The following is a 461,373-nucleotide window of genomic DNA, read 5'->3' as shown; positions in this document are numbered from 1 at the left end:
AGGGAGGGCTGAAACGCTGTCCAATATCATAATAAGTTCTACTCCCAATGCTATAGTTGCAGTTAATAATGAATATGAAATTCAAGATATGAATAGAGCGTTTGAGAAGATGTTTTTGGTAAATTCAGCCGTGGTTAAAGGTGAAGATTTATCGTTGATCTTTGATATATCTGATTTCGTAGAGGTTATTGAAAATAAGAAAAGCATTTTTAACAAAAAAGTTTCATTTAAAAATTACGGAATCATAGCGTTGGAAAGCATCTATTATTTGGAAGAATATAAAATTGCCATTGGAATTTTCACAGATATAACAAAGATGGAAAAACAAAAGGAGAGCTTCTCAAAGCTCAAAAGGGAAAACTATCAATTGGCGCAGCAAGTGATAGATAGACAGATGAAGGTTGCACAAGAGATAGCAAGCTTGTTAGGAGAAACAACTGCGGAGACAAAAGTGATACTGACTAAGATGAAAGATATGCTGTTAAATCAAGGTGATGATGAATGAGTCATTACATCGATATTGCACATGCGTCATTGAATAAATACGATGAAGAACTGTGTGGAGATAGTGTTCAAATAATAAGAAAGAAAGATTATGCAATGGCGGTTATGGCAGATGGCCTTGGTAGTGGTGTTAAGGCGAATATTCTATCTACTTTGACAACGCGAATTGTGTCAAAAATGCTGGATATGGGTTCTGAACTAAAAGATGTGGTAGAAACGGTGGCTGAGACATTGCCAATATGCAAAGAAAGGAATATAGCGTATTCCACATTTACTGTTGTCTCCATATATGGGAATAACGCTCATTTAGTTGAATATGACAATCCATCGGTGTTTTATTTTAAGAATGGTGTGCATAAGAAGATTGACAGAAAATGTGTTGAAATAGGTGATAAAAAAATCTTTGAAAGCAGTTTCAGATTGGATTTGAATGATGCGCTGATAGTTGTATCTGATGGAGTAATTCATGCAGGCGTAGGAGGAATATTAAATCTTGGTTGGCAATGGGATAATGTTAAGCAATATTTATCAAAAGTATTGGAAGTTTACAGCGATGCATCAGATATCTGTTCACAGCTTATAACAACCTGTAATAATTTGTATAAAAATAGGCCAGGCGATGATACAACTGCGATAGTGATAAAAGTTAACGAATCGAAAAAAGTTACAGTAATGGTAGGACCGCCGATTTTAAAGAATATGGATGAATGGGTTGTTAAAAAACTCATGAAAAGTGAAGGCTTAAAGGTAGTATGTGGTGGTACTGCTGCAAAAATTGTAAGCAGAATTTTGAATAAAGATGTAATTACATCTACAGAGTATATTGATCCTGATATACCTCCTTATGCACATATTGATGGGATTGATCTGGTGACAGAAGGCGTATTGACTTTAAGAAAGACTGTTGAAATTTTCAAAGAATATATGAATGATAAAGACTCAAATTTGTTGAGATTTTCAAAAAAAGATGCTGCAACTCGATTATTTAAAATTTTAAATTACGCTACTGACGTAAATTTTTTAGTAGGTCAGGCTGTGAACAGTGCCCATCAAAATCCCGATTTTCCATCCGATCTTAGAATAAAGGTCAGGATTGTGGAAGAACTTATAAGCTTATTAGAGAGATTAAATAAAAATGTGGAAGTAAATTATTTTTAGAAAGGATGGATTGCCTTGTTTAAGTTTAACACAGATGTTCAGATGTTGAAGTACGAGGTGCTTTATAATGTTGCTAAATTGACGCTTGAAGATAGGCTTGAAGATGAATACGACGAAATACCTTATGAAATAATACCAGGAACAAAACCGAGATTTAGGTGCTGCGTGTATAAGGAAAGGGCTATAATTGAGCAGAGAACTAAAGTTGCAATGGGGAAAAATTTAAAGCGTACTATGAAACATGCAGTCGACGGTGAAGAGCCGATAATTCAAGTTTTAGATATTGCCTGTGAGGAGTGTCCTATTAAAAGGTATCGTGTAACTGAAGCTTGTAGAGGGTGTATTACTCATAGGTGTACAGAAGTATGTCCAAAAGGAGCTATAACGATAATAAATAAAAAGGCAAACATCGATTACGACAAGTGTATAGAATGTGGCAGGTGCAAAGATGTGTGCCCATACAATGCCATTTCTGACAATTTGAGGCCATGTATTAGATCTTGTTCAGCAAAAGCCATAACTATGGATGAAGAATTGAAAGCTGCCATAAATTACGAAAAATGTACTTCGTGTGGTGCTTGTACATTGGCATGTCCATTCGGAGCTATAACTGATAAGTCTTATATTGTAGACATTATAAGGGCGATTAAGAGCGGGAAAAAAGTTTATGCATTGGTAGCACCAGCCATAGCATCCCAATTTAAGGATGTAACTGTAGGACAGATAAAATCTGCTTTGAAAGAATTTGGCTTTGTTGATGTGATTGAAGTAGCCCTTGGCGCAGATTTTGTAGCTATGGAAGAGGCAAAAGAATTCAGCCATAAAATAAAAGACATAAAAGTCATGACGAGTTCATGCTGTCCTGCATTTGTGGCACACATAAAGAAAAGTTATCCTGAGCTATCGCAAAATATATCGACAACAGTATCTCCAATGACAGCTATATCAAAATACATCAAAAAAAACGATCCTATGGCAGTGACAGTATTTATAGGTCCATGTACTGCAAAGAAATCGGAAGTCATGAGAGATGATGTAAAGGGCATAACGGATTTTGCCATGACATTTGAAGAAATGGTTGCTGTGTTGGATGCGGCAAAAATAGACATGAAAGAACAGCAAGATGTGGAAGTGGATGATGCTACGCTTTTTGGAAGAAAGTTTGCAAGATCGGGAGGCGTCTTAGAGGCTGTGGTTGAAGCCGTTAAAGAAATAGGTGCAGATGTTGAAGTAAACCCTGTAATATGCAATGGACTTGATGAATGTAACAAGACATTGAAAATAATGAAAGCTGGCAAATTGCCAAATAATTTTATAGAAGGCATGGCTTGCATTGGAGGATGTATAGGCGGTGCAGGCGTAATAAATAACAATGTAAATCAGGCAAAATTGGCTGTTAACAAATTTGGTGATTCATCTTATCATAAAAACATAAAAGATAGAATCAGCCAATTTGACACTGATGACGTCGAGTTTCATGTTGACAGTGGTGAAGATGAGTCAAGTGAAACATCGTTTAAAGAAGCTTAGGAGTTTTAAAAATAAGGGGTCCATCTATGGGGCCCTAAATTTTTGTTGAAATATATGTCCTTATTAACATATAATATATTTGAATTACATAAAAATGTGAGGACTGATATGTATGGAGGTATATCTTGACAATAGCGCCACCACGAAAGTTCGTAGAGAAGTAGTTGAAAAAATGGTTGAAGCAATGGAAGTCGAATATGGCAATCCATCGTCGGCACATCGTAAAGGATATAATGCAGAAAAGATATTGTCTAAGTCCAGAGAAGATGTAGCGAAATTATTAGGGTGTGAATCACATGAAGTATTTTTCACATCAGGCGGGACTGAATCAAATAATTTGGCTATACGTGGTATTGTGCATAGCATGAAAAGAAATGGCAATCATCTAATAACCACAAAAATCGAACATCCATCTGTATTGAACGTAATGAAGCAGCTTGAAGAAGAAGGTTTTGATGTCACTTATCTTGATGTGGATAATCATGGATATGTAGACTTGGATGAACTAAAAAATGCTATAAATGACAGGACGATTTTGATGTCTATAATGGCTGTCAACAATGAGATAGGCACTATAGAACCATTGGATGAGATTGCTAAATTAAAACAAAGGAAAGATAAATTTTATTTTCACGTTGATGGTGTACAGGCAGTAGGGAGAATTAATATTGATTTAAAAAATATTAACATAGACCTTTTGTCTATAAGCGGTCATAAAATGCATGGGCCAAAAGGCATAGGCGCTCTGTACGTAAAAAAGGGAACTAAAATTAAACCTATTTTGTACGGTGGAGGACAAGAAGCCAATTTAAGGTCAGGGACTGAAAATATGCCAGGTATCGTGGGACTTGGTGAGGCATGTCGATTTATGAAGGACAATTTTATTGAATACGAGGGTAAACTTAGAGCATTAAAGAAAAGATTGTACGATGGTATAAAAAGTGAGATTCCTGATAGTCACTTAAATGGTCCTGACATCGACGACGGTGCTCCTCAAATATTAAATATATCCTTTTTAGGTGTAAGAGGTGAGGTGCTGCTTCACGCTTTGGAAGAAGAGGGCATATATGTGTCAACTGGCTCTGCTTGTTCATCTCACAAAAATACTGAAAGCCATGTATTAAAGGCTATAGGACTAAATCACGAATACATTGAAGGTGCAATTAGATTTTCACTGAGCGTATTTAATACAGAGGAAGAAATAGATTATGCTATTCAAATTTTAAAGGAGAAAGTGAATTTCTTAAGGAGATACAAAAGGAGGTAAAAATGGAGGTTATTCTTATAAAGTACGGCGAGTTAGCTTTAAAAGGCGATAATAGATCTTTTTTCGAAAATAAACTTGTTAGAAATATTAAAGAAGCTTTAAAAAGCTTTGATGGGGTTAAAGTTGAGAAGACACATGGAAGAATATATGTAGAAACAAGCAATAATGCAAAAGAAGCTATTGATAAACTTAAAAAGGTATTTGGAATAGTTGGGATAACAATAGCTAAAAAAGTGGAATTGGACCTTAATGAGATATACGATTCAGCAATTGAGGTTATGCGACATTATTCAGGTAAAAGTTTTAAAGTGGAGACTAGGAGACCTAATAAATCATTTCCTTATGAAAGCATCGAAATAAGCAGAATGATTGGAAGCGAAATACTTAAAAACATCGATGACGTTCATGTTGATGTTCACAACCCTGATGTAGTTTTGAATGTGGAAATAAGGGAGAAGGCGTATTTATACTCTGATACGGTAGATGGAATCGGAGGAATGCCCATAGGTACTAATGGAAAAGCTGTGGTTTTATTATCAGGCGGAATTGATAGCCCTGTTGCAGCATGGATGATGATGAAAAGAGGAGTAGAAGTAGAAGCTGTGTATTTTCACAGTCCACCTTATACACAGGAGCGTGCAAAGGACAAAGTAATTGATTTGTGCAAAAAACTTTCAGAGTATGGGCAAGATATATATTTGCATGTGGTGAATTTTACAGATTTTCAACTGGAAATATACGACAAATGTCCTCCGAAATTGACTACTATTATAATGAGAAGGATGATGATGAGAGTCGCAGAAAATATTGCCCTTAAGTACGGGGCAAAAGCGCTTATAACAGGCGAAAGCTTAGGACAAGTTGCCAGCCAAACCATAGAAAGCTTGTACTGTACAAATGCAGTGACACACATGCCAGTGTTCAGACCACTTATTGGAATGGACAAAAGCGAAATTGTTGAAATTTCTAAAAAAATCGGGACATACGATATATCTATAAGGCCGTATGAAGACTGCTGCACCATATTCGTTCCGAAACATCCTATTATAAAGCCGAATTTAGATGAAGTCATCAAAGGGGAGAAAGAATTAGATTATGAACAATTCATCAGCAGTCTTGAAATAGATGAGATAAAAGTAAAAAGCTGAAAAATCCCATAGATATTAATCTATGGGATTTTATACGTTAAATCTAAATACTATTATATCTCCATCTTCTACGACATAATCTTTTCCTTCTAATCTCATCAATCCCTTCTCTTTTGCTGGAGTTTCTCCACCTGATTCGACGTAATCTTTATACGATATTACTTCAGCACGTATAAAGCCCTTTTCAAAATCTGAGTGTATTTTGCCGGCGGCTTGTGGCGCCTTTGTACCTTGTTTAATAGTCCAGGCTCTGACTTCTTTTGGCCCTGCTGTAAAAAATGTAATAAGCCCTAAAAGAGAATATCCATGACGAATTATATTGTTTAATCCAGGTTCTTCTAATCCGTATTCGGAAAGCAATTCATATTTTTCTTCATCTGAAAGGGACGAAAGTTCTTCTTCTATTTTTGCTGATATTACAATAACATCTGATTTCTCAATTTTTGCAAACTCTTTAAGCTTCTTAACATATTCATTTTCGTTTTTAGATATAAGATCGTCTTCTGATATATTGGCTGCATACATAACAGGCTTTGATGTAAGAAGCATAAGTTGATTTACAAAGGATAATTCCTCATCATCAAAGTCCATTGTGCGTATAGGCTTACCATCATCTAATGTCTTTTTGATTTTTTCCAACACATTCAATTCGAATGCAGCAGTTTTATCGTTTTTAGCATATTTGGAAGTCTTTGCAATTCGCTTTTCAACAACTTCCAAATCAGCCAGTATAAGCTCCAATGTTATTATTTCGATGTCTCTTATTGGATCAATGCTGCCTTCAACGTGAGTTATGTTGCTGTCATCAAAGCATCTAACAACATTTAATATTGCATCGACTTCTCTTATGTGTGATAAAAATTTATTGCCTAACCCTTCGCCTTTACTGGCGCCCTTTACTAAACCTGCTATGTCGACAAATTTTATCGTGGCAGGTATTATCTTTTGAGGATTTACGATTTTTGCCAGCTCATTAAGCCTTTTGTCGGGTACAGATACAATTCCTACATTAGGTTCTATCGTACAAAAAGGATAATTTGCACATTCGGCGCCTGCTTGTGTTATGGCATTGAAAATTGTACTTTTTCCAACATTAGGCAGACCAACTATTCCTATTTCCATTTGTATTCCTCCGTTTTTTAAAATCAAGAAAAAATTTTTTCTAAATGTATCAAATAGAATTATATATGAAAAACTATAAAACTTCAAACTAATAATTGGATATTATTTACATTGATTATTGTAATAAATTGACTTCATCTGAGCAAAATATTGATTGGAGGTGTTTGAATTGAAAAATAGCAAAAAAATTTTTTTAATACTTTTAGCATTGATAATGGCATTGTCTATATCTTTGACGGGTTGCAAGGCATCTAAAAAGCCATCGCCAACAAGATATACTCCTACGACACCTAGGACGACACCAGCTCCGTCACCAGGCATGACTACTCCTGCACCGTCAAGAGTGCCGACGACACCAACTCCAACAACACCTGCACCTACTACACCGACTCCAGCGAAAAAGCCGGTTCCACAAAGCGTGAGAGCAGCAAAAATAGCCAGCAATGTGGCAAAACTTCCTGAAGTAAACAAGGCTACTGTAGTTATATTTGGAAATACTGCTATCGTAGGTATTGACATGAAGGCCAGCGTCCAAGGCACTAATGAGACGCAGGTTAAGAAAAAAGTAGAGAAGACAGTGAGAGATACTGATAAAGGGATAAAGAATGTATCTGTAACATCTGATCCTGATCTATATACGAGGATAAACAATATCGCAAAAGGAATAGCAGCCGGAAGACCATTATCTGAGTTTACTAAACAGATAACAGAGATATTAAAAAGGATAACGCCAAGTGCATAATATAAACCTGGGGAAACCCGGGTTTATGCTTTGTTGACATATTTGTAGTTTTTAAATATAATTAGGTCAATTGGATTATTATAGAAGGAGTGAAAAATATGTCCATCATAAAGGAAAACATTGCGAGTGGTATTGAACTCTATGTCAATAAACTTAATAAGTTTAAAACGGTAACAATTAATGTGTACATAAGCAATAAATTAAGCGATGAAACGGCAAAATTTGCATTGCTGCCATCGGTTTTAAGGAGAGGAAGCTTTAGCTTTAAAACGTATAAGGATATAACAAAGCATTTAGAAGATCTTTACGGTGCTACGTTTGCTTATTCGGTTTATAAAAAAGGTGAGCGGCAGATTGCACAGTTTAAGATGGAAATTGTAGATAGTACATATTTAAAGGAAGATATATTGGAAGAAAGCGTTAAGTTCATATCAGACATACTTTTGAATCCATTAATATCAAATGATGGTTTTGAACAATCATATGTGCAGCAAGAAAAAGAAAAACAGAAAAATCTTATTAATTCTCGCATAAATGAAAAGACAAAATACGCCGTTGAAAGGTGTATAGAGGAAATGTGCAAGGATGAAGATTACTCAATTTATGAGCTTGGAAATGTAGATGATGTGGATAAAATAGATGAAAAAAATCTTTATGAGTTTTATAAAAAGGCAATTAAAAGGCTTCCGATAGATATATTTGTCGTAGGCAATGTGGACGTAGATAAAGTGAAAGAGTTTTTCAACAAGCACTTTAAAATAGAGAGAGCGAATGTAGAAGTGATTCCAGATACGCCTATATTAAGAAAGATCGATAAGGTAAAATATGTAGAAGATAAACTTGATGTTACTCAAGGCAAGCTGACTTTAGGGTACAGGACAAATGTAAATCCATGGGACGAAGAGTATTTTCCACTTTTAATATTAAGCGGTGTTTTAGGAGGAGGGCCTTTCTCTAAACTTTTTATGAATGTTAGAGAAAGAGAAAGCCTTGCATATTATGCTCAGACAAGGTTAGAAAGATTTAAAGGATTAATGCTTGTAATGTCAGGCATTGAAATTAAAAACTACGAAAAAGCATTGGAGATAATACAAAAGCAAGTAGATGAGATAAAATCAGGCAACATATCTGATTATGAATTTAATTCGTCTGTGAAAGCCTTAGTTTCCTCGCTTAATTCAATAAAAGACAGTGGAACACAATTGGCAGATTTTTATTTATCACAGAAACTTTCACATACAGATTACAGCATAGATGATTTTATAAAGAAGATAGAAAAAGTTACCATAAATGACATCGTAGACGTCTCTAAGAAGTTGCAATTAGACACTGTTTATTTCATGACAAAAAATGAGGAGTGATATGAAATGTTGGAAATATTTAATGACTTAATAAAAGAGAAAATGTACAAATATGAACATAAAAGTGGCTTGAATGTTTTCGTAATGCCTAAGAAAGGGTTTATAAAACAATATGCCATTTTTGCGACTCATTACGGTTCTAACGATAGAGAATTTATAATTCCTGGTGAAAGTGAACCTACGCATGTGCCAGACGGGATTGCTCATTTTTTAGAGCATAAAATGTTTGAAGAAGAAAGTGGAAGTATATTTGAAGAGTTTTCTAAGAATGGGGCTTCTGCAAATGCTTATACAAATTTTACAACTACTGCTTATTTGTTTTCATGCACAGACAATTTTTACAGTAATTTAAGACTTCTTTTGGATTTTGTCCAAAGGCCTTATTTTACAGATGAAAATGTTGAAAAGGAGAAAGGCATAATAGCCCAAGAAATTCGCATGTATGATGATGATCCGTCTTGGAGGCTGTTTTTCAATATGTTAGGCGGATTGTATCACGTACATCCTGTCAAGATAGATATTGCCGGTACTATTGAATCTATATCGAAAATTGACAAAGATATTTTGTATAAATGTTACAATACATTTTACCATCCTTCAAATATGGTGTTGTTTGTGATTGGCGATATTGACGTGGATAAAGTTGCAGAAATCGTAAATGATAGTGTTAAATCAAAGAAAAGAGATGGTCATATAAAACGCATTTATCCTGATGAGCCGACTAAAATAAACAAGAATTACGTAGAACAGAAAATGTCCGTTTCGATGCCGCTATTTAATATTGGATTTAAAGACAATGACATAGGTTATGGAGGAAAGAGGTTACTTAAAAGGGACATAACTACACAGATTTGCTTAGAGATTTTAGCTGGCAGAAGCTCTGACTTGTATGAAGAACTTTATAATGATGGGCTTATTGATACAACTTTTGATGTGGAGTACGTAGGTGAAGTAGATCATGGATATTCTATAATAGGCGGGCAATCTGTAGATCCTGAAGCTGTGAAAAAGGCTCTTATAGCTAAAATTTCATCCATCTATAAAGTAGACGATGCTGATTTCTATAGAATCAAGAGGAAGTTGCTGGGCCGATTTATAAAATCATTTAATTCTGTTGAAAGCATTGCACACAACTTTATATCGTACTACATGAAAGACATTAATATCTTGGATTTTACATCTGTCATAGAAGATATAACTCCTGATGATGTACTAAATAGATTTAAGACGCATTTTAATGAAGATAACTGTGTATTATCTGTTGTAAAGCCATAATATGTTATAGTTTTTGATAACGAGTCATACTCGTTATTTTTTTGTGAAAAAAATTTTAATTTATTGAAGGATTTTTGAGTTTTATATAGAATAAACATAATAAGTGGTTTAAAGTGGTGCAAAGTGGTTAGAAGTGCAATAGAAATGGGTGTTCGGTATGCTGATGGGGCAATATGAACATACAATAGATCAAAAAGGGAGAGTTTTTATACCTGCCAAGTTCAGGGACGAACTGGGGTATAAATTTGTGTTGACGCGAGGGCTTGACAATTGCCTTTTTGCTTACTCATTGTCAGAATGGTCAAATATCGAGGCAAAGCTAAAGACATTGCCACTTAACAGAAAAGATGCCAGAGCATTTACCAGATTTTTCTTAGCAGGCGCCACTGAATGCGAAATAGACAAGCAGGGAAGAGTATTAATACCGAACATCTTGAGAGAACATGCAAAAATTGAGAAAGAAGTCATAATAATTGGGGTATCGTCAAGAGTGGAGATTTGGAGTAAAGAAGTATGGATGGAATATTCAAATAATATTGATGTTTCTTTTGAAGATGTTGCAGAGCATTTAGACGATTTAAACATATAAGGTGATTTTTATGGATTTCAAACATGAAAGTGTGTTGTTGCAAGAGACTATTGAATATTTAGAAATTAAGCCTGATGGTATTTATGTAGATGGAACTTTAGGCGGTGGTGGCCATTCATATGAGATATTAAGACGGCTTGATAAAGGAAAATTAATCGCAATCGACAGAGATATGGACGCCATAAAGGCTGCATCTATTAGGCTTAAAGACTTCAATAATGCAACGTATATTCATGACAATTATAAGAATATAAAAGATATATTAAAAAAATGCGGGATTAAGAGCATAGATGGTGCTTTATTAGACCTTGGCGTATCTTCATATCAATTAGATGAGGCACAAAGGGGATTTTCTTACATGCACGATGCCCCACTTGATATGAGAATGGACAAAGAAAGTGACATTACAGCAGAGTACGTTGTAAACAATTATTCAGAAGATGAAATTGCAAAGGTAATTTCTGATTATGGTGAAGAACTATGGGCTAAACGAATTGCAAAGTTCATCGTTGAGGAGAGAAAGAGAAAACCTATTAAGACTACATTTGAGTTAGTAGACGTAATAAAAAAGGCCATACCTGCATCAAAGAGGAGGACAGGACCGCATCCTGCCAAAAGAACATTTCAAGCTATAAGGATTGAAGTCAATGAAGAGCTAAAAGGGCTTGGAGATGCTATTGCTGACTTTGTAGATGCAATGAATCCGGGAGGAAGAATAGCAATCATAACATTCCACTCGCTGGAAGATCGAATAGTAAAAAATACTTACAAGAAACTGGAGGATCCGTGTACATGCCCTAAAAACTTGCCGTGTACATGTGGGAAAAAACCAGTAATAAAGATCATAACTAAAAAACCTATTGTACCAAGTGAAAATGAAATAAGAGTAAACCCAAGATCTCGAAGTGCAAAACTAAGAGTTGCAGAAAAACTGCTGTTCTAAAGTATAAGGGGGAAGAATAAATTGGTATTAGAAAAGCACAATTACGATTATGATCTAAAGCCGTATTATGAAGAAAACAAAGGTAAAAAAACCAAAAAGAATAAGAAGCTTAAAAACCTTGCAGTAATAGTTTTTGTAGGATTTTTAAGCCTTACCGTTTTGTTTAGGTATGCGTTGATATATCAAAAATCTGTTGCATTAAGCAGTGTAGAGGCAAAAGCCAGCGAAATAGAAAAGTTAAACCAGCAGTTAGAAGTCCAAATTGCTTCAATGAGCGATCTGCAGAGGATAGAAGAAATAGCGAAAAATCAGTTAGGAATGGTAGAGCCTGATAAAGGGCAGATAGTCTACATGAGTGTTGGCAAACAAAATCAAGTCGCTGAGAAAAAAACAGATGATGAAAACAAAAATAAGACTTTTTGGGGAAGGATTTTGGGACTGCTGGTGAGATAGGAGGGATTTTAAATATCACCAAGCATTTCTACCAAAAAGAGAATTTTATTTTTGCTGTTTTTTTCTATACTTATTATTAGCGTTCTCATTGTTAGGCTTTTTTGGATACAGATAGTAAAAAGCGATGAATTTCAAAAGCTTGCCATACCTCAGTGGACATTAGATGTTTCAGTTACGCCAAAACGCGGTTTGATATTAGACAGAAATGGCAAGGCACTTGCTGAAAGCGCAAGTTCTAACAAAGTTAGCATAATACCGAAAGAAGTGAAAGACAGCCAAAAAGATGAAATTGCGTCAAAGCTGGCTGAGATTTTAAAAATCGACAAAGAAGATATCCTTAAAAAGATAAGCAACAAGAATGTACAAGAGGTATTGATTGCAAGGAGAATTGATGATGATACGGCTAACAAGATAAGAAAATTAAATCTATCTTGTATTGTAATATCTGGAGATACAAAAAGATATTATCCAGAGAAGAATTTAGCTTCCCACATACTTGGGTTTACAGGTGTAGACAATCAAGGACTGGACGGAATCGAGTCGGTGTACGATAGCTATTTAAGAGGAATACCTGGAAGGATTTCGTCGCCAGTTGATGCATTAGGCAGGAAAATGGGGAATGGTGAAGAAGAATACATCCCACCTATAGATGGTTACAATGTTGTTTTGACGATTGATTCAAACATACAGCATTTTGCAGAAAAAGCTCTTGATGATGCGTATGCACATACTAAGCCTACAAAAGGTGCTGTTGCAATCGTAATGGATCCTATGACAGGTGATATTTTAGCCATGGCATCAAGGCCTGATTACGATCCAAACAACCCATTTGCAGGTCCCAAAAGCGATTGGTTTAAAAATTGGAGAGATAAGGCTATATCGGATGCTTACGAACCTGGCTCAGTTTTCAAGACAGTTACAGCGTCAGCAGCATTGGAGGAAGGTGTTGTTGGGTTAAACGAGCAATTTTATGACCCTGGATATATCATGGTTGCAGGGCAGAGAATAAATTGTTGGGCAACACATTACAGCGAAACATTTGTACAAGGAGTCCAAAATTCCTGCAACGTTGTCTTTGCGACAATTGCCCAAAGGCTTGGAGTAGACAAATTGTACAAGTACATTCATGAATTTGGCTTTGGAGAAACCACCGGCATAACATTACCTGGAGAAGCACCTGGCCTTGTAATGAAAGAAAAAGATGTAGGCCCTGTAGAGCTTGCTACAAACTCGTTTGGACAGGGTATTGCGGTTACGCCACTTCAAATGATACGAGCGGTTTCAGCGATAGTAAATGGCGGAAAACTGATGGAGCCTCATATAGTCAAAGAAATAGTCGATTCTGATGGGAAACCTATAAAAGAATTCAAACCAACTGTAATAAGGCAAGTGATATCCGAAAAGACATCAGCTACAATGAGGCAGATACTTGAAAGTGTAGTATCCGAAGGTACAGGCAAGGCAGGTTACATAGAAGGGTATGATGTTGGAGGGAAAACAGGCACTACAGAAAAATATACACCTGGGAAATACGTGGCTTCATACGTCGGATTTGCACCTGCAGAAGATCCAAAAGTGATAGCGCTTGTGGTGATTGATGAACCAAATGCCGAAACTCATTTTGGCAGTGCGTTAGCAGGACCTGTAGTAAGAAGCATATTATATGACACGTTGACGTACTTAAATGTAAAACCAAAAGGAATTGTAGTGAAGCCTCTTGTAAAAGTTCCAGATGTAAGGAATTTGAACTTGAATGAGGCTCAAAATGCATTGTTAAAAGATAAGCTGCAATTTTCCATTGAAGGAACTGGGAACACAGTTGTAGACCAAATGCCTAAACCCGGGGCAATGGTAGAAGAAGATTCGAAAATTGTCTTGTATTTAAATGAATACAATAATAACGGAAAGGTTGATGTACCTGATCTAAAAGGAAAATCTATCACAGAAGCGAGTAACATTTTAAGCTCTTTAGGGCTGAAAATAAAAATCAATGGTTCTGGTATTGCTGTAAGCCAGAAGCCAGAAAAAGGTGAAAAAGTTGATAAAGGAACAACTGTTGAAGTCGACTTTAGGCCACTGGAAAATTAATTCAAGCACAATATGCAGTTTTTGATATATGCAAACTGCATAATTGTGCTATACTATTAAATGTATATAATGAATTAGGAGGCCTATTATGAGACTTGTGGATATATTAAAGGATGTAAATTATACAACTGTTAAAGGCAACATCGATGTTGATGTAAAAGGAATTTGCTATGATTCCAGGAATTCAAAAGAAGGTTCGCTATTTGTTGCAATCAAAGGATTTAAGTTTGATGGGGCGGATTACATAAATAATGCTGTAGAAAGAGGAGCTGTTGCCGTCGTAGTTGAACATGAAATAACCATAGATAAAGACATCACCGTCATAAAAGTAGAAAATGCCAGGAAGTCATTGGCTAAAATCGCATCAAATTACTACGGTGATCCTTCAAAGCAGCTTTTTATGATAGGCGTGACAGGAACAAACGGCAAGACTTCTGTCACATACATGATAAAGTCCATACTGGAAAGCCAGAACAATAAAGTCGGGCTGATAGGAACGATTCACAACATGATTGGCGACAAAGTCTATCCAACAGAGAGGACTACTCCAGAGTCATTAGATCTTCAAAGATACCTTAGGCTCATGGTTGATGAAGGTGTGAAATACGTAGTGATGGAAGTTTCTTCACATTCATTGGCGTTAAACAGAGTAGATGAATGTAAATTTGATATAGCCGTTTTTACCAATTTAACCCAAGATCATTTAGATTTTCACAAGACGATGGATGAGTATGCTAGTGCAAAGGCTAAACTTTTCAGGATGGCAAAGATGGCTTGCGTGATAAACATAGATGATGATTATTCTTCGTATATGATAGAGAATTCTAATGCTAAAGTTGTAACATATGGCATAAAAGACTATGCATACATAATGGCAAAAGACATCAAAAACGATATTAAAGGTGCGAAATTTACCGTACAAATAGAAGATATAAAAAGTGAAATAGCTTTAAAGATACCGGGACTATTTAGTGTTTACAATTCACTGGCGGCTATTTCAGTAGCATTTATATTGGGTATACCGCTTCAGTCTGTAAAAATGGCTCTTAAGGATGTCAAGATAAAGGGAAGATTTGAAGTTCTTGATTTGGATGTACCTTACAATGTAGTGATTGACTACGCCCACACTCCAGACGGACTTGAGAATTTAATGAAGGCATTTGAAGAATACAATACTGGGAAAAAGATATTGCTTTTTGGTTGTGGCGGCGACAGAGATAAAGGCAAACGCCCTAAAATGGGAGAAGTCGCTGGCAAATATGCCGATTTTGTAATTATAACTTCGGACAATCCAAGGTCGGAGGAGCCTATTAAGATAATACAAGAAATTGAAGAAGGCATTAAAAATACAAAATGCCCTTACACAATCATAGAAGATAGGAAAGAAGCTATAAAGTACGCACTATCTATAGCGAAGGACAATGACGTCGTAATTTTAGCTGGTAAGGGGCATGAAACATATCAAGTATTGAAAGACAAAGTCATAGATTTTGATGAAAGAGACATAGTAAGAGATATATTAAATGGAGATGAAAAAGTTGATTTTAACAGTTAAAGAGATATTGGATGCAACAGAAGGGAAATTACTATCCGGCGATATAAATGTATGCGTAAGCGGTATAAGCACCGATTCGAGGACAATTAAGTCTGGAGATTTGTTTATACCTTTAAAAGGTGAAAGGTTCAATGGAGAGGAATTCATAGATGATGCCTTAAATGTAGGTTCTGCTTCCCTTACAGAGTCTATCAATTATATCAGACACGATAGTAAACCGATTATATTTGTCAAAGACACAAAAGACGCTTTGCACAGGATAGCTAAATATTATAGAAGCAAATTCGATATTCCATTTATTGCCGTAACTGGCAGCAGTGGAAAAACTACGACTAAGGACATGATTTACGATGTTTTATCGATGAAGTACAACGTCTTAAAGACAATCGGAAATTTCAACAATGAGATCGGCTTGCCCCTTACCTTATTTACGCTTAATGATGGTCATGATATGGCTGTTGTTGAAATGGGAATGAGCGGTTTTGGCGAAATAAGAAGGTTAAAAAACATTGCATCTCCTAATGTTGCGGTATATACGAATATTGGAGTTGCTCATATTGAAAAATTAGGTTCCCGTGAAAATATATTAAAGGCAAAATCAGAGCTTATTGAAGATTTTAAAGATGGCGATACAGTCGTAATTAATGCAGATGATGATATGTTAATAAAATTGCTTGAAAAAAAGGGCCCTAAATTTGTGACATACGGTATAAATAATGGCGATATCAAGGCCTTTGACATAGAATTAAAGGAAGAATCTTCAAAATACAAAGTTTTGATAGATGGGTATTTATTAGACATAGAATTAAACGTACCAGGAAAACACAATATATATAATTCATTAGCGGCAATTTGTATAGGAATCAAATTTGATGTCAATAAAGAAGATATAAGGAAAGCACTGGCTAAGTTTCAGCCAAGTGACATGAGATTAAATATAATAGATGCAGCAGGTATTAAAATTATAAACGATGTGTATAATGCAAATCCTTCATCCATGAAAGCTGCTTTGTCAGTTTTAGGTGGATATACAGAGAGAAGGAAAGTAGCTGTGTTAGGCAATATGTTAGAGTTAGGACAGTATGCAGACATTGCACATCGAGAGGTTGGGGAATATGTAAAAGAAAATGATATTGATGTGCTTATAACAGTTGGAGATTATGCTTTGAAAATAGCTGATGGGGCAATAGAAAAAGGAATGAACAATGATAATGTCTTTAGATGCGCTAATAATGCAGAAGCCATTGATGTCATAAAAAATATTATGAAAGAAAGTGATGTCTTTTTAGTTAAAGGTTCAAGAGGGATGAAGATGGAGGAAATCGTGAAATTTTTGCAGGAGAGTGCTTATAAATGATACAAAAGATGATATTTGCTACAATTATTTCTTTTTTAATTTGTGTCGTATTAGGTCCTATTGTTATTCCATGGCTAACTAAATTAAAGTTTGGTCAAAGTGTAAGAAGCGATGGACCTAAGACGCATCTAAAAAAAGCTGGAACCCCAACAATGGGTGGAATAATCATAATTATCTCTTTGCTCATTGCTGATATTGTATTTTCAAAATGGGATAAATACATGGCATTGTTAATCACGATAACATTAGGATATGGAATAATCGGCTTTTTGGATGACTACATAAAAGTGCGGTATAAAAGATCGTTAGGTCTTACCGCCAGGCAAAAGCTTTTAGGTCAATTTGCATTAGCTATTTTGTTTGCGTATTTTTCGAAGAATATAGTTGGCACCGATGTAATAATTCCATTTTTGAAGCGAGAAATTGACTTGGGCTACTTTTACATACCGTTTATAATGTTTGTAGTTGTTGGAACTGTAAATAGTGTTAATCTAACGGATGGATTGGATGGGCTTGCATCAGGAGTATCTTTTATGGTTACCGCTTTTTTTACATTAATAGGTTTTTTTATGAACAATACGTCGTTAACTGTGTTTGGTGCAGCAATTACTGGTGCACTTCTTGGATTTTTGAAGTTTAATAGATACCCTGCCGAAGTGTTTATGGGAGATACAGGTTCACTTGCAATTGGTGGAGCTGTAGCGGCTTTGGCAACAATGACTAAATTGCCTGTCATTTTAGTAGTGGTGGGAATTGTTTATGTCGCTGAAGCATTGTCAGTTATAATTCAAGTTGTGTCTTTTAGACTTACAGGTAAAAGGATATTTAAAATGAGCCCTCTCCATCATCATTTTGAGCTTTCTGGTTGGTCAGAAACTAAAGTCGTATTTTTATTTTGGATAGTAACTTTGATAGCAGTGTTTGTGTCATTTTATGGAATAAGTTAAATTTATCTTAAAAATCAGAATGAAAATTTTTTTATGATTTAGGAGGAAAATATGGACTTTTGTGGTAAAAAAATTGTTGTAGCAGGATTTGGGTTAAGTGGCAAAGCTTTGTGTAGGGTTTTATTGATGTTAAATGCTAAAATATTTGTGTTTGATTCAAAAGATGAGGATAAGTTTGGTGATGATTTAAAAGAATTTAGAGAAAAAGGTGTTACATTTTGCTTTAAAGATGTCACAGATGAGCTTTTAAATGGTGCAGAAATGGTCATTGTTAGTCCTGGGATTTCTGTGGACTCTGATATAGTCGTATTGTCAAAATCAAAGGGCATTGATGTAATAGGTGAGGTGGAGTTTGCTTATAGGTTGTCAAAGGCTCCTATATACGCCATAACAGGTACAAACGGAAAGACTACTACAACATCGCTGCTTGGCGAAATATTTAAAGCATCAGGTGTAAAGACATATGTTGCAGGAAACATAGGATATCCTCTTGTTGAAGCAGCAATAAATGCTAATGCGGAGGATGTCATTGTAGCGGAAATAAGCAGTTTTCAATTGGAAACAATAAAGGAGTTCAAACCTGTAATAAGCGCAATAATAAATATAACCCCGGATCATTTAAATAGACACAAGACATTGGAAAACTACATCGAAATCAAAGGGCGGATTTTCGAGAATCAAACTGCTGATCAATTCACTGTCTTAAATTATGATGATAAAAATATTTCTTCTTTATTTAAAAAAGCCAAATGCAATGTTTTTCCTTTTAGCAGAAATAGAGCTTTAGAGCATGGTACGTATCTTGAAAATGGAAAAATCGTAATCTCTGCAGATGGAGAAAAAAGTACGATAATAGACATTGAAGACATATATATTCCAGGAAATCACAATGTAGAAAATGCCATGGTAGCATCTACAATGGCTTATTTAGCGGGAATTGATATTAAAGTCATAAGTGAAACATTGAGGACATTTAAAGGCGTTGAGCATAGGATTGAATTTGTAAGAAACGTAAATGGAGTCAAATATTACAATGACTCAAAAGGAACAAACCCAGATGCAGCAATAAAAGCTATTGAAGCTATGAAAGGCCCTATCATATTGATTGCCGGTGGATATGACAAAGGTGTAAGTTTTGATGAATTTACTGCTTCTTTTAAAGGTCGCGTAAAAAAATTGATTCTGCTTGGTGAGACGAAAGATTTAATCTATAAATCTGCTATAAAAGAAGGGTATTCAGAAGATGATGTTATATTTGTAGAAAGCATAGATGATGCTGTTTATGCTGCTTATAATGCGGCTAAACCTGGTGACAATGTGCTTTTATCGCCTGCCTGTGCAAGTTGGGATATGTTTAGAAATTATGAAGAGAGAGGCAGACTCTTTAAAGATGCGGTAAATTCTTTGAGGGGGTAGGCTCAGTGAATCGTAAGTATCCCGTTGATTACAATATACTTATATCCGTATTGGTTCTTGTGTCCATAGGTGTTGTGATGGTATTTAGCGCAAGCTCTGCAAATGCGTATTACCAATACCATGATTCATTCTACTTTTTGAAGCGTCAGCTTTTGTGGGCAATTATCGGCTTTTTTGCCATGACATTTATGATGAATTTTGATTATCATAAATTGAAGAAGCTGTCAAATGCGTTGTTGATATTGTCAATAGTTTTACTTATAGTAGTATTGTTGCCAGGAATAGGAAGCACAAGGTACAATTCTACCAGATGGATTGAAATAGGCGGATTTACTTTGCAGCCGTCAGAAATAGCTAAATACGCCATAATACTGTTTTTTGCAAAATATTTTGATAATAACCCTAATTATGCAAAAAGCTTTAAAAAGGGAGTCCTTCCTGTACTATTGATTGCCGGAATATTCTTTTTACTCATTATGAAGCAGCCAAATTTCAGCACTGCTGGTACAATATTTATCATTTCTATAATAATCTTATTTGTGGCGGGCGCAAAGTTATCATTTATGGCGACATTGTTTGGAGTTGGTGGTTCTGCAGCTATTATCGTAGTGACCAGCATAAAGTACATAAGGCAAAGGGTATTTACATTTTTAAATCCATGGCAAGACATAAAAGGGCATGGCTATCAAATTGTACAGTCCTTGTATGCTTTAGGTTCAGGAGGGCTTTTTGGAGTCGGTTTAGGCAGAAGCCGACAGAAGTTTATGTATCTGCCGATGCCACAAAACGACTTTATTTTTTCAATAATCGGTGAAGAGCTTGGCCTTATCGGGACGGCTTCTATATTGTTACTTTTTCTGTATCTCATAATAAGAGGCCTTAGAGTCGCGGCAAAAGCTCCGGATGTATTTGGATGTCTCATTGCTACCGGCATTGTAGGTGTGATCGGCGTTCAAACTTTGATAAATGTTGCAGTTGTAACTTCATCAATGCCAGCTACTGGTGTGTCTTTGCCATTTATCAGTTATGGTGGGACATCTACAGTCTTTATGATGGCTGCAATGGGCATATTATTGAATATATCAAGGTACGCAAACATGGATAGGAGTTGATGAAATGAGGTACTTATTGACAGGTGGCGGTACAGGTGGCCATATATATCCGGCAGTGGCGATTGCAAATGAAATCATGCGAAACGAAAAAGATGCAGAGATATTATTTGTAGGAACAGAAAATGGGCTTGAAAAAGAATTGGTGCCAAAGTCAGGTTATACCCTTAAAACTATAAGAGTAAAAGGATTTAAGCGCAAATTATCAATTGATACGATAAAGACTATTAAGATAGCTTTCGATGGTTTGATAGATGCAAAAAAAATAATAAATGATTATAGACCGGATGTAGTAATTGGAACAGGGGGATATGTGTGCGGCCCTGTAGTCATGACAGCAGCTCTTATGAAGATACCGACGCTTATTCACGAGCAAAATGCTTATCCAGGACTTACAAATAGAATACTTTCAAGGTTTGTAGATATTGTGGCCGTTGCATTTGATGAGTCAAAAAAGTACTTTCGAAATAAAGGCAATATCTTTGTGACAGGTAATCCCATTAGAATGGAGATTTTGAATGGTGATAGAAAAAAGGCTTTGAAAAAATGGAGCTTAGATGAGACGAAAAAAGTAGTGGTTTCTGTAGGAGGTAGCAGAGGCGCTGCCAAAATCAATGAATACATGGTTGATGTGATAAAAAAATCGAGAGAAGAATTTCAGATTCTCATGATAACAGGAAAAAATCAGTATGACAGTGTAATAAAAATGATCAAAGATTACGATATAAGATTAGGAGAAAATATTAAGATAATTCCGTATTGTTATGAAATGGGTGATATCTATTCAATTGCAGATGTAATGGTGTGTAGATCAGGTGCAATCACACTTGCAGAATTGTTAGCCACATCAACTGCATCGATTTTGATTCCGTCTCCAAATGTTACTCACAATCATCAAGAGTACAATGCAAGAGTTCTTGAAAAAAATGGTGCAGCTTCGGTGATTCTTGAAAAAGACTTAAATGGAGATGTTTTGTATAAAAAGATATTATCTATCGTAAATGACTCCAGTAAGCTTAAAACCATGAAAGCTAATGCAAAAAAGTTATCAAAGATAGATGCTGCCAATGAAATTTATAGGCTTGTTTGTAAGCTAAAATAGGCGATGTAACCTCCTGAAGCATAGGTGCATATTATGAATTGTACAGCTTAACAGGAGGTGATAGAATGGGATGAAATATGTCATTAAAGGAGGAAATAGATTAAAAGGTGAGGTACGGATAAACGGTGCGAAAAATTCTGTATTGCCAATACTTGCTGCAACACTATTAAACAAAGGTGTAAGTATTTTACACTCTTGCCCAAGATTAAAAGATGTTTATTCTATGATAGAAATATTAAGACACTTAGGCTGTACAGTAGAATTTGATGGGTCAGACATTATAGTAGATTCCAGTGGTATCATTGATTACCACATTCCAGACAGATTAATGAGAGCAATGAGATCATCCATTTTTTTGATGGGAGCATTGGTGGCAAGAAATAATGTTGCTCAGATCAGCTTTCCAGGAGGATGTGACATAGGGCATAGGCCTATTGACTTGCACATAAAAAGTTTAAAAAAGCTTGGCATATCAATAGATGAATCGTATGGATTTATCAATTGCGAAAGCAAGTCAATTTGCGGCAATGAAATACATCTTGATATACCCAGCGTTGGTGCAACTGAAAATATAATGTTGGCTGCATCCATGGCTGATGGAACTACAGTTATAGGAAATGCTGCAAAAGAGCCAGAAATAGAGGATCTACAAAATTTTCTAAATTCGATGGGTGCAAAGATTTCAGGTGCAGGTACAAATACTATTGTGATACGAGGTGTAAAAGAATTGCATGATACTGAATACACAATAATACCTGATAGGATAGTTGCGGGGACTTATCTTATTGCATCAGCTATTACAAAAGGAGAGGTAGTTCTTAAAAATGTGATTAAAAGACACGTAGATTCTCTTTTGTCAAAGCTAAATGAATGTGGTTTTAAAATATCACATGGCAATGACTTTATAAAACTTAATTCTACCGGTAGAGCCAAGGCAGTTGACATGATAATAACTCTCCCATATCCTGGTTTTCCAACGGATCTTCAGGCACAAATGGTTTCACTTTTAGCTACTGCGGATGGGACATCTATAGTTACGGAGACTATTTTTGACAATAGGTTTAAATATACAGAGGAATTAGTAAGAATGGGCGCAGATATTAAAGTAGATGGGCGAATTGCGGTAGTGAAAGGAGTTGACAAGCTTACGGGAACAAATGTCGTTGCAAAAGATTTAAGAGGTGGTGCAGCACTAGTCTTAGCTGGATTAGGTGCTATCGGCACTACAATTGTAGAAGACATAGAACATATTGATAGAGGATATGAAGATTTTAGCGAAAATTTAAAAAATCTTGGTGCTGACATAGAAAGGACTATGTAAAACAGCCAATGCTGTTTTACATCATCTAAAATTTGTACAAGCATATGATAGAGGCGATGTATATGATGGAAGAAAGACAGTATAAAAAGAAAAAGAGGTTTAGCGTTTTTATCGTATTTTTGTTTATTTTTGCAATCATACTTTATATAATTTTATTTAAAACATCATTATTTGATGTAAAAAACATATATGTCTATGGGACAAGATCAGTAGATAAGAGCGATGTCATAAGGTTGTCGGGGATAGAGATAGGCAGCAATACTCTGAAAATAAATAAATCAGCCGTCATTAAATCCATTATGAAGGATCCATACATTAAAGATGCGTCAATTAACATAATTTATCCTTCTAAAGTCGAAATAAAAATAGATGAAAGGGTATTGGCGGCTCAAATAAGCTATAAAGACAAATTTCTATATGTAGATACCGACTGTGTCGCAGTTCAGTTAGGTGATTACAACAATAAATTGCCAATATTAAAGGGAATCGAAGTTGGAAAATTTGAGATAGGAAGTAAAATCAACAATTTAAGTAATAATAAGGACATAGCAAAACTATTGCCGTTAATATATAATAAGAATATATACAATAGTATAATTGTTGATGGTTCAAAGATTACATTAAAGACGAATTCAGGAATAAATGTAGTATTGGAGAATGTTGATGACATAAGCTATTCATTAAATTTTTCTGAAAAGATATTGAATGATTTAGAGAAAAAAGGCTATAGCAGTGGAAATGTTCTTATAGTAAGCAACGGGAATCCAATTTATACGCCATAAGAAATGGAGGAAGTGCAGTGAAAAAGAGCTTTTTTGTTTCTATCGCTTTTGTATGTGTCGTTCTTGGAATAATGATATCAACACAGTTTAGAAATGTGAAAAACAGTGATAGCTTGACTGTGCAAAGAGCAGAGGAACTTACAAGTAAATTAAATCAAGTTCAGAAAGAGAGAGATGAGTTGAAAAAACAGATAAATGATTTAGAAGCGAAAATATCAAATTATGAAAATTCTGCGGCTAAGTCAAGCACAGTAACAAAGTCTCTTAAAGATGACCTTGACAAATATAAAGAATTAGCGGGCCTTTCTGATGTTGAAGGACCTGGCATAATAGTTACAATAAATGATGGCAATACACAACTTCAGCCTGGTGCTGATCAAACTGCTTTTTTGGTTCACGATGAAGATCTTCTAAATATAGTTAATGAGCTTAGAGCAGCGGGAGCTGAAGCTATATCAATAAATGACCAAAGACTCGTTGCAACATCTGAGATACGAATGATAGGCAATACTATCGATATTAATTCAGTCAGATTTACGCCTCCATATGTGGTGAAAGCCATTGGAAATCCAGATACATTGGAAGCTGCATTGCGACTTAAAGGTGGAATAATCGATACATTGTCAAACTGGGGAATTCAGGTTAACATTAAGCGTTCTGACAAAATATTGGTCAAAAAATATGACGGTGTTTTAACGTATAAATATGCGAAACCTTACGAAGGAGGGAATAATTGATGGCTTTAATTATCATTTTAAGTTTAGCTTTAGGACTTGCAATCGGCTTTTTCTTGCCAATTAATTTGCCTCCTGCATATACATCATATCTTTCCGTTGCCATACTGGCTGCACTAGATTCTGTTTTTGGAGGAATTCGTGCCAGCCTTGAAAATAAATTCAATAATGCTATTTTCATTTCAGGCTTTTTTGGAAATGCTATATTGGCTGCAGTTTTAGCCTATATAGGTGATGTGTTAGGAGTTCCGATTTATTTGGCTGCGATTTTTGCTTTTGGCAGCAGATTGTTTACAAATTTTGCTTATATTCGGAGATACATTTTGAATAATTTTTCTAAAAAACAATAAGCTCCGAGGGGAGGAGAATTAATTGAATGAAATCATAACAGGTATTGATATTGGGACATCAAAAGTATGCACTATAATTGGCCAATGTGACAAAAATGGAGAGCTGAGGATAATTGGCATTGGAATGTATCCATGCAATGGCATGAAAAAAGGAGTCGTTGTTGATATAGAGACAACTGCTTTTTCCATTAAAAAATCCGTCGAACAGGCTGAAAGAATGGCGAATCAAAAGGTCACATCGGTTTACATTAAAATTCCCGGCGGCCTTACTGAAATATACAGAAATAGAGGTCTTGTGGCTGTAACAAGGGATGATAAAGAGATAACAGCGCAAGATGTGGAAAGAGTGCTGCAAGCTGCTAAAATAATGGCTTTGCCATCTGATAAGCAGATAATTGAGCTTATCCCTATTGAATACATAGTAGATGGTTATGGAGAAATTAAAGACCCTGTAGGTATGGCAGGGATAAGGTTGGAAGTGGATGCGGCAATTGTGACGGGTAGCTTGACAGCAGTACAGAATATGGAAAAATGCGTAAAAAAGGCTGGTTACACCATGTTGGGAATCATCGTAGAGCCATTAGCTACAGCAGAAGCAATATTGACTAAAGATGAGAGAGAACTTGGCGCAGCACTTATCGACATAGGTGCTGGTGTAACAGATATAGCAGTCTTTAAGTCTGGAAATTTAATATATACAGACATGATACCTGTTGGTGGAAATCACATAACCAACGATTTGTCAATCGGGTTAAAGATTTCTTTTGAAGAAGCCGAAATTATAAAGAAGAAGTATGGTTCTGTGGTGAAGGTAGAGAATGATGAGACAGTAAAAATAGCAAATATAGCAAATCATAGTTCTCAAGATACCAGACTTAATGATATAATAGATATTATAGAAGCGAGAGTAAATGAAATTTTGACGATGGTGTACGATGAAATGAGGGGTTCTAACGTTTTAGACCAGATTTCAACAAATATTGTAATAACAGGAGGCGGAATATCTTTTATAAAAGGCAGTCTGGATTTAGCAGAGAGTATTTTGGGTAAAAATGTAAGATTAGGTTTGCCTAATGCTATTGGAGTTTCTACGCCTGTATATTCAACTGCAGTAGGAATCGTCAAATATGTTTTTGCAAACCGAAAGTATCTATATAAAAAGCAAGTTGAGGTTCCGAAAGAAAGGGACCAAAAGAAAAGTGGAGTATTGTCAAAAATAAAAGACTGGTTTAATGATTTTTGGATATGATATGAGGAGGGTCTTATATGATAGGTATTGAAACAGATATGGAGCAGTTTGCAAATATTAAAGTTATTGGCGTCGGTGGTGGCGGTGGGAATGCTGTAAACAGAATGATTGAGGCAGGACTTAAAGGTGTGGAATTCATTGCAATCAATACGGACAAGCAAGCACTTTACATGTCAAAAGCTGAGACAAAAATACAGATTGGCGACAAACTGACAAAAGGCCTTGGAGCAGGCGCAAATCCTGAAATTGGCAAAAAAGCAGCGGAAGAGACAAAAGACGAGATTGAAAAGATTATAAGCGGTGCTGATATGGTATTTATTACTGCAGGTATGGGTGGCGGCACAGGTACAGGCGCTGCTCCTGTAGTAGCTGAAATAACTAAACAATTAGGCATTTTGACTGTTGGAGTTGTCACAAAGCCGTTTACTTTTGAAGGGAAAAAAAGAATGACACACGCTGAAATGGGAATAAGTGAGCTTAAAAAACACGTAGACGCACTTGTCACGATTCCAAATGATAGGCTGTTACAGGTGGCAGAGAAGAAGACATCAATGTTAGATGCGTTTAAAATTGCAGATGATGTCTTAAGGCAAGGTGTCCAAGGTATTTCTGACCTAATTGCTGTCCCAGGTCTTGTCAATGTTGATTTTGCTGATGTTAAGACCATAATGATGGAAACAGGTCTTGCACACATGGGTATAGGAATAGCATCTGGTGAAAATAAAGCCACCGAAGCGGCAAAGCAAGCGGTTCAAAGTCCACTTTTGGAGACGTCGATAGAAGGTGCAAGAGGGATATTGTTAAATATAGCCGGTGGAACTAACTTAAGCATATTTGAGGTTAACGAAGCGGCTAACTACATATATGAAACAGCGGATCCTGATGCAAATATCATATTTGGCGCAGTCATTGATGAAAGTTTAGAGGATCAGATTAGGATTACGGTAATCGCAACAGGGTTTGAAAAGAGGTTTGATTCTGAAAAGAAACCGAAAATAGAAAAAGAAATTATAAAACAAAGCGAAGTTAAAGACATAAACGAGGTCATAAAGTTTGACAATGACGACCTTGACATTCCTACTTTCTTAAGAAGAGGTAGAAAGTAAAAATAGAAACACCTTAATTAATGTTTTAATTAGGGTGTTTTTTTAATGCCTTTTTAACTACATTAATTAACATTAATGTATAAAATTCTTTAAAAAAATATTGATAATAGAGAAAATTTAGTGCCAAATTATAACAATTTTATCGATATTTTTTTATTATAATAGGAATAAAGGATTGTGGAATGAATATACATAGTTTAGGTAGTTTTTAAAGTTATTTGGAGCTGATAGGAGTGTACGCCGATGTAATTTTTATCGAAAACTTGATCATAAATTATATAATTTTATATTTGACTAAAAGATTTTCCAGATCGAATACTAATAATGCAAAGTTAATTTTCTCGTCCGCTTTAGGCGCTTTGTATGTAATTCTAATATTTTTTTCTTTGCCTAATATAATTTATTCACTTACATTTAAAATAATAATATCTATTTTAATGGTGGCAATTGCATTTGGGTTTAATAGATTTCATGAATTTATAAGAGTCTTAAGCATTTTTTATCTGGTTTCATTTATAATAGGTGGAACGGCTTTTGCATTGATTTACGTCGTGAATATAGACATTAGACAGATCATAATAGCAGCACTATTTTTCGCAATACTTTTAACTTATATTGGTTGGGGATACATATCAAAAAAGAATATAGAAAGCAATATTTTGTATAAGCTGCATATAGAAATGGATAATAAAGTAAGAGATGTAAAGGCGATATTAGATACAGGCAATACGCTACATGATCCTATTTCTAATTATCCTGTTGCAATAGTAGAATATGATGCTGTAAAAGAATTGTTGCCAGAAAAATTAAAAAATGTATTTGATTCTATGGGAAATGAATCTATATTTGAAATGACTAAAGCAGTAGATGATGATAAATGGCTTAAAAGGTTGAGGTTAGTGCCTTTTAATTCTATTGGAAACGACAGCGGGATTTTGATAGGATTTATACCTGACAATTTGGTGGTTGAGGGATATAGAAAATCGCAAAAAAATGCGATTGTGGGAATATATTTTAAAAAGTTAAACGAGACTTCAGATTATGAAGCACTTATAGGTACAGAATTGCTAAATTGATGGAGGGATGATGCGGTGAATATTAAGACAAAGGTGAAAGTAACTATTCAGTTGGCAATACTAAAAGTATTGACAAAACTGAAAATTCGAGACTCGATCTTTTATGTTGGTGGCAGTGAGGCTTTGCCTCCTCCTCTTTCGGCAGAAGAAGAAATGTTTTTGATAGCAAAAATGGAATCAGGTGATAATGAAGCTAAGTCAATGTTAATCGAGAGGAATTTGCGGCTCGTAGTCTATATAGCAAAGAAATTCGAGAATACTGGAGTAGGCATAGAAGATCTTATTTCTATAGGAACCATTGGGCTTATTAAATCAATAAATACGTTCAATCCGCGCAAAAAGATAAAGCTGGCTACTTATGCATCAAGATGCATAGAAAATGAGATACTCATGTATTTAAGGAGGAATAGCAAGACCAGAATGGAGGTTTCGTTTGATGAACCACTGAATATTGATTGGGATGGGAATGAGCTTCTTCTTTCAGATATTTTAGGCACAGACAATGAGCTGGTGTATAAAATCATTGAAGACGAAGTTGACAAACAGTTGTTGAAAAATGCATTGAAAAAGCTATCTGATAGAGAAAAAAGGATTATAGGATTGAGGTTTGGACTTAGCGGTGGAACAGAAATGACTCAAAAGGAAGTAGCCGACCTATTAGGCATATCGCAGTCATACATTTCAAGATTAGAAAAAAGGATATTAAAAAGACTCAAAAAAGAAATAAATAGATTAGTTTAAAATTGAATAAAATTTGCTCCGCAGGTAATACTTAAAATTAACCAATACATTTGGAGGATGGGCATATGAATAATAAAGTAGAGATCTGCGGAGTAAATACTTCCAAGTTACCTGTACTAAAAGGAGCTAAGCAAAAGGAACTGCTTTTAAGAATGAAAAACGGCGATAAAAGCGCCAGAGAAGAATTCATAAATGGAAATTTAAGACTTGTGTTGAGCGTTATACAAAGATTTAACAATCGCGGCGAGTATGTAGATGATTTGTTTCAAGTTGGCTGTATAGGCTTGATTAAGGCGATAGATAATTTTGATTTAAATCAGAACGTGAAATTTTCAACGTATGCAGTGCCAATGATCATTGGAGAGATCAGACGGTATTTAAGAGATAACAATTCTATTAGGGTTAGCAGATCATTACGAGATGTGGCATATAAGGCTTTGCAAGTAAGAGATAAACTTGTCAATGAAAATTCAAAAGAACCTACTGTTGGCGATATAGCGAAAGAATTGAACATACCGAGAGAAGAAGTGGTTTTTGCACTTGATGCTATACAAGATCCTGTGTCACTTTTTGAACCAATATACCATGATGGTGGAGATGCAATATACGTGATGGACCAGATTGGCGATGAAAAAAACGTAGATGAAGTATGGTTGGAACAAATAGCATTAAAGGAGGCGATAAAGAAATTAAACGACAGAGAAAAGATGATATTGACGATGCGCTTCTTTGAAGGAAAAACTCAAATGGAGGTTGCGAAAGAGATTGGTATATCACAAGCTCAAGTGTCAAGACTTGAAAAATCAGCATTATCCCACATGAGAAAATATATATGACTTGCCTTATGGCAAGTTTTTCTATTGTAATTTGATAAAAATAACTGCATATATTTTTAGTATAAAGATTTTAAGGGGGAATCGGAATGTTTAAGACATCAGATTTAAGAGACAAAGACGTAATTGACGTAAAAACCGGCAAAAGGCTTGGCAACATAATTGACATAGAAGTAAACTTGGAGGAAGGCAAAGTAGACGGATTTATATTACCAGGCGAGACAAAAGGATTTAGACTTTTTTCAAAGGATCAGGACTTGTACATACCATGGCAATCTGTAAAAAAAATAGGAGAAGATGTTATACTAATTGATATTAATGAAGATGTAACACAAGTTTGACTATTTACATCAATTTTATTATAATTTTATTAGCAATTGTCGATGAAGAAAGTTTTTTGATCGGTTGTGACGAAAGGAATGATAATGTTTGAAATGTCCTTTTTGCGGTTATTTAGATTCTAAAGTGATTGATTCTCGACCTACCGATGATTCTACTTCAATAAGGAGAAGGCGAGAATGTATAAATTGCGGCAAAAGGTTTACCACTTATGAAAAAGTCGAGCAAGTTCCAATTTTGGTAATAAAGAAAGATTTAAGCAGAGAGTCTTATGACAGGGATAAAATACTAAGAGGCATGATAAAGGCTTGTGAAAAAAGACCAGTTCCCATTCAAAAATTAGAAGAGCTGACAGATGAAATAGAAAGAGATATTTACAATTCTTATGAAAAGGAAATCACGTCTGCTAAAATTGGAGAGATGGTGATGGAAAAGCTTAAAAATGTTGACGAAGTGGCGTATGTAAGATTTGCATCTGTTTACAGACAATTTAAAGACATAAACACTTTTATGGACGAGCTAAAAAAATTGCTGAATGATACCGAGGAGAAGAAATGAAGCTCTATTTTTGTACATGATGTACTTAGGAGGTGCAATTTTGGCACATACAATTCTTGTTATTGAAGATGAAGCCCATATTTTAGAGTTGCTAAGGTACAATTTAGAAGCACAAGGATATAATGTTGTTTTAACAGATAATGGCAAAGATGGCCTTGAAAAATGCAAAGAGACAAACCCCGATCTGATTCTTTTAGATTTGATGCTTCCCGATATAGATGGCATAGATGTATGTAAGAAGTTAAAATCAGATGAACATCTTAAAAACATCCCTATAATTATGCTGACTGCAAAGAGCGAAGAAGTAGACAAGATATTAGGATTGGAACTTGGGGCAGATGACTACATTACAAAGCCTTTCAGTATAAGAGAGCTGTTGGCAAGGATTAAAGTAGTGCTAAGAAGATCCAAAAATGAGTCTGAGGACAATGAGATCATCAAGTTTGGAGATATCACGATAGATACTGAAAAACATTTGGTTTATAAAGGTAATGAATTGCTTGATCTCACTTTAAAAGAGTTTGAGCTTTTAAAACTTTTATCAAAAAATCGAGGCAAAGTTTTGACTCGAGATTATTTGTTGGACAAGGTATGGGGATATGAATACGCTGGCGAAACAAGAACTGTGGATGTCCACATACGACATTTGAGAAAAAAGATAGAAGATGACGATAAACTTCCAGTATACATTGAAACGGTACGTGGGATTGGGTACAAATTAAAGGATATAGGTGAAAGTGATGTTTAAAAAACTGTACTACAGCTATTTTATCATAAGCTTTTTAGGCATCTTGGCAACATCATTTTTTTTTATTGGAAAAGTGTCAATGATAAGGCTCATAATCGGGATACTTTTTGGGCTGATTGTCAGCAATTTTTTTGGTTACAGGCTAATAAAAGGTATTGTTCAGCCTATCAATGAGATTACCGATGTTGCTAAAGAGATAACGAAGGGCAATTACGAACACAGAATTGAGATAAAATCAATCGATGAGATTGGTCAATTATCATTTGCCATAAATACCATGTCGGACAAGCTTCAAGAGACGATAGACGAGTTGTACGATAGAAATGCAAAGTTGGAAGCTATTTTAAGAAGTTTAGTAAATGGTGTCGTAGCTTTTGATGAAAATGAGAGAATTTTGCTTATAAACGATTCGGCTCGAACAATGCTTGGCATCAAGGATAATTATGCAGTTGGAAAACACATATTGGATGTCGTTAGAAATTCGAAATTTCACGATGTTTTGGAAAAAATCATAAAAGACAAGGGATATAATATAGATAACTTTGAGATTGACACATTTAACAAACATCTAAAAATATACTCCAGTCCAATCGTTCATCAAGTCACGCATAAAAAATTAGGATTTGTTGTCATAATAAATGATATAACGGAAATCAGAAAGTTAGAAAAAATCAGAAGCGATTTTGTGGCAAATGTATCACATGAGTTAAGGACGCCACTTACTTCTATAAGAGGTTTTATTGAGACATTGAGGGAAGGTGCAATTGATAATGTTGAGAGAAGGGACAGGTTTTTAGAGATCATCGAGTTTGAAGCTGAAAGACTTACGAGGCTAATAAATGATATTTTGACGCTTTCTGAGATAGAAAATTTGAAGGAAGGTTTTGTAAAAGAGGATATTGCAATTGATGAAGAAATCAATGAAATTTTTTACATCATGGAAAAAACTGCTGAAGATAAAAATATAAAGCTTATAAAAGATTTAAACTGCAAGGATGTTGTGATCAAGACCAGTAAGGATAGACTTAGGCAGATGATCATCAATCTTGTTGACAATGGCATAAAGTATACTCCTGAAGGTGGATATGTGAAAGTCACCACAGCCGATATGGAAAACAATATCGTAATAGAAGTAGAAGACAGCGGAATAGGCATATCAAAGGAAAATATACCGAGGCTCTTTGAAAGGTTTTATCGGGTTGATAAAGGAAGATCGAGAAAATTAGGTGGTACTGGACTTGGCCTTGCAATTGTAAAACACATTGTAGAATCAATGAAAGGCAGTATTACTGTAGAAAGTGAAGTAGGCAAAGGCACAAAATTTACCATTGTTTTACCTAAAGAACAAAAATAGTACATGATTTTACATGATTTTAACACAAGCTTAATACAGGCTTTACAATAGACTGTTATACTAAACTTGTAAAAAAAATACGGAGGTGCAATTATGTCAAAGAGTAAAATAGCAAAAGTTCTATTGTCTGTATTGATGGTTTTAAGCGTGTTTTTATTTTCTGCATGTGGTCCAAATACTAATAATTCAGGATCATCTAATCAATCAAATAGCAGTCAAGATATTTCTGGTACTGCAACAGCAGTCGGTTCTACAGCTTTACAGCCTTTAGTAGAGCAAGCAGCAACATTATTCAATCAAAAATATCCTAATGCCACTATTAATGTACAAGGCGGTGGAAGTGGTACCGGTTTGACACAGGTAGCGCAAGGTGCAGCGGACATAGGTGATTCAGACATATATGCAGAAGAAAAATCAGGTATTGATGCAAAATCATTGGTAGATCATAAAGTAGCCGTTGTAGGGTTTGCTGTTGTTGTTAATAAAGACGTGACAGTAGATAATCTGACGCAGCAGCAATTGGTTGATATCTTTACAGGCAAGATAAAAAATTGGAAAGAAGTTGGAGGCCCAGATGAGCCGATAATCGTGGTAAATAGGCCAACAAGCTCAGGTACAAGAGCGACTTTTAAGAAGATCGTGTTAGGTGGACAAGATGAAGTACAGGGATTGGCATTGACAGAAGATGCTTCAGGTACTGTTAGAAAGACAGTGGCGGAAAAGAAAGGTGCAATAAGCTATCTTGCATTCTCTTATCTTGATGATTCTGTAAAAGCTCTTAAGTACAATGGTGTTGAGCCAACAAAAGAAAATGTTATAAATGGCACATATCCAATCGCATCATATGAGCACATGTACACAAAAGGCGAACCTAAAGGCGTTGTGAAGGCATTCTTAGACTTTATGATGTCTGACGAAGTACAGAAAGGACCTGCAGAGAAGCTTGGCTTTATAAACATAAATGACATGAAAGTAACTTTAAAATAGGCAAAAAAAAACAGAATACAAAATATATTTTATAAGAGCTGGTATTTATACTGGCTCTTATGTTTAGGAGAGAAATAGATGAAGAAATTGAGTATATCTGGTCTTAGAATTAGAACAAAGATGATACTTCTTTTTTCAATTCTCGTATTAATATCTATAACAATTGTGGGATTTACTACATATACAATTACAAAAAATTACATAGTTAATGACATACAAAACAGTTTATTAAGTTCTACAAAAACTATGATAAATCAAATATCACTTTTAGAAGGAGCGTACAATTCAAGTGAATTTGGAGCGAAACTTCAATATGTCATTGAAAGCGAAAAAGCTTCTTATAATACAAGAGGGCTTAAACCACAAATTTACATGTTTGATAGACAATTTGATTCCATAAGATGGCAGGATGGCAGTTTAAAAAGAGAGGAAAGCAATGTAATCAGTAGATCGCAAATCGCTGAAATGTTTAAGAAAAACAACGGGTTAGTACATACAAAGCTGAACAACAATGATGTATTAATAAGCTATAGATACGTTATTGAAAAGGATTGGCTATACGTGATTGTTGTCAGTGAAAATGCTTATTTGAAACCTGTGTATGAAATAAGGAATGCAACTTTATTAATAGGCTTATTTTCGTTAATTCTTGCATTTCTACTATCAATGATTGGAACTAAAGGAATTACAGAGCCTTTAACTAAATTGCAGAAGGTCTTCAGCAAAATTTCAAATGGAGATCTAAAAATAGTATCTGATATTAAGACAGGAAGTTTTGAAATAGTTAATATTTCAAATAGTGTAAGTTACATGGTTTCTAATTTAAGAGATATAGTACAAAATATTTACGAAATCATTGAAGGCTTGAATACACATGCAGAAACTTTTAAAGATGTTTCCGCAAAATCAATAGAAAAGACAAAAGAAATCTTTGAAAGCATGAAAGAAATATCATCAGGCTCTGAGCAACAGAAGATTGCCATAGAAAATACGGCGAATAACATTCTTGAGATTGAATCAGCAGCTAATTTGATGATGTCAAATGTAGATAAAACAGTAAGTTCTGCCAAAGTCATGAACGAAACTGCTGTGATGGGTTTAAGCGCAATCGAAAATGTTGCAGAAAACATGAAAGAAATTAGTTTAAGTGTTCATGATACTTATGAATTATTTAAAAGATTGGTGGTAAATTCAAAAAAGATTAATGATATCGTAGATATCATAAAAAACATATCAAAACAGACCCACTTGCTTTCGTTAAATGCGGCGATTGAGGCTGCAAAAGCTAAAGAGCACGGGAGAGGATTTAGGGTTGTTGCTGATGAAATAAGGAAATTATCCGTAGATTCTGAAAATGCTATTGTACAAGCATCGACTATCTTATCTGAAGTGTTAGATGAAATTTACAGTGCTAATACCAGAATAGAAAAAGAAAAAAATGTAATTGCTAAAGGATTGTCCATAAGTAAAAAAGCAGAAGAAAATTTTAATGACATTTATATGAATATAAAGATTACAAAAGAGAATATTTTAGAATTAGAAGAGTACATAAAAAAAGTAATGGAAAATCTTAAAAAAATAATGTCGGATGCGTTAATAGTAAAAGAAATATCGGCTAGTTTTAATCAAAATGCCGGTGCTGTGGAGAAAAATATTGATGAAGAGTATGAGATGATAATTAATCTGGAAAAAGCCACAAATGATTTAATCGGTTATGCTCAATTGTTAAATGAATCAGTAAAAGATTTTAATATTTAACATAAAATTAACATAAATTTTACATTACCTTAATGAATATTTTTTTTTATTTTGATACTATAATTAAAGTATTGTCGAAAATTCATATCAGGAGGTAAAAAATGTCTGAAAAGTATGACAAAAGACGAAAGGTTTTTGACAAGATTGGAAAAACGTATGCTTTTATTTGTGCTTTTTTATTGATAGTCATCACTGTTTCTATTTTTTACTTTGTTGCAACAAAAGGGCTTTCAACGTTTATTGTTGATAAACGTTCTGTAAGCGAATTTCTTTTTGGAACCACATGGAAACCAGATAGACCTAATAGTCAAGGAGGGCCTGCCATAGGGTCGCTTCAGTTCATATTAGGTTCTGTGTTTGTTTCAGTTTTTGCCATTTTGATAAGCACACCTCTTAGCATATCAGCAGCTATCTTCATGGTTGAAATAGCAAAAAAACTTGGAAGAAACTTATTGCAGCCTGCGATGGAGATATTCGTTGGCATCCCTTCTGTCGTATACGGTTGGATTGGACTTACCGTTTTAGTTCCCTTCATAAGTAAGCACATTGGCGGGTTAGGTTTTAGCCTGCTGGCAGGCATATTAGTATTGACGATAATGGTTCTTCCAACGATAACAAGCGTCAGTACGGATGCTATTAAGTCATTGCCTTGGGAGATACGGGAAGCTTCTTATGCACTTGGTGCCACGAGATGGCAGACGATTAGAAGGGTAATATTGCCTGCTGCGAAGTCAGGTATACTTACAGCAATTGTATTAGGGTTAGCTCGTGCTTTTGGCGAGGCTTTGGCAGTTCAAATGGTTATCGGAAACAGCCCAGCGATTCCTTTGTCGTTCTTGCAGCCTATGTCCACGATTACATCTATTATCACTATGGATATGGCAAATACGGTGACAGGTTCAACTTGGAATAATGCCCTTTGGTCCTTGGCATTATTGTTGCTGCTAATATCGTTTGGATTTATTCTCATAATAAGGCTTGTTGGCAGGAGGAGCATGTACAAATGAAATCAAAATTTTACGATAAGCTGGCTACTATATATTTTTACGTTGTAGCAGGAGTCATAGTGCTTTTTCTTTTATCTCTTATAAGCTATATATTGTATCAAGGCAGAAGTGAGTTAAATTTGCATTTTATATTGACGCCTCCAAAATTCATGGAGAAAGGTGGAGGTATAGCTCCACAGATATTTAATTCACTGTTGCTTTTGGTGATAACTCTCATTATTTCAGTTCCAATTGGAGTTGGTGCGGGACTTTACATGGCAGAGTATGCAAGAGCCAGCAAAATAACTGAGTTAATCAGATTATCGACAGAGACATTGTCTTCATTGCCATCGATTGTGGTAGGATTATTTGGGCTTTTAATTTTTGTAAATATGCTTCACTGGGGATATTCTTTGATGTCAGGTGCATTGGCCCTTACTGTATTAAATTTGCCTGTTATGGCCAGAGTCAGTGAGGACGCCATAAAAAGCGTTTCATCTTCATTAAAGGAAGCAAGTTTTGCATTAGGCGCTACTAAGTGGCAAACGATAGTAAAAGTGTTGGTTCCATCTGCTTTGCCAGGACTTGTGACAGGCATAATACTTACTTCTGGTAGGATTTTTGGAGAAGCTGCTGCGCTTTTGTATACGGCTGGCATGAGTACACCTATGCTTAATTTTAAAGTTTTAAATCCTTTAGTGCCAGGTTCTCCATTTTATCCATTTAGAGCTGCTGAGACTTTGGCTGTTTATATTTGGAAAGTCAACAGTGAAGGGCTTGCACCAGATGCCAGACAAATTGCTGATGGTTCAGCGGCAGTTCTTCTCATAATAGTGTTGGTGTTTAACATTTTAGCTCGTTGGCTTGGTAATGTTTTATATAAAAAGATGACAGGCGGAAAATAATGCAATATAATTATTTATAGAAAGGGGAAACCTTTTTCATGAAAAAAATTGAAGTAAGGGATCTTGATTTATTTTATGGTCAGATGCAGGCGCTTAAAAAAATAAATATCGATGTAGAAGAAAATAGCGTTATGGCTTTAATTGGTCCATCTGGCTGTGGGAAGTCTACTTTTTTAAGGACATTGAACAGGATGAATGACCTTATAGATGGTGTGACTATTAAAGGAACTGTCATGATAGACAATCAAAATATATACAAAGATGTTGATGCGATAGAGCTTAGAAAAAGGGTAGGGATGGTGTTTCAGAAGCCAAATCCTTTTCCAATGACCATATACGATAATATCGCATATGGTCCGCGAATACACGGACAGAAAAATAAGAAAATATTAAATGAGATAGTCGAAAAAAGTTTAAAAGATGCAGCCCTTTGGGATGAAGTAAAGGATAGGCTTAATGATTCTGCATTAGGCTTATCAGGCGGTCAGCAGCAGAGATTGTGCATAGCAAGGACATTAGCTATTGAGCCAGAGATAATATTGATGGATGAGCCGACATCTGCTCTCGATCCGATTTCGACCATGAAGATAGAAGAATTAATCGACCAATTGAAGAATAAATATACTATAGTTATCGTGACACACAATATGCAGCAGGCTGGAAGAGTGTCTGACTCAACGTCATTTTTCTTAAACGGCGAGATAATCGAGACTGGGAAAACCGAGGATATATTTTATAATCCTCGTGACAAGCGTACAGAGGATTATATAACAGGAAGATTTGGTTAAAGGAGGTGCTATTGTGAACAGGACACACTTTGAAAAAGAGTTAGAAGATTTGCATTACGACATCTTAAAGATGGGTGCAATGGTTGAAGAAGCTATCGGAAATTCCATATTATCTTTAATAAACCACGATGTAGAACTGGCTCAGAAGGTAATCGATCAAGATGACAGGATAGATGAAAAAGAAGTGGAAATTGACGATAGATGCTCCAGGATAATTCTGACACAACAACCGTTGGCGAGAGATCTTAGGATTGTCCTTACAGGTCTAAAGATAAATACTGATTTGGAGAGAATGGCAGATCATGCGGTAGACATAGCAAAAACCACGATCAGGATAGCACATCAGACGTATATTAAGCCTCTTATTGACATACCAAGGATGAGCGACATCGTGAGAGAGATGGTTAAGCTGTCTCTCGACTCTTACGTGAATCAAGATACAGAATTAGCAAAGACCATCAATCAAAAAGATGATATTGTCGATAGCCTATACAAGCAGATCTTTAGGGAGCTTCTTACGTATATGATAGAAGATCCCAAAAACATCGATCAAGCTGCACAATTCTTATTTGTGGCTAGATACTTGGAGAGAATAGCAGATCATGCGACGAATATATGCGAATGGGTAATATATCTTGATAGTGGGCAGCATATAGACCTAAATGAATAAAAAATTAAAAACACCTTTTTAGGTGTTTTTTTGTATACTTTTTTTAATACTGCAAAAGATATAAATCGAGGTGATGTTAAATGCCACTTGCTTACATAATATTGTCCATAACAGGTCTATTTGTTCTTTTTGGATTCGCCCATAGAGCCTTAGACAGAATGAAAATGACAGATACATGGGCTCTTATAATCATAATGGGTATGATAGTTGGTACATTTTTGCCAGATATACCGTTAGGGAGAAAGATATCTATAAACATAGGAGGTGCTGTGATACCAGCGGCCGTTGCAGTATATTTGTTCATTAGAGCGGAAAGAGGCATTGAAAGAATAAATGCTGTAGTGGCATCTATATTGGCGGGAACTGTTGTTTATCTGGCTGGAAAGTTGCTGCCCAGTGAACCAGAAGCTATGTTTATAGAGCCTAACTATGTCTACGGTATTATCAGTGGTTTGATCGCTTATTTGTTTGGCAGATCAAGAAGGTGTGCTTTTATCGCCGGTGTCATGGGAGTCATTTTAAGCGACTTGGCAGAAGGTCTTACAAATATAATTTTGGCAAGACCAGGTACGATTTCTGTAGGAGGGGCAGGTGCATTTGATACTGTAGTCATATCAATGATAGTGGCCGTATTTTTCTCTGAGATACTTGGTGAAACAAGGGAAAAAATACAAGGAGGTACATCAAAAAAGGGTACAGAACCGCATTTAACCAGCAGCCTTTTAAGCGAAGATGATATTGAAGCTATTAGAGAAAAATATCGCAAAAAGGACAGTGATGATTCAGATGAGAAATAAAAAAGCGATTGTGTTTATATTATTTACAGTATTGATTACATCTTTTTCATTTGTAAAGATAAACGCTGATGATTGGAGCGGTAAAGACGGTGGATATTATACGGTATATCTAAACAAGACGAATGATGTGCTTTTTAGGATTTCTTGGGACTTAAAGGTAAATGATATGTATTTATCACATGACAATAAAATGTACAAGATAATAAAAGTCGATAAAAAAAATTACAAAGCTTATGCGACGTATTTAAAGACGGTAAAGCTTCCTGATGTCAACATAGAAGAAGTTTCTCAAGCAATGGCTCAAAAAACTGGCGAGAGAAAAATTGCAATGTACTCCACACACAGCGATGAATCGTATATACCCACAGATGGAACTGCCAGCATTTATGGACATGGAGGCATATATAAAGTTGATGCGTCGTTAAGCAATGCGCTGTCAAAGAAGGGTATTAAAACATTTGTCGATGAGACACTTTATTTACCGCATGATGCAATGGCATACAGGCGCTCTCGAGTTGGTGCATTAAAAATCTTAAAAAACGATAGGCCTGACTTGCTACTTGATATACACAGAGATGCTGCACCGTACCAAGATTATATACGAAAAATAGCAGGTACAAATGCGACAGGTGTTAGACTTGTTTTAGGTAGAACAAACGCAAATTTAAAAGCAAACCAAGACTTGGCTTTTCGGATAAAAGCAATAGCAGACAAGGAATATCCTAATTTGATAAAAGATATTTTTTACGGAAGCGGTGATTACAATCAAGATTTAACTCCTAATTCGTTATTGTTGGAATTTGGCACAGATACGCATACAAGGCAAAGAGCAGAGGAATCAGCCAAATTTATGGCTGACGTTCTCACCAAAGCTGTATATGGTGCAGATGAGAAGAAACAAGTTGGGACTTTGACTAATACACAGAAAGGAACGGCGTCACAAAACAATTCTGCAGGCTGGGGCATTTGGATCCTTATAGGTGTAGCCGTTTTTTCGATTGTAGGATTTATGTTTTTAAGTACAGGTGGACGAGAGATGATGTCAAAGATAAAAGATTATACAAAGAAAGAATTCAGCAGTTTTTTAGGAATTTTCAATAAAGATAAAAAGTAATCTGATTGGTGCGGTAAAGCACCATTTTTATAGTGTGGTGATAAAACTGAAAATAGTATACTACAGCTATTACGGATGTTTTTCATCTGTCATTGCAGCGTATATTCATATAGGATATTTAAAAGATAAAGTATCAAAAGATACTATATTTTTTTTGCCAGAAATGCTTGACTTAGACTACGGTGAACTAAAATACATAGGGTTTGATGAAAACTTACATGAGGTTTATGTCATAGGCATGAAAAGTTTTAGCGATAACATAAAAAAGACATTAGAAGGGCTTAGAAAGATTTACAATTTGGAGTATGACAGATTAATATTTATAGATACAAGTATGTATGAACCAAAATATCTTAAATTTATTTTTCCAATAAGAAAGATTGTGCTTTTAAAAAAGATTTCTGATGAAATTTTATATAATTGGTTAATTAAGCGTTTTGATGGAATTAAAAATTTGGTTGAAGAATTTAAAAAAGATGGTATTGAGGAGAAAGCATGATTATAGCTTATGTTTGTTATGGAAGTGCTCATTCATCCATTGTAGCGGCAGCGATACACGTTGGATTTCTTCCTAATGATAGGATTCCTGCTTTTGAAGAATTCCTGTCTTTACCTCATTATGATATGACAGAAGGTAATCAGATAGGTATTCCATTTTACATGGGTGTTGATGAATTTAACAATGATGTGTACGCAATTGGAGCCAAAAGCGGGAGAAAGATCATGATGAAGGCTGTAAAAAGCTTTTTAAGGGAATCTGGAATACATGAAGAAGAAATAATGCTTATTGATACATTGCCAGCTATTGGACTTATGACGAAGTTTGGTGGCATGACATCCAGGAGATTTAAAATGATATCTATTGGCAGACCTTTTACTGTCTATGGAATAATAAAAAAGTACAAAAACTTTTTAGACATAGTAAACAGTGTGAAGTCAAAATTAAAAGAGCTTGACTAAGTCCTTCTATTAATTCATAATATTATTGGATGATTAGTAGGAGGATATTAAATGGCATACCATAAAATAAAAGATGTACTAAAAGATAGCATTGCTGATGAATTGGGGATTGAGCCAGGTGATACGCTTATATCGATAAATGGCAGTGAAATAACAGATTTAATAGATTATAAGTTTCAAATAGCTAATGAAAATATAGAGCTTTTAATAAAGAAGGAAGATGGAGAGGAATATATTTACGAGATTGAGAAAGATTACGATGATGACTTGGGTCTTATTTTTGAGACAGGGATCATAGATAAGCTAAAACACTGCAGGAATAAGTGTGTTTTTTGTTTTGTCGATCAGTTGCCTAAGAATGTAAGGCATAGTTTGGCTTTCAAAGATGATGATTACCGCTTGTCTTTTTTGCAAGGCAATTTTGTGACGCTTACTAATGTAAGCGATGAAGAATTTTCCAGGATTATAAGGTATAAGATGTCTCCAATATACTTGTCTGTTCACGCTACAGATGATGAAATCCGCAAAAGGATGATGAGAAACCCAAATGCCGGAGGGATTTTAGACAAGATAAAGGAGCTTATTAAAAACGGCATTGAGGTGCACTGCCAAGTAGTCTTGTGTCCTGGGCTCAACGACGGGCAAATCCTCGATAAGACTATTGAGGATCTGTCAAAGCTTTTTCCGGGAGTAAAATCAGTTGCGGTGGTGCCGGTTGGACTTACGGACCATAGAGAAGGGCTTTTTGAGCTTAAAACATTTGATAAAGAAGGAGCACAAGATGTATTAAATAAAATATCTAAGTGGCAGAAAAGATTGAAAAGTGATATAAAAACATCATTTGTATTTGCAGCGGATGAATTTTACGTTTTAGCAGACGTAGACATACCTGATTATAATGCGTATGAGAATTTTCCGCAGATTGAAAATGGTGTAGGCCTTATGGCCATGTTTAAAAAGCAGTTTGTAGATTACTACAAAAAAATTGGAGATGTGAAGTCTAAAGATAGTTTTTGTGTTATAACGGGAGTGTCAGCATATAAATTTATTGAGGAACTTGTTTATATGCTGGATAAAAAAGGTGTAGATATTAAAGTCGTTCCAATAATTAATAATTTCTTTGGCAAAAAGATAACTGTTTCAGGTCTTATAACAGGCAGCGATATTATAAATCAGTTGAAAGGTAAAATAAATGGTGAAACTTTAATAATACCTGATTCCATGATAAAAGAAGGTACTGATTCATTTTTAGATGATGTGACAATAGATGATGTTGAAAAAGAGCTTAATACAAAAGTATTAGTTTCCGAAGTAGATGGTAAAAAATTTATACAAAAGATAATTGGAAGGTGATACGATGGCATATCCTATGGTAGGAATTGTAGGTAGACCAAATGTTGGGAAATCGACGCTTTTTAATAAGATAACTGGACAGCGCATTTCGATAGTTGAAGATCAACCTGGTGTAACCAGAGATAGAATTTACTATGAGACGGAATGGATGGATAAAAGGTTTATATTGGTTGACACAGGAGGGCTTGAGCCAGATTCGGAAGATGAGTTTTTTTCGAAAATAAAGATGCAAGTTGAAGCTGCTTTAAAAACGGTTGACTTGATTTTATTTGTAATTGATGGAAAAGAAGGCGTAAGTCCTGTTGATGAGGACATAGCAACTATGTTGAGGAAATCTCGCAAAAAAGTTTTGCTTGTATTGAATAAAGTTGACAACTTTAAAGAAATGCCTATTAGCTATTATGATTCGATGCGACTTGGATTTGGAGAGCCAATAGCAATATCAGCATCTAATGGATTAGGCATAGGAGATTTGTTGGATGAAGTCATTGAAAATATACCTGATCATATAGATGAATACGATGAAGAAACTATTAAAATATGTTTTATAGGGAAGCCAAACGTAGGGAAGTCTTCTCTTGTCAATAAGATATTGGGCGAAGAAAGGGCCATCGTCAGCGACATACCTGGTACTACAAGAGATGCTCTTGACACGTACTTTGAAAAAGATGACAGAAAATACGTCATAATCGATACAGCAGGAATGAGGAAAAGAGGAAGAATAGAAGATAAGATTGAAAGATATAGCGTTTTGAGGGCTTTATCTGCAATTGATAGATCTGACATATGCATTCTTGTAATAGATGCTACTGAAGGTCCTACTGAGCAAGATACAAAAATTGCCGGTTATGCTTTTGAACAGAATAAAGCAATGATAATTGCGGTGAACAAATGGGATCTCATTGAAAAAGACAACAGCACCGTAAATGAATATACAAAGCTTATAAGGGAGAAGTTTTCTTTTATGAGTTTTGCGCCAATAACGTTTATATCAGCCAAAACCGGGCAAAGATTGAATAAGCTTTTTGAACTAATAAATAGCGTTTGGGGAGAGTACAATAAGAGGATTTCTACTGGTACGTTAAACAATGTGATAAGTGAAGCATTGCTTATAAATCCGCCACCTGCAGAAAAAGGCCGCGTATTAAAAGTGTACTACATGACGCAATTTGGCATAAAGCCACCATCGTTTGCGGTATTTGTAAATGATCCGGAGATAATGCATTTTTCGTATGTGAGGTTTATAGAGAATACACTGAGAGATAATTTTGGATTTGAAGGCGTGCCATTAAAAATTGAAGTTAGAAAAAAAGGCGAAAAGTAAAGGAGGTGAATCTACGGTGAAGATAGCATTAGTCGCTATACTTGCCTATTTAATTGGGTCGTTTAACAGTGCTTATTTTTTTACTAATTTTATCAAAAAAACCGATATAAGAAAGTACGGCAGTGGAAATGCTGGGGCTACAAACGTCATGAGGGTTCTTGGATTTAAAGTCGCTTTTTTTGTGTTTTTGTCTGATGTATTAAAAGGAGTTTTAGCTGTACTTCTTGGTAGGTTTATTGCTGGGAATATAGGTGGTTATGTTGCAGGAATAGCAGTAGTAATGGGGCACAATTGGCCTGTTTTCTTGGGATTTAAAGGTGGTAAAGGAGTAGCTACAAGCTTTGGAGCTATTGTAACCATAAGTCCTGTTATTGCGGTTTTGTCGCTTATAATAGGAATTGCTATTATCACTATCAGCAAGTATGTTTCGCTTGGTTCTATAATAGGAGCAGTTTCATTTCTCATTTTTAATATTATCTATTACAAATCATCTAATATGCTGGTGTTTGCAATACTGATTACATCAATGGCTGTGTTCCAGCACAGAGCGAATATAAAACGATTACTCAATGGAACCGAATCGAAATTTGGACAAAAAACAAATATAAAGTAAAGAGGGATTTACAAATGGACGTTGCAGTATTAGGTGCAGGCAGTTGGGGAACAGCAATGGCTATTCATTTGGATTCTATGAGCCACAATGTTTGCATGTGGACGAGAGATCAAAACCAGATGGAAGAAATCAAAAAAACGGGCTATAATAAAAAGTACCTTGATGCAAAATTGCCAAAAAGCATTGATATAACTACTGACATGAGTCATGTAGTTAAAAACAAGAAAATAATAGTTTTAGCAGTTCCCTCACACGCAGTAAGATATGTGGTAGAAATGATAAAAGGGTTAATTGACAAGTCGGCAATAATTGTAAATTTAGCAAAGGGTCTCGAAACTTCCAGTTTAAAAAGGATGTCTCAGGTTATACAAGAGATAGTGGATAATCCTGTTGTTGTGCTTTCTGGACCAAGCCATGCTGAGGAAGTCTGTAGGCACATACCTACAGCATGTGTTATTTCATCAAGCGATATAAATGCATGTGAATATGTGCAAGATGTAATGATGGATGAAAATTTCAGGTTGTATATAAATAAAGACTTGATAGGCGTTGAATTAGGTGGATCTCTTAAAAATATCATTGCATTAGGTGCTGGTATATCAGACGGGCTTGGTTTTGGGGATAATACTAAGGCTGCACTTATGACAAGAGGACTTGCTGAAATCACTCGTTTAGGTGTTGCATTAGGTTCCGATCCACTTACATTCTTGGGATTGACAGGCATGGGAGATCTTATTGTAACATGTACCAGCATGTATTCCCGCAACAGAAAGGCTGGCATAAAAATAGGGCAAGGCAAATCATTAGACGAAGCGCTAAATGAAATCGGAATGGTTGTAGAGGGCGTTAATACGACGAAATCAGCTTACGAACTTTCTAAAATTCATAACATTGAGATGCCAATAACTAATGAAATTTATTCAATACTATTTGAAGGTAAAAATCCCAGAGAAGCTGTATATTCATTGATGACACGCAATAAGAAGCATGAGATGGAGGGCATATAAAATTGTGTCCTCTTTTTTATTCATAATTGTCTATTTCCCTCATATATATGTAGTGTTAAAGTATAAAAACTATATTTATCTATAAGAAGGAGGGAAATGATGTGGAAAATTACGATATTTATAAGGATATAGCAGAAAGAACAGAAGGCGATATATATATAGGCGTCGTAGGTCCTGTTCGTACTGGGAAATCAACATTTATAAAGAGATTTATGGATATATTGGTATTGCCGAATATCGACAATTTAAACCTTAAAGAGAGAGTCCAGGATGAGTTGCCTCAGAGCGCAGCAGGTAAGACAATAATGACTACGGAGCCTAAATTTGTACCGGAGAAAGCGGTAGAAATTTCACTAAACGAAAACACCAGTTTCAGTGTAAGATTGGTGGATTGCGTAGGATACATGGTTAAAGGTGCAATGGGATATCTAGAAGGCGATAAACCGAGGATGGTTACAACTCCATGGTATGACTATGAGATTCCATTTGAAGAAGCTGCTGAAATAGGAACAAAAAAAGTAATAAATGACCATTCAACAATCGGATTGGTTGTGACAACAGACGGAAGTATTACAGAGATACCAAGAGATAACTACGTAGAATCGGAAGAAAGAGTTGTAAAAGAGTTAAAGGAAATACATAAACCATTTATAATATTATTGAATTCCACACATCCAGATGACGCCGACACAGTTAAATTAGCGAAAGATATGGAAATGAAGTACGACGTACCAGTGGTTGTAGTCAATGTGCTTAAGATGAGCATGGCTGATATTAAAAATATACTTGAAAAAGTGCTTTATGAATTTCCAATTACAGAGCTTAACATTGATCTGCCAAGATGGGTGGATGTGCTTGAAAATGAGCACTGGTTAAAACAAAGCATAATGAGTACAGTTAAACAAAGTATAGATGACTTATTTAGATTGAGGGATATAAAAAAGACAGTTGATGCCATAAAGTCCAATGAACACATGGCTGATGTAGTGATTAAAAAGATAGATCCAGGTGAAGGCATTGCAGACATAGAAGCAAAGACAAAGGAAGGCCTTTTCTTTAAAATATTAAGTGATGAATGCGGCCTTGAAATACGCGGTGACAGAGATCTTATGAAAATGATGAAAGAGTTATCGTATGCAAAGGCTGAGTACGATAAATTAAAGGATGCCATTGAAGATGCTAAGAAAAAAGGCGTAGGTGTTGTTCCTGCCAGCATAGATAACATGGAATTTGAAAAGCCAGAGATAGTAAGACAAGGTGGCAGCTTCGCTGTAAGGCTTAAAGCATCTGCACCTTCCCTTCACATATTTAGAACGGATGTTACAACTGAAGTATCGCCAATTGTCGGCACAGAAAAGCAAAGCGAAGATTTCGTCAAATACATTACAGAACAGTTTGAAAATGATCCGGATAAAATCTGGGAATCAAATATATTCGGGAAATCTCTAAGCGATCTTGTAAAAGAAGGGATGCAGAACAAGCTTGGCAAGATTCCAGACAATGTAAGCATGAGGCTAAGGGATACGCTTGAGCGAATCGTCAATGATGGAGGTGGCGGCATAATCTGCATCATATTGTGATACTTGATTTTTTAGACATTACGTTTTATAATACTATTGTAAGATGTCTGGGTGTGGCGCAGTTGGTAGCGCGCCAGAATGGGGTTCTGGAGGTCGCTGGTTCAAATCCAGTCACTCAGACCATTGCTTACAGTCATGCGGGTTTTAAGAGTTATCCACATGACAAAAAATAAAATGGTCAATATAAAATACAAAAACATATTTGAAATTACTTAACCACTCGACTAAAGGAGTGGTTATTTTGTTGCTTAATATGGAATTTGTTTTTATATCTTAGATTTTTCAACGGCTCTAATTCTATTCATGGCACTGGGGTGTGTATAAGAAAACCACTCGATGAATTTTGGAGGTTCTACGTCGGATAAGCTTTTTTCTGCTAAATCTACCTGCAACTTGATCACTGCATTTTTATCATGGAGGTATTGTACGGAAAGCAAATCAGCTTGTCTTTCCATTTGCCTTGATATAAAATTTTGAATTGGATTTGTATCAAAATTGACAAGCAACATAAAAAGATAAAACACTGAGATTATATAGGGACTATATCTGAGGCTTTGCGCTTTGATGATACTCGTCTTTAAAAGAATATTGAATATAAAGAATATTATAAAGATCCCAAATGAACCAATTATTATGCTCTTTAAAACGTGATTTTCTTTCCAATGGGCGGCTTCGTGGGCAATTACAGCTTTTATTTCGTCCTGCGGATATTTTTTTAGCAGCGTGTCGTAAAGGACTATTTTACTTGTGTTGCCAAAACCATAGAAATACGCATTTGCAAGTGTCGTTCGCTTGCTGGCATCCATTTCTTCGACTCTGTCAATTTTTATTCCTGCGTTTTTTGATATGTCATTTACCATGCTAAGGATGGCTGGATCTGTAATAGGTGTAAATTTATTGAACATAGGTGCTATAAAAGACGGCCAAATAAAGTTTTGCAAAAATAACATAGCAGTAAGAAATATGGATGCATATACCCACCAAGTTTTTTGAAATTTATTTATAGCAAAGAATAGCAAAACTATTCCTACGCTGGATAGAACAATATCTATTAGCGAGTTTTTAATGTAATCTAACCACCATGATTGAATTGTCTGCACGGAGAATCCCCATTTTACTTGTAGTCTGTATGAATAGAAACTAAATGGCAGTGATAACAACTTTAAAATTATCCACAATAATAGAAAAAAGATGAATACACTTAGATAATAATGCTTTCCACTGATTCTTTCACATATTTTTGATAATTTAATTGAGAGTCCACCGAAAACAAACCAAAGCAAAAAAATCAATTGAACTAAAAAAGAAGAAATATACAATAATCTATTTTCTTTGTGGTATGGGATAGATTTTTCTACTGTATAGTGTGAAAAAAATTTATATACGTCTTGAGATACGATATTAGGTGTAAGCGTGTAATATATGTACAAAGATGAAAATAACAATGCAACAAATGTCAGCAAAAACCATATTTTATTAAACTTTACGTACAATCTAATCACCTCTTTCTACGGATTATTACCATGAATATATTATATTATATGCAAAGATGGATTTAAAATTATTTTACTTTATTTTTGTATGTATGTGCTATAATTAAGATAGATTTATCATTGGAAGGTGCAATAATGAAGACACTGCTGGTAGCATTAAACGCTAAATATTACCATACAAATTTAGCCATAAGAAATATTAAGCTGTATTGTAGACCTATGGACATCCAGCTTTTGGAAATGACCATAAATGATGATTTGGACTTAATTCTACATAATATCCTAAACAAAAGGCCTGATGTCATTGGATTCTCTTGCTATATATGGAATATAGATAAAGTGCTGAAGCTTTGTGAATACATAAAAAAGGTCAATAAAGATATTTTAATAGTTCTTGGAGGACCTGAAATATCTTTTGATTCAGATGATTTATTGAAAACTGGTGTTGCAGATTTTATTGTGTTAGGCGAAGGGGAAGCAACTTTTAAAAATCTTCTACAAAAAATCCATAATGGCGAAAATGTGTATGACTTGAACGGCATAAGTTATATGAAGGATGGAAAAGTAATATTAAGAGAAAATACTGATTATGTTTGTCTGGACGATATTCCATTTCCTTATGGTGGGGAGGATATTTCCAATAAGCTTGTGTATTATGAGACATCCAGAGGGTGCCCTTTTAGATGTTCTTATTGCTTATCATCTCTTGATAATAAGTTGAGATATGCCAGCATTGAAAAAGTCAGAGATGATTTAGAGAAACTGACAAACATGGGCGCAAGAATTGTAAAACTTATAGACAGATCTTTTGACAGCAATATAAAAAGAGCAGTAGAAATATTAGACATAATAAGGGGTATGAGGAGCGACACAGTATTTCACTGCGAAGTTAATCCTGAATTAGTCAATCAAGAGTTTATAGATAGCTTAAAAGGCATAGAAGACAGAATTCAATTTGAAGTAGGCATACAGACGACTAACAAGGAAACTTTAAAGAACGTGTCGAGAAATCCAGACGTTAGTGGTGCGTTAAATGGCATAAAACTTATCATCAATGCAGGTGTAAAGGTGCATGTAGATCTAATCGCTGGATTGCCTGGCGACGATTTTAATTCGATTGTGAAATCTTTTAATGATGTATATGAGTTAAATCCTGACGAAATTCAATTAGGCTTTTTAAAGCTTCTAAAAGGGACCAGAATTAGAAAAAACAAAGATATCTATGGCATCAAATATAAAAGTGATCCTCCGTATGAAGTTCTGATGACCAATACAATATCTTACATGGAGCTGTATGAGCTTAAAAATATCGCTTTCTTAGTAGATAAGTATTACAATTCTGGGAAATTTAAAATGTCATTAAGATTTTTGCTTGATTTTTTTAAAGATCCGTTTGAATTGTATAGCCGTTTGAATTGTTTTTGGGAAGAAAACGGATTTTATGGAAAAAAGCATTCTTTAAATGATTTATTTGATATTATTTATAGATTTGCCTTTTCGGAAGGTGTAGATACTGATTATTTTAAAGATTATTTAAGGTTTGACTATTTGTACTCTACTAATAATAAGGCATATCCTGATTGCCTTAAAGAGGATAAAAAAGTACCAGATGAAGTAAAATCATTGTTGCGGAATGATGAATGGTTAAAGCGCAATCTGCCGGCAGCAGTTGGCATGTCTAATTCTGAAAAAAATAAGAATCTCTCTATAGGCTTTTTTAAGCATGATGTTTTAAATATAGAAGGAGGAAATGTGTACATAGCCTTCTTTCACTGTGATGATAAAACATATTGTGCAAAAATAAATGTTTAAGGTGGGGTAGTATGTCAAAGACGCTTGTCATAGCACACCGCGGTGATTCTAAAAACGCTCCGGAAAATACGCTGTCGTCATTTAAGAGAGCTGTTGATGTAGGCTCAGACGGAATAGAATTGGATGTACAGCTTAGCAAAGACGGATATCTTGTGGTAATACACGATGAACGAGTAGATAGGACAACTGACGGAATAGGATATGTTAAGGACTATACATTGAAAGAGCTTAAAAGGCTAAACGCAGGAATAAAATTTGGCAGAAGTTATATGAATGAGAAGATACCTACTTTAGCAGAGGTTTTTGAGCTATTGGGAAATAAGAGCATATTTGTAAACATAGAGATAAAAAGTGGCTTGATATCATATCCGGGGATAGAAGAGAAACTGGTTAACTGCGTATTTGATTATAATTTTGAGGATTTGGTTTTAATATCATCATTTAATCATTATAGCTTAAAGACAGTGAAGGAGATTGAGCCAAGGCTTAACATTGGACTTTTGTATGAGTGTGGACTTGTAGAACCGTGGCATATTGCAAATAGGATGCACGCATATTCGCTTCATCCATTTTATGTAAATATAATACCTGAGGTTGTGAAAGGCTGCAAATCGAATAATGTCAAATTGTTTCCATGGACGATTGATGACGAAGAACTTATGAAAAATATGATTCGATTGGGCGTCGATGGAATAATCACTAATGATCCGTCAAAGCTGATTTATTTGGAGAAAAAACTACATTAGTTTTACAGGAGGATATGGTATGAAATCAAACAAGTGGATGAAAGATATGACATTTAAAGAAAAGGTAGAGTACATTTGGGACTATTATAAAATACATATAATAGTAGGGATTATCGTTGTAGCTATAGTTGCATCATTTGTCAATTCAATTTTGACAAACAAAAATTACGTATTTGACTTCTCAATGATAGGAACATCGATAAATTTTGATAAGGAGATGAATTTCCAGAATACCATCACAAAAGAACTTTTAGGAACTGATAAGGGGAAAAATCAAGCATTAGTTGAATTTTACATGTTGACAAAAGGCAGTGACGGAAAATTTCAGCTTGATCCCACATCTGTACAAAAACTTATGGTCAAAATTTCTGCTGAAGAAGTAGATGTCATAGCGCTTGACAAGGATAATTTTTATGCATTAGGAAATCAAGGAGCGTTTTTAAATCTTGACACTGTAAAAAATCTTGATTTAAGTGGATTGGACACAGAGAAACTTCCTGCTTCAAAAGATGTCAAAGCTGGCACATATGGCATTTATCTCAACAAAGATAATAAATATTTAGATGGGATTGGATATGATTATCATGACAAGATAATTGCTGTGCTATCTAATTCTAAAAACAAAGACTTGTCAGTAAGATTCCTTAAATGGCTTCTTGATATAAAGTAGTTTTTCATGTATACTATGAATGTATTTTCAAAACTTGCTTATTGTGAATATTGACGAGGTGATAGTGTGAAAGAAAAAATAAAGCTTCTTAAAGGTGATATAACAGAGCAAGAGGTTGATGCAATTGTAAATGCTGCCAATTCTGGTCTTTTAGGTGGTGGCGGTGTAGATGGTGCTATACATAGAGCTGGCGGGAAAGTCATAGATGAAGAATGCAGAGAGATAAGAGATAGAGAAGGTGGTTGTCCAACCGGAAAAGCTGTAATAACACACGGAGGTAATCTAAAAGCAAGCTACGTTATACATGCGGTCGGCCCAATTTGGAAAGATGGGAATAATGACGAGGACAACTTATTAGCCAGCGCATACATAGAGAGTTTGAAAATAGCTGATAAATACAATTTAAAGACAATTGCCTTTCCGTCTATAAGCACAGGCGCTTATGGATTTCCTGTTGAAAGGGCTGCAAAAATTGCTTTAAGGGCAGTGTCTGATTACCTTGACAAAAGTCAAATCAAAGAAGTGAGATTTGTCCTTTATAGTGATAATGATTATGATGTATATTCAAAGGCTTATGATGAATTATAAATTAAAAGCAGACCAGATATTGGCCTGCTAAAAAATTCTTATTTTACTATGTTTGTCAACACAAGTCCTATCATGATTATTCCTACTATCAATCTGTAGTAAGCGAAAGGTCTTAATGGATGACTTTTAAGGTACGACAGAAATTTGTCGACAACTATCAAGGCAACTATAAATGACATTATAAAACCTACTGCTAAAGCTTCCCATTCTATAGATGTCATTGTAGCTATTCCTTTATGAAGTGATACGACTGTAGCACCAAACATTGTGGGTATAGCCAAGAAAAATGAAAACTCTGCAGCAGCCTTTACTGATAGCCCTGCCATCATGCCACCCATAATCGTCGATGCCGATCTTGACATACCGGGGAATAGGGACATACATTGTGCAACTCCAATCCAAAAAGACTTTTTTGGGGTTACTTTATCCATGTCATCGATTTTATAGTTGGAAAATGCGTTTTCTACAATAATCATCATTATTGCACCTATCACAAGTGCTATTGATACTGTAAAAGGTGAGAATAAATGTTTATCGATAAAATCATTTAGCAGAAGTCCTAAAATTGCTGATGGAATGAAAGCGATGACGATCTTAAGCCATAATCTGAATCCCCATTTATTAGGTGCTAGATTTTTAAGAGAATTCCATATTTTTTCTCTGTAATAATATACGATGGCAAGTATAGCACCTAGTTGTATGACCACTTCAAACATTGTGGCATAGGCACCTTTAAAGTTTAATAAATCCCCAACGATGATCAGATGGCCTGTTGAAGATACAGGCAGAAATTCAGTCAAGCCTTCTACGATACCAAGTATAAAAGCTTTGATTAAAAGAATCATAAGATACCGACTCCTTACTATTTATTTGTTAAACACTATTTAATTTTATATTAACTTTAAGTTTAATTCAACATGTCTTTATGTGTTCTAATCTATTTTTAATATGATATAATAGGTGTATAATTATGTTGTGAGGTGGTTTTGTGCTTTTGCCAGGCTTTTTTTCGTTTGCAATAGGAATCATAATACTTGCATTTATAGTTTGGCTTTTTGGAAAGTCTATAAAAATACTTTTTAAATTTGTCATAAATTCTATAATTGGCTATATTTTTCTTTTGATTTTTAATTTTTTTGGCTCGATTTTTGGCTTAACATTGCATTTAAACATAATAAATGCTTTTGTTGCAGGTGTTTTTGGCATACCAGGAATAATTGTATTGCTGATTTTGAAGTATCTATTTAAAATTTCTTTTTAACCCTATTGGGGTTATTTTTTTATGACTAATATTGTTGATTTGATTTGGAATAATAAGTACGAAGGAGGTATTGAAATGGATATAAGAAAGATCATCCTTGACAATTTAAAAAATCGTTCAAAAGACGATATTAAAGGATTTATACAAGAAGCTGTAGATGCAAAGGAGGAGAATGCCATACCTGGTCTTGGCATAATTTTTGAAGCAGCATGGGAGAAAATGAATGATAATGAGAAAAACAACGTGATGGATTACATAATGAGAGGAATATCATAAAGGGTATCTTGGTTGATACCCTTTATTTTATAGTAGCAATACCGTTACTATGTAACCGCAAGTCAAACCTACGATTACCGAAAGCAGATTTCTTTTGACTATCGCATCAGGGTCCACCTTAATGACTGCAGTTACAGGTACTACGCTCCAAGGGATTATGGTGCCACCACCAACCCATATACAGGTTATTTCACCTAATGAAGCCAATATTGATGAATTTATATTAAGCGTATGGGCAAAAGTTTTAGAAAGTGCACCTACCAAAGGTAGTCCAGAAAATCCTGAGCCTGATAGTCCTGTCAGTATTCCTATTAAAAGCTGCATCAATGCTACAGTGTATTTATTTAAAGGAATGTGCTTTGAAAGGTAAATGCCGAGATCCATGAGATATCCTTTCGCATCTGGACCTATGACCTCTTTTGCAGTTGTCAACTCTCCTAAAAAGAAAAAAGCACTTATCAATATGATTGGAGCAAATGTTTTGATTCCAGACAAGAAACCATTTTTCAAGTAGTCTCTTGTCTTGTTTAAGAAATCTTTTTGTACGATTGTTGATGCTAAAAGTACGATTATTGCAGTGCCGCCGATCAATGCTGTTGCCGCATTTCCTTTGATTTTTAAAATGTACATTAAAAAAGTATCGATGGCAAAAAAGAGCACAGCGACAAATGAAATAATGTAACTTTCCTTGTATATTTTCTTTCCATCTAAATTATTGTTGTAATTATTTTCTTTTTGCTTATTGTTTTTTAAATTTTTCATCGTAACAAAATAAAAGAAAACTATTGTGATGAGAGATGTTACACCCCATACTGGTATGCTACTTAAAATTAATTTTGATGTAGGTATTCCTAATGTTTTAGCTGTTACAGATGGAACACCTTGTATAAAAAAATCTCCTGATAAAGCAGCTCCAAATCCGAATATGGTTACTAAGGATGCAAAACTCAATTCATCAAAGCCTGATTTCAAAACAGGCCCGATTAAGACAGCACCTATTAAACCAACAGCAGGTGACGGCCACAAGAAAAGAGATAAAACCATCATCACTATGCCCACGATCCAAAATGTTTTACTTGGAGAGCTTAGAAATCTCAATAATGGCTTTGCTATGACAACATCTGCGCCTATATCATCAAGTGCACGTGACATGGCAATAATCAGGGAAATGATAAGTATTACCTGCCAAAGCTCTTTTCCGGATACAAATACAGAAGAATACAAAATTTCAATAGATTTCAATACGTTTTTAGTCTGTGACATTGCTACGGCAAATATGCCCACAATACAAGGCAAAATTATGTCTTTTCGAAAGACCATAAATAAAAATATTACAAGTATTGAAATTAAGTAGACAATATGTGTTGTTGTTATATTTACCATTGTAACACCTCATTTTTTACGTTTTTATTTACTCGCTTCAATTACATATTTTGCGTTGAGTTTGGTAAAATTATTAAAAATATGATAAAATATTCGATAAGGAGGTAGTTAAAATGAAACCAATGCAGCTTAAAGATGGTGTAACAAAAATTGGTGCAGTCCATTTTGAAAGGAGATTGTTTGACTCTCTTATTCCACTTCCTGACGGGACAAGCTATAATGCATATCTCATAGAAGGCAGTGAAAAGATAGCTTTGATAGACACAGTTGACCCTATGAAAATAGAAGTGCTTATGGATCAATTGAAAGATGTACAAAAGATAGACTATATTGTATCAAATCATTCCGAACAGGACCATTCTGGTGGAATTCCTTTTGTTTTAGAAAAGTATCCTGATGCAAAAGTTATATGCACTCCGAAAGCAAAGGCCTTTTTAATGGATCTTCTACATATTTCTGAAGACAAGATAATAACTGTAGAAGACAATGAAACTGTATCTCTTGGAGGAAAGACTCTTAGGTTTATTCATGCCCCATGGGTACATTGGCCTGAGACCATGTTTACATACCTTGAAGAAGACAATATCCTGTTTACATGTGATTTTTTAGGTTCACATTTGGCTACATCGAAGCTTTTTGCAGAAGATGAATGCCATGTTTATAATTCTGCAAAGCGATACTATGCAGAAATAATGATGCCTTTTAGAAACTTTGTGGCAAAAAATCTTGAAAAGATAAAAGATTTAAAAATAGATTACATAGCTCCATCCCATGGTCCGGTTTACAATAGACCACAATTCATTTTTGATGCGTACAATAGCTGGGTATACGACGAACCGAAGAATATAGTTGTTATACCGTATGTTACAATGCACGGTTCTGTAAAAGCAATGGTAGATTATTTGACTGCTGTTCTTTCACAAAAAGGTGTCGTTGTAAAACCATATGATTTAACAGTTACAGATTTAGGTGAACTTGCTATGTCATTAGTTGACGCTGCCACAATAGTCGTAGGCACGCCGACGGTTTTGACTGGGGCACACCCACAGGTGATTTATGCTACATATCTCGCAAATGCCTTAAAGCCAAAAACTAAATTTTTATCAATTGTTGGGTCATACAGTTGGGGCGGAAAAACTATTGACCAATTGTCCAGCATGATTACAAACCTAAAAGTTGAAGTGATACCGCCAGTATTTATAAAAGGTCTTCCAAAAGAAGAAGATTATAAGCTTTTAGATGAATTAGCAGATAATATAGTTAAAAAACATAAAGAAGCAAACATTAAATAATTAATGTATCATAGAAGAATATAATAGCAGATTTGTGTATAGAATATCCTGTGAGGTGATTTCATGATAAATTTAAACGGACAAAATACCATAGCTCCAGGCATTATTAGCGCTATGACAACTTATGAAGAAGATTCACTTTTAAAGAAATCACAGGATGCATTAAATGTGTACGTTAATGGTGACTTTGTGGGTAAAAAAGTGCTTGTTGCAAACGGCGATGGTGGTGTTAACGCAGTAAAAGAGTATTTACTAAACAAAGGATATACTGGTTTTGAATATAAGATAGACGGCAACAACATAATGATACAGGCTGACGATGGTGTGTGTGATGAAATAAAAAGATTGTTGAATGTGTATTTAACTATACGGTAAGGAGCTTTAATGCTCCTATTTTTTCATTTTAAGATGATTATTGACGTTTCTTTATTTCAATAATTATAAAAAAGTAGTATAATATCTATTAAGAAAAATATATTAATAAATAATAATTATTAATGATAGAAATTTTTTGAAAGTTATTTTAAAAAATGCTGTTTCTGAGTTATTATAATGTATAGAAATGGTTAAAATTTAAGACATTAAATGAAAGAAGGTGATATTATGGGAACAGATAATATATCCAGTGTTATGGTTATTTTTGGTGGCACAGGAGACTTAACTCATAGAAAGTTGATGCCCGCTGTTTACAATTTGCTTTATGAAAAAAGCCTTCCAGAAAATTTTTGCGTCGTTTCGGTTGGAAGGCGTGATAAGACGGATGAGATTTATCGCAATGAAGTATACGAATCTATTAAGAAATTTTCGAGAATTAAAATAGATGATGAGCTTTGGAAAAATTTAAGAGACAGAATATACTATCAAAAGTTTGAGTTTCATGATGATGACGGATACTCAAGACTTAAAGACTTTTTGAAGGTACTTGATGATAAATATAAAACAAATGGAAATAGAATTTATTACTTGGCGGTAGCTCCTGAGTATTTTGAACTCATCGTTGAAAAGTTACATCAACATGGAATGGCAGAGAATGAAAAATCGTGGCAAAGAGTCATGATAGAAAAACCATTTGGCAAGGATTTGAATTCTGCAGTTTATTTAAACAAAAAGATAACTGATGTTTTTACAGAAAAAAACACGTATCGCATAGACCACTATTTAGGCAAAGAAATGTTGCAAAACATAATGGTAATCAGGTTTGCCAATGTGTTTTTTGAGCCAGTTTGGAACAACAAATACATAGACAATGTGCAGATATCCTCCAGTGAGACGGTTGGCGTAGAAAATAGAGGTGGATACTATGAAAAAGCTGGTGCGCTAAGAGACATGATTCAAAATCACATGTTGCAGCTTTTGACGCTGACTGCCATGGAACCGCCTATTGATCTTACTACTGATTCTATCCATGATGAAAAAGTGAAGGTGTTAAAATCTCTTAAGGAGTTAACGCCGGATCTTGTATTGAAAAATGCAGTGAGAGGTCAGTATGAAGGTTATAGGAACGAGGATAGAGTATCACCTGATTCCGATACAGAGACATTTGCTGCAATTAAAGTCTTTGTAGACAATTTTAGATGGGCCGGTGTACCTTTCTACATAAGAACAGGTAAAAAATTGCCAGTAAAATCCACTGAAATAATAATACAGTTTAAACCTCTCCCAGGCGTTTTGTATTTTAAAGAGTATGGTGGACTTATGCCAGACCTGCTGGTCATTAAGATACAACCTGAAGAAGGCGTTTTTTTGCAGTTTAATGCGAAAAGACCTGGTACTTTAAATAAGGTGATACCGGTACGAATGGATTTTTGTCAAAATTGCCAAGTTGGCATGAATTCACCAGAAGCTTATGAAAGATTGATTTATGACGCGCTGCGAGGAGATTCTACTCTTTTTACGAGATGGGATGAAGTTGAGTATTCATGGAGGTATGTAGACAAAATAGCTGAGGTCTGGAAGAACAATAAACCAGAGTTTCCTAACTACAAGCCAGGAACATGGGGACCTTATGATGCTGATGAATTACTTCTTAGAGATAATTTTAAGTGGTGGAATATAGGAGGTTTTTACGATGAAAATATATGATGTTTCGATGAATATTAATAAGAATATGCAGGTTTACAAAAACAAACCTGAGAAAAAACCTGAATTGATTGTAATCAGCGATTTTCCCAATGACAGCGTGCATGAATCCAGGATATGTATGGATATGCACACAGGTACTCATTTTGATGCGCCTCTTCACATGATAGAAGGCGGTGATACGATCGACCATTTTGATATAACAAAAGCTGTTTCAAAATGCAAAGTTCTTGATTTTACCAACGTAGATGATAAGATAACTGCAGATGATTTGAAAGAGAAGGAAATAGTAAGCGGAGAATTTGTACTTTTAAAGACGAAAAATTCTTATGAAGATAGTTTCAACTTTAATTTCATTTTCTTAGATGCAAGCGGAGCTGAGTATTTGAAAGAAATGAAAGTAATAGGAGTTGGAACAGATGGACTTGGAATAGAAAGAGCACAGCCAAATCACGAAACCCATAAAACGTTGCTTAGTAATGGCATCACTATATTAGAAGGGCTAAGATTGAAAGATGTTGATGAAGGCGAATATACATTGATTGCTGCTCCTTTAAAAATAGATGGTGCAGAGGCCGCTCCTGCCAGAGCCCTTTTGATAGAGGACGATAAAAAATGAAAGTCAACATGTACAATATAGGCAATTGTATTGTTGGCAATTCTGAGGTTGATTTGGACAATATTCAGGAAATATCGAACATGCTTATAGACAAATACGGTGAAAACACAATGCTGGAATTTGTTGAAAACTATAAAATGGGGCAAGATTATTCAGATGCTTTTAAAAACGCTTTGAATAAAAAACACATGATTAAAAAATTAAAATTTAAAGAAAGTATCTAATTTGGAGGTTAATATGGATAAGAAGTTGAAAGATCGAAAAGACATCGACGACAAGTACAAGTGGAAACTTGAAGACATATATGAAAGCGATAAAGAGTGGAATGACGATTTTGACAAAGCCAAGGAAATCATAAGGCAATTGTCAGACTTTAAAGGCAAGATTAAAGATGCAGAATCCCTTTTAAATGTTCTTAAGTTAAATGATGCCTTGCAGATGATCATAGAGAAGCTTTTTGTGTATGCCAGGATGAAGAGAGACGAAGACAATGGCAATGGCAAATATCAAGCATTGACAGATAAAGCTATGAGAATTAATATTGAGGCATCTAGTGCAGCTTCCTTTATTGCTCCAGAGATTTTATCGATGGATGAAAAAGTCTTAAAAAGCTGTATTGAAGATAATGCTGATTTTATAGACTACAGGCATTTTTTGAAAAATTTATTAAGGTATAAGCCCCATACCCTTTCAGACAAAGAAGAGATGATATTGGCAGAAAGTGAAGTCATGGCACACTCTCCTGAGAATATATTCAAAATGCTGGATAATGCCGACATCAGATTTCCTTCTATTGAAGATGAAGATGGGGATTTGGTGGAACTGACCCATGGAAATTATATTAAGTACATAAGCAGTAAAAACAGAAATGTGAGAAAGAAGGCTTTTGAATCTCTTTACAGCGTCTATAAAAGTTTTGCCAATACGTACGCAGCCATGACAGACTCCAATGTTAAGAAAGATGTATTTTATTCTAAGATACGAAATTACAAGACATCTTTAGAAGCTTCGCTTTTCGATGACAATGTCCCTGTATCTGTCTACGACAATTTGATAGGGACTATACATGAAAGGATTGATTTGTTACACAGATATGTTTCTATTAGAAAAAGAATGCTTAATCTTGATGAGCTGCACATGTACGATCTTTATGTGCCATTAGTTGCAGACTTCGATAAAGAATATGAATACGAAGAAGCCAAAGATACAGTCATAAAAGCCTTAGAACCGTTGGGAAATGAATACGTAAGCATCTTAAAGGAAGGCTTTGATAACCGTTGGATAGACGTCTATGAGAATAGAGGGAAGACGTCTGGAGCGTATTCGTGGGGAACTTATGGTGTGCATCCATTTGTGCTTCTGAACTTTCAAGGTAAATTGGATGATGTTTTCACCATTGCTCATGAGATGGGGCATTCACTTCATACGTATTATTCTGACAAAGCTCAGAAATACATCAATTCTCACTATAAGATATTTGTTGCAGAAGTTGCATCAACTTGTAACGAATCTATTTTAATCGACTATCTTTTGAAAAATGCAAGAGACAAAAACGAGAAGTTGTATCTATTAAACCATTATCTTGAACAGTTTAAAGGAACAATATTTAGACAGGTTATGTTTGCTGAATTTGAGAAGTACACTCATGAAGAAGCTGAGAAAGGTGAAGCGCTGACTGCAGAAAAATTGTGTAAAAAGTATCATGAACTTAATCAATTTTATTACGGAAATGATATAATAGTAGACGATGAGATCGATTATGAGTGGGAAAGGATACCGCATTTTTATTCAAGCTTTTATGTCTACAAATATGCTACAGGATTTTCCGCTGCTGTTGCTTTGTCGCAGATGATTTTAAATGAAGGTGATGCTGCGGTAAAAAGATATATAGAATTTTTAAAAAGCGGTGGTTCAGATTATCCACTTAATATCTTAAAAAAAGCTGGTGTAGATCTTACAACAAAGAAGCCGATTTTAGATGCTTTAAATGTATTTGAGAATGTATTAGATGAAATGGAAAGACTTTTGGACAGGTGATGAATTTGAGAGAGTACAGCGTTTTTGATATAATGGGACCTGTCATGATTGGTCCCAGCAGTTCACATACAGCAGGAGCTGCGCGTCTGGGGAAGATAGCCAGACAAATAGCAGGTGATGATGTAAAAGAAGTGCAGTTTATACTTTATGATTCTTTTGCAAACACATACAAGGGGCATGGCACTGACAAAGCGCTTGTGGCTGGAATCATAGGACTTGATCCAGATGATGAAAGGCTGCCTAATTCTTTTGAATTGGCAAAAGAACAAAACATATCATTTTCATTTATAAAAAGCGATAAAGATGCATCACATCCTAATACGGTTAGAATGATTATAAAAAACAATTTAGGTGATGTCATTGAAGTATTGGGTTCGTCAATAGGCGGTGGCAATGTTGTGCTTAAAGAAATTAACGGTATGAGTGTAGAGTTTACAGGAGAATATGAAACGCTTATTACAAAGCATATTGACAAACCTGGTATCATAGCAATGGTGACAAAGGTCTTATCGGAGCACATGATAAATATAGCTTTTATGAGGGTGTACAGGCAGTTAAAGGGGGATATGGCTATTATGGTGATTGAATCAGATCAAACCATACCAGAAGATGTGCGAGTAAGAATAGAACATATTGATGGAATAGAGAAAGCTATAGTTGTAGACAGTGTGATAAAGCATAAATAAAACGTACTGAGGTGAAGAAGTTGTATCAGTTTAGTAGTGGATTTGAATTACTGGAGCTTACAAAAAAATATAATATTCCTATATCGGAAGTCGTGATAAATTATGAGCACGAGATGACTGGCGATGATAGAGATGTAATAATAGAAAAGATGTCATCAAATCTTGATGTGATGAGAAAATCTATCGAAAGAGGCTTGAAAGAAGATGTAAAATCTGTAGGTGGTTTTATCGGCGGAGATGCTAAAAGATTGTACGATAAAATAATTAATAATTTTACAATAAGCGGTGAGACAGTTTCAAAAGCTGTTGCATCGGCTATTGCAGTATCAGAAGTAAATGCAGCGATGGGCAAAATTGTTGCAGCACCTACTGCTGGTTCCAGTGGCGTCATTCCGGGAGCGTTGATAACTATTGCAAGGAAATTTGGCAAAAATGATGATGAATTGATAAAATCCTTGTTTACATCATCTGGAATTGGAATAATAATCGCAAAAAATGCTACGCTTTCAGGTGCAGAAGGAGGATGTCAGGCTGAAGTGGGCTCAGCGTCGGCTATGGCTGCCGCTGCTTTAGTTGAATTGATGGGTGGTTCCCCTGACGAGGCCTTAAATGCAGCGTCTTTTGCCATTATGAATCTTTTGGGACTTGTATGTGATCCTGTAGCAGGGTTAGTGGAGGTTCCATGCGTCACGCGAAATGCAATTGGTGCTGCAAATGCTTTGATTTGCGCTGATCTGGCTTTATCTGGCATGAAAAGCATCATTCCTTTTGATGACGTTGTAAGTGCAATGGACAGTGTAGGGAAAGCTATGCCTTGTGCACTTAGAGAGACGGCTGAAGGAGGGCTTGCAAAGACTGCAACCGGCATTAAGCTGAAAATGAATATGAGAGAATAGAGAAAGGCTTTACGAGTTATTCGTAAAGCCTTTTTAAAAACCGATTTTTAATCGGTAATTACCTCTATAAGAGGTAGAACTGTTTAAATTTATTTAATTTTCTATTATAATATATGCATATATAATGATTTTGATACAAAGTTAAAGGGGGTTGATCCAATGGAAATCGTCAATGTAAATTTAAAAAATTATTCATATCCTATTTACATCTCAAATGGAATTTTAAGTGATATTGGGCTATATTTGAGAAATCACTTGAGAAGTGGAAGGGCAATCATAATCACTGATTCAAATGTGTCAAACATATATCTTCAAAACGTTGAAGACGCTTTATCGAAAGATGGATTTGTCGCAAGTCACTTAGTTATAAAAGCTGGTGAAGAAAGTAAAAATTTAGACACAGTAAAACATTTGTTGGAGGAATGTCTCGACTTTGGATTATTGAGGGATAGTTCTGTGATAGCATTAGGTGGAGGAGTTGTAGGTGATATAGCCGGACTTGTAGCTGCGCTGTACATGAGGGGTATAGACTTTATACAGATTCCGACAACTTTATTGGCGCAAGTTGACAGCAGTGTGGGAGGTAAGGTTGGAGTAAATTTAGATGAGGGGAAAAACATTGTTGGCTCATTTTATCAGCCAAAGGCTGTTTTCATTGATACAAGCGTACTGAAAACTCTAAATAGAAGGGAAGTTTTAGGAGGAATTTCGGAGATAATAAAGTACGGCATAATTAAAGATGAATCATTGCTTAATTTTTTTGAAACCAATATGGAGAAAATATTAAATTTAGATGATGATATGATGAGATATCTGATTAAAAGATCATGTGAAATAAAAAGCGATGTTGTATCAAAAGATGAAAAAGAAAATAATATAAGAGCCATTTTAAACTATGGGCATACTATAGGACACGCTTTAGAATCAATTACGCGGTACAAAAAGTACATTCACGGTGAAGCTGTTGCAATTGGAATGTATTATGCTGGTAAAATCGCCTTAAACAGAAAGTACATCGATGAAAGTTATCTTTTGCGCATCAAAAATTTGTTGGTTTCATGCGGTCTTCCTGTTGATTACGGCAATATAGACAAGCATGAAATAGTTGAGAGCATAAAGCATGATAAGAAAAACAGAGAGGGCAAGATAAAGTTTATCCTGCCGTTAGGATATGGCAATGCTGAAGTCTTCGATGTTTTAGAAGATGAAATATTGAATGTATTGAACTAATAAAAGAAATTTTCTTGACTTTAGCAGAATAGAGTATTAAAATATCAAGAAAACAGTTAAAGGGGGTGTGGCATGAACATTTACTACCTTGGACCGAAAGGGACATTTTCTGAACAAGCTCTTATCTTTTATATTAGTCAAAAACGAGGATACTGCGTTAAAGAATTAAAGACAATTCCAGACATCATTACAATGTTGTGCATTAATGAAGATGATGAGGGATTAGTTCCGATAGAAAACTCTATAGAAGGCACTGTAAATGTCACATTGGATATGCTTATAAATGATGCTGATGGGCTTAAAATAAAAAGAGAGATAGTCATTCCTATATCTCATTGTCTTATCGCTGACAAAAATCTGGACTTTGATGAAATAAAGCTTGTAATCTCTCATCCACAGGCACTTGCTCAGTGTAGAAACTATATCAGGAGAAACTTGCCAAATGCTGAAATTGTAACTGCAGATAGTACGGCAAAAGCTGTTTCTGAAATAAAAAATAAAGCCCATGCTGCAGCAATAGGTAATGCCAGGGCTGCAGAAATTTACGGAGCGCAAATAATCGATAGAGACATACAAGATGTGAAAAACAATTTTACGAGGTTTGTCGTTCTTGCCTCAAGTGATTGCGAATACACAGGAAACGACAAGACATCTCTAATATTTTCTGTTCCAAATGAGCCGGGAAGTCTTTACAAGATATTAGAGGTGTTTGCCAGAGAAAATGTGAATATGACAAAGATAGAATCAAGGCCTTCCAGAAGGAAGATGGGCGAATACGTGTTTTGGGTTGACATTGAAGGCCATAGATGCGATAATCGCATTAATAAAATATTAGGTGTGTTGATGGGTAAAACGGAGTTTTTAAAGGTATTAGGTTCATATCCTAAATACATGTAAAACGGTAGAATGGAGGATTTTTAAATGGTAATTGTTATGAAGCCAAGTGCTACAGAAAAGCAAATCTCTGATGTATCAAATCTTTTATTATCTCTTGATTTAAAACCCCACATTTCTAAAGGAGAAGAACGAGTAGTAATAGGTGTGATTGGCGACAAGAAAAAACTTAAAGATAAAAATGTTGAGCTTATGGAAGGCGTTGAGAAAGTCATACCTATAGTTGAGTCTTACAAACTTGCAAGTCGTACATTTAATCCTGTATCTACAATTGTAGATGTAGACGGTGTCCAAGTTGGTGGTAAAAGTGTAGTCATAATGGCTGGTCCATGTGCTGTTGAAAGCAAAGAGCAGCTTTTTGAAAGTGCAGAAGCAGTCAAGATGTTTGGAGCTAAATTTTTGCGAGGTGGTGCATACAAGCCCCGCACGTCTCCATATTCTTTCCAAGGACTTGAAAGAGAAGGACTTGAGATGTTATATGAAGCTAAAAAGCATACAGGTTTAAAAATAGTTACGGAGGTTATGGACGTCTATTCTATAGAAATTGTAGCCAAATATGCAGATGTATTGCAAATCGGCGCGAGAAACATGCAAAACTTTTCGCTACTTAAAGAAGTGGGCAGGTCTAATATGCCTGTTCTTTTAAAGAGAGGCATTGCAGCCACAATAGAAGAGTGGCTTAATGCTGCTGAATACATTTTAAGCGAAGGCAACAAAAATGTGATACTTTGTGAAAGAGGAATAAGGACATTCGAGCAGTACACGAGAAATACCCTTGATTTAAGTGCGGTGCCTGTTGTAAAAAGACTAAGCCACTTGCCAATAATAGTCGATCCGAGCCATGGAACAGGAAAATCTTTTTTAGTAAATCCAATGGCGAAAGCTGCAATAGCTGCCGGAGCAGATGGCCTTATAATTGAAGTTCATCCTGATCCTAAAAATGCTTTATCAGACGGTGCGCAGTCATTGACGCCAGATGAATTTAGAGTTTTGGCAGAAGAAATATCTGATATAGCAAATGCGGTAGGGCGTGATTTTAAATGATTGAAAAAGTAGCGATCATAGGATTGGGGCTTATAGGTGGCTCTTTGGCGAAAGCCATAAGAAAGTATACAAATTTAGGTATAATAGGTGTAGACGTGAAAGATGATTATATCGATGAAGCTTTAAGGGAAGGAATAATTGATGAAGGCTTAAAAGAAATTGATAAACCAATAGACACAGACGTAGTATTTGTATGCACTCCTGTTGGAATAGTCATAAATTGCATAGAAGAAATGCTTCCCCACTTAAAAGACGGCTGTGTGATAACTGATGTTGGAAGCACAAAAAAAACGATAATGGATGCGGTAAAGGGTATATTGCCGAAAGATAAATTCTTTATAGGTGGTCATCCTATGGCAGGCTCTGAAAAGTATGGATTTTCCTCAAGCAGTTCTGAACTCTTTTTTGGAAGCAATTATTTTATAATTCCCGATGAAAAAACACCTGACAGTGTGGTAGAGATTTTCATCGATGAAATAATTAAAAAAATTGGTGCTAATCCTATACTTGTTGATAGCTATTCACATGATAGGATAGTAGGCATTGTAAGCCATGTGCCACATATTTTATCGGCGGCTCTGACTAATTTTGCATATAGAGAAGACGCAGATGCTATAAGATTCGCTGCTGGTGGTTTTAAAGACTCTACGAGAATATCGATGTCCCAGACTGAGATGTGGAAGGATATTATTTTGAATAACAAAGATGTTATAAAAAGGCTGATAATAGATTATGAAAATCTTTTAAACGAATTTTTATTTAGCCTTGACTGTGACGATATAAAGTCACTGTGTGAATTTTTTGATACAGCAAGAGAAATCAGAAAAAGCATAGCTTCTTGACTTTGGAAAGGAATGAATATTTTATGGAGGTAGAAATTTCTAAAAAAAGCCATCTAAAAGGTGTAGTGAATGTTCCTGGAGATAAATCTATATCTCATAGAGCCATAATGTTTGGCTCTATTGCTGTTGGCGATACTGTTGTGAAAGGTTTCTTAAAAAGTGAAGATTGCTTTTCGACGATAAATTGCATGAGAAAGTTAGGTGTGGAGATAGAAATAGTTAATGATGATGTATATGTTAAAGGAAATGGCATGTATCTGAATGAAAGCCTTGATGTTTTAGATGCTGGAAACTCTGGTACAACGATGCGCCTTTTATCAGGTATTTTAGCTGGTCAGAAATTTGCATCTACTATAACCGGTGATGAGTCTTTAAGAAAAAGGCCTATGAAACGAATAATACAGCCGCTATCAATGATGGGAGCGAAAATAACAGCGGTTTATGACAATTATGCACCTCTTACCATAAAAGGCAATACACTTAAGGGGATTAACTACAAAACAGAAGTTTCCAGTGCTCAAGTAAAATCATGCATAATGCTGGCAAGTTTGTATGCACAGGACGTTACGACAATTGAGGAACCATATTTGTCCAGAAACCACAGCGAACTTATGCTTAATTACTTTGGCGGAAATTTTGAGTCTTATGACAATAAGGTTATATGCCATCCTGTGGAAAAACTGCATGGGTGCGAAATCTTGGTTCCTGGCGACATATCTTCTGCTGCGTATTTTATGGTAGCAGCCAGCATATTGCCTAATTCAGAAGTATTGATAAAAAATGTAAATATAAACAACACGCGAACAGGAATAATAGATGTGCTGAATAAAATGGGTGGCAATGTTGAAATAATAGAGGAGAAAGTCGTAAACAATGAACCTGTAGCGGACATAGTAGTAAGATCTTCGCATCTAAAGGGAATTGAGATCGGTGGTGAGATTATACCGAGGTTGATTGATGAGATACCGGTTATTGCCGTAGCAGCAGCTTACGCTGATGGTACTACAGTTATAAAAGATGCTGACGAACTAAAAGTAAAAGAAAGCAATCGCATAGACACCATGGTAAGTCAATTGAAGAAAATGGGCGCCGACATAGAAGCTACAAACGATGGCATGGTAATTCGTGGGAAAGAAAAGCTGTATGGTGCTACGGTTGACAGCTACAACGATCATAGAGTTGCTATGTCATTAAGCATTGCTGCTCTAAAAGCTGATGGCAGTACAAAGATAAAAAATGCAGAATGTGTGAATATTTCATTTCCTGATTTTTATAGCGTACTTAATGTGCTATAATAAAAATTGGTGATTTTAATGGAAGAAAGCATACTCATAATTGAAGATGAGAAAAGAATTGCAAGGTTTTTACAGATAGAGCTTGAACATGAAGGTTATAGTGTGGCATTAGAATATAGCGGCAATAGTGGCTTAAGAGAGGCTTTAGATGGAAATTACGATTTGATAATCTTAGATTTGATGCTTCCCGGTTTGGGTGGTTTTTCAGTATTGAGAGAACTGCGAAAGAAATCATCGACGCCTGTAATAATTTTAAGCGCAAAAGATGATGTAAAAGACAAGGTATTTGGGCTTGATATAGGTGCTGATGATTATCTGACTAAGCCGTTTTCGATTGAAGAGCTTATGGCGAGAATAAGAAACGCTCTTAGAAAAAATGCAAAGTCAAATGCTAATAAATTGGTATATGATGGCATAACAATGGATTTGTCTACATACGAAGTAAAAAGAGACGGAATAAAGGTAGAGTTGACGAAAAAAGAGTTTGAGCTTTTGAAATATTTGATTATAAACTCTGAAATAGTGCTTACAAGGGAAAACATACTGGAGAATGTATGGGGCTACAATTATATTGGTGAGACTAACATAGTAGATGTGTACATAAGGTATTTGCGAAGTAAAATTGATGAACCGTTTAATAATAAGTTGATACAGACGATAAGAGGTGTAGGATATTCTTTAAGGAAAGAAAAAGATGAAGATTAAAAGCTTTAAATTATCAATAAAGTTGAGAATTGCATTGCTTTATGCTATCATATTTTCATTTATTTTAATAGTGCTTAATGCATCTGTGTTATACGGTCTCAAATATTACCTTGTATATCAAGCGTTTGACGATATACAAAATCAATCAGATGTCATAGTCGAAAAGCTGAAAGAAGTTGATGGCATAATAACAAGTGTAGACAAAGATTTGCTTTTCGGATCGTCAATAGGTGAAAATATGTATTTAAAGATTGTGGATTCGCATGGAAAAATTGTGTACGTGTCTTCACCGCATTTGATTGGTATACCATATGATAAAAATATAAATGCACCTACAAAAATAGAAAAAGATGAGACGCATATAGCATATATAAACAGAGAGTATACTTACGGGAATAAGTTTTTTTACATTCAGGTTTATGAAGATTTAAAAAATCAGTATTTTTTCTTAAAGCTTTTGTTTGTGATGATGGCTGTTTCCGATGTCATTGGAGTTTTGGTGTCTTTTTTTGCAGGATATTTTATAACAGGTAGAGCATTAAGGCCTGTTGATTATATGGTGAGAGAAGTTCATGCAATCGACGAGAAGAAATTAAATAAAAGATTGAGCGTTAACGGAAATAATGATGAACTGTCTAAGCTCGCTGCTACGTTTAATGACATGCTGGACAGGCTGGAAGACTATTTTAAAAGGCAGAATGCATTTATATCAAATGTTTCCCATGAGCTTAGGACACCTTTGTCTATCTTGAAAGGATATATAGAACTTATAGACAGGTGGGGGAAAGACAACAAAGATGTACTGGAAGAGTCTATAGGCGCTTTAAAAAAAGAAGAGCAAGAAATGGAGATATTGATTGAAAGGCTTTTGATGCTGGCAAGAGGAGATAACAAGACGCTTAATATAAATAAGAAATTATTTAATGTTTATGAATTGATTGCAGAAATAGTCAGGGATGCTAAAGTGATTTTCAATGAAAAAAGCATTGAAATTTTTTGCCATAAAAATTTGGAAGTGAATGCAGATAGGAATCTTATAAAGGAACTATTAAGAATAATTCTTGATAATGCGTTAAAATATACAGACATTGATGGCAATATAAAAATTTATGCAGAAGAAGTAGATAAAAATGTAGCCGTAATAATTAAAGACGATGGCATTGGAATACCTGAAGAAGAGATTCCTTATGTATTTGACAGATTTTATAGGGTTGACAAGGCAAGAAGTAAAGAAACTGGTGGAATGGGTTTAGGACTATCTATTGCAAAGCTTATTGTTGAGCTGCACGGTGGGAGTATTGAAGTGAAAAGCAAATTAAATGAAGGATCTGAATTTAAAATAACAATCCCGAAAATTTGATATATGGGATTGTTATTTTATTTTTAGTGACATACTACACAATATATGGTATAATATATTTATAAATTCACTATATATTGGAGGGTATAAAATGCAAAAAGAAGCGACGAAAAATCAGCAGATGGAAGTAAAAAATTCTTCTAAAGAATATACATGCCCTGATTGTGGTGCACAGTTAGTTCCTGAAAGCGGATGTATTTACTGCCCATTTTGTGGTTACAGTGAATGCCACTAATTGCCTATATTCCCATCAGTTTAATATGGACATATACAATCATTCCCCTTATAATTAAAGTAAAATATGCCGAATCCCCGAAAAGGGGTACGGGGGATCTTTTTTTGGGGTGAATCCACTCATGTGGTAGGGCGTCCCTTTGCCCGAACCCGTCAACTAACCTCGGAGGCAAAAGGGGGATTTTTATGTTAAAAAAATGTATTAAGGTAAAGCCTCTCATTGCATCATTAGCAGCGGCTCTTTTATTTTCTCAGACGGCATTTGCGGCAACGTATACTGTAAAACCTGGTGATAGCCTATACAAGATAGGCTTAAATTATGGCACAACATACAATCAAATAATGAAGCTTAACAATCTCAGTGATACAGTAATATATCCGGGGCAAGTATTAGTTGTACCTGGCAGTGACAACACATATACAGTCCAGAAAGGCGATAGTTTATACTTAATTGCCATGAAGTATGGTACTACTGTAGATGCTTTAAAAAATGTAAATGGTTTAACAGGCGATATGATTTATCCAGGGCAAGTTTTTGTCATACCAACATCGACGTCTGGTACACCATCAACTTCTTCAAGTATAAGAAGCGATGTAACTGCAAACAGAGGTTCTATCCAAAGAGGTGTTATTTCATACACAAATGCTGATTTGGATCTTCTATCAAGGCTTATAAATGCGGAAGCTGGTGGTGAACCATATCAAGCTAAAGTTGCTGTCGGTGCCGTGATAGTGAATAGGGTAAAAAGTGGTATATTCCCTAACACAATACAAGGCGTAATATACCAAGTCGATAGCAACGGTTACTATCAATTTACACCTGTTGAAAATGGCTGGATAAATTTACCTGCCACACCAGACTCAATAAGTGCTGCAAGGGATGCCTTAAACGGTGTAGATCCTACAAACGGTGCACTTTATTACTTTGACACCAGCAATACCAATCAGTGGCTTTGGTCGTTGCCAGTTGCACTAAAAGTAGGCAATATGGTATTTTCTTATGCGAGATAAAAATGATTGTTAATGAGAGGCTAAGAGGAGCAAAATGGATACCGAAAGGTATCCATTTTGCTTTCTATAGAGTTTTTGCTTCGTACAAAGTGATAAAGCCAAATATTATAAAAATGATGGCTGATATGTAATGCAAAAGTTTTGTTGGCAATTTCTTACCTAAATAAACTCCCAATACGATTCCAATGACATCAGCTATGAAAATTCCTGCAGTAGCACCTAATAAAACAAATACAGGATTTTTGTATGTGGCAGTAAGCGCTAGTGTCGAAAGCTGTGTCTTATCTCCAAATTCCGAAATAAAATATGTACTTATTATGGTGAAAACTGGACCGTATTTGGATTTTCTGATTTTTTCATGTCCTTCATGGCCATTTTTTAATGTGATCAATCCAAAAATTAAAAAAGATATGGCAGCCAATAGCTTCACGTATTTTATCGGTATGTACTCTGTAATAAATGAGCCAAACAAAACTGCAATACCCATATTTAAAAGGGCAGCGATTAATATGCTAATTAAGACAGTTCTGGCTTTTATAAATGTGGCAAATGCCATAGCCATAAACTGTGACTTGTCGCCCATTTCAGATGCAAAGACGAGAATAAAAGACGATATTAAAGCATTCATCAAATCTGCCTCCTTGTAATTAGTATGCCAAAAAAATAAAACCTATTACATAATATGTGCAACATATTACGTAAAGGTCTCATTCTTTAAGGCAAAGCCAGGTTAAAACCAGCATGTTGACTTTGCCACATATTTATATATGTGAACTACTCCCCTTTACATAGACTATATAATATTTTTAAAAGACATCTACTTCATTATATAATAAGTCAAAAAATTATGTCAATGCAATTTGTTTCATTTTCTAATTTTTTTCATGTTTATTAATTTTATTATGCCTCCATAAATGAAGGAAAGACCAATTATGGCCGGTATTATAAATGATATTATATTTAACACATCTGTCTCATCGATTACGGCAATTATCATGGGTAATAATATTATCAAGCCAATAATTATTTGTATAAAAGGATATTTGCCAACCCCTTTTATGGGTTCAGGAATTCGTCCCGTTCCAATATAATAGCCAGGGGTGTACTGGTTTTCTTCCCACTCTTTTAGTTTATCTAATTCCTTCTCAAATTCATTTTTTTTATTCGACTCATTGTCTTTCATAAATAACACCTCTTAATGTAATGTATTGAAACATTCTAACTTTAGAATTATTATACAACTTTAATTTATTAATTCAATATGAAGCCGGGTGACCAATGAATTTTATTTTTGTAGTCTACAATATCGTTAATTAGTCTTTTCCACAACGGATTTTTAATAGCATTCGAAGGAGTAAAATCAGCATTGTTTTCTATCCCATATGTTTTTAGTCCCTTCACATCTTTTTTTACAATTTCCACTAATTTATCATTTATGTCTTTCATCTTAGTAAACTTAGCCAATTGTTCTTTATTTAATTTAATAATTTCGTCTTTGTTGTATGCATAAATGTCAAATGATTGAGGAGGTCTATTCAATATTCGGCTTATGTACAATGAAAATTCCTCTGGAATGTAAGATATAATGTTACCCATAGGTATTTCTTCCATTGCATTATGTACATATATATCTACCAAATCAAAAATATCATTGCTCTGATTTAAAAATTCATTTCCCAGAATGTTAGCATTACCGATTGTAATTTGTTTACTATGCAAAGAATCATTTAATATTTGATCAGTTTTTAAGACTGATGATGCGAAACCAGAGGTATCTTCAAAAACTCTCCTTGAAAGGTAATTGTTTATATTTACTGATTTTAAATATAATAAAAGATTAGAGATAGACGAAACCAATAATAATGCAATCAAGCCAATAAATATAAAAATCCATAAATTTTTATGTTTGATTGTCATAAATACTCCTTTCCAGACCATTTAGTCTAAAATTTATTTGCAGAGAAATGAATATCTTATATTTTATCCATACCAGTCATATGCTTAAAATAATAACTTCCATTAGCATTTACCTTGGTACGAGGTGCATTAAGCAAAAAGTCATTCAATCCAGCATTAAGTCCAGATTTTACTTTTGATATGACCATATTTGTTTCAGAAGTCACGTCAGATATCACTAAAAAAATTAAAATACATAACATTATAAATGTACTAATAACGATATATAGCTTACGAACATGCAATTTTTTCAATCTCCTTTCAAATTTTTTAATTGATTAAACGCTTGTTAATTGCTTTAATATAATGATTTTTGGATATTTCTACTGCAATTGCATCTTTTGTGTTAACATTTGGAATAGAGTATAAATTAGTGCCAACTTTATAATAGTTTGAAAAAATCGTATTATTTATATTTGCCTCCCCAGTTGAAAAGTATTTAATAGTACCAATTTTCTTGTCAATAGAAGTGACATCATCAGATGTGCCAACATAAGTCTCACCATTTAAAATGATAATTTTAGAAAATGCCCAGCTTTTTTCTTCATGATAATTTGAGTTGTTTTTTGAGCAACCTGCTGTAAAAGTCAATGTAAATATTAATATTGCCATTGATACAATTTTTACTATAAAATTTTTTCTCTTATTCATAATTATATGCTAACCTACTTTCGCTTTTTGTCTGTCTAATTTTCTCGCATAATTATAAAACATATATTCTACAAAAATTTAGAAATTCCTCCTAAATCGTACGTAAAAATTATTTACAAAAGGATGTTTTTGATGGTATAATATTATTAGATAAAAGTTCGATGTTCGAACTAATTTTTTTAAAGGCAATTGGTTCTGGCAGTGAACTAATTAGGGAGGTGATAAATTGACGCAGTATAGGAAGGGTACTAATTATCTTATCAAAAATATGAACACGGCAAATGTTTTAGATGTCATTAAAAAAATGCAGCCTATCTCCCGCATTAAAATCTCTAAAGTCCTTAATATGAGCAAGTCGACAGTATCAGGAATAGTAGATGAATTGATAAAGGAAGGTCTTGTGAGCGAGGAGGGATTTGGAAATACCGCATCTGCAGGCAGAAAACCTATTGAGCTTACTTTTAATCCTAATGCGAAATTTTCAATAGGTATCGATATAGAATCGACAAATACAATTGGAGTGCTTACAAATTTGGAAGGAAAAATAATAAAAAAGATAAAAAGACCCACAGGAACAAAAGAAGAAGCTTTTTTAAATACGGTCAAAATCATTAAAGAATTATTGGAATATCAAGAAGAAATAACAGGCATAGGTGTTGGAGCTCCTGGCATAACAAATATAGAAAAAGGGACAGTGTACGCGCCGGGGCTTTCGTGGGTTGACTTTAACCTTTTTTCTAAGTTGAAAGAAGCGTTTGACTATGACATATTTATAGACAATAGCGTTAATTACGCAGCATTAGGTGAAAGATGGATAGGTTCATGCAAAGATGTTAACAATTTTGTACTTGTAACGATAGGAAACGGCATCGGTTCTGGTATATACATCAATGGGAAATTAGTAAGGGGTCATAAATACACAGCAGGGGAAGTTGGATACATGGCTATAGGCAGAGATGTTTTAGGTAAAAAGTATTTATACGAAGATTATGGGTATTTTGAAAGCAAAGCATCGCTTTTAGGTCTTGTCTCCACATTAAAGAATATGTCGAATGGAAAATTTGGTACGATAAAGGATTTTGTTAATGGATATTTGGCAAAAGATGAGATTTGTATCAGAGCTTTTGATGAATTCATAGAAAATTTAAGCATGGGTTTTGCCAACATCATTAGCATATTAAATCCGGAGCTTATAGTCATAGCAGGCGATGTGATAAACTTAGGCATCGATATAGTAGATAGTATAAAAAAGCTAATTGATAAAATGGTCCCGTTTGATGTAAAGATCATATATACAAAGTTAAATGAAGATGCCGCCGCAATAGGTGCATCTGCAGATGTTCTTCTTAAGACAAATTACTTAATATTAATATAAAATGAAAGGATGATTCTTGTGAGATTAATAATAACAAATGACTACGATGAAATGAGCAGAACTGCAGCGGAGATCATAAAAGAACAGATAAACAGAAAAGCGAATTCTGTATTAGGTCTTGCTACAGGTTCTACACCGCTTGGAACTTATAGAGAGTTAATCAGGATGTACAATAATGGAGAGATTGATTTTTCCTACGTCATAACCTTTAACCTTGATGAATATGTAGGACTGCCAGATGACCATCCTCAAAGCTATCACTACTTCATGTATAAAAATTTATTCAATCATATAAATATAAAAAAGGAAAATATTCACATACCAAAAGGGATTTCGGACGATTTTGATAGAGACTGCAGATTATACGATGAGGAGATAGAAAAGTTTGGAGAAATTGATCTTCAATTGTTAGGTTTAGGTGTTAATGGGCACATTGGTTTTAATGAGCCTGATGACTATATAAATACAAAGACACACATAGTAGATCTGGCAGAAGAAACAATAAATGCAAATAAGAGATTTTTCAAAAGCATTGACGAAGTTCCGAGAAAAGCTGTAACAATGGGGCTTGGCACGATAATGAAATCAAGGAAAATTTTATTATTGGCATCTGGTAAAAACAAAGCAAAAGCTATAAAAGAGACTTTAAACGGCTATCTTACGACAGATGTTCCATCAACTGTTTTATCATTGCATCCTGATGTCACAATTGTAATAGACAGTGACGCTGCTTCTTTGATAGATTTGGAGAAAGCAAGAGAGAATGTCGATATTATTTCAAAGCTATAGACAATCGTTTATAGCTTTATTTGTTTTTAAAAATTCGATGTAGTATAATTAAAGTAAACGACCCCTCTATAGGGGGTAAGGGGGATTTAAGTGTCTTTATTTGCAGCGTTTTTAGGTGGTATTGTTTCGTTCTTTTCGCCATGCATTTTACCGCTAATACCTGTTTACGTGACGTATATTTTCGGCGGTAAGAAGAAAAATTTTTTCAATTTGTTTTTGTTTGTATTAGGCTTCAGCATCGTTTTTGTCCTCATGGGAGCTACGGCCAGTCAATTGGGAAAATTTTTTGTTTCATACAAAGTTCTATTTAGAAAAGCCAGTGGCATAATAATATTATTATTTGGACTTTATATGATGGGCATCATAAAGCCGGCTTTTCTGAGCAGAGAAGTGAAACTTAATGTTTCTAACAGAAAGGAGGGGTATTTTAGCAGTTTCATTTTTGGCATAGCTTTTGCCTCTGGTTGGACGCCATGTGTTGGTCCTATACTTGCGACTATCCTTTTATATGCAGGTGAACAAAACACTGTGTATGTTGGGGTTCTTCTGCTGTTTGCTTACTCATTAGGAATTGGAATTCCATTTATAGTAGCTGCGATACTAATTGATAGATTTAAAGCATTTTACAAAAAGATAAATTTTATCATGCCGTATATTGAAAAAATTGGCGGTTTATTTTTGATAATTTTCGGAATTTTGATGTATTTTAATCTCATTATAAGGTTTGAAAGTTACATTAATATTTTGAGGTGATTTGAGTGAAATCAAATAAGAAGAAGTCAAAAAGCAGCAACAAAAATATGATATTGACTGTTTCAATAGTTTTAGTTTTGATATTGGGAATTTCAATTTACTTTTTGAACAATTACGTAGTGTCAAGTCAAACAAAGAGCCAGAATGCGAATAATGGTGCCAGCAATGCTCAAGTAGGTATTGAAAAAGGCGATTTAGCGCCGGATTTTACGCTAAAAGATGTAAATGGGAAAACAGTAACATTATCAAAGCTAAGAGGGAAAAAGGTCATATTAAATTTTTGGGCTACAACATGTCCATATTGTAAGATTGAGATGCCTGAATTAAACAAGTTTTATGAGAATAACAAAAATGATGTTGTCTTATTGGCGATAGATATTGGTGAGGATAAATCAACTGTTGAAAATTACCTTGCAGGAAAGGGTTATAGCTTTGATGTCCTTTTAGACAGCGATGCAAAGGTAGCCATGGATTATAAAGTTCAATTTATACCGATGTCATTTTTCATTGACAAAGATGGAATAATAAAGGCTATAAGCAATGGTGCCATGACATACGATGAGGTAGATCAATATTTTAAGACCATATCTCAATAATTATTGACAATTTGTTAAAAAGGTGGTATATTTAATTTAGCGATAACCCATATACCGGGGGTATAGTATAAAGGAGGGATATTGATGAAACCTATTAACGTAACAGATATGAACTTTGATACTGAGGTGTATAATTCCGATAAGCCTGTTTTAGTTGACTTTTGGGCTGCATGGTGTGGACCCTGCAGAATGATGGCACCTGTATTGGAAGAATTTGCAGAGGAATATTCTGATAAAATAAAGGTTGTAAAGTTAAATGTTGACGAGAATCCTTTGATTGCATCGCAATATAGGATAATGAGCATTCCTACGTTAGGTGTTTTTCAAAATGGACAATTAGTTGACAAAGTTATCGGATTTATGCCAAAAGAACAATTAGAATACAGACTTGCAAGATATATAGATGCACAGGTATAAGTTTGTGAAAGATCTATAAAAAGATACCATAATTTAGATTGTGGTATCTTTTTTTCATTTATTCTTCACAATTATAATGTATAATATATCTGAGGTGTTTTGTGATGAAAATACTGGCAATAGATGATGAAGAGAAAATCTTGGACGTTATAAAAGCGTATCTTGAAAAGGAAGGGTATACCGTTTTAACTGAGACTAACGGTGCCAATGCTTTAAATACTTTTAAAACTGTAAGTCCAGATTTGGTCATATTAGATTTAATGCTGCCGGGCATGTCCGGCGAAGAAATATGCAGAAAAATAAGAGCTTTATCAAAGGTGCCAATTTTAATGCTTACTGCTAAAGTAAGTGAAGATGATAAGGTATATGGCTTTACAATTGGTGCAGATGATTACTTAACGAAGCCTTTTAGCCCTCGAGAGTTGACGATGAGAGTTAAGGCTATACTTAGAAGGACAAAGAATGATCTGCCATTAAATGATATATTTATGTTTAATGATGGCGATCTTGTAATTGACACAAGATCATACGAGGTGAAGAAGAAAGGTAGGATTGTCAATTTAACGCCAAATGAGTACAAGTTGTTGACTGTGATGGCGCAAAATCCCAACAAGGTATTTACGAGAAGCGAGCTTATTGAAAAGGCTTTTGGCTACGATTTTGATGGTTTCGATAGGACGATAGACGCTCATATAAAAAACTTGAGGCAAAAGATAGAAGATGATCCTAAAAATCCAACATATATAAAAACTGTGTATGGGGCAGGTTATAAATTTGGTGAAGAAAATGATTAAAAATGATATAAGAACTAAAACTGCTGTATCGTTTATATCTATTGCTTTATTATCGATAGTCGTATTCAGCATTACCATAAATATTTTAATAATAAATAATTTTGGAATTTACATTAAACAGTCAGCAAATGTGCAGTTTGACAACATTGCTTCATCAATCGCTGAAACGTACAAGGAGACGGGCAGTTGGAATGAGACAGGTAGCAGAATGGCACATACTCTAATGATGAGTGGGTATGACATTGTGGTTAGGGATTTGAAAGGCAATATAGTCATTAAGACGCCATCAATGCTTTCAATGATGGGCATGGCAAGTAGTAGCAAAATGTCAACCCAAACCCTCCCGATAGTTGTAGATGGCAAAAAGGTTGCCTATGTTGATATAACGTATAGCGGCACTATGCCTATGAGCAAACTGGATTATAAGTTTTTGTACGATGTGAATAAATATATCGCATTAATAACAATATTGACGATTGCATTGGTGCTGATAATAAGCATATATGTTGCAAAATATCTTACAAAGCCTATTTTGAATATAGCAAAAGTAGCAAGTAAATTAGAAAGTGGAGATTACGACGTCAGAGTAGAAGAAATACCAAAAGAGGAGGAATTGCTTGCATTAACTGCTGCCATAAATCATCTTGGCGCATCATTAAAAAGTCAAGGGATGCTAAGAGTACAGTTGACGCAAAATATAGCACATGAATTGAGAACGCCTTTATCAACCCTTAAAAGTCATTTAGAGGCTATAATTGACGGTGTTTGGGAGCCATCTAAAGAAAGGATTGTAAGCCTTTATGAAGAAGTAGTAAGATTGTCTAATCTCATAAATGATATTGAATTATTGAATAAAATAGAAATTGACAATCTAAAGATAAATAAAGCAAGATTCAATTTGTCGGAATTGATTAAAAGTTTATTGATAAATTACGAAAGCATTTTTATCAATAAAAATCAGCATTTGGAGAAAAATATTGAAGATGACATTTTTGTGGTTGCAGACAAAGATAGAATATCAGAGGTACTGATTAATCTGCTTGTAAATGCTAATAAATACACAGGTGAAGGTGGAAACATAAAAGTAAAACTGTATAACGAAGGACAATTTGCAGTGATTACAGTTTCTGACAACGGCATAGGCATACCGAAAGAAGATTTGCCTTTTATATACGAAAGATTTTACAGGAGTGAAAAGTCACGAAGCAGGGATTATGGTGGCAGCGGCTTAGGGTTATCAATTGCTAAGGCTATAATAAAAGCTCATAATGGTACTATAAATGTTGAAAGTATTTTAAATGAAGGGACAAAATTCACAGTGAAATTGCCGATAATTAATTAAAATTCATGAATTCTTCACAATTTTGTCATATAATAGATTTGAAGGAGGATGATATTATGATGTGGGGATTAATGAATGGATGGGGTTACGGTGGAGGCATAATTTTTGGCCTCATCTGGATGATACTTCAAGTTGTAATAGTAGTTGGTGCTATATATTTCATTGTTTCACTGTTTCAGAACAAAAAAGGCTCACAAAGAGGCAGTGATGCGCTTGAAATCTTAAAAGAGAGATATGCAAGAGGAGAGATAAGCGAAGAAGAATATAAAGAGCGCAAAAGAAACTTAGAAGAAAAATAATTTATAAAAAAGCTTAGTGTAAAATTTTCTTAGGTGAAAAAGCAGGAAAATAGCGATAAAATGTAGAAATAAGACCTCACCATCCTCCCAAAAGGATGAGTAAAAAAATAAATAGGAAGGTGAGGTCTTATATGAAAATAATTCAACATACACTTCAAAAATTCCTGCTTGTTGTAGAAAAAATTATTGGATTGCTTGATGGAAAATATACCTATCTGGAATTTGAAGAAGAACTTAAAAAAATTCTAAATGAATTAGGAAAAGAGATTTGTGCAGATGTACTTCATGAACTTGATCAAAACATATATAAAGACAAAAGTGAAAGGAAAAACTGGGTGGTAGTCCAAAAAGATTGTGAAAGGACAATAACAACTGTATTTGGAGATATCACATACAAAAGACGGTACTACAAAAACAAAGAAACAGGAGAGAAGGCATATCTCGTAGATAAAGCTGCTGGCATTCAAAAATATGAAAGAATAGATGCTGAGCTTAAGGCTGATATAACGGATCTTTCTACAATACTCTCATATCAAAAAACCACTCAGGAACTTAAAAGAAATGGAGCTAACTGCAATGTAAGCCGGCAAACAGTAATGAACACATTAAGAAAAATAGACAACCTTCAAACATATGAAAAGCCAAAGGCTAAAAAAGAAATAGAAACTCTATACATAGAAGCTGATGAAGACCATATACATCTTCAAAACGGCAAACCAGACATTGCAAAATTAATATACGTACACGAAGGAAAACAAACAATAACAAAAGGCAGAAATGAATTAAAAAATGCCGTATACTTTTCAGGTGTATACGAAGGAGAAAAAGTAGAAGAGTTATGGAAAGAAGTATGGGAGTACATTGCAAGCACATATAACGAAGACAAAATAAAACGCATATACGTATCTGGAGATGGAGCAGAATGGATAAAATTTGGAGTAAAATATCTGCCTAACGCCGTATACGTATTAGACCTATTCCATCTACAAAAATACATAACAGCTGCAATAAAAGAAGATAAAAAAACAAAGAGAGAACTATGGAAAGCCATATTTAAAGCAGACAAACAAAAAGTCAATGAGCTTTTAACGCAAAAATATAAAGAAGTAGAATTAAACGGCCCAGAAAATCCCGTAACGAAGTGCCAAACATATATAAATAACAATTGGGATGGAATAAATTCATACAGCCTTTACAAGGAAGAAATAACAGGATGCAGTGCAGAAAGTCATGTAAGTCATGTACTTTCGGAAAGATTATCAAGTAGACCAATTTCATGGAGCAAGGTTGGAGCTCACAAAATGGCAAAATTAAGAGCAATAAAAGCAAGCGGCATATCGTTGAAAGATGCCGTATTAAAACAGCAATATGAAAGCTTAAAGCCAATAGAAATACCAAAGCAAACAGTGTATAAAGCGAAACAGCAACTAAAGAAAATAAAATCAACTTGTGAAAACATGATAAGCTTGCCAATATTGCAAAACAAAAAAACATTAACAAGTCAGGCTATAAAATCATTACTATTGAGAAGTGCCATTTAAAAGCATGCATAATGCATATACAAAGTGCTTTATATTGAAGATAGTAGTTTTAGTCATTATTATGAGGAGTGATGATTTTATGCTATCGAGAAGTTAAGAGAATTCAATACTAAAAAACTTTTGCTAAAATCTAGTTATCAATGTTCATCCTTAGAGTGATAGTGAGGTCTTTTTTCAAAAAAAACCTAAAAATACTTGACACGATCATAAAAAAGAGCTCTACTTGTTGTAGGGCTCTTTATGCTGTTATATTCAATATCTGCAAATCGTTGACTACTTTTATATATTCCACATTTGGATCTTCTGTTCCTTGAATGCTTAGCTTGGCATTTTTCATTTCAATTACATATTCTATGATTTCTCTGGTTATCCTTTCTCCAGGACATAATATTGGGATACCGGGAGGATATGCCATTAGAAATTCCGAGCTAATCTGCCCAATGCTTTCTTCCAAAGGCAAGGCGATATTAGAACATTCAAACGCATATCTGGGGGATAAGACCATTTCTGGTATCTCTGGTATATCTAAAGCTTTCGACATTTCTACATTGTCCTTGTACAGTGTCTCACTGATTTCCCTCAATGCCCTTATAAGGTAATCTACATTCTCTTTTGTGTCGCCTATGGAAAATACACACAATGTATTGTACATATCGGCTAATTCTGGTTGAATGTAGTATTTTTTCGCCAGTATATCTTCTAATTCATGACCTGTTATGCCAAGGCCTTTAGCAGTAATAGTGATTTTTGTCGGGTCAAAATCATACGCTCCATCTCGCCCTACAATTTCGTTTCCGAAACAATAAAGACCGTTTATATTGTTGATCTCTCGACGAGCGTATTCTGCAAGTTCAATTGTCCTGTCCAATAATTCTTTTCCTTCTGTTACCATCTGCATTCTTGCAACATCAAGTGATGCTAATAAAATGTAAGAGGGACTTGTGGTCTGTAACAGGCTCATAACTTGCTTCACTCTATTTACGTCAATCCTTTTTGACTTGACGTGCAACATAGAGCTTTGCGTCATAGAGCCTATTATCTTATGAGTGCTTTGTGCGCAGATGTCAGCACCTGCTTCCATAGCTGAAATAGGAAGTTTTTCGTTGAATTTTAGGTGTGGTCCATGGGCCTCATCCACCATCAGTACAGCTCCGTAGTCATGGACTATTTCAGCAATTTTTACAATGTCTGCAGAAACACCATAGTAAGTCGGATTTATAATTAAAACAGCCTTTGCATCAGGATTGTTTCTTAATGCTTCCTCTACAGTTTCAGGAGTCACATTAAGAGCAACGCCTACATTTTTATCAACTTCAGGTTGCATATAAACTGGGATAGCACCACTTAAGATAATACCTGATGTAACAGATTTGTGAATGTTTCTTGGAACAATTATTTTTTCATTTTCTCCCATAACACTTAGGATCATAGCCTGAATAGCTCCCGATGTCCCATGGATGCAAAAAAATGTAGCATCGGCACCAAAAGCATCGGCAGCTAATTCCTGAGCTTTCTTAATGGGACCGGTAGGCTTGTGAAGGCTGTCAACTTGTTCAAACACAGTAACATCCATTGATAATACATTTTTACCTACAAAATCAAAAAACTTTTTAGCCATTCCATTGCCTTTTTTGTGACCTGGGACATGAAATGGTATGGTGTTGTTGTTGACATACTCCATTAATGCATCGAATAATGGAGTTTCAAAATGATTTAGCTTTTCCAACTTGATAAACACCCTCTTTCATAAGTTTGGCTCCCAGAATAAAAGCCTGAACCTCGTTGCAATCGGTTCGGGCCTTTGCAGAGCGAAAATACACTTTATTATGTTTTCAATTTATTATAAGATATATTTTTTTAGATTTCAATATAATTTTTTTTCTTTTTTAAGTTTTTTGTTATATAATATGCAGAACCGATTAAGATGACATATAGACGTTATAAACAAACTTAATTACAAAGTTATCATTAAATGTTCGGATTTTGTTAGTCAAAATACTTATTGATTTAAGATGTATTATATATTATAATATTACAAAGTTCGTAATTTAGGCTAAATGGGGGAGATATTTTGTGAGTGATGTAAAAAGAATATACGTAGAAAAAAAGCCGCAATACAATATTGAAGCAAAAAAGCTTTTTGATGATCTTAAAAACAATCTCAATATTTCTGGACTTGAAAGAGTAAGGGTAATAAATAGGTATGATGTTTTAGGATTATCTGAAGATATTTTTTTCAAGGCTGTTAATACGATCTTTTCAGAGCCAAATCTTGATGATGTATACATTGAAGATCTGCCATATGAGAAAGATGATAGAGTGTTTGCTATCGAATTTTTACCAGGACAGTATGATCAAAGGGCTGATTCTGCTGAACAATGTATTCAAATACTTACAAACGGCTTTAAACCAAAAGTATTTTGCGGAAAAGTTATAGTTTTAAGTGGTAAATTGACAGATGAGGAATTTGATAAAATAAAATGCTATTGCATTAATCCAGTAGATTCAAGAGAAGCTTCATTAGAGAAAAGAGAAACTGTTGATTTAGAAGTTGATTGTCCCGATGATGTGGAAGTTCTTGATGGCTTTATTGAATCTGATGATGTTTCAATAGAAAAGCTTTATGAGAAGCTAAATTTGGCAATGAGCTTGGGAGATTTTAAATTCTGTCATTCTTATTTTAAAGATGTAGAAAAACGTAATCCTACAATTACAGAGATAAGAGTTATAGATACCTATTGGTCCGATCACTGCCGCCACACCACATTTCTTACAAACATCAATGATGTGAAAATTTGTGATGGGAAATACAATGAACCTATCTTAAAAGCCTTTCATGAATACAAAAACTCCAGAGAATTTGTCTATGGCGAAAGCAAGAAACCAATGTGCCTTATGGACATAGCTACAATAGGGATGAAAGAATTGAGAAAAAGGGGCCTGCTTGACGATCTGGATGAATCTGATGAAAACAATGCATGTAGTATCGTAGTCGATGCCGACATAAATGGTAAAAGCGAGAAATGGCTTGTAATGTTTAAAAATGAAACACATAATCATCCTACAGAAATAGAGCCTTATGGAGGCGCAGCTACTTGTCTTGGAGGAGCGATTAGAGATCCTTTATCAGGCCGGGCCTATGTGTATCAGGCGATGCGTGTTACAGGTTCCGGAGACCCAAGAACGCCAGTTGAGATGACTATAAAAGGTAAATTGCCGCAAAGAAAGATTACTAAGGAAGCAGCCCACGGCTACAGTTCATATGGGAATCAGATAGGACTTTCTACAGGACAAGTTTCAGAGATTTACGACGAAGGATATGTAGCTAAACGAATGGAGATAGGTGCGGTAATAGGTGCAGTTCCTAAGAAAAATGTTTTTAGGGGAAAGCCGGCAGCAGGCGATGTAGTGATTTTGTTGGGTGGTAGGACAGGAAGAGACGGTTGTGGCGGTGCTACAGGTTCTTCAAAAGAACACACGCAAGAATCTATTTATACAAGCGGTGCAGAAGTACAAAAAGGCAATCCTATAACAGAAAGAAAAATTCAAAGATTTTTTAGAAATCCTGATGTTTTAAAAATGATAAAAAAGTGCAATGATTTTGGAGCAGGTGGTGTGTCTGTTGCAATTGGAGAATTAAGTGATGGACTTTTAATTGACCTCGATGCAATACCGAAGAAATACGAAGGTTTAGATGGAACAGAACTTGCTATATCTGAATCACAAGAAAGAATGGCTGTATTAGTTGCACCAGAAGACGCTGAAAAGTTTATAGAGCTTGCAAAAGAAGAAAATTTAGAAGCTACTAAAGTCGCAGAAGTCACAGACGATATGAGAATAAGAATGGTTTGGCATGGAAAGGTCATTGTGGATATAAGCAGAGAATTTTTAAATACAAATGGAATTTCCCAATTTACAGATGTCACAGTGGACAGCATTAGCTCTGAAAGCTATTTTGAACGGTTAAAATCTGCCCAATCAATGAACAATATAAAGGAATTGTGGCTTAGGAATCTTGAGGATCTGAACGTGTGTAGCCAAAAAGGATTGACTGAGATGTTTGATTCCACAATTGGTGCTTCAACTGTTTTGATGCCATTTGGCGGTTTGTATCAGATGACGCCTTCAGAAGGCATGGCCTCAAAATTACCTGTCGTAGAAGGAGATACAGATACGGCAACATTGATGGCATTTGGATACAATCCTAAACTGTCGAAATGGAGTCCTTTCCATGGTGCTGTTTATGCAATTATTGAAGCGGTATCTAAAATTGTGGCAATGGGTGGTGACTATACAAAAATTAGGTTATCACTTCAAGAGTATTTTGAAAAATTAGGCAAAGACCCTAAAAGGTGGGAAAAACCATTTAGCTCATTGTTAGGTGCTTTATACGCACAGAAAGCTTTAGGCATACCTGCAATTGGCGGTAAAGATAGTATGTCAGGTACTTTTATGGATATGGACGTGCCTCCTACATTGGTAGCATTTGCTGTTGCAACTGCTGATGCAAATAAAGTGATATCTTCGGAATTTAAGAAAAGCGGTGATAAAGTAATAATTATTAAGGCAGAAAGAGATCAGCAAGATTTACCAAATTTCGAAAAACTAAAAAGAAATTTTGATAAGGTCAATGAACTATTAAATGAAAATTTAATATTAGCAGCATCTTCGGTAAAATACGGTGGAATTGCTGAATGCATCACTGAGATGGCTTTTGGGAATATGATAGGTTTCCAATTGGAAGCGAAGATAAGGGATGTGGACTTTTTCGTTTCTGAATACGGCTCTTTAATAATAGAAGTAGATGGTGATTTTGATGATGATAAATATTTAAAAGGAATTGATTATAAAATTTTAGGCAGGACGATTGATGAGCCATATATAATTTTAGAAGATGTGAAAATCCAACTTGATGAAGCGAAAAAGCACTGGGAGAAACCACTTGAGAAAATTTTTCCTACGGTTGTGGAAGAAAACATTAGACAAATACCGGATATTATGTACAACAAAAATAATTCCTTTAAGGCGAACCTTAAAGTAGCAAAACCAAGAGTTTTAATACCAGTTTTTCCTGGTACCAATTGCGAATATGATAGCAAAAAAGCTTTTGAAAAGGCCGGTGCTTTGGTTGAAATGCCTGTTTTTAAGAATTTAACGGGAGCTGATATAAATGAGTCTATCGATGAGCTTGTTAAACTTATAGAGAATTCCCAGATAATCATGTTGCCAGGTGGATTCAGCGCTGGTGATGAACCAGATGGTTCTGGAAAATTCATTGCAACAGTATTTAGAAATCCAAAAGTCAAAGATGCTGTTATGGAATTTTTGAAATATCGTGATGGCTTGATGCTGGGTATATGCAACGGATTCCAAGCACTTATAAAACTTGGATTACTTCCTTATGGAGAGATTCGCGATATTGATACGAGTGATCCGACGCTGACATTTAATACGATCGGTAGACATGTATCATGCTATGTCAGGACAAAGATAACGTCGAATCTTTCACCATGGTTTAACAATGTCAAATGTGGCGACATTCATGTAATACCTGTATCACATGGAGAAGGAAGATTTATTGCAAATGATGATGTTTTAGATATGTTAAAAAAGAATGGGCAAATTGCCACACAATATGTAGACGTGGATGGAAATCCAACAATGGAGATGCCTTACAATCCTAATGGTTCTTATTGGGCCATAGAAAGCATCACAAGCCCTGATGGCAGGATACTTGGTAAGATGGGACATTCTGAGAGAATTGGCAAGAACGTGGCTAAAAATATATACGGCAACAAAGATCAAAAGATATTTGAAGCTGGCGTCGAATATTTTAAATAAGAAACATAAAAGGTTACGATTCTGTAACCTTTTATGTTTCTTCTGTTTTTATCTTGTGAGAGCTTTGGTTCCAGTCTGGTTTTGGACCTCTTAAGTATGATATGAACGATGCTATTAAGCTAAATATCATTGATATCAAAAACGCTTCTCTTAACCCAGATATAAATTGTGCTATGGCAATGCCTTTTGAGCCGACTTGCGTGCCGACGAAAAGAGCTTGCATCGCTTCAGGAGTTATGCTTGATGACACGATTGCCATTGATAATGCTATGCTTATAACTTGTCCAGCGTTGTTCATCATTGTTCTCGTACCGGCAGCAATACCCCTTCTGTCAGATGGGACAGAGCCCATTATTTCGCTTGTATTAGGTGAGAAGAACATGCCGGAGCCAAATCCCATAATAAGCATCCAAACGATAAGCTCTGTAAGTGATGTTTTAGGCGATATTCTCACAAATCCCAATAAGCCGATAGCCGAAATAAAAAGACCTATAGAACTTAATGCTCTTGCACCGTATTTATCAGATAAATATCCGCTTATTGGCGATACGATCATCATAGATAGTGCAAAGGGTGCTAAGAATATTCCTGCCTTTAATGGGTCCATTGCTTTTATTCCTTGAAGGTAGAATATGAGCAAAAATGTTACTGCGCCTCTTGCAATACCGTTAAGCAGTGTGCTTCCAAAAGCAAATGCCAAGATTCTCGATTTAAACAATCTTAAATCCAGCATAGGCTGTTCAGTAGTATTTTCAACATAAACAAATGCCAAAATCAATGCTATTGATATTATGAATAGAGTTATGATTGACTTGTTGTACCACCCTACAAATCCACCGAAAGACAATGCGATTAAAAACAGCAATAATCCAACTGTGAAAAGAAGTGTGCCTTTTAAATCAAATTTTTGGCCTTCAGGTATTTTGTCAAGCTCTTTTAGCTGAATCAATGCCCATAGAGTACCTATAATTCCAAATGGCACATTTATATAGAAGATATACCTCCATCCTAAACTCGTCAAAAAGCCTCCTAATATTGGACCTATTACTGACGCTATGCTGACTACCATGCTGTTTATGCCAAGAGCTTTTCCTAATTCGTTTTTTGGGAAAGCATCTGCTACAATTGCTGTGCTATTTGCAACCATTAAAGAACCGCCAACTGACTGCACTATTCTGTATATAAGCAGTTGCATTCCACTATTTGAAATACCACATAGCAACGAACCAATAGTAAATATGGCAAAACCTGATACGTATAATTTTTTCCTTCCAAACATATCGGCTATTCTACCGATTGCTGGTACTAATATTGTCAATGAAAGCATATATCCCATTACGATCCACATGATTATACCCATGTTGGTGTTTAATCCCTTCATAATGTCAGGAAGTGATATTAAAAGCATACTGCCATTTAATACGGAAAAAAGGGCTCCAAGAGTGGTACAGGATAATGCTATCCACTTGTAACTAATATTTTTCATATTGTGTTTGCCTCCTTTGATTTTTGCTTTAACTTATACAAATTTAGTAATAGCTCCTCAAATCTTTGTTTTGCCATCAATAGTTTTTTATTCTTTTCTTCAATCAATTCTATTTGCTTTTCAATTAATTTAGCGTAATTATCGATTGTTTCTGCATCTGCAGCTTCACCAGATAATATGTTTTTGACGTTTTTGTCAAGTTCTAATGCTGCCTTGATTTCAGATAAGCTGAAGCCAAGTGAATCTTTCAGAGATATTATCTTTTGAATTTTTTCTATGTCTTCATCGGTGTACAACCTGTATCCTGAATCTGTCCTTTTAGGCGAAATAAGGTTTAAATCTTCATAATACCTAATGGCCCTTTTTGTCAAACCTGTTTTTATTGAAACATCTTCTATTTTGTAATATTTTTTTTCCATCATAAACCCTCCAACGAATAATTTTACTACTAGTTAACATTAACGTCAAGGTTAATGTAAAATAATTTGATAATTTTCATAAGAAAAAACTTTATAATACGTTATTTGAGGTATAATATATACTTGAAAGGTAATTATAACCAATGTGGAGGTAGGATTATGGGTAAATTAATGTCAGCATATCTAATGCCGCACCCGCCTATAATTGTTCATGAGGTGGGACGAGGGGAAGAACATAAAATTCAAAAGACGATAGATTCCTTTGAAAAAGCATCTCTAAATATAAAAAATCAAAGACCAGATACTATAATTATAATTTCACCACATGCGTATGTCTTCAGCGATGCTGTTTCGATTGATTTGAGACAAACGGTAGAAGGTGATTTGGGACAATTTGGCGCTTATAATGTGAAAATGAAGTTTAAGACTGATTTATCATTAGCCAATGACATAGTAAAAAATACAGAAAATAAAAAAATACCTATAGCAAAAATAGATGACAAAATGATAAGCAGATTTAAGCTTTCAAAAAAACTTGACCATGGATGCATCGTTCCATTATATTTTGTGAAAAAGCATTTCGAATCTTTTAATCTCATAAGAATGTCATATGGTTTTTTGTCATTTGAAAAGTTATACGACTTTGGAGTCCAAATAGGGAAGTCCATAAGGGAAGGCGATAGAAATGTTGTATTTATTGCAAGTGGTGATTTGTCTCATAAGTTGACACCCGACAGTCCTAATGGATATACACCAAATGGAAAAGTTTTTGATGAGAAATTGTTGAACTTGCTAAGAGATTTTAAAGTGAAAGAAGTAATCAATATGGATAAAGAACTTATAAGTGATGCTGCGGAATGTGGGTTTAGATCCGTTTGCGTCATGTTGGGTGTATTGGATGGCTACAAGGTAAAGTCTAACATTTTATCTTATGAAGGTCCTTTTGGCGTTGGATACGGTGTTGCTGAATTTATCCCCGAAAGTTACACAGGAATGAGATTATTAGATGAGCTGTATAAAATAAAAAAAGAGAGAATAGATAATATAAGGAAATCAGAAGATGATTATGTGAAATTAGCGAGAGAAAGCCTTGAGTATTATTTGAAAAACAACAGTATAATGGATGTACCGGATAATCTGCCAGATGAAATGACAAAAAATAAAGCAGGAGTATTTGTATCATTGCATAAGGATGGAGAATTAAGAGGGTGTATAGGCACCATATATCCTTCAAAGAATAATATAGCAGAAGAAATCATAAGAAATGCAGTTAGCGCTGGTACAGAAGATCCGAGGTTCTATCCTGTTGAGATAGATGAACTTGACGACATAGTGTATTCAGTTGATGTTTTGACAAAACCTGAGGTTGTAAAATCAAAAGATGATCTGGATGCAAAAAAGTACGGCGTAATCGTAAGAAGCGGTTATAAAAGTGGGCTCTTATTGCCAGATCTTGATGGGGTTGATACAGTTGATCAGCAGATATCTATCGCACTTAGAAAAGCTGGCATTGCACCGGATGAAAAGTATACTATCGAAAGATTTGAGGTTGTGAGGCATAAATGAAAGAAGCACTCTATTATGAGAAGATAGATAACGATAGTGTACACTGCTTATTGTGTCCGCAAAATTGTATAATAAACGATGGGAAATATGGTTTTTGTCGCGCTAGAAAAAATGAAGGTGGAGTGTTATACTCCGAAAATTATGGGGAAATCGCATCTATAGCTATGGATCCAATAGAAAAAAAGCCTTTATATCATTTCATGCCTGGCAGCTACATACTTTCTGTTGGAACATATGGTTGTAACCTAAGATGTCAATTTTGTCAAAATTGGGAGATATCTCAACAAAGGTTGGAAGGGGAATACCTATTGCCAAGTAAATTGGTAGAAATCGCAAAGAAACAGCAAGGTAATGTAGGAATTGCGTACACTTATAATGAACCATCGATCTGGTATGAATATGTGTTAGATTCCGCAAAAATTTCACATAAAGAAGGCCTTAAAAACGTGCTTGTGACAAACGGTTATATAAATACCGATCCCTTAAGAGAGCTTTTGAAATATATTGATGCAGTTAATATAGACGTAAAGGCTTTTTCTGATGAGTATTATAAAAAAATATGTCGTGGAGATTTGAAAAGCGTTTTGAAAGTTGTTGAAGAAGCTGTATTATACTGCCATGTAGAGATAACAACATTAGTGGTGACAGGAGAAAATGACGATTATACTGAAATTGAAGAACTCTGCAAATGGATATCAAGTATAAACAAAGATATCCCTGTACATTTTTCTAAGTATTTTCCTCGATATAAGATGAAAAATCCAGAAACACCAATAAATGTGCTTGAAGATATTTATGCCATTGCAAAAAAGCATCTGAATTATGTGTATTTAGGCAATGTATCTGGATTTGACAACAATACTTATTGTCCTAATTGCGGACACCTCTTGATTAAAAGAAAAGGTTATGTTCACGTTGTTGGAATAGAAAATAATAAATGCGGTAAGTGTGGGAAAAGCTTTTATGGATACACATAAAGCGGATTGTGTTATTTTAAAAGATTTCAACAATTGAGATGCTTTAAAATAAGTTATGATAAGTTATTAGTTGCATGATATAACTTATTATAACTTATTTTTAATTTACAAATTAAACTAAATTGGTTAACAAAATTTAAATAAAAAATTATTAACATCAGAGTCTGCTTAAAATTATAATAAAATATGGCAATTATAACGAGATCCATCGTTTCGAACTTGCCGTAAATACATATAGGGAGTTTACCTGAATAAGGGATGAAGTGCAGAAATGGTGGTTTTATATTGCAATTTTAAAAATATTGTTAAAAACTATTGAATTTTATTACGGTTACTGATATAATAATATTACGGTTACTGATATAATAATTATAGTAAGCGAACTAACTTGGAGGTGTAAGATTGAGAGATAACGGGAAAGGCGGTGCGCTAACAGAAGTAACTTTTTACATTTTGCTTTCCCTGTATACACCAAGGCATGGATATGCTATTATGCAGTTTATTGAAGAAAAAACAGCAGGACGACTTTCTTTAGGAGCAGGAACACTCTATGGAGCATTAAATGCTTTGCAAAAAAAAGGATGGATTGCTTTTCACGGGGACAATGAGGGGAGAAAGAAAGAATATTTAATCACAAAAGCAGGCAAGGAAATTGCAAAGAAAGAACTGCTACGACTGCAAGAACTTATTCAGGTCGCAACTGAAATCATTGGGGAGGGGTAAACTTTATGAGTAAAAAGTATCATCGCTTTTATGATGGTTTATTATCAGTGCAGGAAAATTGGCTGAACAAAATGGCGAAAAAAGGTTATCGCTTAGTTCGCACTGGCAAACTACTTTATGAATTCGAAGAATGCGCGCCGGGACAATTTGAATATCGGATTGAGTTCATAGGTCATAAATCAAAAGAGGACGTAATAGATTATTGCAATTTCTTAGAGGATTTGGGTTATAAAGTGTTTTTCAAAAACATCAATTTGAATTATTCAATTGGAAAATTACGTTATCGTCCATGGGCTGAAAAAGGTGGGCGAATAGCAACAAATTCAACAACGTTTGACCATGAATTGCTTATTGTTGAGAAAAAAAACGATGGTAAGGAATTTGAATTGCATACTTCCTATGAGGATAAGTTGAAATACTGCAAATCTTTGAGAAACGCTTGGCTTTGGTTTCTTTTATTGTTTGCGATTTTGGGTTTTGTGCAACGTTCCATTGTTTGGGGCATTGGCGGGTTACTCGTCCTTATTCCAATTATCGCGTATCAATCTGAAATTATTAAAATCAGACACAATGCTAAGATAAGGGAGTGGTGACTATGCAAAACAAAAATAAATTATTTAATAGCAAAAAGCTTATTATTACATTAGTTGCTGTTATTGCTCTTGCGGCGATTATGCAATTTACTGGACTTGCTTCATTTGGTTCATATGCGAAGGTTCTCTTTTTTGAGAACAAGGGTGAAAGTAACTGGGGAGCCCACTACTATATGCTTACTGGAAAGCTAAGCAAAATTTTGCACTTAGGCGATGAGAAATGTTACTTAGATATAAATGTTGAAACTGATGCAGGAAATATCAGTTTGCTAATAAAAGGTACAGATGGAACAACATATTTTCACAAAGAAAATATACAAACGTCTTCATATAGAGTTACCGCAACTGGTACTGTAAGGGCAACTGTAATTGCGGAGGGGCATCGTGGTAGGTTTTCAATAGAAAAGCATAATGCCAAATCCACCAATCCCTAATATTGGCAACATAACTTGTCGAATAATGCCAAAACGTAGTGGTAAATAATTATCAAATAATTATGTATAGCTGCTTTCTACGTTGAGCTTTTTCACAAGTTATGTTAATAAATTAAAGAACGAAGGTGAGAATACGATGAATGCTACATACATTGGTAATGGTTACAACCAACCTGCTTCTGTAATAGGTTGTGGAGTTCAAACTCCATGCCCATTAGCCGTTTGCCCTCTTGATGGAGGTTGTGGTGCTAATGCCTGCGGTACTGCTGGCTGTGGTGTAAATGCTTGCGGTGTTGACGGTTGTGCTGTTGCAGGGTGTGCTATTAATGCATGTCCGTTAAACGGTTGCATTACAGATGGATGTTTAGCAAATTTAACTCCTCTTCCTGGCCCATTTAATGAGGGTAGTACCAATTCATAGTATAAGGTCTACAGCCTATACTCTCCGACATTTCTTATGCCTAGACTCACAAAATAATCTGTGAGTTTAAAAGCAGCTATACATACTTAATGAAAGGAATGTTCAAAATATGAAATATTCAAAGTACAATTTGGTATTTGCAGACAGTGTTAAAGGGAAGTATATTTTGTTCAACACCTTGACTGGCCATAGCTTTTTGGTATCTTCTGAGATTGCGAACATGCTTCAAGATGGGAAAGTCGATAACTTGGATGAAGAAACTAAAACTCAATTTATTAAATATGGAATAGTTGTTGATGATAAAATTGATGAAACTCGTTATTTCTCTTACTTTCATAATAAAGCTAAATTTGGTACTTTTGCCGTATCGTCTACTGTACTTTTGACATGGGCATGTAATTTTGCCTGTGTCTACTGTTATGAAGGGGCGGGTGCGGTTACTGATTTCATGAATGAAGCATCTGCTGATAAGTATGTGAAGTTCATGATTAATAATGCAGAAGCACGTAATGCGAAATCCATGTATGTCAATTTATTCGGTGGCGAACCACTGCTAAACATTAAACAGGGTTTTTATATCTTGGAAAAACTCAAAAGTTATTGCGATGCTAAGGACATTGCATTTTCATGTGGGGTGGTATCGAATGGCTCTCTTTTCAATGATACTATTATTGACAAACTCTTGAACTATAAGTGCACTATGGTTCAGGTTACGCTGGATGGTACAAAAGACACACATGACACTCGGCGGCCATATAAGGGTGGAAAAGGCTCTTTTGATGATATAATTACAGCAATTAAGCGACTTGCAAACAGATCAAATCAGTTAAGAACCGTTATTCGAATCAATATTGATAAGTCCAATATTGATGAAGTAGACACGTTATTGGCGTATCTCGGAAAAAATGGGGAAAAGCTGAATATGTGTTCCGTAGACTTCGGTATAGTGCGCGGTTCCACTGCTGCTTGTTCTGCATATTCCGGCAATTGTATATCAGATAGTGAAATAGGCGATGTTTTAGAACATCTTTGGACTGAAGCAGAAAAACAGGGTTTTCATATACATATGAGGCCAAATCGACGATGGATGTATTGTGGCCTGTACAGTGATAGTCAATATACAGTAACTCCAGATTGTGGAGTTTACAAATGTTGGGAACACGCAGGGCTGGAGGAACATCGCATGGGATATATTAGCGATGATGGTAGTCTTATTGATACCAGATTTTCATTATTTGACTGGATGTCTAAAAATCCTCTGGAAGATGCCGAATGTAGAGAATGTGTATACTTGCCAGCTTGTGGAGGAGGATGTGGCGTAGTTAGCTATAATGAAACTGGCAGTTATCATGCTAAAGGGTGTTTTAAAGTTAAAGGAGTTTTGGAAAAACAAATACAACGCTTTATTTCAGAGGCCGTTAATAAATAGTAATAGGTTTAGGTAATTCATATGGGCGGGAAACTGGGGTGTTAGATGTGAAAAAAATATTCTCGTTTTGCAAGCAATACATGTATATACACAAAGCATCGATAATTGCTTATATTTTATTATGTATCGCGGTAAGTCTATTTTCACTTGCCACTCCATACATATCTGGCAATTTTATTGATTATCTCATCAGAGGTGATGGGGCACGATTTTTGATAAGGTATTGCATTTTGTATATTATTATTAGTATTGGCTCTATGACATTGGGGTACATAAGCAATCAGCTATATATAAAACTTCAAACAAGATTAGGATTCGAACTAAACCGAGATATTTTGATCCACATACAACAATTACCCATTTCTTATATTAAGGATCAGGATACTGCATATCTCAGTCAGAGAATTAATAATGACTCTAACACTGTAATGACGTTCTGTATAAGCGTTATTCAAAACATAATTATAAATGCTGTTACGGTTGTATTATCTTTCGGAGTAGTATTTGTTTTTAACCCAATAATGGCTATTGCATTATTTGCTTTGATACCATGTTATTTTATTGCATATAGATTATTTAAAAATCTTCTGTTTAAAAGTGGATTTGACCTAAAAGAGAGGCAATCAAAGTTCTTTGGAAAATTATATGAGCAACTATCGCATATTCAGCAGGTAAAAATTCATTCAATTGGAAAACTTTTTTTGTGTCGTCTTAACACTGTATTCGAGCGGTTGATGTCTAGCGCATTTAGATATCAGAAAATAACGTACTTGTTCTCCGGATTAGACAGTTTTTTCTTGACACTTGCACAAATTTTTTTATTTCTATTTGGAGGATTACAAGTTATTCAAGGCAAGCTTAGTGTTGGGCAATTTACAATTATATCTAGTTATTTTGGATTAATGGTAAACTCAATAAGATACTTCTTTTCTCTTGGGAAAAATGTTCAAGATAACATGGTTTCTTACGAAAGATTAGTTTCGATAATTAATATAGCTAAAAGTACAAACGGGAATATTAAACTCAAAGAGGTGACAAATATCTCTTTGAATAATGTTTCTATTTCTTTTGAAAGCAAAAATGTGCTTGAAAATTTTTGCGCAACATTTGATAGGGGTAACATATACACCATAATGGGTGCTAACGGATCGGGTAAGAGCACGCTTATAAATCTTATTCTTGGCCTCTACATTGACGAATTTCAAGGAAATGTATTGTTTAATGGAATATCTATAAAACAAGTAGATATGATTGATGCCCGTTATCGTCTCATAGGAGTAACCGAACAAGAACCAGTGCTATTTGAAGATACTATCGAATTCAACCTAACCTTTAACCTTAAGAAATTTTCTGATGATAGGTTGCAATTTTTGATGGATGTTCTTGGATTAAGAGATTTTATTTCATCTCTTCCTTGTGGTTTAAAAACCTTTATCAGTGAAAAAGCCGCTAATATCTCGGGTGGAGAAAAACAAAAAATTGCCCTACTCCGAGCGTTACTTAAAGACCCCGATGTACTTATACTTGACGAACCAATTTCTGCATTGGACAGTAGTAGTCGTAACAGATTAAAAGAGTATCTTGTATCAATAAAAAAGCAAAAATTGATTATAATTATCACGCATGATGATACTTTTACTGATATATCAGATGTTGAATTGTCAATGGTTAATTTGAATGCTGAAAAAACTGTTTGACGTATGTTGGAGATTATACCTGATATAGTAATTAAAAAAGGCTGAAACAAATCGAAAAATTGCTACACCCCCTATCTTTGGTGTAAGTTGACTTCTTTCTTTGATTTATAACTTTTTTATATCATTTCATGCCCGGCAGTCATATACTATCTGCAGGTACATATGGCTGTAACATAAGATGTCTGTTTTGTCAAAATTGGGAGATATCTCAACAAAAGTTGGAAGGAGAATACCTATCGCCAAGTAAATTGGTAGAAATCGCAAAAAAAACAGTAAGTTAATGTAGGAATTGCATATACCTATGATTTAATATGAAATTTTACGGTGTGACATAATAGTACAAACTTGTGTGGAATATAAGAATAGGTTACATTATTTTGTCGAAAAAGACAACAAATTGTAACCTATTTTTGATATTAAAATGAATTAATAACGTAAAAACAAATTTAAAATAAAAATTTAATATAAATATTGACTTTATGTTTTGTATAAAATATAATAAGTTTAAACAAAGATTTTAGTTACATATTTAGGTTAAATAATGATTTTTTAAACACAAATTTTCTAGTGTTTAATTCTTTGTAATCATCATAACAATGCAACAACACACAAATGTTTAACTTTCGTTTTTTAATGATTGTAGTAAATGTTTTATCAAGACTTTTAAGCAATATTTCCTAATGCGCATATTTACAAAAGAAGTTTTAAAATATATAAAATATCACAGTTACAAAAGAGCGGCCCGCACAAAAAATTATTGTTTTATCGCTTTCATAATTTAATTAAAAATTTTTAAAAGGGAGGTGCCGTCTTTGTATTCTGTTGAAACATGGGGCCTTTTCACATGAATGAGATTTATGATCAGGCTCTAAGGTAAAAAAAGAAAGAGGGGGATCTTATGAAATTCAGGAAACTTATAAGCATGATACTGGTATTTTTAATGGTATCATTGCTTATAGTCGGATGCGGTAGTAATTCAAATTCTAACAAGGCATCTAAAAATAACAAGACCACCACTACAAGTGAGAATGCTGTAAAACCCGGAGAGGCTACGCCTCGAAATGAGACATTGTATATAAGTGGTTTACAGTGGGGACCGCCTACGACGTTTAATCCTTTAAGCCCCAGTCAGACTTCACTTCCGCTATCTGCAACCAGCATAGCAAGGGAGCTTACTTATGAAACATTGTTTATGTACAATCAGCTTGACGGGAAGATGTATCCGCTTCTGGGAAAGACATATCAGTTTTCGCCAGATAATACGGTTTGTACTGTAACTTTAAATCCTGATGCAAAATGGAATGACGGCGAGAAAGTTACGGCTGACGATGTCGCATATACTTTTGAGTTAGGCAAAAAATATCCCGTTTCGTGGTCCAGTAACTGGAATTACCTTGACAGTGTAACTGCAAAAGATGAAACGACAGTAGAGTTTAAGCTGAAAAGCGATAATAAAAATCCATTAATGGTTGAAGAAGCATTAGAATCAGTTTACATTCTTCCTAAACATGTTTGGACAAAGATAGAAGAAAAAGACAATAATGATTTTAGTAAAATATCAAGTGAAGTAAACGAAAATCCTGTAGCATCAGGTCCATACAAGGTTTACTATTATGACAATTCTAAAGTTGTCTTGATAAGAGATGACAACTACTGGGGTAAATCACCATCTATGTGGGGTAAATTGCCTGCACCAAAATATATAGTACACAATATATTTAAGGACAACGCAGCAGGAGACACTGCTTTAAGACAAAATCAAGTAGACGTTTCACAGCAATTTACGCCTAACATACAGACATTTGGCCCAAATATAAAGACATACTTATCGAAACCACCATACTATATGCCCGGAGTGATCCCGTGGCTTGTAATCAATGTTACAAAACCGGGACTTGACAATGCAAATGTGCGGCGCGCAATAGCAATGGCCATTGATTACGATAAAATTGCCAAGAACGCCATGAGTGGCTATTCAGGAACGATGTCGCCATCACTGATGCTGCCACTTGATTCAGAGCAGAAGCTTATAGATCAAAACCAGTTGGCACCTTTGCAGTGGAAATCAAATGATATCGCAGGAGCCAATGCACTCCTTGATTCGATTGGTGCAAAGAAAGGACCTGATGGAATAAGGGTGTTAAATGGTCAGAAACTATCTTTTAAGGTTGAATGTCCGACTGGATGGTCTGACTGGAATGCTGCATTGGAAATCGTAGCAGAAAGTTGCAAAGAGATCGGCATTGATGTTCAGACGTATTTCCCACAACAATCTGTCTGGAACAATGATATGCAGACTGGCAATTTTGATATGGGAATGTACTCATATCAAGGCATTGGCATATCTTCACCATGGGCTCGTGCATATCAAGCAATGAGTTCAAATGGTTATGTTCCTATAGGTCAGACAGCTTATTTTAACTATGGACGGTATAAAAACAGCGAAGTCGATACATTGCTTAATCAGATTCCAACTATAACAGATGAAAATCAATTGAAGGATGCATGGACAAAGCTTAATGAGATCTACTTAAAAGAAGTTCCGATGATTGGCTTAATGTACAGGCCGGCTGATTTCTACACCGTTAATACTTCTGTATGGAGTGGATTCCCTGTTGAAGGGGATGGGACGAATATTCCTCCAAATATCTGCATGGATGGTTATGGAATAGCGGCTCTTTACAAAATTCATTCTTCTAAATAAAAAATAGAGGAGAGTTTAAGGTGAAAAGTTATAGAAAATATATGACAAGCAAAATTGCGTGGTATGTCCTAACTTTTGTAGTAGCCGTATTTCTGAACTTTCTATTGCCAAGGTTGATACCGGGTAATCCGGTATCAACCATTGTCTCAAAAATTACAAGCGGTATGGCAGACACAAATTCAATTAAACGGGTTTATGAAACATTTGAAAAAGAGTTTGGACTAAATAAACCTATTTGGGAGCAATTTATGATATATGTATCAAACTTGTTTCATGGCAACATGGGTACTTCTTTTGGCCAGTATCCGAGGAAAGTTACAGATATTTTGGCAAGTTCAATTGTATGGACGATAGGACTTCAATTGCCGGCAATAATCGTAAGTTGGATTCTTGGCAATGTTTTAGGGGTTCTGGCTGCTTATGTAAAAAAAGGATTTGATAGAATTTTATTTCCAGTTTTTTTATTTATAAGTTGTATACCTTCATTTGGATTTGCCATTGTAATGGTGTGGCTGTTTGCAGTGGCATTAAAAATAGCGCCAGCCAGCGGTGGATATGCGTTTGACATGATTCCAAGTCCTACTTTTTCATTTTTCCTATCTGTTTTACAGCATTATCAACTTCCATTTTGGTCAATTGTATTAGTGGGCATTGGGGGTCAGTCACTTGGCATGAGGGAAATGTCGATTTACGAGCTTAACGCAGATTATGTTAAGTATTGTAGATTGTTAGGACTTAGAGATTCAAAGATTGTCAAGTACGTCTTCAAAAATGCGGTTTTGCCTCAGATAACGGGTTTAGCGCTTTCTTTAGGCACGATGGTGGGGGGTGCTCTTATTACGGAAATTGTCTTTAGCTATCCTGGTTTGGGTTCTGTACTTTTTAATGCAATTGCGGCGCAGGACTTTCCTCTTATATCAGGGTGTACACTTTTGATTACTACAGGAGTTCTTGTAGCAAATTTTTTGATAGACATTGTGTATGGGTTGATAGATCCAAGAATAAAAGTGTCACAACGGGAGTGATGAAGCATGAATGGTAATTTTAAGATGATTTTTAAATCGGGCAAGTTCGATGTGGGAGTAGCTATCTTTGCTTTATTGCTTTTATGTATTGTTATTTTTCCTTTATTAAACAAAGAAGATCCATTAAAGATGAATTACACAATGTTTCAGCCTCCGGGAGCGAATCTGCCATTAGGCGCAGATAATTTCGGGCGAAATGAATTAGTTGAGTTGATTGCTGGAGGAAAAACTTCATTGATTATAGGAATTTTAGCTGGAGCAATAGCCACATGCATAGGCCTTATTATAGGTCTATCAGGAGGGTATTTAGGAGGATTGGCAGATAACATTTTATCATCTGTCACAAATATTTTTATTGTAATTCCATCATTTATTATTCTTGTTTTAATATCTGTAAGCATAAGTTCAAGATCGTTTTTGACAACAGCATTGGTGATCGGATTTACGAGTTGGCCGTGGACTGCGCGAGCTGTAAGGGCACAGACAATATCCCTTCGAAATCGGGATCATGTGAATCTTGCAAAGGTTTCAGGGTATAGCGTACCGAAGATTATTGTAATGGAGATATTGCCTTATATTGCATCTTATGTAGGCATGGCATTTATACTTCAAGTTGCGTCAGGAATCCTTTCAGAAGCGACTATATCAATGTTGGGGCTTGGTCCGCAAAATACTGTGACGCTTGGACTTATGTTAAATTGGGCTACCATGTATGAGGCACATATGAGCGGGGCATGGTGGGCTTTTGTACCGCCAGTATTGATGATTGCGCTTATTACATTTTCTCTTAATTTGATGAATACAGGCCTTGACCAAGTATTTAATCCACAGATAAGGAGTTAATAATTATGGCTGAAATTTTATTGCAGGTTAAAAATTTAAAAAGCGTATATAAAACAAGGTTCAATGAAAGGATTATTGCTGTAGATGATGTGTCCTTTAATTTGGAGAGTGGAAAATGTTTAGGTATCGCAGGAGAAAGCGGAAGTGGCAAATCTACATTAGCCATGAGTATTATGGGATATTATCATCCACCACTTTTTTATGAAAGTGGTGCAGTTTACATAAACGGAATTGATATTGCTAAATTACCATATAATCAGTTAAGGGAAAGAATTCTTGGAAAAGAAATAGCGTATATACCACAAGCAGCCATGAATGCTCTGAATCCTACACAAAAAATAATAAATCTTGTAGCAGATGTTATGAAAGAGCATATAAAAGGAATATCATTTAATGAGATAAAAAGGATTGCTGAAGAGAGATTTGAAACACTTAATTTGCCTAAAGATGTGCTTCAAAGGTATCCTATAGAACTTTCAGGTGGTATGAAACAGAGAACAGTTATAGCCATCTCCACAATCCTTAATCCTGGAATTCTGGTTGCAGATGAACCTACATCTGCGTTGGATGTTACATCTCAGAAAATAGTCATAAAACTTTTAAAGGATTTAATAAAAAGAGGATTTATAAAAGCGATGATATTTATAACGCATGAATTGCCATTACTTTACAATATTGCAGATGAAATCTTGGTAATGTACGCTGGAGAGATAGTTGAATCTGGAAAAGCAGAAGAAGTTATATTTGATCCAATTCATCCTTATTCACATGGACTTATGAACTCGATAATCGTCCCTGAGAAAGGCATTAAAGGGAAAAAACTAGCAGTTATAACTGGTGCTCCTCCAAACTTAAAATCAAAATTGAATGGATGCAGATTTTTTGAGCGGTGCCAATTTGCAAAAGATGAATGTAAGAGCGAAAAGATAAATTTAAAAAGTCATGGTCCAAGAAATTATAGATGCGCTTTTGAAATAGATGAGCTTAAGGAGATGTATGAGGATGGCAAAAAGTCTGCCACTACTTAGCGGGAGAGATGTGACTAAAGTTTTTGCTGACAAGAGAAAAAGAGTTGTGGCTGTTGATCATGTGAATTTTGATTTTAATAGCAGTGAAATAATATCAATTGTCGGTGAAAGCGGCAGTGGAAAGACTACATTAGCAAAAATGATATTAGGTTTGACAGTGCCAACAGACGGCAAAATATTTTTTAAAGAGAATCTTATTGATTTGAGAACTAAAAAGAAAAGGATTGAATATTGGAGAAATGTACAACCTATTTTTCAAGATCCTTTTTCTTCTTTTAATATATTTAGAAAGGTAAATAATGTACTGCTAGACTGCATGAAATTGATAGACGTCAAATTAAATAAAGGTGAAGAGCGTAAGTTAATTGAAGAAGCTTTAAGCTTTGTAAATTTAAGATTTGATGAAATATACAATAAATATCCTTTTGAGCTTTCAGGCGGTCAAATGCAAAGGCTTATGATAGCTCGTGTTTTGTTGATAAAACCCAGTCTTGTCATAGCTGATGAACCTACATCTATGATCGATGCTTGCTCGAGAGCCAGCATACTAGATGCACTGATGAAATTAAAAGATGAAATTGGCACTACTGTTGTTTTTATAACACATGATATAGGTCTTGCATACTATGTTTCTGACAAAATATACGTTATGAAAGAAGGTAGATTTGTCGAGGAAGGTTTGCCCGATGATGTCATATTAAATCCTAAAGAGGACTACACAAAGCATTTGATTGGAGATGTGCCCAAAATAGAAAGCAAATGGGCCATATAAAAATGGTAATTAAAAACATGTTCCTATTTTGGAGCATGTTTTTTTAGCTTTTTAAAAAGATGATTTTTGTGTTAAAATTATGATTAGCGTATAAATGTAAATTTACATTAAGAAAGAAGTTGAGTTGTATGAATGTTGATGACATAAAGATGGTGGGAATAGATCAAAACACACCAATTGAAATTAGGGAAAGAGTAGCATTTAATAAAGGTGTTGATGTTGCTTTAAATGTATTAAAGAAAAATGATTTAGATGAAGCAGCAATACTTTCAACTTGCCATAGAAGCGAGATATATTTTTTTTCAGAATCTAAAAGCTTTGAAGATATAATAGACTTCTATATAAGGCATTTTAATTTGGATGGCGGATTTAGAAATTATTTTTACTGTATATCAGGATTAAAAACAGTTGAGCACATATTTAGAGTTGCCAGTGGATTGGAATCTATGGTTTTAGGTGAGGACCAGATATTAGGTCAAGTAAAAGAATCGTTGATGACTTCTCAAGAAAACAGAGCTTCAGGGAAGATATTAAACAAGCTTTTTAGGGATGCCATTTCCATAGGGAAAAAGGTACGGACAGAAACGGGATTAAAAAATTATTCATCATCTATAAGTCATATTGCGGTAAAATTTGTAGAAAGTGTATTTAAAGATTTAAAAGGAAAAAATGCCTTTGTAATAGGTACAGGTGAAATGGGCAAGATTGCAATAAGGAATCTTATTTTAAAAGGTGTCAATATATTTGTGTCAAATAGAACATATTCAAAAGCACAGAAATTAAAATCAGAGATGCCAGAGATTCAGCTTGTTCCTTATTCAGACAAGTATGAGCAGATTGCCAAAAGCGACATAGTGATAAGCGCTACAAATGCGCCGCATTATACTATCTCTTATGATAAATTTTATAGCTTCTACAATGGCAAACAGATTTGCATGGTTGATATTGCACTGCCGAGAGATATTGATCCTAAGATAGGCGGAATCCCTGGCGTCAAGCTTTATTCGATTGACGATCTTAAAAGAATTGCTGAAGAAAACAGAATAGAACAATTAAATGCCATTAGAAAAGCTGAAGAAATAGTATTAGAAGGAGTAAATGAATTTAACAATTGGTTTAAAGCCATAAAAGTTGAACCGCATATTAAAAAGATAAACATTTATTCTAACGAGGTTTGTGACAGTGAGTTTGATAGGCTTGCAAAGAAGTTGGAAAAAATGACTGACAAAGACAAGGAAAATATTAAAATATCTCTTAAGAGAGTAGCTGAAAAAATGGCTAACGTAATGATAAAGCACCTGAAGGATGATGCTTTAATTATGGACGAAGTATCGTTTTGCATTGATGGGAGCGAAGTGAAAACATGAAAAAGGTAAGAGTTGGAACTCGTGGAAGCGAATTAGCTTTGACGCAGACATTAATAATCATAAATGAAATAAAGAAATATAAGCCTGATTTGGAGTTTGAAATAATTAAGATAACCACAAAAGGAGACATTGTTAATGAGGTATCTTTAAGTGAAATAGGTGGTAAGGGCCTTTTTATTAAGGAAATCGAAGATGCTTTGATGAATAATGAAATTGATATGGCTGTCCATAGCATGAAAGATATGCCTTTTGAAATACCTGAAGGGTTGAAACTTTTGCCTGTTTTTAAAAGAGAGGATTCCCGTGACGTTTTTATTTCAAACAATGGAAGATTTATTGATTTAAGAGAAAATGCAAAAGTCGGCACAAGCAGCTTAAGGAGAAGTGTACAGCTTAAAAATTTAAGACCCGATATTGAGATAGTTCCTATACGAGGCAATATTGCTACGAGGATAAGAAAGATGGATGAATTGATTTTAGATGGAATAGTCTTAGCTGCTGCAGGTATAAAGAGGCTTGGACTTGATAAATTAGTGAAGGATTATTTTCCTGTTGACTTGATTGTACCGGCGCCGTGCCAAGGTATATTGGCTGTGGAAGTAAGAGTGGATTTTGAAAGTGAATTTTTTGAAATATACCCAATGCTTCTTGATGTAAAGACTTTTTTTGAATCTTCTGCAGAGAGGAAAATAATGAAGAAGCTTGGTGGAAATTGCAAAATACCTTTAGGCGTATACTCTGAATACAAGAAAATTGGAAATGAAGAACTGATTTCAATATGGATTTCGTACTACAAAGATGGCAAACTGCTTAAATTTAAAGAAACTGGATTTATTAAAGACATTGAAAGTATTGGTGAAGCTATAGTTAAAAAAATTGGAGGTTTATGATGGCAGGTTTTGTTTATTTAGTAGGTGCAGGGCCAGGAGATGTAGATCTTATTACATTAAAGGCAATTGAAGCGATAAAAAAAGCAGATGTGATTGTATATGACAGGTTGATAAATGACAGCATACTTGCGATGGCTAAAGATGGTGCTGAGTTTATAGATGTTGGAAAGATGCCTGATTCACATAAAGTGCCGCAATGGAGGATAAATGAGATAATAGCAGAAAAGGCTTTAGAGGGCAATGTCGTAGTGCGCTTAAAAGGTGGAGATCCATACGTTTTTGGAAGAGGTGGTGAAGAAGGTGAGTATCTTTATGGTAAGGGCATACCGTTTGAAGTGATTCCGGGAATTACCTCTGCTGTAGCTGTTTTAACTTATGCAGGTATTCCTATAACGCATAGAAATTTAAGTTCATCGTTCCATGTCATAACAGGCCATGAAGCAGATGACAAATTAGAAAACTTGGATTGGAAAGTGCTTTCGAAGCTTAATGGTACACTTGTCTTTTTGATGGGCATGAAAAACATCAAGTTTATAGCAAACAAATTGATCGAAAATGGCATGTCTAAAGATATGCCTGCTGCTGTAATAATGAACGGGACAATGCCTAAACAGAAATCTGTAAATGGTACTATATCGGAAATAGCGTATAAATCATTCAAGGAAGGTATCCACAATCCAGCAATAATAGTTGTTGGAAAAGTTGTAAACATGAGTGAAAAGCTTAATTGGTTTGAAAAGAAACGACTTTTTGGGAAAAGAATTCTTCTGACAAGTGATTCTAATTTGAATTCTGATGCAATCGATGAACTATGCGATAATGGTGCGGATGTTGTAATATGTCCGACTATCAAGATAATTTATCAGATAGATAACGTCATAAAACTTATTGATAACGTTAATGATTATGAATATCTCATCTTTGCCAGCAAAAATGGAGTCAAAGCCTTTGAAAATGCTATAAATATGATGAAATTTGATGTGAGAAGATTGTACAGATTAAAGATTGCAGCCATTGGTGACAAAACGAATGAAGCTTTAAACGAGATGCATATATATCCCGATATTGTACCTGAAGAATATACTTCAAAGGCTTTAGCAGATAAGCTTAAAAACATTCCAATAAAGGGGAAAGTTGCACTCTTGACTTCTGATATAGGCGGTGATGTGCTTATAGACAATCTTAAAGATATCGCCTTTTTAGATAAGATTGTGGCGTATAAAAATACCCCAAATTATGAAATAAAAGATAAATTAATAAATGAAATTAAAAAGGGTATTGATATAGCAATATTTACAAGCACATCAACATTTAATTACATGTCTTTAATATTAGGAGATGATATATCTTACTTAAGAGATGCAAAAATAGCCGCAATAGGACCTGTGACGAAAGAATCAATAGAAAGAAATGGTTTTAAAGTTGATATAATTCCAAATACTTACACATTTGAAGACTTGATTAAAGAGATATTAAAGCGCGAAGCATGAGAGATATCTTCGCGCTTTAACGTATAATTTACTACGCTGAAATTTCTTTTGCTGCTTCAAAGCTTGCTTCAATTGTCTTATCGATATCTTCATCTGTATGTGAAGTGGATAAGAAAAAAGTTTCATACTGAGACGGTGGCAAATAAATGCCTCTCTTTAACATGGCTTTAAAGTATTTTGCAAATAAATCAGTGTTTGATTTAGTAGCTGTTTCAAAGTCGTATACATCATTATCGGTGAAAAACATGCACATCATTGTACCGACGCGATTTATTTTAACATCTATTCCATTTTGTTCCATGCTATTCTTTAAACCTCTGCATAGTTTATCAGCTTTTTTATCCAATTCATCATAGATAGAAGGGTCTTCTGATAATACATTCAATGTTTCGTAACCGGCCACCATTGCAAGTGGATTGCCAGATAATGTACCTGCTTGATAAACAGGACCATCTGGGGAGATCATCCTCATAATATCCTCTTTTCCACCATAAGCACCAACAGGCAAGCCACCTCCAATAATTTTTCCAAATGTGGTTATATCCGGATTAATACCGTATAGTCCTTGAGCACATGAAAAAGATACTCTAAATCCAGTCATAACCTCATCGAATATGAGAAGTGAACCATACGATTCTGTAACTTCTCGCAAAGTCTTCAAAAATCCCTCTTTTGGTGGAATAGTTCCCATGTTTCCTGCTACTGGCTCAACAATAACCGCGGCGATACTTTCTCCGTATTTTTTAAATACATCTACAATCAAATCACTGTCATTATACTTTGCTATTATGGTGTTTTTAGCAGTTTCATTTGTTACGCCTTTTGAATCAGGTGTTCCAAATGTAAGAGCGCCGGATCCTGCCTTAATGAGAAGACCATCGGAATGGCCGTGGTAGCACCCCTCAAATTTCACTATGATATCCCTTCCAGTATATCCACGAGCTAATCGTATAGCGCTCATTGTAGCTTCTGTGCCCGAATTTACCATCCTTATGACTTCAACTGATGGAACAGCCTTTTTTATTTTTTCGGCTAATTTGACTTCTGCCTCAGTGCAAGCTCCGAAACTTGTGCCATTTTCCAACTGATTTTTTAAAGCATTGATTATGCGAGGATTACAATGACCTAATATAAGTGGGCCCCACGAAAGAACATAATCAATGTATTCATTTCCATCTACATCTTCTATATGGCTGCCATACCCTCTTTTTATAAACGGTGGATTTATTCCAACAGATTTAAACGCTCTTACAGGGCTATTTACACCACCAGGCATGAGAGTTTTAGCTTTTTCAAAGAAAGTTTTTGACATTTCATAACTCATTTTTTATCATTTCCTTTCAAAATATTGTACTTATTTATAATGTCATCGTATAATCTTATTTTTTCTTCCATTGAAATTGGAATTGTTTTAAGTTTCTCTCGCACATTGCTTAGCTCAGCAATTAGATTTTCAACATCATTTTCAAACATGTTGTCAAGCATTTCTTTTATTCGCTTTGCCAATAAAGGACTTTTACCATTTGTTGATATTGATATAGTGAGATCACCCTTTCTCATGACAGAAGGAACTATAAATGTAGAAAGCTCTTTATCGTCAACGACATTTACAAGTATGTTTTTTTTCTTACATTCATCCGAAATCTCTTTGTTTATAAATTTATCATTTGTTGCTACAACAACTAAAAAGTAATTTTCAACATCATTTTTTTGATAATTTCGTTTTACCAATTTGACTTTATGACTTTTACACAATTCTAAAATCTCATCTATAAAAGATGATGATAATACTGTGACAGTTGCACCAAATTCAAGTAAATACAATATCTTTCTGTAAGCTATATTACCTCCGCCTATAACAAGGCATTTTTTATTTGCGATATTCAACATTATAGGATAGTAAGCCATTTTGCAACATCCTTAGCAAAGTACGTTATTATGATATCGGCGCCTGCTCTTTTTATTCCAGTTAGTGATTCCAAAACTGTAGATTTTTCGTCTATATAACCCATATGAGATGCGGATTTTATCATTGAGTATTCACCGCTTACATTGTATGCTGCGATTGGGATATTGAAGGTGTCTTTTGCTCTTCTTATTATATCGAGGTACGGTAGTGCAGGTTTAACCATTATTATGTCAGCACCTTCCTCTATGTCAAGTGAGATTTCTCTTAAAGCCTCATTAGAGTTTGCAGGATCCATTTGGTATGACTTCCTATCTCCAAATTGAGGTGCTGAATTGGCTGCTTCTCTGAAAGGACCATAGAATGACGACGCATATTTAGCACTGTAGGATATTATTGGCGTATTTACATAACCATTTTTATCTAAAACATCTCTTATTGCTTTTACACGTCCATCCATCATGTCAGAAGGTGCCACGATGTCTGCACCTGCCTTGACGTGTGACAATGCTATTTTTGCTATGTATGAAACTGTCTCATCATTTTGTACATAGCCGTCTCTTACAATTCCACAATGACCATGGCTTGTATACTCACACATACATACATCAGTTATTACAATCATTTGCGGAATTGACTCTTTTATAGATTTTACAGCTTTTTGTATGATTCCATCATCATCATATGCTTCAGAACCTAATTCATCTTTATTTGATGGTATGCCAAAAAGCAGTACGGCGGGTATTCTTAAATCATATACTTCTTTAACCTCTTTTACGAGGTTGTCTATAGAATAACGATAGACTCCAGGCATTGCCTCAATTTCTTCTTTTATATTTTCACCAGGTACGACAAACATAGGGTATATCAAATCATCTACGCTTATAGACGTTTCCTTTACCATCCTTCTTATAACTTCATTTGTTCTAAGCCTTCTTGGCCTTTTTAGCAATTCCATAGCGACACCTCACTAAACATTTTATTTATAAATTATTATATCACTTTTTGTTTGATGTACATGGCTAATTTTTCAAAATTATGTTTAGCAATTCAATTTAAATTGGATTGACATTAATAAAACGATGTGTTAAATTATAAAAAAAGAAATACACAAATTCATATCTATTTACTATGAATTAAAGGAGGATAAGATGATTTTCAATGATGATTTAGTAAAAACATTAAAAGATGGTGGATTCATTAAACAAAAGCAAAAAGATTACTATTCAATAAGAATAAGAGTAGTCGCAGGTAACATTACTGCAGAACAGATGAGAAAAGTATCTGAACTTGCTGAAAAATACGGCAGAGGATATGTCACATTTACAGTAAGGCTGGGAATAGAGATTCCTTGGGTTCACTACTCCAAATTACAAGAGGCAAAAGAAGAAGTTGAGAGAATTGGACTTGCAATGGCTGGCTGTGGGCCAAGAGTAAGACCGATTGTAGCCTGCAAAGGTACTGTTTGCCCATATGGATTAATTGATACGCAAGGTTTAGCAAAAAAACTGGACGACGAGTTTTTCCCAACACCTGGTTTTCCACATAAATTTAAAATGGGAATTTCAGGTTGCCCTAATAATTGTACGAAACCTCAATTTAATGATATCGGATTTCAAGGGCAGGTAGAGCCTGAACTTAATGAGGATTTATGCACAGGTTGCGGGCTGTGTGCAGACGTCTGTGACGTTAAAGCAATTACGATTAAAGATGGTCTTGCTGTAAGAGATGATGATAAATGTATTTATTGCGGTTCATGCATAAGGGTGTGCCCAATGGATGCATGGAAGAGAAAAAGAAGCGGAGTAGCAGTCTTTGTGGGCGGCAAATTTGGCAAAAGGTACAACTTTGGATACCATATTGCAGATCTTGTTGATGTAGAAAAAATACCAAACATTATTGAGAAGACAATGAATTTTTACAAAAGCAATGGCATCAGTAAAGAAAGGCTTTATGACACAATAAATAGAATTGGCCTGGAAAATTTCAAAAAAGAAATTTTAGAAGATGAAGATATAAAGTGAGGGGTGTAGCTTATGAATATCAAAGTAAATGGCAATGATCAAAAAATTGACAGAGAGTATATTGTAAAGGAATTGTTAGATGTATTAAATGTTAAAATGAAAGAATATGTAACGGTTCAGCTTAACGATGAAATATTGTCAAGAGATGATTTTGATAAAATAATTGTAAAAGACGGAGATACAGTTGAATTCCTTTATTACATGGGAGGAGGAAGTAGATGAATTTTTCTAATGAACAGTTAGAAAGGTATTCACGTCATATTATATTAAAAGAAGTTGGTGCAAAGGGGCAGCAAAAAATATTAAATTCAAAGGTTTTGATAGTAGGGACAGGTGGCCTTGGAGCGCCAGCAGCTATGTACCTTGCGGCAGCAGGTGTTGGAACAATAGGATTAGTAGATTATGATAGGGTGGATTTGTCAAACCTTCAAAGACAAATAATTCATAGAACTAAGGACATTGGCAAAGATAAAGTTGTATCCGGCAAAGAGACAATCAGCGAGATGAATCCTGATGTAAATGTAATAACATATCATGAGTGGATAAGCTCTAAAAACATAATTGACATCATAAATGATAAAGATTACGACTTTATAATTGATGGTACGGATAATTTCCCGGCAAAATTCTTAATAAATGATGCTTGTGTGCTTATAAAAAAGCCTTTTTCACATGCCGGAATAATAAGATTTGAAGGTCAAACAATGACATATGTACCTGGTGAGGGACCGTGCTATAGATGCGTTTTTCAAGATCCGCCGCCGAAGGATGCCGTTCCTACTTGTAGACAGGCAGGAGTGCTTGGAGTCATGGGTGGGATAATTGGTACGATTCAGGCAACAGAAGCATTAAAGTATATACTTGGAGCTGGTGAACTTTTAACAGGCTATTTATTGACATTTGATGCGTTAAAAATGGATTTTAGGAAAATAAAAATATCCAAGAGAAAAAGTTGTCAAGTTTGTGGTAACCATCCTACAATAAAAGAATTGATAGATTATGCAGGACCGCAGTGTGATCTCAAGGAGGAACACAAATGATAATACTGTCAAGGAACGATTATGAAAAAATATTAAATCATGCAAAAAAAGAAAGTCCTATCGAGGCATGTGGCTTACTTGCAGGAATAGTAAATGGTGAAAAGAAATTTGTTAAGGAAATTCGTTTGTTGACTAATATAGACAGAAGTCCTGAGCACTTCTCAATGGATCCGAAAGAACAATTTGAGGCTTTGAAGCATTTCAGAGAAAACAAACTTACGCTTATCGGGAATTTCCACAGTCATCCCCAATCACCGGCAAGGCCGTCAGAAGAGGACAAAAGACTGGCATTTGATAGTAAACTCAGCTATTTAATATTGTCACTGATGGACAAAGAAAACCCTGTCTTAAAGAGTTTCATAATTGAGGATGGAAATAGCTATGAAGAAGATATTTTAATTGAAGATTAAAAATTTTGGAAAGGAAGTATAATCATGAAAGATATAAAAGCTGACAGTTTTATAGATATAACTGATGTAGTATGCCCTATTACTTTTGTCAAAGCTAAGGTGGCTATAGAAGAATTAGAAGACGGGCAAATCCTTGAAGTAAGAATGAATGAAGGAGAGCCGATTAAGAATGTACCATCCAGCTTTAAAGATGAAGGACATAAGATATTAAATGTTATAAATAATAGAGATGGAACTTATACGATATTTGTTAAAAAGGGAGGCCCTTTGGATGAGGTTTAATACAAAGCTATTACATCTGAATTATGAACCTGATGAAAAGACTGGAGCCTCATTGATGCCTATATATCAATCTACATCATTTAGCCATTCAGCGGAAGAGATGGAGAATATATTTAAAGGCAGCCAATATGGCTTTACATATACGAGAATAAATAACCCAACTATTGAAGCTTTTGAAAGAAGGATTGCATTACTGGAAAGTGGAATAGGGGCAGTTGCATGCTCATCAGGAATGGCTGCTATAACTTTGGCTATTTTAAATATATTAAAGGCTGGTGATGAAATACTATCTAGTTCAGGAATATTTGGTGGGACGTATGAACTGTTTAAAGATTTTGGAAACTTTGGCATTACTGTAAAATTTGCAAAAGATAATTCAATAGACGCTTTTAAAGAATCTATAACTGATAATACAAAATTGATTTATATTGAAACGATTGGAAATCCTAAATTAGATGTTCCTGATATAAAAAGTCTTTCTGTTCTGGCACACGAAAATAAAATTCCTTTAATTGTGGATAATACTGTGACTACTCCATATTTAATTCGACCGATAGAGATGGGGGCAGACATCGTTATACATTCAACATCAAAATTTATAAATGGACACGGAAACTCTATTGGTGGAATTATAGTCGATTCTGGTAAATTTAATTGGGATTTTGATAAGTTTTCGATGCTTAAAAGGTTTGAAAAATATGGGCAATTTGCATATTTAGCAAAGCTTAGAAAGGGCCTCTTTAGAAATATTGGCGCATGTATGTCTCCATTTAATGCGTATCTTAATAATTTGGGTTTAGAGACGCTTGGAATAAGGATGGAAAGGATATGCCATAATGCTTATGAATTAGCTGCTTTTTTGAAAAAATTTGATAAAGTACTATCAGTTAACTATCCGGGGCTTAAAGAAAACCCATTTCACGATATTGCAAAAAGACAGTTTGGTGATAAATTTGGTGCCATACTGACAATTCGTGTAGGTTCTAAAGAAAGAGCCTATAAAATGATTAACTCTTTAAAGTATGCAACAAATATCACGAATATAGGTGATACACGTACGCTTATAATTCATCCATCATCTACGATTTTTGCTGAAAGCAGTGATGAGGAAAAAAAGTTCATGGGAGTATATGACGATTTAATAAGAATCTGCGTTGGTCTGGAAGATGTAGAAGATTTAAAGGAAGATTTTATGCAGTCCATTGAAAGGCTATAATTTTTTATTAGAATTACGAGTATTTAGATGTGTTTACTATTAATTATTTTTGTGAGGTGTTAATATGGATCGATTAGATATGTTGGAATCTCAAAGTATATACATATTAAGAGAAGCTTATAAAAGCTTTGGAAAACTTGGTATGTTGTGGTCGATTGGGAAAGATTCTACAGTTATGTTGTGGCTTGCTAAAAAGGCTTTTTTTGGACATTGCCCGTTTCCTTTTATTCATATAGATACGACGTATAAAATACCTAAAATGATAAGATTTAGAGATAAGATTGCAAAGGAGTATAATCTCGACCTTATCGTCTATACAAACTGGGATGCTATAAATAATGGCATGGGGCCAGAGAAAGGCAGATTAGTTTGCTGTAAGGCACTAAAAACAGATGCATTGCAGCATGTGATAGATAAGTATAAATTTGAAGGATTGATTGTAGGTGTGAGAAGGGATGAAGAAGGTTCGAGATCAAAAGAAAGGATTTTCAGTGAACGAAATAAAGAGTCTGAGTGGAATTACACAAACCAGCATCCAGAGCTTTGGGATCAGTTTAAGACGGATTTTCCAAAAGGTAATCATATCAGGGTACATCCTATATTAAACTGGACTGAATTAGATATTTGGCAATATATAAAGAGGGAAAACATACCGGTGGTGGATTTGTATTTTGCAAAGAATGGTAAAAGGTACAGAAGTCTTGGATGTGCACAATGTACAGGACAAGTAGATTCAAATGCTGCAACAGTTGATGAAATTATTGAGGAACTAAAGCACACAAATATAAATGAACGGGCTGGAAGAGCACAGGACAAAGAAGATGCATATGCAATGCAAAAACTGAGGAAAGACGGCTATATGTAAAGGAGGAGAAAAATGGTTGAAAGTAAAGAAATTTTTAGAATAGTAGTTGTAGGCCACGTTGATCACGGAAAGTCCACAGTTATTGGAAGGCTTTTGTACGACACAAAGTCATTGCCGGAGGGGGCCATTGAAAAAGTAAAAAGAATATCAAAAGAAACTGGTAAGCCATTTGAATATGCGTATTTATTAGATGCTTTTGAAGAGGAACAGAAACAAGGCATAACCATCGACACGACGCAAATTCAATTTCATACAAAAAAGAGAGATTACGTAATAATAGATGCACCGGGACATGTAGAATTTTTAAAAAATATGATATCTGGTGCAGCTAACGCAGAAGCTGCGTTACTTGTTATAGACGCCAATGAAGGTGTGAGAGAACAGTCAAAAAGGCATGGGTACATCCTATCATTGCTGGGCATAAAAAAGGTTTATGTTTTGGTTAATAAAATGGACTTAATAGATTATTCGGAAGAAAAATTTTTAGATGTAAAAAGCGATATGGATGTTTTTCTAAAAAGCATTAATGTCTTTCCACAAAAATATATACCCGTATCCGCTTTTTATGGTGAGAATATAGCTTTAAGGTCAGAAAAAATGCCGTGGTATAAAGGTGATACAGTCTTAGATGCTTTAGATATTTTTGAAAAGGATAAAGAGATAATCGATAAACCACTGAGGTTACCTATACAAGATGTTTATAAATTCGACAATAGAAGGATTATTGCCGGTAGGATAGAATCTGGCGTACTTAATGTAGGAGATGAAATAGTAATATATCCAAGCAAAAGAACGTCTAAAATAAAATCTATCGAATACTGGCAAGAAAAAGACAAAACGGCAAAAGTTGAAGCGGGAATGTCAGTCGGAATTACGCTTTTTGATGAGTTTTTCTATAAAAGGGGAGAATTTATAACCCGCAAGGACGATGAGGCTCCACTGGTAGGAGATACGTTTAAGGCGAATATATTCTGGATGGGCGAAAAAAGGCTGACAATGAATAAAAGATATAAACTTAAATTAGTTACACAAGAAACAGAATGTGAAATAGCCGCAATTAATAGAGTAATAGATGCTTCTACGCTTTTTTCCAATGATAACGCAAAAGAAGTAAATACTAATGAAGTCGCTGAAGTTGTGATAAAGACCAAAGATAAAATTTGTTTTGATGAATTTAGAAATAATCATGTAACAGGCAGATTTGTTATTGTAGATGGCTATGATATAAGCGGTGGAGGAATTATAAATGGCTTAGAAATTTTAGGTGTAGCAAATAAATTTGTAAAAGGAAATGTGGAACTTCCGATAACCTGCTTTGATGAATACTATTATTTAATACCATCTAACGAGATAAAAAAAGTAGCTGTTGAAAGAAAACCCTATAAAATAGGTGATGATTTGCCTGTAAATGGAGACACATATTATTACCCTGATAATTTTGATGTCATTGACTTAAATATTGAGCTATCTGCCTTAATAAGGAATGGTAAGTTGATTGATTTAATCAATTTAAATGAGTATAAGTATGAAGGTTATCCTGTATATAGCAGTGATGGATTTTTGGTAAAGGTAAAAAATCAAGATGATTTTATCAATTTTAAAAATGATTTTAAGGAGTCAAAATACGATTTAGTTGATTTTGCAAACAAGTGGTATGACCCTATAGCTAATAAGCGGATTGTATATAAAGCAGTTTAAAAGCGGGAACTTAAGAGGTGTTTGATTTGTTTCTTGTTATTGAAAATATATCAAAAAGTTTTGGATTTGATTCAAAAGCAAATTTAGTGCTGGATAATGTTAATCTTTTAATAAACAAAGGGGAATTTGTATGTCTTGTTGGTCCTTCTGGTTGTGGAAAGTCTACACTACTTAATATAATTGCCGGCCTCGAAAGTGCATCATGTGGCAGAATTATTTTAAATGGTAGTGTAGTAAATGATGCAGGCATTGATAGAGCAGTCGTGTTTCAAGAATCTGCTCTTTTCCCCTGGCTTACAGTTATAGAAAATGTAGAGTTTGGGATGAAGATGACAGGCATCAAAAATGAAGAAAGAAAAAGAAAAGCTATGGAATATTTAAAAATGGTTCACCTTACAAAATTTAAAGATTCATATATTCATCAATTGTCTGGTGGCATGAGGCAGCGGGTTGCACTTGCAAGAGCTTTAGCCATTGATTCTCAGGTGCTTTTGATGGATGAACCATTTTCAGCCCTTGACAGTCAAACGAGAAATATCTTACAGATGGAATTGCAGCGAATCTGGATGGCTACGAAAAGGACAATTGTCTTTGTTACCCATAATATAGAAGAAGCAGTGGTATTGGCGGATCGCGTCGTTGTGATGTCCACTAATCCAGGAAAAGTTAAAAAAGAATTTAAGATAGAGCTTTCTAGGCCAAGAAAACCAGAAAGTACGGACGTAAATTACTATGTAAGGAAAATAATGGATGAGTTAAGGGAGGAGGTAGAGAAAGTTGCAAAAGCTGAATATGACGGTGATTGGAGTGTTGAAAAGGATTTGTTTCTATCTAATGTTGATAGCAATATGGGAAGCGGCATATAAAATAAATGCAGGAACCGTAAAAATCTGGAATGCAAGTATTGTACCTTCTCCAATCTCTGTTTTTCTTCTAATCATTAGACTATTCGAAACTAAAATGCTTATATATGCAATATTATCCAGCATGAGAAGACTTGTAATTGGATACTTAATATCTGTTGTTATTGGTTCTATCATAGGTTTTATAATGATTCGATTTAAATATATTGAAGAAAATTTCAGCTCGTTGATATTGGGTTTACAGACTTTACCTAATCTTGCATGGGTTCCTTTTGCAATTCTTTGGTTTGGATACAACGAAAGTACAATAATTTTTGTAATAGCCATTGGTTCTATATTTTCTATTAGTCTTGCTGTAGATTTAGGGATTAAAAACGTAAATCCGATTTATTTAAAAGCAGCTAAGACAATGGGGGCTAAAGGATATAAATTATATTCAAATGTGATCATTCCTGCCGCGCTTCCAAGTATAGTGTCAGGGCTTAAGGAAGGATGGGCATTTGCTTGGAGAGGTTTGATTTCTGGTGAGATGTTGGTATCTGCAACAGGTCTTGGACAGATTCTTTCGAAAGGAAAAGAGACATCTGATATAAGCCAGGTTGTTGCTGTAATGCTTGTAATTTTAATTTTAGGTTTAATCATAGATAAATTCGTATTTGGAAGAATAGAAAAATCAATAAGGTGTAGATGGGGTTTGATGTAAAATTTTTATATTATGAGGTGAGATATAATGAGCATAGATAAATTAGATCTTGAATTATTAAACAATGAATATAAAGATAAAAGTCCTTTTGAGATTATAAAGTATATTTATGATAAAATTGGTGCATCTCGTGTTGTATTAGCATCAAGTCTTTCAATAGAAGATCAGCTTTTAACAGATATACTATTGAAGATTGATAGTAAGGCAAGGATATTTTTTATCGATACTGGAAGACACTTTCAATCAACATATGATCTGATGGAACGAACAATGAGGAGATATCATTTTAATTACGAAGTGTATACTCCTGAAAGCCAGGACTTAGAGCCATTGATTAGAAAATATGGTCCGAATCTTTTTTACCAAAGCGTTGATCTTAGGAAAAAATGCTGTGAAATTAGAAAAGTAAAACCGCTAAAAAGAGTTCTTGCTACGGTTGATGGATGGATATGTGGCTTAAGAAGAGAACAATCTGTAACTCGTGAGAATATAAATATATTTGAGTGGGACTACATTCATTCTATATATAAGATAAATCCCATTGCATTTTGGACTGAAGATATGGTTTGGGAATATATAAAAAAAGAAAATATCCCTTACAACAGCCTTTATGATAAAGGCTTCAGAAGCATTGGATGTCAGCCTTGTACAAGGGCTGTAAAGCCTGGAGAAGACGTTAGAAGCGGAAGATGGTGGTGGGAAGATCCAGATAAAAAAGAATGTGGACTTCACATTCAAAATAAAACTGTTGAATAAGCAAACATCAAAAAACTCGTTTAAACTATGCATTTTAGATGCATAAACTTGAACGAGTTTTTTTGATGTTATATGCAAAAATTCTATACGTTTGATAAAAATTTTAGAAGGAATTTCTATACTTTTATAGAAAATATGTATAATATAAATGCAAGTGGTAAGGGAGGTGATGCTTTGAAAAAGAATAAAAATTTTATTAGACTAATTGGTTTATTAGTAGTAGCTATCGTGTTATCAATAATTGTAGGCAAATATTTTTTTGCAAAAACAGTAAATTCTGAAGAATTCTTAAGAGATAAATACTCAAATAAACCCAATTATAGTATCAAAGTGCAAAAGACAAACAAGCATTTTTCAGGTTTTCTCGGACAAGATGGAGAAAATATTTATTTAGATTTGTTTAGAGATGGAAAATACTTTGGAGGATCAGTAGCATCAATAAAGCAAAGAGATTTGGTATGGGTTTATCAATTTCAGCAATATGAAACTCTTGTTGTTGTTTATGGATATAATCCTGATTTAAATTATCTTTCATATTACCTTGAGATTTCCAGCACTACTACTGAACCCAAAGTAATTAAAAAGGATATATCGAAAGAAAAATACATCCTTGATATATATGTACTTGATACTAAGTATAATGGTACAGCTAATCTTCAACTTGCTAGAAAAAACTAATGAATAATAATATAGCAAAATTAAAAAAGCAGGATCCCTACATCCTGCTCTTTTATGATGCGTAAAACAGCAACCTTTAAATTTCTTTGTTATTATATAAAGACTTTTTTTATCTTAATAAAATAAAATTATTGGCTTATCTTTGGTGCCGAAGGTGGGACTCGAACCCACACGGTATCGCTACCACTGGATTTTGAGTCCAGCGCGTCTGCCAGTTTCACCACTTCGGCACGTCACATTAGATATATTATCATATAAAAACTAAAATTTCAATACCTAATTTAAAAATGTTGATTATTTTGTTAAGACGGGATAATATATATGTATCGAATACATGTGTGGAGTGAATTTTATGGGCAATGAAATGAATGATAGCAAGGAAAAGGCAGTATTAGTGGGAGTAATTATAAATGATGATGATAATGAAAGCATGGACGAATTAAAAGAGCTGGCAGAGACAGCCGGTGCAGAAGTTGTAGGTGTAATGACACAATCAAGAACGAACATAGATAGGACAAGTTATATAGGTAAAGGCAAGCTTATGGAATTAAAAGAATTCATTGAAAATAATGATGTTAGCATGATAATTGTTAATGATGAGCTTACGGGTATCCAGATTAAAAATATCGAAGATGTTGTGAATAAGAAAGTAATCGATAGGACAGGTCTTATTCTAGACATTTTTGCGAAAAGAGCAAAGTCGGCAGAGGGCATACTTCAAGTTGAACTTGCTCAGTTGAAGTACAGATTGCCGAGACTTCAAGGAATCGGAAATGATTTATCGAGGTTAGGTGGTGGTATAGGGACAAGAGGTCCCGGTGAGACAAAACTTGAGACAGATAGGCGACATATTAAGGAGCGAATAAGAGCGATCGAAGCAAAAATAGATGATTTAAGAAGACACAGAGAGCTTTTAAGAGGGAGAAGGAGAAAAAATGAAGTTCCTGTTGTAGCCATAATAGGATACACAAATGCTGGCAAATCTACATTGATGAATGTACTTACAAATGCTTCTGTCTATGCTGAAGATAAGCTTTTTGCTACGCTTGATCCAACAGCAAGGAAACTTGTTTTGCCATCTGGGCGAGAAATTGTTTTGATTGATACAGTTGGATTTATAAGAAAGTTGCCACATGATTTAGTGGAAGCTTTTAAGTCTACATTGGAGGAGCTAAAATATGCAGATGTCTTACTTCATGTTATAGATATATCTGCGAAAGATGTAATGCATAAAATCGGTGTAGTTGAGGGTGTTCTTAAAGCTCTTGATGTCATTAATAAGCCTAAGATAAATGTTTACAACAAATCCGATCTTTTGGACAAGGTGCCTGAAAACAAAGGTGATAGTGTATATATTTCTGCTAAAGAAAGAATTGGGATTGATGAATTGTTAAAGGCGGTTGACAGATTTGCATACAGTGATTTGTTTATTTTAGATTTCTATTTCTCTTACGCAAATAGTAATGAATACTTGTTTTTGAAGAAAAACTCTAAAATTTTAAAAGAGGAGTATGATGAAAAAGGAATCAAGATAAAAGCACAAGTAAGTGCGATGGAGAGAAATGTGTTGAAAGATTTTATTGTCTCTTGATAGCGTTATATTCAGCACTTTCTTGTGCTTTTACATTTTTTACAATCTGAACTATGTTTTTGTATGCTTTTGTCACTCCATATGATACAAGAGGTCTTCCTATTACAGGCATTTTCAAAGCTATGGACGTGAAACCACCTATTTTCATTATCCAGTTTGTAGCAGATGATGTATCAATAATAAGCAAACCATCATTTGTATTGAATAAATGATAATATAGATCTTTTAAAGCTGGCTCCACGAGTTTTTTTCCGTTTTTTACGCCTAAAGAATATACGTTGTTGCCATATTCATCTGTACCTATTAAGACTATATGACCTGTATCATTTTGACCATTTAATCTGTCAAACATAGGAATTCCTTCAATTTCTGATTTTGAAGGAATTTTATCTGTTGGCAGCATCCCAATATGGATGTAAGAAGCTATAACCGATGTATGAGTTCCTCCGTAACAGTGGTATATAATATGCATTCAAATCGCTCCTTTCAAATATATTTTTGATTGAATCTATATTAATTATTCTAAGACTTTTAACCATTTTTAGAAACGAAGATAAATTTATACATAATTTTCTTTTATTGTGGAAATAATAAAATAAAATTAAAAATAAAATTTTAGAAGGAATTTAAGAGTTTATAAAGAATATTATATAATAAGCAAATATTGTGATTAAATCACAATAAATATAAAAAGCTTAGGGGGCTTATATATGTTAATAAGAGAATGCTCTGGTGGAGTTGTATTTAGGGGAGATGAGGTATTTCTCCTAAAGAATGAAAAAAATGAGTGGGTATTGCCTAAAGGCGCAATTAGAAACAATGAACTGTCTGTTGATGCAGCATTAAGGAGAGTACGGGCTGAAACCGGCTTAAAATCTTTGAATGTCCTGTCTACTGCTGGTGAAACTAGTTACGAATTCTATTCTGTTACACGTCAACGTCCTGTCTACAATAAAATCACATGGTATTTAATGTCTACAGATGATCGAGAATTCAATATTAGCAGTGAAGATGGCTTTTCAGACGGCGGCTTTTACCCAATTGAGAAGGCTTTGGAACTTATAACTTATAGTCAGGACAGGGCTTTAGTAAACGTTTCTTATTACAAGTACAAATCTTTAAACAAGGTTATTGCATAAAAATAAAAGCCTTATGGCTTTTATTTTTATGCAAAAGTTTGGTATAATTTATTACGAGGTGGTAGTTTGCTCTATACTTATAAAACGATATATAAATATGGATGTAAAGAAGTAGAAATAAAGCGATCGCGGTTTATAGGACACGCAAAACCTGTACAAAACGAAGATGAAGCAATCGAGTTTGTAAATAGTATAAAAAGTGCTCATAGGGATGCTACTCACAATGTGTATGCTTATATTTTAGGAGAAAGGGATGAGGTACAGAGATATAGCGATGATGGGGAGCCTTCTGGCACAGCCGGCGTACCTGTTTTAAATGTTATAAAGAATGAAGGATTAAAAAATGTAGCTGTTGTTGTGACAAGGTATTTTGGAGGTATACTGCTTGGTGCTGGTGGCTTAATAAGGGCTTATGTCAAGAGCGCAAAGTTAGGGCTTGAGGCTGCAACTATCGTTGAAAAGATCCTGTTTAAAAGTTTGTACATAACTGTAGATTACACTATATTTGGCACAGTACAAAACGAGTTGTTGAAAAATAATTATATAATTAAAAATATCGAATACACTGACAAGGTTATATTGACTGTGTACGTTAAATATGACGAAAGAGATGACTTTATAAAGCATATTATAAATTTGACAAACGCAAAATCTATCATTAAAGAAGGAAATGATTTATATCTCTATAAAACGGGTGATAAATATTTAGAATAATCATTTTGTACCTTGTATAGAATTTAATAAAATCAATTTGAATTGCCACATATTCTGGGGGTGCATTAAATGAATTATTACAAAGTCTTGATTTCATGTGGTCATTTAGGCAATTCAAAAGAAATAACTGTTACAAGGTACTTTAAAGCTAAAAATATAATAGACGCTTTTGAAAGCGGCAATAGAATGCCGAGAGCCAAAAGAAAACATTCCCATACATCTGTTTTACTTGTTAAACCTATTGATGAAATGTCATATATAAACGGAAAATGCCAAGAGAGGACAAATAAGTATCTAATGATAAGATAATTTGAAAGGTGTGATAAAATGGATTATGTTGAAGAAGCTCTAAAGAGAAAGGTATGGGCTGTTGTAGGTGCTACAGATAGAAAAAATAAGTTTGGGTACAAGATATACAAAAATTTAAAGTTGGAAGGTTATACTGTTTATCCTGTTAACCCTAATTATGAAAGTGTTGATGGTGATAAGTGCTACGAATCATTATCAAAGCTGCCAGTTGTTCCTGAGGTTGTTGATATGGTTGTATCACCTAAAATAGGTGATGCTTTTGTTGAAGAAGCGGCAAAACTCGGTGTGGATATTATTTGGTTTCAGCCGGGAGCTGAAAGCGATGAACTGATTGAAAAAGCTAACAATTTAGGACTTAATGTTGTTTACAATACGTGTGTAATGATGGAGACAGATAGGCGAAAATAATCAAGTTTCGCCTCTGCCATCCCAATTGATGTCATTTGTAACATAATAGTTTTCGCATACTTCCAGTTTAGATCTATTTATTTTAAATTTTTTACTTGATTTTTTTATTTTGCGCTTTTTCATTTTGTTTTTCACCTATCTTTTGCTTTGATATTATTTCGTAAATTCCCATGATAAATAGGAATACCGCAAATAGCCTTTTTAACATGTATGAATTGATGTAAATTGATATATATGAGCCGATAAGACTTCCTACTAAACCGCTTAATATTATATTTAAAATAATATTTAAAACTACATTTTTTTGCTTTAAATGATATAGGAGTGCGATGGTGGCTGTCGGAATGAATGATAACAAATTTACACTTTGAGCCATGTGTTGCTCAATATTTGCAAAAATCGTCAAACTTGGGATTAAAATTGTTCCACCGCCAATACCCATACCTCCAACGATACCAGATAAAAAACCTATTATAAATAATTTCATTGCATTGTATCCCTTTCGAATTTATTTAGTCAATAAAATCCTTATAGACGCAGCAATCATTATTATTCCAAATATTTTTCGCAAATACTTTATAGGTACTTTATTTAAGATAGATGCACCTAAAAGACCGCCTACTACACTGCCCAGTGTAACATTTAAAGTTATCGGCAAGTTGAATATGCCGCTTTTAATGTATATGATAGAGCTAAAAATCGTCAGTGGAAGAATTATTGATATCGCTGTCGCATGTGCTTTATGGTCTTCGATTCCAAGCAAAAAAACCATAAAAGGTACGATGATAGTTCCACCGCCAGCTCCAAATAGTCCATTTAAAACTCCAGTCATAAAGCCAATGAGTATTAATTTTACATATCTTTTCATTTCATCAATATCACCTTAAACTTTTTATTATATTATTCTTGCATAATTGACATAAGATATGTATAGGTTTAAAATTTTTATGTGTTAGTCTTAATGATATGACTGATTTTTTGATGCGATTTTAAATTTACTTATGAGGCTTTTTTTGATAAAATAATTTTGGCACAAAGTAAAGTATTTCGGTAATATGTCAAGGGGTGATTGAAAAAAATTAAAAAATTTTTTTAAAAAAACAGCTAAAAAAGAGCATAGCAAAGCTAACCATTACTAAAAACAGCAATGGAAATATATGTTAATTGTGGGAATGAGATATTATGTTAGTATTTACAATCATCTCCTTTCATTGCTGGTGGTTTATAAAGTTTTTCTTCGCGCAGCAGAGCAAAGACTAACCTTACAGCTTTGCGTGCCGTTAAAACTAAAGCACGTTTGTGTTTATGAGTTTTACCTTCATTAAATTTGCGAGCATAGTATTGTGAAAACTCAGGACAATATTTCCTAAGTTGGTCGGCTGCTTGAATAAAGTAATATCTGAGATACTCATTACCAGTGCGTTTTAAATATGTGTCCTCCGCTTTAAAATCCGCAGACTGGTATTCTGACCAATATATGCCGGAAAACTTTGCAAGGGCATTATCATTATCAAACCTTGATATTCCGCCTATCTCAGATATTAGGCCAGCTGCTATAGTTGGACCAATGCCATTTACTGAAGTAAGACAAAGAAATTGATTCTTAAATCCTTTGACTTCATTGGCAATGGTCTTTTCAGAAGCTTTCTTCTGCTTTTCAAGATACTGTATATTATCAAGACACGACTTGATAACAAAATTCAAAGAATCATTTACATTAGCGTTGATTCTATAAGATTTGCGTACAGCATCTTGGAGTAATTTAGCCGTAGTATTAGGGTCATTAAAATGGTCTCTGCCTTTATCAACTAAAAAGGCAATAAGATCTTCAAGCGGTCGAGCCGCAATATCATCAAGAGTTAAAAACTCATTAAATATTTCAGTAGCAGCCGTACCAAAATTATTGCTAAAAACTTTAATCTGACATAAGCCACTAAATTTAAGAAACAGATTACTTAGGAAATAATTTTTCTCCCTGACAATACTATCAACAATGTGAAAGCGATGGCGGGTAAGCCTTTGGAGAGCAAGGTATCTAAAATCTACAGGACAAGATTTAGGAAGCCTTCCAAACCTTAATTTTTCAGCAATAACAAAAGCATCAACCCAGTCGTTCTTAGGCAAATCGCCAAGAGACTTTTTAAAAGCCTTGACAGTATTAGCATTAAAAGTAGTTACAGAAGGATTAAAAGGCTTCAAAGAAGCATGGTCAGCTAAATAATACTGAATATGCCAACCATAGACTGAAGTAGATTCTAGGCCAATAAAAACCTTCTGAATGTTGTATTTATTACAACAATCCAAGATATGAGACACTAAAATATCGCAACCAGAAGGATTATTATCTACAGAAAAACGAGGGCAAGCATCGTTACCGTCTTGGTCGAGAATATGAACCTTGACATCATCCAAGCTTATATCCATGCCTACGAAAAGTTTATTCAAAGCTATAGCACCTCCTTTCAAAGGTAATGGTGTAAATTGAAAGTTAATTTGAGATAACCTAGCGACCAGATTATGTAGCAACCTCGCAATTAGCTATTAGTATATAAACCTGAGTCCTCTGCTGCCAGGGGTTTATATACGACAAAGCAGATTTCGCGTGAGAAAAGGCAAATCTGGTGTAGGGACCATACTTTAAAGAGCGGAAAAACCGCATGGAGGACAAAAGCCTGTCCCATATTAACTTTACAGTATAATAATGCTACAAGTTATCTCAAAAGTAAACATAAAGGCCGTAAAATAAAAGATGTGGCGGCATGTGCCATGTACTTAATTTGATATTTTAGATACATGGCAATAGATGTGATTTCTAAATGATGATTTTAAAAAGAGGTAATTTCCAATTATCAATGTGTTTTATTAAATTTTAAGAAGTGAGACAAATTTATTGTCTACAAAAATAATTATACGAGGAGGTTTATTTTTATGTCTGGACATTCAAAATGGGCTAATATAAAGCACAAAAAAGAAAAGATGGATGCGCAGAAAGGGAAAATATTTACAAAACTTACAAAAGACATAATAATGGCGGCGAAAGAAGGCGGTGATCCTGAGACTAACAGCAAATTAAGGGATGCTATAGAAAAAGCGAAAGCTAATAATCTTCCAAACGAGAACATACAGAGGGCTATAAAGAAAGGCACTGGAGAGTTAAGCGGTGGTAATCTGGAGGAAGTCGTTTATGAAGGATATGGACCTGCAGGTTCTGCAATAATAGTAGAGGCTTTGACAGATAACAAGAATAGGACTGCTGGAGATATAAGGCATATATTTGATAGAAGCGGTGGAAGCTTAGGTTCAACTGGATGCGTCGCTTGGATGTTTGACAAAAAAGGCATTATAACGGTGGAAAAGAGTGATAATATCGATGAAGATGAATTGGCAATGGTTGCAATAGATGCAGGAGCTGACGATTTTTCATCTGATGGCGATGAATATGAGATTTTGACGGATCCTTCTAACTTTCAAGCTGTTAAAGATGCAATAAATAAGGCTGGATATGTCGTGTCTTCCGCTGAAATAACGATGATTCCGCAAAACAGGGTAAAACTTTCTGATAGCGATTATGAAAAATTTGAAAAATTCATAGAAAAGTTGGAAGAAAATGATGATGTGCAAGAAGTATATCATAACGTCGATATGCCAGATGATGAGGAGTAGAAGAAATGATTACATTTCTTCTATCTCCTTTTTTTCTTTTTCTGTCAGTATTTTTTCTAAATTTAAGTTTATAATCAGGCGTTCGTCATAGCTTACTACTGATTCTATGTATTCTTTTCCTATTCCTGCTATGATATCTGGTGCTTCTTTTATAGATTCAGGCTCTACGTGCAATACTTCTGTCACAGAGTCAACGATAAATCCAACAGATTTTTCATTGATCTTAATGATTATTATTCTTGTGTCATCGTCGTATTCTGTAAGTTTCATGTTTAGTCTTTTCTTAAGATCTATGATTGGTATTACTGTGCCCCTTAGATTGATAATGCCTTCTACAAAGCTTGGCACATCAGGTACTTTTGTTATTGACTGCATACGGATTATCTCTAATACATCCATTATATCTACGCAAAATTCCTCGTCGTTTAATTTGAATATAACAATTTGATTTAGCATATTATATTAATCAACTCCTTTCAAATGATAATATTCGATATAATTTTACAAAATCCTTCAAAAAATTTTAGTATAAAAAATTTTTTATTGGGTATAATTACAAAAAAGTTAAATTGTAATGGTGAAGGTAGGTAATTATTGTATGAAATATTTTATAAGGAAAATCATACCTATTGTATTGATTTTTGTTGCAATTTTTTTAGCAGGATACTTGTATTATATAAGATATTACAATCATTCTTCAAAAATGCCGCAATATACCAATACAAAAGTCAATAGCATTCTTACAAATAGCAGTGTCAGCCCAAATGGAAAATTGATTTTCGAGACGTTATATAAAGGAAATGGAGATATAATAAAGGAAGAACAGAAAATAGGTGTTTCGATTGCTGGCAAAAGCAAAGACGAAATTGCGAAAATTTATAATGGATGGAGTATTAAAAAATTTGACAGTGAAGAAGTGATACTTTACAAAGAAGAAGATGGTTTTCCACCAGGTTATTACATAATTTCCAGCTTGAATGGGTATGTGTCATTATATAAATCAGATGGAAATGGTGGGAAAACCCTTGTGGAAAAGACGGACATTTTGGTAAATAATTTAAATCCAAACGATAAAGAGAGGATTTTAAACAACATTGTTGTGAAAGATGCGGATGAAGCGTACTCAATACTTGCAAATTTAAGCAGCTAAACTCCCGATATTTTAGGGAGTTTTTTCTTGTCTATGTACGATGTAGATGTTAAAATAGTATACGAGGAGGAATTTGATGAGAATTATTGGTATTGATCCTGGAATTGCAATTATGGGCTATGGAATAATTGATGACAATGGCGGAAAATTTAAGGTTTTGGAGTACGGGGCTATTACAACGCCAGTTGGAGCTGAAAAAAGTTTGAGGCTTAAAGATGTGTACGATGGTATAAAGTCTCTGATTGAAAAGTATAGGCCTGATGTGATGGCCATTGAAGAGCTTTTTTTTAACAAGAATGCTAAAACTGTCATAACTATAGGTGAAGCAAGAGGCGTGGCTATTTTAGCTGCAGTAAATTGTGGAATACAAGTGTTTGAATATACTCCATTGCAAGTAAAACAATCTGTAGTAGGTTACGGGAGAGCTGAAAAAAAGCAAGTTCAGAATATGGTAAAGGCAATCTTAAGGTTAGATGAGATACCAAAACCAGATGATGTTGCCGACGCGCTGGCAGTTGCACTTTGCCACAGCAACAGCAATATTTTGAATGCGAAATTGGGGTCATTAAAATGATAGATTACATAAAGGGTCATATTGTTGAAAAAGGCATTGACTACGTTGTTATTGAAACGCTTGGCATAGGTTTTAAAATAATAGTGCCAAGGAGCACTTTAAGTCAGTTGACAAATACAAGTGAGATAATTAAGCTTTATACATACATGCATGTTAAAGAGGATGGATTTCAACTTTATGGATTTTTGACGACAAATGAAGTGGAGATTTTTAAAAAATTGATAGCTGTAAATGGCGTTGGACCTAAAGCAGCAGTTTCAATATTGTCGACAATTTCCATTGAAAGTTTTTATGATGCCATAAGAAACAGCGATTCAAAGGCTATAGAAAAGTCACCAGGCATTGGCAAAAAAACTGCACAGCGGATTATATTGGAGCTTAAAGACAAGTTAACATTTGCTCATGATGTAAAACTTGATGATTTGTCAAATGATGTGGTTGATGCGCTGTTATCACTTGGATATACAAAACAAGAGTCTATAAAAGCATTAGAAGGAGTGGACTGTTCAAATTTAGAGTCTGCTTTAAAAGAGGCATTGAAAAAGCTTATGAAATAAGGTGATAAAATGGAGGAGAGGATTTTAACGCAGAATTTTACGCCGGAAGACGCCTCCGAGTATTCTTTACGGCCAAAAAGATTGTCTGAATACATAGGACAGATGAAGATTAAAGAGGAACTAAAAATTTACATAGAGGCAGCTAAGATGAGAAGTGAACCATTAGACCATGTACTGCTTTTTGGACCACCTGGTCTTGGCAAAACTACACTTGCCAACATTATATCAAATGAGATGGGTGTTGGCATTAGAATAACTTCGGGACCAGCCATAGAAAGAGCAGGAGATTTAGCAGCGATACTTACTAACCTACAAGAAAATGATATTCTTTTTATTGATGAAATACACAGGCTTAATAGAAGTGTGGAAGAAATTTTATATCCAGCTATGGAAGATTTTGAATTAGATATAATAATTGGAAAAGGACCAAGTGCAAGATCGCTGCGGCTCGATTTGCCACATTTTACTCTTATAGGAGCGACGACAAGGGCTGGACTGATGACTTCTCCTCTAAGGGACAGATTTGGTGTAATCATGAGGTTGGAGTTTTATTCTGTTGAGGAATTAAGTGAGATCATAAAAAGGTCATCAGCCATATTGAATATAGGTATCAACGATGAGGCTGCTTATGAGCTGGGTCGCCGTTCCAGGGGAACGCCAAGGATAGCCAATAGGCTTTTAAAGAGAGTGAGAGATTTTGCTCAAGTGAAGGGCAATGGCTTTATTGATTTTCATATAGCAAAAGATGCCCTTGATATGTTGGGCGTAGATGATATGGGACTTGAGTATATAGATAGAAAAATGTTAAAATCTATCATCGAGAAATTTTCTGGAGGGCCTGTCGGCATTGACACTATTGCAGCTTCAATTGGTGAAGAAAGCGATACTATTGAAGATGTTTATGAACCATATTTGATGCAGATTGGATTTTTAAACAGGACTCCAAGGGGTAGGATAGCGACAAAATTGGCTTATGAGTATCTCAATTACAGCTTACCTGAGTGAGGGATCAATATGTTTCAAGAATTTGGAAAAGTGTTGATGGGCATAGGCATAGTGCTTACAATAGTTGGTGTAATATTATTTTTTGGTGGAAAGTTCGGAATTGGACATTTGCCTGGTGATATTGTTTTTAAGAAAGGCAATTTTACTTTTTACTTTCCATTGATGTCGTCAATAATTTTAAGCGTTGTTTTGACTTTGCTACTATGGCTTTTTAGAAAATAAACGTAAAGGGGTCATGATTGTGAGGTTTAAAAAGTTTATTTCATTTTTCTTACTTTTTACACTTGTTTTGATGAGTACTGTAAGCTATGTAAACGCCAGTGTAAATATGCCGTCTTTGATAAAAATAGGGCTTTTTTATGCTTCTAATTCGTTGCAGTCTTATTCAATAGTTTCTTCAAGCGGATTCAAAGTAGGCGTAGACGATGGTACTGGCAATGTAAAAGCAATATACAATATTTCATATAACAATGTTCAGGTAATAAAAGATGACAACTTTTACTTGCAAGAAGGCAATTTTCCTGATCAAGCGACGGCGGACGGACAACAAACAAAATTAAGTTCTGACGTTTCAAATTCAGTTGTGGGATATGATGGCAATTATCATATTTACATTGGACCGTATTCAAGCCAGTCTGATGCAAACTCAGCAATGAATAGCCTTAAATCTAAATTTTCGGATGTTAAGTTGGTATCTCCAAACAATCATATATTAATAGTTCAAAATGGAAAATCTGTATTTCTATATACAGCAAGTAATCAGTTTTACCTTATGGATACATCTGGAGATGGACCAGTATCTATTAATGGGAAAAGATACAGAGGGTACTTTGAATTCATAAGGCAACAAAATAGCGACATGACTGCGATAAACGTTTTGCCACTGGAGGAGTATTTGTATGGCGTTGTTCCTGCAGAAATGCCTGCCTCATGGAATATAGAAGCTTTAAAAGCACAGGCTGTAGCGGCAAGAACTTATGCGGTGTACAATATTGGGAAATACAGCAAATATGGATTTGATTTAACAGATGATGTAAGCTGCCAAGCATACAACGGGTACGATGGAGAAAATCCAAATACAAATAAGGCTGTTGATGATACAAAAGGAGTAATAGCAATATACAATGGTCAGCCTATAGAAGCCATATTCCATTCACATAGTGGCGGTTATACAGAAGATAGTGAAAATGTCTATACAAATAGCGTTCCCTACTTAAGAGGCGTTGAAGATAAGTATGTCTTCGGGTACAATGAAGCCCTTGACAATTGGACTGTGAGTATTACCGCTGATTCTGTTGCACAGAAATTAAAAGACAGTGGCATTGATATAGGCAATATCACAAATATTCAAGTTACCAGCAAGAGTTGGACTGGTAGGGCTATACAGGTAACGATTTATGGAGATAAAGGTAATTATGTTTTAAATAAAAATGATATAAGAAATTTTTTTGGACTTAAAAGCAATATGATAACAATAAGTGGGAATGGCAGTGCTTCAAATAGCAATACTGTTTATATTCAGTCACAACAGGGCGTTGTAAGTAAATCATTGTCTGGCTTAACAGTCATGTCTGCAAGTGGGCAAAAGATTGTTGGCAACAACGATTTGTACATTTTAGGACAAAGCAAAACGGTTAAAATTACCAGCCAAAATGGATTGTCTACTATATTTACTATAAATGGCAGTGGATACGGACATGGCGTTGGGCTGAGCCAATATGGAGCTCGTGGAATGGCAGATCATGGGTATAATTATATAGACATATTAAAATACTACTATAAAGGAATCGATGTTTATGATACAATAAACAATAAGGCTTTATAAAATTTACGCAGAAATTTGGAGGCATTATTATGAATTTGCACGAATTTTACTATGATTTACCTGAAGAGCTTATTGCACAAGAACCTCTTCAAAATCGCGATGAATCAAGATTGATGGTTTTAAATAAAGCTACAGGTGAAATAAAGCATGATATTTTTAAAAATATATTAACCTATTTAAAACCGAATGATGTTCTTGTTTTAAATGATACAAAGGTCATACCGGCAAGATTATACGGCGTTAGAGAGGACACTGGGGGAAAAATAGAATTTGTTCTTTTAAAAAGACTTGGAATTGATGAATGGGAAATATTAGTAAAACCAGGGCGAAGAGCCAAAATAGGTTCTAAGTTTATTTTTGGCAATGGAGAACTGAAAGCTTTAATACTATCAGATACAGATGCTGGCGGGAGAATTGTGAGATTTAGCTATGAAGGTGTTTTTGAGGAAGTGCTTGATAAACTTGGCGAGATGCCTGTACCACCATACATAAAGAAAAAATTGAAAGATAAAAACATGTATCAGACAGTGTATGCAAAACATGAAGGTTCTGCTGCAGCTCCTACTGCTGGCCTTCACTTTACAAATGAGCTTTTAGATAAGATAAGAGAATTTGGAGTTAAGACGGTTTTCATAACGCTTCATGTAGGACTGGGCACATTTAGACCTGTCAAAGAGGAAGTAATTGAGAACCATAAGATGCACTCTGAATTTTATATTGTAAATGAAGATGCAGCGGATGCGATTAATGCTGCCAGAAAGGCAGGTGGCAGGATAATATCAGTCGGCACTACATCTACTCGAACTTTAGAGACTGTTGCCGACGATGATGGAATTATTCATGCTGGCAGTGGGTGGACTGACATTTTTATTTATCCTGGATATAAGTATAAAGCAATAGATGGCATAATAACAAATTTTCATTTGCCTGAATCAACGCTTATCATGATGATCTCTGCATTTGCTGGAAAGGAGAATGTCATGAATGCCTACAAGACTGCCATAGAAAATAAATATAGGTTTTATAGTTTTGGCGATGCTATGCTGATTATTTGATTAGGAGGAAACGATGACGGCTATAAAATACGACTTATTAAAAAGAGAAAAAAATACAAAAGCAAGACTGGGAGTGCTTCACACTCCACATGGGGATATTGAGACGCCTGTTTTTATGCCAGTTGGCACTCAAGCAACTGTGAAGGCCATGACTCCTGAGGAACTTAAAGAAATTGGGGCTAATATAATATTGAGCAATACATATCATTTATATTTAAGGCCGGGTCATGAGCTTATTAAAAAAGCTGGCGGATTGCATAAGTTTATGAATTGGGATAGAGCTATACTGACTGACAGCGGTGGATTTCAAGTGTTTAGCTTAGGACCACTTAGGAAAATCACGGAAGAAGGAGTCGAATTTCGTTCACATATAGACGGTTCAAGGCATTTTTTGACGCCAGAAAAAGTGATAGAGATAGAAAATGCATTAGGTGCAGACATTATAATGTCTTTTGACGAGTGTGCGCCATATCCCGCTGATTATGGCTATGTAAAAAATTCTATGGAGCTGACACTAAGATGGGCTAAAAGAGGGAAAGAGGCACATCAAAATACGGACAAGCAAGCGCTTTTTGGGATTGTGCAAGGTGGTACTTACGATGACTTGAGAAAAGAATGTGCTAATAGATTAGTTGATATGGATTTTCCGGGATATTCTATAGGTGGATTAAGCGTTGGCGAAGAAAAACAATTGATGTATCATGTAGTAGATCTAACGACAGATTTTCTTCCTCAAGACAAACCTCGATATCTGATGGGGGTTGGAAGTCCAGACGATTTGATAGAAGGGGTAATAAGAGGAGTCGATATGTTTGATTGTGTTTTGCCTACACGTATAGCGAGAAATGGAACAGTTCTAACCAGCACAGGTAGGCTTATAGTAAGAGATGCTCCACATGCTGAAGAGTTTATTCCATTAGATGCCGAATGTGATTGCTATACATGTAAAAACTTTTCAAGGGCATACATAAGGCATCTTTTTAAAGCTAATGAAATTTTAGCAGCAAGGCTTGCAACAATACATAATTTAAGATTTTTGACAAGACTTATGGAAGGCATTAGAGAGGCAATTAAGCAAGACAAGCTGCTTGAATTTAAATCACAATTTTATAAAAAATACGGGTACAAGGAGGAATAAAATGAACGCTCAAACGATTTATTTAATTGGCGAAATTGTAATTTTTATGGCAATTTTTTACTTTTTATTGATATTGCCACAGCAGAGAAGGGAAAAGAAAGAGAAAGCTATGATTGATGCATTAAAACCTGGTGACGAGATTCTTACAAAAAGCGGTATCTATGGCAAGATATTAAACATAAAAGACGATGCGATTACGATTGAAGTAGGCGCCGATAAAGTCAAATTAAAGATAGCCAAATGGTCTGTAGGAAAAGTATTAAGTTCACAAAGCGAAAACAAATAAAAAGATGCGGGAAACCGCATTTTTTTTGCTTTAATAAGATGTAATATTGTCTTTTTTACAAGCATAAAATTTACTGATGAAAAAAGGGAGGTGCTTTAATGAAAAGCAAAACTCAAAATTACAACGACAAGGTATTAAATATACCTGGTATAATAGTTGGATTGCTAATAAGCTATATAATTACGCTTCTATTTTTTATAATTTATGCGTTGGTATTGACATATACACCGCTTTCAGAATTGACGCTTCCTACGCTTACAATGCTTATAACAATAATTGGCATAGTTTTATCTGGTGCTATAGCTGCCCGCAATACAAAAAGCAAAGGTTGGTTAAACGGTGGCTTGGCAGGTCTTCTCTATGTTCTCCTTATGCTGTTTTTGGGAGTTTATTTTGTAAAAGAAGCTGGAATAAATGCTGGAATAGCTTTAAAGCTTATTTGGGGAATTGTTTTAGGTGCTATAGGTGGCATGATAGGCATAAATCTATAGCTTTTATTGTCGTGAATTATATGTTATAATCAAAAAGGAAGAGGAGGTATGAAAATGAGACATATTGTAACAATCAACAGAACATCATTGAAAGATAGCCTGAAAAAACCTGGTTGTGGAGAATGTCAGGCATCATGTCAATCTGCTTGCAAGACTTCGTGCACTGTTGCAAATCAGGAGTGCCAAAATTAATTTACATAGGCAAGTGGCAGTAATGATATGTTACTGCCATTTAAAATGTATAGGAGGTTAAGATGCATAGCATAATACATAAATTTAGACAATTAGGAATGAATATCGTATTAGATCCTGTCAGCGGAGCAATACACGTTGTGGATGATTTAACTTATGAATTGTTGGATTTATATTTAGATAATGACTTTGATACGATATGTGATCTATTAAAAGATAAATACGCTGAATCGGATATTAAAGAAGCGTACGATGAAATAGAGTCTCTCCGTCAAAAAGGTCTTCTTTATTCCGAAGATGTGTACAAGGATATAGATGTAAGCAGAAAAGATTCTGTGATAAAAGCTATTTGCCTTAATGTGGCACATGATTGCAATTTAAGATGTAGTTACTGTTTTGCGTCAACTGGCGATTTTAAGGGCGGCAGGAAGTTGATGCCGTACGAAGTAGGCAAAAAAGCTATAGATTTTTTAATAAAAAATTCAGGAAACAGGAAGATCGTAGAAGTGGATTTTTTTGGAGGAGAGCCGCTTTTAAACTTTGATGTTGTAAAAAAATTGGTTGATTACGGAAGAGAAGAAGCAAAAAAATATGGAAAGACTATTAAATACACTATAACTACGAATGGTGTATTATTAGATGAAGAGAAAGCCACATACATAAATGAGAATTTCTCTAACGTCGTATTAAGCCTCGATGGTAGAAAAGAGATAAATGATGCCATGAGAAAAAGGATTGATGGCAGTGGTTCATACGATGTGATTTTCCCTAAAATTAAAAACTTTGTTTTAAAAAGAGGCGATAAAGAGCATTACGTTAGAGGAACCTTTACGGCTAAAAATCTTGATTTTTCCAAAGATGTACTGCATTTAGCCGATATGGGAATAAAGGAAATCTCAGTAGAACCTGTAGTGGAAAAAGAAGATACAGATTACACATTAAAGCAAGAACATTTAGAAAAGATTTTAAAAGAATATGACAAGCTTGCAGAAAAGTATGTAGAGAGAATTGAGGATGGCAGACCTTTTTCATTCTATCATTTTAAAATAAGTTTAGATAATGGTCCTTGCATCAAAAAAAGGCTTCAGGGCTGTGGTGCCGGGTTTGAATATGCGGCTGTAACTCCTGATGGTGAAATATACCCATGTCATCAGTTTGTAGGGAATGAATCTTTTAAATTAGGTAGTGTTGACACAGGAATTGAAAATAAAGAGCTACAAGAGAAATTCATGGAAAGCGATATATATAAAAGAGAAGAATGCAGTAAATGTTGGGCAAGATTTTACTGTAGCGGTGGATGCTTTGCCAACAATTATAATATAAATGGGGACATAAATAAACCATACGAACTATCTTGTGAGATGCAAAAAAAGAGATTTGAGTGTGCTATAGCAATCAAAGCTTATGAAATGTTAAAAGAAAATGATATTTACGAAAAATAGTAAGCCATGGTAATTTGATAATTGACCGTTTACAATAAAAGTAATATAATAAAACGTAGCGAACAAAAGAAAGGGGATAATGATGAAATCGAGAGGATTGGCAAAATTTTTATCAGTAATCGTGCTTGCCATAATAGTAGCGTATGTTGCTTTTTATGGTGTAAATGCCGGAAATTATTCGATTAAGCCAGTTCAAGACAGTATAAGGCTGGGACTTGACTTAAGAGGTGGTGTCTACGTCTTGGAACAGGCACAAGGGAATGTTTCACAGGACGCTATGACAAGGGCGATCTCTATAATAAGAAACAGAGTAGATGCTTTAGGCGTATCACAACCGCTTATAGTTCAACAAGGATCCAATAGGATAAGGATAGAGATTCCGGGTGTTAACGATCCTGATCAAGTTATTTCTTACTTAGGACAGACAGCACAGCTTAAGTTTATAGGGCCGGATGGCAAAGTTATATTGACAGGTGCGGATGTTAAAGACTCAAAAGCAGTTTATCAAACGACTCAGACCGGTGTACAGGAACCAGTTGTTACACTTGATTTAAACAGTAAAGGTGCGAAAGCTTTTGCAGATGCGACAGCGAAGTTTGTAGGCAAGCAAATAGCAATAGTTCTTGACGACAAGACAATATCTGCGCCAGTAGTACAAGAGCAGATTCCTGATGGCAAAGCGGTTATAAATGGAATGAAAGATTTTAACGAAGCAAAAAATTTGGCAAACCTTATAAGAGGTGGAGCACTTCCGGTGACGCTAAAACAAGTTGAATACAGCTCTGTTGGTGCTACATTAGGACCAAGTGCATTAAAAGCCAGTGAAGAAGCGGGTATGTATGGACTTTTAATAGTTTTATTGTTTATGATAGCTTTCTATAGACTGCCTGGATTAATAGCAGATATAGCTCTTGGTATATACATTGTAATAAACTTTATAGTATACGCATTGTTGCATGTTACATTGGACTTGCCTGGCATTGCTGGTATGCTTTTGTCAATAGGTATGGCAGTTGACGCCAATATAATCATTTTTGAGAGAATGAAAGAAGAGATGAGAGCAGGAAAATCCATAAGAGCTTCCTTAGATGCCGGATTCAGAAAAGCATTTGTGGCAGTATTTGATTCAAACATCACAACACTTATTGCTGCATTTGTCTTGTTCTTCATGGGTGCAGGAACTGTAAAAGGGTTTGCATTGACGCTTATAATCGGTGTTATCTCAAGTATGTTTACTGCAATAACTGTTTCAAGGTTCTTACTTAAGTCGATTGTTGAAACAGAATTCACTAAGAATATCAGAGTATACGGTGCATAAGGAGGCGAAAACTATGAGATGGAATAACATTAAGTGGAATATTGACGTCATAGGTAAAACCAAAGTTTGGTTTACTATATCCGGCATAATAATATTGGCAGGGCTTATTGCTTTGTTTACAATGGGCTTAAATTGGGGGCTTGACTTTACAGGCGGTACTGTAGTTGAATTCAATATGCATAAACCTGTGACGATTGCTGTGAATAATGAAATTACAAGTATTTTAAAAAGCAATGGCGTTAAAGATTCACAGGTAAAAGCTATTGGTCCCAATAACACACATGTTTCAATAACGACTCCAAGTCTTGACGATAAGACGAGGACTGCCGTTATAAATGCTATAGAATCTAAGTACAAACTCACTGTTAAAGACCTTGTGTCATCACAGAATGTCAGCGCATCAATAGGTAAAGAGATGCAGTTTGGAACGATTTTAGCATCTGCCGTAGCTGCACTTCTTATGCTTATTTACATTGGCTTCAGGTTTAATTTCGAGATGGGTGCTGCTGCTGTTTTAGCGCTGATACATGATATTCTAATAATGATTTCAGCTTATGCGTTGCTTAGAATTGTTGTAGACACACCTTTTGTAGCAGCTATACTTACGGTTTTTGGTTATTCTATAAATGACACGATTGTCATATTCGATAGGATAAGAGATAATATTAAGTTGATGAGAAAGGCAAGTTATAAAGAGATAGCAAATGTCAGCGTAAATGAGACGATGACTCGGTCGATAAATACTGTCATGACAGTTTTGATTATGCTTGTCCTCATGTACTTCTTTGGCCCTTCATCCATAAAAAGCTTCGCTTTGCCGCTGTTAATTGGTATCACAAGTGGTGCGTATTCTTCAATTTTTATTGCAAGCCCACTTTGGGTTATATTTAAGGATAAAGAAGGAAAAAATAGTGTTGGAAACAAGGTAGGAAATAGACCTCAAAAAGCATGATAGGAGGTGATTACATGCTTAAGGAGATGTTTCTTGCAGGGCTTGGTGCTGTTTCACTGACAAAAGATAAGATAGAGGAGATCGCTCAAGAGCTTGTAAAGCGGGGCGAACTCACTGCGGAAGATAAAAACAACTTCATAAATAGTGCATTGAATTCTGTAAACAAACAGAAGCAGGTCATTAAAGAAAAGGCTTATGAGAATATTCAGCAATTGGCTAAGGAAGCAAATTTAGTGACGAGAGAAGAATACAATCTTTTGTTGGCGCGGATAGCTGAACTGGAAAGCAAATTAGATCAGCTTATTCAGAACAATCAGAATATGTAAATTTCTTAATTAGTGGCATAATACTTTTAAGTATATTGCCGCTATATTTTTATTGAGGTGTGGAAATGAATCTGTTCAGTATTTTTTCAACGAGAAAGTATATAAAAAGGTATAGGGAAATACTAAAAATACTCACAAAAAATGGCTTTGGCTTTATAAGCGAAGTATTGTCAAAGAAAAAGAGCATACCGTTTGTTTATATACGTAAGAATGATTTGCCTATTGCTTTATCTGAAAGGATTCGAATTACTTTAGAGGAGTTAGGGCCTACATTTGTGAAGATGGGGCAGTTATTAAGCACAAGACCTGATTTGCTTCCGCATGATGTGATTAATGAGTTATCAAAGCTTCAAGATGATGTTCCGCCCGTAGAGTTTGATACAATGCGCCAAATCGTCGAAGATGAATTGGGAGATAAAATTTCTAATTTATTCTTGACTTTTGATAAAGAACCAATAGCGTCTGCATCCATTGGGCAAGTTTACAAAGCGGTTACGAGGGAAGGAAATGACGTTGTGGTTAAAGTCCAAAGGCCAGGCGTATATGAAAAAATAACGGCTGATATTATCATCTTAAAGACGATTGCAAAAATTTTGAATGAGCGCCTTACTGACTCGCCTGTTGATTTTTTGGATGTGGTAAATGAGTTGTCAGAGTCACTTCTAAATGAATTGGACTATACTTTAGAAGGCAATAACGCAGATAAGTTTAGAGAAAACTTTATTAATGAGTCGTATGTCTACATACCAAAAATATATTGGGAATACACGACAAAAAAAGTTTTAACAATGGAGTACATTGACGGAATCAGCGTTAAAAACAAAGAAAAATTGCGTGATAGTGGATTTGATTTAAAGAAGATAGCATACAACGGTGCTATGTCTATATTCATGCAGATATTCGTCTATGGATTTTTTCATGGAGATCCCCATCCAGGCAATATCCTCATAAGAAGAGATGGAAAGCTGTCATACATAGATTTTGGCATTGTAGGATATATAGACAGGTCAAACCGGGAAATGATAGTAGAGCTTTTTAAGGCTTTTGTCGACAATGATACAGATGAAGTTGTTTCGATTTTAACAGACATGGATGCCATAAGAGATGGCGTAAATATAAGGCATTTGAAGTACGATCTTAGCGGGATCATCAGCTATTTTTACAATACTCCTCTTAAAAATATAAATATCAATGATTCTGCTAAAAAGATAACTTCAATCATCTACAAGTACAAATTGATCATGCCTGCAGAGTTTACGCTGTTACTTAAATCATTGGCGACCATTGAAGGAGTTGGAAAAGAATTAGACCCTGACTTCAGCATATCTGATATTGCGAAAGATTTTGTAAAAAAGATATACATAAACAATTTCAATTTTGCCAAAACGCTGAGTGAAAATGCAAAAGACCTTCATAAGATATACGTTCATTTAAAGAAGTTTCCATCAAAGCTTCAGGGGATAATTTCAAAGATATTAAAAGACAATGTAAGAGTAAAGTTGGACATTGAAGAGACTGAAAAGATGAAGTACGACCTTAATTCAATGATAAATAAAATGATCATAAGCATTATAGCTGCGTCGCTTATAATAGGTTCATCACTTATAATGTCTCTAAATGGTGGGTACAAAGTATATGGTTACAATGCAGTGGGCTTAGTTGGCTACTTAATATCGTTCATATTATGTATGGCGATTGTCTATTACATACTTTTTATAGAAAAAAAGCGAAAATAATGTGTTTTGTGAGGTGACGGAATGAGATGGTCTACAACTGGGTATCAAAAAAGACTAAAAATGATAAACTTGTTGATGAAATTGCAAATAAGTTTAATTTAAAAACTTATGTCGCACAGACAATTGTCAATAGAGGATATGATGATTTGGAAAAAGTTTATGAATATTTAAACCCAACATTAAACGCGCTTAATAATCCTTATTTATTGGAAGGAATAGAAAAAGCGGTTTCGATCATAAAATATCATATCGGGTTAAATGACAAAATAACGATATATGGTGATTACGATGTGGATGGTATAACCAGCACTTCAATTTTATATACGGCTTTAAGAAGGCTTGGTGCAAATGTAGATTTTTATATACCAGATCGCCTGTTGGAAGGTTATGGAATAAATATGGATGCTGTTAAAGCATTGTGCGATTCCGGAACGAAGCTTATTATAACCGTTGATTGTGGGATAGCGTCATTAAAGGAAGTACAATATGCACGAAAACTGGGCCTTGATGTTATTATTACAGACCATCATCAAGTTCCGGATATACTGCCAGAAGCTAATTGTATCGTAAATCCACATATTAAAGATTGTACATATCCATATAGAGAATTAGCAGGAGTTGGAGTTACTTTTAAGCTTTGTTTGGCACTCTTAGGGGATGAAGCATTGGAATTCCTTGATGTAGTGGCTTTAGGTACGGTGGCAGATATAGTACCGCTTACTGGAGAGAATCGTGTGATCGTAAAAGAAGGATTAAAGATGATGAGAAATACAAAGAATAAAGGATTAAGGGCTTTAATAGATTCTGCCGGCCTTAATGAAAGAGATATAGATACGTACCATGTTGGGTTCATATTGGCTCCAAGGCTAAATGCTGCAGGAAGATTAGAAAGCGCCGTATTGTGTGTAAATTTGCTGGTAACAGATGATACTATAGAAGCTGACAGAATAGCAGCTTATTTAAATAGTGAGAATGCGAAAAGACAAGAAATCGAGAAAAAGATATTAGAAGAAGCTATTATGCAAGTTGAAAACAATGTGGACTTAGAAAAAGAAAAGTTTATTGTTCTTTATAGCGAAAATTGGCATCCGGGTGTAATTGGGATAGTTTCTTCAAGGATAACAGAAAGATATCATAGACCGTCCATTTTAATAAGTGTCAGTGATGGTTTTTGCAAGGGTTCGGGAAGAAGCATAAAAGGATTTAATATATACGAGGCAATAAAATATGCTGGTGACTGTTTGATTAACTTTGGAGGACATGAAATGGCTGCAGGCTTGACTATAGATAGCGGTCAAATAGATGATTTTAGACTTAAACTCAATGAATATGCCAATACAAAATTAACTTCTTTTGATATGATGCCGATAATCGAGATAGAAACTTCTATTGATGATGTATTGGATTGTGATGGAGCAAATCAAATAAGTTTGTTAGAGCCTTTTGGCAGTGGAAATCCTATGCCAATGTATGCGATTAAAAATTTGGTCGTAAAACAAATTTCCCTCTTTGGAGATAACAAACACATTCGAATAATGGCTGAGAAAAATGATGTTATGTACAATGTCGTTTTATTCAATAGAGCTTGCGAATTTGACAAGATTAGCATAGGAGATGTTTTAGATATTGCAGGCTTTATCAAAATAAATGAGTGGAATGGAGAGAAAAAGCTTGAGATAATAGCAAAAGATATTTTAGTGAAAGAGAAAAATGTATTATTTTTCAGAAATTTATACAATACTTTAATGAGCTTTAATTATGATGATTTTCAAGGATTAGAAAGCTATAATTTTATTGATATGCGAAATATCGATGATAAAAGATCTTATGTTTCAAAATTGTTTAAAAGTGACGATAGTACAGCAGTCATAATAAACACTCGATACCATATAAAAGAGCTTATTAATTATCTTAACGCTTGCAACTATTGTGATTTTAAGTTAAGCAATAAAATTGTCGATGCAAAGAATGTAGTTTTGTGGTGCATTAATGCTGATGAAATTATGCATTTGCCTTCTAAATTTAAAAATATAGTTTTTTACGATATACCATTCGATTCAAAAATGTTTTATAATATATTAGCAAACAGCAGAGAAAGTATTGTACACCTTTTGTTTGGAAAGGAAGACTTAAAAAGCAGTTTAAATGATATCTACAATATTGTACCCAGAAGGAGTGATTTTGCTAAAATATTTGTAAGCATGAAAGAAAATTCGGATACGTTGATATTAAAAGATCAAATTTACGATTATTTTAATTTGAATTCCATAAAGTCAATGATATGTTTAAAAATTCTTAAAGACAATGGATTGATTAATATAGAAGAAAGTGATAATATTTTTGTGTTAAGGAGAAATTGTGTCGATTCAAAAGTGAATATTAAAGATCACCAGCTATTACAAAAACTGTATATGGCGGAAAAAAGTTTTATAAAATTTGCTTTTCAAATATTGAAAAAGAATGTTAAGGAGGAAACAGCATGACATTAGAAGATGTTAAATCACTTATAAGGGAGATACCGGATTTTCCGAAAGAAGGAATTGGTTTTAAAGACATAACACCTGTTTTAAAGGATAAAGATGCGTTTGTGTTTTCAATAGACATGTTAGCTGATGCTATAAAAGATAGAAATGCTGATTTGATTGCAGGTCCAGAGGCCAGAGGCTTTTTGTTTGGAGCACCATTGGCATATAAAATGGGATTGGGATTTGTGCCTGTTAGGAAACCTGGGAAGTTACCTGCTGAAACAGTCAATTATCAATACGAGCTTGAGTACGGCGTGGATTCATTGGAGATACACAAAGACGCTATTAGCAAAGGGCAGAGAGTTATTATTGTCGATGATTTATTGGCAACTGGCGGTACAATATATGCTGCAGCAAAGTTAATTGAAGAATTGGGCGGTATTGTCGATTGTATATTGTTTTTGACAGAATTGACTTTTTTAAATGGACGTAAAAAGTTAGAAGGTTATGATGTCATTTCATTGATAAAGTTTTAAAATGTCGGTTTTAAAAAGGTGATCATTAATAATGATTGAAAAAATTATTGAGAGAGTAAAAAAATACGATCAATCTGAAGATGATATTAATTTAATATTAAAAGCTTATGATTATGCGCTAAAAGCTCATGAAGGACAATACAGAAATTCAGGAGAACCGTATATTGTTCACCCTGTAGAAGTTGCAATGATTCTTGCTGATCTGGAACTTGATGTATCTACTATTGCCAGTGGACTTCTTCATGATGTAATAGAAGATACATCTATTTCTTATGAAGATATAAAAAATGAATTTGGGCAGGAAATTGCTGATTTAGTAGATGGCGTGACGAAGCTTGGCATGATAGAATACAAATCGAAAGTAGAACAGCAGGCTGAAAATATGAGGAAAATGCTCATTGCAATGGCTAAAGATATACGAGTTATAATGATAAAGCTCGCTGATCGCCTTCACAATATGCGTACTCTTAAATTTTTAAGCGAAGAGAAGCAAAAGGAGAAAGCACAAGAAACATTGGAAATATACGCTCCTATTGCCCATAGATTAGGTATGTCAATGATAAAGTGGGAGTTGGAGGATTTATCATTGAGATACCTTCATCCTGATGAATATTACAGTCTTGTTGAAAAGGTTGCAAAGAAGAGGAAAGAGAGAGAAGAATCCATAAAGGAACTCATTGAAAAGTTAAAAGAAAAATTGAATGAAATCGGAATAAAGGCTGATGTTGATGGAAGACCTAAACATTTTTACAGTATTTATAAAAAAATGAAGCAGCAAAACAAGACTTTTGAGCAGATTTACGACTTAATGGCTGTCAGAGTAATTGTCAATACTGTAAAAGATTGTTATGGGACATTAGGCGTTGTTCATACATTGTGGAAGCCAATGCCTGGCAGATTTAAAGATTATATTGCTATGCCAAAGCCAAATATGTACCAGTCTCTCCACACTACTGTAATTGGGCCGAAAGGTGAACCATTTGAAATACAAATTCGAACTTGGGACATGCACAGGACAGCAGAATATGGAATTGCAGCTCACTGGAAGTATAAAGAGGGCAAATCTTACGAAGATGAGTTTGACGCTAAGCTTTCCTGGTTGCGGCAGCTTTTGGAGTGGCAAAGAGAGTTAAAAGATGCTAAGGAATTCATGGAGACCTTAAAAATAGATCTGTTTACAGATGAGGTTTACGTTTTTACTCCTAAAGGTGATGTCATAAGTCTCCCAGCCGGTTCTACGCCTATTGATTTTGCATATAGCATTCATACCGAAATAGGCCACAGATTAAATGGCGCTAAAGTAAATGGAAAGATCGTTCCAATAGATTATGAGCTTAAAAATGGTGATATAGTTGAGATTCTCACGACAACCAATGCTGACAGAGGTCCCAGCAGAGACTGGCTTCAGATTGTAAAAAGCTCACAAGCAAAAAATAAAATACGGCAGTGGTTTAAAAAGGAAAAAAGAGAAGAAAATATCGAACGAGGACAGGAGATATTTTACAGGGAGTTAAAAAGACAAGGGATACAACAATCCCAATTAAAAAGCGATATAATGGAATCTGTTCTAAAAAAGCTAAACATGCATTCTGAAGAAGATTTGTATGCAACAATTGGATTTGGCGGGCTTGCATTAAATCAGATAATACCTCGCATAAAGGAAGAGTTAAAGCAAGTAGAAAGTGAGTCCAAAAAACAAATTCCAACTGTACTGGAAGCAAAGAAAAAGCAAAAGATTGGCGGAATGGGTGTCATTGTAAAAGGCGAAGACAATGTCATGGTTAGATTTTCGAAATGTTGTTCTCCTGTCCCTGGTGATGAAATAGTAGGATATGTCACAAAAGGCCGTGGAGTTTCAATACACAGAAAGGATTGTCCAAATATAAAAGATTATGTTTACGATAAAAATAGAATTATAGAAGTTGAGTGGGATCAAGGCAAAAACATGGCGTATCAAGCAGATATTCAGATTATGGCTATTGATAGGTATGGATTACTGACAGATGTCACCAGTATATTAGCTGATATAAAAATTTCTGTAAGAGCTGTAAATGCAAGAACAACAAGGGACAATATTGCAATAATTAATTTGACGTTAGAGATTACATCGAAAGAGCAGCTTGAAAAAATTATGAATAAATTAAAAGCTCTTGATGGTGTGACGGATGTATACAGAATAAGTGCATGAAATTTACTCATGACGAAAAATGCAGCATTGGAGGTATTAAAACATGAGGGCTGTTGTTCAAAGAGTTTTGCAAGGAAACGTAACAGTTGACGACAATATAGTAGGAGAAATTAACAAAGGACTTGTAGTCTTGGTGGGTGTTTCAAATGATGATGGCTTGGAGGATGTAGAATATATATCCGATAAAATCGCCAATTTAAGGATTTTTGATGACGAAGAAGGTAAGATGAACCTTTCTATAATTGATGTTGGCGGTGAAATCTTATTAGTGTCACAGTTTACGCTTCTTGGCGATGCAAGAAAAGGTAGGAGACCTAATTATATGAATGCTGCCAAATCAGAAAAAGCGCTGTACCTTTTTGATAGATTGTGCAATGAATTAAGTAAAACGGGACTTCATGTTAAGACAGGAAAATTTGGAGCTATGATGCAGGTTTCTTTGATAAATGATGGACCAGTAACGATACTTTTAGATTCAAAAAAGATCTTTTAAGGTGAGTGGAATATGAGAGACGATTTAGATATTAAAAAATTTTCAGTAGGGCCTTTGCAAGCTAACTGTTATATAGTATCTGCAAAGGGTAGTCATGAATGTGTAATGGTAGATCCTGGCGATTTTGCATCTGAAGTGGAAGATTATTTGATAGATAATGATTTTAGACTGAAGTATATTTTGATAACTCATGGGCATTTTGATCATATTGGGGGTGTCGATTACTTTAGAGACAAATTTGGAGCAAAAGTTTGCATTTCTATCGATGATGCAGCAATGCTTAAAAATCCAGCGATGAATTTGTCTGAGCTTGGCTTTGAAAAAATAATATCACAAGATGCTGATATTTTGTTAAGGGATGGTGACACTTTATCGTTTGGAGAAGGTATTTTTATAACAACTATTCATACTCCTGGACATACACCTGGTGGAGTATGCTATAAAATCGATGATGCCTGTTTTACGGGAGATACGCTTTTTAAGGAATCTGTAGGTCGAACTGACTTTCCAGGTGGCGATTTCAATGAAATAATAAATTCAATTAAAAATAAATTGTTTATACTACCTGATACGACTTTAGTTTTTCCGGGGCATGGTGATATCACCACAATTAAGGACGAAAAGCTTAAAAACCCATTTGTACGCTTTTCATAAAATCTTATATATCTCATCAGAAGTCGGCGGATTTATTTCTATTTTTTTATTGCCATCTATAAGATATTTTCCGTTTTTTGTAATCTTACCGACTATTGTTGCATCGATATTTTGCTTTTTCAATTCATCTACTATTTTTTTGCCATTTGATGACGTAATAATCATCGAGCCGCTTGAGATAAGCTTAAATGGATCTAAGTTAAAGTAATCACAGATAATCATAGTCTCATTCCTTACAGGAATTAAATCACTGAAAATTTCAATTCCCACATTTGATGCTTCTGCGATTTCAAAGGCTGCGCCTAATATCCCGCCTTCGGTAATATCATGCATACAATTTACGCCACATTCAGCCGCAATTAAACCCTCTTTTACTACACTTAAATCTTTAATAAAGCTTTTCGCGCTGTCTAAAACAGATTCAGAAATATGATTTGATAGCTTTTCATAGTAATCGTTGGCGATTATGAAGGTTCCTTCAATACCTACTGATTTGGTAACTATTACGTCATCATTTAATTTAGCGCCGCTTGTTTTAATGAATTTGTCTTTGCTACATACACCGATGGCAGTAGTCGATATTACTGGTTTATTTACGGAAGATGTGACTTCGCTATGACCGCCGAGAACCTCAATGTTAAGCTCTTTGGCTCCTCTATCTATTTCCTGCACGATTTTGTTCAATGATTCTTCATCAGAACCTATTGGCAGCAAAATGGTTTCAAGCACGCCTATGGGTTTTGCACCACATGATGCAATATCATTGCATGAAATAATTACAGATAAGTATCCGCTTAAGTTATTTGAGGCAGTTATGGGATCTGTAGACAAAACAGCCGCATACTGGTCAAATTCAATAACGCTGCAATCTTCTCCTATACCTGCATGTACAGCTACTTCGTTTCGCTTTACGCCTAAGTTGGTGTATACGAGTTTTGATAAAATGTCTGTTGGCACTTTTCCTTCTTTCATAGTAAGCACATCCTTTGAAAATTTTTGTATATATCTATATTAGCATAAATAATTTTTATGTTCCACATCAAAGTATTTCAGTAAAAAATAATTTAAAAACTTATAGACAAATATAAAATATTGTGATATCATATTAAAAAAGAAGATTATGTATCCTTTAACTGGTCCTGTGAGGCTGGCAAGGAGTTAAAACAGATGTTGACTTCTTGCTTTATCAAGAAGTTTTTTTATGGAGGTATAAGATTTGAATTATAAAGCTGAGATAATGGACGAAAAAGCAATTGACAGAGCTTTAATTCGAATTTCACATGAGATTGTAGAAAAGAATAAAGGCATCGAAGATATTGTATTAGTTGGCATAATGCGTAGAGGTGTGCCTCTTGCAAATAGACTTGCTAAGTATATTGAACGCATCGAAGGTGTAAGACCTCCTATAGGTTCACTGGATATTACTTTATATAGAGATGATTTAACTACGAAATTAGAGCAGCCAATTGTCAAAAAAAAGGACATAGGAGTAAATGTAGTTGGGAAAATTGTTGTTTTGGTAGATGATGTAATATATACAGGAAGAACTGTAAGGGCTGCTATGGATGCTGTTATAGATTTAGGGAGACCTAAGTCAATACAGTTGGCAGAACTCATTGATAGGGGACATAGGGAACTTCCCATACGACCTGATTATGTCGGAAAAAATGTGCCTACATCAAAGAGCGAAATTGTAAGTGTCATGCTTGAGGAAATTGATAATGTAAATAAAGTTGTAATAATAGAATAACAACCTTTAAATTAGTCCAGCGAGACTGATAAGGGAGAATTGCGGTTCTCCCACTTTAGAAAGAAAGGGAGATTTTTTATGGTTATTTTAGAATTCATAAGATTCAAAAAATATTCAAAAATCTTATATTTAAGAGCAGAGCCATTTTAATATGTAAAAATGGTTGCTGCTCTATTTTTTAATAACAAAGAAAGGATGGTTAAAATGATAGGAAAAGACGCGTTAGGAATAAGGGAAATGACAAAAGAAGATCTTTTAGAGATACTGGATACAGCAGGAGAAATGAAGAAAATCTTGGTTGGCAATAAAAATTCAGATATTTTAAGAGGCAAGACAGTTGTTACGATATTTTTTGAGCCAAGCACAAGGACAAGATTGTCATTTGAAATGGCAGCAAAATACCTTGGAGCGCATTTTGGAAACATAGAAACCAAGACAAGCAGCGTTGTAAAAGGTGAATCACTTATTGATACAGTAAGAACGGTAGAAAAGATGAAAGCAGATGTGATTGTAGTACGTCACAATATGTCCGGTGCTCCGCATCTTATGGCAAAATATCTTGATGCATCGGTAATAAATGCAGGTGACGGTCTTAACGAACATCCTACACAGGCTTTGTTGGATTTAATGACAATAAGAGAGAAAAAGGGATTTTTTGACGGCTTAAAAGTAGTCATAGTTGGAGATATAGTTCATTCGAGAGTTGCAAGGTCTAATATATGGGGATTACAAAAATTAGGAGCTGACGTTAGACTGGTAGGTCCTGCTACATTGTTGCCAAAGACTTTTGAAAAGCTTGGAGCAAAAGTCTATTACGACATAGACAAAGCTATTGATGGAGCCGATGTAGTCATGGGACTTAGAATTCAATTAGAGAGGCAGAAAATTGGTTTATTTCCATCAAAAGATGAGTTTTCAAAGTATTTTGGGATAACAGAGGAAAGAATGAGACTTGCTAAGAAAGATGCGATATTGATGCATCCTGGACCTATCAATAGAAATGTAGAACTTACATCAAAAGCAGCTAATGCCAAATACTCGGTTATTGAGGAACAAGTTACAAATGGCGTAGCTATAAGAATGGCATTATTAAAAATATTATGTGAAAGGAGAAAATCAAATGAAATTGGTTATTAAAGATGGGATAGTAATAGATGGAGAAGGATTTAATGAAAAAGCAGATATCTTAATAGAGAATGGAAAGATAAAAGGGATAGATAAAAGAATATCGCTGAATGACGCAATTTCAATTGATGCAAAAGGGAAACATGTATTTCCGGGATTTATTGATATGCACACACATTTGCGGCAGCCTGGTTTTGAAGAAAAGGAAACGATAAAAACAGGTACACATGCTGCTGTTGCTGGTGGTTATACAACTGTTGCATGTATGCCAAATACAAATCCTGTTATAGATAATGAAGTAGTTGTGGAATATATAAAAAGTATCGCTGGTAAAGAAGGGTATTGTAAAGTAATTCCGATAGGTGCCATGACTAAAGGCATGTTGGGCGAAGAAATTTCAGAGATGGCAAAATTGAAGGATGTGGGCGTGTTAGCTTTATCTGATGATGGATTTCCAATAATGAATTCAGGGCTTATGAAGAGAATAATGACTTATGGAAGCATGTACGATTTGCTTATGATAACTCACTGCGAAGATAAAATGTTAAGCGGTGAAGGCGTGATGAATAACGGGATAATTTCAACAAAAATCGGCTTAAGAGGAATACCACATGAAGCGGAAGAGGTAATGTTGTCACGAAATATTATTTTGGCAAAATCTACTGGAGCAAGACTTCATGTAGCGCATGTATCAACAAAGGATAGTGTTGAGTTGATAAGGAGAGCTAAGGCAGATGGAGTAAATATAACAGCAGAGGTAACGCCACATAATCTATGTCTTACTGAAGATATAGTTGATGGTTTTGACACGAATACAAAGGCTTATCCTCCATTAAGGACAAGGGAAGACGTGAATGCGCTTATAGAAGGGTTAAAAGATGGTACAATAGATGTAATTGCGACAGATCATGCACCGCATACGAAAGATGATAAAAAAGTTCCTTATGAAATAGCGGCTTTTGGCATATCAGGAATCGAAATCGCTTTTTCTGTAGTGTACACGTATCTTGTTAAAAATGGATTGATTGCGATAGACGATTTAGTAAAGTATATGTCGATAGAACCTTCGAGACTTTTAAAATTAACCCATGGTTTTAAGATAGGCAATGATGCAGATATTACAATAATAGATTTAACAAAAGAGTTTACAGTCGATGCGGACAATTTTAAATCAAAAGGTAAAAATTCACCATTTAATGGGCAAAAATTGTACGGCATGGTGGAATATACGATTGTAAATGGAGAAATAAAATTTAAAAATGATGGCAATTATCAAATAAGTAATGTATAATATATATAGAATAATTATACATTATTATGAATAAATATTTATAAGAGGTGTTAATATGTTTTCGGATAATTTGATACATGCAATAAAATTCAAGAATAATCCTACGGTTGTCGGTTTAGATCCAAGAATTGAAAGCATTCCAGAATTCATAAAGAAAGCGGCATTTAATAAATACGGGAACAATACAAAAGGAATATCTGAAGCGATTTATTATTTTAATAAAGGCATTGTTGATGCTGTATTTGATGTAGTACCAGCGGTAAAGATTCAGATCGCTTTTTATGAAATATATGGGGCAAATGGGATAGAAGCTTTTTATAAAACTGCTGAATATGCCAAAGAAAAAGGGCTTATGGTTATAGCAGATGTAAAAAGAGGAGATATAGCAGATGTAGCAGAAATGTATTCAAAAGCATATTTGCAAAATCCCTCTATTGATGCAATTACAATCAATCCGTACATGGGGGAAGATACCATAACCCCATATATACGAGATGTATTAGAATACGACAAAGGGCTATTTATCCTTGTGAAAACTTCTAATGCTGGTTCTGGAACGATTCAAAATTTAAAAACTGTCAGTGGTACTGTATATGAAAATGTAGCTCACATGGTTGACAAGATTTCAAAACTAGCCGAAGGTAGCTTAGGATATAGTTCTATAGGTGCGGTTGTTGGAGCTACGTATAAAGAAGAGGCCAAAATATTGAGAAAAATAATGCCATCTGCTATCTTTTTAGTGCCTGGATATGGAGCACAAGGTGCTACTGCAGAAGATGTCATTAATTGCTTTGATGAAAACAACTTAGGTGCTATAGTCAACTCATCGAGAAAAGTCATCTTCGCTTATAAAAGTCAATATTGGAAAGATGTTTTTTCAGAATATGAATTTGCTCAAGCTGCACGTGCTGAAGTTCTTTTGATGATGGGAATGATTAATAATGCGTTTTTAAAAAGAAGATATATTGCGTGTTGAGGTGAAATATGGAATACGTTGTTAGAGAAAATAGAGAAATTAGCAATGGGATATATAGACTTAGGTTAGAATTTGACGATATTCCTGCTCCAGGGCAATTTATCATGATAAATTGTGGCGGCAATACATTATTAAAGAGGCCATTTAGTATATGTGATCATGATGGGAATGAAATTGCAATTGTTTATAGGATAAAAGGAAAAGGCACTTACAATCTTTCGAAAGTTAAAGCTTTAGACACATTAGAAGTAACTGGTCCCCATGGTCACGGATTCGATATGTTTGATAAATTCAACAATATTCTCATCGTTGGTGGTGGCATAGGGATACCACCACTGCTGTTTCTTTCAAAGAAATTAAAAAATAAAAATCTAAAGATTGCTCTTGGCTTTAAAAGCGATATATTTCTCGTAGATGAATTTCAAAAGTATGGCGATGTCGTTATTGCGACTGAAGACGGGAACACTGGCATTAAGGGGTATGTTACCGATGTAATGAAAGGTGAAATAAAAAATATTGATATGGTTTATGGATGTGGTCCAATGCAAATGCTTAAATCTGTAAAAGACATGGCTGAAAAGTATGATGTGCCTTGTCAAATCTCTGTTGAAGAACATATGGGTTGTGGAATTGGTGCATGTATGGTATGTGCCTGCAAAACAAAAACCGATTCTGGATTTCAATATAAAAAAGTCTGTAAGGATGGTCCTGTATTTTGGGCAAGGGAGGTAGTATTTTGAATCTGAAAGTCAGTATAGGGGACCTTGAGCTTAAGAATCCAATTCTTGTGGCATCTGGTACGTTTGGCTTTGGAAAAGAGTATTCACAATATATCGATTTAGATAATTTAGGAGGAATAATGGTAAAAGGTCTTACAGTGTATCCAAAAGAAGGAAATCCTCCGCCGCGTATATATGAAACGCCATCAGGAATTTTAAATAGTGTTGGACTGCAAAATCCAGGTGTCGATGCTTTCATAAAAGACGAATTACCATTTTTAAATAGATTTAATACTAAAGTAATCGCAAATATAGCAGGAGAAACAATAGAAGAATTCGTATTATTAGCCCAAAAACTTAATATAGATGGTGTAGATGCATTAGAGATCAATGTCTCATGCCCAAATGTAAAAGAAGGGGGTATGTCATTTGGAATAGATCCCAACAGTGTACATGAGATAACTAAAAAAGTAAAGGAAGTATCAAATAAAACAGTCATTGTAAAATTGACTCCAAATGTAACTGATATAAAGATTTATGCTAAAGCAGCAGAAGACGGTGGTGCTGATGCAATTTCTCTTATAAATACAGTTACTGGAATGGCCATAGATATAAACACAAGGCGACCTGTTTTTAAGAATGTGTTTGCAGGTTTATCAGGACCAGCTATAAAACCCATAGCGCTTAAAAATGTGTATGAAGCTAAAAGAGCTGTATCAATCCCTGTGATAGGTATGGGAGGAATTTCATCTGCAGAAGATGCTTTAGAATTCATGATAGCAGGGGCTACTGCTGTAGCTATTGGAACTTATAATTTTATCAATCCTACTGGTTCAATAGACATCTTGGAAGGAATAAAAAAATATATGTTAAGAAATAACATATTTGATGTAAACCAATTGATAAATTCTATTAACGTATAATTATTATGGTAAACCAAAGAGAAAGGAAAATTAAAATGGATAGAGAAAAGGTACTTGAAATATTAAGCGAATTAAAAGTATTGAATAAAGGACATTTTTTATTGACTTCTGGTAGGCATAGCGACACATACCTCCAATGTGCTAAGATTTTCCAGTATCCTAATTACAGTGAATTATTTTCAAAAGAAATAGCGAGTAAATTTATTAAAGAAAAAATAGATGTAGTAATTGGGCCTGCCATTGGTGGCATTATATTTGCGTATGAAGTTGCAAGGCAATTGGGCGCAAAAGCCATCTTTGCTGAAAGAGAAGATGGGATGATGAAATTAAGAAGAGGATTTGAGATAAATGAAGGTAATAATGTACTTGCAGTAGAAGATGTTGTCACAACAGGTGGCTCTGTAAAAGAAGTCATTGAACTTGTAAAAAGTTATAATGCAAATATTGTTGGTGTTGCAAGCATTGTCGACAGAAGCAATGGAAATGTCAACTTTGGAGTAAAATTTGAATCTATAATATCAATTGATGCAGTGTCGTATGAAAGTGAAAAATGCCCACTATGCGAAAAGGGACTGCCTATATACAAACCTGGAAGCAGAAAGTTTAAATAAGAAGCAAAGAGCTTCTTATTTAAACTAAAAAACTTGCAGTATCAAACACTTTAGGTATTCAGTTTCACTGGATGACAACAGTATAGGATGATCTTTTGACTGTGTTCTTTTTTCTATTAGCCGTGTATTCTTTCGTGTGTCGTGGGCGGCTTCTTTAATTATGTTTAGAAACGCATCGGGACTTATGTGTTGTGAGCAAGAACAAGTAATGAGGAAACCGCCTTTTTTCAAGATTTTCATTGCTCTTAAATTTATTTCTTTATATCCTCTTATGGCATCTTTTACTGTCTCTTTACTTTTAGTAAAGGCAGGCGGGTCAAGGATTACAACGTCAAATCTTTTGTTTTCTTCATCGTATTTTTTTAACAAATCAAATGCATTTTCACATGTAAAATGACACTTATCCAGGTATCCGTTTAGAGCTACGTTCTTTTTAGCCATATCTAATGCTGTTTCTGATATATCTACGGTTTCAACGCTTTTAGCACCATAATGCAATGCATGTACTGAAAAAGAGCCTGTATGGCTAAAGCAATCTAAAACATCGGCATCTTTTACGTACTTTTTTATTGCGGCTCTATTTTCTTTTTGGTCTAAAAAATAACCAGTTTTTTGACCGTTTTCTATGTCAACCAAAAGCTTAACGCCGTTTTCTTCAAATTGTTGAATTGTATCGAAATTGCCATATAAAAATCCTTTTGTTTCAGGTAATCCTTCCAGCATTCGCACAGACACATCATTTCTTTCATATATACCTTTAGGTCTTAATAATTCAACGAGTATGTTTACTATTAAGCCCTTGTACCTTTCCATACCAAGTGAAAGTGTTTGAATAACTAAATAATCTCCGAATTTGTCCACAATAAGAGCTGGCAAAAAATCAGCTTCTCCAAAAATTACCCTGCATGAATTTAAATTATCCATAACTTTTTTTCTATATTCCCATGCTTTTAGAATTCTCTTTTTAAAAAAATCCTCATTTATGAGCTCATCTTTTTCATGTGTGAGAAGCCTTACAGTTATCATAGATTTAAGATTTATGTATCCTCGCCCGATGAAGTTTTTCTTGTAATCATAGACATCAACAATTCCACCAGGCTCATAATCGCCTTCTATGTGATCTATTTCTGTTTTGTATATCCATGGATGACCGCTTAATACTCTTCTCAAATTTTCGTTTCTGAGAATTACATCTGTCATAATAACACTCCTAATTCAAAAATTCGTTTAAATAATTTATATCATATAGGCAGAGATGATTCAATACGATTGCTTTTTTATTAAAAAAATATATTCAGTAATAAATGTTAGAAAAAAAGAGCATAATAAAGATATATATGTATAATTGCATGTAAATATACTATATTGATAAATTTCATGTTTGAATAAGAATTTAAAACGTGGTATATTAACATACGTCGCTTCTTTGAGGAGCGAATAAAGACACCACAAAATACCAAATAGAAAGCAGTTGACAGAGAGAAGATAATGTGGTAAGATAGACGATGTCGCGATAAGCGGCGAGGGAAATGAACCTTGAAAACCGAACAGTGAGATATAAGAGCAAAGGATATAAACATGAGAGTTTGATCCTGGCTCAGGACGAACGCTGGCGGCGTGCCTAACACATGCAAGTCGAGCGATCCGGCACTCAACTAAGCGCTTACAGAAAAAGAGACAGAAAAGAAAGATAAAGCAAAAAGAGAGAAATAAGAGTAAACGCGGAGTTGAGTGCCGGATAGCGGCGGACGGGTGAGTAACGCGTGGACAATCTACCCTGTAGACTGGGATAACACCTCGAAAGGGGTGCTAATACCGGATAATGTCAAGGGATGGCATCATTTCTTGAAGAAAGGAGAAATCCGCTATAGGATGAGTCCGCGTCCCATTAGCTAGTTGGCGGGGTAAAAGCCCACCAAGGCGACGATGGGTAGCCGGCCTGAGAGGGTGAACGGCCACACTGGAACTGAGACACGGTCCAGACTCCTACGGGAGGCAGCAGTGGGGAATATTGTGCAATGGGGGAAACCCTGACACAGCGACGCCGCGTGAGCGAAGAAGGCCTTCGGGTCGTAAAGCTCAATAGTATGGGAAGATAATGACGGTACCATACGAAAGCCCCGGCTAACTACGTGCCAGCAGCCGCGGTAATACGTAGGGGGCGAGCGTTGTCCGGAATTACTGGGCGTAAAGAGCACGTAGGCGGCTATAAAAGTCAGATGTGAAAAACCTGGGCTCAACCGAGGGTATGCATCTGAAACTAAATAGCTTGAGTCAAGGAGAGGAGAGCGGAATTCCTGGTGTAGCGGTGAAATGCGTAGAGATCAGGAAGAATACCAGTGGCGAAAGCGGCTCTCTGGACTTGAACTGACGCTGAGGTGCGAAAGCGTGGGGAGCAAACAGGATTAGATACCCTGGTAGTCCACGCCGTAAACGATGGATACTAGGTGTGGGTGAGGAATCATCCGTGCCGGAGTTAACGCAATAAGTATCCCGCCTGGGGAGTACGGCCGCAAGGTTGAAACTCAAAGGAATTGACGGGGGCCCGCACAAGCAGCGGAGCATGTGGTTTAATTCGAAGCAACGCGAAGAACCTTACCAGGGCTTGACATCCACAGAATCTGGTAGAAATACCGGAGTGCCTCGCAAGAGGAGCTGTGAGACAGGTGGTGCATGGTTGTCGTCAGCTCGTGTCGTGAGATGTTGGGTTAAGTCCCGCAACGAGCGCAACCCCTGTTGGTAGTTACCAGCGTAAAGACGGGGACTCTACCGAGACTGCCGTGGAAAACACGGAGGAAGGCGGGGATGACGTCAAATCATCATGCCCTTTATGCCCTGGGCTACACACGTGCTACAATGGCCTGAACAGAGGGCAGCGAAGGAGCGATCCGGAGCGAATCCCAGAAAACAGGTCCCAGTTCAGATTGCAGGCTGCAACCCGCCTGCATGAAGACGGAGTTGCTAGTAATCGCGGATCAGCATGCCGCGGTGAATACGTTCCCGGGCCTTGTACACACCGCCCGTCACACCACGAGAGTTTACAACACCCGAAGTCAGTGACCTAACCCGGCACTCAAGTAGATATGGAATTATAGAGAAGAAAAGAAATAATCCGTATCTACTTGAGTGCCGGGGAGGAGCTGCCGAAGGTGGGGTAAATGATTGGGGTGAAGTCGTAACAAGGTAGCCGTATCGGAAGGTGCGGCTGGATCACCTCCTTTCTAAGGAGCAATCCTTACAACAAGTCGTATCTCACTGTTCAGTTTTGAGGGTTTAGACCCTCAGGAAAGTGAACCTTGAAAACTGCACAATGCAAATATGGGTAACGAAGAAAAACGAGGAAACAATAGGTCAAGTTAGAAAGGGCGTATGGTGGATGCCCAGGCACTTAGAGCCGAAGAAGGACGCAGCAAGCGGCGAAACGCTCCGGGGAGTCGCAAGCAGACGCAGATCCGGAGATCTCCGAATGGGGAAACCCGCTTAAGGTAATACTTAAGCATCCCATGGTGAACACATAGCCATGAGGAAGGGACACCGCGTGAACTGAAACATCTAAGTAGCGCGAGGAAAAGAAAGAAAAAATCGATTTCCTGAGTAGTGGCGAGCGAAAAGGAAAGAGCCCAAACCATCACCGTTGGTGATGGGGTTTAGGACCACAAGAAGGTATGAAAAGCGAAGCCGAACAGACCTGGGAAGGCAGGCCAAAGAAGGTGAAAGCCCTGTAGGCGAAAGCTTTAAATACCGAGTGGGATCCAGAGTACCACAGGATAGGCAACCCGGTGGGAAGACGGGAGGACCATCTCCCAAGGCTAAATACTCCTAAGTGACCGATAGCGCATAGTACCGTGAGGGAAAGGTGAAAAGAACCCCGGGAGGGGAGTGAAAGAGAACCTGAAACCATATGTCCACAAGCAGTGGAAGCGAAAGCGACCACGTACTTTTTGTAGAACGGACCGGCGAGTTATAGATATGCAGCGAGGTTAAGCGAAAGCGGAGCCGAAGCGAAAGCGAGTCTTAAAAGGGCGAGAGTTGCATATCATAGACCCGAAACCGTGCGACCTACCCATGATCAGGGTGAAGCCGGAGTAAGATCTGGTGGAGGCCCGAACCACGTTGACGTTGAAAAGTCATGGGATGAATTGTGGGTAGCGGAGAAATTCCAATCGAGCTCGGAGATAGCTGGTTCTCCCCGAAATAGCTTTAGGGCTAGCCTCAGGGGGAAGGAAATATGGAGGTAGAGCACTGAATGGACTAGGGGCCAAAGAGGTTACCGAACCCTATCAAACTCCGAATGCCATATTGAGACCCTGGGAGTCAGACTACGAGTGATAAGATCCGTGGTCAAAAGGGAAAGAGCCCAGACCGACAGCTAAGGTCCCAAAGAGCATGTTAAGTGGAAAAGGAAGTAGGATTTCCAAGACAACCAGGATGTTGGCTTAGAAGCAGCCATACATTCAAAGAGTGCGTAATAGCTCACTGGTCGAGAAATCCCGCGCCGAAAATAAACGGGGCTAAAACATGCCACCGAAGCTACGGATTCTGAAAAGAATGGTAGGGGAGCGTACTGTACAGGACGAAGGATAAGCGAAAGCGAATCTGGACAGTACAGTAGAGAGAATGCCGGTATAAGTAACGAGAGTAAGGCGAGAAACCTTACCGTCGAAAGCCTAAGGATTCCTGGGGAAGGATAATCCGCCCAGGGTAAGTCGGGACCTAAGCCGAGGCGAAAGCGTAGGCGATGGAGAACCGGTAATAAATCCGGTACCACCGAAATCCGCTAAAAGAGAAGCAAGGACGCAGCGAGATAAGAAAAGCGTGCGGTTGGTAGAGCACGTCCAAGCAGCGACGAAAAGAGCTTTGAGTGAAGTACCAAAGCTCATAAGAGCTGTGATGGGGAGCCGAAAGGCGAAGTTTCGAAGGGGCTGCCAAGAAAAGTTGCTATCGAGGATGAGGTGCCCGTACCACAAACCGACACAGGTAGGCGAGGAGAGAATCCAAAGACGAGCGGGAGAACCCTCATTAAGGAACTCGGCAAAAAGACTCCGTAACTTCGGGAGAAGGAGTGCCGAAAGGCCGCAGAGAAGAGGCCCAAGCGACTGTTTACCAAAAACACAGGTTTCTGCTAAGTCGAAAGACGAAGTATAGGAGCTGACGCCTGCCCGGTGCTGGAAGGTTAAGGGGAAGGGTCAGGAGAAAATCCAAAGCTCTGAACTTAAGCCCCAGTAAACGGCGGCCGTAACTATAACGGTCCTAAGGTAGCGAAATTCCTTGTCGGGTAAGTTCCGACCTGCACGAAAGGCGTAACGACTTGGGCGCTGTCTTGAAGGGGGACCCGGTGAAATTGTAGTACTCGTGAAGATGCGAGTTACCCGCGACAGGACAGAAAGACCCCATGGAGCTTTACTGCAGCTTGTCACTGAATTTTAGTAATATCTGTACAGGATAGGTGGGAGGCGGAGAAATATGGGCGCCAGCCTATATGGAGCCGACGTTGGGATACCACCCTGATATTACCGAAATTCTAACATAGGAGCCGTAAACCGGCATATGGACACTGACAGGCGGGCAGTTTGACTGGGGCGGTCGCCTCCTAAAAAGTAACGGAGGCGTCCAAAGGTTACCTCAGCGCGGAAGGAAATCGCGCGAAAGAGTGCAAAGGCAGAAGGTAGCCTAACTGCGAGAAAGACAATTCGAGCAGGGACGAAAGTCGGGCTTAGTGATCCGGCGGTAGAGAATGGGATTGCCGTCGCTCAACGGATAAAAGCTACCCTGGGGATAACAGGCTGATCTCCCCCAAGAGTCCACATCGACGGGGAGGTTTGGCACCTCGATGTCGGCTCATCGCATCCTGGGGCTGAAGTAGGTCCCAAGGGTTGGGCTGTTCGCCCATTAAAGCGGTACGCGAGCTGGGTTCAGAACGTCGTGAGACAGTTCGGTCCCTATCCGTCGCGGGCGCAGGAAATTTGAGAGGATCTGCCCTTAGTACGAGAGGACCGGGGTGGACAAACCGATGGTGTACCAGTTGCAAAGCCTTTTGCACAGCTGGGTAGCCAAGTTTGGAAGGGATAAACGCTGAAAGCATCTAAGCGTGAAACCCACCTCAAGATAAGATTTCCCATCCGAAAGGAGTAAGACACCTTGAAGAAGACGAGGTAGATAGGCCGGAGGTGTAAGAGTAGAAATACTTTCAGCTGACCGGTACTAATAAGTCGAGGACTTGACCTTTAGCATTGTGCAGTATTCAAAGTTCATTTAAGAAAGCATAAATGGAGAAAAAATCTATCAAAAGCGAACGATTAATGAAGCTTTCGTGATATATCACGATGAATGTAGCGTAGTTTGGCGTATGAGCGAAAGCGAAAGCCGTCACAACGCATAGACGGCGTTAGCCAAAGTAGCGAAATGAATCGATGATATATAGAAAGCGAAATTTGTGAGCGTTGATAAGATTTTTCAGAAGAATATGCATAATAAATGAACGAAAGATTTCCGGTGGCAATAGCGGAGGTTAAAAACCCGTTCCCATACCGAACACGGAAGTGAAGCCCTCCAGCGCCGATGGTACTGATTTCTCGGGAGAGTAGGTCGCTGCCGGTAAAAATTTATAAAAGAGGTAGTCTGTTTTAAATGGACTATCTCTTTTTTGATTTTTATGGTATAATAAGCGTTAAAATTATAAGAGGGGAAGTGAAAAAATGTTAAAAAGTAAAAATGTTGAACTTGTACCATTTGAGCCTAAATATATTGAGAAATTTGTAGAATTTCGCAATAGTGAAGACAGTAGAAATTTTTTGATGCCTGGTATACCATATCCTGTGACGGAAGGTTCAATTTCAGAGTGGCTTAGTAAAAAGACAAATCACAGTGAATCAGGTGAATTTGCAATTATTTATAATGAAACTAAAGAATATATAGGTAATATTTCATATGGCAGTGTAGATTGGAAAAATAGACATTGTGAAATTGCGGTAATGATAGGTGAGGAAAAGTATAGAAATAAAGGTCTTGGTTCAGAAGCTATAATGACTTTATTAGATTTTATATTTAATGAATTGAATTTGCATCGAGTAGAATTAAAAGTGTATGATTTTAATGAGAGAGCAATAAAATGTTATGAAAAATGTGGTTTTAAAAAAGAAGGATTGCTGCGGGAAGTTGTATATAAACATGGTCGATATATAAACGAATGGATAATGGGGATTATAAAAAGCGAATTTTTAGAGCATAATTTCCAGGGAAATAATAGAAATAATACATAATGGAGGAAATATGAGAGCGTTTTTAGCTATAAAATTAAGTGAAAATATTATAAATGATATTAAGAATTTGCAAGAGCAGTTAAAGAAATATACAATAAAAGGAAGATGGACAAATAAAGATAATTTACATATAACTCTTAAATTTTTTGGCGAGATAAATGAGGAAGAAGTTAGTAAAATCAGAAAGATAATAAATGACATTTCGTTAAATTTTAAGCCATTTTACATTAGATTAAATAAAATTGGTTGTTTTGAAGGAAAAGATAATATAAGAGTACTATGGGTGGATGCTAAAAATGATGATAGACTTAAATTATTACATGATGTTATCGAAACAGAATTATCTAAGGTGGGATTTAAAAAAGACGATAGAAAATTTAAAGCCCATATTACTGTTGCAAGAGAAATTATTTTGGTAAAAAGCATAGAAGAAATAAACAATCTACATAAATTAGATTCTGATTACTTTGCAGTATCTAATATACATCTTATGGAAAGCAAGTTGGAGAATAATAGAAGAGTTTATAAATCTATTTTCGATGTATCCTTAAAATCGAACAAGTAGGTACAATACCTACTTATTATCAGGTGTCACATACAATGTTTTTTGATTTGTATAGATTACAAAACCTGGTTTTGCTCCTGTTGGTTTCTTAACGTACTTTCTTAACGTGTAATCAACTGGTACATTTGAAGAATTTTTTGCTTTGCTGTGCATTGCTGCCAATTTTGCAGCTTCTAAAATAGTACTGTCAGGAATATTAGCGCCTTTGCTTTTGATTATGACATGTGAGCCGGGAATATTCTTCGTATGTAGCCATACATCATTTATATCTGCAAATTTCATTGTAAGGTAATCATTTTGTACATTATTTTTCCCAACATAGATATCAAAATTATCTGAAGATATATAGTGTAGAGGTTTTGATATACTTTTCTTTTGTCTTTTGTCTTTATTTTTCTTTTTTATGTATCCTATATCTGCTAATTCTTCTCTTATTTCGTCTATTTCTGATGGCAATGTACACTGCTCAACATTTAAAAGTTGTCCTTCTAGATATTCTATTTCTTTTTTTGTTTCTTCTATTTGCTTTGTAAGAAATTCTACTGCATTTTTTAATTTAGCATATTTTTTAAAATACATTTGAGCATTTTCATTTGGCGTATATTTTATATCAAGTGGTATTGTTATTTCTTCACCAGTATAATAATTTATAGTTTTAAATGCATCGGTTTTTTTGTTAAGTTTATACAAATTACTCGTTATAAGCTCCCCATATAGTTTGTATATATCTGCATTCTCAGCATTTTTCAATTCATCTAATTGCTTGCCAAGTTTATTATATAATCTCTCTAAGTGCGTTTGAATAAGCTTTTTTAAATCATGTGAACGGGATTTTAAACTTTCTGCATTTGCTTTTTCTCTATAAAACTTTAATGCGGCTTCGTTGACACTTTTATAGAAAACTAAATTTTCATACTGTGTAAGTTCAATGATAGAAAATTCATAAGGATTATCGTCAATATAAGCAATACATGGTTTAAAATTTGAATTTTCTAAAAGGCTTTTCAATAAATTTAAATTGCAATTCAGTTTCTCCATATCGTCTTCTGAAAGCTCATTTATGTATCTATCATCTACTTTACTCCTATATGCAATTTCCCTTGATAAAACAGGGCTAAATCCTTCAAAAAGCTCTAAAAGGGCTTTATCAACTTTTTTACCGCTTTTTAATTTTAATTTTCTTGACAAATCATCTTTTGTAAAATCTTGAATTGTAAATTTATCTTGTAGTGGGGGCATCTCATATTTGACATCGGGAACTATTTCCCGTATTTTGCTCATATCCTTGTATACTCTTTTAATGCTATCGACTATAATTCTACTCTCTTTATCTATTAATATAATATTGCTGTATCTTCCCATTATTTCTATTACTAATGTTTTTATGACCTCTTTTTCTAATTCATCACGACTTAAAACATCGATGAATAAAATTCTATCGAATCCCCTTTGGTATATATCTATAATTTTTCCACCTTGCAAATACTTTCGAAGTAACATGCAAAACATAGGGGGAGTAACTGGATTTTCTTTATTTTCATCTGTTAGATATACTCTTGGAAAATTTGCATTTGCTGATAAAAGCAATTTGTAATTTTTGCCGTTATTTCTGATAAAGATTATGATTTCGTCTTTTTCGGGCTGATATATCTTATCTATTTTTCCGTCAAGCAGTGTGCTTTTTAGTTCATTGACTATTCCATATAGTGTTATTCCATCCAAAGCCATGTTGAACATTCCTTTCTAAATGCAATTCTACTAAATAGTATATCACGGCATGAATTTATTACAAATAAATCAGCGATATGATGATTGCAAAAAATTAATTGAGCAAAATTATATAACCAGTTTTTTATAAATTTATGTTATAATATATATGCGTTATTTGTAGTAAGAGGTGAAAAAGTTATGAAATTTACAAAGATGAATGGATTAGGCAATGATTTTATAGTCTTAGAAAATTTAGAAAACAAAGAGTTAGAGTATGACGTTTTAGCGAGAAAATTGTGTGATAGGCATTTTGGCATAGGCGGAGATGGTCTTTTGATAGTGGAGCCATCTGGAATAGCAGATATTAAGATGAGAATAATCAATTCGGATGGCAGTGAAGCAGAAATGTGTGGGAATGGAGCGCGCTGCTTTGCAAAGTATGTCTATGAAAATGGCATAGTTTCAAAAGGGAAAATGTCAGTTGAGACATTGTCTGGCATTGTAATGCCAGAATTAATATTTGAAAATGATAATGTGGACAAAGTAAGAGTTCACATGGGCAATCCTAATTTTAGGCCCGATTTAATTCCAGTAAAAACAGATAAAAATCAATTTATAGAAGAGACGATAAAAATAGATGGAAGAGCTTATACTGTAACATCGTTACTAGTTGGCGTACCGCATACTGTTATTTTTGTTAATTCTATTGATGAAAATATGATTGTGAATGTAGGGCCGTTAATTGAAAAATTACATATATTTCCACGTGGAACAAATGTTGATTTTGTCAAAGTTGAAGATGAAAATAATATTACGGTGAGAACTTGGGAAAGAGGTGCAGGCTTGACTCTTGCCTGCGGCACTGGTGCCTGCGCTTCGGCTGTGGCTTCCGCATTAACAAATAGGACAAAGAGGAATGTTCATGTTCATTTTAAAAAGGGAGATTTGTATATTGAATGGACATCTGATAACAATATTTATTTAACAGGTAAAGCCGAAAAAGTTTTTACTGGTGATATAGATATTGTTTAGAAGGAAATAATGTTGATTATAATATTGATGGGTGATAAGATGATAAAAAGCATGACTGGTTTTGGCAGAGGTGAAGCAATCGAAAATGGCTTTCACGTCTTAACTGAAATAAAAAGTTTAAACCACCGGTTTTTGGATTTGTCGATAAAACTTCCGAAAGTTTTAAGTGGGTTAGAAGATAGGATAAGGCTAAAAATTGGGGAAAGCATTAAAAGAGGTAGAGTAGAGATAAATATTTCTCTTGAGGCTTATGAAAAAAGTCTTGATTCCCTTGAGTTAAATTACGATCTTTTAAACCAATACATAAATATAATTCATGACTTAAAAAAAAGTGTTAATCTTACAGATGACATAAAATTAAGCGATATTCTATCAATACCGGGAATAATAGATGTGAAAAGCGTTAATGTAGACATAGACAATGTTTGGACTATCGTAGATAAAGCATTAGACATGAGCATTAAAAATTTAATTGACATGAGGGTTTTAGAAGGTATAAAATTAAAAGACGATATAATAAATAGATTGGACATGTTAAGTGGTATAATTGATAAGATAGAGGAAAGAGGACCTGCCGTTATAAATGAGTATAAGAAAAAACTTGAAACACGAATAAATGAGCTTATTGGTGGTGAACTTGATCAGAACAGGTTTTTAACTGAAGTGGCAATAATGGCAGATAAGACGAGCATTTCAGAAGAGATAACAAGGCTTAGAAGTCATATAAGCCAATTTAAGTTTTCACTGGATAGTTCTATGCCTATAGGAAAGAAATTAGATTTCTTGACACAGGAGATGAACAGAGAAGCAAATACAATTGGTTCAAAGTCAATGGATCTCGGTATAATAAATGGAGTCATAGAATTAAAAGATCAGATTGAAAAGATAAGGGAGCAAGTACAAAATATAGAGTAGGAGGATAATTATTATGGCCATCAAACTAATAAATATAGGGTTTGGCAATATTATTTCGGCAAACAGATTAGTAGCCATTGTTAGTCCTGAGTCTGCTCCTATAAAAAGAATTATACAAGAGGCGCGGGACAGAGGTATGCTTATTGATGCTACATATGGTAGGAGAACTAGAGCTGTTATAATAACAGATAGTGACCACATAATATTATCAGCAGTTCAACCAGAGACAGTTGCAAATAGACTAAATTCAAAAGACATAATTGACGAGGAAATTATTGAAGAAGAATCTGAAGATTAAGGGGAATGATGTTATTGTACAATAAGGGTTTATTGATTGTAATATCCGGTCCGTCAGGTGCTGGAAAAGGAACGGTTTGCAAAGCACTTTTAAAGAAAGACGAAAATCTCAAATTAAGCATATCAATGACTACTAGAAAACCTCGCAATGGAGAAGTTGACGGTGAAAATTATTTTTTCACTACAGTTGAAAAGTTTAAAACTCTTATAGAAAATAACATGCTTTTGGAATGGGCAAAGGTGTATGATAATTATTATGGTACACCGAAAGAATTTGTACAAAAAAATATAGATGAAGGTCATGATGTGATTTTAGAAATCGACATTCAAGGTGCTTTAAAAGTTAAGGACAAATATCCAGAAGGCGTATTTGTGTTTATTTTGCCACCGTCTATGGAAGAGCTTAAGAATAGAATCAAAAAGAGAGGAACAGAAACTGAAGAAGAGATTTTAAAGAGGTTTAAAAGTGCTTATGAAGAAATAAATTTCGTTTCCAGATATAATTATGTGGTGATAAATGATGATGTTGATTTAGCTGTTGATAAAATCCTTGCGATTATAAAAGCTGAAAAGTGCAGAGTTGATAGAAATAAGGGATTATATCTTGAAATAAAGGAGAGATGCTAAATGATTTTATATCCATCGATAGTAGATTTAATGAATAAAATTGACAGTAAATATACTTTGTGTGCTTTAGTTTCAAAGCGTGCAAGACAGATAATAAGCGGTGAACCAACTCTTGTGGAGACTGATTCCAAAAAACCCGTGACAATTGCTACTGAGGAAATAAATGAAGGACTTATAACATTTGAAAGGCAAAAATTTGGTTTGAAGTAGAAGGTGTTTTAATGGCTTATACGAAAAATGTGGTCATTGGTGTTACTGGAGGTATTGCTGCATATAAATCAGCAGATTTGGTTTCAAGGCTTGTTAAAAAGAATATAAATGTTGATGTTATAATGACAGAGTCTGCCACAAAATTTATTTCACCACTGACATTTGAATCACTAACACACAATAAAGTGATTGTTGATATGTTTGAAAGTCCTAAGTTTTGGGAAATAGAACATATAGCATTGGCAGAAAAAGCAGACGTGTTTGCTATCGTTCCTGCTACGGCAAATATCATAGGTAAAATAGCCAATGGTATAGCGGATGATATGCTTACAACCACTATAATGGCTACTAATGCGAAAGTTGTTATTGCCCCTGCAATGAATACAAATATGTATCAAAACATATTATTTCAAGAAAATTTAAAGAAGCTTAAGTCTATTGGATATTTTATAATAGAGCCTGAAGATGGAAGATTAGCCTGCGGCACATTTGGCAAAGGCAAACTAGCAAAAATCGAGGATATCGAGAAAAAAATATTGGAATTATTAGGGATAGAAAAAAAAGATTATGATGGTATTACTGTTTTAGTCACTGCAGGACCAACAGTTGAACCAATTGATCCAGTAAGGTATATTACAAATCGTTCTTCTGGAAAAATGGGTTTTGAAATTGCAAAGGCTGCAAAATCTCGAGGAGCTAATGTTATTTTGATTTCAGGTCCTACAAATATAGATGATCCAATCGATATTGAAACTATACACGTAAATACTGCTCTTGAGATGTACAATGAAGTTATGAAATTTAAAGGTAAAGTTGATATTTTTATTGGAGCTGCTGCTGTTGCTGATTATCGGCCGGAGATATATAAAAGTAACAAAATAAAGAAAAATGACGATGATCTTGCATTGAAGTTAGTCAGAAATCCAGATATTTTATATGAGTTTGGAAAAGAAAAAGGTAATACTTTTTTAGTCGGTTTTGCCGCAGAAACTGAAAATCTGATAGAAAGTGCCAAAAATAAGATTATAAGGAAAAATTTAGATTTGATTGTAGCTAATGATGTTTTAAGAGAAGGGGCTGGATTTTCAGGTGATACAAACATAGTTAGCATCATAGACAAGGATATGAACGTAAAAGAGTATCCTTTAATGAGCAAAACCGATGTAGCTCATGTAATACTTGATGAGATAAAAAATCTTTTTATTAGATAGCCTAAAGGCTTTTTTTTATGGGGGTATTTATGTTTGCTGATGTTGTTTTAAGTGAGTATTCACGAAATATCGATAGGATTTTAACTTACATTGTGCCAGATGGCATAAACGACATAAAGATAGGCACTAAAGTTTTAGTGCCTGTAAATAGAAGTACAGTAGAAGGTTACGTTATAAATTTATCAGAAAAAACAGATGTACCAATAGACAAGGTAAAGCCTATAGCTGATGTTGTGGATGATATTGTATTGTTTGATGACAAATTGTTAGACTTAGCTTTTTGGATGAAAGACTACTATAAATGCAATATTTCTGAAAGCTTGCAGTGCATCATTCCATCAGGGACAAAAAGCGGCATAAAAAAGGTAAAGACAGTCAAGCTTAATAATAGTTTTGTTGATGATTGTAAAGTTACTCAGAGGCAACTTGAGATTATAAATTATTTAAAGAAAAACGACTTGGTTGCATTATCAGATCTAGTAAAAGACTTAAATGTAAGTTATTCAACTGTAAACGGTTTGGTTAAAAAAAGGATTTTGTCAGTAGATTATGAGGAGATAAATAGGTTTAAAGCGACAGATTGTAATAGAACGAAAAAGCATATTCCCACTAAAGAACAGGAGCAAGTTATAAATGAAATAAAAAAAATCATTGGAAAAAGTATTTTCGAGAAGTATCTTTTGTTTGGCGTTACTGGAAGTGGAAAGACAGAAGTTTATCTTCAGCTTATTGAGAAATGCATCGAATTAGGAAAAGAAGCGATTGTCCTGGTGCCGGAGATATCTTTAACGCCTCAGACTATCGAAAGATTTGTTTCAAGGTTTGGTAATTTGGTTGCTGTTTTGCATAGCGGATTATCCGATGGAGAAAGATTTGACGAATGGAGAAAAATTGTAAATGGCGATGTGAAAATTGTCGTTGGTGTTAGAAATGCAGTATTTGCACCATTTTCTAATTTAGGGCTAATAATAATAGATGAAGAACATGAAAATACTTATAAACAATCTGATTTTAAGCCAAAGTATAATGTAAAAGAAGTTGCGGAAAAAAGATGTGAGATAGAGAAAGCTGTTTTGCTGCTGGGGTCTGCAACACCTCAGGTTGAAACGTACTATAAAGCTCTCAATAATGAGTATAAACTTTTGAGATTAAAAAATAGAATAGGGATTAGTTTACCTGAAGTCGAAATTGTCAATATGAGTCATGAATTGGCAGATGGCAATAATTCAATATTTAGTAGAAAACTTTATTATGAAATTAAAAAAAATTTGATTAAAGGTGAACAGACTATTTTGTTCCTAAACAGAAGGGGATTTTCTTCATTTGTCGTATGCAGGGATTGTGGTTATGTTCCTGAGTGCCCAAATTGTGATATATCACTTACATATCATGCAGATGATGGAAAGTTAAAGTGCCATTATTGCGGATACAATATCGATACAGTTCGTACGTGTCCTAAATGCGGAAGCAAGCGAATTAGATATTTAGGCATTGGAACAGAGCGTGTAGAAAAGGAAGTTAAGCGATTATTTCCTAAAAGTAGAGTCTTAAGAATGGACATTGATACTACTAAAACAAAAGGAGCTCATGAAAAAATTTTTAATGAATTTAGAAGCGGAAATGCGGACATATTGATAGGCACGCAGATGATTTCAAAAGGCTTTGACATACCAAATGTGACGCTGGTAGGAGTTATTCTGGCGGATATAACGCTGAATATACCTGATTTTAGGTCAGGGGAAAGGACTTTTCAGCTTTTAACACAGGTAGCGGGAAGGGCTGGCAGAGGAGAAAAGCCTGGAAGAGTAATAATTCAAACATATGAAGATGATAACTACAGCATAATAGCTGCAAAAAATCAAGATTATGAAGCTTTTTTCAATGAAGAAATACATTATAGAGAAACATACATGTATCCTCCTTTTACACATTTATTAAATATATTGATATCAGGGCCAGATAAAAATAACGTAATATCTAGTGCCGCATTGGTACATAATTTGATTATTAAAACTATTAACAAAAATGAAATAAAGAGTTATAATAAAGTATTAGGTCCGTCATCTGCTCCTATCGAAAGGATAAAAAACAATTATAGGTGGCAGATTATTGTAAAATCAGTTGAAAGAAGTGTTTTGGAAGATATATGTGATGCTTTAAATAGCCATAATTTTATGAAAGGCATCAAACTATCGTATGATTTGGACCCGCTTAATTTAATTTAAGGAGGATTTATATGGCATTAAGGTATATTAGAAAAATTGGAGATCCTATACTGTATAAAAAGGCAAAATACGTTGATAAAATAGATGATCATGTTATTATGATTTTGGATGACATGGCTGAAACTATGTATAATGCTGATGGCGTCGGACTTGCTGCAAACCAGATTGGTATCTTGAGAAGACTGGTGGTAGTGGATGTTGGAGATGGTTTGATAGAATTGATAAATCCAGAAATAATATTAGAAGAAGGCGAACAAATAGGAAAAGAAGGATGCCTAAGCGTTCCTAACGTGACAGGAGAAGTCAAACGTCCTAAAAAGGTAAGAGTAAGGTATCAAGACAGAACCGGAGAGTATAAAGAAATCGAAGGAGAAGACTTTTTAGCCAGAGCATTGTCACATGAAATTGATCATTTAAATGGAATATTGTTTGTAAATAAAGCGATAAGAATAATAAATGACGAGGAAGAAAAAATGGAGGCGGAGTGATTTGAACATTGTGTTTATGGGTACGCCTGAATTTGCTGTACCTTCACTCAAAAAATTGGTTGAATTTGGTCACAATGTGATGTTAGCTATAACACAACCAGATAAGCCTAAAGGCAGAGGCAAAAAATTGTCTTTTCCACCCGTAAAAGAATTTGCTATAAAACATGGCATAGAAGTCTATCAGCCTCTTAAATTAAAGAACAATGAAGAAGTATTTGAAAAAATAAGGAGATTGAATCCTGAATTAATAGTTGTGGCTGCATATGGCAAAATTCTTCCAGAAGAAATTTTAAAAATCCCGAAATTTGGGTGTATAAATGTTCATGCATCTTTGCTTCCAAAGTACAGAGGAGCTGCACCCATAAATTGGGCTGTAATAAACGGTGAAAAAGAGACAGGAATTACTATAATGTATATGGAAAAGGGATTGGACACTGGTGACATTTTATTGCAAAAGTCAATACCAATATTAGAAGAAGATAATGCTGAGACGATACATGATAAACTGGCGATATTAGGCGGAGACGTTTTAATAGATGCTATAAACATGATGTGCAATGGTACTTTAATGAGCGTAAAACAAGACGATAGCAAAGCGACGTATGCTCCGATGCTTGAAAAATCGATGGGGCTTATAAATTGGGAAAAAGATGCTATTGAAATAAGAAATCTCATTAGAGGATTAAGGCCATGGCCTGGTGCATATACGTACTATAATGGTAGCATGTTAAAAATTTGGTCTGCTGATGTATACCATTATTTTGGTGATGAAAAACCTGGTACAATTATCGAGTCAGATGATACTTTGATAATAAAATGTGGTAAAGAAGCGTTGAAAGTAATAGAAATTCAAGGTGAAGGCACGAGAAAAATGAATGTTGAAGACTATTTAAGGGGACACTTAATAAAAAAGGGCGATCAATTAGAGGGGATAACAATTTGAATGGGAAAAAGCGTGTTTTTTTTGGATTATTGAGTATATTGATATTGTTAATGACGTTAAGTATTTTTTTTCTTTTCTATATTGTGAGAAGCAAAAGCTCAGCTTTGTATAATTTTTTAATAGGATCTGCGATATTATTTTTCTCTGCAATTACTATTGTCTTGATTCTTACAGTTTTTGCTTTTTTGTATGTGATTTATAGAGGAAGAAATAATGAAATACTGAATAAAACATTATTATTGCTGATAGATGGGTTATATCCGCTTTTGGAGATATTAGGTGGTATATTTGGTGTTAAGAAGGATAAGATTCAACAGTCATTTACAAATATCAATAACTTTTTAGTAAGTTCAAGAAAAGGCAAGTATTTACCTGAGGAGCTATTGATATTGACGCCTCATTGCATACAGTTTAATGAGTGTAAATTTAAAGTTACCAATGACATTGACAATTGTCAAAGATGTGGGAAATGTCAGGTCAGCGACTTAATAAAGCTAAAAGAGAAGTATGGTGTAAAAATCGCAATTGCAACTGGAGGCACTTTAGCTAGAAAAGCTGTCATGGACACTAAACCAAAAGCCATCATTGCTATTGCATGTGAAAGAGACCTAACAAGTGGAATACTGGATGTGAAAAAAATACCCGTTTATGGTATAATAAATATAAGACCTTATGGCCCTTGCTTCAACACAAAAGTGGATTTAGATGAAGTCGAAAAAGCAATTATCAATTTTACGAATGGAGGATAGGATTTATGTTTTGGTATTACGATCCTACGTATATATTGCTGTTACCTGCAATTTTACTTGCAATGTATGCTCAATTTAAAGTACAAAGCACGTTTAACAGGTATTCAAATGTAAGAAACAGATATGGATACAGAGCTTATGAAGTGGCGAGGAAATTGCTAAATGATGCGGGGCTATATGATGTTAGCATTGAGATGATACCAGGTAATCTGACAGATCATTATGATCCAAGAAGCAGAGTGCTAAGGCTTTCTCAAACCGTCTATAGCAGTGATTCTATAGCAGCTATAGGCGTTGCGGCACATGAAACAGGGCATGCGATACAGCATGCTAATGGATACATTCCTCTTAAATTGAGAAATGCAATCGTACCTGTTGCAAATATCGGTACGACAATTTCATGGCCGCTTTTGCTGATGGGTTTTTTGTTTGGATATACACAATTGATAGATATAGGCATAATACTCTTTTCAGCAGTTGTTTTGTTTCAAATAATAACATTGCCAGTAGAACTTAATGCAAGCAATAGAGCAATAAGGCTTCTCGAATCTGGTGGGCTTTTCATGAGAGATGAACTTTATCCAGCAAGGCAGGTTCTTAATGCGGCTGCTTTGACGTATGTTGCCGCTGCATTTGCTTCTATTATGAATCTTATTAGGCTGATAATTTTAAGGGATAGGAGAGATTAATTTCTATCCCTTATTTATTAAAATTTTAGAGGTGTTTTAATGAATCAGAGAAATACTGCTTTTAAAATTTTGTACGATATAATTGTAAAAAAAGGATATTCCAATATTGTGTTGAACAAGTATCTTAATAACAATGAGTTGAGAGATATAGACAAAAGTTTCATTAAAGAAATAGTTTTTGGTACAATAGAGAGAAAACAAACTTTAGATCAAATAATTGATCGTTGTTCGTCAAAAGGCATCAAAAAGATAGACAACAAAATATTGATAATACTCGAGATGGGGTTGTATCAAATAATTTATATGGATAAAGTGCCTCAATATGCGGCTATTAGTGAAGCTGTAAATCTTGCTAAGGAGTATGCGGGAATACATGCTTCTAAGTTTGTTAATGCTGTGCTTCGCAATTATGTGCGCAATTCTGCAAAGATTGATATATTAAAATCTGACAAAAATGTTGTTGAATATATGGCATTTAAATATTCATATCCTGAATGGATTGTAAAAAGACTTTTAAATAATTATGATAAAGATACGGCTGAGGATATATTAAAGTCATTAAATGAAAAGCCGCAGATATCCATAAGGCTTAACACTTTAAAAATAGGAAGTAAGGATTTTGAAAAAATATTGATTGACAAAGGATTGAATTTTAAAAAGGGATCGTATGTGGATGATGCTTATTATATTGATTTAAAAAATATTGCAGGTGATGAAATCTACAAAAATGGCTTTGTGCAGATCCAAGATGAAGGTGCTATGATCATATCTAAAGTTTTATCACCTAATCCAGACGATCTTATAATAGACGTATGTAGCGCACCGGGTGGGAAAACTACACATATTTCTCAATTAATGAACAATAAAGGAAAAGTTATTGCGTTTGATATTCATGAGCATAAGATTGATTTAATAAGAATGAATTGCAAAAGATTAGGCGTAAACAATGTGGATGCGTATGTGTTTGATTCAACCAAGATAAATGAAAAATATATAGACAAGGCAGACAAGGTATTGGCTGACGTTCCATGCACTGGAATAGGAATCATAAGGAAAAAGCCGGATATAAAATTAAAGAACTATACGGATGAAGATATTAAAAAGCTGAATAACATTCAATACAGCATACTTAGCTCCAGTTCCAGATACGTCAAAAAAGGCGGATATATATTGTACAGCACGTGTACGATTGGAAGAGAAGAAAATATGAATATTATTGATAGATTTTTGGGTGAAAATAAGAATTTCGAGATTTCCGACATAAGACCTTTTCTTTCTGAAAAATTAGCATCACAAGTAGACGGTAAAGGCTACCTGCAATTGCTGCCAAATATCAATAATACAGACGGCTTTTTTATATGTAAATTGCAGAGAAATAATTAAATTTGTGATATAATATCTGTATGAAATTTTGGAGGCGTTTTAATTGATAGATTTAAAAAAAATGACTATTGATGAACTTGAAAAGTTTTTTCTTAACATTGGTGAAACAAAGTACAGAGCAAAACAGGTTTTTCGTTGGATTTATAGAGGGGTTACCAGTTTTGATGACATGACTGATCTAAAGAAAGATTTAAGGCAAAAGTTGAAAAATATGGCCTTCATTTCTAATTTGCAAATTGCAAAAAAAGTCGTATCAAGTGAAGATGGAACAGCTAAGTATCTTTTTTTGCTGGATGATGAAAATATTGTTGAAGGTGTAGCGATAAAGTATAGCTTTGGTAATACATCTTGTATATCTACTCAAGTGGGATGTAATATGAGATGTTCGTTTTGTGCATCAGGGATTGGCGGTAAAGTCAGAAATTTAAAAGCATCTGAAATGGTAGACGAAGTCCTTATAATGAATAAAGATTATGGTAAGATCTCCAATATAGTGTTGATGGGCAGCGGTGAGCCATTTGATAACTATGATGAAGTTATGAAATTTATAAAAATTGTCAATAATCCATTTGGCATGGGCATAGGTGTTAGACATATTACTATCTCCACATGCGGAATTGTGCCTAAAATTTACGAATTTGCAGATGAAGGGTTAGGAGTTAATTTGTCTATTTCGCTTCATGCACCTACTGATGATTTGCGTTCACAGTTAATGCCCATAAATAAGGTTTATCCTATAAAAGATTTAATTGATGCATGTAGGTACTATATAGACAAAACTCATAGAAGGATAACTTTTGAATACTCGCTTATAAAAGGCGTAAATGATAGCTATGATATGAGCTTAAAACTGTCCAATCTCTTAAAGGGGCTTTTGTGTCATGTAAATTTAATACCAGTGAATTACGTCAACGAGATTGGCTATGAAAAGGCTGATAACGAGAAGATAATGGCTTTTAAGAATGTGCTTGAGAGAAGTGGCATTACATGTACAGTGAGGCGTGAACTTGGCAGTGACATCGATGCAGCTTGTGGTCAATTAAGAAGGAAATATTTAGCTGGAAGGGTGAAATGATTTAGATGTTAGTATATGCACTTACTGATAAGGGTAATGTAAGAGAAAATAATGAAGATTCATATTTTATTTCTACAGATGAAAGAATAAAACTTTTTATTGTAGCTGACGGCATGGGTGGATGTAATGGCGGTGAAGTTGCAAGCAGATACGCAATAGAGGTCATTACAAAGTATTTTTTTAGCAATTATAGTAGTTGTAATAAAAATGATGATTCGATAAAGAAATTTATTGAGGATGCGGTTAGAAGTGCAAACTCTCACGTTTTTAATGAATCTTTTTCGAATATAGACCTTACAGGAATGGGTACAACGCTAACTCTCCTTTTGATAGAGAATGGAAAATTTTTTATTGGTCACATAGGTGATAGCAGAGCATATTTAATAAGAGACGATAAGCTCATGCAGATTACTGAAGATCATTCTTATGTGGAAGAATTAGTGAAATTAGGCAGGATAACCCATGAAGAAGCAAGAAATCATCCACAGAAAAACATTATAACAAGGGCACTTGGCATCGATGAGGAAATAGAAGTAGATATATTTACTGGCGATGTTTTTAAAAATGATGTCTTTTTGCTGTGCACAGATGGATTGACAAATATGCTTACAGACGATTTGATTTTAAAGGAATTTAATAGTTCTGAAAGCATAGATAAGGCTTGCGATAATCTGATTAAAATGGCAAAACAAAATGGTGGCTTTGACAATATTACTATTGTGGCGGTAAAGGAGGTGTGACTATATGGTTGGTAAAATGCTTGGAAATCGATATGAGATACTGGAAAAGATAGGCGAAGGTGGTATGGCAAAGGTATATAAGGCAAAATGCCATCTTTTGAATAGGATTGTTGCCATAAAAGTATTGAGATCGGAATTTGTGTCAGATGAAGAGTTTGTAAGAAGGTTCAAAAGAGAATCACAAGCGGCAGCAAGCCTTTCTCATCCTAATATTGTCAGCATATATGATGTTGGACAAGAAGGAGATATATACTATATTGTAATGGAATATGTCAATGGAAAAACTTTAAAACAATTAATTAAGGAAACGAATGGACCTTTGCCTATACCAAAATCCTTGGATATAGCAAGGCAAGTATGTAGAGCGTTGGAACACGCTCATAAACATCATATTGTTCACAGAGACATTAAGCCACAAAATATATTGGTGACAGATGACAACATTGTAAAGGTAACAGACTTTGGCATTGCAAGAGCAGCTAATGGTTCTACCATAACATATGGTGGAGGAGATGTTCTTGGTACTGCTTACTATTTTTCGCCAGAACAGGCGAAAGGTGCCATGATAGACGAAAAGACCGATATATATTCGCTGGGAATTGTCATGTATGAAATGCTAACTGGCAAAGTTCCTTTTGAAGGTGAGAGCCCAATATCGGTTGCATTAAAGCATATACAGGAAAATATAGTACCACCATCAAAGTTGAATCCTCGAGTACCTTATAAACTTGACAAGATAGTTTTAAAGGCCACCGAAAAAGATATAAATTACAGATATAAAAGTGCGGCTGAACTTTTGAATGATATTGATACGTTTATAAGCGATCCAGATAAATTGATCATAGGTGATTTAACTGACAACAATGTTACGAGGGTCATGAAGGCGGAAGAAATTAACGAGAAGATTAAGGATTCAAAAACACCGAGCAAAAGAAAAGGAAGAAAAATTTTAAGAAATATAGGGATTGCAATATTGATTTTAGCGCTTATGGCATCACTGTCTTACGGTACTATGTATTTTTTAAACAACATGGCTACTGCAGCAGAAGTGAAAGTGCCTGATATAAAAGGTCAAACACTAGACAAAGCAACTACAATATTGGAAAATAACAATTTGAAGTTAAATATTTCAGACAGTCAATACAGCGATGCTCCGACCAACACTATTTTGTCACAAGATCCACCGGCAGGAGAGACTGTAAAGAAGGGTTCTACTGTTAACGTAGTAGTCAGCAAAGGAAAACAGAATTCCGTTGTTCCTAATGTCATAGGCAGTGAATACAGAGATGCTCAGTTGAAATTAAAAAATAGTGGGCTAAATGCAAATTTAATTTGGGACTACAATGATAGCTATCCAAATGGCTACGTGTATGATCAAAATCCAAGGCAAGGTGTGCAAGTTGAATACAATACTGTTGTTGATGTTTATGTAAGCAAAGGACCAGAAATGGTTACAGTTCCTAATGTCCAGAACATGTCGCTTGATGATGCGACAAAAGCTTTGGAAGATGTAGGACTTAAGGTTGGAAATGTAACTACACAACCAAGTGACAGCGTGCCTGATAATTTTGTAATCTCGCAAAGCATACCTCAGGGCACCAGCATTCAAAAGGGCAAATCTATCGATTTGATTGTGAGCCAATCAACACAGACGCAGCAGCAACAGCAACAGACGCAGACTCAATTGCCTCAAGGATATAAGACAAAAGAGATTACAATTAACTTGCCTAATCAAGAAGGCCCTATGAAAGTTGATGTTTATGTTATACAAGATGGCAATAAGACATTGCAGTATTCAAATACGTATACCTATGCAGACAGTCCAATAACAGTACCAGTTAGTGGTAAAGGCAATGTTATTATTGAAGTTGATATAAACGGCAATGTTTACGAAACGATGGGGGCGAAATTTTAGTGGTATTAGTAGGACGAATTATTAAAGGCATTGGAGGTTTTTACTATGTTTCCACCGAGCATGGCACCATAGAATGCCGTGCTCGTGGTAAATTTAGAATTTCCAATATTATACCTATTGTTGGAGACTACGTTGATGTCGAATCACAAAATTTAAAAGATGGATTCATAGTGAATATACATGACAGGAAAAACCAATTAGTAAGGCCACCTGTGTCAAATGTAGATCAAGCAATAATTACTTTTTCGATAGTTAATCCTGATTTAAACAGATTGCAGCTTGATAAAATGATAATATTAACTGAAGTAAACGAGATAAATCCCATCATCTGCATAAATAAGGTTGATTTAGTTAATGAAGATGAATACATGCCAATATACAATACATATAAAAAATTAGGGTACGAAGTGATTACTACTTCCAAATACGATAACATTGGAATCGACAAGTTAAAAACAATTCTAAAAGGTAAAACTTCTTTTTTTACAGGTCCATCTGGCGTAGGAAAATCTTCTTTGATAAATTGTATTCATGGGCATGAAAGGCAAGAGATTGGAGATTTAAGTGAAAAGCTTAATAGAGGAAAGCATACGACAAGAAATGTGGAGTTAATACCTATTGATGGTGGCTATGTATTGGATACGCCTGGCTTTACCTCTCTAAATCTTGATATTGATGAAAAAAATCTCAAAAATTTTTATAAAGATTTTCAAGTCTTTGAAACAGAATGTAGATTTAATTCGTGCTTACATATTAATGAACCTGATTGTGGAGTTAAAAGTGCTGTTGAGAGTGGGATGATTGATAGAACAAGGTACTCAAATTATTTAAGTTTATATAATGAACTAAAAGCGAACAAAAGGAGGAAATATTAATAATGGAAATTTCTCCGTCGATTTTATCGGCTGACTTTGGAAATTTGTTATCTGATATACGAAAAGTTGAAGTAGAGAAACCCGAGTATTTGCATATAGATATTATGGATGGGCATTTTGTCCCTAATATAACGATTGGACCATTGGTATTAAATGCTTTAAAAGGCAAAACCAAGATTCCATTTGACGTTCATTTAATGATAGAAGAGCCTGACAAATACGTAAAAGAATTTGTCGATGCTGGAGCCAAAAATATAACAGTACATCAGGAAGCATGTGTACATCTAGACAGAACTTTGCAATTGATAAAGTCAATGGGTATAAATGCAAGCGTGGCACTAAACCCTGCTACATCTTTAGATACATTAAGATATGTATTGTCATCAGTTGATATGGTGTTGATTATGACTGTAAACCCTGGTTTTGGAGGGCAAGTATTTATAGATGGCATGTATGAAAAAATTCGAGAATTAGCATCAATTAGAAATGAAAAGGGATTGAATTTTAAGATAGAAGTTGATGGAGGTATTAATATTGATAATATAAAGGATGTAGTTTTGGCTGGAGCTGATGTGATTGTGGCTGGTTCGTTTATATTTGCCAATGGAGATCCTGGTGAAAATTTAAAAAAACTTAGAGAGGCAGCACTAAAATGAAGGTTTGTATTATCTCAAATGGAGAATTTAAAGATTCCAACTATTTTAAAAAAGCAATCGATGAATGCGACGTGGTAATCTGTGCGGATGGTGGAGCTAATATAGCTTACAAATTAGGCATAATGCCAAATTACATCGTAGGTGATTTGGATTCAGCGGATGATAAAATTATAGATTATTATTTGCAACAAGGTGTAATCATTGAAAAACATCCTACTATGAAAGACGAGACGGATAGTCAACTTGCAACGATAAAGGCTATAGACATAGGAGCTAATGAGATCGTGTATTTAGCGACGATAGGAAGTAGATTTGATCATTCATTAGCAAATTTGTCGCTTTTATTGTACCTTCTTAAGAGAAAAATAAAGGGAAAAATTTTGAGCGAAAAAAATGAAGTTTATCTTATTGATGATTTTATCGAATTGGAAGGCAAATCAGGTGATGTAGTTTCATTGATTCCGTACAGTTTAGACGTTAGAGGAATTTACACTGAAGGGTTGTTTTATCCTTTATCTGGTCAAGATATGTCTTTAGAGATGCCTTATGGGATTAGCAACGTATTTACAGATAGTAAGATTAAGATAAAGATAAATAGTGGTTATTTGCTTGTGATAAAATCTAAAGATTAGCACAAAATCTGCTCCTTTCGAATAAAATATTGAAAGAAAGGAGTGGATTTTTATGTGGAATAAAATTTATAGAAAAATTAGAATATTAAATAAAAAACTGAATTATTCAATTGGATATATTATAATTTCGCTTGGAATATTTATAATTGTATTGTACATACCAAGTTGGCTGTGGATGATACTTTTAGGATTTGCTGTAATAATGATTGGTTATTTTATTAATGCATATTTCAAATAGTAGATAAATAGTTTAGAAGTAAAAGGATAAAGGGGGATGCATATGAGTAAAAAAAAGGAACCTAAAATATACTACATTAGAATTCCTGATTTTATAAAAAAAATTTTGTCGTCATTTGCTAAGAGCAAAAAATAAAAAGCGTGCATATATGCACGTCTTTCTTTATATGGCTCTCTTAACTCTTCCTGATCTTAAGCATTTTGTACAAACATTCAATCTTACAGGTGTACCGTCCACTATGGCTTTAACACGCTTTAAGTTTGGCTGCCATTTTTTGATTGATTTTCTGTGGGAATGGCTGTATTGATATCCCGCCATTGGAGTTTTTCCGCATACTTCACATTTTCTCATCATGTGCACCTCCTCTTTGTCAACACTAACATTTTAGCAAAAAAATTAATAGACTTCAAGAAAAATAATTACACACTCTTTTATTATATCCACACAACAATGATATTTTAACATTATATTTTAATGCTGTAAATACTTTTTAATTAAAATTTGCATTAGCTTAAAATATAACAATTTTTTTCTTTATTGATGATTTAATTTGGATAAGGTAAAATATAATTATAATAGGAGGTTTTAAAAATGGAGCAAACAAAAAATAATTTAGGGAAAATAGATATTTCTGCAGACGTAATTGCATCTATGGCTAGTTATGCCACATCTGAATGTTATGGCATAGTGGGCTTAGGAAAACGTGGACCTGACGGGCTTATAGAGCTTTTCAAAAATGAGCAGTCAGGTAAAGGCATAAAGGTTGCATATGATGAAGACGGTATTGTTATAGATTTGTACATTGTTGTTGAATATGGAGTCAACATTAAGACAGTTGCTGCAAATATCATTGAAAAAGTCAAATACACTATAGAGACATATACAGGTGTTAATGTTAAAAATATCGTTGTAAATGTACAAAGCATAAAAGTTGATTTTTGAGGAGGAAAAACGGTTGGATCGCTTAGATGTTAATACTTTAAAACGCATGTTTAAGGCTGGATCCCAGTACTTAATAAATAAATCAGATGAAGTAAATAAATTAAATGTCTTTCCTGTTCCAGATGGTGATACAGGTTCTAACATGGCTCATACATTAGATTTTGCTGTTAAAGAAATGGAAAAAGCCTCTGATGATATGAATGAAGTTCTAAATAACCTTTCCAGAGGTGCTCTCTTAGGTGCCAAAGGAAATTCAGGGGTGATTTTATCTCAAATAATTAGGGGATTTGCCAAAAGCCTTTTGAACCATGATGAAATCACGACAAAAGATTTTGCTGAAGCTTTAAATGCTGGTTCAGCGATTGCATATAAGGCAGTTATGAAACCTACGGAAGGTACTATTCTGACTGTAGTAAGAGATTGTGCAAATGAGGCTTTGAAACTAACTTCTATTAATGACTTTGAGATTTTTATGGAGAAGATTGTAAAAGCTGCCTCAGAATCAGTGAAAAGAACGCCTGACCTATTGCCGGTGTTAAAGCAAGCTAATGTAGTTGATTCTGGTGGACAAGGCTTTTTATTTATGCTAATAGGAATGTTAGAAGCCATAAAAGGGCATGAGATAGCTGTTCAGCATGTTGTTGAAGACATCCATAAAAAAGAAAGTAATATTGCAGATATAAAGTTTACTTATTGTACGGAGATGCTTATTGATGCAAAATCTAAGAATTCTTCTAAGCTTAAAGCTGAAATTGAATCTTTTGGTGACAGTATAATCGTTGTTGGAGATGAAGATTTAATAAAAGTTCATATACATACTAATTCTCCTGGACTGGTATTGCAGAAAGGCTTAGAGTATGGGGAACTGGTAAAAGTCAAGATTGACAATATGAAACTACAGCATGAAAATGTAATTTTTGAATCAAACAAAGACAGAAATACTCATGCCAAAAAATATGGCTTTCTGGCTGTTTCACCAGGTGAAGGGATAAGCAGTTTGTTTCAAGATTTGGGGTGTGATATCGTAATAGATGGTGGACAAACTATGAATCCCAGCGCTTTGGATATATTAAATGGCTTAAAAGAAATAAATGCAGAAAATATAATTGTCTTTCCGAATAATAAAAATGTAGTTATGACATGTGAACAAGCTAAAAGTTTATCAGACAAAAATGTGCATGTCATAAATACTTACAGCTTTAATCAGGCTATAAGTGCCATGATAAACTTTGATGTCAATGCAAGCGTAGATGATGCGATCAAAAATATAAATGATACTATCGATAAGGTTACAACGGTAGAAATAACTTATTCTATAAGAGATACTGTATTAGATGGAGTGGAAATCAAGACTGGAGAAATTTTAGGATTTGTAAATGGACAATTTGTAGATAAAGGTACTGACTACAATGAAGTAGCAAGACAAATAGTGTCAAATGCTGTTTCTGCTGATACTTCAATAATAACCATTTATTATGGAAAAGAAGTTGAAGAAGAAGATGCAAAAAAATTGTTAAATACCATAGTATTTGATGGCGATGTGGATCTCCAATACGGCGGACAGCTTCTATACTATTATGTGATTTCGATTGAATAGGTGATTTTATGGATCTTTCAAAACCAATACAATATGTAAAAGGTGTTGGTCCAAAGAGAGCATTACTGCTTAAAAAAATTGGTATTGAAACTGTAAAGGATGCATTGGAGTATTATCCCAGAGAATATGAAGACAGAGAGAAAATAATTCCTATAGATATGTTGAAGATTGGTGAAAAGCAAACTTTTAAAGCGTACATCGCAGGGAAAGCGAGAGAATATAGGATCAAGGGACTAATAATCACGAAAGTACCTGTTAAAGATGGAAGTGGGGCTTTAGAACTTGTTTGGTACAACCAGCCGTACGTTAAAAATAATTTCAAATTAGGTGAAGAGTATATAGTAAATGGCAAGGTTTCCTATAAATATGGACAAGTGTACGTGGAAAACCCAACTATGGATAAAAGTGATGTTTTAAATCTAAATGCAGGACGAATTGTGCCGATATATAAGTTGACAGATGGATTAAGTCAAAAGATTTTAAGAAATATAATTTATAGCCTTTTAAAAGAGTATATAAATGAAATAGAGGAAATTTTCGACGAGGATTTTTTGACAGAATATAATTTATTGGGAATAAGAGAAGCCATAAAAAATATCCATTTTCCAGAGTCATCAGAAATGTTAGAGAGAGCTAAATATAGACTTATATTTCAAGAATTTTTTATTTTGCAATTGGGGTTAAATTTGATTAAAAATAGGTATGATATTGATAAATCAGGCATAAAGTTTAAACGTGTAGATTTAAGAGAATTCTTAGACAATTTAAAATTTAAGCTTACTAAAGCACAGGATAAAGCTTTAAACGAAATCTTAAATGATATGTATTCAGGGAAAGTGATGAATAGACTTTTACAAGGTGATGTCGGCTCTGGAAAGACGGTTATAGCAGCGGCAGCAATGTATGTCGCAGTAAAGAATGGATATCAGGCGTCCATATTGGCGCCAACAGAAATACTTGCAAAACAACACTATTTATCATTAAAAGAGTTGTATGATAAGTTAGGTATTAAAACGGAATTGTTGACAGGAAGCATCAGCAATAAAAGAAAAAATTTAATAATAGAGAAAGTAAAAAATGGTGAGATTGATGTATTAGTTGGTACACATTCTTTAATTGAAGATAATGTTCAGTTTAAAAATTTAGGTTTGGCAATAACAGATGAACAACATAGATTTGGAGTTCGCCAAAGAGCTGTGTTTAAAGATAAAGGCAATCAAACTAATGTTCTTGTAATGACAGCAACGCCTATTCCAAGAACTTTAGCATTAATGCTTTATGGAGATTTGGATATGTCTATAATAGACGAATTGCCTCCAGGAAGAAAGAAAGTTGAAACGTATGCAGTAAGTGGAGCTTTAAGAGAAAGGGCTTATAAATTCGTCGTAAATGAAATAAAAAAAGGACACCAAGCTTACATAGTTTGTCCACTTATAGAGGATTCACAAACTATATATGCAAAATCGGCAGAGGTGGTTTATGAAGAAATTTATAAGGGAGTCTTTAAGGATTTTAGAGTTGGCTTAGTTCATGGTGGAATGAATTCAAGCGATAAGGACAAAGTGATGAGTGAATTTGTTGATGGGGAAATTGATATATTAGTCTCTACAACAGTTATTGAAGTTGGTGTAAATGTTCCAAACGCAACAGTAATTGTCATTGAAAACGCAGAGAGATTTGGATTGGCTCAGTTGCATCAATTAAGGGGACGTGTAGGAAGATCGTCATATCAATCTTATTGCATTTTGATAGCTTACTCATATTCCGATGTTGTCAAAAAAAGATTGAAGGTGATGACTGAAACAAATGATGGTTTTAAAATTGCAGAAAAAGATTTGGAGATAAGGGGACCAGGAGAATTTTTTGGAGTAAAGCAACATGGATTGCCTGAACTTAAATTGGCCAATTTATTTGATGATATAGAAACATTAAAACTGGCTCAAAATGCTGTAGAAAGATTTATAAGCGATGATGGTAATTTTGAAAAGCATAGTAAAATGAAAGCAGAATTGATAGAGCGATTTAAGGATAAATTAGAAGGAATCATATTAAATTAATTGCTGGGAGGAAAAGATAATGGGAAAGATAGCCATAGTGACAGATAGTGTATCTGATATTCCAGATGATATTGTAAAACTATATGATATATATGTTGTGCCGCTGACAGTTGATATTGATGGTATATCTTATAAAGACGGAGTAGATATAAAAAAAGATGAATTTTACGATTTGATAAATTCCGGGAAAATGCCTAACACTTCACAAGTATCACCTATTGAATTTATGGATGTTTTTAGTGATTTGTTGAAAAGTTATGATGAAATAATCTGTATTTTAATGTCATCAAAATTGAGTGGTACATATCAGTCAGCATTGTTGGCTAAAGACAATTTAAAAAATCAAAACATAACAGTGATTGATTCTAAAAATTTTTCTTTAGGCGAGGGATTTATTGTCATCGAAGCTGGAAAAATGGCGTGTAATGGCAACACCAGTGATGAGATAATTGCCAGAGTGACAAACATGATACCAAAAATTAGCTATACAATGATCTTTGATTCGTTGGATTATCTTTACAAAGGAGGACGATTAAAAAAGACGCAGGCGATTTTAGGAAGTATTTTAAATATTAAGCCAATACTGGTTAATAATGATGGTGAATTAGAAATAAAGGACAAGGTTAGAGGTCGAAAAAATGCTATAAAGTGGATTATAAATTACATGAGAGAGACTAAAGTCGATTTTACTAAAAAAGAGATTGGACTTTTACATACTGACAGGGAAGAGTTTATGTTAGAAATTGAGAATGCAATTCGCAACGAATTTGGTGCAACTAATTTTATTAGAAATAGGGCCGGTTGTACAGTTGGAGTTCATGCTGGACCGTCTGCTGTTGGAATATTTTTTGAATTTAATTAAATTTTATTTTAAATTAAGTTTTAACGCCATTTTTGTCATCTCGAAACAAAATTGCTAAATAAATTATAGTTTATTGATGTTACTATTGGGCAAATTAATATTGAAATCATTAAATGGAGGTGATAAAAATGGCAGCAGGTTCAGAGACAAAAAATCCTCTTGTAGTAAGAGAAGCTAAGCAAGCTATGAGCAAATGGAAATATGAAATAGCAAGCGAACTTGGAATAAATCCTCCAGCCGATGGTTATTGGGGCACACTTACATCCCGTGATTGCGGCGCTGTAGGTGGCCACATGGTAAAAAAGATGATCCAAATGGCTGAAAGCCAAATCGCTAATAAAGGCACACTTAGATAACAAAAGATACCCGCAAGGGTATCTTTTTAAATAGATTTTCATGAATATATCTCAACAATATATAAGAAAATATTAACATGAATATATAAATTAATATGTGGCAAATTAATATTGAAATCATTAAATGGAGGTGATAAAAATGGCAGCAGGTTCAGAGACAAAAAATCCTCTTGTAGTAAGAGAAGCTAAGCAAGCTATGAGCAAATGGAAATATGAAATAGCAAGCGAACTTGGAATAAATCCTCCAGCCGATGGTTATTGGGGCACACTTACATCCCGTGATTGCGGCGCTGTAGGTGGCCACATGGTAAGAAAGATGATCCAAATGGCTGAAAGCCAAATCGCTAATAATGGAACATTGAAGTAATTAAATTAAAAGGGTAGCCAGTTGCGGTTACCCTTTTTAATTAAAATTTAATCCAGGTAGTAATCTACCTGGATTGGGAGAGGAGAAATTGAAGGAAGAATTTTGGGGAAATTGGTTTCCCAAGTATATTATTTGCCATGTTTTAAAAGTTTTATACATAATTTTGTATCTAATCGTAAAATGTGCTAAAATATTTTAGTATTGGAGGTGTGATTTTGAGGGTTATATCTGGCATAGCTAAAGGCAGAAAATTAAAATGTCCACCTGGGAAGGCAATTAGACCTACGTCTGACATGGTTAAAGAATCGCTTTTCAATATAATAGGTGCTGATATATACGATTCTATATTTTTAGATTTATTTTCTGGTACAGGCAGTATTGGCATTGAAGCATTAAGTAGAGGAGCTAATATTTGCTACTTTGTAGAAAAAGTATATAATAATATTAAATACATAAATGATAATGTTAAATTGCTTGGCTCTATTGATAGTGCAGTGATTTTGCATATGGATGCATTGCATGCTTTAGATTATTTTAGTAAGAATAATATTAAGTTTGATATTATATACATTGATCCGCCGTATTACAATAACTTATATGTTGAACCGCTAAATAAAATAAGTGAATATGAGTTATTGAATACAAATGGTTACGCAATTGTTGAGCATCATAAAAATGATTTTTTAGAAGAAAAGTACGGCAGCTTGCAAAAATTTAGGATGAAAAAATATGGAGAAACGATATTAACATTTTTTAAGGAGGCAACAGATGAATATAGCAGTATATCCGGGTAGTTTTGATCCTGTTACAAATGGGCATTTAGATGTTATAAAAAGAGCAGCAAAAGTTTTCGATAAATTAATTGTAGCGGTGCTTGTTAATCCATCTAAAACTCCTATGTTTTCATTGGAAGAACGGGTGGAAATGTTAAAAGAAGTAACTGCTGACATTGAAAATGTGGAAATTGACAGTTTTTCTGGTTTGCTTATAGAGTATTTAGAAAAAGTAAATTCAAAGATTATTGTAAAAGGACTGCGAATGGTTTCGGATTTTGAATATGAATTTCAGATGGCTTTGATAAACAAAAAGTTAAATCCTGATGTTGAAACTATATTTTTTATGACAAGCAATAAATATGGATATCTAAGCTCCAGCATAGTTAAAGAAGTAGCAAAGTTTGGGGGGTGCTTATCGGATCTCGTTCCAGATTCAGTAATTGAAAAGATATTACGAAAAATTAAAGATTAAGGGGGCATTTCATTGGAAGTGGCTGATAATTTAGAAGTATTAGAACTGTTAGATTCATTGGAGGATTATATCGAGAAAAGTTCCACCATACCTCTGTCGCAAAAAACCTTGATAAATAAGGATGAAATCTTGGAAATTATAAAGCAAATCAGGATTAAGTTGCCAGACGAATTAAAAAAAGCAGAGTGGATTAAACAAGAAAGACAAAAAATATTGATAGAAGCCCAGCAAGATGCTGAAACGATTTTAAAAGAAGCTGAGCAGAGAATTAATCAAATGGTGAATGAAAATGAAATTGTTAAAAAAGCTGAAAAAAAAGCGGCAGAAATAATAGCTCAAGCGCAGACTAATGCAAAGGAAATAAGACTTGGAAGTAAAGATTATGCTGATGAACTGTTAGCTAAATTGGAAAAAAATGTTTCAGAATTATTAAATACGATAAAGAATAATAGGAATGAACTAAGAGGCATTAAATAATCATGCCTCTTTATTTGTTATGGAAGTTATAATGACAAGAAAAATAACAGATAAAATTGAGATCACAAACATAAGTGAGGATATTTCAAATATGCTTATCATATTTTTCGCGCTTCCTTGATAAAAAGCTTCTGAAACTGCTACATTGTCAATGTTTATAAATTTCATAAAGACAAAGGAGAACAATCCAGCAAAAATGCTATGAATAGCTTTTGCAATTAAATACGGCAAGTAGCTTATCTTTGTATTATTAATGACACCTATTACTTGTCCATGCGTTGACAGACCACCCCATGCTAAAATTGAGCTTATTAATATGACTTTTTGGTATAATGGCGCCGTTGCTTGGCTAATCATATTTGAACCTATCGTGATTTCCATTAAGCCGCTTAAATATCCAGCAATCAAATTTTTGTTAAAACCAATTGCTTCAAATATCGGTGTAATAATCTTTTCTATAGCGTCTATTAAACCGTATACCTTTAGAAATTCTATTAAAACTGAAAATGTTATAATATAACCGCCTATCATGATTATTGTGTTCATGGAGTCTTTAACTGCACTTCCTAAGATTTCTCCAAAATTAGCTATTAAATCATCAGGATTGCTTTGACGAATATTATGGTATTCTGAACTTTTTAAATGTTTATTTTCGATATTATAGTTTCTAAAAATTATACCAGTAGTAATTGCTGCTAAATAATTTGATAACATTATTATATAACCAATTGTAGAGCTATTAAACATCCCCATGGCGACTACGCCTAACATAAATAGTGGTCCAGAGTTGTTGCAAAATGTCATTAACCTTTCAGCTTCGGCTGTATTTAAAAGTTTTTCTTCCCACAATCTTTTTATTATTTGCGCACCAACAGGATACCCAGATGTGTATCCAACGGCCATTGCAAAACCACCGTTGCCAGAAACATTGAATATTGGACGCATTATAGGCTCTAAAAATTTGCCAAGCATTTTGACAAATCCTAATCGTACCAGCATTTCAGACCCGATGAAAAAGGGAAGTAACGCTGGGAATACTGTAAAAAGCCATAGATTGATTCCTGACTTTGCAGCAGCAAGCGAATTTTTTGGAAATATGATAATTGAAATAACGAGAAATAAGACAAACACAATCGATAAAGCCTTTGTTTTATCTCCTTTCAATATTGTTCCCCCTTTGAAGTTTCCATAGTATATTTTTATTAAAGAGGGGGAAATAAAATGATTATTTTACTATAAACTTTTTAGTAAAATCCAAACTTGAAACTGGTTCATTTGTATATGCAAGCGTATATATGTCTGTTGCTTTTAAATCTATTTCAAACATTTCTGTGTTAGACAGGATTTTGTTGTATTCAGAAACTTTAGTGATAATTGGTATGCTTGCTTTGTTTTTAATTTCTTTTAAAAGTTTTAAACCTTTCTTAGTGGCGCCTAATATTCTTATATAATTTGGCCCATCAAATTTTAAATAAATGCTTGAATCAATATCCAATAAGACGTGCATCATTATCCGCCTTATTCTGCTTTCGGTATACCTTTTAGTTTTGATGTAGCCTATTATGTCGCTTAAATTATTGTAAAGAGATGAGGCTTTTTTTATACGGTTTTCTAAGCCTTCTGTAACGTCAAAAACATCTTTTACTGATGCATCATTTCTCAAACGATAAACTACTATTTTAGCAAAATCGTCTAAAGTAACGGGACCATGACCTTCTGCAATGCAATTTTTTAAAATTTCAAGAGAATATTGTGGCATATATTTTTCTAATATAGAATAGTTTTTATCATTTATAGCCTTTCTAAGATATGTAGCACTCGCAAAAGATTCTACTGTTTCCAGAGAATTATAGCCTGGCCCAAATCTTTTTAATGTCAAAGGTTTAATATTGCTATTTAACTTGATTAAGCTTTTTATGTATTCAATTCCAAGTATGTTATTTGGATTTCCGATAATGTCAATGATGTTTTCTCCAAAATATTTTAATAACGCTAATTCACGTGCTTTTGCATATGTGATGCCGTTTTTTAAATAATTTTTCAAAAGCGCTTTATAGTCTTCTGGCTCATCTAACAGAAATTTTGATATTCGGTATAATTCGTCAATAAAGCCATGTTCGCTTCCAAACGATATGTAATCAACGATGTGTAATGAATCAAGTAGTTTTATTGCACCGTAAGCAAATTTTTCCGCAGTGGAAACAGCGTATATTGTAGGCAGCTCAATGACTAAATCTATTCCGGATAATAATGCTGCTTCTGTTCTTGACCACTTATCTATTATAGAAGGAATACCACGTTGCACAAAATTGCCGCTCATTACTGCTACCACAAAGTCTGCTTTTGTCATTTCGATAGATTTTTTTATGTGATATATATGTCCATTGTGAAGTGGATTGTATTCTACAATTAAACCTAATACGCTCATAATATGCGCCTTTCTAAAAAATTATTAATTGTACTTATTATTTTATAAAAAATATGTTAAAATGTAAAATGTGTATACAATATATTTCTTCTTTTTAAAGGAGAAATATATAAAGATAAATATTTTGGAGGAAGGGACGATTTTATGAGTATTATTCAAAGTATCATTGAAAAAGCCAAAAGTGACAAAAAGAAAATTGTTTTGCCGGAAGGTGCGGAACCGAGGACATTAAAGGCTGCTGAGATAGTACTAAAAGAGGGAATCGCAGATTTAGTGCTTCTGGGAAATGAGGACGAGATAAAAAGTGCAGCAAAAGATTTGGACATATCCAAAGCAGAAATCATTGACCCTGTAAAGTCTGAAATGTTTGATAGGTATGCTAATGATTTTTATGAATTAAGAAAGAGCAAGGGAATTACTTTAGAAAAAGCCAGAGAAACAATCAAAGATAATATTTATTTTGGATGTATGATGGTTAAAGAAGGTTATGCTGATGGATTGGTATCTGGCGCTATTCATGCTACTGCAGATTTATTAAGACCAGCATTTCAGATAATTAAAACGGCTCCAGGAGCAAAGATAGTATCAAGCTTTTTTATAATGGAAGTACCTAATTGCGAATATGGCGAAAATGGTGTATTTTTGTTTGCTGATTGTGCAGTTAATCCATCGCCTAATGCAGAAGAACTTGCTTCTATTGCTGTACAATCTGCTAATACTGCGAAGAATTTGTTGGGCTTTGAACCAAAAGTTGCGATGCTTTCATTTTCCACAAAGGGCAGTGCATCACATGAATTAGTAGACAAAGTAAGAAAAGCGACAGAGATAGCAAAGGATTTGATGCCAGATGTTGCTATCGACGGTGAATTGCAATTAGATGCCGCTCTTGTAAAAGAAGTTGCAGAGTTAAAAGCTCCAGGAAGCAAAGTTGCAGGATATGCAAATGTTCTTATATTCCCTGACTTACAAGCTGGCAACATAGGATATAAGCTTGTGCAGAGGTTAGCTAAGGCAAATGCAATCGGACCGATAACACAAGGAATGGGTGCACCAGTTAATGATTTATCAAGAGGATGCAGTTATAGAGACATTGTCGATGTAATAGCAACAACAGCTGTACAGGCTCAATAAAATGTAAAGTATGGAGGATGAAAACTATGAAAATACTGGTTATTAATTGCGGAAGCTCTTCACTGAAATATCAATTGATCGAATCTACTGATGGGAATGTGCTGGCGAAAGGTCTTGCTGAAAGGATCGGCATAAATGATTCTCTATTGACGCATAACGCTAACGGAGAAAAAATCAAGATAAAAAAAGACATGAAAGATCACAAAGACGCAATAAAATTAGTTTTAGATGCTTTGGTAAACAGCGATTATGGTGTTATAAAGGATATGTCTGAGATAGATGCTGTAGGTCATAGAGTTGTTCATGGAGGAGAATCTTTTACATCATCAGTTCTTATAAATGATGAAGTGTTAAAAACAATAACAGATTGCATAGAATTGGCCCCACTGCATAATCCTGCTAACATAGAAGGAATTAAAGCTTGCCAGCAAATTATGCCAAACGTTCCAATGGTGGCAGTATTCGATACAGCTTTTCATCAGACAATGCCTGATTATGCATATCTTTATCCAATACCTTACGAATACTACACAAAGTATAGAATAAGAAGATATGGATTTCATGGTACGTCGCATAAATATGTTTCAAATAGGGCTGCAGAGATTTTAAATAGGCCTATTGAAGATTTAAAAATTATAACATGTCATCTTGGAAATGGTTCCAGTATTGCTGCCGTCAAATATGGTAAATCAATTGACACAAGCATGGGATTTACGCCATTAGAAGGTTTGGCTATGGGTACACGATCTGGAAACATAGATCCATCTATCATTTCTTATCTTATGGAGAAAGAAAATATAAGCGCTGAAGAAGTAGTAAATATATTAAACAAAAAATCAGGTGTTTACGGTATTTCAGGAATAAGCAGCGATTTTAGAGATTTAGAAGATGCTGCATTTAAAAATGGAGATGGAAGAGCTCAACTCGCTTTAAATGTATTTACGTATCGAGTAAAGAAGACGATTGGCGCTTATGCAGCAGCTATGGGAGGTGTTGATGCCATTGTATTTACAGCAGGTGTTGGTGAAAATGGACCGGAGATACGAGAATTTATACTAGATGGATTAGAGTTCTTAGGGTTTAGCTTGGATAAGGAAAAAAATAAGGTGAGAGGTAAAGAAACTATTATATCTACGCCAAATTCAAAAGTTAGCGTGATGGTTGTCCCGACTAATGAAGAATACATGATCGCTAAAGACACTGAAAAGATTGTAAAGAGTATAAAATAGCATTCTTGACAAATGTTTACCCCATTAGTATAATTAATTTTGGCAATTATATTGGGGTGAGAAAATGAAAATTGATTTATCAAAAATTAAGGGACATAGGGGTCGCAGCATTGAAGTCAACTACGTAGAAAATCTGAGTGTTCTTGAGGCAAATAGCAACAGATACGTGGTTATAAAGCCAATTACCGTTACTGGAAGCATAACACACGACAGTGAAGGGATAGTTTTAAAGCTTTTAGCACGTGGGGCTATTAAAGTAACATGCGATAGGTGCCTTGATGAATTTGAGTATGAGTTTGTAATACCGATTGATGAAGTAGTGAACGAGTCTGATGATGAATTTTCTGGTGAAGTGGAAGATGAAAAGCTTGATTTGACGAAGATTGTAATTGAAAATGTAGAACTTTCTCTTCCGATGAAATTCATTTGCTCCAATGATTGCAAGGGTCTATGTCCTACTTGTGGTAAAAATCTTAATCATGAAAAATGCGATTGCCAAATAAAAGAAATTGATCCACGCCTTTCAGTTTTGAATAAATTACTGCAGAAGATGTAGGAGGTGTATAGTATGCCAGTTCCAAAGCGTAGAACATCTAAGGCAAGAAGAGATAAGAGAAGGCATAGCCATAGTTTAGCTGTACCTGCTTATGTTTTGTGCCCACAATGTCACGAACCAAAATTGCCTCACAGAGTTTGCTTAAGCTGTGGTTATTACGATGGTAAAGAGGTATTGAAAGTGGAAGAAAAGTAATGGAGTTTTCTCTATTACTTTTCTTTTTTATTTCTTGACTTTTATATACGGCGTAATTTATAATTATGAGTAAGTCATAAAAACAACTTATATTTGGAGCTGATAATGTGGCCACGAAGCTTAGTAAAAGAGATAGACTAAAAAAATTAAAAATTGAGATTGAAAAATATCCATTTTATACTGATGACGAATTAGCTGATTTGTTTTCGGTTAGCGTTCAGACGATAAGGCTGGATAGAATGGAATTAGGTATTCCAGAGCTTAGAGAAAGAATAAAGAACGTTGCTGAAAAAAATTATAACAAGGTAAAAGCAATAGTAGGCAGCGAAATAGTAGGTGAGCTTATTGATTTAGAGTTAGGAAAAAGCGGAATATCTGTTTTCGAGCCTACGCCTGAAATGGCTTTTTTAAAGACGAAAATTATAAGAGGTCATTACATATATTCACAAGCAGAGTCTTTGGCGATATCTGTTATCGATGCTGAGGCTGCATTGATAGGTGTTGCAAATATAAAGTATAAATATCCAGTCAAGATAGGTGATAGGCTTGTCGCAAAAGCAGAAGTAACCAGAAAAAGAGGGAATAAATATTTTGTATGGGTTATGATTAAAGTGAAAGATAGAGAAGTGTTCAGAGGCAAATTTATATTAGTATCTTTAGAAAGCGATAGCACCGAAAAGGAGGTGCAACAACCTTGAAAATAGCAGTTGATGCTATGGGAGGAGATTATGCTCCATATGAAATAATAAAAGGCGTTGAAAAGGCATTAGATAGTTTTGATATAGAAATAGTTTTGGTTGGAAACAAAGAGCAATTATATAAATATGTAAAAGAAAAAGATGGCTTGACTATTGTACATGCAAAAGATGTAATTACAAACAATGAGCCACCTGTAGCCGCCATAAGGAAAAAGAAAGATTCTTCTATGGCTGTTGGCATTGAAATGCTTAAAAGGGATGAAGTGGATGCTTTTTTATCAGCAGGCAATACGGGTGCTTTAATGGCGGGTTCGCTTTTTAATATTGGAAGGATCAAAGGGATAGATAGGCCAGCGTTGGCACCAATACTGCCAACTTTGAATGGTGCCACGATTTTACTTGATGCAGGTTCAAACACAGATTGCAAACCAATAAATTTGTTTCAGTTTGCTATAATGGGAAGTGTATATGCACAAAAAATGCTTAATGTCGAGAACCCTAAAATTGGATTGTTTAATATTGGCGCTGAAGAAGAAAAAGGAAATGAGCTTACAAAACAAGTTTACGATTTAATAAGAAATTCTCATTTAAATTTCATTGGAAATGTCGAGGGTAGAGACATTGCTTATGGGATTGCAGACGTTGTAACATGTGATGGATTTGTTGGAAACGCCATCTTAAAGTCGATGGAAGGGACTGCATCTGTAATATCATCCTTGTTAAAGCAGGAGCTTCAAAGGAATATATTTACTAAATTAGGTGCTATGTTAATTTACGGTGCTTTAAAGAACATAGTTAAGAAAATGGATTACACTGAATATGGTGGTGCTCCGCTTCTTGGTATAAAGAAACCTGTTATTAAGGCTCATGGAAGTTCGAAAGAAAAAGCAATTTTTAATGCTATAAGACAGGCTAAAACAATTGTGGAAATGGATGTTATATCACACATCCAGAGGGAAATAGAATTGATTGGAGATGATATAAGTGCTGCAAAATAGAGATTTCAAAGCTGGAATTTTGGGAACGGGAAGTTTTGTCCCAGAAAACAAGTTGACAAATCAAGATCTAGAAAAGATGGTGGATACTTCAGATGAATGGATCGTATCGAGGACAGGAATAAAGGAAAGACGCATTGCACCACAATCAATGACTACGTCTTACATGGCAACTGAAGCGGCAAAAAAGGCTATTGAAGATGCTGGAATAGAAGCTTCAGAAATAGATTTAATTATCGTTGCAACTGTCGTTCCGGATATGAATTTCCCTTCTACTGCTTGTCTTGTACAGGCAAATATTAAAGCTACAAAAGCAGCGGCTTTTGACATAGAAGTAGGATGTTCTGGATTTATATATGGCCTTTCTATAGCAAAACAGTTTGTGGAGAGTGGTACATATAAGACTGTCCTTGTGATTGCAGCAGACGTGTTATCAAAAATAACCAATTGGGAGGACAGGAATACTTGTGTATTATTTGGTGATGGAGCAGGGGCTGCTATAGTAGGTCCGGTTAAAGATGGATACGGAATTTTAGACAATGTCATTGGGGCTGATGGAACTGGAGGAATGCATTTATACATGCCAGCTGGTGGTTCGCGAATGCCAGCAAGTGAAGATACTGTAAAAAACAAATTACATACAATCCATATGAATGGGCAGGAAGTTTTTAAATTTGCAGTCAATGTCATGAATACAGCAACTGTAGAGGTTTTAAATAGATGCGGATTGAAACCTGAAGATGTAGATCTTTTTATACCACATCAAGCAAATATTAGAATAATAGATGCAGCAATGAAAAAGTTGAAACTGTCAAAAGAAAAAGTTTTTATCAACTTGGATAAATACGGAAATATGTCTGCAGCTTCTGTCATTGTCGCTTTAGACGAGGCTTTAAAAGCAGGGAGAATAAAAAATGGAGATATAATTTTGATGGTTGCGTTTGGCGCTGGTTTAACGTGGGGTTCTACTGTGATAAAGTGGTTGAGATAGGAGTGAGAACATGATAAAGACACAGATTACTGATTTATTTGGCTTGGAATATCCTATATTTCAAGGTGGAATGGCTTGGGTTGCAACAGCAGAATTGGCTGCTGCAGTTTCAAATGCTGGTGGACTTGGCATTATTGGTGCAGGAAATGCACCTGCCAGTTTTGTCAAAGAACAAATAAGAAAAGCGAGAGAATTGACTGATAGACCTTTTGGCGTTAATGTAATGTTAATGTCGCCATTTGTTGATGAAGTTATGGATGTTGTGATAGAGGAAAAAGTAAGTGTTATCACTACAGGTGCTGGGAATCCAGGCAAATATATAAACAGGTTGAAAGAAAACAATATAAAAGTTGTTCCTGTTGTTCCATCTGTTGCATTGGCTAAAAGAATGGAATCAATTGGGGTCGATGCGGTTGTAGCAGAAGGAACAGAATCAGGTGGACATATAGGTGAGCTTACTACTATGGCTTTAGTGCCTCAAGTTGTCGATGCGGTGAGTATACCTGTCATAGCGGCAGGTGGCATTGGCGATGGAAGAGGTGTTGCTGCAGCTTTTTGCCTTGGAGCTCAAGGTGTTCAGTTGGGTACGCGATTTGTGTGTTGTACGGAGTGTACAGCAAATGAAAAATATAAGGAGTACATAATAAATGCTAAGGACAGAGATGCAGTTGTGACTGGCAGAACTACAGGCCATCCTGTAAGATCTTTAAAAAATCATCTTACAAGAGAGTTTGAAAAAGCAGAGCAAAACGGAGCTTCAAAAGAGGAATTGGAACAGTTAGGTGCAGGAAAGTTAAGAGATGCAGTAGTATATGGAGATGTTTTGAATGGTTCTGTTATGGCTGGTCAAATATCTGGTCTTATAAACGATATTAAGCCTGCTAAAGCAATAATTGAGGATTTGTTTAATGATGCTGAGAAAATTATTGTAAGTTTATATGGGGGCTTTAAAAGATGAAGATTGCATTTATATATCCAGGACAAGGTGCACAATATACAGGAATGGGCAAAGAAATATATGAAAATTTTGCTGAAGCAAGAGAAGTTTTTGAAGAGGCAAATGATGCATTAAAATACGATATTACTAGATTATGTTTTGAAGGTCCTGATGAAGAATTAATGAAGACGGAAAATACACAACCTGCCATATTGACGGTAAGTATTGCATTGACTAAGGTGCTATCAAAAAGAGGGTTGAAAGCAGATGTGACGGCTGGCTTAAGCTTAGGTGAATACAGTTCTCTTGTATATTCAGGTGTATTATCTTTTAAAGATGCAGTGAAGCTTGTGAAGAAAAGGGGAGAATACATGCAAAATGCTGTTCCAATAGGTATAGGAGGAATGGCAGCAATAATAGGACTTGACAATGAAGTGGTAGAGAATATATGCTATAATGTAAGAGAATTTGGTGTTGTTGAACCAGCTAACTACAATTGTCCAGGGCAATTATCGATTGCAGGTGAAATTAAAGCTTTAGAAAAAGCTGTAGAACTTGCTAAAGAAAAAGGGGCAAAAAAAGCAGTTATGTTGCCTGTTAGTGCACCATTTCACTGCAGTATGCTTAAGGATGCAGGCATTAAACTAGAAGAAGATTTGAAGCATGTTCCAATATTTGATATGTCAGTTCCAGTCATTACTAATGTTACTGCGGATTACCTTAAAATTGACGAAGTTAAAAAGACCTTAGTGAAACAGGTAAGCAGTCCTGTTTTATGGGAACAATCAGTAAGAAAGATGATTGATGATCAAGTTGAAGTTTTCATTGAAATAGGGCCAGGGAAAACACTTACTGGATTCATGAAGAGAATAGATAAGACGAAAAAAGCCATCAATTTTGAAGATACGAGTTCGCTTGATAAACTTTTATCCACTTTGGAGGTAAACTGAATGGATAGGGAAATTAAAACGGCATTAGTGACAGGAGGAGGAAAAGGGATAGGGAAAGCTATCGCCTTAAAGTTAGCAGAAGACGGGTATAATGTCGTAATTAATTATTCAAAGAGTTCGAAAGATGCTTTAGAGACTGTTGAAGAAGCTAAAAAGTTTGGCGTTGAATCTTGTGCTTTAAAATGCGATATTTCAAATTATAATGAAGTTGAAAAAATGGTCAATGACATAATCGATATGTTCGGTAATATTGACGTTGTTGTAAATAATGCTGGAATAACAAAGGATAACCTTATACTTAGAATGTCAGAAGATGACTGGGATAATGTTATAGATGTTAATTTAAAGGGAACTTTTAATGTAATAAAATTTGTTTCTAAGTATATGATAAAAAGAAGAAAAGGGAAAATTATAAACATATCTTCAGTAGTAGGTGTGATTGGAAATGCAGGCCAATCCAATTATGCGGCATCTAAAGCTGGAATTATAGGTTTGACAAAATCTTTGGCAAAAGAATTAGCGTCCAGAGGAATAACTGTTAATGCTATTGCGCCTGGTTTTATAGAAACTGATATGACAGATGTATTAAGTGAAACAGTAAAATCGTCAATGTTGAATTCCATACCATTAAAAAGAGCAGGAAAACCACAGGATATAGCAAATGTAGTGTCTTTTCTTGCCAGCAATGCTTCAGATTATATTACAGGACAGGTAATCAATGTTGACGGAGGAATGGTAATGTAATATTATTCTAATATGGGTGCTTTGAGAGGAGGTGAACTTTATGGAGTTTGAAAAGATTAGAGACATAATCGTTGAACAATTGGGAGTAGATCCAGAAGAAGTCACTATGGAATCATCTTTTATAGATGATCTTGGAGCAGATTCACTCGATATAGTTGAATTAATCATGGCGCTTGAGGAAGAATTTGATGTTGAAATTCCTGATGAAGATGCAGAAAAAATTAAGACAGTTGGTGATGTAGTAGAATATTTAAAAAATCTTGAAAAGTAATATTAAGTCCCGCAATTGCGGGACTTAATTAGATAATTATTTGATGGAGGATTATCTATGAACAGGGTTGTAATAACTGGTATAGGAGCCATAACTCCAATAGGCAATAACATTGATGATTTATGGAATTCTCTTATAAATGGAAAGTCGGGAATTGATAGAATTTCCAGATTTGATGTTTCAGCTTATCCAACGAAACTGGCGGCAGAAGTAAAAGATTTCGAACCGACAGATTATATTGATAAAAAAGAAGCCAAGAGGATGGACAGATTCACTCAGTTTGCTTTGGCATCTGCAAAAATGGCTTTAGCAGATTCAGGACTTGACCTTGCCAGTGAAGATTTGGATAGAATAGGCGTTGTGTATGGCTCAGGAATAGGTGGAATAGAAACGTTAGAAAATCAACAGAATATTTTAAGGGAGAAAGGTCCAGGAAGAGTAAGTCCTTTTTTTGTTCCGATGATGATAGCCGATATGGCAGCAGGGCTCATATCGATTACTTTTGGACTTAAAGGACACAATGAAACGATAGTCAACGCATGTGCATCAAGTTCCAATGCCATAGGTGATGCATTTAAAGTAATTGAGCGCGGTGATGCGGATATAATTGTTACTGGTGGCAGTGAAGCTGCAATAACACCTTTGGCAATTGCGGGATTTTGCTCAATGAAGGCGATGTCAACAAATGAAGATCCTAAGACTGCGTGCAGACCTTTTGATGCTAATAGAGATGGATTTATAATGGGAGAAGGGTCGGCTACACTTGTCCTCGAGTCATTGGATCATGCGTTAAAAAGAGGTGCTAAAATATATTGTGAGATTGTGGGTTATGGTGCTACTGCCGATGCTTATCATATAACTGCACCTGCGCCTTTGGGCGAAGGAGCAGCGAGAGCGATGAAACTTGCACTAAAAGATGCTGGTATTGTGCCAGATGATATTGATTATATAAACGCACACGGGACTTCTACAGAGTACAACGATAAATATGAAACTATGGCTATTAAAAATGTATTTGGAGAACATGCTTATAAATTAAAAATCAGTTCCACCAAGTCTATGACAGGACATATGCTTGGAGCATCAGGGGCTGTGGAAGCTGTAGCTACAATACTTGCTATAAAAAATGGAATTGTTCCGCCTACTATCAATTATGAGACTCCAGATCCTGAATGCGATTTGGATTATGTCCCAAATAAAGCTTTAAAGATGGATGTAAATTATGCTTTGTCAAATTCTTTTGGCTTTGGAGGGCACAATGCTTCATTAGTGTTTAAAAAATATTGAAAGAGGCACAATCATGGAGTTAAGCGATAGATATGAAAATTTAGAGAAAAATATCGGTTATACTTTTAATAATAAAAAATTGCTTAAAAATGCTTTAACACATAGTTCATGGGCAAATGAAAGCAAAAACTTTCTAAGCAGCAATGAAAGATTGGAGTTTTTAGGCGATTCTGTATTGAGCATTGTAATAAGTGAATATTTATATAAAAATAGGACTGATTTGGAAGAAGGCTATTTGTCAAAGTATAGAGCCGAAATAGTCTGTGAGCCTTCACTTGCGCGATGTGCAAGAGAGATAGAGATTGGCAAGTATTTAAATATAGGTAGAGGTGAAGAGATGACAGGTGGCCGCAATAGGGATTCTATCCTTGCAGATGCGATGGAAGCTTTAATAGCGGCAGTCTACTTGGATTCAGATCTTAAAACAGTAAGTGAAGTTGTATTAAGGCTCTTTGAGAAAATTATAAACGAAGTTTTAAGCGGATTAATATATCGGGATTATAAAACAAAGTTGCAAGAAGTAACACAAAAAATGGGCTCAGAAAGAGTGAATTATAAACTAATAGATGAATATGGGCCTGATCACAATAAGATGTTTGTGATAGAAGTTTTTGTCGGTGAAAATAGACTTGGTAGAGGAAAGGGAAGAAGTAAAAAAGAAGCTGAGCAATATGCAGCCATGGAGGCTTTAAGCAAGATGGGGTTAATATGAAAGATATCTACATTATACCGATTTTTGTTCCACATTTAGGATGTCCTCATAAATGTGTTTTTTGCAATCAAGACGAAATAACTGGTTTGAAATCGGAAGTAAATGAGGAATACGTAGAAAGAACTATCGAAGATTATTTGAAGACTATTCCGAAATATGCTCACGTTGAGGTTTCCTTTTATGGTGGAAGCTTTACCGGAATACCATTAGAGATACAAAAGAATTTTTTGTCGATTGCACAAAAATATTTGGCTTCAGGAAACATAGATGCAATTCGATTGTCTACCAGGCCTGATTATATAGATGAGATTATTCTTGACAATTTAAAAAGGTATGATGTTTCGATCATAGAACTGGGAGTACAAAGCCTGGATAATGAAGTGCTATTAAGGAGCCATAGAGGTCATAGCATTGATGATGTTTATAGAGCATCAAGGCTTATAAAAGAATATGGATTTACATTAGGGCTACAGATTATGGTAGGATTGCCGGGTGATACTAGACAAAAAACATTAAAAACAGCGGATGAGATAATTTCATTGAAACCTGCGTTTGTAAGGATTTATCCTACTCTCGTTTTGAAAGGCACTTATTTAGAAAAAATGTATAAAAATGGAGTGTATATGCCTATTAGTTTGGAAGATGCTGTGGAGATTTCAAAAGAATTGTACATCAAATTTAAGAAAAACCATATAGATGTAATTAGAATAGGACTACAAGCAACAGATGCGATAAACGTAAATAGAGATGTAGTAGCTGGTCCGTTTCATCCAGCGTTTGGAGAGTTAGTAAAGTCGTCTATTTATAAAGATGTTGTTAAACATCTTTTTCAAAATAACGATATTAAAGAATGTACGGTGTTTATTTATGTCAATCCTCGTTCGGTTTCAGCTTTAATTGGAAACAAAAAAAGAAATAAGATTTACTTAGAATCGGAATTTGGCGTAAAAATTAATATAGTTCAGCTTGAAGATGTTAAAGAAGACAGCGTGCTTTTAGAATATGACGGACGTGTATTTAAAAAATCAATAGAAGATTACATAAATGAGTCCACTATATGATCTTAAAAAAATTTTTATAAAAAGAAGGAATTAGTCATTATTTATAGAATATATATTTTGTATTCATTTTCAATTCTACTAAGGAGGTTATTATAGTGGAGGTTCTAAAAGTATCAGCTAAATCTCAACCTAAATCTGTAGCAGGTGCATTGGCGGCTGTATTGAGAGACAAGTCTGTAGCTGAGATACAGGCTGTCGGAGCGGGAGCCGTAAATCAGGCTGTTAAAGCTATAGCAATAGCAAGAGGATTTGTGGCCCCTAATGGTATAGATTTAATTGCTATACCAGCTTTTTCAGAGATAGAAATAGAAGGGGAGACCCGAACAGCAATAAAGTTCATAGTAGAACCAAGATAATTAAAACCTGCTAAAGCAGGTTTTAATTATCTTGTGGAGTGCCTTTTAATTCTAATTTTTGGAGGGTCTTATGTTTTTAAAGAAATTAGAGATAATAGGATTTAAGTCCTTTGCAGATAGAGTTGTATTGAATTTTGAAAAGGGAATTACAGCAATTGTTGGTCCAAACGGAAGTGGAAAAAGCAATATTTCAGATGCTGTAAGGCTTGTTTTAGGAGAACAAAGTATCAAAAGTTTAAGGGGAAATAAATTAGAAGATGTCATTTTTGTAGGCACAGAAAATAGAAAGCCGTTGAGTTTTGCGGAAGTTACGTTGACACTTGATAACAGTGATCACATGCTTCCACTGGATTTTACTGAGGTGGTAATAACCAGAAAAATATTTAGATCAGGTGAAAGCGAATTTTACATAAACAAGACGCAATGCAGATTAAAAGATGTATTTGAGCTGTTTATGGATACAGGAATAGGGCGAGATGGGTACTCTATCATTGGTCAAGGTAAAATCGATGAGATTTTACTGTCACGACCAGAAGATAGAAGGCAAATTTTTGAGGAAGCTTCTGGAATTTCAAAATACAAATATAAAAAGGAAGAGGCACAAAAAAAATTAGTTGTGACGAATGAAAATATAAATAGGATAAACGATATATTGCTGGAGCTTCAAAATCAATTGGAACCTCTGCATGAACAAAAAATAAAAGCAGAAACTTTCCTGAAATTACAGGAAGAAAAAAAACGCATTGATATAACAATTTATTGCCATGATATAGATGAGCTTTTTAAAAAGTTAAATAATTTTAAATCAGATTATACTGTGATTGAAAAGAATGTGTTGAAATTAAAAACAGAAATCGAAAGCAAAAAAAACACTTTAAATGAAGCGGAATCAGAGCTTGAAAGTTTCAAAGAGCAATTAGACAGAAAAAAACAAGATTATTATAATTCTATAAATGAGATAGAGACATTAAATGGAAAGATAGAACTTTTAAATGAAAAAGTAAAAAATAGTGAAGAAAATATAGATAGATTAAAAAAATCTCTTGAAGATAGTAAGAATAAATCATCTCTTACATCAAAAGAAATAGGTGTAATTAATGACAGCATAAAAGAGATTGAGTCAAAGAAACAATATTTTGAATCAGAATTAAGCATCCTTATTTCAAGGTATGAATCTATAAAAGAAGAGTCTAGTTTAAAACAAATGGAAGTTGAATCTGCAAAAGAAGACGTAGTTGACATTTTAAATGAGATTGCAGAGAATAATAACATTCTTTCAAAGACGGAAATAATGAAAAATAATTTATCCGAAAAATTAAATGATTTAGTTAAAACACAAAACAATCTGCTAAACGACATTGAACTTAAAAATCATGAAATAAACGAAATACAAAATAACATTGAAAGCCTTAATAGTGAATTAGTTATATTTAATGATGATAAAAATTTGACTGAAGAAAAATTAAAGTCATTAGAAGATAATATAAAGATTCAAAATGGGAAATATGAAAAAACATTAAATGAATACAACAGCGCGATAGCTAAGTTAAGGCTTCTAAGGGATATGGATAAAGAATATGAGGGATATAATCACAGCATTAAAAATTTGATGAAGTACATTGAGAAGAATGAGTCATTAAGAAAGAATGTATTAGGTGTAGTTGGAGAATTAATTGATGTAAGAAGTGAATATTCTTTAGCTATTGAGATAGCATTAGGTTCAGCAATTCAAGACGTTATAACGGAAACTACCGAAAGTGCTAAGGATCTCATATCTGTGCTTAAAAAGAATAATTTTGGTAGAGCGACATTTTTGCCACTTGACAATATAACGTACAAACCATTTGATAAATCATTTAATAACTGCGATGGAGTAATAGGATTGGCTTCTGATATTATTGATTACGATAAAAAAATTGAAAAAGCGATAAAATTCATTTTAGGAAGGGTAATAGTAACAAAGGATTTAGATACTGCTATTTCGCTAAGTAGAAAATTTAAAAATCAGTTTAAATTAGTGACATTAAAAGGTGAAGTCATTAATCCTGGTGGTTCTATAACTGGAGGAAGCGTCTTAAAGTCTCAAAATATATTGAAGCGGAAAGAAGATATTAAACTTGAAGATATAAAATGCAATAAATTGGCAAAAGAATTAAAAGAATTGGAAAAGCACAAAGATACTTTAACCAAAGAAATGGAAAAAACAAAAGAAAAATTGGATAATATAATAAATAACATTAATATTAAAGCAGGCATTTTAAATGACTTGATGAAAAATAAATCTTCTTTAGAGATGGAGATAGAAAAATTAAGCACGATTATAAAACAAAGTGAATTAGAAGAAAAACAGATAAGAGATATTATAAATAGCTATGACAAGGAAATTAATAAATACAAAGATAACATATCGCAACTTAATCAAAAAAAAGCTTGTTTAGACAAATTGATCAGAGATTATAAAGACAACAAAGATTCTAGTGCTGATGTTCTCAATAAGCTAGAGGTAGAAATAACTAATTTAAAAATTGAATTAGCAAAATATGAGCAAAAGTTGATGAATGATGTTTCGAAATTAAATGAAAAGGAGTTAGAATATAGCAACATTACTGGATCAATTATTGAGATAGAAAAAAGCATTGACAAGTATGAAAATTTAAAAATAATGTATGAAAAAGATATAAATAGAACTAATGAGAAAAGTGAAATTTTAAATGAAAGGCTTAAAAAGATTAACGAAGAAATACATGAAATAGAAAGAAAGATTGAGACGAAATTGAAAAACATAAATATAGATAAAGAAATATTGGATAAATTAGAAAATGAATATTCTAAAGAAATAGAAAAGAAACGATTAAAAGAATTGAATATTCAAAAACTTGAAATGGAAATTGAAAATATCAAAAATAAACTTTGGGAAGATTATGAGATGACTTTCAACAATGCAAAAGCGAATTTAATAAATGAAAATATTTTGACATTGAGGCAGCAGTTATCAAAAATTAATGCATCTATTAAAGAGTTAGGAATAGTCAATCTAAATGCAATAGAGGAATACAAAAATTTAAAAGAACGATACGATTTTCTGAAAATGCAATATGATGATTTGGTGGAAGCAAAGAATTCACTTAATTCAATTATTGATGATGCAAATAAGATTATAAAGGCCAAATTTAAAGATAATTTTAACTTAATCGAAGCACAATTTAAAGAAACATTTAAAAAATTGTTTGGCGGTGGGAGAGCAGAGTTAATTTTGACAAATCCTGATGATTTGCTTAATACGGGGATAGAAATAAATGTACAGCCTCCTGGGAAAAAGCTTCAAAACATTTCTCTCCTATCAGGTGGCGAAAAAGCATTAGTTGCAATATCATTGCTATTTGCTATGATATTAATAAGACCGACACCTTTTTGTATACTCGATGAAATAGATGCTGCGCTAGACGATGCAAATGTGGATAGATTTGCATCTTACTTGAAAGACCTTTCACGTGAATCACAGTTTATAGTTGTGACTCACAGAAAAGGTACCATGTCAGTTGCTGACACATTATATGGAGTAACTATGCAGGAAAAAGGTGTTTCAAAGTTATTATCGTTAAAATTAGAAAGTGCTTAGAAAGGAATGTAATGTATGCTAAACTTCTTCAAAAAAAATAAAAAAGACGATGAAATTGTAGAAAAAGAAGATAAAAAAGGACTTTATCAGAGATTAAAAGATGGTCTTGCAAGGACAAGGGATAATTTTACATCTAAAATAGATGGCATATTATCGTTTGGAAGAAAAGTAGACGATGAATTGTTTGAAGAATTGGAGGAAATTCTAATATTAGCAGATGTTGGTGTTTCTACAACAGAAAAGATTATTGATAATTTAAAAGAGAAAGCTAAAGAGCAGAAAGTTAAAGATGCAGAAAAAATAAAGGAATTGTTGGCAGAAGAAATATACGATATTATGGAGGCTAAAGAGACGTCGTTTAAAATTACGCAACCAACTTTAATTTTAATTGTTGGTGTCAATGGTGTCGGTAAGACGACGACAATAGGCAAACTTGCCAATAAGTTTAAAAGAGATGGAAAAAGAGTATTGCTAGTGGCAGCAGATACATTTAGGGCAGCAGCCATAGATCAGTTAGAGGTATGGGCAGGAAGAAATAATTGTGAAATAATAAGGCATGAGGAGGGGTCAGATCCAGCATCTGTCCTTTTTGACGGTATAAAAGCTGCGAAATCCAGAAACGTAGATGTTATATTGTGCGATACTGCGGGAAGGTTACACAACAAAAAAAATCTTATGGAGGAATTGAAAAAAATATATAGAGTTGCTCAAAGAGAATTTAATGAAGGCAATATAGAGACGTTTTTGGTTTTAGACGCTACAACTGGCCAAAATGCAATACAACAAGCTAAAATTTTTAAAGAAGCTACAGATGTAACTGGTATAATACTGACAAAACTTGATGGAACAGCAAAAGGAGGCATTGTAATATCGATAAAATCTGAGCTTGATATACCAGTAAGGTTTATTGGTGTAGGAGAAGGTATTGATGACCTTCAAGAATTTGATTCAGAAAAATTTGTTAGGGCATTGTTTGAATAAAAACTTGACAAATTAGCTTTTCTCGTATAAAATCTTAATGTAAAGGCAAGTACCTTAACAGGTGGTATATATATGAATTCTGATTTTGTTGAAATGAATGTATTGTATGATTTTTATGGTTCGCTACTTACAGGCAAACAAATGGATATATTTAAAATGTATTATATGGATGATTATTCATTAGGCGAAATATCACAGGAACTTAATATTTCAAGACAAGGTGTATACGACTCTTTAAAAAGGGCTGAAAGTATTTTAAAATACTATGAAGATAAATTAGGACTTGTAAAAAAATACAATGATAACATGGAAAAGCTCTCTAAAATAAAGCAGTCGATAGGTGAGGTTAAAAAGTATATTTCCGATCAAAAAGTCTTAGAGGCTTTGGAAGATATAGAAAAAGAAATTGATGGTTTAGAATTTTAAATAAAAATTTCTAGGAGGTTTTTGAATGGCATTTGAAAGTCTTACTGGAAAGCTTCAAGACATTTTTAAGAAACTTAGGGGTAAAGGCAAGCTAAGCGAAAAAGATGTAAAAGAGGCTATGAAAGAAGTCAAGATAGCGCTTTTAGAGGCTGACGTTAATTTTAAAGTTGTTAAAGAATTTATAAATACTGTTACTGAAAAGTCTTTGGGGCAAGAAGTAATGGAAAGCCTAACGCCTGCACAGCATGTCATAAAAATTGTCAATGACGAATTGACGGCACTGATGGGTTCTAAAGAAAGCAAGATCAATTTTAGCGATAAACCTCCAACAGTTATAATGATGGTAGGATTGCAAGGTTCCGGTAAGACGACTACAAGTGGCAAACTTGCTAATTATTTAAGGTCTAAAGGAAAAAGTCCTGTACTTGTTGCATGTGATATATACAGACCTGCAGCAATTAAACAGCTTCAAGTAGTTGGTTCATCCATAAATGTGCCTGTTTTTTCGATGGGTGATAAGACTTCACCTGTTGATATTGCAAAGGCTTCTATAGATTTTGCAAGAAATAATAATTATAACGTAGTAATAATTGATACGGCTGGAAGACTTCACGTAGATGAAGAACTGATGGATGAATTGAAAAACATAAAAGATGCCGTGAATCCAAATGAGACACTTTTGGTTGTCGATGCTATGACAGGTCAAGATGTTGTCAATGTAGCTGAATCTTTTAATGAAAAACTTGATATAGATGGAGTTATATTGACAAAACTTGATGGTGATACAAGAGGCGGAGCAGCTTTGTCGGTGAAAGCTGTCACGCATAAACCCATTAAATTTATAGCATCAGGCGAAAAATTTACTGACATAGAAGTTTTTCATCCAGATAGAATGGCTTCAAGAATATTGGGAATGGGAGATGTTTTAAGCTTAATTGAAAAAGCTCAGGCACAGATAGATGAAAAAAAGGCATTGGAGCTGCAAAAAAAGATTTTAGAGCAACAGTTTTCGTTTGATGACTTTTTAGATCAATTGCAGGGATTAAAAAACATGGGGCCAATTGATCAGTTGTTTTCCATGATACCTGGTGTAAATATGTCAAAATTAAAAGGAGTAAACATAAGTGATAAGGACATAAAGAGGATAGAGGCAATAATTCAGTCAATGACTAAGGAAGAAAGACAGAATCCTTCTATCATAAATGGCAGCAGAAAAAAAAGAATCGCTGCTGGCAGTGGTACATCGATTCAGCAAGTAAATAGCTTGCTTAAACAGTTTGAGCAAACTAAGAAGATGATGAAGCAGTTTACTGATATGGGCAAAAATATGAAAATAGGCAAAAGAAAAATGCCATTTTTCAGATAAATATTTGGCTTTAAAAGGAGGTGATAAAGTGGCAGTCAGGATTAGATTAAAAAGAATGGGTGCGAAAAAGTCACCATTTTACAGATTCGTTGTGGCCGATTCAAGATCACCACGTGATGGTAAGTTTATAGAGGAGATTGGATATTATAATCCAGTATCTAATCCAAAGGAAATTAAAATTGATTCTGAAAAAGCAATAAAGTGGCTAAAAGTAGGTGCACAACCATCTGACACGGTTAGAGCTCTATTCAAAAAAGAAGGTATATTTGATAAAATTAACAATTAAAATGCTGTTTTAGGAAGGGATAAACATGGGTGAATTAGTTAAGTTCATTGCGAAATCTCTTGTTGACAACCCTGATGCAGTTCAAATTAATGAAATTGAAGGTGAGCAGTCAATTATAATAGAGCTTAAGGTTGCTCCAGAAGATATGGGAAAAGTTATAGGTAAACAAGGTAGGATAGCAAAAGCTATAAGAACTGTTGTTAAGGCTGCTGCGACCAAAGAGAAAAAACGTGTCATCGTAGAAATAATTTAGGTGATTTTATGGATGATTATTTATCCGTAGGCAAAATTACATCTGCATACGGTGTAAACGGCGAAGTCAAGGTATATCCGCTTACAGATCATTTAGATAGATTTTATGATCTTGATTATGTGTATATTTTTGATGATGACAAAAGGGTTCAATATCAAATTGAATCAGTAAGATTTATTAAGAATCTTGTTTTGATAAAATTTTATGAAGTAAATGACAGAAATGAGGCGGAGAAGCTTAAAAACAAATTTATAAAAATAACGATGGATGATGCTGTAGAGTTAGAAGAAGACGAGTATTTTATTAAAGATTTGATAGATATGAAAGTTTACACTGATGACAAAAGAGAGTTGGGTGTATTAAAGGACGTGTTAAAAACTGGTGCTAATGATGTGTATGTAGTAAAAACAGATGAGAGGGATATATTGATACCTGCCATTAAAGATGTGATTAAAGATGTGGATGTAAATGGCAAAAAAATGATAGTCCATCTTTTGGAGGGGCTATAGTGGTTTTTAATGTTTTAACGATTTTTCCTGATATGTTTGAAGGTATACTCAGAAATAGCATTCTAAAAAGGGCAATCGAGAGAGAATTGATAAAAGTAAATTTGGTAAATATCAGGGATTATTCGAAAGACAAACATAAGAAAACCGATGATTATCCATATGGTGGCGGGTATGGCATGGTAATGATGGTTCAGCCAATATACGATGCAATTAATGCAGTCAAGTCATCTAAAGATATGCCAGTTTTTTATATGGGTCCTAAAGGGAAAAGATTCGATCAAAAAAAAGCAATAGAGCTATCAAAATACGACGAAATAATCATTTTATGTGGACATTACGAGGGAATCGACGAAAGAGCGTATTCACTAATAGATGAGGAGATATCAATAGGTGATTTTATCTTGACAGGCGGCGAAATCGCTGCGATGGCAGTCATAGATTCTGTGTCAAGGTTGATACATGGTGTTTTGCCGCAAGATGAAAGTTTTATAGATGAATCTTTTTATTGTGGTTTATTAGAATATCCTCAATATACAAGGCCTGAAATATTTAATGGGATGGAAGTCCCGAAAGTGTTACTGTCTGGAAACCATGCAGAGATTGCTAAGTGGAGAAGGCAGAAATCATTAGAGACTACGCTTAATTTACGCCCAGATCTTTTGGATAGAAAATATCTATCAGAACAAGATATTGAATATCTTAAAGAGTTAGGTTATTCGGATATTTGAAAGGAGGGAAAAAAATGAATCTAGTTGATATTGTAGAAAGAGAACAATTGAGAGAAGTACCTGAATTTAATGTTGGTGATACTGTAAGAGTACATTATAAAGTTATCGAAGGTGACAAAGAAAGAATTCAGGTTTTTGAAGGTGTTGTTATAAAAAGAAGTGGTGGTTCATTAAGAGAAAACTTTACCGTAAGGCGTATTTCTTATGGTGTTGGAGTAGAAAGGACTTTCCCACTTCACTCACCTAGGATTGAAAAGATAGAAGTAGTAAGAAAAGGTAGAGTTAGAAGAGCTAAACTCTATTATGTTAGGAAAAGAGTTGGCAAAGCTGCTAAAATTCAAGAGAAGAAATAAAGGGGACTTGATTGGTCCCTTTTTCAATATTTGGAGGAAATTATGTATCAATGGTATCCTGGACACATGGCAAAAACTAAACGCCTGATTGAAGAAAATTTAAAAATAGTAGATATTGTTTATGAGTTATTAGATGCTCGAATTCCAAAAAGCAGTAGAAATCCATTGATAGATGACTTAGTCAAAAATAAAAAACGAATTATTTTACTTAATAAATCCGATTTGGCTGATTTAGAAGTCAATAAAATGTGGAACGATTATTTCAACCTTAAAGGTCATGTAAGCCTTAATATAAATTCTTTAGATAGCAAATGCATTCAAAGTATTTACGAATTGACTTTAAAAGAGTGCAGCGATATAATCGATAAAAAAAGACAGAAGGGTATAAAAACCAAATTAAGGGCAATGATAGTCGGTATACCTAACGTTGGAAAATCAACATTGATAAATTCATTAATAAAAACAAAAAATGCTAAGACAGGCAATAAACCAGGTGTGACAAAATCGAAGCAGTGGATTAAAACACCTTATTTTGATTTATTAGATACTCCAGGCATTCTGTGGCCTAAATTTGAAGACGAACATGTTGGAATAATGTTGGCTTTAACTTCTGCAATTAAAGATGAGCTATTAAATCATGAAGAGTTGGCATATTCATTACTTGATATATTGAGAATAAATTATCCAGAGCTTTTAATGAAAAGATACAAGTTAGAAGACATAGGCAAAGATGTGTATAAATTACTCACAGATATAGGTAAAGCAAGAGGTTGTTTGTCTTCTGGAGGAATTGTTGACACAGAGCGTGCTGCAAAAATCATTATTGATGATTTTCGCACAGGGAAAATCGGCAAAATATCTCTTGAAAGACCTAATTAGGGGGATTTTTGATGCTTTCTATAACAAAAAGCATGGCAATCTTAGGCATTGACGGATATGTAGTAGATGTAGAAATTGATATATCAAATGGGCTTCCTGCTTTTGATATAGTCGGATTAGGCGATACAGAGATAAAAGAATCGAGAGATAGAGTAAGAGCTGCTATAAAAAATAGTGGCTACGAATTTCCGGTTAAAAAAATAACAGTAAATTTAGCGCCTGCTAATACTAAAAAAGAAGGCACATCGTTTGATCTGCCGATAGCTGTAGGAATACTTATATGCACTGGACAAGTTAAAACTGTTGATAATGATACAGTTTTGCTGGGGGAGCTATCACTTGATGGTTCTCTACGGCCAATTAAAGGTGCGTTGCCTATGGCTATGGATGCAAGACTCTACGGAATTAAAAGGATAATACTGCCGTATGCAAATGCAAAAGAAGCTGCCATAACAAAAGATGTAGAAGTTATACCTGTCAAATCATTAAAAGACGTTGTTGATTACATAAACGGTATAAAAGTAATCAACAGTATTAAAATCGATATTGATGAGCTTTTCAAAAGAGAAAATTATGATGTAGATTTTTCTGATGTAAAAGGACAGGAAAATGCAAAAAGAGCATTTGAAATTGCTGCTGCCGGTGGCCACAATGTTATGCTTGTAGGTCCTCCTGGTTCAGGCAAAACCATGTTGGCAAGAAGGTTTCCTACCATACTTCCAGAGATGACTTTGGAAGAGGCATTAGAAGTTACAAAAATACATAGCATAGCAGGGACTTTGCCTGAAGATGTATCACTCCTGACAAACAGGGTTTTTCGAGCGCCTCACCATACTATTTCAACAGTTTCTTTAGTTGGCGGTGGCAGGATTCCGCGACCAGGAGAAGTTTCTTTAGCGCATTACGGTGTTTTATTTCTTGATGAGTTTCCTGAATTTCGTAGAGATGCTATTGAAGCGCTTAGGCAACCGTTAGAAGATGAATGTGTGACAATATCACGAGTCAACGCTACTTTTACGTATCCGGCTAAAGTAATTCTCGTTGTCGCATTAAATCCATGTCCTTGCGGCTATTTGGGCGACGATACTCATGAATGTAGATGTACTCCTAATGAAATAAGGCGTTATCAAAATAAGATTTCTGGTCCTTTATTGGATAGGATCGATTTGCATGTGGAAGTAAATCGCGTCGACAAGCAAAAATATTTTGATGATGATACAAATGTCGAAACATCAGAGATGATACGCAATAGAGTAAAAAAGGCAAGAGAGATTCAATTAAAAAGGTATAAAGGCAGTGGTATATTTTTTAATTCTCAGCTAAATAATAATATGATAAAAAAATACATAAAACTTGATGAAAAAACTACAGATATGATAAAAGAATACTTTGATACATTAGGACTTAGTGCCAGAGCTTATAATAAAATAGTGAAAGTAGCAAGGACGATTGCTGATCTAGAAGGAAGTCATGATGTTAAATATGAACATGTTGTAGAAGCATTTCAGTATAGAAATTTAAATAATAAATACATAAGCAACTGAAAGAGGTGTGAAAGATGCAGAGAGTTTTTTCAGGTGTGCAACCGACAGGGGATATTCATATTGGCAATTACTTAGGAGCAATGAGACAATTTGTAAAACTTCAAGATAATTATAGCTGTTTGTTTTGTATTGTGGATTTGCATGCATTGACGGTTCCGCAAGATCCAGAAACTTTGCGCAAAAAATCCATCGAATTGGCTGGACTTTATCTTGCCATAGGCCTTGATCCAAAAAAAGTGATTATTTTTGTTCAATCACATGTTAAAGAGCATTCAGAACTTGCTTGGTTGCTACAGTGTATGACATATTTTGGCGAGTTAAATAGGATGACTCAATTTAAAGAGAAAAGCAAAGGCAAAGAGTCTGTTTCTGTAGGTTTGTTCACGTATCCTGATCTGATGGCGGCAGATATCCTGCTATACGATACGAATTTTGTTCCTGTAGGCAATGATCAAAAACAACATTTAGAGCTTACAAGAGATATAGCTATAAGATTTAACAATAGATTTGGCGATACTTTTGTAATACCTGAACCGATGATTTTGAAGACTGGTTCGAGAATAATGAGCTTGACTGAACCTGATAAAAAAATGAGCAAAAGCAACGAAAATCAATACAGCAAAATAAATTTATTAGATGAACCTTCTTTGGTAAAGAAAAAAATCATGAAGGCAGTCACAGATTCAGAGAACATGATAAGATATGATCCTGAGAATAAACCAGGTTTAAGCAATTTGCTTACGCTATACAGCGCATTTACCGACATAAGCATAGAAGACGTGGAAGCAAGGTTTAAGGGGCAAGGGTATGGAACCTTAAAGAAAGAACTGGTTGATGTCATAGTAGAAAGACTTCAGGAAATACAATCTAATTACAGAAACTTAGATTTAAATTTTATAAATGAAGTATTAAAAGACGGTGCTGAAAAAGCTAGTGAAATTGCAAAGGCAACTGTAAATAAAGTTAAGGATAAGATGGGACTTTTACCTAAAGCGTAAATGCGTCTTTTATGTGATTTATATTGTTAAGCTTAAATGTTTTTGGATCTACTAATATCTCAATTACATCAAATCTAAAAATATGATTTGTATATTTTTCGTTAAATGCCAAAAAAGTTTCCGCGACTTTAATGATTTTGCTTTTTTTATGGTACGTTACCGCTTCCTTGGGATAGCCGAATTTTGTTGAAGTCCTTGTTTTAACTTCAACAAAAATCAGGCTATCTTTATTTAACGCTATTATATCTATTTCTCCGATAGAGCATCTAAAATTTTTGCAGACAATATTATAACCGGATTTTTTTAAATAATTTTCTGCAATTGTTTCTCCCAAATTACCTAATATTTTATTATTCATGTAATCAATCACCTAATATACTTTTTAAAAAGGTTTTTCTATGTATTGGGCATGGCCCGTATTTCTTTATAGCTTCTATGTGTTCTTTTGTGCCATAACCTTTGTTTTTGCAAAACCCATACTGTGGATACATTTCATCGTATTTTCTCATTATGTTATCCCTTGTAACTTTAGCTACTATAGATGCAGCTGCAATCGAGATGCTTTTTGCGTCACCTTTTATTATAGGCATTTGTGCAATATCAATGTCTGGTATTGATATTGCGTCTACCAACAAAAAATCAGCTTTAATATTAAGATTAGAAATCGCCAATTTCATGGCTTCATAAGTGGAGTTTAGTATGTTTATTCTGTCAATGTGTTCATTATCTATTATGCCAATGCCATATGCAATAGCTTTTTTTTTAATTATTTCAGACAATAGTTCTCTTTTTGACTCGCTTAATTTTTTTGAATCATCAATATCTGGAATAAATGATTGTTTTGGAAGTATGACACATCCTGCAACGACAGGACCTGCTAAAGGTCCTCGCCCTACTTCGTCAATTCCTCCAATCAACTTATAATCTAAATTGTAAAGTTCATTTTCGTATTTCATTAAGTTATTTAATCTATTTTTTTCTTTTTCAAGCCATCTTAAAGCATTACTGCTTATCTTGCATCCTTCTATTTCGAATCCATAGTTGTATATGTGCTCTTTTAAACTTTTTATCGTAAAAAATTGTTTCACCATTTTATCACCCAACTTATACTTATTCGACAAAAATATATAAAATACCTGCTTTTATTTTTTATTTTTTATTATTATAATGATAATGTTTAAATATATATTTGAGGTGCAATAATGGATAAGAATAAAGTATTTTCTGTTTGGCTTAGTTCAATTAATGGCGTAGGTTCAAAGACTTTTAAAAAACTTGTGGATTACTTTGGAAATGCAGAAAATGTATATAAGTCAAGCTTGGAAGATATAAAACAAGTGGTTAGTAATGGAAGGATTTTGAACAGTATAATAGAAGCGAAAAAAATTGAACCGTACAAATACGCAGAAAGGTTACATAAAGAAAAAGTAAAAGTTCTATTGATAGATGATGATGAATACCCAAAGCTACTTCGAGAAATATACGATGCGCCTCCAGTTTTATATGTAAAAGGTAATATTACTGAATCTGATGATATGTCAATTGCCATAGTTGGTTCAAGAAATGCTACATCGTACGGCAAATCGATGTCTGAAAAATTTTCATACGAATTATCGAAGCATGGGTTTACTATAATAAGTGGGATGGCTAGAGGAATCGACAGTCAAGCTCATAAAGGCGCTATAAAAGCTGGAGGAAGGACAATTGCAGTACTTGGGTGCGGGGTAAATATAGCATATCCTGAAGAAAATAAAAAATTGATGGAAGAAATAATTTCTAAAGGTGCTGTTGTATCTGAATATCCGCTTGATTATCTTCCTGTAGCTGGCAATTTTCCTGCTAGAAACAGGATAATAAGCGGCTTGTCACTAGGCGTATTAGTTGTCGAGGCGGGTGTTAAAAGCGGTTCTTTGATTACTGCTAAATTTGCATTGGAACAGGGAAGAGATGTTTTTGCTGTTCCAGGTATTATTACAAGTGCTTACAGCCAAGGCACAAACGGACTAATAAAGCAAGGTGCAAAGTTAGTCGCAAGTGTCAGCGATATACTTGATGAGTATAATTTTAGAGAAGATATAAAAACAAGAATAAATGAGCGATTCGTAAATACACTAAGCAGTGAAGAACAAAAACTGTACGCTATAATATCAGAATGCCCGAGAGATATAGAAGAAATTGTGGAGATAACTAAATTTCCTATATCTAAAGTCAATTATCTTTTGTCATCACTGACGATTAAAGGGCTTATTGTCAGGTTACCTGGAAATAAATATGAAAAGAGTTTTAATTAATAAGACAATTTGATATAATTAATAATTGTTTTGGAGGTATCAAAATGGAAAAATCTTTGGTAATAGTAGAATCGCCTTCTAAGGCTAAAACAATACATAAATATTTAGGCAAAAATTATAAGGTCGAAGCATCTATGGGGCATATAAGGGATTTGCCTAAAAGTCAGCTTGGGATAGATATTGAAAAAAATTTTGAACCAAAATACATAACGATTCGTGGAAAAGGACCGATAATCGAGAAGTTAAAAAAAGAGGCAAAAAATGCATCGAAAATTTACCTTGCAACAGACCCGGATAGGGAAGGGGAAGCTATATCATGGCATTTGGCAAGTTTATTGAATATTGATATTAATGAAAAATGCAGGATAGAGTTCCATGAGATAACAAAAAATGCCATTCAGAATGCCATTAAAAATCCAAGGAAGATAGATATGAATTTGGTTGACGCACAGCAGGCTAGGCGAATTTTAGATAGACTTGTAGGTTATAATATAAGTCCTTTGCTCTGGAAAAAAATAAAGAGAGGCTTGAGTGCAGGTAGAGTTCAATCAGTAGCAACAAGATTGATTTGTGATAGAGAAAAGGAAATTGAGGATTTTAAACCGGAGGAGTACTGGAGCATATCGGCGTATTTGTATAAAGAAAAAAAGACACAGTCTTTTGAAGCAAAATTTTATGGTACAAAAGATGGAAAAGTAGAGTTAAAAAATGAGAATGATGTAAATAAAATAGTAGAAGATTTGACAGACGATTATGTAGTAGAAAATGTTAAAATAGGTACGAAAAAGAGAAATCCTTCGCCTCCTTTCATAACAAGCACAATGCAACAAGAAGCCTCAAAAACATTGGGTTTTACTGCGAAAAAGACCATGATGATTGCACAGCAACTTTATGAAGGTGTAGAAATAAAAGGTGAAGGCAGCCTCGGATTAATAACTTACATGAGAACAGACTCGACAAGAGTTTCAGATGAAGCTAAAAAAGCAGCCTATGAGTATATATTGCGGAAATACGGAAAGGAATATGCAAATCCAAATGCTACATATTCAAAAAAGGGAGGGAATGTTCAAGATGCTCATGAAGCTATAAGACCTACATATATAGATTTAGACCCTGAAAAAATTAAGGATTCCTTAAAGCCAGATCAATATAAATTGTATAAATTGATTTGGAGCAGATTTTTGGCAAGTCAAATGTCACCGGCCTTATATGATACGATGAATGTTGATATTATTAATAAAAATTATGTGTTTAAGGCAAGTGGCTCTAAAATTAAGTTTGCTGGTTTTATGGCGGTTTACACAGATGATGAGGAAAATGAAAATGAAGATAAGATGCTTCCAATGCTTAATAGCGGAGATTTTTTGAAATTAAAAGAACTAAAGCCAGAACAGCATTTTACGCAGCCACCTGCAAGATATACTGAAGCTACACTGATAAAAGAGCTTGAAGAAAAAGGTATAGGAAGGCCAAGCACTTACGCTCCTATAATATCTACATTGTTAGAGCGAGGATATGTGATAAAAGAAAAGAAAAATCTTAAACCTACGGAATTGGGATTCATTGTAACAGATGTAATGAAAGAGTTCTTTCCAGACATAGTAGATGTAAAATTTACAGCTCAAATGGAGGAGCAACTGGACAGAATAGAAGAAGGAATTGAAAAGTGGTGTGATGTCATCGATGAATTTTACAATGGTTTTAATGATTCACTAAAGATAGCAGAAGAACAAATGAAAGATATTGAAATAAAAGATGAAGAAACTGATATTAAATGCGAATTCTGCGGCAGAAATATGGTTATAAAATACGGCCGTTATGGTAAATTTTTAGCTTGTCCGGGATTTCCGGAGTGTAAAAATACTAAACCATTGTACGAAGAAATTGGTGTTACATGTCCTAAATGTGGAGGCAAAATAATCATTAAGAAAAGCAAAAAAGGTAAGATTTATTATGCATGTGAAAATTCCTCCAATTGTGGCACTATGTTTTGGGATAGACCTATATCAGAAACATGTCCCAAATGTGGGGCCTTGCTTGTTGAGAAGTATTCAAAAGGGCGAAAGATTATCAAATGCAGTAATTGTGATTATGTAAAGTAATTTAAATATATAAAAAATTTTGAAATATTATTGAAATGTTATAAATTTTGTGTTAATATTATATTGTTTTTTGGGGGGTGAAAGTTTGTTTAAAGGTACTACTATAGTTGCCGTAAGACGCGGCAATAAAGTTTCAATGGCTGGTGATGGGCAAGTAACATTTGGTGAAAATACAATTTTAAAACACGGAGCTAAGAAGATCAGAAGGTTGTACAATGATGAGGTGTTGATTGGTTTCGCTGGATCAGTAGCTGATGCATTTACTTTATCTGAAATGTTTGAAGAAAAGTTAGAGCAATATGGTGGAAATTTAAAAAGAGCTGCTGTTGAGCTTGCACAGGAATGGAGAAAAGACAAAATTCTAAAAAAGTTAGAGGCACTTTTAATTGCAGCAGATAAAAATGTCACCTTAGTCATTTCTGGCAATGGCGAAGTGATTGAGCCAGATAACGATGTAATTGCGATTGGTTCCGGTGGAAATTTTGCAATGTCGGCAGCACTTGCCCTAAGGTACAATACAGATTTGCCGGTAGATGAAATCGCGAGAAAGTCCCTTGAGATTGCATCTCAAATTTGCGTATATACAAACGATCATATAACAGTAGAAAGCTTGTAAGGAGGGACTTAGCATGAAGAATTATACTCCAAAAGAAATTGTCGACGCACTTGATAAATATATAGTTGGTCAAGATTTGGCAAAAAGATCTGTGGCTGTAGCACTTAGGAATAGATATCGCAGAAATTTGCTACCAGATGAAATAAAGGATGAAATAACGCCTAAAAATATTTTGATGATTGGACCTACAGGCGTAGGAAAAACGGAAATAGCACGAAGAATTGCAAAACTTATCGAAGCTCCTTTTGTTAAAGTTGAGGCTACTAAGTTTACAGAAGTCGGTTATGTTGGACGAGATGTAGAGTCGATGATACGAGATCTGCTTGAGTCGGCCATTCGGATGGTTAAGCAGGAGAAGATGCAAAATGTCATGTTAAGGGCAAAAGAGCTTGCAGAAGAGAGAATATTAGATTACTTGATAAATGGCAGAAAAAGCAAAAGACAGAAAAATCCGTTTGAGTTTTTGTTTAATGCACAAGGCGATGAGGATACTCACGATGATGATGGGCAAGAAATAAGAATGCAAAAAGAGCAATTAAGAGAAAAAATTAGAAGAGGAGAATTAAATGATAGGATAATTGAGATTGAGATAACAGATTCTTCCTCACCTATCTTAGAAATGTATTCAAACATAGGTGCAGAAGAAATGAATATCAATTTGCAGGATATGTTTGCTGATATTTTACCTAAAAAAAAGAAGTATAAAAAAGTTCCTATAGGTGAAGCGAAGAAAATTTTAGAATCTGAAGAAGCCCAAAATTTGATTGATATGGATGAAGTTATTGATGAAGCTATTAGGAGAACAGAACAAGATGGAATAATCTTTATAGATGAAATTGACAAAATTGCTGGAAGCGGATACACTAATGGTCCAGATGTATCTAGAGAAGGAGTTCAAAGGGATATATTGCCTATAGTGGAAGGCAGCACGGTTATGACAAAATACGGTCCTGTTAAAACGGATTATATTCTTTTTATAGCTGCAGGTGCATTTAATGTGTCTAAGGTAAGTGACTTAATTCCTGAGCTACAAGGAAGATTTCCTGTAAGAGTGGAGCTTAAACCTCTAACTAAAGAAGATTTCATAAGGATTTTGAAGGAGCCTAAAAATGCACTGACAAAACAGTATGCGGCATTACTGAGCACTGAAGGGGTAGAAGTTGAATACACAGATGATGGAATAGATAGGATTGCAGAAATTGCTTATATAATAAATCAACAATCTGAAGATATAGGTGCAAGACGGTTACACACGGTAATGGAGAAGCTTTTTGAAAAGCTATCGTTTGAAGCTCCTGACATAACTGGTGGCAAAGTGATTATCGATAAGAATTATATCAATGAACAGCTAAAAGATAATTTAAACAAATTTGATGTTAACAAATACATACTTTAAGAGGAGGATAATAATGGGGATACTATTAGAGAAAATTAGAAAGGTAAATAAGGTACTTCAAAAGACAGGTGTTCAGCCAGTTGATTTTAATGAATTGTCTGAGATACTGAAGGATGTTATCAACTGCGATGTCTTTATAGTAAGCAGGAGAGGCAAGCTCTTAGGGAAAAATATAGAAAAATTTGTGGGAGATATAGATGAATCGATAGTAAAAGGGCTGCAGCTTTCAGAAGATTTTAATGATGAGCTTTTAAAGATAGCAGAAACGTCTGTAAATTTGACTAAAGAAAGCAAAGCCATGCTTATAAAAAAAGGCGATGTTTTTGAAACTATAGTTCCTGTTTTTGGTGGAGGAAATAGACTGGGCACCTTAATGCTTTTAAGAGTAGGAGATAAATTTACTGATGATGATATTATTTTAGCTGAATACGGTGCTACAGTTATAGGATTAGAAATACTGAGATCTAAGAATTATGAAATGGAGGAAGATGAAAGGAAACGCACAGTAGTACAGATGGCTTTGGCAACATTATCTTATTCAGAATTAGAAGCTGTGATTCACATATTTGAAGAGTTGGATGGAAATGAAGGTTTGCTTGTAGCCAGCAAGATTGCCGATAAAGTCGGGATAACAAGGTCTGTGATTGTTAATGCTTTGAGAAAATTTGAAAGTGCTGGTGTTATTGAATCCAGATCGTTAGGAATGAAAGGAACCCACATAAAAATTTTGAATGATAAACTTATAGATGAGCTTAAAAAATTAAAAAGATAATGCGAAAAAAGTCCTAAGTAAATTTAGGACTTTTTTCTTATGGTCTTTAAAATCATCCAGTGATATAATATATTTTGACAAAATTTGATAAATACTGACATATATTTCTTTCATTATTTATAACATAGCTTTTATGTCAAAATAATCTACTTTTTTGAATATTTTTTGAAGGAAAATGCAATTTTATGTCGAATAATAGTATTATTGAAATGGAGGAATATAAATGCTGGGAATCAACTTTAATACAGTAGATCTTATGAGTAAAGCCTTAGATGCTTCAGAGCTTAGAAATGAAGTCATATCGAATAATATAGCCAATGTGGATACCCCAGGTTTTAAAAGATCTGATGTGAATTTTGAAAGCATTTTAAATGATGCTATAAATTCTAATAAATTAGCCGGTTTTGTTACGGATAAAAATCATATACCTATTAATTCGACATCCATAGACAATATTGAACCGCAAATTGTTCAGGATAATAGTACATCTATGAGGTTAGATGGCAATAATGTTGATATTGATGTAGAAATGTCGAATCTTGCAAAAAATCAGCTTTATTATGATGCGTTGGCTCAAAGAGTCAGTGGTGAATTGAATTCTCTACTTACAGCGATAAAAGATGGAGGTAATTAACGGTGGGATTTTTAAATTCTATTGATATAAGCGCTACAGGCCTTACGGCTGAGAGGCTTAGAATGGATGTCATTTCTCAAAACATCGCAAATGTAGATACAACGAGGACGTCTAATGGCGGTCCTTATAGAAGGAAGCTTGTGGTTTTAAAAGAAATTGATAATCAAAATAGCTTTAGCGATATGTTAAATGCTGCAAGAGGTTCATCAACAGTTGGAAATGGTGTTGAAGTCGTATCTATTGAGGAGGACAACAAGACGCCTTTTAACCGCGTGTATGATCCGGGTAATCCTGATGCAGATAGCACTGGATACGTTAATTATCCTAATGTAAACATCGTTTCTGAAATGGTTGATATGATCTCTGCTACAAGGGCATATGAAGCCAATGTGACTGCAGTTAATTCAACCAAATCCATGATAGAAAAAGCATTAGAAATTGGAAAGGCTTAGGTGGTTGATTATGATAAATCCTATTTCCCAGATAAGTGCTGTTGGTAGTGTTGGTACTTCAAGCGCAACAAGTAACGCTTCTTCTTTTGGAGATATTTTAAAAACAGCTATTTCAGATGTGAATAATTTGCAACTTAAAGCGCAGCAGGATGATCAAATGTTAGTAACAGGTGACATCAATAATATACACAATGTGATGATTGATGCTACCAAAGCCGATATAGCATTGGAGCTTACTATTCAGATTAAAAATAAGATACTTGATGCCTACCAGGAGATAATGAGAATGCCAGTTTAAAATGCTTTGAGATGAGGTGAATTAATGCCCGTTTTTATAAATAACATACGTGAGCAGATAGACAATTTTTGGAATAAGTTTGATAAAAAGCAAAAAATTCAAATAGGTATTATTGCATTATTATTAATAGGAAGTATTGCACTGCTTCTGTACATTTTAAATAGGCCTAATTACGAAGTTTTGTATTCTGGTTTAAGTACAAAAGATGCAGGTACTGTAGTCGACAAATTGAAAAACGAATTGAAAATACCCTATAAAATTGAAGGAGATGGCAGCACAATATTAGTGCCTGCCCAGTACAAAGATGAGGCGAGAATGCAACTTGCAACAGAAGGGATACCACAAGATGGTTTTAGCTTTAGCGATGCAATGAATAATTCATTAGCTACTACGGATCAAGAGAGAAGAGAGAAGTACATATATTTTGTCCAAAATGAAATACAAAATACATTGAAGACAATAGATGGTGTACAGGACGCGAAAGTGAATATAGTCGTACCAGATCAGAGTAATTTTGTGCTGTCTAATAGCGACAATTCTTCGACAGCAGCAGTTATGCTGCAATTAAAACCCGGCGTCACATTGACAAATCAGCAGATAAACGGAATAACAAACTTTGTATCTAAAAGCGTTCAAGGATTAAGTCCTGACAAAGTTACGATTATTGATGGAAATGGGAAAGTGTTGGTAGCTCAAAATGACAGTTCACTTGATGGGGCAAGTTCGCAGTATGCCCTTCAAATGAAAGTACAAAATGATTTACAAAATAATATTCAGTCCCTTTTAGAACAAGTTTTTGGGCCAGGAAATGTCATAGTTAGAGCCAGTGTAAACTTGAATTTTGATAAACAGGTGCAAGACAAAGTAGAATGGCAGCCAGTGATTGACAACAATGGGATTATAAGAAGCACACAGACAATAAAAGAGATAGCCAATGGTTCCAGCAATGGAGCACCAGCCGGTACTGCGACAAACAATCCACCAGGCAGCACTACATATACCACTCAAAATAATGGAAATTCAAGTTATAGCAAGACAGATACGACCATAAATTATGAGATAAATCAGATAAAGACGACGTTAACTTCAGCACAAGGTAAAATACAAAACATATCTTTAAGCGTAGTAGTAAACAACAGTAATTTGACTCCAGCTATGAAACAGCAGCTTACAGATCTTGTTTCAAATGCCGCTGGAGGTAAGAACGTATCTGTCTCGGTTATGGGAATAAAATTTAACAACGATTTATTGAATCAAATGAAAAATAATGGGAAACAGTCTTTCCCATACGTATGGCTTATCGTATTAGGTGTATTGGCTTTAGCTGGAGGTGTCTTCTATGCTATGAAAAAGAGAAGCAAACTTGCTGTGCCTTCTGCAAAATTAGAAGAAGCCATATCTATGGTTGAGCCTTTAGAGGATATAGAAGTACATGACGAGAGAGATGAAAAGAAAAAGCAAATTGAGAAGTTTATTAAGCAAAAACCAGACATAGTAGCTCAATTGATTAGAACATGGCTAAATGAAGAATAGAATGGATGGTGATGTCTACATTGGCGAAAAGTACATTATCAGGCAAACAAAAGAGTGCAATGCTTTTAATAGCTTTAGGACCTTCGACAGCAGCACAAATTTACAAGCATTTAAAGGAAGAAGAAATAGAGCAATTGACATTGGAGATAGCTAATATAAGAAATATATCTCCCGAGGAGAAAGACAAAATACTGGATGATTTTTATAATATGTGTATTGCACAAGAATACATAATTGAAGGTGGCATCGATTATGCAAAAGAGATTTTGGAGAAAGCTCTCGGCTCTCAGCAAGCTTTAGAGATAATAAACAAGCTTACGTCAACACTTAAAGTAAGACCTTTTGACTTTGTAAGGCGGGCAGATCCATCTCAAATATTGAGCTTTATTCAAAATGAACATCCTCAAACAATAGCGATGATATTGTCGTATTTAAAGCCACAACAAGCAGGTGTTATATTGTCATCGTTGCCTGAAGAGATACAGTCGGATGTTGCAATGAGAATTGCAAAAATGGAAGCTACATCGCCAGAGATTGTGAAAGAGGTTGAACGCATACTGGAAAAGAAACTATCTTCTTTGGTGACTCAAGATTACACGTCTACAGGAGGCATACAGACGATTGTAGATATTTTAAATGCAGTTGATAGATCTACAGAGAAGAATATCATTGATACACTGGAGACAAAAGATATAGAGCTTGTAGAAGAAATAAAGAAACGCATGTTTGTATTTGAAGATATTATAACATTGGATAACCGCTCTATACAAAGGGTTTTAAGAGAAGTAGACAATCACGATATTGCCCTTGCGCTTAAGGGTTCTAATGAGGAAGTGCAAAGAGTTATTTACAGCAACATGTCCAAGAGGTTGGCAGATATGATTAAAGAAGACATTCAATACATGGGTCCTGTAAGATTAAAAGATGTTGAAGAAGCACAACAAAAAGTTGTCAATATTATAAGAAGGTTAGAGGAAGCAGGCGAGATAGTCATATCCAGAGGTGGAGGTGATGAAATAATTGTATAGAATACTTAAAAATGAGGATTGTGTAAATTCATCTCCTGTGATTATTGATAAGCCTCATGTGGAAAAAGTGAGAGAGCTTACTGATGATAAACTTAATATAGATGAGTCTTTTAAATATATGGAATTTAAAAAGCGACTTGAGAAGATAAGCATTATCCAAAATGAAATTATTAAAACTGCTAAAGATGAGGCAGAAAATCTTATAAAGAAAGCAAAAGAAATAGCTGAAGAGATAAAGGAAAATGCTAAGAGAGATGGGTACAAAGAAGGATATGAAAGAGGCTATGATGATGGCTTGAATAAAGGGCTTGAAGATGGTAAAAGCCAAACTTACGGATTATTAGCTGAGGCAAGAGAGATTAAAGAAATGATTGCAGACGAAAAGCGAAATCTTCATAAGGAGATTGAAAGCGATATTGTTTCAACTGTAATTTACTGCGTAAAGAAAATAATTGATCTTAATATCGAAGAGAATAAAGATTTAGTGATTAATCTTGTTAAGAAAGGTTTAGAAAACTATGAAGCATCTAATGTGGTAACTATTAGAGTTAGTGACGAAGATTATGAATTTCTATCCAAAAACAAGGATAAGTTATTGAAAAGTTTGAAATTTATTGATGACGTAAACATTGTAAGGGATATTTCCCTCGACAAGTACGATTGCATTGTACAGACGCCGTCAGGGATGATTGATTCTGGATTAAAAACCCAAATAGAAAGCATTAGAGAAGCATTAAAAGGTGTTTTAAATGAGCAATAGTAATTTTGTTGATAGGTGCAAAGCTATATTGCAAGACAAAAATTTTATCAAGTATTATGGCAAGGTAAGCCAAATTGTTGGCTTAACAATTGAAAGTGTAGGCCCTATATCTAATATTGGAGATGTCTGTGAAATAAGATCAATAAATGGTGCTACTGTCTATGCAGAAGTAATGGGATTTAAAGATGATAAAGTCTATTTGATGCCTTTAGGAGATATGGATGGCATAGGTCCAGGTAATAGCGTTGTATCTACAGGGCAAAAATTAAAAATTGGAGTAGGAGAAGAATTGTTGGGGAGAGTTATTGATGCCTTAGGCAATCCGATTGATGGAAAAGGTGCAATAAAATGCAAAAAGTTAGTCAGTGCCAACAATACACCTCCGAATCCGATTGAAAGAAAGAGAATAAGTGAAGTGATGACTTTAGGCATAAAAGCCATAGATGGTTTACTTACTTGTGGTAAAGGTCAGAGAATAGGAATCTTTGCAGGCAGTGGTGTTGGGAAAAGCACTTTACTTGGAATGATAGCCAGAAATGCGAAATCTGATATTAACGTTATCGCACTAATAGGTGAAAGAGGAAGGGAAGTTAATGAATTTATTGAGAAGGACTTAGGAGAGGACGGACTAAAAAGATCTATATTGGTAGTGTCTACGTCTGATACTCCTGCATTGATGAGAGTCAAAGGGGCTATGGTGGCTACGTCTATTGCAGAGTATTTCAGAGATCAGGGCTTAGATGTATTGCTTATGATGGATTCTGTAACAAGGTTTGCTATGGCTCAGAGAGAGATTGGACTATCAATAGGCGAAGCACCTGTTTCAAGAGGTTATACTCCGTCAGTTTTTTCGGTTCTTCCAAAGCTATTAGAAAGAGCTGGTTCTTCAAAACATGGTTCAATAACGGCTTTGTACACAGTTTTAGTAGATGGCGACGATTTAAATGAGCCAATAACAGATGCAGTAAGAGGTATATTGGATGGGCATATCGTTTTATCGCGAAAGCTGGCAAATAAAGGTCAATATCCAGCCATAGATGTTTTATCAAGCATCAGCAGGGTTATGAATGACATTGTCTCTGATGAACATAAAAATTTATCGTTGCGGTTTAAAAACATATTGTCTGTTTATGAAGAATCTGAAGATTTAATAAATATTGGCGCTTATGCAAGAGGCAGCAATCCTAAAATAGATGAGGCTATACTACTTCATGATGACATGATAAATTACATAAAGCAATCGACAGATGAAAAATATGACTTTGACGACGAAATAAACATGCTAAAAAATATATTGAACAGGTGATAATGTGAAAAAATTCAGGTACACTTTGGAGACAGTTTTAAATATAAAAGAGCAAAGGCAAAAGATGGAAAAGGAAAAAATGGCAATTTTGATTTCAAAATACGAAGTTCAAAAAAATAAATTAATTGAAATTTTAAATATAATAGAAAAAACAACGAAAGAAAGTGAAGAGAATAAGGCGTTAGGCACTTCAGCAATGAATTTAAGACAATTTAATTTGTACATAGAATCTCTTTACGAAAAATACAATCAGCAAAAAGCCATTCTAAAAGAGATAGAAGAAGAAATCGAAAAAGAGAGGCATAATCTGATGGAAGTTAGCAAGGAAAAAGAAGCCTTGGAAAGCCTGAAAGAAAAGAAATATGAAGAGTACAAGTATCAAACGGTGATAGAACAAAATTTGATGATCGATGAACAGATATCGTACAAAACAGCCAGGTCTACTTTAGGAGGTTAATCGATGGAAAAAGAAGAATCCATAAACGGAAGAAGCCCATTGCGACTATTTATAGTTGTATTTATTGTATTATTTGTAGTTTTATTAGTCGGTTTGTTGTTTTATTTTAATATTGGTGGAATCAGCAATCATACATTAAAAATTTTAAGCAATGTGCCTGTGTTAAAAGGTTTAATTCAAGTCAAACCTGCGACTAATTACGCAGATGAAATAAAAAAATTAAATGAAGAGCTTAGCATAAAGCAAAAAGAATTGCAAAGCGTTCAATCCGCTTTAAGTGATAAAGAAAAAACTATTGAAGATTTGCAGTCACAACTTCAAAAACAGCAAGATGAGATAAATGGCTTAAAAGCGCAGTCAAACACAAAAAAAACGGATCTAAAGACATTAGCTACGTATTATGAAAGCATGGATCCTGATAATGCTGCTAACATATTGAATCAAATAACGGACAACAATGTTTTAATAGGCATTTTAAGCAATATGAATAAAGATAACGCATCTAAGATACTTGAACAGTTGGATCCTAAAAAGGCGGCTGATATAACGAAGATACTTTATGCAAATGCTTCTAGTTCCCCATAGAGAGGAGATGATAGAGTGGTGCAGGTAATGAACATATTAAGTAGTTCTGTGCAGGTAAAAAGTGATGGTAAAACGCTAAACAAAAAAGTTTCAGATTTCAAAGACATTATCAAAAATATCAAAAATAGCGCAATCAAAAGCGACGGAAAAAATGTCGATGGAAGTGCACCTTTAGATGACAAACAAATATCAGATATGATAGCAATGATTTTAAATTTAATAAATAATAGTTTCAATTTAAATTTATCAGCAAATCAAGATAATTTGGAATCTCTGAAAGAAAGCATATTAAATCAGTTAAATAATATGATTACAAGTCAAAATGGGGCTAAAATAAACTTAAGCAAATTGGCAGAAATTATTACAAAAACTTTGAATGATAAATATAACTTAAACATTGACGCTAATGAAGTTTTAAAAGCGTTAAAAAATGTTGATTTATCTAAAATGAAATCTGATGTTATTACGTTGGATGTTAACAATACAGCTAAAGATGATGTAATAAATAAATCAAATCAGAGTTCAGGTGATGTTGATGTACAAAAACAGTTGACAACCATTAATGACAATGGAAATGCAAAATCCAGTACAAATGCATATGATTCTAAAATGGTTGTCGATACAAAAGTAGAAACTAAAAATGGCAATTTATCACAAAATGAAAATCAAAGTCAAAATGATAATTTAAATGGAACTCAAAAGGATGCTAATTTAGAAATAAGTAATAAATTATTGTCTAAAAAATCAGATAATACATCTCAGCAAATAAATGACAGTAAATTGATGGAAGCAAAGAGTGACAATTTGATTGCTTTTAATACTGTTCAAAGCAAACAAGTAACGGCTTTAGAAGGTAATATAGATTCTAAAAACAACGTACAGATAAATGATATAATCGATCAAATTGTTAAAAACGTCAATATAACTAAAACAGAAACAGAGTCAAATATAAAAATTCAGCTTAAGCCGGATTTTTTAGGAAATTTAGAAATCAACATAAAATCTGTAGATGGTAGTTTGACGGCTAACATTTTAACTGATAATGAAAAAGTGAAACACCAGATTGAGGCAAATTTAAACATATTAAATAATCAGCTTGAATCAAAGGGCATAAAAATAGATAGTTTCAATGTTTCGATAGACAGAAATATGCAATTTGCATCTCAGTACAGTGGACAAGAGGATAGCAGTCAAAAATATAAAAGTCCTAACAATAGCAAGATGCGCATTAATTATGAAGATTACGATGACGCGGATTTTCAAACGCAAACTTATTCAACATTAAATAGCATATCTAACGATCATGTAGATGTTGTTGTTTGAAGGAGGTGATATCATGGCAATAAATACAAATTATGATAATAGTTATATTAATACATATACTGATGGAACTAAAGTTACTAATCCAAATTCCGAATTAGGCAAAGATCAATTTTTGCAGTTGCTTGTTACTCAATTGGAGAACCAAGATCCTTTAAATCCGATGGATGACAAAGAGTTTATAGCTCAAATGGCACAATTTTCAGCATTAGAGCAAATGCAAAATCTAAATGAAAGTTTTAGTGCTGTTAAAGCTTATAGTTTATTAGGGAAGACGGTTACGGCAAGTGTGGATTCAAATGGTTCCAGTTCTACCGTCACAGGGAAAGTTGATTCAGTGAAATTTGATGGCAGCAACTTGTATTTAGAAATCAATGGAACTGATGTGTCATTGGATTCTGTAACTTCTGTATCCGACTAATTAAAATAATTTTAAGGAGGAAAGATCATGTTAAGGTCGATGTATTCAGCAGTCTCAGGACTTAAAGCGAACCAAGCCGAGATGGATGTAATAGGCAACAACATTGCTAATGTAAATACTGTAGGGTTTAAAGCCAGCAGAATGACATTTAAAGAGATATTTAACCAAACGATAAAAGGTGCTTCTGCGCCGCAAGACAATGGAGGAGGTACAAACCCTCAGCAAATCGGGCTAGGTGTCGCTATAGCATCTATTGATACGCTGTTTACAAATGGTGGTTCTCAGAGAACTGACAACCCGACAGATTTGTCTATAGATGGCAATGGCTTTTTTATAGTGAACAATGGTGGTGCAAATTTATATACGAGAGCTGGAAATTTCTCATTTGATTCAAATGGGGATCTTGTAACGCCTGATGGATATAAAGTAATGGGGTGGATATCCCAAGATGGGAAAACGGTAAATACAGATACTGGAAATTTGTCGCCCATAAGCATTAAAAACTGGTCAAGTACATCACCAGCTTCTACTAAAACGATCCAGTTAGGTGGCAATCTTGATGCAGGTACAAGTGTCGGAAGCTCAGTTAGCTATAATGTTACAATCTATGATTCACAAGGTGGAAGCCATGTTGCAACAATTCAGTTTACTAAGCAAGACAATGCTGGAAATTGGAATGCCACAATAACAAATTTTGATGGCACTAACTTGTCCACACCTGTCACAATAGGGACAATTACATTCGATTCAAGTGGTGTAATACAGCAGCCGGCTCCACCAGCTTCTCCTGTAGGGATATTTACAGTAGGCGTATCATCACTTCCAATAACAAATACAAATGCTACATTGGGAGATGGAACAAATATTACTGTAGATCTTTCTAAGCTTACTATGTATTCTAATCCGACAGATATAAGAGAATTAAGCAAAGATGGCAATTCTGCAGGTTCGATTGAAAGCATAAATATCGATCAATATGGTGTTGTAAGTGGTATATATTCAAATGGCAGAACCCAAGTGATCGGGCAAATAGCGTTGGCTGATTTCCAAAACACGCAGGGATTGGAGAAAGTAGGAAATACAATGTTTATAAATACAGTTAACTCCGGTGATCCAATGATAGGTGCTGCAAATACAGGGACAAGAGGTACCATAAATCCAGGAACACTTGAAATGTCAAACGTGGATCTTGCAAATGAATTTGCTAACATGATTACGACTCAAAGAGGTTTTGAAGCAAATGCAAAGGTAATAACTACATCTGATGAAATATTGCAAGATTTGGTAAACTTAAAAAGGTAGTTTGATTTATTTTTAATGTGTTAAGAGGGATTGATAAGTGATAAGCGTTACAAAGCTAAATGGAGATGAATTCGTCATCAATGCCGATATGATAGAATTTATTGAGGAGACACCGGACACCGTTATAAGTTTGATTAGCGGGAAAAAAGTTGTCGTGAAAGAAAAAAAAGATGATATTATAAGAAAAGTCATAGAGTATAAACGCAAAATCATGTCTAGTTAAATTTTTGCATTTAGGAAAGGCTTAAGATCATTTTTTAAATATAGCAGAGGTGTTGTCATGAAAAATAACATCATAATAATAATTTTATTAGTAGTTATCATAGCTTTTGGAAGTGCATTTTTCTTTTTTAATTACAACTCAAAACCAGCTAAAATTGTTTATTATAACTATTCTCCTGGCAGCGAGTTTATTACAAACTTAAAGGGAGACGATAAATTTATCAAGGCTGGTATTGAATTAGAGGTTACCGATAAAAATGTATTAAAAGAATTAAGCGATCAAAATCCGAAAATAAGGGATGCAATAATTCAAATTTTGAGAAATGAAACTGCTCAAGATTTAGAAGGTTCTGAAGGACAAGCTAAGCTGCAGAATCAAATAAAGAGTCAAATCAATAAAATATTAGGAGCCGACAAGATAACGAACGTTTATTTTGATGATTTCATAGTTCAATAAGGGAGGAGAGTTCTATGGCTGACATACTGTCACAAAGCGAAATCGATGAATTATTAAAAGCAATGAATTCAGGAGAATTTGATGTAAAAGAGATAGAAGAAAGTCAGCAAGAAGCAAAAGTTAAACCTTATGACTTTCGTAGACCTAATAAATTTTCAAAGGAACAATTAAGAACTCTCCAAATGATATTTGAAAATATGTCGAGAAGTTTTACGACGTTTTTATCTGGTTATTTAAGGACATTAGTTCAAGTATCAATAGTGTCTGTGGAACAGATAACATATTATGAGTTTAGCAATTCATTGACAAATCCAGTATTCATAGCCGTTATTGATGCAAAGCCGCTGGAAGGACCAATAATACTTGAGTACAACAATAATACAACATTTACAATAATAGATAAAATATTAGGTGGTATTGGTGCATCTGAAACTGTGCAAAGAGATTATACTGAAATTGAGATGGGACTTTTAACGAGAATAACAACGCAATTGTTGCCACTGATAAAAGATGCGTGGAGCAATGTTACAGAGCTCAACCCAGAGATAACGAGAATAGAAACCAATTCTCAATTTACGCAAGTAATTTCCCCCAACGAAACTGTAGCATTGTGTACAATGTCTTTAAAAATAAATGATAATGAAGGGCTGATAAATTTTTGCCTGCCACATATAACGATTGTTCCTATACTGCCGTTGCTTACTACAAAGACATGGTTCTCTAATGCAGAAAAGCAGACGTGTGATATAGGAATAATTAAAGATAAAATATCTAATACATATGTTCCTTTAAAAGTTGTCATAGGTACATCAAAGATAACGGTTAGAGATTTGTTAAGCTTTGATAAAGGCGATGTAATTGAGATAAATAAACGGTATAAAGATCCTATTGAAGTAAAGATAAACGATGAAACGAAGTTTTTAGGTGTTCCAGGGATTAGAAACAAGAAATACTGCGTTCAAATAACTGAGATTTGCAGCGAAGGAGATGATGCGGATGAGTGATATTTTATCACAAGATGAAATTAATGCATTATTAAGTGGTATGGCTGGTGTAGAAAATAGCAAAAATGATGTAATTCTAACTGAAGAAGAACAAGATGTTTTAGGTGAGATAGGAAATATTAGCTTTGGAACGTCTGCAACAACTTTGTTTACGCTTCTCAGAAACAAAGTAACCATAACAACGCCTAAAGTCAGCATTGTTAACTGGGAGAGCTTAAAGAAAGAGTTCAATATACCATACGTTGCTGTTGAAGTGGAGTATACAGAAGGCATTAAAGGCAACAATCTTTTAATTTTAAAGGAGCAAGATGTACTTCGCATCACTGATTTAATGATGGGTGGTGATGGGAATGTCACTGAAGGCGAGATAACAGAACTTCATTTGAGTGCTATTGGAGAAGCAATGAATCAGATGATTGGTTCTGCATCGACTTCGCTGTCTACACTCATTGGCGAAAGCATAAATATTTCGCCGCCAAAAGCTTTTATCGTGGATTTTAACAAAGGATTGCCAGGAGACATCTCATTTCCTGAAGAAGATATAGTCAAGGTTGCGTTTAAGATGGTGGTTGGAGATATAATTGACAGTGAAATCATGCAATTGATTCCTATTTCATTTGCTAAAAAGCTTGTCGAGCAGGTGATGTCAAAAAATGTAGAAAATTCTCCAAAAGGTTCTTTTCAAGATGTTAATGATGATGATATAATAAATACTGGTACTGAAGGAATAAAGAATGATTTCAATGAAGAAATTAGACATGAAGAGCAAATAAGCCAGCCAAAAAGTAGAAAGGTCGATGTGAAGCCAGTCGTCTTTAAAGAGCTTGACGCTGATGAACAGACAGTTTCAGAAAAAGAAAATATAAACCTTATTATGGATATTCCACTAACTGTTACTGTTGAGTTGGGACGTACGAGAAAATTAATAAAAGATATACTAGAACTTAATGAAGGCTCTATAATTGAGCTTGACAAATTAGCTGGCGAACCTGTAGATATATTAGTTAATGGGAAATTTATTGCGAAAGGTGAAGTAGTAGTAATAGATGAGAACTTCGGCGTCAGAATACTTGATATAGTAAAACAAAGCAAAAGAATAAATTCATTATAATACGAGGAGGATTTGGTCATGAGCAAAATAATGATTGTAGATGATGCAGCTTTTATGAGGATGATGATAAAAGATATAATAACTAAAAACAATCTTGGCACTGTAATTGAAGCAGAAGATGGATCTGTAGCCGTAGAAAAGTACAGTCAAGAGAAACCTGATTTAGTGCTTATGGATATTACAATGCCAGAAATGGATGGCATCCAAGCTGTAAGGCAAATAGTTAAAAAGGATCCGAATGCAAAAGTAGTCATGTGTTCAGCTATGGGACAGCAAGCAATGGTTATAGAAGCAATACAGGCAGGTGCAAAAGATTTTATAGTAAAGCCGTTTCAACCAGATAGAGTCATAGAAGCCGTCAAGAAAATGTTGAAATGAGGAATTTGGATGTCCAGCGATAACCTGTTTATTGAAGCCGTAGTATTTCTTTTGATATTTATTTTAGTCGTGTTTTTAGCTTATTATGTAACGTTGTTTTTAAATAAAAAAGCGTTTAATATGTACAAAGGAGAAAATTTTGACATTGTCGATCATCTGGCTTTAGGCAAGGATAAAAACTTATATATAATTAAAGTATGCAATGAATACATGCTTTTTAGTGCTACAAGCAATTCTATTGTTTACATAAAAACTTTGAATGAAAAAGACTTAAAAATAAAAGATAAAAGTTTTAACTTTGGGCAAAGTTTAAATATTTCATTAAACAATTTAAGGAGATTGTCAATTAAAAATCTAGGTGGTAATGAACATGATAAAAATAAAAAAATTTAGTTGGTTGGTGCTTGTATTGCCAATTTTATTGACACAAAATGCATATGCAGCTCCAAATAACGCTTCATCTTTAATAACGATCAATGCTCCATCGACTTCTAATGAAGTTGCATCAAGCATCCAAATAGTTATTCTTTTGACTGTATTGACATTAGCGCCATCAATACTTATAATGATGACTTCTTTTACAAGGATAATTGTGGTTTTATCATTTTTAAGAAACGCCTTAGGTCTGCAGCAAATGCCTCCAAATCAAGTTTTGATTGGTCTGGCTTTGTTTTTGACGTTTTTTATAATGGCACCAGTTGGTGCACAAATAAATAAAGATTCTATTCAGCCATATATGCAAGGAAAAATAACACCACAAGAAGCTTATGTTAAAGCAAGAGATCCGTTGAAAAGCTTTATGCTTAAGCAGACCAGGAAAAATGACTTAAATTTGTTTATCAGTTTGTCAAAGTTGAAAGTAAAAAGTGTAAATGATGTTCCTTTGCGAGTAGTCATACCATCATTCATAATAAGCGAATTAAAAACAGCATTTGAAATTGGATTTATCATATACATACCATTCTTAATCATAGACATGGTTGTTGCCAGTGTATTGATGTCGATGGGGATGTTCATGTTGCCACCTGTACTTATATCCTTGCCATTTAAACTTTTGCTTTTCATACTGGTGGATGGATGGAATATTTTGGCCAAGTCTTTAGTAATTGGTTTTAGATAAGGGGGTTAATAGATGGATCCGGGATTAGTACTTGATATAGGCAGAGAGGCATTAATGGTGACCATGATGGTTTCTGCGCCACTTCTAATTATATCATTGCTTGTAGGATTAATAATAAGTATTTTTCAGGCCACAACTCAAATTCAAGAACAGACGTTGACATTTGTGCCGAAAATTTTAGCAATATTTGCATCTATTATATTGTTTGGTCCATGGATGCTTACGGTACTTATTAATTACACTCAAAAATTAATATTAAATATTAATAGTTTCATCAGGTAGATAATATGGAGTTAAGTTATTATATTTTAAACAATGTACAGTACTTTTTAATAGTATTTGTTAGAATGCTGGGAATCTTTATATTGACACCGCTTTTTGGGACAAAAACATTGCCTTCCACGTTTAAGATAGGGCTTGCTTTTTTTACATCAATAATGATTTTTGAATTAGTAAATGTGAAAATTGATGCAAATAATTTATATCAATACGTTGAAATTGTTTTTAATGAGTTTCTGATTGGCTTATTGATTGGTTTGTCTTCTATGATTTCATTTAGCGCTATATATTTAGCTGGACAAATAATAGATTACCAATTGGGCTTTAGCATTGTCAATGTTTTGGCGGCTGGTGAAGAAACGCAGGTGCCCTTAATTGGAAATTTTGTATATATACTTACATTACTATTGTTTTTACTTATAGACGGTCATCATAAGCTTTTTCAGTTGCTTTTTCAAAGTTATAGTATGATACCTGTAGGCACACCATTTTTACATTTAGAAAGCATTAATACAGTCATTACAAAGATTGTATCGGATATGTTTGTCTTAGGATTTAGAATAAGCGCACCCATTGTTGTGTCAACTTTGCTTACAGATATAACTTTAAGCATAATATCAAGGACAATACCGCAATTAAATGTATTTATGATAGGTATGCCTATAAAAATATTCGTTGGTATTTTTACGTTGTTTATTATGCTGCCGATGTATTTAGCGATTATTGACGTCTTGTTTAATGGAATGTACTCAGATATATTTGCACTTTTTAAATCAATTGTCAAAGGATGACAGGAATTGAAGCTACAAATTTTTGCAGGTGAAAAAACAGAACCGGCAACACCCAAAAGAAGGCAAGACGCAAGGAAAAAAGGACAAGTATTTCAAAGTAGAGAAGTTACTTCGGCACTTGTGACAATAGCAGGTTTTCTTGTCATATATTTTACAGTGCAAAAAAGCATTGCTGAAATCATGAATTTAATCAAATTCCTTTTTTTAAATTATGGTGGTGCCAGTGATAATGTATTTACGATTAATGGAATATACAAGCTGTTTGAGATGGTGTTTTCTGTTTTTATAAAGCTGATTTTGCCAACCATTGCAACGGTATTTATAATAGCCATTATATCAACTTATGCGCAAGTTGGATTTGTGTTTACTTTAGAGACTTTGAATTTTAAATTAGAAAGATTAAATCCTCTTGATGGTTTAAAAAGGATGTTTTCTAAAAGGAGTTTATTAGAACTTGTAAAATCAATTATTAAAATTAGCATATTGGCATACGTAATGTATTCATTTTTGATAGGTCAGTATAAGGGCATACCACAGCTTTTAGATATGTCTGTGCAAGATCTTATTAAATACAATATGAACATATTTGCCGGCATATTGTTGAGGATCTCCTTAGTATTGGTAGTTTTAGGGGCAATAGATTACGTATATCAGTGGAGAGAATATGAATCAAACCTTAGAATGAGTAAAGAAGACATCAAAGAGGAATTTAAGGAAACTGAAGGGAACCCTCAGATAAAATCAGAAATTAGAAAGAAACAAAGGCAAATTTCCATGAGGAGGATGATGCAAAACATAAAAAAAGCCGATGTCGTCATAACAAACCCTACTCACATTGCAGTAGCTTTAATGTATGATAGCGAAATTAATGATGCACCTGTTGTCGTAGCAAAAGGACAAGATTATATAGCTCAGAAAATAAAAGATGAAGCAATTAAGTATTCGATTGCGATTGTTGAGAATAAACCATTGGCTCAATCTTTGTATAAAACAACGGAAATCGGTGATAGCATACCACCTGAATTGTATAAAGCAGTTGCAGAAGTTTTGGCTTATGTATATAGTTTGAGGGGAGAATAGGAGGGATATATTGAAATTTTCAGATTTAATTGCAGCAATATTTGTCGTAGGAATTGTTTTAATAATAATCATTCCTGTTCCATCTATATTATTGGATTTTTTGCTTATTTTAAATATATCACTGTCAATTATAATACTGCTTACGACAATGTATGTTAAGGATGCTATGGATTTTTCTGTTTTTCCATCAATATTGCTTATAACGACTTTGATGAGATTATCCCTTAATATTTCTTCTACCCGTTTGATTTTGACGTCTGGATTTGCAGGCAATGTGATTCATGCATTTGGAAGCTTTGTCATAGGCAACAATCCCATAGTAGGATTTATAGTGTTTATTATAATTGCAATTGTACAATTCATTGTCATAACAAAGGGCGCTGAAAGAGTGTCCGAAGTTTCCGCAAGATTCACTCTTGACGCAATGCCAGGCAAACAAATGTCAATTGATGCAGATTTGAATGCTGGAATAATAAACGACAAAGAAGCAAAAGAAAGAAGGAAGAAAATTCAGGAAGAAGCAAAGTTTTTTGGCTCAATGGATGGTGCAAGTAAATTTGTAAAGGGAGATGCTATCGTTGGAATCATAATCATGATAATAAATATAATTGCTGGATTAATCATTGGGATGACTATTAAAGGCATGGATATAAATCAAGCCATAAATACTTATACGATTTTGACTGTTGGTGATGGATTGGTAAGTCAGATTCCAGCTCTTTTAATATCAACAGCCACTGGCATCATAGTCACAAGGACTGCATCAGAGTCTAATATGGGAAACGATGTTATAATGCAGCTTATAAAAGAGCCGAGGGTTTTACAAATGACTGGTATCTTACTCATGCTGATGGCATTCGTTCCTATGCTCCCTGCCATTCCATTGCTTATAATAGGTTCGCTATTTACATATTTGGGATTTTCAAATAGAAAGAAAAATTTAGCAAATGATGAAGTTAAAAAAGACGACTTGAAAGAATTGGAAGAAATTAGAGATCCTAAAAGAGCTTATGACTTATTGCAAGTGGACCCAATTGAACTGGAATTTGGATATGAGTTGATTCCAATTGCCAGCAGTGAATTATTAGACAGAATTGTGATGATTAGAAGGCAAATTGCTTTGGATTTAGGCTTAGTGGTGCCTATGGTAAGGTTGAGAGATAATATTCAGCTTAAACCAAACGAGTACATAATCAAAATAAGAGGCAACGAAGTAGGGAAAGGCGATGTGTATGTAAATAAATATTTGTGTATGCAAGTCGGCGAAATAAACAGCGATATAAAGGGTATAAGCACGAGAGAACCGGCTTTTGGATTGCCTGCATTATGGATTGACGATAGTGAAAAACAAAAAGCTGAAATGTTGGGATGTACAGTAGTCGATGTTCCATCTGTCATTTCTACACATCTTACAAATATCATAAAGAGGCATTCAGATGAACTTTTAGGAAGGCAGGAGGTTAAAGAGCTTTTAGATAATATAAAGCTGTCAAATCCAGCTTTGGTTGAAGAAATTGTGCCGAAATTATTAAGCATAGGTGATATTGAGAAGGTTTTGTGTAACTTGCTAAGAGAGGAAATTTCGATTAGAGATATGGTAACTATTTTGGAAACTTTAGCTGATTATGCGCCAACCACGAAAGATACAGATGTTTTAACAGAGTATGTAAGACAATCATTAAAAAGAGCTATAACAAACAAGTATGCAAAAGACGGTAAACTCCAAGTGATAACATTAGATCCGGAAGTTGAAAGGTCAATACAAAACGCTATAAATCAGACCGAGCATGGATCGTATTTAGCGCTTCCGCCTGATTCAATGCAAAAAATATTGAAGGCTGTACACAACATCATAAAAAAGATTACGATTAAGGGCGAACAGCCAATTATACTTACAGCACCAATTATACGATTTTATTTGCGTAAATTAATCGAGCAAATTTCGAAAGATATAGTCGTTTTATCGTACAATGAACTTTTGCCTAATGTAGAGGTATTTTCTGTAGGGACGGTGAAACTAAGTGAAAGTTAAGCGATATATTGCAGATAATTATCAAGATGCTTTAAAACTGATTAAAGCTGAAATGGGCAGCGATGCGGTAATATTGCAACAGAGCAGTTACAGAGAAAGAGGATTGAGAGGTTTATTTAAAAAGAAGAAAGTTGAAGTTGTAGCTGCAGTAGAAGAAAATAAAATCGATGAAAGAGATCTGTTTATTAAAGATTTGTATGAAATCAAGTCGCTTTTAAGAGAATTTAAACATAATGAAATAAAGGATGAAAGTAGAAAAGATCTAGTCTATGAACTTGTTTCAAGAGGCGTTGATGATAAATTGTCGAAAATTCTGACTGATGGCATAAATGAGATTTCGGATGATAATTTAGAGACATTGCAAAAAAGAATTGTAAATTTTATTGGGCCTCCAAAGAAAATAACCGGCTTGAACGAGAAAAAACGTGCTGTTTTTATTGGACCTACAGGTGTCGGTAAAACGACGACGATTGCAAAAATTGCTTCTAATTTAATTTTAAGGGAAAAGAAAAAAGTACTGCTAATAACTGCGGATATATTTAGAATTGCTGGTGCAGAACAATTAAAGATTTACGGTGAGATTTTAGGTGTGCCTGTAATGGTAGTTAACAATATTTTTGATTTAAATCGATTGGAAGGTGAAATAAGCAAATACGATGTGGTTTTGATTGATACTGCTGGAAGAAGCCATACTGATTCTAAGAAAATGCAGGAATTAAAAACCTTTTTGCAATATGGTACCTATGACGAAGTTTATCTTTGCCTAAGCGCAGCTACAAAAAACAGTGATATTAAAAAAATTATAAAATCGTACGACTTTATAAATGAGTACAATCTTCTTTTTACTAAGTTAGATGAAACAGATAATTATAGTGTTATTTTAAATTCAATATACTACTCAAAAAAATCTGTATCATACGTGACAAATGGTCAGATGGTACCTGATGATATTAGTTTAGCTGATAGCAAAATGATTGCACAAAATATTTTAAAGGGGAATTAACATGGATCAGGCGGAGAGGCTTAGGTATCTATTTCAACAAAACAATGGAAAAAGATGTAGAGTCATAACCGTTACAGGTGGAAAAGGGGGAACTGGTAAAACATGCATTTCAGTTAATCTATCTATAGCGCTAAAAAAGATTGGGTATAAAGTTTTAATAGTTGATGCTGATATAGGGTTTTCCAATGCAGAGATAGAGTTAGGAGTCGTATCTAATTACACATTGTACGATGTGCTGTATGGAAATAAAAAGATTATTGACGTTATAAACGATGGACCTGTCGGGGTAAAATTCATTTCAACAGGAGGAAATTTTGATCTTGTAAATGACGATATAGATTTAAATGTATTTTTTAACAATATTAAAATATTAGATAATTATTTTGATTATATTATTGTTGATACTGGAGCTGGAGTTAACAAGACTGTAAAGAGTTTTATAGATATGTCAGATGATGTGATAATCGTAACCACACCAGAGCCAACTGCCATAATGGATGCTTACATACTTATTAAGACAATTAACGACTTAAGCGATAAAAATTTGTATTTAATAGTTAATAAAGTCGCTAACCAGAACGAATATGTTTCTGTTTATGAAAGGCTTAACAATGCACTTATTAACTTTTTGGGTGCTTCAATAATTGATCTTGGCTTTATACATGAAGATGCTAAAATAAGCGAATGTATAAAAATGCAAATTCCTGTTGTACTAAAATATCAGCATAGTAAGCCTTCAAAAGATATCGCGAGAATTGCCGAAGTCCTTACAAATTATAAGACGGATAAAAAGAAAGAAGGTCTTCTTGGAATATTTAAAAAAATGTTTTTGAATGGTGGAGGCATTAATAATGGTTAACATAAAGCCTGGGCAAAAGATCGAAATAAGTATTGGCAAAAGTAACAACAAATATGTGTCAAAAGTTGACGATGTATCTGCGGATGGTACACTGCTTGTGGAAACACCGATACATAATGGACACTTTGTTCCAATAAGAATTGGCGCAAAAGTTAATGTGATTTTTTTTAACAAGGATGGATTATTTACTTTTGATGGGATAGTAATAAATAGATTTTTCGGCAATTTGTCGTTTATACAATTAAAAAGGGTAACTGATATAGAGAAACTGCAAAGAAGACAATTTTTTAGATTAGAAAAAATAATGGAATTTAAGTATAAGCTGCATGAAGATGATGAGTCTTTCGAAAAAGGTGTAATAAAAGATATAAGTGGCGGTGGATTTAGGGCAAAGGTTAAGAAAAAAGTAGACGTAGGGGCAGATATAATTTGTTATGTTAAGTTAAGCGATGAAACTGATGAATTGGTCCAAAAATGTAAAGTGGTAAGGTGTAACTATTTTGATGATGGATATGAAATAGCCGCTCAATATGTCGATATACAAGATAGAATAAGAGAGAAGATAATATCATTTATTTTTAAAGAGCAAAGACGATTAAAAAGACAGCAGATAAACTTTTGATTGTAAAAAGGAGGAAAATAGAATGGATACAAATCAATACTTAGAGATATTTTTGGAGGAATCTGAAGAACACATTGAGAGCTTAAATGAAAATCTTCTTCAGCTTGAAAAAAATCCTGAAGATTCACATATTGTAGATGAAATATTTAGATCTGCCCATACTCTAAAAGGAATGGCTGCCACAATGGGCTTTGAAAACATGACAAAATTGACTCATAAGATGGAAGATGTTTTTCAAGAAATTAGAAATAATTCTTTGAAAGTTTCCAGTAATTTAATGGATGTATTGTTTAAATGTATGGATGCTTTAAGTTCTATGATTGGGAAAATATCTGAAAGTGGTAATGATGCATATGACATTGAAAATTTGATTAAATTGTTGGAGAATGGCAATTCAAATGAGGAAATTGCTGTAACCAATAAAAGTGAAGAATCCAAAGCTTATGCCAGCAATGAAGTGAATTTGTACGAGAAAGATATAATTGAAAAAGCAGCGTCTCAGGGCTATAAAACGTATAGTATTGAAGTAGTTATTGATAAAAATTGCGTGATGAAGTCTGCAAGAGCTTTTATAGTATTTAATACATTGGACAATTTGGGCGATGTTATAGATTCTAAGCCTTCAGTAGAAGATATAGAAGATGAAAAATTTGACGATAGATTTACCGTTCATTTGATTAGCAAACACGATAAAGACTTTGTAAAGTCAAAATTAACCGCAATATCAGAGATAAAGGAAATAAATATCGAAGAAATATTGTATTCTAAAGAAATAAAAGATAATAAGAACTTCGAAAAGACGGCCAATACAAATAACGACGATCAAATAAAGCATAATAAGACAAATAAAAGCGTTAGAGTAGATATTGAAAGATTAGACAATTTGATGAATTTAGTAAGCGAATTGATAATAATAAAAACGCGGTTAGAAGGATTGGAATCAAACGAAAAAAATCCTGACACTATTGCAACGATTGAGTATCTCGAGAGAATAACTACAAATCTTCATGATGCTGTGATGAAGGTAAGAATGGTGCCAGTGGAAAGAGTTTTCAACCGTTTTCCAAGAATGGTAAGGGATTTATCTCGAGAGCTGAATAAAAAAATCACATTAAACATGTTTGGACAGGATACTGAAGTTGATAGGACTGTAATAGACGAAATAGGTGATCCATTAGTACATTTAATAAGAAATTCTATAGATCATGGTATAGAAACACCAGAATTGAGAATAAAGAAAGGTAAGGTGGAGACTGGAACTATAAATCTGAAGGCATACCATGAAGGAAATAATGTAATAATTGAAGTAAGTGACGATGGTTCTGGTATTAATTTTGAAAAGGTGAAAAAGAAAGCTTATGAAAAAGGTATGCTTTCTGATGAGGAAGCTAATGAGTTGTCAAACGAAAAATTAGTAAAATTGTTATTTGAACCTGGATTCAGCACTTCTGACAAGATATCTGATATATCAGGTAGAGGAGTAGGACTTGATGTAGTTAAAAATAAGATAGAATCTTTGAACGGTTCCATAGAAGTCAAAACGGAAAAAGATAAGGGGACAAAATTTATAATAAAATTGCCATTGACTTTGGCTATAATTCAGGCATTGTTAGTGATGGTTGGAAACGAAAAGTACGCTTTTCCACTTAATTCAATATCGGAAATTGTAAACAAAAATAAAAGCGAAGTACATTTGGTACAGGGCAAGGAAGTCGTCATGTATAGAGGCAAAGTAATTCCACTTATAAGGCTGCATAATGTTTTAGATGTTGAGTCTAATGAAGACAATGATGAGTTTATATGTGTGATTATAAAAAAAGGCGACAATTTGGCTGCATGTAGTGTTGATGAACTTATAGGGCAGCAGGAAATAGTAATAAAACCATTAGGTAAATATTTAAGCAATGTAAAAGTAATTGCTGGCGCGACAATATTGGGGGACGGGCAAGTGGCTTTAATCATAGATTCTAATAATTTATTTTAAGAGAAGAAGGAGGCGTTACATATGAGCATGTTTGTCGTGACTAAATTAGGCGGTGAAGAATACGGAATAGAAATTGATAAAGTACAATCCATTGAAAAAATTACTAAGATAACAAGAGTTCCAAAAGCGCCTTCATTTGTAAAAGGTGTTATAAATTTGAGGGGTGAGATAATTCCTGTCATTTCAATTAGAATGTTGTTAAAATTAGAAGAAGTTGATTTTAACGATGATACAAGGATCGTCATAATAAAAAATAACGACATTGTAATTGGAGTTATTGTAGATAATGCTAATGAAGTTGTAGAAATAAATGATGAAAACATAGACTCAATAGATGTTAACAGCAATTTATACAAAAAGGAAAGTTTTATTGGGCGAATAGGAAAGGTAGGAAGCAGGCTATTGATGCTTTTTGATATAGACAAATTGACTACTCAGCAGGAAGTGAAGATATGAATATAAATAAGATAAATGAGACATACATCGATGTGCTTAAAGAGCTTGGGAATATAGGCTCAGGAAACGCTATAACAGCTTTAGCATCTTTGATAGGAAAGAAAATAGATATGAAAATCCCTACCGTACGGCTGATGGAATTAAACGAAGTACAGGATATATTCGGACTTGCCGACACTATTATTGTGGGAATATATTTTGATCTTGAAGGAAGTGTGAATGGCAATATTTTATTTTCTTTAGATGTTGAAAGTGCTTCTTATTTGATTCAATATTTGATGGGAGTCAATGTTGGCGATGAATTTACAGAAATCGAAAAATCAGCATTAGAAGAAATAGGCAATATTATGGCAGGAAGTTATGTGTCTTCACTGTCTACATTGACAAATTTGGACATGAAAATATCACCTCCCGCAATCAGCATTGATATGGCAGGTGCTATATTAAGCGTTCCTGCAATTAAATTTAGCGAATTGTCAGATAAAATTTTGTTTATTGAGACGGAGTTTTTTGAAGGCAATAGATTAATAAAAGGCGATTTCTTTCTTATACCTGATATAGAATCATTTGATAAAATACTTAGCGCACTTGGAGTTGAATTAGATGGATAATTTTACATTTAGAGTAGGAATGGCCGATGCAAGAGTTGCAAAGTGTCCAAGCAAATTGGTTACAGTCGGTCTTGGGTCATGTGTGGGTATCGTCCTATATGACAAAGTAAGTAAAATATCTGGACTTGTCCACATTATGTTGCCATATAGCAATCAAAGTAAAAACAACTCAAATAAACTTAAATTTGCTGATACAGGTATCACAGCATTGATAGATATGATGTTAGAGTTAGGTGCTGACAGAAAGTACATAATAAGTAAAATAGCAGGTGGCGCTCAAATGTTTGCAACAAAGGCAAACTTGGATATTATGAATATAGGTGCCCGCAATGTAATTGCTACTAAAGAAGTTTTATCGTCTTTAAACATACCATTGGTTTCAGAGGATACAGGTGGTAATTATGGTCGTACAATTGAATTTGACTGCGAAAGTGGTAAGCTATTAATTAAAACAATTGGGCATGGTGTAAAATTTATTTAGGGTAGGAAAGGAATGTTTAAAAATGTCTCTACTCGAACAAGACTTATGGGATAAATATGAGAAACAAAAAGACGGAAGTTCCAAGGAAGACATAATCATCAAGTATATGCCACTTGTTAAGCATATAGTCAAGAGAATTTGCTTGTCAGAATTAAGCAAAGAAGATACTGATGATCTTATAAGCCAAGGAATGATTGGGTTAATCGATGCAGTTAATAAATATGATGTATCAAAAGGTGTAAAGTTTGAAACATATGCGTCGATAAGAATAAAGGGAGAGATAATTGATTATTTGAGAAAAAAAGACTGGATTCCGAGAAGTCTAAAAAAACGATATAAAAGCATCGAAAAAACAATTGAACAATTGGAACAGGAATATAAAAGAGAACCTACTATAGAAGAAATTATGGAGGCAACAAAGTTATCAAAAAATGACGTTTTAAAGACTTTAAGCTACATGAATGCAGGATACATAAGTTCTTTAGATGAAGTGATTGAGAATAATTTAAAAATCACTTCAATCACAGACAACGAAGTTACAAATCCTGAAAGCGAAGTAATGATGTTTGACTTGAAGCAGAATATTTCTAAGGCTATTGATACGCTACAAGAGAAAGAAAGATTGATTATTTCATTGTATTACTATGAGGATTTGAACTATAAGGAAATTAGTAAAATAATGGGACTGACGGAATCTAGAATATCACAAATTCATTCAAAGGCCATAAAAAAGTTAAAGGAAAAACTAAGTGACTTGCTGTAACTAATAAAAATTTGGGGGCATTTATATGTGTGATTTAAAATATTCTTGCAAATTGGAAATATCATCGGACAAAATGTCAGCATTTTTAATAGTTGAAAATATTTCAAACGATGGTATCACTTTAAATAAAGACAATATTTACGATTTATTAAGTTCACACAACGTAGTTTTTGGGATAATTGAAAATGTCATCGATAAAATTTGCAAGTCCCCCAATATTAACGAACGTTATTTGATTGCACAAGGTAAAAAGCCTATAAATGGGAAAGATGGGCGTGTTGAGTATTTAATCGATTTTGAAAGCAATGCTGAACCGAAAGTGCTTGAAGATGGAAGAGTGGATTATAAAGAGTTGCAAATATTTAAAAGTGTGAAAAAGGATGAAATCATAGCCCGAAAGGTAGATCCTGAAGACGGTATAGACGGTATGAACGTAAAAGGAGAAATAGTCAAAGCAAATAAAGGCAAAGAGGCCAAATTGCCATTAGGCAAAAATACATATATTAATGATGGATGTCTTTATTCCTCTATTGATGGACATATTTTTAAAAAAGATCAAAAAATCAATGTAAATCCTATAATTGAGTTAAAAGATGTCAATGCTTCCACAGGAAATGTCAGAACTTTTGCAAGCATTAAAATCTACAACAACATAAGTTCTGGATATAAGATAGAAAGCGATGGAGATGTGGAAATATATGGTGTTGTAGAAGGCTCTACCATATCGGCAAAGGGTAATATAATAATTCATAAAGGCATTCAAGGTAATGGTAAGGCAAAAATTATCTCAGGTGGGAAAGTTATATCGAAGTATTTGCAAAATTGTGAAGTAATAGCTGAAGATGATGTCGTAAGTGAGGCCATAATGTACAGCACAGTGAAGACAAATAGCTGCGTTAAATTAATTGGAAACAAAGGTGTAATCGTTGGAAGTGTAGTTATAGCAACGCGAGAAATAGAAGCAATAAACGTTGGTTCTAAAATGTTTGTACATACAGAGTTAATAGTCGGAGAACCACCTGAAAAGAGAAAGAGAAAAGAAGAAATATCTAAAAAAATATCTGAAAATGAGAAATCCATAGACGGATTAAATAAAATCGTTTCATATTTAACGAAATTAGGTGTACCCGAAAATAAAAGAGCCATTTATGAAAAAACTCTTAAATCTTTGTTGCAGTTGGAAGCTGAGAATAAATCCTTGTTAGATGAATATAGAGAATTAAATTCAAATAATGATGAATCATTTGGTATAATTAAAGTATATGATACGGTTTATCCGGGAACAAAAATAACCATAGATGATGTATCTAGAAACATAAAGGATCCTGTAAAATATGTTACTTTTGTGAGAAATGGTGCGGATATAGACATATTGCCAATAGGGTAAGGGGGAATATATATGTCAGTAAATCCGATAGATTTACAAGTAGCAATTCCTAAAATGGTGGACGTAAGCAATATAAAACAGATTGAAATTCAAAGGCCAGATGTATTTGTTGGCCAATTCATGGAGATGATAAATAATGAAAATGAGATAAAAAAAAGCAGGACAAACAAAATCAACGAATCAAATAAATTGTCAACTAAGAAAGATAAAAATAGAATGGAAGGGGAATCATCTCAAAAAGAAAGAAAAAAGTTTTTATTAGGGCATGTGGACATAAAAATTTAAAATTGTATTGACAAAAATATCATAATATAATATATTAATCAGTGGATAACGCACGTTCAAAGATCATAAGACTGGTGCCACAATGGTTGTTTTGTGAGATGATTTGAACGGAGGAATAACCAGGAGGTGAGAATATGTCAGTTATATCAATGAAACAATTATTAGAAGCAGGTGTACATTTCGGTCATCAAACAAGAAGATGGAATCCTAAGATGGCTCCTTATATTTTTACCGAGAGGAATGGAATATATATTATAGATCTTCAAAAAACGGTAAAAAAGATAGAGGAAGCATACGATTTTATAAAAGATGTTGTTTCAAATAATGGTACTGTCTTATTTGTAGGTACAAAGAAACAAGCTCAGGATTCTGTTAAAGAAGAAGCAGAAAGATGCGGAATGTACTATGTCAATCAAAGATGGCTTGGTGGAATGTTGACAAATTACAAGACAATTAGGAGCAGGATTGAAAGACTTAAAGAGTTAAAGAAGATGGAAGAGGATGGCACATTTGAAGTTTTACCTAAAAAAGAGGTTATAAAGCTTAGAAAAGAAAAGGAAAAACTTCAAAAGTATTTAGGTGGAATAGAAAACATGAATAGCCTTCCATCGGTACTTTTTGTGGTTGATCCTAAGAAAGAAGCAATTGCTATCGCTGAAGCTAAAAATCTCGATATTCCTATCGTTGCAATTGTTGATACAAATTGCGATCCTGAAGAAGTAGATTATCCTATACCGGGCAACGATGATGCGATTCGTGCGGTAAAATTAATAGCTTCAAAGATAGCTGATGCTGTAATTGAGGCTAAACAGGGTGAACAATTAACTGCGGTTGAAGAGTAATTTTAGAATGGTAAGGAATTTTCATCCTTACCATAAATTATATTAGGATGGAGGTAAGATTATATGATTTCTGCACAACAAGTTAAAGAACTTAGAGAGCGTACTGGGGCAGGTATGATGGATTGCAAAAGAGCGCTTACTGATTCTAATGGCGATATTGAAAAAGCGATTGATATATTAAGAGAAAGAGGATTAGCAGCCGCTGCTAAAAAGGCTGGCAGAGTTGCAAATGAAGGATTAGTAGAATCGTACATTCATGGTGGCGGCAGAATTGGTGTTCTTGTTGAAGTAAATTGTGAAACAGATTTTGTTGCCAATACAGATGATTTTAAATCTTTTGTAAAAGAAATATGCATGCAAATCGCTGCAGCAAATCCGCAGTACATAAAAAGGGAAGATGTACCGCAAGAAGTTATTGAAAAAGAAAGGGAAATTTTAAAGGCACAATCATTAAATGAAGGCAAACCAGCTCAAGTGATTGACAGAATAATTGAAGGAAGACTCGAAAAATTCTATAAGGAAAATTGCTTATTAGAACAATTGTATATAAGAGATGATAGCAAGACGATAAAAGACCTATTAAATGAATTGATTGCAAAGCTTGGTGAAAATATAATAATAAGAAGATTTGTGAGATTCGAAAGAGGAGAAGGTATTGAAAATTCTCAAGAAGAAGAATAAAATTAAATAGGCAACCAAAATAGGACACGGTTGTGTCCTATTTTTAATAGATTTTTATGAAGGATTTTTAATATTTTTATAGAATAATAAAATGAGGTGTTTTAATGTCTGTGAAATACAAACGAATAATATTAAAAATTTCAGGAGAAGCTTTGTCTGGCAGCACAGGATACGGTATCGATTTTGAAACTGTAAATTTAATTGCTGATCAAATAAAAGAAGTAAAAGAAATGGGCGTTCAAATAGGCGTTGTAATTGGAGGTGGTAATATCTGGAGAGGTAGAGAAGGAGTAGGAATGGATAGGACTACCGCTGATCATATGGGAATGCTTGCTACAGTTATTAATTCTCTTGCTTTGCAAGATGCTTTAGAGCGGAGAGGTGTAGAAACGAGGGTTCAAACTGCCATTGAGATGAGGCAGATTGCTGAACCGTATATTCGAAGGAGGGCAATAAGGCATCTTGAAAAAGGAAGAGTTGTGATTTTTGCGGCTGGTACTGGTAATCCTTTCTTCTCTACCGATACGACAGCATCTTTAAGAGCTGCTGAGATAGATGCGGAAGTGATTCTTCTTGCTAAGAAAGTAGATGGAGTCTATGATAAGGACCCTGTTAAACATAAAGATGCTATTAAATTTGATAAGTTGACATATCTTGATGTGCTTAACAGAGGACTTGGAGTGATGGACTCTACAGCAACTTCTCTATGTATGGACAATAATATTCCAATTATCGTGTTTAATTTAACTGTACCAGGAAACATTAAGAACGTAATAATGGGCCAAAAAATAGGAACAATTGTCAAGGAGGGATAGCGATGGATGATTTGTTAAAAAACACTGAAGAAAAAATGAAAAAGTCAATAGCAGTTTTAAAAAATGAATTGATGTCTATAAGGGCTGGCAGGGCTAATCCTGCACTTTTAGACAGAATATCAATCGACTACTATGGTACCATGACTCCAATAAATAAGTTAGCGACAATTACGGCACCAGAACCAAAAGTTATAATCATTCAGCCGTGGGACACATCCAAAATATCTGAAATTGAAAAAGCAATTCAAAAATCAGATTTAAACATTAATCCTACTTCTGATGGCAAAATAATCAGATTAGTTTTTCCGGATTTGACAGAAGAGAGAAGGAAAGAGCTTGTTAAATTAGTTCATAAAAAAGGTGAAGAAGCTAGGGTCGCAGTAAGGCAGATTAGAAGAGATGCCAATGATGCTATTAAAAAGATGGATAAAAACGGCGAGATTTCGGAAGATGAGAAATTAAAAAGTGAAGAAAATGTACAAAAACTTACGGATAAGTATATTAAAGAGATAGACAAAATTTTGGAGCAGAAGGAAAAGGAGATAATGGAGATTTGATCGATATTATTGGATACGATATTGAAGCGGCTAAGAAGATTTTAGAAAAAAATAATGTTCAATACAATATAATATTTACTAAGCCTACCAAAAAATATAGAGGATATCAGAGACGCGTCTTAAAAACGATGTTTGAAGATGGTATATTATCAGTTATAGTAGCTGAATTTTAACCCCCTCACATGAGGGGGTATTGCCCATATTATAAGGAGGAAATTTAATGGGGTTTATCAAAAAACGACAAAAAGATTTTGATGAGGATATAGAGAAAAAACTTGATGAAAACAATATTCCAAAGCATGTGGCAATAATAATGGATGGAAATGGTAGATGGGCGAAAAAGAGAGGTTTCATAAGAACACTTGGACATAGAGCTGGTATGGAAGCTGTAAGGCGAATTGTTAAAGCATCATCTGAAATCGGAATCAAGTATTTGACTTTATACGCATTTTCGACAGAAAATTGGAAAAGGCCTGCAGATGAAGTTAATGGATTGATGGACTTACTTATAGAGTATTTAGGTCGTGAAGTAAATGAATTGAATGAAAACAATGTGAAATTAAACTTTATTGGCGATTTATCAATGATACCTGAAAAATGTAGAATCAAGATAAAAGAGTCCGAGGAAATAACCAAAAACAATACTGGCCTTACTTTAAATATCGCCTTAAATTATGGTGGCAGAAGCGAAATAGTTAGAGCATTTAAAAGGATAGGCAGCTCTTTATTGAACGGCGAAATTGATTTAAATGATATTGATGAAAATGTTATTGCCGATAATTTATATACATCAGGACAACCAGATCCTGATTTGATTATAAGACCAAGCGGAGAATTGCGAATTAGCAATTTTATGCTTTGGCAGTCTGCATACTCTGAGCTATGGTTTTCTGATGTCTTATGGCCAGATTTTGAAAAAAGGCACCTTTTGCAGGCTATATTTGATTACCAAAAGCGAAATAGACGTTTTGGCGGCATATGAATTAAGGAGTTGAATCTATGTTAAAAAAAAGGATACTTAGTGCAGTAATAGGGCTTCCTTTAGTTTTTGCGGCATTAATCATGGGGGGCTGGTATCTTAGACTTTTTTTAGTAGCTATCAGTCTTATTGGATTGTACGAGTTTTACGCGGTGTTTAAAAATACAGAAATAAGGCCTATAAATTTTATAGGCTATGGTGCTGTTTTATTTTTTTATATTTTTGGTTATACCTATGATTCTATAGATCTTTTTGTGATTTTGTCTGTAGTAATATTTTCTATTCCGGTTGTACTTCATAAGTATAATTTGAAAGATACTTCCATAACGATTATGGGAATCATATATGTCATTTTTTTCTCGTACATAGGGAAAATAAGGGATATTAAAGGCGGTTACTTGCTTGTATGGCTTATATTTATCATTTCTTGGCTGACAGATACTTTTGCATATTTCATAGGTAAACGCATCGGTAAAAATAAATTATGTCCATCAATTAGTCCTAACAAGACTTTTGAAGGTTCAGTTGGTGGAATAATAGGTTCGTTGGTAGGATGCCTTTTGTTTACATATTTATTTAGAGGAAAATTAGAACTAAATTATTATTATATCATTTTTTTAAGCATTATAGGCAGTATAGTGGCTCAAATAGGTGATCTTTTTGCGTCGTTTATAAAACGAAATTGCAACACGAAAGATTTTAGCAAAATTATTCCTGGGCATGGCGGGATATTGGATAGATTTGATAGTATTCTTTTTGTATCTCCTTGTATTTACATATTTTTCACATATTTATACAGATGAAAGGAGCTAAGCATGAAAAATATTGTCGTTTTAGGTTCTACAGGTTCGATTGGGACTCAAACACTTGATGTGGTAAGAAAATCAAATGAATTTCGTGTTATAGGACTTACATGTTATAATAATATTGATCTTATAAAGCAACAAATTGATGAATTTAAGCCGCAATTTGTAGCTGTTAAAGATGAATTGTCTGCAAAAAAGTTAAAAGAAACGGTGGACACTAATACAGTGATTCTCTCTGGTGATGGTGGAATAAACGAAGTAGCTTCTCTTTCAAATGTTCAGACTGTTGTTGTAGCAATTGAAGGCATAGCAGCGCTTATTCCTACTATAAAAGCGATTGAAGCAGGGCATGATATTGCACTTGCCAATAAGGAATGCTTAGTTACAGGCGGACATATAATTAAGAAACTGGCAATTGAGAAAAACATAAATATACTACCTGTTGACAGTGAACACAATGCGATTTACCAATGCATTCAATCAGGAAAAAAAGAATTTGTAAATAAATTGATTATAACTGCATCTGGAGGACCATTTAGAGGGAAAACATTAAGCGATTTAAAATCAGTGACAGTTGAAGAAGCTTTAAATCACCCTAATTGGAAGATGGGTAAAAAAATAACAATTGATTCTGCTACACTTATGAATAAAGGGTTTGAGGTAATAGAAGCTAAATGGCTTTTTGATGTGCCATTGGAAAAAATAGAAGTTGTTGTGCATAAAGAAAGCATAATCCATTCAATGGTAGAGTTTATTGATGGAAGCATTATTGCAGAAATGGCGACTGCTGATATGAGGATACCGATACAGTATGCTTTAAATTTTCCAAACAGGGTATATGTAGAAGGCATACGATATTTGGATGTTGCGAAGATTGGAAGTTTATCATTTGAAAAACCAGATGTTAATACTTTTAGATGCCTTCAACTGGCATATGATGCTTTAGAAGAAGGTGGAACAATGACAACAGTTTTAAATACAGCAGATGAAGTAGCAGTTCAATTGTTTTTAGAAAAAGCAATTTCGTTTAATGATATTCCTTATATAATAGAAAAATATATGAATAATCATAAAAACATCATTAATCCTGAATTAAATGATATAATAGAAGTAGATAAAGAAATAAGGGAAAAAATTAAGCGTGAATATATGAGGTGATAGGTAAGTGGTATTTTTTTATGTTGTTGTAAGTGTAATTGTATTGGGCATTTTAGTCACGATTCATGAGTTTGGACATTTTATAGTAGCAAAATTGTCTGGCACAAAAGTTAATGAATTTGCTATTGGTTTTGGACCGAAGATATTTTCAAAAAAACATGGTGAAACAGAATATTCGTTTAGATTAATGCTTTTTGGCGGTTTTTGTGCTTTAGCAGGTGAAGATGAAATGTCTAATGATAAAAGAGCTGTGACTAATAAACCTTGGTACACAAGGCTTGGCATTTTTGCGGCTGGTCCTTTGATGAATATATTATTAACTTTTATAATTTTAATTATGGTTTTCTATTTTGTTGGAAGTCCAGTTCCGATTGTCAGTTCAACTATAAGTGGTTATCCTGCAGAAAAGGCCGGTATAAAGCCGGGAGATGAAATAGTAATGGTAAACAATACTAAAATAAATGATTGGACTGCATTGCAAAACATTATAAATTCAAACAATGGAGTAAAATTAAATTTTACAATTAAAAGAGGAAATGCTACTTTAAAAAAGTCTGTTATACCGATAGTTGACAAAAGCACTGCAAAGCCAATGATAGGTATAGTGCCACAGTATCGCAGGTCTTTGGTATTAGCTGTCGATAGTGGTGTAAAACAAACTATTTATTTTTCAAAAATGATAATTTTATCTCTGTACATGTTAATAACTGGCAAAGTTTCAACGAATGATTTGATGGGGCCAGTTGGCATAGTTCAAGCTATTGGCACAGAGGCGAAATCTGGCATACTGAATTTAATGGCATTTACTGCGCTTATAAGCGTAAATTTAGGGTTATTTAATTTACTGCCGTTTCCAGCATTGGATGGCGGTAGGATTCTATTCGTGCTGATAGAAAAAATTAGAGGAAAGCCTGTCGATCCCGAAAAAGAAGGATTTGTCCATTATATAGGTTTTATGTTGCTTATTGCGCTTATACTTTTTGCTACATATAAAGATTTGGTTAGGATAAATATTTTAAAATAATAGGTGATAAACTTTATGAGGAAAAGAACAAAAGAAATAAAAATAGGAAGCGTACGCATAGGTGGAGAAAACCCGATTGCAATACAGTCCATGACTAATACTGACACAAAAGATGTAAAAAAAACCGTGCAGCAAATTAAAGAGCTTGAAAGTGTGGGTTGTGATATTGTGCGTGTAGCTGTCCTTGATGTAGATGCTGCAAAAGCCATTGAAGAAATAAAAAAAGAAATTGATATCCCTATTGTTGCCGACATACATTTTGATTACAGATTAGCTTTAGAAGCTATCAATTGTGGAGCAGATAAGATCAGGATAAATCCAGGCAATATTGGTGGAGATGATAAGCTTAAAGCAGTAGTAGCTGCTGCTAAAGAAGCAGGAATCCCCATAAGAGTAGGTGTAAATTCTGGTTCATTGGAAAGGGACATTTTAAATAAATATGGTGGTGTAACAGCGGATGGAATTGTTGAAAGTGCACTTAAAAGTGTATCTCTGTTAGAAAAATGCGGCTTTTACGATATAGTGGTATCTTTGAAAACTACTAATGTACCATTGACAATTGAGTCTTATAAGATTATTTCTAAAAAGATAGATTATCCACTTCATGTTGGCATTACAGAGGCTGGAACAATTTTTTCAGGAACTATAAAATCTGCTGTTGGGATTGGCACACTGCTATATATGGGTATTGGAGATACAATAAGAGTATCTTTGACAGGGAATCCTGTCGAAGAAGTAAGAGTTGGAAAACAAATATTAAAATCTTTAGAATTGGCAAAAGGAGGCGTAGAAATAATTTCTTGCCCAACATGTGGAAGAACTAAAATTGATCTGATAGAATTGGCTCAAAAAGTTGAAAAAGCAACAGCAAATATAAATCAAGACATAAAAGTTGCTGTAATGGGATGTGCAGTCAATGGCCCCGGCGAGGCAAGAGAAGCAGATATAGGAATAGCCGGTGGAATTGGAGAAGGTCTTATCTTTAAAAAAGGAAAGATTATTAAAAAAGTACCAGAAGATAAGCTTTTTGATGAATTTATTAAGGAACTTAACGATATACTGAAGGAGAAATCATGATGATATCTGTCATTATTCCTGCGTATAATGAGGGAAAAAATGTAAAAGATGTTTTAAAAGTATTAGAAAAAATCAATATTATTGATGAAACAATAGTTGTAAATGATGGTTCAACAGATGATACTGAAAAAGTCGTTTCTCTTTTTAACGTAAAGCTTATAAATCTAAAGACAAATTTAGGGAAGGGTGCCGCTTTAAAAAGGGGCATTCAAGCTGCTAATGGAGATGTATTAGTTTTGCTTGATGCAGATCTTATAGGTTTTACTCCAGAGCATTTTAATAAATTAGTAAAACCTGTTTTAGATAATAAGTGTGATATGGCAGTTGGCATATTTTCATCTGGAAGGAAAAGAACTGATTTAGCACAAAAAATAGCTCCTTTTTTGTCAGGGCAGCGTGCTTTAAAAAGAGATGTTCTTATAGATTTTATAAATAAAAGCGATGTAGACATTTTGAAATATGGAATAGAAGTAGCGCTTACGAAATATGCCAAAGAAAAACATTTAAGAGTGCAACATGTACAGTTAGAAAATATGACGCATGTAATGAAAGAAGAAAAATTGGGTTTTATTAAAGGTTTTAAAGCTAGATTGATGATGTATAAAGACATTTTAAAGGTATGGATGTAAGGAGTGCGTTTTGATGCTACCTTCTTTTCTTAAAGAGGAATTAGGTATAAGCGATATAAAAATAAATAAGATAAGTTTATGTCTAAAGGAAAGAAAGCTTATACTGTTTTTGCCTTTCAATTTTAAAAAAGATGTTTCAAAATTAGAATCTTTAAAATCTACTATTAAATCAAAAATCCCTCTACTTTCTAATATAGAATTTGAATTTATAGGCACAAATAACATTGATGTGTATTCCATTTTAAATGATTATTGGGACGATATTATAAAAAAAGCCAGTGAAAAATATCCTGGCACTTTAAGCTTTATAAAATCATGTCATGTATCGATTAAAGATGAGGAACATGTAATAATAAAGGCATCAAATGAAGTATCTTTTAATTTTCTTAAGAAAAACAAAATCGATGCGTACATTGGCGAATTGATAAAAGAATATTATGATCTAGACGTAAATTTTGCTTTAGATTTTGATGAAGCAATATATGACAAACTTCATGAAGAAATCAAAAAGGACGAAGAAATCTTGGCAAATAACATCATCACAAGTCCTACAGAAAGTAGCCAAAAAATTGAAAGTGACGTGGATGATAATGACAGCAAAGTATTGCTTGGAAAAGAAATAAATACAGAAGTTGTAAAGATCTGCGATGTATTTCAAGAAGGCGATGATGTTGCAATAAAAGGTGAAATTTTTTCAATAGATTTTCGCGAAATAAAATCTAAATATCTGATGACTTTTGATATTACTGATACTACATCTTCATTTACAGTTAAAGCATTTTTAAATGGTGAAAAATACAATTTAATCAAAGACAGATTGACAATAGGAAGCAATGTAAAAGTGCGTGGTACTGTTATTTACGATAAATATGAAAGAGATCTAATATTGAATGCTAAAGACGTAGAACTGTGCGAGAAATCTGTCAGAGTAGATTCTCATCCACAAAAAAGGGTAGAGCTGCATGTACATACACAAATGAGCAGCATGGATGGAGTAAGCTCTGCAGAGTCTTTAATCAGAAGGGCATCAGAGTGGGGGCACAAAGCGATTGCAATAACAGATCATGCTGTATTGCAGGCTTATCCTGAAGCTCAAAGTGCTGCGAAAAAATATGGTGTTAAAGTCATCTACGGTGTAGAGGGTTATCTTGTCAACGATGGTGTTCCAATCGTCAGCGGAAGCACATCTACGACTATCGATGGCAGCTTTGTTGTATTTGACATTGAAACTACCGGTCTTTCAAGCATTAATGACAATATTATTGAAATTGGGGCTGTTAAGATAAAAAATTGTCAAATAGTAGATACATTCGAGACTTTTGTGAATCCACAAGTTCACATATCTAAATTTATAACAAAATTGACTGGCATAACAGACGACATGGTTAAAGAGTACCCATCTATTGAAGAAATTTTGCCTAAATTTTTGGACTTTATAAAGGATTCTATTCTTGTAGCGCATAATGCAAACTTTGATGTGACTTTTATAAAGACAAAGGCCAGAAATCTTGGTATGGAAGTGGACAATCCCGTTTTAGACACTTTAGAGTTAAGTAGGCACATGTATGAAAATCTAAAAAATTACAAACTGGATACTGTAGCGCAGCATCTTGGTGTGTCACTTGAAAATCATCATAGAGCCGTAGACGATGCTAAAGCAACTGCTGAAATTTTTATTAAAAGCATCAATAAGCTGAAAGAAAGCGGAATAGAAAAAGTAAATGAAATAAATGATTATTTAAAAAACAAGGTTGACATAAAAAAAATGCCTACATATCATGTGATTATACTTGTCAAGAATCAAAAGGGGTTGAGAAATCTCTATGAATTGGTATCAAGGTCAAATTTAGAGTATTTTCACAGAAATCCGAGAATTCCTAAAAGTCTTTTGTCGCAAATGAGAGAAGGATTGTTAATTGGTTCTGCTTGTGAACAAGGCGAAGTCTTTAGAGGACTTATATCAAATCTTGATGACGATAAATTACATGAAATCGTCAGTTATTATGATTATTTAGAAGTGCAACCCTTAGGAAATAACGAATTTTTAATTGATAAGGGTGAGGTAAAAAACAAAGAAGAATTGATTAAAATAAATAAAAGAATTTATGATTTAGGCAAACAACTCAAAAAGCCGGTTGTTGCAACGTGTGATGTACATTTTTTAGACCCTTGGGATAATGTGTATCGAAAAATACTCATGTATGGAAAGGGGTTTAAAGATGCTGATAGACAACCACCACTTTATTTCAGAACAACTGATGAAATGCTGCGAGAATTTGATTATTTTGATAGAGAGATTGCAAAGGAGATTGTCATAGACAATCCTAATCAAATAGCAGATTCTATAGAAGATGTTAAACCAATACCAGATGGAACATTTCCTCCGTCAATAGAAGGTGCAGAAGAAGAGCTTAGGAAATTGACATTAAACAAAGCTCATGAAATATACGGTGAAAAATTGCCAGAAATAGTTGAAAAAAGGCTGGACAAAGAGTTAAATTCTATCATAAATAATGGCTATGCTGTCATGTATATTATAGCTCAAAAGTTAGTTACAAAATCACTGAGTGATGGTTATTTAGTTGGTTCAAGGGGTTCAGTCGGTTCATCATTTGTGGCAACCATGAGTGGAATAACCGAGGTTAACCCACTGCCACCTCATTATATTTGCCCTCATTGCAAGCACTCGGAGTTTATATTAGACGGAAGTTATGGTTCTGGTGTGGATATGCCTGATAAAGATTGTCCACAATGCGGAACAAAGATGAGAAAAGATGGGCATGATATTCCATTTGAAGTGTTCCTTGGATTTGAAGGGGACAAAGAGCCAGATATAGATTTAAACTTTTCAGGAGATTATCAACCGATAGCACATAAGTACACAGAAGAAATATTTGGTACAGGTCACGTCTTTAGAGCTGGAACTATTGGTACATTGGCTGATAAAACAGCATACGGCTTTGTGAAAAAGTATTTCGAAGAAAAAAATTTAACGGTTCATAATGCAGAAATCAAGAGGTTAGTCATGGGTTGTACTGGTGCCAAAAGGACTACAGGGCAACATCCAGGTGGCGTTATGGTCGTTCCTAAAGACAAAGATATTTACGATTTTACACCAATACAGCATCCTGCAGATGCACAAGATTCAGACATAATAACAACACACTTTGATTATCATTCTATAAGCGGAAGATTGCTTAAGCTTGATATACTTGGTCATGATGATCCTACTGTAATAAGAATGCTGGAAGATTTGACAGGAATCAATGCCAGAGAAATACCATTAGATGATAAAAAGACGATGAGCCTTTTTACAAGTGTAGAAGCACTTAACATAAATCCAGAAGATATAAATTGTACAGTAGGCACTTTAGGATTGCCTGAATTTGGAACGAAATTTGTAAGACAAATGCTGGTTGATACAAAGCCCACAACTTTTGCAGAACTTGTAAGAATAAGCGGACTATCACATGGCACGGATGTTTGGCTTAATAACGCACAGGACATAATAAAAGAAGGCAAAGCCACACTTAAAGAGGTAATCTCTACAAGAGATGATATAATGTTATTTCTTATCAGCAAAGGGCTTGATAAGAAACTGTCTTTTAAGATAATGGAAAGCGTTAGAAAAGGAAAGGGCATAAAAGACGAAGAAATAGATGAAATGAAAAACCATAATGTGCCTGATTGGTTTATTCAGTCATGTCAAAAAATCAAGTACATGTTTCCTAAAGCCCATGCAGTTGCCTATGTCATAATGGCTTTTAGGATAGCTTATTTTAAAGTGCACCACCCTGAGGCTTTTTATGCTACGTATTTTACTGTTAGAGCTGATGAATTTAATTTGGATATGATGGATTCGTTAGAAAAAATCAAAGAAAATATAAGGCTAATCGAATCTAAGGGCAATAATGCTACAGCAAAGGAGAAAGGCTTATTGACAATATTAGAGGTTGGTCTTGAAATGTACCTTAGAGGTCTAAGATTCACAAATATTGATTTGTATAAATCTGATGCGGTGAAATTTTTAATTACAAAAGATGGCATTTTACCTCCGTTGAACTCATTGGAAGGTATAGGTAAGCAAGCAGCGAAGATAATAGCTGAAGAGAGAGAAAAAGGCAAATTTTTATCAATAGAAGATTTGAGAAATAGAACGAGAATCAGTAAAACTGTTATTGACATTTTAAAGCAGCATGGTTGCTTACAGGATATTCCTGAATCAAATCAATTAAGTTTATTTTAATGTTGCATTGGTTATTTGTGTATGTTATAATTGATATGGCAAAATAGAGATGGAACTTAAGAGTGGGGTTTCCCACTCTTTCGTATTATATATATAAAATAATGAGCTACAAGGAGGTTATCAAATTGTCAAAGATTGAAGAGTTGACAAGACAGCTTGTTACTCCCGCCATAGAAAAAAACAATTTTGAATTGGTTGATGTTGAATACAAAAAAGAAGGCAACAATTGGTATCTAAGAGTTTATATAGACAAAGATGGAGGAGTTAGCTTAGACGATTGTCAAATTATAAGTGAATATTTAAGTGAAAAGCTGGATGAAGTAGATCCAATAGATAATAGCTATATACTTGAAGTTTCTTCACCAGGAATAGATAGACCATTAAAAACAAAACGGGATTTTGAAAAATTCAAAGGCAGTTTAGTTGAAGTTTCATTATATCAACCGATAGATAAAAAGAAAAAGTATGAAGGGGAGCTTTTAGGCCTTGAAGATGATAAAGTAATCATTGTTGACGATGGCAGGAAAAGAGAATTTGATATAAAAAATGTTAGTTTGGTTAAACCTGTTATAAAATTTTAGATTAAAGGAGGGGAAATAATGAACAGCGAATTTATTGAGGCACTTGAACAAATTTGCAAAGATAAAGGCATTCCAAAAGAGACAATGTTTGAGACAATAGAAGCTGCATTGGTTTCGGCGTACAAAAAAAACTATGGAACAGCTCAGAATGTCAAAGTAAAGATGGATCGTGAAACAGGTGATGTTAAAGTCTATGCCCAAAAAACGGTTGTCGAAAATGTATATAATGATTTGCTTGAAATAAGTTTGGAAGAAGCTCAAAAACTAAGCAAGAAATACCTTGTTGGTGATACTGTTGATATTGAAGTTACGCCAAAATCTTTTGGAAGAATAGCGGCACAAAATGCTAAACAAGTTGTTGTTCAAAGAATAAGAGAAGCAGAACGAGGCATTGTATATGAAGATTTTTTAAGCAAGGAATCAGAAATAGTCACTGGGATTGTAGAAAGAATAGAAAAAAAGAATGTTTTAGTTGATTTAGGCAAAACTGAAGCTACTTTGACGCCAAATGAGCAGATTCCAAACGAAACTTATAAACATGGAGATAGAATAAAAGTCTATATAGTAGAAGTTAAAAAGACTACAAAAGGTCCGCAAATACTGATATCACGTTCGCATCCAGGACTAGTAAAAAGGCTTTTTGAGATGGAAGTACCAGAATTACAACAAGGTATCGTTGAAATTAGAAGCATCTCAAGAGAACCTGGTTCAAGGACGAAGATGGCTGTGTACGCAAAAGACGAAAATGTTGATCCGGTGGGTTCATGTGTAGGTTACAAAGGCGCAAGGGTACAAGCTGTTGTAAATGAGCTAAAGGGTGAAAAGATAGATATCGTAAAATGGAGCTCAAAACCACAGGAATTTGTAACTAACGCTTTAAGTCCGGCTAAAGTTTTAAGTATTGATATTGATGAAAAAGAAAAAATAGCAAGAGTCGTCGTACCTGATTATCAGCTTTCTCTTGCAATTGGCAAAGAAGGACAAAATGTAAGATTAGCTGCTAAGCTAACAGGATGGAAAATAGACATAACAAGTGAATCTACTGCTAAATCTTAAAGGTTGGGGTTGATAACGTGAAGTCCAAAAAAGTTCCAATGAGAATGTGTCTTGGTTGCCAGGAAATGAAGCCAAAGAGAGAGTTGCTTCGAATCGTCAAAAAAGCGCATAGCAATGAAGTCCAAGTTGATTTGACAGGTAAGTTATCTGGGAGAGGTTGCTATGTCTGCAAAAACATTGATTGTGTAGAAAAAGCCTTAAAATCAAAAAAAATAGAAAGGGCATTGGAAACTTCATTAACTGAAGATATTATTGAACAAATCAGAAAAGAGGTTTCAAATGAATAAATTTTATTCTATGCTGGGGTTGTGCAGGAGAGCAGGAAAATTATTGCCGGGAAGGTTGCCAGTTGAAAAAGGAATTGCTAAATCAAGTGTTCGTCTTGTTATTATAGCGGAAGATGCTTCTGAAAATACAAAGAAAAAGTTTATATCTTTATGTAATTCTAAAAACATTTTATATATAATCGCTGGTAATATGTCTTATATCGGCAAAAGCATAGGGAGAGACGATACAGCGGTGATTGGCATTACAGATGAAAACCTATCTAACAAACTATTAGCTGAAGCAAAGGAGGTTCTAACTAATGGAGGTGAATAAAATGTCAAAGACAAGAGTTTATGAGTTGGCAAAAGAACTAAAAATTACGAGCAAGGAATTGATTTCGAAGTTAAATGATTTAGATATTAATGTAAAAAATCATATGAGCACGTTAGAAGATGATGAAGTAAGTTTAATAATAGATTTATTGACCGAAAAAGAGGAAAAAGAGACCGATGAATTAGTAGAAGAATATGACGAAATTGATGAAAAGCCTAAAAAGTCTAACAAAAAGCAAAAAAAGTCAGATGCCAAAAAAGCAAAGGACGATAACAATAAACCACAAGATGATTCTGTTAAAATAATATCGATACCTGCGTTTATAACTGTTAAAGAGCTATCTGAAAAAATGAAAATAAATCCTTCAGATATCATAAAGAAATTGATATCCAAAGGAATAATGGTGACAATAAATCAACAAATAGACTATGAAAATGCCTCGCAAATCGCTGAAGAGTATGGCTTTTTATTAGAAAAAAAAGAGGAAAATGAAGATAATCTTGAAATCATAGACAAAGAAGATGACGAAAAAGATCTTCTGCCCAGACCACCTGTAATAACTGTGATGGGTCATGTAGATCATGGAAAAACATCCTTGCTGGATGCAATCAGAAAGACAAACGTTACTCAACGTGAAGCTGGAGGAATTACGCAACACATTGGTGCATCTGTTGTAGAAATAAATGGCAAAAAAGTCGTGTTTTTGGATACACCAGGACATGAAGCATTTACGGCTATGAGAGCGAGAGGTGCCAGCGTGACTGATATTGCTGTATTAGTTGTAGCAGCGGATGATGGTGTTATGCCTCAAACAATAGAAGCAATAAACCATGCTAAAGCTGCAAATGTTCCGATAATTGTAGCCATAAATAAAATTGATAAACCTAATGCGAACCCAGATAGAGTTAAGCAAGAATTGGTGGAATATGGTTTGGTGCCAGAGGATTGGGGCGGAAGTACAATATGTGTCAATGTTTCAGCGCAAAAAAATATTGGGCTTGATGATTTGCTTGAAATGATATTGTTGGAAGCGGAAATGTTAGAATTAAAGGCAAATCCAAATAGGCCAGCCAGAGGTACAATCATTGAAGCACAACTTGACAAAAACAGAGGTCCTGTTGCAACAGTTTTAGTACAAAAGGGAACACTAAAAACAGGTGATGTAATAATTGCTGGCACAGCTTATGGAAAAGTGAGAGCAATGTTTGACGATAAAGGTAGGAAGGTTAAAAAAGCATCACCATCAATACCTGTTGAAGTTTTGGGACTATCTGATGTTCCAAAGGCAGGAGACATACTTGTTGTATTGGATGATGAGAAAAAAGCTCGTTCAATTGCCGAAAAACGCAAGGAAAAGTTTAGAGAAGAAGAAATGATGCAAAAGCAAAAGATATCTCTTGATGAACTATTTAATCAAATAAAAGAAGGCAATGTAAAAGAGTTAAATATAATATTAAAAGCTGACGTGCAGGGTTCTGTGGAAGCATTAAAAAGCTCAATTGAGCAATTGAGTAATGATGATGTTAGACTTAGAGTTATCCATGGAGCGGTTGGTGCTATTACTGAAACTGATGTTATGTTTGCTTCCGCGTCTAATGCTATAATAATCGGTTTTAATGTAAGACCTGATAGCAAGGCTAAGTCTTTAGCAGAAAAAGAGAAAGTCGATATAAGGTTATATAGAGTAATCTATGATGCAATTGATGATTTAAAAGCAGCTATGAAGGGTATGTTGGAACCAGAGTATAGAGAAAAAGAATTAGGTAAAGCAGAAGTAAGAGCAGTATTTAGAGTTCCTAATGTAGGGAATGTGGCTGGATGCTATGTTGTAGAAGGTAAAATTTCCAGAAATGCAAACATAAGATTAGTAAGAGATGGCATAGTGATTTTTGAAGGGAAAATATCTTCGTTAAAGAGATTTAAAGATGATGTAAAAGAAGTACAATCTGGTTTTGAATGTGGAATCGGTATAGAAAGATTTAATGACATAAAAGAAGGTGATGTGCTGGAAGCATATCAGATGGAGGAAATACCTCGTTGAAAGGATGAATTAATGTGCAGTATAGAATTGGACGTTTATCAGAAGAAATAAAAAAAGAAGTAAGCCAAATGATATTCGAAGAGATAAAGGATCCAAGGATAAGCAGTATGACTAGCATAACAGATATCGAGGTTTCAAAAGATTTGCGTTATGCAAAAATTTATATTAGCGTTTATGGAAATGATGACGAGAAGAAAAACACTATAGAAGGTTTAAAAAGTGCAACTGGTTTTATAAGACATGAATTAGGAAAAAGGATTAAGTTAAGATATACTCCTGAATTGATTTTCGAACTTGATAATTCGATAGAATATGGTGCTCATATTTCTAAGATTTTAAGAGATTTAGATAGTCAAGAGAGTGAAGACAAATGATTTTAAATGATATGTTGGATTCAATAAGAGAAGCTGAAAAAATAGCTATTGTAACGCATGTATCACCTGATGGTGATGGAATAGGATGTGTTACTGCATTATACAAGGCCATGAATAAATTGAGAAAAGATGTATCTATATTTATTGATGATGATATACCTGAGATCTATAGATTTATGCCATACACAGATAAAATCACAAAACCATTTGACATATCAGCAGATTTGCTTATAGCTGTAGATTGCGCTGATTCAGATAGAATGGGAAAGGCAAAAGAATTGCTTAGAAAGGTCCCTAAGTCAATAAATATAGATCATCATATTTCAAATACTTTGTATGCTACTATGAATTACGTAGATACCAATGCAGCTTCGTCATCTGAGATAGTATATCAATTGATAAAAATATTAGGTATTGATTTGGACCAAGAAATCGCAGAATGTCTGTATGTTGGAGTCGTTACAGACACAGGACATTTTATGTACGGCTCAACTACATCATTTACTCATGAAGTTGCTGGTGATTTAATAAATAACGGTGCTTCTGTGGATAAAATATCCAATATTGTTTTTCATAATATTAAATATGAGAAGCTTAAGCTAATAGGCAGAGTTATAAACAATATGGAACTTTATTTTGATGGAAAAGTTGCGTATATGGAGATATCAAATGAAGATTTTCTTAGCACAAATACAAAATTAGAAGATGTAGAGAATATTATAAATTATGGAAGAGATATAGATAGTGTGGAAATCGCTGTTATGCTGGTTGAAAAAGGTGATTTTGTAAAAGGAAGTTTACGCTCTAAAAAGTATGTGGATGTAAATAAACTGGCTAAAGAATTTGGCGGTGGTGGTCATGTAAGAGCATCAGGATTCTTAACAGAAGGCAGTATAAATGATGTAAAAGAAAAAATTTTAGATTTAATAAAATTTGAAATCGATGAGTGATTGAAAATGGATGGTTTTTTAAATATTTTGAAACCGCCGGGCATGACATCTCATGATGTAGTATCCTTTTTAAGGAGAAATTTTAATATAAAAAAAATAGGCCATTTGGGAACTCTTGATCCGGGGGCAGCAGGTGTATTGCCTATATGTATAGGTAAAGCAACGAAATTGGCTCAGTATGTAGTATCGCAGACAAAGACGTATAGAGGGGAAATAACTTTTGGTTTCTCTACAGATAGTATTGATAAATTTGGAAATATTACAAGTGTAACGCCTGTTAAAATTTTGGAACAGTATAAAATATCAGAAATTGAAAGTGTATTTAAAGGCGATATTTTACAGATTCCACCTATTTACTCTGCTAAAAAAGTTGACGGAAAAAAACTTTATCAATATGCACGAGAAGGCAAAACTATTGATATCAAGCCTTCTCCTGTGACTATATATGACATTAATGTGATATCTTACGAGGCACCATACAAAATTATATTTGATGTAAAATGCTCAAAAGGAACATATGTAAGAGCTCTTGTTCGTGATATTTGTGATTATTTGAATATTTCAGGATATATGTCAATGCTTATTAGAACAAGCGTTGGATCATTTACTTTAGAAAATTCATTTACATTAGAAGAAGTTGTAAGTGGAAAGTACAAAATAATGAAAATGGATGATATTATAACATTTCCTGATGTTTGTCTTAGCAATGATGATTATCATAAGATTGTGCATGGCAATCCTGTGAAAAATAAATACACAAATGTAGATGCTGAATTTATAAAATTGTACAGTCCAGAACATTTCTTTGTTGGCGTTGGCAAAGTTGTAGGTGATAGAATCTATGTTGAACGATTGTTATTTGGAGCTGATGGCTAAGTGATAATAATAGATGAGTACAATACAGAAAAATACAATGATAAAAAAGTAATCGCTCTTGGAAACTTTGATGGTATCCATCTTGGACATCAAGAACTAATTAAAAAATCAGTAGAATTGTCAAAAACAAATAAAATGACGAGCTCTGTATTTACATTTAAACAACATACGACAAAGACGATATACAAAAATGATTATCAGAAGCTATTGACAACCAACAGAAAAAAAATAGAGGAATTTTCTAAATTTAATTTAGATTACGCTATAATTTATGACTTTAATAAGGATTTTTCATTGTTATCTCCCAAGGCTTTTATTGAGAACATTTTAATTAACAAGTTAAATATGAAAATTGCAGTTGTAGGGGATAATTATAGATTTGGATACAATGCTAATGGTGATGTTTCACTTTTAAAAAATTTTTCGAAGATTTATAATTATGAAGTATATATTGTTGAACCTATAAAATTGAACGATATTCCAATAAGTAGTAGCTTTATACGTTCTTTGATCCAGGAAGGAAATGTAGAAGAAGCAAGCAAATGTCTTGGGAGATATTTTAGCTTAGAAGGGTATGTCATTAGTGGTAGAAAAATCGGAAGAAAGTTAGGATTCCCAACGGCTAATATTAGGATAGACAGGGATTGTATCTTACCATTAAATGGCGTGTATATAACGAAAGTAAAAATAGGCAATAGACGCTTTCTCGGTATAACAAATATTGGAATAAATCCGACTTTTAATGTCAATAATTTATCTGTTGAAACGTATATTTTAGATTTTAATGAAAATATTTATGGGCTGTTTATAGAAATTGAATTTATTAAGCGTATTCGAAATGAAATAAAATTCAATAGCGAAAAAGAACTTATAGAACAGATGAAAAATGATTATGCTTTAGCAAAATCTTATAAATATATTTTACATAATTGATTTTTTGTGATAAAATTATATCCGTGATTACCATAGCTTTGATATTCGTTCACCGGCGATGTCAATGCTATTTGGCGAATTTATGAGTGGAGGTGAAATCATGCTAAACAAAGAGAGAAAAAATGAAATAATCGCTGAGAATAGGATTCATGAGAAAGACACTGGTTCTCCAGAAGTTCAGATTGCTTTACTCACTGAGAGGATTAACTCTTTAAATGAACATTTAAAAGTTCATAAAAAAGATCATCATTCAAGACGCGGCTTGCTTAAGATGGTTGGTCAGAGAAGAGGATTATTAAATTATCTAATGAAGAAAGATATGGATAGGTACCGTGCCATCGTTGAAAAGTTAGATTTAAGAAAATAGAGCGGGTAACCTCGCTCTTTTTTCTGTATTAATGCTCAAATATTTGAAAAAATATATTAAAAGGATGAAAGGAGGATAATATGGAAAGGATTTTTGAACTCGATCTTGCAGGGAGAAAATTAATCGTTCAAACTGGAAAACTTGCACAACTAGCTAATGGTAGCGCTCTTGTTAGATATGGTGATACAGTTGTGCTGGTTACTGCTTGCGCTTCTAAAGAACCAAGAGAAGGAGTTGACTTTTTCCCTTTAAGTGTTGATTATGAAGAGAGGCTTTATTCCGTAGGTAAAATACCTGGTGGTTTTATTAAACGGGAAGGTAAACCTACTGAGAAAGCAATATTGACGTCCAGATTAATAGACAGACCAATAAGGCCATTATTTCCACATGGATATAGGAATGATGTGCAGGTTATTGCTACTGTTTTATCTGTAGACCCTGATGTTCAGCCGGAGATAGTGGCAATGATAGGTTCTTCAGTTGCTTTATCCATATCTGATATTCCTTTTAACGGGCCTACAGGTTCTGTATCAGTAGCGCTTGTAGATGGGAATTTCATAATAAATCCTGACTTAAAAGCGAGAGAAAAAAGTGATCTGCATTTGACTGTTTCAGGCACAAAAGATGCCATAATGATGGTTGAGGCTGGTGCCAATGAAGTTACAGAAGAAGTAATGTTAGATGCAATAATGTACGCTCATCAATGCATAAAACAGATAGTAGAATTTATAGAAGGCATTGTAAAAGAAGTAGGACTTCCAAAAGCGGAAGTAATAGTACATGAAATAGATGCTAACTTAGAACAACAGGTTAGGGAATTTGCAACTGAAAAAATATATAATGCTTTGAGAACAGAAGAGAAGAAGGAAAGAAACGATAATATAGACAAAGTTGAGGAAGAAGTTTTAGAACATTTTAAAGATGAATATCCAGACAACCTTGCAGATATTGATGAAGTTTTATATACAATTACAAAAGAACAGATGCGAAAAATGATCACTGAAGAAAAAATAAGAGTAGATGGTAGAGGTTTAGATGATATAAGGCCAATAACATGCGATGTCGGCGTTTTGCCTCGTACACATGGTTCAGCTATATTTACTCGTGGTCAAACGCAAGTTATGACAGTGGCAACATTAGGTCCTCTTGGCGATATACAGATTCTCGATGGTTTAGGTGACGAAGAATCTAAGAGATATATGCATCATTATAATTTCCCTCCTTTTAGCGTAGGTGAAACGAGGCCATTAAGAGGTCCAGGAAGGAGAGAAATAGGGCATGGTGCACTGGCTGAGAGGGCATTAGAGCCTATGATACCTTCAGAGGAGGAATTTCCTTACACAATCAGATTGGTTTCTGAAGTGTTAAGCTCAAATGGTTCAACTTCACAAGCAAGTGTATGCGGAAGTACATTGGCCCTTATGGATGCTGGTGTTCCAATTAAAGCACCAGTTGCAGGCGTTGCAATGGGTCTTATTAAAGAGGGCGATATAGTATCTATACTGACAGATATACAGGGAATAGAAGACTTTCTTGGTGACATGGATTTCAAAGTTGCTGGTACTGAAAAAGGGATAACGGCAATACAAATGGATATAAAAATAGCTGGCATCGATCGCGATATCCTTTCGTTAGCTTTAGAAAAGGCTCGAAAAGGTAGGTTATTCATATTGAATAAGATGTTAGAAACTATAAAAGAGCCAAGAAAGGAATTATCTCCTTATGCTCCAAGGATTATAAGTTTAAACGTCGATCCTGAAAAAATAAGGGATATAATTGGAGTAGGTGGCAAGACAATAAACAAAATAATAGCAGATACAGGTGTTAAAATAGATATAGAAGACGATGGTAGAGTATTTATATCATCAACCGATTTAAAAGCTGGCGAGAAAGCTAAAATGATCATTGAAGCAATAACAAAAGATGTAGAAGTAGGTTCAATTTATTTAGGAAAAGTGACAAGACTGGCTTCATTTGGCGCTTTTGTAGAAATTGCTCCTGGTAAAGAAGGATTGGTTCACATATCTAAGTTAGATAAAAAACATGTGAATAAAGTTGAAGATGTGGTAAATATTGGTGATGAAATTTTGGTAAAAGTGACAGAAATTGATAAACAAGGACGGATTAATTTATCGAGGAAAGATGCTTTGCCAGAAGAAACTAAAAGTGACAAAGAAGTGTAAATGCATAAACCGCTTATGGTTTATGTTTTTTATTTATTAATATTCAATAAAAAAGTAATATCTGATAACATCACCTAATAAAATTTATTAAGAAAATAGATTAGGTGGTGTTAGTGTTGAAGATATATTATATAAAATATCCCAAAAAAACTACCGTAATATTGATTTTAATAATAATTATTGCGATAATCTTATTAGGGATGTTAGTTAATCATTCTATTTCTACGTTTAAAACAAATGACCCTATTTATAAAGGCGATGCAAATAGTAAAAAGATAGCTTTTGCTTGCAACGTAGCGTGGGGGAATGAGTATATTCCAAAGATGTTAGAAATATTTAAATCAAACAACATAAAAATAACATTCTTTTTTGAGGGGCAATGGGCTGAGAAAAATCCAGAGATAGTCAGACAAATTGCAACCGTTGGACATGAGATAGCAAGTCATGGGTATACACACGTTAAGTATACGCAGTGGAGCAGGGAAAAATATGCAGCGGATATATCAAAAGCAGGTGATGTGCTTTTTAAAATAACTGGCAAAAAACCTAATCTTTTTGCTCCACCATACGGTGATTTTAATGATGATGTGGTAAAAACTGCTGAAGATCTTGGCTATAAAGTAATCTTATGGAGTTTAGATACTATAGATTGGAGCAACCCAGGTGTTAATAATATTATCGATAGAGTTGTAAAAAAAGCTCATAATGGCGCTATCGTTTTGATGCATCCGACAAAAGGCACTGTAGAAGCGCTGCCTACTATGATCAAAGAATTGGAAAGCAAAGGTTATGAAATAACTAGCGTTTCAAATGTTCTAAAATAAATGAGGAGGTAGTAAATGTACATACAAAAGAAAATTAACGATGTTAATGTGGTAGCTTATAAGATGCCATACGTTAATTCAGTGTATATAGGAATATGGATTAAAGTTGGTTCTCGTTATGAAAATAAAGATAATAATGGAATATCACATTTTATTGAACACATGGTATTTAAAGGTTCAAAAAATAGAAGCGCAAAAGATATAGCGGAAGAAATTGATAATATCGGTGGACAGTTAAATGGATTCACAGGGAAAGAAAGCACTTGCTTTTATGTTAAAGTGTATAATTCATACACAGAAAAAGCAGTTGATGTACTTTTCGATATGGTGTTTAATCCACTTTTTAAAAGTGAAGATATAGAGAAAGAAAAAAATGTAGTGTTGGAAGAAATAAACATGAATAATGATTCTCCAGAGGATGTCGCTTATGATATGTTGGCAAACCTTACCTGGAAAGGTAACCCATTATCATATCCTGTTCTTGGCTATGAAGATACTGTAAAATCTTTTGATAGAGACATGATCGTCAAATTTTATAGAGATAATTACATTAAAGACAATATTGTGATTTCAATTGCAGGGAATTTTGATGACTCTATATTTGATATTATATCAAGAAAGACTTTATATATAAATTCTTGTAATAATGCCATTTCATTAGACAAACCTGACTGGAATAAAGGTATAGTATTAAAAAGCAAAGAATATGAGCAAGTAAACATATGTATAAGTATGCCTGGCATAAATTATTCATTTGACAGCATATATACTTTATCTATTGTTAGCAATGCATTCGGAGGAGGAATGAGTTCCAGACTGTTTCAAAAAATTCGCGAAGAAGAAGGGTTAGTATATTCGATCTACTCTTATCCGTCTACATATATTGACACAGGTGCTTTTACCATTTTTGCAAGTACTGCAACTGAAAATTTAAAATCGGTTTATGAACTGATCATAAAGGAAATTTTAAAAGTAAAAAATGATGGCTTTTCGGAATTTGAGGTAAACAAATTTAAAGAGCAGCTAAAAATTAGCATTTTAATGGATATGGATAGTATTAGCAGCAGAATGTCATCGATAGGCAAATCTCTGCTTTTTTTAAAAAAAGTTTATACTGTCAATGATATTGTAGATAAAATCGATTCAATTACATATGATGATGTTAACAATCTTGCGAAAAAGATATTTAATATTGAGCAATTGGGGATTTCAGTTGTCGGTGATATAAACGAAAATCAGATAGGATGGATGAAAATTGAATAATAAATTGCTTTTGAAAATAAAAAAAACAGATGATGCGAAAGATTTGCCTTTGCCAAAATATATGAGCAATGGAGCCGCAGGTATCGACTTATATGCAAAAGTAGATGAAGACGTGGTTATTAAACCTGGTGAAATAAAATTGATAGGAACAGGTATTATGATACAGTTGCCTGAAGGTTATGAAGCACAAATTCGTCCACGGAGTGGACTTGCGTTAAATAACGGTATAACCATGTTGAATTCTCCAGGTACTATAGACTCTGATTATAGAGGAGAAATTAAATTGATATTGATAAACTTTGGAAAAATTGATTTTATAGTTAAGAGAGGACTTAGAATCGCGCAAATGATAATAAATAAAGTAGAAATACCGGAAATTGTTGAAGTGGATGAATTGGACGAAACATTAAGAGGAGAGAATGGCTTCGGACATACAGGATTATAGATGAGAAAGGAGGATACGATGAGGCTAAGTGAATTTGGCAACAAAGAAATTGTAAACTTAAATGATGGCAAAAGGCTTGGTTTAATTGAAGATTCAGATCTTATAATCGATGAAAATACTGGAAAGATTAATTCAATTGTTGTCTATGAAACAAAAGGATCTATTTTTAGAAGCAGGCCTAATTACATAGAGATTCCTTGGGAGTATATAAAAAAGATAGGAAATGATATGATAATTGTGGAAGTAGAGCTTGATAAAATGAGAAAATTTTTATGATCGCTAATAAAGGAAAGGAAAATATCCTTTCCTTTATTAGCATAATAAAGTATAATAATATTAAATTTATTTTATTTTGCATGATGTATATGAAAGGGTGGTTATTACGAATATTATTGTTCAGAAATTTGGTGGCACATCTGTCTCAACGTCTGAAAGAAGAAATATGGCGGTATCAAAAGTAGTAGATGCTATTGAACAAGGATTCATGCCAGTGGTAGTAGTATCTGCAATAGGAAGAAGTGGAGATCCGTATGCAACTGATACTTTAATAAATTTTGCCAAGTCAATATATAAGGATACTCCTAAAAGAGAACTTGATATTTTAATGTCATGTGGTGAAATTATTTCAAGTGTCATATTTTCAAATGTCTTGATGAGCAAAGGCTATAAATCAAAAGTTTTTACTGGAGGACAAGCGGGAATAATTACGGATGATAATTTTGGAGATGCAGAAATAATAAGAGTAGAGCCACAATATCTTATTGACGCATTAAATCAAAATATAATTCCTGTAGTGGCTGGATTTCAAGGTATTACAGTTGATGGTGATATAACGACTTTAGGCAGAGGTGGCAGTGATACGACTGCTGCATTATTAGGTGAAGCATTGAAAGCATATGCCGTAGAAATTTATACAGATGTAGATGGAATCATGACAGCAGATCCCAGAATCGTCTCAAATGCTCATATATTGAAGCGAATAAGCTATAATGAAGTTTTTCAATTGGCGGAACAAGGTGCAAAAGTGATACATCCTCGAGCTGTAGAAATTGCGATGCGAGGCAATATACCTTTAGTAATAAAAAATACAATGAGCGATAGTCCGGGAACTATTATTACTCAATACAACAATGTTTACAATAACATTTATGACTCTGATAACCTTGTTACAGGTATAGCTAATATGAACAATAGAGTTCAAGTTATTATTGAATTAAATAGAGATGATAAAGATATTTTTGGGAAGATTGCAGAAGCTAAAATCAGTATTGACCTTATAAATGTCTTTCCTGATAGGAAAATATTCACCATATCGGAAGCTGATTTATCAAAATTAGAAACGCTGTTAAAAGAAAATGATGTTAAATACGCGATAAGGAAAAATTGCAGCAAAGTTTCGATAATTGGAAATAGAATACGTGGTGTTCCAGGTGTTATGGCCAGAATAATAAAAGCATTATCTGATAATAATATAGAGATTTTTCAAACGGCAGATTCTCACAATACTATTTCATGTCTTGTAAGTCAAGATAAGGCAGATATAGCTGTGAAGGTTTTGCACGATGAATTTAAGCTTGAAAGCTATAATTAGTGCATAATATGCACTAATTTTTTTATACTAATTTTATAGGAGAGTGATAAAATGGGTATATTAAAAAATGAAGATTTACCTGTGCAAACTGGTACGGCAGTACAGCAGAATATACAGAGCTTTGGACAGACGAATTTGCCAAATTTCGAAAGTAGTATTCATTGTCTGACAATAATAGGACAAATAGAAGGACACATGATATTACCGCCACAGAATAAGACTACAAAATACGAACATATAATACCGCAATTAGTAGCAATTGAAGAAAATCCTCAGATAAAGGGCCTTTTAATCTTGTTAAACACAGTTGGCGGAGATGTAGAAGCTGGTTTGGCTATCGCTGAGATGATTTCCAGTTTGTCAAAGCCTACAGTTTCAATCGTATTAGGCGGTGGACACAGCATAGGTGTGCCCCTTGCAGTTTCTTCAAATTACTCTTTCATTGTTCCTAGCGCAACAATGACTATACATCCAATAAGAATGACAGGTTTAGTTATAGGCGTACCTCAGACATTTGATTATTTTAATAAAATGCAGGATAGAATAGTTGAATTTGTAATAAGAAATTCGAGAATTAAAAGGGATGCTTTTATGAATCTTATGCTAAAGATAGGAGAGCTGGCAAATGATGTTGGAACTATCCTGGTTGGAAAAGAAGCAGTAGACTATGGATTGATCGATGAAGTTGGAGGTGTTTCAGAAGCAATTGAAAAACTTCAACAATTAATTAAAGAGAAAGAAAATAGGTGATTTTATGCTATACACTATAATTCCTTACGAACTTGTCTTTCAAAAATGTGATGAAATAAAAGATAATTATATTGAAATATATATGGAAGGAAAAACATTCATTTTAGAAAAAGAAGAGGATAAATATAAAATAATAAGAATGTACTCTACAAATCCAAACGATTATCTAAAAACTAAATACGCACCTGGAACTACAATTGATTTCAAAAAAAATCAAATTGTGCTATAATAGATGTGTTTAACACATCTATTTTTTTGATAAAAAGGATTTTTATATAAAATGTAGAATTAATTATTGGGTGATAATTATGAAATCAAAGACTAAAGAAAAATACAACAATGAAATAGTTGGAATAATTTTGCTTACTTTTTCGATTATTTCTATAATAAGCCTTTATTCTGACAAGACAGGAATAGTAGGGAAAGAATTGGTAATTTTATTAAAAAGCCTTTTCGGCGTAGGCGCGTATGCAATATCGCTATTAATTTTAGTGTATTCATTATTTCTTTTATTTAAAAATAAGAATTTTTTAGACTATAAAAGAATCATATGTTTATTAATAACATTTTTGTGTTTTATAAATATGGTTCAGATATATTTTTATGATAACATTGGCTATTTTAAAAATTATGTTTTAGATAGCATTAAGCATGGACTAAATGGGGCAGGTGGTGGGATTGTTTCTGCAATAACTGTCTTTGTACTTGTTAAGTTTTTGGGAGTTATAGGAAGTTGGTTATTTCTGATTTCTACATTAGTCATCAGCATCATACTTCTTACAGATATATCACTTATTGAAAGCATAAAATCAGTATATAGACAGATGTCTAAGCTTATAGAAAAATATAAAAACAAAAAAAAGACATTAGAATTTAATCATGAAAATATGCTACCTGAAATTGTAGAAAAACCAGATGAAAAAAAATTATCCAGAAAAAAAGTTGCAAATAGCGAAGAACAACAATTAAAGATAATACAACCGTACTTAGAAGAAGAAATAGATGAGAAAAAAGACCATAGCGAAGATGAATCCAAAATCTCAAAGATAGAAAATAAAGGGAAAACTTACGAGAATTATATTTATCCACCCATAGAATTGCTTAAAGAAGGTATACCACACCAAAAAGTTAACAATAATTTAATCATAGAAAATGCTAAGAAATTGGAAGAAACGCTTAAAAATTTCGCCATTGATGCTAAAGTAGTGCAAGTCAGCAGAGGGCCAGCTATTACAAGATTTGAATTACAACCAAGCCCTGGAGTCAAAGTCAGCAGAATAGTTAGTTTAACAGACGACATTGCATTAAGTCTTGCAACGCCTTCCGTTAGAATAGAAGCTCCAATCCCAGGAAAATCTGCAATTGGGATTGAAGTCCCAAATGAAAAAATATCTGTTGTGACACTTAGAGAAGTTATAGACACTAAAAAATTTAGGGAAAGCAAGTCCGATCTAACAATAGGATTAGGAAAAGACATTGCTGGAAACATAGTTATAGCTGATTTATCAAAAATGCCTCACTTATTAATTGCTGGTGCTACGGGTTCAGGCAAAAGTGTTTGTATTAATACTTTAATTGTAAGTTTATTGTACAAAGCTTCCCCTGATAAAGTCAAAATGATTTTAATAGATCCTAAAGTTGTTGAATTGAATATTTACAATGGCATACCACACTTACTAACGCCTGTTGTTACAGATCCTAAAAAAGCCGCTGGTGTCCTTAATTGGGCAGTAAATGAAATGACAGAAAGATATAAAGCATTTGCAGAAAACAATGTAAGGGATATTGAAGGGTATAATAAAATTCATGGCATTGACACAATGCCTAAGATAGTCGTTATTGTAGATGAATTATCAGATCTCATGATGGTTTCACCAGCAGAAGTGGAAGAATACATATGTAGATTGGCCCAAATGGCAAGAGCTGCAGGTATATATTTAGTAATTGCTACACAAAGGCCATCAGTAGATGTTATAACTGGCGTCATAAAGGCAAATATACCATCTAGAATTTCTTTTGCTGTTTCATCACAAATAGACTCAAGAACTATTTTAGACATGTCTGGTGCTGAGAAATTGCTAGGAAAGGGAGACATGCTTTATTACCCGATTGGCGAATCCAAACCAATTCGTGTGCAAGGTGCATTTATTTCGGATAAAGAAGTTGAAGAAATTGTAAATTTCTTAAAGTCAAATGCTAATGAGCCAAAATATGAAGAAATAATCGTCGAGTCAAAAAGTACATTAAACAAAGAAATAGAAGAAGATGAATTGATGAATGATGCAATTAAAGTAATTGTAGAAACTGGACAAGCTTCCATATCCATGCTGCAAAGAAGGCTTAGGATAGGCTATGCAAGAGCTGCAAGAATAATAGATCAGATGGAGCAAAAGGGAATAATAAGTGGATACGACGGCTCTAAACCAAGGCAAATATTGCTATCAGAAGAAGAAATAAAAAGAATAATAAACGGTTAATATTTCTTTACAATGTGGTTTATATGGTATATACTTTTCTTTGTAAATACAAAAAGGTTAAGGAAGGAGCTTCAAATGGTAAATGTCGGAATAATATCTCTTGGATGTGCGAAAAATATCGTTGACTCAGAGAAAATGTTAGGGATAATAAAGGAAAAAGGATTTAATATAGTAAATAATGAAAATGATGCTGACGTTTTGATTATAAATACATGTGGATTCATCGAAAGTGCAAAAAGAGAATCTATCGATTATATACTAGAAATGGGCAAATTAAAGAAAAAGAGATTAAAATCTTTAATTGCATCTGGATGCTTATCAGAAAGATATAAAGATGAACTTTTAAAAAGTCTTCCTGAATTGGATGCTGTAATAGGCACTGGCGATTTTTTGAAAATTGCAGATGTAATTGAAGATACATTGAATGGAAAGCGTATTTTAGAATATGGACATGCAAATGAATTAGATGATAAAGATTCACCAAGAATATTAAGCACACCAAAACATTACGCGTATTTGAAAATCTCAGAAGGATGCAATAATAAGTGTTCATTCTGCATCATACCAAAATTGAGGGGACGTTACCGAAGTGTCAAAATAGAAGATTTACTCAATGAAGCAAAGATGTTAGCTGAAAATGGCGTTAAAGAGTTAATTTTGATTGCTCAAGACACCACAAAGTATGGCATTGATATCTACAATAAATACATGTTGCCAACTTTATTGAGAAAATTATCACATATAGATGGGATAAAATGGATTAGGATATTGTATGCATATCCAGACAGCATTACGGAAGAACTTATTGATGAGATAAAGACAAATGAAAAAGTGCTAAAATATATAGATATACCATTGCAACATTCAAATGATGAAGTTTTAAAGCGAATGAAAAGAAATACAACGAGAAAAAAGATTGAAAGCACAATTGAAAAACTTAAGTCTATTCCTGGAATGATAATTAGAACAACGTTTATTGTTGGTTTTCCGGGAGAGACAGAGGATGAATTTGATGATTTAAAAAATTTCATTGTAGAAAAAAAGTTTAATAAATTGGGTGTATTCACATATTCCAGAGAAGAAGATACTGAAGCTTACGAGATGCAAAATCAAATTTCAGAACAAATTAAACAAAAAAGATACGATGAAATAATGCTTTTACAAAGGAATATATCGCTTGAATATAATAAAAGATTAATTGGAAGTAAGTTTGAAGTAGTGGTAGAAGGACAAAAGGATGGATTTTATTATGGCAGAAGCTATATTGATGCTCCAGATATTGATGGAATGATATTTTTTAAGTCGTATAAGAAGTTAGGCATTGGTGATTTTGTTAAGGTTAAAATCACAAAAGCTTTTGACTATGATCTAATGGGGGAGTTGTTGTGAACGCAGCAAATAAGATTACAATTGCAAGATTGATTTTAGTTCCTTTTTTTATAGTAGTAATGTTGTCAGGGATTAAATACTCAAATATAATTGCAGCTTCTTTATTTTTAGTTGCTTCGTTAACCGATAAGTTAGACGGATATATTGCAAGAAAATACAATCAAATTACAAATTTGGGCAAGTTTATGGATCCTCTTGTAGATAAAATCATGGTTTCATCTGCTTTAATCGTCTTAATACAGCTAAACCGTATACAAAGCTGGATTGTCATAGTTATTCTTTGCAGAGAATTTATAATAACTGGATTAAGAGCGGTTGGAGCAGATAAAGGCGTCGTAATCGCGGCCAGCAATCTTGGTAAATATAAGACGATGTTCCAAATCATAGCTATAATATCGCTAATGCTGAATAATTATCCATTTGAATACGTATTTTTCCCATTTTCGACTATAGCTGTGTATTTAGCACTATTTTTTACAGTTTATTCTGGAATTGATTATGTGGTAAAATGTAGAAACATAATTTTAGGATAAGAAGGTGCATCTTATGAAATGTGAAATAATATCTGTTGGCACAGAGCTTCTTTTAGGGCAAATTGCTAACACAAATTCAAAATTTATATCTGAGATGCTGACTACACTTGGAATAGATGTTTATTTTCAAACAAATGTAGGTGACAATAAAAGCAGACTTTTAGAGTGCCTTAAAATTGCCTCAGATCGTTCTGATTTGATAATTTTAACAGGTGGTTTAGGACCGACAATTGATGATTTGACAAAGGAAACCGTTGCTGAGTTTTTTTCATTAAGGCTTATTGAAAACATTGATACGAAGCTTAAAATTCAATCATATTTTAAAAGGTCAAAAAGAAATTTAACTCAAAATAATTACAAGCAGGCTTTATTTCCGGAAGGAGCTAAAATTTTACCAAATGACAATGGTACAGCTCCTGGATTCATTATAGAAAAAAACAACAAGGTAGTGGTTGTTTTGCCTGGTCCGCCAGCAGAATTAATACCTATGTTTAAAAACTATGTATATTCATATTTAAAACCTTTAAGCGACGAGATAATTGTTTCTAAAGTTATAAAGATGTTTGGCATTAGTGAATCACAAGTTGACGAGATGGTAAATAACTTGCTTGTGTCACAGAATCCTACTGTTGCTCCGCTTGTTGGAAATGGATTTGTCACATTGAGAATAACTGCAAAATCAGATGATCCTTTAAAAGCAAAAAACATGATTGATGAGTATGAAAAAAATATAAGGGGGTTTTTAAGCGAATACATTTTTGGAGTAGATGATGATACATTGGAATCTGTGGTTTTAAACTTATTAAAGACAAAAAATCTTACACTTTCTACTGCTGAATCATGTACTGGTGGATTGTTGTCTGAAAAAATCACTAGTATACCAGGTGCATCTGAAGTGTTTAAATTTGGAGCTATAACGTACAGTAACGAGTCAAAAGAAGAGATTTTAGGTGTATCCAAAAACACCATAGAAAAATATGGAGCAGTTAGCGAAGAAACTGCGAGGGAAATGGCTGTCAATGTAAAAGACATTGCAAAAACAGATTACGGTTTATCTATTACAGGTATAGCCGGTCCCAGCGGTGGTATGCCCACTAAACCTGTTGGTTTAGTCTATATAGGTTTAGCATACAAAAAAACAGTATACATAAAAAAAATAATTTCAAATGGAAATAGGGATAAAATAAGATTAAATTCTGCCATGCATGCTTTAGATATGCTTAGAAGACATTTAAGCGGTCTAAAAATTGACTATTGAATGTTACTAATATATAATTGAATTATGAATATTGCCGAATTTTGGCGGGAGGAGAAATTATGATAGAAAAACAAAAAGCCCTTGACATGGCCATAAGCCAAATTGAAAGACAGTTTGGGAAAGGTTCAATAATGAGACTTGGCGATAATAGTAAGCTTAATATCGATGTGATTTCTACTGGCTCTATAGATTTGGACATAGCTTTAGGAGTTGGTGGAGTTCCAAGGGGAAGAATAATAGAAATATTTGGCCCAGAGTCTTCAGGCAAGACAACAATTGCATTACATATATTGGCTGAGGCTCAGAAATTAGGAGGAACAGGTGCTTTTATAGATGCTGAACATGCTTTAGATCCTGTATATGCTAAAAATGTAGGTGTCAACATAGATAATTTGTTGGTTTCTCAACCAGACACTGGTGAACAAGCTCTTGAAATCGTCGAAGCTTTAGTGCGAAGCGGTGCTGTGGATGTGATTGTTATTGACTCTGTAGCAGCTCTCGTACCGAAAGCAGAAATAGATGGTGATATGGGTGATGCACATGTTGGACTTCAAGCAAGACTTATGTCACAGGCTTTAAGAAAGTTATCTGGTGTTATAAGCAAAACAAAATCTGTAGCGGTATTTATAAATCAGTTGCGAGAAAAAGTTGGTGTAATGTTTGGGAATCCCGAAACGACCCCTGGCGGAAGGGCATTAAAATTTTATTCTACAATTCGTTTGGACGTAAGAAAAGTGGATGGTATAAAACAAGGTAATGATATTGTAGGAAATAGAACGCGGGTAAAAGTCGTAAAGAACAAGGTTGCACCACCTTTTAAACAAGCAGAATTTGACATTATGTATGGAGAAGGTATATCGAGAGAAGGAAGTATTTTAGATTTAGCTGCAAGCATCGACATAATTGATAAAAGTGGCGCATGGTATTCATATGGCGACATAAGGCTTGGACAAGGTAGAGAAAATGCGAAACAGTATTTGAAAGAAAACAAAGCAATTGCTGATGAGATAGAAAACAAAATCAGAGAAAATTTTAATCTTTTAGTGACAACAAAAAAATCTGTCATCGATGATGAAGTTGAACAAGATTAGTAACCCTGTATAGGGTTATTTTTCTATAAAAGGTGATTAGATGAAGATAACAAATATAGAAAAACAGAAAAATGACAATATGCGATTCAATGTTTATATTGATGATAAATATGCTTTCTCTGTTTCTTACGAAGAAAAGGAATTGTTTAAGTTAGAAAATGGTGTTGAAATTGACAAGGAACAATATAATTATTATGTAAACTATTGGACATTTAAAAATGCATATAACGATGCTATTAGAATTTTATCTTACAATATGAAAACAAAGAAAGAGTTATGTGAGAAGTTACGCTTAAAAGGATACAGCGATTCTGTAATTGGTGATGTCATAAATAAGCTTATGGATTTGCATTATTTGGATGATGAGTATTACGCAGAATTATATGTAAAAGAGAAGAAAGAGCGCCTTTTCAGTAAATACAGGATTTACAATGAACTTGTAAGAAAGGGAATAGAGCCTTCTTTAATTGAGTTTAAGCTTTGTGAACTATATGATGATGAAGTAGAAGTAATTCAAAAATTAATTAGAAAAAAAAGTATTTCCACAAATGATAAGTTAAAAATCAAAAATTATCTATACAGAAAGGGATTTAAAATCGAAGACATAAACAAAGTCCTCTCAGATGAGGAGGTTTATTAAATTGTTAAATAGTTCTAAGTTGATTCCTTTGCTTAATGCACTAATAAATAGTGAAAAAAGCCTGCTTAATAATATATCAAATGATTTAAAGAATGCAATAAATGAATTTAATAAAGCTAAAGGCATTGAAAATGAACTTGTAAAAAAGATAAAATCCAGCAAAACATCTTGGCTAACTGCAATTCCACTTGAAAGCTTAAATAACACAAAGCTTGTCAGTGATATTATAAATGATTATAGTGTAATTGCAGTAGATGGCTCACAAATTATGCCTGATAGACATGAAATCAGATTGTGCTATTTAATAAATATAGGTTATGTAATATTTACCTATGGTGAAGATTCAAGTGCGGAGTTAAAATCTGAACCATATCTGTATTTTAAGGAGGAAGATTTATTTAAGGAATATGTAGGTGTTAAAGCTTTAGTTACTCCTAAAGATATAACATTTAAAAGAACAATAATGGAGTATAAAAAAATTTCCGAATGTATATCTAAAATAAAAGGCAAAAATAAAATAGCCTTTATTGATGGAACACTGATAGAATGGATGGTACAAGGGGAACCTGATGAACAAAATATAATCGATAGTGTTCTTGAGACTTTTGATTATGCACAAAAATTTAATACACCTATTGTTGGTTATATAAGTTCTCCTAAAAGCAATGATTTTATAAATATGTTGCGTATATCGCTGTGCCCACAAGACCCAGTAAATTGCAGTAATTGTCCATATTTGAAAAATGATAAAGAATTGCCTTGTAGCACTATAAGCAAGTTAAACGATGCTGATCTTTTTTTGAAAATACTTAATGAAGGAGAAAGATCTCCGTTATTCCTAAGCACATCCCATATTTTAGAAAACTACGGTCAGCACAAAATCGCATTTTTCTATTTAAATACGGGGCATGAAATTGCGCGAATAGAAATTCCATACTGGGTTGCAACTGATAGAAGAAATTTAGATTTAGTTCATTTTGTATGTTATGATCAAACCAAAAAAGGAAATGGGTATCCAATATCACTGTCAGAAGCACATGAACAAGCTGTTGTTACTGGCGCAGATAGGGAACAATTCTATAATATTCTTTCAAATTTATATATAAGGAATGGGTTAAAAGTATCTCGTTCGTATAAATCGCAAAGAAAAAGGAGTAGTATTTTATGAATCACATAGGTGAAGTGATAGAGACCAGTACGCAAAAATTTTTGTGTCAATCGATAAAATTAAATGATGGTCCTGACTTTGGAAGTTTTGTAAAAACAACATCAAACGATATAACTATATATGGAATTGTATATAATGTCTCCACAATGAGTGATGACCAAAGTAGAAAACCAGTAGCTTTTGGATTGTCTGAAGAGGAGTTAAAAATGCAGCAACCACAAATTTTTGAATTAATGCACACGTATTTTGAAGTGCAAATAATTGGATATAAAAAAGACAGATATATTGGATTAATTCCACCTAAACCCGCTAAAATACATGCTTTTACATATCTTTGTGATGAAAGTGATCTAAAATGTATAAGAGAAAATCTCAATTATATAAAGTATATATTAAATAGTAAAACAGGCATTGAAGACGAGCTAATTGCGGCAGCTATAAGGAATTTACATTCTTATGATTCTAACGAAAAAACATATTTGATTGAAGTTGGCAAAGAACTGATAAGATTGCTAAAGAATGATTTCGACAGGTATGTAACCATAAAAAGGATGTGTAATATATGAAAGGAAAAATTTTTAGAGGGTCTATTTCATCTGGTTTGGATGTTAAGCTTATAGGTGACAGCATTATAGAAGATGTTAAGGTTGGTAATTTTATAGTAGTGACCGGCAAAAAAAACAAATATTTGTGTATGGTAACCGATATAAAGTATGAAGCTGTTAATCCTCAAATAATGATCAGTGGAACAGATTTTGATAGCGAAATAGACGAGAAAATAATAGAAGGTACAGGAGTATACGGTGTTGTCACATTGTCGCCTATGATACAAATAGATGAAAGCAAAAATCCTTTAACGGTAAAATCGATACCTTCTTACGGTTCTTATGCATTGGATGCAGATAAAGAAGATATATATGCTGTTTTTGGAGAACCATCAGAGGAAAATTTTTATATCGGCACACCTCCAGAAATGGATATACCAATTTGTATCAATTTAAAAAGGTTAGTAGAGAGAAGCACAGGTATTTTTGGCCGTGCTGGAACTGGAAAAACGTATTTGACACGGTTATTGCTGTCTGGTTTAGTAAAATCTAATCTTGCAGTTAGTCTTATTTTTGATGCTCATAATGAATACGGCTATGGTGCAAAAAGTGAAAATAGCGGATATGTAAAAGGGTTAAAGCAATTATTCGGAAGTAAGGTTGCAATATTTACTTTAGATAGAGAATCTTCCTTGAGGAGACAGGTACCTATTGATGGCGTTTTAAACATTGCCTACAATCAAATAACCCCAGATGATATTTTGTTACTTAATTCCATGTTGAATCTAAATACTACAGCAATTGAAAGTATATATCAAATAATGAAGAAAGAAGGCAACAATTGGCTGTATAATTTCCTTAATATAGATGCTTCAGAGATTGATGAATATGCATTAGATATAGGTGCCAATGCCAGCTCTCTTCAAGCTTTAAGAAGAAAGCTGGAGAGATTTACGAAGCTTCCTTTTTTGATGGAAGTTGTTCCTAATGATTGTATAAAACAAATAATGGATTACTTGCAGAACGGCATAAATGTCGTTGTTGAATTTGGAAATGTATCAACACTTGGTTATATGCTTGTGGCAAATATTATAACGAGACATATACATGATATGTACGTAAAAAAATCTGAGGAAGCTATAGCTAATAACGGAAAAGGTCCCATACCTTTAATCATAACAATTGAAGAGGCTCACAGATTTTTAGATCCCTCAATTTCTAAAGAGACTACTATGGGAGAAATAGCAAGGGAAATGCGGAAATACAATGTAACTTTATTGATTGTAGACCAAAGGACATCCCAAATTGATTCAGAGGTCATGTCTCAAATTGGGACAAAGATTACTTGTCGATTAGAGGACGATAACGACATTAATTCATTTTTATCCGGTGTAAATAATGCATCGAAATTGAGAAATGTATTAGCAAGCCTTGATCAAAAGCAACAAGCTTTAATTTTGGGTCATGCTGTACCTATGCCTGTTGTGATTAAAACGAGAAATTATGACCAAGAATTTTACAAAGATATTTCAACTTACAACGATGCAGATTTTATAGATAAGCCATTTTTAGAATTGATGGAAAAAGAAAAAATCGATGAGCTATTTCCAGACTGATTAGAAGAAGGTGAAATGAATGATAAATATTGCGCATACAGCAGATATTCACATTGGGATAGAGAACTACGGCATTATAAACAAAAAAACAGGATTAAATACAAGATTAGAAGACTTTTTGAACGCATTTGATCGGTTTGTAGATTATTCTATAGAAAATTGTGACGTAGCAATTATTTCAGGCGATATGTACAAATCCAGGGAGCCCAACCCTACTCAGCAAAGAGAACTGGCAAAAAGAATAAAACGCCTTTCGCAATACATTCCAGTTGTCATAAACAATGGAAATCATGATCAGCCAAATTCTGATTCAAAAGCAAGGGCTTTTGATATATATAAAATATTAGATGTAAAAAACGTATATGTGGCCAATAAACCAGATATTTTTCTCATAGAAACTAAAAACGGTCCATTGCAAATTGCGTGCCTTCCGTATTTTCCAAAAAGTTTTCTTTTGAAACTTGAAGAAAGCAAAAATTTAAGTATAAATGAGATAAATAAAAAAATGATTGAGAAAATAAATACTATCATTGATATTCTTACAGCCAAACTCGAACCTTCTATACCTTCGATTTTATCAGCTCATATATCTGTAACAGGAGCAATTACTAGCAGTGAAAAAAGCATTATGATTGGAGATGAAGTTGTTGTACCAATAAGCGTAATTGCTAGACCGCAATACAAATACATTGCATTAGGGCACATACATAAATATCAAATAGTATGGGATATGCCACTTGCCGTATACAGTGGCAGCATAGAGAAAATAGATTTTGGGGAAGAAAGAGACGAAAAAGGATTCTGCCATGTGATTATCGATGGACAAAATGTTACACATAAATTTATCACTACGAATTCCAGGCAGTTTAAAACTATCAATATCGAAATAAAAGATGATTCTTCTCCTACTGAAGAAATATTAAAAGCAGCTAAAAAATACGATTTAAAAGAGTCAATTGTCAGACTAAACTTAAAAATTACAAAGGATATCGATAAACACATCAGGTACAGAGAAATAAGCAAATATTTTATTGAAAATTCTTATTATTTTGTTGGCATAAAAAAAGAATTTGATGCTGATAAAGGTGCTTTAAGAAATCCTGAAATAAATGAACAGCTTAATCCAATTGATGCTCTATCGAAATATTTTTTGTCTGTTGATTTAGATGTTGATAAAGATGAACTTCTAAAAAGAGCTTCCCTCTTATACAAAGAATTGATAGAAGAGGTGAACAAATAAATGGTTCCAATAAGGCTTACGTTAAAGAATTTTATGTCATATTCTGAAAACGAAGTAATGGATTTTACAAGGTTTCATATTGCTGCAATTACAGGTAAAAATGGGAATGGCAAATCATCACTTTGGGATGCTATAACATGGTGTATTTGGGGAAGAGCTAGAGGTTTAGACGGCGCTGGCAGAGGCAGTGATGATCTCATAAGAATTGGTGCTGATGAGATGGAAGTAGAATTCATATTCAAAATAAATAATACTAAATATCGAATTCTAAGAAAGAAAAAAAGAAATTCAAGTTCTATCCTTGAGTTTCATATAATAGGTGATGATGGAACATTAAAATCATTGACTCAAGAAAGGTTAGAAGATACAAGGGACAAAATTGAAAGCACTATCATGTTAGATTATGATACTTTTGTCGCTTCATCTTTCATGCCACAAAACAAGTATGGCTTTTTTTCTGAGGCTGATTCGACAAAAAGAAAGGAGATATTTTCTGAGGTCCTGGGCTTAGATATATACGATAGATTACAGGAAAAAGCCAAAATAAAACGCAATGAATATGAGAAAAAGGTAAATATTATAGATGAACAATTGAAACTGTATATGAATGAAGTAAAAGATAAAAATGAGTTAGTTAACAAAAGAGATGAACTTTTAAAAAAATGCAGTGAAAAAAAATGTGAAATTGACAGGTTAAGCATTGATTTAAACGAATTAGATGAAAAAAAGCGTCACATGGATGATAACATAATAAAATACAATGAATATAACGAGAGAATAAAGTTTAACGAAAAAGTAATCTCAGAATACAAAATTATGATGGAGGATATGAAAAATAAAATAAATGAAGTAAATAATCTTTTGAAGGATGAAAGTGCAATCGTTGAAGGATACAATACATTTAAATTTGTAAAAGAACAGCTAAAAGAACTTGAAAAAAAATATACTAATTTTAATCAGCTTGAAAGAGAAAAAATCCAAATTGAAACTACCATAAATATATTGAGAAAAGAAACTCAGTTGGAACTAAAGAATTTGCAATTTAAATACAATGATACTTTACTAAGGTACAATGAAATAGAAAATAATGTTTCAAAATTACTTGAATTGGAAAAAGGCTTACAGGAAATTGGTAATTTACAAGAAAAAATAAAATTAAACGATGAAGAAATTCAAAAATCTACTCAAAAAATAGCTGAATATAAAGTTCAACTGGACAATTTTAATAAAAAGACGGAAGAACTTAAAGAAAACTACAAACTAATATTGCAAACTGATGCGAAATGTCCATTGTGTAGTTCGCCACTTGATGAAAATAAAAAAAGTAGTTTGCTGAATGATATCAAAAAAGAAATAAAAGATATAGCAAATAAGATATATGCAATAAATGATGAAATTTTAAAAGAGCAAAACAATATAAGATTTTTAAAAAAAGAGCGTGATAATCTGTTGATGCTTCAAAATAAACGGGAAAAGTTAATAGCTAACATTGATTCACTTAAAAATACTATTGCTGAAAAAGAAAGCTTATTAAATCTACTAAATGAATTAAAGGAAAAAATGAGCGATGTTAATAATTGTTTGGCTAATGAATCTTTTGCTTCTGCTGAGAAAGATAGATTGTCAGATGTTGAAACTAAATTAAAAAATTTAAACTTTTCAATTGAGCTTTATGAAAATATAAAGAATAAATATGAATTATATAGAGACTTTGAAAAAAAATATGAAAGACTTTGCATTTCAAAGCAAAGCTTATCTGATTATCAGGATACATATCAAAGTTATAAAAAGACGATAGAAGTTTATTCAGAGTATTTAAACAAAGACAAAGAAATGTTGGAGTTTTTTAAGTCACAGTTTGCCGGTTATGATAATTTGATAGATGACATAAAAAAATTAAGGCAAAAAATAGATATTATAAACAATGAATATCTAGAACTAAACGCCAATTTAACATCTATTGTTGACCAACTGAATAGGCTAGAAATTTTAGAGAAGAAAATTGTCGATTTAAATAAAGAGAAAGATGTTTATCTATCTGAAATACATTATTACGAAATATTGGAGAAAAGTTTTAGCAAAAAAGGTATACAAGCATTAATTATAGAAAATGCATTGCCGGAATTTGAAGATACTGCCAACAATTTTTTGTCTAAATTATCAGATGGAAGGATGTATGTAAGTCTAGTCACTCAAAAAATTAACAAAAATGGCTCTGTACAAGAAACACTTGATATAGAAATTTCAGATGAATTGGGAAAAAGAAAATACGAACTTTTTAGCGGTGGAGAAGCCTTTAGGATCAATTTTGCGTTGAGAATTGCTTTATCGAAGTTTCTATCAAGAAGAGCAGGTGTTAATTTACAAACCTTAATAATAGACGAAGGCTTTGGATCTCAAGATGTACTTGGGCGTCAAAATATTATTGACGTATTGAATATGATAAAAGATGAATTTGAATTAGTCTTAGTAATAACGCATATTGATGAACTTAAAGAAAGCTTTCCATACTCAATAGAAATCACAAAAGATGAAAATGGGTCACATATAGTATATCCTTAAGCACTAAGTCAGTAATATAGCAAGGATGCTAACTTGACATAATTTTGAAATAGGAATAAAATATAAAATGAGTATCAACAAAGGAGGTGTAGGCATATTAACAATATTAGTCCACTATTTATAGCAGTAATTGCATTAATCGCCATAGCAATTGGTCTTTTTGCAGGATATTTCATACGAAAATTTATTGCAGAATCCAAAATAAAAAGCGCTGAAGAATTAGCTAAAACTATTTTGGAAAATGCAAAAAAAGACGGTGAAAATAAAAAAAGAGAGTTGCTTTTGGAAGCAAAAGAAGAAATTCATAGACAACGAACTGATCTCGAAAAGGAAGTCAGGGATCGTAGAGGCGAACTTCAAAGAATGGAAAGGCGTTTAATCCAAAAAGAAGAGTCTCTTGACAGAAGAGCTGAAACATTAGAACAAAAGGATGCAATGATTGAAAGGAAACAAAAAGAAATAAGCGATTTGGAAGAAGAAATTAAAATAATGCATCAAAAAGAAGTTGAAGAATTAGAAAGAATATCCGAATTAACCAGAGAAGAAGCCAGAAATATTTTATTAAACGATGTTAAAAACGAAATATCACATGAAGCTGCTTTGATGATAAAGGAAATTGAAGCTAAAGCAAAAGAAGAAGCAGAAAGCAAAGCGAGGGAAATAGTTGTTACTTCAATTCAACGATGTGCTGTTGATCATGCAGCCGAAACAACTGTTTCGGTAGTAGCATTGCCTAACGATGAAATGAAAGGAAGAATCATAGGTCGTGAAGGCAGGAATATTAGAACCTTAGAGACATTGACAGGTATTGATTTGATAATTGATGATACACCAGAAGCAGTAGTTATATCAGGATTCGATCCAATACGGCGTGAAATCGCCCGTATAGCTTTAGAAAAATTAATTGAAGATGGAAGAATACATCCAGCCAGAATTGAAGAAATGGTGGAGAAAGCTAGAAAAGAAGTCGATAATGTCATTATTAAAGCTGGAGAAGAAGCAACTTTTGAAGTTGGCGTTCACGGAATTCACCCTGAATTGATAAAATTACTTGGAAGATTAAAGTTTAGGACAAGTTACGGGCAGAATGTTTTGAAACATTCCATAGAAGTTGCTCATTTAGCGGGGCTTATGGCGTACGAACTTGGTGCTGATGCAAATATAGCCAAAAGGGCCGGATTATTGCATGATATAGGAAAGGCAGTAGACCATGAAGTTGAAGGTCCACATGTAATGATAGGGGCAGATCTTGCAAAGAGATATCATGAATCAAATGAAGTCATTCATGCTATAATGGCACATCACAATGATGTTGAGCCTCAGACAGTTGAAGCAGTTTTAGTTCAGTCAGCAGACGCCATATCTGCAGCAAGACCTGGTGCAAGACGCGAGACACTTGAAGCGTATTTAAAAAGATTAAATAAATTAGAGGAAATTGCTAATTCATTTGATGGTGTTGAAAAATCGTATGCTATACAGGCTGGCAGAGAAATAAGAATAATGGTAAAACCAGAAATCATAAACGATGAAACTACGATCATGTTAGCAAGAGAAATTACTAAAAAAATCGAGGAAGAATTGGAATATCCTGGTCAAATTAAGGTTATAGTAGTTAGAGAAACTGTTGCAGTTGATTATGCTAAATAAATTTGAAATAAAGCGTGCATATGCACGCTTTTCGATTTATAATTATCGATTATAGTAGTATAATAATATTATGTTGTAAATGAACGGAGGTTTATATGAATACGCTTATAATAGGTGATATTGTTGGAAGAATCGGAAGAAATATACTAAAGGATAAATTGCGGCAGTTAATTGAAGAAAATGATATTAATTTGGTCATTGCAAATGCTGAAAATGCTGCAGGTGGAAATGGCATAACGCGAAAAGTTGCCGATGAACTTTTTGAAATGGGAATATCGGCTTTAACTATGGGTAACCATGTATGGGATCAAAAAGAAATTTTTAACTTTATCGATGAAGAAAGAAGAATTGTAAGACCTGCAAATTATCTTCCTAACACCCCTGGAAGAGGTTCTTCTCTGCTTAACATAAACAATATAAAAATCGGAATTATCAATTTGCAAGGTACAGTGTTTATGCCATGCAATAACAATCCTTTTTTTGTTGCTGATGAAGAAATAAAAATGTTAAAAGAACATACGAACATAATAATTGTTGATTTTCATGCCGAAGCTACGTCAGAAAAAATAGCTTTAGGTTATTACTTAGATGGGAAAGTATCGTGCGTATATGGAACACATACACATGTTCAAACGGCAGATGAAAAAATATTGCCAGGTGGTACAGGATATATAACTGATGTGGGAATGACAGGCCCGTATGATTCTGTTTTGGGAATGGACAAAGATAAGATAATAAAAAAATTTACATCTTCTTTGCCTGTTAAATTTGATATTGCAAAAGGCCCAGCTCAAATAAATGGATTGGTAATAAAAATAGACGAATCTACAGGAAAATGTATTGATATTTACAGAATAAACAAAAATTATATATAAGTTTTAATTTAGAAGGATTTTTAATTTTTTTGTAGAATATAGATAATGTATTCGATATATTAAAAGGGGGATATACGATGGAGGTTTTAAAGGTCTCAGCAAAGTCTAATCCAAATTCAGTAGCAGGTGCACTAGCTGGTGTACTCAGAGAACGCGGTGGGGCAGAGGTACAAGCAATTGGAGCAGGTGCATTAAATCAAGCAATAAAAGCAGTAGCTATAGCAAGAGGTTTTGTTGCACCTGGTGGTATCGATTTGATTTGCATACCAGCCTTTACAGACATTGAAATCGATGGAGAGGAACGAACAGCCATTAAGTTGATCGTAGAACCAAGATAAACAACCTGCAAAACAGGTTGTTTTTAGTTTAACATTAGGAGTGGAAATAAATGTTTGCTGACTTGCATATACACACTACTAAATCAGATGGAACACATAAACCAAAAGAAGTAGTATACTTGGCAAAAAAAGCCGGTTTAAGTATTATTGCCATTACAGATCATGATACATTGGAAGGCATTGATGAAGCAATATATGCCTCAAAAATTTTCGACGTAGAAATAATACCTGGGATCGAGCTTAACTCATATGATGGAAAACAAGATGTACACATACTTGGATATTTTATCAATCATAATAATAAAGACTTTTTAGGAAGATTGGCAGAGATTAGAGATTCCAGAATCTCTCGCGCAAAACTTATGATTCAAAAGCTTAATGGAATTGGCGTTAACATAAATTATGATGATGTACTAAAATACGCTAAAGAATCTTACATAGGACGACCTCATATTGCAAGAGCTATAGTTGAGGCAGGTTATTCAAAAAGCGTAAAAGAAGTTTTCGACAGATATATTGGTGAAGGACAACCAGCTTACGTTGAGAGATATAGGCTTCATCCATTTGAATCAATTAAAATGATAAAAGATATTGGTGGCATACCTGTATTGGCGCATCCAGGTCTTCTTAAAGATAAAAAAATTATAAGTCATCTTATCGAAAATGGTTTAAAAGGCATCGAAGTATATCATTCGAAACACAGCAAGGATGATACAGCGTTTTTTAAAAATTTTGCCATAGAAAATAATTTGTTGATAACCGGCGGTTCAGATTTTCATGGAATTGATGTAGATGGAAAATATCTGTTGGGCACAGTAAAGCTTGATTACGAATATGTAGTAAAACTTAAAGAAAGTATTAAATAGTAGAAATAATATCAAAAATAAGTTAAAATAATAGATATACTGTAGGAGGTGGAAATATGAGATTATCGGACAAGGCTCTTAGCATTAGTCCTTCACTGACATTAGATATTACCGCCAAAGCAAATAGAATGAGAAAATCAGGAATAAATGTGATTGGTTTTGGAGCAGGAGAACCTGATTTTGATACACCTGATTATATAAAAGAAGCAGCAATTAGTGCTATAAGAGAAGGTTACACAAAATATACACCTACTTCAGGTATTTTGGAGCTAAAAGAAGCAATAGTACAAAAGTTAAAAAGAGACAATAATTTATCTTATGATGTTTCTCAAATAGTAGTTTCAAATGGTGCTAAACAGGCAATCTTTAATACATTATGTGCCATATTAAATCAAGGTGACGAAGTCATAATTCCTTCTCCTTATTGGCTTAGCTATCCTGAAATGGTTAAGTTAGCTGGCGGTGTTCCAGTTTTTATTGATACTGCAGAAAGCAATAATTTTAAAATTACTGCAACGCAATTAGAAGAAGCAATAAGCGATAAGACAAAAGCAATTATTATAAATAGCCCAAATAATCCTACTGGGGCAGTTTATAATGAAGATGAATTGAAAAATATAGCATCTTTAGCTGTAAAACATAACATTTATGTGATTTCTGATGAAATTTATGAAAAGTTAATTTACAATGGGAAACATGTCAGCATTGCTTCTTTTAATGAAGGAATAAAAAATTTGACAATTATAATAAATGGCATGTCAAAAGCTTATTCAATGACAGGATGGAGGATTGGATATTCTGCATCAAATCCCGAGATTGCTAAATTAATTAACAATATTCAAAGTCATACTACATCAAATCCTAATACAATAGCTCAATATGCCAGTGTTGTAGCACTGAATCAAGGCGATGATACGATCAAAGCTATGGTTGTTGAATTTAAGAGAAGACGGGATTACATGCTTCAAAGAATAAATAAAATAGATGGTTTAAAAGCTATCGCACCAGATGGCGCATTTTATATAATTATCAACATCAGTAATTTTATTGGGACTGAAATAGATGGAAGAAAAATAAATGGTTCCATTGATTTTGCTAATTTTCTTTTAGAAAAAGCTAAAGTTGCTGTAATACCATGTCTTCCATTTGGCAATGATAATTATATTAGAGTTTCGTATGCAACATCGATGAATAATATTGAAGAAGGCTTTAATAGAATAGAAAACTTATTAACAAATTTTTAGAAATCGGAGGTAATTATGTCAAATCTATATGAAAATCCATTGATAACACGTTATGCAAGCAAAGAAATGTCTCAAATATTCTCAGATGATGAAAAATTTAAAACTTGGAGAAAGCTATGGATCGCTTTAGCAAAAAGCGAAAAAGAATTAGGGCTTAATATTACCGATGAACAAATAGAAGAGATGGAGAAACATGTTGAAGATATAAATTACGAAGATGCTAAGAGATTGGAAAAAGAACTTCGGCACGATGTCATGGCACATATTAGAGCATATGGCCTGCAGTGTCCAAAGGCAAAGCCGATTATACACTTAGGAGCAACATCTGCTTTTGTGGATGATAATACAGATATTATACTTATGTATAAAGGATTCCAGATAATCAGAAAAAAATTGCTTAAGCTAATTGAGATACTTTCAGATTTTGCATTAAAATATAAAGATGTACCTACATTGGGTTTTACTCACTTTCAACCAGCTCAGTTGACAACTGTCGGGAAAAGAGCTACTCTGTGGATTCAAGATTTGATATTTGATTACGAAGATCTTGAATATAGGCTTAAAAATATAAAACTAAGAGGCGTAAAAGGAACAACAGGAACACAGGCAAGTTTCATGGAGCTGTTTAATGGTGACGAAGAAAAAGTAAAACTGCTTGATAGGCTTGTAGTAGAAAAGATGGGCTTTGACAAATCGTTTGACGTAACTGGCCAAACTTACACAAGGAAGTATGACTTTTTGCTTCTTTCTGTTTTAAGTGAAATAGCTCAAAGTGCACACAAATTCAGCAATGATATAAGATTGTTGCAGCATTTAAAGGAAATAGAAGAACCATTTGAAGAAAAACAAGTAGGCTCATCAGCAATGGCATATAAAAGAAATCCAATGAGATGCGAAAGGATAGCATCACTTTCCAGGTACGTTATTACGGCACTGCTTAATTCATCAATTACATCATCTTCACAATGGTTTGAAAGAACACTTGATGATTCTGCCAATAGAAGAATTATAATACCAGAGATGTTTCTCGCAACTGATGCTATTTTAAATTTATATTTAAATGTCGCATCTGGATTACAGGTGAATACCAAAATAATTAACAAGCATGTCATGAATGAACTGCCATTTATGGCTACTGAAGCAATTTTAATGGAATGTGTTGTAAAAGGCGGAGATAGACAAGAATTGCATGAAGTCATACGTGAAAATTCGCTAAAGGCCCAGGAAATTATTAAAAACGGTGGAGAAAATCAGCTATTAGATATGTTAAAAAAAGATGAAAGAATAATTTTGTCAGACACAGAGATTGATGATATTATAAATCCTATCAAATTTACTGGAAGAGCTATAAATCAGACGGTAGAATACATAGAGAATGTGGTTAAACCGTTGCTTAATGCAAATCGCATTGAAGACGTAGAAGTCAGTATAGAAGTATAAAAATAATTATGTTATAATTTACGTGATAGGAGGCGTAAATATGAATCTGATAAAAATAAAAGAAATGAAAGATCATGTGGGGGAAGAAGTTACAATTAATGGATGGCTATACAATAAAAGATCCAGCGGGAAAATTAAATTTTTAATAATACGAGATGGATCTGGATTTGTTCAGGGCATAGTTGTAAAAAATGAAGTAGACGAAAATGTCTTTGAACTTTGCGACAAATTAACACAGGAATCTTCTATATCAGTTTCTGGCATTGTGAGAAAAGATGAAAGATCTCCTTTCGGTTTCGAACTTACAGTTAAAAATGTAGATTTAATACAGATGGCTTTTAATGATTATCCTATTTCATTAAAAGAACATGGAGTAGATTTTTTATTAGACAATAGACACCTTTGGATCAGAACACCGAGACAGCAGGCAATTTTGTCTATTCGCCATGAAGTTATAAAGGCAATACAAGAGTTTTTAAATAATAATGATTTTGTAAGAATTGACTCCCCAATCATAACACCATCTACTTGTGAAGGAACTTCAGACCTTTTTCAAATAGATTATTTTGGTGAAAATGCTTATCTTTCACAAACTGGTCAGTTGTATCAAGAAGCTGCTGCCATGGCATTTGGTAAGGTGTACAGCTTTGGTCCAACATTTAGAGCTGAAAAATCAAAAACGAGAAGACACTTAAATGAGTTTTGGATGGTTGAGCCTGAAATGGCTTTTGTCGATCATTACGGCAATATGGAAGTTCAAGAAAAGTTGGTAGAATACATAGTTCAATCTGTATTAGAAAACTGTTCAAGGGAATTAAAAGAACTTGGAAGAGATCTAGGTAAGCTGGAAAAAATCAAAACTCCTTTTCCTCGATTGACATACGATGAAGCAATTGAGCTTTTGAATAAAAATGGATATGAGATTCAATGGGGGAATGATTTGGGCTCGCCAGATGAGACATTCTTGTCAAATCAATTTGATAAACCTGTCTTCATAACTGAATACCCTGCCAAATGCAAAGCCTTTTACATGCAGCCGAAAGAAGATAGACCTGAAGTAGTGCTATGTGCAGATTTGCTTGCACCTGAAGGCTATGGGGAGATTATTGGAGGCAGTCAGCGTATTCACGATTATGATTTGTTAGTAAAAAGGCTGAAAGAAGAAAATTTGCCTATTGATATGTACGATTGGTATCTTGATTTAAGAAAATATGGCACTGTACCACATTCCGGCTTTGGACTTGGTATAGAGAGAACAGTTGCATGGATAACTAATACAGAACATGTGAGAGAATGCATACCATTTCCAAGAACACTGTCCAGAATTCGCCCATAATAAACAGTATGAACATTTCACATCCCAATATCATAAAATAGTATTAGCGAAAAATGTATTGGGATGTGATTGTCATGAGTATATGGTCTGTAAACTTTGAAAATTATAAGATTGAAAAAAAATCAAAATCTGATGACAATAAAAATATAGAAAAAGATAAAAACCTCGAGATAGAAGCATTAAAAGAATTAAACTCTTTAATTGGCCTTAACAAAGTAAAACAAATAATAAACGAGTTATATGCTTTAGAGCAAGTTCAAATTAAGAGGAAAAATGCAGGATTAGTGACAGATCCAATAGTTTTACATATGGTGTTTAAGGGGAATCCTGGTACTGGAAAGACAACCGTTGCAAGAATATTGGGTAAGCTTTTAAAGGGCATTGGAGTCCTTAACAAAGGACATGTGGTAGAAGTGGAAAGAGCCGACTTAGTTGGCGAATACATAGGACATACGGCTCATAGAGTACAAGAAAATGTAAAAAAAGCATTAGGCGGAATATTATTTGTAGATGAAGCTTATTCCTTGGCAAGGGGTGGAGAAAAGGACTTTGGTAAAGAGGCGATTGATACTTTAGTCAAAGCAATGGAAGATTACAAAGATCAGTTTGTCTTGATTTTGGCAGGTTATAGAGATGAAATGGAATATTTTCTAAACACAAACCCAGGTTTAAGATCTAGATTCCCTATACAAATTGATTTTCCTGACTACACTATAGATGAATTGTTACGGATTGCAGAATTAATGACAAAGAATAGGCAATACGTACTAACAGATAGCGCAAAAAGAAAAATAATGAAAGTTTTAATTAATGACAATACTACAAGAGAAATAGGCAATGCGAGATTGGTTAGAAACATAATTGAAAGAGCTATAAGAAAACAAGCTGTAAGAGTAATAAATAAAAAAACAATAACAAAAGACGATTTGATGATAATTGATTCTATTGATATTAGAGAGGATTGAGAATATGTCGGAAAACATACTTGAAGAAAAATTTAACATCTCTAAAGATGTTATTTTTTTGCTTGAAAAGGCAGAAAATGATGTTGAAGAGGAGTTTAAAAAAATTGATAAGATCGTAGAAAAAAATCAATACAAAGTATTGTACGCAATGCAAAAGAATCATTTGAGCGATATACATTTTAATGGAACAACAGGATATGGTTATGGCGACATAGGAAGAGATACAATAGAAAAAATATATTCTGACATATTTAACACACAAGACGCCTTAGTAAGGCCTCAAATAGTTTCTGGAACACATGCCATATCTTTATGCCTTTATGGTGTATTAAGACCAAATGATGAGCTAATATCGGCTTGTGGAACACCGTATGATACTCTTACTGATATAATAGGGAAGGGAAGCAATAGCAACAATGGTTCTCTTACAGATTTAGGAATTATATATAAAGAAGTTCCTCTTTTGAAAAATGGCAAAGTTGATGTAGAAAGACTTATAGATCAAGTTTCAAGTAAAACTAAAATGGTTATGATACAGAGATCAAAAGGATATGACTTTAGGTATTCGCTTTCTATTGATGATATTGAATTTGTTATTAAAAAGTTGAAAGACAAAAATAAAGATATAATTGTATTTGTAGACAATTGTTATGGCGAATTTACAGAAGATTTAGAACCTACAGACGTTGGAGCAGATCTGATTGCAGGCTCTTTGATAAAAAATCCTGGAGGTGGTATATCTCCTACAGGTGGTTATGTTGCAGGAAAGAAAGAGCTTGTTGAAAAAGCAGCATACAGATTATTTGCACCTGGGATAGGGAAGAAGGTTGGCCCTACACTGAATACAAATCGTTTAACATTAGAAGGATTATTTTTTTCACCTTTGATTGTTGGCAATGCATTGAAAGGAGCTATAATTTTAGCTAAAATAATGGAAACGCTGGGATATGAAGTTTTGCCAAGATTCAATGATTTGAGAACAGATATTGTACAAGCAATTAGATTTAAAACAAAAGAAGAATTAATTACTTTCATTCAAAGCATCCAGAAAGGTTCTCCTGTTGATTCACATGTGGTTCCTGAACCATGGGATATGCCAGGATATGACGATCAAGTTATTATGGCTGCAGGGGGATTTATTCAAGGTTCATCTATTGAATTAAGTGCTGATGCTCCTATTAGGAAACCATATACAGCTTATGTACAGGGTGGTTTATCATATTATCAAGTAAAGCTTAGCCTTATGATTGCAATAAGCAATATGATAGAGAAAGGATTCATCAAAATCTAAATTTAAGAAAGCTCAAACGAATCATCATTTGAGCTTTCTTATTACACCAACTACTTTTCCTAAAATCATCACATCATCTACAATTATAGGGTTCATTGAAGGATTTTCAGGTTGCAACCTTATATGATTGCTTTCCTTATAAAATCTTTTCACAGTTGCTTCATCTTCCATTAAAGCTACTACAATGTCACCGTTGTCTGCGTATGACTGCTTTCTAATTATGATGTAATCACCGTCTAATATACCCGCATTTATCATGCTTTCCCCGCGAACTTTTAAAATAAAACTTTCACTTTCATAACCTGTAATAAGATCTCTCGGTACAGAATAATACTCTTCAATATTTTGAACAGCTAATATAGGAGTTCCAGCAGTGACCTTACCAATGACAGGCAACTTTACAACGTCGCTAATATACTTTTCATCATTGCTTAAAACCTCAATAGCTCTTGGTTTTGTTGGATCTCTTCTAATATAGCCTTTTTTCTCAAGGCGCGACAAGTGTCCATGAACTGTTGATGTAGAACGCAAGCCCACAGCTTTCCCAATTTCTCTAACCGATGGTGGATATCCTTTGCGTTTAATTTCACTCTTTATAAAATCAATTATCTCTTGTTGCTTAATGCTTATTTTAGATACATCTTTCACGATTAGACCCCTCCAAATTTTTCTTTATTATAACACAAAGGCACAATTTAATCAAACATTAGTTCTTATTATCAATATTCAATTCAGAGAGGGGATTCTTACTTACAGCGTCTCTCAGTTGACTGTCATCAACGTGTGTATATATCTGTGTAGTTGATACGTTAGAATGTCCTAATAACCTTTGTAATGTTCTGATATCAACCTTTCCATATCTGTACATAAGCGTCGCTGCCGTATGCCTAAGTTTATGAGTAGAATACTTTTTGCCATCAAGATTAGCGTCTTTTAAATGTTTTTTAACGATGTATTGTATAGTCTTAATGCTTATCCTTTGCAATCTTTTGCTTAAAAACAATGCCTTTTTGTCTTTAACGCCGTCATGTGGCCTAACTTTTAAATAATCGTTTATGGCATTTATACACGCATCATTAAGGTAAACAGTCCTCTGTTTGTTTCCTTTTCCAATAACAGTAAGTTTATCATCTTTAATATCGCTAATATTTATATTTGCTAATTCTGACAGTCTAAGTCCACAATTTAAGAACAAGGTGATTATGGCGTAATCCCGCTCTTTAAATTCTCCATCAATAGAGTTTAATAATTTTACACTTTCATCTAATGTCAAATATACAGGCTGTCTAATGCCAAGCTTAGGTGACTCTAATTCCAAAGCAGGGTTTTTTGTTATTATTTTTCTTTTTGCGTATAGGTAATTATAAAAAGATCTTAAACTTGCAACTTTGCGAGCGCGGGCTGGAGGAGTATTAGATCTTTCATGTGTGACAAAAGATAAAAAAGCATACAAATCATTTAAATCGATCGACTCAATGAGAGAGATATCAACATCGCTAATATCGATGTTATCAAAATCCGAATCAGAGCATAGATTTTTTCTAACCTTTATAAATCTGAAAAACAAAATTAAATCGTATAAATAGGCTTTAACAGTATTAGGTGATCTAGCTTTTATAGTAGAAAAATAGTTTAAGAATTCTTCAAGAATAGGAGGTAATTCTAAATTATCTTTAGTTGAGATAAACATATCAAAAATTCACCTCTATGAACTTTATGTACACCCAATTATACGAAATAGTTATTTCGTATAATTGGGTTTTGATTTGAAAAAATTATTTTGCGATGCTAATCTGATGCTTTTTTATTTCATCAGTGGCCAATTTATCACATCTATTATTGTATTCATTATCAGCATGGCCTTTAACTTTGATCCACTTAATTTGATGTATAGATGATAAGTCTAATAATTTAAGCCATAGATCTTTGTTTTCCACAGGGGTCTTATCAGACTTAATCCAGCCTTTCTTTAACCAATTGTCTATCCATTTTTGATTGAATGCGTTTATTAAATAACTGCTATCGCTATATAAATTTACCTTGCAAGGCCTTTTTAGCATTTTTAAGGCTTCTATAGCGGCTGTCAATTCCATTCTGTTATTAGTGGTATTTTCTTCGTAGCCTGATATTTCTTTTACTGTATCTTTATAAATCAAAATTGCTCCCCAGCCACCTGGACCAGGATTGCCACTACAAGCACCATCAGTATATATAATAACCTCAGGAATACTCATCATTGTTTGTTTCCCTTTACTTTTTCAAAAGATGAAATTACAGCTTCAAAAACTGCACTCCTTAATCCGTACTTTTCCAAAGTCCTGACACCTTGTATTGTAGTTCCAGCCGGTGATGTAACCATATCTTTCAAATAGCCAGGATGAAAACCCGTCTTTAAAACCATACTACCAGAACCTGAAACAGCTTTTGAAGACAATTTGTAGGCTACATCTCTTGGCAACCCCAACGATACACCTGCGTCAGATAAAGCTTCAACAAACATGTACACGTAAGCTGGGCTACAGCTTGATATTGCCATTGCCGCATCTATTAAATTTTCTTTTATCTCAACTATCTCCCCGCAAGATTTGAATATTTTCTCAACTATTTCTTTATCACGAGAAGACATATCTTCAGGATAAGATATAGCTGTAATACCTTCCCCAATCAAAGCCGGTGTATTAGGAATCGTACGCACTATTTTTCCTTTCTGTAAAATGCTCTTCACGTGATCGATACTAATTCCAGGAGCAATTATAATAATAATTTTATTTTCATCTACATCATTTTTTATTTCTTCCAATATGCTATCATATAAATTTGGCTTTACTGCTAGAATAATAACATCACACTCATTTGTCACATCGACATTGCTTTTAGATATGTTTATGCTTAATTCATCCTTTAATTTTAAAAGTTTGTCATATGAAACATCATAAGCATATATATCATTCGCAGTGACAAAATCAGAATTTATTAAGCCGTTAATTAAAGCTGTCCCCATATTGCCGGTTCCTATAAATCCAATTTTCATAAGCATATACCTCCAATATTTAAAAACAGTATTAGCTATTCTAATACTGTTTTTGCGTTTTCTTACATTATTGCTGCTTTTCATCCTTCTCAGTCGTTGTAAAAATTACTGGCTTTAAAGGCGTTATTGTAGAAACAGCGTGTTTGTATATAAGCTGCTGTTGTTTATTATCTGTTTCCAAAACAACCGTAAAATTGTCAAAACCTTTAACCATGCCTTTTAATTGAAAGCCATTAATCAGATAAACTGTTACAGCAATATGTTCTTTTCTTACCTGATTTAAAAAAATATCCTGTAAATTGATAGCTGTTTTTTGATTCATATAGCCATCCCCCTTCTATTGTTGTTAATAATTATTTATATTCTACTTAAATTTTAATTTTCCTGCTAAAAAAGAAATAATATTTTTTTCAAGATCTTCAAAGCTACTATAATCATCAACATAAAACCAATTTATGGTTTTATAACTTTTAAACCATGTTATCTGTCTTTTTGCATACCTCCTTGTCTTCATTTTTAGATCAGCAATTGCTTCTTCTAATGAAACTTTTCCCTCCAAATATTCTATAATTTCTTTATACCCTAAAGCCTGCATAGACGTACCATACTTATTATACCCTATTTTTAGCAAATTTACCACTTCATCTATTAAATTATTTTTTATCATTGTATCTACTCTATCGTCAATTTTTTTATACAAAGTTTCTCTATTTCTGTAATTTAAGCCTACCATTACGGCATTGTAGTCTGGATTGACGCGTTTATTGCTTAATTCCTGATAAACAGAAATTGGTATTCCGGTAAATTGGTAAACCTCTAAAGCTCTAATGACTCTTCTTAAATCATTTGGATGAAGTTTAGAGTAAGTTTTAGGGTCAACCATCTTTAATCTTTCAAATAAATATTCATTGCCCAAAACAGATGCTATATTTTTTAGGACAGATCTAAAATCATCATTGCCAATATACTCTGAAAAATTCATTATGTAAATCAATGAATTCACATATAAACCTGTACCGCCTACAACAATTGGTAGCTTTCCTCTCTTAAAAATATCATCTATCAATGGTTTAGCCATTTTCTCGTATTCAGCGACACTAAATTTAACGTTTGGTTCAACTATATCTATCATATAATGTGGTATACCTTGTCTTTCTTCATCTGTTACTTTAGCAGTTCCAATATTCATATATTTATATATCTGCATCGAATCAGCAGATATTATTTCACCATTATAAAATTTAGCAATTTCTATAGATAATCTTGACTTTCCTGAAGCAGTTGGTCCTACGATTATTAATAATGGTATTGCCATTGAAACACCTCTTACATGATCCTTTTAAACATTTTTTCTAATTCATATTTTTTTATCGATACTATTACCGGCCGCCCATGTGGACACGTATAGGGATTTTCAGTAACTTTTAAATCATTAAATAAGGAGGTAATCTCCTCTTTTGATAAACTGTCCATTGCTTTAACTGCCTTTTTGCAAGCCATCATTATTATTGTTTCCTCTTTTAAATTAATGTCTTTGTTAAAATCATCTCTTTTCAATTTATCAATTATGTCAATGAATAGTTGTCTTGATTCTGGCTGACCTAATACAACCGGCACTTCTCTTAATATAATTGAATTATTTCCAAAACTTTCAAATTTATAACCCAATTTATTAAATAATTCTATGTTCTCATTAATTATAACATCATCACCAGGTTCAATATTTATCAGAATGGGGATAGTTGTCTGTTTTCCCTGAACATTATTATACATGTTCATAAACTTTTCATACAATATCCTTTCATGCGCAGCGTGTTGATCTACTAAGTATATCACGTCGTCTTTTTCTACAATTATATAAGTTGAAAAAATCACACCAACGATTTTATAATCATCACGTTTATCAGGCAATGTATTAAAATTTTCTATGTGCGTATTTTCGATTTCTTTGTTGAAAGCATTGACATCATTGTAATCAAAATAAGCCTTTTCGCTGCTTTCCTTTACGTTGGATGCTAAACTTTTGTTATTTGGATAGACTTCTAATATTTTATTAGTTGACTCTTCTTCTATCATATTAAGCTGTTTCGGATTAGATTTTTCTTCTACTTTATTTTCTGTGATATCTGGATATGTAAACATATCATGTCTAATAGTTGGAATAAGATTTGATCTATTTAAAGCATTTTTTATACTTTTGTATATAGAGTCAAAAATTTCCTTTTCGTCTGAAAATTTAACTTCTAATTTTGTTGGATGAACATTTACGTCTATATTTTTAGGATCAATATTTAAATACGTAATCACAACAGGATATCTATTTACTGGAATCAATGTTTTATATGCTTCTTCAACAGCAGTTGTATAGATTTTGTTTTTTACAAACCTTCCATTGACAAATAAAATTTGCATGTTTCGATTTCCTCTTGTATATGAAGGCTTACATAAAAATATTTTTATATTCATATATTCATCATTGTATTCAGTCTCTATCAAATTTGAATACAATTCGTCACCATAAAGCCTTAAAATGACCTCATTGACAGAATTATTTCCAGACGTCATAAATTCCATTCTTTTATCTTTTATGTATTTAAATGATATGTCCGGCCTTGAAAGGGCAATTTTAGCTACCATATCTGTTATATACATTGCCTCTGTAGATGGTCGCTTCAAAAACTTTCTCCTTGCTGGTGTATTGTAAAACACATCTTTTACTTCAACGCTACAGCCCTTCTCGCATCCGCACTTAACTTTTTTTAAAATTTTTCCACCTTCAACATTAATCAAAGTTCCATACAAGGAATTTTCTTCCTTAGTCTTTAACAAAACTTTTGATATAGCCGCAATACTTGCTAATGCTTCACCGCGAAACCCTAATGTCCCTATGTTAAAAAGATCATCTGTTGATTTTATCTTGCTTGTAGCATGACGCCCAAAAGCTAAAACAGCATCAATTTCATTCATACCGCAACCATCATCTAAAACCTTTATGTAAGGTATTCCACCATCTATTATTTCAATTGTAATGTTCTTACTATCTGCGTCTATTGAATTTTCTACAAGTTCTTTAACTATAGACATTGGTCTTTCAACAACTTCACCAGCAGAAATTTTATTTATCAACTCATCATCTAAAAGGTTGATTTTATTCATTGAGATCACATCCTTAATGAAAGGGCTTTTTTCTTTAAATCGTATAAATAATTTAAAGCTTGTATAGGTGTAATATTTTCTATATCTAAGTCAACTATTTCTTCTATCAACGTTTCTTTTTCTAAGCTGAATATATCAATCTGAGTAGGCGTAAATGTAGTGGCCACTTCTAAGTCGCTATTCTCTAAATTATTCAATATTTTTTTCGCATTTTGAATAAGTTCATCCGGCAGTCCAGCTAATTTTGCAACCTGAATGCCATAGCTTTTATCTGCCGCACCAGGTATTATCTTTCGCAAAAAAATTATTTCATCATCTGTTTCTTCAACAGAGATATTATAATTTTTAATTCCATCTAGCTTGTCTTCTAAATTAGTTAATTCATGATAATGTGTTGCAAACATGGTTTTTGCCTTTATTTTGTCATGAATGTATTCAAGAATAGCAAATGCTATGCTCATGCCGTCATAAGTGCTTGTACCACGTCCAACTTCATCAAGTATAATTAAACTGTTTTTTGTGGCAGAATTTAATATTATTGATACCTCATTCATTTCCACCATAAAAGTACTTTGCCCGGAAAACAAATCATCAGAAGCACCTACTCTTGTAAAAATCCTATCGACAACACCTATTTCAGCATAAGATGCAGGAACAAAGCTGCCAATTTGAGCCATCAAAACAATCAATGCAACTTGCCTCATGTAAGTAGATTTTCCGGCCATATTTGGCCCTGTTATAATCATGATAGGTTTTTTGCCATCAATTTCGATATCATTTGATATAAAAGAGTCATCCATAATCGTTTCAATGACTGGGTGTCTTCCATCTTTTATTACAATCCTGTCACTGCTATTTACCACAGGCTTAACATAATTATTTGTTTCTGCCACTGTCGCCAGAGAAACGAGAACATCTAAAATAGCTATATATCTGGACGTCATCTGTATTCGATATATCTCATTTTTTATCTGCTCTCTTATACGGTCAAATATTTCATACTCCATCTCTACAAGCTTAGTTTCTGCACCAAGAATTTTTTCTTCTATTTCTTTAAGTTCTGGAGTAATATACCTCTCAGCATTAGCAAGTGTCTGCTTTCTAATATAATTTTCGGGAACAGATGAAATATATGATTTTGATACTTCAATATAGTAACCAAATACTTTATTATAACCAATTTTTAATGTTTTTATGCCGGTTTTTTCTTTCTCATATGCTTCAAGGTTTGCTATCCATGATTTACCGTCTATCGATGCTCTTCTTAATTCATCAATATTTTTATCAAAACCATCTTTTATGATATTTCCTTCCTTAACATTAGAAGATGGATCATCTTTAATTGATTTATCGATTAAATCATGTATATCTTGCAATGTATCTAACTTACTAAATATCTCTTTTAAATAATTAGAATTGTACTTATCAAGCAATTGTTTTAACTTAGGAAGCCTTTCAATTGAGATCTTTATAGATAAAAGATCTTTTGCATTTATATTTTGATAAACTAATTTGCTGGAAAGCCTTTCTAAATCATAAATCCCCTTTAAAATATCTCTAATATCCAATCGCCCTTTATAATCATTGTATAATTCCGAAACAGAATCCAATCGATAATTGATTTTTTCTACATCTATTAAGGGTTCTTCTAACCATCTTTTAAGTAATCTTCCCCCCATAGGTGTAACAGTTTGATCTAATACACTGAGTAAAGTTCCACTTTTAGAATGATCTCTATTTATTGAATATATGATTTCTAAGTTTCTTATTGTGTTATTATCAAGCAACATGAAAGAATTGTCTTCATAATAAGTTAAATTGTTTAATTGGTTTAATTCAACCTTCTGCATTTCTTTTAAGTACAAAAGAACAGATGCTAAAGATTTTATTGCATATTTTTTCCTCTCTAATTTTAAATCTTTCAGTGACTTGTTAAATTGAGTTATTATTACATCTTCTGCATTATTTAATACTTTATCATATTTGTTTATAAAAACTTTACTTGAATTTAAAATTTTCACTAATCTTTTTAATTCAAAAAAATCATTATTGGCTATTATTTCAGAAGGACTGTATCTCATTATTTCGTCGTATATTTTTCTTATATCGTTACACTTTGTAATTTGTGTCACAAATAATTCTCCTGTCAACACATCAACAAAAGACAATCCATAGCCGTCTCCTTCTTTAAATATAGATAAAAGGTAATTATTGCTTTTCTCCTCTAATGAATTTGTGTTTATTACAGTACCTGGAGTAAAAACTCGTATGACATCTCTTTCTACCAATCCTTTGGCATAAGCAGGATCCTCCAACTGTTCACAAATTGCTACTTTATATCCTTTTTTGACTAGTTTATCTATATAAAAATCTGCGGCATGAAACGGCACTCCAGCCATTGGTGCTCTTTCTTCTTGTCCACAATCTTTACCTGTCAAAACTATTTCCAATTCTTTTGATGCAATTACTGCATCATCAAAAAACATTTCATAAAAATCACCGATCCGAAAAAATAAAATCGAATCTTTGTACTTCTCTTTTATTTTTAAATATTGTTCCATCATAGGAGTATACGGCATTAAAACTACCTCCAATTTTATGGATAAGTCAAAACTCAATTTGCACAATGCCTATGACAATTCCCACAAGAATCTTTATCACACTTATGGTCTATACCATTTATATAAAAATTCAATATACTGTTTATCTCAGTCATTAACTCTTTAGAAGCTTTCTGTGCATTTATCAGTCTCTTATAACTATCTAATTCAAATAATTCTTCTTTAAGATAGTTCAACTCGACGCCTTGTTTCCCATTTTTTTCATACTTTTTCAACTTTGAAAGAAGTAATTGTGCTTCTTTATCATTTAAAAATGCAATCTCTGCATCCCTTAATTCGCTGATAACGTCAGAATCCGCCAAACTTTTTCCTAATTCTATTGCTTTTTCAATGATAATATTTTTATTATATTTATTCACTTATTAACTCACCTTGCATAGTCCAAGCCTTTGTTTCAATTATTTTAACATCGACAAATTTACCTATTAAGTTAGGTTCTCCTTTGAAATGGACAATCTTATTTGTCCTCGTTCTCCCAGTAAGCTTATCACTGTCTCGTTTGCTGGTTCCCTCAACTAACACTTCTACAATCTTTCCATTCATCTCATTGTTTTTTTCTATACTTATTGAGTTTTGCAGTTTTATCAGTTCTTCAAGTCTCTTATGCTTAATATCTTCATCTACTTGATCAGGCATCTTTTCTGCTACTGTACCCTTTCGCTTTGAGTAAATAAATGTATACGCAGAATCATATTTGACTTTTTTTACAAGATCTAATGTATCTTGAAAGTCTTCATCTGTTTCTCCCGGGAAGCCTACTATAATATCTGTTGTTATTGCAATATCCGGTATATTATTTCTTAGTTTCTCTATTATTTCTAAATACCTTTCTCTCGTATACTTTCTATTCATTTTCTCAAGAATTCTATTGCTTCCAGACTGTACAGGCAAATGCAAATGCTCGCATACTTTGTCCAAATCCCTCATGGCAAAAATTAATTTGTCAGAAATATCTTTGGGATGTGAAGTCATAAACCTGATTCTCTCAATGCCATTTATGTTGTTTATCATATACAAAAGATCGGCAAAATCCACCTTTTGCGATAAATCATTGCCATAAGAATTTACATTTTGGCCAAGCAATGTTATTTCTTTAAATCCATCATCGGCTAAAGACTTTATTTCATCTATTATATCTTTCGGTTCTCTGCTTCTTTCTCTTCCACGCACATACGGCACAATACAATACGTGCAGAAATTATTGCATCCATATATGATATTTACCCATGCCTTTAAACCTTCTGCGCGCCTTATAGGAATATCTTCTACAATATTGCTATTATCATCCCAAATATCTATAACTGTTGTATCGGAATTTAGTGCTTCCTGTAAAAGTTCTGGGAACTTAAACAAATTATGCGTCCCAAAAACCATATCAATATATGGATAATCCTTTCTAATTGCCTCTACAACTTCTTTTTCCTGCATCATACATCCGCAAATGCCTAAAATAATGTTTGGTTTTCTTTGTTTAAGCTCTTTAAGCTGAGATACTCTTCCAAAAATTCTTATTTCCGCATGTTGTCTGACACAGCAAGTATTAAAAAGTATGACATCAGCATCCTCTAAATTATCAGTATGTTGGTATCCCATTTCTGTTAACATGCCGGCTAATTTTTCTGAATCATGGACGTTCATCTGACATCCATATGTTTCTATGTGAAATTTCAAATATTTATCTTTATTTAAAATAGCCATTTGATTTATTATATCTTTTTGTTTTTTTATGTCTTCTTCTGCAACTATAATCTCTTTTCTTTCACTCATCAGATGCATACCTCCGCAAAATAAAATCTATTGTAAATGCTTATATTTGTATTTATCTATAAAGACTTACACTAATTCAAATAATATTATACTATAAGAACAATGCAAAATTAAGCTCGATTTCACTTAGAAATTTTTTTGTAAAAAAAAGTTTTTATTGGAGCAAAATTATATTTGTAAGGAAAAATGATTTGTTCTGTGCTTCCCACAAAGAGGATTCCATCTGAACTCAAGCTAGAATAAAATTTTTTATAAATTTCTTCTTTAGCCTTATCATTAAAATATATTAATACATTTCTACATACAATCAAATCTACGCTATCTGGATATTTATCAAGTAACAAATTGTGCTTTTTAAACACAATATTTTTTCTCAACTCTTCAGAAATAACAAAATTATTTTCATCTAATTTAGTAAAATATTTCATATATTCTTCTGGAATTTTTTCAATACTTTTATTGTTATAAATCCCCTTTTTTGCTTTCTCAAGCACTACATCATCAATATCAGTAGCAATGATGTTGATTTCTCTTAAATCTATAAAATCTGATAGCAACATAGCAAGGCTATATGCTTCTTCACCTGTAGAACAAGCAGCACTCCAAATCTTCATGTTCTTTTTGATAATTTTAGGTAATATTTCGTTTTTTAAAATCATCCATTGTTCTAAATTTCTAAAAAACTCTGTCACATTTATCGTAATATATTTCAAAAACTCTCTGTAAATTTTCGTATCCTTAGTTAGTATCTCATAAAAAACATCGTAATTTTTACAATTGTTATTTGCAATAAACGAATCGACTCTTCTCTTCATTTGTTTTTCTTTATAAAGAGATAAATCTATACCGGTTAAATTAAATATTTTCTGCAAAAACTCGTCATAATTCAAATCAAGTACACCTCCAAGTGTCTAACCATGATAAAAAAAGTGGCTAAACTTAGCCACTCAAATGATGTAAAGGGGGTCTCAATGTATTTTGTGAGGTTCATTAATATTATTAACACATAAATTGTCAAATATACATAAAATAATTTTTTTGCAAATTACAAATTTACAACTTTGACAGGTTGTTCAAAAACCCCTCTTTTTACTTCAGTAGCAGTCATATTCTTCGCCTTCAACATCTTGGTTAAATAATTACATGCATTCCACGGATTTACATTATCTCCACACGTAAACACATCAACAGCTGCATACCCTAATTCCGGCCAAGTATGAATTGTTATATGTGATTCAGAAATAACAACGACTCCACTAACGCCCTGGGGGCTAAATTTATGGAAAGCAACTTCACGGACTTCGGCACCTGCTTCTATAGCTGCTTTTACCATTATGTCTTCTATTAATTCACAATCATCAAGAACATTTTCATCGCAACCATAAATCTCTGCCAGTATGTGGCGACCCAAAGCATTCATTCTTTTATCTTGCCTCCTCGCATTTTAAAAGTATAGATATTCAATAAGATAAATTTTATCAGATTTTTGTCTTTTGTCAAGGTATTTTACATAACACCTATGAATAATTATTTATGTTTTGTATTCTATCCTTTATTGTTACATTTAATTCTTCTCTTTCTAAGTCATAAGATTCACTGTTTTTTTCAACTTCCTTCAAGCTTAACTTTTTCTTTTCTGAGTCAAAGCTAATTATTTCGACTGTAATTTCGTCCCCTATTTTATACTCTTTGACATTTTTTATTAAATCATTTTTGTGCGCTAACCCCTCTAACCCTTCGGAAATCTCTACAAAAGCACCAAATGTAGTCACATTTGTTATAATACCCAATATAATATCTCCAACTTTAAACTTCTCATTAATATTCACCCACGGATCTGGAAAAAGCTTTTTCAAACTTAGCGTTATTTTTTCTTGATCTATTTTATCAACATAAACATCTACTCTATCGCCAATATGCAATACATCATTTATATTCACATTTTTACTCCAAGAAATTTCTCTTAATGGAATCAAACCATCAATACCACCTAAATCAACAAAGACACCAAATTTTGCAATTGATCTTACTACGCCGTTGATAACTTGCCCTTCTCGTATGTTCTTTAGCAAAGTTTCTTTCTTTTTGCTTTTTTCTTCTTCTAAAACGATTCTCCTTGATGCAACTAATTTTTTGCTTGGAATATAATCAATGATTTTTACTTCAATTTTTTCTCCTAAATATGAGTTTAAATCATCCACATAATGCATATCAAGTTGTGATGCTGGTATAAATGCTTTAACTCCTAATACTTCGGCAACAACACCCCCTTTTACTACTTCAATTATTTTTCCATTTAATATATCTCCATTTTTAAATGATGTATTTAATCTTTCTTCAGCTAATTCGGTGTCTGCTTTTACCTTTGAAGCTAAAACATCACCATTTTCATCTTCTCTTTTTATTATATATAGATCGATTTCATCTCCTACATTAAAATCATCGCTTATTTTTATGTTTGGATTAAGTGACAATTGCGATTTAGGAACAAATGCATCAGATTTATATCCGATATCCGCTATAATTCCATCGTTAAGTATTTTAATGATTTTACCTTTTACTATATCACCGGCATGGATCTCATTAAAAGTGTATTCATTCATAAAATCATCCATTTTTATTCTTCCTTTCTTCCACTAGTAATCTTATCAATGACTTCCTGTATTAAATAATCTGGAGTAGATGCACCAGCAGTAATGCCGACTGTTTTAACGTCTTTTAGAGTAATCAAATCAATTTCATCAGCACTCTCAACTTGTACAGTTTTATCACAATTCTTTTCACATATTTTTTTTAATTTTTGCGTATTAGAGCTATTCTTTCCACCTATGACGATCATCATATCTACTTCTTTAGATATTTTTTCAGCAGATGATTGCCTTTTATTGGTAGCGTCGCATATTGTATTATATGATATTAATTCTTTGACTTTAAGATGCAACAAAGCCAAGATATCTTCCCACATTTTTTGTGTTATAGTTGTCTGCGCAACAACACAGGCTTTATCTAAAAAAGGCAATGAATTTACATCATCAGTTGATTGGATAACATAAGCTGAATTATTACACCATCCATTTACACCTATAACTTCCGGATGATTTCTATCCCCTATTATAACAATAGAATATCCTTTCTTATAGTATCCATTGACTATTTTTTGGACTCTTTTTACAAAAGGACAAGTCATATCGATTATTTCTACTTTTTTCTTTTTTAATTCATCATAAATTTTTTCAGGTATACCATGTGTCCTAATAAGTATCTTGCTATTTTCATCTAATTCATCGATGTGTTCTATAGTCTTAATTCCTTTGTCTTCAAGGTCTTTTACAACTTGCGGGTTATGAATAAGCTCTCCATATGAATAGGTCTTAGAATCATCACTATTATTCACTTGATCATAGGCCATCTTGACTGCCCTTTTTACCCCAAAACAAAATCCCGCGTTGTCAGCTATCAATATTTTCATTGTTTCCTCCTAAATTAACTTTGAAATTTCCAGCATAATCTTTTCACCAATATTTGCCATATCTTGAGATGTTAAATGTACATTTTGATACTCTTCAAAATAAATAGGTTTACCGATCTTTATTGTCACTTTTGAAAAAAGTTTATAATTTGACTTTATCCCGACCGGTAAGACAGGTGCTTTCCCTTTTACCGATAAAAGCGATACACCAGGCTCGGCTTTTTGCAATTGGCCAGTTTTGCTTCTGGTTCCTTCTGGGAAAATACCAATAGCATGTCCTTTTTTTAAATGATTTAAAGCAATTTTTATAGCGGTTAAATCTGATGTGCCTCTTTTCACCGGAAAAGCGCCTAATCCTTTGCTTAATATGAATCTAAATAAAGGATTTTTGAAAAGCTCGGCCTTTGCCATAAAAAAAATTCTTCTGGTAAAAATGGCGCCAACAATTGGTGGATCTAAAAAGCTTATATGATTAGGGCATATAATCACAGGACCATTAGCAGGAATATTTTCGTAGCCATCTACCTCTATTCTAAAAATTATATTTATAATAAAAAGAACGATGTATTTGGCTATATAATAAAACATGAGATACCCCCTTTACCCATTAGCTATAATATTGTACATTTTGTTTACTACTTCATCAATACTCATGTTTGTAGTGTCAATAACAATAGAATCATCAGCCTTTTTTAATGGTGCAACATCTCTTTCAGTATCATTCTTATCTCTTTTTTGTATATCATTTAATATATCATCATACTTAACAGGTATTTTCTTGCTTGTCAATTCATTGTATCTACGCATTGCCCTAATTTCAGGACTGGCAGTCAAAAAGAATTTAAATTGTGCATCCGGCATTACAACTGTCGCTATATCTCTGCCGTCCATTACGACGCTACCCTTATCTGATAGCCTTTTTTGCAGCTTTACCATTACTTCTCTTACCTCTGGTATCATTGAAATATATGATACTTTTTCAGAAATAGATGGTGTCCTAATTTCGCTTGTAACATCCATACCATCTAACAATACCTTATCGTTTTTCAACTCAATATCAATATTGGAAGCCAATTCTACTATTTTATTTTTATCTTCTATGTTGATATTTTCAATTACCGCTTTATACGTCAAAGCTCTATACATAGCCCCTGTATCGATGTAAGTAAAGTTTAGTTTTTTTGCCAGTTCCTTAGCAACTGTACTTTTTCCTGCACCAGCCGGGCCGTCAATTGCAACCTTAATATTTAATAAGTCCAATCGCAACAATTTAGCATTTTTCATGTATATGTGCTTAACTTCTTTATCATCTTCACAATTAATAAACACTACGACTCTGATACATTTCTCAAGACTTTTCTTTACGTTCATTTCTTGAAAACACATCATTGGAATATTCGAAATTCCATTATGTCTTAATGCTTCTGCAGGATAAGCCGCATCAATGTCCTTTGTAGCAGTAAAAAATATAGATATAACATCACTGGTTTTTATTTTATTGATGCGGAAAATTTCGTCAATTAAAGAAATTGTGTCATGAAAAATTGCTTCTTTAGTATTTTCAGTTGTTATTGCTCCTCTAATGGCTTTTATAAGACATCAATCTCCTTTCCGTTTTTCTTTCTTTATAAATTATATAGTAAAAATCGTGTTATAACAATATCATCTCAATCTCACTCTGCCAATGACTTCTATATCGCCGTTGACTTTTATGACTGCTGTCTTCTGTGGTTCTATTACATTGTCGCTTGAATCAATTACTTTAACATATAGTGCTTGATTGTAGTTTGTCCCATCCATTTCAATGAGATCGCCTTGTTTTATGTTGATTTTTAATTTTTTCTCCTTAAAGCTGTACTTTGGATCTCCATTTATCAATATAAAAGCCTTTGGTGCCTTATCCAAATTAATTAATTCCAATTCCAATGTTCCATCATTTGATAGATATGTGTTTATGTTTATACCTTCTATCTTTTCTGTAGAATTTAAAAAAACCCTAATGTTATCATTTAACATTAATACTTGGGTCACTACCATAGTTAAAAAGCCCAATATGACAAAAAAGGCTATCATATTGTCAAAGCTCAAATAATATACGCGCGCTGATTTTTTGACTCTTTTTCCCATAATAATCCTCCTTATGCATTCTTATATATTTTATGCAAAATATATAAGAAAATGCAAAGAAGGTTTATTTTCAGGAATTTATTCCTGCTAAATAACCAGTAGAAAAAGAAATTTGTAGGTTGAAACCGCCAGTCAATGCATCTACATCAATTATTTCACCGGCAAAAAAAAGTCCTTTAATAAGCCGCGATTCCATCGTCTTAGGATTTATTTCTTTAGTGCTTACTCCTCCAGAAGTAATTATGGCCTCATTTATAGATCGCTTAGATTTTATGCGAAATGCGAGATCCTTTATAACATTTACTAAAGCACCTCGTTCCGCTTTTGATAATTCTGAAACTCTTTTATCAGGATTTAAAGAGCTTACCCTTATCACATAAGGTATCAATGAACGTGGAAGCAAATCATTCAAAGAATTCTTCAACTCTTTTTTAGAATATTTTTTAAAATCTCTTTGAAGCCTTTCATCCAGCTTCTCATGATTTAAAGCAGGCTTTAAATCAATTTTTATTACAACATCTCCATCTTCAACAGTTTTAAAAAAGCTGCTTAGTGTCAATATTACAGGACCTGATAATCCAAAATGTGTAAACAGCATTTCACCAAATTCTTCTCTAACTAATTTGCCATTTATACACAATTTGGCATTAATATTTTTAAGTGTTAATCCCATCATTTCACTGACATCTTCGAAGGTTACAAGAGGGACTAATGCTGGATGTGGCTCTACTATTTTGTGGCCCAATTTTTTTGCCATATCATACCCATCTCCAGTTGAGCCTGTAGAAGGATAAGATTTTCCGCCAGATGCCAGTATTAAACTGTCGCAAAATTCTTTTTTGCCATTAACAATTATTCCTTTGACGCATTTACCATCAATCAGTATATCAGTAACTTTGCTATTGAATCTAATTTCAATATGATTTTCTTTAATGAGCCTTAAAAGGACATCCAGTACATCAATTGCTTTATCTGAAACAGGAAATACTCTTCCTCCTCTTTCAACTTTAGTCATTAAACCATTCTTGTTAAAAAAATCAATTAAATCAGCATTAGAAAAGCCATTTAAAGCACTATAAAGGAATTTGCCATTTGTTGGCGTATTTTCAATAATTTCTTTTATTGAAGCTGAATTTGTTATATTACATCTGCCTTTTCCTGTTATCATGAGTTTCTTCCCTGGTCTATCATTTTTTTCAAAAATTACAACTTCATTGCCTTTTAGAGAACTCATTATGGCAGCCATCATTCCTGAAGGGCCACAGCCAATTACAAAGACTTTTTTCAATTATTATCGCTCCCTTAAATGACATGTATCGTTCAGCAGAACTAAAACGCAATTTCCATCATCTTTTACATCTATTATATTTAATGCTGTATTGTCTTGTCTTATTTTAGGATAAAAACTTAAATCCAAATTTAGCATACCTAAAATTAAAGCTTTGATTGTTGTTCCATGTGACACGATTAGTATATTTTTATTTTTATATTGTTCTATGATTTTATTCGTGGCATTCAATATCCTATCTTGCACAGCTTTTAACGTCTCAGCGCCTTCAATTTTAGCTTCTGGCGGATTAGTTTTCCACGTATGATACAATTCCTTATATGATTTTTCTATCTCATCTACCGTAAGCCCTTCCCAAACACCGAACGATATCTCTCTAAGCTCTGGCAATTTTATAACATCTAAGTTAAAGTTTTTTGCAATAAAAGTTGCTGTTTTATATGCTCTGTCTAAATCACTGGAAAAAATCACATCTATTATTTCATTTTTTAATCTTTGAGACAACAAGTAAGCTTGCTTCATTCCTTCATCAGAAAGTTGAGTATCACTTGCACCTTGAATTTTTTTTTGCCTATTCCATAACGTTTCACCATGCCGTACGATAAACAATCTAGTAGACATCAATAAACCTCCTGCAAATCAATTAAGGCCTTATTAGACTCTTATAGAATTAAATATTCTTCGACAAATATATTCCGTATTCATTCCAAATATTTTCTAATTTTTCAAATGTATCTGTTATCTTATCTTTCTCTCTAATACCGACAGAAACGATCAGTGCATTTATAAGACTCAATGGGGCAACTAATGAATCAACAAATGATGCCATATTACTCTTGGCCAAAAGTATTTCATCGGCAATTTCAGTAAGCGGTGATATAAGACTGTCTGTAATGGCAACTATTTTTGCATTTTGAGATTTAGCATATTTCATAACTTCCAATGTCCTTTTTGAATACCTTGGAAATCCTATACCAATTACTAAGTCCTCTGAATTTACTCTAAGCATTTGTTCAAAAACATCAGATATGCCGGGTTTTACTAATATTACATTCTCAAGTATCAAATTCAGATAAAAACCTAAATACTCGGCAATGGCAGTAGAACTTCTAAAACCGATTATGTATATTCTCTTTGCCTTAAAGATATTATCAACCACTTCCTTGAATGAATTTTTATCTATTTCTTCTTTTGTGGCTTTGATATTTTCTATATCAGATTTTAACACATTGTTCAAAATAGAAACTTCATCTGTTTCATCTGTCATTTCAAGCCTTTGAACAGTAGTAAGTTTGTTTTTTATTAATTCTTGTAAAGCACTTTGAAGCTCAGGATAGCCATCATAACCTAAAGTATTTGCAAATCTAACTACAGTAGATTCACTTATATTTATGCTATTGCCCAATTTTGCTGCAGTCATAAAGGCAGCTTTATCATAATGGTTTATTATATATTCTGCTATAATTTTTTGGCTTTTGCTTAACTGTGCATAATTATCTTGAATCCTTTTAATTATATCAGCATTTTTATCCATAGTTTATACCCTTTCTATGTTTGATTTTAAATTAGTACCACATATAAAGTATTCTATACGTAAACAAAAAATCCTGCAATCGATGAATAAAAAATGCCAATAAATTTAATGATAAATTTCTTGCTTCAAAAAATTCAGATAGACATATCCCAATTTTTTAAATTACCAATGAAGCTATACATAGTTAAGTCGAGTTGTATTGGAGTTATAGAGATAAAACCGTTTTTAACAGCGATTATATCACTATCTTCGTCATTGGCATTTTCTAAAACTTTTCCTGCCAGCCAATAATAATCCATACCTCGTGGATCGATTCTTTTTGTAAAATTCTCAGTATAATTTCGATGACCTAATTTTGTAATTTTTATACCCTTAAATTCACCACTTACATTCGGTATGTTTACATTTAATAAACAGTTCTTTGGCAAACCGTTTTGTACAACATTATCTATAAGTTTTTTTATATAAAGCATCGCTTTGTCTGATAATTTTGTCCCGGCTTCCAGCGATATGGCAATCGAAGGATAACCATTAATTGCGCCTTCCATTGCAGCCGAAACTGTCCCAGAATACAAAACATCTGTACCCAAATTGAAACCATTATTAATACCAGAAATTATAATATCTGGCTTTTTGTCCATAACCACATCTATTCCCAGTTTCACACAGTCTGACGGAGTTCCATTTGCATAAAAAATTTTAAGGCTATCATCATCTTTAATTTTATTAATCCTCAAAGGTTTATGCATTGTTATGGCATGTCCCACGGCACTTCTTTCTCTATCAGGTGCAACGACAACAACATTATAATAATCTTTTAAAAAAACAGCCAATTGGTTTATGCCATCAGAAAAAACGCCATCATCGTTTGTCAGCAAAACATTCATACGCATCCTCCTACTATATTATTACATTCATGTACTGAATAATTAATATGATTTTAATATAAAATTAATATATAAGCAAGGAGTGATAATGTGATACAGATTGATGACGCTGGAAGTGGAAGCTTAATCGGTGGGACATGTATTGGTGTTATGAGAGTCGAAACTAATGAATACCATTATGATATAATACCTCTTACATACTATACGGAGTATAACTTTAGCAAAAAATTGTATTTGCATAAAGCCGCTGAAATTTCAATCGGTTTTTTAGACCAAATGAAAGTAGACAAAAATGAGGAAATACATGTCTGCAGAGGTTATATGTTTGACTATTTGAGAGAATATCTAAAAACTAATGGTTATAATTACAAAAGCACAAAAATATTGAATCCACTTCAGGATCGAATAGAGAATACTTTTGAAAACTATGCATTATCTCTTGGTCTTTCAAAGAGATTTCTCAGTTATACAAAATATCCTTTTCATTTTCACAGATTATTAAAGTGGGTTTATGCTGACTATGATAATAGGCGTAAATTGTGTAAAACTGGCTGGAAAAGCTTTATAAAGTATGGATCATTACGGTTTGACGAGTCATACTCAGAAATAACTAAAAATAAAAATATTTTTTGCCTTAAATGTGGTGAAAAAATTGATAATGGTCCAGTAAAGATAATCAAATTTAAAAGCAATTTTTTAAACGTTATTTATGTACATGTAAAATGTTGAGATACCATACTTTGGTACCTCAACATTTTTATATTTTACCAGCAGTGATGTGGTATACAAATTTGTTGACCTGGATATATTAAGTTTGGATTTGGTATCTGTGGATTAGCTCTTATTAAACAGTCTAATGGAATACCATACATATTAGCTATAGTCCACATTGAATCTCCAGGCCTTACTATATACATTTCTCTGCAATGTCTCTCTGGCGGGCAATATGCTGGTATACAAATTTGTTGTCCCGGATATATTAAATTTGGATTTGGTATCTGTGGATTAGCTCTTATTAAGCAGTCTAATGGTATGCCAAACATATTCGCTATGGTCCACATTGAATCTCCAGGCCTTACTGTATATGTCGTTCTACAATGTCCAGGGTAATATTGTGGATCAGACATTGTTAAAACCCCCTTTCATTTTTCTATTACATGTTATGTTTATTTTTAAATTGTGTTACACAACTATTTTTAAGATAAAAAAACTATAGGCTTTATACCTATAGTTTTTTTGTTTATATTGGGTGAACCCTCTCTTCGATATTCAATAATGTTGAATCAATTTTGTATTTTTTAGCTTGCCTATACTCAAAAAACCTTCTTGCTACTTGAGGAAATAATGCATATGATAAAACATCTTCATCTTGCTCTATAAATTCCTTTATCTCATTTTTAAATTCATCCAATTGAGGACTTAGTAAATCTGCTGGCCTATTTGAGATTATTTCTTCATCGCCAATTATTTTCTCTCGTATAGAATCTGAAATTGGAGCTGGTGGCATCCCGTATAAACCTTTGACATAATCTTTAATTTCTTTAGGAACTATTTTATATCTTTCTCCTGTAATAACATTTAAAACAGCCTGAGTTCCAACCATTTGACTCATTGGAGTAACAAGAGGAGGGTATCCTAAATCTTCTCGTACCCTTGGAACTTCTTTCAAGACATCCTGATATTTGTTTAATGCATTCTGCTGCTTTAGCTGTGAAACCAAATTCGATAACATTCCCCCTGGTATTTGGCTCTCTAATGCTTTAACATCAACAAACATAAGCAAAGACATATCGCTGTCATTTTTGTGATTTTGCTTAACCACATTAAAATACTGAGCTATCTCAGCAAGCAATTTTAAATCTAACCCTGTATCATATTCTGTATCTTTCAATGCAGCCACAATTGATTCTGTAGCTGGCTGTGATGTTCCTAAAGCAAGAGAAGAAATGGCTGTATCAACTCCGTCTACACCAGCTTCTATGGCTTTTAAATAAGTCATTGAAGCCAGTCCTGCTGTATAATGGCTATGCAGTTGAATCGGCGTGTAAAGTGCTCTTTTTAGAGATTTAATCAGATTGTATGCAGCATAAGGTGATAATATTCCAGACATATCCTTAATACATATGGAATCCACACCCATATCTTGAAGAGACTTTGCCACTTTCAAATAATGTTCTGTATTATGTACAGGACTAACTGTATATACAATAGCTGCCTGCACATGAGCACCTGCGCTTTTTGCAGATTTTATTGGCACTTCTAAATTTCTCACATCATTTAATGCATCAAAAACTCTTATTATATCTATACCATTTTCAACAGATTTTATTATAAATTCATTTACAACATCATCAGGATAGTGTTTATATCCAAGTAAATTTTGACCTCTTAACAACATTTGAAGAGGCGTCTTCTTAATCGCCTTCTTTAAAAGTCTTAATCTTTCCCATGGGTCTTCGTTCAAAAATCTCATACATGCATCAAATGTAGCACCGCCCCATGCTTCCAATGAGAAAAAGCCAACTTCATCTAATTTCTCTGCTATAGGAAGCATTTCATCAGTTGTCATCCTAGTTGCCAGCAATGATTGATGTGCATCTCTTAAAACAGTCTCCGTTATTTTTATCTTAGACATTAAAACTCCTCCTTTACTTAATATTATACTCTTGTTAAGTTAATATTTCTATAAAAAAATAAGACCAACTATTAAAAACTGGTCTTATTTTAAAATAAACTTATCATAAAAATGATAGAATAGACTCTCTAATCAATTTCGCAGCCAAAATCGACGTTATACCCGAATGGTCGTAATCAGGCGATACTTCAACCAAATCCATACCTACAACATTTAGATCCTTTAACATGTGTATTGCACTTAGCGCTTCTTTTGAGGTTATACCGCCGGGTTCAGGAGTACCTGTACCAGGTGCAAAAGCGGGATCTAAAACGTCTATGTCCCATGTGATGTATATAGGCTTTGATTTTATATTATCAAGTATTGATTTCAAGGGTTCAACAACATCATATAAGAACATATTGGTATTTTTGAATGCAAATACAAATTCCTCTTTAACACCTGAGCGTATGCCAAAATGATACATATTTTTTTTGTTTACAAATTCAGAGGCAATTCTTAAAACTGTAGCATGGGAATCTCTTTCTCCAAAAAATTCAGTTCTCAGATCTGTATGTGCGTCAAAGTGAAGCACAACTAACTCATTTCCGTACTTTTTAAAAACTTTTTCTAAGATTGGAGCACTTATTAAATGTTCACCACCCAAAAATATCGGCTTTTTCCCAGCATCTATAATATCTTTAGCAGCATCACCAATTATATTTAAACATTTTTCTACATTTCCATAAGGTAATATCAAATCACCATAATCATAATACTTTTTGTCTTTTAAACTTCTATCTAAATATACACTGTACTCTTCTAATCCTAAAGATGCCATCCTTATTGCCTGTGGTCCAAAGCGTGTTCCGGGTTTAAAGCTTACAGTATAATCCATAGGAGCACCTACAATCACAATTTCAGATTTATAATAATCATCGCTGCTCCCCAAAAATTTTCCACCGTTTGATAAATTGTCTTTTATTATCAAAAACTATGCCTCCTCAAAAATTTCTTTTACAAATTTCGGCAACACAAAGCTGGCTTTATGTAACTGTGGCGTATAATATTTTGTGTCAATATTAGGAATATTATTCACATCTACAGCTTCAGGATCATACTTCTTAGAACCCATTGTAAAAGTCCACAAATGCCCCGGATATGTCGGTATAGTACATATATATGGCTTTACTATTGGGTAAATATTTTTAAACATCTTACTTAATTTATTTATTAAGCTACCATAAATAAAAGGTGACTCTGTCTGTGCTACTATAATTCCGTCTTCCTTTAAGCACTCATACACAGATCTATAAAAATCCTCTGTGAATAACCCTACCGCAGGGCCTATAGGATCTGTCGAATCTACAATTACAACATCAAATTCATTCTTGTGCTCACTCACATATTTTATTCCATCGCCAATCATAATCTCTACTTTTTCATCATATAATCCACAGCTAATTGTAGGTAGATATTTTTTCGAATTTTCCACAACACGATCATCGATCTCTGCGAGAACAACTCTTTCCACTGAATCGTGCTTTAAAATTTCTTTTACGGCACCACCATCGCCACCACCTACTATTAAAACACTTTTAGGATTTTTGTGAGTAAAAAGTGGAACATGCACTATCATCTCGTGATATACAAACTCATCTTTCTCTGTCGTTTGCAAAATTCCATCAAGAATCAATACCCTACCATAAAATTCAGACTCTATTACGTCTAACTTTTGATATTGGGTATTTTCAGAATTCAATGTTCTATTTACTTTTAATGAATAACCTATAGAATCGTTGTGATGCTCAGTAAACCATAATTCCATTTTTCATTCCTCCCAAATCATTTTTTAAATAATTCTTCTATATCGACATATAGAATGTCTTCTAATCTTTCAAAATGATTTTTAATATAAAAATCATCAAATTTAGAATGTTTTATGCACGCTTTTTTGATTCCAAAATCATATACATTGTTTAAAGCAACCTTTAAAAGCATTGTTCCATAGCCTTTCATCTGATATTCAGGCAAAACAGCATGTCCTATTATATAAGCCATATCATCATACACTTTTATTGTTATAAAGCCAAAAGGCTTTTCATCTGTTGCTATCATATTAATACATTTGCTTAGATCTACTGAAAAAGGCAATTTAAAATAATCAGCAATTTCTTTTATATATTTTAAATCTTCTTCTGATGCAAACTTAATTTTAAACATAAACCATCTCTTCCTATAATTTTTTTAAATATTCTACTTCATCTTTAGATAGATAACGCCATTGTCCAGTTTTTAAATTTCCAATATCCAAATTGCCTATTTTTACTCTTTTTAACTTTAAGACAGGATGTCCAATTAGCTCACACATCTTTCTGATTTGCCTGTTTCGTCCCTCATGGATGACTATTCTTACGGTAGAATTACCATTTGTGACTTTTAATATATCTATCTCAGCTTTGGCAGTTTTATAATTATCAATGTAAAGTCCATTTCTAAACATATCCAACTTCATTTTGTCTGGCACACCTTTTATTTGCGCAATATATACCTTATTAATTTTATGCCTCGGGTGCATGAGTTTATTTGCCAAATCACCGTCATTCGTAAGCAAAAGCAGTCCTGAAGTGTCATAGTCCAATCGACCAATTGGATATATCCTATCATCAATATTAACTAAGTCTATAACTGAAGGTCTGTCAAATTGATCTTTAACCGTCGTAATATATCCTACAGGTTTATTTAGCATGATGTATATATTTTTATTGACTTTTGTGACTACTTTACCATTGTATTCAACAACGTCCTTATTTGGGTCAACTTTGACACCAAGCTCCCTAATAGTTTTACCATTAACTTTAACTTTTCCATCTAAAATCAACTGCTCACACTTTCTCCTGGACGCAATTCCGCACTCAGCCAGGTATTTTTGCAATCTTTCCATAACGTTTCACACCCACATTTATTATACACCCAACACAACGCATATAATATAACATTTTTTGATACAAAAGACAATACTTTAGGCAAGCTTTAGACTTGCCTAAACCAATTTTTCATTATATATTCCCATAAGATTATCTCTTTCTACCTTTTCTCTAATCGCATCAGTATTTGTAGTATACAATCCTAATGATTTCATCCTATCAAAATATATTCCACCTGCAAACGTATAGCGATTCTTCAATCCTTCTTTTGTTTCTATACATTCATTTTCATATGCAATAAGATCCCCAGATGCCAAATTTCTCGGCAATTCTAAAAGCGGCATTCCTAATGACAGCCTAACACTATTGTGCCCTGCCAAACATCCGGTAGTCATAGCTTCGGTATGTCCAGTAAAAAGCCCTGATTTTTCTCCCGCACAAAGCAAATTATCAAGACCTTTTACTTTCATTCCGTTATTCCTTGGAGCAATAGAGAGATATCTAATTGAATTAGCCTTTCCTCCAGAATATGGATCTTCAAACCTGGCTCTTTCAAGCCCTGGAATTTTTCTTAATTTTTCTAAAGGATAAAATGGGGTCATCAGCTTGGCATGGCCAGTATCAAGTAAAATGACATTCTTTGCGTATTCTGGAAGAGCATATTGTTGGCATACTTTTATATTCAGTTTATCCATGTTTACATCTTCTTCAGGAACTGGCAACACGACAACACCTTCTTTATCAAGTTTCTCTCTGATTTCATCGCTTAATGAATCCTTATTCAACTTACAAGACCCACTAAAGGCACCATAAACTTCATCAGATCTCATTCCTAAAATATCTTCAACACCTGCTCGGTAACTTATGCTAATCCTTGGTCCAAAAGATGGACATCTTAGTATACACATTGAACAACCATTGCCGTATCTTAAACAATTTCCCATAGGCCCTGTTGAGCCGGTAGTCTCTATAAATACATCGCCATATTCAACTGATTCATCATCTAAAACAATACCTTTGATTTTTGTCTTGTTTTCCATTATTACATCTGCCGCTCTAGATATAAATTTAATTTTAATCCCTTTATTTAATAGCATTTTTCTTATTTCAGGCTCAACCTTAGTTATATCGTACAGATTTGCGTGTTTATGCCCTGGAAATTCAATATTTCTATGTCTTGCACACATATCCGTTATCTCAATCAATTCATATCCACCTAAATATTTTATTTCTTCTGCAGCAGTAAACCTGCCATTATTTCGCATTATTCCTCCCACTAAACCACAACCTAACAACATATCTGTTTTTTCAAGCAATACGACTTCAGCACCTGCTTTTTTTGCCGTAAGAGCTGCTGCACATCCTGCCCAACCGCCGCCAATAACAACAACCTTAACCATGTAATACTCTCCTTTCAATTGTCTTTCTAACATCTAATTGAACTTTACACGACCTTATTTTTTGCCCATCAATTTGGACTTCACAACTGCCGCAAATACCTTCTCCACAGCATATTGTATTATTGTTTGATACAGCAAAATAAGCTTTGCTATCAAGTAAATCTAAATAATTTAAAATATTTAGATGTTGTTCATCAGAACCTCCACTGTAAATTAATTTAATATCCTTGTCTGCAATTGCATTTTTTAAAATATCTTGCCCATCGTTGCTTAAAAGATCTGTCGTAATTATCTTTAAATTAAAGTTATTAATATACTGCCAAATAAAAAACTCTTCAACTTTACCCTTATCAATTATCACAGTTATTTCATTGTTGTTATTGTATAACTTGTTTATGATTATTGCTCCAGGTGCTTGTGCTATACCCCTTAATATTACAAGGCATTTTGAATTTCTAGTACCTTTTATATATTTGTGTCCAAACAATCCATTCCAATATGGGCCTCTCAAAAATACATGTTTACCGCATGAATTGATTAAATTTGTCTTAGGGCCGTTAATTTGTACAGCAATTTTTATAATCCCATTTATCTCATCAGCGTACATTACAGACATTGGTGCGTCGAAAAAAGAAGGACTTGACTCATCTCTTAAGAACACATACGATCCAGGTTCATTTAAGTCTCTTGCCATTTTGTTAGATACAGATAGCGCCAATATTATTAAATTTTTATTTATATTTTGTTTATCAATTATATCTGCCACAATAGTTTCCCTTTTTGCTTTTGCTTTTCTTTTTGACCAAATAAAATCTTGATATACACATACGCCATTCCAATTGCAATCGCAAAATTCTTTCCCTTGCAATTGAGAACAAACAATACATTCGTTTAATTCTGCTAAATAGCAAGGACAGTAATCACTACCAATGTCAATACATTCAAGCCTGTGATTGATCATTTAACCATCTCCTAAAGAAATTTTACATATTTATGTTATTCTCAAATAAAAAAAAGGTTACAAAAAACTCCTGGTACATACCAGGAGTTTAATATTGAAATATGTCAATCCAATTCTTTATGATGGTTTTAAAATTAAAGTTATAATCTCTTTCATCAATGTTTTTGCCTGAAACAACATCGATAGTCGCAACCTGATTATCATTCAATTTCACAATAGCAATTCCGATTTTTTCTCCAATTCCTATTGGTGCTTTTACAGATTTAGGTATGTTATAATCAATTTTAACGTTTATCTCCTCATCTTTTGAAATTGGCAAGATGAAATCACTATTATACATAAGCGGCAGATATTTTTCCTTGCCATTAACAACACTTATGGTCTTTACCATCTGACCTTTCGAAATGATCTTAATTGGAGTATAATTTGAAAAAGAGTAATCTAAAATTTTTTGTGTGTCTTCCCACATTGGACCGCTGTTTAATACTACAGATATTAGCCTTTGACCATTTCTTGTTGCAGAAGCTACTAAGCATCTGCCAGCCTTATTAGTAAATCCTGTTTTTACTCCATCTGCTCCTTCATATTGCCAAAGCATCTTATTTTTATTTCGCAGATACCTGTCGTATTCTTTTCCGTCCCAAGGAATTGTCTTTTCTTTTGTTGATACTATTTCAGCGAATTTATTGTAATTGTTAAAAGCGTATCTTGTAATTAAAGCTAAATCATAAGCAGTTGTATAATGGTTGTCAATCCCGATATCAAGACCTGAAGGTGTAACAAAATTTGTATTATATGCTCCAATTTCTTTAGCTTTTTTATTCATAAGCTCCACAAACTTATCAACACTGCCACTTATATGTTCTGCAATTGCGGTTGCAGCATCATTCCCTGAGTTTAACATTAAACCGTACAATAAATTTATCATTGAAATTTTTTCTCCAGGCGAAAGCCATATTGAAGATCCACCTACACTTGCAGCTTTTTTGCTGACGGTTACAATATCATTTAAATTGCCGTATTCTAAAGCCAACAACAATGTCATGATTTTGGTTGTACTTGCCATAGGAAGTTTTTCACTTATATTTTTTTCAAAAAGAATTCTGCCAGATTTCTGATCCATTACAATTGCAGCTTTTGCAGCAATCTGAGGAGGTTTTAAATTCTCAGCTTCTATGTTTGTAGGGGTCATAAGGAAAGTAAAAATAAGCACTAATAAAAGTATTTTCTTCATTACTGTCCTCCTTGAAAGTTAATACCTCACATTATGACCCGCTTGTTACCTAATAAATCAATCTATGTTATTTGTTACAGTTATTGGAGTTGATTTTTTATAAGTCTTGTTTTTATTAAAAACATTTTGAAGCTCCTCCATTAACTTAGGTGCCAAATCAATTATTCTTTCAACCATCGCATTTTGATTTACTGGCAAAAGTCTTATCTGTCCTTGCCCTACAACCATAAATGCAACTGGCTGTAAAGAAACGCCCGCACCACTGCCACCGCCAAATGGCATATTTGATTGTCCATTATTTTGATTTTGTTCTTTGTCTTTATTTTGCGTCATCTGAAACTCTCCACCACCAGCAGCAAAACCAAACGTTACCCTTGAAATTGGAATGATCACTGTTCCGTCTGGAGCTTCTACCGCATCCCCAACGATTGTATTTACATCTATCATTTCCTTAAGACTCTCCATAGTCGTCTTCATTAATCCTTCAATAGGATGATCGCTCATCCAAAATCACCTCCGTTTAAAATTTTTTAAGAATTTAATACCATTAACTATAATATTACCATATCTAAAATCTAATATGCAATCAAAGTCGCTTTTTAAAATATTTTCTCCAAAATGAGGGTTTATAGATATAGAAGGCTTAGTTAAAAATTTTATACTGCAATAGACAGGAACAATTAGCGTATAAATTACAAAATTAATAATTCCATATACAATTGATGTAAAAGCAGCATCAGTAAATCCCTCATCTACATTTAATCTTAATTTCCTAATTACTATAGACCTTTTAATGCTTTTGCTCATTTCATAAATCATAAACTTATTTGAATTAAATAAATCTATTATTCTATGTACATCATGTAAACTTAGCATTTTTCTCTTTTCTGATTTTTTGGGGAATTTTAAAAAAAATGCTTTATGAACTTCATACTTTATTACCGGCCTATTGTCTTTTAGAGTAAAATTGACAATATCAACGACTACATTCATCAATCTAATTCCTAATATTTTTAATGACAATTCTGCTCTATCATTTTCTTCAATTCTTTTATAATTAACGTTTAGGCTGGCAATCTTAGCAAACCGAACAATATATATGTATATATTTAAAATAAAATTTACACCATAATTGTCATAGTGCACTTTAAAAGTCATAGGGTAAATAAAAATAAATATTGCTACAAGCAAAATTAATAATATACAAAGAGAAAACATCAATTCACCTTCTCAAATATATTGTTTTCAATAATAAAAATAAAATACTAAGTAATATCGTCTAATGGAGGCAAGTCTTTTAAAGAAGGCAAATTAAAATACTTCAGAAAATCATCAGTTGTAGAATAAAGTATTGCACGGCCTGGGGCATTTATTCTTCCATCTTCTTTAATTAAATTAAATTCTAATAAGGTATTAATTGCTTTCTCGCACTTTACACCCCTTATTTTTTCTATGTCAATTCTTGTAATAGGCTGATTATAAGCGATTATAGACAAAACTTCTAATGCAGCTTGAGATAATCCTTGCTTTATATCAAGTCCTAATGCCTTTTTTATATAGTCTGAATATGCTTCATTTGAAGACATCACTATTGAATCATTTATCATCGAAACTTTTACCCCTCTGTTTTCTCTATCATAACTGTTTTTTAATCTATTAAAAGATTCAATGACATCCTTTGTGGAAATATTTAAGACATCACTTAAAGTTTTTATCTTAACAGGTCTGCCAGCGGCAAATAGTATAGACTCTATTATGCAATCTATATCCATTATTTCACCTCTTTAGACTTTTTATAATTATGTCTCCAAATGTCTTTTTTTGTTCAGCCGCAACTTTATTTAACTTAATCAATTCCAAAAGTGCTACAAACGAAACAATTTTTTCTATCTTTCGTAAATTCTTTAAGAAATCGCCAAATTTAATCACAGGAGTAACTATTAGTTTCTTTAATATCTCCTTTATTTTGTCATCAATTGTAATTTGATCTTTTGCATATCTAATCGGCATAACATTGTTGCTGGACTTTTGAAGAATCTTCATATAAGCTTTTTTTAAGTCGATAGTTGAATAATTGAGGCAAAGCGATTTATCAACATATTTTATTTCAGGCTCGTCTCTAAAAAATTTAGTACCTAATGTATTTAACTCTTTCAGTCTATTTGCGACACTTTTATATTTTTTATACTCAATCAACTTTTCCACCAATTCTTCTCTAGGGTCTGCATCAGCCATTACCATTTGCTGTCCTTCGAAATTTTGCTTTGGTAAAAGCATACTCGACTTTATTTCCAGCAATGTAGCAGCCATTAAAATAAACTCTGTTGCAATATCTAAGTCCATTTCTTGCATAGCTTTTAAATATTCCATGTATTGGTCGAAAACAGATGCAATCGGTATGTCTTTTATATCTATTTCGTTTTTTTCTATAAGATGAAACAAAAGGTCAAAAGGTCCTTCAAAAGATTCTATTTTAATGTTGTACATTATCCCACTCCAAACGGAAACAAAATTATTTTAGAAATCAGTTTATCTAACCCCATCATTAGCGGAGTCATAAATAAATTAATTATTCCTGTAAATAGAAGCAACAGCAAAGCAATTTGTCCATATTGTTCATATTGCGAATAAATATATGCTTCTTTCTGAGGAAGAATGCTCCACAAAACCTTTGAACCATCTAATGGTGGAATAGGAATTATATTAAACACAGCAAAAACCAAATTGTATTGATAGAGTATAGTCAAAAAAAGTCCTAATACAGGGATATTTCCAAAATAAAACATCAGAATTCGCGTTATTATGGCCAAAAAAACGTTAGAAAGGGGGCCAGCCAACGCCACATATAAAACGCCTTTTTTTCTGTCTTTAAAATAATACGGATTTATCGGTACTGGCTTAGCCCACCCAAAGTATATAATAAACAGCATAATTAACCCTAAAGGATCTATGTGGGCCAGTGGATTTAATGTAAGTCTTCCGCTTTGCCTAGGCGTAGGATCGCCTAATTTATCTGCTACATAACCATGGCTAAACTCATGAAAACTCATTGCGATTATCAATGCCGGAATTCTAATTAAATAGCTTAATAATGCACTCAAATCTTTTCACCTCTTTTAACTTTTTCTACATAATGTAATAGACTCCTAATCTCGTCTTCTCGATCTTTTATCTTGCCTGAAATTTTGTCCAGCAATATTTTATCTAAAATTTGTTTGTAAATTGGTGACGGCTGAAGTCCTAATTTTTTTATGTCGTCGCCATTTATTCCCAGTCTCTTTAATTTTACCATGTCATAATACTTTTCGATGGCTTGTTTTATATTTAAGTCTTCCATAGCATGTACTGCAGATATTGCTTCTATTCTCTTATCTTTTAATGTATTGAAAATAGATACATTTTCATTTAAGTTAGACATATTCATCTTTATATTGAGAATATCAGATAATCCACTCAAATATTCACGTTTTAAATTGTATTTTCTAATTAAACAATCAGCATCTTCTTTTGTAGCATTATAGAAAAACAACAAAAATCTATACAATAATGTATTGCCATCTTTAGGGCTTGTATTCAAATTTGTTGTATTAATCTTTATGCCACAAAATAATTCCTTATCAAGCTGGTAATGTTTCATTAACTTTACTATAGGTTCAGGTTTCTTCTCTTTCAATATCAAATAAATTTCATTCATAATTCTATCGGCAGATACATTAAAAATATCACCGTCAGATATAGACTTCCTTAACAACCATTCAGTATGTTGCTCTATTTTAAAACCTAATCTTCCACTGTATCTTATTGCCCTAAAAATCCTCGTTGGATCGTCAACAAAACTTTTATCATGTACGACTCTAATTAATTTATTTTTTATGTCATCTGCACCGTTATATATATCAATGATTTGATTTGTTTTTACATCTAATGCCAGCATATTTATCGTGAAATCTCTTCTTTTAATATCATCAGCAAGACTTGCTCGTTGGACGACTGGCAACATTCCAGGACGTTCATAATATTCTTTTCTTGCAGACACAATATCTAACTCAAAATCTTTTATTTTTATTTTGGCAGTTTCAAATTTGTCATGTACCTCTATATCACCATTTAAAATTTCATTGAGCATAAAAGCAAATTTTATTCCATCGCCTTCTACCGTAATATCAATGTCATCGCTTTCTAAATTTAACAATTTGTCTCTTACGTATCCACCTACAATATAAGCATTTACCCCAATTTTCTCCGACATATCTTTTAAAATTAAAAGTATATCTCTGTCTATAAAAACTCCCTCTTTCTCGCTAATATGCTTTAATTATTATATCATATTTGTACAAAAAAATAAGCATAATCCCATGAATTATGCTTTTCTATAAATATCATTTTTTTGTACGAGGATTAAATATTATAGAAAACAAATAGCCAAAAAAGATTGCTGCAGCGATACCACCTGCCGTTGCCGTCAGTCCACCTGTAAAAGCACCAGTGATACCATCTTTTTTTACTGCTTTGATTGCACCTTGCGCTAAAGAATTGCCAAAGCCAAGAAGCGGAACAGTTGCACCAGCACCTCCGAAATCTATTATTTTCTTGTATATTCCTATACCGCCTAATATAGCTCCTACTGTAACATACAAAACTAAAATTCTTGCAGGTGTAAGCTTTGTTTTATCCATTAATATTTGAGCAATTACACAAATTATTCCGCCTACAAGAAAAGCACGTAAATAATCCAATTGTATCAACCTCCTCTACACGTAATTTGAAATTGTAACTGCATGAGCTATACCTGGTATTGACTCACCTTGTTGTGTGCTTGTCGGCGATAGCAAGGCACCTGTAGCGATAAATAAAACCCTATTGTAAATTCCGCTTTTTATCTGCTGAAGCAGCCAACCATTTAAAACTACTGCAGAACATCCTGCTCCACTTCCACCGGAATGTACATCTTGCGATTCATCATATATTTCTATTCCACAATCTTTGTATTTATTTTCAATATTCATGCCTTCTTTACTAAGCAACTCCATCAGGATGCTTTTCCCAACTCTTGCCATGTCTCCAGTTATTATTAAATCATAATCGTTTATTGTAAAACCTGTATCATTAAAATGTGTCAAAATTGTATCTGCTGCAGCAGGGGCCATAGCAGCACCCATATTGTTTGCATCTTTCATTCCTAAATCAACAACTTTTCCTGTTGTAACGTGCGTTATATATGGACCTGTGCCATTGGATGACAACAATGATGAACCTGATCCTGTAACCGTCCACTGGGATGTGAATGGCCTTTGGACACCTTGCTCTAATGGAAATCTGTATTGTCTTTCAGCAGTAGAAAAATGACTGGATGTTGTAACAATAATATAATCTGCAAATCCTCCATCTATTAACATAGAAGCTATAGACAATCCTTCAGCCATTGTGGAACAAGCTCCATATAATCCAAACGTAGGTACATTAAATTGTCTAGCAGCAAAACTAGAAGTAATTATTTGATTTAAAAGATCTCCACCTATCAAATAATCAATGTCTGAAATATTTAAACTTGCTTTTTTAAGGGCTAAATTTACAGAGTCTTGAAACATCTTGCATTCAGCTTTTTCCCAGCTTTTTTCACCATAAGTATCATCAGTCAAAATCATATCAAAATAATCTTTTAAAGGTCCTTGTCCTTCTTTTGGTCCAACTATTGTGCCAGACGATATAATAGAAGGTGGATTTGCAAATTTAACGGTTTGCGATCCCATTTTTTTTATTGCCATAGTAATCACCCTTTTAGAAAATAGTATATAAGCCCTACGATAATAGAGGTACCAACTCCGTAAACTATAACCGGACCCGCTATGTTAAACATTCTGGAAGCCACCCCAAAAACAAATCCTTCTCTTTTAAATTCCATAGCTGGTGAAACAATAGAATTAGCAAAACCAGTTATCGGCACAACAGAACCAGCTCCTGCAAATCGTCCAATGTCATCGTAAATGCCAATTCCAGTTAAAAATGAGCCTAAAAAAACCATTATGATTGCAACTGGTGTTCCGGCTTGTTCGGCAGTCATTCCTCGATTAATAAACAAATTTAAAAAAAATTGGCCAACATCACATATTAATCCACCTACCACAAAAGCCCATAAAACATTTTTTAAAAGAGTAGGCTTTGGCTCATATTTCTGTGCAATATCCTTGTATTCTTGCTGTTTCTTTATATCCTTTTCCATTTTAATGCCTCCATAAAATCGATATATAGTGGGCACCTATTATGGTTGCCCACTTTTTATCTGTCTACTCTAAATGCTATTTGAATATTTGCTTTGTATTCGACAATTTTACCGTCTTTTACGTTAGCAGTTTGATTTAATACTTCTATTCCCGATATATTGTTTACAGTTTTTGCTGCTTCTGCTACCGCATTTTGTATAGCATCGTCCCAACTTTTAGTAGAATCTCCTACGACATTTAAAATTTTAACTACAGCCATTTTAACTCCTCCTTTAAATAAACAAGTACAGCACTATCAGGTATTTTTTTAGTGCTATATTTTAAAAAGTAAATAACAGATAAAGTAAATATAATTATTGAGAAAAATATAATAAGCTTTCTCATTTGTAACACCTCGGTACAGTAATATTATGTGACAATATGTTTTTTTCATACAAAAAGAAGTGCAAATAACTTTACACTTCTTGTAATTGCTCTTTTAGTTTTTTTAAAACTTTCTTTTCAATTCTTGATACTTGCACTTGAGATATGCCTAGGATTTTAGATACTTCTGTCTGCGTCATATCTTTAAAATACCGCAAAACGATTATCTGTCTTTCACGAGAATTTAAATTTTTTAAAACCATTCTTAAAGCCAACTTATCTTCAATTTCATATTCTTGTTCATCGATTCCTATTTTTTCTATCAAAAGCAAATTATCATCTTCATTGTGTTGAGAATTATCATATAAATATTCAGCAGTGGCAGTAGATTCAAACGCCATCGCAACTTCTTCTGCTGAAACATTAAGCTTTGAAGCAATTTCTTGGATTGTTGGTTCTCTATTTAATTCCTTTTCCAATTTGTCTTTCATAAAATAGGCTTTATTTGACAATTCTTTTAATGATCGGCTAACTTTAATAAGTCCATCATCTCTCAAAAACCTTTTTATCTCACCTATTATGATTGGTACTGCATACGTGGATAATTTCACATTATAAGATTCATCAAACTTATTAATGGCTTTTACAAATCCTATACATCCAATCTGATAAAGATCTTCTGCCTCATATCCTCTGTAAGAAAATTTCTTCACTATACTCCAAATAAGGCCGCTATTTTCTTTCAGCAACTTCTCCATTGAAGACTTGTCATTATTTTTAGATTTTCTTATAAGTTCATTTACATCTTCATTCCTTTCATTATCTTTATCAATCATAGCAGCACCTCATTTACCTGAATTGATGTATTTGGTCATTCTAACCTTAGTACCTTTTCCTTTTTCAGATTCAACAACCAATTCATCCATAAAAGTCTGCATAACAGTAAAGCCCATTCCTGATCTATCTTCATCAGGTTTTGTAGTATATAAAGGTTCCATCGCTTTTTCAATGTCCTCTATTCCAACACCATTGTCAATAACTTCGACTGTTAACTTGTTCCCTTCTATCTCTGCTTTTAACATTATATAGTCAATTTTACCTTCATAACCGTGAATTATAGAATTTGTAACAGCTTCAGATACTGCTGTCTTGATATCTGCTATTTCCTCTACAGTTGGATCTAATTGAGCTGCAAAAGCAGCAATAACGGTCCGTGCAAAAGACTCATTCTGAGACTTGCTTAAAAATTTCAATTCCATTTTATTTGAATAACTCATTTATATCCCCCTTTGCATGTTTTTAATAGCTTCTTCTATTGTATCATAGCAATTTATTATCCTTAAAATTCCTGATAACTCGATGACTTTTAAAAGTTGAGAATTAGCACCTACAATTGCCAATTTACCATCATTATCTTTAGCCATTTTATACCTTCCAAGAATCATTCCAATACCGGAACTATCCATAAAATTCAATTTTTCAAAATCCAATATGATATTTTTAAATCCTTTCTGGTATTCAGTATTTATAGCATCTTTAAAAATATCCGATGTATGATGATCCAATTCCCCTTTTATCTTTACTATTAAGGTGTCATTTTTTTCTACAAATTTTATTCCCATATTCATCCCTCCATAATATATTATTCTACATCATAGCTCAATTTCCTCCTTATTTGTAATTTTTTTCTATGAAAATTTTTAAAAAAATACTAAAAGCTTATAAGCTTTTAGTATTTTTTACCCACGATTTATAGATTTTTTCAAAAGTATTTATTAAATTTGTTCTTTTAACACTTTTATCAGCTATTAACGATACTGTCTTTATAAGATTATTACCGTCGTATATTTTCACTGTTCCTATTTCTGAACCTGCTTTCACAGGTGCATCAACATATTTATTTAAGCTTACTATTTGCTTTATATTTTTTGATTCACCTTTTTTCAATAAAATATATTCATCATTTTGGGAAATAGCATTTACGTAATCTTGTTGGCCTTTTAAAACTTTTATATTACCATATACCTTGCCTGCTTCAACAACTTTTTTTGTTTCAAAATTAGCAAAACCATAATCTAACAATTTTGAAGCTTCTTTGAAGCGAGTAGCGGAATCTGGTGCTCCAAATACCACTGCTATAAATCTTGTATCACCTCTTTTGGCAGTTGCAGATAAACAATACAATGCTTCTGAAGTAGAGCCTGTCTTTATTCCATCTGCGCCTTGATAATTCCAAAGGAGCTTATTAGTATTAGCTAAACTAAACTTACCATTTCTAACAGAATCAATTTTATCAGTTAAATATTTAAATACATTTTTATGTTTAACAAGCTCTCTGGATATTAGCGCCATATCATAAACAGAAGTATAGTGTCCATCTTCAGGTAAGCCAGATGCATTCTTAAAATTTGTATTTTTTGCACCCAACTCTTTAGCTCTTTTGTTCATTTCTTCCACAAATTTTTCCTCACTACCTGAAATATATTCAGCCAATGCGACTGAGGCATCATTTGCAGAATTCATCGCGACAGATTTCAACAGATCATCTACCGTCATTTCTTCGCCAACCTCTAAATAAATTTGTGTACCACCCATATCATAAGCATGTTCACTTGTCACAACTTTGTCAGTAGTCTTAATCTTACCAGAATCCAATGCTTCCATAACTAAAAGCATAGTCATTACTTTCGTAACACTGGCAGGAGGTAGCTCTTCATGGCTATTTTTTTCATATAGAACTTTACCTGTATTAGCGTCCATAAGAATTGCAGATTTTGACTTGAGATTGAAATTATCAGCATATGCAAAATTTTCTAACAACATTGAACATACAAACACAAATATCAATGTAAATAATAATGTTTTTTTCAACATTTTATCCCTCCTCTTAAAATTATTTTTTCTAATGGAGGGATTATTATTCCTAAATTTTTAAGCTCTTGGATGAGATCTTTTGTACACTTCTTTTATTTTCGATTTTGAAATTAATGAAATCAAATCACCTTGGTTAAAAGATTTGTATCCAAGAATTTCCTGTACGCTTCTTATGTCAGCTCCATTTTCCAACATGTGCTTTGCAAAAGATTTTCTCAATATACTTGGTGTTATGTCAAATCCTGGATTTACTATGTTGGTATATTCTTTAATGATTTTCCAGCATCCCTGGCGAGTTAACGGTTCACCTCTCAAATTTAAAAACAGGAATTCATCCTGATCTATTTTTCTCCTTACAGAGATGTAGCTTTGAAGCGCATTTGAAGCTGAATCTCCAATTGGTATAAATCTTTCTTTTGAACTTTTGCAATAAATATAACCATAATTAAGATTCACATCTTTTACACGCAGAGATATCAGCTCTGATACTTTTAGACCGGTTGCATACAAGACCTCTAATATCGCTTTATCTCTCAATCCTTTTTCACTATTCTCAAATTCGTGAGATAAAAGCTTGTCAACCTGTTCCACTGACAATGTTAGAGGAATCTTTTTCTCTATTTTCGGTGCATCTAAAGTATACGCTGGTTCTTTATCAATAAACTTATTCATAAATAAGTACTGGTAAAAAGATTTTATGGATGATAAATGACGAGAAATAGTGGATTGTGACATATTTTTATGTTTTAAAAAATTTAAATAGCTAATAATTGTTATTTTATTAACATCATAATATTCGATATTGTTTTCTTTTAAGTACCCCATAAACTGCGTTATATCTCTTTTATAAGATTCAATCGTATTATCGCTTAGCTTTTTGTCATTTTTCAAAAAGTCAATAAAAGCTTGTACAATGCTTCCCATCTACATTACCCCTATTATTTTAGTTATATTTTTATATTCAACATATTTTTTATTTTTCCTTCTTGCTTATTGTATAATATTTTTTAAAAAATAGAGTATTTTAGGTGTAATATATGCTTCAAATATCCCGCTAACTATCATCAGCGAAAATGCAAAATAAACCAACAAAGTATATGTCACAAATTGAGAAAATAAATCATTAATATTGAATCTTCGGTTTTTTAATATATACATCGAAAAATTGACGGCCGTTGCCGAAATAAAAAATAATGAAATTAAAACAAGAATATTCTGAGGCAATATGGCAACTAACGTAAAGAGAATTCCTTTGTATTTCAATTGGTTTATCAGAAAGCCAACTGAAAAACCTAATAAAAATCCTCTTATGCCAATAACGATAAATATGAATGGAATTCCGATAATTGTTGCTCCAAGAAGCCACAATACAAACGTCGTTTCAAAATTATTTAAAACAGATTGTTTAAATATTTCAATTGGAACTATTTTCATCTGACTAATTATTACATAAAAATTTTTTATGTATTTCATCATATTTTCTTTTTGTACATCATTTAACGTATTTATTGTAAAAGAACCAGATGCTATACCAATCATAAATGACATTAAAATAATGATATATAATATCGAATTGTCTCTAATGTGTTTAGATGTCTTTTCTTTTAAATATTTCAAGGCAACGTCCTCCTCCTGCCTCAAATTATATTTTAATTTATGCCATGGAGAAGGACATTATGACTACCTCAAATTATTTTCCCGTAGATACCGCCGCCTCCTGTTTCAATTTTTAAATTGCCATATCTTGCATCTAAGATATTCTTTGCTATTTTTTCACTTACTGCATTTTTTAATTGTTCAAAAGGCGCTTCATGTGTGACGTATATTTCGCTTCCAACTTCTCTTGTAAGCTTCTTGATTGTTTTTGGCCCGATGCCAGGCAAAAATTCCAATGGGATCTGATATACGTATTCTGGTCTAAATGGTGGGTGCAGCATTTCTTGATCTTTTATCTCGTATATTCTGTCTAAAACCCCAAATACTATATTCTTGCTGCTGCAATAAGTACATTTATATGCAGGCGGATCTACGTTAGCAACTCTATTGCAATCAAGACAGAATGTCCTATGATATTTGCCTAATGCAGGATTTAGTCCATAATTTCTTATGACTCCTTTCATGGATTGTAATGCAGCTTTTAAGCTTAAAAAATCAGGTTTAGGCAAGTCAAATACGTTAAATTCTCTGCCAATTTTTTGTAGAGAATGAGCATCGGAATTGCTTAAAAAAGTTTTACCTTTCAATTCACTTATCATATCTGCCAAAAAAGTATCAGAGCTTAATCCGAGCTCGACAGCATCGATTTCTTCAAAATATTCATTAAATATATAATTTAATCTATCTGTCGTATTTCCATAATAACTTTTATATGGCGTAAATATGTGAGCAGGTACAACAAATCCATCTAAGTCTTCTACAATCTTCAATATTTCCACGCTATTTAAACTGCATCTTTGTGTACTTAAATTTACATTATTAATATGTTTAGATAAGGCTTTAGAAAACTTCCTCATCGATTTTATATCTTTCAAAAAACACAATAAATGCGGTGAACCACGCAATTCACCACCTACCTCTATTTCACTTACTAACAGCAATAATACCTTTTGCTTAAATAAAATTCCTCCACCTTCAAGTTCTTCATACAATCCATATTCAGTTTTAAGCAGTTGCTCTATTTCATCTAAAATTTCTGGAGCAGCACAATCAACAATTCCTACAATATCTATGCCTTTCTCAATACATTTATTTAATATATTTTCGACTGTTAGATTTGGTGAAGCGGTGATCTTAACAGGCCTGCCATTTCTAGTCCTTCCTATGTGAACGTGTAAATCTGCATTATAGTACATCTTAAACCCCTTTTCACCTTATATAATACAATAACGCAATAAGTGTTTTTGCATCTTCAATCAAACCTTTTTGCATCATATTCCTAATCTCATCGACTGTATACTCATGAACATTCAAAAATTCATCTGGATCTGTATTTGATGTGCCTTTTTCTAAATCATCTGCCAAAAATAGATGCAAAATTTCTGTGGAAAAACCAGGAGATGGATAAAATGAAAACAAGTGTTTAAGCTCTTTCGCTATATACCCTGTTTCCTCCATTAGCTCTCTTTTTGCACACTCTATAGGCTCCTCTCCCACATTTAATTTTCCTGCAGGTATCTCCAACAGCATCTTCTCTGCGGGTTTTCTGTACTGTTCAACCATGACTATTTTTCCGCTTTTGTTTATGGCTAATATTGAAACACCACCATTATGTTCAACAATTTCTCTTGTTGTTATCTTTCCGTTTGGCAAAACAACATCATCTACTCTCAAGTTTATTATCTTGCCAGAAAATATGATATTTGAACTCTTTGTTACTTCGGTTAGCTCCATTTTATACAATCCCTTTCTAATTAGTATATTTTTTACTTAGCTTGCATAAGATAACATCAAAGGAGATGAATGTAATGATTATATGCGAAAACAAAATTTATTTTAAGGGTAAATTTTATGAACTCTTAAAGCTTTTAAATGAACTTTCTTCTAAGTACAAAACGTTTTATGAGTTAATCAACCATTAATAGATCCGAACAATAAACTGCTGCAGCAATACAAGCATCGAAAAACTCGCTTTCTTCATCAAGTCCTCTTCCCATAGTAGTGAATTTAATATCTTTTACATTGTGCAATAGCTTTCTATATTTTTCAACATCAACAAAGTATTTATTCATCTTATCAAATGCGTTATTTTCCAATTGCTTTTTGAGAAGAATCTCTTTTTCATGTTTCAGTTTTGGGACTGCAATAGTGCATGTGCTATTCACAAGTTCTGCTACTGTAACAGTATGATGGCTTATACCGTTGTGTCTTTCTCTTGCGTCATTAAAACTAATTCTAGGTATCAATATAGGATTACCCTTTATTTTGTTTATTGCATCTATAATTGAAGCTTGATCGATGCCTGAAAATCCATATTTTGTTCCTGTCCCAACTATGCCTGGCCCCATAGCCACAATTGTAACGTCGCTTTTGGCTACTTCCTTTGCACATATTAATGCCGAATAAATATTAACAGCCTCAAAATCTCCTCCAAAAGCATGGCCAATAGTAATTGTGGTATCGATAAAATTATTTTCTTTTAAATAATGGACAGTATTGCTGAAATATATAGGCAGGCAAGCAGAATCAGTCATTATATATGATATTTTAGCCGACGGTCTTAGTTTCTTCAGTACCATTGCAGTAGGAGCCAACATGCTGTGGAGTTCAGCTACTATTACAGGCATACCCTCTAATCCTTTAAAGTCATTAAAAACATCATGGTATGGACTATCTTGTTCTTCTACCGAAAGCACATTAATCTGCATTGGAGCATAGCGCATTTTCATTATATGCCCCATGTTTTTATATTCAAACGTATCATATCTTGTATTCAATACGACAAAGTCATACCCGCCAGTACCCAATTGTAGATTTCTAGCCGTTTGATTTACATAAACCACATCATCAACATTTATTATGCCTGTAATTTTATTATAATTTACCGCCTTTGAAACAATTCCTTCTACATCAACCTCTACAAAGCATATATCAGCCTTTTCTGATATAATCTTTTTTACAATTCCTTTTTTAATTGAAATCACAGCTAATCACGTCCTCTGCCAATCATGTCTAAATAATTCAAAAACTTATTCCTTTCTATTATTTTAGACAATGAATATTTTTCAGTAATAATATGAATTAAAATTAAAAATCCTAAAATAATTAACTTTATATTGAAATTAAACAATAAAACACTTGATATCCCTAATGTAAGACCAAGAATATTAGAGCCAGTATCACCCAACATAATTTTTGCTTTTAAATCCAGCGGCATAAAGGCAATCGCAGCACCCAGAACAATCAGCAAAATCAAAAAGTTTCCGGTGCCTGCTAATAAGAAAATTATGGATATAAAAAAGAACGCTTTACAAGCTCTTCCAGGCCTTAAATCAAGTAAATTCAAAAAATTAGTAAATAAAGATATCAATATTGTGTTAACTATTATATCAGCTAATCTGTTGCTGATATTTATGCTTATATAAAATGATACTATAACACCTATTACTGCTTTTAAACCTCCTGTTGTCAATTTCATGTTCAAAAGCGATTTAATATGACCTTTTAATCCTGTCACACTCCTGTCTCCTAATAAATCATCGATTAAACCTACATAAGACATCAATATAATAGAAACTAAAAAAATCGGTGTCATTTCATCAGAAAGCCCAACAAACTTTGAGATAATCGTTGCAACAAATATAGTTGGAACAAAAGCTATTCCGCCACATACTGGAATCAAAACATTTTTATAATTAGGCTTTAAACACACATCTTTGTCTAATATCTGAATTATAAATTTTTGAATTACTATCATTAGTAAAAAAGATATGATAAAAATTATTAATAATGACACTTTATCACCGGTCCTTAAATATCGCTTTTATTAATAAAACCTTAAGTATATCGAGAAATTGTCTGCCTCTGTGAATAAAACCTTTAATATCTCTTAATGTAACTGAATGCGTCATATCAACATCTACTTCTTTAATCTTATATCCTAAATTAAATATGTCGATTGTCATACCGACTTCTATGCCATAACCACCATAAAATTTTTTTATGTTGTCAAGCACTTCTTTTTTAAAAACTCTTTGGCCAGAGAGTGTAGAATCAAAATCATGACCAGTAAGCAGTTTTACACCGTATTTTGCTAATCTCTTTACAAATCCAAACCCTGATTTAACATTGACTTTAGGAAATCTGGCTACAGTAACATCCGCATCGCCATTTAAAACAGGATTTATTAATTTGATTACCTCTCGAGAAGTTAAACCAACATCTGCGTCAATAAAAGCGATAACATCATTTTTAACGTACTTTAATCCTTCTTTTAAAGCTCTTCCTTTACCAGAATTATTTTTTAAGTTCACCAATTTTGCTCCTGCTTTTTTAGCCTTATCTGCTGTATCGTCTGTAGAACCATCATTTATAACAATGATCTCATCAATTTCTTCTATATTCTCCATACCTTTTATTGTATCAACGATTCTCTTGCTTTCATTGTATGCCGGTATTAAAACACTTACAGCCATCATTTCACCTCGTTTGAATTTGTCTTATTTTGATTTTGATTCTGTTGATATTCTATAAAAGAATCGGGCATAATCGATGTATCTCCAGTTTTTATCCCATAATTACCATCTTTGCCTTGCATCACCATTATCAAAGAAGTTTGTCCTATAATCGTATCTATGTTATCAACAGTTGACAAGTGTTGTTTTCTATACGCATCCATGTAAGAATATTTCACGTCGCTTTGCTCGACCCCAACAATTGGCACATTTAAGATTTTCGATTGCTTTATTATTGGAATATCTACTATATTTAAATTGTTATTTTTAAGATTGCTGCCACCTGCCAAAACAATAAAATCTGTATTTCCAGGTGTACCAGTAAAGTCGATGTAACCTTTATCTTTTAAATAAGTTATCAATTCTCCATCTTGTCCGGTAACAAGAACTTCAGTTAACTTTTCAGATAAAGATTCTATAAGATGATTGCTATCAACATTGCCGTATTTAGACAAATTCGTTATTAAATCATCTTTCTCAGACTGATCTAAATTATTCAAATCATCTTTAAATATTGTAACAGATGATATTGTTGCACCTGCCTTCATCAAAGCATTCCTTAAACCTGGATAGATAAAATCATTGTTTGTTTCAATTATTGCAACTTTTACACCATTTAAGCGTCCTTTTACAAGCTCAGGAAAGACAATTTTCCCGTATTGGTTCATATAGTCAAGTTGCTTATTCAAACTTTGTACATTGTCCTTTAAATTAGAATTTTCAGTTTGGATATCTTTAAATTTTTGCTCTAACTGATTTATGATCGTTTCCTGCTGTTCAGAAAAAACTTTTTGTCCGTCCAGCATGAAGCCTATAAATATGCCAATACCCAATGCCATAAAAATTGCTGCTATCGTCAACACATAATATCTAATATTTACGTTCATAGATCTCCTCCTAAAATCCTATTAAAAGCCTTATCCTCAGCTGCAAAAGTTTTAAAAGCTGTTGCATAGGTGGTGAAAAATAAGCTATTACACTAAGTGGAACCATTGCAGCAAATATAATACTAAAAACATATGAAAGCCTAAAATTTTCTCTGTATAGTTTATTAACCCCTTTAGCATCAATAAGCTTCGATCCAATCTTCAATCTTACGAGAAATGTGCTGGACATTCCTTTCCTTCCTTTTTCTAAAAAATCGATCATACTGGAATGAGTGCCAACAGCCACTATTAAATCTGCACCCTTTTCATATGCTAAAAGCATAGCAATATCTTCACTTGTTCCTGGCGCTTTAAATATATGTGCATCAAGTCCTAATGATTTAACTCTTTCTAACCCCGGAGACTTGCCATTTGGATAGGCATGAACTACTATCTCCTTTGCTTTTTTCAAAGCTTTATCGCTTACACTATCCATGTCTCCAATTATGATATCAGGAGTCAAGCCAAATTCCAGTATTGCATCTGCACCACCATCTACTCCTATCAATATGGGTTTTACATCTGTTATATACTGCCTAATAGTATATAAGTCTTCCTTATAGTCTTTTCCCCTTACAACAACCAGCGCTTGTCTATCTTTAAATTTTGTCTTTACGTCTGGTATTTCAATATCACCTAAAATAAACGATTTTTCTTTTTTAGCGTATTCAAGTGTATTCTCAATGAACTTATCCAATTCTACTTCGAGATTTTCCTTGCACTCTTCCATTTTGTAATTAATGACATCGTGTGTAAGCAATTTTCCTCTTTTTATCAATTTGCCATCTTTATATATTTCATTGTCGATTATAGTAATCTTATCATTCTCTTTTAGCAGATCAAATATATCTTCGCCAACTTCATCTATAATAGGAATACCAGCCTTATCTATAATAGAAGGGCCTAAATTAGGATATCTGCCGCTTATCGATTTATTGGCATTTATAACAGCCAAAATCTTCTTTTCTATCAAAGATTCAGCGCCAATTTCGTCGATGTCAACATGATCTATTACAGCGATTTCTCCAGGACCTATGCGCTTTGCCAGATTTTTTGTTCTTTTGTCCATTTTAACTGTGCCGGTAATTTGCATGGTAAAACCTCCATACATCTTTTCTTTGTTTATTATAGCACAATTTTCTACAAGGTAAAACAAAAAATACGGTGAACCACTCACCGCATTTTTCAGTTTGCCTTTAAACTCAATCTTAATTTGTCAGCAATAAGCGCGATAAACTCAGAATTGGTCGGTTTCCCCTTTTCATCGTTAATTGTATAGCCAAATAGATCATTTAAAACATCGACTTTACCTCTGCTCCATGCAACTTCAATCGCATGTCTTATGGCCCTTTCCACTCTACTGGGCGTAGTCTCATATTTTTCAGCTATCTTGGGATATAAAAGCTTCGTTACAGAATTTAAGTATTCAATATTACTTATTACTAACGTTATAGCATCTCTTAAATACAGATATCCTTTTATGTGTGCAGGTATTCCCACATCATGGATAACCTGTGTTATAAGAGTTTCTAAGTCGACAGATTTTTTGTCTCCAATTATAGGCATGACAGCCTTTGACACCACATCAGGCTGATACTCCATTATCTCTGTTATTCTTTTTGAAAGCAATTCTAAATCAAATGGTTTTAAGATGTAATAATCTGCACCAAGACTTATTGCTCTTTGTGTAATTTTTTCCTGACCTACCGCCGATAAAATAATTATTTTAGGTCTCTTTTTCTTTAGTTCATTGACTTTTTCTAAGACTCCAATGCCATCCAAATACGGCATTATGATATCCAAGATTAAAAGATCTAAATCATTATCTTGAATAAGTTTTACTGCTTGATTGCCATCATTTGCAACACCTACAATTTCGATATTTTCTTTTGATGACAGGTAGTCAACCATTATACCGACAAATTCCTTATTATCATCACAAATTCCTAATTTAATTTTCTTTAACAACAAACGCCCCTCCTTATGCCATTTTATAAAAAACAAATCTACTTTATAATATTCTACATAAAATTAGAATTTCCTTCTTTTAACAATAAAAAAATTAGGGAAAAATGTAATCCCTAATTTTTAAACACATTTTCGTCATGGTGTAAATTTTCCATCTCATTTATCATCCATTCAGCATATACTGCATATCCTTTAGTTGGATCATTGACAAAAACATGCGTTACAGCACCTATAAGCTTGCCATTTTGTATAATTGGACTTCCACTCATTCCTTGAACAATACCGCCTGTTTTATCCAACAATTCCTTATCCACAATTTTTATTATCATTCCTTTTTGATTTGGATTCTTTTGTTCAACTTTCTTTATTATCTGAATGTCAAATTCCTTTACTCCTGTATTGTCTATTGTCGTAAGGATTTTTGCTGGTCCTTCAATAACTTGTGATTGATAACCTATTGGTATTGGTTTTAAACTTATACCGCTTGGATTAATTATCTTTCCATATATGCCATATTCAGTATTTTTTTCAATATCACCTATTGTGTCAACTTCCTCTAAAAAAATACCTCTAAGCTCTCCAGGACTGCTTCTTTTCCCTTTACTTACAGATGTTATTTTGGACTTCATTATTTGTCCATTGTTAACTGATAGGATATCTCCTGTGTCTATATCGGTAATAGCATGTCCTAAAGCAGCATAATATTTTTTATCTTCAGTGTAAAATGTCAACGTTCCAATACCTGCCGTATGATCTCTTACCCATAATCCCAGCTTATACTTTTGATCATCTTTAGCCAAAACCGGATGTAATTTTGAATAAACTATATTGCCTTTTCTGCTTATTTTAAGTGTTACCATTGTATCTTTTTGCTTATTTATAATGTCTGTAATGTCATCAGCAGAATTAATCTTTATGTTGTTGACTTCAAGAATTATATCACCTATTTGTATTTTCCCTTCTCGGTATGGGCTGTAAATTTTATCATCTGTTCCTATTATATCAGAATATCCAACTACAAGGGCTCCTTTTGTGTTAAGCTTAACTCCAATTGAATCGCCACCAGGAATTACCTTTATTGTTGGTATCACATCAACATAAATACTTTTTATTGGAAATATCCCAAATAACCTGAAATTTATATTCACTTTACCACGGTTTAGCGTTTCAACAGAAAATGGTTTATCAAGATTTAAAATATTATTGCCGCCTTCATCATTATCTATTTTTACAATGCCTTGTCTATCTGTATAAAAGCCTACTTTAAGTGGTAAATTAAAATTAAATTTTACTTTTTCTCCTTCAAAAAATTTATAATAGTTGGGAGTCTGGTAAACACTCTTAATTGCAGGTGTATAATTTATATATATTATTAAAGCGGATAAAAAAGCAAAAATTAAATATTTGATCTTATTGCGATTCAATTTAATCACTCCCTCAAATAAATTTGCTATGATTAAATTAACCTTTTAGAATGATTTATATACTGTCAATAAAAAGTTAGATTTCTAAGTCAATTAATGACTTTTTTTCTAATGGCAAAATAAAAAAAATACGGCTTTAAACCGCATCTTTAAATTAAACTTTTTTTGTAGTTTTCTGCCAAATCAATTAGCTCCTTTGAATGACTGTAAGTAGTGTTTGTAACAACAGAACCACTGATTATTCTCGATAATTCTTTTATTTTTCCTTCATAATCTAATTTTTCAATTTTTATGTAAGTTTTGTCTTTGTCAAATTCCTTTGAAATTTTAAAATGTGAATCAGCCATAGATGTTATTTGAGGGAGATGTGTCACACATATAACCTGGCGATTTCTTGAAATCAAAGCTATTTTCTGTGCCACAGATTGGGCTGCTTTGCCGCTTATTCCTGTATCTACTTCATCAAATATCAATGTAGATATGCCATCAAAGTCGGCCAAAATTGTCTTTAAAGCCAACATAATTCTCGATAGCTCACCGCCAGACGCTATTTTATCAAGCGGCTTTAAAGGTTCACCGATATTAGTTGATATTAAAAACTCCACTTCATCCATACCATTCTCATTTGGCACATCTCTTTTTCTAATATCGACTTTGAAAATTGTATTTGGCATATTTAATTCGCTTAAGACATCACTTATTTTCTTTTCAAGAAAATCTGCTACATTTTTTCTCCTTTTATGTATTTCATCAGAAATCGCTTTAATTTTCTGCATAATTTCTTCTTTTTCTTTGTTTATCTTATATATTTCTTCTTCCGCATTTAATAGCTTTGTAAGTTCATTATTTTTTTCTTCTTTATATCTAATTATTTCTTCAATCGTCCTTCCGTATTTTCTCTTTAAATTCCCCAGTATGTCCAACCTTTTTTCAATTTCATTTAATTCGTCTGCATCAAAATTAATATTCTCAACATAATCTCTGATTTGAATAGAACAATCATCTAATGTATATAAAGCAGTTTGAATCATCTCTTTCAATTTTTCAAGCCTTTTGTCTATTTTATACGATGCATCCAGATTTTTTAATACAGTGCTGAGGTTATCTAAAATCGACGTATTATCATTAACACCTTTATAAAGCAAATTGTAGCATTCATTCATAGAATTAAATAATTTCTCTGAATTGATTAATATGTTTCGCCTTTCAAGTAAATTTTCTTCTTCTCCCTTTTTTATCTTTGCAGATTCTATTTCATTTATCTGATACTTAAGAAGATCTATTTTTGACATCTTTTCTTTGTCATCTGAATAAAATTCCTTTAGCCTTTTATTGAGAATGTTGTATTCAGTTAATAAATCTCTCAACGTGTCTTTTAAATCAAAAAAATTCTTATCTTGAAAATTATCTAAAATTGACAAATGCTTACTGCTATCTAACAGAAATTGATGCTCGTGTTGGCCTAATATGTCAACCAAATACGTTCCCAATTTGCTTAAAAAAGATAAAGGAACTATTCTACCATTAACCCTGCAGTAGTTTCTTCCGTTTTCTGTTATATCTCTGCTAATAACCAGTGTGTCATCATCCTCGTATTCAATGCCTGCTTCATCTAAAATCTTATTTATAACATCAGTGTTTGAATCTACCAAAAAAACACCTTCAACTGTAGCCTTTTGAGCACCATTCCGGATAATATCTTTGTTTGCTCTCCCACCCAGCAAAAGCATCATTGAATCTATAACTATAGATTTACCGGCACCTGTTTCACCAGTAAGAATATTTAAGCCATCGTCAAAATCAATTTCAGCTTCATCGATTAAAGCTATATTTTTTATGTTCAATGCAAGGATCATCGTAATCCCCCTTAAAAAACATTCATTTAATCAATTCATTAATTCTGTCTATAATTTCTTTGACGGCATCTTCTGATCTCACAAGCATAAATATAGTATTATCTCCTGCAAGAGTTCCTACTACCTCATTCCAATTTAATGTATCCAAAGCTTCTGCAGCAGCAGGTGCAGTTCCAGAAAGTGTTTTAATTACTATAGTATTTCCAGCATAATCTATTCCTACTATTCCAGACAGAAGCGCAACCAATTTGTCAGTTACTTTGGTATCTTGATTTTTCATTGGCGCATATTTGTACTTTTTGCCGTCTGCACTCAATACTTTTATGAGCCTTAACTCTTTTATATCCCTGGATACTGTAGCTTGTGTGACTTTTATGCCTTCTTTTTGAAGGGCGTCTGCCAATTCTTCTTGTGTTTCAATTTCATTTTTACTTATTATTTCAAGAATCTTTGCATGTCTTGCTAACTTCATCATCAACAACACTCCTCATTAAATGTTGAAATTCCTCTCTGATAATTTACTGCGCAGAAGTTCGAAAAAGTTCATGCTTTTTAAGCGTATCAAATTAGTGTATCTATTGCTTTTTTTTACATAAATTGTATCACCACTGTTTAGTTTGTAGCCTTGTTGTCCATCTGTTGTTACCATTACATCTTGATTTTCACCTACTATAACAAGCTTCACTTTATCTTTTTCCGATACTATAATAGACCTTGAATGTAGTGTATGAGGACATATAGGCGTTATTACAAACAATTCCAAATTGGGATACACTATCGGTCCACCTGCTGACAAAGAATATGCTGTTGAACCTGTAGGGCTAGATATAATTATCCCATCAGCAAGGTATGTATTAACGTACTGTTCATTCACAAATACTTTTAATTTAACCATTCTGGAAAAAGAGCCCCTTGTTACCACAATGTCATTTAAAGCTATAAGATTAACTGCCTCCATATTCTCTTTGATTATACTTGCTTCCAACATCATCCTTTTGTCTATGAAAAATTCATTGTTGACAATTTTTTCTACTGCTTCAACTACATTTTCAGCATCAACTTCCGCTAAAAAACCTAAGTGTCCCAAATTTACTCCAAGGATAGGTGTAGAAAAAGATGCACATTGTCTGGCAACGTTTAAAATTGTCCCATCTCCCCCTAATGCCACAATAAAATCACTTTTTTCAAAAATCTCTGTTCCACTTTTGCCATATTCGGAAAAGCCGATTTTCTGTGCGACAATCTCGTTTAATATTGGTGTATATCCATGTTGGATAATCCACTCCACTAAACTTCTCGTAGTCCTTAAATTTTTGTCCTTATGAATATTCGGCATAACACAAATGTTTTTCATTTAATCACCACATAATCAGTATCATAAATTCATAATTCTACAAAACTTTTTATTTTCCTTCTTTATTCTACTTTTTATTTTCATTAAGAGTATTGTGAGACAGTTCTACTAATCCTTCTACATCAAGATCAGAGTCCACATCTTTTTCATTTTTTGCATAAATCAGATACTCTATATTACCTTCTGGTCCTTTTATAGGCGAAAAAGTAATACCTTTTACGCTAAATGATAGATCTTTTAAAACATCTATTATTTTATTTATGACTTCTACATGGACACTTTTATCTCTTACAACCCCATTTTTCCCAACTTTCTCTCTTCCAGCCTCAAATTGTGGTTTTATAAGCGATACTAATTCTCCACCATTTTTTAGAAATTTTTTTACAGATGGTATAACTATCCCAAGCGATATAAATGACACATCTATTGTAATTATATCGATAATATCCGGTAAATTATCAAGATAACGAATATTTGTTCTTTCCATATTTATGACTCTTTCATCGTTTCTTAAGCTCCAATCAAGCTGACCATACCCTACATCTATAGCATAAACTTTTTTTGCCCCATTTTTTAGAAGGCAATCTGTAAATCCGCCAGTCGATGCGCCCACATCCATTGCTATTTTGTCTTTCACATCAATATTAAAGTATTTGATTGCCTTTTCAAGCTTCAGACCGCCTCGACTTACGTAAGGGTTGCTTTTCCCTTTTATTTCTAAACTCGAATAAATGCTTATAATATCCCCAGCTTTATTTATCTTTTTCCCATCTGCAAAAACCTCTCCTGCCATTATAGAAGCTTTAGCTTTTTCTCTTGATGTGAAAAAGCCTTTTTGTACCAATAATAAATCTGCTCTTTCTTTATCTTTCATGACATCACCAATTCTATTATTTTTTCTGCCACAGAATCGCTGTCTAATCCATATTTTTTAAATAAACTTTCTACATCGCCATGTTCTATGAATTTGTCAGGAAATCCAAATCTGTAGAAATTCTTGCGTATATTATTTTCATTTAATAACTCCAATATTGCGCTTCCAACACCACCTATAAGCACATTGTCTTCCAATGTAAATATGTAATCAACTTTTTTCGAAATTGTTATAATCGTGTTTATATCTAAAGGCTTAGCAAATCTTAAATTCACTATATAAGGGTTTATGGAATTATTTTTAAGCCTTAAAGACGCACTTAATGCAATTTTAACCATCCTGCCGAGAGCAAAAATCGCTACGTTAGAGCCAACATTAACGACTTCAGCTTCTCCCAATGTAAAATTAGGTTCTTTATTGATATCATAATTTTCAACTCTTCCCTTTGGGTATCTTATTGCGCAAGGTCCTTTTATCAAGCTGGATAATTTCGTCATCTCAACCAATTCATCTGCATCTTTAGGAGCCATAACTGTCATGTTTGGTATCATTCTCAAGTACGAAATATCAAAAACACCTTGGTGTGTTTCACCATCTTCTCCCACAAGGCCAGCTCTATCTACCGCTAAAACAACTGGAAGATTTTGAATACATATATCGTGTATTACTTGGTCAAATGCTCTTTGCAAAAAAGTCGAATACACCGCAAAATAAGGCTTATATCCATTTACTGCCATACCAGCAGCAAAAGTCGCAGCATGTTGCTCTGCAATGCCTACATCATAAAATCTATTTGGGAACTTTTCAGCAAAGTAATTTAATCCTGTCCCATCCGGCATTGCAGCAGTTATTGCAACTATCTTTTTATTATTTTCAGCCAAATGAGTCAATGTTTTACCAAATACATCAGAATACGTGTCGGCCTTTTTCTTAAACTCTCCTGTTCCTATATCAAAAATTCCAGCGGAATGAAATTTATCAGGATTATCTTCTGCAAATACATATCCCTTTCCCTTTTTCGTTATCACGTGAATTAAAATAGGTCCGTTCATTTTTTTAGCTCTTTTTAATACGTCAATTAAGGAATCCAGATCATGACCGTCAATTGGTCCTAAATATGTAAACCCCATTTCCTCAAAAAACATTCCAGGTACAATTAATTGTTTGATGGAATCCTTTATTTTTTCGATTGATTTATGGATGCTTTTCCCAATAGGCGGTATTATGTTTAAGATATTCTCTAAATCTTTCTTTAATCTAAAATAGCTTGGATCCGTTCTTAACCTACTTAAATAAAGTGAAAGACTACCTACATTTTTTGATATAGACATCTCATTGTGATTTAATATTACTATGAGATTTGTCTTAGATCTGCCTGCATCATTTAAAGCCTCAAAAGCCATTCCACCAGTAAGCGCTCCATCGCCTATTACAGAAATTACTGAATATTTTTCATTATTTAGATCTCGTGCCTTTGCTATTCCCAAGGCAGCAGATATAGATGTGCTGCTGTGTCCCGTTTCGAAAACATCATGCACGCTTTCATTTCTCTTGGGAAATCCCGACAAGCCACCAAATTTTCTTAATGTATTAAAGCGATCTCGTCTTCCTGTTAATATCTTGTGCACATAGCTTTGATGCCCTACATCCCAAATAATCTTGTCCTTAGGCGATTCAAAAACGTAATGAAGTGCAATAGTCAATTCCACTACTCCGAGATTTGACGCTAAATGCCCGCCTGTCTTAGAAATATTATTTATCAAAAAACTGCGTATATCACTTGAAAGCTCTTCTAATTCAGTCAAACTGCATTTTTTTATATCATTAGGCGTAGAAATTTTTTCGAGCACAGTGCCCACTCACTTTCTATTTTTTATTTTTCTTAGAATTAGATGGGAAAAATTCTATACCTGTATTTTTTTCAAACCACGCCAAAAGTATGCCAACAGCAAAAATGATTGATTGGCTTTTATACATTCCTAAATTTTTCCCTAAAGATTTACCACCAATTGTAACCGCTGATAGTATTCCTCCAAAAATAGTCGCATAAATAGTGCTTTTAGTGCTGGAAATTGACAACTTAGCAATTATGCTGCTTAATGCAGCACCAGATACTATTCCACTTATATCGCCAATTATGTCGTTGCAAATATTTGTAACGATATTTGCATTTCGTATCAATTTAATCGATTGCTTAGCTCCAAAAACCTTATTTGATGCCATAGAATGAAAAGGTTCTTCAGTTCCTGTTGCAACAGCTATACCAATTATGTCAGATAAAACTCCTATAAATACTATAACCAACAATACAAAAAAAGCAATTATTATATTGCTTCTCTTTAACAAAACATCCGACGAAAAATTCAATATTACGGCAAAAATAAAGCTAAAAATGAAGGCATTTATAGTCCACTTGTAATTTATATTAAACTTTTTAGATTTCATTAATAAAATCCTCCTATGTACTTGAAGTGGTAGCATATTGAGTAAATTTTGTGGCTTAGGTCCAGCAGGGTTTCCCCTTCAGGCACCAACTGTCGCCATTTGGCGGTTTCCCTTTAAGCCTGAATCTACTTTGTCGCCAAAAGTATGACTGGATTACCACTTAGTCCACACTGTAATCCTCAATATGCCTCCTTCGAGCAGCCTAGGAGCTTTCCTCGACGGTTTGTTAATTCCTATCCTCTTTTGCAACTAAGGTTTCATCAGCAATAGCTTTAACTTAAGAGCTCTTTAAGTTAAAGTTCAGTCTGATAGCCACCTTAATCACTCAAGGCAGGCTACACTACCCACAGCTTTATTACCGCATGGTAGGTTCACCCTATGCCGTAGCACATTATGCCACGGGAATAGGTCTCCACGAAAAGGGGGTCAATGCCCACATGCCATTGCAGGTTGCCCCTCTTTTCTTAACTCCCAGCACAAGCCCTCGATTGGGCATCAAAAGCCAGCACCAGGAACTTCATCGATATGCCTTTAACGGATTTTTAGGCCCGTCTTCGGAATTAACAATACCGACTAGGATACTGCACCACTTCATGTCGATATTGATTATAGCATTTTTATGTGTTTGTATCAAATATAATAATTGTTCAAGTTTTGTTGCTAAGAGCTAAATGTATTGCATAATAACATGCTGCACATATTAATTTAATCTATGCTTTCTTATGCTCTAACTATCTCTCTCTGCCATGTACTGAGTAAGATTTTTTAAGAATTCACCCTTTTCTCCAAAACTGTCTAATATATTAATTGCTTTTTCAGTCAACTCATTTACAAGATCTATAGAACGTTGTAATCCCAGTACGCTTACAAACGTGGATTTCCCATTCACTATATCACTGCCAATATCTTTTCCAAGTTTCATTTCGTCTCCTAAAATATCTAAAATATCATCTTTTACCTGAAACGCAAATCCTAAATATTCTGCGTAACTGTTTAATTTTTTTAAAGTATCATCATCTGCACCACCCATTATCGCTCCTGCTAAAATTGAAGCTCTTATTAAAGCACCTGTTTTATGGTCATGCATGAATTTCAAATCATCTATGCCAATTTCTTTGTTTTCTGATAGTAAATCTACAACTTGCCCTGCTATCATTCCACGGCATCCTGCCGCACGGGCGATTTCGTCAGCGGCCTTTAAAATGTTTTGACTTTTACTTGAGTTCAGTGCTTGTTGAATCAATACTTCAAATCCATAATTTAGCAAAGCATCGCCAGCAAGAATCGCAATCGCTTCACCATAGACTTTGTGATTTGTAGGTTTTCCACGCCTTAAATCATCATTGTCCATTGCAGGCAAATCATCATGAATCAGCGAATAAGTATGTATAAATTCTATTGCACACGCAACTGCCAGTGCATCTTCTTTATTCCCACCTACTAATTCGCAAGCAGATATGCAAAGTACAGGCCGAAGCCTTTTGCCACCAGCAAAAACACTGTACCTCATAGCTTCAAACAAGACTTCTGGCCTATCAGTTAATGATAAAAATTCATTTAACCCTTTATTAATATATTCTATCTTTTCTCTAAGAATGTCATCAAACATCTTTGTCCTCCTCAAAATTAAATGGTATTTCTTCATTTTCATTAATGAGCATTGTTATTTTACCTTCAATATCATTTAGCTCTTTATTCAATTTCTGAGATAATTCAAGACCTTCTTTGAATAGTTTAAAAGATTCTTCTAAAGACAGATTGCCATCTTCTAATTTTTTTACAATATCATCTAACTTATCCATACTTTCTTCAAAGTCCATATTTTCGCTCATATCTCATCACCTCATTGACAGTACAAAGTGCTTCGCCATCTTCAAACAAAAGGTATATTTTATCATCTGATGAAATATCATTAGCCTTTGTAACTAAATTGATTTTGTCTTTATCCATCGTCATTGTGTATCCTCGCTTTAAGACATTTAGCGGACTCAAAGCATTTAGTTTTTCTACAAGACTTATATACTTGCTCTTTTTGTCTTTTAATATTTTGTAGATACTATCTTCCATAATTCTATTTAGAGTATTTAAGCGTTCTTTCATCTGCCGATTTTTGATAATTGGGTTTTTACCTATTACAAGCTTCTTCAGATTATTGAGGCGATATCTCTTTTTATCAATTATTGACAATATATAGCGATATAAACTTCTTTTATAGTTTTTAATTTTTTCGTTGTAAAAATTAACATCAGTTACTGCCAATTCTGCTGCTGCAGATGGCGTTGGCGCTCTTAAATCTGCAACAAAGTCAGCTATCGTAAAATCAGTCTCATGTCCTACAGCAGATATTACAGGTATTCTGGAATTATAAATGGCTCTTGCTACTATCTCCTCATTAAAAGGATAAAGATCTTCAAATGACCCGCCGCCTCTACCTAATATAATCAAATCCACATCGCTTCTTTTATTAACCTTTATAATAGCTTCCACAATTTCTGAGGAAGCTTTAGTTCCCTGAACTAATATCGGAACCACCATGATATCTATCGACGGCTTTCTCCTTCTTAAAATATTTATAATATCGTGAACAGCCGCACCTGAAGGTGATGTAATCACCGCAACTTTTTTTGGATTTTTAGGAAGATTCTTTTTCTTATCTAACTCAAACAAACCTTCACTTTTAAGCTTTTGCTTTAATCTCTCAAAAGATAAAAAAAGAGAACCTAATCCTTCAACTTCAATATTAAAAACATGTAATTGAAACGAACTGCTTTTCTCATAAACGTAAACTCTACCGGTTACAATTACAGACATGCCATTTTTTACTTCCACATTTATGTTATCGATATAATCTTCAAAAACAACGCATTTTAAAAAGGAATACTCATCAGCTAATGTAAAATAGAGTGCTTGTCCTCTAAAATACAAATTTGATATTTCGCCTTTTACCATTACATGTTTTAATATTATGTCGCCTGTAACTATGTTTTTTAAATAATCATTAACTTGTTTTACCGTAAGAGTTTTTAATAGCATTTTTATATGCCTCCAATGTATTTGATAAGACTATGGACGTCGTTACAGGACCAACTCCACCAGGAACTGGTGTTATATAGCTGCATAAATCCTCTACACTTTGAAAATCACAGTCACCGTATATTTCTCCATTGTGTTCATTTATTCCAGCATCAATCAGTATAGTGCCTTTTTTTACCATATGACCATCTACAAGATTTCTCCTACCTACTGCTAATACTAACACATCCGCTGTTTTAGTATACTCATCTAAATTCAATGTTTTCGAATGGCATTGAGTAACCGTCATATCAAGATCCAGCATCAATTTAGCAACTGGTTTTCCCACTATATTGCTTCTTCCAACGACAACAGCATGTTTTCCAGTGTAATCAACATCCAAACTTTTCAAAATTGTCAAGATAGCATAAGGTGTACATGGCAAATAGAGAGGATTACCCGAAAATAAGCGTCCCATATTGTATGTCGATATACAATCTACATCTTTTATGGGATTAATAAGATCGTAAATTCTTTGCGCATTATATGATTTTGGAAGAGGCATTTCTATCATTATACCATGAATACTATCGTCTGTATTTAGCTCATTTAATTTTTCTAAAAATTTGTCTTCTTCATCATCGTTAAAAAAATATGTATAAGCATCAATACCAACATTTGCACAAGCTTTAAGCTTAGTATTTGCGTATATCGTAGAAGCTTCATCATTTCCAGCAACGAGAATCGCAAGTTTTGGATGATAATTTTTTTCAAGTATTTCGGATTTTACTTTTTCTCTTATTGATTTCGCGATATTTCTACCATCAATCACCATTTATATCACCGCCAATGATATCCCTTACTAAATTCCCCAAAATTCCGTTTATAAAAGCCGGCGATTTCTCAGTGCTGTACTTTTTGGCAATCTCCACTGCTTCATTAATAGAAACACTGCTTGGTATATCAGCAGAATATAGTATTTCGTAAAAACTGCATCGCATTATTGCTAAATCAATTTTTGCTATTCTATTAATATCCCAATTCTTAAGATACTTTTTAATTTTTTCATCAATATTATCAAGATTTTTAATTACGCCAAAAAACGCATTTTCTATATAATCTTTCTCATTCCCTGGATCATTGTCCTCAAGGAATTTATCGAAAATTTTTTGAGACTCCAGCTTTGATATGTCGTATTGATATAATAGTTTTACTAACCACTCTCGAGCTTGCGTCCTGTTCACATTTTTCAACTCCTCTAATCGTAATTTGCTAATTACATTTTATCCATTAAAATTAACCCTCTGCATTAAGAGGGTTTAAATATCATTTATTTTCTTTTGGAGGTTCTTTGGACTTTTGTTCTTTCTCCATGTTTACTCCTTGAATATGTATGTTGACTTCTACAACTTTAAGTCCTGTCATTGTTTCTATTGCCTTCTTAACATTCTCTTGTACATTCCAAGCTATTTCAGGTATTCTCACACCATAGTCAACTACAATGTACAAATCAATGGCCGCTTCTTTTTCACCAACTTGTACCTTCACACCTTTTGATAAATTCTTCCGACCTAACATTTCAGTTATTCCATTGACAACTCCACCACTCATTCCCGCTACACCAGGAACTTCTGTAGCAGCCAATCCCGCTATAACAGCAACAACATCATCTGATATTTTAATCGTTCCAAATTCAAGTTCTTGGCTTATATTTTCCTCCATAATAACACTTCCTTTCAATAGATATTATATCAGACAATCAAATATTTTACAATTATGACTAATTCATTCTATTCATTATTTTTATGTTATCAAGAGGAAAACCTGTTTGCTGAGATACAACATCTTGTATTTTTGCAACTTCCTGTGCTGATAATTTATCAGCTTGCACTATGACATTTGCAGTATTGTTGTCAATCAAAACTATAGCATCTTGAAATCCTTTTGCTTTAATCAAATTCTCTAATATCAATTCCTTTTGATTCGTCTCTGTCAACTTGATAATTTGTTTTTGAGCTTCATCCCGAGTCTCCTGGCTTGTATTCTTGTTATTTACTATTTCTTGCAAAGCCTCTAAACTACGGCTTCTGTTAATATCTCTGTCTTGTCTATATGAAGCAAATAAACCACTGGATAATGTTGTTGTCACTTCGGATTGCTCATTAGCTGATGAAGAACTAGAAACCTTGCTATTGTCTATCAATTGTGAATTTAAGCTATTTTTGCTTGAAGTATTTTTATTAATTCCGTTTTGATAATTATAATTGATTACAAAAGCTATCGCTATAAGCAAGACCAATGATGCTATTGCTATAGATTTTTTCTTTAAATACATCATAATAGACCCTCCTAAATTTTATTTTGAAGATACGACTTTAACTTTATATGCGGGAATGCCCAATGCTGTCTCAACAGCCGTCATAAGTTCATATTGAACATTTGGATCTTTTGCGCCATCAGCGACGACGACAACACCCCTTACCTCAGGCATTACTTTTTTTAATATCATAGGTTGATTTTCTCCACTGGTATTTTGTGAAGTAACAATTTTGTTATCCGTCTCACTTTGAATGGTTATCCTCGTGCCTCCATTGCTGTCCTTTTCGTTGGTGGTAGTTTCTGATTGTACTGTATCCATAGCTGCTACTATTTCTTCATCAGAGTCCAAAGTGACAAGCACATCTACATTGCCAGCTCCATGAATTCTGGATAGTATTTCCTTTAATTCAGATTCCAATTTACTTGCATAATCATCATTTGTGATTTGCGTTTCAACCATTTGTTTATCTGAACTTTTATTTGTTGGTTTAGGCTTAAAAAAGATGCTGGCCCCAATCAAAATAATCAAACCAATAATGAAAATTACAGTCAAATCTTGTATAGTCTTATTATCAGCTTTTAAAATTTTTTGCTTTAGTTTATTAAAATCCACAATTTTATCCCCCTTTCATTTTATCTTTCCTCTATAGTTATATTCTTTAATGGTACATTATAGAATTTACTTAAATCGTTTTTGATGTTATCAATCTTACTCGTCTTTTCATTTGCTTTACTCACTTCAATTGAAATATTTCCACTGCCGTTTGATGTTTCATTTTTGTCATTAAAAATTGTTATCTTGATTTCTTTTACTATTCCAAATCTCTTATCATTTAAATCGTCAATTATTGATGATTCCACCTCTACATCAGAGGCACTTACCATAGATAATATTCTCTCTTTTATCTGATCATTTAGCCTTTTTTTATACTCATCGACTATAAGCTTATTTCTTTCCACCTCCGCTTGCTTAGTCATTCCACTTATGTCTACATTGTTATAGTTATACTCTTTTTCTAAAGCACTATTTATGTTGATACCGCTTTTAATAAATCCTAATACTGGATTTATGATTGCGATCATGATTGTCAGACCTATTACTACCTTTACGTATTTTTTCATGCTTGACGATGGTATTAAAAGTTCAAATATTATAGCCAATATTGAAATATACGTTATTTGAATTATCCATCTTTTTACTTCATCCAAGAAATTCATCCCCTTTGTAACCTATCTCATCATGACGCTGATACTTGATGCGTTAATTACGGCTGTTATGGCTAAAAACATCATTACGGTTACAGATACTAATGCAGCAAACACATATGCAACAGATGTTGAAATATCAGACAAAAAATCAACTATTTTTTTGTCAGCAATGGGCTCTACGACTGCGGCAGAAAGTTTGTATATAATCATTACTGAAAATATCTTTATGATTGGTACTATAGCCATTAAAATTATAGCTATCAATCCAAAAGTGCTTATTGCACCCTTTATTAGAAGCGATGCACTCATAATTGTATCTATGCTATCAGATAATATGCTACCTACAACTGGCAGAAATGTTCCTACTGCGTATTTAGTTGTTCGCGAAATTACCCCATCCGCTAATGATGATGTAATGCCTTGAATAGTTAAAACACCTATAAAAATGCTTAGTAATATTGAAATTGACGCTGTACAAATTGTTTTAAATAAATCTGCAAGTTTGTTTAAAGTAAATTTATCAGAAATTCGGCTTATTATCCTAATTGCCGTCATAAATAAAATTGCAGGAAGAATAAAATCTCTTATTTCTTTGGCTGTAAATTCGACAACCATTACCAATGCTGGCTGAAAAAAGGAAGCAGATACAAAAGCACCAACCGAAGCCAACATGGTAATCAAAACCGGCAATATTGCTTGCATAAAATTGACCATACTATCTATCGCATCTTTTCCGATATTTAAAACGCTCATAAAGCTTTTAATCGCAACTATAACTAAGACAATGTAGACAGCTATATGGGCTACTTGGCTTATGCCTCCATTTTCAAACGAATTTTCTAAATTAGTTAGTACAGCACCGATAATTGATAATAGGATAAGCTGTACTAAAATTTCAACGGATGCTTTGACTTCATTGAAAAAAATATTTAGTACACCATTGACAATGTTTTTAACGCTAAATGTCTCCTTTCCATTTAAAAGATTGTACAAATATGTTTTAACGTCTGTTATTTGAAACGCATTGCCATTCTTCTCATTTATTCCCTTGATCAATGAGTCAATTTGACTTGTATCTGCATTGCTTATTTGGCTGTATAAATCGTCTTTTGTGTCAGCGTAAATCTTTATTGGAAACATTGATATTGTCATTAATATGAAAATTAAACATAAAGCTTTTCTCATGTTTATCACCTCACGGCAGTATGGAGACAATAGTGTCCACCAATGCTATAATAATTGGAAGAGACAAAAAAATGATTATTATTTTCCCTGCTAATTCGATCTTTGTAGCTATATTTTTTTCATCTGCATCATTTGAAATCTGTACTCCTAATTCTGCAATATATGCGACTCCTATTATTTTAAGAATTGTTTTTACGTAAATGCTGTTTATGCCGCTTTTGTCTGCAATTGTATTTAAAACCGTTATTATATTGCTGATTTTTGGGACTATGATAAAAAATATAAGTATGCTGGCTGATAAACTTATTATGATCGCCACATCTTCAAAATTCTCTCTAAACAGTGAAAGGATTATTACACATATGATACCAATTGCTACAATCTGAATGATTTCCATAAAAGATTTCCTTTCGTTTGTTAATATATTCAATACAACTGAAATATTGTTTTTACGGCAGTAAATAGATTGTTGATCATTGTAATTACCATCATCAACACAACTACTACTCCTGCTAATGTAACCATCATGGCTTGTTCCTCTCTCCCAGACCTTATAAGAATTTGATTAAGAACGGTAACTAAGATTCCGATTGCAGCAATTTTAAAAATTATATCTATGCTCAAAATCACTACCTCCCTCTATAGAAATATGATAACTACAGCAATTCCTATCAATATGCCAAGGTTCTTATACAATCTTTCATTTTTTCTGCTTGACTCCTCAGCGTCAATAAGCTGTTTTTTTAATAACTCAGAAGCCAATTTAAAATTCTTTTCTTGATTATATATATCTGAATTCCCGAGGCCATTGCCGAACGATTTTAGTATTTTTATGTCATCTTGACTTAAATTTATGTTTTCAACTTTATTAAGGGCAATTTCCCACGCTTCACCAGCCGTATACCCTTCATTAGAATTTAAAATTTGAGATACTAATAAAAAAAATCTTCCTACGCCTGATTCTGATGTTTCAGACAATTTAGCAAATGCTTCAGACAATGTTACTTGGCTGTAGGTTATTTCAGTTATGAGTAAGTTTAGGCTGGATAAAAAAGACCTTAACGTTTGTCGTCTTAATGTATATTTAAGTGATTTCATATAACCTATCATAGCAGAGGAAATTAAAACTAAAACCATTCCAACGATCTTCAGCATATTGTCTTACATTCCTTTCTATAAGGGCCTTTAAAAATCGTATTAAAATCTCTGTCAAGAATGGCTTCTATAGTGCCTGCTCCTAATTTACGGCTTAAAATCACATACCTATCAAATTCTCTATTATTTAACATTTCATCAATGTACTTTTTCCTCACTACATCTTCTACGTCATTTCCATGGACTGTCGTAATTATACTTACTCCTGCATTAAGTGCTTCGTGAATAGATGCTATATCTTCAACTTTACCTATTTCGTCAGTTATTATGGCTTTTGGTGACATAGATCTTATCATCATTAAAATGCCAATATGCTTTGGACATAAATCCAATACATCCGTTCGATATCCTACATCGTTTTGCGGAATGCCTTTAAAACATGCAGCTATTTCTGATCTTTCATCTACAATTGATACTTTCTCTCCACGAAAATTCAATTCAGGCATTCCATTGCTAATATTGCGAGCTATATCTCTTATAAGTGTTGTTTTGCCGCATTGTGGAGGCGAAATTATCAACGTATTATTCACTACGTCTGGATATTTTACAATGTACCTCATTATTTCATCTGAAGAACCAATACATTGACGCATTATTCTGTAATTGAGGCCAGATATATTTACAATTGTCTTTACAGATTCACCATCAAGGACACATTTACCACATATTCCTACTCTATATCCACCTTTTATAGTAATGTATCCATTTCTCAGCTCATTCTCAAAAGCATATATGGATGATTTGGAGATAAGCTGCAATGCTTTTTCACAATCTTCATTTGTAACTATATACGCTAAATTTGGGGAATTAACTACATTTCCATCCGCAGATAAAAACCTTTCTTGATTATTCGCATAAACCGTCAACGGTCTATCAATTCTAAGCCTTATTTCCTCCAATCCTTCTTTCAAATGATCGCTTAACTTGATAATTATGCTTCTGATATTCAACGGTAGAGAATACAATAGATCATCGTAATTTTTGCTTTTGTTTATCATTACATGTCCTCCTCTCTACAAAAATTATATTTAGGAGTACGAATATTTATGAATAAAAAAATGCCCACTAAATAATTTAGTGAGCATTTTTGCGCTATTTGATTTTAACAGCTATTCTTTGTCATCATCTTCATATATTATTACATCTTTTACGTTAACTGTCTCATTGCAATGAGGGCAGACAATTTCCGCGTCTTCATCGTCTAAAAGCTCATCTTCTACACTCATCAGCATGTGACAGTTGGGACATTCAACTTCAACATAATCGTACTCATCATCAGATTCATCATCGTATATTTCACCTTCTACTTCTGACAAATCTTCATCAATGGCACCTACATAATCATCAAGTTCTGATTGTGAGGCCTCAAGATCATTAATAGCATCTGCAAAGTCCTCCAGCGCATCAATGATGGCAATTAACACTTTGCCTTCCTTTGATTTTTCATCAATTTCCAACCCATCTACTAAGCCTCTTAAATACGATATGCGCTCATACAAGTACTCCATCTTACATACCTCCTCCTTTACTATTATTTTTTAAAAGGTGCAAAACTATACTCTTTCCAGATACTCTGATGTCCTCGTATCAATCTTTATAACATCACCTTGATTTACAAACAGCGGAACTTGAATGATAGCTCCTGTTTCAACTTTAGCAGGTTTTGAACCACCTGTCGCAGTATCGCCTTTAAATCCAGGTTCCGTTTCAACAACTTCTAATTCTACAAAAGTAGGAGGTTCTACTGAAAAGGCCTCACCTTTATAGAATTTTATTGTTGCTATCATATTCTCTTTTAAAAATTTCATGGCATCTTCGACTTTTTCGTAATTCAAAGGAATTTGTTCATATGTCTCAGTATCCATGAAGTAGTATAGATTGCCGTCATTGTAAAGATACTGCATATCTTTTCTTTCTATGACTGCCTCGTCAACTTTTTCAGTGGGGTTAAAAGTTCTCTCTACAACAGCACCTGTTATGACGTTTTTCAGCCTTGTTCTGACAAAGGCAGCTCCTTTTCCCGGCTTTACGTGTTGAAAGTCCACAACCGTAAAAACTTGACCATCAATGTCAATAGTCATTCCTTTTCTGAATTCTCCTGCTGATACCAATTAAAATCCCTCCATCATTAGTTAAACTTCAATTAATTCCTTTGGCGAATTTGTCAAATCTATAACGCCATCCTCTTTTAATAATACCATATCTTCTATTCTAACGCCAGAGAAATTAGGAATATATATCCCTGGTTCAACTGTAACAACCATTCCAGCTTTTAATAAATTCGTCTTTTTGGGACCCATAAAAGGATTTTCATGTATCTCCAATCCTACGCCATGGCCTAATGAATGACCAAAATAATCACCATAGCCTTTATCTATGATTACCTTTCTTGCAAGATAGTCACCATCTTTTTCTATCATGCCAGCTTTTAAATTATTGATCGCATTTATCTGCGCTTCTAAAACTACATTGTAGATTTCTCGCTGCTTGTCATTCGCTTTTCCGATGACCACAGTTCTTGTCATGTCAGAACAATATCCATTTACCTTGCACCCATAATCAAATGTCACAAAATCGCCATATTCGATGATTTTATCAGAAGCTTTTCCATGCGGCATCGAAGACCTTTTGCCAGATGCAACTATAAAGTCAAACGATTTTTCTTCTGCTCCAAGCTTTTTCATGTAATATTCCATTTCTAAAGCCACATCTTTTTCTCTCATCCCAGGCTTTATAAAACTCAGAAAGTATTTAAAAGTTTCATCTGTAATATACTGTGCCCTTTTGATATTTTCTATTTCTGTCTCATCCTTTATCTCTCTTAAAGATTCCACAAAACCATTTTCAGGTTTTAGCTCTACTTGTAAAATGTCTTTCAATTTATTGTACTGTTCAAAAGTTATGTAGTTTCCCTCAAATCCAAGTTTGTCAATACCCATATTTGATATGCAATCTCTTATCGCTTCAAAAATATCTGATTTGTGTTCAACTATTTTAAAGCTTTTAACTTCATATGAAGCCTGCTCAGTATACCTTGAGTCTGTAATAAAATAAGACTCATTGAGACCTACAATAGCAACGCTATCGTCACCTGTAAATCCAGTCAAATATGTTACATTTACAGGTTTAAAAATCAAAAAGCCATCTAATCCCTTTTCAACTAACAAATTTTTCGCTTCATTTAATCTGTTTTTCAAAATATCACTCCTTTAAATTATCTTCTAATAATTTAACTGCATTTAAAGCTAAGACATAGCTAAAAGGTCCAAAACCTGATATCTGCCCAAGACATTTAGTAGCAGTCACAGAAACGTGCCGAAAATCTTCTCTCTTTTGTATGTTGGAAAGATGCACCTCTATTACTGGTATATCTATAGCACCTATTGCATCCATTATTGCATAGCTATAATGTGAGTAAGCACCAGGATTTATTATTATAGCATCAAAATTATTCTTTGCAGAATGAATAAAATCTATGATCTCACCTTCGCTATTAGACTGCTGTATTTTAACAGCCAAATCAAGTTTTGAAGCTTCTCTTTTAATTATATTGTTTATTTCATCAAAACTTACCTCTCCGTAAATGCTTATCTCTCTGCTACCCGTAAGATTCAAATTCGGCCCATGTATAATAAGAACTCTCTTCATATTAAAAACCTCACTTTAAAATTTATTCTCTTATTTGACCATTCCCTAAAATTACATATTTATATGTGGTCAATTCTTTAAGCCCCATCGGCCCTCTCGCATGCATTTTTTGTGTGCTAATGCCTATTTCAGCGCCAAATCCAAACTCTCCTCCATCAGTAAATCTTGTAGATGCATTTACATATACCGCTGCTGAATCAACTGATTTCAAAAATTTCATTGCATTTGTATAGTTTTCTGTAATAATGCTTTCAGAATGACCCGAAGAATATTTAGCTATATGGTCAATAGCTTCATCAATGCTTTCCACGACTTTAACAGCTAGTATCAAATCTAAATACTCTGTTTTCCAATCGTCTTCAGTCGCTTCTTTTACATCAGTACAGATGGATTTTGTCATGCTACAACCTCGTATTTCTACCCCTAAAGATGTAAGTTTATTCACCATAGCAGGCAAAAAGTTTTCCGCCAAATCTTTATGGACAAGAACTGTCTCAATAGCATTACATACACCGGGTCTTTGAGTTTTAGCATTTACAATGATATTGATGGCTTTTTCAAAATCAGCATCTGAATCAACAAACACGTGACAATTTCCTACTCCAGTTTCAATAACAGGTACCGTTGAATTTTGTATAACATTTTGTATTAGATTCGCACCACCCCTTGGTATAATTAAATCTATCTTACCATTTAATTTCATCATGCGATTTACTTCTTCTCTATCTGTATTTTCAATAAGTTGAATGGCTCCTTTTGGAATGCCACATTCTTCTGCTGCGCTTGAAATAACCTTAACAATGGCTATATTGGAGTTTATTGCATCACTGCCACCTTTTAATATAACTGCATTTCCAGATTTTAAACACAATCCTGCAGCATCGGCTGTTACATTTGGCCTAGATTCGTAAATTATGCCTATGACTCCAATTGGACAGCGCATTTTCCCGATTTGAAGACCATTAGGCCTTTTCCACATTTCTTCTATGTTTCCAACAGGATCTGGTAACATGGCTATCTCTCTAAGTCCATTTGCCATACCTTCTATCCGCTTTTCGTCTAACTTAAGCCTATCAATTAATGATTCTTTCACTCCCTTAGTTTTTGCAATCGAAACGTCTTTTTCGTTTGCTTCTAATATTTCGCGCTTATTTTCCACAAGCTTCAAAGCCATATTTTTAAGCGCTTCATTTTTAATGTTTTCATCAAGAATTGCAAGTATTCTTGATGCCTTCTTGGCAGCATCTGCCTTTAAATCGACTTCCATATTTCTAATCCTCCTTACACAACACTTTATTATACACTATTAAGTCAAACTATGACAACTAAATTGTCTCTGTGGACGACTTCATCGTAATTTTTATATCCTAAAACTTTGTCTATATCGGTCGATTTTAAACCTTTTATTTTGTTAACCTCATCAGATGTATAATTAATCAAACCTCTTGCAATCTCTTTTCCATCTTTATCATATATTGATACACAATCCCCTACAGAATATTCTCCATCAGTTGATATAATACCACTTGGCAATAGACTCTTTCCATTTTCAAGTATGGCCTGTCTTGCCCCGCCATCAATAATTAGCTTACCTGACAATTGTGCATTAAATGCTATCCATACTTTTCTATTGCTGATAGGATTTTTAGCAGGCATAAAAACTGTCCCTATTTTTTCACCTGCTGCAATTTTGTTTAAAACATTATCAAGCTTGCCATTGGCAATCACCATTTTGACACCAGAGTTGTAACAAATTTTTGCCGCTTGAATCTTCGTATACATACCACCTGTCCCAAAATTTGTGCCAGAGCCTCCAGCAATTTCAAAAAGCACATCAGAAAAATCATGAACTACATCTATCAGCTTAGCTCCATCTACTTTAGGGTCTCTATCATATAGCCCATCTATATCAGTCAATATAATTAAAAGATCCGCTTCTATGATGCTTGCTACAAGCGCTGATAACGTATCATTATCTCCTATTTTTATTTCATCTACAGTAACAGTATCATTTTCATTTATGATTGGGACTACATTGTACCTTAATAAATTTGATAATGTATAGCTTATGTTTAAATACCTTTCTCTTATAGAAAAATCATCCTTTGTAAGCAATAGCTGAGCTGTAGTCTTCCCGTATTCATTAAAAAATTTTTCATACAGTCCGATTAGCAATCCTTGTCCAATTGCCGCCAATGATTGTTTTTCCGGTAATGTTTTAGGTCTTTTCAAAATATTTAGTTTGCCCATTCCAGCTCCAATGGCACCAGATGTCACAAGAACAACTTTATCACCTTTATTTTGCAAATTAGATATTTGCCGTACAATTTTTTCCATCATCTCTAAATTCAACTTTCCATTCTCATAAGTCAATGTACTTGTTCCGATTTTTACGACAATTTTCATATTCCTCTGCCCTCAACTTTTTATCTTGTTTTTAATTTCGAATATACATCTATTACTGTCAAAGCTACATCATTTATAGACATATCTGAAACATCTATAGTATAATCTGCAAACTCATAATAGTGCTGTCTTTCTGCTAAAAGAGCTTTTATCTTTTCATACACATCACCGTTAGCAAGTATAGGCCTTCTATCATTTTCACCAATATTTCTCAAAATTACCTCTGGATTCGCCTTTAAGCATATAACTACTCCATGTTTCCTCAATTGTACTATATTAGAAGGATTTAATACAACACCACCACCTGTTGATATAACATGATTTTTTAATCTGGAAGACCTTGCAACAGCAATTTTTTCAATTCCCCTAAAATATTTTTCACCGTATTTATCGAATATTTCCGGAATCTTCATGCCAGAAATTTTCTCAATCAAATCATCAGTATCAATAAAGCCGAAACTTAAAATATCAGCAACTCTTTTGCCAACAACTGTCTTTCCTGTAGCCATAAATCCGGTTAATGCGATGTTCTTCATTAAAATTTTATCCTCCAATACGCATAACTTTCTTACTGCTTATTTGTTGGTGTAGGTGGTGCAATTTTAGAAACATTGTTTATTGCACTGTTTATACTATCTGAAATAATTTTGTTTATATCAATTCCTTGCAAAGAATTCTGATTGTTTGAATTGGCGTTTGTATTTTGATTTCCCTTATTCACTTCAACTAATGATTTAAATGGATCACTTTTCCCACTTGTTTCAAGTGGATTCAAATTACTTCCGCCTTTTTTGCTCATAGAATATATCACAATATCTATATTAAGCAGCAAATTATTAGATTCATTGTCTTTACTTATCTCAAATGATTTTATATTGTTAAGCCTTTGCATTGATTGTACTTCTTCAATAAAATTCGATATTTTTGAATAGTCGCCTGCAACTTTTATATTGACAGGGATTTCTACATATTTTGTCTTGCTGATTTTGTTATTATTTGTTTGATTTTCAGGACTCTGTAATTGATTATCAGTTAAATTAAAATTCAACTCTTCAAAATTTACGCCAGTCTTAGCAATTGCATCATCAAGCAAAACTACAAAATCTTCAATATTTTCATAATCAGGAAGTTTCTCATTGCATATTTCAATTTGACTATCAATCTCTGATAAGCGGTTTTTCATTTTATCTACACTTAATGTATTGTAATCATTCACCTCTGTCTGCAAACTCATAACATCACGCCTTAATTTATCTATAACCACCAGTTGTTTTGTCAAAACAAGCTGATAATATAAACCAAAGAAGGCGACAATAAACAATACACCTATTAGCATTTTTTCTCTCGTTGTCAATTTCATATAATTATACCACCTTAAGCTTAATTTGCAAAGTATATTGAATCAAACCACTATCAGATTTCTTTGTGTCTAAGAGATTAACATCATCTACATATTTTAATTTTCTCAAATTTAACATAAAATCCGATAAATATTTGTTCATATAAGAATCGCCTGTTATTTCCAACACACTTCCATTAAACTTCATATCCTTAATTGAAACATTTTCTGGAATATTAGACGAGATGTCATTTAAAATTTCCGTCATATTCAATCTTTTATCAGATAAATCTTTTATTATTTTTTCTTTTTGTAAATAATAATTTTCTTTGCTTTTAATAGTTGAATACATGTCTTTCTTTGCTTTTAAACTATTTAATTGGTTGTTTAAGGTAAACTTTTGCTTTTCTAAATTATTGATATAGATATTTGGCAAAAGCAAAATAAAAATAAGCACAAAAGCCACAATCAAAAAACCTATCAAAGTGATCGTATTTTTCTTTCTTTTTTCATTAAGTGATTTTATTTCATCTGGTATAAGATTAATATCTTTCAAATTACTCCCCCCTAATCAAAGAACCAAACACAGGCATAAAATATGTATGTAAATCGTCATCATTGCTTAAAACAGGTATCTTAAAAAAATCTTCTATATATCTTTTAAGCCCAGTAAGTCTTGAAGTTCCACCAATTAGATAAATTTCGTTAATGCCTTTATGGTAAGATGATTCAAAAAAGTCAAAAACCCTCGATATTTCGCTTAATTTACTGTTTACATATTTTTCTGTGTTTTCTCTAAGACTAGCATAATCTTCATCATTTATAAAAAAAGGTCTTTCCCTTTTATATTCTTCAGCAGTTTTAAAATCTGTATCGTACATATTGGCAATTATCTCGTTTATGTCATTTCCTCCGAATTTTACTACCCTGCTAAATGCATATTTACCTTCATTTATTATCGTAATATCTGTATACTCTGCACCAATATTGACTACAGACGTACTTCCCGTTGGTTTACATAATTTTTTTATCGACTTATAAATGCTATTGCTATATATATCGATGACTTCCAAATGCAATTTCAATGCTTTAGCTAATTTCAAATACCCGAAAATCATTTCTTTAGGCGCTGCCACAATAATTGTCCTTATCTTTTTATCACCCTCATCATGTTCAATCTGCTTATAGTCAACAATATAATCGTCTGAATTAGGTATGTACTGATCAATTTCATATTTTAAAGCATTTTTTAATTCATCATCTTTCATAAATGGCAGTACTATTTCTCTAATTATTATATCTGTGCTTGAGATGCAAAAGGTTAACTTCTTTTCCTTTGCAAATTTCCTTTTCAATATTTCATTTAGAAAGTCAGATAATACATTTATGTCGCTTAAATACCCATTTCTAATGCAATCTTGAGGTGTTCTTTCAATTGCCATATTATTTAATTTGTCATTTTTTCTATCGCAACTGCCAATCTTAGTGTAAAAGCTGCCTATATCAACGCCTATCATCTAATATCCTCTCCATGGCGCCTATGTTGGTTAACATAAAAAGCTGCTTTTGTAATCTGACTAATGATATCTACCTCAAATTGCCTTTTTAATTCATTGACTTTTGTGTATACCTCACCTTTCTCTGTGTCATAATATTTCGGAGGCAAATTATTTAACGTTAATGCCATTATATCAAGTTTACATTTGTCGCATTTACATACATCTAAATCTTTTAATACATTGTCGATAACATCTTTAACTGCTTCTTCCATAAAATTCTTTAGCTCCATTTATCATCTCTCCTTAATTTGATGGTGGTGTATTATCGATAACCCAACTGCTTATTGAAATTGGGTTGCCAGATTTATTTAGATCAAGAACAATCAATGCATGTCCGTATCTTTTTAAATTCTTAAAAGTTCCTATAGTTTCTATTCTTATTGTATATTTAGGCAAAATATTTGTCCCGTCAAAAGGCTGTAGATCAGTTATTTTAATATATAAAATAGTTACAGCAATCGTATTTTTATCATCTAAATAAAATTGATAATTTTGATACACATTAAAAACATTGTTTTCAAGGTATTGCCTTACTGCTTGATATATCGCTTCATACATAACCTCTCTTGGAACTGTTTGAGGCGGTATCAAAGAATTATATTCATTTATTAATGCATTAGCTGTATTATTTATTAAACTATTTAGATTGTCAAATAAACTTTTATTAAATACGCCTTTTGCCGTATCTAATCCAGCTTCCGCAGCATTATTCACTACTATTGAATTTCCATATGCATAAGAAGCCTTATATTCAAATAAAGAAATATCTAAAATAGACAATGCAAGCACAGACATTATAAGTATTATAATCAACGTGAATACTAAGGCAGAACCTTTATCATCCATTAAAAATATTTCACTTCCTTAAATATATATCTGACTCCAATGTAATCTTACCTGTACCATCGCTTTTTTGACCAACTATTTGAACATTAATAATAGTTCCATCAGAAGAAAGAGTAACAGAAAAATCATATATATTTGTAGCTATTTCGTTTCCATTGTTTAAATAATCAAACAGCTTATGTAATTGACTATTGTAAAGAATAATGTTTTTATCATCGATTTTTATTCCTGTATATCCATTGATACTATAAGGAGTAATTTTACTTTTGTCAGAACATTGATTAACCTTATTCATAATGTACGTCATAGCATATCTAACATTCTGTTCCACATCAGAATTGTTAACTACGTTTGAGTATGTTTTATATCCAGAATAATACAGTGAAGCATATATCGACACTATCAAACCTATTAAGGATAATACAACCAAAAGTTCAATTAATGTAAAACCTTTATTTCCATTTCGTAGGATCAAACAACCATCTCCAGTCGAAATTTGGATCCCACCACTGCAATGCTGGCGGAAAGTTTATATTACCAATTTTAGCAGATATCTCATCTGCAATTGTCTTTAAAGTATAGCCATCTTTCAATATGTATGGAAATTGAAAGATTTTCCACAAATCAATTGCATCAACAATAGTTCCAAATACTATGCTAAATGCGCTAATTAAATTTAATTTAACAATAGGATATAAGAATAATATTGCAGCTAATGCCCCCCAAGCAAAAACAGTAAATATATTAGATATATCCCTATAATTAATAGTACTTCCACTTGGGATATTAACAGTCGGTGGTATGTATGCAGTAACATTAGATGCAGGTGCAACTACATAAAGCGTATAGACTAAATTTGTTTTGTACTGATAATTGACTTGAAACTTGTATTTCATAAGTCCATTTCCAACAGATTGCGGATTTTCAGGCACAGATAAATAATATCCCTCTTGAATTTCTGGAAATATTTTTTTTTGCAAATCATTGTTATTCTTTATATTTCCTGCTTTTATGTCTTCCGCAATACTTTGTGCAATAGTAGCTTCTTTTGTTCTTATTTTAGAATCTGCATTTGTAATTACTGATTCATGAAACACACCTAAAAGAGGTATAGCTGCAATTGAAAATAAAGCTATTGCTACAAGGACTTCAATAAGCGTCATTCCAAAAGCATTTTTTAAATATTTCAATTTACTTCACCTCAATAATTCCCCTTTATCATCACTCTTCCTGTAGCAGGCAAAACAGTTATGTCTAACCTTTTATTTGAATTTAATAAGCTTATAGTGCAGCCACCAGGTATTGGAGCGCCTTGATTTGAAAAGGATATTTGTGCTGAATTGTCACTATACATGGTTATACCTTCAGGAAATTTCTTTGTCTTTATTCTTTTTACCATTGTACCAGGTTTATTTATGTAATACCCTTTATGGTCAGTCTGTATAGTTAAATACAAACTTTCATTTTCATAAATATTTTTATACTGAACATACCTTATATCACTGATAAGCTCATATGCCAACATTTTTAAGCGCATTTCCGAAGTTTTAGCATTGAAAAAATCTGTCTTTGGAACTGCTATCAATACGATAATAGAAAATATCGACACTACCGTTATCAGCTCTATCAGAGTCAATCCACTCTCATTTGCTTTCATGTATCGCATTGTTTCAACCTCTTATAAGTTTTATATACAGGTTCAACAAATCATATCCATATAAAATAGAAATCAAACAGGCAATGCTTATATACGGCCCAAAAGGTATGTAATCTTTTCTCGTCTTAATTTTAAACAAAATCATGGCGATGCCACCAATAGCACCTAATACAACTGCCAGAAAAAGCGTTGATATAGTAAGCTTCCATCCCACAAAAAGGCCAATCATAGCCATAAGCTTTATATCTCCACCGCCCATTCCTCCTCCTGACAATAAAGATATTAAAAGAAGCACTCCACCACCTACTAAAAATCCTACAATATAGTCCCATACGCCGTAATTAATCATAATCAACCTAAATGCTACTCCAGCTATCAATCCTATCAAAATTACTTTATTTGGTATTACCTTATGTCCCATATCTATAAACGATATGACTATCAATAATGAAGCTAAAAATGCATACGACAGCGCCTTTATAGATATACCAAAATATATAAATAAAATAAGATATATGAGTCCTGTTAAAAGTTCGACAATAGGATATCTTATGGATATTCTATTCCCACAATACCTGCATCTGCCTCTTAATACAATATAACTTACTACAGGAATCAAATCATAAGGCTTTAGCTCATGCTGACAATTTGCACAATGCGATGGAGGATACACGATTGACTCATTCCTGGGAAGCCTGTATATGACTACATTTAAAAAACTACCAATTACTGTACCAAATACAAAAACAAGCACGTATAGAATAAACATTTCTGCCTCCTCATATAGGTATATGCGGGCACCAATGGTGCCCCACATATGTTTCATAACATTTTAATTGTCTATATCACTATTATGTTTACTTTGAGGCTGCATTTTGAGAAGTCGGATATAATTGGTTGTCTTTAGAATCTGTAACTGTAACACTACCATCTTCACCAAAAGTAATCTTAAAATCTCCACCATACTGATCTTTAGGAGCTTTGTTCAAATATCCACCATTAACCAAATCATCTGGTGTAATATTTAAGTTAGGATTTGCGTTGTTAGTTGTTTGATCAATATAGTATGTTTCAGCGGCGTGTCCAATTACAGCAGCATTAGATATATCTGCCTTAGATTTAGAATTATTGAATATTTTTGTGACATTTGGTACTGCTATTGCTGCGAGTATTCCAAGTATTGCTATTACTACAATCAATTCAATCAATGTAAAACCCTTTTCATCTTTATTTAATGCCTTTACGAACCATGCCATTCTATTCACCCCCTTCCCGTAATGTCTCATTGTCCTATAAAGTTGTACATCTGGAACATAGGCATCACTATAGACACTACTATAAAGCCTACTATTGACGCCAAGAAAACTATTATTAGCGGTTCAATCAATGTGGTCATCTGAGATACGGCTGTGTCAACTTCACTGTCGTAAAAATCCGCTGTTTTCTTTAATATGCTGTCCAATGATCCCGAATCTTCTCCAACCTTTATCATTTGAATAACCATCGGCGGAAATATATCGATTTTCTTTAAAGGCAATGCAAGCCCGTTTCCCCTTTTTATCTCTTCTTCAGCCTTTTTTAAGCCATTTGCCACAACAGTATTGCCTACCACTTTTTCTACGACAGACAATGATTCCATCAGTGGAATCCCTGAACCTATAAGTGTTGACAGCGTCCGCGTAAACCTGGATGTAATGATCTTCACATTTAGTGAACCAAATATTGGCATCTTTAACATCAAAAAATCAAATAATTCTTTTCCTCTATCTGTCTTCATAATTCTCAAAAGTAAAAATATTAAAAATACGATATTCCCCAAATAGACATACCAATAATGCGCTATAGAATCACTTAAGCCTAAAAGTATCAATGTCGGCGTAGGCAATTGCGCTCCTGCATTTTTAAACATGCCTACAAATGTAGGAAGTACATTTGTAACAAGAAATACAACTACCAATACTGCAACGATTGATACAATTGCAGGATATGCTAAAGCTGATTTTATTTTTTGATTTAAATTATTTTCTTTCTCAAAATGTTCAGCCATTTCATTTAATACTTTGTCTAAAGTACCGCTTACTTCTCCTGCTTCTATCATGTTAAATAAAAGCATTGGAAATACATCTGGATGCTTTCTCATCGACTCAGAAAGAGTTTTTCCTTTCTGCACATCCTCGTATACATCATTCAAAGCCCTCTTAAGTCTTTTATTTTCAACTTGCTCAGACAAAGTAGCAAGCGATGCAACAATAGAAATACCTGCATTTATGAGCACCGAAAACTGCCTGCAAAACACAGCTATATCCTTTACCTTCACTTTACGAGAAGAATTGATGCTTTCAAAAATATCCTTCTTCTCCACCTTCTCCTTAACATCTAATATATAATAGTTTTTCTGCTTTAAGCTATCTACACAAGACGATAATGTATCAAGCTCCATAGTACCTGTTATAAGATTTCCATCCATATCCCTTGCCTTATATGTATAAGTTGGCATCTAGGCCACCCTTTCTCGTATCATCTTATACTACTAATCGAGAAAAGTTTTCTCTATCAACACAATATGTAAGTGCATCGTCCATAGAAATCAAGTTTCTCTTTAATAGCTGCGATATCCACATGTCCATTGTCACCATTCCAAATTTATTTCCTGTTTGCACCATCGATTGTATTTGAAATGACTTACCTTCTCTTATTAGATTTCTTATTGCAGGTGTAGCTATCATCACCTCTACAGCGACGACTCGCCCTGAATTATCTATTTTAGGTAGCAATTGCTGAGATACAATCCCTTCTAACACATTTGAAAGCTGTACTTTTATCTGCTGTTGCTGATGTGGTGGGAAAACATCTATAATCCTGTCGATAGTCTTTGCTGAACCTATAGTATGTAATGTAGACAACACAAGATGCCCTGTCTCAGCCGCTGTTATAGCTATCTGTATCGTCTCAAGATCCCTCATTTCTCCAACCAGTATCACATCAGGGTCTTCTCTTAATGCTGCCCTTAATGCACTGGCGTATGACAAAGCATCATGCCCGATTTCTCTTTGATTTACTATACTTTTTTTGTGCTTATGCAAATATTCAATAGGATCTTCCAGGGTCAATATATGACAATTACGTTCTTCGTTTATTAAATCGATCATAGACGCCAATGTCGTAGATTTTCCACTGCCTGTAGGCCCTGTAACAATTATGAGGCCACGGGTTTTAAGCGCAAGTTCTTTAATCACTTCAGGAAGTCCTAATTCATCAATTGTCGGAATTCTCAAAGCTACAGATCTTATAGCAAGGCTATATGTTCCTCTTTGTTTATAGGCATTTATCCTAAACCTTCCAAGCCCTTTTACTGAATACGACAGATCAATGTCACCCGCATCTTCAAGTTTTTTTAGCTCATCGCTTGAAAGCAAATCTTTTGTTATATCTTCAGTATCTTGAGGCGTTAATTGAGGTAAATCAAGTTTTATAAGTTGACCATTAATCCTAAGTACTGGAGGAACGCCAACTGTTATATGCAAATCAGATGCGCCTTTTTCTACAACCATAGCCAGAAGTTCACTTGTTTTCATCGTATCACCTTTAGCAATTATTTAATGTTAATAAGCATCATCATATGTAAGACGTAACATTTCATCTACAGTAGTTACACCTAATAAGACAAGCTTCTTTGCACTTTCTTTAAGCGTATTCATACCATTTGATACAGCCTCATTTAAAATCACATCTGCCGGAGCCTTCTCATTTGTAAGCTCTCTTATCTTAGGAGTCATCATCATTATCTCGTATATAGGAACTCTACCGCGATAACCAGTCTTATTGCAAACGGCACATCCTTTTGATTTGTACAATTTAAGTGGTTCATCGGTATCGACCCCTAAAATAATCTTTTCTCTCTTGCTGGCATCATATTCTGTTTTACAGTTATCGCATATTTTTCTCGCCAACCTTTGAGCAATGACACCGACAACAGACGAAGAAATAAGGTATGGCTCAATCCCCATGTCAATAAGCCTTGTTATCGCGCCTGCAGAATCATTCGTATGTAATGTAGATAATACAAGATGACCTGTTATGGAAGACCTTATGGCTATTTCTGCAGTCTCTCGGTCTCTTATTTCACCAATCATTATTATGTCTGGATCCTGCCTTAGTATGGATCTTAAAGCAGAAGCAAATGTAAGGCCAGTTTTTTCGTTGACTTGAACTTGATTTAGCCCTTCAAGAGTATATTCAACAGGGTCTTCAACAGTTATTATATTTTTGTCAGGTTTATTAAGCTCATTTAACATAGCATAAAGTGTCGTGGTTTTACCACTTCCTGTAGGTCCAGTAAGAAGGATTATGCCATTTGGGTGTCTAAGTAAATTATCAAATAATTTTAAGTCATCGCTATTTAACCCCAATTTATCTTTTGTTATAATATAACCGCTTTTATCCAATATCCTAAGCACGAGCTTTTCGCCGTAGATTGTAGGCAAAGAAGAAACTCTTATATCTATATTTTTGCCGCTCGCATTCATTTCGATTTTACCATCCTGCGGTATCCTTCTTTCGGCAATATTCATATTGGCCATGATTTTTATTCTGGTGATAACCGGCCCTTGGGTGCTTTTAAATACCCTCATTGCCTCATGCAATTCACCATCGATTCTAAACCTTACTCTTAAGTCATTTTCAGTAGGTTCTATGTGAACATCAGATGCGCGGTTTTTCACCGCTTGCTCGATAATAGAATTTACCAATCTTACTGCAGGTGCATTGTTAATCTCATCTTCTGAAATATCTTTTAATAAATTGCTGTCCTCTTCAGCGTTATCATGGCTTAGTTCCTTTTTAAAGTCTTGAACAGCCCTTTCAGCTTCTTCTTTTCCAAAAACTCTGTCAATAGCCTTCAATATACCATCTTCAGAAGCAATCAATGGCTTTACATCAAGTTTCGTGACAAGTTTAATATCATCAATAGCAAAGATATTAAGAGGATCTGCCATTGCCACAAATATGCTGTCGTTTTCTTTCTTTATAGGTATGGCAACGTGCCTTTTAGCCATTGACTCAGGTATAAGCTTTGCCACATTAGCATCTATAAATACCTTTTTCATGTCTATATGAGGTATGCCCAATTGAAACTCCAAAGCCTCAATGATCTGCTCCTCTGTTAGGTATCCTTCTTTTACAAGAATTTTACCCAACTTTTCACCAGTCTTTTTTTGTATCTTTATCGCATTATTGAGCTGATTCTCGTCTAAAAGACCAACTTCCACAAGAAGATCTCCCAATTTCTTTTTTATCATCAAGGCCCCTCCAAAATAAATAAACCCGACAATGATGCCGGTTGCGCCACTATATCAATGAGTCATAAAGCGCCCAAATATAGACTCACATCATCTATCTCAATCAAATCTATGAAAATTAAAATCACACACTAATTTATATTCTACATTATTTAACAAAATCCTTCTTTTTAAGAAAATTTAAAATAATTTTTTTATCGAAATTTGCTCCAGTCCAAATTTTAAATGAATCAATTGCCTGATTTATAAGCATATCAAGCCCATTGATGTATTTTATGCGGTATTTCTCCGCATAGCTTAGAAATAACGTCTTTTCAGGATTATATATAATATCATAGACAAATTTCGCTTTTGCAACTACATCTTCTCCAATTGGCGACACATCTACATTAGGATACATACCGACACTGGTAGCGTTTATCAATATATCAATCTCATCTAACATATTTAGATCGTTATACGATATTCCTAAACTTTTAATGTTAAAATTATTTCCCATGTGAATGCTAAGTTCCTTTGCTTTATCTATTGATCTATTGCATACATATATTGACTTAACTCCTAAAAGTGCTAATCCTACGGCCACAGCTTTGGCAGCACCACCAGCACCTAAAATAACTGCATTTTTGCCTACAACATCCACGTTGTGTTCTTTTAGAGATTCCATAAAACCTGTTACATCGGTATTGTATCCTTCCAATGAACCACTATTATTTTTTATTGTGTTCACTGCTCCAATAAGTTTTGCTTCATCTGAAATACGATCAAGATACTTTATCACACTTTCCTTATGTGGAACAGTAACATTAAGGCCTTTTATACCTAATGCTTTTATACCTATAATTGCATCTTTTAAATCTTCTTCATTTACATCAAAAGAAACGTAAACCGAATTAAAATCGAGATTTTCAAAGGCATAGTTATGTATCAAAGGCGATAAACTATGTCCTATTGGATACCCAATTATACCATAAATGCTTGTTTTAGAATTAATATTCATTTTTTCACACCTTTTTCAGAACCTTTTTTTCTAATTTTCTCATGATTTTAGTCCATCCAAACTCTTCGCTTGACAAAGGTCTTACAAGTATCGTAAAAAGTCCGACTCTATGCCCCCCAAATATGTCAGTAAAAATTTGATCGCCAATAATAGCAGTTTCATCAGGCGTAGAGTCAAGCATTTCCAAAGCCTTATAAAAAGCAGACTTTCTCGGCTTTATAGCCCATGAAATGCCTTTTACACCTGTATCTTTAGTAAAATTATTAACTCTTTTCGTTGTATTGTTTGATATAAGGCAAACTTTAAAGCCTTTTGACTTCAAAAATTTAAATAAGTTAATTACTTTTCGATCAGGATTTAAAACCTTTTGCGGTACAAGCGTATTGTCAATATCAAAAATCAATGATGTTATTCCTCTTTTTTTTAAGTTTTCAAAGTCTATATCGTATATTGAATTAGCATACATATCTGGTATCAATTTTTTATACAATAAATTCACCCCAAACTTACTTTAATTATACTTTACAAAAAAATAAACTGTCAATATAGACAGCATTTGGATTAAAAACTTTGGATCACATTTACATCGTCATTTCTTTAAATAACTTGTTTAATGCCTTTTTTTCTATTCTCGATACGTAAGATCTTGAAATTCCTAACATTTTCGCTATTTCCCTCTGAGTTTTTGCACCACCATTTATGAGACCATACCTTAATTCAATTATTAACTTTTCCCTGTTTTTAAGAACACTATTTAACTTATGGTACAGTTTTTTGACTTGCATCCTCAATTCTACTTGGTCACTTACCTCGTCTGTCTCAGTTCCTAAAATATCTATAAGCGAAATCTCATTGCCTTCTTTATCAACACCTATAGGATCATGTAAAGATATTTCAGATTTTATTTTCTTTTCAGCTCGCAATGACATCAATATTTCGTTTTCAATGCATCGAGCCGCATATGTGGCCAAATGAGTTCCTTTTGAAGAATCATAGGTTAAAATCGCCTTGATAAGACCTATTGTACCTATAGATATTAAATCGTCAACATCTTTACCTGTATTGCTGTATTTTTTTACGACATGCGCCACAAGCCTTAAATTTCTTTCTATCAAAACATTCTTCGCTTCTTCATCACCGTTTTTAAAGGCTTCGAAATACTTTTTTTCTTCTTCTGCTGTGAGAGGTTGGGGAAATGAATTAGCATTTGTTAAATAGCCAAAGTTGATTATGTCTTTCACGATTGATGTTACAAGCGCTATAAGCGCTGCCCACATAAGCGCCACCTCCACATTTTAAGTCACATATTTAAATATATGCAACTTAAAATCTTTGGTGCAAGTCTCATTTATAGTATTTCATTATTTCTTCAGCTATTTGTTTAAATATTGGAGCCGCTTTAATTCCTCCTATATCACCATTTTTAACAAAAACTGATATTGCATAAACAGGCTCATCATAAGGAACAAAACCAGTAAACCATGCATGATAGATGTTTTTCTCTCTGTTTACCTCAGCCGAACCAGTTTTCCCTGCCGACTTATACTCGGTTTCTGCGTTTTTTCCAGTTCCATTTACCACAACATCTCTCATCATTTCTTTTACACTTTTTGCTGTGCTTTCGCTTACCACTCTATACGAATTTACCTTGTGTAGATTTTCTACAACATTGCCATTTTCATCAACAATAGCTTTTAAGAGATTAGGAACATTTCTTATGCCGTCATTGGCGATGGTCGCTGCAACATCAGCAGCTTGCAGTGGAGTTATTGTAACATCTCCCTGTCCAATTGAAAGATTTCCTATGCCAGCACCTAATGTATTTTCCAAGGATGGCAATGTGCCAATTTGCTCCTCTATCGGCAGATTATCATCTTTTGTTATTCCAAATTTTTTTGCCATTTCTATTATATCGCTGCCGCCTGTCTTTTGCCCAATTTTTATAAATGTCGTATTTGATGAGACTTCAAATGCTTTGATCATGTTAATCAACCCATTTGACTCATCCATAAAGTTATGGTAAACCACACCATCGATGTTTATATACGGTTCGTCAATAAAGTTATCATATATGTTGACTTTTTTATTTTCTAATGCAGCAGATGCCACTATTATTTTAAAAATGGACCCCGGGGGATAATCCATCACTGCTTTATTCAGCAATTCTTCGTTTTTGCTGTTTAGGTAATCGCTAACTTTATTTTGATCGTAGTTAGGCCTTGAAGCCATTGCCAAAATATCTCCATTTTTTACACTTAAAACAACTGCAGCACCGTTAATATTGTTTTTATCCAAAATATTTTCTACCGCTTTTTGAATATGATAATCGAGTGTTGTTTGAAGCGAGTATACATTTTTATCAGTGCTTCTTATTCTTACACCCAATCCTTTTAAATAGTCATTATTGTTGTCTTTAAATACAGCTATAGAATCATATCCATTAGTGCTTAAAATTTTGTTGAATGTGTCTTCCAATCCATAATTAGCGCTGCCAATGTATCCTATTATGTGTCTTGCCAATGAATTAGAATCATATCTTTGAGGAATATTCAGTATAAAGATTCCGACAGGCAAATTTCCGTCGTATGTATATCTAACTTTATAACTAAGAATATCTTTGCCTTCATTTAAGTTTCCATATATTTCACTTTCTGAAATGCCAGTTAGTTTATTTATTATTTCTGATGCATTTTTTTTATTGATGATCAATCCAGGGATTGCATACACGTACTTTGTTGAAGTTCTGTCTGTAAAAGGAATTAAATTTCTATCGTATATTTCTCCACGTTTTTTGTCTAAATTCAAACTTTGAATTTTTTGATCTACAGCAATTTTAGCGTATGTTTCACCTTTTACGTATTGTATATAAAAAAGCCTTATCAATAATGATAAGATAAGAAATGTAGTTATGACATTTAAAACAATAAATCTAAGGTTTTTCCTATTCATAAAAAAACTCCTTTCCGGGTTTATTATTTCCCTTAAAGGAGTTTAACATTCACTAAGCTATGCTTTTTTTCTAAGAATGTAATATTTTTCTACCTTCCTCTTTAATGGAATCTTTACAATCATCTGTGGATGCGGTGCAACTCCGATTTCATTGCCTTCTATATCATACATTTTATCAATAGTCTCCACAAACATGTCTTTAGGACCTATGATCTCTATTACATCACCTGAAAAAAATCTGTTTCTTTGCTCTATTACAGCCATTCCACTTTTATCATCGTAATCAATCACCATTCCAACAATATTGTAATTCCTGATGTATGAGGAAGAATCATAATTGTGTGATTCAGAACCAGGTTTCCCAAAATAAAAACCAGTCGTAAAGTCTCTATTGCTGACTTTCCCCAATTCTTCTAAAAGGCCTTCATCAAAAACATATCTATCGCCAAATTCCAGATAATCATCAATTGCTTTTCTATAAGCTTTTGTCACAACAGCAACATAATACGAGCTTTTGTTTCTGCCTTCTATCTTTAGGCTGGTAGCGCCAGCTTTGATAATATCTGGAATGTATTTTATCATGCATAGATCTTTTGAATTCATTATATATGTCCCTCTGTCATCTTCCTCTATTCTCATGTACTGTCCAGGCCTTTTTTCTTCAACAAGATAATACTTCCACCTGCATGGATGCGTACATTCGCCTTTGTTTGCATCTCTTCCTGTTAAATAATTACTTAGAAGGCATCTTCCGGAATATGAAATGCACATTGCACCGTGAACAAAAACCTCCAATTCTAAATCGTTTGGAGTTTTTTGTCTTATCTGCTTTATCTCTTCCAAAGACAATTCTCTAGCCAAAACAATGCGCTTTGCCCCTAATTCATGCCAAAAAATTGCGCTTCTATAATTAACGTTGTTAGCTTGTGTGCTTATATGAATCTCAAGTTTTGGTGCAACTTCCTTGATTATCGAAAATACACCTGGATCAGAAGCTATCACTGCGTCTATTCCAGTTTTACTAACTTCATATATATATTCTGGCAATCCTATGAGATCATCATTGTGAGGAAATATGTTTACAGTTAAATAAGCTTTTTTACCATGATTTTTAACATATTCAACTGCATATTTGATCTCATCCATGCTAAAGCCGACTGTAGCTCTAAGTCCATAATTGTTTCCACCGAAATAAACGGCATCTGCTCCATAATTTATCGCAACTTTTACCCTCTCTAAATCACCGGCCGGTGATAATAACTCAACCATTTTTTCACTCCTTTACGCTTATAGACAAACCATCACCAATAGGAATAATCGACGTAGATATTCCTGTCTTGTTTAAAACATATAAAATAAAATCTCTCATCCTATAAACTATCGTTCTACGCTTATGTTTTACATGCTTTTCAGCAGCAACATAACCTTTATACAAAATATTATCGCAAATCAAAATACCTCTATCGCTTAATAGCCTTAAAGATTCGTCAAAAAATTCCTTGTAATGGCCTTTCGCTGCATCAATAAATATTAAGTCATACTTTTTATTAAGACAAGGCAAAACGTCCAAAGCATCACCTTTTATAAGTTCAACCCTATCTAATAGAGATGCTTTAAGAAAATTCTCTTTTGCCATCTCAGCCATCTCCATGTCTTTCTCGATGGTAAGAATTTTACAATTTTCATAAGCTAATAGCATCACGATAGAAGAATAGCCAATGGCTGTGCCTATTTCTAAAATATTTTCTGGTTGCTTGATTTTTATAATTGTCTCCAAAAATTTCGCAACTTCAGGTTTTACGATTGGAATAAAATTATCACTTGCATAACTTTCGATTTCTTTAAGCAGCCCTTGACTTACATCAAACAATTGCCTTATAAATTTTATGTCGCTATCTATCATAAACGGCACCTCTAAATCAATTAACCTTTTTTTCCGCATTCAACTGATCTATATAAGTCCTGCTAAAAATATGAGAACCGTCATTTTGAGCCACATAATAGTAATAATCATGTTTTGCAGGGTTTATAGCTGCTTCTATGGATTTTAAACCCGGATTGCTAATTGGCCCTATTGGCAATCCATAGTGCAAATAAGTATTATATGGTGAATTAACTTTTAAGTCATCAAGAGATAATTTGTCTTTGTGCTCTCCTAAAGCATATTCCACAGTAGCGTCAATCTGCAATTTCATGTTTTTATTTAGCCTGTTGTATATTACACCAGCAATAAGTGGTCTATCTTTGTCTATTTTAGCTTCTTTCTCAATCATTGATGCTATTATCACAATTTTGTCTGTAGTCATGCCAACATTCGTCTCTTTCCCTTTTATATAAGATTTATATATTTCATCAAACCTTGACAGCATGAGATTTATAATATCATGAGCACTGGTTCCTTTCTTTATAATATATGTGTCAGGAAAAAGATATCCTTCTAAACGGTCTGGTCTATCTTTAGGAATATCCTTTAAAAACTCATAATTAAACACGCCATTTTGAGCTTCATTCATAAAATCGCTTTTCTTTACTATCCCCATCTGTTGCAAGCGGTCTGCAATCTCACTTACAGTAAATCCTTCAGGTATAGTAAATTTAACAGTGTCTAATACAACCTTTCCTTCTTTCAACTTCTCAATTATCTCATCCGTAGTCATATTTGAACTTAAAAGATATTTCCCCGCTTTCATTTGGACGCCATCATCGTAAAACTTTGAACGAAAAATAAAAAACCACTCACTTTTTATTAAGTCTTTATTTCGCAATATCTTAGCTATTTCTAAAGTCGACGCACCTTGTGGTATGATAACTTCTTTTTCAGTCGAATTATTATCAACAGGCTTAAATAGACTCTCATAATATATAGCCGCTGATATGATAAAAAAAACTACAATAACAATAGCAACAAGAGATCTTTTCTTTACTTTCCCCTTTACATTTATCATCATGAGCTCTCCTCAAATCAAAAATCGACACTTTATACAAAGATTATATAATTATATACAAATAAAAACAAGTAAGGTTTTTAGCCTACTTGTTTTTATTTGTTATTTTAAATTAACAACATCCATTATAATCTTTGTAATGTCATCCATTATCATAGAAAAACTGTATTCTGCAGAAAGATAAGCATTTAATTCGGGATTTAAGCTCAGTATATCATAAAGCTTTTTCAGCATTTCTTCATCTTCTTTTGTTATTTCTTTTCCCGTCAGTTCTTTCGTCTGAATTTCTAATTGTTTTTTTCTAAAATCTTCTAACATTTTTTTATTTTGCTCATTTGACTCAATTTTTTTGAATGCATCTTTAAACGCTTTATATTCAGGCAGCTCTTCTATTGCTCTTTTTAATTCATACGCTTTATCGTATACGTTCATATCTTAATCCTCCTATATTTCCATTATTATAGGTAATATCATTGGATTTCTCTTTGTTTTTTCATATAAAAAGCTGCTTAAACATTCTTTAATCATAGTCTTTATAGATGACCATTCCGTTATATCATCCTTTTCACACTGTGAAAGAGTTTCTTTAACAAGATTTTTGGCTTCCTCCATCAAATCTTCTGATTCTCTCACATATACGAAACCTCTCGATATTATATCAGGTCCAGCGATTACAGAACCTTTTTCTTTAGATATAGTAACAACTACCACCAATAAACCATCTTGAGAAAGATGCTTTCTATCTCTTAAGACTATATTTCCTACATCGCCAACGCCTAAACCATCAACCAATACTTTGCCTGCAGTTACTGTACCGGCAATCCGACCTGAATTCTTTGTAAATTCAATCACTGTACCGTTATCAGCAATAAATATGTTTTTAGGATCCATGCCAAGATCTTCGGCTAACTTTGCATGTTGCTTCAAATGCCTATATTCTCCATGTACGGGAATAAAAAATTGTGGTCTTATTAGTGTGTGGAGCAATTTGATTTCTTCTTGGCATGCATGTCCAGATACATGTACATCAGCCAATGCATCGTATATTACTTCTGCGCCTTTTTTGAACAGTTGATTTATCACCCTTGATATTAATTTTTCGTTACCAGGTATGGCAGAAGCAGATATTACAACTGTATCACCCGGCACTATCTCAACCTTTTTGTGTTCTGAAGATGCCATTCTTGTCAACGCTGACATGGGCTCTCCTTGGCTGCCAGTGGTAATAATGACCACTTCACTATATGGAAGTTTATTGGCTTCATCGATGTCTATAAGTGTACCTTCTGGTATGCTTAAATACCCTAATTCGTTGGCAACATTAATGACATTTATCATACTTCGCCCTGAAATCGAAACTTTTCTTCCATACTTATAAGCAGAATCAATTATCTGTTGGACGCGATGAATGTTTGATGCAAATGTAGCTACGATTATCCTCTGTTCAGCTTTTCTAAATATATTGTCAAATGTGTCTCCAACAGTTCTCTCAGACATCGTATAACCTGGTCTCTCGATATTTGTGCTATCACACATCATGACAAGAACACCTTGTTCTCCTAATTCGGCAAATCTGTGAAAATCAGCCACTTCTCCACCAATTGGAGTAAAATCTATCTTAAAATCACCAGAGTGAAACACAACTCCAACAGGTGTATGAATAGCCAGTGCTGCCGAATCAGCAATGCTGTGAGACGTTCTTATAAACTCTACTCTAAGTTGACCAAACGTCACTGTCTCTCGAGGTTTTACCGTTACCAATTTGCTATCTCTTAAAAGCCCATTTTCTTTTAATTTGTACTCAACTAAGCCAAGCGTCAAACGCGTCCCATACACAGGAACATTTAATTGCCTTAAAACATAAGGCAAAGCTCCAATGTGGTCTTCATGCCCATGCGTTAAAACGATAGCTTTAACTTTTTCTTTGTTTTTTAATAAATACGAAATATCCGGGATGACAAGGTCTATCCCCAACATCTCGTCATCAGGAAAAGCAAGACCGCAGTCAATGACAATAATGTCGTTTCCGTACTCAATTACAGTCATATTTTTCCCGATCTCATTTAACCCGCCCAAAGGTATGATTTTTAATTTTGTCTTATTTGTCAAATACATGTCTCCCTTCTTCGTTAATATCGCTAATAATATTTTAACCAACAACAATAAAACATTACCCGTACAACACACTAATTAATTGTATTATACTTTATTTAGTGCTCATCTTCAAGTGGATATAAAAAATTAAGCCCGTCAATCTGACAGGCCTAATTTTTATTTTGTTTGCACTTGCTACAATACCCAAAAAATTTTACATTGTGATCGATAATTTGAAAGTTTTTCGTATTTTCTATCGCTTCTTCTAAGTTTTCTAACAAATCCCCTTCCATCTCTATCACACTACCACATTTTAAACAAATCAAATGGTGGTGCTGATGATCTTCATTGTGATAAAGCTCATATCTGCTGCGTCCATCATCAAAGTTTAATTTGTATATTATGCCCATTTCATCAAAAAGCTGTAAAGTCCTGTAGACAGTAGCAAGACCTATCTCTGGATATTTTTCCTTTACGAGATCATATATTTCCTCTGAAGACAGATGCTTTTCGCGATTTTCTATTATAACGTCAAGTATTGCCCTTCTCTGTGTTGTCAACTTAAATCCCTTTTGCTTCAAATTCTCCTTTATATCATCTATTTCGTTCACTTTTTCACCACCTTACATTTTACCTGTTTATAAAAGTTTATGCATTACATTCTCAATTGTCAACTATTTTTGCAAAAATAAAATTAGATGTATCATTAATATAACCTTATATTAACACAAAAAAAGATGTATTTTCAATTGAAATTAAAAATATTTTTATAAATCCTTTATTTGCACATAAATCATCAATCTTTTAAGATAAATAACGTATTTTTTGAAAACGACAATAAAAAGGAAAGTTTTGATGGTGTTATTTCCCAGGTAATATTTGTTATATAGGAGAGTTTTGCTTAATAAAAATAGATATACCTTCAAGGTATATCTATTCGTCATCATGATGGTGGTGGCAGTCACAATCATCATCACATTCATATTCTTCCAATAATTCGTTGTAAGCTTCTACTACATCATTAAACTCATCTTCGTCATCTATTCCGACAAATATGTCTTCACCATTTTCATCTTGCTCAACTCTCAAAATATACGCATCATCGCTGTCACTGTCTATAGGTGCAACAACAGCATACCTTGTGTCATCAAGTTCAAAAGATGAAATTAGTTCAAAATCTACTTCATTGCCATTTTCGTCGATAAGCTCAATAATGTCATTATTAAATTCGTTATCCAACAAAATCACCTCATTTCTTATACCGATAATCCCATTGTAGTATACAAAAAATTTCCTGTCAAGTTAAATTGATTTCCTTTTATAATCAAGATACCCTTGTAGAATTATCGTGGCTGCCAGTTTATCTATGACTTTCTTTCTCTTGTCCCTTCTCATGTCAGCATTTTCCACAAGCATCCTATTAGCCTCGACTGTCGTCAACCTTTCATCCCACAACATTATAGGTAAATCAATTTCTTTTTTTAAATACTCCACAAAATTGATCACTTTCTGCCCTTGAGCTCCTATTGTACCATTCATATTTTTAGGAAAACCAACGACAATTTCCTCTACTTTAAACGCATCTATAATCTTCTTTATCTCAAATACATCGTTATCTAAACTTTCTCTTCTTATGGTTTTAATTCCTTGTGCTATAAGCCCTGATGGGTCACTAACAGCAATACCTATGGTTTTATCACCAACGTCTAAACCTATTGTGCGCAATTCTACTCTCTCCATTCACGCATACAATACGCCTCACACTTATAAGACGTGTGAGGCTAAACTCTATTTCTCTAAATAATTTTTAACTAATTCCTCAACTAATTCATCTCTCTCAATCTTTCTTATAAGATTTCGAGCATTTTTATGGCTTGTTATATATGTAGGATCACCTGACAAAATATAACCAACTATCTGATTTATAGGATTATATCCTTTCTCCAACAAAGCATCATATACAGAATTCAGTATGTCTTTTGCTTTACCGTCTTCATTTTCAAAATGAAATCTTACGGTTTCATCATTGCGGTCAGCCATTTTTATCACCTCTATGGGATTTTCATTTAATATATTATACGACTATAATATATTAAACTATGAATAGTAGTCAAGTTAAATTTTTATTTAAGTTTTTCAATGAACAAAGATCTTGAAGTTTCTAAAGCTATATTTATCTTTTCTAAATTATTGCCGACACCTTGAGCCATATCAGCTCGTCCACCGCCTTTGCCATCTGCAACTTGGCATATTTCCCTTATGATATTGCCAACGTTAATTCCCCGCTCAACCGCATCTTTCGTCGCCATTCCTACAAAATTAATTTTTTCATCTCTAATTGTAGCAAGTATTATAACAGTGCTTTTTAATCTGTCCTTAAGTATATCTCCCATCATCTTAAGCTCATCTACATCCAAATCATTTAATGTAGCACTAACAAATTTTATTCCATTTATGTCCTCTGCAGAATTAATTAACTTGTCTGACATTGATAACACTACTTTTGATTTTAGCTGTTCCAATTGTCTTTCTAAGTCCTTTATAGTTTGACTTAAATCAGCGATCCTATCCACAATGTCTTTTTCATTAACCTTTAGTATCTGTTCTATATTAGAAATTAATTCTCCTTTTTTGTTCAAAAATTCTAAAGCGCCTAACCCTGTCGCAGCTTCAATTCTCCTGACACCTGCGGCGACACCACTTTCCGCAATGATTTTAAAAGCTCCTATCTGAATAGTATTAGTGACATGAGTTCCTCCACAAAGCTCTTTACTGTAATCAGAAATATTTACGACCCTTACCACATCACCATATTTCTCTTGAAAGAGTGCCATTGCACCTTTTTTGATAGCTTCATCCTGTGACATAATGTCAATCGACACATCGATGCTTTCGTAAATTTTCTCATTAACCTCATCTTCTATCATCTTAATTTCGTCAGCGGTAAGCGCTTGATAATGAGTAAAGTCAAATCTAAGTCTATCTGGCGTAACCAAAGATCCTGCTTGATGTACATGGTCGCCTATAAACTTTCTCAAAGCACTATGCAGTAAATGTGTCGCAGTATGATTTCTTGCTGTGCTCATTCTATTCTTCTCATCTATTATAGCCTCTACTGTATCACCTACATTTAAAATGCCTCTTTCAATAGTGCCGATATGGACAAATTTATTCCCACCAGCTTTTTTGCAATCTTTTATGTTAATATAGACATCTTCACTTTTTATTATGCCGCTGTCTCCAACTTGGCCACCGCTTTCTGCATAAAATGGCGTCGTATCTAAAATAATATTTACTTCTTCTCCCGCTTCAGCAAAATTAACAAGCTCGTTATCCTTTATAATAGCCAAAACTTTCGCATCAGATTTAAATACCTCATAACCGACAAACTTTGTCTCAATATCTTTCATGGTCGAATAAATATCCTTTTCCCAAAGGGCATTATCTTCTTTTCTGCTGCTTCTGGCTCTTAATCTCTGGTTCTCTAATTCCTTTTGGTATCCATCTTCATCTACCGACATACCAGATTCGCTCAATATTTCTTTAGTAAGCTCAATGGGAAAACCATATGTGTCATACAGTTTAAATGCTTTACTGCCCTCCAATACATTTTCTCCTGAAGCCTTCAAATCATTGATATATCCATCAAGTATATCTAATCCTTGATCAATCGTCTCTTTAAATCGTTCTTCTTCTTTTTTTATTACACTTTTTATGTATTCTTTTCTTTCTTGTATTTCAGGGTACGCACCTTTATAATGTTCAACAACAACATCCACTACATCATATAGAAATGGCCTATCAAGTCCTAATAGCTTGCCATATCTTGCTGCTCTTCTTAATAATCTCCTTAAGACATATCCTCTACCTTCATTTGATGGCAATATTCCATCAGATATCATGAAAGTAACCCCTCTAATATGATCCGTAATAACTCTTAAAGATACATCGCTTTTCTTATCAGCACCATATTTTACACCAGCCATTTTACCAACATAATCAGTAATACCACGAATTACATCAACATCAAATATGCTGTCAACCTCTTGCATTATGGTCGCTATTCTTTCAAGCCCCATACCTGTATCTATATTAGGCTTGGGCAGTGGATTGTAGTTTCCTTCTGCATCTTTGTCAAATTGCGTAAACACAAGGTTCCAAAACTCAATAAATCTGTCGCAATCACAACCAACACCGCAAGTAGGCTTCCCACAACCCTTGTCCTCCCCTCTGTCAAAATATATTTCTGAACACGGTCCACATGGTCCTGTTCCAATCTCCCAAAAATTATCTTCTTTACCCATTCTGACAATTCTATCTGGTGGAAGTCCAACAACTTTATTCCATATTTCAAAAGCCTCATCATCGTTTTCATAAATAGTCACCCATAATCTATCTTCTGGCAATTCTAAGACTTTCGTCACAAACTCCCATGCCCATGGTATTGCTTCTTTCTTAAAATAATCACCAAAAGAAAAATTGCCCAGCATTTCAAAAAAAGTCCCATGCCTTGCCGTCTTTCCAACTCTATCTATATCAGGAGTCCTAATGCATTTCTGACATGTAGTAACTCTTTTGCTTGGTGGAATTTCCTTACCGGTAAAATACGGTTTCAAAGGAGCCATTCCAGCATTGATAAGCAGCAAACTTTTGTCATTTTTGGGTACAAGTGAAAAACTTGGCAATCTCAAATGTCCTTTGCTTTCAAAAAAACTAAGATATTTCTCCCTTATCTCATTCATTCCGAGTTTTTCCATAAATATCCTCCTTATGTTTACAAAAAAACGCCCTACAAGGGACGGCAGAAACCTTCTCTTTTTATGTATATTTTACAAGAAAGCCTAATTAAAGTCAACAATTGCAATTATAACTCCATAAAAATATCCTTAAATATCACTTTTGCCACAGCTACGACAGGAACTGACAAAAGCATACCTAATATTCCGAAAAACTGCTCTCCTACCAAAAGAGCAATTATGACTGTTATAGGGTGCAAATCTACATTGTCGCTCATTATTTTGGGGGCTATTATAGCACTTTCGATTTGCTGTACTAAAAAAAATACAACGAATGACCATACGCCTTTATAAAATGAATCCATAAGCCCCATGACAACTGCTGGAATCGAACCTAATATAGGTCCGAAATACGGTATTACATTTAATATGCCAGCTAATATACCTATTAACAAAGAATACTTTACTCTTAATGTCATCAGTCCTATTGACGTCAAAACTGTCACTATTAATGAAATATATATTTGGCTTCTAATATAATTACTTAAGACATAGTCAATATCTTTTAAAATCTTCAAAAAAGTTCCTCTCATTTTTTGTGGTATAAACTCGTTAATGCCATTTTTTAAAACTTCTTTGTCTTTTAGTAAGTAAAAAGTAATAATAGGTGATAATATCAAATTTACAAGATGACTTGTCATCGAGATAATGCCTTGCATTGCTCTGTCAACTATCAATTCCATTTGCTTATCAAACATATTTGCTCGCTTAATGAATATTTTATTAAATTCTTTTGGCAAGTACGATAAATAATCATTTTTAATATTATTAACTTTGTCATTCAATAGGCTAATATAATCCGGTATCATTTTAAAAAGATTCGATATTTCATTCACAATTACTGGAAATATAAAAATAGCAAAAAGTGATAATACAATCATCAGCAAAAAATAAACAATTATTATAGATTGTACTCTTTTTATACCTTTTCTTTCAAGGTATGTCACAATTGGATTTATGAGATATGCAAGTATAACAGAAACCAACAATGGTAACAAAATTTCTTTTATTTTATTTGCATTCCTATAAAAAAAATACAAAACAATAAATGCTATAATTATCCATATAATGTATTTAATATATCCTTTGCATATTCTCATATAAAACACCTTTAAATAAAAGGGCTAAAAGCCCTTTTACATTTTATTTGCTCTGTGAGCAATTTTAGTTAACCCCATCTGAATTAATTGTCTAACCCTTTTTGAATTGATTCTCGGTAAAATAAATGCCGCTGCCGCCGCACCAGTTAAAAAACCTTTTAAATATTTTCCTTTGTCATCCATAATAACCCTCCTATCTTAAATTTCAATCAAGCGTAAATCTGCAAGTGCAAGAACTTTTATTTCAACATATCGATGATTTTAGTATACCACTTTTTTAAATTAGTAAACCTATCATTTTATTATTTCCAATATAAAGATGACGATATAGAATAACCGGATAATATTACCAAAAGTCCTATTACATTCGATGATATTATATTCCTATTTAAAATTCCATTAAACGATAAAATATAAATCATAGCAGACGGTAACATGAAAGGAATGAAGTTCCATATATCAAATTTTAATTTGCTGCCATTAATAGGTTTATATAACAACTTTGAAAAGCCTATCAAGATCCCAAAAACAAAATAAATTAATGACATGCTCAAAAATTCATTGCGTGCATTTAGCATCTGTGAAAACATTAAATCTACTTTTTTGATTATTAAATTACCGACTAACAAATAAAAATACACTGAAATAATATAAAGTTTTTTAATCATATAACATATTAACTCCTTAAATTTTATTATATTTTTTATTAGATGAATGCCTTTTTCTTATTGGGCTGTAACTGCATTATTTCTGTTTTTGTTAAAATTAGGGAACCGCTGCCAAATTGATTATTAACTCATTCTCAATCTCTAACTCAAAATCAATATCAATATATTAGCCAATAATCTCTCTTTAGCTATAAATGGCTTTATGATTTTAAATGTGTACTTAAATTCACCTTTCTTCATAATAACGTGTCTTTCCTTTAAAATTTTCCCTTCCGTAGATTTTTTTATTCATATCTTCATGATGTACCAAATACGTTATAGGAAAATGTGATATCGAACATAATATATTTAATAGAATGACAACAATTATTACTTTTAAAGTTTTATTCTTCACAATAATTGTTTCTAAAATTTTGTAATAAAGAACCACCCTAAATAAAAATTCTTCTTCTAATGCTACAAAAACAAAATAAAAATTTTGAAATAATATCGTCACGAAGTTTCCAGTATTCCACACAAAATAATATCCAATATGAAATGCCTTTGATAATATTATTATAAGAATTATAAGCAACATTGTATAGGCAACTAATTCAAAAAAAGATTTTAAGGTAAACTTTACATATTTTATGTAGTTAAATTTATTTAACAAATATAATGCAAAAACTAGCATCAAAAGCTGTATTCCATAATTCGTCATAGTTGTTAAATATAAGTTATTGTATTTTAAAATGAAAATTTTTATTATGTATATAACTGAAAATACTACTGCAATAAAAGCGCAAACTGTTAAAATTATTTTTATTAATTCTTTTCCTTTTATCATATTATCCTCCATATCTTATAAAAATAATATTGTCTAACTCTGTTCGTATCTGCTAAATAGTCTAAGATAATAGCGTTTAACCATATAATAACTTTCTATTAACATAATTGAAATCACTAAAAGAATAATTTCCTCGTAATGGTAATATCCAATGTCAATCGTTGTTAAAATCGGAAAGTCAAAATAAAAATGCATCATACAAGCTAAGTATATATTTCTACTTCGTAAAAAAAGATAACTGAAATAGATACCTGTTATAAATATTTCAAAAAGTTTAGAAATATTATAATGACGTATAGGATAATGGGCAATTGAGAATAAAATATTTGTTAATATCACGCTAAATACTATTTTTAAGACGTTGCTTTTTAAATTTAATATTTCAGATATTTTAAAATAAAGAGTAATTCTATATAAATATTCTTCTGATAAAGCAACTAAAATAAATAAAATCATTTGTGATATTGCAACAATATAGTCTACCTTGTTCCAGTTTGCAATAATATTCTTAAAATCGAACAACAAAAAAATATTATATATTTTAAATATATCTAGTATATACTTAGTAAATGTCAGCGATAATAACATAAATATAAATGCTTTAATTATAGATTTAAAAGACATCTTAATAAATTTTATATAATTAAATTTTTTTAGTAGAAATATAGCTAAAACTAACAACAAAATTTCCGTAATAAAATTGTAGACTAAATTACTACTTGTCATAACTAATGGATCATTATTTCTTATATTAAAAAAATGATATATACCTTCAAACAAATATATCATTATAAATTGATAAAAATATAAAGCCATGACAAAAATAAAAAATATTAAAATTAAAATATTAAATCTTTTTATCATATATTTCACCTCATTATTCAGTCTAATTTAAAAAAAATACGGAATATATTCGAATACACTGAAAAATAATTAACTAAAACTTCGCACATAAATAATTACTCTGTTCCTTGAAAACTTAATACTTTGCCAGAAAAAAGTAATAGTAATTTACGCAATTATGCACACTTCGGAAGTCTTTCCTTAAGTTCTTTGGGAAACGCAGCCATAAAAGCATTAAGTAATTGGTCCAGATGTTCTGAAGATAACGATAGTTTATCTACTATTGTATCTATGAATACTTGCATAAGCAGATGAAAAGCCTGAATCAACGTAATATCGGACATTTCATCCTGTATGTAGGATAAAAGTATTTCCATCTGACCATCCGAGTGTAAGTAGGCGAAAGCCATACTTGTATGTTTTCTTAGCATGGCCATATACTTTTGCTAGTAGTTCTACTTTTTTAGAGTTAGAGCGTTCGAATAAAAAGTCATCAACAATAAGAACATTTATGCGTTTGTCGCTTGTTAACCCAGTAGTTGTCTCATTTATAATCTATGTACTAAGCCAAGTGGTAAACCGAATCCAATTAATATGAATAGAGTTTATGAATCTGTAAACCGTGTCCTTCTTAAAACCAACCTGATTTGTACCCATTAGCATATTCATAAACATAGATCTATTGATAAAGATCATCATGCAGAATAAGTACTCGAAAATGGAAATAACGGGAATGCCCTTGCTTTTGTAAGCATTCGATAACCTTAAAGCAGCCGAAATTCTATATTTTTTGAAGAAACTTTTAATCGAAGTAGAAACCTTATTATCAATTTGGTTATTTTGTGTTATACTATTCATAGCATGAGCCTCCAGTTTGTTTGTTTTTTGATAATTCAATTATACCAAAAATGGAGGTCTCATGCTATTTTATAGCCAAATAATATTGAATTATCAGGGTACAGAGCTACTTTTATAAGTGCGAAGTTTAAGTCTCTAATATCTAAATCAAAAACCAAAATTTATTACCCTATTCCATCCTTTGTAGTTACAAAGTGTTCCTGCTCACCATATAATAAATAATTTTTAAAAAACAATATTACAAAAAAGTTTACAGAAGCACATATAATGATATTTATCCAACCGGGAATTTTGTCAAATAAAATTCCAAATATCATTTGTCCTAATGGAGTCACTATCATTAAACAAGTACTTATCGTCGCTATTACTCTACCTATTAACTTTAAAGGTATTTCTATTTGCAACATAGTAGTCAAAGCTATATTCCCGATGGATGTAATTAATCCGACAAAAAATATTATTATCATTAAGCTTATGTATGGTTTAAGAATGTAAGTAAATCCCTGCAAATAGATAGGAGAAATTATAAATGACAATAAAAAATATAATATGGAAACCGAAAATATATCCAAGAATAATATTTTACCTAATTTGTATTTTTTTGTAATTATACTAGATATGAATGGTGATGTGATCATAGAAATTGCAAATGTAGATTGCAAAATTCCATATTGATAATCTGTAATTTTTAATATTTGTTTCGATATATATGTTAACCCCACAGATAATATAGGATTTGATGTGAAGTTAATAATTATACCTATAATTAATATATTCAAAATTAGCCTTTTACTTTTAATAAAATCAATACCCGTTAAGAAGTCATTTAAAAACGAATTTAAGTTTATTTTTTCTGGTTTATCATTTGTTTTCTGTATTTCTAACATAGCCTCACACATAAATGAAAGAAGAAAACTTATAGCATTAATTGTCAATATTATGAATATATTAAAAACTTCTAATAAAATACCAGCTATAATGGGTGAAATCAAATTTGCTATATTCATAAACATCGTATTAATACCATTAGCATCCGCTAATTCATAATCTTCTGCAATGGAAGGCATAACTGCTGTTATTGTAGGATTAAACATTGAGGAAATAGTAGAAAGTAAAACTGATAAAATATAAATTTGAGTTAATGTTAAAGCATCATTTATTTTAAAAATAACAGCATAAATTGCAACAATTGTTGCGCTTAGTAAATCTAACATCATAAGTAATATCTTTTTATCAAACCAGTCGGCAATGACACCTGCAATATTACCAAATACTATTTGAGGTACTAAAGTAATAGCCAATACTAATGCAAATTTCGTTGCAGAACCCGTAATTTTTAAAGCGTACAACGATAATGCAAAATTTTGCATTTCACTTCCAATAAGAGATACAAATTTCCCAGTAATAAGAAACAAAAAATTCTTTTTTCTAAAGAGAGAGAGATTCATTTATTTACCTCCCACTTTGTTTAAATAAATTATAATTAATTAGAATATTATCTTTTAAGCTTATTGTTTTGTAACTACACATTGGGCGATTATTATTTTTTATTCTTTCAAGTGGACAACCGCTATTACATATAGGGAGTAAATTGCAATCAATACATTGATTAGGGGTATCAAGAGTAAGCCAATGTACATATTCATTATTTAAAATTATTCCATCTACCAAATTACCTATGCTTCTTTCTTTTATTCCGATCAAGTCCCAACACGTATATAAATAACCTTCAGGATCTATAACATATGAATTGTATGATATTGCAGTACAAAAAAGTTTTCTACAAACTGGATATAAATTATCTAAAAGATTATTAGCATTTTTACTATATAATAATTTTAGCAATTTACTTTCTAACATACCAAAGTCTCTTTGTGAAAAACATTTATTAATGTCTGCTTTACAAGCATTTGTCTGTTTAACTACAGGTGAAAAATAAATTTTTAATTTGTCATCCCAATGTTTTTTATAAATAACAAAATCCATTAGCTGTTCTATATTTTCAAAATTATCCTTGTCAACATTTATTCTTATTATTATATTTAATAATTTTATAGCAGAATCTATATTTTGTACAATTATTTCAAAGCTATCTTCACCATTTTTTAAAATCCTTCTTTTATTGTGAATCTCTTTAAGACCATCTATTGTAATTTGTGCTTTTGTTATATTGCATTCTTCTTTTAACATTTTTACCGTATCAGGATCTAGCAAAGTGCCATTAGTGACAATTGATGACTCATAATCTATATTATTATTATCGCATATATCTATAAAATTTTTTGATAAAATTTTAATTATATTTTTTTCTAAAAGAGGCTCGCCTCCATACCAAAATGTTTTTAACCTCTTTATTTTATTTTCCATAATAATTTTCTTTACAAATTCAATTAATTGTTTAATTACTTCTTCATTCATATTTTTAGCATATTTATCTTCATAGCAATACAGACAATCCATATTACAATTCATAGTAGGTGCAATTGTAAGATTTAATTCTGTATTTTTATACCTTGACAATCTTTCTTCTGCACATATGATCTTGTATTCATCAATATCTTTATCTATTAAAAAACCGTTGTTTTTTAATGCTTCTATTTTTCTAACAATTTTTGCATTAAAGTTCGATAAGTCAATAATTTTTTCAATATCATTATAAATATTTTGTGTTTCTTTATCTAAAATAACTAACGACGTTGTATTAGTGTTAAATAAAAGTAAATTTGATTCATCAATGTAATATTCTACATTATACTTTGATTTTTTTAACATTTTTTCACCTCTTATCAAATAAAATAACTTTACAATTATTCTTTAAACAATCATCTAATTAAGCTCTTATTATAAAGATATATGATAAAGTACAGGTACATAATATTACTACCTGTACTTTATCATTTTGTGTTATACAGTCGATTTAATGATCATCATTTAGCCAATTTGAATTCCACATGCGATAGCATTTCTTTTAGTTGACTTTGTTTTTATGGTTTTCATGATTTTACCCCCTTTTTAATTAAAATTTTGATTCTATCGGCCGATAATTGTTTTATATTAAAGCGCCATTTGTGACACTTTAATATCTACGTTGTATAATTATTATAATTTTCTTTAATTTTGAATATTTACCACATGTCTGAGGAAATTGCACAATCAAAAATAAAAAGTAAATTATCAATATATAGTGTTATAAACAATAAACAAGTACAATATATTGATATATTTAAATATAAATGTTAATTATAAAATTTCCTCATTGCGAAATGTTATTTTATTAACCTAAGGTTTGAAACTAAACTTGAAGAATTTAACCACACTAAACAGGCTTTAAATTTCATTACCCTAACGCTTTTTTCAACAAGTATTCCCGGTCCTGCTTCATCGGCTACAATGTATTTTTGTGGAATTTGCTTAAATGCCATATTTTTATGAGGAATTATGAAAGTATTTGTTAATAAAATCGCTATTGTCAGGATAATTAGAATCAATTTTCTCACTTTATTCACCCCACTGAATTGATAAAATCTTTATCTTTGTTTCTATTTATGCCGTTAAACCAATCGAATTATCTTTCTGGATTTTATTATAGTATCTTTATATTTTTTTGTAAAAGTAGTATAATATTTAAAAATAATTGTAATATTTCACCAATGCTATATATTTTTCTACATTTGCGTTTTTTCTTATACTTTTATATGTCATCAAGTAAAAAATACAAAATTGTAACTAATTGTTACAAGGTGGTGTTATTGTTGGATCTCTACATAGGAAGTAAAATAAAGGCTTTGAGGCTTCAAAAGAAAATTTCTCAAAGCCAATTGTGCGATAATTTTATGAACAGAGTTGTTTTAAGCAAGATTGAGAATAATAAAGCTTTACCTTCCTTAGAACAACTTATTCACATATCTGAAAGGCTTGAAGTACCTTTAAGTTATTTTGTTAATGATATTACATATGATGAATTAATAGAAAATGATAATATATCATCTTCTATCATCAGCGATTTATTTAATAATCAGAATTATTATGAAATAGTGAAATTAATTGAGTACAATCATGATGAATTTTTAAAAATACAAGATTTTAACAAATATTATTATGCTGGCGCGTCTTTTTTTAATATAAAACTATATAATGATGCTTTGAAATATCTAAAAAGATATGTTAATTTATTTCTTAAATCAAAGGAAGATACTCAAAAGCAGAATATAGACAATTTTTGTCAGGCTTTAAATATACTATTTAAAATAATGCTTAAAAATCATGATTATGAAAAAGGAATATGCTATTTAGAACTGGCTAAAAAATATTTATGCGAATTTGATTCTTTGAACCATTCTATCTGCTTTATTATACATAATAATCTTGCTTATCTATATCTTAATACTAACCAATTTCAAAAGGTTATAAATTTGCTGGAAAATTTTATTAATACGCATGACAATTTTATATATGTAAGAGCAATGCCTCATATTTATATGTCTTTAAACATAGCTTGCTATAATGTAGGTAATTATGATAAGTCCATTAAATACATCGAAAAGGCGATATTGTTGTTTAAGTTTTTTGAAGACGAATATGATGCTGGAAGATGTCATCTAAACTATATAAATTCTCTTCGATATAGCGGTAATTTTAATAAGGCTTTTGAAGTGGTCAATAGATGTAAAGATGAATATAAAAAATATAATAAGCTATACTTAAGCTTTTTCATTCAAGAAATGATATTATATTTTAACATCGGCAATTATGACAAAGTAATGGAGATTTCAAGTAATATAGAAGTCCACCAACTCTCTGAAATGAGTAAACACAATTATGAATTTATGATAGGCCATATAAAATATTTACAAAAATCATTTGATGATGCCTATAATTTACTTAAAAAATGTGAGAAGTATTTTTTAGCACAATACTATTATCGCGATTTATTGCTGCTTTATGATGATTTATATAACATTACAAAAGACATTTTTTATAAAGCAAAGCAAAATGAAATCATGAATAAAAATGGGAGAAAAAACATTGTGATGGTTCAGCAATGAATCCATCACACGTAATTATACAAGTTTTTTCTCCTCTTTAACCCTTTCAAAAAGTGGCGACATTTGCCTCAATCTATCTACGATTTTAGGCAGCTTATTTATTACCGTATCGATTTCTTCTTCCGTATTTTCTTCTCCTATGGTAAGTCTCAATGAACCATGGGCTATTTCTTCTGGCAGTCCAATCGCTAATAGTACGTGTGATGGATCAATGCTTCCGGCGGTACATGCAGAACCGCTGGATACGCAGATTCCTTCCATGTCAAGACTTAATATAAGCGATTCGCCATCAACAAATTCGAAAGAAACATTGACATTCCCAGGAAGTCTCTTTATTGGATGTCCATTTAGGCGGGTATATGGTATTTTTAGTATCCCATCAATAAGCTTATCTCTAAGTCTTGTCAACTTCTTTACGTGCTCATCGATGTTTTTAGTGATAAGTTCTATCGCCGTTCCAAATCCCACAATTCCAGCCACGTTTTCTGTCCCTGCTCTCCTGTTTCTCTCCTGCGCACCACCTTGTAAAAGTGTATCAATTCTTAAGCCCTTTCTAATGTAAAGTGCTCCAACTCCTTTAGGCCCATATATTTTATGGGCTGACATTGACAACATATCCACATCCAATTTTTTTACATCGATAGGCACATTTCCAACAGCTTGTACTGCATCTGTATGAAACAATACACCTTTCTCATGAGACACATTTGCAAGCTCTTGGATTGGCTCTATAGTACCTATCTCATTGTTTGCATACATTATCGATGCAAGTATTGTATTGTCTTTTATGGCTCTTTTCAATTCATTTGGATCTACTAATCCATACTCATCTACAGGCAAATAAGTTATTTCAAATCCTTGACTCTCAAGGTATTGGCATGTATGCAGTATTGCATGGTGTTCTACGCTGGATGTTATTATGTGGTTACCTTTGTCTTTTAAGGCATACGCAGTACCTTTTAAAGCCCAGTTGTCTGACTCTGTACCTCCACTTGTAAAAAAAATCTCATCTGCATTAGCGCCAATTGCAGCAGCTACTTTATCTCTGGCTTCTTCAATTGCCTTTTTAGCTTCTTGTCCATAAGAGTAAAGTGAAGAAGGATTGCCAAAGCTATTGCTTAAATACGGCATCATTGCATCTAAAACTTCTTTTTTAAGTGGAGTAGTCGCTGCATTGTCGAGATAAATCCTATTCATAAAAGCCTCCTATATATAATACATGTAAGAATTTTTCTGTATCATTTTTTTATAATCATCAACCATATCCTGTAATGTGATCGAATCAATCACTTTGTTTATAGCATCTCTAATTTTTTCTAATACAACTTTTGTCGGACATCCACCTGATCTGCTGCATTCAAATGGTATATCCTCTACAACACAATCTGAAGGAGCAAGTGACCCTTCCAAAGTTCTAATGACATCCCCTACAGTAATCTTATCAGGCGGAGCAGACAACATATACCCGCCTTGCGCTCCACGTATGCTTTTTACTAAATCAGCCTTTCTTAAAACAGCAATAAGCTGTTCTAAATAATGTTCTGATAGTCCTTCATTTTCAGCTATAACCTTTAAGGATATCGGTCCCTCACCATAATACAATGCAAGCTCGAACATGGCTTGAACTCCATATCTTCCCTTTGTCGATAATCTCATATAGACCCTCCTTAATACCGACTATTCTGCTCGGATTTCTACTAAATAAAATAACATTATAAATTTATTTTGTCAATAATTTATACGAATGTAAAACTAAATTTTATTATATCCTTATAGCAAATAATTATCCTTAACCATTACCGCCATCTTTCAAAAACTTAAGCCAATCTGATATTTTCTTTTCATACCCCATTGCAGATGGACAATAATATTTTTTCCCTATTAATTCGTCTGGGAGGTATTGTTGTTTTACATAATGATTTTTAAAATCATGTGCATACTTATACCCAACACCTCGATTTAAATTTTTTGCATCTTTATAATGGGCATCTTGAAGGTGCTTTGGAACAGCACCAGTTTTTAGATTTTTAATGTCATCAAGTGCACTATCTATGCCCATTATAGCTGAATTGCTTTTAGGCGCACAGGCAACATAAATTGCAGCCTGTGCAAGTATTATTCTTCCTTCAGGCATACCGATCTGATTTACTGCTTGCATAGCAGATACGGCTATATTAAGCGCATTAGGATCTGCATTTCCAACATCCTCTGCTGCACAAATAACTATTCTCCTTGCGATAAACATGGGATCTTCTCCAGCGTATATCATCTTTGCAAGCCAATATAAAGCAGCATCAGGATCAGACCCCCTCATGCTTTTGATAAAAGCAGAAATAGTGTCATAATGATTGTCACCATTTTTGTCATACTTTAGCACTTTTCTTTGGATACACTCTTGAGCTACTTCAATGTCTATGTTAATTACTCCATTTTCATCTCTCTCTGTAGTTAAAAATGCTAATTCTATCGCGTTAAGTGCCGTCCTTGCATCACCATCAGAATATGCAATTATATGATTTAACGCATCATCTGTAATCTTGATCTTTTCATTTCCAAGTCCACGCTTTTCATCGTTTAAAGCTCGTAAAACTATTTCTCTTATATCATCATCACTAAGAGGGTATAGTTCAAATATCATAGACCTTGATACTAAAGGACGGATAACCTCAAAATAAGGATTTTCAGTTGTAGCACCAATCAAAATTATCGTCCCATCTTCAACATACGGAAGCAGTGCATCCTGCTGCGATTTATTAAATCTATGTATTTCATCAACAAATAATATGGTTCTTTTTCCATACATAGATAATCTATCTTTTGACTCATTTACTATTTTCTTTATATCTGTAACTCCTGATGTTACAGCATTTAATTTTTCAAAGCTTGATTTCGTCGTATTAGCTATTATATTTGCAAGCGTTGTCTTGCCTGTACCAGGAGGTCCGTAAAATATAAGCGATCTGACTTTATCCGCTTTTATAGCTCTATATAAAAGCTTATCATGCCCCAATATATGCTTTTGACCAACAAACTCATCAAGCGTAGTTGGCCTCATGCGATCTGCCAACGGCGCATTGTTTTTTCTAAAATTGTTTTGTGCAAATTGAAACATATCCATGATTTTCACCTTTTACAAACTTTATTCATACATCAGCATTATTATACTATACATATGTATGTATATAAAAGTGATTGCAAATAAAAAATGCCACCTTTAATGATGACATTTATCCACCAAGTGTAATATCTTGTTTTGAATACCATTCAAGGGCATCGTAAAAATGTTGAGGCTTAAAATCCGGCCAATAATCATCAATTACATAAAAATCAGAATATATCGACTGGACAGGCAAAAATCCGCTTAACCTCCTTCTGCCACCCCACCTTATGATTAAATCTATTCGCGATACTTCTTTTGATGAAATTAGATCTAATATATCGCTTTTTTCTCCACTGCTTAAAGCCTTCAATGCATTATTCAAGTCCCACTGCCATCCATAATTAACAAGAAAATTAACCTTCATTTTTCCACTACCAATCTTCTTTCGTTTACAATATGGCAGCAATTCTTGCGGAAACATGGGAGAATTATAGTTTCCTATGACCAAAAGATCTGCATCTTCTTTTTCAAGCATTTTAACAGCATCAATACACGCTTTTTTAAATGCTTCTGTTTGAACAGATGGTCGCTTTGTGTTATCCTGCGTAAATCCATAGAAAGTTAATTCTTTAACGCCAATCTCTCTGCACATCTTATACAATGTTATTCCCGGTTCTAAACCGAATGAATATCCAGCTTCTTTAGGCATATTTCTATTTTGTGCCCAACGCCTATTTCCATCAGGAATAATACCAATATGATTAGGAATTCGATACATTTTGTCCTCCTTTCTTTGCTTTGATATATACAGTTTTTCCAATTTAATATCTATTATACTCTAAGGAATAAATGTTTTTAACTCAACCACCACCTGCTAAAGCAGGTGGGTTGGATATGCCGCTTAAGCAGCTTAAAACTCGCCTAAAGTAAAATTATCATTCTTTTGGTTTTCTTCTATATCTTGATTTTGTATATATTCAATAATCACTTCATCTGTTACATTACCACTACTTGCTGCAAAATATCCTCGTGCCCATAAATGTTGTCCCCAGAATTGTTTGTTAAGCTCCTTATTTTCCATTAGTAACTTTCTTGAACTATATCCTTTTATATATTGCACTAACTTACTTACTGACATATGTGGTGGTGCTGACACTAGTATATGTATATGGTCTTTTGATACATGCCCTGATAATATTTCTACTTCGTTATTTTTACATACCATTCTTATTAGTTCTCTTGTTCTTTCTGCTATTTTCCCAACCAATACCGGTTTTCTGTATTTCGTTATCCATACTATATGATATTTTAGGTCATATGTAGCATGCGACGACTTTCTATAATTTTGCATATTTATCACCTCTAGTTTTATTTTTTACTAGAAGTGATTATTTATTTTGTTGACCTAAAGGTTTCAGCTTAAGCTGAGGGATTTAACCCCATTATACAGACATTAAAAAAAAACTGTTATGCTATAAAAGCGATAACAGTTTTTCTTTTTATATTATAAATTTCTGTTTATAAAATCTTCAAAATCAGATTTTGGCCTTGCTCCTATGATTTTATCCACCATTTTGCCACCCTTGAAAAGTCCTATAGTAGGGATGCTCATGATCCTAAATTGCATAGCAAGCTCGTTTTCTTCATCAACATTGATCTTGCCAACTTTCACTTTCCCTTCATAATCTTCAGCTAGCTCTTCTATTATAGGTGATACCATTCTGCAAGGTCCACACCATTCTGCCCAAAAATCTACCAAAACAGGTATATTCGAATTAACTACCTCTTCCTGAAAATTGTCCTTTGTTATTGTAACTTCAGCCATTTTTCTACCTCCTAATTATATTTTAAAAATTCTTTAATTATTAGCTTTTTCCTATAGATTTATTTTATTCAACAAATAATCTATAAATAAAAAGCTAGAAATCTTTAAGTCATTTCATAAATTTCATAAATGTCTCAACAAGCTCGTCAATCATGTCATCTTGCTTTTCAGTGTTTATAGCATCCTTCACGCACCCAAGAGTATGACTTTTAAGCAATATCTTACCTACGCTATTTATTGCAGACCTTACGGCAGCAACCTGTATAAGGACATCTACACAGTATATGTCTTTTTCTATCATTTTCTGTATTCCCTTTATTTGTCCTTCTATTTTTTTTAGCCTTCTTAGCAAATCGTCTTTTTCATCTTGATATGAATTCATAATTACCTCCCATACCCCTATTAGGTACAAATTTAGTATAATCTTTCCGCAAAAATTTGTCAACATATTTTTCACTTGTACCCAAGTATATCCTTTATAACTTCACCTGCCAATATAAATCCTGCTACAGGTGGTACAAAAGATACACTACCTGGTATCTGTCTTTTTTTGACACAAGTTCTTTCTTTATTTGTGCATATACACTGTTCTTTACAAGTTTCCACGTCCAAAAGAGGTTTTATAGGCTTTTCTTTAGAATAAACAACTTTTAGCGATCTTATACCGCGTTTTCTAAGCTCATATCTCATGACTTTTGCGAGAGGACATATACTTGTATCGTATATATCAGCCACCTCAAATTTTGTTGGATCCATTTTATTAGCTGCACCCATGCAGCTTATAATCGGTATGCCCATCTCATTGCATTTTACTACAAGATCTATCTTTGACGATACTGTATCAATAGCGTCAACAACATAATCGTAATCAGTAGATAATAACATATTGCTATTCTCACTGCTATAAAAGGTTTGATGTGATATAACTTCAAGTTTAGGATTTATTTCTAAAAGCCTTTCTTTCATTACTTCAACTTTCGGTTTGCCAACTGTTTTTCTTGTAGCATGTATTTGTCTATTTATGTTAGTTAAGCAGACTGTGTCATCGTCTACTATTACCAACTTTCCAATGCCACTTCGTGCTAAAGCTTCTGCTGTGTACGAGCCTACGCCACCCATCCCAAAAACAGCGACAGTAGATCTTTTTAATTTATCTAAATTATCTTTTCCTATTAATAGTTCCGTTCTCGAAAAAGCGTGTAACAATGCTGATTCCTCCAATAAAAAATCCCCATAGTGCCGTTAAGTCGGTGGTTTTGAACCTGCTCTCGCAGGTGGGTGCCCTCCTGATAACTTCATATGTCCATTCGAAGATGGCTTATATTCCATTACCAGAGCCCAGGCTCCCTTTTTATAGGTGTTGGCTCAAAACATTACCGCATTTCACGCACACCATAGGGTTTCTAAAAATATATTAGCACATTTTTTAGGATTTTTCAAGGTTAAACGTTTATAGGTCAACCTTTATGTGCAATTCATCTAACTGTTCTTTCGAAACTTCAGATGGCGCATCTGACATAAGATCGCATGCATTCTGGGTCTTTGGAAATGCGATAACATCTCTTATATTATCTGTACCCGTAAGTATCATTGTCAATCTGTCAAGCCCATATGCAATGCCACCATGTGGCGGTGCTCCATATTTAAAAGCATTCAGCAAAAACCCAAATCGCGCCTCTGCATCTTCATCGGTAAAACCAAGCACTTTAAACATCTTCTTCTGCAATTCCGTATCATGTATCCTAATACTGCCACCACCTATTTCCATACCATTTAGAACTATGTCATACGCTTTTGCTCTTACCTGCCCCGGATTCTTGTCAAGCATTTCTATATCTTCATCTTTTGGAGCAGTAAACGGGTGGTGCATCGCAACATATCTTTTTTCTTCTTCGCTGTATTCCAACAATGGAAAATCGACAACCCACAAAAATTCGTATTTGTTCTCGTCAATGAGATTGTATCTTCTCCCCATTTCCAATCTCAAATGACCTAAAGCATCATAAACTATCATATTGTTTCTGTCAGCTACTATTAATATCAAATCGCCTTTTTCTGCTTCCATCACATTTAAGACCTGTGCCAACTCATCCTCTTTTAAAAATTTCAAGATTTGGGATTTTGGACCATCATCTGACATCTGTATCCATACAAGTCCTTTAGCTTTATATGTTTTTACGTATTCTACAAGCTCATCTAATTGTCTTCTAGGAATAGATGCTGCACCTTTCACATTTATTGCCCTTACAGAACCACCATTTTCTATTGCATCTCTAAAAACTTTAAATTCAGAGTCTGCAAATATTGATGAAAGATTTTTCAGCTCCATTCCAAATCTTAAATCAGGCTTGTCAGAGCCAAACCTGTCCATTGCTTCCTGCCAAGAAATTCTCCTAAAAGGAACTTCCAAGTCGATATTCAAAATTTCCTTAAATATTTTAGCTATCATACGCTCATTTATGGATATGACATCATCTTCATCGACAAACGACATCTCTATATCGATCTGCGTAAACTCAGGCTGCCTATCTGCCCTTAAATCCTCATCTCTTAAGCATTTCGCAATCTGATAGTACCTATCAAAGCCTGATATCATTAAAAGCTGTTTAAATATCTGTGGCGATTGGGGCAAGGCATAAAATTTGCCAGGTTGTACCCTACTTGGAACAAGATAATCTCTAGCTCCTTCTGGAGTGCTTTTTATGAGAAGCGGCGTTTCTATGTCTATAAAGCCGTTTTTATCCAAAAAGTCTCTCACAATTCTCGTTATCTTGTATCTTGTAAGCAAAATCTTCTGCATTGATGGTCTTCTTAAATCCAAATATCTGTACTTTAATCTAATCGCCTCAGACACATTATTTCTATCCTCCACCATGAATGGTGGTGTCTCAGCTTTGCTTAAAATTTTAAATTCGCTTACGTAAATCTCTATGTTTCCTGTCTCAAGATTTGGATTCACATTTTCTTCAGTTCTCTTTACAACTTTACCTGATGCAGCCAAAACATACTCATTTCTCACATGCTGAGCTTTATCAAATGCTTCCTTTGAAAGCTGCTCACTAAAAACAATCTGTATAAGCCCGGTCCTATCCCGCAATTCTAAAAATATGAGTCCTCCAAGATCTCTCCTTCTTTGAACCCATCCCATCACAACGACATTTTTCCCAACATCGTTAATTGTAAGTTCTCCGCACATATGTGTTCTTTTCATGCCTGCCAATTGCTCTCCCATCAATATACCTCCATCTATTCTGATATTTCATCATAAATTTTATCAATCTCAATTGCATTTTCTTCTCCAGTATCCATGTTTTTCAGTTTCACCTTATTGTTCTTAAGTTCGTCTTCACCTAAAATTATCGTATACCTTACATTTAGTTTATTAGCGTATTTCATCTGTGCTTTAAGACTTCTTCCCATATTGTCAATCTCAACTGAAATTCCCAAACTCCTAAGTTTTGTAGCCATAGAAAACGCATATTTCTTTGCTTCATTTCCGATTGTGCATATGAAAAGATCTGGACGCTTTGGAGCGGGTATTTCAATGCCGCTGTTTTCAATCGTCAGCAACAAACGTTCAAGTCCCAATCCAAACCCTACACCAGGTACAGAAGGACCTCCACATTCTTCTACTAAACCATCGTATCTTCCTCCACCACAAACAGTACCTTGTGCACCTATGTCGTTTGATATTATTTCAAAAGCTGTCTTAGTATAATAGTCAAGTCCTCTAACTATCCTAGGATTAATGACAAAGTTAAATCCCGCTTCTTTTAAATAAGATTGAAGACTTTCAAAGTGGTCTTTGCAATCATCACAAAGATAATTAAGCATTAACGGCGCATCTTTCAATATTCTTTTGCAACTCTCAACTTTGCAATCAAGAACTCTCATGGGATTTATCTTATATCTTTCTTTGCAATCATCGCATAAATTTTCGATATTCTCTCCTAAAAATTCTTTCAATGCTTTGTTATATTCCCTTCTGCAGTTAGGACATCCAATACTGTTGATATTTAGCTCCAAATTTTTAAGTCCCAATTTATTGAGTAAAGTCATAGCAACACTGATTACTTCAGCATCAGCCAATGCATCATGTGAACCAAACATTTCTATGCCAAATTGATGGTGTTCCCTAAGCCTACCCGACTGAGGCCTTTCATATCTATAAACTGGTGTTATGTAGTAAATCTTAACTGGCATCGTTTCTGCGTATAAATTGTGTTCAACAAATGCTCTTACAGCAGGTGACGTCCCCTCAGGCTTTAAGGTAATACTTCTACCACTCTTGTCATTAAAAGTGTACATTTCCTTTCTGACAATATCAGTTGATTCGCCAACACCTCTTAAAAATAGTTCAGTATGCTCAAACCCAGGCGTCCTGGTTTCTTTGAATCCAAAATCTGCACATATTTCTCTTATTATATTTTCTAAATACTGCCATTTATATGCTTCTGATGGAAGTACATCTTTTGTCCCTCTAGGCGCTTTTGTAAGCATAAAATCAACTCCTCTTTATACTTAAGTATTATATAATATAAAATTCTCTCAATCCCGCAAATAAATTGCAGGGACGAGAGAATTTCCCGTGGTGCCACCCTGATTACAACTCTTTCCTTTAACGCAGGTTTACGTATTTGGCCTACATATCGACCAATATGCTAATAGGCGTCTTTCACAAAAGCAGTGATATAAAGATACTCTCAGTCACGGTATCTTCTCCCTTGTATATGTACTTTTGCTACTCTCCTACTCATCGCATTATACTATATCAAGCTATTTATTTGATATTATAACTTTAATATATTGACGTGTCAAGCCAGAAAAGAACTACTGCTTTTCTTTTAATACTTTCATTAACTTTTCAAAATATTCAGGAACAGGAGCCTCAAATTCCATATAAACTTTCTTAGACGGATGCACTAAGCCTAAAAGCTTTGAATGTAGTGCCTGACCTGAAAGATTAAATCTCTGTTTTTTATATCCGTAAACATCATCACCTACAATTGGATGCCCAATATATGCCATATGAACTCTAATCTGATGAGTGCGACCGGTTTTTATTACCGCTTCTACAAGAGAATTATTTTTATACCTTTCGAGAACTCTGTATAATGTTAAAGCATAACGTCCATCTTTTACAACAGCCATCTTTTTTCTCTCAATATGATCTCTTCCTATTGGAGCCTCTACAGCTCCTTCATCGCTTTTAATTACTCCCTCAACGATCGCTAAATATTTTTTTAAAATAGTCCTGTTTTTTATTTGATTTGATAGTTCCAAATGAGCTTTGTCATTTTTAGCAACTACCATTACGCCAGAAGTATCTTTATCAAGTCTATGGACAATCCCTGGCCTCAATTCTCCATTTATGCCCGACAAATTTGTGCAATGGTATAAAAGCGCATTGACAAGTGTACCACTTAAATTACCAGGAGCAGGGTGAACTACCATGCCTTGAGGCTTATTCACAACAATTATATCATCATCTTCGTAAATAATATCAAGAGGAATGTTTTCTGGTTTTAAGTCTATTTCTTCTGCCTCAGGTATATTTAGGTCTATCACATCGCCTTCTTTTACCTTGTAATTAGGCTTTACTGATTTGCCATTAACTTTAACAAGTTCATCTAATATCAATTTCTTTAAATATGATCTTGTAAAATCTACTTCTGAAGCTAAAAAAGAGTCTATTCTTTTATCTACATCGTCTTTTTCAGCAATTATATTCACAATATTAGCTATGTTCATGAATTACAACCCTTCCAGGCATATAACCTACTATTATTGACTTTCTTTTTTAAATATTAAAGTATAGCACAACAATATAGCGCCTACTACTATCATGGAATCAGCTAAATTAAAGACTGCTGGAAAAAATCTAAAATCAATGAAATCTACAACATATCCTAATCTGACTCTATCGATTAAATTTCCGATGGCTCCACCGAGAATCATAGATAAAGTAAACTTATAAAATGTACTGCTGGGTACATTTACAATTGAATACACCAATATTGTCCCAACAATAACAGTTATTATTATAAAAAATACTGTCTTATTTTGCAATATTCCAAAAGCAGCACCTTTATTTTCAACGTACGTAAAGTTAAATACATTGTCTATTATAGGAAAAGTCCCAATGGGTTTTAAATACCTCACTACAAAGTATTTTGAAATTTGGTCAATTACAATAGCTAATATGACAGTAATTAGTTCCAATTCTATCCTCCTAAAAAGCTTTAATTAGGGCTTTTACAAGCCCTAATTAATTACTTTATATATTGTGACAACAATTCTTCTATTTCATCTTCGTTTATAGATGGTCTTTTTACATTGTCGTATAATAACCATTCTTCTGTATGGATTGTGGAATCACCAGGTTCTAATTTTACCATAGGACCTAAAGACTCCATTTCCATCATCCAATCTGTCGTATATGTTTCGTAAGAAGCGTTGTAATCCGGATAAACCGCATTTTCATCATGTTTAAATTTCTTTATAAAAAGATGTCCATGATTAAAGTACGCTGCCCATCCTTTTTCATTTTGAATTCCAAATTTAAATGGTTCTTTTTTATTAGGGTCTTGCTCAAAAATTATATATTTGTCTCCAAAGTGTATTCTGTGATCTTTCATGTGGGAGTAAGGCCACAATACTAAAGCTCTATTTGGCAAAAGTCCAGTGTCTTTCATAGGTTGCTCAACGACTTGAAGACCCCCTGTCGCCATAACAGATATAGCCCATGGTGAAAGCTCCACCGCCCAAGCGCCCTTATTTGTAAGCGTATGCTTAACATTTACAACAGGTTTATCTGGTTCTAAAGTTACTTCAATTTCCTTTTGTATGTATGCATAATCTTTAGGCTCTTGAATAAGCTTAATGCCATTTTCTATTTCTTCGTACTTTATTGGAAAATTATCAAGCGTATAAGTTCTTGGCATGGCTTCAGGGCTGTGCCACAATCTGTGACCACCATAATTTCTCCAAATGTCTTCACCTTTTTTACCTGTATCTTCTGCATTAATGCTGAATTCATTTTCTTGTCCTACAAATCCAAATCTCATTATCCTTGGACCTATTTCCGTTGTGGCTATAAAATCAACCACCCCATTAGAAACTTCAATGCAATTATTCCAACCAGAAAATGAAACCTTCTTAATCGTAACACTCATGATATCATTCCTTTCTTAATAAAACATACTTGTATGATTCCTAAAAATTTTTGAATAAGAGTGCGATAAAGCACTCTTATTCATCATTTTAATAGCTCTAATGCCTTGTTGACGACATTTTCAACAGTGAATCCAAATTCTCTAAAGAGTATATCACCAGGCGCAGATGCTCCAAAATGATCAAGACCAATTACACAGCCGTCAAGGCCAACGTATTTATACCAGCTCATAGTACTTGCAGCCTCTACTGCAATTCTGGCTCTCACATCATCAGGAAGCACCGTTTTTTTGTATTCATCTGGTTGCATATCAAATATCTCCATCGAAGGCATGCTTACTACCCTCGCCTTAATCCCCTTCTCTTTAAGCACTTTGTATGCCTCATAAATCAAACTAACCTCTGAACCACTGGCCAATAAAATCACATCTGGATTTCCATCTTCTGCATCACACAATACATATCCACCTTTTAAAGCATCTTTTGATGTCTCATCGTAAACAGGAAGATTTTGCCTTGTCAATATCAATGCTGTTGGACCGTCTTTTTTGTTAAGAGCGTAGCACCATGCAGCAGAAACTTCTTTTGAATCTGCAGGCCTTATAACAGTCAAGTTTGGAATGCTTCTTAACATCGGTAAATGTTCTATCGGTTCGTGTGTTGGGCCATCCTCACCAACACCAATGCTATCATGAGTAAACACATAAATTACAGGAAGCTTCATCAACGCAGATAACCTTACAGCGCCTTTCATATAATCGCTGAATACGAGAAATGTAGATACATAAGGTATAATGCCGCCATAAGCAGCCATTCCATTCGCAATCGCTGCCATTGCATGTTCTCTAACGCCAAAGTGGAAATTAGAACCACCTCTGTTTTCACTGCTATAGTCGCCTCTATCTTTTGTGTAAGTCTTTGTAGATGGCGCGAGATCAGCAGAACCACCAATCAGATTTGGGACAAGCTTAACCAAATAATTCAAAACGTCTCCAGATGAAGACCTTGTAGCTGTCTTTACTTTAAAATTCCAAAGACCTTCATCAGCGACTAAATCAATCGGCAATTTCTCACTATGCCATTTATCCCATTCTTCTGCTAATTCTGGATATTCTTTTCTGTAATTTTCAAACATTCTATTCCATTTTTCTTCTTCTTTATTTAATTCTTCTATGATATTTTCAAAATGCTTACGCACTTCATCTGGAACATAAAATTCCTCGTCGTACTCCCATCCCAAAAACTTTTTAGTTGCCTCTACATTTTTATCTCCCAGTGGTTCTCCATGTGCTGAAGCTTTTCCTTGTTTCTCTGGGCAACCGTATCCAATCACAGTCTTTACTATGATAAGTGACGGCCTTTCTTTGTCTGCCTTTGCTTCTTCAATAGCTTTTCCTATCTTTTCTACGTCATTACCATCATCTACTTTTATAACTTGCCAACCATAAGCCTTAAATCTTTTACCAACATCTTCTGTAAATGCAATATCAGTGCCACCTTCTATGGAAATATTATTTGAATCATACAATGCTATCAGTTTACCAAGTTTTAGTGTTCCAGCTAAAGAACATGCTTCAGAAGAAATGCCCTCCATGAGGCATCCATCGCCAACGATAGCGTATGTATAATTATCCACTATGTCATACCCTGGACGGTTAAATTTGCTTGCCATGTAAGTCTCAGCAATTGCCATACCAACAGCGTTTGAAATACCTTGTCCCAATGGGCCTGTAGTGATTTCAACACCTGGTGTATGTCCGTATTCTGGATGCCCTGGAGTCAAACTTTGCCATTGCCTAAAATTCTTAAGATCTTCTATTGTAAGTCCATAGCCAAAAAGATGCAGCAACGAATATAAAAGTGCAGAACCATGTCCAGCAGATAGTATAAATCTATCTCTCCCAGCCCATTTAGGATTCTTTGGACTGTGCTTTAAATATTTGGCCCACAATGTATACGCCATTGGAGCAGAACCCATTGGCATACCTGGGTGTCCGGAGTTAGCCTTTTGCACCTGTTCGATTGAAAGTATACGTATAGTATTAATTGCTAATTCATCAATCCTGTTCATACTTAACTCTCCTTTGCTTTTTAATTACCATTAATATTATAACATTGGATAAATCGTAATAAAAGAATTTAACTTAAAATTCGAGCAAGTTACGAATTATTTTTATATTTTGCACACTTTTTTTGTTGAGTTTTATGACAGAATAACAACGAAATAAATGCACTTAGTTATTGACTAGATAAATATACTATGATATAATAAATTTCGTCGCAGGGGAGTAGCTCAATTGGTAGAGCGGCGGTCTCCAAAACCGTAGGTTGCGAGTTCGATTCTTGTCTCCCCTGCCATTTTTATGCCTAAAATACTTTTTAAGCACAAGGTTGATTTTTATTCTAATGTTTTTTTGTAATCCTCGTTGCTTATTTTATCTACTTCTTCCACATATCCTGAATTATAATCATCATAATCGTCATCATAATTATCAAGTCCTGCTTTAGTTTTATTATACCTTGCCACTGCTTGGTACGAATCTTCAGCATCAAATTGATTTTCGTCTTTAGAATCCATGTATCCCCAACCAAAGGGATATTTGATAGTTCTTTCTTCGTTGGGACGTGAAAATCTAAGATCGCTTAATTTTAAATCATTTTCTTTTGCGCATTTTGCGCATAAAGGTGTATACGGCAATGCTTCTAATCTTTCCATTTCAATTTCTTTATGACAATGATTGCATATACCATACTTGCCGTTAACCATCCGTGAAAGAGCATCATCGATTTGCCTTAAAACGTGTTGCTCGTTATCTTTTAATGCATAATTTTTCTCTAACTCATATACTTCTGAAGCAATATCTGCTGGATGATTGTCCGCCAATGACAGTTCCTGATAATACTCTCTTTCACCAATTTTCCCAGTGCCATTATTATCATCCATCTCGTTTAAAGTATGCAAAATTCTATTTCTTTCATCAATAAGTCTTTTTCTAAAATACTCTAATTTTTCGTCATCCACAATACCACATGCCTTTCTATCACAAATTTTGTTGAACTATTTTTATTATATGAGCAATAATATTGCCTATAATGGGCAAATTCAATAAAACCGCTCTTTGCAATATGTATATTACAATTGCTCCAAGCAATGTAAATCCTATAGCCATTCCAAAACCACGCGCAAGCCCACCGACAAAGTTAAGCCATAGGAGTCTATAAGGGCTTTGCATCAATTCTACATAGTCTGCTATTTTCATTTTTTCCATCATCTCAGACATCTTTTCAATTTGCTTTTTCATTTCATTTAATAATTTATTATCCAAGCCCCATTCCTCCTATAAACTATTTTCTCTTTTTGGGCAAAGTTTATTAATAATTTATTGTTTTTTAGAATTAAATATGCTTAAATTAGTAATAAGAAGCTATACAGATTAATAAAATTGTTTTAGTAAAAATTGATGAGGCGAATAAAATGAAAAAGAAGAAAAGCAAAGATTTTTTAAACCCTTTTTACAACAGAAAATGGCATAAATATGTGGCATTGACTATTGTCATTGTGATGATAGTTGCATTAATAGCTGCTTTCAGTCTGCCGATTCTAAATTATTAAAAGTGCGCATAAAGCGCACTTAATCTTTAATCAATTTCTTCAAGCACTTTCAATATCTCATCTACGTGTCCGTCAACTTTCACTTTCCTAAAAATTTTCTTTACTATGCCATTTCTATCTATTACAAAAGTTGATCTTTCTATGCCCATTTTTTTCTTTCCATACATATTTTTTTCTTTATAAACACCGTATTCTGTTGATACTTTAGCATCATTATCACTTAATAGCACAAATGGCAAATTGAATTTTTCAATGAATTTTTTATGAGACTCTAAATCATCTAAACTTACACCTATTACAACTGCGTCATTATCTTCAATAGAATTTATGTTGTCTCTAAACTGGCAAGCCTCCTTTGTGCATCCAGGCGTGTTGTCCTTGGGATAAAAGTAAAGAATAACTTTCTTACCCTTATAATCTTTTAAAGAGACATTCTTTCCATCACTGGACATAAGGGTAAAATCAGGGGCTTCTTTTTCTAATTCAACCATCAACTTCTCCTCCTTTGATAATTATTTTCCTTTAATACTTCTTTTCTTAATTATATCAATTTTAAAATAATAATCAATGATTAAATTTAAAAAGAGGCAATAGCCTCCTTTTAAATTACCTCCTTGATCGATGATATGAAATTTGTTACACTGTCAAATATTTCATCATTATTTCTTGAATCATTTATCATTTTAACTATTGCACTGCCAATTATTATTCCATCACAGTACGGAGCAAACTTTTTTGCCATATCAGGTCCAGATATGCCAAATCCAATCGCCTTTGGCAAATCAGTGTACTTTGACACCAAATCCATGTACTTTTCAATATCAGTTTCAATAGAATTCCTCACACCTGTGACGCCTTTTGTAGAAACGCAATACACAAATCCTTTTCCGTTTTCACAAATCTTTTTTATCCTGTCATTTGAAGTAGGTGCAACTAACGGTATCAAATAAATATCATGTTTTTCAGATAATTCTTTTATGTCATTTCTTTCCTCCAGTGGCAAATCGGGTATGATTAGTCCATCTACGCCTGAATCTTTTGCATTCTTTAAAAATTTCTCCATTCCATATTTATAGATGGAATTGTAATAGACAAGGTATATAAGCGGTACATCTGTATTTTGTCTTATTATTTTAACAGCATTCATTATATCATCTATTTTAGTGCCTTTTTTTAACGCTCTGGCAGATGAAGCTTGTATTATAGGTCCATCTGCCAGCGGGTCTGAATAAGGAATTCCGATCTCTATAATATCAGCACCGCCTTCAACCATTTTATACACTAAATTGATAGTTACATCTATATCGGGATCTCCAGCAGTTATAAATGTAATCAGTGCTTTACGCCTTTTTTTCTTTAACTCATTGAATTTTTTATCAATCCTGTTTTCTCTTGCATTGTTAACTTCTATACTTGACACCATCATAGCTCAACCTCCAAAACATTTGCTACTGTATTTACGTCTTTATCTCCTCTGCCTGACAAATTTACAACTATGATATCATCTTTGCTAAGGCTTGGAGCAAGTTTCATTGCATACGCAACAGCATGGGCACTTTCCAATGCAGGTATGATTCCTTCAATTTGAGATAAATCCATAAAAGCTGACAAAGCTTCTTCATCAGTGGCATACACGTATTGTGCCCTGCCACTATCCCTTAAATAGGCGTGTTCAGGCCCTACCCCAGGATAATCAAGCCCTGCTGATATTGAGTAAACAGGCATTATCTGTCCTTCATCATCCTGAAGCAGATACGTCATCATGCCATGGAGAACGCCAATACTTCCTTTTGCCATTGTAGCAGCATGTTTATCTGTATCTATTCCAAAACCTGCAGCTTCTACACCTACAAGTTTAACTGATAAATCGTTTATAAAAGGGTAAAATATCCCCATAGAATTGCTGCCACCGCCCACACATGCAACAATATAATCTGGCAATCTCTTTTCTTTGCTTAAAATTTGTTCTTTCGTCTCGTCACCGATCACCCTCTGAAAATCCCTAACCATCATCGGATATGGATGCGGTCCTACAACAGAACCCATCACGTAAAATGTATCATCGATATTCGTGACCCAATGGCGTATCGCTTCGTTAACAGCATCTTTCAATGTGCCAGTTCCTGTCTTTACAGGGGTAACTTTTGCGCCCAACAACTTCATTCTAAATACGTTCAATGATTGTCTTCTTATGTCTTCTTCACCCATAAATATCTCACATTCCATGTCAAACATCGCAGCACCTGTTGCAGTCGCTACACCGTGTTGCCCTGCACCTGTTTCAGCGATTACTTTCCTTTTTCCCATTCTTTTAGCCAGCAATATTTGTCCTATGACGTTGTTTATTTTATGAGCACCAGTGTGGTTTAAATCTTCTCTTTTTAAATATATTTTTGCTCCACCCAATCTCTCAGTTAAGTTTCTTGCAAAATACAACGGTGTGGGCCTTCCAGAATATTCTCTTAAATAATATTTGTATTCATCAATAAAATCTTCATCGTTTATCGCCTTGTAAAATTCACATTCAAGTTCTATCAATGCATTCATAATCGTTTCCGGCACATACTGACCGCCAAATTTACCAAATCTTCCTACCATTTTACACTCCTCACTTTACATATTAAATCTTTCATCAATTGATAATTCTTAAAGCCACCAACTTCAACGCCACTGGATACATCTATTACATCTGGTTTAGCTGCTTCTACAGCTTTCGAAACATTGTTAGGATTAATGCCACCTGCTAAAATAAACTTGCACTTTAAGTTGTCTTTTACATCCTTAACTAAATTCCAATCAAATTTCACACCAGAACCACCATAAAAGCCATTTATTTTGCTGTCAAGGAGAATACCATCAACATGATAATCTCGTAATCTAAAAACATCGCTTTTTTCGCTAATCCGAATTGCCTTCCATACAGTATAATCATCAAAATTGTCTATATAATCTTGTGGCTCATCGCCATGAAATTGTAAAACATCTAAATTTAAGTAAACAGCTACATCCTTTACTACCGAAACTTCTTCATTTACAAAAACACCGACTTTTTTTATTTGTCTGTCGAGATTTTTAATAAGGCTATATGCCGTATTTACATCTACTTTCCGCTTGCTTTCAGCAAAGACAAACCCAGCATAATCAGGCTTTAAATCATTAAGGTATTCCACATCTTCTATCCGCTTTATTCCACATATTTTAACCAATGTCATTTTAAACACCCTTTGATTGAATTACGAAATCATCAATTTTACCACCATTTTTGATTATATTCATAAATGTTTCACCAATTAGGACAGCATTTACACCTAATGATTTTAAAAATTTTACGTCATCAGGGGTCTTTATGCCACTTTCAGATACCAACAGAACACCACTTGGCACGTATCTAATAAGCCTTTCTGTCGTCTTTAAATCAACGCGAAAATCCTTTAAATCCCTGTTATTTATACCTAAAATATCTACATTCGCATTTAATGCTATTTCAAGTTCTCGTTCGTCATGAACCTCAACAATGGCATCTAATCCAATCTTTTTAGCAGTATCGTAAAACTTCTTTAAATCATCTCCAAGTACAGCCACTATAAGCAAGACAGCATCTGCACCAATTAATTTGCTTTCGTATATTTGGTATTCGTCAAATATGAAGTCTTTTCTTAGAATAGGTTTTGATGTTATTTTTTTTACATCGTTTATATATGCATCATCTCCTTTAAAATAATTTTTTTCTGTAAGAACAGATATGGCTTCAACATTAATATCTTCATACAATTTGGCAATTTTTATATGATCAAAATCATCTAAAATTATCCCTTTCGACGGAGAAGCTTTTTTTATCTCAGCTATTATCGATATATCATCACTCCTCAACGCTTCTTTAAAATTCCTCACATCTTTGTCGTTTTTAATTTCTTTTAATATATCATCCAGCGGTTTTTCGATTTTTTTCATTTCCACCTGTTTTTTTTTCTTAAAGATAATATCATCAAGTATCATTGCAAATACACCTTCTGAAAACTTAATATGTCATTCAGCTTGCCTAATGCCTTGCCTGAATCAATGAGATATTCTGCAAGCTTAACACCTTCCTTAATGCTATCAACCGCTTTACCAACATACAAAGCTGCAGCGCTATTTAAAACTACAATCTCTCTTTTAGGGCCTTTTTCACCATTTAATATGTCTAAAATGATTTTTGCATTTTCCTTTGCATCGCCGCCACCAATATCCGAATCTTTCGACAGTCTAATACCGTAATCATTAGGGTCAATAGTGTAATCAATAACCTTGCCATCTCTCACTTCTGAAACAGTTGTAGTAGTGGTAGTAGTTATTTCGTCAAGCCCATCATTTCCGTGAACGACTAAAGCTCTTTCACACCCCAATTTTAGCAAAACTTCTGCCAATATATGCGTCAGGTTTTTATCATAAACGCCTAAAACTTGGCCTTTAACAGAAGCCGGATTTGTCAATGGTCCTAATATATTAAAAACCGTTCTTAAACCCAGTTCTTTTCTTATGGGAGCTACGTTTTTCATGGCTGAATGATACAAAGGCGCGAAAAGGAATCCAAATCCCACTTCATCGATGAATTTCTTTGTCATCTCTGGTTCTGCATCGATTTTTACACCTAATTCATTTAATACATCGGCACTGCCGCTTTTACTGGAAACAGCTTTGTTTCCATGTTTGGCTATTTTGATTCCGGCAGACGAAGAAATTATTGCAACTGCAGTAGAAATATTAAATGTCTTTCCGCCGTCACCTCCCGTTCCACAGGTATCTATGACATATGGAGAATCAAGATTTAATTTTTTTGCATTTTCTATCATCGACTTTGCAGAGCCGGTTATCTCATCGATTGATTCGCCTTTCATCCTAAGGCCTATAAGATAACCACCAATTAGTGGCGGGCTTGATTCCCCTTTCATTATTACATCCATGGCGCTTTTTGCCTCTGTCTCGGTCAAATTCTCCCCTTTAATGATTTTTTCAATGGCTTCCTTTAACATTGCAAATCCCCTCCACAAAATTTTTTAATATATTTTTGCCATCATCTGTTAAAATAGACTCAGGATGAAATTGAAGTCCATATACATGATGGTGCTTATGCTTAATTGCCATAATAGTTCCATCATCTGTTTCTGCAGTTATTTCTAATGATTCTGGCAATGAACTTTTGTCAATTACAAGCGAATGATATCTCATAGCTTTCATTGGACTTTTTATGCCTTCAAACAATCCTTTGCCAACATGATTGACAGATGAAGTCTTTCCATGCATTATAGTAATTGCTCTAATTATTTTTGCGCCATAAGCATATCCAATAGCTTGATGTCCAAGGCAAATCCCTAATATAGGTATTTTGCCTTCAAACTCATCGACTATGTCTACTGAAATCCCTGCATTTTCTGGTCTTCCTGGACCAGGCGATATAATTATTCCCTTTGGATTCATTAAAGCTATGTCATTTAATCCTATTTTATCGTTGCGGACAACTAATATATCGCTGTAAATTTCGCCTATGAATTGATACAAGTTATAGGTAAATGAATCGTAATTATCTACGAGGAGAAGCATCAAAGCACCTCCTTTAAGACCATCGCCTTATTTAAAGTTTCATAGTATTCAGCTTCTGGCTGAGAATCATACACAATTCCACACCCAGCTTGAATAAATGCAGTGCTGCTTTTTAATAGCAGCGTTCTTATTGCTATGCACATATCCATATCTCCATTGTAAGAAAAATAGCCGACTGCTCCAGCGTAAAATGTTCTTTTCACATTCTCCAGCTCATCAATTATTTCCATCGCTCTTATTTTCGGTGCACCTGAAACTGTCCCAGCAGGAAGACATGCAATTAGTGCATCAAACGCTGTAAGACCATTTCTCAAAATGCCTGAAACTTTTGATACAATGTGCATTACATGCGAATAAAAATCGACTTCCATGAATCTATCTAATCTTACAGTGCCAAATTCGCTTACTTTTCCTATATCATTTCTTCCAAGGTCAACTAACATTACATGTTCCGCCTTTTCCTTCTCATCATTTAAAAGCTCATTTTTCAATATTAAATCTTCTTCAGCGCTTTTTCCTCTTTTTCTGGTTCCTGCAATCGGATTTGTAGTGACTTTACTTCCAAATACGGATACGAGGCTTTCTGGCGACGAACCTATCAGTTGAAAATCGCCAAAATCGATGTAAAACATGTATGGTGATGGATTTGCATTCCTCAGTCTCCTATACACATCAAAAGGCGCGGAATCGGTTTTGATTTTAAGTCTTTGGGAAGGTACTACTTGAAATATGTCACCATTTTTTATATATTCCTTTGCTTTAATTACAATATTGCAAAATTCTTCTTTGGTAAGATTATAATCAATATCAGAAATGAGTTGCTTTGGCTTTATATCGTGAATTTTAACATTGCTCTTTATGTTTAAAATTATTCTTTCCAATTTTTCTTTTATAAAGCCATACTTTTCATTTTCATCAGGAAATACGTTGTAAATAACAGATACATTATGTTTATAGTGATCATAGCAGATTATAATCTTGTAGAACATAAAATACGCGTCAGGTATTCCTATTTCATCAATATTTTTTGATGGAATATATTCATACTGTCTTATAATGTCATATCCAGCATAGCCTATTGCTCCGCCAGTAAATGGAAATTCGAGTCCACAACTATCATAATCGCACATCATATTTTCCTTTATATAGTCAAGAATTCTGCCGTATCTTATTTCCTTTTTATCACCATCAATCTGGATTAAATCATCATTACATTTGATCTTCAAATACGGATTCGAACCGATAAACGAATATCTGCCCCACATTTTACTACTTTCAGCACTTTCCAAAAGGAATTTATTTTCACCATCTAGATTGTAAAAAATATTGATTGGCGTCAATTCATCACCGTTTATCTCCTCGTAAACAGGAAAGACAATTTTCTTCTTTACAAGTCTTTCATATTCTTTTTCAGTTATATTCAACCAATACACCTCCTTAATATGCAAAAAAGTCACTTCATCCAATGGGACGAAGTGACTTCGTGGTGCCACCCAAATTGTTTTATACTTGTGTGGTTTAAAAAAAGCATCTCATCCACTAAGGACGAAATGCTTTCATTTCGCTTTGCCACCTAAGTACAAAACCTCTCATTGCAGGTACAGATTTCTCGATACCCTGTCATTTTAACGGTAGACTACCGGGCAATGCTACTTTCATTTCACACGCCATCTCGCAGGCCCATTCAATAACGCCGTCAGTACCTGGCTTCCACCATCCCAGGCTCGCTTTAACCTAATGCGATATTTACTATTCCTGCTCATCGATTTTTTTATTTCGATTGATTTAATTATATAACGTGTTAAAATATATGTCAATAGTTTTAATCTTGTCTAAAATATAAATTATCTCACATCAGCAACCATCTCTATATTTGCCTATTTTCTCCTCAATCGTCACACCATCAGGTTTAAAGTCTATCTTAACGATCGAAATTACCCTCTTGGCACCTTCATCTGCGCATATATTTTGGGCCTTTTTCACAATATCCAAGAGAACATCGATGTCTCCTTCCATAGTCGTTTCCATAGGGCTTACAAAATACTTAACACCTGTTGATTTTATGTAATCAATAACTTTGTCTACGACTGGATAGATTTTTTCTTCTTCAACTATAGGTAATACTTGCAAGCTTACATTTACAACACTCATATCTAATTCTCCTTGATTAGATTTATCATCTCTTTAACTATATTGCTGGACACTATTGCTGCTTCTTTAACAAATTGGCTAAAATCTTTTGCAGCATTTCCATCAGCATTGTCTGAAATGCTTCTTATTATGACAAATGGTATATTGTTAAGATATGAAGTATGTGCAATTGCTGCTCCTTCCATCTCGACTGCTAGTGCATTAAAAAGCTTCCCCAATTTTAAAGCCTCATCTTTTGATGAGATAAATTTATCACCTGAAACGATCCTGCCAATATACGCTTTCCCATCAATATTATCATTAGCAGCCTTATATGCCACATCTATGAGATATTCGTCAGCTTTAAATACGCTTGTCTTCATGCGAGGGATTACTCCTAATTCGTCTCCAAATGCTGTAGTATCAAAATCATGTTCTATCGCATCCGAAGAAATGACTATATCGCCAACATTTATGCCTTTTTTTAATCCTCCAGCAACACCTGTGTTTATTATGCAATCAACTTTAAATTCGGATATCAATATCTGTGTTGCGATCGCTGCATTTACCTTTCCTATACCTGATTTTACAACAACTGCGTCTACTCCATTAAGTATACCGCTAAAAAAATCCATATCTGCCCTATTTATCGTAAACTCATTAACGATAGCTTCCTTAAGTAGCTCTACTTCTTCCTCCATAGCGCCAATAAAGCCTATCTTTTTCACGCTTATACTCCTTTCATCTTTAATTAAAAAAGGGAGAAATCTCCCTTTAGATATGTGCAGCACACCTACTGCAAATTGTTGGGTGCTCTTTATCTTCGCCAACAGTTTCACTGTACATCCAGCATCTTTCGCATTTTTCACCAGGTGCATGACTTACTTTTATAGCAATGTTATAATCTTCACTTCTGTACGCATCATCAGGTATAACCTCATCATTTTCGTGAAGAACAGTTTTTGATACTATAAAGACTGTATTAAAATCTTCTTCAAACTGCTTCAAAAATTCGTACATCTCTTTCGACGCATAAATATCGACTTGAGCTTCCAAAGAATGGCCTATTTCCTTGTTTGATCTGGATATCTCCAATGCCTTAGATACATCTTTTCTTATGTCAAAAAGTTTATTCCAGCTTTCAATTATCTGCTTATTGTCGTAGATATCATTAGGCTCTGGCCAATCAGCCAACTGAACGCTCTCGAAATCATTTTTTGCATCGTGCTGCATATAGCTCCATATTTCGTCTGCTGTAAATGTCAGCACCGGTGCTATGATTCTTACAAAACCATTCAATATAATATATAGAGTAGTTTGAGCTGCTTTCCTTTCTTTTGATGTGGCTGGGAAAGTATATAGCCTGTCTTTCAATATGTCAAGGTACAGATTGCTCATATCTACAATGCAGAAGGTATGAACAAGATGCAAGAACTCATAAAATTTATATTTGTCAAAAGCTTCAGTTACATCCTTAACAAGCTCATTGTATTTGTACAAAGCCCATTTATCTATATCTAACAATTCATCATATGGCAACAAATCTTTATCAGCATCAAAATCGTAAAGGTTGCTTAATAAAAATTTTGCTGTGTTTCTGATTTTTCTGTATGACTCAGTCATCTGTTTTAAAATTTCTTTTGATATCCTCATGTCTGAAGTGAAATCTGCAGAAACAGCCCACAACCTCAATATGTCAGCACCATACTCTTTTACAACATCGGCTGGATCGATTCCATTTCCAAGGGATTTAGACATTTTTCGCCCTTCACCATCTACAACAAAACCATGTGTCAATACATTTTTATACGGAGCGATACCTTTTGTAGCGACAGATGTAAGAAGCGATGACTGGAACCATCCCCTGTGTTGGTCAGAACCTTCCAAGTACAAGTCTGCTGGCCATCTAAGTCCCTCAGTTGTCTCTAAAACCGCTACATGGCTGGAACCAGAATCAAACCATACATCCATAATATCCGTTTCTTTTCTAAACTCTGTAGAACCACATTCACACCTTGTGCCTTGTGGCAGTATTTCTTCGGCCGATAGTTCATACCAAGCGTCAGAACCCTTTTCGGCAAACAACTTCTTTACCGCATTTATCGTATCATCGTTTATCAATTCTTTCCCACAATGTTTGCAGTAAAAAATAGGAATTGGAACACCCCATATCCTTTGCCTGGATATGCACCAATCGTGCCTATCTCTAACCATGTTTGTAATCCTATCTTCGCCCCACTCAGGAATCCAATTTACTTCTTTTATCGCATCAAGCGCTTCATTTCTAAAGCCATCTACAGATGCAAACCACTGCTCTGTGGCGCGGAATATAACAGGATTTTTGCATCTCCAGCAATGAGGATACGAGTGCGTGAAAGTCTTTGAAGCCAATAAAGCATTGGCTTTCTCAAGATCCTCTTTTATGACCTTATTTGCATCAGAGTAAAATAGTCCATTGTATTTTCCTGCTTTTTCAGTAAATCGACCTTTATCATCAACAGGATTCAAAACATCAAGTCCATATTTTTGACCAACTACAAAGTCCTCCTCACCATGTCCAGGTGCTGTGTGCACACATCCTGTACCTGCCTCTTGCGTTACATGATCGCCTAATATTATAAGCGATGTCCTGTCAAAAAGAGGATGCTTAGCCTTCATTCCTTCCAGTTCTGAGCCTTTAAAAGTAGCAATTATTTCATGGTTTGAAAGTCCTGTCTCTTTTTCAATGCTGTCAAGCATATCTTTTGCCATTATGTAAATTTCATTTCCGTACTTTGCTAAAGCATAGTCAAAATCTGGGTTCAAGCAAATTGCAAGATTAGCAGGAATTGTCCAAGTCGTTGTAGTCCATATTACAAAGTACAAATTGCTTAAATCATCAACAATGCCTTTAAATTTACCAAGGTCATCTACAACTCTGAATTTAACGTAGATCGAATCAGATTTTTCATCAGAATACTCTATTTCTGCTTCTGCCAATGCAGTCTCACAATCTGTACACCAATATACAGGCTTAAGTCCTTTATATATATATCCCTTCTTTGCCATCTCCCCAAATACTTCTATCTGCTTTGCCTCGTATTCTGGTTTCAGCGTCAAATATGGATTTTGCCAATCTCCTCTTACACCTAATCTAATAAATTGCGCTTTTTGCTTTTCAATTTGCGAAAAAGCAAAATCACGGCACACCCTTCTAAATTCTACTGGACCTACATCATTTCTCTTTATCCCTAACGTCTTAATCGCCTGCTGTTCTATTGGCAAGCCATGAGTATCCCAACCTGGCACATATGGTGATTCATATCCCCTCATGGTCTTATATTTAACCACCATGTCCTTCAAAACTTTGTTCATGGCAGTACCAAGGTGTATATTGCCATTTGCGTATGGAGGACCATCATGAAGAATGAACTTTTCTTTGCCCTTGTTTTTATCTAATGATTTGTGGTATATGTCCATGTTCTCCCATTTCTTTAATATTTCTGGCTCTCTCATCGGCAAATTCGCCTTCATTGGAAAATCAGTCTTTGGCAGATTTAATGTTTTGTTGTAATCCATAAACATACCTCCTATTTCAAATTGCGTAATGCAGAAAAAATAAAAACCTCTCATCCAAAGGGACGAGAAGTCGCGGTACCACCCTAATTATTAAGGCTCAATGCCTTAATCACTCATGAGATAACGGGGTTTTCCCGGCTTAGCTTACTAAATTTCAGCCAGCAGCTTCGAGGTGATATATGACAAACTAACTTATTGGCTTTCACCCACCGCCAACTCTCTTAAAAGTTTTGTTTGCATAAATTGTCCTCTTCATCGCTTTTTTTCGCATTTTAAATAATTATACAATATGTAAAAAAAGACGTCAACATCTTACGTTGTAATGGCAGACCTTACTTTTACACCTTCAATGCTGCCAAGCTTGCCAGTTAAAGCACCGATGTCATCCGTCGTACCGTCGACAATCAACGATATTATTGACACATTTCTTTCCTTATATGGAATGCCCATTCTGCCCACTATGATATCGGCATACTCGCTTAAAATGTGATTAACTTTTTCAGACGCCAACTCTCTATTTTGGACTAAGATCCCGATTACAGCAAGTCTATTCCTCATCATTTCTCACATCGTTCTCATCATCAAAAAATTCTCTATCGTCTATAGACAATATAGCTTCAAGCTCTCCTTCAAGGAGTGTTTTGAATTTAGCCTTAAATACATTCAATTTTTTCCTTTGATTTTCAAGCTCTGCTCTAATTCTTACTACTTCTTGATTGGCTTTCTGCATTATTTTTTCTGCTTCTTGCTGTGCTTGCTGTATTATCAAATCAGCTTCTTTCTTGGCATTTAACTTTAAATCTTCAGCCGACTTTTGAGCGACCACCAGCGTATTATTTAGCGTTTTTTCTATATCAGTATAATTCTGCAACTTATCATTTAATATATTTACTCTGTCCTTTAGATCGGAGTTTTCTTTGTACAATAGTTCATAGTCTTCCATAACTTTGTCTAAAAACTCATCAACTTCATTTTCATTGTAACCTCTAAATGAACGCTTAAACTCCTTATTGTGTATGTCCATAGGTGTTAACATGCCAATCCACTCCTTGTCATCTTATTGTTATTTGTATTTTAAAATATGAACATATACCCTGCCTTTTCTCGATGTACCTAAAATTTCTTGGAGCTTGATCCTTCCATAACCTCTTAAAGACATGATGTCACCTTCTTTTACTTCAAATGAAGGCGATATATTTGTCTCCCAATTCACTTCAGTAAGTCCAGCTTTTATCAATTCCGAAGCCTTTGTCCTGGATATTTTAAATCCCGACGCGATTATGCTATCAAGCCTTACAGATGCAACAGTTGTTTTAATGTCCTCGTACTCTATTACAGGCTCTATAACCTCATCTAAGTCAATTGAACTAACAATAACCTTCTCTCGACCTATCTTTTTCAAATTCATCAAAACATAATCAGCTATGTCACTATGCACTATTACATCGCAGATTTCTTGTCTTTTAATTATATCACCAATTTTTTCTCTTTTTATACCTAGACCTAACAGTGAACCTAATACATCTCTATGTGACAACTTTGTTAAGTCACCATCTATCCTTATCCCCTTTATTACATCAAAATGTTCACCATCGGAAATCGTAAGATACAACGGATATATACAGGCTATTTTTCTCTCAGCCTCTTTAAATCCACCATCAAATCTACAATCTATATCGTCATATTTGTCAATCAACTTTAGCAGTATCTTCTGATCTCTCATGCTTAGAAAATCTGTAAATCTATCATGCCTATTTTTCTGTACCCAATTTATCATATCATTAAGTCTTGCAATGCTGTATTCCATTCCTTCACCCTTTTATATTAATGAAATTAAGCTTATTAATATTGGTCTTATCACATATTGGATAGCCAACATAGCAAGGATAGGCGAAAAATCTATCATCATATTTCTTCCAATAGATGACTTAAATTGCAACCTTCTAAAAGGATCTAAAATAGGCTCTGTCACGATGATGACAAATCGCGATATAGGATTTCCCATATTCTCCATTCTCAAAAGAGATAATACCACCCTTATTACAATAAGCCAATTTACAATCTCAAAAAAGTAGTTTAATGTTAAGATCAAAGCATAGTTTGTCGTCAAATCATACCCTCCTCATTACTTTAAATTGAACATTGAATCGACTTCATCTTGTATATCACCAGCAATATCAAAATTGTCCGGCACAATTAAAAATATGCTATTAGCAATTTTCTTAATTTCTCCATTTAACGCAAAAACAGCACCACTTAAAAAGTCTATAAGCCTCTGAGCATCATTTCTTTCCATATTTTGAAGATCAATAATTATAGGCTTTTTATTTTTTATGTTTTCAAGTATTGTCTGCGCCTGTTCAAAACTATCTGGCTTCAAAATAATAACTTTTATCTGCGATTGTGTATGTATATTCACTATTTTTGGCTTTTGGCTAAAGGGCAATTCATTTTCAACTTTTTCAGCGTTCCCTTCCTCTTCCTGCTCATCAAATCCAAAAAAATTCATAAGCTTTTCAATCACTTTTACAGCCATTTATTTTACCTCCATATCATATAATCTTTTCCCAAAAATTCCTGTACCTATACGTATGATGTTGGCACCTTCTTCAATGGCAACAGTGTAGTCATTCGTCATACCCATAGACAAATACTTAAAGTCTAAATTTTTTTGATTTAAAGATTTAGCATTATCAAATAACTGTTTCATTTTTCTAAAATAAGGCCTTACATCTTCAGCATCTACATACGGCGCCACCGTCATCAGACCTTTTATTTTCAAGTTGCTAAAACCTTCAAGCTCCTTTATGAATTCCAACAAGCTTGACGGTTCAATTCCATACTTTGATTCTTCTGAACCTACATTTACCTCAATCAAACAGTCCATAATCCTATTGCATTTTTTGGCTCTTTTATCTATTTCTTCTGCAAGGCGCACACTGTCAAGCGAATGAATCATCTTCACTTTATCTATTATGTATTTTACCTTATTTGTCTGAAGATGACCTATAAAGTGGAACTGAACCTTATCCATCAATGTCGGATATTTGTCCACTAACTCTTGTACTTTATTTTCTCCAATATCCGTAATACCGTATTTTATTGCTTCTTCTATTCTTGAGACATCGACGGTTTTAGTCACTGCCACAATTAATATATCGTCAGGATTTCTATTAACTTTTAATGCATGCTTCTTGATATTTTCTTTTACTTTATCAATATTATAACGTATATCCATAATAATCCCTCTTACTTCTTTAAATAGTCTTTACCATATACTAATATTTCGTCATACATTTTTAAATTTCCATCTGGACTTTCTACAACGGCACTTTCTGAATTTTGCACTTTTACGTCGACTTCTTCAAAGACAGGAATACCGTTATTTAATTTATAAACACCATATTTTCCATCAACTTTTACGATAGCCGTATTTGGCACAATAAAACCTTCATAGTTATTTACTGTTATATCGACTTTAACTTTCCTTCTTTTAAAAAAATCATTATAAACATCATTCATCTTTATCACTGCACCAAATAAATTGTCGGATATCGAATATATTTTCATTATGTGTCCGTCTAAAAACTGACTATCGTTGTTATCTATTTCTACTTTTACATTGTTTCCTTCTTTTAATTTTTGGCTCTGACTTTTGTCCAATACAGACAATACATACCAATCGTAATTGTCCATTAATTTTAATATCGGTTCACCTTGCTTTACTTCACCTTTTACCTCTGCTGGCTCTTTTTGTACTGCATTTATATCATTTAATGTGATGTTAAACAATTTGTTTACATTAAACACATCTTCATACCCATCAAAATAATCGCTTACGACTCCAGCTTCAGGCGAATATACCTTGTACAAGCCATTAGAAACAATGCTTTCTAATTGTTTTTTTTGACTATAAAGATCATCTAAATTTCTAATCGACGAAGGACCATTTTTGATTATCTGCTCTTTTTTGCTGGTCAAATCATCTATTTTTTTGCTTAAACTGCTTAAAACGCTCTTGTCTTTTGCCTGCTGATATTCTTTATTTAATTCATCTATCTGAGCGTTTATGTTTTCTATGTCTTTAGCATAGATACCCAAACTTTTATCATCCTTAATGCTCTGAATCTTTTCATCTATAGAATTTAGCTCATTCAATTTCGACTTATCAAAGTTTGGCGATACGACTTCAGCTATTTCCTTGCCTTTTGGCACTCTTGTCCCATTTTTTACTAACATATTAACTTCTCCATTAATCGGAGAATTTATGACCATTGCATCAACCACTATGTAACCGTAAGTATCTATTGATTCAGATAAGTTGCCTTGTTTAAGTGGTATTGTCTTATCTTTTCCACTTATAGTATTTACTGCAACTTTTCCTATGTAAAGTATGACTACAATCGCTATGATGATATTCAATATTCTCTTCATAAAACCACCTAAGATAATATTCTATAAAAAATCAATTTTTCCTCCTTTAAATTCACTCTTTTGCACTTATTTTATAAACTTTTTATTTGCTTCAAGTTTTAAATTATCTTTTTCACAATATCTTCAACCAATCGGTGCGTTTTTAAAGAAAGCTTTATTTCATCATCATTTATTTCTTTAGAATTTATAGAACATAAAAAATTATTTACTGCACTTTCAAAACCTCTTATGTATGATACGCTGTCCCAGGAATGATGACTATAAATAGATGCGGTTTCCCCATCAAACGTCCGCAATTTTTCGAGATTTTCAACTATTACACTTTTTCCATAGCCATGCAGCTCCAGCACTTCTTCATCTATGCCGCTATTTCTGTGCATTAAACCAATTGCAACTTTATCACACGAAGTAATTTCAATATCTATATATTTTAAGCTATTATTTTCCTTTATGGCTTTTACACGCGAAATATTTAGGCTTTCAACATCGCCAATTTGATGACACAGTGTATCAACCACATGTATAAAGTCATCGTAAAGGGTGAATTTGATATCACCCCCAACACCGCCGTTTCTATTTTTCTTCATTATGTACAACTCAGGTTTTCCATTTCCAAAATGCTCTGATGCCTTAATATAAAATGGTGCATATCTTCTATTAAAGCCAACAGTTAAAACAAGTGAATTGTTAAGTGCAATATTATAAAGTTTTTCAGTCTTTTTATAATCATCTGTCAAGGGTTTGTCTACATAAACATGGATATTATTTACAAGAAGTTTTTTCACAATCTCATAATGGCTATCAGTAGAAGTATGTACAAAAGCACAATCAGGCTTTAAAGCAATTGCTTCATCTATCGAAGTATATGTGCTAACTTTATAATTCTCCTTATACTTTAAAAGCTTTTTTTCATCTCTACCCACAATGCCAACTATTTCGAGCATATCTAAGTTAAATATGAATGGCAAATATGCCTTTTTGAATATATTGCCCGGTCCTACGATTATAGCTTTCAAATTCTTCATAACCTCACCTCTATAATTCATTTGCTTATTTTAGAAAATTTGTAAACATCGACATCTTTATGCATATTATATAACAAGTCAGGCATATAACCAAGAAAAGTACATGACTTTTAAAAAATGAAGGGCTTGCATTTGCATGAAATTTGTGATAATATTTAATTAATTATTTGTGAGAAAAATTAATAGTTAAAAATGAGACAAGGGCGTTTCATTAATATAGTTTGTGTGTATTAATGGCGTCCTTGTTTTGTTTATATTTTCCATTATTACCAAAAAATAAATGAAAGGGGATTTTTTATGTCAGAAAATTCTTTGAAAAATATTTTTGGCGCCAATGTATTTAATGACGCAGTGATGAGAGAGCGTCTGCCAAAGCAAACATACAATGCTTTAAGAAAGACAATCGACGAAGGTTTGCCGCTTGACCCAAAAGTTGCCGACGTAGTAGCAAACGCGATGAAAGACTGGGCTATCGAAAAAGGAGCGACGCATTTTACACATTGGTTTCAACCATTGACAGGTATTACTGCAGAAAAACACGAATCTTTTATTTCTCCTACACCAGACGGTAAAGTCATCACAGAATTTTCAGGCAAAGAACTTATAAAAGGTGAGCCTGATGCATCGTCATTCCCTTCAGGTGGATTAAGGGCTACATTCGAAGCAAGAGGCTATACTGCATGGGATTGTACATCTCCTGCATTTGTCAAAGATAATGTCCTATACATCCCAACCGCATTTTGCTCATACACTGGCGAAGCACTAGACTTAAAGACACCTTTATTGCGCTCTATGGAAGCATTATCAAAAGAAGCATTAAGAGTTCTTAAGTTATTTGGAAATAACACTTCAAAAAGAGTCATAACAACTGTTGGTCCAGAGCAAGAGTATTTTTTGATAGACAAAAAATTGTATGAAAAACGCAAAGACTTAATATTAACAGGCAGAACATTATTTGGCGCAAAACCACCAAAAGGCCAAGAAATGGAAGACCATTATTTCGGCACCATCAGGGAAAGAGTTTTCGAATTTATGAAAGAACTTGATGAAGAGCTTTGGAAGTTAGGCATATCAGCTAAAACCGAGCACAACGAAGTCGCACCTGCTCAACATGAATTAGCGCCAATCTTCAATACGACAAACATAGCAACGGATCACAATCAGTTAACAATGGATATAATGAAAAAAGTGGCTTTGAGAAATGATTTAGTATGTTTATTGCACGAAAAACCATTCGCCGGTGTCAACGGATCTGGAAAGCACAACAACTGGTCTATGAGCACAGATGACGGTTTAAATTTATTAGATCCTGGAAAAACTCCACATGAAAATGCACAATTTTTGGTTTTCCTGTGTGCAGTTATCAAGGCAATCGATGAATACGCTGATTTATTAAGAGTATCATGTGCAACACCTGGAAATGACCACAGGCTTGGTGCAAATGAAGCTCCACCGGCAATAATCTCGATTTTCTTAGGCGATCAATTAACAGATATTTTAGAACAAATAGGCGAAACTGGTGGTGCTACAAACTCAAAGCAAGGTGGAGAATTAAAAATCGGCGTGACGACGCTTCCTACGCTTCACAAAGATTCCACCGACAGAAACAGAACATCCCCATTCGCATTTACCGGAAACAAATTCGAGTTTAGAATGGTAGGTTCTTCATCATCAGTAGCAACTGCAAACTACATCTTAAATACGATTGTAGCAGAAGTTTTATCAGAAATTGCAGATAAACTTGAAAAAGCTGATAATTTTGATGAAGAAGTTCAAAAAATATTAAAAGAGATCGTAATAAATCATAAAAGAGTAATCTTCAACGGAAATGGCTATTCAGAAGAATGGGTAAAAGAAGCTGAAAAGAGAGGACTTCCAAATATAGCTTCAACAGTCGATGCTATTCCTGCCCTTTTGAAAGATAAAAATGTGAAGGTCATGGAAAAACATGGCGTATTAAGCAAGGTAGAAATGGAATCTCGCTATGAAATAATGCTTGAAAACTACTCAAAGACTATAAACATAGAAGCGTTGACAATGCTTGATATGGCTAAAAAGCAGATTCTTCCGGCAGTCTTAAAATTCATTAAAAATGTTGCAGACTCTATAAACGCAGTCAAAGAAACTGGTTTAGACGCTTCAGTTGACGCACAAGCCGATTTATTGAAGGAAGTTTCTTCATTGACAGCCAAATTTAAGAAGAGAATCGATAATCTCGAAAGCGCCGTAAATAATGCATCAAATATTGAAGGAGATTCTTTTGCTGTAGCTAAATATTACAGAGATGAAGTATTCGCAAAAATGGGAGAGCTTAGAGAAATAGGCGACAAACTAGAAACATTAGTTGATGCTGATATTTGGCCACTTCCAACATACGCCGATATGCTTTTCTACGTATAATCATATATAAAAAACTATTGGGGGTAACCTCAATAGTTTTTTTAATGTTATCCATATTTAAATTACAGATCAATTAATATAATAAAAAGCCTCGGTTCTCAAGGCTTTTTTTAATGGAGATAAGGGGATTCGAACCCCTGGCCTCTACAATGCCATTGTAGCGCTCTCCCAACTGAGCTATATCCCCGAATATGTATGGTGGAGGTGCGGGGAGTCGAACCCCGGTCCGAAGGTGTCACAGTAAAAGCTTCTCCGAGCGCAGTCACTGTTTTGACATTCCCTCTGCAGCTCTCCCAGTGACAGGATAACTGCTTTGGTAGCTTCATAAAATCCGATTTATCTCAAAGCTTTGATAAATCAGTTCCCCACTAAATCGACGCCCAATCCTTTGATGTGGGAATCAAAGGTTGAACGGCTGCTTGTAATTAAGCAGCGTAAGCTAAATTATCGTTTGCGTTTATATTTAAGTCCACCGTTTTACGAGCAGATGGAACCTCGGCTCGCTACTTTTACCTCAACTACCCCCGTCGAAACCAGTACACCCCCGTATATCATATATGCTGACTTTCTTTAAAATGCCTTTCTATCTCCCTCTTAGCATCTCTTCTCGCCATATCTTCTCTTTTATCGTACAATTTTTTGCCTCTGGCAACTGCTAATTCCACCTTTACAAGCCCATGTTTAAGATAAACCCTTAAAGGAACCAATGTATAGCCTTTTTGAGTGACATAACCAGTCAATTTATTAATCTCTCTTCTATTAAGAAGCAATTTCCTCGTTCTAAGCGGATCTTTGTTAAAAATATTGCCTTTTTCATATGGGCTTATATGCATATTGTATAAGAAAACCTCATTGTTTTCTATACGAGCAAAACTGTCCTTCAAATTTACTTTACCCATGCGTACAGATTTGACTTCTGTACCAAAAAGCACAATCCCTGCTTCATAAACTTCATCTATAAAGTAGTCGTGACTGGCTTTTTTGTTTTGTGCAAGCACCTTTATATTTTCACTACTCATAAGAAAAACACCTTTTCTGTAAAATACATTGTTCCCTCACAGCACATGGGTCTGCGCTTAATTATTATAGCACATTAAATTCACATGTCAAGCACCTTCAACATCGCGGATTTCATCTGGTGTAGCCAAGACAAAATCTATTTCCCTCCTGTCCACGTTAGCACCTACTACCTTTACGTACACAACATCACCTATAGAAAACTTTCTATTCGTTCTTTCGCCTATTAACGTATATGTTTCATCATCATAATGGTAATAGTCATCATCAAGAGTGTCAATATCGACTAATCCTTCTACTGTGTTATCTAACTCTACAAAGAAGCCATAATTTGTCACGTTGGCGATTATAGCTTTATATATATTCCCAATTCTTTCTTTCATGTATTCTACTTTCTTCAAATCTTCAATCTCTTTTTCCGCCGAATCAGCCGCTCTTTCCCTCTCTGAAGCTTTTAATGAAATGTCATTTAATATTTTGTTATAATGTTCCTGACGCTTCTCATTCAATTTACCATGAATATTCTCTTTGATAATCCTATGGATTATCAGATCAGGATATCTCCTTATAGGCGATGTAAAGTGTGTATAATACTGCGTCGCCAATGCATAATGGCCTAATTCCTCTGGACTATATCTAGCCCTCTTTAAAGACCTTAGTAGAAGCGTCTCAACGACTCTTTGTTCATTTTTGCCCCTCACTTGTTTTATAAGCTCTTGCAATGCTTTTGGATGTATTTCATCTCCTCCAATGCCCTTTATGTGATAACCTAAATTATGTATGAATTTATTAAATGCCATCAGCTTCTCCATGTCCGGATGCTCATGAACCCTGTACACAAAAGGCACGTTGATCCAATGCATGTGCTCAGCAACTGTCTCATTTGCAACAAGCATAAATTCCTCAATAATCCTATGAGCTATATTTCTTTCGATTTTTACAATATCAATTGGTTTTCCCTTTTCATCTACAATTATTTTTGCTTCTTCAAAATCAAAGTCTACACTACCGCGCCTTTTCCTTCTTTCTAACAAAATCTTTGCCAAATCTTTCATATTATTAAAATCTTCTATTAAATCTTTATATCGCTCTTTTAATTTTTCATCATTTTCTTCTAAGATTTTGTACACATTTGTATAAGTCATTCTTTCTTTGCTTCGTATTATGCTTTCAAATATATCGTGATCTACAACATTACCATTTTTGTCTATCTTCATCTTTACCGTAAGTGTCAATCTGTCCTCAGATGGATTGAGACTGCATATACCGTTTGACAATCTGTGTGGCAACATTGGTATGACTCTATCTATAAAGTACACGCTGCAACCTCTATTTAAAGCTTCCTTATCAAGCTCAGAACCTTCTTTGACGTAATGACTGACGTCTGCAATGCTGACATAAAGTACATAATCACCGCTCTCAAGTTTTTCTACTGCCACAGCATCATCAAGGTCTTTTGCATCTTCACCATCTATCGTTACAATATTTAAGTGACGCAAATCTATCCTTCCTGTTATTTCTTCACTTGATATTTTCTCTTGTATATTTTCTGCTTCTTTTATGACTTTCTTTGGAAATTCTTCAGGTATGTTGTATGAACGAATCACTGACAGTACATCTACTCCAGGATCATTTTTCCTACCTAAAATTTCAATTATTTTTCCTTCAGGACTTCTCCGCTTTTCCGGCCACTTAGTTATTTTAACTACCACCTTCATGCCATCTTCGGCATTCATGGTGTCAGCCTTTGAAATAAATACATCTTGCGTAATGCTTCTATCATCGGGAACTACAAAACCAAAATTGCGGCTTTTCTCAAAAGTGCCTACAATGGTAGAATTAGCCCTCTTGAGTATTTTTACAACTTCTCCTTCCCACTTCTTCCCTTCAACTTTCTTTGTAACCCGAACAAGAACTGTATCATTCTGCATTGCACTGTTTAAATTATCTTTCGAAATAAATATATCCTTAATGCTTTCATTTTCAGGTATCAAAAAAGCAAACCCTCTTGATGTGGCATCTATTTTGCCTTTTATTATATCCAATCTTTCTGACAAAGCGTACTTTTCATTTTTTGTCTTATATATTGTCCCATCTTTTTCTAAATCCTTTAATAGCTCCTCAACAATGCCCTTTTGACTGTAATCCACGTCAAGCATTTTTAAAATATTTTCAATCCTTGAAGGTTTGTAATTTTCGTCATTAAAAAGCTCTAACAATTTATCTTTAAAATTCATACCGATTCCTCTCAATCTATTAAATTAAGTCTAACATAATTAATAATAACCAAATTCTTTACATAGTTAATTTTCCATTTATCTATTATAATTATAACATCTACCATGAGAAATATTGAAGAAAGTTGCAAAAAAATTATGGTACTAAAATTCTATATATGCAAAAGGCTGCTGATATTATGTCAGCAGCCTAAAATTTTTATAATATATATTTTTTATTTTTCATCCTTTATTGCAGCTTGTGCAGCAGCAAGTCTTGCGATTGGAACCCTAAATGGTGAGCAAGATACATAATCAAGTCCTACTCTATGGCAGAACTCAATTGACGATGGGTCTCCGCCATGCTCGCCACATATTCCTACATTTAATTCAGGTCTCGTCTGTCTGCCAAGTTTTGTACCCATTTCAACAAGCTTGCCTACGCCAGTCTGATCAAGTTTTGCAAATGGATCAAAGTCGTAAATCTTCTTGTCATAGTATGATTCTAAGAACTTACCAGCATCATCTCTTGAGAATGCAAATGTAAGCTGTGTCAAATCATTTGTACCAAATGAGAAGAATTCTGCTTCTTTCGCAATCTCATCTGCTGTAAGGGCAGCTCTTGGAACCTCAATCATTGTTCCAACTAAGTACTTGATGTTGGAATTCTTTTCTTTTAATACCTCTTCAGCCGTTTTTACGATTATGTCTTTTACATATTTCATTTCTTTTACATCGCCAATAAGAGGTATCATTATCTGTGGTTCAATACTAATACCCAGCTTATTTGATACATTTATTGCTGCTTCAATTATAGCCCTTGTCTGCATTTCAGCTATTTCAGGATACTTGACAGCAAGCCTGCATCCTCTAAATCCAAGCATTGGGTTAAATTCTTTGAGGCTTTCTACAGTCGCTTTTAGATCCTCAAATGTCATTCCCATTTCATCAGCCAATGCTTTTATATCTTCATCTTCGTGTGGTAAGAATTCATGTAATGGTGGATCGAGAAGACGTATTGTAACAGGATGCTCACCCATTGTCTCAAACAATCCTTCAAAGTCTGACCTTTGCATAGGCAGAAGTTTATTTAGAGCAGTCCTTCTTTGTTCTTCTGTCTTTGATACTATCATTTCCCTCATGGCAGGTATTCTGTCTTCAGCAAAGAACATATGCTCTGTTCTGCAAAGACCTATTCCTTCAGCACCAAACTCTACAGCAACTTTCGCATCCCTTGGTATATCAGCATTTGCTTTTACTTTTAACTTTCTGTATTTGTCTGCCCAGCTCATCAATGTGGCAAAATTACCTGTCAAAGATGGTGGAACAGTCTTTATTTCTCCCAAATATACATTGCCAGTGCTTCCATCAATTGATATGTAGTCACCTTCTTTAACTACAATATCGCCGATCTTCATTATTTTCTGATTTTCGTCAATCAATGCAGCACTACATCCAGCAACACAGCATGTACCCATTCCTCTAGCGACAACAGCAGCATGTGATGTCATACCACCACGGCCAGTCAAAATACCTTGTGCAACAACCATACCTTCTATATCTTCAGGAGATGTTTCCATTCTCACAAGTACCACTTTTTCGCCTCTACCCTTTGCAGCTTCAACTGCATCATCTGCTGTAAAGTAAACTTTTCCTGCGGCTGCACCTGGTGATGCCGGTAAACCTTTTGCAATAGGTTTTGCTGCTTTTAATGCATCTGCATCAAACATTGGGTGCAATAATTGGTCAAGCTGTTTTGGATCAACCCTTAACACTGCCTCTTTTTCATCTATTAAGCCTTCATTTACTAAATCTATTGCAACTTTTAATGCCGCTTGAGCAGTTCTCTTACCATTTCTCGTCTGAAGCATGTAAAGCTTTGATCTTTCTATAGTAAACTCGATATCCTGCATATCCCTGTAGTGATTTTCCAGTTTATTTGCAATTTCTGTAAATTGATTGTACACTTCAGGCATTATGTCTTTTAATGTTGATATTGGCTGTGGTGTCCTTATACCTGCAACGACATCTTCACCCTGAGCATTCATCAAGAATTCGCCAAACAATGCTTTTTCACCTGTTGCAGGATTTCTCGTAAATGCCACACCTGTACCAGAATCATTGCCCATATTGCCAAATACCATTGTCTGAACATTTACAGCAGTACCCCAATCACTTGGTATATCATTTAACCTTCTGTAAACAATAGCTCTTGGATTATCCCATGATCTAAATACGGCTTTGACAGCTTCTAAGAGCTGAATCTTTGGATCTTGTGGGAAATCAACGCCCATCTCTTTCTTGTACAGTTCTTTGTATCTCTTTACGACTTCTTTTAAGTTTTCTGCAGTCAAATCTGTATCGTATTTTGCACCGTTTTCTTCTTTGACAGCGTCCAATATTGCTTCGAATTTATTCTTTTCAATCCCCATAACGACATCTGAAAACATCTGAATGAATCTTCTATAGCTGTCGTATGCAAATCTCTCGTTGTTAGTAGCTTCAGCAAGTCCTACAACAGTATCATCGTTTAACCCAAGATTTAAAATTGTATCCATCATTCCAGGCATTGAAACTCTTGCACCTGAACGCACTGAAACCAATAACGGATTTTTCTTATCTCCAAACTTTTTGTTGTTTATTTCCTCTAAAATAGCCATATTTTTGTAGATTTCTTCTACTATTTCATCAGATATTTTTTTACCATCTTCATAATATTTTGTGCAAGCTTCTGTTGTAACAGTGAAGCCTTGCGGAACGGGTAAGCCCAGATTTGTCATTTCAGCAAGGTTTGCCCCTTTTCCGCCCAGTAAATTTCTCATGGACGCATTTCCTTCGCTAAACAAATATACATATTTCTTAGCCATTTATAGTCCTCCTTTATTGATTTTATTTAATATTATGCTTGCTGTTTCCTCGACAGCTTTATTCGTTACATCAATCACTGTACAATCTAACCGTTCCATCACCTCCTTAGCGTAGTTAAGCTCTTTTATGATTCTATCTTTAGCAGCATAAACTGCCTTAGAATCCAAACCCAATGACTTAAGCCTTTCTTTTCTTATTTCTACCAAGTTATCAATATTTATCATAAGACCAAATATTTTGTTGTGATCTATTTCAAACAACTCTTTTGGCGGATCCACCTCAGGCACCAATGGAAAATTTGCAGCTTTAATATACTTATGTGCAAGATACATACATAGTGGTGTCTTTGATGTCCTTGAAACACCTAATATCACTACGTCGGCTAACAATAGACCATTCACATCTTTTCCATCATCATGTTTTACTGCAAACTCAATTGCATCCATCTTTCTGAAGTAGTCTTCATCAAGTTTGCGCTTATGGAAAAACAATTCTGTAGGTGCAATGCCAGTAGTACCTTCTATAGCATCCATAATAGGCCCCATCACATCAACGATGCGCAAATCATACTGCCTCGCCTTATTTAGAAGGTATCGTTTTAATTCATCGACTACCATCGTATGTATTATAAGGCTGTTCTTATTATTAGAAGCATCTATTATTATCTCATCTATCTGATTTTTATCACCAACATAAGGAAACTTTTTGATTTGACTTATATTGGTGCCAAATCTGGATGCAGCTATGGCTGCTACATGCTCCGCCGTATCAATGCTTGAATCAGACACAAGGTAAATGGCAACATTCTCATCCACAATAAATTTAGCCTCCTATAAATAGCTGATACTAAAACAGTCATGTGGGACAGTTTTACTCCCATTATGACAATACCTTTCAGATTAACGTTTTCTGACTATATACAACAACATTTTATCATTTAAGTCAATTACAATAATGTCCAATTAATATTATAGCATAAAATATAAAAAAAACCAGGCACTCGCCTGATTTTTTTTATATTTTTAATTTAGATTCCAAATACGGCTTTACTTCATTTATCTTAATCCTTATTTGCTGCATCGTATCTCTATCCCTTATTGTCACCGATTCATCATTTAATGAATCAAAGTCATACGTTATGCAGTAAGGTGTCCCTATTTCATCCTGTCTTCTATATCTTTTGCCAATACTTCCTGTCTCATCGTAATCAACCACAAAATCTTTTCTTAATTCATCGTACAATTTATAAGCATTTTCGCCCAGCTTTTTAGACAAAGGAAGAACTGCCGCCTTTATCGGTGACAATGCAGGATGTAATTTTAAAACGACTCTTGTGTCATTTTCTTCTACCACTTCTTCATTGTAAGCATCTATCAAAAATGCCAAAGCTACTCTGTCAGCCCCTACAGATGGTTCAATACAGTATGGTATGTACTTTTCATTTGTAACAGGGTCAAAATATGTTAAATCTGCTCCTGAATGCTCCATATGACTTCTAAGATCGAAATCAGTCCTGTCAGCTATTCCCCATAACTCTCCCCATCCAAATGGAAATCTGTATTCTATGTCTGTAGTAGCATTGCTGTAATGCGAAAGCTCTTCCTTACTGTGATCCCTAAATCTTAAATTTTCTTTTCTCAAGCCTAAATTTAAAAGCCAATTCATACAGAATTCTTTCCAATAATTAAACCACTCTAAGTCTTCACCAGGTTTGCAGAAAAATTCCAATTCCATCTGTTCAAATTCTCTCGTCCTAAAAGTAAAATTTCCAGGCGTAATCTCATTTCTAAATGATTTACCAATTTGACCTATCCCAAATGGTATCTTTTTTCTTGACGTTCTAAGGACATTTTTAAAGTTGACAAATATACCTTGTGCAGTTTCAGGTCTTAAGTATATTTCTGACTTCGAATCCTCTGTAACACCTTGAAACGTCTTAAACATCAAATTAAATTTTCTAATATCTGTAAAATTATGAGCACCGCAAACTGGGCACGGCACGTTGTTGTCATCTATAAACTGCTTTAATCTTTCATTTGTCCAACCATCTACATTTGTTTCTTCTCCATGTTCTTTTAAATAATCTTCCACAATCTTATCAGCGCGAAATCTAGATTTGCACTCTTTGCAGTCCATCAATGGATCGCTAAATCCACCAACATGTCCAGATGCCACCCATGTTTCAGGATTCATCAGTATTGCAGAGTCTATCCCCACATTGTACTGACTTTCCTGTATAAATTTCCTCCACCAAGCTCTTTTTACATTGTTTTTAAATTCAACACCAAGCGGACCGTAGTCCCATGTGTTTGCCAAACCTCCATAGATCTCAGATCCAGGAAATATAAAGCCACGATTTTTTGCAAGAGACACTATCTTATCCATAGTTACATCAAAAGCCATCAACAAACACTCCTTTTTATGTATAAACAAAACCCTTTTTCCTCCTCGGCAAAAAGGGCTAAATTCAATTTATTTTAGAATATCAAATAGTTTTAAATATGTCAATATCGCTTAATGAAAGCATTGGACTTTATTCTCTTTCTTCTTTTAATACAGTTATCTCTTTATTTGGTCTTTCTATCTCAACAGTACAGTTTGTGAAAAATGCCAATGCAGCACCTATGACAGTAAGTTGAGGAACTATGATGGCTGATATAGCTCCAGCAGTGACAGGAACCTCAAGTATCACATTATCGTCTTTTTTTATTCTTATTTTTGTGACGTTGCCTTTTTTAACAATCTCTTTTATCTTGTCAATTACTTCAGAACCTGCAACCGATATGCTCTCTGTCCAATTCTTTTTGTTTTCTTCAATGTATATAAGAGCATCTACCACATCACCATTACACTTTTCTAAGGCTTCCTTCGCTTCCTTGTAGCTTACACCTGTTCTGGCCACGATCTGATCGATCTTTTCAAGCTCATTATCCACTTCTATCACCTCCTACATATTTTTTAATTTGTCTAAAAAATATTTTGACTGAAAATTTTTGTCAAAGTGAACACTCATATAATCAGTAACTATTTTATCTAGTTCTACTAATACATCTTTTTGTATTCTAAGTTTTACAACATTGCCAAAACCATTGCTGAGCAAATACCTTAACGTATTTAGTGTTTCTCTTTTTATGTAGAATATGTCATCAACACTGCTTTTACAATCCCTGCACAATACACCACCTTTTAATGGCGAAAAATACATAATGTTATCATCTCTGCCACAGGATAAACAGTGGTGCACTTCAGGCATATATCCCATAAATGTGACAAACTTCAAGCAAAAAGTGATTGAAAGCAAATTGCAATCGACAAGATCTCTTTCCAGCAGAAGCATGGAATATTTTAATAGATTGTATATGTTTGTGTTCTTTTCATTTTCTTCCAGCAGCTTATAAACGATATCTGCAAAATACGATGCGTAAGAAAGCTTCAAAATATCATCATCTATTTTTAAAAAAGAATGGATTAACTCCCATTGGTCAATATAATAGTAATTTTGCCCTTCAAACAAAACATAATATCCTATTGAAAAAGGATGTGAGGAACCCAAAAATCTGCTTTTCGAGTTCCTTGCACCTTTTGCTATTGCATCTATCTTACCATTTGATTTCGTAAAAAGTGTAACGACTTTGTCTGATTCGCCTATTAGCCTGCTTTTTAAGACTATAGACTCTGTTTTTATAAATTTCATGATAATTTACCCTTTGTTGATTTTACCATACTTTTACGATTTGAATTCCAGAGCTTGTACCAATCCTGTTAGCACCTGCTTTTACAATTTCTTTAGCAAAATCTGCAGTTCTTATGCCACCTGATGCTTTAACACCAAAATTTTCGCCAACAGTTTTTCTCATCAATTCAACATCGTGTACAGTTGCGCCACCACTGCCAAATCCAGTTGATGTTTTAACAAAATCTGCCCCTGCATCAACTGTAATTTCACAGGCTTTTACTTTTTCTTCATCAGTAAGATAACATGTCTCTAAGATAACTTTAACTATGATTTCTCCAAAAGATTTAGCTACCTTTGTCACAGCTTCTATGTCCTTTTTCACATAATCGTAGTCGCCAGATTTCAGTTTGCCTATGTTTAAGACCATATCTATTTCATTTGCCCCATTTGATATGGCTTCTTTTGCTTCAAACACCTTGGTTTCAGTCGTATTAGCGCCAAGAGGAAAACCGATAACTGTACATACCTTTACATCACTGTTTTTTAAAACATCAGCTACAAGTTTTACATGGCATGGATTTACACACACAGACGCAAAACCATATTCCTTAGCTTCATCAGCCAATTTTTTAATATCAGAATCAGTTGCATCCGGTTTTAATAAAGTATGATCTATCATCTTTGCAATTTCCACAATATCTCCACCTTTCTTAAGTATACTTTAACACTACCAATCAATTTTTGTCAATTACATAGCCAAAATTCCTTAAAATGCTGACATTATCTCTCCAGCCTTTTCTCACTTTTACCCACAGATCCAAATATATTTTTTGGCCAAATAAACTTTCCAACTCTATTCTGGCACTACTTCCTATCCTTCTTAACATCTGTCCGTTTTTCCCTATGATAATAGCCTTGTGAGACTCTTTTTCGCAGTATATAAACGCTTCTATGTCCAATATGTCTTTATCTTCTCTTGCTTTCATCGAGTCAACTTCCACGTATACACCGTGTGGTACCTCATCCTCAAGGTAATTTAATATTTTTTCTCTTATTATTTCTGATACGAGAAACTTCTCAGGCCTATCCGTTATGTAATCGCTGGGAAAGTATTGCGGTCCTTCTGGTATATACGATACTATTGTGTATTTTAAAAGATCAATATTCATATTTTTCAAAGCAGATATTGGCAATATATCTTTAAAATTATACAGTTGCTTAAATATCTGTATTGACATATCTACAGTTTCATGGGGAACGGTGTCTATTTTATTTATGACCAAAATCACTGGTGTTTCAATGTTTATAAGGTGATCAATGATATATTTATCGCCTGGTCCTACTTCAACATCTGGCTCCACCATGTAGATTATTAAATCCACTTCTGCCAAAGTTTTTTTTACGGATTCAATCATGAATTCGCTTAATTTGTGCTTCGGCTTGTGTATACCAGGTGTATCAATAAAAATCACTTGATAGTCTTCGCCTGTCAAAATACCTTGAATAGTATTTCTGGTGGTTTGCGGCTTGTCTGAAGTTATAGCCACCTTTTCGTTTAGCAATGCGTTTAATAGAGTAGATTTACCAACGTTAGTTCTTCCAATCAATGCAGCAAATCCCGATTTAAATGCCATATCATCACCTCAAAAATTTTATTTAAAAATTTGAAAAAACAATACTGTTATAAGTATTCCAATGATACTACCTACTATTACCTGAAAAGCAGAATGTATTTTACCTTCAACTCTGCTTTGTGCCACTAAAAAAGCCATAATAAAGCTTATGGTTGATAAAAGTATATTTTTAGATATAAATGTTGATGCTGTTGCAAGGCAAAACGCTATTGCACTGTGCCCACTTGGCAAGCCACCTCTTAATGGCGTCCCTTTTCCAAAATAGGCTTTTAAGATTATGGTCAATATCATTACTACTATAAGTGCAATGAATGTGACATGGGCTGGAGAGCTTTTTATCCTTGTAAGCAAAATATTAACCCACGGATTAAGCCGATGGAAAAATAGCAAATATGCGACAAATACAGCGTTTAAAGCAGATATCAACACAGCACCAGCAGCCACATCTTTGGCTATTTTAGCCAAAGCATGATATTCATCAGTTATTAAATCGACTATAGTCTCTATAGCCGTATTTATCATTTCAGCGATCAAGACAAGAGATATTGTGACTATTATGGCTATCATCTCAAGTTTGCTAAAATTGTAAAACAAACTTAAAACTAATACAAAAAGGGCCGCCACAAAGTGTATTTTCATGTTTTTTTCTGTCTTAAATGCGTATATGATTCCTTCTATAGCATAGTTAAAACTATCTATCAATTTTCTTATCTTCAAAAATGTATCACCTTTCTATTTTTAGACGTCGCATAACTTCTTCTTCTTTTTCCCTCATTACCTTTTTTTCGTCTTCTGTCTCATGATCGTATCCCATCAAATGAAACATGCTGTGTGCTGTAAGATAAGCAACTTCCCTTATAAAAGAATGACCATATTCTTCAGCTTGTTGCTTTGCCTTCTCCAAAGAAATTACTATATCACCTATAGGTTGTACTTCATCTAAATCATCATCTTCTTCGTCTATATCTGTGTATATTTCTTCAAACTCCACCAGTGGAAAAGACAATACATCTGTTTCTCTATCTACATTTCTATAATACTTGTTTAACTTATGAATCTCCTCATTGTCAACAAAAGATACGCTTACCTCCACGTCATCGACAACACCTTCCACTTCCAACGCTGTTCGCACCACATCTTCTACTATCTTATCCAATCCTTGTGCATCAACTTTATCCTGTCTATTATCAATTAAAATATTCATTGTAACACCTCTGCCTTATTATTTTCTATTTCAGGATACTCTATCCTGCGATGAAATATTCCGTTTAAAGATGTCAAAAATGACTTTGACAAATCCTTTATGTCCTTTAAAGTTAAATTGCTTTCATTAAGCTGGCCATCTTTTAATCTGTCGTCGATTATTTTGTTGACCATCGTTTCAATCTCATCGTCTGTAGGTTCGTGAAGGGACCTTACAGCAGCTTCAATAGAATCTGCCAACATCAAAATTGCAGATTCTTTAGTCTGAGGTTTTGGACCCGGATACCTAAACGAGTCTTCTTCACATAAATCATCTGTCTTTAACGCTTTACTGTAAAAATATTTTACGAGAGATGTACCATGGTGTTCTCGTATTAAATTTATTATATCTTCAGGCAACTTATACTTTTTAGCAAGCTCAACACCGTCTTTAACGTGAGATGTAATCACCAGTGAGCTTAGATCCGGCGATATTTTGTCATGCAAATTTTCATCCGTAAATTGATTTTCTTTGAAAAAATACGGTCTTTTTACTTTACCTATATCATGATAATATGCCCCCACTCGTGTCAATAGGCTGTTTGCACCAATTGCATCAGATCCTGCTTCAGCCAAATTAGCGACTATTATGCTGTGATGATATGTGCCGGGAGCATCCATCATCAGCTTTTTCAACAAAGGATTATTTGGATTTGAAAGCTCCAGTAATTTTAAGGGTGTTATGATATCAAAACCAGATTCCCAAAACGGAAGTAACCCGATGGCTAATATAACACTAAAAGCACCGCTAATTATCCCCCAAAGGCTATTTTCTAAAACAGATAAAATATTATTGCTATTAATAAGCCCTACTCCTAATATAGACAATGTATTAGCAACACTTACATATATGCCAGCTTTGACAAAATCGATTCTCTGCTTTGAATTAGCCATCTTTATGGCTCCAATTGTCCCTCCAAATATGGACATTACGAAGAAAGCCTGATTAAAATTTAGCATCATGCCACTTATAATAGAAAAGAATGTATTAAGCATTATGGCAATAAATGGATCCAATATAACCGAAGCAGACAAAGCAATAAGCTCTGATGGAATGAGTAAAGGGTTTATATTTTTTAATGCTATGACAATAAAATAGTATATTATTCCTAAAAGATACAGTATTTGAATATATGCGTACTTCTCCCTCGCTTTTTTATTAAGTTTAATTATATAATAGCCTGCAATAAATAAAGACACGCCTAATAAGGCGATGATACCTGATAACATCGCAAAATCTACTCTGCTGTTATTCTTAAGAAGTCCCAATGCTTTTAAGACCTGAATTTGATCGTCTGTAACTATTTCACCGCTTACGATAATATTCTGTCCTTTCTTATAGACTACAGGCTCAACCTTTGAAGCAGCTTCTTTTTTTGCCGTCTCAGTTTCAGTTGCATTGTATATCATATTAGGAGATATGACAGAAGATAATATTTTATATACTATCGGCTTTAGTTCTTGATTTAAATCTGAGCTATCTATAACACTTTTTACGCTGCTTAATGCACCAGATAAAGCATCATCTGTAATTTGGCGAGACATCGTGGCTTTTTCAGTTGATATAGCCAAAGATTCCACCGCAATTATTGTATTGTCTTCAGCAGAAAGCAAAACTTTAAGAGATTGGTCATCAAGTTTAATTGGCAATGTTTCTTTTAGTGTATTGAGCTTTTCGTCAATCTGTCCGTTGGACTTTCTAATGCTCCTAAGTTTATTGAAAAAATCAGTAAGCTTAATGTAAGATTCTTGTGCAACATTTTCATCGTAATCGTATTTAGGATTTACACTGTTCATGGCTTCTTGAATCTTTTTTTGTGTTGCCAAATTGTCAACAATGTCCTTCGGTGCTTTAATATCTATCTGAGCAACATCTCCGGCTTTTATATCTATTTTAGGCGGCGTTATGGCTGTGTAAAACAAAAATATCGATACAATGATGTATATAGTTGTAATATATATCAAATATGCCTTTTGACTTAAAAATATTTTTTTTATCGGCATGTCCTTTATATGCATCTAAATTAATCCTCCCAAGAAGAATTTTCTTCTTCTGCATCGTCAGTCTTTTTAGACTTTTCAAATACTTCATAAGCTTTTACTATCTTAGCAACAAGGGGATGTCTTATAACATCCTGCTCCTTTAACAAAACAAATTCAATGCCTTCTATACCGTTTAAAATCTCGATGACATCTTTAAGCCCAGATCTTTTTCCTTTAGGCAAATCCACCTGCGTAACGTCACCTGTTATAACAGCCTTAGAGCCAAATCCAATCCTTGTTAAAAACATCTTCATTTGCTCTGGAGTAGTATTTTGAGCTTCATCAAGTATTATAAATGAATCGTCCAAAGTTCTGCCTCTCATATACGCTAATGGTGCAACTTCAATAAGCCCTTTTTCCATGTACTTTTGAAATGTTTCAGCCCCAAGAATATCGTATAACGCATCGTACAATGGTCTTAAATACGGGTCAACCTTCTCTTGCAAATCGCCTGGCAAAAAGCCCAGTCGCTCTCCCGCCTCAACTGCAGGTCTTGTCAAAATGATTCGCCCGATTTCTTTGTTTTTCAAAGATGTTACAGCCATTGCCATAGCAAGATACGTCTTCCCAGTACCTGCTGGCCCAATTCCAAAGACAATTTCATTATTTCTTATGGCATTTACATATCTTTTTTGGCCATAAGTCTTGCATCTTATCTGTTTCCCTCTTGATGTAATACACACAATGTCAGATAAGATGGACTTTAACTTTTCTTCCTCCCCCATGTTGACTAATCTCATAGCGTATAAGACGTTTTGAGCTGTTATAATCTCACCACTATTGATTATATCTATAAGCTCACTAAACACCTTTTCTGCCCCATCCACATTGGCATCTTCACCGCTGATTTTAATCATATCATCTCTGACGACAATTTTTACATCCATTCCTTCTTCAATCAATTTTATATTTTCATCGAACTTGCCAAATAAATTTGCAGCTTGTTCAATATTATTGATATCAATTGTTACTTCTTTCAATTTTTACCTCCGTATTATAATTGATGTTTTCTTGCGTTCCAATATCCTCTATCACTTCCACTATAACATCAGCCCGCAGCACGTTTGCGTTTATCATTGTCATCTTTTGTTGTCTATTGACTATTTTAGCATCTTTTCCAAAAGCAGATGAAATGTTTTTAAGAGCATTTTCTACAGCTAATTTTTCCGCTTCATCTTTTGTCAACTTTACTTCAATCGGCACCGTCTCGTAATATGTCTCATTTATGATTTTTATTGGAGAAGCAGATGAAGTCAAATTTCTCACTTCTCTATCATAATTTTTAAAATCGATTTTTCTCGACGAAAGAGTCAATGTGCTGCTTCCCATTGCAATTTTTGTCATAGTGATTTTTCTACCAGTTCTCTTGTAGTTTTGCTGCACTAAATTAACATCTGCGTAGCCTTCATACCAAACTCTTGCCAGTATTGTTCCCATTGAATGCACAAACCGCGTGTTTGTATTGGGCCTTTCTATTATCCCAGATACTAAGACGTCTCCCGTCTTTACTGTATCACCAACTTTTTTTAAAGCATCACCTTCTAATACTGTCATTTTATATATTATACCATCTTTTTTAGCTATTATATTACATGGCACATTTTCATCTATTACAGCAGGTGGTGCAGTTTTCTTCACAACCTTAACTATTGCTTTTGTACCTTTTATGTCAATACCAATCCATGCAACATCTTTTTCATCCACCAAAAATTCTTGTTGAATCTTATGAATATCTATTGATGACTTTAAAGCACCAGCTTTAAGTCCCAATTTGTCGAGTTCTGAAATTATAGAAGCTTCACTTATATTTTGTCCACCATCTATCTCAATAGACCATATAAACATCGAAAAAATATATGCTAATATCACACACGCTGCTGCGCCTAAAACCAACATTCTTCTCCTCTTTAAATAAAAGACAATAAATGGCAACCCTCTTTTTTCAACGATGTACACCCTGCAATTCGTCATTTTCGTATACGGCAAAAGCAGCTTAAATCCTTTCAAACTGATCTTTGCTACTATTGTAGTGTGGTTTGTCCTTTCCACATCCCATACATATATGTTTTTAGATATAACAATATTTAAAAATCTCTCTATTGACAAGCCTTCTATTCTTATAATAGCATACCCGTATAAAAAATTCCACAATTTTATGGCCAGCAAGCAAATACCCCCTTCTGCCTTTTTATTCTATTGAAAATGCAAAAAATTCTCATACAATTATTTCTATATTCAATATTTTACCAGTAATGACCAATATCTCTGTCATGACTGAATTTATAATCATGTTTTTACCTGTTATTCTAATCATTCCTATCGTAGAATTAATCCTTATCCTTTCAGGAATATATTCTATTATGCCTCTATGGTTTTCTACTGTAATTTGCGTGTTGCCTATTACTGTTATCTTAGGGAGATTCAACAAAACATCTTTAGGAAAATCCACTAAATTTAGAATTCCCTCTTTTATGGTATTTGACTTCATGATAAAGCCTCCTCCCGTTAAATCTTATGAATCTTTAAGTAAAAACATTCTTTTAAGGAATTTTAAAATAAAATAAAAAAAAAACATGGACCTATGTTCCATGCAATAAAAGCAAAAAAACTTGATACATCTAAGTACCAAGTTTTTTTATCATTGTAAGTGCTGCGAAACTATCGTCTTAACTTTATTGCCATCAGCTTTGCCTTTTACAAGAGGCATCACTTTGCTCATAACCATTCCTATATCATTTTTGTTTGTAGCACCTATCTCGTCGATAACTCTTCTTACGATCTCATCTATTTCATCATCGGTCAACTGCTGTGGCATATACTCAAGCATAATTTCTATTTCATGATTTGCTTTATCTACTAAATCTTGCCTGCCACCTTTTTCGTATTCAGGCAAAACTTCTCTTCTTTGTTTTATTTCTCTTGAAATTACATTAATGACCCCTTCATCATCAAGGACTTTTCCTGTATCCTTTTCTACTTGCAATATCGAAGATCTAACCATGCTTAATATATTCTTTCTGAATACATCTTTTGATTTCATAGCATCAACCATATCTTTGTACAATCGATCCTTAAGGGCCATAATCACACTTCCTTATTTCCCAAATTTGTACTTTCTTTTTCTTGCTGCTTCTGATTTCTTTTTGCGTTTTACGCTTGGGCTTTCATAATGTTCCCTTTTCCTTAATTCAGAGAGAACGCCACTTCTCGAACATTGACGCTTAAATCTTCTCAATGCATTATCAAGGGACTCATTTTCTCCAACACGAACTTCTGACACTGTAATCTCCCTCCCTCCGGATAAACTGCCAAATGTAAGCTGCATTTATTGCTGCAAATATTATTGGGATATCTTAATATATTATAATCTAAAAACCAATTTGTGTCAATGTTTACCCTGGAGGCCATGTCATAAATCTTCCGCCTAAAAGATGAAAATGTATGTGATGAACAGTTTGTCCACCGTCGTCGCCACAATTGGACACTATTCTGTACCCTTTGCTATCAATCCCATACTGCTTAGCCAGCTTTTTCGCAATTACATAGACATGTCCTACAAGCTCTTTATTACTGTCATCAATGTCCAACGGAGAATCAATGTGAGCTTTTGGAACTATAAGCAAGTGAACTGGCGCTTGTGGATTAATGTCAGGAAAGGCAACCACATAATCATCTTCATAAATTATTTTTGATTCAATCTCCCTATTTATGATCTTGCAAAAAATGCAATCACTCAATTTATTTCACCTCCTTCAACAATCTTGCCAATAGCAAAATCTTTTTTTAAATCTATCAATTTTACAGGTAGTATTTTATTCTTAATGTTTAAATCTGTCTCTACAGCCACTCTTATATAGTTATCAGTAAGTCCTTCCACATAATCATCTAACTCTTTAGTCCTCTGTTCAAATAGCACATTTAAAGTGCTACCTAAAAACTTTCTGTAAAATTTCAATTCGCATTCTTCTGAAAGCTTAATTAATATTTTA

General features: G+C 33.8%; 488 protein-coding genes, 4 tRNA genes, 3 rRNA genes, 2 other RNA genes, 1 pseudogene, 1 riboswitch and 3 other annotated features (2 of these 502 only partly in view). Of the genes and pseudogenes, 294 read left to right on the top strand and 204 right to left on the bottom strand.

The features are described from left to right. The 5 genes from JJQ93_RS05175 to thiI form a co-directional block, all read left to right on the top strand. Positions 1-505, top strand: partial view of a [Fe-Fe] hydrogenase large subunit C-terminal domain-containing protein gene (locus JJQ93_RS05175; protein WP_274892949.1) — the end only. It extends 1,214 nt beyond the left edge of the window; the window shows 505 of its 1,719 coding nt (coding positions 1,215-1,719); the start codon falls outside the window, past its left edge; it ends in the stop codon at positions 503-505. Next, positions 502-1,662, top strand: a complete 1,161-nt coding sequence (locus JJQ93_RS05170; RefSeq protein WP_045409961.1) for a SpoIIE family protein phosphatase — start codon at positions 502-504, stop codon at positions 1,660-1,662. Before JJQ93_RS05175 ends, JJQ93_RS05170 begins: the two co-directional genes overlap by 4 nt. Positions 1,663-1,677: 15 nt before the next feature. Beyond that, positions 1,678-3,192, top strand: a complete 1,515-nt coding sequence (locus JJQ93_RS05165) for a 4Fe-4S dicluster domain-containing protein (protein WP_274892947.1) — start codon at positions 1,678-1,680, stop codon at positions 3,190-3,192. 112 nt (positions 3,193-3,304) lie between these two features. After that, the gene (locus JJQ93_RS05160) at positions 3,305-4,459 is read left to right on the top strand and encodes a cysteine desulfurase family protein (RefSeq protein ID WP_045409964.1); all 1,155 of its coding nucleotides are present in this window, start codon (positions 3,305-3,307) and stop codon (positions 4,457-4,459) included. A 2-nt stretch (positions 4,460-4,461) separates the two neighbouring features. Further along, the gene (gene thiI / locus JJQ93_RS05155) at positions 4,462-5,607 is read left to right on the top strand and encodes a tRNA uracil 4-sulfurtransferase ThiI (RefSeq protein ID WP_045409967.1); all 1,146 of its coding nucleotides are present in this window, start codon (positions 4,462-4,464) and stop codon (positions 5,605-5,607) included. A gap of 30 nt (positions 5,608-5,637) precedes the next feature. Here the strand turns inward: thiI and ychF are convergent, their stop codons facing one another. Next, positions 5,638-6,729: a redox-regulated ATPase YchF gene (gene ychF, locus JJQ93_RS05150; protein WP_284700587.1), complete on the bottom strand. Its 1,092-nt coding sequence runs from the start codon at positions 6,727-6,729 to the stop codon at positions 5,638-5,640. 169 nt (positions 6,730-6,898) lie between these two features. On the opposite strand from ychF, the gene JJQ93_RS05145 reads away from it, so the two are divergent. The 42 genes from JJQ93_RS05145 (at position 6,899) to JJQ93_RS04940 (ending at position 47,822) form a co-directional block, all read left to right on the top strand. Further along, positions 6,899-7,471, top strand: coding sequence for a YhcN/YlaJ family sporulation lipoprotein (locus JJQ93_RS05145; RefSeq protein WP_503010032.1), 573 nt, complete (start codon positions 6,899-6,901; stop codon positions 7,469-7,471). A gap of 98 nt (positions 7,472-7,569) precedes the next feature. Beyond that, the gene (yfmF, locus tag JJQ93_RS05140) at positions 7,570-8,832 is read left to right on the top strand and encodes an EF-P 5-aminopentanol modification-associated protein YfmF (RefSeq protein ID WP_274892944.1); all 1,263 of its coding nucleotides are present in this window, start codon (positions 7,570-7,572) and stop codon (positions 8,830-8,832) included. A gap of 6 nt (positions 8,833-8,838) precedes the next feature. Further along, positions 8,839-10,107 (top strand): EF-P 5-aminopentanol modification-associated protein YfmH, encoded by a 1,269-nt coding sequence (yfmH, locus tag JJQ93_RS05135; RefSeq protein ID WP_274892943.1) that lies wholly within the window; start codon positions 8,839-8,841, stop codon positions 10,105-10,107. Between the two features lie 157 nt (positions 10,108-10,264). Further along, positions 10,265-10,696: a division/cell wall cluster transcriptional repressor MraZ gene (gene mraZ, locus JJQ93_RS05130; protein ID WP_041592077.1), complete on the top strand. Its 432-nt coding sequence runs from the start codon at positions 10,265-10,267 to the stop codon at positions 10,694-10,696. 10 nt (positions 10,697-10,706) lie between these two features. Beyond that, the gene (gene rsmH / locus JJQ93_RS05125; RefSeq protein ID WP_085112173.1) at positions 10,707-11,639 is read left to right on the top strand and encodes a 16S rRNA (cytosine(1402)-N(4))-methyltransferase RsmH; all 933 of its coding nucleotides are present in this window, start codon (positions 10,707-10,709) and stop codon (positions 11,637-11,639) included. Positions 11,640-11,660: 21 nt separating this feature from the next. After that, positions 11,661-12,092 (top strand): septum formation initiator family protein, encoded by a 432-nt coding sequence (locus tag JJQ93_RS05120; RefSeq protein ID WP_013787832.1) that lies wholly within the window; start codon positions 11,661-11,663, stop codon positions 12,090-12,092. Positions 12,093-12,104: 12 nt separating this feature from the next. Beyond that, entirely contained in the window at positions 12,105-14,180 is a 2,076-nt protein-coding gene (locus JJQ93_RS05115; RefSeq protein WP_503010258.1) for a stage V sporulation protein D, read from the top strand. Between the two features lie 88 nt (positions 14,181-14,268). Continuing rightward, a complete protein-coding gene (locus JJQ93_RS05110) occupies positions 14,269-15,735 on the top strand; it encodes a UDP-N-acetylmuramoyl-L-alanyl-D-glutamate--2,6-diaminopimelate ligase (protein ID WP_274892941.1) in 1,467 nt (488 codons plus the stop codon). Beyond that, positions 15,704-17,092: a UDP-N-acetylmuramoyl-tripeptide--D-alanyl-D-alanine ligase gene (locus JJQ93_RS05105; RefSeq protein WP_274892940.1), complete on the top strand. Its 1,389-nt coding sequence runs from the start codon at positions 15,704-15,706 to the stop codon at positions 17,090-17,092. Before JJQ93_RS05110 ends, JJQ93_RS05105 begins: the two co-directional genes overlap by 32 nt. Next, complete coding sequence (mraY, locus tag JJQ93_RS05100) at positions 17,089-18,039, top strand: phospho-N-acetylmuramoyl-pentapeptide-transferase (protein WP_274892939.1); 951 nt, start codon at positions 17,089-17,091, stop codon at positions 18,037-18,039. The genes JJQ93_RS05105 and mraY overlap by 4 nt, the downstream gene beginning before the upstream one ends. 51 nt (positions 18,040-18,090) lie before the next feature. Continuing rightward, positions 18,091-19,455, top strand: a complete 1,365-nt coding sequence (gene murD / locus JJQ93_RS05095) for a UDP-N-acetylmuramoyl-L-alanine--D-glutamate ligase (RefSeq protein ID WP_274892938.1) — start codon at positions 18,091-18,093, stop codon at positions 19,453-19,455. A 5-nt stretch (positions 19,456-19,460) separates the two neighbouring features. Then, positions 19,461-20,567: a stage V sporulation protein E gene (spoVE, locus tag JJQ93_RS05090; protein WP_014758445.1), complete on the top strand. Its 1,107-nt coding sequence runs from the start codon at positions 19,461-19,463 to the stop codon at positions 20,565-20,567. Positions 20,568-20,571: 4 nt separating this feature from the next. Beyond that, positions 20,572-21,666, top strand: coding sequence for an undecaprenyldiphospho-muramoylpentapeptide beta-N-acetylglucosaminyltransferase (murG, locus tag JJQ93_RS05085; protein ID WP_274892937.1), 1,095 nt, complete (start codon positions 20,572-20,574; stop codon positions 21,664-21,666). 70 nt (positions 21,667-21,736) lie between these two features. Beyond that, complete coding sequence (gene murA, locus JJQ93_RS05080; RefSeq protein ID WP_274892936.1) at positions 21,737-22,987, top strand: UDP-N-acetylglucosamine 1-carboxyvinyltransferase; 1,251 nt, start codon at positions 21,737-21,739, stop codon at positions 22,985-22,987. A gap of 62 nt (positions 22,988-23,049) precedes the next feature. Then, positions 23,050-23,769, top strand: a complete 720-nt coding sequence (locus JJQ93_RS05075; protein ID WP_274892935.1) for a cell division protein FtsQ/DivIB — start codon at positions 23,050-23,052, stop codon at positions 23,767-23,769. Between the two features lie 17 nt (positions 23,770-23,786). Continuing rightward, positions 23,787-24,506 carry a DUF881 domain-containing protein gene (locus JJQ93_RS05070; protein ID WP_274892934.1) on the top strand — a complete coding sequence of 240 codons (720 nt, stop codon included), beginning with the start codon at positions 23,787-23,789 and terminating at the stop codon, positions 24,504-24,506. Then, positions 24,506-24,853, top strand: a complete 348-nt coding sequence (locus JJQ93_RS05065; protein ID WP_013787843.1) for a small basic family protein — start codon at positions 24,506-24,508, stop codon at positions 24,851-24,853. The genes JJQ93_RS05070 and JJQ93_RS05065 overlap by 1 nt, the downstream gene beginning before the upstream one ends. 22 nt (positions 24,854-24,875) lie before the next feature. Continuing rightward, positions 24,876-26,102 carry a cell division protein FtsA gene (ftsA, locus tag JJQ93_RS05060; RefSeq protein ID WP_274892933.1) on the top strand — a complete coding sequence of 409 codons (1,227 nt, stop codon included), beginning with the start codon at positions 24,876-24,878 and terminating at the stop codon, positions 26,100-26,102. A gap of 17 nt (positions 26,103-26,119) precedes the next feature. After that, positions 26,120-27,208 carry a cell division protein FtsZ gene (ftsZ, locus tag JJQ93_RS05055; RefSeq protein ID WP_085112162.1) on the top strand — a complete coding sequence of 363 codons (1,089 nt, stop codon included), beginning with the start codon at positions 26,120-26,122 and terminating at the stop codon, positions 27,206-27,208. Between the two features lie 233 nt (positions 27,209-27,441). Beyond that, the gene (gene spoIIGA / locus JJQ93_RS05050; protein WP_085112161.1) at positions 27,442-28,284 is read left to right on the top strand and encodes a sigma-E processing peptidase SpoIIGA; all 843 of its coding nucleotides are present in this window, start codon (positions 27,442-27,444) and stop codon (positions 28,282-28,284) included. Positions 28,285-28,299: 15 nt separating this feature from the next. Further along, the gene (gene sigE / locus JJQ93_RS05045; protein ID WP_085112160.1) at positions 28,300-29,025 is read left to right on the top strand and encodes an RNA polymerase sporulation sigma factor SigE; all 726 of its coding nucleotides are present in this window, start codon (positions 28,300-28,302) and stop codon (positions 29,023-29,025) included. Positions 29,026-29,090: 65 nt separating this feature from the next. After that, positions 29,091-29,861, top strand: a complete 771-nt coding sequence (gene sigG, locus JJQ93_RS05040) for an RNA polymerase sporulation sigma factor SigG (protein WP_013787848.1) — start codon at positions 29,091-29,093, stop codon at positions 29,859-29,861. 86 nt (positions 29,862-29,947) lie between these two features. After that, complete coding sequence (locus JJQ93_RS05035) at positions 29,948-30,199, top strand: YlmC/YmxH family sporulation protein (protein ID WP_274892932.1); 252 nt, start codon at positions 29,948-29,950, stop codon at positions 30,197-30,199. 88 nt (positions 30,200-30,287) lie between these two features. Then, entirely contained in the window at positions 30,288-30,755 is a 468-nt protein-coding gene (nrdR, locus tag JJQ93_RS05030; RefSeq protein WP_013787850.1) for a transcriptional regulator NrdR, read from the top strand. Between the two features lie 40 nt (positions 30,756-30,795). Next, positions 30,796-31,503 carry a response regulator gene (locus JJQ93_RS05025; protein ID WP_274892931.1) on the top strand — a complete coding sequence of 236 codons (708 nt, stop codon included), beginning with the start codon at positions 30,796-30,798 and terminating at the stop codon, positions 31,501-31,503. Then, positions 31,496-32,857: a two-component system histidine kinase PnpS gene (pnpS, locus tag JJQ93_RS05020; protein ID WP_274892930.1), complete on the top strand. Its 1,362-nt coding sequence runs from the start codon at positions 31,496-31,498 to the stop codon at positions 32,855-32,857. The genes JJQ93_RS05025 and pnpS overlap by 8 nt, the downstream gene beginning before the upstream one ends. A 93-nt stretch (positions 32,858-32,950) precedes the next feature. Further along, a complete protein-coding gene (locus JJQ93_RS05015) occupies positions 32,951-33,844 on the top strand; it encodes a phosphate ABC transporter substrate-binding protein (RefSeq protein ID WP_085112156.1) in 894 nt (297 codons plus the stop codon). A 78-nt stretch (positions 33,845-33,922) separates the two neighbouring features. Further along, complete coding sequence (locus JJQ93_RS05010) at positions 33,923-35,602, top strand: methyl-accepting chemotaxis protein (protein WP_085112155.1); 1,680 nt, start codon at positions 33,923-33,925, stop codon at positions 35,600-35,602. Positions 35,603-35,703: 101 nt separating this feature from the next. Beyond that, the gene (pstC, locus tag JJQ93_RS05005) at positions 35,704-36,609 is read left to right on the top strand and encodes a phosphate ABC transporter permease subunit PstC (RefSeq protein ID WP_085112154.1); all 906 of its coding nucleotides are present in this window, start codon (positions 35,704-35,706) and stop codon (positions 36,607-36,609) included. Then, positions 36,606-37,493, top strand: a complete 888-nt coding sequence (gene pstA, locus JJQ93_RS05000) for a phosphate ABC transporter permease PstA (RefSeq protein ID WP_274892929.1) — start codon at positions 36,606-36,608, stop codon at positions 37,491-37,493. Before pstC ends, pstA begins: the two co-directional genes overlap by 4 nt. 38 nt (positions 37,494-37,531) lie before the next feature. After that, positions 37,532-38,281: a phosphate ABC transporter ATP-binding protein PstB gene (gene pstB, locus JJQ93_RS04995; protein WP_013787856.1), complete on the top strand. Its 750-nt coding sequence runs from the start codon at positions 37,532-37,534 to the stop codon at positions 38,279-38,281. Positions 38,282-38,294: 13 nt separating this feature from the next. After that, positions 38,295-38,951, top strand: coding sequence for a phosphate signaling complex protein PhoU (gene phoU / locus JJQ93_RS04990; protein ID WP_274892928.1), 657 nt, complete (start codon positions 38,295-38,297; stop codon positions 38,949-38,951). An 80-nt stretch (positions 38,952-39,031) separates the two neighbouring features. Next, the gene (locus JJQ93_RS04985) at positions 39,032-39,748 is read left to right on the top strand and encodes a DUF1614 domain-containing protein (RefSeq protein WP_274892927.1); all 717 of its coding nucleotides are present in this window, start codon (positions 39,032-39,034) and stop codon (positions 39,746-39,748) included. After that, positions 39,729-40,862 (top strand): stage II sporulation protein P, encoded by a 1,134-nt coding sequence (gene spoIIP, locus JJQ93_RS04980; RefSeq protein ID WP_284700584.1) that lies wholly within the window; start codon positions 39,729-39,731, stop codon positions 40,860-40,862. The genes JJQ93_RS04985 and spoIIP overlap by 20 nt, the downstream gene beginning before the upstream one ends. Positions 40,863-40,899: 37 nt before the next feature. Next, positions 40,900-41,361 carry a DUF3189 family protein gene (locus JJQ93_RS04975; RefSeq protein WP_274892926.1) on the top strand — a complete coding sequence of 154 codons (462 nt, stop codon included), beginning with the start codon at positions 40,900-40,902 and terminating at the stop codon, positions 41,359-41,361. Then, positions 41,358-41,822, top strand: a complete 465-nt coding sequence (locus JJQ93_RS04970; RefSeq protein ID WP_085112150.1) for a DUF3189 family protein — start codon at positions 41,358-41,360, stop codon at positions 41,820-41,822. Before JJQ93_RS04975 ends, JJQ93_RS04970 begins: the two co-directional genes overlap by 4 nt. Positions 41,823-41,873: 51 nt before the next feature. Then, entirely contained in the window at positions 41,874-43,175 is a 1,302-nt protein-coding gene (locus JJQ93_RS04965; protein ID WP_085112149.1) for a DUF512 domain-containing protein, read from the top strand. Positions 43,176-43,179: 4 nt separating this feature from the next. Continuing rightward, on the top strand, positions 43,180-44,499 hold the full coding sequence (gene der, locus JJQ93_RS04960; RefSeq protein ID WP_274894056.1) for a ribosome biogenesis GTPase Der: 1,320 nt from the start codon (positions 43,180-43,182) through the stop codon (positions 44,497-44,499). Between the two features lie 16 nt (positions 44,500-44,515). Then, positions 44,516-45,112: a glycerol-3-phosphate 1-O-acyltransferase PlsY gene (gene plsY, locus JJQ93_RS04955; RefSeq protein ID WP_085112147.1), complete on the top strand. Its 597-nt coding sequence runs from the start codon at positions 44,516-44,518 to the stop codon at positions 45,110-45,112. Between the two features lie 14 nt (positions 45,113-45,126). Then, positions 45,127-46,119, top strand: coding sequence for an NAD(P)H-dependent glycerol-3-phosphate dehydrogenase (locus tag JJQ93_RS04950; RefSeq protein ID WP_085112146.1), 993 nt, complete (start codon positions 45,127-45,129; stop codon positions 46,117-46,119). Between the two features lie 101 nt (positions 46,120-46,220). Further along, entirely contained in the window at positions 46,221-47,699 is a 1,479-nt protein-coding gene (gene spoIVA / locus JJQ93_RS04945) for a stage IV sporulation protein A (protein WP_085112145.1), read from the top strand. A gap of 47 nt (positions 47,700-47,746) precedes the next feature. Beyond that, positions 47,747-47,822, top strand: a tRNA-Pro gene (locus JJQ93_RS04940). Between the two features lie 143 nt (positions 47,823-47,965). Here JJQ93_RS04940 and JJQ93_RS04935 read toward each other — a convergent pair. Continuing rightward, positions 47,966-49,192 carry a M48 family metallopeptidase gene (locus JJQ93_RS04935; RefSeq protein ID WP_085112144.1) on the bottom strand — a complete coding sequence of 409 codons (1,227 nt, stop codon included), beginning with the start codon at positions 49,190-49,192 and terminating at the stop codon, positions 47,966-47,968. Between the two features lie 135 nt (positions 49,193-49,327). Between JJQ93_RS04935 and JJQ93_RS04930 the strand changes: the two genes are divergently transcribed. From JJQ93_RS04930 to JJQ93_RS04915, 4 genes are all read left to right on the top strand, one after another. After that, positions 49,328-51,004 (top strand): B12-binding domain-containing radical SAM protein, encoded by a 1,677-nt coding sequence (locus JJQ93_RS04930; RefSeq protein WP_274894055.1) that lies wholly within the window; start codon positions 49,328-49,330, stop codon positions 51,002-51,004. Positions 51,005-51,015: 11 nt separating this feature from the next. Next, positions 51,016-51,750, top strand: a complete 735-nt coding sequence (locus JJQ93_RS04925; protein ID WP_274892925.1) for a glycerophosphodiester phosphodiesterase — start codon at positions 51,016-51,018, stop codon at positions 51,748-51,750. 19 nt (positions 51,751-51,769) lie between these two features. Next, entirely contained in the window at positions 51,770-52,420 is a 651-nt protein-coding gene (locus JJQ93_RS04920; RefSeq protein ID WP_274892924.1) for an ABC transporter substrate-binding protein, read from the top strand. Positions 52,421-52,486: 66 nt separating this feature from the next. Further along, a complete protein-coding gene (locus JJQ93_RS04915) occupies positions 52,487-53,008 on the top strand; it encodes an O-acetyl-ADP-ribose deacetylase (protein WP_085112140.1) in 522 nt (173 codons plus the stop codon). A 38-nt stretch (positions 53,009-53,046) separates the two neighbouring features. On the opposite strand, the gene JJQ93_RS04910 is transcribed toward JJQ93_RS04915, so the two are convergent. Then, the gene (locus JJQ93_RS04910) at positions 53,047-53,853 is read right to left on the bottom strand and encodes an undecaprenyl-diphosphate phosphatase (RefSeq protein ID WP_085112139.1); all 807 of its coding nucleotides are present in this window, start codon (positions 53,851-53,853) and stop codon (positions 53,047-53,049) included. 143 nt (positions 53,854-53,996) lie between these two features. Here JJQ93_RS04910 and JJQ93_RS04905 point away from each other — a divergent pair, with 143 nt between their 5' ends. Both JJQ93_RS04905 and sspI read left to right on the top strand, forming a co-directional pair. After that, positions 53,997-54,269 (top strand): pro-sigmaK processing inhibitor BofA family protein, encoded by a 273-nt coding sequence (locus JJQ93_RS04905; protein WP_085112138.1) that lies wholly within the window; start codon positions 53,997-53,999, stop codon positions 54,267-54,269. Positions 54,270-54,344: 75 nt separating this feature from the next. Next, positions 54,345-54,545: a small acid-soluble spore protein SspI gene (gene sspI, locus JJQ93_RS04900; RefSeq protein ID WP_085112137.1), complete on the top strand. Its 201-nt coding sequence runs from the start codon at positions 54,345-54,347 to the stop codon at positions 54,543-54,545. Positions 54,546-54,572: 27 nt separating this feature from the next. On the opposite strand, the gene JJQ93_RS04895 is transcribed toward sspI, so the two are convergent. After that, a complete protein-coding gene (locus JJQ93_RS04895; protein ID WP_274892923.1) occupies positions 54,573-55,928 on the bottom strand; it encodes a hypothetical protein in 1,356 nt (451 codons plus the stop codon). A 113-nt stretch (positions 55,929-56,041) separates the two neighbouring features. Here JJQ93_RS04895 and JJQ93_RS04890 point away from each other — a divergent pair, with 113 nt between their 5' ends. The 17 genes from JJQ93_RS04890 to JJQ93_RS04810 all read left to right on the top strand — a co-directional run bounded on the left by JJQ93_RS04890 (position 56,042) and on the right by JJQ93_RS04810 (position 72,152). Further along, on the top strand, positions 56,042-57,220 hold the full coding sequence (locus JJQ93_RS04890) for an FprA family A-type flavoprotein (protein WP_085112135.1): 1,179 nt from the start codon (positions 56,042-56,044) through the stop codon (positions 57,218-57,220). Positions 57,221-57,283: 63 nt separating this feature from the next. Beyond that, complete coding sequence (locus JJQ93_RS04885) at positions 57,284-57,595, top strand: hypothetical protein (RefSeq protein ID WP_085112134.1); 312 nt, start codon at positions 57,284-57,286, stop codon at positions 57,593-57,595. A 228-nt stretch (positions 57,596-57,823) separates the two neighbouring features. Next, positions 57,824-59,302: a glucose-6-phosphate dehydrogenase gene (gene zwf, locus JJQ93_RS04880; RefSeq protein ID WP_274894054.1), complete on the top strand. Its 1,479-nt coding sequence runs from the start codon at positions 57,824-57,826 to the stop codon at positions 59,300-59,302. Continuing rightward, positions 59,289-59,918, top strand: a complete 630-nt coding sequence (locus JJQ93_RS04875; protein WP_274892921.1) for a cyclase family protein — start codon at positions 59,289-59,291, stop codon at positions 59,916-59,918. The genes zwf and JJQ93_RS04875 overlap by 14 nt, the downstream gene beginning before the upstream one ends. Next, positions 59,915-60,142: a hypothetical protein gene (locus JJQ93_RS04870; RefSeq protein ID WP_274892920.1), complete on the top strand. Its 228-nt coding sequence runs from the start codon at positions 59,915-59,917 to the stop codon at positions 60,140-60,142. The genes JJQ93_RS04875 and JJQ93_RS04870 overlap by 4 nt, the downstream gene beginning before the upstream one ends. A 13-nt stretch (positions 60,143-60,155) precedes the next feature. Next, on the top strand, positions 60,156-61,955 hold the full coding sequence (gene pepF, locus JJQ93_RS04865; protein WP_274892919.1) for an oligoendopeptidase F: 1,800 nt from the start codon (positions 60,156-60,158) through the stop codon (positions 61,953-61,955). Continuing rightward, the gene (sdaAB, locus tag JJQ93_RS04860; RefSeq protein WP_274892918.1) at positions 61,955-62,641 is read left to right on the top strand and encodes an L-serine ammonia-lyase, iron-sulfur-dependent subunit beta; all 687 of its coding nucleotides are present in this window, start codon (positions 61,955-61,957) and stop codon (positions 62,639-62,641) included. Before pepF ends, sdaAB begins: the two co-directional genes overlap by 1 nt. A 20-nt stretch (positions 62,642-62,661) precedes the next feature. Then, entirely contained in the window at positions 62,662-63,537 is an 876-nt protein-coding gene (gene sdaAA / locus JJQ93_RS04855; protein ID WP_085112128.1) for an L-serine ammonia-lyase, iron-sulfur-dependent, subunit alpha, read from the top strand. Positions 63,538-63,696: 159 nt separating this feature from the next. Beyond that, the gene (gene aroB / locus JJQ93_RS04850; protein ID WP_274892917.1) at positions 63,697-64,767 is read left to right on the top strand and encodes a 3-dehydroquinate synthase; all 1,071 of its coding nucleotides are present in this window, start codon (positions 63,697-63,699) and stop codon (positions 64,765-64,767) included. A 72-nt stretch (positions 64,768-64,839) separates the two neighbouring features. Next, complete coding sequence (pheA, locus tag JJQ93_RS04845) at positions 64,840-65,664, top strand: prephenate dehydratase (protein WP_274892916.1); 825 nt, start codon at positions 64,840-64,842, stop codon at positions 65,662-65,664. A gap of 24 nt (positions 65,665-65,688) precedes the next feature. Continuing rightward, a complete protein-coding gene (gene aroF / locus JJQ93_RS04840; protein WP_085112125.1) occupies positions 65,689-66,705 on the top strand; it encodes a 3-deoxy-7-phosphoheptulonate synthase in 1,017 nt (338 codons plus the stop codon). Next, positions 66,702-67,547, top strand: a complete 846-nt coding sequence (locus JJQ93_RS04835; protein WP_274892915.1) for a prephenate dehydrogenase — start codon at positions 66,702-66,704, stop codon at positions 67,545-67,547. Before aroF ends, JJQ93_RS04835 begins: the two co-directional genes overlap by 4 nt. Before the next feature lie 23 nt (positions 67,548-67,570). Next, positions 67,571-68,842, top strand: coding sequence for a 3-phosphoshikimate 1-carboxyvinyltransferase (aroA, locus tag JJQ93_RS04830; RefSeq protein ID WP_274894053.1), 1,272 nt, complete (start codon positions 67,571-67,573; stop codon positions 68,840-68,842). An 18-nt stretch (positions 68,843-68,860) separates the two neighbouring features. Further along, positions 68,861-69,547: a response regulator transcription factor gene (locus JJQ93_RS04825; protein WP_274892914.1), complete on the top strand. Its 687-nt coding sequence runs from the start codon at positions 68,861-68,863 to the stop codon at positions 69,545-69,547. Further along, complete coding sequence (locus JJQ93_RS04820) at positions 69,537-70,907, top strand: sensor histidine kinase (protein WP_274892913.1); 1,371 nt, start codon at positions 69,537-69,539, stop codon at positions 70,905-70,907. Before JJQ93_RS04825 ends, JJQ93_RS04820 begins: the two co-directional genes overlap by 11 nt. A 91-nt stretch (positions 70,908-70,998) precedes the next feature. Beyond that, on the top strand, positions 70,999-71,142 hold the full coding sequence (locus tag JJQ93_RS04815; RefSeq protein ID WP_168170180.1) for a hypothetical protein: 144 nt from the start codon (positions 70,999-71,001) through the stop codon (positions 71,140-71,142). A 57-nt stretch (positions 71,143-71,199) separates the two neighbouring features. Continuing rightward, positions 71,200-71,328: riboswitch (cyclic di-AMP (ydaO/yuaA leader) on the top strand. Further along, complete coding sequence (locus JJQ93_RS04810; protein WP_274892912.1) at positions 71,328-72,152, top strand: cell wall hydrolase; 825 nt, start codon at positions 71,328-71,330, stop codon at positions 72,150-72,152. Its footprint overlaps the riboswitch before it by 1 nt. Before the next feature lie 64 nt (positions 72,153-72,216). On the opposite strand, the gene JJQ93_RS04805 is transcribed toward JJQ93_RS04810, so the two are convergent. The 5 genes from JJQ93_RS04805 to JJQ93_RS04785 form a co-directional block, all read right to left on the bottom strand. Beyond that, positions 72,217-72,780: a TMEM165/GDT1 family protein gene (locus tag JJQ93_RS04805; protein WP_085112119.1), complete on the bottom strand. Its 564-nt coding sequence runs from the start codon at positions 72,778-72,780 to the stop codon at positions 72,217-72,219. Positions 72,781-73,017: 237 nt separating this feature from the next. Beyond that, positions 73,018-73,335: a hypothetical protein gene (locus tag JJQ93_RS04800; protein WP_274892911.1), complete on the bottom strand. Its 318-nt coding sequence runs from the start codon at positions 73,333-73,335 to the stop codon at positions 73,018-73,020. 68 nt (positions 73,336-73,403) lie between these two features. After that, the gene (locus JJQ93_RS04795) at positions 73,404-74,069 is read right to left on the bottom strand and encodes a hypothetical protein (protein ID WP_085112117.1); all 666 of its coding nucleotides are present in this window, start codon (positions 74,067-74,069) and stop codon (positions 73,404-73,406) included. A 56-nt stretch (positions 74,070-74,125) separates the two neighbouring features. Then, positions 74,126-74,287 (bottom strand): hypothetical protein, encoded by a 162-nt coding sequence (locus JJQ93_RS04790; RefSeq protein ID WP_274892910.1) that lies wholly within the window; start codon positions 74,285-74,287, stop codon positions 74,126-74,128. A 91-nt stretch (positions 74,288-74,378) separates the two neighbouring features. Beyond that, entirely contained in the window at positions 74,379-74,759 is a 381-nt protein-coding gene (locus tag JJQ93_RS04785) for a hypothetical protein (protein WP_085112115.1), read from the bottom strand. A 226-nt stretch (positions 74,760-74,985) separates the two neighbouring features. Here JJQ93_RS04785 and JJQ93_RS04780 point away from each other — a divergent pair, with 226 nt between their 5' ends. From JJQ93_RS04780 to JJQ93_RS04740, 9 genes are all read left to right on the top strand, one after another. After that, complete coding sequence (locus JJQ93_RS04780) at positions 74,986-76,134, top strand: ROK family transcriptional regulator (RefSeq protein WP_274892908.1); 1,149 nt, start codon at positions 74,986-74,988, stop codon at positions 76,132-76,134. An 18-nt stretch (positions 76,135-76,152) separates the two neighbouring features. After that, complete coding sequence (nagB, locus tag JJQ93_RS04775; RefSeq protein WP_274892907.1) at positions 76,153-76,923, top strand: glucosamine-6-phosphate deaminase; 771 nt, start codon at positions 76,153-76,155, stop codon at positions 76,921-76,923. A gap of 90 nt (positions 76,924-77,013) precedes the next feature. After that, complete coding sequence (locus JJQ93_RS04770) at positions 77,014-77,676, top strand: cytochrome c biogenesis CcdA family protein (RefSeq protein ID WP_274892906.1); 663 nt, start codon at positions 77,014-77,016, stop codon at positions 77,674-77,676. A gap of 47 nt (positions 77,677-77,723) precedes the next feature. After that, positions 77,724-78,272 carry a peroxiredoxin family protein gene (locus tag JJQ93_RS04765; RefSeq protein ID WP_274894052.1) on the top strand — a complete coding sequence of 183 codons (549 nt, stop codon included), beginning with the start codon at positions 77,724-77,726 and terminating at the stop codon, positions 78,270-78,272. An 84-nt stretch (positions 78,273-78,356) separates the two neighbouring features. Continuing rightward, entirely contained in the window at positions 78,357-78,689 is a 333-nt protein-coding gene (trxA, locus tag JJQ93_RS04760) for a thioredoxin (RefSeq protein ID WP_085112110.1), read from the top strand. Positions 78,690-78,793: 104 nt separating this feature from the next. Next, positions 78,794-79,483: a response regulator transcription factor gene (locus JJQ93_RS04755; protein ID WP_274892904.1), complete on the top strand. Its 690-nt coding sequence runs from the start codon at positions 78,794-78,796 to the stop codon at positions 79,481-79,483. After that, positions 79,476-80,825, top strand: a complete 1,350-nt coding sequence (locus tag JJQ93_RS04750) for a sensor histidine kinase (protein ID WP_274892903.1) — start codon at positions 79,476-79,478, stop codon at positions 80,823-80,825. Before JJQ93_RS04755 ends, JJQ93_RS04750 begins: the two co-directional genes overlap by 8 nt. Positions 80,826-80,881: 56 nt before the next feature. Beyond that, positions 80,882-81,124, top strand: a complete 243-nt coding sequence (locus JJQ93_RS04745) for an SHOCT domain-containing protein (protein WP_013787905.1) — start codon at positions 80,882-80,884, stop codon at positions 81,122-81,124. Positions 81,125-81,255: 131 nt separating this feature from the next. Then, complete coding sequence (locus JJQ93_RS04740) at positions 81,256-82,665, top strand: ISLre2 family transposase (protein ID WP_274892902.1); 1,410 nt, start codon at positions 81,256-81,258, stop codon at positions 82,663-82,665. A gap of 238 nt (positions 82,666-82,903) precedes the next feature. Here the strand turns inward: JJQ93_RS04740 and JJQ93_RS04735 are convergent, their stop codons facing one another. Further along, positions 82,904-84,391 carry an aminotransferase class I/II-fold pyridoxal phosphate-dependent enzyme gene (locus tag JJQ93_RS04735; RefSeq protein ID WP_085112107.1) on the bottom strand — a complete coding sequence of 496 codons (1,488 nt, stop codon included), beginning with the start codon at positions 84,389-84,391 and terminating at the stop codon, positions 82,904-82,906. A 347-nt stretch (positions 84,392-84,738) separates the two neighbouring features. On the opposite strand from JJQ93_RS04735, the gene JJQ93_RS04730 reads away from it, so the two are divergent. Further along, positions 84,739-88,506 (top strand): phosphoribosylformylglycinamidine synthase, encoded by a 3,768-nt coding sequence (locus JJQ93_RS04730; RefSeq protein ID WP_274892901.1) that lies wholly within the window; start codon positions 84,739-84,741, stop codon positions 88,504-88,506. A 31-nt stretch (positions 88,507-88,537) separates the two neighbouring features. Here JJQ93_RS04730 and JJQ93_RS04725 read toward each other — a convergent pair whose 3' ends face one another. Next, positions 88,538-89,992 (bottom strand): MFS transporter, encoded by a 1,455-nt coding sequence (locus tag JJQ93_RS04725; RefSeq protein ID WP_085112105.1) that lies wholly within the window; start codon positions 89,990-89,992, stop codon positions 88,538-88,540. Beyond that, positions 89,989-90,411 (bottom strand): MerR family transcriptional regulator, encoded by a 423-nt coding sequence (locus tag JJQ93_RS04720; protein ID WP_274892900.1) that lies wholly within the window; start codon positions 90,409-90,411, stop codon positions 89,989-89,991. Before JJQ93_RS04720 ends, JJQ93_RS04725 begins: the two co-directional genes overlap by 4 nt. A gap of 159 nt (positions 90,412-90,570) precedes the next feature. Here JJQ93_RS04720 and amrA point away from each other — a divergent pair, with 159 nt between their 5' ends. From amrA to cobA, 16 genes are all read left to right on the top strand, one after another. Then, on the top strand, positions 90,571-91,977 hold the full coding sequence (gene amrA / locus JJQ93_RS04715) for an AmmeMemoRadiSam system protein A (protein ID WP_274892899.1): 1,407 nt from the start codon (positions 90,571-90,573) through the stop codon (positions 91,975-91,977). Continuing rightward, a complete protein-coding gene (gene amrS / locus JJQ93_RS04710; RefSeq protein WP_274892898.1) occupies positions 91,974-92,954 on the top strand; it encodes an AmmeMemoRadiSam system radical SAM enzyme in 981 nt (326 codons plus the stop codon). Before amrA ends, amrS begins: the two co-directional genes overlap by 4 nt. Before the next feature lie 402 nt (positions 92,955-93,356). Further along, complete coding sequence (locus tag JJQ93_RS04705) at positions 93,357-93,677, top strand: PadR family transcriptional regulator (RefSeq protein WP_015311792.1); 321 nt, start codon at positions 93,357-93,359, stop codon at positions 93,675-93,677. A 5-nt stretch (positions 93,678-93,682) separates the two neighbouring features. Next, positions 93,683-94,270, top strand: a complete 588-nt coding sequence (locus JJQ93_RS04700; RefSeq protein ID WP_274892897.1) for a DUF2812 domain-containing protein — start codon at positions 93,683-93,685, stop codon at positions 94,268-94,270. Positions 94,271-94,272: 2 nt separating this feature from the next. Beyond that, on the top strand, positions 94,273-94,704 hold the full coding sequence (locus JJQ93_RS04695) for a hypothetical protein (protein ID WP_274892896.1): 432 nt from the start codon (positions 94,273-94,275) through the stop codon (positions 94,702-94,704). A 136-nt stretch (positions 94,705-94,840) separates the two neighbouring features. Continuing rightward, positions 94,841-95,125, top strand: coding sequence for a Cys-every-fifth RiPP peptide CefA (locus tag JJQ93_RS04690; RefSeq protein WP_274892895.1), 285 nt, complete (start codon positions 94,841-94,843; stop codon positions 95,123-95,125). 109 nt (positions 95,126-95,234) lie between these two features. After that, a complete protein-coding gene (locus tag JJQ93_RS04685; protein WP_274892894.1) occupies positions 95,235-96,554 on the top strand; it encodes a Cys-every-fifth radical SAM/SPASM peptide maturase CefB in 1,320 nt (439 codons plus the stop codon). 80 nt (positions 96,555-96,634) lie between these two features. After that, positions 96,635-98,251 (top strand): ABC transporter ATP-binding protein, encoded by a 1,617-nt coding sequence (locus JJQ93_RS04680; RefSeq protein ID WP_274892893.1) that lies wholly within the window; start codon positions 96,635-96,637, stop codon positions 98,249-98,251. A gap of 898 nt (positions 98,252-99,149) precedes the next feature. Then, positions 99,150-100,955, top strand: a complete 1,806-nt coding sequence (locus JJQ93_RS04670) for an ABC transporter substrate-binding protein (RefSeq protein WP_274892892.1) — start codon at positions 99,150-99,152, stop codon at positions 100,953-100,955. Positions 100,956-100,975: 20 nt separating this feature from the next. Beyond that, entirely contained in the window at positions 100,976-101,980 is a 1,005-nt protein-coding gene (locus tag JJQ93_RS04665) for an ABC transporter permease (RefSeq protein WP_274892891.1), read from the top strand. A gap of 6 nt (positions 101,981-101,986) precedes the next feature. Beyond that, on the top strand, positions 101,987-102,823 hold the full coding sequence (locus JJQ93_RS04660; protein WP_085112099.1) for an ABC transporter permease: 837 nt from the start codon (positions 101,987-101,989) through the stop codon (positions 102,821-102,823). A gap of 5 nt (positions 102,824-102,828) precedes the next feature. Next, a complete protein-coding gene (locus tag JJQ93_RS04655; protein ID WP_274892890.1) occupies positions 102,829-103,851 on the top strand; it encodes an ABC transporter ATP-binding protein in 1,023 nt (340 codons plus the stop codon). Continuing rightward, positions 103,826-104,623, top strand: a complete 798-nt coding sequence (locus JJQ93_RS04650) for an ABC transporter ATP-binding protein (protein ID WP_274892889.1) — start codon at positions 103,826-103,828, stop codon at positions 104,621-104,623. Before JJQ93_RS04655 ends, JJQ93_RS04650 begins: the two co-directional genes overlap by 26 nt. 128 nt (positions 104,624-104,751) lie before the next feature. Then, positions 104,752-105,990 (top strand): glutamyl-tRNA reductase, encoded by a 1,239-nt coding sequence (gene hemA, locus JJQ93_RS04645; RefSeq protein ID WP_274892888.1) that lies wholly within the window; start codon positions 104,752-104,754, stop codon positions 105,988-105,990. Continuing rightward, a complete protein-coding gene (hemC, locus tag JJQ93_RS04640) occupies positions 105,987-106,880 on the top strand; it encodes a hydroxymethylbilane synthase (protein WP_274892887.1) in 894 nt (297 codons plus the stop codon). Before hemA ends, hemC begins: the two co-directional genes overlap by 4 nt. Further along, entirely contained in the window at positions 106,880-108,370 is a 1,491-nt protein-coding gene (gene cobA, locus JJQ93_RS04635; RefSeq protein ID WP_274892886.1) for a uroporphyrinogen-III C-methyltransferase, read from the top strand. The genes hemC and cobA overlap by 1 nt, the downstream gene beginning before the upstream one ends. Before the next feature lie 31 nt (positions 108,371-108,401). Here cobA and hemL read toward each other — a convergent pair whose 3' ends face one another. From hemL to hemB, 3 genes are read right to left on the bottom strand one after another with little or no spacing between them, the layout of a single operon-like run. After that, positions 108,402-109,682, bottom strand: a complete 1,281-nt coding sequence (gene hemL / locus JJQ93_RS04630) for a glutamate-1-semialdehyde 2,1-aminomutase (protein ID WP_503010012.1) — start codon at positions 109,680-109,682, stop codon at positions 108,402-108,404. 8 nt (positions 109,683-109,690) lie between these two features. Then, positions 109,691-110,278 carry a precorrin-2 dehydrogenase/sirohydrochlorin ferrochelatase family protein gene (locus JJQ93_RS04625; protein ID WP_274892883.1) on the bottom strand — a complete coding sequence of 196 codons (588 nt, stop codon included), beginning with the start codon at positions 110,276-110,278 and terminating at the stop codon, positions 109,691-109,693. Beyond that, positions 110,260-111,234, bottom strand: coding sequence for a porphobilinogen synthase (hemB, locus tag JJQ93_RS04620; RefSeq protein WP_274892882.1), 975 nt, complete (start codon positions 111,232-111,234; stop codon positions 110,260-110,262). Before hemB ends, JJQ93_RS04625 begins: the two co-directional genes overlap by 19 nt. A gap of 193 nt (positions 111,235-111,427) precedes the next feature. Between hemB and JJQ93_RS04615 the strand changes: the two genes are divergently transcribed. The 12 genes from JJQ93_RS04615 to JJQ93_RS04560 all read left to right on the top strand — a co-directional run bounded on the left by JJQ93_RS04615 (position 111,428) and on the right by JJQ93_RS04560 (position 120,811). Then, on the top strand, positions 111,428-112,300 hold the full coding sequence (locus JJQ93_RS04615) for a ferredoxin-like domain-containing protein (protein ID WP_274892881.1): 873 nt from the start codon (positions 111,428-111,430) through the stop codon (positions 112,298-112,300). A gap of 12 nt (positions 112,301-112,312) precedes the next feature. Further along, complete coding sequence (gene thiS / locus JJQ93_RS04610) at positions 112,313-112,522, top strand: sulfur carrier protein ThiS (protein WP_274892880.1); 210 nt, start codon at positions 112,313-112,315, stop codon at positions 112,520-112,522. After that, complete coding sequence (locus JJQ93_RS04605; RefSeq protein ID WP_274892879.1) at positions 112,519-113,340, top strand: HesA/MoeB/ThiF family protein; 822 nt, start codon at positions 112,519-112,521, stop codon at positions 113,338-113,340. Before thiS ends, JJQ93_RS04605 begins: the two co-directional genes overlap by 4 nt. Continuing rightward, entirely contained in the window at positions 113,337-113,750 is a 414-nt protein-coding gene (locus JJQ93_RS04600) for a M67 family metallopeptidase (protein ID WP_085112088.1), read from the top strand. The genes JJQ93_RS04605 and JJQ93_RS04600 overlap by 4 nt, the downstream gene beginning before the upstream one ends. A 24-nt stretch (positions 113,751-113,774) precedes the next feature. Then, on the top strand, positions 113,775-114,032 hold the full coding sequence (locus JJQ93_RS04595; protein ID WP_085112087.1) for a sulfurtransferase TusA family protein: 258 nt from the start codon (positions 113,775-113,777) through the stop codon (positions 114,030-114,032). Then, positions 114,022-115,248, top strand: a complete 1,227-nt coding sequence (locus JJQ93_RS04590) for an O-acetylhomoserine aminocarboxypropyltransferase/cysteine synthase family protein (protein WP_274892878.1) — start codon at positions 114,022-114,024, stop codon at positions 115,246-115,248. The genes JJQ93_RS04595 and JJQ93_RS04590 overlap by 11 nt, the downstream gene beginning before the upstream one ends. 64 nt (positions 115,249-115,312) lie before the next feature. Then, complete coding sequence (gene cysD, locus JJQ93_RS04585) at positions 115,313-116,113, top strand: sulfate adenylyltransferase subunit CysD (RefSeq protein ID WP_274892877.1); 801 nt, start codon at positions 115,313-115,315, stop codon at positions 116,111-116,113. Positions 116,114-116,125: 12 nt separating this feature from the next. Further along, complete coding sequence (locus tag JJQ93_RS04580; RefSeq protein WP_274892876.1) at positions 116,126-117,811, top strand: sulfate adenylyltransferase subunit 1; 1,686 nt, start codon at positions 116,126-116,128, stop codon at positions 117,809-117,811. A 17-nt stretch (positions 117,812-117,828) separates the two neighbouring features. Next, a complete protein-coding gene (locus JJQ93_RS04575) occupies positions 117,829-118,677 on the top strand; it encodes an ABC transporter ATP-binding protein (protein WP_274892875.1) in 849 nt (282 codons plus the stop codon). Continuing rightward, positions 118,646-119,377 carry an ABC transporter permease gene (locus JJQ93_RS04570; RefSeq protein WP_274892874.1) on the top strand — a complete coding sequence of 244 codons (732 nt, stop codon included), beginning with the start codon at positions 118,646-118,648 and terminating at the stop codon, positions 119,375-119,377. The genes JJQ93_RS04575 and JJQ93_RS04570 overlap by 32 nt, the downstream gene beginning before the upstream one ends. A gap of 27 nt (positions 119,378-119,404) precedes the next feature. Next, the gene (locus tag JJQ93_RS04565) at positions 119,405-120,133 is read left to right on the top strand and encodes a phosphoadenylyl-sulfate reductase (RefSeq protein ID WP_274892873.1); all 729 of its coding nucleotides are present in this window, start codon (positions 119,405-119,407) and stop codon (positions 120,131-120,133) included. Positions 120,134-120,307: 174 nt separating this feature from the next. Next, positions 120,308-120,811, top strand: a complete 504-nt coding sequence (locus JJQ93_RS04560) for a hypothetical protein (protein WP_274892872.1) — start codon at positions 120,308-120,310, stop codon at positions 120,809-120,811. 143 nt (positions 120,812-120,954) lie between these two features. Here JJQ93_RS04560 and JJQ93_RS04555 read toward each other — a convergent pair. After that, positions 120,955-121,041, bottom strand: a tRNA-Leu gene (locus JJQ93_RS04555). Positions 121,042-121,163: 122 nt separating this feature from the next. Between JJQ93_RS04555 and hflX the strand changes: the two genes are divergently transcribed. Then, positions 121,164-122,402, top strand: coding sequence for a GTPase HflX (gene hflX / locus JJQ93_RS04550; protein WP_274892871.1), 1,239 nt, complete (start codon positions 121,164-121,166; stop codon positions 122,400-122,402). Here the strand turns inward: hflX and JJQ93_RS04545 are convergent. Continuing rightward, on the bottom strand, positions 122,389-122,874 hold the full coding sequence (locus tag JJQ93_RS04545) for a DUF3189 family protein (protein ID WP_085112076.1): 486 nt from the start codon (positions 122,872-122,874) through the stop codon (positions 122,389-122,391). The two genes, hflX and JJQ93_RS04545, sit on opposite strands and share 14 nt — an antisense overlap. A 238-nt stretch (positions 122,875-123,112) precedes the next feature. On the opposite strand from JJQ93_RS04545, the gene JJQ93_RS04540 reads away from it, so the two are divergent. From JJQ93_RS04540 to JJQ93_RS04525, 4 genes are all read left to right on the top strand, one after another. Continuing rightward, positions 123,113-123,541 carry an NUDIX hydrolase gene (locus JJQ93_RS04540; protein ID WP_085112075.1) on the top strand — a complete coding sequence of 143 codons (429 nt, stop codon included), beginning with the start codon at positions 123,113-123,115 and terminating at the stop codon, positions 123,539-123,541. Positions 123,542-123,607: 66 nt separating this feature from the next. Next, positions 123,608-124,255, top strand: a complete 648-nt coding sequence (locus JJQ93_RS04535) for a YigZ family protein (protein ID WP_013788215.1) — start codon at positions 123,608-123,610, stop codon at positions 124,253-124,255. Positions 124,256-124,324: 69 nt separating this feature from the next. Next, positions 124,325-124,564 carry a hypothetical protein gene (locus tag JJQ93_RS04530; RefSeq protein ID WP_013788214.1) on the top strand — a complete coding sequence of 80 codons (240 nt, stop codon included), beginning with the start codon at positions 124,325-124,327 and terminating at the stop codon, positions 124,562-124,564. An 18-nt stretch (positions 124,565-124,582) separates the two neighbouring features. After that, complete coding sequence (locus JJQ93_RS04525; protein WP_085112073.1) at positions 124,583-124,972, top strand: CoA-binding protein; 390 nt, start codon at positions 124,583-124,585, stop codon at positions 124,970-124,972. Between the two features lie 91 nt (positions 124,973-125,063). On the opposite strand, the gene JJQ93_RS04520 is transcribed toward JJQ93_RS04525, so the two are convergent. The 3 genes from JJQ93_RS04520 to JJQ93_RS04510 all read right to left on the bottom strand — a co-directional run bounded on the left by JJQ93_RS04520 (position 125,064) and on the right by JJQ93_RS04510 (position 127,396). Continuing rightward, the gene (locus tag JJQ93_RS04520; RefSeq protein WP_274892868.1) at positions 125,064-125,459 is read right to left on the bottom strand and encodes a sulfite exporter TauE/SafE family protein; all 396 of its coding nucleotides are present in this window, start codon (positions 125,457-125,459) and stop codon (positions 125,064-125,066) included. Between the two features lie 21 nt (positions 125,460-125,480). After that, positions 125,481-125,840: a sulfite exporter TauE/SafE family protein gene (locus JJQ93_RS04515; protein ID WP_085112071.1), complete on the bottom strand. Its 360-nt coding sequence runs from the start codon at positions 125,838-125,840 to the stop codon at positions 125,481-125,483. Positions 125,841-126,157: 317 nt separating this feature from the next. Further along, positions 126,158-127,396, bottom strand: a complete 1,239-nt coding sequence (locus JJQ93_RS04510; RefSeq protein ID WP_274894051.1) for an IS110 family RNA-guided transposase — start codon at positions 127,394-127,396, stop codon at positions 126,158-126,160. Between the two features lie 504 nt (positions 127,397-127,900). On the opposite strand from JJQ93_RS04510, the gene JJQ93_RS04505 reads away from it, so the two are divergent. Further along, on the top strand, positions 127,901-128,635 hold the full coding sequence (locus JJQ93_RS04505) for a YebC/PmpR family DNA-binding transcriptional regulator (protein WP_085112070.1): 735 nt from the start codon (positions 127,901-127,903) through the stop codon (positions 128,633-128,635). Positions 128,636-128,644: 9 nt separating this feature from the next. Here the strand turns inward: JJQ93_RS04505 and JJQ93_RS04500 are convergent, their stop codons facing one another. Continuing rightward, positions 128,645-129,091: a chemotaxis protein CheW gene (locus tag JJQ93_RS04500; protein ID WP_013788209.1), complete on the bottom strand. Its 447-nt coding sequence runs from the start codon at positions 129,089-129,091 to the stop codon at positions 128,645-128,647. 142 nt (positions 129,092-129,233) lie between these two features. Between JJQ93_RS04500 and JJQ93_RS04495 the strand changes: the two genes are divergently transcribed. From JJQ93_RS04495 to JJQ93_RS04395, 21 genes are all read left to right on the top strand, one after another. After that, positions 129,234-129,785, top strand: coding sequence for a hypothetical protein (locus JJQ93_RS04495; protein WP_168170178.1), 552 nt, complete (start codon positions 129,234-129,236; stop codon positions 129,783-129,785). A gap of 76 nt (positions 129,786-129,861) precedes the next feature. Beyond that, positions 129,862-130,359 (top strand): crossover junction endodeoxyribonuclease RuvC, encoded by a 498-nt coding sequence (gene ruvC, locus JJQ93_RS04490; RefSeq protein WP_085112068.1) that lies wholly within the window; start codon positions 129,862-129,864, stop codon positions 130,357-130,359. Further along, the gene (ruvA, locus tag JJQ93_RS04485; protein ID WP_085112067.1) at positions 130,356-130,916 is read left to right on the top strand and encodes a Holliday junction branch migration protein RuvA; all 561 of its coding nucleotides are present in this window, start codon (positions 130,356-130,358) and stop codon (positions 130,914-130,916) included. The genes ruvC and ruvA overlap by 4 nt, the downstream gene beginning before the upstream one ends. Before the next feature lie 9 nt (positions 130,917-130,925). After that, the gene (gene ruvB, locus JJQ93_RS04480) at positions 130,926-131,921 is read left to right on the top strand and encodes a Holliday junction branch migration DNA helicase RuvB (protein WP_085112066.1); all 996 of its coding nucleotides are present in this window, start codon (positions 130,926-130,928) and stop codon (positions 131,919-131,921) included. A gap of 9 nt (positions 131,922-131,930) precedes the next feature. Next, positions 131,931-132,143 (top strand): DUF2905 domain-containing protein, encoded by a 213-nt coding sequence (locus JJQ93_RS04475; RefSeq protein ID WP_274892867.1) that lies wholly within the window; start codon positions 131,931-131,933, stop codon positions 132,141-132,143. A gap of 19 nt (positions 132,144-132,162) precedes the next feature. Next, entirely contained in the window at positions 132,163-133,746 is a 1,584-nt protein-coding gene (locus JJQ93_RS04470) for a SpoIID/LytB domain-containing protein (protein WP_274892866.1), read from the top strand. 29 nt (positions 133,747-133,775) lie between these two features. Next, on the top strand, positions 133,776-134,801 hold the full coding sequence (gene queA / locus JJQ93_RS04465) for a tRNA preQ1(34) S-adenosylmethionine ribosyltransferase-isomerase QueA (RefSeq protein ID WP_274892865.1): 1,026 nt from the start codon (positions 133,776-133,778) through the stop codon (positions 134,799-134,801). Positions 134,802-134,814: 13 nt separating this feature from the next. Beyond that, positions 134,815-135,939, top strand: coding sequence for a tRNA guanosine(34) transglycosylase Tgt (gene tgt / locus JJQ93_RS04460; RefSeq protein WP_274892864.1), 1,125 nt, complete (start codon positions 134,815-134,817; stop codon positions 135,937-135,939). A 1-nt stretch (position 135,940) separates the two neighbouring features. Beyond that, on the top strand, positions 135,941-136,225 hold the full coding sequence (gene yajC, locus JJQ93_RS04455) for a preprotein translocase subunit YajC (RefSeq protein ID WP_013788198.1): 285 nt from the start codon (positions 135,941-135,943) through the stop codon (positions 136,223-136,225). Between the two features lie 98 nt (positions 136,226-136,323). Continuing rightward, positions 136,324-136,716 carry a TIGR04086 family membrane protein gene (locus JJQ93_RS04450; protein WP_274892862.1) on the top strand — a complete coding sequence of 131 codons (393 nt, stop codon included), beginning with the start codon at positions 136,324-136,326 and terminating at the stop codon, positions 136,714-136,716. A gap of 54 nt (positions 136,717-136,770) precedes the next feature. After that, on the top strand, positions 136,771-136,908 hold the full coding sequence (gene scfA / locus JJQ93_RS04445; RefSeq protein ID WP_013298036.1) for a six-cysteine ranthipeptide SCIFF: 138 nt from the start codon (positions 136,771-136,773) through the stop codon (positions 136,906-136,908). A 62-nt stretch (positions 136,909-136,970) separates the two neighbouring features. Beyond that, the gene (gene scfB, locus JJQ93_RS04440; protein ID WP_274892861.1) at positions 136,971-138,350 is read left to right on the top strand and encodes a thioether cross-link-forming SCIFF peptide maturase; all 1,380 of its coding nucleotides are present in this window, start codon (positions 136,971-136,973) and stop codon (positions 138,348-138,350) included. An 82-nt stretch (positions 138,351-138,432) separates the two neighbouring features. After that, the gene (gene secD / locus JJQ93_RS04435) at positions 138,433-139,668 is read left to right on the top strand and encodes a protein translocase subunit SecD (protein WP_274892860.1); all 1,236 of its coding nucleotides are present in this window, start codon (positions 138,433-138,435) and stop codon (positions 139,666-139,668) included. Between the two features lie 13 nt (positions 139,669-139,681). Continuing rightward, on the top strand, positions 139,682-140,620 hold the full coding sequence (gene secF / locus JJQ93_RS04430; RefSeq protein WP_274892859.1) for a protein translocase subunit SecF: 939 nt from the start codon (positions 139,682-139,684) through the stop codon (positions 140,618-140,620). Between the two features lie 14 nt (positions 140,621-140,634). Beyond that, complete coding sequence (locus JJQ93_RS04425; RefSeq protein WP_085112057.1) at positions 140,635-140,946, top strand: phasin family protein; 312 nt, start codon at positions 140,635-140,637, stop codon at positions 140,944-140,946. A gap of 65 nt (positions 140,947-141,011) precedes the next feature. Further along, entirely contained in the window at positions 141,012-142,682 is a 1,671-nt protein-coding gene (gene ubiB / locus JJQ93_RS04420; protein WP_085112056.1) for a 2-polyprenylphenol 6-hydroxylase, read from the top strand. A gap of 26 nt (positions 142,683-142,708) precedes the next feature. After that, positions 142,709-145,165, top strand: a complete 2,457-nt coding sequence (gene recJ, locus JJQ93_RS04415) for a single-stranded-DNA-specific exonuclease RecJ (protein WP_274892858.1) — start codon at positions 142,709-142,711, stop codon at positions 145,163-145,165. Next, complete coding sequence (locus tag JJQ93_RS04410) at positions 145,162-145,683, top strand: adenine phosphoribosyltransferase (protein ID WP_274892857.1); 522 nt, start codon at positions 145,162-145,164, stop codon at positions 145,681-145,683. The genes recJ and JJQ93_RS04410 overlap by 4 nt, the downstream gene beginning before the upstream one ends. A 31-nt stretch (positions 145,684-145,714) precedes the next feature. Next, positions 145,715-147,871 (top strand): RelA/SpoT family protein, encoded by a 2,157-nt coding sequence (locus JJQ93_RS04405; protein ID WP_274892856.1) that lies wholly within the window; start codon positions 145,715-145,717, stop codon positions 147,869-147,871. 43 nt (positions 147,872-147,914) lie between these two features. Continuing rightward, positions 147,915-148,364, top strand: a complete 450-nt coding sequence (dtd, locus tag JJQ93_RS04400; RefSeq protein ID WP_085112052.1) for a D-aminoacyl-tRNA deacylase — start codon at positions 147,915-147,917, stop codon at positions 148,362-148,364. Between the two features lie 12 nt (positions 148,365-148,376). Then, a complete protein-coding gene (locus JJQ93_RS04395) occupies positions 148,377-149,018 on the top strand; it encodes an MBL fold metallo-hydrolase (protein WP_274892855.1) in 642 nt (213 codons plus the stop codon). Here the strand turns inward: JJQ93_RS04395 and JJQ93_RS04390 are convergent. Further along, positions 149,013-149,990 carry an AIR synthase family protein gene (locus tag JJQ93_RS04390; RefSeq protein WP_274892854.1) on the bottom strand — a complete coding sequence of 326 codons (978 nt, stop codon included), beginning with the start codon at positions 149,988-149,990 and terminating at the stop codon, positions 149,013-149,015. The two genes, JJQ93_RS04395 and JJQ93_RS04390, sit on opposite strands and share 6 nt — an antisense overlap. A gap of 244 nt (positions 149,991-150,234) precedes the next feature. Between JJQ93_RS04390 and pyrR the strand changes: the two genes are divergently transcribed. From pyrR to pyrE, 7 genes are all read left to right on the top strand, one after another. Next, the gene (pyrR, locus tag JJQ93_RS04385) at positions 150,235-150,768 is read left to right on the top strand and encodes a bifunctional pyr operon transcriptional regulator/uracil phosphoribosyltransferase PyrR (protein ID WP_143588963.1); all 534 of its coding nucleotides are present in this window, start codon (positions 150,235-150,237) and stop codon (positions 150,766-150,768) included. Positions 150,769-150,972: 204 nt separating this feature from the next. Continuing rightward, on the top strand, positions 150,973-151,905 hold the full coding sequence (locus tag JJQ93_RS04380; RefSeq protein WP_274892853.1) for an aspartate carbamoyltransferase catalytic subunit: 933 nt from the start codon (positions 150,973-150,975) through the stop codon (positions 151,903-151,905). Continuing rightward, on the top strand, positions 151,889-153,184 hold the full coding sequence (locus JJQ93_RS04375) for a dihydroorotase (protein WP_274892852.1): 1,296 nt from the start codon (positions 151,889-151,891) through the stop codon (positions 153,182-153,184). Before JJQ93_RS04380 ends, JJQ93_RS04375 begins: the two co-directional genes overlap by 17 nt. Before the next feature lie 55 nt (positions 153,185-153,239). Next, positions 153,240-154,160, top strand: a complete 921-nt coding sequence (gene pyrF / locus JJQ93_RS04370) for an orotidine-5'-phosphate decarboxylase (RefSeq protein WP_085112047.1) — start codon at positions 153,240-153,242, stop codon at positions 154,158-154,160. Between the two features lie 8 nt (positions 154,161-154,168). Continuing rightward, on the top strand, positions 154,169-154,900 hold the full coding sequence (locus JJQ93_RS04365) for a dihydroorotate dehydrogenase electron transfer subunit (RefSeq protein WP_274892851.1): 732 nt from the start codon (positions 154,169-154,171) through the stop codon (positions 154,898-154,900). Continuing rightward, positions 154,897-155,802 (top strand): dihydroorotate dehydrogenase, encoded by a 906-nt coding sequence (locus JJQ93_RS04360; RefSeq protein WP_274892850.1) that lies wholly within the window; start codon positions 154,897-154,899, stop codon positions 155,800-155,802. The genes JJQ93_RS04365 and JJQ93_RS04360 overlap by 4 nt, the downstream gene beginning before the upstream one ends. 35 nt (positions 155,803-155,837) lie before the next feature. Continuing rightward, complete coding sequence (pyrE, locus tag JJQ93_RS04355; RefSeq protein WP_085112044.1) at positions 155,838-156,413, top strand: orotate phosphoribosyltransferase; 576 nt, start codon at positions 155,838-155,840, stop codon at positions 156,411-156,413. A 24-nt stretch (positions 156,414-156,437) separates the two neighbouring features. Here pyrE and JJQ93_RS04350 read toward each other — a convergent pair whose 3' ends face one another. Then, the gene (locus JJQ93_RS04350; protein WP_274892849.1) at positions 156,438-157,613 is read right to left on the bottom strand and encodes a class I SAM-dependent rRNA methyltransferase; all 1,176 of its coding nucleotides are present in this window, start codon (positions 157,611-157,613) and stop codon (positions 156,438-156,440) included. Between the two features lie 374 nt (positions 157,614-157,987). On the opposite strand from JJQ93_RS04350, the gene JJQ93_RS04345 reads away from it, so the two are divergent. The 5 genes from JJQ93_RS04345 (at position 157,988) to thpR (ending at position 164,237) form a co-directional block, all read left to right on the top strand. Continuing rightward, positions 157,988-159,634 (top strand): 16S ribosomal RNA (locus tag JJQ93_RS04345). 128 nt (positions 159,635-159,762) lie between these two features. Continuing rightward, positions 159,763-162,638, top strand: a 23S ribosomal RNA gene (locus JJQ93_RS04340). 263 nt (positions 162,639-162,901) lie between these two features. Next, positions 162,902-163,010 (top strand): 5S ribosomal RNA (gene rrf / locus JJQ93_RS04335). Together the 16S, 23S and 5S rRNA genes form the textbook arrangement of a ribosomal RNA operon. 98 nt (positions 163,011-163,108) lie before the next feature. Continuing rightward, the gene (locus JJQ93_RS04330) at positions 163,109-163,672 is read left to right on the top strand and encodes a GNAT family N-acetyltransferase (RefSeq protein ID WP_085112037.1); all 564 of its coding nucleotides are present in this window, start codon (positions 163,109-163,111) and stop codon (positions 163,670-163,672) included. 10 nt (positions 163,673-163,682) lie between these two features. Further along, entirely contained in the window at positions 163,683-164,237 is a 555-nt protein-coding gene (thpR, locus tag JJQ93_RS04325; RefSeq protein ID WP_274892848.1) for an RNA 2',3'-cyclic phosphodiesterase, read from the top strand. 9 nt (positions 164,238-164,246) lie between these two features. Here thpR and JJQ93_RS04320 read toward each other — a convergent pair whose 3' ends face one another. Continuing rightward, the gene (locus JJQ93_RS04320) at positions 164,247-165,965 is read right to left on the bottom strand and encodes an Rqc2 family fibronectin-binding protein (RefSeq protein WP_274894050.1); all 1,719 of its coding nucleotides are present in this window, start codon (positions 165,963-165,965) and stop codon (positions 164,247-164,249) included. Between the two features lie 180 nt (positions 165,966-166,145). Here JJQ93_RS04320 and dapF point away from each other — a divergent pair, with 180 nt between their 5' ends. The 18 genes from dapF to JJQ93_RS04230 all read left to right on the top strand — a co-directional run bounded on the left by dapF (position 166,146) and on the right by JJQ93_RS04230 (position 182,609). Then, positions 166,146-166,979 (top strand): diaminopimelate epimerase, encoded by an 834-nt coding sequence (dapF, locus tag JJQ93_RS04315; RefSeq protein WP_274892847.1) that lies wholly within the window; start codon positions 166,146-166,148, stop codon positions 166,977-166,979. A 9-nt stretch (positions 166,980-166,988) separates the two neighbouring features. After that, positions 166,989-167,894, top strand: a complete 906-nt coding sequence (locus JJQ93_RS04310) for a YicC/YloC family endoribonuclease (RefSeq protein ID WP_240495787.1) — start codon at positions 166,989-166,991, stop codon at positions 167,892-167,894. A gap of 13 nt (positions 167,895-167,907) precedes the next feature. Further along, complete coding sequence (remA, locus tag JJQ93_RS04305; RefSeq protein WP_013788171.1) at positions 167,908-168,192, top strand: extracellular matrix/biofilm regulator RemA; 285 nt, start codon at positions 167,908-167,910, stop codon at positions 168,190-168,192. An 8-nt stretch (positions 168,193-168,200) separates the two neighbouring features. Beyond that, positions 168,201-168,818 (top strand): guanylate kinase, encoded by a 618-nt coding sequence (gene gmk / locus JJQ93_RS04300; RefSeq protein ID WP_168170177.1) that lies wholly within the window; start codon positions 168,201-168,203, stop codon positions 168,816-168,818. Further along, complete coding sequence (rpoZ, locus tag JJQ93_RS04295) at positions 168,819-169,028, top strand: DNA-directed RNA polymerase subunit omega (RefSeq protein WP_274892846.1); 210 nt, start codon at positions 168,819-168,821, stop codon at positions 169,026-169,028. Between the two features lie 11 nt (positions 169,029-169,039). Beyond that, entirely contained in the window at positions 169,040-170,239 is a 1,200-nt protein-coding gene (coaBC, locus tag JJQ93_RS04290; RefSeq protein ID WP_085112032.1) for a bifunctional phosphopantothenoylcysteine decarboxylase/phosphopantothenate--cysteine ligase CoaBC, read from the top strand. Between the two features lie 29 nt (positions 170,240-170,268). Continuing rightward, positions 170,269-172,464, top strand: a complete 2,196-nt coding sequence (gene priA, locus JJQ93_RS04285) for a primosomal protein N' (protein ID WP_274892845.1) — start codon at positions 170,269-170,271, stop codon at positions 172,462-172,464. 11 nt (positions 172,465-172,475) lie between these two features. Next, a complete protein-coding gene (gene def / locus JJQ93_RS04280; protein WP_085112030.1) occupies positions 172,476-172,952 on the top strand; it encodes a peptide deformylase in 477 nt (158 codons plus the stop codon). A gap of 1 nt (position 172,953) precedes the next feature. Beyond that, on the top strand, positions 172,954-173,895 hold the full coding sequence (gene fmt, locus JJQ93_RS04275; RefSeq protein ID WP_085112029.1) for a methionyl-tRNA formyltransferase: 942 nt from the start codon (positions 172,954-172,956) through the stop codon (positions 173,893-173,895). Positions 173,896-174,056: 161 nt separating this feature from the next. Further along, positions 174,057-174,644: a DUF116 domain-containing protein gene (locus JJQ93_RS04270; RefSeq protein WP_274892844.1), complete on the top strand. Its 588-nt coding sequence runs from the start codon at positions 174,057-174,059 to the stop codon at positions 174,642-174,644. Positions 174,645-174,649: 5 nt separating this feature from the next. Then, entirely contained in the window at positions 174,650-175,333 is a 684-nt protein-coding gene (locus tag JJQ93_RS04265) for a zinc metallopeptidase (RefSeq protein WP_085112027.1), read from the top strand. A 39-nt stretch (positions 175,334-175,372) separates the two neighbouring features. Next, positions 175,373-176,716 (top strand): 16S rRNA (cytosine(967)-C(5))-methyltransferase RsmB, encoded by a 1,344-nt coding sequence (gene rsmB / locus JJQ93_RS04260; protein WP_274892843.1) that lies wholly within the window; start codon positions 175,373-175,375, stop codon positions 176,714-176,716. 43 nt (positions 176,717-176,759) lie between these two features. Continuing rightward, the gene (gene rlmN / locus JJQ93_RS04255) at positions 176,760-177,791 is read left to right on the top strand and encodes a dual-specificity RNA methyltransferase RlmN (protein ID WP_274892842.1); all 1,032 of its coding nucleotides are present in this window, start codon (positions 176,760-176,762) and stop codon (positions 177,789-177,791) included. A gap of 5 nt (positions 177,792-177,796) precedes the next feature. After that, entirely contained in the window at positions 177,797-178,531 is a 735-nt protein-coding gene (locus tag JJQ93_RS04250; protein ID WP_045411886.1) for a Stp1/IreP family PP2C-type Ser/Thr phosphatase, read from the top strand. Positions 178,532-178,535: 4 nt separating this feature from the next. Further along, positions 178,536-180,446 (top strand): Stk1 family PASTA domain-containing Ser/Thr kinase, encoded by a 1,911-nt coding sequence (gene pknB, locus JJQ93_RS04245; RefSeq protein ID WP_274892841.1) that lies wholly within the window; start codon positions 178,536-178,538, stop codon positions 180,444-180,446. Next, positions 180,446-181,321 carry a ribosome small subunit-dependent GTPase A gene (gene rsgA / locus JJQ93_RS04240; RefSeq protein ID WP_274892840.1) on the top strand — a complete coding sequence of 292 codons (876 nt, stop codon included), beginning with the start codon at positions 180,446-180,448 and terminating at the stop codon, positions 181,319-181,321. The genes pknB and rsgA overlap by 1 nt, the downstream gene beginning before the upstream one ends. A 2-nt stretch (positions 181,322-181,323) precedes the next feature. Continuing rightward, positions 181,324-181,977 (top strand): ribulose-phosphate 3-epimerase, encoded by a 654-nt coding sequence (gene rpe / locus JJQ93_RS04235; RefSeq protein ID WP_045411894.1) that lies wholly within the window; start codon positions 181,324-181,326, stop codon positions 181,975-181,977. Next, positions 181,974-182,609, top strand: a complete 636-nt coding sequence (locus JJQ93_RS04230) for a thiamine diphosphokinase (RefSeq protein WP_045411896.1) — start codon at positions 181,974-181,976, stop codon at positions 182,607-182,609. Before rpe ends, JJQ93_RS04230 begins: the two co-directional genes overlap by 4 nt. Before the next feature lie 400 nt (positions 182,610-183,009). Here the strand turns inward: JJQ93_RS04230 and rpmB are convergent, their stop codons facing one another. Beyond that, positions 183,010-183,198, bottom strand: coding sequence for a 50S ribosomal protein L28 (gene rpmB, locus JJQ93_RS04225; protein ID WP_082243678.1), 189 nt, complete (start codon positions 183,196-183,198; stop codon positions 183,010-183,012). 240 nt (positions 183,199-183,438) lie between these two features. Here rpmB and JJQ93_RS04220 point away from each other — a divergent pair, with 240 nt between their 5' ends. The 9 genes from JJQ93_RS04220 (at position 183,439) to JJQ93_RS04180 (ending at position 190,753) form a co-directional block, all read left to right on the top strand. Beyond that, the gene (locus JJQ93_RS04220) at positions 183,439-183,789 is read left to right on the top strand and encodes an Asp23/Gls24 family envelope stress response protein (protein ID WP_085112022.1); all 351 of its coding nucleotides are present in this window, start codon (positions 183,439-183,441) and stop codon (positions 183,787-183,789) included. Positions 183,790-183,835: 46 nt separating this feature from the next. Then, positions 183,836-185,386 (top strand): DAK2 domain-containing protein, encoded by a 1,551-nt coding sequence (locus JJQ93_RS04215; RefSeq protein WP_085112041.1) that lies wholly within the window; start codon positions 183,836-183,838, stop codon positions 185,384-185,386. 8 nt (positions 185,387-185,394) lie between these two features. Next, positions 185,395-187,443 (top strand): ATP-dependent DNA helicase RecG, encoded by a 2,049-nt coding sequence (gene recG / locus JJQ93_RS04210; RefSeq protein ID WP_085112021.1) that lies wholly within the window; start codon positions 185,395-185,397, stop codon positions 187,441-187,443. 19 nt (positions 187,444-187,462) lie between these two features. Then, a complete protein-coding gene (locus JJQ93_RS04205; protein ID WP_013788149.1) occupies positions 187,463-188,305 on the top strand; it encodes a DegV family protein in 843 nt (280 codons plus the stop codon). 128 nt (positions 188,306-188,433) lie between these two features. Continuing rightward, complete coding sequence (locus JJQ93_RS04200; protein WP_274892838.1) at positions 188,434-188,661, top strand: alpha/beta-type small acid-soluble spore protein; 228 nt, start codon at positions 188,434-188,436, stop codon at positions 188,659-188,661. 139 nt (positions 188,662-188,800) lie between these two features. Then, complete coding sequence (locus JJQ93_RS04195; protein WP_013297985.1) at positions 188,801-189,028, top strand: alpha/beta-type small acid-soluble spore protein; 228 nt, start codon at positions 188,801-188,803, stop codon at positions 189,026-189,028. 215 nt (positions 189,029-189,243) lie between these two features. Beyond that, positions 189,244-189,822, top strand: coding sequence for a 16S rRNA (guanine(966)-N(2))-methyltransferase RsmD (rsmD, locus tag JJQ93_RS04190; RefSeq protein ID WP_085112020.1), 579 nt, complete (start codon positions 189,244-189,246; stop codon positions 189,820-189,822). Next, positions 189,797-190,276, top strand: a complete 480-nt coding sequence (gene coaD, locus JJQ93_RS04185; RefSeq protein ID WP_085112019.1) for a pantetheine-phosphate adenylyltransferase — start codon at positions 189,797-189,799, stop codon at positions 190,274-190,276. The genes rsmD and coaD overlap by 26 nt, the downstream gene beginning before the upstream one ends. Before the next feature lie 12 nt (positions 190,277-190,288). Then, on the top strand, positions 190,289-190,753 hold the full coding sequence (locus JJQ93_RS04180; RefSeq protein WP_013788145.1) for a hypothetical protein: 465 nt from the start codon (positions 190,289-190,291) through the stop codon (positions 190,751-190,753). On the opposite strand, the gene spoVV is transcribed toward JJQ93_RS04180, so the two are convergent. Continuing rightward, positions 190,754-191,917, bottom strand: a complete 1,164-nt coding sequence (gene spoVV / locus JJQ93_RS04175; protein ID WP_085112018.1) for a dipicolinic acid transporter SpoVV — start codon at positions 191,915-191,917, stop codon at positions 190,754-190,756. A 61-nt stretch (positions 191,918-191,978) separates the two neighbouring features. Next, entirely contained in the window at positions 191,979-193,181 is a 1,203-nt protein-coding gene (locus JJQ93_RS04170) for a nucleotidyltransferase (RefSeq protein ID WP_274892837.1), read from the bottom strand. A gap of 144 nt (positions 193,182-193,325) precedes the next feature. Here JJQ93_RS04170 and pta point away from each other — a divergent pair, with 144 nt between their 5' ends. The 27 genes from pta (at position 193,326) to trpS (ending at position 217,236) form a co-directional block, all read left to right on the top strand. Next, positions 193,326-194,312, top strand: coding sequence for a phosphate acetyltransferase (pta, locus tag JJQ93_RS04165; protein WP_085112016.1), 987 nt, complete (start codon positions 193,326-193,328; stop codon positions 194,310-194,312). 26 nt (positions 194,313-194,338) lie between these two features. Next, positions 194,339-195,541 (top strand): acetate kinase, encoded by a 1,203-nt coding sequence (locus JJQ93_RS04160; protein ID WP_274892836.1) that lies wholly within the window; start codon positions 194,339-194,341, stop codon positions 195,539-195,541. Positions 195,542-195,605: 64 nt separating this feature from the next. Continuing rightward, positions 195,606-196,097 (top strand): YceD family protein, encoded by a 492-nt coding sequence (locus JJQ93_RS04155; RefSeq protein WP_085112014.1) that lies wholly within the window; start codon positions 195,606-195,608, stop codon positions 196,095-196,097. A 12-nt stretch (positions 196,098-196,109) separates the two neighbouring features. Next, the gene (gene rpmF / locus JJQ93_RS04150) at positions 196,110-196,292 is read left to right on the top strand and encodes a 50S ribosomal protein L32 (protein ID WP_013788139.1); all 183 of its coding nucleotides are present in this window, start codon (positions 196,110-196,112) and stop codon (positions 196,290-196,292) included. Between the two features lie 107 nt (positions 196,293-196,399). Further along, the gene (fapR, locus tag JJQ93_RS04145; protein WP_013788138.1) at positions 196,400-196,990 is read left to right on the top strand and encodes a transcription factor FapR; all 591 of its coding nucleotides are present in this window, start codon (positions 196,400-196,402) and stop codon (positions 196,988-196,990) included. Further along, positions 196,987-197,988 (top strand): phosphate acyltransferase PlsX, encoded by a 1,002-nt coding sequence (plsX, locus tag JJQ93_RS04140; protein ID WP_274892835.1) that lies wholly within the window; start codon positions 196,987-196,989, stop codon positions 197,986-197,988. Before fapR ends, plsX begins: the two co-directional genes overlap by 4 nt. Next, positions 197,975-198,976, top strand: a complete 1,002-nt coding sequence (locus JJQ93_RS04135) for a beta-ketoacyl-ACP synthase III (RefSeq protein WP_274892834.1) — start codon at positions 197,975-197,977, stop codon at positions 198,974-198,976. The genes plsX and JJQ93_RS04135 overlap by 14 nt, the downstream gene beginning before the upstream one ends. A 10-nt stretch (positions 198,977-198,986) precedes the next feature. Beyond that, positions 198,987-199,934 carry an enoyl-[acyl-carrier-protein] reductase FabK gene (gene fabK, locus JJQ93_RS04130; RefSeq protein ID WP_085112011.1) on the top strand — a complete coding sequence of 316 codons (948 nt, stop codon included), beginning with the start codon at positions 198,987-198,989 and terminating at the stop codon, positions 199,932-199,934. Then, positions 199,931-200,863, top strand: coding sequence for an ACP S-malonyltransferase (fabD, locus tag JJQ93_RS04125; RefSeq protein WP_085112010.1), 933 nt, complete (start codon positions 199,931-199,933; stop codon positions 200,861-200,863). Before fabK ends, fabD begins: the two co-directional genes overlap by 4 nt. Next, on the top strand, positions 200,864-201,607 hold the full coding sequence (gene fabG, locus JJQ93_RS04120; RefSeq protein ID WP_085112009.1) for a 3-oxoacyl-[acyl-carrier-protein] reductase: 744 nt from the start codon (positions 200,864-200,866) through the stop codon (positions 201,605-201,607). 40 nt (positions 201,608-201,647) lie between these two features. Further along, a complete protein-coding gene (gene acpP, locus JJQ93_RS04115; protein WP_013297969.1) occupies positions 201,648-201,878 on the top strand; it encodes an acyl carrier protein in 231 nt (76 codons plus the stop codon). Positions 201,879-201,935: 57 nt separating this feature from the next. Further along, a complete protein-coding gene (gene fabF / locus JJQ93_RS04110) occupies positions 201,936-203,165 on the top strand; it encodes a beta-ketoacyl-ACP synthase II (RefSeq protein WP_085112008.1) in 1,230 nt (409 codons plus the stop codon). A 13-nt stretch (positions 203,166-203,178) separates the two neighbouring features. Continuing rightward, complete coding sequence (rnc, locus tag JJQ93_RS04105) at positions 203,179-203,877, top strand: ribonuclease III (RefSeq protein WP_085112007.1); 699 nt, start codon at positions 203,179-203,181, stop codon at positions 203,875-203,877. After that, on the top strand, positions 203,874-204,938 hold the full coding sequence (locus tag JJQ93_RS04100) for an elongator complex protein 3 (RefSeq protein ID WP_274892833.1): 1,065 nt from the start codon (positions 203,874-203,876) through the stop codon (positions 204,936-204,938). The genes rnc and JJQ93_RS04100 overlap by 4 nt, the downstream gene beginning before the upstream one ends. Positions 204,939-205,033: 95 nt before the next feature. Continuing rightward, positions 205,034-205,294, top strand: coding sequence for a stage V sporulation protein S (locus tag JJQ93_RS04095; RefSeq protein WP_013788129.1), 261 nt, complete (start codon positions 205,034-205,036; stop codon positions 205,292-205,294). A gap of 70 nt (positions 205,295-205,364) precedes the next feature. Beyond that, on the top strand, positions 205,365-208,913 hold the full coding sequence (gene smc, locus JJQ93_RS04090) for a chromosome segregation protein SMC (RefSeq protein WP_274892832.1): 3,549 nt from the start codon (positions 205,365-205,367) through the stop codon (positions 208,911-208,913). Positions 208,914-208,928: 15 nt separating this feature from the next. Next, a complete protein-coding gene (gene ftsY, locus JJQ93_RS04085) occupies positions 208,929-209,894 on the top strand; it encodes a signal recognition particle-docking protein FtsY (protein WP_085112004.1) in 966 nt (321 codons plus the stop codon). Between the two features lie 72 nt (positions 209,895-209,966). After that, on the top strand, positions 209,967-210,320 hold the full coding sequence (ylxM, locus tag JJQ93_RS04080; RefSeq protein WP_085112003.1) for a YlxM family DNA-binding protein: 354 nt from the start codon (positions 209,967-209,969) through the stop codon (positions 210,318-210,320). Positions 210,321-210,345: 25 nt separating this feature from the next. Continuing rightward, positions 210,346-211,686 carry a signal recognition particle protein gene (gene ffh / locus JJQ93_RS04075; protein WP_274892831.1) on the top strand — a complete coding sequence of 447 codons (1,341 nt, stop codon included), beginning with the start codon at positions 210,346-210,348 and terminating at the stop codon, positions 211,684-211,686. Positions 211,687-211,714: 28 nt separating this feature from the next. Continuing rightward, positions 211,715-211,972 (top strand): 30S ribosomal protein S16, encoded by a 258-nt coding sequence (rpsP, locus tag JJQ93_RS04070; RefSeq protein WP_013788124.1) that lies wholly within the window; start codon positions 211,715-211,717, stop codon positions 211,970-211,972. A 25-nt stretch (positions 211,973-211,997) separates the two neighbouring features. Beyond that, complete coding sequence (locus JJQ93_RS04065) at positions 211,998-212,225, top strand: KH domain-containing protein (RefSeq protein WP_013788123.1); 228 nt, start codon at positions 211,998-212,000, stop codon at positions 212,223-212,225. An 8-nt stretch (positions 212,226-212,233) separates the two neighbouring features. After that, positions 212,234-212,734, top strand: coding sequence for a ribosome maturation factor RimM (gene rimM, locus JJQ93_RS04060; RefSeq protein WP_085112001.1), 501 nt, complete (start codon positions 212,234-212,236; stop codon positions 212,732-212,734). Beyond that, on the top strand, positions 212,734-213,462 hold the full coding sequence (gene trmD, locus JJQ93_RS04055; RefSeq protein WP_085112000.1) for a tRNA (guanosine(37)-N1)-methyltransferase TrmD: 729 nt from the start codon (positions 212,734-212,736) through the stop codon (positions 213,460-213,462). Before rimM ends, trmD begins: the two co-directional genes overlap by 1 nt. Positions 213,463-213,476: 14 nt before the next feature. Next, positions 213,477-213,815, top strand: coding sequence for a 50S ribosomal protein L19 (gene rplS / locus JJQ93_RS04050; protein WP_014758630.1), 339 nt, complete (start codon positions 213,477-213,479; stop codon positions 213,813-213,815). A 42-nt stretch (positions 213,816-213,857) separates the two neighbouring features. Next, positions 213,858-214,694, top strand: coding sequence for a ribosome biogenesis GTPase YlqF (gene ylqF, locus JJQ93_RS04045; protein WP_274892830.1), 837 nt, complete (start codon positions 213,858-213,860; stop codon positions 214,692-214,694). 11 nt (positions 214,695-214,705) lie between these two features. Beyond that, on the top strand, positions 214,706-216,238 hold the full coding sequence (locus JJQ93_RS04040) for a YifB family Mg chelatase-like AAA ATPase (protein ID WP_085111998.1): 1,533 nt from the start codon (positions 214,706-214,708) through the stop codon (positions 216,236-216,238). A 14-nt stretch (positions 216,239-216,252) separates the two neighbouring features. Then, positions 216,253-217,236 (top strand): tryptophan--tRNA ligase, encoded by a 984-nt coding sequence (gene trpS, locus JJQ93_RS04035; protein ID WP_274892829.1) that lies wholly within the window; start codon positions 216,253-216,255, stop codon positions 217,234-217,236. Here the strand turns inward: trpS and JJQ93_RS04030 are convergent. Together JJQ93_RS04030 and rnhB are read right to left on the bottom strand one after the other, a co-directional pair. Then, a complete protein-coding gene (locus JJQ93_RS04030) occupies positions 217,226-217,594 on the bottom strand; it encodes a YraN family protein (protein WP_085111996.1) in 369 nt (122 codons plus the stop codon). The genes trpS and JJQ93_RS04030 overlap by 11 nt on opposite strands. 4 nt (positions 217,595-217,598) lie before the next feature. Then, positions 217,599-218,327, bottom strand: coding sequence for a ribonuclease HII (gene rnhB, locus JJQ93_RS04025; protein WP_284700645.1), 729 nt, complete (start codon positions 218,325-218,327; stop codon positions 217,599-217,601). Positions 218,328-218,438: 111 nt separating this feature from the next. Here rnhB and dprA point away from each other — a divergent pair, with 111 nt between their 5' ends. The 88 genes from dprA (at position 218,439) to JJQ93_RS03585 (ending at position 303,603) form a co-directional block, all read left to right on the top strand. Next, the gene (dprA, locus tag JJQ93_RS04020) at positions 218,439-219,527 is read left to right on the top strand and encodes a DNA-processing protein DprA (protein WP_274892827.1); all 1,089 of its coding nucleotides are present in this window, start codon (positions 218,439-218,441) and stop codon (positions 219,525-219,527) included. A 44-nt stretch (positions 219,528-219,571) separates the two neighbouring features. Continuing rightward, positions 219,572-221,629, top strand: coding sequence for a type I DNA topoisomerase (gene topA, locus JJQ93_RS04015; RefSeq protein ID WP_274892826.1), 2,058 nt, complete (start codon positions 219,572-219,574; stop codon positions 221,627-221,629). Positions 221,630-221,714: 85 nt separating this feature from the next. Beyond that, entirely contained in the window at positions 221,715-222,245 is a 531-nt protein-coding gene (hslV, locus tag JJQ93_RS04010; protein WP_085111992.1) for an ATP-dependent protease subunit HslV, read from the top strand. A 13-nt stretch (positions 222,246-222,258) separates the two neighbouring features. Next, positions 222,259-223,641 carry an ATP-dependent protease ATPase subunit HslU gene (gene hslU, locus JJQ93_RS04005; protein WP_274892825.1) on the top strand — a complete coding sequence of 461 codons (1,383 nt, stop codon included), beginning with the start codon at positions 222,259-222,261 and terminating at the stop codon, positions 223,639-223,641. Positions 223,642-223,654: 13 nt separating this feature from the next. Beyond that, a complete protein-coding gene (gene codY / locus JJQ93_RS04000) occupies positions 223,655-224,413 on the top strand; it encodes a GTP-sensing pleiotropic transcriptional regulator CodY (protein ID WP_274892824.1) in 759 nt (252 codons plus the stop codon). A gap of 223 nt (positions 224,414-224,636) precedes the next feature. Continuing rightward, positions 224,637-225,047 carry a flagellar basal body rod protein FlgB gene (gene flgB / locus JJQ93_RS03995; protein ID WP_014758641.1) on the top strand — a complete coding sequence of 137 codons (411 nt, stop codon included), beginning with the start codon at positions 224,637-224,639 and terminating at the stop codon, positions 225,045-225,047. 2 nt (positions 225,048-225,049) lie between these two features. Beyond that, complete coding sequence (gene flgC / locus JJQ93_RS03990) at positions 225,050-225,499, top strand: flagellar basal body rod protein FlgC (RefSeq protein ID WP_085111988.1); 450 nt, start codon at positions 225,050-225,052, stop codon at positions 225,497-225,499. Positions 225,500-225,509: 10 nt separating this feature from the next. Continuing rightward, positions 225,510-225,797, top strand: coding sequence for a flagellar hook-basal body complex protein FliE (gene fliE, locus JJQ93_RS03985; RefSeq protein ID WP_085111987.1), 288 nt, complete (start codon positions 225,510-225,512; stop codon positions 225,795-225,797). Positions 225,798-225,821: 24 nt separating this feature from the next. Then, positions 225,822-227,330: a flagellar basal-body MS-ring/collar protein FliF gene (fliF, locus tag JJQ93_RS03980; RefSeq protein ID WP_274892823.1), complete on the top strand. Its 1,509-nt coding sequence runs from the start codon at positions 225,822-225,824 to the stop codon at positions 227,328-227,330. 11 nt (positions 227,331-227,341) lie between these two features. Continuing rightward, the gene (gene fliG / locus JJQ93_RS03975) at positions 227,342-228,358 is read left to right on the top strand and encodes a flagellar motor switch protein FliG (RefSeq protein WP_464849787.1); all 1,017 of its coding nucleotides are present in this window, start codon (positions 227,342-227,344) and stop codon (positions 228,356-228,358) included. Continuing rightward, entirely contained in the window at positions 228,351-229,118 is a 768-nt protein-coding gene (locus tag JJQ93_RS03970; RefSeq protein WP_274892822.1) for a FliH/SctL family protein, read from the top strand. Before fliG ends, JJQ93_RS03970 begins: the two co-directional genes overlap by 8 nt. Continuing rightward, positions 229,108-230,424: a flagellar protein export ATPase FliI gene (gene fliI, locus JJQ93_RS03965; protein ID WP_274892821.1), complete on the top strand. Its 1,317-nt coding sequence runs from the start codon at positions 229,108-229,110 to the stop codon at positions 230,422-230,424. Before JJQ93_RS03970 ends, fliI begins: the two co-directional genes overlap by 11 nt. Before the next feature lie 25 nt (positions 230,425-230,449). After that, positions 230,450-230,881: a flagellar export protein FliJ gene (locus JJQ93_RS03960; protein WP_274892819.1), complete on the top strand. Its 432-nt coding sequence runs from the start codon at positions 230,450-230,452 to the stop codon at positions 230,879-230,881. Positions 230,882-230,884: 3 nt separating this feature from the next. Beyond that, on the top strand, positions 230,885-231,466 hold the full coding sequence (locus JJQ93_RS03955; protein ID WP_274892817.1) for a MotE family protein: 582 nt from the start codon (positions 230,885-230,887) through the stop codon (positions 231,464-231,466). A 15-nt stretch (positions 231,467-231,481) separates the two neighbouring features. Next, positions 231,482-232,789: a flagellar hook-length control protein FliK gene (locus JJQ93_RS03950; protein WP_274892816.1), complete on the top strand. Its 1,308-nt coding sequence runs from the start codon at positions 231,482-231,484 to the stop codon at positions 232,787-232,789. Positions 232,790-232,802: 13 nt separating this feature from the next. Continuing rightward, positions 232,803-233,207 (top strand): flagellar hook assembly protein FlgD, encoded by a 405-nt coding sequence (gene flgD, locus JJQ93_RS03945; protein WP_085111980.1) that lies wholly within the window; start codon positions 232,803-232,805, stop codon positions 233,205-233,207. Positions 233,208-233,234: 27 nt separating this feature from the next. Beyond that, entirely contained in the window at positions 233,235-234,509 is a 1,275-nt protein-coding gene (locus tag JJQ93_RS03940) for a flagellar hook protein FlgE (protein WP_085111979.1), read from the top strand. 37 nt (positions 234,510-234,546) lie between these two features. Beyond that, complete coding sequence (locus JJQ93_RS03935; protein WP_274892815.1) at positions 234,547-234,732, top strand: flagellar FlbD family protein; 186 nt, start codon at positions 234,547-234,549, stop codon at positions 234,730-234,732. A 57-nt stretch (positions 234,733-234,789) separates the two neighbouring features. After that, a complete protein-coding gene (locus JJQ93_RS03930) occupies positions 234,790-235,188 on the top strand; it encodes a flagellar basal body-associated FliL family protein (RefSeq protein WP_013788096.1) in 399 nt (132 codons plus the stop codon). 14 nt (positions 235,189-235,202) lie between these two features. Then, positions 235,203-236,192: a flagellar motor switch protein FliM gene (gene fliM, locus JJQ93_RS03925; RefSeq protein WP_274892814.1), complete on the top strand. Its 990-nt coding sequence runs from the start codon at positions 235,203-235,205 to the stop codon at positions 236,190-236,192. After that, the gene (gene fliY, locus JJQ93_RS03920) at positions 236,185-237,303 is read left to right on the top strand and encodes a flagellar motor switch phosphatase FliY (RefSeq protein WP_274892813.1); all 1,119 of its coding nucleotides are present in this window, start codon (positions 236,185-236,187) and stop codon (positions 237,301-237,303) included. Before fliM ends, fliY begins: the two co-directional genes overlap by 8 nt. Before the next feature lie 18 nt (positions 237,304-237,321). Next, positions 237,322-237,681: a response regulator gene (locus tag JJQ93_RS03915; RefSeq protein ID WP_085111975.1), complete on the top strand. Its 360-nt coding sequence runs from the start codon at positions 237,322-237,324 to the stop codon at positions 237,679-237,681. A 9-nt stretch (positions 237,682-237,690) separates the two neighbouring features. Further along, positions 237,691-238,074: a flagellar biosynthetic protein FliO gene (locus JJQ93_RS03910; protein WP_274892812.1), complete on the top strand. Its 384-nt coding sequence runs from the start codon at positions 237,691-237,693 to the stop codon at positions 238,072-238,074. Then, positions 238,052-238,801 carry a flagellar type III secretion system pore protein FliP gene (gene fliP / locus JJQ93_RS03905; protein WP_274892811.1) on the top strand — a complete coding sequence of 250 codons (750 nt, stop codon included), beginning with the start codon at positions 238,052-238,054 and terminating at the stop codon, positions 238,799-238,801. The genes JJQ93_RS03910 and fliP overlap by 23 nt, the downstream gene beginning before the upstream one ends. Positions 238,802-238,813: 12 nt before the next feature. Beyond that, positions 238,814-239,083 carry a flagellar biosynthesis protein FliQ gene (gene fliQ / locus JJQ93_RS03900; protein ID WP_013788090.1) on the top strand — a complete coding sequence of 90 codons (270 nt, stop codon included), beginning with the start codon at positions 238,814-238,816 and terminating at the stop codon, positions 239,081-239,083. A 5-nt stretch (positions 239,084-239,088) separates the two neighbouring features. Then, on the top strand, positions 239,089-239,871 hold the full coding sequence (fliR, locus tag JJQ93_RS03895; RefSeq protein ID WP_274892810.1) for a flagellar biosynthetic protein FliR: 783 nt from the start codon (positions 239,089-239,091) through the stop codon (positions 239,869-239,871). A 6-nt stretch (positions 239,872-239,877) separates the two neighbouring features. Then, complete coding sequence (flhB, locus tag JJQ93_RS03890) at positions 239,878-240,951, top strand: flagellar biosynthesis protein FlhB (RefSeq protein WP_274892809.1); 1,074 nt, start codon at positions 239,878-239,880, stop codon at positions 240,949-240,951. Between the two features lie 10 nt (positions 240,952-240,961). Further along, the gene (gene flhA, locus JJQ93_RS03885) at positions 240,962-242,983 is read left to right on the top strand and encodes a flagellar biosynthesis protein FlhA (protein WP_085111972.1); all 2,022 of its coding nucleotides are present in this window, start codon (positions 240,962-240,964) and stop codon (positions 242,981-242,983) included. Continuing rightward, entirely contained in the window at positions 242,973-243,986 is a 1,014-nt protein-coding gene (locus tag JJQ93_RS03880; RefSeq protein WP_085111971.1) for a flagellar biosynthesis protein FlhF, read from the top strand. Before flhA ends, JJQ93_RS03880 begins: the two co-directional genes overlap by 11 nt. Before the next feature lies 1 nt (position 243,987). After that, positions 243,988-244,845: a MinD/ParA family ATP-binding protein gene (locus JJQ93_RS03875; RefSeq protein ID WP_085111970.1), complete on the top strand. Its 858-nt coding sequence runs from the start codon at positions 243,988-243,990 to the stop codon at positions 244,843-244,845. Further along, positions 244,838-245,467, top strand: a complete 630-nt coding sequence (locus JJQ93_RS03870) for a flagellar brake protein (protein WP_085111969.1) — start codon at positions 244,838-244,840, stop codon at positions 245,465-245,467. Before JJQ93_RS03875 ends, JJQ93_RS03870 begins: the two co-directional genes overlap by 8 nt. Before the next feature lie 22 nt (positions 245,468-245,489). After that, positions 245,490-247,451, top strand: a complete 1,962-nt coding sequence (locus JJQ93_RS03865; protein ID WP_085111968.1) for a chemotaxis protein CheA — start codon at positions 245,490-245,492, stop codon at positions 247,449-247,451. 21 nt (positions 247,452-247,472) lie between these two features. Next, on the top strand, positions 247,473-247,907 hold the full coding sequence (locus tag JJQ93_RS03860) for a chemotaxis protein CheW (RefSeq protein ID WP_085111967.1): 435 nt from the start codon (positions 247,473-247,475) through the stop codon (positions 247,905-247,907). Further along, a complete protein-coding gene (locus JJQ93_RS03855; protein ID WP_085111966.1) occupies positions 247,904-248,518 on the top strand; it encodes a chemotaxis protein CheC in 615 nt (204 codons plus the stop codon). The genes JJQ93_RS03860 and JJQ93_RS03855 overlap by 4 nt, the downstream gene beginning before the upstream one ends. Next, positions 248,511-248,999: a chemotaxis protein CheD gene (locus JJQ93_RS03850; protein WP_014758670.1), complete on the top strand. Its 489-nt coding sequence runs from the start codon at positions 248,511-248,513 to the stop codon at positions 248,997-248,999. The genes JJQ93_RS03855 and JJQ93_RS03850 overlap by 8 nt, the downstream gene beginning before the upstream one ends. A gap of 22 nt (positions 249,000-249,021) precedes the next feature. Then, positions 249,022-249,762: a sigma-70 family RNA polymerase sigma factor gene (locus JJQ93_RS03845; protein ID WP_085111965.1), complete on the top strand. Its 741-nt coding sequence runs from the start codon at positions 249,022-249,024 to the stop codon at positions 249,760-249,762. Between the two features lie 25 nt (positions 249,763-249,787). Beyond that, the gene (locus JJQ93_RS03840) at positions 249,788-251,149 is read left to right on the top strand and encodes a flagellar assembly protein A (RefSeq protein ID WP_274892806.1); all 1,362 of its coding nucleotides are present in this window, start codon (positions 249,788-249,790) and stop codon (positions 251,147-251,149) included. A 12-nt stretch (positions 251,150-251,161) separates the two neighbouring features. Beyond that, entirely contained in the window at positions 251,162-251,434 is a 273-nt protein-coding gene (locus JJQ93_RS03835) for a hypothetical protein (protein WP_274892805.1), read from the top strand. 134 nt (positions 251,435-251,568) lie between these two features. Then, a complete protein-coding gene (rpsB, locus tag JJQ93_RS03830) occupies positions 251,569-252,276 on the top strand; it encodes a 30S ribosomal protein S2 (RefSeq protein WP_274892803.1) in 708 nt (235 codons plus the stop codon). A 63-nt stretch (positions 252,277-252,339) separates the two neighbouring features. Then, a complete protein-coding gene (gene tsf, locus JJQ93_RS03825) occupies positions 252,340-252,957 on the top strand; it encodes a translation elongation factor Ts (RefSeq protein ID WP_085111962.1) in 618 nt (205 codons plus the stop codon). A 104-nt stretch (positions 252,958-253,061) separates the two neighbouring features. Beyond that, positions 253,062-253,772 carry a UMP kinase gene (pyrH, locus tag JJQ93_RS03820; RefSeq protein WP_014758676.1) on the top strand — a complete coding sequence of 237 codons (711 nt, stop codon included), beginning with the start codon at positions 253,062-253,064 and terminating at the stop codon, positions 253,770-253,772. 2 nt (positions 253,773-253,774) lie between these two features. Continuing rightward, positions 253,775-254,329, top strand: coding sequence for a ribosome recycling factor (gene frr / locus JJQ93_RS03815; protein WP_274892801.1), 555 nt, complete (start codon positions 253,775-253,777; stop codon positions 254,327-254,329). Next, entirely contained in the window at positions 254,326-254,502 is a 177-nt protein-coding gene (locus JJQ93_RS03810) for a hypothetical protein (RefSeq protein ID WP_013788072.1), read from the top strand. Before frr ends, JJQ93_RS03810 begins: the two co-directional genes overlap by 4 nt. Positions 254,503-254,549: 47 nt before the next feature. Beyond that, positions 254,550-255,311: an undecaprenyl pyrophosphate synthase gene (uppS, locus tag JJQ93_RS03805; protein ID WP_085111960.1), complete on the top strand. Its 762-nt coding sequence runs from the start codon at positions 254,550-254,552 to the stop codon at positions 255,309-255,311. A gap of 17 nt (positions 255,312-255,328) precedes the next feature. Beyond that, positions 255,329-256,111 carry a phosphatidate cytidylyltransferase gene (locus JJQ93_RS03800; RefSeq protein ID WP_085111959.1) on the top strand — a complete coding sequence of 261 codons (783 nt, stop codon included), beginning with the start codon at positions 255,329-255,331 and terminating at the stop codon, positions 256,109-256,111. 12 nt (positions 256,112-256,123) lie between these two features. Beyond that, the gene (dxr, locus tag JJQ93_RS03795) at positions 256,124-257,272 is read left to right on the top strand and encodes a 1-deoxy-D-xylulose-5-phosphate reductoisomerase (protein WP_274892800.1); all 1,149 of its coding nucleotides are present in this window, start codon (positions 256,124-256,126) and stop codon (positions 257,270-257,272) included. A gap of 7 nt (positions 257,273-257,279) precedes the next feature. After that, the gene (gene rseP / locus JJQ93_RS03790; RefSeq protein ID WP_274892799.1) at positions 257,280-258,296 is read left to right on the top strand and encodes an RIP metalloprotease RseP; all 1,017 of its coding nucleotides are present in this window, start codon (positions 257,280-257,282) and stop codon (positions 258,294-258,296) included. Positions 258,297-258,311: 15 nt separating this feature from the next. Beyond that, positions 258,312-259,373, top strand: coding sequence for a flavodoxin-dependent (E)-4-hydroxy-3-methylbut-2-enyl-diphosphate synthase (gene ispG, locus JJQ93_RS03785; protein WP_284700577.1), 1,062 nt, complete (start codon positions 258,312-258,314; stop codon positions 259,371-259,373). Beyond that, the gene (locus JJQ93_RS03780; RefSeq protein ID WP_274892798.1) at positions 259,373-260,002 is read left to right on the top strand and encodes a glycosyltransferase family 2 protein; all 630 of its coding nucleotides are present in this window, start codon (positions 259,373-259,375) and stop codon (positions 260,000-260,002) included. Before ispG ends, JJQ93_RS03780 begins: the two co-directional genes overlap by 1 nt. 13 nt (positions 260,003-260,015) lie before the next feature. Further along, positions 260,016-264,248 (top strand): PolC-type DNA polymerase III, encoded by a 4,233-nt coding sequence (locus tag JJQ93_RS03775; protein ID WP_274892797.1) that lies wholly within the window; start codon positions 260,016-260,018, stop codon positions 264,246-264,248. 125 nt (positions 264,249-264,373) lie between these two features. After that, entirely contained in the window at positions 264,374-264,829 is a 456-nt protein-coding gene (rimP, locus tag JJQ93_RS03770; RefSeq protein WP_274892796.1) for a ribosome maturation factor RimP, read from the top strand. 18 nt (positions 264,830-264,847) lie between these two features. After that, complete coding sequence (gene nusA / locus JJQ93_RS03765) at positions 264,848-265,885, top strand: transcription termination factor NusA (protein WP_274892795.1); 1,038 nt, start codon at positions 264,848-264,850, stop codon at positions 265,883-265,885. 17 nt (positions 265,886-265,902) lie between these two features. After that, positions 265,903-266,172, top strand: a complete 270-nt coding sequence (gene rnpM, locus JJQ93_RS03760) for an RNase P modulator RnpM (protein WP_038069276.1) — start codon at positions 265,903-265,905, stop codon at positions 266,170-266,172. Then, positions 266,165-266,485 carry a L7Ae/L30e/S12e/Gadd45 family ribosomal protein gene (locus JJQ93_RS03755; protein WP_014758688.1) on the top strand — a complete coding sequence of 107 codons (321 nt, stop codon included), beginning with the start codon at positions 266,165-266,167 and terminating at the stop codon, positions 266,483-266,485. Before rnpM ends, JJQ93_RS03755 begins: the two co-directional genes overlap by 8 nt. Continuing rightward, a complete protein-coding gene (gene infB / locus JJQ93_RS03750) occupies positions 266,472-268,526 on the top strand; it encodes a translation initiation factor IF-2 (RefSeq protein WP_085111953.1) in 2,055 nt (684 codons plus the stop codon). Before JJQ93_RS03755 ends, infB begins: the two co-directional genes overlap by 14 nt. A 14-nt stretch (positions 268,527-268,540) precedes the next feature. Further along, a complete protein-coding gene (rbfA, locus tag JJQ93_RS03745) occupies positions 268,541-268,900 on the top strand; it encodes a 30S ribosome-binding factor RbfA (protein WP_014758690.1) in 360 nt (119 codons plus the stop codon). Beyond that, entirely contained in the window at positions 268,897-269,850 is a 954-nt protein-coding gene (locus tag JJQ93_RS03740) for a DHH family phosphoesterase (RefSeq protein ID WP_274892794.1), read from the top strand. The genes rbfA and JJQ93_RS03740 overlap by 4 nt, the downstream gene beginning before the upstream one ends. Before the next feature lie 6 nt (positions 269,851-269,856). Next, a complete protein-coding gene (gene truB / locus JJQ93_RS03735; RefSeq protein WP_274892793.1) occupies positions 269,857-270,726 on the top strand; it encodes a tRNA pseudouridine(55) synthase TruB in 870 nt (289 codons plus the stop codon). Beyond that, a complete protein-coding gene (locus JJQ93_RS03730) occupies positions 270,727-271,659 on the top strand; it encodes a bifunctional riboflavin kinase/FAD synthetase (protein ID WP_274892791.1) in 933 nt (310 codons plus the stop codon). A 100-nt stretch (positions 271,660-271,759) separates the two neighbouring features. Continuing rightward, positions 271,760-272,026: a 30S ribosomal protein S15 gene (gene rpsO, locus JJQ93_RS03725; RefSeq protein ID WP_013788055.1), complete on the top strand. Its 267-nt coding sequence runs from the start codon at positions 271,760-271,762 to the stop codon at positions 272,024-272,026. 80 nt (positions 272,027-272,106) lie between these two features. Next, positions 272,107-274,209, top strand: coding sequence for a polyribonucleotide nucleotidyltransferase (locus JJQ93_RS03720; protein WP_274892790.1), 2,103 nt, complete (start codon positions 272,107-272,109; stop codon positions 274,207-274,209). A 116-nt stretch (positions 274,210-274,325) separates the two neighbouring features. Continuing rightward, the gene (locus JJQ93_RS03715) at positions 274,326-275,033 is read left to right on the top strand and encodes a polysaccharide deacetylase family protein (RefSeq protein WP_274892789.1); all 708 of its coding nucleotides are present in this window, start codon (positions 274,326-274,328) and stop codon (positions 275,031-275,033) included. Positions 275,034-275,048: 15 nt separating this feature from the next. Further along, complete coding sequence (locus JJQ93_RS03710; RefSeq protein WP_274892787.1) at positions 275,049-276,296, top strand: M16 family metallopeptidase; 1,248 nt, start codon at positions 275,049-275,051, stop codon at positions 276,294-276,296. After that, the gene (dut, locus tag JJQ93_RS03705) at positions 276,289-276,741 is read left to right on the top strand and encodes a dUTP diphosphatase (protein WP_085111946.1); all 453 of its coding nucleotides are present in this window, start codon (positions 276,289-276,291) and stop codon (positions 276,739-276,741) included. Before JJQ93_RS03710 ends, dut begins: the two co-directional genes overlap by 8 nt. A gap of 18 nt (positions 276,742-276,759) precedes the next feature. Beyond that, on the top strand, positions 276,760-277,017 hold the full coding sequence (locus JJQ93_RS03700) for a YlmC/YmxH family sporulation protein (protein ID WP_085111945.1): 258 nt from the start codon (positions 276,760-276,762) through the stop codon (positions 277,015-277,017). Between the two features lie 76 nt (positions 277,018-277,093). Continuing rightward, positions 277,094-278,332 carry an aspartate kinase gene (gene dapG / locus JJQ93_RS03695; RefSeq protein WP_274892786.1) on the top strand — a complete coding sequence of 413 codons (1,239 nt, stop codon included), beginning with the start codon at positions 277,094-277,096 and terminating at the stop codon, positions 278,330-278,332. A gap of 51 nt (positions 278,333-278,383) precedes the next feature. Next, positions 278,384-279,082, top strand: a complete 699-nt coding sequence (locus JJQ93_RS03690) for a ClpP family protease (RefSeq protein WP_085111943.1) — start codon at positions 278,384-278,386, stop codon at positions 279,080-279,082. 4 nt (positions 279,083-279,086) lie between these two features. Then, complete coding sequence (locus JJQ93_RS03685) at positions 279,087-279,311, top strand: YlzJ-like family protein (protein WP_085111942.1); 225 nt, start codon at positions 279,087-279,089, stop codon at positions 279,309-279,311. A 79-nt stretch (positions 279,312-279,390) separates the two neighbouring features. After that, entirely contained in the window at positions 279,391-281,559 is a 2,169-nt protein-coding gene (locus JJQ93_RS03680) for an FtsK/SpoIIIE family DNA translocase (protein ID WP_274892785.1), read from the top strand. A gap of 75 nt (positions 281,560-281,634) precedes the next feature. Then, on the top strand, positions 281,635-282,948 hold the full coding sequence (gene rimO, locus JJQ93_RS03675) for a 30S ribosomal protein S12 methylthiotransferase RimO (protein WP_274892784.1): 1,314 nt from the start codon (positions 281,635-281,637) through the stop codon (positions 282,946-282,948). Then, positions 282,945-283,481, top strand: a complete 537-nt coding sequence (pgsA, locus tag JJQ93_RS03670) for a CDP-diacylglycerol--glycerol-3-phosphate 3-phosphatidyltransferase (protein ID WP_045408158.1) — start codon at positions 282,945-282,947, stop codon at positions 283,479-283,481. Before rimO ends, pgsA begins: the two co-directional genes overlap by 4 nt. A gap of 13 nt (positions 283,482-283,494) precedes the next feature. After that, positions 283,495-284,739, top strand: a complete 1,245-nt coding sequence (locus JJQ93_RS03665) for a competence/damage-inducible protein A (RefSeq protein ID WP_274892783.1) — start codon at positions 283,495-283,497, stop codon at positions 284,737-284,739. A gap of 59 nt (positions 284,740-284,798) precedes the next feature. Beyond that, positions 284,799-285,830, top strand: coding sequence for a recombinase RecA (gene recA / locus JJQ93_RS03660; RefSeq protein ID WP_045408153.1), 1,032 nt, complete (start codon positions 284,799-284,801; stop codon positions 285,828-285,830). A 40-nt stretch (positions 285,831-285,870) separates the two neighbouring features. After that, positions 285,871-286,470, top strand: coding sequence for a RecX family transcriptional regulator (locus JJQ93_RS03655; RefSeq protein ID WP_274892782.1), 600 nt, complete (start codon positions 285,871-285,873; stop codon positions 286,468-286,470). A 1-nt stretch (position 286,471) separates the two neighbouring features. Beyond that, a complete protein-coding gene (locus JJQ93_RS03650; RefSeq protein ID WP_274892781.1) occupies positions 286,472-287,638 on the top strand; it encodes a DNA double-strand break repair nuclease NurA in 1,167 nt (388 codons plus the stop codon). After that, the gene (locus JJQ93_RS03645; RefSeq protein ID WP_045408149.1) at positions 287,635-288,204 is read left to right on the top strand and encodes an HAS-barrel domain-containing protein; all 570 of its coding nucleotides are present in this window, start codon (positions 287,635-287,637) and stop codon (positions 288,202-288,204) included. Before JJQ93_RS03650 ends, JJQ93_RS03645 begins: the two co-directional genes overlap by 4 nt. Beyond that, a complete protein-coding gene (locus JJQ93_RS03640) occupies positions 288,201-289,799 on the top strand; it encodes an ATP-binding protein (RefSeq protein ID WP_045408147.1) in 1,599 nt (532 codons plus the stop codon). The genes JJQ93_RS03645 and JJQ93_RS03640 overlap by 4 nt, the downstream gene beginning before the upstream one ends. A 19-nt stretch (positions 289,800-289,818) precedes the next feature. After that, the gene (locus JJQ93_RS03635; protein ID WP_274892780.1) at positions 289,819-291,039 is read left to right on the top strand and encodes a metallophosphoesterase family protein; all 1,221 of its coding nucleotides are present in this window, start codon (positions 289,819-289,821) and stop codon (positions 291,037-291,039) included. Then, positions 291,040-293,601 (top strand): AAA family ATPase, encoded by a 2,562-nt coding sequence (locus tag JJQ93_RS03630; protein WP_274892779.1) that lies wholly within the window; start codon positions 291,040-291,042, stop codon positions 293,599-293,601. A gap of 120 nt (positions 293,602-293,721) precedes the next feature. After that, positions 293,722-295,248: a ribonuclease Y gene (gene rny / locus JJQ93_RS03625; RefSeq protein WP_206199004.1), complete on the top strand. Its 1,527-nt coding sequence runs from the start codon at positions 293,722-293,724 to the stop codon at positions 295,246-295,248. Positions 295,249-295,343: 95 nt separating this feature from the next. Continuing rightward, on the top strand, positions 295,344-296,123 hold the full coding sequence (locus tag JJQ93_RS03620) for a TIGR00282 family metallophosphoesterase (protein WP_274892778.1): 780 nt from the start codon (positions 295,344-295,346) through the stop codon (positions 296,121-296,123). 77 nt (positions 296,124-296,200) lie between these two features. Beyond that, entirely contained in the window at positions 296,201-296,461 is a 261-nt protein-coding gene (locus JJQ93_RS03615; protein ID WP_013297863.1) for a stage V sporulation protein S, read from the top strand. A 50-nt stretch (positions 296,462-296,511) separates the two neighbouring features. Further along, a complete protein-coding gene (locus JJQ93_RS03610; protein WP_274892775.1) occupies positions 296,512-297,327 on the top strand; it encodes a PHP domain-containing protein in 816 nt (271 codons plus the stop codon). 56 nt (positions 297,328-297,383) lie between these two features. Next, on the top strand, positions 297,384-298,571 hold the full coding sequence (locus JJQ93_RS03605; RefSeq protein WP_274892774.1) for a pyridoxal phosphate-dependent aminotransferase: 1,188 nt from the start codon (positions 297,384-297,386) through the stop codon (positions 298,569-298,571). Positions 298,572-298,586: 15 nt separating this feature from the next. After that, positions 298,587-300,011: an adenylosuccinate lyase gene (gene purB, locus JJQ93_RS03600; RefSeq protein WP_274892773.1), complete on the top strand. Its 1,425-nt coding sequence runs from the start codon at positions 298,587-298,589 to the stop codon at positions 300,009-300,011. Between the two features lie 40 nt (positions 300,012-300,051). Continuing rightward, complete coding sequence (asnS, locus tag JJQ93_RS03595; protein ID WP_085111925.1) at positions 300,052-301,347, top strand: asparagine--tRNA ligase; 1,296 nt, start codon at positions 300,052-300,054, stop codon at positions 301,345-301,347. Positions 301,348-301,421: 74 nt separating this feature from the next. Next, the gene (gene spoVK / locus JJQ93_RS03590) at positions 301,422-302,312 is read left to right on the top strand and encodes a stage V sporulation protein K (protein WP_085111924.1); all 891 of its coding nucleotides are present in this window, start codon (positions 301,422-301,424) and stop codon (positions 302,310-302,312) included. 4 nt (positions 302,313-302,316) lie between these two features. Further along, positions 302,317-303,603, top strand: a complete 1,287-nt coding sequence (locus JJQ93_RS03585; RefSeq protein WP_274892772.1) for a methionine gamma-lyase family protein — start codon at positions 302,317-302,319, stop codon at positions 303,601-303,603. 24 nt (positions 303,604-303,627) lie between these two features. Here the strand turns inward: JJQ93_RS03585 and lexA are convergent, their stop codons facing one another. The 21 genes from lexA to surE all read right to left on the bottom strand — a co-directional run bounded on the left by lexA (position 303,628) and on the right by surE (position 323,483). Then, a complete protein-coding gene (gene lexA / locus JJQ93_RS03580; RefSeq protein WP_274892771.1) occupies positions 303,628-304,251 on the bottom strand; it encodes a transcriptional repressor LexA in 624 nt (207 codons plus the stop codon). Between the two features lie 58 nt (positions 304,252-304,309). After that, entirely contained in the window at positions 304,310-305,293 is a 984-nt protein-coding gene (locus JJQ93_RS03575; RefSeq protein WP_274892770.1) for a tyrosine recombinase XerC, read from the bottom strand. Between the two features lie 85 nt (positions 305,294-305,378). Then, positions 305,379-305,840, bottom strand: coding sequence for a ribonuclease HI (rnhA, locus tag JJQ93_RS03570; protein WP_045408118.1), 462 nt, complete (start codon positions 305,838-305,840; stop codon positions 305,379-305,381). Continuing rightward, on the bottom strand, positions 305,837-306,634 hold the full coding sequence (gene proC / locus JJQ93_RS03565) for a pyrroline-5-carboxylate reductase (protein WP_274892769.1): 798 nt from the start codon (positions 306,632-306,634) through the stop codon (positions 305,837-305,839). The genes rnhA and proC overlap by 4 nt, the downstream gene beginning before the upstream one ends. Positions 306,635-306,701: 67 nt before the next feature. Continuing rightward, entirely contained in the window at positions 306,702-306,956 is a 255-nt protein-coding gene (gene hfq / locus JJQ93_RS03560) for an RNA chaperone Hfq (RefSeq protein ID WP_013788022.1), read from the bottom strand. A gap of 42 nt (positions 306,957-306,998) precedes the next feature. Beyond that, positions 306,999-307,949: a tRNA (adenosine(37)-N6)-dimethylallyltransferase MiaA gene (miaA, locus tag JJQ93_RS03555; protein WP_274892768.1), complete on the bottom strand. Its 951-nt coding sequence runs from the start codon at positions 307,947-307,949 to the stop codon at positions 306,999-307,001. 11 nt (positions 307,950-307,960) lie between these two features. Further along, on the bottom strand, positions 307,961-309,790 hold the full coding sequence (gene mutL, locus JJQ93_RS03550; protein ID WP_274892767.1) for a DNA mismatch repair endonuclease MutL: 1,830 nt from the start codon (positions 309,788-309,790) through the stop codon (positions 307,961-307,963). 5 nt (positions 309,791-309,795) lie between these two features. Continuing rightward, entirely contained in the window at positions 309,796-312,369 is a 2,574-nt protein-coding gene (gene mutS / locus JJQ93_RS03545; RefSeq protein WP_274892766.1) for a DNA mismatch repair protein MutS, read from the bottom strand. A 35-nt stretch (positions 312,370-312,404) separates the two neighbouring features. Next, a complete protein-coding gene (locus tag JJQ93_RS03540) occupies positions 312,405-312,770 on the bottom strand; it encodes a YlbF family regulator (protein WP_274892765.1) in 366 nt (121 codons plus the stop codon). Then, positions 312,763-314,178, bottom strand: a complete 1,416-nt coding sequence (gene miaB, locus JJQ93_RS03535) for a tRNA (N6-isopentenyl adenosine(37)-C2)-methylthiotransferase MiaB (RefSeq protein WP_274892764.1) — start codon at positions 314,176-314,178, stop codon at positions 312,763-312,765. The genes JJQ93_RS03540 and miaB overlap by 8 nt, the downstream gene beginning before the upstream one ends. Before the next feature lie 122 nt (positions 314,179-314,300). Further along, complete coding sequence (locus JJQ93_RS03530) at positions 314,301-315,068, bottom strand: CheR family methyltransferase (protein WP_274892763.1); 768 nt, start codon at positions 315,066-315,068, stop codon at positions 314,301-314,303. Positions 315,069-315,223: 155 nt separating this feature from the next. Then, positions 315,224-315,598 (bottom strand): adenosylmethionine decarboxylase, encoded by a 375-nt coding sequence (gene speD / locus JJQ93_RS03525; RefSeq protein ID WP_013788015.1) that lies wholly within the window; start codon positions 315,596-315,598, stop codon positions 315,224-315,226. 97 nt (positions 315,599-315,695) lie between these two features. Then, positions 315,696-316,793, bottom strand: a complete 1,098-nt coding sequence (locus tag JJQ93_RS03520) for a 30S ribosomal protein S1 (RefSeq protein ID WP_274892762.1) — start codon at positions 316,791-316,793, stop codon at positions 315,696-315,698. A 2-nt stretch (positions 316,794-316,795) separates the two neighbouring features. After that, positions 316,796-317,647, bottom strand: a complete 852-nt coding sequence (locus JJQ93_RS03515; RefSeq protein ID WP_085111911.1) for a 4-hydroxy-3-methylbut-2-enyl diphosphate reductase — start codon at positions 317,645-317,647, stop codon at positions 316,796-316,798. A 9-nt stretch (positions 317,648-317,656) separates the two neighbouring features. After that, positions 317,657-318,235, bottom strand: coding sequence for a lysophospholipid acyltransferase family protein (locus JJQ93_RS03510; RefSeq protein ID WP_085111910.1), 579 nt, complete (start codon positions 318,233-318,235; stop codon positions 317,657-317,659). Positions 318,236-318,247: 12 nt separating this feature from the next. Next, a complete protein-coding gene (gene cmk, locus JJQ93_RS03505; protein WP_274894045.1) occupies positions 318,248-319,231 on the bottom strand; it encodes a (d)CMP kinase in 984 nt (327 codons plus the stop codon). A 78-nt stretch (positions 319,232-319,309) separates the two neighbouring features. Continuing rightward, positions 319,310-319,774 carry a hypothetical protein gene (locus JJQ93_RS03500; RefSeq protein ID WP_085111908.1) on the bottom strand — a complete coding sequence of 155 codons (465 nt, stop codon included), beginning with the start codon at positions 319,772-319,774 and terminating at the stop codon, positions 319,310-319,312. 70 nt (positions 319,775-319,844) lie between these two features. Then, on the bottom strand, positions 319,845-321,062 hold the full coding sequence (locus tag JJQ93_RS03495; RefSeq protein ID WP_085111907.1) for a BaiN/RdsA family NAD(P)/FAD-dependent oxidoreductase: 1,218 nt from the start codon (positions 321,060-321,062) through the stop codon (positions 319,845-319,847). Positions 321,063-321,065: 3 nt separating this feature from the next. After that, positions 321,066-321,683, bottom strand: a complete 618-nt coding sequence (locus JJQ93_RS03490) for a histidine phosphatase family protein (RefSeq protein WP_085111906.1) — start codon at positions 321,681-321,683, stop codon at positions 321,066-321,068. Positions 321,684-321,732: 49 nt separating this feature from the next. Beyond that, positions 321,733-322,596 (bottom strand): MurR/RpiR family transcriptional regulator, encoded by an 864-nt coding sequence (locus JJQ93_RS03485; protein WP_013788007.1) that lies wholly within the window; start codon positions 322,594-322,596, stop codon positions 321,733-321,735. 134 nt (positions 322,597-322,730) lie between these two features. Then, positions 322,731-323,483 carry a 5'/3'-nucleotidase SurE gene (gene surE / locus JJQ93_RS03480; RefSeq protein ID WP_274892761.1) on the bottom strand — a complete coding sequence of 251 codons (753 nt, stop codon included), beginning with the start codon at positions 323,481-323,483 and terminating at the stop codon, positions 322,731-322,733. A gap of 90 nt (positions 323,484-323,573) precedes the next feature. Here surE and JJQ93_RS03475 point away from each other — a divergent pair, with 90 nt between their 5' ends. Then, positions 323,574-324,212, top strand: coding sequence for a hypothetical protein (locus tag JJQ93_RS03475; RefSeq protein ID WP_274892759.1), 639 nt, complete (start codon positions 323,574-323,576; stop codon positions 324,210-324,212). A 35-nt stretch (positions 324,213-324,247) separates the two neighbouring features. Here JJQ93_RS03475 and safA read toward each other — a convergent pair whose 3' ends face one another. From safA to JJQ93_RS02995, 97 genes and pseudogenes are all read right to left on the bottom strand, one after another. After that, entirely contained in the window at positions 324,248-324,610 is a 363-nt protein-coding gene (safA, locus tag JJQ93_RS03470) for a SafA/ExsA family spore coat assembly protein (RefSeq protein WP_013788004.1), read from the bottom strand. A 113-nt stretch (positions 324,611-324,723) separates the two neighbouring features. After that, positions 324,724-326,118 carry an oxaloacetate decarboxylase subunit alpha gene (locus tag JJQ93_RS03465; RefSeq protein ID WP_274892758.1) on the bottom strand — a complete coding sequence of 465 codons (1,395 nt, stop codon included), beginning with the start codon at positions 326,116-326,118 and terminating at the stop codon, positions 324,724-324,726. A 103-nt stretch (positions 326,119-326,221) separates the two neighbouring features. Then, positions 326,222-327,088, bottom strand: coding sequence for an agmatinase (speB, locus tag JJQ93_RS03460; protein WP_045408092.1), 867 nt, complete (start codon positions 327,086-327,088; stop codon positions 326,222-326,224). A gap of 3 nt (positions 327,089-327,091) precedes the next feature. Beyond that, the gene (speE, locus tag JJQ93_RS03455) at positions 327,092-327,925 is read right to left on the bottom strand and encodes a polyamine aminopropyltransferase (protein ID WP_014758746.1); all 834 of its coding nucleotides are present in this window, start codon (positions 327,923-327,925) and stop codon (positions 327,092-327,094) included. 17 nt (positions 327,926-327,942) lie between these two features. Beyond that, complete coding sequence (locus tag JJQ93_RS03450) at positions 327,943-328,320, bottom strand: GNAT family N-acetyltransferase (protein ID WP_274892757.1); 378 nt, start codon at positions 328,318-328,320, stop codon at positions 327,943-327,945. A gap of 13 nt (positions 328,321-328,333) precedes the next feature. Continuing rightward, positions 328,334-329,041, bottom strand: a complete 708-nt coding sequence (locus JJQ93_RS03445) for a pseudouridine synthase (RefSeq protein ID WP_085111902.1) — start codon at positions 329,039-329,041, stop codon at positions 328,334-328,336. 99 nt (positions 329,042-329,140) lie between these two features. Then, on the bottom strand, positions 329,141-330,424 hold the full coding sequence (locus JJQ93_RS03440; RefSeq protein WP_085111901.1) for an FAD-dependent oxidoreductase: 1,284 nt from the start codon (positions 330,422-330,424) through the stop codon (positions 329,141-329,143). Further along, positions 330,417-331,382, bottom strand: a complete 966-nt coding sequence (locus JJQ93_RS03435; protein WP_350494239.1) for a sulfide/dihydroorotate dehydrogenase-like FAD/NAD-binding protein — start codon at positions 331,380-331,382, stop codon at positions 330,417-330,419. Before JJQ93_RS03435 ends, JJQ93_RS03440 begins: the two co-directional genes overlap by 8 nt. Positions 331,383-331,473: 91 nt before the next feature. Continuing rightward, the gene (locus JJQ93_RS03430; protein WP_085111899.1) at positions 331,474-332,619 is read right to left on the bottom strand and encodes a D-alanyl-D-alanine carboxypeptidase family protein; all 1,146 of its coding nucleotides are present in this window, start codon (positions 332,617-332,619) and stop codon (positions 331,474-331,476) included. A gap of 57 nt (positions 332,620-332,676) precedes the next feature. Next, positions 332,677-333,123 carry a GerW family sporulation protein gene (ytfJ, locus tag JJQ93_RS03425; RefSeq protein WP_013787995.1) on the bottom strand — a complete coding sequence of 149 codons (447 nt, stop codon included), beginning with the start codon at positions 333,121-333,123 and terminating at the stop codon, positions 332,677-332,679. 6 nt (positions 333,124-333,129) lie between these two features. After that, positions 333,130-333,777: a DUF2953 domain-containing protein gene (locus JJQ93_RS03420; protein WP_274892755.1), complete on the bottom strand. Its 648-nt coding sequence runs from the start codon at positions 333,775-333,777 to the stop codon at positions 333,130-333,132. Between the two features lie 107 nt (positions 333,778-333,884). Next, positions 333,885-334,391 carry an SMC-Scp complex subunit ScpB gene (gene scpB / locus JJQ93_RS03415; protein WP_085111897.1) on the bottom strand — a complete coding sequence of 169 codons (507 nt, stop codon included), beginning with the start codon at positions 334,389-334,391 and terminating at the stop codon, positions 333,885-333,887. 4 nt (positions 334,392-334,395) lie between these two features. Continuing rightward, positions 334,396-335,106: a segregation and condensation protein A gene (locus tag JJQ93_RS03410; protein WP_085111896.1), complete on the bottom strand. Its 711-nt coding sequence runs from the start codon at positions 335,104-335,106 to the stop codon at positions 334,396-334,398. Beyond that, positions 335,106-335,720, bottom strand: coding sequence for a site-2 protease family protein (locus JJQ93_RS03405; RefSeq protein ID WP_085111895.1), 615 nt, complete (start codon positions 335,718-335,720; stop codon positions 335,106-335,108). The genes JJQ93_RS03410 and JJQ93_RS03405 overlap by 1 nt, the downstream gene beginning before the upstream one ends. After that, a complete protein-coding gene (locus JJQ93_RS03400; protein ID WP_274892754.1) occupies positions 335,717-336,868 on the bottom strand; it encodes a CCA tRNA nucleotidyltransferase in 1,152 nt (383 codons plus the stop codon). The genes JJQ93_RS03405 and JJQ93_RS03400 overlap by 4 nt, the downstream gene beginning before the upstream one ends. Before the next feature lie 130 nt (positions 336,869-336,998). Next, the gene (gene spoVAE / locus JJQ93_RS03395) at positions 336,999-337,355 is read right to left on the bottom strand and encodes a stage V sporulation protein AE (protein WP_045408060.1); all 357 of its coding nucleotides are present in this window, start codon (positions 337,353-337,355) and stop codon (positions 336,999-337,001) included. Positions 337,356-337,370: 15 nt separating this feature from the next. Next, complete coding sequence (spoVAD, locus tag JJQ93_RS03390; RefSeq protein ID WP_085111893.1) at positions 337,371-338,384, bottom strand: stage V sporulation protein AD; 1,014 nt, start codon at positions 338,382-338,384, stop codon at positions 337,371-337,373. A gap of 5 nt (positions 338,385-338,389) precedes the next feature. Next, positions 338,390-338,839: a stage V sporulation protein AC gene (gene spoVAC / locus JJQ93_RS03385; protein WP_013787987.1), complete on the bottom strand. Its 450-nt coding sequence runs from the start codon at positions 338,837-338,839 to the stop codon at positions 338,390-338,392. Between the two features lie 56 nt (positions 338,840-338,895). Continuing rightward, positions 338,896-339,099 (bottom strand): dodecin family protein, encoded by a 204-nt coding sequence (locus JJQ93_RS03380; RefSeq protein ID WP_014758761.1) that lies wholly within the window; start codon positions 339,097-339,099, stop codon positions 338,896-338,898. 196 nt (positions 339,100-339,295) lie between these two features. Next, a complete protein-coding gene (gene sigF / locus JJQ93_RS03375) occupies positions 339,296-340,039 on the bottom strand; it encodes an RNA polymerase sporulation sigma factor SigF (RefSeq protein WP_085111892.1) in 744 nt (247 codons plus the stop codon). Positions 340,040-340,048: 9 nt separating this feature from the next. Then, positions 340,049-340,480, bottom strand: a complete 432-nt coding sequence (gene spoIIAB, locus JJQ93_RS03370) for an anti-sigma F factor (RefSeq protein WP_013787983.1) — start codon at positions 340,478-340,480, stop codon at positions 340,049-340,051. Beyond that, positions 340,481-340,825, bottom strand: a complete 345-nt coding sequence (gene spoIIAA / locus JJQ93_RS03365) for an anti-sigma F factor antagonist (RefSeq protein ID WP_085111891.1) — start codon at positions 340,823-340,825, stop codon at positions 340,481-340,483. It lies immediately after the preceding gene. 97 nt (positions 340,826-340,922) lie between these two features. Continuing rightward, positions 340,923-342,026 (bottom strand): D-alanyl-D-alanine carboxypeptidase family protein, encoded by a 1,104-nt coding sequence (locus tag JJQ93_RS03360; protein WP_240495788.1) that lies wholly within the window; start codon positions 342,024-342,026, stop codon positions 340,923-340,925. 108 nt (positions 342,027-342,134) lie between these two features. Beyond that, complete coding sequence (locus tag JJQ93_RS03355) at positions 342,135-343,001, bottom strand: site-specific tyrosine recombinase (RefSeq protein WP_085111889.1); 867 nt, start codon at positions 342,999-343,001, stop codon at positions 342,135-342,137. A 66-nt stretch (positions 343,002-343,067) separates the two neighbouring features. After that, complete coding sequence (gene spoIIM / locus JJQ93_RS03350; protein WP_014758768.1) at positions 343,068-343,694, bottom strand: stage II sporulation protein M; 627 nt, start codon at positions 343,692-343,694, stop codon at positions 343,068-343,070. Positions 343,695-343,762: 68 nt separating this feature from the next. Beyond that, complete coding sequence (locus JJQ93_RS03345) at positions 343,763-344,929, bottom strand: endonuclease Q family protein (RefSeq protein WP_274892753.1); 1,167 nt, start codon at positions 344,927-344,929, stop codon at positions 343,763-343,765. 13 nt (positions 344,930-344,942) lie between these two features. Continuing rightward, positions 344,943-345,467, bottom strand: coding sequence for an NUDIX hydrolase (locus JJQ93_RS03340; protein WP_274892752.1), 525 nt, complete (start codon positions 345,465-345,467; stop codon positions 344,943-344,945). A 173-nt stretch (positions 345,468-345,640) separates the two neighbouring features. Beyond that, positions 345,641-346,717, bottom strand: coding sequence for a DUF3866 family protein (locus JJQ93_RS03335; RefSeq protein WP_274892751.1), 1,077 nt, complete (start codon positions 346,715-346,717; stop codon positions 345,641-345,643). A gap of 2 nt (positions 346,718-346,719) precedes the next feature. After that, positions 346,720-347,490, bottom strand: coding sequence for an MraY family glycosyltransferase (locus JJQ93_RS03330; RefSeq protein ID WP_044984055.1), 771 nt, complete (start codon positions 347,488-347,490; stop codon positions 346,720-346,722). 43 nt (positions 347,491-347,533) lie between these two features. Beyond that, positions 347,534-348,208, bottom strand: a complete 675-nt coding sequence (locus JJQ93_RS03325) for a glycosyltransferase family 2 protein (protein WP_274892749.1) — start codon at positions 348,206-348,208, stop codon at positions 347,534-347,536. Further along, positions 348,208-349,134 (bottom strand): copper transporter, encoded by a 927-nt coding sequence (locus tag JJQ93_RS03320; RefSeq protein ID WP_014758774.1) that lies wholly within the window; start codon positions 349,132-349,134, stop codon positions 348,208-348,210. The genes JJQ93_RS03325 and JJQ93_RS03320 overlap by 1 nt, the downstream gene beginning before the upstream one ends. A gap of 10 nt (positions 349,135-349,144) precedes the next feature. Further along, entirely contained in the window at positions 349,145-350,266 is a 1,122-nt protein-coding gene (steA, locus tag JJQ93_RS03315; RefSeq protein ID WP_014758775.1) for a putative cytokinetic ring protein SteA, read from the bottom strand. Between the two features lie 92 nt (positions 350,267-350,358). Further along, a complete protein-coding gene (gene spo0A / locus JJQ93_RS03310; RefSeq protein ID WP_014758776.1) occupies positions 350,359-351,141 on the bottom strand; it encodes a sporulation transcription factor Spo0A in 783 nt (260 codons plus the stop codon). 113 nt (positions 351,142-351,254) lie between these two features. Next, complete coding sequence (gene spoIVB / locus JJQ93_RS03305; protein WP_274892748.1) at positions 351,255-352,565, bottom strand: SpoIVB peptidase; 1,311 nt, start codon at positions 352,563-352,565, stop codon at positions 351,255-351,257. Between the two features lie 149 nt (positions 352,566-352,714). Next, positions 352,715-354,421: a DNA repair protein RecN gene (recN, locus tag JJQ93_RS03300; RefSeq protein WP_085111878.1), complete on the bottom strand. Its 1,707-nt coding sequence runs from the start codon at positions 354,419-354,421 to the stop codon at positions 352,715-352,717. A gap of 22 nt (positions 354,422-354,443) precedes the next feature. Beyond that, positions 354,444-354,896: an arginine repressor gene (locus JJQ93_RS03295; protein WP_014758779.1), complete on the bottom strand. Its 453-nt coding sequence runs from the start codon at positions 354,894-354,896 to the stop codon at positions 354,444-354,446. Positions 354,897-354,911: 15 nt separating this feature from the next. Then, positions 354,912-355,775, bottom strand: a complete 864-nt coding sequence (locus tag JJQ93_RS03290) for an NAD(+)/NADH kinase (protein ID WP_085111877.1) — start codon at positions 355,773-355,775, stop codon at positions 354,912-354,914. A 67-nt stretch (positions 355,776-355,842) separates the two neighbouring features. Then, positions 355,843-356,649 carry a TlyA family RNA methyltransferase gene (locus JJQ93_RS03285; protein ID WP_085111876.1) on the bottom strand — a complete coding sequence of 269 codons (807 nt, stop codon included), beginning with the start codon at positions 356,647-356,649 and terminating at the stop codon, positions 355,843-355,845. Next, on the bottom strand, positions 356,646-358,499 hold the full coding sequence (gene dxs, locus JJQ93_RS03280; protein WP_274892747.1) for a 1-deoxy-D-xylulose-5-phosphate synthase: 1,854 nt from the start codon (positions 358,497-358,499) through the stop codon (positions 356,646-356,648). Before dxs ends, JJQ93_RS03285 begins: the two co-directional genes overlap by 4 nt. Before the next feature lie 16 nt (positions 358,500-358,515). Next, complete coding sequence (locus JJQ93_RS03275; protein ID WP_274892746.1) at positions 358,516-359,094, bottom strand: hypothetical protein; 579 nt, start codon at positions 359,092-359,094, stop codon at positions 358,516-358,518. A gap of 727 nt (positions 359,095-359,821) precedes the next feature. Continuing rightward, entirely contained in the window at positions 359,822-360,703 is an 882-nt protein-coding gene (locus JJQ93_RS03270; protein ID WP_274892745.1) for a polyprenyl synthetase family protein, read from the bottom strand. Further along, positions 360,696-360,926 (bottom strand): exodeoxyribonuclease VII small subunit, encoded by a 231-nt coding sequence (gene xseB, locus JJQ93_RS03265; RefSeq protein WP_274892744.1) that lies wholly within the window; start codon positions 360,924-360,926, stop codon positions 360,696-360,698. Before xseB ends, JJQ93_RS03270 begins: the two co-directional genes overlap by 8 nt. Further along, on the bottom strand, positions 360,904-362,127 hold the full coding sequence (gene xseA, locus JJQ93_RS03260) for an exodeoxyribonuclease VII large subunit (protein ID WP_274892743.1): 1,224 nt from the start codon (positions 362,125-362,127) through the stop codon (positions 360,904-360,906). The genes xseB and xseA overlap by 23 nt, the downstream gene beginning before the upstream one ends. Next, positions 362,093-362,941 (bottom strand): bifunctional 5,10-methylenetetrahydrofolate dehydrogenase/5,10-methenyltetrahydrofolate cyclohydrolase, encoded by an 849-nt coding sequence (locus tag JJQ93_RS03255; protein WP_274892742.1) that lies wholly within the window; start codon positions 362,939-362,941, stop codon positions 362,093-362,095. The genes xseA and JJQ93_RS03255 overlap by 35 nt, the downstream gene beginning before the upstream one ends. Then, positions 362,931-363,350: a transcription antitermination factor NusB gene (nusB, locus tag JJQ93_RS03250; protein WP_274892741.1), complete on the bottom strand. Its 420-nt coding sequence runs from the start codon at positions 363,348-363,350 to the stop codon at positions 362,931-362,933. Before nusB ends, JJQ93_RS03255 begins: the two co-directional genes overlap by 11 nt. Positions 363,351-363,432: 82 nt before the next feature. Further along, a complete protein-coding gene (locus JJQ93_RS03245; RefSeq protein WP_013787958.1) occupies positions 363,433-363,828 on the bottom strand; it encodes an Asp23/Gls24 family envelope stress response protein in 396 nt (131 codons plus the stop codon). Positions 363,829-363,886: 58 nt separating this feature from the next. Continuing rightward, on the bottom strand, positions 363,887-364,444 hold the full coding sequence (locus tag JJQ93_RS03240) for a SpoIIIAH-like family protein (protein ID WP_274892740.1): 558 nt from the start codon (positions 364,442-364,444) through the stop codon (positions 363,887-363,889). Between the two features lie 18 nt (positions 364,445-364,462). Next, positions 364,463-365,038, bottom strand: coding sequence for a stage III sporulation protein AG (gene spoIIIAG, locus JJQ93_RS03235; protein ID WP_274892739.1), 576 nt, complete (start codon positions 365,036-365,038; stop codon positions 364,463-364,465). A gap of 20 nt (positions 365,039-365,058) precedes the next feature. After that, positions 365,059-365,643 carry a stage III sporulation protein AF gene (gene spoIIIAF, locus JJQ93_RS03230; protein ID WP_274892738.1) on the bottom strand — a complete coding sequence of 195 codons (585 nt, stop codon included), beginning with the start codon at positions 365,641-365,643 and terminating at the stop codon, positions 365,059-365,061. 12 nt (positions 365,644-365,655) lie between these two features. Then, positions 365,656-366,819 carry a stage III sporulation protein AE gene (gene spoIIIAE / locus JJQ93_RS03225; protein ID WP_085111867.1) on the bottom strand — a complete coding sequence of 388 codons (1,164 nt, stop codon included), beginning with the start codon at positions 366,817-366,819 and terminating at the stop codon, positions 365,656-365,658. Between the two features lie 10 nt (positions 366,820-366,829). Then, positions 366,830-367,216, bottom strand: a complete 387-nt coding sequence (gene spoIIIAD, locus JJQ93_RS03220; protein ID WP_013787953.1) for a stage III sporulation protein AD — start codon at positions 367,214-367,216, stop codon at positions 366,830-366,832. Between the two features lie 29 nt (positions 367,217-367,245). Continuing rightward, positions 367,246-367,443: a stage III sporulation protein AC gene (spoIIIAC, locus tag JJQ93_RS03215; protein ID WP_013787952.1), complete on the bottom strand. Its 198-nt coding sequence runs from the start codon at positions 367,441-367,443 to the stop codon at positions 367,246-367,248. 15 nt (positions 367,444-367,458) lie between these two features. Then, a complete protein-coding gene (gene spoIIIAB / locus JJQ93_RS03210; RefSeq protein WP_274892734.1) occupies positions 367,459-367,974 on the bottom strand; it encodes a stage III sporulation protein SpoIIIAB in 516 nt (171 codons plus the stop codon). Continuing rightward, positions 367,968-368,972: a stage III sporulation protein AA gene (gene spoIIIAA / locus JJQ93_RS03205; protein ID WP_274892733.1), complete on the bottom strand. Its 1,005-nt coding sequence runs from the start codon at positions 368,970-368,972 to the stop codon at positions 367,968-367,970. Before spoIIIAA ends, spoIIIAB begins: the two co-directional genes overlap by 7 nt. A 111-nt stretch (positions 368,973-369,083) precedes the next feature. Beyond that, entirely contained in the window at positions 369,084-369,482 is a 399-nt protein-coding gene (locus JJQ93_RS03200; protein WP_274892732.1) for a CD1247 N-terminal domain-containing protein, read from the bottom strand. A gap of 45 nt (positions 369,483-369,527) precedes the next feature. Further along, a complete protein-coding gene (gene efp / locus JJQ93_RS03195) occupies positions 369,528-370,085 on the bottom strand; it encodes an elongation factor P (RefSeq protein ID WP_013787948.1) in 558 nt (185 codons plus the stop codon). A 21-nt stretch (positions 370,086-370,106) separates the two neighbouring features. Further along, a complete protein-coding gene (locus tag JJQ93_RS03190; protein WP_274892731.1) occupies positions 370,107-371,171 on the bottom strand; it encodes a M24 family metallopeptidase in 1,065 nt (354 codons plus the stop codon). A 4-nt stretch (positions 371,172-371,175) separates the two neighbouring features. Continuing rightward, positions 371,176-371,622, bottom strand: coding sequence for a type II 3-dehydroquinate dehydratase (aroQ, locus tag JJQ93_RS03185; protein ID WP_013787946.1), 447 nt, complete (start codon positions 371,620-371,622; stop codon positions 371,176-371,178). Positions 371,623-371,644: 22 nt separating this feature from the next. Next, positions 371,645-372,898: a glutamate-5-semialdehyde dehydrogenase gene (locus JJQ93_RS03180; protein WP_274894043.1), complete on the bottom strand. Its 1,254-nt coding sequence runs from the start codon at positions 372,896-372,898 to the stop codon at positions 371,645-371,647. Between the two features lie 35 nt (positions 372,899-372,933). Continuing rightward, the gene (gene proB / locus JJQ93_RS03175; protein ID WP_274892730.1) at positions 372,934-374,028 is read right to left on the bottom strand and encodes a glutamate 5-kinase; all 1,095 of its coding nucleotides are present in this window, start codon (positions 374,026-374,028) and stop codon (positions 372,934-372,936) included. A 20-nt stretch (positions 374,029-374,048) separates the two neighbouring features. Continuing rightward, positions 374,049-374,564, bottom strand: a complete 516-nt coding sequence (locus tag JJQ93_RS03170; RefSeq protein ID WP_274892729.1) for a shikimate kinase — start codon at positions 374,562-374,564, stop codon at positions 374,049-374,051. Between the two features lie 32 nt (positions 374,565-374,596). Beyond that, positions 374,597-375,388, bottom strand: a complete 792-nt coding sequence (locus JJQ93_RS03165) for a type IV pilus inner membrane component PilO (RefSeq protein ID WP_274892728.1) — start codon at positions 375,386-375,388, stop codon at positions 374,597-374,599. Between the two features lie 4 nt (positions 375,389-375,392). Continuing rightward, positions 375,393-375,923 (bottom strand): PilN domain-containing protein, encoded by a 531-nt coding sequence (locus JJQ93_RS03160; protein ID WP_274892727.1) that lies wholly within the window; start codon positions 375,921-375,923, stop codon positions 375,393-375,395. 1 nt (position 375,924) lies between these two features. Continuing rightward, a complete protein-coding gene (gene pilM / locus JJQ93_RS03155) occupies positions 375,925-376,884 on the bottom strand; it encodes a pilus assembly protein PilM (RefSeq protein WP_274892726.1) in 960 nt (319 codons plus the stop codon). Continuing rightward, complete coding sequence (locus tag JJQ93_RS03150) at positions 376,881-377,156, bottom strand: late competence development ComFB family protein (protein ID WP_274892725.1); 276 nt, start codon at positions 377,154-377,156, stop codon at positions 376,881-376,883. The genes pilM and JJQ93_RS03150 overlap by 4 nt, the downstream gene beginning before the upstream one ends. A 13-nt stretch (positions 377,157-377,169) precedes the next feature. Continuing rightward, positions 377,170-377,772 (bottom strand): pilus assembly PilX N-terminal domain-containing protein, encoded by a 603-nt coding sequence (locus JJQ93_RS03145; protein ID WP_274892724.1) that lies wholly within the window; start codon positions 377,770-377,772, stop codon positions 377,170-377,172. Positions 377,773-377,782: 10 nt separating this feature from the next. After that, complete coding sequence (locus JJQ93_RS03140) at positions 377,783-378,247, bottom strand: PilW family protein (protein WP_274892722.1); 465 nt, start codon at positions 378,245-378,247, stop codon at positions 377,783-377,785. After that, a complete protein-coding gene (locus JJQ93_RS03135) occupies positions 378,225-378,962 on the bottom strand; it encodes a prepilin-type N-terminal cleavage/methylation domain-containing protein (RefSeq protein ID WP_274892721.1) in 738 nt (245 codons plus the stop codon). Before JJQ93_RS03135 ends, JJQ93_RS03140 begins: the two co-directional genes overlap by 23 nt. 11 nt (positions 378,963-378,973) lie before the next feature. Next, positions 378,974-379,438 (bottom strand): pilus assembly FimT family protein, encoded by a 465-nt coding sequence (locus tag JJQ93_RS03130; RefSeq protein WP_274892720.1) that lies wholly within the window; start codon positions 379,436-379,438, stop codon positions 378,974-378,976. 4 nt (positions 379,439-379,442) lie between these two features. Further along, on the bottom strand, positions 379,443-380,198 hold the full coding sequence (locus JJQ93_RS03125; protein WP_274892718.1) for a prepilin peptidase: 756 nt from the start codon (positions 380,196-380,198) through the stop codon (positions 379,443-379,445). Positions 380,199-380,286: 88 nt separating this feature from the next. Further along, entirely contained in the window at positions 380,287-380,685 is a 399-nt protein-coding gene (locus tag JJQ93_RS03120; protein ID WP_274892717.1) for a competence type IV pilus major pilin ComGC, read from the bottom strand. 26 nt (positions 380,686-380,711) lie between these two features. After that, entirely contained in the window at positions 380,712-381,926 is a 1,215-nt protein-coding gene (locus tag JJQ93_RS03115) for a type II secretion system F family protein (RefSeq protein ID WP_274892716.1), read from the bottom strand. A 25-nt stretch (positions 381,927-381,951) separates the two neighbouring features. Further along, positions 381,952-383,004, bottom strand: coding sequence for a type IV pilus twitching motility protein PilT (locus tag JJQ93_RS03110; protein WP_085113655.1), 1,053 nt, complete (start codon positions 383,002-383,004; stop codon positions 381,952-381,954). A gap of 27 nt (positions 383,005-383,031) precedes the next feature. Beyond that, the gene (locus tag JJQ93_RS03105) at positions 383,032-384,726 is read right to left on the bottom strand and encodes a GspE/PulE family protein (RefSeq protein ID WP_274892715.1); all 1,695 of its coding nucleotides are present in this window, start codon (positions 384,724-384,726) and stop codon (positions 383,032-383,034) included. A gap of 148 nt (positions 384,727-384,874) precedes the next feature. Next, positions 384,875-385,726 carry a shikimate dehydrogenase gene (gene aroE, locus JJQ93_RS03100; RefSeq protein WP_274892714.1) on the bottom strand — a complete coding sequence of 284 codons (852 nt, stop codon included), beginning with the start codon at positions 385,724-385,726 and terminating at the stop codon, positions 384,875-384,877. Positions 385,727-385,730: 4 nt separating this feature from the next. Then, on the bottom strand, positions 385,731-386,225 hold the full coding sequence (locus tag JJQ93_RS03095; protein ID WP_085113658.1) for a YqeG family HAD IIIA-type phosphatase: 495 nt from the start codon (positions 386,223-386,225) through the stop codon (positions 385,731-385,733). A gap of 82 nt (positions 386,226-386,307) precedes the next feature. After that, positions 386,308-387,003 carry an RNA polymerase sporulation sigma factor SigK gene (gene sigK, locus JJQ93_RS03090; protein WP_274892713.1) on the bottom strand — a complete coding sequence of 232 codons (696 nt, stop codon included), beginning with the start codon at positions 387,001-387,003 and terminating at the stop codon, positions 386,308-386,310. A gap of 67 nt (positions 387,004-387,070) precedes the next feature. Then, positions 387,071-388,675 carry a peptidoglycan D,D-transpeptidase FtsI family protein gene (locus tag JJQ93_RS03085; RefSeq protein WP_274892712.1) on the bottom strand — a complete coding sequence of 535 codons (1,605 nt, stop codon included), beginning with the start codon at positions 388,673-388,675 and terminating at the stop codon, positions 387,071-387,073. 57 nt (positions 388,676-388,732) lie between these two features. After that, the gene (locus tag JJQ93_RS03080; RefSeq protein ID WP_274892711.1) at positions 388,733-389,944 is read right to left on the bottom strand and encodes a peptidase U32 family protein; all 1,212 of its coding nucleotides are present in this window, start codon (positions 389,942-389,944) and stop codon (positions 388,733-388,735) included. Positions 389,945-389,948: 4 nt separating this feature from the next. Then, entirely contained in the window at positions 389,949-390,578 is a 630-nt protein-coding gene (locus JJQ93_RS03075; protein WP_274892710.1) for an O-methyltransferase, read from the bottom strand. Positions 390,579-390,594: 16 nt separating this feature from the next. Next, positions 390,595-391,620: an endolytic transglycosylase MltG gene (gene mltG / locus JJQ93_RS03070; protein WP_274892709.1), complete on the bottom strand. Its 1,026-nt coding sequence runs from the start codon at positions 391,618-391,620 to the stop codon at positions 390,595-390,597. Between the two features lie 102 nt (positions 391,621-391,722). Continuing rightward, complete coding sequence (locus tag JJQ93_RS03065; RefSeq protein WP_274892708.1) at positions 391,723-392,052, bottom strand: YlbF family regulator; 330 nt, start codon at positions 392,050-392,052, stop codon at positions 391,723-391,725. Positions 392,053-392,064: 12 nt separating this feature from the next. After that, on the bottom strand, positions 392,065-393,735 hold the full coding sequence (locus tag JJQ93_RS03060) for a ribonuclease J (protein ID WP_085113664.1): 1,671 nt from the start codon (positions 393,733-393,735) through the stop codon (positions 392,065-392,067). 149 nt (positions 393,736-393,884) lie between these two features. Beyond that, positions 393,885-394,325, bottom strand: a complete 441-nt coding sequence (locus JJQ93_RS03055; protein ID WP_013787920.1) for a Fur family transcriptional regulator — start codon at positions 394,323-394,325, stop codon at positions 393,885-393,887. 322 nt (positions 394,326-394,647) lie between these two features. Further along, positions 394,648-394,953 (bottom strand): DUF1292 domain-containing protein, encoded by a 306-nt coding sequence (locus JJQ93_RS03050; RefSeq protein ID WP_085113665.1) that lies wholly within the window; start codon positions 394,951-394,953, stop codon positions 394,648-394,650. A 63-nt stretch (positions 394,954-395,016) separates the two neighbouring features. Further along, positions 395,017-395,439: a Holliday junction resolvase RuvX gene (gene ruvX / locus JJQ93_RS03045; RefSeq protein WP_085113666.1), complete on the bottom strand. Its 423-nt coding sequence runs from the start codon at positions 395,437-395,439 to the stop codon at positions 395,017-395,019. Positions 395,440-395,502: 63 nt separating this feature from the next. After that, positions 395,503-395,754 (bottom strand): IreB family regulatory phosphoprotein, encoded by a 252-nt coding sequence (locus tag JJQ93_RS03040; protein ID WP_085113667.1) that lies wholly within the window; start codon positions 395,752-395,754, stop codon positions 395,503-395,505. Between the two features lie 83 nt (positions 395,755-395,837). Then, the gene (gene alaS, locus JJQ93_RS03035; RefSeq protein ID WP_274892705.1) at positions 395,838-398,471 is read right to left on the bottom strand and encodes an alanine--tRNA ligase; all 2,634 of its coding nucleotides are present in this window, start codon (positions 398,469-398,471) and stop codon (positions 395,838-395,840) included. A gap of 107 nt (positions 398,472-398,578) precedes the next feature. Continuing rightward, on the bottom strand, positions 398,579-399,610 hold the full coding sequence (locus tag JJQ93_RS03030; RefSeq protein WP_274892704.1) for an AI-2E family transporter: 1,032 nt from the start codon (positions 399,608-399,610) through the stop codon (positions 398,579-398,581). A gap of 36 nt (positions 399,611-399,646) precedes the next feature. Beyond that, positions 399,647-399,793 (bottom strand): hypothetical protein, encoded by a 147-nt coding sequence (locus JJQ93_RS03025; RefSeq protein WP_013787914.1) that lies wholly within the window; start codon positions 399,791-399,793, stop codon positions 399,647-399,649. A 711-nt stretch (positions 399,794-400,504) separates the two neighbouring features. Then, positions 400,505-401,104, bottom strand: coding sequence for a hypothetical protein (locus JJQ93_RS03020; RefSeq protein WP_274892703.1), 600 nt, complete (start codon positions 401,102-401,104; stop codon positions 400,505-400,507). A gap of 33 nt (positions 401,105-401,137) precedes the next feature. Then, positions 401,138-401,968 (bottom strand): CPBP family intramembrane glutamic endopeptidase, encoded by an 831-nt coding sequence (locus JJQ93_RS03015; RefSeq protein ID WP_274892702.1) that lies wholly within the window; start codon positions 401,966-401,968, stop codon positions 401,138-401,140. Positions 401,969-402,123: 155 nt separating this feature from the next. Continuing rightward, positions 402,124-402,357, bottom strand: coding sequence for a hypothetical protein (locus JJQ93_RS03010; RefSeq protein ID WP_274892701.1), 234 nt, complete (start codon positions 402,355-402,357; stop codon positions 402,124-402,126). Continuing rightward, a pseudogene (locus tag JJQ93_RS13075) lies at positions 402,308-402,805 on the bottom strand (IS4 family transposase); the annotation flags it as partial. The pseudogene JJQ93_RS13075 and the gene JJQ93_RS03010, both read right to left, overlap by 50 nt. A 164-nt stretch (positions 402,806-402,969) precedes the next feature. Continuing rightward, a complete protein-coding gene (locus tag JJQ93_RS03005; RefSeq protein WP_274892700.1) occupies positions 402,970-404,253 on the bottom strand; it encodes an MFS transporter in 1,284 nt (427 codons plus the stop codon). 4 nt (positions 404,254-404,257) lie between these two features. Next, positions 404,258-405,577: a radical SAM/SPASM domain-containing protein gene (locus tag JJQ93_RS03000; RefSeq protein WP_274892699.1), complete on the bottom strand. Its 1,320-nt coding sequence runs from the start codon at positions 405,575-405,577 to the stop codon at positions 404,258-404,260. A gap of 494 nt (positions 405,578-406,071) precedes the next feature. Beyond that, on the bottom strand, positions 406,072-406,302 hold the full coding sequence (locus tag JJQ93_RS02995) for a hypothetical protein (protein ID WP_274892698.1): 231 nt from the start codon (positions 406,300-406,302) through the stop codon (positions 406,072-406,074). A gap of 198 nt (positions 406,303-406,500) precedes the next feature. On the opposite strand from JJQ93_RS02995, the gene JJQ93_RS02990 reads away from it, so the two are divergent. Then, entirely contained in the window at positions 406,501-407,850 is a 1,350-nt protein-coding gene (locus tag JJQ93_RS02990) for a helix-turn-helix domain-containing protein (protein WP_274894042.1), read from the top strand. Between the two features lie 15 nt (positions 407,851-407,865). Here JJQ93_RS02990 and nifS read toward each other — a convergent pair whose 3' ends face one another. The 15 genes from nifS to tkt all read right to left on the bottom strand — a co-directional run bounded on the left by nifS (position 407,866) and on the right by tkt (position 422,019). After that, positions 407,866-409,047, bottom strand: coding sequence for a cysteine desulfurase NifS (gene nifS, locus JJQ93_RS02985; RefSeq protein WP_274892697.1), 1,182 nt, complete (start codon positions 409,045-409,047; stop codon positions 407,866-407,868). Positions 409,048-409,056: 9 nt separating this feature from the next. Continuing rightward, positions 409,057-409,506, bottom strand: coding sequence for an RrF2 family transcriptional regulator (locus JJQ93_RS02980; RefSeq protein ID WP_013788221.1), 450 nt, complete (start codon positions 409,504-409,506; stop codon positions 409,057-409,059). A 133-nt stretch (positions 409,507-409,639) separates the two neighbouring features. Continuing rightward, the gene (locus JJQ93_RS02975) at positions 409,640-410,968 is read right to left on the bottom strand and encodes a replication-associated recombination protein A (protein ID WP_274892696.1); all 1,329 of its coding nucleotides are present in this window, start codon (positions 410,966-410,968) and stop codon (positions 409,640-409,642) included. Positions 410,969-411,077: 109 nt separating this feature from the next. Then, positions 411,078-411,728, bottom strand: coding sequence for a polyprenyl diphosphate synthase (gene uppS / locus JJQ93_RS02970; protein ID WP_274892695.1), 651 nt, complete (start codon positions 411,726-411,728; stop codon positions 411,078-411,080). Between the two features lie 132 nt (positions 411,729-411,860). Further along, positions 411,861-412,301 (bottom strand): IS200/IS605 family transposase, encoded by a 441-nt coding sequence (gene tnpA / locus JJQ93_RS02965; RefSeq protein ID WP_085112217.1) that lies wholly within the window; start codon positions 412,299-412,301, stop codon positions 411,861-411,863. A 153-nt stretch (positions 412,302-412,454) separates the two neighbouring features. After that, on the bottom strand, positions 412,455-412,775 hold the full coding sequence (gene trxA / locus JJQ93_RS02960) for a thioredoxin (RefSeq protein ID WP_085113606.1): 321 nt from the start codon (positions 412,773-412,775) through the stop codon (positions 412,455-412,457). Positions 412,776-412,884: 109 nt separating this feature from the next. Beyond that, positions 412,885-413,157, bottom strand: a complete 273-nt coding sequence (locus JJQ93_RS02955; RefSeq protein ID WP_013788225.1) for a metal-sensitive transcriptional regulator — start codon at positions 413,155-413,157, stop codon at positions 412,885-412,887. 71 nt (positions 413,158-413,228) lie between these two features. Next, positions 413,229-413,981, bottom strand: coding sequence for a tRNA threonylcarbamoyladenosine dehydratase (locus JJQ93_RS02950; protein ID WP_274892694.1), 753 nt, complete (start codon positions 413,979-413,981; stop codon positions 413,229-413,231). Between the two features lie 18 nt (positions 413,982-413,999). Further along, a non-coding RNA gene (ssrS, locus tag JJQ93_RS02945) (6S RNA) lies at positions 414,000-414,179 on the bottom strand. Positions 414,180-414,225: 46 nt separating this feature from the next. Beyond that, complete coding sequence (gene aspS, locus JJQ93_RS02940; protein ID WP_274892693.1) at positions 414,226-416,007, bottom strand: aspartate--tRNA ligase; 1,782 nt, start codon at positions 416,005-416,007, stop codon at positions 414,226-414,228. A gap of 14 nt (positions 416,008-416,021) precedes the next feature. Further along, complete coding sequence (gene hisS / locus JJQ93_RS02935; RefSeq protein WP_274892692.1) at positions 416,022-417,275, bottom strand: histidine--tRNA ligase; 1,254 nt, start codon at positions 417,273-417,275, stop codon at positions 416,022-416,024. 66 nt (positions 417,276-417,341) lie between these two features. After that, positions 417,342-417,541: a binding site (T-box leader), on the bottom strand. Positions 417,542-417,605: 64 nt separating this feature from the next. Beyond that, positions 417,606-418,526 carry an RluA family pseudouridine synthase gene (locus JJQ93_RS02930; RefSeq protein ID WP_274892691.1) on the bottom strand — a complete coding sequence of 307 codons (921 nt, stop codon included), beginning with the start codon at positions 418,524-418,526 and terminating at the stop codon, positions 417,606-417,608. A gap of 33 nt (positions 418,527-418,559) precedes the next feature. Beyond that, the gene (gene lspA, locus JJQ93_RS02925; protein WP_085113611.1) at positions 418,560-418,997 is read right to left on the bottom strand and encodes a signal peptidase II; all 438 of its coding nucleotides are present in this window, start codon (positions 418,995-418,997) and stop codon (positions 418,560-418,562) included. Between the two features lie 50 nt (positions 418,998-419,047). Continuing rightward, positions 419,048-419,950: a TTE1925 family mutarotase gene (locus JJQ93_RS02920; protein WP_274892690.1), complete on the bottom strand. Its 903-nt coding sequence runs from the start codon at positions 419,948-419,950 to the stop codon at positions 419,048-419,050. Between the two features lie 83 nt (positions 419,951-420,033). Continuing rightward, positions 420,034-422,019 (bottom strand): transketolase, encoded by a 1,986-nt coding sequence (gene tkt, locus JJQ93_RS02915; RefSeq protein ID WP_274892689.1) that lies wholly within the window; start codon positions 422,017-422,019, stop codon positions 420,034-420,036. A gap of 211 nt (positions 422,020-422,230) precedes the next feature. Here tkt and JJQ93_RS02910 point away from each other — a divergent pair. After that, positions 422,231-422,306, top strand: a tRNA-Trp gene (locus JJQ93_RS02910). 40 nt (positions 422,307-422,346) lie between these two features. Here JJQ93_RS02910 and JJQ93_RS02905 read toward each other — a convergent pair. Both JJQ93_RS02905 and JJQ93_RS02900 read right to left on the bottom strand, forming a co-directional pair. Next, positions 422,347-422,970, bottom strand: coding sequence for a TraR/DksA C4-type zinc finger protein (locus JJQ93_RS02905; protein WP_274892688.1), 624 nt, complete (start codon positions 422,968-422,970; stop codon positions 422,347-422,349). A gap of 19 nt (positions 422,971-422,989) precedes the next feature. Continuing rightward, positions 422,990-423,250, bottom strand: a complete 261-nt coding sequence (locus tag JJQ93_RS02900; RefSeq protein ID WP_197049959.1) for a DUF5665 domain-containing protein — start codon at positions 423,248-423,250, stop codon at positions 422,990-422,992. Positions 423,251-423,423: 173 nt separating this feature from the next. Here JJQ93_RS02900 and JJQ93_RS02895 point away from each other — a divergent pair, with 173 nt between their 5' ends. Next, a complete protein-coding gene (locus tag JJQ93_RS02895; protein ID WP_274892687.1) occupies positions 423,424-423,561 on the top strand; it encodes a hypothetical protein in 138 nt (45 codons plus the stop codon). A 26-nt stretch (positions 423,562-423,587) separates the two neighbouring features. Here the strand turns inward: JJQ93_RS02895 and bcp are convergent, their stop codons facing one another. The 19 genes from bcp to JJQ93_RS02800 form a co-directional block, all read right to left on the bottom strand. Then, complete coding sequence (gene bcp, locus JJQ93_RS02890) at positions 423,588-424,052, bottom strand: thioredoxin-dependent thiol peroxidase (RefSeq protein ID WP_274892686.1); 465 nt, start codon at positions 424,050-424,052, stop codon at positions 423,588-423,590. Positions 424,053-424,162: 110 nt separating this feature from the next. Continuing rightward, positions 424,163-424,984, bottom strand: coding sequence for a tryptophan synthase subunit alpha (gene trpA, locus JJQ93_RS02885; RefSeq protein ID WP_274894041.1), 822 nt, complete (start codon positions 424,982-424,984; stop codon positions 424,163-424,165). Next, the gene (gene trpB, locus JJQ93_RS02880; RefSeq protein ID WP_274892685.1) at positions 424,984-426,159 is read right to left on the bottom strand and encodes a tryptophan synthase subunit beta; all 1,176 of its coding nucleotides are present in this window, start codon (positions 426,157-426,159) and stop codon (positions 424,984-424,986) included. The genes trpA and trpB overlap by 1 nt, the downstream gene beginning before the upstream one ends. Then, positions 426,153-426,773 (bottom strand): phosphoribosylanthranilate isomerase, encoded by a 621-nt coding sequence (locus tag JJQ93_RS02875; RefSeq protein WP_274894040.1) that lies wholly within the window; start codon positions 426,771-426,773, stop codon positions 426,153-426,155. The genes trpB and JJQ93_RS02875 overlap by 7 nt, the downstream gene beginning before the upstream one ends. A 1-nt stretch (position 426,774) precedes the next feature. Further along, positions 426,775-427,557: an indole-3-glycerol phosphate synthase TrpC gene (gene trpC, locus JJQ93_RS02870; protein ID WP_274892684.1), complete on the bottom strand. Its 783-nt coding sequence runs from the start codon at positions 427,555-427,557 to the stop codon at positions 426,775-426,777. Beyond that, positions 427,554-428,573 (bottom strand): anthranilate phosphoribosyltransferase, encoded by a 1,020-nt coding sequence (trpD, locus tag JJQ93_RS02865; RefSeq protein WP_274892683.1) that lies wholly within the window; start codon positions 428,571-428,573, stop codon positions 427,554-427,556. The genes trpC and trpD overlap by 4 nt, the downstream gene beginning before the upstream one ends. Then, positions 428,554-429,141: an anthranilate synthase component II gene (locus JJQ93_RS02860; protein WP_274892682.1), complete on the bottom strand. Its 588-nt coding sequence runs from the start codon at positions 429,139-429,141 to the stop codon at positions 428,554-428,556. Before JJQ93_RS02860 ends, trpD begins: the two co-directional genes overlap by 20 nt. After that, the gene (gene trpE / locus JJQ93_RS02855; RefSeq protein WP_274892681.1) at positions 429,141-430,565 is read right to left on the bottom strand and encodes an anthranilate synthase component I; all 1,425 of its coding nucleotides are present in this window, start codon (positions 430,563-430,565) and stop codon (positions 429,141-429,143) included. The genes JJQ93_RS02860 and trpE overlap by 1 nt, the downstream gene beginning before the upstream one ends. Positions 430,566-430,604: 39 nt before the next feature. Then, positions 430,605-430,913 (bottom strand) — a binding site (T-box leader). A gap of 82 nt (positions 430,914-430,995) precedes the next feature. Next, positions 430,996-431,292 (bottom strand): thiamine-binding protein, encoded by a 297-nt coding sequence (locus tag JJQ93_RS02850; RefSeq protein WP_085112577.1) that lies wholly within the window; start codon positions 431,290-431,292, stop codon positions 430,996-430,998. Between the two features lie 2 nt (positions 431,293-431,294). Next, positions 431,295-431,999 (bottom strand): 5'-methylthioadenosine/adenosylhomocysteine nucleosidase, encoded by a 705-nt coding sequence (locus JJQ93_RS02845; protein ID WP_274892680.1) that lies wholly within the window; start codon positions 431,997-431,999, stop codon positions 431,295-431,297. Positions 432,000-432,045: 46 nt separating this feature from the next. Next, on the bottom strand, positions 432,046-434,829 hold the full coding sequence (ileS, locus tag JJQ93_RS02840) for an isoleucine--tRNA ligase (protein ID WP_274892679.1): 2,784 nt from the start codon (positions 434,827-434,829) through the stop codon (positions 432,046-432,048). A 55-nt stretch (positions 434,830-434,884) separates the two neighbouring features. Next, positions 434,885-435,094: a binding site (T-box leader), on the bottom strand. Between the two features lie 47 nt (positions 435,095-435,141). Then, positions 435,142-435,387: a TM1266 family iron-only hydrogenase system putative regulator gene (locus tag JJQ93_RS02835; RefSeq protein ID WP_013788247.1), complete on the bottom strand. Its 246-nt coding sequence runs from the start codon at positions 435,385-435,387 to the stop codon at positions 435,142-435,144. After that, the gene (locus JJQ93_RS02830) at positions 435,377-435,865 is read right to left on the bottom strand and encodes a DivIVA domain-containing protein (RefSeq protein ID WP_014758873.1); all 489 of its coding nucleotides are present in this window, start codon (positions 435,863-435,865) and stop codon (positions 435,377-435,379) included. The genes JJQ93_RS02835 and JJQ93_RS02830 overlap by 11 nt, the downstream gene beginning before the upstream one ends. A 27-nt stretch (positions 435,866-435,892) precedes the next feature. Then, positions 435,893-436,636 (bottom strand): YlmH family RNA-binding protein, encoded by a 744-nt coding sequence (locus tag JJQ93_RS02825; RefSeq protein WP_085112580.1) that lies wholly within the window; start codon positions 436,634-436,636, stop codon positions 435,893-435,895. A gap of 12 nt (positions 436,637-436,648) precedes the next feature. Then, positions 436,649-436,939 carry a YggT family protein gene (locus JJQ93_RS02820; protein WP_085112581.1) on the bottom strand — a complete coding sequence of 97 codons (291 nt, stop codon included), beginning with the start codon at positions 436,937-436,939 and terminating at the stop codon, positions 436,649-436,651. Positions 436,940-436,954: 15 nt separating this feature from the next. Beyond that, entirely contained in the window at positions 436,955-437,365 is a 411-nt protein-coding gene (locus tag JJQ93_RS02815; RefSeq protein WP_085112582.1) for a cell division protein SepF, read from the bottom strand. Next, on the bottom strand, positions 437,366-438,067 hold the full coding sequence (locus JJQ93_RS02810) for a YggS family pyridoxal phosphate-dependent enzyme (protein WP_274892678.1): 702 nt from the start codon (positions 438,065-438,067) through the stop codon (positions 437,366-437,368). A gap of 11 nt (positions 438,068-438,078) precedes the next feature. Then, positions 438,079-439,263: a biotin/lipoyl attachment domain-containing protein gene (locus JJQ93_RS02805; RefSeq protein ID WP_274892677.1), complete on the bottom strand. Its 1,185-nt coding sequence runs from the start codon at positions 439,261-439,263 to the stop codon at positions 438,079-438,081. A 98-nt stretch (positions 439,264-439,361) separates the two neighbouring features. Continuing rightward, a complete protein-coding gene (locus JJQ93_RS02800) occupies positions 439,362-440,288 on the bottom strand; it encodes a Gfo/Idh/MocA family protein (protein ID WP_274892676.1) in 927 nt (308 codons plus the stop codon). Between the two features lie 297 nt (positions 440,289-440,585). Between JJQ93_RS02800 and JJQ93_RS02795 the strand changes: the two genes are divergently transcribed. After that, complete coding sequence (locus JJQ93_RS02795) at positions 440,586-442,688, top strand: glutamine synthetase III family protein (protein WP_274892675.1); 2,103 nt, start codon at positions 440,586-440,588, stop codon at positions 442,686-442,688. A gap of 114 nt (positions 442,689-442,802) precedes the next feature. Here the strand turns inward: JJQ93_RS02795 and JJQ93_RS02790 are convergent. The 21 genes from JJQ93_RS02790 to mtaB form a co-directional block, all read right to left on the bottom strand. Continuing rightward, positions 442,803-442,875: transfer RNA gene (locus tag JJQ93_RS02790), tRNA-Ala, on the bottom strand. Positions 442,876-442,884: 9 nt separating this feature from the next. Next, positions 442,885-443,234, bottom strand: a transfer-messenger RNA (tmRNA) gene (gene ssrA / locus JJQ93_RS02785). Between the two features lie 5 nt (positions 443,235-443,239). Then, positions 443,240-443,707, bottom strand: a complete 468-nt coding sequence (gene smpB / locus JJQ93_RS02780; protein ID WP_274892674.1) for an SsrA-binding protein SmpB — start codon at positions 443,705-443,707, stop codon at positions 443,240-443,242. An 87-nt stretch (positions 443,708-443,794) separates the two neighbouring features. Beyond that, positions 443,795-445,942, bottom strand: a complete 2,148-nt coding sequence (gene rnr, locus JJQ93_RS02775; protein WP_274892673.1) for a ribonuclease R — start codon at positions 445,940-445,942, stop codon at positions 443,795-443,797. 215 nt (positions 445,943-446,157) lie between these two features. Then, positions 446,158-448,788, bottom strand: a complete 2,631-nt coding sequence (ppdK, locus tag JJQ93_RS02770; RefSeq protein WP_274892672.1) for a pyruvate, phosphate dikinase — start codon at positions 448,786-448,788, stop codon at positions 446,158-446,160. Further along, positions 448,789-449,604, bottom strand: a complete 816-nt coding sequence (locus JJQ93_RS02765) for a pyruvate, water dikinase regulatory protein (protein ID WP_013788262.1) — start codon at positions 449,602-449,604, stop codon at positions 448,789-448,791. A gap of 199 nt (positions 449,605-449,803) precedes the next feature. Further along, positions 449,804-451,192 (bottom strand): glycine--tRNA ligase, encoded by a 1,389-nt coding sequence (locus JJQ93_RS02760; protein WP_274892671.1) that lies wholly within the window; start codon positions 451,190-451,192, stop codon positions 449,804-449,806. A gap of 130 nt (positions 451,193-451,322) precedes the next feature. Continuing rightward, entirely contained in the window at positions 451,323-451,724 is a 402-nt protein-coding gene (locus JJQ93_RS02755) for a DUF4342 domain-containing protein (protein ID WP_085112597.1), read from the bottom strand. A 12-nt stretch (positions 451,725-451,736) separates the two neighbouring features. After that, the gene (gene recO / locus JJQ93_RS02750; RefSeq protein WP_274892670.1) at positions 451,737-452,483 is read right to left on the bottom strand and encodes a DNA repair protein RecO; all 747 of its coding nucleotides are present in this window, start codon (positions 452,481-452,483) and stop codon (positions 451,737-451,739) included. A 22-nt stretch (positions 452,484-452,505) separates the two neighbouring features. Then, positions 452,506-453,159: a deoxyribose-phosphate aldolase gene (deoC, locus tag JJQ93_RS02745; protein WP_274892669.1), complete on the bottom strand. Its 654-nt coding sequence runs from the start codon at positions 453,157-453,159 to the stop codon at positions 452,506-452,508. A gap of 40 nt (positions 453,160-453,199) precedes the next feature. Then, positions 453,200-454,099, bottom strand: coding sequence for a GTPase Era (gene era / locus JJQ93_RS02740; protein WP_274892668.1), 900 nt, complete (start codon positions 454,097-454,099; stop codon positions 453,200-453,202). 18 nt (positions 454,100-454,117) lie between these two features. Continuing rightward, positions 454,118-454,816, bottom strand: coding sequence for a diacylglycerol kinase (locus tag JJQ93_RS02735; RefSeq protein ID WP_085112601.1), 699 nt, complete (start codon positions 454,814-454,816; stop codon positions 454,118-454,120). A 7-nt stretch (positions 454,817-454,823) separates the two neighbouring features. Continuing rightward, a complete protein-coding gene (gene ybeY, locus JJQ93_RS02730; RefSeq protein ID WP_085112602.1) occupies positions 454,824-455,303 on the bottom strand; it encodes an rRNA maturation RNase YbeY in 480 nt (159 codons plus the stop codon). Next, positions 455,300-457,360 (bottom strand): HD family phosphohydrolase, encoded by a 2,061-nt coding sequence (locus JJQ93_RS02725; RefSeq protein ID WP_274892667.1) that lies wholly within the window; start codon positions 457,358-457,360, stop codon positions 455,300-455,302. The genes ybeY and JJQ93_RS02725 overlap by 4 nt, the downstream gene beginning before the upstream one ends. A gap of 5 nt (positions 457,361-457,365) precedes the next feature. Then, positions 457,366-458,364, bottom strand: a complete 999-nt coding sequence (locus tag JJQ93_RS02720) for a PhoH family protein (protein ID WP_085112604.1) — start codon at positions 458,362-458,364, stop codon at positions 457,366-457,368. Then, a complete protein-coding gene (gene yqfD, locus JJQ93_RS02715) occupies positions 458,345-459,550 on the bottom strand; it encodes a sporulation protein YqfD (RefSeq protein ID WP_274892666.1) in 1,206 nt (401 codons plus the stop codon). Before yqfD ends, JJQ93_RS02720 begins: the two co-directional genes overlap by 20 nt. Before the next feature lie 49 nt (positions 459,551-459,599). After that, positions 459,600-459,872 carry a sporulation protein YqfC gene (yqfC, locus tag JJQ93_RS02710; protein ID WP_013788273.1) on the bottom strand — a complete coding sequence of 91 codons (273 nt, stop codon included), beginning with the start codon at positions 459,870-459,872 and terminating at the stop codon, positions 459,600-459,602. A 150-nt stretch (positions 459,873-460,022) separates the two neighbouring features. Continuing rightward, positions 460,023-460,466: a GatB/YqeY domain-containing protein gene (locus tag JJQ93_RS02705; RefSeq protein ID WP_274892665.1), complete on the bottom strand. Its 444-nt coding sequence runs from the start codon at positions 460,464-460,466 to the stop codon at positions 460,023-460,025. 12 nt (positions 460,467-460,478) lie between these two features. Beyond that, positions 460,479-460,664 (bottom strand): 30S ribosomal protein S21, encoded by a 186-nt coding sequence (rpsU, locus tag JJQ93_RS02700; protein ID WP_013297679.1) that lies wholly within the window; start codon positions 460,662-460,664, stop codon positions 460,479-460,481. Positions 460,665-460,776: 112 nt separating this feature from the next. Further along, entirely contained in the window at positions 460,777-461,121 is a 345-nt protein-coding gene (locus tag JJQ93_RS02695; RefSeq protein ID WP_274892664.1) for a histidine triad nucleotide-binding protein, read from the bottom strand. Next, positions 461,118-461,373, bottom strand: the final stretch of a protein-coding gene (gene mtaB / locus JJQ93_RS02690; RefSeq protein WP_274892663.1) for a tRNA (N(6)-L-threonylcarbamoyladenosine(37)-C(2))-methylthiotransferase MtaB. It continues 1,118 nt past the right edge of the window; the window shows 256 of its 1,374 coding nt (coding positions 1,119-1,374); its start codon lies beyond the right edge, outside the window; it ends in the stop codon at positions 461,118-461,120. Before mtaB ends, JJQ93_RS02695 begins: the two co-directional genes overlap by 4 nt.

Source organism: Thermoanaerobacterium sp. R66 (assembly GCF_028895185.1).
Lineage (GTDB): Bacteria > Bacillota > Thermoanaerobacteria > Thermoanaerobacterales > Thermoanaerobacteraceae > Thermoanaerobacterium.
This window is presented reverse-complemented; position numbering and strand designations above follow the sequence as displayed.

Excerpts from the sequence above, each read along its gene's own strand:
- JJQ93_RS05170 (WP_045409961.1), top strand. The coding sequence starts at position 502 with ATGAGTCATTACATCGATATTGCACATGCGTCATTGAATAAATACGAT.
- JJQ93_RS05160 (WP_045409964.1), top strand. The coding sequence starts at position 3,305 with ATGGAGGTATATCTTGACAATAGCGCCACCACGAAAGTTCGTAGAGAA.
- thiI (WP_045409967.1), top strand. The coding sequence starts at position 4,462 with ATGGAGGTTATTCTTATAAAGTACGGCGAGTTAGCTTTAAAAGGCGAT.
- ychF (WP_284700587.1), bottom strand. The coding sequence starts at position 6,729 with ATGGAAATAGGAATAGTTGGTCTGCCTAATGTTGGAAAAAGTACAATT.
- yfmF (WP_274892944.1), top strand. The coding sequence starts at position 7,570 with ATGTCCATCATAAAGGAAAACATTGCGAGTGGTATTGAACTCTATGTC.
- yfmH (WP_274892943.1), top strand. The coding sequence starts at position 8,839 with ATGTTGGAAATATTTAATGACTTAATAAAAGAGAAAATGTACAAATAT.
- mraZ (WP_041592077.1), top strand. The coding sequence starts at position 10,265 with ATGCTGATGGGGCAATATGAACATACAATAGATCAAAAAGGGAGAGTT.
- rsmH (WP_085112173.1), top strand. The coding sequence starts at position 10,707 with ATGGATTTCAAACATGAAAGTGTGTTGTTGCAAGAGACTATTGAATAT.
- JJQ93_RS05110 (WP_274892941.1), top strand. The coding sequence starts at position 14,269 with ATGAGACTTGTGGATATATTAAAGGATGTAAATTATACAACTGTTAAA.
- JJQ93_RS05105 (WP_274892940.1), top strand. The coding sequence starts at position 15,704 with ATGGAGATGAAAAAGTTGATTTTAACAGTTAAAGAGATATTGGATGCA.
- mraY (WP_274892939.1), top strand. The coding sequence starts at position 17,089 with ATGATACAAAAGATGATATTTGCTACAATTATTTCTTTTTTAATTTGT.
- murD (WP_274892938.1), top strand. The coding sequence starts at position 18,091 with ATGGACTTTTGTGGTAAAAAAATTGTTGTAGCAGGATTTGGGTTAAGT.
- murG (WP_274892937.1), top strand. The coding sequence starts at position 20,572 with ATGAGGTACTTATTGACAGGTGGCGGTACAGGTGGCCATATATATCCG.
- murA (WP_274892936.1), top strand. The coding sequence starts at position 21,737 with ATGAAATATGTCATTAAAGGAGGAAATAGATTAAAAGGTGAGGTACGG.
- JJQ93_RS05075 (WP_274892935.1), top strand. The coding sequence starts at position 23,050 with ATGATGGAAGAAAGACAGTATAAAAAGAAAAAGAGGTTTAGCGTTTTT.
- JJQ93_RS05065 (WP_013787843.1), top strand. The coding sequence starts at position 24,506 with ATGGCTTTAATTATCATTTTAAGTTTAGCTTTAGGACTTGCAATCGGC.
- ftsZ (WP_085112162.1), top strand. The coding sequence starts at position 26,120 with ATGATAGGTATTGAAACAGATATGGAGCAGTTTGCAAATATTAAAGTT.
- sigG (WP_013787848.1), top strand. The coding sequence starts at position 29,091 with ATGAATAATAAAGTAGAGATCTGCGGAGTAAATACTTCCAAGTTACCT.
- JJQ93_RS05035 (WP_274892932.1), top strand. The coding sequence starts at position 29,948 with ATGTTTAAGACATCAGATTTAAGAGACAAAGACGTAATTGACGTAAAA.
- pnpS (WP_274892930.1), top strand. The coding sequence starts at position 31,496 with ATGTTTAAAAAACTGTACTACAGCTATTTTATCATAAGCTTTTTAGGC.
- JJQ93_RS05015 (WP_085112156.1), top strand. The coding sequence starts at position 32,951 with ATGTCAAAGAGTAAAATAGCAAAAGTTCTATTGTCTGTATTGATGGTT.
- JJQ93_RS05010 (WP_085112155.1), top strand. The coding sequence starts at position 33,923 with ATGAAGAAATTGAGTATATCTGGTCTTAGAATTAGAACAAAGATGATA.
- pstC (WP_085112154.1), top strand. The coding sequence starts at position 35,704 with ATGTCTGAAAAGTATGACAAAAGACGAAAGGTTTTTGACAAGATTGGA.
- pstA (WP_274892929.1), top strand. The coding sequence starts at position 36,606 with ATGAAATCAAAATTTTACGATAAGCTGGCTACTATATATTTTTACGTT.
- pstB (WP_013787856.1), top strand. The coding sequence starts at position 37,532 with ATGAAAAAAATTGAAGTAAGGGATCTTGATTTATTTTATGGTCAGATG.
- JJQ93_RS04985 (WP_274892927.1), top strand. The coding sequence starts at position 39,032 with ATGCCACTTGCTTACATAATATTGTCCATAACAGGTCTATTTGTTCTT.
- spoIIP (WP_284700584.1), top strand. The coding sequence starts at position 39,729 with ATGATTCAGATGAGAAATAAAAAAGCGATTGTGTTTATATTATTTACA.
- JJQ93_RS04970 (WP_085112150.1), top strand. The coding sequence starts at position 41,358 with ATGATTATAGCTTATGTTTGTTATGGAAGTGCTCATTCATCCATTGTA.
- JJQ93_RS04965 (WP_085112149.1), top strand. The coding sequence starts at position 41,874 with ATGGCATACCATAAAATAAAAGATGTACTAAAAGATAGCATTGCTGAT.
- der (WP_274894056.1), top strand. The coding sequence starts at position 43,180 with ATGGCATATCCTATGGTAGGAATTGTAGGTAGACCAAATGTTGGGAAA.
- JJQ93_RS04950 (WP_085112146.1), top strand. The coding sequence starts at position 45,127 with ATGGACGTTGCAGTATTAGGTGCAGGCAGTTGGGGAACAGCAATGGCT.
- JJQ93_RS04930 (WP_274894055.1), top strand. The coding sequence starts at position 49,328 with ATGAAGACACTGCTGGTAGCATTAAACGCTAAATATTACCATACAAAT.
- JJQ93_RS04925 (WP_274892925.1), top strand. The coding sequence starts at position 51,016 with ATGTCAAAGACGCTTGTCATAGCACACCGCGGTGATTCTAAAAACGCT.
- JJQ93_RS04920 (WP_274892924.1), top strand. The coding sequence starts at position 51,770 with ATGAAATCAAACAAGTGGATGAAAGATATGACATTTAAAGAAAAGGTA.
- JJQ93_RS04910 (WP_085112139.1), bottom strand. The coding sequence starts at position 53,853 with ATGATTCTTTTAATCAAAGCTTTTATACTTGGTATCGTAGAAGGCTTG.
- sspI (WP_085112137.1), top strand. The coding sequence starts at position 54,345 with ATGGATATAAGAAAGATCATCCTTGACAATTTAAAAAATCGTTCAAAA.
- JJQ93_RS04895 (WP_274892923.1), bottom strand. The coding sequence starts at position 55,928 with ATGGTAAATATAACAACAACACATATTGTCTACTTAATTTCAATACTT.
- JJQ93_RS04890 (WP_085112135.1), top strand. The coding sequence starts at position 56,042 with ATGAAACCAATGCAGCTTAAAGATGGTGTAACAAAAATTGGTGCAGTC.
- JJQ93_RS04885 (WP_085112134.1), top strand. The coding sequence starts at position 57,284 with ATGATAAATTTAAACGGACAAAATACCATAGCTCCAGGCATTATTAGC.
- zwf (WP_274894054.1), top strand. The coding sequence starts at position 57,824 with ATGGGAACAGATAATATATCCAGTGTTATGGTTATTTTTGGTGGCACA.
- JJQ93_RS04875 (WP_274892921.1), top strand. The coding sequence starts at position 59,289 with ATGAAAATATATGATGTTTCGATGAATATTAATAAGAATATGCAGGTT.
- JJQ93_RS04870 (WP_274892920.1), top strand. The coding sequence starts at position 59,915 with ATGAAAGTCAACATGTACAATATAGGCAATTGTATTGTTGGCAATTCT.
- pepF (WP_274892919.1), top strand. The coding sequence starts at position 60,156 with ATGGATAAGAAGTTGAAAGATCGAAAAGACATCGACGACAAGTACAAG.
- sdaAB (WP_274892918.1), top strand. The coding sequence starts at position 61,955 with ATGAATTTGAGAGAGTACAGCGTTTTTGATATAATGGGACCTGTCATG.
- aroB (WP_274892917.1), top strand. The coding sequence starts at position 63,697 with ATGGAAATCGTCAATGTAAATTTAAAAAATTATTCATATCCTATTTAC.
- pheA (WP_274892916.1), top strand. The coding sequence starts at position 64,840 with ATGAACATTTACTACCTTGGACCGAAAGGGACATTTTCTGAACAAGCT.
- aroF (WP_085112125.1), top strand. The coding sequence starts at position 65,689 with ATGGTAATTGTTATGAAGCCAAGTGCTACAGAAAAGCAAATCTCTGAT.
- JJQ93_RS04835 (WP_274892915.1), top strand. The coding sequence starts at position 66,702 with ATGATTGAAAAAGTAGCGATCATAGGATTGGGGCTTATAGGTGGCTCT.
- aroA (WP_274894053.1), top strand. The coding sequence starts at position 67,571 with ATGGAGGTAGAAATTTCTAAAAAAAGCCATCTAAAAGGTGTAGTGAAT.
- JJQ93_RS04825 (WP_274892914.1), top strand. The coding sequence starts at position 68,861 with ATGGAAGAAAGCATACTCATAATTGAAGATGAGAAAAGAATTGCAAGG.
- JJQ93_RS04820 (WP_274892913.1), top strand. The coding sequence starts at position 69,537 with ATGAAGATTAAAAGCTTTAAATTATCAATAAAGTTGAGAATTGCATTG.
- JJQ93_RS04815 (WP_168170180.1), top strand. The coding sequence starts at position 70,999 with ATGCAAAAAGAAGCGACGAAAAATCAGCAGATGGAAGTAAAAAATTCT.
- JJQ93_RS04810 (WP_274892912.1), top strand. The coding sequence starts at position 71,328 with ATGTTAAAAAAATGTATTAAGGTAAAGCCTCTCATTGCATCATTAGCA.
- JJQ93_RS04805 (WP_085112119.1), bottom strand. The coding sequence starts at position 72,780 with ATGAATGCTTTAATATCGTCTTTTATTCTCGTCTTTGCATCTGAAATG.
- JJQ93_RS04800 (WP_274892911.1), bottom strand. The coding sequence starts at position 73,335 with ATGAAAGACAATGAGTCGAATAAAAAAAATGAATTTGAGAAGGAATTA.
- JJQ93_RS04795 (WP_085112117.1), bottom strand. The coding sequence starts at position 74,069 with ATGACAATCAAACATAAAAATTTATGGATTTTTATATTTATTGGCTTG.
- JJQ93_RS04785 (WP_085112115.1), bottom strand. The coding sequence starts at position 74,759 with ATGAATAAGAGAAAAAATTTTATAGTAAAAATTGTATCAATGGCAATA.
- JJQ93_RS04765 (WP_274894052.1), top strand. The coding sequence starts at position 77,724 with ATGATATTGACTGTTTCAATAGTTTTAGTTTTGATATTGGGAATTTCA.
- trxA (WP_085112110.1), top strand. The coding sequence starts at position 78,357 with ATGAAACCTATTAACGTAACAGATATGAACTTTGATACTGAGGTGTAT.
- JJQ93_RS04755 (WP_274892904.1), top strand. The coding sequence starts at position 78,794 with ATGAAAATACTGGCAATAGATGATGAAGAGAAAATCTTGGACGTTATA.
- JJQ93_RS04750 (WP_274892903.1), top strand. The coding sequence starts at position 79,476 with ATGATTAAAAATGATATAAGAACTAAAACTGCTGTATCGTTTATATCT.
- JJQ93_RS04745 (WP_013787905.1), top strand. The coding sequence starts at position 80,882 with ATGATGTGGGGATTAATGAATGGATGGGGTTACGGTGGAGGCATAATT.
- JJQ93_RS04740 (WP_274892902.1), top strand. The coding sequence starts at position 81,256 with ATGAAAATAATTCAACATACACTTCAAAAATTCCTGCTTGTTGTAGAA.
- JJQ93_RS04725 (WP_085112105.1), bottom strand. The coding sequence starts at position 89,992 with ATGAAAAATATTAGTTACAAGTGGATAGCATTATCCTGTACCACTCTT.
- JJQ93_RS04720 (WP_274892900.1), bottom strand. The coding sequence starts at position 90,411 with ATGGAAAAAAAATATTACAAAATAGAAGATGTTTCAATAAAAACAGGT.
- amrA (WP_274892899.1), top strand. The coding sequence starts at position 90,571 with ATGGGTAAATTAATGTCAGCATATCTAATGCCGCACCCGCCTATAATT.
- amrS (WP_274892898.1), top strand. The coding sequence starts at position 91,974 with ATGAAAGAAGCACTCTATTATGAGAAGATAGATAACGATAGTGTACAC.
- JJQ93_RS04700 (WP_274892897.1), top strand. The coding sequence starts at position 93,683 with ATGAGTAAAAAGTATCATCGCTTTTATGATGGTTTATTATCAGTGCAG.
- JJQ93_RS04695 (WP_274892896.1), top strand. The coding sequence starts at position 94,273 with ATGCAAAACAAAAATAAATTATTTAATAGCAAAAAGCTTATTATTACA.
- JJQ93_RS04690 (WP_274892895.1), top strand. The coding sequence starts at position 94,841 with ATGAATGCTACATACATTGGTAATGGTTACAACCAACCTGCTTCTGTA.
- JJQ93_RS04685 (WP_274892894.1), top strand. The coding sequence starts at position 95,235 with ATGAAATATTCAAAGTACAATTTGGTATTTGCAGACAGTGTTAAAGGG.
- JJQ93_RS04680 (WP_274892893.1), top strand. The coding sequence starts at position 96,635 with ATGTATATACACAAAGCATCGATAATTGCTTATATTTTATTATGTATC.
- JJQ93_RS04670 (WP_274892892.1), top strand. The coding sequence starts at position 99,150 with ATGAAATTCAGGAAACTTATAAGCATGATACTGGTATTTTTAATGGTA.
- JJQ93_RS04660 (WP_085112099.1), top strand. The coding sequence starts at position 101,987 with ATGAATGGTAATTTTAAGATGATTTTTAAATCGGGCAAGTTCGATGTG.
- JJQ93_RS04655 (WP_274892890.1), top strand. The coding sequence starts at position 102,829 with ATGGCTGAAATTTTATTGCAGGTTAAAAATTTAAAAAGCGTATATAAA.
- JJQ93_RS04650 (WP_274892889.1), top strand. The coding sequence starts at position 103,826 with ATGGCAAAAAGTCTGCCACTACTTAGCGGGAGAGATGTGACTAAAGTT.
- hemA (WP_274892888.1), top strand. The coding sequence starts at position 104,752 with ATGAATGTTGATGACATAAAGATGGTGGGAATAGATCAAAACACACCA.
- hemC (WP_274892887.1), top strand. The coding sequence starts at position 105,987 with ATGAAAAAGGTAAGAGTTGGAACTCGTGGAAGCGAATTAGCTTTGACG.
- cobA (WP_274892886.1), top strand. The coding sequence starts at position 106,880 with ATGGCAGGTTTTGTTTATTTAGTAGGTGCAGGGCCAGGAGATGTAGAT.
- hemL (WP_503010012.1), bottom strand. The coding sequence starts at position 109,682 with ATGTCAAAAACTTTCTTTGAAAAAGCTAAAACTCTCATGCCTGGTGGT.
- JJQ93_RS04625 (WP_274892883.1), bottom strand. The coding sequence starts at position 110,278 with ATGGCTTACTATCCTATAATGTTGAATATCGCAAATAAAAAATGCCTT.
- hemB (WP_274892882.1), bottom strand. The coding sequence starts at position 111,234 with ATGGAATTGCTAAAAAGGCCAAGAAGGCTTAGAACAAATGAAGTTATA.
- JJQ93_RS04615 (WP_274892881.1), top strand. The coding sequence starts at position 111,428 with ATGATTTTCAATGATGATTTAGTAAAAACATTAAAAGATGGTGGATTC.
- thiS (WP_274892880.1), top strand. The coding sequence starts at position 112,313 with ATGAATATCAAAGTAAATGGCAATGATCAAAAAATTGACAGAGAGTAT.
- JJQ93_RS04605 (WP_274892879.1), top strand. The coding sequence starts at position 112,519 with ATGAATTTTTCTAATGAACAGTTAGAAAGGTATTCACGTCATATTATA.
- JJQ93_RS04600 (WP_085112088.1), top strand. The coding sequence starts at position 113,337 with ATGATAATACTGTCAAGGAACGATTATGAAAAAATATTAAATCATGCA.
- JJQ93_RS04595 (WP_085112087.1), top strand. The coding sequence starts at position 113,775 with ATGAAAGATATAAAAGCTGACAGTTTTATAGATATAACTGATGTAGTA.
- JJQ93_RS04590 (WP_274892878.1), top strand. The coding sequence starts at position 114,022 with ATGAGGTTTAATACAAAGCTATTACATCTGAATTATGAACCTGATGAA.
- cysD (WP_274892877.1), top strand. The coding sequence starts at position 115,313 with ATGGATCGATTAGATATGTTGGAATCTCAAAGTATATACATATTAAGA.
- JJQ93_RS04580 (WP_274892876.1), top strand. The coding sequence starts at position 116,126 with ATGGTTGAAAGTAAAGAAATTTTTAGAATAGTAGTTGTAGGCCACGTT.
- JJQ93_RS04570 (WP_274892874.1), top strand. The coding sequence starts at position 118,646 with ATGTTGATAGCAATATGGGAAGCGGCATATAAAATAAATGCAGGAACC.
- JJQ93_RS04565 (WP_274892873.1), top strand. The coding sequence starts at position 119,405 with ATGAGCATAGATAAATTAGATCTTGAATTATTAAACAATGAATATAAA.
- hflX (WP_274892871.1), top strand. The coding sequence starts at position 121,164 with ATGGGCAATGAAATGAATGATAGCAAGGAAAAGGCAGTATTAGTGGGA.
- JJQ93_RS04545 (WP_085112076.1), bottom strand. The coding sequence starts at position 122,874 with ATGCATATTATATACCACTGTTACGGAGGAACTCATACATCGGTTATA.
- JJQ93_RS04540 (WP_085112075.1), top strand. The coding sequence starts at position 123,113 with ATGTTAATAAGAGAATGCTCTGGTGGAGTTGTATTTAGGGGAGATGAG.
- JJQ93_RS04530 (WP_013788214.1), top strand. The coding sequence starts at position 124,325 with ATGAATTATTACAAAGTCTTGATTTCATGTGGTCATTTAGGCAATTCA.
- JJQ93_RS04525 (WP_085112073.1), top strand. The coding sequence starts at position 124,583 with ATGGATTATGTTGAAGAAGCTCTAAAGAGAAAGGTATGGGCTGTTGTA.
- JJQ93_RS04520 (WP_274892868.1), bottom strand. The coding sequence starts at position 125,459 with ATGAAATTATTTATAATAGGTTTTTTATCTGGTATCGTTGGAGGTATG.
- JJQ93_RS04515 (WP_085112071.1), bottom strand. The coding sequence starts at position 125,840 with ATGAAAAGATATGTAAAATTAATACTCATTGGCTTTATGACTGGAGTT.
- JJQ93_RS04510 (WP_274894051.1), bottom strand. The coding sequence starts at position 127,396 with ATGGATATAAGCTTGGATGATGTCAAGGTTCATATTCTCGACCAAGAC.
- JJQ93_RS04505 (WP_085112070.1), top strand. The coding sequence starts at position 127,901 with ATGTCTGGACATTCAAAATGGGCTAATATAAAGCACAAAAAAGAAAAG.
- JJQ93_RS04500 (WP_013788209.1), bottom strand. The coding sequence starts at position 129,091 with ATGCTAAATCAAATTGTTATATTCAAATTAAACGACGAGGAATTTTGC.
- JJQ93_RS04495 (WP_168170178.1), top strand. The coding sequence starts at position 129,234 with ATGAAATATTTTATAAGGAAAATCATACCTATTGTATTGATTTTTGTT.
- ruvC (WP_085112068.1), top strand. The coding sequence starts at position 129,862 with ATGAGAATTATTGGTATTGATCCTGGAATTGCAATTATGGGCTATGGA.
- ruvA (WP_085112067.1), top strand. The coding sequence starts at position 130,356 with ATGATAGATTACATAAAGGGTCATATTGTTGAAAAAGGCATTGACTAC.
- ruvB (WP_085112066.1), top strand. The coding sequence starts at position 130,926 with ATGGAGGAGAGGATTTTAACGCAGAATTTTACGCCGGAAGACGCCTCC.
- JJQ93_RS04475 (WP_274892867.1), top strand. The coding sequence starts at position 131,931 with ATGTTTCAAGAATTTGGAAAAGTGTTGATGGGCATAGGCATAGTGCTT.
- queA (WP_274892865.1), top strand. The coding sequence starts at position 133,776 with ATGAATTTGCACGAATTTTACTATGATTTACCTGAAGAGCTTATTGCA.
- tgt (WP_274892864.1), top strand. The coding sequence starts at position 134,815 with ATGACGGCTATAAAATACGACTTATTAAAAAGAGAAAAAAATACAAAA.
- yajC (WP_013788198.1), top strand. The coding sequence starts at position 135,941 with ATGAACGCTCAAACGATTTATTTAATTGGCGAAATTGTAATTTTTATG.
- JJQ93_RS04450 (WP_274892862.1), top strand. The coding sequence starts at position 136,324 with ATGAAAAGCAAAACTCAAAATTACAACGACAAGGTATTAAATATACCT.
- scfA (WP_013298036.1), top strand. The coding sequence starts at position 136,771 with ATGAGACATATTGTAACAATCAACAGAACATCATTGAAAGATAGCCTG.
- scfB (WP_274892861.1), top strand. The coding sequence starts at position 136,971 with ATGCATAGCATAATACATAAATTTAGACAATTAGGAATGAATATCGTA.
- secD (WP_274892860.1), top strand. The coding sequence starts at position 138,433 with ATGAAATCGAGAGGATTGGCAAAATTTTTATCAGTAATCGTGCTTGCC.
- secF (WP_274892859.1), top strand. The coding sequence starts at position 139,682 with ATGAGATGGAATAACATTAAGTGGAATATTGACGTCATAGGTAAAACC.
- JJQ93_RS04425 (WP_085112057.1), top strand. The coding sequence starts at position 140,635 with ATGCTTAAGGAGATGTTTCTTGCAGGGCTTGGTGCTGTTTCACTGACA.
- ubiB (WP_085112056.1), top strand. The coding sequence starts at position 141,012 with ATGAATCTGTTCAGTATTTTTTCAACGAGAAAGTATATAAAAAGGTAT.
- recJ (WP_274892858.1), top strand. The coding sequence starts at position 142,709 with ATGGTCTACAACTGGGTATCAAAAAAGACTAAAAATGATAAACTTGTT.
- JJQ93_RS04410 (WP_274892857.1), top strand. The coding sequence starts at position 145,162 with ATGACATTAGAAGATGTTAAATCACTTATAAGGGAGATACCGGATTTT.
- JJQ93_RS04405 (WP_274892856.1), top strand. The coding sequence starts at position 145,715 with ATGATTGAAAAAATTATTGAGAGAGTAAAAAAATACGATCAATCTGAA.
- dtd (WP_085112052.1), top strand. The coding sequence starts at position 147,915 with ATGAGGGCTGTTGTTCAAAGAGTTTTGCAAGGAAACGTAACAGTTGAC.
- JJQ93_RS04395 (WP_274892855.1), top strand. The coding sequence starts at position 148,377 with ATGAGAGACGATTTAGATATTAAAAAATTTTCAGTAGGGCCTTTGCAA.
- JJQ93_RS04390 (WP_274892854.1), bottom strand. The coding sequence starts at position 149,990 with ATGAAAGAAGGAAAAGTGCCAACAGACATTTTATCAAAACTCGTATAC.
- JJQ93_RS04380 (WP_274892853.1), top strand. The coding sequence starts at position 150,973 with ATGATAGGAAAAGACGCGTTAGGAATAAGGGAAATGACAAAAGAAGAT.
- JJQ93_RS04375 (WP_274892852.1), top strand. The coding sequence starts at position 151,889 with ATGAAATTGGTTATTAAAGATGGGATAGTAATAGATGGAGAAGGATTT.
- pyrF (WP_085112047.1), top strand. The coding sequence starts at position 153,240 with ATGTTTTCGGATAATTTGATACATGCAATAAAATTCAAGAATAATCCT.
- JJQ93_RS04365 (WP_274892851.1), top strand. The coding sequence starts at position 154,169 with ATGGAATACGTTGTTAGAGAAAATAGAGAAATTAGCAATGGGATATAT.
- pyrE (WP_085112044.1), top strand. The coding sequence starts at position 155,838 with ATGGATAGAGAAAAGGTACTTGAAATATTAAGCGAATTAAAAGTATTG.
- JJQ93_RS04350 (WP_274892849.1), bottom strand. The coding sequence starts at position 157,613 with ATGACAGATGTAATTCTCAGAAACGAAAATTTGAGAAGAGTATTAAGC.
- JJQ93_RS04330 (WP_085112037.1), top strand. The coding sequence starts at position 163,109 with ATGTTAAAAAGTAAAAATGTTGAACTTGTACCATTTGAGCCTAAATAT.
- thpR (WP_274892848.1), top strand. The coding sequence starts at position 163,683 with ATGAGAGCGTTTTTAGCTATAAAATTAAGTGAAAATATTATAAATGAT.
- JJQ93_RS04320 (WP_274894050.1), bottom strand. The coding sequence starts at position 165,965 with ATGGCTTTGGATGGAATAACACTATATGGAATAGTCAATGAACTAAAA.
- dapF (WP_274892847.1), top strand. The coding sequence starts at position 166,146 with ATGAAATTTACAAAGATGAATGGATTAGGCAATGATTTTATAGTCTTA.
- JJQ93_RS04310 (WP_240495787.1), top strand. The coding sequence starts at position 166,989 with ATGTTGATTATAATATTGATGGGTGATAAGATGATAAAAAGCATGACT.
- remA (WP_013788171.1), top strand. The coding sequence starts at position 167,908 with ATGGCCATCAAACTAATAAATATAGGGTTTGGCAATATTATTTCGGCA.
- gmk (WP_168170177.1), top strand. The coding sequence starts at position 168,201 with ATGTTATTGTACAATAAGGGTTTATTGATTGTAATATCCGGTCCGTCA.
- rpoZ (WP_274892846.1), top strand. The coding sequence starts at position 168,819 with ATGATTTTATATCCATCGATAGTAGATTTAATGAATAAAATTGACAGT.
- coaBC (WP_085112032.1), top strand. The coding sequence starts at position 169,040 with ATGGCTTATACGAAAAATGTGGTCATTGGTGTTACTGGAGGTATTGCT.
- priA (WP_274892845.1), top strand. The coding sequence starts at position 170,269 with ATGTTTGCTGATGTTGTTTTAAGTGAGTATTCACGAAATATCGATAGG.
- def (WP_085112030.1), top strand. The coding sequence starts at position 172,476 with ATGGCATTAAGGTATATTAGAAAAATTGGAGATCCTATACTGTATAAA.
- JJQ93_RS04265 (WP_085112027.1), top strand. The coding sequence starts at position 174,650 with ATGTTTTGGTATTACGATCCTACGTATATATTGCTGTTACCTGCAATT.
- rsmB (WP_274892843.1), top strand. The coding sequence starts at position 175,373 with ATGAATCAGAGAAATACTGCTTTTAAAATTTTGTACGATATAATTGTA.
- JJQ93_RS04250 (WP_045411886.1), top strand. The coding sequence starts at position 177,797 with ATGTTAGTATATGCACTTACTGATAAGGGTAATGTAAGAGAAAATAAT.
- pknB (WP_274892841.1), top strand. The coding sequence starts at position 178,536 with ATGGTTGGTAAAATGCTTGGAAATCGATATGAGATACTGGAAAAGATA.
- rpe (WP_045411894.1), top strand. The coding sequence starts at position 181,324 with ATGGAAATTTCTCCGTCGATTTTATCGGCTGACTTTGGAAATTTGTTA.
- JJQ93_RS04230 (WP_045411896.1), top strand. The coding sequence starts at position 181,974 with ATGAAGGTTTGTATTATCTCAAATGGAGAATTTAAAGATTCCAACTAT.
- rpmB (WP_082243678.1), bottom strand. The coding sequence starts at position 183,198 with ATGAGAAAATGTGAAGTATGCGGAAAAACTCCAATGGCGGGATATCAA.
- JJQ93_RS04220 (WP_085112022.1), top strand. The coding sequence starts at position 183,439 with ATGGAGCAAACAAAAAATAATTTAGGGAAAATAGATATTTCTGCAGAC.
- JJQ93_RS04215 (WP_085112041.1), top strand. The coding sequence starts at position 183,836 with ATGTTTAAGGCTGGATCCCAGTACTTAATAAATAAATCAGATGAAGTA.
- recG (WP_085112021.1), top strand. The coding sequence starts at position 185,395 with ATGGATCTTTCAAAACCAATACAATATGTAAAAGGTGTTGGTCCAAAG.
- JJQ93_RS04205 (WP_013788149.1), top strand. The coding sequence starts at position 187,463 with ATGGGAAAGATAGCCATAGTGACAGATAGTGTATCTGATATTCCAGAT.
- JJQ93_RS04200 (WP_274892838.1), top strand. The coding sequence starts at position 188,434 with ATGGCAGCAGGTTCAGAGACAAAAAATCCTCTTGTAGTAAGAGAAGCT.
- JJQ93_RS04195 (WP_013297985.1), top strand. The coding sequence starts at position 188,801 with ATGGCAGCAGGTTCAGAGACAAAAAATCCTCTTGTAGTAAGAGAAGCT.
- coaD (WP_085112019.1), top strand. The coding sequence starts at position 189,797 with ATGAATATAGCAGTATATCCGGGTAGTTTTGATCCTGTTACAAATGGG.
- JJQ93_RS04170 (WP_274892837.1), bottom strand. The coding sequence starts at position 193,181 with ATGAGCGTATTAGGTTTAATTGTAGAATACAATCCACTTCACAATGGA.
- pta (WP_085112016.1), top strand. The coding sequence starts at position 193,326 with ATGAGTATTATTCAAAGTATCATTGAAAAAGCCAAAAGTGACAAAAAG.
- JJQ93_RS04160 (WP_274892836.1), top strand. The coding sequence starts at position 194,339 with ATGAAAATACTGGTTATTAATTGCGGAAGCTCTTCACTGAAATATCAA.
- JJQ93_RS04155 (WP_085112014.1), top strand. The coding sequence starts at position 195,606 with ATGAAAATTGATTTATCAAAAATTAAGGGACATAGGGGTCGCAGCATT.
- rpmF (WP_013788139.1), top strand. The coding sequence starts at position 196,110 with ATGCCAGTTCCAAAGCGTAGAACATCTAAGGCAAGAAGAGATAAGAGA.
- fabK (WP_085112011.1), top strand. The coding sequence starts at position 198,987 with ATGATAAAGACACAGATTACTGATTTATTTGGCTTGGAATATCCTATA.
- fabD (WP_085112010.1), top strand. The coding sequence starts at position 199,931 with ATGAAGATTGCATTTATATATCCAGGACAAGGTGCACAATATACAGGA.
- fabG (WP_085112009.1), top strand. The coding sequence starts at position 200,864 with ATGGATAGGGAAATTAAAACGGCATTAGTGACAGGAGGAGGAAAAGGG.
- acpP (WP_013297969.1), top strand. The coding sequence starts at position 201,648 with ATGGAGTTTGAAAAGATTAGAGACATAATCGTTGAACAATTGGGAGTA.
- fabF (WP_085112008.1), top strand. The coding sequence starts at position 201,936 with ATGAACAGGGTTGTAATAACTGGTATAGGAGCCATAACTCCAATAGGC.
- rnc (WP_085112007.1), top strand. The coding sequence starts at position 203,179 with ATGGAGTTAAGCGATAGATATGAAAATTTAGAGAAAAATATCGGTTAT.
- JJQ93_RS04100 (WP_274892833.1), top strand. The coding sequence starts at position 203,874 with ATGAAAGATATCTACATTATACCGATTTTTGTTCCACATTTAGGATGT.
- smc (WP_274892832.1), top strand. The coding sequence starts at position 205,365 with ATGTTTTTAAAGAAATTAGAGATAATAGGATTTAAGTCCTTTGCAGAT.
- ftsY (WP_085112004.1), top strand. The coding sequence starts at position 208,929 with ATGCTAAACTTCTTCAAAAAAAATAAAAAAGACGATGAAATTGTAGAA.
- ylxM (WP_085112003.1), top strand. The coding sequence starts at position 209,967 with ATGAATTCTGATTTTGTTGAAATGAATGTATTGTATGATTTTTATGGT.
- ffh (WP_274892831.1), top strand. The coding sequence starts at position 210,346 with ATGGCATTTGAAAGTCTTACTGGAAAGCTTCAAGACATTTTTAAGAAA.
- JJQ93_RS04065 (WP_013788123.1), top strand. The coding sequence starts at position 211,998 with ATGGGTGAATTAGTTAAGTTCATTGCGAAATCTCTTGTTGACAACCCT.
- rimM (WP_085112001.1), top strand. The coding sequence starts at position 212,234 with ATGGATGATTATTTATCCGTAGGCAAAATTACATCTGCATACGGTGTA.
- rplS (WP_014758630.1), top strand. The coding sequence starts at position 213,477 with ATGAATCTAGTTGATATTGTAGAAAGAGAACAATTGAGAGAAGTACCT.
- ylqF (WP_274892830.1), top strand. The coding sequence starts at position 213,858 with ATGTATCAATGGTATCCTGGACACATGGCAAAAACTAAACGCCTGATT.
- JJQ93_RS04040 (WP_085111998.1), top strand. The coding sequence starts at position 214,706 with ATGCTTTCTATAACAAAAAGCATGGCAATCTTAGGCATTGACGGATAT.
- trpS (WP_274892829.1), top strand. The coding sequence starts at position 216,253 with ATGCAGAGAGTTTTTTCAGGTGTGCAACCGACAGGGGATATTCATATT.
- JJQ93_RS04030 (WP_085111996.1), bottom strand. The coding sequence starts at position 217,594 with ATGAATAATAAAATATTAGGTAATTTGGGAGAAACAATTGCAGAAAAT.
- rnhB (WP_284700645.1), bottom strand. The coding sequence starts at position 218,327 with ATGGTGAAACAATTTTTTACGATAAAAAGTTTAAAAGAGCACATATAC.
- dprA (WP_274892827.1), top strand. The coding sequence starts at position 218,439 with ATGGATAAGAATAAAGTATTTTCTGTTTGGCTTAGTTCAATTAATGGC.
- topA (WP_274892826.1), top strand. The coding sequence starts at position 219,572 with ATGGAAAAATCTTTGGTAATAGTAGAATCGCCTTCTAAGGCTAAAACA.
- hslU (WP_274892825.1), top strand. The coding sequence starts at position 222,259 with ATGAAGAATTATACTCCAAAAGAAATTGTCGACGCACTTGATAAATAT.
- codY (WP_274892824.1), top strand. The coding sequence starts at position 223,655 with ATGGGGATACTATTAGAGAAAATTAGAAAGGTAAATAAGGTACTTCAA.
- flgB (WP_014758641.1), top strand. The coding sequence starts at position 224,637 with ATGCTGGGAATCAACTTTAATACAGTAGATCTTATGAGTAAAGCCTTA.
- fliE (WP_085111987.1), top strand. The coding sequence starts at position 225,510 with ATGATAAATCCTATTTCCCAGATAAGTGCTGTTGGTAGTGTTGGTACT.
- fliF (WP_274892823.1), top strand. The coding sequence starts at position 225,822 with ATGCCCGTTTTTATAAATAACATACGTGAGCAGATAGACAATTTTTGG.
- fliG (WP_464849787.1), top strand. The coding sequence starts at position 227,342 with ATGTCTACATTGGCGAAAAGTACATTATCAGGCAAACAAAAGAGTGCA.
- fliI (WP_274892821.1), top strand. The coding sequence starts at position 229,108 with ATGAGCAATAGTAATTTTGTTGATAGGTGCAAAGCTATATTGCAAGAC.
- JJQ93_RS03955 (WP_274892817.1), top strand. The coding sequence starts at position 230,885 with ATGGAAAAAGAAGAATCCATAAACGGAAGAAGCCCATTGCGACTATTT.
- flgD (WP_085111980.1), top strand. The coding sequence starts at position 232,803 with ATGGCAATAAATACAAATTATGATAATAGTTATATTAATACATATACT.
- JJQ93_RS03940 (WP_085111979.1), top strand. The coding sequence starts at position 233,235 with ATGTTAAGGTCGATGTATTCAGCAGTCTCAGGACTTAAAGCGAACCAA.
- JJQ93_RS03930 (WP_013788096.1), top strand. The coding sequence starts at position 234,790 with ATGAAAAATAACATCATAATAATAATTTTATTAGTAGTTATCATAGCT.
- fliM (WP_274892814.1), top strand. The coding sequence starts at position 235,203 with ATGGCTGACATACTGTCACAAAGCGAAATCGATGAATTATTAAAAGCA.
- fliY (WP_274892813.1), top strand. The coding sequence starts at position 236,185 with ATGAGTGATATTTTATCACAAGATGAAATTAATGCATTATTAAGTGGT.
- JJQ93_RS03915 (WP_085111975.1), top strand. The coding sequence starts at position 237,322 with ATGAGCAAAATAATGATTGTAGATGATGCAGCTTTTATGAGGATGATG.
- JJQ93_RS03910 (WP_274892812.1), top strand. The coding sequence starts at position 237,691 with ATGTCCAGCGATAACCTGTTTATTGAAGCCGTAGTATTTCTTTTGATA.
- fliP (WP_274892811.1), top strand. The coding sequence starts at position 238,052 with ATGATAAAAATAAAAAAATTTAGTTGGTTGGTGCTTGTATTGCCAATT.
- fliQ (WP_013788090.1), top strand. The coding sequence starts at position 238,814 with ATGGATCCGGGATTAGTACTTGATATAGGCAGAGAGGCATTAATGGTG.
- fliR (WP_274892810.1), top strand. The coding sequence starts at position 239,089 with ATGGAGTTAAGTTATTATATTTTAAACAATGTACAGTACTTTTTAATA.
- JJQ93_RS03875 (WP_085111970.1), top strand. The coding sequence starts at position 243,988 with ATGGATCAGGCGGAGAGGCTTAGGTATCTATTTCAACAAAACAATGGA.
- JJQ93_RS03870 (WP_085111969.1), top strand. The coding sequence starts at position 244,838 with ATGGTTAACATAAAGCCTGGGCAAAAGATCGAAATAAGTATTGGCAAA.
- JJQ93_RS03865 (WP_085111968.1), top strand. The coding sequence starts at position 245,490 with ATGGATACAAATCAATACTTAGAGATATTTTTGGAGGAATCTGAAGAA.
- JJQ93_RS03860 (WP_085111967.1), top strand. The coding sequence starts at position 247,473 with ATGAGCATGTTTGTCGTGACTAAATTAGGCGGTGAAGAATACGGAATA.
- JJQ93_RS03855 (WP_085111966.1), top strand. The coding sequence starts at position 247,904 with ATGAATATAAATAAGATAAATGAGACATACATCGATGTGCTTAAAGAG.
- JJQ93_RS03850 (WP_014758670.1), top strand. The coding sequence starts at position 248,511 with ATGGATAATTTTACATTTAGAGTAGGAATGGCCGATGCAAGAGTTGCA.
- JJQ93_RS03845 (WP_085111965.1), top strand. The coding sequence starts at position 249,022 with ATGTCTCTACTCGAACAAGACTTATGGGATAAATATGAGAAACAAAAA.
- JJQ93_RS03840 (WP_274892806.1), top strand. The coding sequence starts at position 249,788 with ATGTGTGATTTAAAATATTCTTGCAAATTGGAAATATCATCGGACAAA.
- JJQ93_RS03835 (WP_274892805.1), top strand. The coding sequence starts at position 251,162 with ATGTCAGTAAATCCGATAGATTTACAAGTAGCAATTCCTAAAATGGTG.
- rpsB (WP_274892803.1), top strand. The coding sequence starts at position 251,569 with ATGTCAGTTATATCAATGAAACAATTATTAGAAGCAGGTGTACATTTC.
- tsf (WP_085111962.1), top strand. The coding sequence starts at position 252,340 with ATGATTTCTGCACAACAAGTTAAAGAACTTAGAGAGCGTACTGGGGCA.
- pyrH (WP_014758676.1), top strand. The coding sequence starts at position 253,062 with ATGTCTGTGAAATACAAACGAATAATATTAAAAATTTCAGGAGAAGCT.
- frr (WP_274892801.1), top strand. The coding sequence starts at position 253,775 with ATGGATGATTTGTTAAAAAACACTGAAGAAAAAATGAAAAAGTCAATA.
- uppS (WP_085111960.1), top strand. The coding sequence starts at position 254,550 with ATGGGGTTTATCAAAAAACGACAAAAAGATTTTGATGAGGATATAGAG.
- JJQ93_RS03800 (WP_085111959.1), top strand. The coding sequence starts at position 255,329 with ATGTTAAAAAAAAGGATACTTAGTGCAGTAATAGGGCTTCCTTTAGTT.
- dxr (WP_274892800.1), top strand. The coding sequence starts at position 256,124 with ATGAAAAATATTGTCGTTTTAGGTTCTACAGGTTCGATTGGGACTCAA.
- ispG (WP_284700577.1), top strand. The coding sequence starts at position 258,312 with ATGAGGAAAAGAACAAAAGAAATAAAAATAGGAAGCGTACGCATAGGT.
- JJQ93_RS03780 (WP_274892798.1), top strand. The coding sequence starts at position 259,373 with ATGATATCTGTCATTATTCCTGCGTATAATGAGGGAAAAAATGTAAAA.
- JJQ93_RS03775 (WP_274892797.1), top strand. The coding sequence starts at position 260,016 with ATGCTACCTTCTTTTCTTAAAGAGGAATTAGGTATAAGCGATATAAAA.
- nusA (WP_274892795.1), top strand. The coding sequence starts at position 264,848 with ATGAACAGCGAATTTATTGAGGCACTTGAACAAATTTGCAAAGATAAA.
- JJQ93_RS03755 (WP_014758688.1), top strand. The coding sequence starts at position 266,165 with ATGAATAAATTTTATTCTATGCTGGGGTTGTGCAGGAGAGCAGGAAAA.
- infB (WP_085111953.1), top strand. The coding sequence starts at position 266,472 with ATGGAGGTGAATAAAATGTCAAAGACAAGAGTTTATGAGTTGGCAAAA.
- JJQ93_RS03740 (WP_274892794.1), top strand. The coding sequence starts at position 268,897 with ATGATTTTAAATGATATGTTGGATTCAATAAGAGAAGCTGAAAAAATA.
- truB (WP_274892793.1), top strand. The coding sequence starts at position 269,857 with ATGGATGGTTTTTTAAATATTTTGAAACCGCCGGGCATGACATCTCAT.
- rpsO (WP_013788055.1), top strand. The coding sequence starts at position 271,760 with ATGCTAAACAAAGAGAGAAAAAATGAAATAATCGCTGAGAATAGGATT.
- JJQ93_RS03720 (WP_274892790.1), top strand. The coding sequence starts at position 272,107 with ATGGAAAGGATTTTTGAACTCGATCTTGCAGGGAGAAAATTAATCGTT.
- JJQ93_RS03710 (WP_274892787.1), top strand. The coding sequence starts at position 275,049 with ATGTACATACAAAAGAAAATTAACGATGTTAATGTGGTAGCTTATAAG.
- JJQ93_RS03700 (WP_085111945.1), top strand. The coding sequence starts at position 276,760 with ATGAGGCTAAGTGAATTTGGCAACAAAGAAATTGTAAACTTAAATGAT.
- JJQ93_RS03690 (WP_085111943.1), top strand. The coding sequence starts at position 278,384 with ATGGGTATATTAAAAAATGAAGATTTACCTGTGCAAACTGGTACGGCA.
- JJQ93_RS03685 (WP_085111942.1), top strand. The coding sequence starts at position 279,087 with ATGCTATACACTATAATTCCTTACGAACTTGTCTTTCAAAAATGTGAT.
- JJQ93_RS03680 (WP_274892785.1), top strand. The coding sequence starts at position 279,391 with ATGAAATCAAAGACTAAAGAAAAATACAACAATGAAATAGTTGGAATA.
- rimO (WP_274892784.1), top strand. The coding sequence starts at position 281,635 with ATGGTAAATGTCGGAATAATATCTCTTGGATGTGCGAAAAATATCGTT.
- JJQ93_RS03665 (WP_274892783.1), top strand. The coding sequence starts at position 283,495 with ATGAAATGTGAAATAATATCTGTTGGCACAGAGCTTCTTTTAGGGCAA.
- recA (WP_045408153.1), top strand. The coding sequence starts at position 284,799 with ATGATAGAAAAACAAAAAGCCCTTGACATGGCCATAAGCCAAATTGAA.
- JJQ93_RS03655 (WP_274892782.1), top strand. The coding sequence starts at position 285,871 with ATGAAGATAACAAATATAGAAAAACAGAAAAATGACAATATGCGATTC.
- JJQ93_RS03645 (WP_045408149.1), top strand. The coding sequence starts at position 287,635 with ATGAATCACATAGGTGAAGTGATAGAGACCAGTACGCAAAAATTTTTG.
- JJQ93_RS03640 (WP_045408147.1), top strand. The coding sequence starts at position 288,201 with ATGAAAGGAAAAATTTTTAGAGGGTCTATTTCATCTGGTTTGGATGTT.
- JJQ93_RS03635 (WP_274892780.1), top strand. The coding sequence starts at position 289,819 with ATGATAAATATTGCGCATACAGCAGATATTCACATTGGGATAGAGAAC.
- JJQ93_RS03630 (WP_274892779.1), top strand. The coding sequence starts at position 291,040 with ATGGTTCCAATAAGGCTTACGTTAAAGAATTTTATGTCATATTCTGAA.
- JJQ93_RS03620 (WP_274892778.1), top strand. The coding sequence starts at position 295,344 with ATGAATACGCTTATAATAGGTGATATTGTTGGAAGAATCGGAAGAAAT.
- JJQ93_RS03615 (WP_013297863.1), top strand. The coding sequence starts at position 296,201 with ATGGAGGTTTTAAAGGTCTCAGCAAAGTCTAATCCAAATTCAGTAGCA.
- JJQ93_RS03610 (WP_274892775.1), top strand. The coding sequence starts at position 296,512 with ATGTTTGCTGACTTGCATATACACACTACTAAATCAGATGGAACACAT.
- JJQ93_RS03605 (WP_274892774.1), top strand. The coding sequence starts at position 297,384 with ATGAGATTATCGGACAAGGCTCTTAGCATTAGTCCTTCACTGACATTA.
- purB (WP_274892773.1), top strand. The coding sequence starts at position 298,587 with ATGTCAAATCTATATGAAAATCCATTGATAACACGTTATGCAAGCAAA.
- asnS (WP_085111925.1), top strand. The coding sequence starts at position 300,052 with ATGAATCTGATAAAAATAAAAGAAATGAAAGATCATGTGGGGGAAGAA.
- spoVK (WP_085111924.1), top strand. The coding sequence starts at position 301,422 with ATGAGTATATGGTCTGTAAACTTTGAAAATTATAAGATTGAAAAAAAA.
- JJQ93_RS03585 (WP_274892772.1), top strand. The coding sequence starts at position 302,317 with ATGTCGGAAAACATACTTGAAGAAAAATTTAACATCTCTAAAGATGTT.
- JJQ93_RS03575 (WP_274892770.1), bottom strand. The coding sequence starts at position 305,293 with ATGTTTATCTCAACTAAAGATAATTTAGAATTACCTCCTATTCTTGAA.
- rnhA (WP_045408118.1), bottom strand. The coding sequence starts at position 305,840 with ATGATGAGTATTCCTGAGGTTATTATATATACTGATGGTGCTTGTAGT.
- proC (WP_274892769.1), bottom strand. The coding sequence starts at position 306,634 with ATGAAAATTGGATTTATAGGAACCGGCAATATGGGGACAGCTTTAATT.
- hfq (WP_013788022.1), bottom strand. The coding sequence starts at position 306,956 with ATGAATCAAAAAACAGCTATCAATTTACAGGATATTTTTTTAAATCAG.
- miaA (WP_274892768.1), bottom strand. The coding sequence starts at position 307,949 with ATGGCAATACCATTATTAATAATCGTAGGACCAACTGCTTCAGGAAAG.
- mutL (WP_274892767.1), bottom strand. The coding sequence starts at position 309,790 with ATGAATAAAATCAACCTTTTAGATGATGAGTTGATAAATAAAATTTCT.
- mutS (WP_274892766.1), bottom strand. The coding sequence starts at position 312,369 with ATGCCGTATACTCCTATGATGGAACAATATTTAAAAATAAAAGAGAAG.
- miaB (WP_274892764.1), bottom strand. The coding sequence starts at position 314,178 with ATGAGTGAAAGAAAAGAGATTATAGTTGCAGAAGAAGACATAAAAAAA.
- speD (WP_013788015.1), bottom strand. The coding sequence starts at position 315,598 with ATGAATGCTTTGGGTCGCCACATACTGGCAGAGATTTATGGTTGCGAT.
- JJQ93_RS03520 (WP_274892762.1), bottom strand. The coding sequence starts at position 316,793 with ATGGATGATTTTATGAATGAATACACTTTTAATGAGATCCATGCCGGT.
- JJQ93_RS03515 (WP_085111911.1), bottom strand. The coding sequence starts at position 317,647 with ATGAAAATATTGATAGCTGACAACGCGGGATTTTGTTTTGGGGTAAAA.
- JJQ93_RS03510 (WP_085111910.1), bottom strand. The coding sequence starts at position 318,235 with ATGTTTTATTATATAGCCAAATACATCGTTCTTTTTATTATAAATATA.
- JJQ93_RS03500 (WP_085111908.1), bottom strand. The coding sequence starts at position 319,774 with ATGGGAAAAAGAGTCAAAAAATCAGCGCGCGTATATTATTTGAGCTTT.
- JJQ93_RS03490 (WP_085111906.1), bottom strand. The coding sequence starts at position 321,683 with ATGTCTACTAGATTGTTTATCGTACGGCATGGTGAAACGTTATGGAAT.
- JJQ93_RS03485 (WP_013788007.1), bottom strand. The coding sequence starts at position 322,596 with ATGGATAAAAATGCTGATATAATTAAAAGGATTCAAGATAATTATGCA.
- surE (WP_274892761.1), bottom strand. The coding sequence starts at position 323,483 with ATGAATGTTTTGCTGACAAACGATGATGGCGTTTTTTCTGATGGCATA.
- safA (WP_013788004.1), bottom strand. The coding sequence starts at position 324,610 with ATGTCTGATCCACAATATTACCCTGGACATTGTAGAACGACATATACA.
- JJQ93_RS03465 (WP_274892758.1), bottom strand. The coding sequence starts at position 326,118 with ATGTCTAAGATAAAAATAACGGAGACTGTTTTAAGAGATGCACATCAA.
- speE (WP_014758746.1), bottom strand. The coding sequence starts at position 327,925 with ATGGAATTATGGTTTACTGAGCATCACAACGATTCTATAGGTTATTCA.
- JJQ93_RS03450 (WP_274892757.1), bottom strand. The coding sequence starts at position 328,320 with ATGTTTAAAATTAAGTTTGCATCAGAAGAAGATTTAAAATATATAAAA.
- JJQ93_RS03445 (WP_085111902.1), bottom strand. The coding sequence starts at position 329,041 with ATGGAAAGATTGCAAAAATACCTGGCTGAGTGCGGAATTGCGTCCAGG.
- JJQ93_RS03440 (WP_085111901.1), bottom strand. The coding sequence starts at position 330,424 with ATGGTTAAGGTTGTTGTTATTGGCGGCGGTTGGGCAGGATGTGCAGCA.
- JJQ93_RS03430 (WP_085111899.1), bottom strand. The coding sequence starts at position 332,619 with ATGAAGAAAATACTTTTATTAGTGCTTATTTTTACTTTCCTTATGACC.
- ytfJ (WP_013787995.1), bottom strand. The coding sequence starts at position 333,123 with ATGAGCGATCATCCTATTGAAGGATTAATGAAGACGACTATGGAGAGT.
- JJQ93_RS03420 (WP_274892755.1), bottom strand. The coding sequence starts at position 333,777 with ATGACTTTTAAAGTGCACTATGACAATTATGGTGTAAATTTTATTTTA.
- scpB (WP_085111897.1), bottom strand. The coding sequence starts at position 334,391 with ATGGATATAGATTGCATAATAGAGTCTATACTATTTGCCGCTGGCAGA.
- JJQ93_RS03410 (WP_085111896.1), bottom strand. The coding sequence starts at position 335,106 with ATGTACAACATTAAAATAGAATCTTTTGAAGGACCTTTTGACCTTTTG.
- JJQ93_RS03400 (WP_274892754.1), bottom strand. The coding sequence starts at position 336,868 with ATGTCGGAGAAAATTGGGGTAAATGCTTATATTGTAGGTGGATACGTA.
- spoVAD (WP_085111893.1), bottom strand. The coding sequence starts at position 338,384 with ATGGCAATAAAAAAAATGGGATCGCAAACCGTTAAATTTGCAAATCCA.
- spoVAC (WP_013787987.1), bottom strand. The coding sequence starts at position 338,839 with ATGGAAAAGGATATAAAGAAACAGCAAGAATACAAGGATATTGCACAG.
- JJQ93_RS03380 (WP_014758761.1), bottom strand. The coding sequence starts at position 339,099 with ATGGCTGTAGTTAAAATTTTAAATGTCGTAGGAGATTCTACTAAAAGT.
- sigF (WP_085111892.1), bottom strand. The coding sequence starts at position 340,039 with ATGATTGATAAAGATAATGAAAGGAATGAAGATGTAAATGAACTTATA.
- spoIIAB (WP_013787983.1), bottom strand. The coding sequence starts at position 340,480 with ATGAGTTATTCAAATAAAATGGAATTGAAATTTTTAAGCAAGTCTCAG.
- spoIIAA (WP_085111891.1), bottom strand. The coding sequence starts at position 340,825 with ATGGGAATAAAATTTGTAGAAAAAAATGACACCTTAATAGTAAAGATA.
- JJQ93_RS03360 (WP_240495788.1), bottom strand. The coding sequence starts at position 342,026 with ATGTTGTTAGAAAATTTTGCATATGCTGATAATTTCAATCTCAAGTCA.
- JJQ93_RS03355 (WP_085111889.1), bottom strand. The coding sequence starts at position 343,001 with ATGGGAAGCATTGTACAAGCTTTTATTGACTTTTTGAAAAATGACAAA.
- JJQ93_RS03345 (WP_274892753.1), bottom strand. The coding sequence starts at position 344,929 with ATGTACTATAATGCAGATTTACACGTTCACATAGGAAGGACTAGAAAT.
- JJQ93_RS03340 (WP_274892752.1), bottom strand. The coding sequence starts at position 345,467 with ATGGAGCTAACCGAAGTAACAAAGAGTTCAAATATCATATTTTCTGGC.
- JJQ93_RS03330 (WP_044984055.1), bottom strand. The coding sequence starts at position 347,490 with ATGATAGTAATTCAAAAATTTATAATTCAGATATTAGACAAAGATGTG.
- JJQ93_RS03325 (WP_274892749.1), bottom strand. The coding sequence starts at position 348,208 with ATGGCTGTAAGTGTTTTAATACCGGCATACAATGAAAGCAAGAGAATC.
- JJQ93_RS03320 (WP_014758774.1), bottom strand. The coding sequence starts at position 349,134 with ATGAACGTAAATATTAGATATTATGTGTTGACGATAGCAGCAATTTTT.
- steA (WP_014758775.1), bottom strand. The coding sequence starts at position 350,266 with ATGCAAATTACCGGCACAGTTAAAATGGACAAAAGAACAAAAAATCTG.
- recN (WP_085111878.1), bottom strand. The coding sequence starts at position 354,421 with ATGATCCTTGCATTGAACATAAAAAATATAGCTTTAATCGATGAAGCT.
- JJQ93_RS03295 (WP_014758779.1), bottom strand. The coding sequence starts at position 354,896 with ATGATGAAGTTAGCAAGACATGCAAAGATTCTTGAAATAATAAGTAAA.
- JJQ93_RS03290 (WP_085111877.1), bottom strand. The coding sequence starts at position 355,775 with ATGAAAAACATTTGTGTTATGCCGAATATTCATAAGGACAAAAATTTA.
- JJQ93_RS03285 (WP_085111876.1), bottom strand. The coding sequence starts at position 356,649 with ATGAAAGATAAAGAAAGAGCAGATTTATTATTGGTACAAAAAGGCTTT.
- JJQ93_RS03275 (WP_274892746.1), bottom strand. The coding sequence starts at position 359,094 with ATGAAATCTAAAAAGTTTAATATAAATTACAAGTGGACTATAAATGCC.
- JJQ93_RS03270 (WP_274892745.1), bottom strand. The coding sequence starts at position 360,703 with ATGTTTGATGACATTCTTAGAGAAAAGATAGAATATATTAATAAAGGG.
- xseB (WP_274892744.1), bottom strand. The coding sequence starts at position 360,926 with ATGAGCGAAAATATGGACTTTGAAGAAAGTATGGATAAGTTAGATGAT.
- xseA (WP_274892743.1), bottom strand. The coding sequence starts at position 362,127 with ATGCTATTAAAAACTCTTACGGTAAAACAAGTTAATGATTATTTAAAA.
- JJQ93_RS03255 (WP_274892742.1), bottom strand. The coding sequence starts at position 362,941 with ATGGTGATTGATGGTAGAAATATCGCGAAATCAATAAGAGAAAAAGTA.
- JJQ93_RS03245 (WP_013787958.1), bottom strand. The coding sequence starts at position 363,828 with ATGGAGGAAAATATAAGCCAAGAACTTGAATTTGGAACGATTAAAATA.
- JJQ93_RS03240 (WP_274892740.1), bottom strand. The coding sequence starts at position 364,444 with ATGATGTATTTAAAGAAAAAATCTATAGCAATAGCATCATTGGTCTTG.
- spoIIIAF (WP_274892738.1), bottom strand. The coding sequence starts at position 365,643 with ATGAATTTCTTGGATGAAGTAAAAAGATGGATAATTCAAATAACGTAT.
- spoIIIAE (WP_085111867.1), bottom strand. The coding sequence starts at position 366,819 with ATGAGAAAAGCTTTATGTTTAATTTTCATATTAATGACAATATCAATG.
- spoIIIAD (WP_013787953.1), bottom strand. The coding sequence starts at position 367,216 with ATGGAAATCATTCAGATTGTAGCAATTGGTATCATATGTGTAATAATC.
- spoIIIAB (WP_274892734.1), bottom strand. The coding sequence starts at position 367,974 with ATGCTGAAGATCGTTGGAATGGTTTTAGTTTTAATTTCCTCTGCTATG.
- spoIIIAA (WP_274892733.1), bottom strand. The coding sequence starts at position 368,972 with ATGATAAACAAAAGCAAAAATTACGATGATCTATTGTATTCTCTACCG.
- JJQ93_RS03200 (WP_274892732.1), bottom strand. The coding sequence starts at position 369,482 with ATGGAGTACTTGTATGAGCGCATATCGTATTTAAGAGGCTTAGTAGAT.
- aroQ (WP_013787946.1), bottom strand. The coding sequence starts at position 371,622 with ATGAAGAGAGTTCTTATTATACATGGGCCGAATTTGAATCTTACGGGT.
- proB (WP_274892730.1), bottom strand. The coding sequence starts at position 374,028 with ATGAAAATTGTCGTAAAAATCGGAACAAGTACATTGACTTATGAGAAT.
- JJQ93_RS03170 (WP_274892729.1), bottom strand. The coding sequence starts at position 374,564 with ATGAAGAACATCGCATTAACCGGATTTATGGCTACAGGAAAGACAGTT.
- JJQ93_RS03165 (WP_274892728.1), bottom strand. The coding sequence starts at position 375,388 with ATGAAATTGACAACGAGAGAAAAAATGCTAATAGGTGTATTGTTTATT.
- pilM (WP_274892726.1), bottom strand. The coding sequence starts at position 376,884 with ATGATAGGCGTTGATATAGGCAGCTTTTACACTAAGATTGGCAGTTGC.
- JJQ93_RS03150 (WP_274892725.1), bottom strand. The coding sequence starts at position 377,156 with ATGGAGCTAAAGAATTTTATGGAAGAAGCAGTTAAAGATGTTATCGAC.
- JJQ93_RS03145 (WP_274892724.1), bottom strand. The coding sequence starts at position 377,772 with ATGGATGATAAAGGTTCTGCCTTAGTATTCACGTTGATTATAATACTT.
- JJQ93_RS03130 (WP_274892720.1), bottom strand. The coding sequence starts at position 379,438 with ATGCGATACATGAAAGCAAATGAGAGTGGATTGACTCTGATAGAGCTG.
- JJQ93_RS03125 (WP_274892718.1), bottom strand. The coding sequence starts at position 380,198 with ATGTTTATTCTATACGTGCTTGTTTTTGTATTTGGTACAGTAATTGGT.
- JJQ93_RS03120 (WP_274892717.1), bottom strand. The coding sequence starts at position 380,685 with ATGGCATGGTTCGTAAAGGCATTAAATAAAGATGAAAAGGGTTTTACA.
- JJQ93_RS03115 (WP_274892716.1), bottom strand. The coding sequence starts at position 381,926 with ATGCCAACTTATACATATAAGGCAAGGGATATGGATGGAAATCTTATA.
- JJQ93_RS03110 (WP_085113655.1), bottom strand. The coding sequence starts at position 383,004 with ATGAAAACAAGTGAACTTCTGGCTATGGTTGTAGAAAAAGGCGCATCT.
- JJQ93_RS03105 (WP_274892715.1), bottom strand. The coding sequence starts at position 384,726 with ATGATAAAAAAGAAATTGGGAGATCTTCTTGTGGAAGTTGGTCTTTTA.
- aroE (WP_274892714.1), bottom strand. The coding sequence starts at position 385,726 with ATGAATATTAATTCTAAAACAAGCATTTATGGTATAATTGGGTATCCA.
- sigK (WP_274892713.1), bottom strand. The coding sequence starts at position 387,003 with ATGTGGGCAGCGCTTATAGCGCTTGTAACATCAATCGTGAAAGACATA.
- JJQ93_RS03085 (WP_274892712.1), bottom strand. The coding sequence starts at position 388,675 with ATGAATAGGAAAAACCTTAGATTTATTGTTTTAAATGTCATAACTACA.
- JJQ93_RS03080 (WP_274892711.1), bottom strand. The coding sequence starts at position 389,944 with ATGGTTGAGTTATTATCACCGGCCGGTGATTTAGAGAGGGTAAAAGTT.
- JJQ93_RS03075 (WP_274892710.1), bottom strand. The coding sequence starts at position 390,578 with ATGATAGATAGCGACATAAAATTTATAAGGCAATTGTTTGATGTAAGT.
- mltG (WP_274892709.1), bottom strand. The coding sequence starts at position 391,620 with ATGATAAATGTAAAGGGGAAAGTAAAGAAAAGATCTCTTGTTGCTATT.
- JJQ93_RS03065 (WP_274892708.1), bottom strand. The coding sequence starts at position 392,052 with ATGAACGTATACGATAAAGCGTATGAATTAAAAAGAGCAATAGAAGAG.
- JJQ93_RS03060 (WP_085113664.1), bottom strand. The coding sequence starts at position 393,735 with ATGTATTTGACAAATAAGACAAAATTAAAAATCATACCTTTGGGCGGG.
- JJQ93_RS03040 (WP_085113667.1), bottom strand. The coding sequence starts at position 395,754 with ATGGCTGACCGCAATGATGAAACCGTAAGATTTCATTTTGAAAATGAA.
- alaS (WP_274892705.1), bottom strand. The coding sequence starts at position 398,471 with ATGGAAAAACTCGGAATGAATGAGATAAGGGAGAAATATCTTAGTTTT.
- JJQ93_RS03030 (WP_274892704.1), bottom strand. The coding sequence starts at position 399,610 with ATGAGAATATGCAAAGGATATATTAAATACATTATATGGATAATTATA.
- JJQ93_RS03025 (WP_013787914.1), bottom strand. The coding sequence starts at position 399,793 with ATGGATGACAAAGGAAAATATTTAAAAGGTTTTTTAACTGGTGCGGCG.
- JJQ93_RS03020 (WP_274892703.1), bottom strand. The coding sequence starts at position 401,104 with ATGATAAAAGGAAAAGAATTAATAAAAATAATTTTAACAGTTTGCGCT.
- JJQ93_RS03015 (WP_274892702.1), bottom strand. The coding sequence starts at position 401,968 with ATGATAAAAAGATTTAATATTTTAATTTTAATATTTTTTATTTTTGTC.
- JJQ93_RS03010 (WP_274892701.1), bottom strand. The coding sequence starts at position 402,357 with ATGGCTTTCGCCTACTTACACTCGGATGGTCAGATGGAAATACTTTTA.
- JJQ93_RS03005 (WP_274892700.1), bottom strand. The coding sequence starts at position 404,253 with ATGAATCTCTCTCTCTTTAGAAAAAAGAATTTTTTGTTTCTTATTACT.
- JJQ93_RS03000 (WP_274892699.1), bottom strand. The coding sequence starts at position 405,577 with ATGTTAAAAAAATCAAAGTATAATGTAGAATATTACATTGATGAATCA.
- JJQ93_RS02990 (WP_274894042.1), top strand. The coding sequence starts at position 406,501 with ATGTCATCAAGTAAAAAATACAAAATTGTAACTAATTGTTACAAGGTG.
- nifS (WP_274892697.1), bottom strand. The coding sequence starts at position 409,047 with ATGAATAGGATTTATCTCGACAATGCAGCGACTACTCCACTTAAAAAA.
- JJQ93_RS02980 (WP_013788221.1), bottom strand. The coding sequence starts at position 409,506 with ATGAGATTATCGACAAAGGGAAGATATGGAGTTCAAGCCATGTTCGAG.
- JJQ93_RS02975 (WP_274892696.1), bottom strand. The coding sequence starts at position 410,968 with ATGGATATGTTTCAATTTGCACAAAACAATTTTAGAAAAAACAATGCG.
- uppS (WP_274892695.1), bottom strand. The coding sequence starts at position 411,728 with ATGTATCGAATTCCTAATCATATTGGTATTATTCCTGATGGAAATAGG.
- tnpA (WP_085112217.1), bottom strand. The coding sequence starts at position 412,301 with ATGCAAAATTATAGAAAGTCGTCGCATGCTACATATGACCTAAAATAT.
- trxA (WP_085113606.1), bottom strand. The coding sequence starts at position 412,775 with ATGGCTGAAGTTACAATAACAAAGGACAATTTTCAGGAAGAGGTAGTT.
- JJQ93_RS02955 (WP_013788225.1), bottom strand. The coding sequence starts at position 413,157 with ATGAATTCATATCAAGATGAAAAAGACGATTTGCTAAGAAGGCTAAAA.
- aspS (WP_274892693.1), bottom strand. The coding sequence starts at position 416,007 with ATGGGAGAGCAATTGGCAGGCATGAAAAGAACACATATGTGCGGAGAA.
- hisS (WP_274892692.1), bottom strand. The coding sequence starts at position 417,275 with ATGCTTACAAAAGCGCCTAGAGGGACAAAAGATGTACTTCCATCAGAA.
- JJQ93_RS02930 (WP_274892691.1), bottom strand. The coding sequence starts at position 418,526 with ATGAACATAGCTAATATTGTGAATATAATTGCTGAAAAAGACGATGTA.
- JJQ93_RS02920 (WP_274892690.1), bottom strand. The coding sequence starts at position 419,950 with ATGAGTGTTACGATTAAGAAGGTTTCATTTTCTGGTTGGAATAATTGC.
- tkt (WP_274892689.1), bottom strand. The coding sequence starts at position 422,019 with ATGAACAGGATTGATGAATTAGCAATTAATACTATACGTATACTTTCA.
- JJQ93_RS02900 (WP_197049959.1), bottom strand. The coding sequence starts at position 423,250 with ATGAAAAAGCAAATTGAAAAGATGTCTGAGATGATGGAAAAAATGAAA.
- JJQ93_RS02895 (WP_274892687.1), top strand. The coding sequence starts at position 423,424 with ATGAAAAAGAAGAAAAGCAAAGATTTTTTAAACCCTTTTTACAACAGA.
- bcp (WP_274892686.1), bottom strand. The coding sequence starts at position 424,052 with ATGGTTGAATTAGAAAAAGAAGCCCCTGATTTTACCCTTATGTCCAGT.
- trpA (WP_274894041.1), bottom strand. The coding sequence starts at position 424,984 with ATGGTGTCAAGTATAGAAGTTAACAATGCAAGAGAAAACAGGATTGAT.
- trpB (WP_274892685.1), bottom strand. The coding sequence starts at position 426,159 with ATGGTAGGAAGATTTGGTAAATTTGGCGGTCAGTATGTGCCGGAAACG.
- JJQ93_RS02875 (WP_274894040.1), bottom strand. The coding sequence starts at position 426,773 with ATGACATTGGTTAAAATATGTGGAATAAAGCGGATAGAAGATGTGGAA.
- trpC (WP_274892684.1), bottom strand. The coding sequence starts at position 427,557 with ATGATACTTGATGATATTATCTTTAAGAAAAAAAAACAGGTGGAAATG.
- trpD (WP_274892683.1), bottom strand. The coding sequence starts at position 428,573 with ATGTTAAAGGAAGCCATTGAAAAAATCATTAAAGGGGAGAATTTGACC.
- JJQ93_RS02860 (WP_274892682.1), bottom strand. The coding sequence starts at position 429,141 with ATGCTTCTCCTCGTAGATAATTACGATTCATTTACCTATAACTTGTAT.
- JJQ93_RS02850 (WP_085112577.1), bottom strand. The coding sequence starts at position 431,292 with ATGAGTGTTGTAAATGTAAGCTTGCAAGTATTACCTATAGTTGAAGAA.
- ileS (WP_274892679.1), bottom strand. The coding sequence starts at position 434,829 with ATGGATTACAACAAAACATTAAATCTGCCAAAGACTGATTTTCCAATG.
- JJQ93_RS02835 (WP_013788247.1), bottom strand. The coding sequence starts at position 435,387 with ATGAGGAATAGACTTGCTGTAATCGGGATCTTAGTCCAAAATAGAGAG.
- JJQ93_RS02830 (WP_014758873.1), bottom strand. The coding sequence starts at position 435,865 with ATGTTAACACCTATGGACATACACAATAAGGAGTTTAAGCGTTCATTT.
- JJQ93_RS02825 (WP_085112580.1), bottom strand. The coding sequence starts at position 436,636 with ATGGAATACAGCATTGCAAGACTTAATGATATGATAAATTGGGTACAG.
- JJQ93_RS02815 (WP_085112582.1), bottom strand. The coding sequence starts at position 437,365 with ATGGCTGTAAAAGTGATTGAAAAGCTTATGAATTTTTTTGGATTTGAT.
- JJQ93_RS02810 (WP_274892678.1), bottom strand. The coding sequence starts at position 438,067 with ATGGATATACGTTATAATATTGATAAAGTAAAAGAAAATATCAAGAAG.
- JJQ93_RS02805 (WP_274892677.1), bottom strand. The coding sequence starts at position 439,263 with ATGAAGAGAATATTGAATATCATCATAGCGATTGTAGTCATACTTTAC.
- JJQ93_RS02800 (WP_274892676.1), bottom strand. The coding sequence starts at position 440,288 with ATGAAGAATTTGAAAGCTATAATCGTAGGACCGGGCAATATATTCAAA.
- JJQ93_RS02795 (WP_274892675.1), top strand. The coding sequence starts at position 440,586 with ATGTCAGAAAATTCTTTGAAAAATATTTTTGGCGCCAATGTATTTAAT.
- smpB (WP_274892674.1), bottom strand. The coding sequence starts at position 443,707 with ATGAGTAGTGAAAATATAAAGGTGCTTGCACAAAACAAAAAAGCCAGT.
- rnr (WP_274892673.1), bottom strand. The coding sequence starts at position 445,942 with ATGAATTTTAAAGATAAATTGTTAGAGCTTTTTAATGACGAAAATTAC.
- ppdK (WP_274892672.1), bottom strand. The coding sequence starts at position 448,788 with ATGGCTAAGAAATATGTATATTTGTTTAGCGAAGGAAATGCGTCCATG.
- JJQ93_RS02760 (WP_274892671.1), bottom strand. The coding sequence starts at position 451,192 with ATGGCTTTTGATGTAACTATGGATAAGATAGTGTCTCTTGCAAAAAAT.
- recO (WP_274892670.1), bottom strand. The coding sequence starts at position 452,483 with ATGAAATTTATAAAAACAGAGTCTATAGTCTTAAAAAGCAGGCTAATA.
- era (WP_274892668.1), bottom strand. The coding sequence starts at position 454,099 with ATGGCATTTAAATCGGGATTTGCTGCATTGATTGGAAGAACTAACGTT.
- ybeY (WP_085112602.1), bottom strand. The coding sequence starts at position 455,303 with ATGAATATTTTAATTGATAATAGACAGGATAAAGTTGATGCACAAGGA.
- JJQ93_RS02725 (WP_274892667.1), bottom strand. The coding sequence starts at position 457,360 with ATGCATATAAAGGACATGCCGATAAAAAAAATATTTTTAAGTCAAAAG.
- yqfC (WP_013788273.1), bottom strand. The coding sequence starts at position 459,872 with ATGAAGTCAAATACCATAAAAGAGGGAATTCTAAATTTAGTGGATTTT.
- JJQ93_RS02705 (WP_274892665.1), bottom strand. The coding sequence starts at position 460,466 with ATGGCCCTTAAGGATCGATTGTACAAAGATATGGTTGATGCTATGAAA.